The organism is Subtercola lobariae (assembly GCF_014640255.1).
In the GTDB taxonomy this organism is placed as follows: Bacteria; Actinomycetota; Actinomycetes; order Actinomycetales; family Microbacteriaceae; genus Subtercola; species Subtercola lobariae.
This window is the reverse complement of record NZ_BMGP01000001.1, coordinates 224,464-685,836: the sequence shown is the minus strand read 5'-3', so window position 1 is coordinate 685,836 and position 461,373 is coordinate 224,464. Positions and strand designations below refer to the sequence as shown.

Below are 461,373 nucleotides of genomic sequence, written 5' to 3'. Positions count from 1 at the left end.
GCGCCGAACGCCGAATGCTCGATATGGCTTCCGGTCGGGAAGATCGTGCGACCTCTCGACATTGCCACCACTTTTGAAAGGAGTGCTTCTAGATCGTCATATTCATCGACGAGCGCGCATCTAATCCCAACGCGACGTAAGTCGTCTATCCAAAGTTCTTGTCGTCGTTGAAGATCCGGACTTCTTGTTTCCTTCTTGGAGACCATGAAGTGTTCGCGCGTATCGCCGCCCGCCAAACGGCTCGCCTGAACCATGACAGTTCGGATGTCCGGGTCAGAGTAGCTGTAGCCGAGGAAGAGGAAGGTTCGATGCATCAGGTCATGACGTAGTTTTTGAACCAGTGCGGGGCGTCGAATGTCGAGTTCGTCGTAATCTGAAGTTGTAATCACCAAACCGCCAGGCGCGCTCCGCTCTCGGCAGCCGTGAATCTTTGTGATCTCAACCCGCGAATCCGAGTTTCGGAAAGTCGCAAGATCTGAGTCTTCGATTCGAACGGCACCTACTCTAGCTCCATAGGTTTCTTCGAGCAGCGTGTCGTAATTTGTCGTCCAGATCGTGCTGATCGCTGTTCTTGCGATCGCGCGATGTAAGGCGTTAGGACCGGACGTCGCTGTTGTCAGATCGCGAATTGCGGATACTAGGGGCCCTCGATTTCCGAGGTTAGAGTTCACGACAAATTGCGCCAATTGTGGCAGATCATCGTCGGGTCGAAGTGTGATTCCTAGGTCAGTCGCAAAGCCACTGAATAGGTCACTCCATGAAGGCCCACCAGACGGTCGCGAAAACCCCGACCCGATAAAAAGTGCCGCGTCTCGCCTCAGGACTGCTTCCGAGAACCGCTCGGCTAGGTTGTTGGCGGTAAACATGCCTGAATCCTATTGCAGCAGTGTTTCGGCAAACTGTCGCGAGGGATCGACGGCCGAAACGCTGGTGCCTGCAACTTCGAATCGACCGTGTGGCACCACCAGCCCGAACGAGAGCCCCGCCAGCAGCTCCGGGTATCCCCCGACGAAGAACTCGGCGAACAACGAATCGCTGTCGAACTCCTCCGCCGGCGGAGCCGCCTGAATATCGACCAGCAACTTCAGCAGGTAGATCGCAATCACCGTCTTGCCCGTGCCCGGCTCCCCCTGAATCACCGACGTACTCGTCGCCGACGACTCCAGATCGGCGAACAGCCCCTCGAGTATCCCCTCGACCGCGACCGCCTGATCCTGCGTCAAAGCCTTAAACGGCGACAGCTTGAACAGGTCACTGTTCTCGATCTCAGGAATGCTCCGAATGAACACACCATCGTTCTTCAGCTGCTCAAAAACCTGCTCGAAACTCTCCCGGTACCGCTCCCGCTCGTAGTACTCGGACTCGGTGATGCCATCATTCCGATTGAGCACCTGATACACGCCATCGCCCGCGAGCATCCGGATCAGGTACGACTCCAAATCAAGACACACCGACTTGTTGAACGTCTCATCGATGATCACCCTCACCGTCGTCAGGTGCTTCTTCGCATCAGAGTCGAGATGCTGACGCATCCGCGCCGCAGCGTTCAGCGATTCGCCGACATACACGTCGCTGACACTCTGGTTCCGGATGCTCGGCTGCCCCTTCACGGCATTGGCGTTGTCGAGCACATAAACTACGGGCCAGTTCTTGTAACGCCAGTCAAGCGGTGCCCACGCGGTGATCTCTTCGCTCGTCAGCCCAAACGACGTGATGTCAAAGGGCGTCATACTTCGCGCTTCGCCCTCGAGACTTCTCGACGGGACACTTCTCACGCGTGATGGCCAGCTTGTCGCGCACGATTTGTTCCGGATCCGCCCCGATCCGCTGCGCAAGAAGCATGCGCGGGACAAATCACGATGAGTTACTTTCGACCCGGCAGTTACGGCGATCGATGCAAGTCTCTAGTCAGAATTTTTCGGCTGACGGTTTATCGCGAGTGACAGACCTCTCGGGCTAAGCCCAGTAACACTTTGGACCTGCACCCACGTCGCGCCGCTATCCAAAGCCGCACGAATGAGCTCGTCGCGGTGTCGCATCAGCGAGTCACGCTGTTCTGTGATGCTGAGCAACTCTCCAACGACCTTGGCGAGCTCTTCTAAGCATTCAGTCATATCGCCACTATACCAACTGAGTTTTAGTCACTATACTGGGTTTAGTGCCGACTGAGAGAAGGATCCGATGACCGTCCACCCGAGCGACCGAATCGCTCCACCAACTTTCGATGAAGTTGAATCCCTCACTGACTGTCTCTGCGAAGACCTATGCGAACTAGTCGACGGCCTATTCCCCTCCGATATTGTCAATCATGTTGTGCAAGCGGTAATCATGCTCGACTCGTTTGCGCGCCTTGCCGGTCCAGGAACAGCCGCACCCTGAGCCTGGTGTTCTGAGACTAGTCATGCCTACAAACGAATACGTATCCCGCCCATCATGCACGCGCGGCGCAGACCGGGTTCACAACTTCGCCCAATTGATTCCGATGGCGTGGACGATCGCGTAGACGTCCTCGTGCTCCCAGAACCTCAGCACAACCCATCCAAGCGACTCCAACTTGAAGGTCGTCTCACGATCTCGCTCGACGTTCCTTTCGAGCTTCGGTATCCAGTAGTCGGCGTTCCTTTTCGGTATCGTGGCGTGAATCGGGCATCCATGCCAAAAACATCCATCGATGTAGACAGCCAGCTTCTTTTTCGTGAACACGATGTCTGCCCGACCTCGGAGTTCAAGGCTCGGCCTAATATCCACGCGATATCGAAATCCCTCGGCATGTAGGGCCCGGCGAACGGCGAGTTCGGGTTTAGTGTTTCGAGCCTTGTTCCCCAGCATCGAGCGTCGAGTACCTTCGCTTGATGCCCACGACATGCTAACCAGATTACGCGTTGAAGTCCTCCGCAGGGTCGGCGCGAGCCAGAAGGCCTCCACCCAAAGCCTGACCCGACGACGAGGCGCTGTTTCGGCTGCTTTAGAGCTTGATCAACGCCCCATTCGCCCGCAGCGAGGTGAATCGCTGCCGAACTTTGGAGGCGAATTCGAGATCCCGGATCAGCACGCCCGCCTCGAGATTGCGATGTGCGGCCGCATCGCTGAAGTTAGCGCTCGTTATCAATGCGATTGAGGAGTCGACGATCACGACCTTCGAATGCTGGATGCCATACTTGCCGTCCGGAGCTACGTAAGCAAGAAAGCTTGCTCCCGTCAGCGCCTGCTGGAGCGCGGTCACAGTGTCCTTCATCTTCGTAGCTTCAACGAGAACCGTGACTGTGACACCTCGAGCGATCGCCCGCCACAGCGCTTCGACGAAAGGCGAGCCCAATGTGGCTGAGAACGTCGAGGCGAATACGTCTTCATTTGCTTCATCGATAAGGTGAGCGACCGCGGCAGTCGTATGGTCGCTGTCGCCGGGGAAGGTCGGCCCGCTCCACACGGTTCTTGGAGGATCTGGAGCCTTTCCAGCGGCGGCGGCGAATCCGCGCACCACAGCAGCCAGCAATCCCGCATCGCCTAGGAAAGAAAGGGCCTCACTCAACAGCCCAACTGCTTGGTGCGATCCGTGTGGAAGCACTGAGATTGCATAGTCGAGTCGCCCGTCGATCTCAAGAGAAGCTGCGATGCCCGTGGCCTGCGAGGGTGTGAGGGCTCGTGCTAGCCGAACAAGCACATCCATTCCCGTTACGCCTCGAACGCGGTGAGCACCGGCTGGAATAAGCCGTCGACCGCATGCTCGGGTCCGGCGTTAAGCGTCAGAGCAAAGCGACGGTCGAGGAATCGGTTCGCCTTCTCACACGAAGTCTCCGACACGAACACGCAGAAGTGACAGGCCGCCCCATGCAAGAAATCTTCCTGGCCGCTCGGCACTCTATGCGCGCAGATCGGGTCAGACGAGCAGCGTTCAGCGCGTCGCAGCGCGTCTCGGAACACGCTTGCCAGCCTCTCGGTTCGCGCAAGATCCACCAAGCCACCAAGCGTGCCCTCGCTATCGGGTGAGGTTGTGGCGATCAGGATTCCTGCTGCAGGCTTTCGCTCATCGGTTTCACGCCACGCATAAAGGCGCTCCGTGAGCGAGGCTGACCCGTATCCGCTCGACATCGCCATCTCGCGGATCAGCAAGTGCGACAACGTGTGTAACGCCCAATAGCGAGGCGGCGGCATCCGATCAGCTGCGACCAGCTCTACCGCGGTCAGGCTCTGGCGACGCTTTACGTTGCGCTCGTTTGCCGCCACGTGGGCTTGCCAGACCTTCGCTTTCATCACCTCGTCCTCCCACGTGCGGACGACATCCTCGTCGAACCTGAGAAACACTCCCTCGCCGCGGTCTTCCGTCGCCGGCACCCACTTCGGCTTACCCGACTGCACCAGAGGCGCAATGCGGCTGGGCGCATCCCCCACCCGGTCGAGCGCGTCGATTCGGGTGAATCCTATGAACGCATTTGCCTTCTTGACGCGCTCAACGGCTACTACATGAGAAGTTACGGGCTTGAGAGGCGCTGCCACGTCCACCGGACGCACTCGGAACCCGGCCTTGCGATCTTCCCTTTCGAAGTCCTCGGGATGCACGAGCGTGTCCCATTCAGGCTCCAACAAGCTAATCGGGTCGAAGCTCGTGGGCAACGGTGCCGCGTTCTCACCGGCGACGGCTTGCCCGCGAGCGATCAGAATTGCCTTCCACAGAGCCTCGTCGGGGATCCCATCAAAGAGCGCGCGGACCTCCTTAGGCCCATACTTGCGCCACCCGAGCAAGTCGTCGAGTGACAGCACGTCGATGAAGGTAGGGGCAGGCAGCCCTTTCACCGTCGCTGCGATGTCCGCCGACGTGATGTTCTTCCGGGCAGGCAGCACGAGCACGCTCACTGAAGCTGGGAACCACTGGTTCGCGGCCCCGAGAAGCATGAGTCGAACCTCCGCCTCACACGGTTTGTTCACTGGCGCGTATGTCGGGAGGTGCGGATGCCGCCCCCGGCACTTCGGCAGCATCTTCTCACCACCGGCTCGCGTCAGCTCCGCGATGTTGCGGGTTACGTCGCACGCCGCACATCTGATGGTCACCTGCGGACCGAGGTTCGATCGCCACTCGACCATCCTCAGCTCGGGTTTGGGTGCCTTTGAGCAGGCGCCACCGCCCTCATCTGCTCGATGCAGCCACTCCACGTAGGGGAACTCGTCGAGATGGCCGTTGGTGCATGCAATCAGGTATCTCGCGGGTACCGCCAGCCGCGCGCGTGCGTCCAGCGAGCCGAGCCTCTGGCCCTTCTTGGGCCGCCCCTTGCAGTCCTTGTGCACGAATTGAGCTTTATCAGGCCTGTGCTTACTTTTATTCACGAACTCGAATTTCTTCGATTCCGAGATGGGTGCTAGCAGGTCGCATCCCGTGCAGCGCAGCCACTGCGGGAACACCCGCGTTGGGATGCCGATCGGCGTACCAGTCTCGTAGGCCTTCTCCGGAACCCTTGGTGGCTGTCGCAGCTCATCCACTTGATGGCCGAGCTGGCTGCGCACCGCGGTCAGCAATCGTTCCACCAGCACCAACTGGGGGCTGCCCTGCCTCGCGTAGGCAAGTTCCCATGAGTCCAAGCCCTGGGGCATTACCGCAATGTGTGGCATGTCGACAGTTGCACCGATCCCCGAGGTATAGAGCAATGAGCTCGGGCGAACAGAGCCGACGCGACTATTGTTCTTCGATGGGACGTCATCGAGGTCACCGAATGGGTCGGCAACAACACCGGCGACAGCGATGATCTCTTCCACGACGATGGTTGGTTCCACCACATCAGTCATTTCGGTTCCTTCTCCGCAAATACCCATTTCGGTGCCGCAGACGTAATGGGTTCAGCAAGCTTTCCGACGAACGGTGTGACTAGCAAATTGATTTCCGGCTGTACCTCGCGCATGGAATTCGCCACTTGGAACAGGCGGCTGTTCTCGTCGGGTGCCACGGTCTCGGGGCTGACGAGAAGGGGGGAGACGATCTGACCGCCGGCCACGGTGTCCTTCTGGTAAGTGAGCGCACCCGACCATTTATCTGACTCGTCGGTCCATTTGTCGAGGCGAAGGATCAATTTGCCGCGTGCGGCTTCGGCCACATCATCATCCTGGCTCGCTACCGCGATCCGCTTGACGATCCGGTCGACCAGCGTGTCGACGAACGGTCGTCGGATCGCGATCGAGCCTGCCCCTGTCTCCGATGACAGCGACGGGGTGCTCCGCCCGTCGGCGACGCGCGCCGCAGAGACCAATAAGCCCGTCAACCCGCGCTCGAGCGCCGCATCGGAGAAAGGCGTCACCGAGAGCGCCTCGACGTGCGCGTAGAACGTCTCGTGGTAGTGCTGGAACTGTTCGCAGTGAGCCATGTCTCGTGGTCGCGAGCGGTTGGCGAGTGTCACCACGAGACCGGGCTTAGAGGCTTCACGACCGACACGCGACGACGCTTGAATGTACTCTGCGGTGTTTTTTGGCTGGCCGACCACAAGCATCAGCCCCAGGCGTGGCACGTCTACGCCGACCTGGAGCATGGAGGTCGCGAGCACGACATCGTAAGGGAAAGCGTCTCGCGACTTGAGCTTCTTTCCCGCCGCCTTGGCCGCAGCCGCTTGAGCCCCGTATTGCTGCTTTGCTTGCGTCGTGTCTCTTTCGGGATCGAACGGCACCGCGAGATTGGTCAGCGTCGCTGAGATGTCCGACGACGAAATGCGGGACGTGAGTTCACCGATCCGTAATCCGCTCGAACCCCGGCGAGGGTAGCCCGAGTCCTTGTCCGGGTTGCTGGTGCGGGTGACGATGTCGTCCTCAAGATATCGGCGCATGCCGGCAAGCTCGCGAGTGGCAGAGAAGTAGTCGACGAGGGTGGCATACGGCTCCGCCGCTTCGCCATGCTCGTCGAACAGTTTCTGCCCAGCGAGGAGGAGTATCTCGCTGACCCGGATCTCAGCGAGGGTGAGCCGCGCACCATGGGCGCACACACCGATGTAGCGGCGTCCAGGCTTTTCGGGTGTGATCGGCTCTTCCGCGGAGAAGAAGGTATCGGTGACCGAGAGTACCTGCGGAGGGAAGATCTGCACCCGCCGCGCGTAGAGCTTCTGCACCTGGTCGCGGGCATTTCGGACGGTCGCTGTCGAAGCGATGACCAGTGGTTTCACCAACGCCGCATCGTCAGTAGCACCGATCTCCCATGTCGAGAGAGTATCGACGGCCGCTTCGAACAGCCCAACAGCCGTCCCGAGGGCACCGGTGATGAGGTGCAACTCATCCTGAATGATAAGGTCCGGCGGCCGAAGGCGATCGACGGCCTTGACCGACGCTTTCGGGTAATTTCGACCGCCTTCCAACTTTGAAGCGTGATCGTTCGCGTTGCACACCGTCGAGGCGGTGTCCGGATGCTTGTAGCCGTGCCGTTCGCACCGCTTCGACACGTACCCGAAAAGGCTCGCCGCCTCGCCTTCGCGAGCGAGCCGCGCGAACTTGTCGACGGTGGCGAGCAGAAACGTCGGCGGATTCCGATAGATCTCGTCATCGACGGTGAGAACCGGCAGGCCGTCCGCGACGGTGCCGCCGGCGGAGAACGGGCAGGCGCCGAGCTTATCTCCGCAGTAGACGTGAATGCGCTGGGTCGCCTTCACAGCGACGACATCCGCCTTCGGGTTGATCGGCGTGCCGCACCAGGGGCAACTGCTGAATTGAAGCACGGTGAGCCCGTATGCCGTTTTGCCGTCGTCGTTGCGCACGTCCTTGACCTGCTGCTCGGCCTCGGCGAACCGCTTCGGACTCACGCTCGAACCGACCCAGAGTCCGATCCGGAACGGTTCAGCTCCCCAGGTCGCTGGGTCTTCACGCCGCACGATCTCAGCCGCGCACATGAGCGTGGTCGCACGTAGGAACTGCTGTGACGTAAGCAGCCGTAGGGTGTATCGCATCAGCACGGCCACCCCATCGCGGCCGTCGATGACTCCGCCTGGCGTCTCGATCACTCCCTGCAGTCGGCGGATGCCGAACGTGAAGGCCGCGAGCCCGAGGTAGGCCTCGGTCTTGCCACCGCCGGTCGGGAAGAACAGCAGCTCCGCCCGGGGCATGTCACCGGACCGCCGCGGCACCGTCGGGTCGACGATCGATGGCAGTTGCATCATGATGAACGCGAGCTGGAACGCGCGCCAGGACGCAGCAATATCCCCCTTGGACTCGATCGCCGCGGTCGCCTCGGCCACCGTCAGTGCCCGATCGGCCGCTCGGAGTCCTGCAATCTGGGAGCGGATCCGCTGATCGCGCATGGTGCGGTTCATGAACGCGAAAGCCTGCCGCGCCTGCGCGCTGTTCGGAGCATCCGAGGCGGTGTCTGTCAGGAGGGCGAGTCCCTCACGGAGACGCTTCAGTGCGTCTTCTCCGTCCTTGACCCCGCTTTCGGCGACTTCGTGAAGGTGCTCGGGAAGCGCGCGCGCGTCGACGCACCGCTCGCCGAGCCAGTCGTTATAGCCGTCGATCAATGGGGTGAGGTATTCGTCGAGCTGTTCGGGTGCCGCGTCCATCAGCAATCGCATGCTCATCTCAGCGCCTTCGATGGATGGCGCGAGCGTCTGTGGAACGTCTGCGCTCGGCAGCCAGGTAGTGCGCACGGCTATGGCGCGGCGGGAGTCCGGTTCGGGCAGCGTCCACGTGGCGGAGGCTGTGCGGCCAACGGCGAATTCGAGGCGGTCGCGGTAGAGCAGGTCGAGCTGCAGTACCTCTGCGTCGCCGAAGTCGCGCGCGTTCTCGAGTGCATCGCGCGTCGGCTGAAACACCGCCTCACCGTCGGGAGCGCTCACCTCCAGCTCGGTCTGGAAGAGCCAAACACGTGGTGGCAACTCCTTGCCGGTGACCTTGGTGTTCTGTAGCGCGGCTTCAATCACGCGCAGGCCGTCGTGCTCGAACACCTCAACCGAGATGGCGACGTGGCCCTCGACGATCACATCGGTATGGGTCGTTCTCGGCTCGATAGCCGAGATGTCGATCGTTCGCGACTCGGCATGACCGATACGGTCGTTGTAGGTCTTGGTGTAGCCGTCTTCGTCGGTCGTTCGACGCGACTCGTACTGCCCCCAGCGGGCCGTGAACACGAGACTGTTTACCTTAGGACTGACCTGGAACCGCAGCCCCATGGACGAGGGCGCGATTAGCTTGGACTCGGGGCCGCGGTCGTCATCTGTGTCGGCGCCGCCTGCGTCGGCAATCGTCTCGTCCGCTTCCTCAAGCACGCCTTTGACGTCACGCGTCGCGGCTGTGTCTACGACCGCTGTGCCCTCTGAGTCGCGAAAGTCGCCCGGGCTCTCGACATCCACAGTGGGTGGATGCTCGCGCACCGGAAGCGTCACCGGGTCGTCGTCGCCGATCGACACCGGCGCGAGCGCACCAACGAGGTATCGGCCGCGCGGCGTGCCGCTGATCGTTTCGTCCATGCCGCCCCACGGGCCCATCAAATCGCGCTGGAGCAGGCTAATGAGCTCGTCGCGTACCTTCGCAGAACTCGCTGTCGTGCCGGAGGTGATCTCGGTTGTCACTTAGAACATCGCTCCTTCCGGGGTTGACCCCGGATCCAGCGCAAGCTCAGATGACGGCGTCGGCTTTTCGCCTACACCGGTCTCGAGCGCCGAACGGCGGTGGTTCTCCTCAAGTAGTCGATCCAAGATTTCAACACGCGCATCCGGGCTCACGGTGAATCGCTCCATCTGTCGATAGACGTGGAAGCCATGTTCGAGCGCGATGTCAGTCCATCCGTAAGCCTGCATCATCGATACGTCGATGTCGCGATGAAGTTTACGGACTTGGTTGACGTCGGGATCACTGGCGACCGTCGGGTCATTTACGAGGTTATAAAGAGCTGTGATTCCAAGCTGGCGACGGAACATGATCTCCCTTCGCTCGCGATCGAGCACTTCACCGCAGAGGCTGAGTTCGGTGGACGCGTTTGGCCGTGGCAGAGTTTAAAATGAATCAGAAGGCGAGTAGCTGACTCGATCTTCAAGCGTCGAGGACAGAGAAATAGCCCAAAGTTGATGGACGGAAGAGGATAGGAGACCCAGATTCTCGTAAGAGTCATCAACAAAGACGGCAAGCTTGTGACTGAATACGCCACGATTCGGAATTCGCATCGGGACAACAGCTTTGCTCACAAAGGACATAGCAATCACGTGGCTTTGACCCCTGATCCGCGAGTAGAGACCGTTGGACTTCTCGGCGAACTGCCACCATTTTTCCGGCAGTGGTTTGCGCAAGACATATTTGCCGGCACTGTTGAGCCGCTGACGTTCCGGCCTCACCAGACTACGCACACGTTCAAACGCTGGGCCGTATAGCTGAGCAGCATCAAGGGTCAAGTCACGGAAGTTCACGACAAACCGACTTGCGGATGAGTCGGGACGAGAATTGAGATCCTCGCCCGTCAGGTAAGGCACTACCACTTCGCTCAATCTTGAGCGATCGAATGCCTCAAACATCGAATCCCTCTCTGGCTCCGTCAGCACAAACCCACGCCCAACTACGATCGAGCCCTGAAATACAAGCCGAGCGTTCTCATGGAGGCGTCGTGGTTCGCCGCGAACGCGGCCCTCCGCCTCAAGAAAGGAGGAAATCTTCGGAACTCTAACGCCGTCCGCGACGCAGAACACACCTTCGCTCGGAGAGCGCATCGAACACCACACCGCTGCATAACTCAGGCTGGCAGATCTCGACGGCCAAGGGGCGCTCCGAACGCTGCGAACAATACGCATTCTCGTCGATATGGGCAGCAGGCCCACAACCCGCGTCTCCCCTTGAGCGATTGTATTCGTACCGATGAGACCCAGAACTCCTGTATCCGGTCTTAGCAATTGACTGGCCCGCAAGAAGAAACTCGCAGCTAGATCGGCATTTCCCTTCCTGCCGTGGGCAACTTGGTTCACGAGCCACTCGCGCACATTGCTTCCCACAGCTCCCGACACTCTTTTTCCGCCGAGAAATGGCGGGTTTCCGATTATGGCGTCAAAACCGCCACGATCGATGAGAACGTCAGGCGTTTCGATGATCCAATGTAAAGGTCTCCAACGCCTCGCTCCGACCTCAACCTCCGGTGTAAGTCCGGCATTGAGGATCGCATCGAGCTGATTGCGATCACTGTCGCCGCGGTTCGGGGGGTGCGCGGCAAAGAGCGCGTCAGCGAGCTCGTTGTATCGGGCCTCAAGGGCACGCCCGGGGTGGCCACCCTCCAGCAATCCGGCCGCGATGATGCCGTCGGCAATGTCGCGGAGTTTTGCGGTGACCCCGCGCGACTCCTCCAAGAGCTTTCGCTTGGCGCGTGTGGACCGCATCCGGTCGGCGTTGTCAACTTGCCCACTGGAAAGTTCCCGGCGCAGCTGCGCCGCCTTCTCCAAATCGCTGTCGACATCGAGCTGCAAGAGTTTTGACGGTAAGAGGCGGCTGCGCCCAGGGTCAATATGCTGCGAGCGGAGCTGCCGTTCGGCCGTGACGCCGAGCAGCGAGTTGCCGTGGAAGACACGGTCATCGACGAACGAGAAGGGCTTGCCTGGGTCCATCGAGACGAGCCAGAGCGACAGTTTGCACATCTCAACGGCCATGCCATTGATGTCCGCACCATAGAGACACCGGGCGACGACTTCGCGGATCGCCCACCTTTTGACATCCTCATTCTCATCGATCGTCAGGCCCTCCTTCGATCTGGCCTCAATGACCCGCCCGGCCAGGTATCGTGCGGCAGCGACGAGGAAGGCTCCCGACCCGGCGGCGATGTCAGCCACTTTGAGGTTGAGGATCTCGGTGGAGCTCTTCAGCACCCAATCGTCCTGATTCTCGGTGTCGAGGGGGCCTGGCGAATACACGAGCGGTTCGAGCGCGTGTAGCACCACTTCCTCCGCGAGCGAGCGCGGGGTGTAGTGGGTGCCTGTGTTGGCGCGTTGCGCGGATTCCGTCATCACCAGGCCGCCTGCGGGCACGACGTAAGGGAAGTCGCGCAAATCGTTGCGGATCAGCGCATGGAGCGGGGCGAGCTGGTCGACGATGTCGGTGCGGCCGAGTAGCACGTACCGTAGGCGAGTGCGGGCGTCCGCGACATTCGTCGCCTCGTCGGCTTCGAACGCTTTGGCGATCTGACGTGCTGTCGCTGGCTTCGCATTGGCCTGGGACTTGCTGAGGTGGTCGGTGAGCTTCTTTGCGAAGTCGGCGCCGCTGGTAGCGGCGCCGACGAGTTCGTTCAGTTCGGTGAGCGCGATCTCGGGTTCGTAGCCGCTCTTGCCATGCAGGCCGACGACGACATCAGTGGTGTACTCGGCGGAGTAGCCGAGCAAGCCTTCGTAGACGTAGCCGATCTGTTCGACGTCGAGGTCGCGAAATGAAAGCTGGCGGGCCTCACCGCCGACGTGGGCGATCTGTACGGCCTGGAGTACCTTGAGCATGACCCGGTCGGAGACGCGCACAGTGAGCAATCCTTGCGCGTTGGTCGAGCGGAGCCAGGGGAAGCGTGTGGGGTCGAACATCGAGCCGCCGTAGGCCGGCATGCGGGTGTCCTCGAAGGTGGCGCCCGAGTAGATGGCGGTGCTCGCGGCGAGCAGGCGATGCCAGGTCTCCCACGTGTGGTCGAGAGCCTCTTCGGTGTCGTTCTGCGCCTCGCGTTCTAGGTCGACGCGGACACCGGCGATGGCGTAGGAGTCGCGGTACATCTGATGCTGCGGCAGGAGCCCGCGTTCCTCGGCGAACAGTAGGAACACGACACGCATCAGCACGGACACGGCAGCCTCGTACACCTCCTTGGAGTCCCCGGGCAGCGGGGAATCCTCACCGTTCGCGAGGGCACGCAGATGTGATTCCGACATGGCCTGCAAAACGAGCTCGACAGCGCGACGAACCTGGTCACCCAGGGCCTCGGTGATCGCCTCGGCGCTGGCGACGCTCGCCTCGAACAGCATCGGGAGCCGTTTCTCCGAGGCTCCGCCAGCGAGCGAGACCAGGCCAACAAGAGCAAAAAAAGCATCGCGGCTGCCCCGCTCCCCCCTCCAGATTAGCGAGTCGAACACGCCGCTCGCGGTGATGACGCCGCTAACCGCTGAGACGATCCCCCACCAACGTCCGTCCGTGACGAGGCCGGCGGTGATTCCGGTTTCGCGCAGCAGGGCGGCAGTGCGGTCGATCGAGTCCGCGGCCCAGCCGTCGGAACCGATCCGGTGGAGATCCTCCGTCGGATCGACGACCACGACGAGCGCTGCAGGACCATTGCCGACGTCGAGTGCGGCCCACGGGCGCACCGTCACGTCGCCGTCCGGCGAGCTTGCGACGAGTGTGGGGTCGGGGTTCTCGACGAGGTGCTCGCCCCACTGCAGCAGGTCGCGAAGCACCGCCGTGACCCAGCGGTCGCGCCAGCCGAGCCCGCCGGAGACATCCGTTCGACCGTGTCGATCAGTCCAGGCCTTGGCCCAGAGGGTGTGCTCGTACACGAACGTGCTGTTGACGTCGTCGATTGCGTTGAACGGCCGGTCGAGCCCCGACGGGAATACGGACTTCAACGCCGACTTGGAGAGGAACGGCCCGTCGATGTCGACGAGGGAGAGCCATTCCCACGGATCCTTAGTTGCCACTGTTCTCCCCCAGTTTCTCGGCATCTGCCGGGCTCAGGGCGAAAACCACCGCGGCAACGAATGTGTGCGGTTGCAGGTTGGCGTACCGACGGGAGACCGCCTCGCGTTCGTCGCGCTGCTCCTCGGTCAGCGCATCAAGCCGGCGACGGATGTTCGCGAGGTCTTTCTCGCGCTGCTGTTGTTCCTCGTGGAAGAGCATCTGCTTGAGCTCAAGTTTGCGCGATTCGGCGTTTTCGAGGGTATTAGCGAGCGTTTGTCGGAATCGAGCGAACACTTCGTCGACTCGGCCGAGGTCGGCGATCTTGCGCTTATCCAAATCCTGCCCAATCGCAGCTTGGAGTTTCACTGCGCGGGACTCGACTGCGTCAGCGACTCGCTGGCGGATACCTCCGTCCGCCGCGTCATCCTCGTTCCAGAGGTCGGCGAGCCCGGCCAGAACGGCAGGACTTGGCGCTGCAAGCCGCTCGGCGTCGAGCGCGCTGGCCAGAAGCTCTTCGGCTCTGTCGACCCCAATCTCCTGGCGACGCCTGAGTCGGGTACCGGCTAGGAACACTTCCTCATGGAGACGGGTGCCACCATCGCCGACGACGACAAGACGTACTACTCCGGCGACGAAAGACTGCTCCAGTCCGTCGATCACGACAGCACTCACACCGTGGATGTGGTTCGAGCGGGTCCATACCTGGCCACGCAGTTCTCGCGCGGCACGCTGGATGAGCGGGTGCCCGAGATGCGCGTATACGATGTCGGTTCGACCCTTCGCGTCTTCGCCCTCGAATGTGATGGGGCGCGTGACCTCAGGATGCAATCGAGTGCGCAGTCCCTCGAGACCCGGCGTCCACGTGCGGTCGAGGCCGCTAGGCAGCGCGTAGAGGTCAGCCTGTTCCTCGTCGTCGACGACTTCGATCAGGCCGGGCTGGCCGGAGACGCGCAGCCCAGCCTCGAGTACGCGGCGCAGGTTGCGGCCATGCAAGTGAAGGCGATCGCGGGATCCGTCGAGCCGGTCGGCGAGCGTTGTGAGCTCGCGCCCGAGGTTATGCTCGCCCTTCAGTACTGTATTGATGATCTGTTCGCCCGATCCCCTGACCGGCTTCGGACGGCTCGGCATGTTGCCGTACCCCAGATTCCGTTGAATATCGGGGTCGATGATGTCGCCCGCCGAACCGAGGTCTTCCTGCACCCGCGAAATCTTGCGAGCGACGCGCGCGAGGTAATCAGTGTCTCGTGCGTAATTCGAAGCCCCGGCCGACTTGTCCTCAGGGTCGGGATGGTAGATCTGCGGGCGCTCGGTCTGCCCGTATCGGTCGATGCGGCCGATACGCTGCTCGAGCCGGTTCGGGTTGAAAGGGATGTCAAAGCTGACGAGTCTGTGGCAGTGGGTCTGCAGGTCGATGCCCTCGCCTGCGGCATCCGTGGCCAGCAGAACACGCACCGGGTCTTTCGACGGGTCCTCGGTGAAGCGCACGCGGATGAGCTCGCGCTCGTCGGCGTCGGTCGCCCCCTCGATCACGGCGAGCCGGTCGCCTCCGAGGTCGAAGGCGTTGAGGACGTCGCGGATCCAATGCAGCGTGGCGACGTACTCGGTGAAGATGACGAGACGCTCGTTGAGCCAGGTTCCGTCGGGCGTGAGCAGCTGCGCTCGGATCTGGTCGATGAGCGCATGCAGCTTCGTGTCCGGCAAGGACGCATACCGCGATCCCCAGTCGATGAGCCACTCGAGATCGGTGACATCCTTCGCCGTCAACGGCACCTGTGCACGTTTGGCGCTGCGGAGCGCCTCGAGTTCTGGCTGTTCGATGCGGCCTTCTTCTTCATCGGAGGCCTCCTCGCCCAGCACTTCGTCGTAGTCGGGCATGTCCACGTCATCGTCGCCGCGCAGACGTGTGGCGAGGTAGGTCTCCGCTGTTGCGGCGAATGCGGTCGGCGAGGAGAAGAACCGTTTCTTCAGGATCAGCGTCGCAAGGTCAGCGGCACGCTTGCCCTTGTCTGCCTTCACGGCCTTGTTGCGCCGCGTCGCGAAGGCGATGAGCCGGTCATAGGCTTCGGATTCATCAGCGCTTGGCTGAAAGAACATCGCATGTACTTCTCGAAGCTGGAACCCTTCGTCGGGAAGGTCCTTCTTCAGCCGCCGCACCGCCACTTGGGCCAGCGCCTGTGGGTCGAGGTCGGCGCCTCGGGCAAAGCGCTGTGGGTCGACCATCTCCATGAGAGCCGTGAATGACTCGGTGTAGCCGTTATGCGGAGTAGCGCTCAGGAAGAGTCGGTGCTCGCAGCGCCGGGCGAGTTCACGAACAGCAACCGTTCTCTGGCTGTCGACCGCGTATCGGTTCGAGTCGGTACCGCCACGCGAAGGAGCTGAGGGTGCTACGTGGTGCGCCTCATCGATGATAACGACGTCGAAGGCGTAGCGGTCGGCGACGCGCTTGTCGTCAGCACGCGCGTACACATCGCGCAGCAAGCGCTCGGCTCGCGGGGACGGCAACCAGGACATCGAGACAATGACGCGAGGGAATACGACGAAAGGGTTGGCGTGCACGCCGAACCGGCGTCGGAAGTCGCGCATCGTGTTCGAGTTGATTATCTCGAACGTCAGCCCGAATTTCTCGGACATTTCCTCTTTCCACTTGATTACCAAGCCGGCGGGGCACACAACGATCACCGAGCGTGCGCGGTGGCGCAGCAGTAGCTCCTGAACCACCAGGCCCGCCTCGACTGTCTTTCCCAGACCGACGTCATCGGCGAGTAGCAAGCTTGCTCGAGGCGCGTCGAGCGCACGGCGAAGCGGCTCGAGCTGATAGGCCTCTACCGTCGCGCTGCTTCGAAAGGGTGCCTGCAGCGTACGTGCGTCAGCGGACGTCAGCGCACCCCATCGCAGGGCGTCGACGTACGCGGCGAAAGTGGTGGGGTCGTCAATGCGAGCCGGATCGATAGTGATGGGGAGGCCCTGCCCGAGGATGACGACTCGGCCGGGTTCGAGCTCCCAGACCACCGTGAGCTCGCGGCCGTAGTGCTCTTCCTCGATGGACTGCAGTGACACCGCGTGCTGAAGTTCTGCGGTGCCGTCATCGGCGCTCGAGCGCCGGAGCGCTTGCTGTGAGACGTCTGTGACGATCCACTTGGCCCCTCGCGCGCTGGCGAGCTGGCCGACTTCAGGAACCTCCGTCGTTCTCGTCTCGACGCGCCCTGTCAACTCAATCGTCATTAGCTCCCCTGGCAATGCGAAATCATCCTCATATTAGCTGTCTACACGATAGAGCGGACATCTACGCCCGCGAGTATTCCATCAGGTCGTTCATAAAGTCCCGGTCATAGGTAAGACGACTCCGCCCAAGACGTCCCGCGAATCCCCGCGCCGCCCCCGCAGATAGCGCGTGGGAGCCTCTCGTCTGAAGGAGGCGGGCAAGCGAATGACGTCTCGGAAGGGAACCCGTATTCAAGTGAGTCGGTATCTTGCCCGTGGCCTTACCGGATCCGGCGGAGACACCGGCCCAGTCCCATCCACTGGATTTAGACAGCCGCGAGTCGATTCCAACAGGGCTCAGCCTGTCGTAGGCGCGCAGCCCGTCGGCAATCCAGCGGACGACCGGAACCGCGACCGCGTTGCCGACGAGCTTCCATCGATCCCGAGTCGGAGCGGCACTGGTCCAGCCTGCTCTGAATCCTTGGAGCATCTCGAGAGACTCGATCGAGGGCGTCCTAAACCTGAGTTCGGGTTCGGCCCGAGGGATCCACACGGCCGGCGAACTTGGGATGCCGGCGGTCGTGGAGCCCTTTATCGTCGGGACCACTCCCGCTCCCCATCCGACGCCACGGTTACCTTCCGTCCAGTAGAAGCCATTGGCTTCGGCACGTGCTTTGCTGACTGGCCCTGTTGAACGCCCTAGAACGTTGAGATCACGAAAGAGCACGCGCGAAGGATCCTGATGAAGGCTCGCGAGGATGAAGACCCTCTTGCGCCGTTGCGCAACGCCGAAATGCTGAGCATCGAGCATGCGATACGCCCACTTGTAACCGGCCGTTGAAAGTGCACCCGTGATCACTTCCATGGCGTTGCCCTGCTTGAGCCAGAGCATGTTGGGCACATTCTCGAGCAAGACCCATTCGGGACGAGCTCTTTGAACGGCTTCCAGTACGCCAAGGATCAGTCCGGACGCCGACCCTTGGATCCCCGCCTGCCTTCCAGCCTGCGACAGGTCAGTGCACGGGAACCCCCCGAACACGATCTCGGCGTTGTGCAGGTCGTTTGGAATGCCGCGGACGTCTTCATGAAGTACGGAGTTCGGTAGCCGATGTTCAAGGACCGCGCGAGCAGCACCCCAGTTCTCATACGCATGAATCTCGCCGCTGAAACCGGCCTTCCGGAAGCCGAGTTCGAATCCACCAACGCCCGAGAAAAGGCTCAGGATCGGTGTTTCAGGGTGCATAGCTCGAGTATGCCAGACGGATCGAAGACGGCACTCGCAGGCTTCTGGAGGAGGTACAGCAAGGTCGTAAGATCGCTCCCGCATCCGCAGCCACAGCCGTACCCCTCGATTCAGTCGGACACGATGCTTTCAAGATCTCGGACACGTCGGTAAGCGAGAACAGAATTCCCCTTGGGTCGGCCGGCCGAAGGTGTCAGCGCTGACGGCTAAGACAAAACCTCAGTCGTAGGGCGTGCCGGGCTGCGCGGTCATAGTCATCGTCAGCGCCCGAGCCTCTGCCGAGCATCCATTGTGCTCGGGTTTGTGGTGAATGAGCAGACTGAGCCGTGCAATAGCTAGAGGCGAAAGGCTCAGATCGTGCCATGTTGCGACGTTGCGTGTGACAGAGCCGGCGTTTGACATTCTCGACAATCTCGTTGAAGGCGACTACGTAGTCGTCGAGGGTGAACTGCGGGCGCATCGATTTTATAGGGTTGGTCGTGGGCGCGACTCGGCGACGGTATCGATGCGGGCGGAGCGCGTCGGGCTCGACCTGCGGCGCGGGGTTACGAAGTTTTCTGCGGGTGGCTCAGGCTCCAGTCGCCTAGAGCGGCCCGAACGTCTCTTCGAGGATCACTTTGAAGGCTGCGGCGGCCTCGGCATAGAGATTGCGTCGGAGTGGAACCGGCCTTCGGGCCGCCTTGAGCATAGTTGTAGAGGTAGAGATAAACGGCCCCGTCCGGCCCGGTCACCGCCTGGACGTATCCGTCGACTTCTGTCTGCGGTGCTTTGACATCTCTGTCGCCCCAAATGAACTTTTGAATCCTGGCCATCGAATTCCCCTTTCGGCTCTCGTGAACCATATCGCGGTGACTTACGCACGGTCAGCAACCTAAAATGCACGGACAGCTGTCGCTTGGCACAATCTGGCGGAAGAGCCATCCTGAGGTCGAATTACCCGAGGCGATACCCGCGCCGAGCATTCGGTTCCGTCATGGGAGCAAACGGAGCGTTTCGAACGGCACAGCCCCGAGCATCCATTCGCCTCGGTTGTGTGGTTGAGAACGAGCAGACTGCGCCGGGGAAGAAGGGGCAGCGGAAGGCTCAGGTTGTGCCGTGGTGCGATGTTGTTTGTGACGGGGAGCTGGCGTCTAACGTTCTCGACAGTCTGGTTGAAGGTGACTATGTGGTCGTTGAGGGGGAACTGCGCGTGCATCGGTTGTATCCGGTTGACGATGGGCGCGACTCGGCGATGGTGTCGGTGCGGGCGGAGAGCGTGGGGCTCGACCTGCGGCGCGGGGTTGCGAAGTTTCTGCGGGTGAGGCGATGAGACGAGGTCGAGCTGCCGGGCATCCACTTGCTCAGCAACAGTGCGCGCGATTGCTACGCCGTGGTTTGCCACCGGGGCCAACCGTGAATGTCGGCTCGATTCAGTACCATTGGTTTGAGGAACGGAGGCTGTGATGACGATTGCCGAGTCGCGTGCGCTGCAGGTGGAAGAGGCACGTCACAGCGCCGAAATCGAGGGCCTGACGGTTTCGAAGGAGACCCTCGCCGACGCCGATTCTTACGTTGCGGGCGAGATCGATTCGAATGAACTCGTCGAGCGGGTTCGTGCCAGGTATGGCCTCTCCTGAGTTCGTTGATCCGTATCTAATCCCCGGGTCGAGCGTTCTTCGCAACCGCCTCGGGGTAACGTCTGGGTCGGAGCTGACGCGCGTAGAAGCAGATCTTTCGTTCGCCAGAGCATTGCAGCTGGTCAATTTTCCTGTCGGTGCGACAAACGATCTCGGCGAGTTGAAGCAGATCCATTTTCGGCTGTTTCAAGACGTGTACGACTGGGCCGGGCAGGTTCGGACTGTAGATGTTCGCAAGGATGTACCCGGTGCCGACTTCTTCATGCCGTGGGGCTTTATCGAGAACGCGGCCGCTATCTGTTTTGCTGAGCTTGCTCAGGAGCGCTTTCTGACGGGGCTTGCCCGAGACGAGTTCGTTGAGCGGCTGGCGTTTCATTACGAGAAGATCAATTACATTCATCCCTTTCGAGAAGGCAACGGTCGCACACAGCGGGTGTTCTGGAACCGAATCTCGTTGCGGGCGGGATGGCAGTTGGATTGGCGGCCGGTGCACGGCGAGGAGAACCACGCTGCGGCACGAGCTGGATCAGACGAGCTGGACTTGGGGCCGCTGATTCGAATGTTCGACAAGGTCGTGACGGCGCCGCAGGCTGTAGACGGCGAAGACTGGGCTGTTCAAGAGATCAAGCGGCTGTCGATCGGGCCGGCGGCAGATGGTTGATCCTGACCGCTCGCCGCACAAAACTGTTAGCTCAGTAGTCTCGACTGACATAGGAGTGGAGTGAGGGGCTACGGGTGCCAAAATTTCAAGAGCGCGTGACCGAGCAGTTCATCGAGCTGTTTTCGGAACAGGTTCAGATTGAGGTTGAGGTTGCGCCGGAATGGATGCGGCGCCCAGGCAAGTACGAGCTTGGGGACGGCTGGCCGCTCGCCTCGGCAGTCTACGGAGAGCTGACTGGTCTTGTGCTTCCCGACGTTGCGCCGCCGCGTGAACACCGCCGGCTCGACATGGTGCTGACATATTCAGACGGCACCAAGCGCGTTTTCGAATTCGACGAGATTCAACACTTCACGGGCGCTCGCGCTCAGACTCTCTCGTTCTACGGCGAATTTGAGGTCGCATTCGATTCTCAGGGGTGGCTTGCTCGATCGGTCGCGCTCACGGGGCGTGAGCCCGGCGGTGGATTCGGGGTCATGAAGCCGCCGCTGTTTCCAGAGGATGGAGGACGGCATCAGCAGCGTGCGTTTCGGGACTTTCTCGCCGACTACATGCCGAGCCTCCGCGAAAGTTGGCTGCCGACGGCCCGACTCCATTATGTGGAAGCTGGTACGGCACTTGGTTCGGCTTCACCCGGAGACGAGCTGGCGAAGCTGTGGAACCAACGAACAGGTGAGTCGCTGGGTCACCGCGAATCGAAACCTAGCGAGCCACTGACGATTCAAGAATGGTGGCCGCTCGTGAATCGGGCGATTCGGTCTCGGCTCATTGACGCGACGTTTTCACCCTTGGCGCAGTACTCGCTCGGCGAGATTGAAAAAGTCGGGGGGCCAGCTTCAGATAGCGACTACTGGATGCGCTATCCCGACGACACCGACGCATACCTTCCAAGCGAAGCAATCACTTGGATCGCAGGCCAAGCCGAGGAGGGATCCCGCCAGCTGAACCCAGGGCCGGATCCCCGCGCGGCGTACTTTCGGCGTAGCTGGCCGAGACGCCAGCCGTAGGGAGCCGGTTCTTGCACGCGAGTAGTGAGTGCGTTTCGTGGCAGTTTGATCCCGAGTATCCGTTCGCTTCAGAACCGAGCGAGCAACTCGGCCTTTTTCGCGGCGAATTCATCCTCGGTGAGAATGCCTTGATCACGCAGCCCAGCCAGCTTGGTCAGTTGCTTCCAAGTCCTCACCGAACGCGAAGAGAAAAACAGTGTCGCGATTGCATCAAACGAATCCCTCAGCGGCTGGGGCAAAACCTTCACCGACCCGCGCCTCTGCTCAGCAATCGTCGACCGGCTCACCTACGGCGGCAACATCATCGAAACCGGCACCCAGTCCTACCGACTCGCCCACACCAAGAACCAGCTACAGGCATAGGGAGGAGATTGAGAAACCGGTTGCGGTTATGTCCGCTGATCAGTCATTTCGGCGACGAGCAATTCGCGCCTGTCGAAGGTTAATGATCGCTAGGGGTAGACCCACGACGAAGATGACGGCAGTGAACCAGAGCTTGATCGAGTACTCGGTGACGAAGAAGTAAATCAGGCCAATACCAAGCGCGCCCATAACGAAAGTCATCACCCACCAGAAGACCTCCCTTGCTGCGCTCGGCTTTGCATTCGTCATAAGACCGAACCTAGATCGCTCTTCAATACCCACGCAACCCGCTTGCCATTTCGGGTCGACGCTCTGACCTGATACTCAAGCAACCCTGAACTCGCTCACCCCGTCGCACGCCCATTGCTCCATCAACTAGCAGGGGTGGTATCCACTTAGAGTGCCCCCTGATCCTTACTTACCTTGACATTCTCAGACGGGATCGCTCTCAACCTCGGCCCGGTACACCTGCCAGTGCGAGAATCTTCCAATACGAGACCACCGGATTAGCGTGATGTCATGCCACCACCACTTCTGGGGCATCAACCGTGGCCTCAGAACCGAGTACCCTCGGCTCAACGACCTTGAGAGGCGATGATGGCTGAAGCTGGCTGGTATGACGACGGCTCGGGACGTCAACGATGGTGGGACGGGTCAGTGTGGTCAGAACATTTCGCTCCGGACACAGACGCAGACCGAGACGCGAGGGTACTGGCGTCCGCCTCGAGGGCGAAGCCTTTGTACACATTCGTTTCGCACATCGGTGGGAGAAACGCGACCGTGGCCATCTGGCCAGACCGGATTGAGTGGGACCGCCCTCGCAGCGCTTCTGGCGGCAAGATGGTTCTGGGAGCAATGACCCTCGGCGTCTCCCTAGCCGCAACGGGAGTGAGCAAGAACCACAGCGGTGGATCGGAAATGATTCCCATTCGATCGATAACGTCGGTGTCAACGGCGCGCGACGGCTCGAACACGATCGTGCAGGTACTTACCGCGGGCGGTCAGATTGATTTTCGCGTCAAACACAGGGAGGCAACGCAAGTTCGAGCTGTGCTGAACGACTTGATTCTCCGAGGCCCCGAGCCAGTCAAGGTGAATGTCGTTGCGACTTCACCTGTTGTTGCGTCCCTGCCTCCTATCGACATACCCGCCCAGCTGAAACAGCTGAAGACTCTCTACGACGATGGGGTGCTGACGGATGACGAGTTCAACACGAAGAAGGCCGAGCTGTTAGCGCGCATGTGAGCGTTCGTTGGCGCAAGCGCAAGGAACGCGGCTGGACAGTGTTTGTGCGGGCGGCCGGGGCCGAGCATCCATTCGCCTCGCTCGGATGATCGGAATGGGCAACCCCGCCGGGCAGGGGCGGCAATACCGTGATGGAGCCTGACCTGTACAACGAGACGTCCGGCGAGATCGTCGAGGCCAAGAAGTCGTCGGCGCGCGGGTACGTGCGGAACGCGATCGGGCAGGTGCTGGATTACGTGCACACCGCACAGAAGGTGATGAACGGGGTGCGCCCGTCGATACTACTTCCGGGCATCCCGACGCCTGATCTTGTGGAACTCTGTGCGAGTCTGGGCATCACCGTTTGGGTCAGGGACTGAGATGGATTTACGTCCGTCAGTCCGACGTCTCCGCCGGCTCTTGAGCGATGAGACGCAAGACTGCGGTGAGGTCTGGCTTGGCCCAATCGAGCGACATCAGCTCGGCGATCGGTAGCCAGACCATGTCATCGTGGTCGGTGCTCGCCGCTGGCGCGTCTTGTTGGAGAGTTGCCCAGTAGCAGGCGAGATCAATCTCGCGCCCGTCTACCGGGGTGGTTGCGCGGAGGACCAGGTCGCCGACCAGGATCGGGACGCCCAGTTCTTCTCGGATCTCACGGGCCAGAGCCTGCTCGGGTGTTTCGTCGGCTTCGACTTTGCCGCCGGGGAACTCCCAGAGGCCAGCTGAAGCTTTGCCTGGGGCTCTGCGGCAGCACAAGACTTTCCCCGCGTCGGTGATAACCGCGCCTACAACAAACACACGTACCACCTCCGGATTCCATCTCGAGCTAAGCCCGTTCGGCCAACCATACCGAGTCGATCCGCAGCCCAATCGTGCCGTTTACTCAGCTTGCTTTGTGGCGCCGAATGTAGTCCTCGAGGGCCTCGCGAGCGATCGCTGAGACCGGGCGACCCTCCTCGGCTGCGAGGGCGTCTGCGTCAGAGCGCAACTGCGCCGTGAGCCTGAAGGCAACACTGGGTGACGATCCCGCACCATTAAGAGACGGGCGGCCAGCACTCTTGCGCTGCGCGGTGTATTCGGCAGTGTTCTGTTCGGTCATCGGCCGACCGTCGGGCCAGGTGTGCTGACCCTTGTCGAGGTCAGCTTCTGCCTCGACGAGCTGGCTATCGTCGGTCACACGGTACTTCTTGGTGTCAGTCATTTCGGTTCCCCTTGGTGAAATCTGTCGGCATTACGTGGATGATCAGCACAAGATCTTCGTCGGGGCGTGGAGACCCGACTATTTCAAGTTCGCGACCGCGGTCGTCTGATCCCACCCAACGAAGTGTGCCGTCTTCTTGCTCGGTTGGTTCTCCCGCGTCTTTCAACGCTTCCCACGCGGCGCCGCGGCCTATTCGATGCTTGCGTGCGGAACGGGTGAACTGGTATTTCATTCCTTGAGTTTAGTTTAGTTTGACAAAACTAATATCGTCAAACAAAATACAAAAGCCGGCCCGTTAGGTAGTCGCCAGCCCATGGGCTCGGGATCGCGCAACCGCTTCGTGCGTGCGGCTATGCCCCGGGCATCCAGTCGCCTCGGTTTTGTGGTTGAGAACGAGCAGATTGCGCCGGGTAGGAAGGGGCAGCGGACGGCTCGGGTTGTGCCGTGGTGCGATGTTGTTTGTGACGGGGAGCTGGCGTCTAACCTTCTCGATAGCCTTGACCCTCGGAATGGGGTCAAGGGTTGTGATGGAATCTCGACGCTCGTCCGCTAGCGTCGAGAATGCAACGAAGCGACCAGGGGGAAGCATGGATTTTGAAGAACGACTCGCGGCTTTGGCGGCCAAGGTCAAAAATCAGCGAGCAGCGATCCAGACAGAGGAAGCTACGAAGAACGCGTTCATCATGCCGTTCATCTCGACGATTTTAGGATATGACGTCTTCAATCCGCTTGAGGTCGTGCCGGAATTCACGGCCGATGTGGGAGTGAAGCGGGGAGAGAAAATCGACTACGCCATCATGCGAAATGGCGAGGTTCAGATTCTGATCGAATGCAAGAGTTCAACCGCTGCGCTCAGTCTCGAGCATGCGTCGCAGCTCTTCCGATATTTCGCCGTGACGAACGCTCGCATTGCGGTGCTGACAAACGGAGCGGTTTACAACTTCTATACCGATCTTGACGCGCCCAACCGAATGGATGAGAAGCCATTTCTCGTGCTCGATCTTGCCGACATTGATGAAACGCTGATCCCGGAACTTTCGAAGCTGACCAAGGAAGTCTTCGACCTGGATTCAGTCATCAACGCTGCAGAGGAGCTCAAGTATGTCGGGGCGTTGAAGCGAGAGATTGCTGCGCAATTTCGCGAGCCCTCTGCGGAATGGATCAAGTTCTTCACGGGTCTCGTTTACGACGGCTCTTTCACCCAGAAAGTCAGGGAGCAGTTCTCCGCGCTCGTACCCAAGGCGGCGAGGCAATATCTCAACGAGCAGGTCAACGATCGCTTGAAAACCGCTCTGGGTGCTTCTGCCGTTGCTGCGACGTCAGCGGAACCGACCGAGTCCATCACCAGTCATCCTGTCGTTCAGGGCGATCTCGACCGCGATACTGAAATCGACACGACCCCGGAGGAACTTGAGGGTTACCAGATCATCAAGGCGATCGCTTGCGCCGACGTCAAACCTCAACGTGTCACTCATCGCGACGCGAAGTCGTATTTTGCGGTGCTCCTCGATGACAACAATCGCCGGCCGATTGCTCGCCTCTGGTTCAACGGGAAGAAGCAGAAGTATCTCGGCATCTTTGACGAGGCGAAAAACGAAACTAAGCTTCCGATCGATTCGTTAGACGACATCTACGAGCATGCCGACCTGATTCGTTCCACAGTGCGCAGTTACGGCTGATGGCGATCCTCATTCTGGCGAGATGCCATCGGCGCTGAGTTCGCGAAGGCCCTGTAGAGAGGTTGACTGAGGCTCACTGACCGGCTTCGCCTGTTTGAGGTCGAGCTGGGGCGCGGTTGGCCCGACCGTGCCTGGATGGCTCACGCATGGGCGGCGGGGCAAGCACAAGGCATAGCTGCTAGACATCGTCGCGCGCGCGGCTTGGGCTCGGGCATCCATTCGCCTGGGTCGTGTGGTTGAGAACGAGCAGACTGCGCCGGGTAAGAAGGGGCAGCGGAAGGCTCAAGTTGTGCCGTGGTGCGATGTTGTTTGTGACGGCGAGCTGGCGTCTAACGTTCTCGACAGTCTGGTTGAAGGTGACTATGTCGTCGTTGAGGGAGAACTGCGCGTGCACCGGTTGTATCCGGTTGACGATGGGCGCGACTCGGCGATGGTGTCGGTGCGGGCGGAGAGCGTGGGACTCGACCTGCGGCATGGGGTTGCGAAGTTTCTGCGGGTGAAGCGGTGAGCGCGTCGGCATTGTCTAGCCTCTCGCAGAAATTCGGTCTGGACCCTACCTATCAATCGTGATACGATGTTGAGAGAAACTTGACTTCCGACTCCCCGACCAGTAGGCTACAGCGCATCCTCTATCTGTTCGGTGGGAGCGCTGTAGCCTACTGGTCGGGGACACCTGAGCCCCGGGTCCCAAACCTCATCAACCCGTTGTGTTATCCTCTTTTCAATACGACTAGTCGTCTTCTCTTCACAGAGGGGCGACTAGTTTTCTTTAACTACGCGATCGACGCCATGACAAGCAGTTACGCAAAGCCGTTTAAATCTGTTACCGAGCAGGTTGCGCTGATGCGCGCTCGTGGGATGGTTATCGTCGATGACAAGTGGGCCGAAGATCTGCTTCAAAAGGTCGGCTATTACCGACTGTCTGGCTACTCATACCCTTTTCGAAAATTCGATGAGTCTGCGCCTGCCGATCCACCGAAAAGGCTTTCTGAATTCGAGTCAGGCACCAACCTAACCACCGTCGCCGATATTTACGAGTTCGACCGCCAGCTTAGGATCAGGCTGTTTGATGCGATCGAGATGTTTGAAATCGCCTTCAGATTCAAGGTTGGCCATCTGCTTGGAAAGATTGGGGCATTCGCGCACCGCGACCCAACCAACTTCGATGCCGATTTCACAAAGCCACGTAGCAGTGCCATGAATGCCCCTGATGGAACCACGGTGAGCTTCACCGAGTCCCACTACGAAGAGTGGCTTCGAGATCTCAACAAACAAGAGAATCGATCGCAGGAGGCCTTTGTCGCCCACTTCAGGTCAAAATATGGCGAAGAACTTCCGGTATGGGCCGCAACCGAGGTCATGTCATTTGGAACAGTAATCCGTCTCTATGACGGTCTGACGCAGCGGGATCGGCGCACGATCGCGGCGCAATTCGATGTTCTCGATCACGTTCCCGACGGGGACATCGCAACATTCTCGAGCTGGCTCAACCACATCCGATATATCCGGAACACCTGCGCCCACCACTCACGACTATGGAACCGCAACTTCGACGTCATCATCGCGGAATCCCCCGCCATCGAAGAGCTTGCGCATCTGAGGGCTGACGAGTTGCGCAGACATCTCTACGGAACTCTTTCGATCTTGGGGTTCCTGCTTGCTCGCACTCATCCGAAAAGCGACTGGCGACTCCACACGGCCCTTTTCATTAAGTCTTGGGCAGGGCGGATCGATCAGCCACTTTCTGTGATGGGATTTCCTTCGCATTGGGATAGGGAAAGGCTGTGGCAACTTTCTTATTCACGCGATGAGGAACGCGCCAACCGCCTTGAACTCCTTGCGTCTGTCGATACCGTCGGCACCTCTGAAGCAAGAGATCTATTGTCGTCACTTCCTACAAAGGACCGACGAAGTCGCCTCGGCTACTACCGCCGAAAGCATGCCATTTTCGCACTCTCTCCGACGGAGACATTGCACTTTCCGCGGTTTCAGTTTGACGCCGAAACCGGAGATGCGAAGAGCATCGTGCTGGAAGCAAACCGACGACTGTACGTTGGGAATAGAGACGTGAACGAAGACGAGGCGTTTCCCTGGATTGCCCTTACTTGGTGGTTGACGAAGCAGGCCGAGCTAGAAGATCGGTCACCATTAGAGCTGCTGGAGGCCGGCAAGCTGAGCGAAGAGCACCTCGACTTGTCGCTGCCCTTTAGTAGCGAATAGTTCCCAATGACGGGCATGCGAACGCTCACTAGGTATTTGTGAGTCGGCGCCGCGACGGGGCATTGTTGCCACCGACTGGCCACGGGCACGTAATGCTCGAGCAAGTTCTCTGAGCGCAGCTGGCCCAGCGTGATGCGACAGCTCACCATGACGCCTACGCGGTGTGCTCACTAGCGCGAGAACTGTGCCAGTCCGTTGACCGAGAGCAACCCGACCGTGTTAGAACGGTTCAAGTATTTGGCGCCTGACATGTACGAGGACCCCGCCGAACGGTGTGGTTCGTGCGGCCTGGCTCGAGCATCCATTCACCTCGCTCTCGTGGCAGCAAATACGCAAACTGCGCGGGGTAGGGCGGCATCGCGACGCCGCGAGATTCAAACCGGATTATGACCACCCAGCGACTCCTACGAAATCATACCGTTCGAGCTGAGTGAGCTGGGGCGCACCGACTCTCGGATCGAGTTCGAGCTCCAAGCCGATTCCGGAGCATGGCTCATGGCGCGCGGCGACACTGTGCGGCGCTTGCGTGTGCCCGTCGGCAATACCGTGATGGAGCCTGACCTGTACAACGAGACGTCCGGCGAGATCGTCGAAGCCAAGAAGTCGTCGGCGCGCGGGTACGTGCGGAACGCGATCGGGCAGGTGCTGGATTACGTGCACACCGCACAGAAGGTGATGAACGGGGTGCGCCCGTCGATACTACTTCCGGGCATCCCGACGCCTGATCTTGTGGAACTCTGTGCGAGTCTGGGCATCACCGTTTGGGTCAGGGACTGAGATGGATTTACGTCCGTCAGTCCGACGTCTCCGCCGGCTCTTGAGCGATGAGACGCAAGACTGCGGTGAGGTCTGGCTTGGCCCAATCGAGCGACATCAGCTCGGCGATCGGTAGCCAGACCATGTCATCGTGGTCGGTGCTCGCCGCTGGCGCGTCTTGTTGGAGAGTTGCCCAGTAGCAGGCGAGATCAATCTCGCGCCCGTCTACCGGGGTGGTTGCGCGGAGGACCAGGTCGCCGACCAGGATCGGGACGCCCAGTTCTTCTCGGATCTCACGGGCCAGAGCCTGCTCAGGCGTTTCGTCGGCTTCGACTTTGCCGCCGGGGAACTCCCACAGGCCAGCTGAGGCTTTGCCTGGGGCTCGGCGGCAGCAAAAAACATGTCCGGCGTGCGCGATGACTGCGCCAACTACTAGCACGCGCAACCTGTCTCAGGAGGCAAGGGGATGAGACGCGCTCGGCGCGATTCGCTCGGAAAGCTGGATCAATACCCGGGCTTCTTCGGGGCGGAGACGCAGTGGATCGTTTTGAATCGGTTCTTGTGGGTTGGTCGTTGATGCAGAGATGCCCGCCAATTCGGCGTGCCTTTCGAGAAGCAACGTCAGCGCTTCGCGAAGAAGATCACTCTGATTTCGGCGTAACCTGACCGATAGCGCATCCAGCTCGACGACGCTCTCCTCCGGCACGCGGAAGCGAAGGGTTGGAGACACCGTTCCAGATGCTCCGAGAGACGGTGCTCCTCTGCGCAGTGCGCCAATGATCTCGGAGGCGGGCACTGCGTCGTCGAGAAGGAGGCGGCCCAGCTCTTTCGCAGCATCTCCGGTAGCGCCCTTGGGCCGCTCGGGCCAATCACTCAGCGCGACGGCTGGATCTGACAGTTGCTTCTCGCGAGAATCGCTTTTTGAACTCATTGTCTACCTCCCAAGAACGGTCGAAATTTGGAGCCGAGTTCCATCGCGTGGAATACCTTCTTATCGCCGTTCGGCAGCGCTCTGACCAAGATCTCTAGCCACCGTTCGGTCTGATCGTGCGGATGGCCGATGATGAGCACCACATCAGACTCCACCAGCTGTACGACGACGGGATTAGAAATTGCGTAGCGTTGGTCACTCTCCGAGATCGAATGTTTGAACGACGACTCCGCGAAGACGATTGGTGACATTTACTGTAGCGCACTTTCTATTTCTGTTCCACAGTTTGAGCGGGATTCCATCAATTATACTGAGGCTTATTCAGTATGTTTTGACTGTTAGACCTGGACTGTATGCCCAGATTGGAAACCATGAATGTCGCGCACGAACCCATTCATCCTGGGGAGATTTTGCTCGAGGATTTTCTCTACCCGATTGGCATCAGCGAATTCAGGTTGGCGAAGGGAATGTTTGTTACGACTCGTCGAATCAATGAGATCGTGCACGGGAAACGAGCTATAAGCCCTGACACTGCTTTGCGGCTATCTCGCGCGCTAGGTACGTGCGACCCAGTTCTGGATGAACTTGCAGAGTCGGTACGATCTTGATGTTGCGATCGCACAACATCACGCTGAGCTAGATCGGATTAGGCCGTTGCTCTCGTCCTGACCGCGGCTCGGCACTTCTGGGCGAAACGTCGACTGGCGACATCGTCGCCGTGCGCGAACTACTCAGTCAGATCGTCGGCCGACCACTTGACCTCGTCGTCGTTGAGGGGAACTGCGCGTGCATCGGTTGTATCCGGTTTACGATGGGCGCGACTCGGCGATGGTGTCAGTGCGGGCGGAGAGCGTGGGGCTCGACCTGCGGCGCGGGGTTGCGAAGTTTCTGCGGGTGGAGCGGTAAGGCCCGGGATGGTGGCTTTGATGCGCCTCGCTGCGCGATGCGGCTTAGCCAAGGGCGAGCGACGATTCGTACCGGCAAGCGCTTTCGGGCATCCGATTGCCGGGTCGTTTGGCGGATGACGTGAGGTATTGTCGGTGATAACAAACCCTGCCAGGGCTAGAGTGCAAGCTTCCCCAAGACCGGCGGGCCTTTTCGTTTGAGGCATCTTGGTAGAAGTAGTTTCCCACATGCCCAAATCCGCACCGGCAGCCCCTTTCGCGACCCAGCATCGAGATTACGGCATATCTGATTTTCTATCACCTATTGACTTGACTAGGCCCGAGATCAATACTGAGGGAATCCGAGCATGACTCGGTTCTCTGGGGTGAGATATTGGGGTACAAAATTGTTGAAAATTGCATCAACTGTATTGATCGCTGGAGCAATTTGTGTAGTCGGCGTCGCGGCGCCGGCCGAAGCATCAACAGGGCCCGGCGGCCAGGTCATTACTTGCACAATCAAGACGAACTACCCGCATAATTCTGGGCACGTTTTCGGTACCGTCAACGTCACTGCCGACGTTCTCTGTAGCGCCCCGGTCGGTGGACTGAATGTCAACGTAGCTTTGCAGCGAAATGGCGCGACCACGTCGACAGGCCGATCGCAGAATGGCGGTCAAAACTATCTCAGCGCAAACGCGGCAGTCGGATGCGTGAATGGCCGGTATCAGGGACTCAGTCACATCTCGGTGACATTCCCTGCTGGGTTCAGCCCTAGCGTTGCCGGAACCGATTCGTCGAGCATCTCGCGAAACATTGATTGTTCTGTGGCAGGGTTTGCGAATGATGACGGTGGCGAGACTGTCGTTACGACGATCGTCGCCAACCAGAACGAATAATTCAAATTCGACCGGACGAACACGATGAGTGCCTGGAGTGAAAGTGAAATATGAGCTGAAGGACTCCGGCCCTCATCTTTCTATTCGACCCTTCCCCGAATATCGGGCGCGGTTTTGGAACAGGCCGGTCGCCGCTGAAGGCGATTCCTTCACTTATGGCTACCAGTACCTCGAATGGCAACTCTCGGAAGTTCGGGATGTGCACGAGGCACAGCGATGGGTCGACGCACACGCCGACGAGTACGAGCAATACACCCTCTACGCGTGTGCCCAACCGGGTGACGACATTTGGCTGCAAGTCAGCGGAACCGATCCGAATCGGCAGCCGTAAGCGGGTGGCGATCCGCCTCGACCGGCCGAGGCTGGCCTCGCCACCACGAGACGGCGTCACGCGTGCGAGGCGACCGCGGGCATCCATTTGCCTCGGTCTTGTGGTGGAGAGCGAGCTGACTTCGCCGAACAGGAAGGGTCAGGCTGTGCCGTGGTGGGATGTTGTTTGTGACGGGGAACTGGCGCCTAACGTCCTCGACAGTCTGGTTGAAGGTGACTATGTGGCCGCCCCGGCGGAACTGCGCGTGCATCGGTTGTATCCGGTTGACGATGGGCGCGACTCGGCGATGGTGTCGGTGCGGGCGGAGAGCGAGCGGCTCCACCTCCGGCGCGGGGTTGCGAAGTTTCTGCGGGTGGGGCGATGAGGGTTGGGCGGTGTCGCTCGGGCGAACGTTCATGTTGGCACGCGACTGATTCACGACCCACGAGCAATAGCCGATGAACCCGTCGTCTTCAGCATCAGATTCAGTGTCGTGGGTCTTCGATATCGTGATTCCAAGTTGGCAATGTCTGCCATTGAGCATTGGAGAAGCGTCAAGTGAGCGACCGACTGTTTTCGCGCGGAGATCTGCGCGCCACCCTTGAGAACCATGAGCGGATCGAACTAGCGAAGGTGAATTCTCTTGAGCCTCAAAAGGTACGTGAGCATCCCGAAGTCGCGGTAGCGGAAGTAGTTGAAAGTGCCAGGGTCGAGCCACTCACCTTCAATTGGGAGGGCATCACGCGCGGGCCTGTCAGTGAAGCGGTAGTCGAACGGCGAGACTTCGGCGAACTGATTCAAATTCCAGGGCAGAAGGTGACGATCCATGTTCCATTTTCGGGTGACGAAATCCTGCTGGACTGCAGGGCAAGTACTTTCTCGCTAAGCGGCTTCCCCTTCGACGTTGACGTTACGCGGACACATGTCAATCTGCACATCAGCGAGACAACGCTCACTGCACAGTCAATTTCGACCGAACTCAGCCGATTCAAATCAGCAATTTCCGAAAAGGCCGGATGGGCGAACACCGATGTTTCCAAGTGGGCCGTCGAATTCGAAAGCAAGGCGCGGAACGCGGTGCTGCGACGCCAGGAAGAACTCGAGAAGATCGCCTCGCTCGAAAACGATATTGGCATCCCGCTCGCCTAGCTGAAAATTGTGGCGATGCATGTTCTTTGACAGAGGGCCATCGGCATACGGCAGTTGCCTTATCGCAGACACCGTCTAGACGGTGAGATCGAAACTTGCCCATCGTGTTGCGGCCCCGCACAATGCTGTTGTGGTCAACTTGAGGCATGCCCACCTCCTTGTTGATCGACCAACGCTCCGCGTCGCCTGCAGTCGATGAAGCGCAGCTACACGCTTGGGCGGCCGGCCGTCGCGTGTTTGTATCTAGTCTCATTCGCGACATGCCCAACGAACGGGCTTCCGTGCGCGACGCAATCGAATCAGTTGGAGCCATTCCAATATTGTTCGAAGACATCGGAGCCCAGGACATATCCGCCGAGGAGGCTTACCTTTCGGGCGTCCGAAGTTCCGACGTCTACGTGGGCTTGTTCGGCGCCCGATATGGCGTTCGGATGCAAGACGGTTACTCAGCCACGCATGCCGAATTTCTCGAAGCGGAACGGCAAGGGCTTCGTCTATGCCTGTTCGTTTCGAGTCAAGACTCGAGCCAGATGGACGGGTCCCAACGTGACCTCATCCAGGGTGCTCAAAATCTCTACACAACGAGCGGTTGGAGCGATTCGGATGATCTTCGGCGACGAGTTCGTCGCCGACTCACCGAGCTTGCTGCTGACGAACTCTCCCCTTGGGTACGCGTGGGTCCAACTATCTTTCGGGCGCATGAGATCACAAACGATGGGAATGCGATCGGGATCAGCGCCGCAGTGCGCAGCAACGCCATTCATAGCGAGCTAATGGGGATGCGCGACGGGCGAGCTGGCAGTATTGCTTTCGCGTCCCTCACAGACGCGCGTGCTGTGCGGTTCGAAGGATTGTCGACGCGCACGACGACAACGATCATCCATGAGGAACAGCTCCAGCTTCGAGGCGATCAATCTAGCTCGCCAACGATGCGTGCGTCGATGAGCGGCATTTCTGCCGACGAGATTGCGCGACGCGCACTCGTGGATGGGCTGTTTGGAACCTCCACTCTTGGAGACGCCTCTTGGGGCACGCGCCCAACGGATCCGTTAGAGCCGATACGCACAATGGGCCTAGACGACTCAGTATTGCGACCAGTCGCCCGTCTCCTGATCACCGAGCATCTCCTAGGCACCGGATCGGCAGCGACCGTCGATTCGTTTGCACTCGGGCCAGCGCATCAAAGAGTTCGGAGGCTGCGCATTTCGTGGACGCCGCGGCAACCACACGTCAATCAGCCTCGACCCGAGCCCCTGACGATAGACGGTCGCATTTCGGGTTTGTGATTGGCGGGTGCGTGCTCGCATTTTCTTGGCTTTGAAGTCCCAGTCACGAACCGTAGTGGTAGCGGCATCCAGCAATTCGGAGTTCGTCGCCTTCGACTCGATACACAAGTCGATGTTCATCCGTAATACGACGTGACCAATAGCCCTGAAACCCGTGCTTCAGAGGCTCAGGCTTCCCGATGCCTTCGTTTCCGTTGCGGGAAATGTCGTGGAGAAGCGTATTTATCCGTTTGACGAGCCTGCGATCTTGAACCTGCCACCACTCGTAGTCTGCCCACGCATCTTCGTCCCAGACGAACTTCACTCGATGAGATCCCGTTCGGTACCCCGGCCACTCTCAAGTCGATCGATTGCGCCGAGAAGGCGACGCGCGTTCGCGGGATTGCGAAGGAGGTACGCAGTTTCTTTGAGAGATTCGTACTCGGCGAGCGAGACGATCACGACAGGCTCGTGCCCTGCACGGGTGATGACAACCTCTTCACGGTCGTCGACAACCGCCGAGAGCGTTTCGGCGTAGTGCGCTCGTGACTCCGAGTAAGACATGGTTCGCATGGCAAACCTCCTTGTACGTAAAATTGTACGCTGTCGAAGGCCTGGTTGTGCTGACGAATTTCGCATGACTAGAGTTTAGCAATAATTGATCAATGCTCGCTTTAGTCGAACCGGCCTGAAGGTCAGACCGCAGAGTTTGACACGACCCGACAGCGTCTTGCGAGCGACTCGGATCTGGGCATCCATTCGCCTCGGTAGTGTGGGTTAAAACGAGCAGACTGCGAGCTCTGTGCGACTCCGGGCGCCACCATTTGGGTCAGGGACGGAGATGGATTTACGTCCGTCAGTCCGACGTCTCTGCCAGCTCTTGAGCGATGAGACGCGAGACTGCGGGGAGGTCTGGTTTGGCCAAATCGAGCGACATCAGGTCGGCGATAGGTAGCCAGACCATCTCATCGTGGTCGGTGCTCGCCGCTGGCGCGTTCTTTTGGAGAGTCGCCCAGTAGCAGGAGAGATCAAACTCGCGGCCGCTTACCGAGGTGGTCGCTCGGAGGACCAGGTCGCCGACCAGGATCGGGACGCCCAGTTCTTCTTGGATCTCGCGGGCCAGAGCTTGCTCAGGCGTTTCGTCGGCTTCGACTTTGCCGCCAGGGAACTCCCACAGGCCAGCTGAGGCTTTGCCTGGGGCTCTGCGGCAGCACAGAACTTTCCCGGCGCAGGTGACAACCGCGCCTACAACTAGCACGCGTTCCTCTCCTGGTCGGCGGTCAAGATGCTTTGCCGAGGTAGGCGGTGAGTGCCTCCCTTACGATTTCGCTGGGCTTGCGATGTTCAGATGCTGCGCGCTCAACGAGGGCTTGATCGAGGGCGCGCGGGAGGCGTACCTGGCGAACAGGGGATTCTCCCCTACCGGAGACACCGCTGAGATTCGGGCGACCGATTGCTTTGTCAACAGCTTCGGCTGAACCGAGAGCTGCTTCAAGGAGCGCTCGGCCGGAGTCTTTGCCGTTTCCACGCACGACGATCGCGTCGGAGGAAATGTGGTCGAGCGTCTCAGCCCACTCGCTGAGTTTTTCGCCGCGCTTGTTCTCGTTCTCAGTCGTGCTCATCAACATGCCCCTCTGCTAGGTCTAACATTTGCGTCTGGCCTCCATGACATGAAAAATCAACAGGTCGGCCGGTGGCGTCACCTCTGCCAACACTTCGATCAGCTGCGTGCGACTTCGATTCGGCCCGATCCACAAATCAGGCCGCAACCCGCCCTCAAATCTCGGCTCATCGAACGCCCTCAGCCAGTAAACGTGGAGCTCAATCGCGTTCAAGGCATCGGCCTGGTTGACTCCGTGTTTCGCTGCGCTCGGAGTCCACCTGATCGACACTTCAACTCATTTCAATATTGTAGTACAGAAGTCTTTCCCGAGCTACGCGAAGCGCCGATCGACCTCAAAATTACATATGAGATACCTCACTATTGTTTTCTTCAGGTCGAGGTACCCAGCGCACTACCCGCGACGAGCATCCGTTATCCCCATGCGGGCAATCGGATGTAGCCTGTCCCACTGACCAAATGAGGACTCCATCGCTGAATCACCCACCTTCCGCCCGGACCTCATTTCGCTGACACCTGCTGCGGCTGCCGTCCTCAACTCCATACGCACCGCTGGCGGGCGGCCTCTGATCGTGGGTGGTGCGGTCCGTGACGCGATCCTGGGCCTACGACCGAAGGACATTGACATTGAGATCCACGACACCACCGACAAGGCTCGTGTTATCACCGAACTTCGCTCAATCGGTCACGTCGACGAACGTGGGGCCTTCTTCGGTGTTCTCGCGTCCCGCGTCGATGGGCAAGACTTCGACATTTCCTTTCCACGCAGTCCGAGCCTCAGTATCGTCGACGCGTTCAGCCGACGAGACTTCACGATCAACGCCCTCGGTTACGACCCGAGCACGGGCGAGCTCATCGACCCTTTCAACGGCACAGCAGACCTCGAAAAGAAGGTAATCCGGCACACCTCAGACGCATTCACCGACGACCCCCTCCGGGTGCTTCGCGCGGTTCAATTCGCGGGACGGTTCGGATTCAGCGTTGCGCCGGAAACCGCCGTGCTCTGCCGCAAAATTGCAGCTTCTCTGCTCCCTGCCCCCAACGTCATATCGGTCGAGAGGATCTGGGGTGAATGGCGGAAACTTGCCCGCACCGGCACACACTGGGTTGCAGCGTTTCAAGCACTCGACGACACCGGCGCTGTTGACCTTTTTCCGGAACTCGGCGCCCTCCGAGGAGTGAAACAGGACCCTAACTGGCATGCAGAAGGTGACGTGTGGGTTCACTCCGCACTCGCAGCAGAACAGGCCGCCCACAAGGCCGAATTCGAGCACCTACCTGCCGAGGACCGGGAAATCGCCGTTCTCGGCGCTCTTGTCCACGACTTCGGCAAAGTCACCCACAGCCACACAGAGAATGATGGAAGGATCACCAATAGGGGTCACGCGTTCGCGGGAGCGGTGCCCGCAACATCGTTCCTTCACAGGATCGGAGCACCCGCACAACTAATCAACAAGATCATCCCAATCGTTCGCGAGCACATGTACCACGTCGGAATAGGCCGGCCCAGCAGGTCGCAAGTTCGACGGCTCCTCCGTCGGCTGAACCCAACCGGCACAGGCCCGACGATCTACGACTGGGCTCGGGTCGTTGACGCCGACTGCGGCGGCCGAGGAATCAGCTCGAAGCCCAGCCCCACCGCCGCCTGGCTCGAAGTCGCAACGACAACGGAAGTTGGCGACACCCCCAGGAAAGGCCTCCTGACCGGCCATCATCTGATTCAGCTGGGCCTCAAGCCCGGGCCGGCCTTCAAGGCAGTCCTCGCGAAAGCACTCGAAGCCCAGGACAACGGCGATTTCGAAGACGCAAATGGTGCGATCACCTGGGCGGAGAACCACCTCCAACGATGACCGGCCGGCAGTTAGCCCGCCGCGCACATGCACTATGAAATCATTTTTGAGAGCGCGTAACAGTAGAGGAAGAAAGCATTTCGTGAACGGCTTCGCGTACCCCCGCACACCCATCCTGGGAGGAATTGTTGGTTCGACCGCCTACGATCTCGCAACCGCGAATAGCGACCAAGACCGGCTCGGTGTTTACCAATTCACGGGCAGCGAGCTCCTCGGCTTAGATCAACCTGAGCAGTCCGTCGTCGAGCATGAACTATCCGATGTTCAAATGCATGAGCTCGGCAAATACGTTCGCCTCGCCCTGAAAACAAACCCAACCGCATACGAACTGCTTTGGCTACCAACCTTCGAAGTGTCGACGCCGGTCGGTGATGAACTCGTGAGCCTCCGAAGCGCATTCCTGTCTGCCCGGTACGTTCGGGACTCGTACCTCGGTTACGCTAACGCCCAGTTCACGAAACTGAAAGGTAACGACTACGAAAAATTTTCGGCAGGCGGAGCTGGCCGGGTCCGTAAAAACGCCCGACACATGTTCCGGCTCATCGAGCAGGGGTACGGTCTCTACACCACCGGGGTGCTCACCATTCAGGTTCGAAACCGTGACTGGTTCTTTCATCAGCTACCCGAAATGACGATCGAGCAGATCACCACCGAATTCGAACGTCAAGCGACCCTCTTCAACGACGCGGCGAGCGTGCTCCCAGAAAACGCAGACCGCGCACGAATCAACGAGTTTCTCATCCGCACACGACGCGCCTCAGTCTCCGATGACGCCGGAAACAAGTAACCACGTTCCTCTCCCACCTTCCGCCAGCCCCGCCCGCCAAGCAGAGATAATCGAGCTATCATCAGTTAAGCGATAGTGTCGAACGATGTACTTCGTGCCAGGAACCAATATCGTCGCCTACATTCTGACCGCCGCACTCTTGCTAGTGGCGGTTGTCAATCAGTTGGCCGCGAGCGGCAGGATCAGGCGGAACGGATTCGTGGGCATCCGAATTCCGCCGACTCTGGCCAGCGAAGTTGGGTGGTCGGCTGGTCACCGAGCCGCTGCGGCACCCTTGTGGATCGGGTCTGTGCTCACGGCGGTCGCCTGCGTCGTCGCTCAGTTCTCGGTGGTCGGCGGCATCCCGTGCATTGTGCTCTTCGTGCTCAGTCTCGCAGGGTCGGTCGTTGCGGCCTGGCGGGGCGCGAGCCGCGCGATCGATTCGAATTCGGGTGGTACGAAGTGAACACACTATTGAGGCCGAGGCTTGTATTGTGGTGGGGCATCGCAATCGCCGTGGGAGGGTCGCTGCTGGTGATAGTAACGCCGATGGTGATCGACTGGATGTTCGTCAGCGGTGCGACGGATGAAGGTCAAGGCGTTCACGCTGCCGTCGAAGTAGTTCTGAGTGCGGCGGCGAGCGTGTTGCCTCCGCTTGGGGCGGCATTGATCGGGGCCGCGATTGTGATGGTCTATCTCGAGCGATACGGATACGCGAGGATTGACGGGGCGGCCGATGAGACCGCGGGGGGAAACGGCGATGCTCCTGGGCCCCGTTCGGCGTAGCCTGCTCGTTATGACACGTCGAAGTGCTGTAACCGTGACGCCGGTGCGCGTCGCCACTCTGCTCGCCGGAAAAGAGCAGATGCCCGTCTATGTGCACATCATCGATCACCCGGGCGGGCGCGTGCTCGTCGATACCGGAATGACCGATTTACACCCCGCGGTTGCCGACATGGACCCTCGCTTTGAGCCGCTGACCGAGCGCAGCATCGAGCTCGACAGCATCACTGCGGTCGTCAACACCCATCTTCACTTCGACCACTGCGGCGGCAACCACTTGTTCGCCGGGAGGCCGATTTACGTGCAACGCCAGGAGTTGGAAGATGCGCGCACGCAAGACGACTACACGATTCGCGAATGGGTGGATGCTGCGGGGGTGTACTATGTCGAAGTCGACGGTGAGTTCGAACCGCTGCCAGGGGTTCGGCTGCTTCCGGCGCCCGGCCACACGCGCGGCTCGCAGATCGTGGTCGTCGAGACCGACGATGGTTCCGTCGTGATCGCCGGCGACACTGCAGTGTGGTTCGGCGAGTTAGACGAGCCCGCCACGGAGGGGCAGCGGCTCATCCGCTCGCTCAATCCGCACGAGGTGTGGCTCGCGCACGTCGCCGAACCTTGGGTCGCCGGGTCACCGGGCGGCAACACCGCCTGAGTGCGCGACACAAAGCTCTACACCGCTAACCGGAATCAACAGTTCCATTGGGTACCTCCGGGAAGAAACAGTTGATGGCGGGCTAATTCGTTCGATCGTCGCCAGTCGTCAACTATACTGATTATTGCTCATGATAACGCGAGCTAGAGTGTCAGGGCGGAGGCAATTGCTTGAACAGGATACGGAGCGTACACTTTCCAAGCATGAAGGCCGCGGAGATTGACCTTGTGCTTGGGAGCCTGTCAGCGGGTCAATGGGGCATGCTCACGGCAACCCAGGCGCGCAATCGAGGAGTCAGCCGATCGAATCTCGCGCATCGCGAACGGGATGGGCGGCTCGAGCGGCTCGCCCACGGGGTGTACCGACAAGCGAGCGCTCCTGCTCTGCCCCTCGACGACCTCCACGCAGCGTGGCTGTCGACTAACCCAGCAAAGGTCGCGTACGAGCGCGCGCTCGATCCCGATGTCGTTGTGGGGTCTGCCGCGGCCGCGTTCGTTCACGGCATCGGCGACATTGATCCTCTGCCTTACCGGATGCTTGCGCGGGAGCGACGACAGACGCAGCGGCAAGAAGTTGCCTACAGCGGGCGCGAGCTGGATTCGGCTGACGTCACCAGCCGGGATGGGCTCCCAGTCACCACAGTCGAGCGCACTCTCGCCGATCTACTGCGTGACTACGGCGATATCTCGCTGACCGCGGATGCTCTCCGCGATGCGACACGACTACACGACCTCGACGAGGTAAGACTCGTCGAGCTGCTCGCTCCGCTGGCACAACGGTACGGGCATCCGGCCGGCCGAGGCGATGAACTGCTGAGCCAGCTACGCGATGCGGTTCAGGGCCCAACGCAGGTTTCCGGTGAGTGAGTTCATCAACGGCCGCGCGATGGCCCATGCCATCAGTCAGGCCGCACGCAATGCCGCTGGTGGCAAAGGCCACGTCGACGTGAAGCGGCACATCGACCAGGCATATTACGACCGATTTTTATGCAGGGTGTTCAGCGAGCAAGACCAACGCCTGCTTCTGAAAGGGGGCACTCGAGTTCTTGCATCAGTGCCATCAGGCCGGGCCACGAAAGACATTGATCTCGAAGCGCGCGAGCACACGCTCGACGCGGCGATTGCCATGCTGAGAACGCGTGCGTCGGTCGATCTTGGCGACTTTCTCGTATTCACGTACGCCGGATCCCGCCGGGCCATAGGCACCAACCAACCAAGCGTTGAGGCCATGCAAGTGAAGTTCGACGTCCTGACGGGCAAGGATCGTCTCGCGCGAAAGACCTTGCCGACATCGTGATTCTCGCGCCGCACGAACACGTCGATGCCGCAGATCTGGGTCGCGCCATCCGCTCAGAGGCTGCGAATCGGCGGATACCGCCATTCACCTCAGTAACCGTGTCGGATGCGATTCGGGCCGGCTATGGCAGGTTGGCATCGACGATCCCCGCGCTCACCGGGTTTCGAACGTGGGAGGAATCAGCGGGGCGCATGAACCAGCTCATTGAGCCAGTACTGGGCGGCAGAATCAAGACGGGATGTTGGCGCCCGGAAGATCAAGTTTGGTATTAGCCATCAACGCCCACACGTCACTGGGCGCCGTTTTGAGTATCGAGGCGGAGCTGATCTGAGCTCTGGCAGACCCCAAGGCCGGCCAGAAACCAGGTGACGAACGGCGTGAGAGTTGGGATGATCGTGGCATGACCACGAACGCTTCCACCGAACCGACCGTCATCACCACCCGCGTGTGCATCGCCGGGGGCGGCCCCGCCGGGGTCATGCTGGGCCTGCTTCTGGCACGAGCCGGCATCGACGTTGTGGTGCTTGAGAAGCACACAGACTTCTTCCGCGATTTTCGGGGTGACACCGTGCATCCGTCGACTCTGAACGTGATCGATCAACTCGGGTTGCGTGAGGCATTCGACCAGGTCGCGCACACGCCGCTGCCCCGGCTAGACGTGGTGCTGAACGAGGTGCGGCTGCACGCGATCGACTTCAAGACCCTGCCCGAGCCGAATCAGGCGATCACGCTCATGCCGCAGTGGGACCTGCTGAATCTGCTCGCCGCCGAGGGCGCCCGCTCGCCGCACTTCGACCTGCGAATGAGGGCGGATGTGACCGATGTGGTGCGCCGCAACGGGCGCGTCGTCGGGGTCACGGCTCGCACCGAAAGCGGCCTTCTTCAGGTCGACGCCGAGCTCACCGTTGCCGCCGACGGGCGAGACTCTACCGTTCGAAAGGCGTTGGGCCTCCCTGAGCGCACGTTCGGCGTGCCCGTCGATGTGACATGGTTCCGTCTCGACAAGCCAGAGAACCTGCCCGACACCCTCGGCTACATCAGCGACACGTCGTTTCTGGTCACCATCCCCCGCCCGGACTATCTGCAGTGCGCGCTGCTCATCCCGAAGGGGTCATTCGAATCGCTGCGTGAAAGCGGACTCGACACTTTTCGCGAGCGGGTGCTTCGAGCGTCGCCGCGACTGAAGAGCGTCATCAACGGCCTTGACGATTGGCAACAGATCAAGCTTCTCACCGTACAGATCAACCGATTGAAGACCTGGGCGGTTCCGGGCGCTCTGTGTATCGGCGACGCAGCCCACGCGATGTCTCCGATCTTCGGCGTGGGCATCAACTACGCGGTTCAGGATGCCGTGCCACCGCCAATCTGCTCGTTCCCGTTCTGCGGGGTGAGGCTTCGGCCGAGGCTATCGACGCCGCGGCAAGGGCGGTGCAGCGGCGGCGCGAACGCCCGACGGCGAAGATGCAGCTCATCCAGCGCGCAGTGCACCGCTTGATCGGCGCCGGCAGTGGCATGCACGCTCTGAGCAATCCTCCGACGGCACTCCAGCGCGCGTTCCTCCGCACGGTGATGCCGTTGGTTCGCCCGCGCGCTGCGCGCATGGTGGGCTACGGGTTTCGGCCGGAGACCGTCGACGAGAGCGTGCTCAGGGTGCAGGTCTGAAGTACTCAGGCGCCAGCATCCGGAGCAGAGGCCAACTGCACGTAGCCGGCGAGAACGATCTGCCAGCCGTTGTTGTACTCATCGCGAGCCACGGCGGGGTCGGCGAACGACTCCCAGCCGTCATGGATGAGCGTGACAAGCGTTCCCTGGTCTGATTCAGCGAAGGTCACGGTGATGCGGCTGGCCTGCGACTCGTCTTTGCCGGGGTGCCAGGTGAACGAGAGCGAATGCGGCGGGAGCCATTCGGTTACGGTTCCCCACACCGTCTCTTCGCCGGTCGCCGAGTGCTCCACGATGCGATCATCGACGAAAGCTACAGTGCTGTTGTGAAAGACACTGATCGCAGGGATGGGCCACCAGCCGCCGATCTGCCGCGTAAAGACGTCGAACGCGATTGCAGGAGACCCCGGCACCATGACTTCACGCCGAACGGGTGCGAGGTCGCTCATTTCGCTGACTCCTCTTCGATTCGCAGCGCGACCGCGCGGGCGTACTCCGAGAGCACGTGATCCCAGGTGGCGACCAGCCACTGCTGAGCAGGCGCGAACCCATCGGGGGCGAGCGCGTAGAGGTTGCGGGTTCCGCGGGAGGTGTGCTGAACCAGCCCCGCCTCGCTGAGCACCCGCAGCTGTCTACTCACCGCCGATCGGCCAACGGGTACGTGCTCGGCTATCGCCCCGACGGGCTGTGGCCCGCCAGCGAGAACCTCGAGGATGCGCCGGCGCGCGGGTTCGCCGAGGGCGTCGAAGACACGGGCCTGTGATTGGTTACTCATGAGTAATGGTTACCACAGAGTAACGGATGGCGCAAGTGCTCGAACACGCCGCTGGGGCCTAAACCGCCAGCGAAGGCTCATGCGGGCGGCGCTTCGTGATGCGGGAGCAGAGCATCCGGAGACCGAGAGAGGCATCGGCCGCACGAGTTCAGGCGGGAAACGCGCGAAGTGCCCGTTCAGCCACGCGCAACAGGGCGACTCGGGATGCTCCCCCGGCAGCCTGCACGGCCAAGCCGCTCGAGACGGTGTTGAGGTATTTGGCGAGGTCGACGGGGTCTTCGTCGCGGCCGAGGTCGCCCTCGTCGATGGCTCTGGCGAAGCGGCCGGCGAAACGGGCCTCGCCGGCGGCACGACTCGACGCGAGAAAGTCGACGACGCGCTGATCGGTGGTCGCTCCGGCAAGGCCGCCTTGAATCGAGAGGCAGCCGGGCGGTTTGGCGGGGTCGGTGATCGCGAGCACATTGCTCTGGAGGTAGTGCTCGGCGACGGTGCGCGCTGTGGGCTGGTCGAGGGCTTCGTCGACGTAGGCCATGTCGACCCGGGCGTAGCGGCCGACGGCGAGCTTGAAGGTCTGCTCTTTGTTGCCGAAGGCGGCGTAGAGGCTCGGCCGGTTGATACCCATCGATCGGGTCAGGTCGTCGAGAGTGGTGCCCTCATAGCCCTGGCGCCAGAACACGTCGATCGCGGCATCCAGTGCGTCGTCGAGATCGAAGCCGCGCGGGCGCCCTCGTTCTGCCATGCTCTACCTCCTTGTCTTCGGGCCTGACGCGCCACCGCCAGCCATTCTGTACCGATCTGAACAATTTTAGTCGATTCGGGAATGCGGGTGCCTCCTTCCGCATTTATGTACTCAAGAGAACACAATCGGAGGAACATCATGACCACATCCCTTTCACTCCCCCTCGCCGGCAAGACCGCCCTCGTCACAGGCGCCTCCCGCGGAATCGGGGCCGGCATCGCCCGCGAGCTCGCCCGCCAAGGCGCAAAAGTCGCCATCACCTACTGGTCGTCGTCTGAGCGCGCCGAAGACGTGGTGCGAGAGATTCGCGAGGCGGGCGGCGAGGCTCTGGCGATTCGCGCAAACAATGGTGATGCCGATGCGGCTAGGCAGGGTGTGAAGGATGCCGTGATCGCGCTCGGCTCCCTCGACATTCTGGTGAACAACGCCGGCGGCGGCTGGTTCGAGTCGTTCGCCGACACTCCCGATGAGCACATCGAGCACACGATCGACCTCAACATCCGCGGCACGATCTACGCGACGCAGGAGGCGATCAAGCACCTGCCCGACGGCGGGCGCATCATCACGATCGGCAGCATCAACGCCGAGAGCATTCCCTTCCCCGGCGGAACGATCTACGGCATGAGCAAGGCCGCGATGGTGGGCTTCACCCAGGGGCTGGCGCGTGACCTCGGCGCTCGCGGCATCACGGTGAACAACGTGCAGCCGGGCCCCATCGACACAGACGGCAACCCGGCCGGCGGCGAATCGGGGGCGTTTCTTGCTGGGCTCACGGCGCTCGGGCGCTTCGGCACGGCAGCGGATGTCGGCGGGCTGGTGGCGTGGATCGCGAGCGACGCGGCCAGCTTCATGACGGGTTCGACCGTGACGATCGACGGGGGCTGGACGGCTTGAGGGCGGCGCGTGTCGGCGGCCTTCGGAGTGTCTTCGTGCCCCGACGCCTCTGGTAGTGACGCACGTGAACGGAGGAGGCAGGATGGGTGTATGAACATCGACGATCTGTACCGAGACCTGCACGAGCATCCTGAACTATCGTTCGAAGAGACGCGAACGGCTGCAATCGCAGCAACGGAGCTGCGCACTGCAGGCTTTGATGTGATCGAGCACATCGGGGTCACCGGGGTGGTCGGGGTTCTGCGAAACGGCGACGGGCCGACCGTGCTGCTTCGCGCAGATATGGATGCGTTGCCGGTCGACGAAGACACCGGCCTTGCGTACGCGAGCACGGTGCCGGGGGTCATGCACGCGTGCGGGCACGACGTACATGTGGCCTGCCTGGTGGGCGCCGCCCATGAGCTGGCCGCCACGCGAACCGAGTGGAGCGGCACGATCGTCGCCCTCTTTCAGCCGGCCGAGGAGGTCGGCAATGGCGCTCAATCGATGCTCGACGACGGGCTGTACGAGAGGGTTCCTCTGCCGGATGTGGTGCTCGGCCAACACGTGGGGCCGGCACCGGCGGGGATGCTCGGGGCTCACTCCGGCGCCGCGTTCGCTTCAGCCGACAGCCTCGACATCACGGTGCGCGGGCGCGGCGGCCATGGGTCACGGCCCGAGACGACGATCGACCCCATCGTGGTGGCGGCGGCCATCGTCGGCCGGCTGCAGACGATCATCTCGCGAGAGGTCGCGCCGCAGGAGGTCGCCGTCGTGACGGTCGGTCGGCTGAATTCGGGCACGAAGAACAACATCATTCCGGAGAGTGCCGAGCTCGGGTTGAGCGTTCGTGCGTACAGCGAGGAGGTGCGGGCGCGGTTGCTCAGTTCTATCGAGCGCATTGCGGGTGGCGAAGCCGCGGCGTCGGGTGCGCCTGAGCCGGCGATCGAGTTCGCCGAGTCGTTTCCGGTGACGGTCAACGATCCGGTTGCCACCGAGCGCACGATGGGCGCTTTTCGGTCGGCGTTCGGTGAGCAGGCCGTGCTCGACCCCGGGCAGGTCTCTGGCAGCGAAGACGTGGGGCTGCTCGCGACTGCCGCGAATGCGCCACTCGTGTACTGGATACTCGGGGGCGTGCATCCGGAGACCTACCTCGCGGCCGCGAGCGCGGGCACTGTCGACAGCGACATTCCGTCGAACCATTCGCCGAAGTTCGCGCCCGCGATTCAGCCGACGCTGGCGAGGGGCGTTGCCGCGCTCGTCACCGCAGCGCGGGAATGGTTGCAGTAGGTCGGCACCTCAGGCGAGTTCGTTCAACTCGGTCAGCGCCGCGTTCCAGTGGTAGGCCGAGATCGCGTCGGCGAAGGTCGACTGGCCTTCTCCCGAACCGAGGTGGATGCCCGTGGCGTCGTCTCGCAAACTGACGGTATAGGCGTTTTCGGTCTTGCCACTATTCACGTGAAACAGCAGGCTGAGGTCTCGTTTGTGCATTTTGCCCGTCACGACGCTTTCGTTCGCATCGCGGTCGGTGTCGGCCTCGACAAACGGCCCCTGGATGAACGGACCGCCGCCCTGGGCAGCTAAAGCCTCGTTCACGAGCTTGACGAGCGGTTCGATCTTCATCAGTGCTTCTTTCGAATTGACGTACAGAACAGGCGCGCTTACGAGACGTCGATGACGACTTGACGCCAGTCGGAGTCGGATTCGACCTGGCGGGAGGGCGTGGCGTTGTTGCCGACCCATTTGCCCTCGCGGCGGCTGATGTGAGCGATGAGCTCCTCTTCGGCGTGCAACGTCCAGGTCGGTTCGTCGTCTTCGGTGCCGTCGGCGCGCAAAGTGTGCTGCACGCCGTCGCGCCAGAAGGTCGCTTCGCCTGTCTCGGGAAGCTCGATGTCGGCAATGGTGGGTTGTGAATCAGGATCGGTCATGACCGCACATTAGACCCGCGCGCGACCGCGGGCAAGGGTTCACAGGCGTGAATCGCGCCTAGCACGTCAGAGGTGCCGGTCGGGTGCCTCGACGAAAAGTTTTCGAGGCACGCCCACCCGCTCAAACCTGACCATCGACCTCACGGGGCACCACGGGCAGCAGAAGGTGTGATGGATGCGTCGCGTCGTGGAAGATTTTCTGGGCCGCGACCCGGAAGTCGGTAGCGTCTCTCGCCTCGCCTTCTGAGGTATTGGTGTTCCGATCCCAGCGCGGAAAGTTGCTGGAAGTGACCTGCACTCGGAGGCGGTGGCCCTGTTTGAATACGAATGACGTAGACCAGAGGTCGATGTTCACTTCGGCGACTTCGTTCGGCTCTGCCGCGGTTCGAAGAATGCCATCCACGACGTTCAGCGAGATACCGTTTCGGTCGACATCGCACAGCCGCACAACCCAGTCCGTCGAGGGGCCATCGGTCGCCACATACAGTGTGGCAGCGACGCGTCCGGTGACTTCCACGTCGGCATCGAGCGGTTCAGAGGTGAAGACGAGCACATCGTCGCGCGCCTCGGTAGCAGCCTGATCGACAGGCCCGAAAGGGAACTCGCTCGACGTAAGGGTGTTGCCCCCTCGCGTAAGCACGGGATTCAGCGGGTCATAGCTGTAGGCAGATGGCGTGGTCTCCTCTGTGACGGGTTGCCAGCTCAAGCCCGATGATCCCGTCAAGAAGAGAGGCGTCGCCTCGGCGCGTGCGAGCGGCCAGTCCGATTCGTGACGCCACTGATTATCGCCCATGACGAAGATCAGCACCCCTGATTCATGCGCCTGCGTAGCGGGCTCGCCTTTCAGCCAATGGTCGTACCAGGCGAGATGCATATCTGTCAGCGGCGAACCGGCCGGAGCCAACGACGACAATCCAAAATTGACGTCGCCGACCTGAGGTGTCGAGTTCCCTAATGTCGTATGCGCCCATGGACCTACGATCAATCGGGTCGTCAGGCCCCGCGCCCTCATTCCGATGTAGTTGTCGAGCGAGCCCTGCTGAAACACATCGTTCCATCCCGCAAAGATCATGCTCGGTACCTCGATATCGCTGTACCTGTTCGCAATCCGCGACTCGTCACTCGCTGCCGAGTCATCCAAGGCACGAGCGACACCGATGTCTGGTTGCCCCGCTCTTTCGATGGCAGGGTGGTGCCCGGCGGGAAGCTCCCAGTAAACCCGCTCCGCTAAGTCATCGATGTCGCCGATGGTCGAAGAGAACTTCGTCATGAGTTGCTCGATCGGCAGACCGACCTTGGGGTACTGGGCGAAAGCTTGCCCCAGCCCCCACCAGGTATTCATACCGAGCTCAATCGCGCCGCTTCTGAACGTGAGACCATTCTCAGGGTCACTCCAGGTGACCCCCGGCACTATCGTGACGAGATGCGGGGGCTGCGAAACAGCCGCATTCCACTGAGTGCTCCCCATGTAGCTCACGCCGAACATGCCGACTTTGCCGTTGCTGCCCGGCAGCTGCGCGGCCCACTCGATCGTGTCGTACCCGTCTTCGCGTTCAAAGGCCCAGGGCAACCACTCCCCTTCCGATGCGAACCGACCACGGGTGTCTTGAATGACGACAATGTAGCCACGCCTCGCCGCCACTCGCACGTCGAACTGCGAATCGTAAAAGTAATTCTTTCCGTACGGTGTTCGTTGAACGAGCACCGGATGATCGTTCCCATCAGCTGGCCGGTAGACGTCTGCGCGCAGAATGGTTCCATCTCGCAGAGGCACATCAACGTCGAATTCGATCTCTACCTGGTGCATGTGTCTCCCTTGACGATGCATAAATTGATACGGACTTACTATCGACGGTACTGAATGCACCGCCTCTCTGCTACAGTACGAGAATCAAGATGAGTACGCAAGTATCTGCTTTCGTACTTCCGTACCTCTAGATCAAGGATGATTTATGCAAGGCCACGAGTTCTATGAACAAATCGCGGGCGCTTACCGGGATTCTGGCGCCACGGCCGCCGATATCCTGTGCGATCGGCACGACCCCGCAACTACCGCTTACACGATTGCCGATGGCGACTCCATCGTTCGTGTGACATACGGCGAACTGAGACGCCAATCCATTGAGCTCGCCAACGCCATGCGCCAACTCGGCATCAAGCCAGGTTCGCGGGTGGCGACGCTGCTCGGTAAAGGGCCAGAGCTGATCACGATCATGGTCGCGACATGGCGTATTGGTGCCGTTTACCTGCCGCTCTTCACTGCGTTCGCGACTCCCGCAATAGATTTCCGGCTTCGCACCGCAGATGCAGCCCTCGTCTTCACCGATCAGGCCCAGCGCGGCAAACTACCGGTTTCGAATTCGAACCCTTGGCGCGTGGTCGTCGTCGGAGAGTCGGCCGAGACCATCGACACCGACATCTCGTACACCGAACTCATCGACGGAGCGTCTCCCGATGAAGATTCGCCCTCGTACGTTCAAGGACCAGACGGCGAATTCGTGCACATCTTCACCTCGGGAACGACGGGGCAACCCAAGGGGGTCATTCACCCCCTCCGTCACGCTGCGGGTTGGCAGAGTTACCTCGAATACGGCCTTGGAGTCACAGCCGACGATACCTATTGGTGCGCCGCAGATCCCGGGTGGGCGTACGGCCTCTATTCGGCAGTCATCGCTCCACTCGCCGCGGGCACCGGCACCGTACTACAGACCGGCAATTTCGAGCCGCACCGTGCATGGTCGCTGATCACCGATGCGAAGGTCACGAACTTCAGCGCCGCTCCCACGGTGTACCGTGCCATCCGCAGCGCGTATCCCCACCTCTCCGGCACCACCACGCTGACGAAGCTATCCAGTTGTGGAGAGCCACTCACGCCCGAGGTGAATGTCTGGGCTCTCAGTGAGCTCGGCCAGTTGGTTTACGACGATTTCGGCCAAACCGAGGTCGGCATGATTTTCTCTAACCCACATCATCCTGACCTCGCGAAGCCCGTTGTGCCTGGCTCGATGGGATACCCTCTGCCGGGTTGGTCAGCCACCATATTGGCCGAAGAAAAAGAAGAGGTGTTGAGTGCCGGCGAGATCGGCCGGGTCGCAATCGACACTCACAACAGTCCTGCGATGACCTTCACGAACTACCAAGACCCCACAAAGTCGGCCTCGCGCTTCTCGGCAGACGGGCGATATTACATACTCGGTGATCTGGGATCGCAAGACGAGTCAGGCGCCTTCCGATTCTCCGCTCGCGATGACGACGTCATCATCATGGCCGGTTATCGCATCGGTCCGTTCGAGATCGAATCTGTACTGAGCAAGCACCCGTCAATAGCTGAAAGCGCAGCCATTGCCGCACCAGACAAAGAACGCGGCGAAGTGCTCGAGGCCTACATCGTGCTGCGTCCCGACGAGGTGCCATCCGACCAACTCGCCACCGACATTCAGGTCTTCGTCAAACAGAACTACGCCGCTCACGCCTACCCTCGCCGAATCCACTTCGTGCCCGAGTTGCCCAAGACACCGAGCGGGAAGATTCAAAGAGCAGTTCTTCGTCAACAGCGGCGGGAAGAGCTTGAGGCGGAGACTTCGGAGTGACAGCGCCCTCGGTGCTCGTCGAGCAACACGGCTCCGTTAGATGGCTCATTCTCAACCGCCCCGAGCATCGCAACGCGATGAACGACGACATGATCGGTCTGCTCAGTAGCCACGCGCGCGACGCCGAGCAAGATTCGGCTACCTCCGTCATCGTTGTGGCCGGAGAAGGAAAGAGCTTCAGCGCGGGTGGCGACTTCCGCCATTTTCTCGCCATGGACGAAAGCGAGGGCATCCTGCCGTTTCTCGAACGTGTCTCAGAGTGCTTCGCCCGAATTGAAGCCAGTACAAAGCCCTGGATCGCAGCTATCCAGGGTCATGCGGTCGCCGGGGGTCTGGAGCTTGCTCTGGTATGCGACGCCGTCATCGCCGCGCACGGAACCCTCATCGGTGACGCACACCTGAATAACCGGCTCCTCCCGGGTGCGGGCTCGAGTGTGCGGCTCGAGCGCGCGATCGGCAAGGCCAATGCACGCTGGATGCACCTCAGTGGCGAATTGCAGCAGGCCGAAGAGTTCACCGCGATCGGATGGATCCGAGACGTCGTGCCCATCAATGAACTGCGAAGCAGAGCACAACGTTTGGCTCTCCGCCTTGCCGCCCACGACCAGGCCGCCCAACAAAACATGAAACGCCTTCTTCTCTCACTCGAAGACCGGCGCGCGAGTGAGGGCCTCCGCCGTGAACTCGAAGCCTTCGGTGACAACTGGGTCGAGCACGATGTACCGTCAGCGCTTCGCGCATTTCTCAGCACACGAACCACGCAGAATTCGAGGGAAATTGACCATGACTGAAACTCGCGAAGCGACGACCGGGCGCTACGTCGGGCGCACAGTGCTCATCACCGGGGCGGCGCAAGGGCTGGGATTAGCGATGGCAGAACGATTCGCCTTCGAAGGCGCAAGCCTGGCGATAGGGGATCTCAGCGAAGACGCGATCACTGACGCGGCACGGCACATTCACGAGTCGTACGGCGTCGACGTTACTGCGACCAGAATGGATGTCACGGACTCGACTCACGTCACTGATTGGGTCGCGGCGTCTCGTGACCGTCACGGCACGATAGACGTGCTCATCAACAATGCAGGAATCATTCGCGATAACCGAATCGAGAACATCTCCGACGAGGATTGGGCTGCAGTCGTCGACGTCAGCCTCACCGGCGCGTTTCTCTGCTCTCGCGCGGTTTTCCCCCACATGCGCAACCAACGGTATGGGCGAATCATCTCGTTCTCATCGATGTCGTGGCGCGGCAACTTCGGGCAAGTGAACTACGTAGCAGCGAAGGCAGGGGTGGTCGGGCTCACACGAGGGTTGGCGCTCGAAGGCGCCCGCTACGGAATCACGGCCAATGCGATTGCGCCAGGGCTGATCAGCACACCCATGCTGGAATCGATGAATGCCGAAGCCCGTACCCTGCTGGTCGGCAAAGTGCCGATGAAACGTGCAGGTGATCCTTCCAACATCGCAGAAGGAGCGGCGTTCTTGGCCTCCGAGGCAGCCTCATACATCACAGGGGTCGTTCTCGATATCGACGGAGGCATCTCTATCGGGTCGTCACTCAGATGAACGGCGACGTCACTTCCTGACCGAAAGACCGTTGACGAGAAGTTCTCCGAGCTCGTAATAGGCTTCGCCGGCGCTGAGCCCAGTCTGCTGGAGAAGCTCGCCCGATTGCATTCCCTCGATCAAGAGGGCAGCCGCCTGGCCGGCTAAAGCTGCATCTGATCGACGGAAATGCCCAGACGTGACCCCCTCCTCGATAAAACCCCTGACGCGCCTTGCAGCGGCCTCGGAATTGAGGCGATAGATCGCCTCGGTGGGCTCGTAACTGACCATGTCGACGTAGAACTCCACCGAATTTCGCTGCATCGCCGTGCCGACCCCGTTGAGGTACCGGATGATGCGGCGGCCCGGATCCGGCTCGTCTGCCACTTCGCGCTCTACGGTCGCCGTTGTCTTTGCGAAAAAGTGTCGCGTTGCCGCCTGGATGATCTGCTCGCGCGAGTCAGCGACCGAGTACAGCGTTGTCTTCGAACAACGCAATCGCCGGCACAGGTCGTCGATGGTGAGAGAGCTGAAGCCCTGCTCGAGGAAGATCTCCTCGAGTTGATCGAGAAGAACCTCGCGTCGGGCGGACAATCCGTTTCGCCGGGCGCTTGCATCACGCCGCGCTTCGACGGGGGTACGAGTGTGTGCCATGACAGTAAAACTACCGTGGATCGGTACGAGAGGCCCGAATTCGGTATCCGCCTCGGCTGTCGGGTGCGAGAGGCCCGAAAAATGAAAGTGCCCGGTTTCCCTCAGAAAGGGAACCGGGCCTCGTCAGCTAATACAGTGTGACCCCAACCGGATTCGAACCGGTGTTACCGCCGTGAGAGGGCGATGTCCTAGGCCGCTAAACGATGGGGCCGATTAGACAACTTAACGAGTATGCCATACCTTCAAGGAGCTGCGCCAATTGGAGCGGTGGGCATCGTCGAAGGTGATTGTGTGAGGGGCAGAGGCATGGGCATCCGTTTCGCCAAAATCAGCGTGGGGCTTGCGATCGGGATGCTCGCTGTGACGGCGTTCACCGGATGCGCCTCGAACGACAGCTGCGCCACCGGGCGCACGGGCAGTGACTGCGGGGCGCCGGCAACGACCGCCGCGAGCACGACCCCCACGAACAATGGCGGCACCACGAACAGCACCGGAACCGGCATCACCACCGGCGCGCCAGGCGCAGGAGGTACAAGCGTGATCGCCCCGATCATCATCGACCCCACCGAGATCAGCGGTCAGGTCGTGACCGTGGGGCTCAATAACGTCATCGTGATCAGCGCCGGAACGACTCCCGTCACGTCATTCACAGCAACGGTGGGCGAGCCGACCATCGGAAAGTTCGTGCCCGGCAAGGTCGACGGTTCGGCCACGTTCAATCCGGGCATCCAGCCGCTCGCAGCCGGCGCATCGACGGTCACCATCACGAACACCGACACGGGGGTGTCGTCGCTGTTCGACATGATCGTCACGCCGTAAGCGCGATCGCGATCGCGGGGTCGGGCACGGGCACGGTCGCGAGCACGCGGGTGCCGAGCTCGGTCACTTGGCGAGCGGGGCGCCTGTCAACGCGATGAGGTTGCCGCAGGTGTCGTCGAACACGGCCATGGCTACCGGGCCCATTGTGGTGGGCGACTGGATGAACGTGACACCCTTTCGCGCGCGAGTCTGTGTAGCTCGCGGCGACGTCAGGCACCTCGAACGAGGTGAAGGCGACGCTGTCGGTCTTGAGCGCTGCCTTGAAGGTGGCGGCGGCAGGGTGTGCGTCGGGTTCGGGCAGCAGCTCTACGCCGTCGGAATTCTCTGCCGACACCACCGTGAGTCAGCGGTAATCGCCGAGGTCGACATCGTTCTTCGTTACGAATCCGGGGGTGTCGGTGTAGAAGGCGAGCGCCTTGGCCTGGTCGTCGACGAAAACGCTGGTGATGTTGATGGTGGGCATTGTGGATGGCACCTCCGTGCCCACAAGCTCCTCCGCGACCGAACCGGCCGAGGCTCACGTCGATTCAGTTCCGACTCGCGCGATATTCGGCTGCGTTAGCGCGCCACTGATCTGCTGCTTCATCGAAATTCGGAATGCTATCGAGGTCGGGACCGCCGATCGCGTAGTGCTCGGCGATAGCATCGTTCGCTGCTTTGCCCAGTGTGGCCCCGCGCGACACCATGCGTTCTTCATACTCCCGCACGACGTCGCCGATTGCAGTTCCCGTGCGGACAGCGTTGACAATACTCCGAGCGATTTCGGCACCGTCGAGGAGGGCGAGGTTGACGCCGTTTCCACCAAACGGCGACATCACGTGGGCTGCGTCACCGACCAAGGTAATGCCAGGGCGGTGCGCCCATGTGGTCGGGGTCGGCAATGCGAAGATCGGCCGGCTCGGGAGGGTTCCTTCGGTGTCGTCGATCACGCGAAGCAGTTCCGGTGAGAACTCGGCGAAGCGGTCTCTCAGGACGGCCCTTACTCGTTCGGTGTGTGTAGCACTCGTGCCGTTGGAGTCGAGTACACCGCCTCGACCATCTGCGGCTCCAAGGCCGGCTTCCGCGAGCCAGTCGAGCTCGACGCGAAATGAGATGTACCCCCGAACGACGTCGCCGCTGTTTCGTTGGAGCACGAGCGTCTTCCCGTCGCCGTTGGCCCACATATGACCGTCACCGACGAGGGCCGCGATGTCGGGGTGACTCTCGGTGACATTGGTGAAAAGTGCTTCAACGAAGGTGACACCGGTGTATATCGGAACGGCATCTGTCAGCACCGCCCGAACACGGGACCACGCGCCGTCAGCTCCGATCACCAGGTCGGCCGTTTCGACGCGGCCGTCCTCGAAGGTGAGGGTCGCATCATTCACACTCGCCAGTCGGCGACCCCAGCGGATCGTGTTCGGTATCAGCGACTCGGCGAGCATTCGGCGTAGCTGTGCCCTGTCTATCTCCGGCGCGGCGGTCTCATCGAGGGCAGGAGTTTGCTCCATCAAGACCGCGCCCTGAGGGTCGAGCAAGCGATGCGCCTGACCCTCTGGCCGCGCCAAGGCGGCGAACTCCTCCGCGAGCTGGGCGTCCTCCACAGCAATCTGGCCCGAATCCGCATGCAGGTCAAGGGTTCCGCCCTGGTCTCGGGATTCGAGCGATGCATCGGCGTCATAGACGGTCACGTCTACCCCGCCGAGCTGAAGCACGCGCGCAGCCACGAGCCCACCGGGGCCCGCCCCGACGATAGCGATGGAAGGATTCGCAATATTCGTCAAGATTTTCTCCATTATCTCGAGTTTGCCGAACGATCGTTCGGCAAACTCGACCATACCGACCGACCGACCGTTAGTCAACTAGAATGGTGACATGGAAGACAAGATGACGAGACGGCCAGGCCGCGAAACGAGATCGGAGATTCTTCAGGTGTCGTTGGAGCTGTTCACCGAACGTGGCTTCGAGGGCACCTCCGTTCGCGACATCGCCGAAGCGCTTGGCATCAGAAAGTCCTCGCTTTATTACCACTTCTCCAGCAAGGAGGCGATCATCCGAGCCCTCCTGGAGGGTCGCCGGGATGAGATCGACGCACTCCTCAGCTGGGTCGAGGAACAACCTGCCGGGCCGGACCTTCTTCGCCGCACCGCGTTGAGGTGGGTGGAGTCCACCGGCATAGAACGCGTGCAGGGCATGCGCTTCGCGCACGCCAACCGGGCGATCATGCAGAAGCTCGCCGAAGACGGCACTGATCGCCGGGCCTGGTTCGACGCCGTCGTTAATCGCGTACTTCCAGGCGAAGCCCCGATGGCCTCCAGGCTTCGGGCACAAATGGCGTTCGACACCGTTAGTGCTGCCCTCTTCGCCGCCCAAGGCACCGCCGCGACAGACGATGAGGTGCTGACAGCAGCCCGTGAAGCAACGATCTTGCTCACCTGACGGGCGTCACCGACTCAGAGGAGCGGAGACCGCTTGGGGGCGGCATGCCCGACGTGACGGGCCGGTGCGGCCACCTCGGGTCGCACCGGCCGCCGATAGCGAGCGGGCTGGCTAGCGAACCACCTTGATATTGAACTGCGGGCCACCGGCCTGCACGAGCGCGAAGAAGAGCACGAAGTAGTACTCGGCGCCCCGTGCGCTTGCGATGCCGCCGAGGTCGACGATGCTGTCAGATGCCCAGCCGAGGTCGCCAAGCAGGCCGCGCACGGTATCTTTGGCCCCGTCGTCATCACCCGAGACGAAGACTGAACTTTCACCCGACAGTGACGAGGGGTCGACGAGCACGGTCATGGCGGCGGTGTTGAGGGTTTTGACGACCTTGGCGGCGGGCAGGGCATCCTGCAGCACCTGGCCGAGGCTCGAGTCGGGGTAGATGAGGTCGAAGCTGGGGGAGGCTGCGTTCGCCACATCGATGACGGTTTTGCCCGCGAAAGTGTCGGCGCCGATGGAGGTGAAGATCTCGACGCTCTGGCCGCCGGGGGTGGCGTTCACGATGACGTCTGACGCGGCGACCGCGTCGGCGAGGGATGCGACCGGGTACTCGAACTGGCCGGCCTTGCTCTGCGGGTCGCGCGAGCCGAGGGTGATAGCGTGACCCGCCTTGCTCCACGAAGCCGCGAGAGTAGTGGCGACGTGGCCGGTGCCGATGATGGAGATGTTCATGAGGTGCCTTTCGTGAAGCGTTCGCCATTGAAACAGGCGCACGGTATGGCTGGTGGATGCGGAGGCGATGTTCCGCATCTGAGTCAACTCGCGTGCGGACGAATTATTCCGGTTATGGGGAGAAAGTTCGGCGGGCTGTCATACGCTGAGCAAATGGAACCCGTGCCCGCAGCGTCAGCGCCCGAGCCGCTGTCGGTGGCAGAGGTCGCGCGCGAGCCGGCGCCCGAGCGCGAGGCCGCCAGGCTGCCGGCGCTGGCAGCGGCGTCAGCGGGCGCCTCTCCGAGCCGCGCCTCCAGACGGCTGCGCAGCGACGCCGCCGTGAACCGCGATCGGCTGCTCACGGCCGCCGTTGCGGCGATGATTCGTGAGGGCCAGAACGTTCCGCTGGCCACCATCGCCGCCGACGCCAACGTGGGCGTCGGCACGCTCTACCGCCGCTACCCGAACCGCGAGGCGCTGCTCGACGCGCTGCAGCTTCGGGCCTATAGCATCGTTCTTTCGTCGCTCGACGACGTGCTGGCTCGGGATGCCTCGGGGCTCCGTTCGATCGAACTCTTTCTTGAGCGAACCATCGTCACGAGATCAGACCTGGTGCTGCCGATGCATGGAGCTCCCGAAACCACGAACCCCGAGGCGGTGCGGGCCCGGGGCGACGTGGCGCTACGTGTAGGGCGGCTGCTCGAGCGGGGGGTCGCCGATGGGTCGGTGCGGGCATCCGTCACCCCCGACGACGTCATTGTGTTCGGCGCCATGATTGCGCAGCAGCTGCCGAACGTGCCCGAGTGGAGCATCGTGGCGCGCGCCCAGGTGCAGATCTTCTTGGGCGGCATCGCGGCACCCGAGTAGCACCGCGCCTGCGCGCCCGACCAGCACCGCGGCATCGCCGCGCCCGAGTAGACTGCGCCTGCGCGCCCGACCAGCACCGCGGCATCGCCGCGCCCGAGTAGCACCGCGGCATCGCCGCACCTGAGTAGCATCGCGGCACCCGAGTAGCACCGCGCCTGCGCGCCCGACCGCCATCCGGCGGCGCGAGTGAGCCTCGTACGTCGAATTGAGCCCGTTATACCTGGCTCAATTCGGCGCAAGAGGCTCACCATCGCCGTGCACGGCACGGCACGGCAGGGCACGGCATGGCACGGCACGGCACGTGATGCGACCCGCAGAAGGGCTGGATGGGGCTCGTTCCGGCTCGGGCGGCGAACGGCTCCTCTCCTCCACAGGGGCACCGAAAATTTTTTTCTGCACCGTGTCGATATCGGGTCGTGCTGTTCGACGTCTTGATGAGCGATCATTAGTGCGATGCGAAAGGGCGGCGTCATGGCACCAGAAAACGGTAACGCGCAGAGCGTTGCGCACGCCGTCGAGTCTGTGTGGCGGGCCGAGGCCGCGCAGATCGTTGCGACGCTCGCTCGCTTCACGGGTGACCTCGGTTTCGCCGAAGACCTGGCTCAGGATGCCCTGACCGACGCTCTTGCGCAGTGGCCTGTCACGGGCATCCCGAGCAACGGCGCAGCCTGGCTCACGACGGTGGGCAAGCGTAAGGCGGTCGACGCGTGGCGGCGGCAGCAACGACTCGACACGCGCTATGAGTCGATGGGCCACGGATTGCTGACCGATCAGCAGCTCGAGAACGCGCCCGACGCCCGTGAGATGACTAGCGACGGCAGCGCCTGGAACCTCGACGAGATCGACGACGACGTGCTGCGCCTCGTCTTCGTCGCCTGCCACCCCGTGCTCTCCCGCGAAGCCCAGGTGTGCCTCACGTTGCGCGTGGTCGGCGGCCTGAGCAGCGCCGAGATCGCGCGGGCAGTGCTGGTTCCGGTAGCGACCGTGCAGCAGCGCATCGTGCGAGCCAAACGGGTCTTGCGGGTGGCGAAGGTTCCGTTCGAGGTGCCCGAACGCAGCGAGTTTCAGGCGCGGCTCGGCGCGGTGCTCGAGGTCGTGTACCTCATCTTCAACGAAGGCTATGTCGCAACCTCAGGCGACACCTGGGGTCGAGTGGATGTCGCGGCTGAAGCCATGCGCCTCGGCGTGCTGCTCGCCGGCCTGCTGCCCCGCGAACCCGAAGTGCACGCCCTCGTGGCACTGATGCAGTTTCAGTCATCGCGATTCGATGCCCGCACCACGCCAGACGGCGAACCCGTGCTGCTGTTCGACCAAGACCGATCGCTCTGGAACCACGCGCTCATCGCCCGCGGCGAAGTCTCGCTCGCCCGAGCTGACGCCCTCGGTCGTGGTCGCGGCCCGTATGCACTTCAGGCAGCCATCGCCGAGTGCCACGCCACCTCCCCCACCGCCGACGACACCGATTGGGCCCAGATCGTGCTGCTCTACGAAGCGCTCGGCCAGCTGAACCCGTCACCCGTCATCGACCTCAATCGTGCCGTGGCGGTGAGCATGGCCACGGGCCCGGCGAGCGCGCTCGTCATTGTCGACAGGCTCGTCGACGCGAATTCGCTGGCCGGGTACTCGCTTCTGCACGCCGTGCGCGGCGACCTGCTCGCGCGGCTCGGGCGTGCTCCGGATGCCCGGCTCGAGTTCGAGGCGGCCGCCGCCCTCACCTCGAACGAGCGTGAGCAAACACTGTTACTCGCCAAGGCCCGCGGCACCCCACCGACCGTTATTGCCCCAGAAGAACCACCCCACACCACACAGGAAGCCGCCACGGGCGTCTGAAGAACTCCAATCGCACTGCTGCCGCCCACACGTTCTAGCGAAACAAAATAAACCCAACGAAGGAACACATCATGCAATTCATCTTTTTCGTCTGCACAGACCCCAGCGCACCCGAATACAACGCCGCAGAAGACAACATCGAAGAATGGGTAGCCGAAATGGATGCCCGTGGCGTTCACGAAGGCGGCAACCGCATCCGCCCTCCGGCCGACGCCAAGACCGTGGTCGTGCGCGGCGGAGAAGTACGCGTGACCGACGGCCCCTTCGCCGAGACGAAGGAGTGGATCGCGGGCTACGACCTTATCGACTGCGCAGGCCTCGACGAGGCGATCGAGATCGCCGCGAAGCACCCCATGGCCCGTTTCGGCAAGATCGAAGTGCGAGCGGCGTGGCCCATGGGCTGAGCCTCACAACTCTGCAGCTGAGTAGCCCGGGTCGCGCCGGGACTCCTGTGCCGTACCGGGACGCCTGTGCCGCGCCGGGCCGCGCCCGGACACCTGGGCCGGGCCGCGCCGAGACCTGGGCCGTACCGTACCGGGGCGCGCCGCGACACCTGGGCCGAACCGGGCCCCTTGGGCAGATCGGGTCAGGCGAGCACGCGCAGGGCACCCGGCGCGACGGTGACGGTGACCGGCAGGGGCCCGACCCGCTCGCCGTCGGCGTAGGCGATGATGTCGGGCGCATCCACTTCGACCGTGTGCACCCGAGTCAGCTCGACGATGTCGAGGCCCGAGTGCGTGCCCTTGAACACACGCGGGAAGATGCGCAAGAACTTCAGCCGCGACACGGGCGCCACGATGAACAGGTCGAGCGCACCGTCGTCGAGCGAGGCGTCGGGGGCCACGAGCATTCCGCCGCCGATGGAGCGGTTGTTCGCCACCGTCAGCAGCACCGAGTCGACCTTCCGGGCGACCCCGTCGACCACGAGCGAGTAGGTGCGGGCGCGCAGACGCAGCAACTCGATTAGCAGGGCGATGGTGTACCGGCTCGCGCCGCGCGGGCGGCGCATCTGATTGGCTCGCTCGTTGATGAGCGCGTCGAGCCCCGCCGAGAGCGCTGACGCGAACCACAGCTCGCCGCCCGCGTGGCTGAGTCGCCCGAGGTCGATGGTGCGCACGCCGGGCGCTCCGGCTGGGGCCCCCGCGGCCGGAGACGCCAGCGCGCCGACCGATTCCTCAAGCGGTCGAGGCTCCGCAGCCGACAAGGCCGAGAGCACGGTGAGCCCCGCCCGCAGATGCGCGAGGGCCGCGTCGAACTCGAACGGAATACCGAGACCCAATGCGGAGTCGTTTCCCGTGCCGGTCGGAACGATTCCGAGCGGCGTCTGCGTCTCGGCGAGCAGGTTCACCCCGAGGCTGACCATTCCGTCACCTCCGACCACAATGAGGGCATCCGGATGCCCGGCGAGCGCCACCCCCGCCTCGGCCTTCAGCGTGGCGAAGTCAACGGCCTGCAGTTCGTCGACGTGGTGTCCGTCGTGGCGCAGCGCTTCGACCACCCGCGTTCCGGCCCCGTGGGTGCGCCCGAACGATGCCGACGGGTTAATGGCGACGACGAGTCTCAGCGCGCCTGACGGCGTTGTTTCGGGCACTCCCCGATTATGGCGCATCACCCCCGGCTGCGCCGTCAACGCTCACCACGCGACCACGGCCGACATGACAGCGACCACTGGGCGCCACCCGCACCACCCGCTCCCCACACCTGCTCCCGCGACCCGCACCACCGCCGCCGCTCCCGCCACCCGCCACCCGCACTAGCTCCACCGCTCCCCACACCCGCTCCCGCCACCCGCCACCCGCACTAGCTCCACCGCTCCCCACACCCGCTCCCGCCACCCGCACTAGCGCCGCCGCTCCCACACCTGCTCCCGCCACCCGCACTAGCGCCGTCGCTATCCCACCCGCTCCCGCGACCCGCACCACCGCCCCTACACCCTCGCCCCCGACACCCCCGCCGAGTACCTAAGCTGGAGACATGAGACTCACCAAGCTGGAGCATGCCACCCTCGTTCTCGAAGAGTCGGCCAAGACCCTCATCGTCGACCCGGGCTCGTTCACGTCACCCATCACCGATTCGCTCAGCGACCCGAGCAGCGTGGTCGCCGTCGTGGTCACCCACGAGCATGCCGACCACTGGACTCCCGAGCAGCTGAATCGTCTGCTCGAGAAGGCCCCGGGCATCCCCATCTTCGCGCCAGAGGGCGTGCAGCTCGCGGCTGACGGCTTCGACGTCACGGTAGTGAAAGAGGGCGATGAGTTCACCGTCGAACCCTTCACGCTGAAGTTCTTCGGCAGCAAGCACGCCGTGATTCACTCGAGCATTCCGGTGGTCGACAACGTGGGTGTTCTGATCAACGACGTTCTCTACTACCCGGGTGACTCGTTCACCGTTCCGGAAGGTGTCGATGTTGACGTGCTCGCGGTTCCGGTTGGCGCACCGTGGCTGAAGATCGGCGAAGTGCTCGACTACGTGCTCGAAGTGGCGCCCAAACGTAGCTTCGCGACGCACGAGATGGTGCTCTCTGCGGCGGGCAAGGCAATGGGCGGCGATCGCATTCGATGGGCGACCGAGCAGGGCGGCGGCGAGTATTTCGCGCTCGCGCCCGGCGACACGCTCGACCTCTAGGCACACCCGCTGGGCCGATGCGCCACTGGTGAGCCACCGGTGAGCCACCAGTGAGCCACTGACGCGCACGACGACCCAGCGCCGCCCGCACCGCCGCACCGCCCACACCAGCATCCGCACCAGCACCCGCACCCACCGAGAGGCGCACCCACACCGTGAGCACCACTGCGTCAACAATCGTGGTCTACCTCATCGCTCTCGCCATTCTCGTTCCGCTCGCCATGCTCGGCTATCGGCAGGCCAAACGCGCGGCCGCGGCGAGCGATGGCGACGTCGGAACAACGTTCCTCTCGGGCGTGGCCTTCTTGTTCGCCTTCATCGCGTCTCCGCTCGGCATACTGTTCGCCCACCTGTCGCTGCGGCAGATCGCGCACACCGGGGCATCCGGAGTTCGCCTCTCGGTCGCAGCGCTCTGCATCGCCTACGCCCTCACGGTGCTGCAGCTGACACTCTTGCTCTGGGGCTCGTTCACCGGCTACTTTCACTGAACCCATACACCACGGGTTGGAGTCGCCCCAGCGCGGCCTGTCAAGCCGAGCGCTCTCGCAGGTTGGGTTCAGTACCCTTAGCTGTACCGGTAAGCGAATTGGGAGGGTTCTGTGTCGAGCCTGCGAGCACTCGCCCTGGCTGCGCTTTGCGCAGTCGTGCTCTCGCTGACCGTCACGGCGTGTTCTGCTCCGGCTGCTCCGGCTCCGGATGCTCCGCAATACACTCCCGCGTCGACATCCACTCTCGCCGGGCGCTGGATCGTCAGCGACTCGTACAACTCGCCCGACCAGCCCTATCTGCAGTTCGAGCACGACGGAACCTGGAAGGGCTCCGACGGCTGCAACAACGCGACCGGCACCTGGTCGATGGACACGGCCGGCGTTCTCACCACCACCTCTGGCCCGCAGACCCGTATCTACTGCGACGGCGCGCAGCTGCCTCTCTACCTCATCGACTCGGCCTCGGCGCGGTACGACGGCACGAATCTCACCCTCGTCGGTCACGACGGAAAAGAGCTGGTCACGCTGCACCACCCCACGTCGACCCAAACCCCTGTGCCGCAAGGCACTCAGGTGGCCGTGGGGCTCTGGACGGGCGTGGAGAACGGCCGCCAGCGCCTTCTGCAGTTGTCGCTGGCGAACGACGGCACGGTGACGGGCAACGATGGATGCAACGACTTCACCAGCACGTGGCGGTTCGCCGAAGACGGGTCGATCTCGTTCTCGAAACTCGCCATCACCACCCGCACGTGCGAGGGGGTTGTGACGTGGTTGAGCGGTGCGTCATCCGCTGTTCTCGACGGCACCACAATGGTCATCCGCTCGCAGTATGGCGCGCAATTGGGTACTCTGACATATCACGGCGAACCGACCTCCAACTGACCCGCCGCTGGCTTTCTCAGCTTCGTGTTGCATAATGGATGGTCACGTTTGTGTAACGGCGCAGGGTTCAGTCAATACGTCCCTGAGGCCGATCGAGTAGCTGCAACCCGAAAGTGCAGCAGAGAGAAACGGATCACCGGATGGGTTTGCTGAACGGAACAGTGCGTCGCCGCGTCGTACAAGCCGCAGCCGTCGTAGCCGCCTTCGGGCTCGCCGGCACCCTCGCACTCCCGCTCGCGAACGCCTCGAGCCTCACCAGCGCTCCCCCGGTTCAGAAGCCGATGGCCGCCGGCCAAGACTACGAAACGTACGGTACCGGCGCCATTCTCGCTCAGCGCGACTCCTACGAGGCCACCGATCCGGCCGTTCTCGCCGCCCAAAGAGCAGCGGCGCAGGCTGCAGCCGCGGCGGCCGCTGCTGCCGCGGCAGCCGCGAAGACTGCCGCCCAGGAATCTTCGTCGTCTTCCTCATCGTCGTCGTCGTCCAGCGCGCCCGACGCACCTACCCCAAGCCCCGGTACGGCCCAGGCCATCGCACAGCAAATGGTTACAGATCGGGGGTGGGGGTCGGATCAATTCTCGTGCCTCGTCTCATTGTGGAACCGCGAGTCTGGCTGGCGCGTCAATGCTTTGAACGCCTCCTCCGGCGCAGCTGGCATTCCGCAAGCGCTCCCTGGTAGCAAGATGGCGAGCGCCGGAGCCGACTGGAAGACTAACCCAGCAACGCAAATCACATGGGGCTTGAACTACATCAGCGGTCAATACGGAACCCCCTGCGGTGCCTGGGGTCACAGCCAGTCAAACGGCTGGTACTAGTTCGCACGAGGGGCTTGTTTGCTCGGGCAAGAGCCGAGCATCCACTTGCCACGTAAAGGTGGCTCAGCACTCGCGGGCCGAGGGCCGAGGGCCTAGTCTCGCGTGATTCCTTAGACTTGATAACATGCCCGAGAGTGCATGCGCACGTCGACGACAGGAATCAGATGACCCCCTCCGTTCAGCCCATTGATTCTCGTTCGGTCACCGAACTGGTGACGAACGAGTTGCGGCGTTCGATCGTCAGCGGTGACCTCGCCCCTGGCGCGACTTTTTCGCTGCGCGAGATCGCCGACCTGCTGAACGTCAGCTTCATTCCCGTGCGCGAGGCGCTGCGCAACCTCGAAGGCGAAGGCCTCGTCATCACGAACCCGGGCAAGAGCGCGCGCGTCGCTCCGCTCGACCTCGAAGACTTGCACGCCATTTACACGTTGCGCGGGTACCTCGAGCCGCAGATCGCGCGAGCGTCGTGCCTGCTCATCACCGACAGCGAACTCGACCGCCTCTACGAACAGACGCAACATTTCGGCGACCCGACCCACACCATCGATACGGTGTACGAGTCGCATCACGCCTTTCACGCCGACCTGCTCGCCCCTGCCGCCACCACGTGGGATATGCGTACGCTGAATTCGCTCTGGCGGGCGGCAGAGCGCTACATCAGAATCGGGTTCAAGAAGGCCGTTCCCGACCCCGAAGAGAATCTGCGTCGGCAGCGCGAGCACGAGCACCTCGTCGTCACCTTCCGGCTCCGTGACCCCGATGCGGCCGCCGCGGCCGTCGCGCGCCACCTCAGCTTGAACGAGGCCACGGCGCAGCGCGGGCTCGCCGCCTACACCGAAACCGTCTGACGCGCGCGTTTCGCTCGGCGCACGAGGCAGCTAGCTAGCTGCCTGCTTCGTCACCCTCAGCTCGCGCAGCCTCGCGAGCCGTCGTTTCGAGGCGGTCGCGGTAGGAACTCCAGAACTCGGTGCCGCCGGGCGGCAAGTTGTCGTTCGACTTCTGCAGCCCGGCCGAGCCGTCGATGAGTTCGCGCACCAGGTCGGCGTGCCCCGCGTGACGGTGCGTTTCGGCGATCATGTGCGGGAGAATGCGCATCAAGGTGACCTGATTGCGCTCGGGCGGCCACCAGGGCACCACTCCGGGCGCGTCAAGGGGCAGCGCCTCGATCGTCGCGTCAGAATGCGCCCACACGCGGCGATAGAGCGCGATGATCGACTCACGTGATTCATCGCGAGTGGCCCACATATCGGCATTGGCTTCAGCGTCGTCGGCCATGAAGGGCAGCGGCTCTGTGAACGGGCGCCCGAACACCTCGCCGAAGTACCCCGCTTCGGTCGCGGCCACGTGCTTCACCAGCCCGAGAAGATTCGTTCCGGTGGGTACCAGCGGCCGGCGAGCGTCGTACTCCGACACTCCCTCGAGCTTCCACAGCAGCGCGTCGCGGCCGTTCTGCAGGTAGCGCTGGAGGTTTATCTTGGCGTCGACGTCATCCATGAAGCCAGCCTGACAGAGAACGCCTGGCCAAGCCGCCAGGTACCAAAAAAAGGCTCCGGAATTCCGGAGCCTTTGCTGCTGGGGTACCTGGACTCGAACCAAGAACAAAAGAATCAGAATCTTCCGTGTTGCCAATTACACCATACCCCAATGGCTAGAACCGAAGCCCGGGCCAGCTATCGACTTTAGCCTACGTTCGCCTTCTGCCCAAACCGAGGCGCGCTCAGGCCGCGGGTGCGCCCGCCACGTTCACCAGCCAGGCGATTCCGAAGGGATCCACGAGCATCCCGAAGCTGTCGCCCCAAGGGGCGGTGTTGAACGGCATCGTCACGGTACCGCCCTCTGAGAGCTTCGTGAAGTAGCCCGCGAGCTCGTCGAGGTCTTCGGCGCCACCGCTCAGCGAAACCGAGATGTTGTTGCCTGGTGTGTAGTCCATTCGGTTCGGCGTGTCAGAGACCATCAGGGTGAAGCCGCTCGGCGACGTCAGCTGCGAATGCATGATCTTGTCGGCCTCTGCGGGGTCTTCGCTGACCTGAAACTCACCGAAGGTGCTCCGGATGATCTCGCCCCCGAACACCGTCTGGTAGAAGTCGAGCGCAGCACGGGCTTCGCCGCGAAAGTTGAGGTACGGGTTGAGAATGGCCATCAGAGACTCCTTTGTTGACACTGTGCACGTACCGGGTCGCGAACCATTATTGCGCTCATCGGCTCGGTTAGGGAATGGCAATGATCGCGTCGGTAGTCGCGGCGCGGTTGGCGCTCGGCGGCGTCAGTAAGAACACCACGGCGCACGACTCGCTACAGAATGCCGATCAGGTGCCGGTTGATGGCCGCGGCCACCCGCGCGCCCTCCCCCGCCGCCACGATGAGCTGCTGCGCCCCTGGGGGTGTGGAATCTCCGGCCGCGAACACACCTGTGCAGGAGGTGCGGCCGTGCGTATCTACCACCAGCAGGTCGTCGACGCTCGTTTCGAGGCCGAGCATGGCGCGGTAGTCGAGGGCGGTCGTCCACTGCGGGCGCACAAAACCACCGCTTCTCACGATGACGGTTCCGTCGGTGAGCGACACCCCAGTCATCCCTTCGCGGTCGCCTTCGATGTCGGCGATGGGCCGGCGTTCGACGCCGATTCCGCGGGCATCGAGCGCGGCTTCGTCGGCTTTCGAGAGCTCTGCGACGCCGTTCGTGAACACGATGAGGTCGTTCGACCACTGCGAAATGAGCAGGGCGCGTTCGGCGAGGTCGTCGGTTTCGCCGATGAGGGCGAGCGGGGCATCCGATTTCTCGTAGCCGTCGCATTCGGTGCAGCTGTGCAGGCTTGTGCCGTAATAGGCGCGGATGCTCGGCAGCGCCGGCAGCGTCTCAAGCAACCCGGTGGCGATGAGAACCGTGCGGGCCCTGGCCACGCGATCACCCGACCCCCGGATGCCCTTCGAGCGCACCACGAACAACGACTCGACGTGCGCCCCGTGGTGCGCCGAGCGTTCGGCGCCTGCCGCAGCCTGCCCCACGGGCGGCACGGTCATGGTTTCGATCGACGAGACCATGGCTTGGTGAAAGCTGGCCTCGGGGTACGACTCGAACTCTTCGCGGCCGAGCTTTCGCAGCTCGAGGGGTGAAACGCCGTCGCGGGTGAGAAATCCGTGCGAGAGCAGGGTGGCCGAGTGCCGCGGGCGATTGCTGTCGAGCATCAGCACACGGCGCCGTGCGCGCACGAGGTTCAGACCGGCGCTCAGCCCGGCTGGCCCCGCGCCGATGATGATGACGTCGAAGACCTCATCGGGGTCGTGCACGACCTCGGTGGCGGCCGCGGCTCGGGCTGCTGGCGAGCCTATGACCACAGTGGGAGCGGCAGCGGCGGTGGCAGCGGCAGCGGCGGCAGCAGTGGCGGTGGCAGCGGCGGCAGCAGTGGCCGCAGCTGCACCGTCTGCGAGTGCTCCGACGGCCGCTGCTACGGCGTCAGACCGAATGAGCTTCGCCACGGTCAGGAGGCCGGCTGAGTCGAGCCGGGGCCGACGGGCGAGCCGGGGCCGACGGGCGAGCCGGGGGCGGCGGCCGAGCCGGGGGCGGCGGCCGAGCCGGGGGCGGCGGCCGAGCCGGGGGCGGCGGCCGGTGCCGCGTACGCCGCCGCCGTGCCGGCCTCGCTGTGCCACACCGCGAGCCGGTCGAGGCGCGCCAGCGTCTCAGCCTTGCCGAGAATCTCCATGCTCTCGAACAGCGGCGGCGAGATCTTGCGACCCGAGAGCGCCACGCGAAGCGGCCCGTACGCGTTGCGCGGCTTGAGGGCGAGGCCCTCGATCAGGGCGGTAGCGAGGTCGTCTTTAATGCGGTCGTGGGTGAACTCTGAGAGTTCGATGAGTTCGAGGGCTGTCACGGCGGCCGCGAGAATCTCGCCCGTGCTGCCGGTGAGGGTGGCCAGGGCATCCGGAGCGTACTCAAAGGCGTCGGTCGCCGCGAACAGCGGCCCGAGCAGCGCCGGAACCTCGCCGAGCAGCGCCACGCGCTCCTGCACGAGGGGAGCGGATGCCGCGAGCAGGCTCTGCTGGGCATCCGTCAGCGGCTCGGTCACCAGATTGGCGGCGGCCAGGTAGGGCACCGTTCGCGCTGCGAAATCCGAGACCTCGAGCAGGCGAATGTGGTCGCCGTTGATCGATTCGGCTTTCTTTTCGTCGAACCGCGCCGGGTTCGGGTTGACGTTCACTACGTCGAACGCCGCGATCATCTCCTCGATCGAGAACACATCACGGTCGTGCGTGAGCGACCAGCCGAGCAGGGCGAGGTAGTTGACGAGCCCCTCGGGAATGAACCCGTGCTCGCGGTGCAAGAACAGGTTCGCCTGCGGGTCGCGTTTGCTGAGCTTCTTGTTGCCGTCGCCCATCACGTAGGGCAGGTGCCCGAAGCGCGGGATGAACGTGGTGACGCCGATGTCGACGAGTGCGTCGTACAGGGCGATCTGCCGCGGGGTGGAGCTGAGCAGGTCTTCGCCGCGCAGCACGTGGGTGATTCCCATCAGCGCGTCGTCGACGGGGTTGACGAAGGTGTAGAGCGGGGCGCCGTTCGGGCGAACGACCACGAAGTCGACGAAACTGCCGGCCGGGAACGTGATCTCGCCGCGAACGAGGTCGTCGAAGCTCAAGTCGGTGTCGGGCACACGCAGGCGCAGGGCCGGCAGGCGGCCTTCTTCTCGGAAGCGTTTGCGGTCGTCGTCAGTCAGGTCGCGGTCGAAGTTGTCATAACCGAGCTGCTTGGCGCGGCCGTTGGCCTCGTTTCGGGCATCCACTTCTTCTGGCGTGGAGTAGCTCTCGTAGAGGTGACCGGATGCCTTCAGCTTCTCGATGAGGTCGAGGTAGATGGGCATGCGTTCGGACTGCCGATAGGGGCCGTGGGGGCCGCCGACGTTGACGCCCTCATCCCAGTCGATGCGCAGCCAGGTGAGCGCGTCGACGAGCTGCTCGTAGCTCTCTTCAGAGTCACGGGCCGCGTCAGTGTCTTCGATACGGAAGATCAGCTTGCCGCCGTTATGCCTGGCGTATGCCCAGTTGAAGAGCGCTGTGCGGATGAGCCCGACATGCGGGGTTCCGGTGGGCGACGGGCAGAACCTGACGCGAACGTCGGCGCCGGTGGCGGTGGAGAAGGGAGGGAGTTCTGAAGATGACATACTGCCAGCAATTGTACGGGCTGCGGCCGAGCCCTCGGTTGCGGAATGCGCCGACCGTGCAGGTGTGCACGACAAAGACTCCGGCGTCAGCCCGTTCTGGGGCGCATGCCTCCGTTAGTGAGCCCGTTAGCCCGTTTTGAGGCCGGTGTAGCGGTCTCAAAACGGGCTAATGGGCTCACCCGAGGTGCGTCCGCACGAGTGCACGACGCGGCGGGGGCAGGCGATCGTGTGAACGTCCCGAAGAGGGAAGGCGACCGCGTGAACGTCGCGCTGGCCCTCTCGGGTCAGAGGCCGCGCTCGACCATGTCGAGTACGCGTGTCGTGGCGGCGTCGACCATGGGGTCGCTGAGTCCGCGTAAGGGGCCGTCGATGACGAGCATCCCGAGACCATGCACCGCCGACCACGCATACAGCTCTGCATTCTCTCGCCGATCGGGCGGCAATATGCCTGCGGCGGCATATGCGTCGAGTGCGGCGCTCAAGATCGCAAAGGGGGTGCGACCTGCGGCTCCGGCTTTCGCCGGCGATGTGCTCTGAGCCAGGTGATCGGGCACGGAGAAGGCCACGCGAAAGAGCCCCGGTTCCTCGCGCGCAAACGCCAGGTAGCCTGTGCCGACCGCGCGCAGCATACGCTGCGCTTGCTCGGGCTCCGGATGCGCGTCGGCGAATGGCGAGGTGACGGGCGTCGGCGGCTGAGCGGAAACGACGACAGAACGCGGCAACAGTGCGGGTGCGGCGACGGATGGAGGCGTGGCGGGCGCCGGAGGCGCGGCGGTCGCAGAGGTGACGGGCATCGGGGCTGCAGTGGCTCGGGCTACCTCGGCTTCCATACGGTCGGCCGCCAGGGCCTGTGCCGCGTCGGAGACGGCGCGGAGGAGCGCGCCGCGGTCGGCGAAGTGGCGGTAGGCGGCGTTCGGCGTTACTCCGGCCTGGCGGGTTGCCTCCCTGAGCACGACGGCATCCGGCCCGCCCGCCCGCGCCATGGCCAGGCCGGCCGACACCAGGGCTCCACGCAGATCACCGTGCCGGTAGGTCGCGCGAGGGGTCGACGTCTCGGTACTCACCTGGCTCCTCTCTCGCTGGCATCGCTGGCATCGCTGGCATCGCTGGCATCGCCGGCATCACGGCCATCGCGGCCATCACGGCATCGCGCGCATCGCCGGCACCCATATCGTCGCGTCAGCGGTTCCGCCGGCGTGGCAGGCATGCGAGCCACCCACACCACTCGAACCGCGCAAACGCTAGACACGGCACGCGAGGCGTGTGATTGTAGACATTGTACACATGGCACCTTGGGGTGCCGCCGAGCATCCAGCGCAGGAGATCAGCATGTTCACAACGACCAACGCTTTCAGCGGGTTCTCTGTCAACGACATCGCGGCCGCGAAGACGTTCTACGGCGAGACTTTGGGGCTTGCCGTCACCGAGAACTCGATGGGTTTTCTCGAGTTGCAGCTCGACAGCGGAGCCACGATTCTGGCCTACTCGAAACCCGATCACAAGCCGGCATCGTTCACCATTCTGAACTTCGCGGTCGACGATGTTGAGGCCGCCGTCGACGACCTCAACTCGCGCGGCGTCGTCACCACCATCTACAACGGCGGCGAAATGCCCGTCGACGACAAAGGCATCATGCACGGCAACGGCCCCGACATCGCGTGGTTTCTCGACCCCGCGGGCAATGTGCTCTCAGTGCTGCAGGGCTCGTAGCCGTAACCGCGCCTGGCCGACGGATGCCCGGCAGCGCGTCACCAGATCACCGACCCGACCGCACAATCGAGCCGCGGTAGCCGCTGGGCAGCGGCCCGGGTCCGCGATGGCCGCCGGGCAGCGGCCCGGGTCCGCGGTGGCCGCCGGGCAGCGGCCCGGGTCCGCGGTGGCCGCTGGGCAGCGGCCTTGGGCCGCGGTGGCCGCCGGGCAGCGGCCTTGGGCCGCGGTGGCGCGCTACTCGGCGGCGGCGGCGGTGCCGATCAGCTCGTCGATGCGCTCCAGCTCGGGCGCGGTCAGCGCCGTGCCGTTGAGCGCCGCCACGTTCTGCTCGAGCTGCGACACCGAGCTCGCCCCGATGATCGCCGAGGTCACCGCGGGCGTGCGCAGCACCCAGGTGAGCGCGAGCTGCGCCAACGACTGCCCCCGCGACGCCGCGAGATCGTTGAGGCCCCGCGCCATGGTGAGGTAGTCGTCTTGCACGCGATCAGCCTTCAAAAAGTGCCCCACGGCGGCTCGCGAGTCCTCGGGAATATCGCCGCTCAGGTACCGGTCGGTCAGCAGCCCCTGCTCGAGCGGCGAGAACACGATCGCGCCGATCCCCGCTGAGGAGACGGTGTCGAGCAGCCCCGTGGTCTCGGGACGGCGGTCGAGCATCGAGTACCGAGGCTGGTGAATCAGCAGCGGAACGTTGAACGAAGCCAAAGCCTCCTGAGCCGCGAGCGTCTGCTCGGGCGAGTAGTTCGACACGCCCACGTAGAGCGCCTTGCCCTGCTGCACGGCGGTAGCGAGCGCACCCATGGTCTCTTCGATAGGCGTCTCGGGGTCGGGTCGGTGCGAGTAGAAGATGTCGACGTAGTCGAGCCCGAGCCGGCCGAGACTCTGATCGAGCGACGCGAGCATGTATTTGCGCGAGCCCCACTCGCCGTAGGGCCCCGCCCACATGTCGTAGCCGGCCTTTGACGACACCACGATCTCGTCGCGGAACGGCTTCAGGTCTGAGGCGAAGAGCTGCCCGAAGTTCGACTCCGCTGAGCCGTAGGGCGGCCCGTAGTTGTTCGCGAGGTCGAAGTGGGTGATTCCGAGGTCGAAGGCCCGCCGCACGATGGCTCGCTGAGCATCCAGCGGCTTGGTGAAACCGAAGTTGTGCCACAAGCCGAGCGACAGCGCAGGCAGTTTGAGGCCGCTCGAACCGACGCGGCGGTACTGCATCTCGTCGTAGCGGGTGGGGGCAGGCGAATACGTCATGCGGTCAACCTTCGTGAGTTGGTGAAACGAATACGGGCGAGCAAAAGCGAATCGGGCGAGACGGGGCAAGCGAGACGGGGCAACGAAAGGGGCAAGCGAGACGAATGCGGCGGCGAAGCGAATCGGGCTGGCGAGTGGATGCCCTACCGGGCCACATTCGACAGGGTACCGATTCCGGCAATACTGATCTCCACCGTCTGCCCCGAGGTGAACGCGCTCACGCCCGCGGGTGTTCCGGTGAGAATGAGGTCGCCCGGCAGCAGCGTGAACACCCGCGACACGAAGGCAACGAGCTCAGGGATCTTAAAGATGAGGTCGGCGGTTGTGCCCAGCTGCCGAACGTCGCCGTTCACGCGGGCTTCGATGCGGGCATCCGCCCAGTCGAATTCGGTCTCGATGACGGGGCCGATGGGGCAGAACGTGTCATACCCCTTGGCGCGCGCCCACTGGCCGTCGAGCTTCTGAATGTCGCGGGCGGTCACGTCGTTCGCCACGGTGTAGCCGAACACAACGTCGGCGTAGTCTTCGGCGCGCACGTTCTTCGCGATGCTGCCGATGACGACGGCGAGCTCTGCTTCGTGCTCGACCTGGTGGCTGTCGGGCGGCAGCACAATGGTGTCGCCCGGACCGATGACGCTCGTGTTGGGCTTCAGAAAGATGATGGGGTGATCAGGCACATCGTTGCCCAGTTCGTGGGCATGTTCGGCGTAATTGCGGCCAACGGCAACCACCTTCGAGCGCGGGATGACCGGGGCCAACAACTTCGCGCCCGCCAACGGTACGCGTTCTTCGGTGGTCTCGAATCCGTTGAACATGGGGTCGCCGACCAGCACCACCAGTTCGTCGCCGTCGACAATGCCGTACCGCGGGTCGCCGCCCGTGCTGAATCGTGCGATCTTCACGCGCTCAAGCCTATCCCCCGCCGCGGTGGCCGCTCACGTCTGAGATCGCGCGTGAGCGCCCGGCCCGAACCCGGCGCCGCCAGGTAGTTAGGTCGGAGCACAGCTCACATCGCCGCAATACGTGCCTATCTCGGCTCAGCTCCGACGATACTCCCGCACCCGCACCCGCAACCGCACCCTCACCCTCACCCTCACCCTCACCCTCACCCTCACCCGCACCCGCACCGACTGCGTAGCTGCAGCGCCGGCGCCGGCGAGCGTTACGCCAGGCGCGTCAGCCAGCCGTGCTTGTCGGGCAGGCGACCGTATTGGATGTCGGTGAGCTCTTGGCGCAGCGACATGGTGAGCTCGCCGGCGGGCGCGCCCGCCGCGCCGAGGGTGAAGTGCTCCGAGCGCAGTTGGGCGACCGGTGCGATGACCGCCGCCGTGCCGCAGGCGAACGCCTCGACGATGTCGCCCGACTCCGAGCCGGCTTTCCACTCCTCGATCGAGACCTGGCGAATCTCCACGTTGTGGCCGCGGTCACGGGCGAGCTGCATGATGCTGTCGCGCGTGATGCCCGCGAGAATGCTGTCGCTCTCGGGGGTGACGAGGGTGCCGTCGCGGTAGACAAGAAACAGGTTCATTCCACCGAGCTCTTCGATGTACTTGCCCTCTTGCGAGTCGAGAAAGAGCACCTGAGCGCAGCCCTTCTCGTAGGCAAGTTCTTGCGGCAGCAGCGACGAGGCGTAGTTTCCGCCCGTCTTCGCCGCGCCCATTCCGCCCCGGCCCGCACGGTTGTACTCGGTCGAGAGCCAGATGTTCACCGGCGAGACCCCGCCTGCGAAGTAGGTGCCGGCGGGCGACGCAATGACGAAGTAGCCCACCTTCTGCGCCGAGCGTACCCCGAGAAAGCTCTCGGTCGAAATCTCGAACGGCCGCAGGTACAGGCTGGTCTCGGGCGCGTCGGGCACCCACGAGCCATCGACGGCAACCAGCTGCCGCAGCGACTCGATGAAGTCGGCGGTCGAGAGCTCGGGCAGCGCAAGCCGAACGGCAGAGCGCTGCAGGCGCTGCGCATTCATCTCGGGCCTGAAGGTATAGATACCGCCATCTGCATGCCGGTACGCCTTCAGCCCCTCGAAGATCTCTTGCGCGTAGTGAAACACCGAGGCGGCCGGGTCGAGCGAGATCTTGCCGTACGGAATGACCTCGGCGTTGTGCCAGCCATCGGCCAGAGTCCATTCGATCTGCACCATGTGATCGGTGAAGTGTTTGCCGAAGCCGGGGTCGGCAAGGATAGCCTCGCGCTCGGCCTCGGCACGGGCATCCGTCGACGGCGTGAGTGCAAAGGCGAGCGGAAACTGGGTGGGTGTCGGTGCGGTGGTTGTCATCAGATCCTCAACAGGGAGAAATTCAGTGTGTGCGGCGCGAGCCGGGGGTGTGGATGTTCGATCCTGACGTCAGCGGCTGACGAGCGAGTGCAGCGAGGCCGCAATCGCATCGCCCACCTCGCTTGTGCTGCGCGAAGTGGATGCCGGGGTTCGCCCGGCGAGGTCGGCCGTCACGGCGTCACGTATGGCGGTGGCCGCCTCGGGCAGACCTTGTTGGTCGAGCAGGAGGGCGACCGACAGAATCGCGGCGGTGGGGTCGGCGATCTGCTGGCCTGCGATGTCGGGTGCTGACCCGTGAACAGGCTCGAACATGCTGGGGAAGGTGCCGGTCGGGTTGATGTTGCCCGAGGCTGCCAACCCGATGCCGCCGCTGATCGCGCCGGCCAAGTCGGTGAGAATGTCGCCAAAGAGGTTGTCTGTGACGATGACATCGAATTTAGCAGGATTCGTGACGAAAAAGATGGTCGCGGCATCCACATGCAGATAATCGACGGCAACGTCGGGGTATTCGGCGGCGACCGCATTGACCGTGCGCTGCCAGAGCTGCCCGGAGAACACCAGAACGTTGGTCTTGTGCACCAGCGTGAGCTTCTTGCGCGGGCGGGTCTGAGCGAGGTCGAACGCGTACCGCACCACCCGCTCGACGCCGAACGCCGTGTTCACCGAGACCTCGGTAGCGACCTCGTTCGGCGTGCCGACGCGCAGGGCGCCGCCGTTGCCGGTGTAGGGCCCCTCGGTTCCTTCGCGAACCACCACGAAATCGACCTCGCCGGGGTTCGCGAGCGGGCTCGTCACCCCGGGGTAGATGGTGGTGGGCCGCAGGTTCACGTAGTGGTCGAGCGAGAAGCGCAGTTTCAGCAGCAGGCCACGCTCGATGTTCGCGTTCTTCAGTCGCGGGTCGCCGGGCACGCCGCCGACCGCGCCGAGCAGAATCGCATCGTGCGAGGCGATGGATGCGAGGTCTTCGTCGGTCAGCACGTCGCCGGTCTCGAGAAAACGAGCGGCGCCGAGCTTGAACTCGGTTTTCTCGAAGACGACGCTCTCGCCAGCGCTGTCAGCCGTCGCCGCGACCGCCGCGTCGAGCACCTTCAGCGCTTCGGCGACGACCTCCACACCGATTCCGTCTCCGGGAATGACAGCAAGGCGAATGACGCGTGACATAAGGGCTCCAGCGCTGGATCGAAAAGGGTACCTCTAGGTTACAACCCGCCCTCGCACACGGGGAGCCGCGCCCAGGGGCCGGGTTCGCCGCACTCCGTGTCGGCGTCGCGGCCCCCACCGCCTCAGGTCAGCCGCGGGCCTTGCGCAGCGTGACGAGCGCCAGGATGCTCGCACTGACCATCAGCAGCACCGCGATCAACGACGTGGTGAACACCCCGCTGTCGAACGCATCACGCGCCGACTGCAGCAGCGTCGTTCCGAGGCTCCACGGAATCTCGTTCGACACCCCCACTGCCCCGCCGAGCGTTTCGCCCGCCGAGGTGGCCTGCTGATCGGTCAGCCCGATCGGCAGCACGACGCTGGCGCGGTAGAACGCCGTCAGAATGCTGCCGAGCACCGCAGTGCCGAGCACCGCGCCCAGTTCGTACGCCGTCTCCGACACGGCAGACGCCGCCCCGGCCTTGTGCTCCGGCACCACCGAGATGATGAGGTCGTTCGAAATGGTCTCTGCCGCCCCGATTCCGAGCCCGAGAATCGCGAACGCGGCGCCGAGGGTCACTGCAGTCGCGTTCTGCCCCGTGAACATCACGATGGCGTAGGCGATCGCCGAGAGCAGCAGGCCGCCGGCGACCACGAAACTCGGCCTCACGAACCGAACAAGAGGTACGACGGCGAGGCCTGCCACGACCATGACGATCAGGCCCGGCACTAAGGCGAGTGCGGCATCCATTGGCCGAAGACCGAGCACGAGCTGCAGATGCTGCGAGACGTAAAACAGGAAGCCCACGAGTGCCACGACGCTCATCAGGTTGACGAGCACCGCGCCACTGAACGCGCCCACGCGAAAGAGCCGCATGTCGAGCATGGGGTTCTCACGAGTGAGCTGGCGTCGCACAAACGCGAAGCCGGCAGCGAGCCCCAGTGCCAACAGCCCAATGGATGACCAGCTGAAGCCATCGGCCCCGATCTGTGTGATGGCGAAGACCGCCGGCACGAGCATCACCATCGAGAGCACGATGCTCAGCAGATCGAGCGCCCCCGGGTTCGGGTCTTTCGACTCCGGAATCAGCAGGGGCGCCAGAATCACGAGCGGAATCAGCACCGGCACCGCGATCAAGAACACCGAGCCCCACCAGAAGTGCTCGAGCAGCACCCCGCCCACGATGGGTCCGAGTGCGGCGCCAGCAGCGAAGCCGGCCGCCCAGATGGCAATCGCGAGGCGGCGCTGACGACGGTCGGCGAAGATGCTGCGCAGCAGCGACAGGGTGGAGGGCATGAGCATGGCGCCGAAGAACGCGAGCAGGGCACGGGCCGCGATGAGCAGCTCGGCGGTCGGCGCGAACGCCGCGACGACAGAGACCGCGCCGAAGCCGATGGCACCGATGAGCAGCAGCTTGCGGCGGCCGATGCGGTCGCCGAAGTTACCCATGGCCACGAGCAGGCCCGCGAGCACCAACGGGTAGGTGTCGATGATCCAGAGTTGAGCGGTGGCGCTCGGGTGCAGCGATTCGGAGATCACGGGCAGCGCAAAGCTCAGCACGGTGTTGTCGACGGAGATGAGCAGCACGGGCAGCATGAGTACGGCGAGCGCGAGCCAGCCGCGCTTGCCGACGCGGAGGTCGGGCAGGGCGGTGATCGCGCGGCGGTTGTGTGCGGCGGCGTTCGTCGAGGCGGCGTTCGTCGAGGCCGTCTTCGTCGAGATGGTGCGAATCGGGCGGGTGGCGGTGGAGCTAGACATGATGTGTTTCCTGGCAAAGTTCGAGTTCTGAAACTAGAGTATACCGTCTAGTCGGTACAGTACTCAACTCTACAACTGTTCAGACTATTCCCCAGCGCAGAGGCCGCTTCTCCCGGCGTGGGGGCCCGTGCTCACTACGATGAAGTCATGCCTCAAGCGCCGTCTGCTCGCGATCGTATTCTCGACTCGTTCGAGAACATTTTGATCAACCAGGGCGAACGCACGGCCACTCTCGACGCGGTGGCTGCCGAGGCAGGCGTCAGCAAGGGGGGCCTGCTCTACCATTTCGGGTCGAAAGAGGCTCTGGTCGATGGCCTCGTCGAGCGCCTCAGCGAACTCGTCAGCGCCGATGTGGTGAACATTCGCACCGCACCGGCCGGCGTGGTCGACTACTTCATTCGCAGCTCGGTCAACACCGAGAGCCCGCTCGACCGGGCCATCATCGCCGCCACCCGGCTCGCCCAGGGCTCGCAGCCGAAAGCGCAAGAAGCGCTCAAGTCGATGCAGCGGGCCTGGTTCGACGTGGTTTCTGAGGCGGTGGGCGACCCGGCTGTCGCACGAACGGTGATGCTCATCAGCGACGGCCTCTACTACAACTCGGCCCTTCTGCCTTCGGCGCTGAACGAAACCTCGCACCGCGCCACACAGAGCATGGATGAACTGGTGGGCGTCGTACAGAGCCTCGTGAAAAGTACGACGCCGAGCTGACCTGCCCTCTCAGCCAATGACTTGTAGTGTTGGCGGGTGCAAACACCCGAACCTCGAACGCGACCCGTGCGCCGCTGGCTTCTCGAGGTCTGTGCTGCCGTCGGCGCCGGGCTGATCAGCCTGGCCTTCGCCATTCTGGCGCTGCGCATCTCCCCTGCCGACCTCGCCGAGCGCTGGCAGGTGAGCAGTTCAGACGCCGTGCTGCACTACATGCTGTTCACGAACGCCACCCAGAACTTCTCGTACGCCACGAACCCGGGTCTCGGCTTTCCCACCGGATTCGACGCGTTCTTTCTCGCCCAGGTCGACCTGTCGTCGGCCGTCGTGATGAGCTTGCTCGCCCTGGTGATTCACAACGGCATTCTGCTGGCGAACGTCTTCACTCTGCTGACCTTCGTCACCGCCGCCTTCACAGGCTACTTCTTCTTTCGGGCGTTACGCGTGCGCCCCTGGGTTGCAATTCTGTTCGCCTCGCTGTTCAGCCTTGCGCCGTACCATTTCATTCGCGTCAGCTACGGGCACGCGTTCATCAGTAACTACTGGGCCATTCCCGTCATAGGCATTTTGGTGCTCATGGCTGCGGGGCCGAGTACCGACCCGTTCAGCGCGTGGGCCGCGCGGGCGACGAGCACGCGCGGCCGAGTGGTGCGTCGAATCGCTCCCGCGATCATCCTGGCCGCCCTGGTGGCAACGACTAGCAGCTACTACTTCGTGTTCGGGCTCATCGTGGTGGCAGGGGTGTGGCTCATCGGGGTGGTTTCTGCTCTGATCAGCCGGCAGCGCGTTCGGGGCTTGGGGTGGCAGAGCATTCCGCTCGCGGCGCTCGGTGTGTTCGTGGCAGTCAGCCTCTTTCTGACATCGCGCGACTTCGGTGCGCGGTATCTCTCGTACTCGAACGGGCGGCTGATCGCCGAATCAGAGCTCGATGCCGGCAAGCTGATCACGCTGCTTCTGCCGTGGACGGGCTCTGGCGTTCCCAAACTCATCGCTGCCACGAACAAGTACCTCGCCAACACCGGCGCCATTCCTACCACCGAAGAGCCCGGTTCATCGATCATCGCGTCGGTCGGAATCATCGCCCTTTTCGCCGTACTCGTGGTCTTCGCCGCGAGCAGCACAAAACTCATCGGGCAGACCTGGCTGGGGCGGCTGGTAGCGGATGCTCGCACCAGGGTTCTGGCGTCGGCGATGCTCTGGGCGTTTCTGTTCTACATCGTCACCGGGCTCGGCATTGCCGTGGCGCTCATCATCGGGCCGCAGATCAGAACGTGGGGCAGGCTCAGCATTGTGCTGATCTTGTTCGGTCTCGGGTTCATGGCGCTGCTGCTCGATAGGGTGCCGAAACGTTTCGGCGCGCGGATCATCGTGGCGGCGGCGCTCATTGTGCTGGCCTTCTTCGATCAGATCGCCGGGGTTTCGGCCCGGGTTCCCATCGGAGCGACGGCAGACACCGAGATGAAAGACTTCGTCGCCGCCACCGATGCGGCTCTGCCCGATGGCTGCGGAGTTGCTCAGCTGCCTATCGAGGGCTTTCCCGACCAAGGGCCCATCGGCAACCTCGCCGATTACGACCAGGCGTTGCCTTACCTCTACACGACGCCCGGGCATCTGCGCTTTATCTTCGGCTCAATCTACGGCACCTACGGCTGGGATGTGTGGAAGAACGCGGTCGACGACCCGGCCGCATTCGCGTCGGCCGTCGAATCGACGGGGGTCTGCGCCATTGAGGTCGATCTCGACGGTTATTCTGCCAATGTCGACGGCTGGAAGCCGTTCGTCGAGGCGGCGACCGGCGAGGCGAACCCGACGCCCGCGGTCACCTCGAGCTCAGGCAAGCTGCTGCTTTTCGTGCTGCCCTCTTCGTCGCACTAGTATTTTCACACGCGAACAGGGGGCAGATGTGGTGCAAGAAGTGCAGAAGAACGTCGGCGAATCGGTTGAACGGGAGCCACGGGCATCCGGTTTCACCAGACGCTCGGCGCTGAAGGGTGCGGCGTGGTCTGTGCCCGTCGTCGCTCTCGCGGTGGGCACACCCGCCGCCTCGGCGAGCGGAACGGCGCCGCTCACCTTCGACTTCGTCGCCGCACTGCTGCAGTTGCATACGTCAGACACGTTGGCGGTGCTGATCAAGATCACGAACTCGGGCACCGAGGCGGTCACCGACACGGCAAGCATCACGCTGATGGGAGTGCCTGACGACGAGGTGAGCGTGGCCTACGACCCCACCAAGACGCAGTACGTCGCGCCGCCAGAGTCGAACACCACGAACACGACGGTCGACAACGCGGCATTCATCTTGGCACCGCACACACCGGGCGGCAGCTACCTGCTGACGTCGGCCGGGCCCGTCACGGTGAACCCCGGGGCGCCGCTGTATATCTTCTTCACGGTCACCTGGCCGACGCACAACCACCGCGAGCGGCTGTTCGTCATCACGGGCAGCTTCACCTTCGGCACGCGCACGATCACCGATGCCGCCGACGACGTGGAGATCGACTTCGTCGACGCCTAGCCCGCCGACCGCCACGCTTACTCTCGCGCATGCTCGCGTTGCGCAAGAGCACCTTCGCCGAACTGGCGAGGTGCTCTTGTGCAACGCGGCCGTACGCGGTGGTTGTTACTCGGTGATGTCGATCTCGGTCAGAACGTCTGCCTCAATGGCCTGACGCACGCGCTCGAGTAGCTCGTCGGGGGCGGGCGAGTCGATGGTGAGAACGCTCAGCGCCTTGCCACCCGCATTCGTGCGCGCAATCTGCATGCCCGCGATGTTGATGGAGGCGTCGCCGAACTCTTTGCCGTAGACAGCGACGATGCCGGGGCGGTCGTCGTAGATCATCACGAGCAGGTGCTGCGCGAACGGAACCTCCACGTCGTATCCGTTGATCGAGGTGATCTTCTCGATCTGCTTCGTGCCCGTCAGCGTTCCCGACACCGAGACCTGCGTGCCGTCGCTCAGCGCACCCGAAAGGGTGAGCACGTTGCGGTACTCCTCTGATACGGGGTCGGTGATGAGCCGCACGGTGACCCCGCGCTGCTCGGCGAGCAGCGGAGCATTCACATACGACACCGATTCGCTGACCACATTCGTGAAGATGCCCTTCAGCGCAGCGAGCTTCAGCACGCTCACGTCGAACTCGGCGATCTCGCCCTTCACAATGACGTCGACGCTGGTGAGCGAGCTCGTCGCGAGCCCTGAGAACACCTGACCGAGCTTCTCGATGAGAGCGATACCCGGTCGCACCGAAGGCTCGATCACTCCCCCGGCCACGTTCACCGCGTCGGGCACGAGTTCGCCAGAGAGCGCGAGACGCACCGACTTCGCAACCGAGACGCCCGCCTTCTCTTGCGCTTCGTCAGTGGATGCCCCCAAGTGCGGCGTGACAATGACATTGTCGAGCGCCAGAAGTTCGAGGTTCTTCGGCGGTTCGCTCACGAACACATCGAGCCCGGCGCCCGCAATCACGTTGGTGCTCAGGGCGCGGTACAGGGCGTCTTCGTCGATCAGGCCGCCGCGTGCCACATTCACGATGAACGCCGTGGGCTTCATGAGGGCGAGCTGAGCATCCGAAATCATGCCCGTGGTCTCGGGCGTCTTCGGCATGTGGATGGTCACGAAGTCACTCTGCGCGAGAAGTTCGTCGAGCGACAGCAGGGTCACGCCGAGCTGCTGGGCGCGGGCCGAGGTCACGTAGGGGTCGTACGCGACCACGTTGACGCCGAACGCGTGCAGGCGCTCGGTGATGAGTGCGCCGATACGGCCGAGGCCGATGATGCCGAGCGTCTTCTCGTAGAGTTCGACGCCGGTGTACTTCGACCGCTTCCACTGCCCCTGGGCCAGCGCGGCGTGCGCTGCGGGAATGTGGCGGGCGAGGCTCAGAATGTGCCCGACGGTGAGCTCGGCAGCCGAGATGATGTTCGAGGTGGGCGCGTTGACCACCATAACGCCGGCCGACGTCGCGCTCTTGATGTCGACGTTGTCGAGCCCGACGCCTGCGCGAGCGATGACCTTGAGGTTCGGGGCCGCGGCGATCGCTTCGGCGTCGACCTTCGTTGCCGATCGCACGAGAATGGCGTCAGCCGAGGCCAGGGCGGCGAGCAACGCCGGGCGGTCGGTTCCGTCGACGTTGACCACGTCGAAATCGGGGCCGAGAGCCTCAACGGTAGCGGGTGAGAGTTCTTCTGCGATCAGCACGACCGGTTTTGACACGAAAGTGGTTCCTTACACGGGTTTCGGCATGGGCAGCTGCGCGGGGATCATCACAGCCTGTGGTCGGCGGCGAAATCGCGGGCGACGTTAGCCCCTCAACTTTAGTGCCTGCACAATGGGAGCATGGAACCCGCGACTTTCGACGTCATTCAGCTCGTGATCGCACTGGTTTTCGGGGTCGTGTTCGTGCTGATGGGCATCAACCATTTCGTGCCGGCTTCTCGCCGCACGATGGCGGCCATGATTCCGCCCTCGATGCGGCGCACGGGTCTGCTGCGGCCGGTGAACCTGGTGCTGTTCACGGGAGCGTGCGAGATCGCAGGTGGGGTGGGGCTGTTCATCCCGGAGCTTCGGCCGATTGCTGCCGTGGCTCTGGCCGTGTTCTTGGTGGCCGTATTTCCGGCGAACGCGTATGCGGCCTCACATAAAGACAGGTTCGGGATGCTCGCGGTGCCGCTCGTGCCGCGTGCGATCGCTCAGGTGGTGCTCATCGCGCTGCTACTCGTGGTGGCGTTCGGCTAGAAGCTCGCTATGGGTCAGCGATTCGCGTGGCGATGGCGCACCGGGTGAGGCCGGTGCCGCTAGAACCCGACCAGGCTGCGGAACACGCTCTGCAGGTCGAGCGTGATCACGGCGACCACGGCGAACCCCACGAGAAACACGAGCACGGCGGAACCCGAGCGAGCCCGTCTCGTACCCCACAGCGCAAGCACAAACACCACGACGGGCGCAGCGATCTGGCCGATGATGGTGAGCAGCGCGGGCGTCGGCAGGGCGACTCCGGCGTCGGAGTACGCCTGCAGAACCCCCACGAGGTTCGAGAGTGCCTCGAAGATGTCGAAGGCGTAGAAGACCGCGAACACCACGGCCACGATCCAGCCGGCGCGGCCACGGCGGCGCTTCGCTGTGGAGCGCACTTCGGGCTTTGCCGGCGTTGCGGATGCTTCGGGCACTGCGGATGCGGGCACAGTAGATTCGGCGTCGGTCACAGCTCTCACACTCCCAAGATGAAGGGCCAGGGCACCACCACGACGATGCCCACCAGCAACCAGATCAACCGAACCGCCACCCGCCGCCGAGCCGCGAGCAGCAGCGTCACCAAGAACCACAGAGCCGGAGCGGCAATGGCGGCAACACCTTGAACGTCTTGCCAGACCTCTGCGAATCCGCCCGGATGCAGCGGATTACGAATGAACGCAACCAGCCACCCGATCGTGTAGAGAAAGAAGACGCCGCCGACCACCCCGAAGGTGATGAGGGCGGCCGAGCTCAGCTGCGCGCTGGCCTCTTCGGCGTCGGCGAGTTCATCCTCAACCGCCGCGTCTTCGGCCGCGTCGGCCTGCCTGACTTTCGCGTCGCTGACGGCCACACGGTTCGCTTCGACGACCTCTGCTGTCGGTGCGGCTCCGGATGCCCAACGGGGCGAGCCCGCAGCATCCTGTTTCACCGGCTCGACACCCACGCTCGTCGCGTCTTCGATCGGCTGCTCGCCCGCACCCGTCGCGTCGTCGGCCGGCTCCGCGGAGTCGTGACCAACGTCGGCTCGATCGACCTCGGTGAGGTCGTCATCCGCGGGGTCGTCGTCAGCGAGGTCGGGTGCGACGTACGTCGGGTCGCTCTCGTCACCCCAGCTGAGTGCGTCGTCGTCGGGGCCGCGTTTCATGACTTCAGGTTACCTGCTGGCGGCGGTACACCGGCGCTTCACAACCGCGCACCCGTCGCCGCTCCCGCAGCCGGTGTCATGGCACCTCATGCCGGCGCATCGGTACGATGGGGCCATGACGGCGGTCGACTACTTCATCACGGGCGATCACGATTCGGCCCGCAACGTTCTGGCGGCGGCGCTACGGTCGCAGGGCTTCGAGGTGGCGACCTCGCCACTCGGCGGCTGGAGTGTCACGCGCGGCAGCGTGAGCGCCACGGTGTGGCTCGGCGCGTTCGCGGGCAAGAGCAATCAGCGGCTCGAGTACCAGATGCAGTTCTTCGACTACGAAGGCCAGCTCGTGGCTCGCCTCAATCGCACCAACGGCGCCGGAGCGATGGGCGGCGTGATCGGCGTCTCACGTTCGGCCGACGTCTTCACCGAGCTCGACCAGGCTGTGGGCTCCGAACTCACCCGCCTCGGCCTGCTCGCCAACGTCACCCACCACCCCTAATTCCCCCGCTATCACAAAAGTCCTCCACAACCTGAGGTCTGGAGGACTTTTCGTGATCGCGAGAAACGAACGGGTCAGCACGCAGCGCTACCTTCGGCGTGCGCCGGCCGGGGGCCGGTGCACCAAACAAGCACAGCGTCGGCGAAGCCGACTGCACCGAGGTCAGCGCGCAGCGCTACCTTCCGTGTAGTCGGAGTCGGTCTGCTTCCAGGCGAAGAGGGCACGCAGTTCGCGGCCGGTCTCTTCGATGGGGTGCTGAGCACCCTTCTCGCGCAGCGCCAAGAACTCGGGCGCGCCCGCGTCTTGGTCGGCGATGAAGCGGGCAGCGAACGCACCCGACTGGATGTCGGCCAGAACGGCCTTCATGTTCTCTTTCACGTCGGGCGTGATGACGCGCGGGCCTGAGACGTAGTCGCCGTACTCAGCGGTGTCGGAGACGCTCCAGCGCTGCTTCGCGATGCCGCCCTCCCACATCAGGTCGACGATGAGCTTCAGCTCGTGCAGCACTTCGAAGTACGCGATCTGCGGCTGGTAGCCAGCCTCGACCAGAGTCTCGAAGCCGTACATGACCAGCTGCGAGGTTCCGCCGCAGAGCACGGCCTGCTCGCCGAACAGGTCAGTCTCGGTCTCTTCGGTGAAGGTCGTCTTGATACCGCCGGCGCGGAGACCGCCGATGGCGCGGGCGTACGACCAAGCGAGCGCCCAGGCTGAGCCCGAGGCATCCTCTTCGACCGCAACGATCACGGGAACACCGCGACCGGCTTCGAACTCGCGGCGCACGGTGTGGCCCGGGCCCTTGGGTGCGACGAGCACGACATCGGTGCCCTCAGGCGCCTGAATGTAGCCGAAGCGAATGTTGAAGCCGTGCCCGAAGAGAAGCGTCGAACCCGGCTTGAGGTTCGGAGCGATGTCGGCCGCGTAGATGCCGCGCTGGTGCTGGTCGGGCGCGAGAATGACGATGACGTCAGCCCATGCAGTGGCCTCGGCTACCGAGACGACGTCGAAGCCGGCTTCTTGCGCCTTGGCAATCGACGTCGAGCCCTCTTTGAGGGCGACCTTGACCTCGACGCCCGAGTCGCGCAGGTTCAGCGCATGGGCGTGGCCCTGTGAGCCGTAACCGATGACGGCTACCTTTTTCGACTGGATGAGCGACAGATCGGCGTCTGCGTCATAGAAGATTTCAGTCACGAGTGTTCTTGCTCCTTGTTAGTTGTGTTGCGAATGAGTTAGTTCGATGGCGAATGGTTTGAACGTGAAGATCACGCAGCTGGCTCAGCGAAGATTTATTCGATGCGGCCGCTAGCGGCCGATCAATTCTTATAGACGCGCTCGGTGATCGACTTGCTGCCGCGCCCGATGGCGAGCAGACCCGATTGCGCCAGCTCTTTGATGCCGTACGGCTCGACTACCCGCAAGAACGCGTTCGTCTTGCCGGTGTCGCCGGTGACCTCGATCACCAGAGCATCCGTCGACACATCCACGACGCGAGCGCGGAACAGGTTCACGGCCTCGAGAACATGCGAACGGGTGGAGTTGTCGACCCGAACCTTCACAAGCAGGTGCTCGCGCTGCACCGACTGCGCCTGGTCGAGTTCGACGATCTTGATCACGTTGACCAGTTTGTTGAGCTGCTTCGTGACCTGCTCGAGCGGCAGTTCATCCACATCGACCACAACGGTGATGCGCGAGAGCCCCTCGATTTCGCTGGTGCCCACAGCGAGCGACTCGATGTTGAAGCCGCGGCGGGCAAAAAGCCCGGCGACGCGCGTCAGCAGACCGGGTTTGTCTTCGACGAGAAGTGACAGAACGTGGTGACTCATGGCGCCTACTCCTCTTCCCACTCGGGGGCGTGCTCGCGGGCGTACTGCACCGCTGAGTTGCTGAGCCCCTGCGGCACCATCGGCCAGACCATGGCGTCACGGCTGACCACGAAGTCGATCACCACGGGGCGGTCGTTTGTTTCGATGGCGAGCTTGATCGCGGCATCCACGTCTTCTTTCTTGGTGACACGAATACCGAGAGCACCGTAGGCGTCGGCCATCTTCACGAAGTCGGGAATCATGATGGTTCCGTCGCCCGTGTTGAGGTCGGTGAAGCTGTGGCGGCCGTCGTAGAACAGCGTCTGCCACTGCCGCACCATACCGAGCGACGAGTTGTTGATGATGGCGACCTTGATCGGAATCTTGTTGATGGTGCAGGTGGCCAGCTCTTGGTTGGTCATCTGAAAGCAGCCGTCGCCGTCGATCGCCCACACCGTGCGGTCGGGGTTGGCGACCTTCGCGCCCATGGCGGCAGGCACGCCGTAGCCCATGGTTCCGGCGCCGCCGGAGTTCAGCCACGCGTTCGGGCGCTCGTACTTGATGAACTGCGCGGCCCACATCTGATGCTGACCGACGCCCGAGGCGATGATGCCCTCGGGGCCCGTGATCTGGCCGATGCGCTCGATGACGTACTGCGGCGAAAGCAGGCCGTCTTCGGGCTCGTCGTAGCCGAGCGGGTATTGGCGCTTGAGTTCGCGCAGGCGATCCCACCAGTCAGCCAGCTCGGGCACGCCAGCGGCGGGCGCGGTGGATGCCGTGCCCCCAGCCGCACGCGATGAAGTGGCCGATTCGGCAGCAGCAATCGCAGTAGCGGCGGCGGCGAGATCGGCGAACGCCGACGTCAGATCGATGATGACCTCTTTCGCGTCGCCCACGATCGGCACATCAGCGACCCGGATCTTCGAGATCTCGGCCGGGTCGATGTCGACGTGCACGATCTTGGCGTCGGGCGCGAATTCGCTCACCTTGCCCGTGACCCGGTCGTCGAAGCGCGCGCCGAGCGACACGATGAGGTCGCTTTCTTGCAGCGCCAGAACGGCGGGTACGGTGCCGTGCATTCCGGGCATCCCGAGCGCCTGCGGGTGCGAGTCGGGGAAGGCTCCGCGGGCCATCAGGGTGGTGACCACGGGCACACCCGTAAGCTCGGCGAGCTTCAGCAACTCGGCCGATGCTTCGGCGCGAATGACGCCGCCGCCCACGTAGAAGACGGGGCGCTTGGCCTCTGCCAGCAGAGCGGCGGCAGCCAGAATCTGCTTGCCGTGCGCCTTCGTGACCGGCCGGTAGCCCGGCAGTTCGACCTTGGGCGGCCAGATGAACGGCGCCGAGTTCTGCTGGGTGTCTTTGGTGACGTCGACGAGCACGGGGCCTGGGCGCCCGGTCGAGGCGATGAGGTACGCCGCCGCGATGGTGGCCGGCACGTCTTCGGGGCGCGTCACCAAGAAGGAGTGCTTGGTGATGGGCATGGTGATGCCCACGATGTCGACCTCTTGAAAACCGTCGGTGCCCATCAGGTGCGAAAAGACCTGGCCGGTGATGCAGAGCAGCGGAACCGAATCCATGTAAGCGTCGGCGATGGCGGTGACGAGGTTGGTCGCGCCAGGGCCCGAGGTGGCGATGGCGACGCCCACTTTGCCCGTGGATGCCGCGTACCCCTCGGCAGCGTGACCGGCACCCTGCTCGTGGCGGGTCAAGATGTGCCGAATGGCCGTCGATGACATGAGCTCGTCGTAGAACGGCATGATGGCGCCACCGGGAATGCCGAAGACGTCTTTCACGCCCAGCATCTCGAGCGAGCGCAGAATGGCGCCCGATCCGGTGAGAACTTCGGGTTGGGCCTTCGGCGCGGGTGCGCGCGAGGGCGTGCGGGTATTCGAGGGCACGGGAAGAGATTCCGTGGTCATAAGAAGAAATCCTATTAATCGCAAGCGAGGTGTTGCCGTTTCGCGCCCAGCCCGAAGGCGAGTGCGGGTGAGGCAACCTGGTGAGGCCGTTACCCGGTGATCGCACCCTCAGCGGCTGAGTGCACGAGCTTGGAGTATTTGGCCAGAACGCCACGGGTATAGCGCGGAGGTAGCGGAGCCCAGCCTTCACGGCGGGCTGCAAGCTCAGCGGGTTCGACAAGTAGGTCGAGCGAGCGAGCTGCGATATCGACCCGTATCAGATCACCATCGCGCACGAAGGCAATCGGACCTGCGTCGACCGCTTCGGGTGCTATGTGGCCGATGCACAGGCCGGTTGTGCCGCCCGAGAATCGTCCGTCTGTCAAGAGTAGTACATCTTTGCCGAGCCCCGCGCCCTTGATGGCAGCCGTGATGGCTAGCATTTCGCGCATTCCGGGGCCGCCCTTGGGGCCCTCATAGCGAATCACCACGACGTCGCCGTGCTTGATGTCACCGTTGGTCAGAGCATCCATCGCCGCGCGCTCACGTTCGAAGACCTTCGCGGGGCCTTCGAACACGCTGGCGTCGAAACCGGCCGTCTTCACGACGCCGCCCTCGGGCGCCAGCGAACCCTTGAGCACGGTCAGGCCGCCGGTGGGGTGGATGGGGTTGTCGAGCTTGCGCAGCACGTTGCCGTCGAGCGCGGGGATGTCGAGTTCGGCGAGGTTCTCGGCGAGAGTCTTGCCCGTAACGGTGAGCGCGTCGCCGTGCAGCAGCCCGGCATCCAGCAGCGCCTTCATGAGCACCGGCAGGCCGCCGTGACGGTCGAGGTCGTTCATCACGTACTGGCCGAACGGCTTCATATCGGCGAGGTGCGGAATGGTGTCGCCGATGCGGTTGAAGTCGTCGATGCTGAGGTCGACCTCGGCCTCGTACGCGATGGCGAGCAGGTGCAGAATGACGTTGGTCGAACCGCCGAGCGCCATGGCGACGGCGATGGCGTTCTCGAAGGCGTCTTTGGTGAGGATGTCGCGGGTCGTGATGCCGAGGCGCAGCATGTTCACCACGGCCTCGCCCGACCGGTGTGCGTAGTAGTCACGGCGGCGGTCTGCGCTGGCAGGGGATGCACTGCCGGGCAGGCTCATTCCGAGTGCCTCAGCGACGCTTGCCATGGTGTTCGCCGTGTACATGCCGCCGCACGCGCCTTCGCCGGGCGCGAACGCACACTCGATGCGCTTGGCGTCGGCCTCGCTCATGGTGCCGGCCTTCACGCCGCCGACGGCCTCGAACGAGTCGATGATGGTGATGTCTTTCTCGGTGCCGTCTGACAGTTTCACCCAGCCGGGTGCGATGGAGCCGGCGTAGAGAAACACGCTCGCGAGGTCGAGCCGCGCGGCCGCCATCAGCATGCCGGGCAGCGACTTGTCACAGCCGGCGAGCAGAACTGAGCCATCCAGTCGCTCGGCCTGCATGACCGTTTCGACGGAGTCGGCGATGACCTCGCGCGAGACGAGCGAGAAGTGCATGCCTTCGTGGCCCATCGAGATGCCGTCGGAGACGGAAATGGTGCCGAACTGCAGCGGGTACCCGCCGCCCGAGTGAACGCCCTCTTTCGAGGCCTGCGCGAGGCGGTCGAGCGAGAGGTTGCACGGGGTGATCTCGTTCCACGAGCTCGCAATACCGATCTGCGGCTTCTCCCAGTCGGCGTCGCCCATACCGACCGCGCGCAGCATTCCGCGCGAGGTGGTGGCTTCGATTCCGTCGGTGACGACGCGCGAACGCGGCTTCATGTCTATTTCGGGCATGTTACGAGTCTAGAACGAGCGGAGGGTGCTCTTGCTCCGGCAACCGCCACTCTTGCTACGGTTAGGGGTACGTCACTGGCCGGCGACCTGGTCAGGGAAGGCAGCTCATACGTGAAGTCGTTCGCGAACCGCACTCCGAGGCAGTTACGCTCGCTCAGCCTGCAGATCGTGGCGATTCCCGGAGCGCTGTCGCTGCTCGTTCTGGCGCTCACCGCCGACTTCGACCCCGAGTGGGTTCGCGCGTTCGTCGTACTCGGTGCCATCGCCGGCGTCGGGGTCTGGGTAGTGGCACGGTTCACCAAGCGTGCAACCGGGTATTTCACCCTGCGGGTGATGGCGCTGACCATGATCTTGACGGCGTTGATCGGCATAACGATTCAGCCTGCCGCCATCGGAACCATCACCGCGTTCGTCTTTCTCGGCATCGCGGTTGCAGCATCGGCCTTTCTTTACGTGCGCATGGCCCTGGGTTTCAGCATCGCCTGCACGATTCTCGGCGTGCTGGTCATCATCGTGCGCTCGTCGATTCCGGTCGTGGCGAGCCTCATCTTCATAGCGCTTATGCTCATCACGATTCTTGTGGTTCTCGTACTGCGGCAGTCGCTGCAGGCGGCGCGCGACGAAGCCGTTGCGCTTTCGCTGGCCGACGCACTCACCGGGCTCGCCAACCGACGCAGCATGGAGCTCAACGTTCCGCTGATGAGCGCTTTGGCCGAACGCACCGACCAGCACCTGGGGTGCCTCGTGCTCGACCTCGACCACTTCAAGCGGGTCAACGACACGTACGGCCACCTTGTGGGCGACGATGTGCTGAAGGTCACAGCGGATGCCCTGATCAAAGCAACTCGAAACAGCGACCTCTGCGTGCGGGTCGGCGGCGACGAGTTCTCGGTGTTCACCATCGTGACCGGCAAGTCTGAACTGCAGGCCGTGGCGGAACGGCTTCGGGCGGCTATCGCCGAACTCGGTGTCACCCCGCCTACGACGGTGAGCGTCGGCGGCGCCATCCAGCGGCGCACCGACACACTCGACGCCGTCATGCTCGACGCCGACCGCGCGCTCTACCGGGCCAAATCGACCGGCCGTAACGCGGTACAGATCAGCTAGATCACAAAATCCGCCCTAAGCCCCGCCGCGAAGGGCGATTTTCGTGATCCATGTGTGGGGGCGGGTGGGGGTGGGGCGTCAGGCGCGGGCGCGGAGGGTCGCGAGCAGGGTCAAGACTCCGGCCACCTCGCGGGGGTCGGCCACGCGAAACTCGGCGATGGTTTTGCCGGGGCCGCTTTTGAGGCCGAAGTCGTGCGGGCGCAGCACCGCGAAAGCGTCTTCGTCGGTGACGTCGTCGCCGGCGTAGAAGACGGCGGTCGCCTTGGTGTACTCCTTCAGGTGCAGCAGCGCCTCACCCTTAGTGGCGCTGCGCACCGAGAACTCGATGACGTTCTTGCCCTCACGAACCGTGAGCCCGGCGATCTCGGCTTGCGTCTCGCTGAGCGCCTGCATGTGCGCAATGCGGCTGTCTTTCTCGGTCGCCAGACGGGTGTGCAGCGCAAAACCGGCGGGCTTCTGTTCGACCCACACCTGGTCGAGCCCGGCCGCTACGTCTTCGAGCACGTCGCTAAGCGCTTCGACCTGCTCGAGCTCGACGGTGTTGAGGTCGAGCGTCGTGTCGGGGCTGTCGAGCCGAAACTCCACCCCGTGCGAGCCCACCAGCAGCACCGAATCGGGAACGTTCGCGACGTGCTCCAAGCTGGCCATCGCGCGCCCGGAGATGAGCGCGACGCGGGTGTTGGGCAGCGCGAGCAGGCGTAAGAGAGCCGCGCGAGCCTCGGGCAGGGCGCGGGCGTGCTGCGGATCATCCACTTCGGGAGCAAGCGTGCCGTCGAAGTCGAGCGCGACCAGCAGTTTCGATTCGCGGCTCAGCAGGGTGAGCTTGTCGACGAGTGCGGCGCTGTCGTCAGAGTCGCGGATGCTCGGGGTTGACGCAAGCGTGCCACTCACGACTGCTCGTCGCCGCCATTCGCTGATTCACTGGCCGATTCGTCAGCCGCTGCCGCCGCGTCGGCCGAACTCTGAGCCAGGGTCTGGTCGGCGAGGGCGTCGAGAAACGACTTCGACCAGCGCGCCACGTCGTGCTCTTTGACCCGCTTGCGAAGCGATCGCATGCGGCGCGAACGCTCGTGCCGCGGCATCTGCATGGCACGCAAGATGGCCTCTTTGAGCCCCTCGATGTCGTGCGGATTGACGAGCAGCGCGGCCTTGAGTTCGTCTGCTGCACCGGCGAACTCGCTCAGCACGAGAACGCCGTCGTTGTCGAAGCGGGTGGCCACATACTCCTTGGCGACGAGGTTCATGCCGTCTCGAAGCGCGGTGACCAGCATGATGTCGGCCGCGAGATAAAGCGCCACCATCTCGTCGCGAGGGCGACCCTGGTGCAAGTAACTGATGGCCGTGTGGCTGATGGTGCTGAAGTCACCGTTGATGCGGCCGACCGTCAGCTCGATCTCGTCTCGCAGAGTCATGTAGGTCTGCACACGTTCACGACTCGGGCTGGCCACCTGAACCAGGCTCGCATCGGCCACACTGATCTTGCCCTCGGCGAGCAGCTCACCGTAGGCCTTCAGTCGGTGGCCGATGCCCTTCGTGTAATCGAGGCGGTCGACGCCCAGCATCACGATCTCGGGGTCGCCGAGTTCTTGCCTGATCTCGCGGGCCCGGGCCTGAATCTCGGGCCTGTGCGCCAGCTCTTCGAAGCTCGCGGCGTCGATCGAGATGGGAAAAGCGCGGGCCGTCACCGTGCGAACCTGGTGCCCACGGCGAGAGACTTTGGCGCGAAGTGGGTTGCCTTGAACCTCGGCCTCGTCTTCGATGGGCACCTCGATGGTGGCGCCTTTGGTGGTGTACCCGGTGAGACGCCGAACCGCTCGGCTGAAATTGCCGGCGTCTGCGACTCTTTGAAAACCGATGACATCGGCACCGAGCAGACCCTCGACGATCTGCGTTCGCCACGGCAGCTGGGAAAAGATGCCATATGCCGGAAACGGAATATGGTTGAAGAACCCGATGACGAGATCGGGGCGGCTCTCGCGCAGCATCTTCGGAACCAGCTGCAGTTGGTAATCCTGCACCCACACCGTGGCGCCCTGGGCTGCAACAGCCGCTGCCGCGTCTGCGAACCGCTGATTCACGATCAGGTAGGAATCCCACCAATCGCGGTGGTACGTGGGCGGCGCGATGACGTCGTGGTAGAGCGGCCAGAGCGTGTCGTTCGAGAAGCCCTCGTAGTAGAACTCCACGTCTTCGGCGCTGAGCGAAACCGGCACGATCGAGATGCCGTCGTTCTCGAACGGCTCGGAGTGATCGCCGGCGACGCCGGCCCAGCCGACCCAGGCTCCATCGCTCTCGCGCATCACTGGTTCGAGGGCCGTTACGAGGCCGCCCGGAGATGCCCGCCAACTCTCAGAACCGTCGGCTGCGACCACTTTGTCGACAGGCAATCGGTTCGACACGACCACGAGCGAGTAGGTGCCGCTCGCGTCGTCGGGAGTAGTTTCAGAAGAGATAGCGCATCCTTGTTCATCTCGATGCCCGGCATAGGGCACGGGCGATGCATCCACGGTACCAGCCACGCCCGCGCACTCGCTGGTCACCCTTGTGCTACGCGCTATTCAGCTTAAGGAGGCCGGGTGTTCGACGGGCACCTGCTGCCGGGCTACGGCGGCGAGCCTGTTCAGGAGGTGCTCGTCTAAGAAGGCGAAGAAGGCGCTGAATACCCAGCGCCAAGCTTCACAGTCTGCCTCACAGTAACCGGTTGCGGCAGCCCTATTTCTAGCGCCGCCACATGCCCTAACGTAGAACGAAACGGAAAGTGGCCCCTATGCGCAAGTTCATCTTCAACTCCAGCATCATCGGCGCGGTTGCGAGCGGATTCGCCGTGATTCAGACCACTCGCAAAGGCCCGCGCGACTGGCGCCTTGCACTCATGTGGGTGAGCTGGGCGCTCACCATCGCTCTCGCGGTAGGCAGCGTGCTGCAGGATGACCGTGACGCCCGCGAGCTAGAAAACTCCTGATCTGCAGCTGATTTTGCTCTGAGCTACGGCGTGTTGACCGGCTCATTCTGCGCGCGAGCGCACACTGTACCTACGTACGAGTCGTGAGAGGTGCAGGTCATGATCGGTTGGCGGCGTAAGGCCAAGGCAGAACGCGAGAACGTCATGAGTTCTGAGCGACTCTACGACCTCGTCAACCAGACTCTGCTGAGCAACTTCGGGCCGCTGGGTTCGTACGCGATTGCGCGCCGCGAAGCGAGCGACAACGACGACATCTTTCACACGATGCTCGCGTCATCGGTGGCCCACAACATCGTCTCGAGCTTGATCGAGCACAAGGCAGTGGTCGTGGATGAGTCGGCCGGTTCGACAGGTTCGGTGCCCGCCCCGGTGTCGCTTGCACCTATCGATCTCGTACCGGTGCCCGCCGAGCTGGCGGCCGCTGTCACCGCTCTGCGCGATAGACCGGTTGCACCAATTGCGCCGTTGCCCGTGGAGATCGCTGTGGTGGTGAGCAGCGGTGACTACGCGACTGCCGCCGTGGCCGAGCTCGCCGCAAGCGAAATGGCGCACGCCGAACCCGCGCGCCTCGCCTCGGCCGACGCTAGCTGACCGCGCGTCAAGATAGGTCGCAAGGGTCAGATGCGCGGCCAGAGGGTGGGGCCTTCGCTGCCGGCACGGTAGCTGTCGATGGGAACCTCGTCGTCGTGCCACGCCTTGACCACAGGCGCAACGATGCGCCAGCCCTCGACAGCCGAGTCTCCGCGAACCGAGAGTGACGAGTCACCATCGAGAATTCCGGCGAGAACCTCTCGGTAGGCGAGCAGCTGACCGTCGCCGAAGTGGGCGTCGAGGCTGATGCGCTCAAGCTCGTAGGGGTCACCCGGGCCGTTGACGTTGATTTCGAGCGACATTTGGTCTGGTGCGAGAAAAACTCGCAGCACCGTCGGATCGTTGTGCCCCTTAAGGCCCACCGGCAGCTGCCGGGCGGCACGGAACGTGATGACGATTTCACGCCGGCGTTCGGCGAGCGCCTTGCCCGAACGCAAGGTGAACGGAATGCCGGCCCACCGCCAGGTATTCACTTCGAACGTCACCTCGGCGAGCGTCTCGGTCTCGCGCTTGGGGTCGACGCCCTGTTCGTCGACGTACGACGGCAGGTTGCGGCCTTGCACCTCGCCGGCCGTGTACCTGGCCCGACGACTGCTGGCGATAGCGTCGCCCTGCCACACCCGCGTCGCCCGCAGCACGAGCTGTTTCGCGTCTCGCAGGTCGTGCGAGCGCAGAGTCGACGGCGGCTCCATGGCGACAACCGCCATCACCTGCAAGAGGTGACTCTGAATCATGTCGACCAGCGCGCCCGCGGTGTCGTAGTAACGGGCACGGCCCTCGAGCGCCAACTGCTCGTCGTAGATGATCTCGACCTTTTCGATGTGTTCGGCGTTCCACACCGGCTCGAAGATGCGGTTCGCAAAGCGCAGGCCCAAGAGGTTGAGCACCGTCGACCGGCCGAGAAAGTGGTCGACCCGATGAATCTGCTCTTCGGGCACGAGCTTCAGTAGAAGGGCATTGAGGTCAATGGCGCTCTGTTCATCAATGCCGAACGGCTTCTCCAGGGCGAGTGAGATGCCTTCAGGCAACGTCACCTCTTGCAGCGCGGCGCACGCGGCGGCAGCCACGGCTGGAGGCAACGCGAAGTAGATGGCCGGCACGCCCTCGCAGGCATCGAGAATCTTCTGCAAGTCGGCCGACTTCGTCACGTCTGCCTGAAAATAGTGCGAACCCTCGAGGATGCTCGCAACGGTCGCACCCGAAGCATTCTCTTCAGCGAACGAGCTCGTGATCACCTCGTGCCACTTCGCGTCATCCCACGCCTCGCTGCCTGCGCCGATGAGCGTGAGTTTGCGCTCGGGCTCAGACGTGAGAAGCTGCGCCAATCCGGGCAGCAGCAGACGCGCGGAAAGGTCTCCGCTCGCTCCGAGAATGACGAGGGTTCCGATCAATTGACTCATGTGCTCACCCTAGAACACCCGAGCTGGACTTACGGCGCAGGAACCACCGATGGCGCGTCGGAGGGCGTTGCAGACGAACCAGGGTCGGGCGCCGACGAATCGGGCGGCGTGCTCGGGTCGGGGCTGCTGGGGTCTGTCGGCGGGGTCGGGTCGCTCGTCGGCCCGGAATCGACCGGCGGCGCCGAGTCAGCCGGAGGAGCCGGGTCGACAGGGGGCGCGGGATCGACGGGGGCCGGATCGGTAGCGACGGGGTTGTCGGGCGTGCTGGCACCCGATTCGGAATCGCCCGATCCCGAACCTTGAGCGTCGGATGAATTACCCGAATTGTTCGAGTCGTACGAGCCCGAATCGTCGGAGTAACCCGAGTCGTCGCTCGACCCCGCGCTGGGGTCGGCCGACGGGGTGACGGGAGCCGGCGTACTCACCACCGCGACCGGAGGCGCAGCAACAGCGGCTGCAGCGCTCGGGGTAGGGGTAGGGGTAGGCGTCGCAATGATCGTGATCGACACCGGCGCCGAAGTCTCGTGCGGCGCGGTGCGTTCGAGAGCGACGCCGCAGAGCGCGGCAGTGCCCCCAGCGGCCACCACAAAGGCTGCCACCAGCGGAACACCGCGGGGAACCGCGCGCGCGACGCGCTTTCCACGCTGCGCCAAGTCATTCAGGAATGCCACCGTGCGATTTTACGTGAGAAAGCACGTTTTTGACCCGTTGGGGTTACAAATGGTTACATTGCCGTAATCAGGGCATCATGCTCGTCAAAGCTCATCGAGCGGCGTTCCGTCACTCAGTGTGAACGCAGCTGAGGTCAGTGCGTGACGGCGACGATGACGAGCACCGCGGTCACCGCCGTCAAGATCGTCAGGCCGGTCGCTGTGAAAGCACGCTTGACGCCTGCTCGTGGATCATTCGAGTGAGAAATTTCGCTCTGCGTCATGGCGGTCTCCTTCGACCGGTCAAATGGTGCAAATTGATGGTTGGGCACGTGCTGAACTGCAACATTTCGGTGCGAAATCGGGTAAATCGGGTCAAGCACCGAATGGAGCGTAGCAGCAAAACTCGGGTCGCTGTGCGAGCTTTGCGGCGTGGAATTAATATCGTCGCGATTCGTGTTTCAGACGACACCAGAACAAGGGGTGCACCCCCCGGGACTTGAACCCGGAACCCACTGATTAAGAGTCAGTTGCTCTGCCAATTGAGCTAGAGGTGCGCGCGACCCGGAGAATAACCCGAGCCGAGGATAAACATTAGCATGAGGAGATGGCCGGAGCGAACCGGCTGCGCGACAACCTCGAGGGCTCTCATGACTGACACTTCTGAACGACTGACCGCCGGAGCTGTCGCTCCCGATTTCACGCTCGACGACTCCACCGGCAAGCCCGTGAGCCTGGCCGACTACCGCGGGCAGAAGGTCGTGGTCTACTTCTATCCAGCCGCCGGAACGCCGGGCTGCACGAAAGAAGCGTGCGACTTTCGCGACAACATCAATTCACTGAAGAGCGCCGGCTACCAGGTGCTCGGCATCTCGAAAGACGCACCCGCAGCCCTGGCGAAGTTCGCCGAGGAGCAGGGTCTGAGCTTTCCGCTGCTCTCTGACGTCGACCACACCGTTCATAAGGCCTACGCCGCATACGGTGAGAAGTCGCTGTACGGCAAAACCGTGACCGGCGTGCTGCGGTCGACATTCGTGCTCGACGAAAACGGGGTCATCGCGCTCGCGCTCTACAACGTGAAAGCGACCGGACACGTGGCATCGCTTCGAAAGAAGCTCGGACTCGACGCGTAACCCGGGATCGCCTCCACTTGACGCAGAAGCCCGCTAAGCGGCAGCAAAAGGTGCTTCTTCGTCAACTGGTCGCGGGCGGGCGGGCGCGGGTCAGATTTCGCGGCGGGTGACGGCAACCACTTGGGGTGCCAGCAGCAGAGCGATGCCCAGGAGGCCAGCGATGAGAAGGGGCCAACCGTCGTCGGGGCTGCCGAAGATGCCCTGAAAGCAGCAGATGGCCACGATGATCTGAAGCACCTGCCAGGTGAGCGCCGAACCCCTCGTCCATGGGCGCAGACGGAAGACGCCGATGGCGGTCACCAGAACCCAGAGGCCGGCCGCGAGAACCATCACGATGAGCGCGATGGCCGATGAGTAAATCTCGGGCGGTGCCTGCAGCAGCTGCGTGATCTGCCAGGCACCCACAGCGAGCACTACGAATGACTCCGCGAGAAGTAACAGACCGAGAACGATTAGCAGCACGGGGCGGCGCTGCCGGGCATCCAATCGCCCGGATTCGGCGGAATTCTGCGTTTCTGAGTGATCGTCCATAGCTCCGTACCTTCAGAAAACCCTTGATTTGCCACTACCAGTATGCGACCATATTTGAGGTCGATTGTTGCTCACAATGTCGTGGGGGTGCGACGTGAGATTAATCCCAAGCACCCATTGCTGGTCTATACGCTGACGCGTTCATTTGAGTGCGTTCGTCGGGCTGAACGCACAGCGGGTTACACCCGTTTTCGCTGTGCTGACGGCGCGTGAAGTGCAGTCCAACACAAGCGTAAAGCGGTCGAACATACCCGAACTGAGGTCTCTCGACCGAAGCACCCGCAACACCAAGGAGTACCCCCGATGGATTGGCGCGACAAAGCCGCTTGCTTGACCGCAGACCCTGAACTGTTTTTTCCCGTAGGCAACACCGGCCCCGCCGTCGACCAGATCGACAAGGCTAAAGCTGTGTGTGCGCGCTGCTCGGTGACAGAGATCTGTCTGCAATACGCACTCGAAACCGGGCAAGACAGCGGCGTGTGGGGTGGCCTCAGCGAAGACGAGCGCCGTGCCCTCAAGCGTCGTGCGGCTCGCGCTCGCCGCGCTTCCTAGCCGCTCGCGCTCGTCAGCGCCTCGAACCAACCCTCGTTCGGCTCAGGCTGCGCGCTTCTTCAGCCACCGAAACGGAATTTCGATGGTCACGACTGTGCCGCTGCCGACCATGGTGTGCCAGTCGATGATGCCGCCCAGTTCGCCCTGGATCAGGGTTCGAACGATCTGGGTTCCGAGACCCGAGCCCACCTTGCCTTCGGGCAACCCTGAACCCGTGTCACGCACCTCGACCGTCAGGGTCTCTTCTGACCGGCTCGCCACGATCTCGACCTGACCCTCTTGGCCGGCCAGCCCGTGCTCGACCGCGTTCGTCACAAGCTCGGTGAGAGCGAGCGCGAGCGGTGTGGCGTATTCGCTCGGCAGCACCCCGAAGCTGCCGCTGAACTTCGGGTGCACGGTGGTGTTGTGCGCCGAAGCGACCTCGGTGACGAGCATCAGCACCCGCTCGAACACCACGTCGAAATCGACGCGCTGGCTCAGCCCCTCAGAGAGCGTGTCGTGCACCACCGCGATGGCGGCGACGCGGCGCATGGCCTGCGACAGGGCATCCTTCGCGTCGTCTGAATGCGTTCGGCGGGCCTGAATACGCAAGAGCGACGCCACGGTCTGCAAGTTGTTCTTGACACGGTGGTGAATCTCGCGAATCGTGGCGTCTTTGGTGATGAGCTCACGTTCGTCGTGCCGCAGCTCGGTGACGTCGCGGCAGAGCACAATGGCGCCGAACCGCTGACCTCTGGTGCGCAGCGGAATCGCGCGCAGCGAGACGGTAACGCCCTTCGCCTCGACATCGGTGCGCCATGGCGCCCGGCCGGTGACGACCAGCGGCAGAGATTCGTCGACGACGAGCGTTCCGTTCAGAAGCTGCGTGGTGACTTCGGCCAACGACTGACCCTCGAGTTCTTCGCCGAAACCCATTCGGTTGAAAGCCGACAGGCCGTTGGGGCTGGCAAACGTGACGGTTCCGTCGGCATCGAGCCGAATGAGACCATCGGATGCCCGGGGTGCGCCGCGCCGCGGCCCGGTCGGAGCACCCAGATCAGGAAAATCGCCGGCGGCGATCATGGCGAAGAGGTCGTTCGCGCACTCGTTGAAGGTCAGCTCTTGGCGGCTCGGCGTGCGTGCCTCGCTGAGGTTCGTGTGCCTCGTCACGACGGCAATGGGCGTTTCGGTGGTCTTCGTGTCGCTTTGGCTGAGGCGCCGCAAGACCGGAACCGCTCGCACTCTCGTGGGCGTCTCTTCGTACCAGTCAGGCGCGGCGGTGTCGACGATCTTCGCGCTCTGAAACGCATCAGTGACCTGTTTACGCCACTCTGCTTTGACGGCCTGACCGACGAAGTCGCGGTAGAAGAGCGTGGCCGAGCTGGATGGCCGGGCGTGCGCCACGGCAACGAAACTGCCATCGCTCGACGGCACCCAGAGCACGATATCGGCGAAGGCCAAGTCGGCGAGAAGCTGCCAGTCACCGACGAGCAGGTGCAGCCACTCGATATCAGCCTCAGTGGAATTGCCCTGCGCCAACACGAGATCGCTCAAAGTAGACACGAGAACTAGCCTACGGCCCAATGTGCCGAGCTCGTTGCGACGACCTCTCCTGCCCAGGATGCGGCCAGGCGCTCTTATCCACAATCGCGCCCGGGCGCTTTACACGAACAAGTGCACCTGCTTTAGTTGCAACACCCGAGAATCGAGGAACACTCACGAAGTCCGCGGTTCTGCGCCTGATCGAACACCCATCGAATCGGCGGAGAACGGCACGTTACCGGAGCCAAAATGATCCAAACCTTGCCTGTCGCCACCATGGAGCGGGCGCAAACCCTGCAGAGAGTTCCGTCGAGCGCCGGCGAATCACCGACCGCCAGCGAGGCATCATGTGCCCTCGCACTACCGACCGCGACGGAGTTTCTCGAGAGCCTGACGCGATGTGTGCTCGAGATTTTGGCCGGCGTTCGCGACCTCGATCAACTTGCCAGATGGGTTTCAGACGACGTTTACCGAAATCTTTCCAAGCGAGTAGTGCTCTCGTCGCGCGCTCGGCAGGTGAAAGGGCAGCGCTCGATGCGGCCGACATTCAGCATCGGCCGCATCGTGCTGAGCGAGCCGCTGCCCGGAGTCATCGAAGGTGTCGTCATCGTGCACGGCAAAGCGAGAACGCGGGCCGTGGCGGTGCGCCTGGAGCGCTTAGGGCCGAGATGGCGGGCAAGCGCCATCAACGTGCTCTAGCACGCGCGGTTTTCGGGCAGCATCAGATGCGGGCACCGAGCGTGTCGAACTCGGGCCGCATGAAGTGCGCGGGCGGGGAGGGGGCTACTTCTTCTTTTCGCTCGCTCGACGCTCGGCACGGTTGCCGGCAGGAGGTGCACCCGCCGGGGTCTTTTGGCCGAAGGCGCCAGTCGTCGTGGGAGCGGGGCGCTGCGGCTGCCCGCCCGGCCGCTGAGTGCGGGTGGCTGGTGCAACGGGAGGTACAGCGGTCTGGGCCGATGCCCCGGCGGGCTGCGCTTCTTGCTGGGCACGCTGGGCTCTGGCGGTTGCCGCCTGTTCGAGTTGACCGCGCTGGTTGCGAACTTCGACGCCGCCGGAATCGCTCGGAGCGGTGTAGCTGAGCTGGGTACCCTCGGTGTTGTGGCCCGTTTCGAGGCCCTTCGCCTGAACGCTCGGGGCATCCACTTCGCCCGCGGGAGCATTCACCTCGACCTCGAGGTTGAACAAGAAGCCGACGGCCTCTTCGCGAATCTGGCCCATCATCTGCTGAAAGAGCAGAAAGCCCTCACGCTGGTACTCGACGAGCGGGTCACGTTGCGCCATCGCACGCAAGCCGATGCCGTCTTTGAGGTAGTCCATTTCGTAGAGGTGATCGCGCCAACGGCGGTCGATGACGGTGAGCACCACGCGGCGTTCGAGCTCGCGCATAGCCGCCTCGCCGAGCGTCTCTTCGCGATTCTGGTAGGCGATCTGCGCGTCAGAGAGAATCTCTCGCCCCACGAACTCGCGGCTGATCTTGCCGCGGCTACCCGCCTCGGCAATGACCTCGTCGATAGAGATCGAGACCGGGTAGAGCGTCTTCAGCTCGGTCCACATCGCGTCGAAGTCCCAGTCGTCGCCGTTGCCTTCGCCAGCGTGGGTCTCGAGCACGTCGTCGATGACGTCATGCAAGAACTTCTGCGAGCGCTCGTGCAGGTCGTCGCCTTCGAGAATGGCGCGCCGGTCGTTGTAGATGGCTTCGCGCTGACGGTTCAGAACGTCGTCGTATTTGAGCACGTTCTTACGAATCTCTGCGTTTCGGCCCTCGACCTGCGACTGAGCGCTTCGAATGGCGCGTGAGACGACCTTCGACTCGATGGCCAGGTCGTCGGGCACATTGCCGCGGCCCATCAGGCTCTCGGCCGCGCCCGCGTTGAACAGGCGCATGAGGTCGTCGGTGAGAGAGAGGTAGAAGCGGCTTTCGCCCGGGTCGCCCTGGCGGCCGCTGCGGCCGCGAAGCTGGTTATCGATACGTCGCGATTCGTGACGCTCGGTACCGAGCACGTAGAGGCCACCGGCCTCGACGACCTTCTCGGCTTCTTCGTCGACACCGGCCTTGACGGTGGCGAGCACGTCGTCCCACGCCTCTTCGTATTCGTCTGGAGTTTCGACCGGGCTGAGGCCCCGGGTATTCATCTCGGAGACGGCGAGAAACTCGGTGTTGCCACCGAGCATGATGTCGGTGCCACGACCGGCCATGTTGGTTGCCACGGTCACGGCGCCGAGACGGCCGGCTTGGGCGATGATGGCTGCCTCGCGAGCGTGATTCTTGGCGTTCAGCACCTCGTGCCGCACACCCTTCTTCGCCAGCAGACGGGAGAGGTATTCGCTCTTCTCGACGCTCGTGGTACCCACGAGCACGGGCTGGCCGCCCGCGTGACGCTCGACGATGTCTTCGACGACCTGCTCGAACTTCGACTGCTCGTTCTTGTACACCAGGTCAGGCTGGTCTTTGCGCTGCATGGGGCGGTTGGTGGGAATGGCCACAACGCCGAGCTTGTAGGTGCTCATGAACTCGGCGGCCTCGGTTTCGGCCGTACCCGTCATGCCCGAGATCTTCTTGTAGAGCCGGAAGTAGTTCTGCAGCGTGACCGTCGCGAGCGTCTGGTTCTCGGCCTTGACCGTCACGCCCTCTTTGGCCTCGATGGCCTGGTGAATGCCCTCGTTGTAGCGACGGCCGGCGAGAATACGGCCGGTGTGCTCGTCGACGATGAGAACCTCGCCGTTCATCACCACGTAGTCTTTGTCTTTCTTGAACAGCGCAGAAGCCTTCAGCGAGTTGTTCAAGAACGAGATGAGCGGAGTGTTCGCCGACTCGTAGAGGTTGTCGATGCCGAGGTAGTCTTCGACCTTTTCGATGCCGGGCTCGAGAATTCCGACGGTGCGCTTCTTCTCGTCGACCTCGTAGTCTTCGTCGGCCACGAGCCGGGTGGCGACCTGCGCGAACTCGGTGAACCAGCGGTTCGCTTCACCCGACGCGGGGCCCGAAATGATGAGCGGGGTGCGAGCCTCGTCGATCAGAATGCTGTCGACCTCGTCGACGATGGCGAACTGGTGGCCGCGCTGAACCATGTCGCTCGCCTGCCACGCCATGTTGTCGCGAAGGTAATCGAAGCCGAATTCGTTGTTCGTGCCGTAGGTGATGTCGGCAGCGTATTGCTCACGGCGTTCTGCAGGCGTCTGCCCGCTCAAGATGACACCGGTGGTCATTCCGAGGGCGCGGAAGACGCGGCCCATGAGTTCACTCTGGTAGTTCGCGAGGTAGTCGTTGACCGTGACGATGTGCACGCCCTCGCCGGCGATGGCGTTGAGGTACGCGGGAAGGGTGGCGACGAGGGTCTTGCCCTCACCGGTTTTCATCTCGGCGATGTTGCCGAGGTGCAGGGCGGCACCGCCCATGAGCTGAACGTCGAAGTGACGAAGGCCGAGCGTGCGGCGGGATGCTTCGCGCACGGCCGCGAAGGCCTCGGGCAGCAGGTGGTCGAGACTCTCGCCCTCGGCATAGCGCTCACGCAGTCGAGGCGTCTCGTCTTTGAGTTCTTCGTCGCTCAGGTGAGTGAAGTCTTCTTCGAGCGCATTGATGGCCTTGGCGAAGTTTTCGAGCCGCCGAAGCACTCGCCCCTCGCCGACGCGAAGTACCTTTTCAAGAACTGAAGCCACGTGAAATCAATCTCCTACCGGAACCAGCCATGATCCAGCCGGTAATCTTAGCAATCTTAGTTGTCATTCCTGAAGGTCTTCAGAACGAGCGCTGGGGGCGCGACGATTGATCGTCGCGCCCCCAGGCGTCTCGTGGATCGGGGTAACTCAGGTGAGCACCCGATCTGACAGGGCTCGCTCTGCTTCGCGCGCATCACCCATCAGGGGCGTTGCGTGGTCATCGAGCCCGATGACCCCGTAATCCCAGCCCATGCGCCGATACACCACGCTCGGGCGCAGCGTTTCGGCGTCGATGAAGAGGTAGAAATCGTGACCCACCAGTTCCATCAAGTAGAGAGCGTCATCGACTGTCATCGGAGATGCTGCGAAGACCTTCTTGCGAATCACCACGGGCGACCAGTCTTCGTCGGCCGAGACCTCGGCCGCCCCTCGAGTGTCGTCAGCCGGCGCCTGCACAGCGATGGCGCCGGTGCTGGCCTTGGCCAGAACATCGGCCTCGGCAGGAACGACGTCGACGACGCTGAAACCGACCGTGCTCGCTTCGCGAAGCGACACCGGGCGGTGTTGACCGCGGTGCACCTTCTTACGATCTTTCGCTCGGCGCACCCGCTCCATCAGCTTGCCGATCGCGAGATCGAAAGCCACGTATTTGTCGCTGCCCGCGCTTTCTGCTCGTACAACCGGACCGGGGCCGATGAGGGTGAGTTCAACCCGATCGTCACCGCCTGAGGTGTTCGCCGAACTGTGGCGACAGACCTTGACCTCTAACACCAGTGCTCGATCAGCCAGGTGTGAAACCTTCTCGGCCTTCTCTGTCGCGTAACTGCGAAATCGATCAGTGATCCCTAGGTTGCGGCCCGTGATGTTGATCTCCATGGCAATCTCCTAGTCTCAAAAGACGCGCCGCCTTGGACCAAAGCGAGCTCTTCCGCGCCTTTTGACCCACCGTACTCGCCGCCCCTGTTTCTGTCACTGAATCTCACTGAGATTGTCTCATTCTCTCGACTATTCAGAGAATTCCACAACCGTCGATGTGCCGATTCGTCGCTCGGCGAACGCCAGCGTCGCAGCCGCGAGCACTCGCGCACCCGCGGCTTCAAGCGCCCTGCGGCACTCGATGAGGGTGGCGCCGGTGGTGACGACGTCATCGACGAGAATCAGATTTCTGCCCCGCAGAGAACCTTCTGAGAATCTCGTGCGAACGACCAGTGAGCCGTCGAGGTTCGCTTGGCGGTCGGCCACGCCGAGACCCGCCTGGTCGCGTGTAGCGCGAGCCACGCGAAGTGGGTTGAGGCACGGCATGTCGCTGCGGGCGCGTGCGGTGAGCAGCGCCACGGGGTTATAGCCGCGATGACGGTAGGCGGCGCGTGACGAGGGCGCCTCGGCGAGTTCGATGTTCGCGCCAGGGCCAAGTCGTTCGAGGGCGTGCTGCCGAGCATCCTGCAGCGCCGGTCGCAGGGCAGCAGAGAGCGGGCGCGCCACATCGGTGCGGCCCGACTCTTTGAACTTCGAGAGCGCGGCCGAGACGGTTTCGCGGTAGGGAAGCGCCGACCACACGTCGAGCGGAGGAGCGTTGGCCCGGCGTACGACGAGTCTGGTCACGGCAGGCGTGAGCTCGGCGAGGCAGGGCGTGCAGATGGCTCGATCGGGCGCGCCGCAGGCTGCGCAATCGGTTGGCAGAACGAGGGCGAGGGCATCAAGAAGAGCGGAACGGATCATGCTTCGATGCTGCCTGGAGCGGCCCACGTGGCGCGTCGAACTGAAGCGATCTGTGCAGAAGGTTCACCCCACCCGGATTGTGCAGGAGAAGTGCCTCGATTGCCGGCGCGACACGGCGGGGGCGCGGTGGCACAAGCCGCGAACCGAGCGCCATCGCACCAGGTCTTGTCTCGCCCGAAGCGGCTGATCAGGTCTGCGTCGCGAGCATTCCCACGCCTTTGGTGTTGGTCTGCCAGCCGCTGCCCCGTTGCTGCTGAAGGTCGCCGGTCGAGGTGAGCAACCAGAGCCCGCTCACGTCGTTGCCACCCGCGATGGTGACCGCCGAAACGGGCACACCGAGGTTGCTGCTGATTCCGCCGATCTGCTGCAGCACGATGCGGTCGTCGCCGCTCGCCGACGACGTGAGCGACGCGACATTCGACTCGTCGACCCACGTCGCGTCGACCGGCGTGCCCGGCCCGCTGGCGAGGGTGACCGGGTCGCCGAGGCGCTGCGGCACGCCGTCTTTGTCTCGAATCACCGCTGCGACCACGAGTTTCGGCTCGCCGTCGGCCAGGGTGAAGGCGAGCACCCGGGTTCCGTCGCGCGACACATCGAGTGACGCTATCGACTGGGCGCCATCCCAGTTCACGGCTACCGGGTGCATAGTGCCGTCACTGCCGTACGCGTGCACATCACCCGGCGAAGCAGCGGGCACCGTCCAGACGTATCCCGACGGGTCGAGCGAGGGCGGCACGAGCCCGGCCCGATTGTCAACCAGAGCGGGGTCGTTACCCCCCGGCTGAACGGCATACACACCCGCAGCCGTGCCGACGGCGAAGACATTCGCCGACGACGTAACTGAGAGGGGTGCGAGCGCCTGCACCTTGTCACTGATCGCGGGTATGGGCACGGCGGCGTTGTTCGACAAGTAGCCGAAGACGTTCGCCATGTCGACCAGCGGCTGCGGGTTCACCCGCGGTTGCACAATGGGCGCGGGCCCGGGGGCGATGGCCACCGGGTTCTGATTGACCGTGATGACCACGCTGGCGACCGATGAGACCGTGCTGAGGCTCTCATCGAGCTGGTATTGCATCCGTTCGAGGGCGAGCGGCGTCTGCGAAAGAATCTGACTCGAGAGGTCGACGCCCGCCTTGCCCGACTCGACCACGACCGGCGAAGCTTCGGTTCCGTCAGGAAACGCGGTGACCACCGCCCCCTGACCCAGCCACGGCGCGGGGCCGGCGAGCAGGGCTTTGACCACGCGCGTGCTCGTCGTTTCGTCTTTGGGAAACCACCGAACATCCGGAACCAAGTAGGTGTACGTGGGGTCGTAGAAATAGAGCGGATGCGAACTGAACACCTGGCTGAACCGCACTTGCTCGAGAATGATGCCCGGGTTCGCTGCGCTGATGCGCCACTGGCCGTCTTGCTGCGCGAAGGTGAACGGCAATGTGACGGTCGCGCTCGAACTGCTTTCGACGTATTCGCCGGTCGCGTCGACCTCGGCCTGCGGTGTCACGTTGATACTCATGGCGGTGTCGGAGATGGTGGTCTCGGCGGGCTGGCCGGAGTCGATGAGTACGCCTGCGTTCGGATCCCAGGTTTTTGCGAAGTCGTTCGTCAAATACGATCGAGCCACCTTGTAGTCGTTCTGGGGGCTCGCCGCCGCCTGCAGAAAGCCATTCAGAATCTGCGACTGGTTTGCACCGGGAACGGGGTTCGGTGGCAGCAGAATGACGTCACTGTCATCGGGGCTCGAGCTGACTTCTTGCGAGTGCACGGCGCCCGAGCTCGGGATGCCCGTGCATGCGCTCACCGCCAACACCGCTGTGAGGGTGGCGGCAAGGGTGAGGCTCACCCGACGCACGGTTCGGGTTCGGGTTCGGGTTCGGGTTCGGCGAGTGATCATGCTCCGCCCCGTTCGGGAAGTTCTGCGGCTTCGGAAAGTTCTGCGGCTTCGGGAAACTCCGCGGGCACCTCGACGGGCTCGTCATAGGTGTGCGTCGGGTCATACGACCTCGTGAAAAGATGCGCCCCGGTGTCGTCGGTGCGCACGAGACTGTCTGACTCGTCGGGGTCTTCTGGCGGCAAGGCGATGGGCGACTCGCCCACCTGGCGCCCGTGAACGCGCGGCAGGGTGAGGCGAAAGCAGCTGCCCTCGCCCTCGTGAGTCCAGACCTCGAGCTGGCCGCCGTGCAGCGCCGCGTCTTCGAGCGAGATGGCGAGGCCGAGCCCGGTGCCGCCGATGGTGCGTTTGCGCGACGGGTCAGCCCGCCAGAAGCGCTCGAACACGCGCTCGGCGTCGTCTTGGCTCATGCCGATTCCGTAGTCGCGCACGGCGATGGCGATGGCCGAGACATTGCTGTCGACCGAGACGAGAATGGGGCGGCCCTCGCCGTGTTCGATGGCGTTGCCGAGCAGATTCGTGACGATTCGACGGATTCGGCGGGCATCCATTTCGACCTCGATATGCCCGCCGGGTGCGTAGATTCGCACCTCTGAACCGGCGGCCTCGGCGAGCGGGCGCATCTGGTCGATGGCGTCGACGGCGAGGCGAACGAGGCTCGCGGGTTCGATGTTGAGGTCGGCAGAACCGGCATCGAACCGGCTGATCTCGAGCAGGTCGTTGAGCAGCAATTCGAACCGCACGGTCTGGGTGTGCAGCAGCTCAGCGGTTCGGCCGATGGCGGGTTCGAAGGTCTCGCGCTTGTCGTACAGCACATCTCCGGCCAACCGGATGGTCGTGAGCGGCGTTCTCAGCTCGTGTGACACGTCGGAGACGAATCGTTGCTGCAATTGGGAGAGTTCGGCGAGCTGGGTGATCTGGCCCTGCATGCTGTCGGCCATACCGTTGAACGAATGGGCGAGGGTCGCGATGATGTCTTCACCCTTTTCAGGAATACGCACTTCGAGTTCGCCCGCGGCGAGCTTCTCGCTGGTTTCGGCCGCCACCCGAATCGGCTCGATCACGAGGCGAACGATGACCCAAGCCACCAGCGCGATGAGCAAGGTGAGGAGCAGGCCGGCTATCCAGAGCGTCTGTTGAACGAAGCTGAGGGTCTGAGCCGAATCAGAGAGGTTGTAGCCGAGGTAGAGCTGGTATTGGCCGGCGCTCGGAATGGTGAGCGGCGAGCCGACGATGATGCCGGGGTCGAAGCCACCATTGTCGTTGGGCAACGAAACCGATTGCCAGTATTGAGTCTGCGTTCCGGCCCCGGCCGTCACCTCGGCACGCAGTTCGTCGGTGATGATGCCGGGCGTGACGAGCTCGGGGCTCGCGAACGGCAGAAACGACGTTGCGGTCTGGTCTTGGCCGGGGGCGGCGTAGATCGCGATGAGACGCGATGACGACGACGACGTGATCTTCGTCTGCGCCGAGTTCAGCAGGGTGCTGACCGACGAATCGGTGCTCGAGTCAGAGGCGTCGAAGATGGTCTGGGCGGTTTTGGCGGCCTGGTTCGCGTCGAGCAGCGTCTGGTTCAGCCGCGAGTGAAAGAGGTCGTTGCCGATGCTGACCGAGGTGTAGATGCCGGCGCCCAGAAGGGCGACCGTGGTGAGCCCGATAGTGATGACAATGGTGCGAAACTGCAGCGACAGCCGCCACCAGCCGGCGATCTGCCCCGGCCAGGCCCGCCATTCACGCGCGAGAAACGGGCCGATGTGACTGCGCCCCGATCGGCCCTCGGCCGCCGACGAGGTGGCCATCAGCCGCTATTACGGCTTGACGACGAATTAGGCATTGACGACGGCACCGGCCCGATAGCCTACGCCGCGAACGGTCATCACGATGCGCGGGTTGTCGGGGTCTTCCTCGACCTTCGCGCGCAACCGTTGCACGTGCACGTTCACGAGGCGCGTATCGGCCTTGTAGTGGTAGCCCCACACCTGCTCGAGCAGCATTTCGCGAGTGAACACCTGCTGCGGCTTCGCGGCGAGCGCGTGCAGCAGATCGAATTCGAGCGGGGTGAGGTTGATGCGCCCGGCTCCGCGGCGCACCTCGTGCCCGGCGACGTCGAGCTCGATGTCGCCGATCAACATCGGCCCGTTCGCGGCTGCCACGGCTGTGACACTCGGCCGCAGGCGGGTGCGGATGCGCGCGACCAGCTCTTTCGGGTTGAACGGTTTCACGATGTAGTCGTCAGCGCCTGATTCCAGGCCCTTGACCACATCGGTGGTGTCGCTCTTGGCGGTGAGCATGATGATGGGCACGCCCGATTCGGCGCGGATCTGGGCGCAGACCTCGATGCCATCCATTCCCGGAAGCATCAGGTCGAGCAGCACGAGGTCGGGGCGCGCGGCGGTGAAGGCGGCGAACGCCTCCGAGCCGTCGGCGCAGAAGACGGGCTCGAAGTTCTCTGCCTCGAGCACGATGCCGATCATTTCAGCGAGCGCGGGATCATCGTCGACCACGAGTATGCGAGCATCCATAGCTCATAGGGTAGTGGAGCGTACCCGGTAGGGGCTGAGTCGTGGCTGCGCGGCGGCTGACGACAGACTGTGCGAGCATGGGAGGGTGAAGCTGCCGCTGTGGCGCGGCGCGGGCTCGGGGGGTGCGGGCACGCTTCATGTGACTTCAGTTCTCGTAGCGAAAATGAGGAACACGGTTTGAGCGACGAACACGAGGCGGGCGCGCCAGGCGCTGGGCGCGCGGGGACGCCGAGTTCGGCTGAGGCAGCGGATGCTCAGCCGCCGCAGTTCGGGGTGCCGGAGGATTCGCAGCCGGTAGCACCGGCGGCCCCGCAGCCGGCCGCGCAGCCCGTTGAGCCGCCGCGCTACGGGGAATACGCGCCGCCACCGCAGGCTCCGCACTATGGTTCGCCGCCACCGCAATATGGGCAGTATGCGCCGCCGCCTCCACCCCCGCCGTACGACGGATACCCACCACCACCGCAGTACGGGCAGTACGCGCCGCCGCCCGCGCAGTACGGCGGCTACCCGCCGCCGCCAGGCCAGTACCCTGCGCCGCCCGCAGGGCCGCCCGGCCCCGGCGGCGCGAACTGGGCGCCGCCGCCCAAGCCGGGGCTCGTGCCGCTGCGCCCACTCGGGTTCGGCACGCTGCTGGGTGCGCCGTTTCAGGTGCTGCGGCGAAACCCGGGGCCGACCTTCGGCAGCGCCCTGATCATCCAATTCGCCATCTACCTCGTCTCTGTGGGAGTCATCGGCGGCGCCACCCTCTTCGCCTTCAACCGGGTGAGCCAGGCGAGCGTGGCCGACCGCAACTCGATCGCCGCCGGTTCGGTTGTGATCGTGCTGCTTTCGGCGCTGATTCCCGTGGCGCTGGCACTCATTTCGAGCGCGCTGCTGCAGGGCATCCTCGTCATCGAAGTGTCGCGCGAGGTATTGGGCGAGAAACGTAAGCTCGGCGAGCTGTGGCGGGCCGCCGCGAAGCGCATGTGGCCGCTGGTGCTGTGGATTCTGCTCGAGGGCATCGTCGTGGTGGTGGTTCTGGCCATCGCCGTGGGCATCGTTGTGGCCTTCGCGACCATCGGCGGGGCGGCAGGCATCGCGCTCGCCGTCATCTCGGGGCTTTTGTTCGCGCTCGGGCTCACGGTTCTCGCGGTCTGGATCACGACAAAAGTGTCGCTCGTCGCCTGCGCGATCGTACTCGAAGGCCTGGGCGCGCGCGCCGCGATCGCCCGCTCGTGGCGCCTCACCAGCGGTTCGTTCTGGAAGACGTTCGGCACCGAAGCCCTGGTCTACCTCATCGTGTACGTCGCCAGTTTGTTCGTGACACAGCCGGTGAGCCTCATTCTCGGGCTGGCCTTCGGAATCTTCAGCCCGAACGACACGAGCGATTCGGGCAGCCAGAGCGCCTTCATCGCAGCCCTGGCCATCAACCTCATCGTCGGCGTTCTGCAGATCGTGTTCGGCGCCATCTCTGCTGTCGTGCAGGCGGCAGCCATCTCGCTGATCTACGTCGACCTGCGCATGCGCAAAGAGGGCCTCGACCTTGAACTGATTCGGTTCGTCGAGGCTCAGCAGGCCGGGCTGGTCACGGCCGACGACGACCCGTATCGGGTGCAGAGGCCGCTCTGACCGTGATCAGTGCTGTGCCGTTCGGGGGCGTGGCGTCGCTGGGGTTTCTCGGCGACGTTCCTGTCGACCCGTCGGCTCCGGATGCCCGGCAGTGGCTCGTCAACGAACTCAGTAAGCCGCAGTATGCCGCCGCGAAGCCCACCTGGCTCGACCGGGCCGCCACCGCGTTCGGCGACTGGTTGTCGTCGCTCGTGATTCCCTCTGACGGCAACCTCGGCGGCCTCTTGCCCGCGCTCGGCGTCGTGATTCTGGTGGGGCTGATTGTGGCAGCGTTCATCGTGTTCGGTCGGCCCCGACGCAATCGGCAGGCGGCCACTCGAATCGAGGCGCTGTTCGGGTCGGATGATCGGCGAACGTCTGCCCAATTGCGAGCTTCCGCTGCTGCGGCAGCGAGCGCCGGAGACTTCTTGACCGCCATCGAGGAGATCTACCGCTCGATCGCCAGGCGGCAAGCCGAGCGCACCGTGATTCGGGTGAGCCCAGGAACGACAGCCCGTGACTTCGCGCTGCGGGCCGGAGTGGCGTACCCCGCTGCGGCCGACCGGCTGGCCGCGGCGGCGGCGGAATTCGATTCGGTGCGGTACCTCGGCGGGCGGGCTACCCGCTCGGGGTACGAGCAGCTTGCGGCGCTCGAAGCCGACCTTCGCGACAAGCCGCCGGCCGAACTCGAGACGGTTGGCGCTGGCGGCGCGGCCGATCGCAGGTCGTCATGAGCGCCGCGCCCATCGCTCCCGCCCCGCCTTCGACCGGCGAGCTCGGAGCCCCGAGTGCAACGCCGACGACGCGAGCCTTCGTCAAGCGGTGGTCGTTCTGGATCGCCGCCGGGGCGTTCGTGATCGTTGCGAGCATCGTGCTGCTGCTGGTGCGCGGCACAACTGAGGCAAGCGACGATGCACCGCTGTCGATCACCAGCCCGGCACCGAGCGGCAGCAAGGCCCTCGCCGAGGTACTACGGCAGCAGGGGGTGACGGTGACGGCGGTGAGCACGCTCGACGACGCGGAAGCTGCCGTCGCTGCGGCCGCGTCGGCGCCCGCCGGCACGGGTTCAGGCGCGACGAGCGGCCTTGGTCAACGGGGCAAGCAAGCCGCGGCAGACACCTCGGGCGCTGCTGGCGCGAGCACCGGCGGCGCAAACGAACCAGCGGCCGACGTGCCGACGCTGCTCATCTTCGACCCCGACCAGTACCTGCCCGGCGACCGGTACGCCCAGGTGAAGGGGCTCGCAGCGCGGCTCGTGCTGGTGCAGCCCGACGTGTTCGAGCTCGAGGGCATCGCCCCGTCGATCTCTGCGGCGGGCGCCCCCGACGGGCCCGCAGACAACACCGCGACGGTGGCTGCCGGATGCTCGTTGCCTGCCGCCGAGGCCGCCGGCAGCATCACGGTCTCGGGTACGACCTATCGTCAGACCGGCGCCGCATCCGGAACCGACACCTCGACCCCGGGGGCGACCCAGACCGGAATCACCTCGTGCTTCGCGAGCGGCGACGACGCGTATTCGCTGGTCAGCTCGAGCGGCGGGGCGCAGCAGGTGAGCGTGCTGGGTGCGGCTGATGTGTTGAACAACGAGCAGATCGTGAACGCCGGAAACGCCGCACTCGCGCTCGGACTGCTCGGGCACAGCACGACGCTCATCTGGTACACGCCGAGCACGGCTGACGTGGTGGCGAATGGGCCGCCGAGTCTGGGGGCGCTGACTCCGGGGTGGGTGACGCCGCTCATTCTGCTGCTCGTCGTGGTGTTCATCGCGGCCGCGGTGTGGCGCGGGCGGCGGCTCGGGCCTGTGGTCGTCGAGAACCTGCCCGTCATCGTGCGCGGTAACGAGACCGTACTCGGGCGCGCTCGCCTGTATGCGCGCTCGGGGGCTCGACTGCGTGCGGCCGATGCGCTGCGAATCGGCGCGAGCGGGCGACTGGCGCGGATGCTCGGCCTCCCCCGCACCGCCCCGCTCGACGACATCATTCTGCAGACCTCTGCCGCGCTAGGAATCGCGCCGGCCGCAGTCGCCGACGTGCTCGTCAACCGGCTGCCACGCTCGGAGGCAGACCTACTCGAGCTCTCCACCCAGCTCGCCGACCTCGAACGCGCCGTGCGTCTGAGCGTGTACGGAACGCCTGCGGCCCCGCCAGCGCGGCAGCCGACCGCCCTGCCCGCACTCTCCGGCTCGCCAACGACCGCCGCCGCGCCATCCGTGCAACCAGCCGCCCCGCCCGCGCCCCAGCCCACCGCTTCGCCGAACGACCCTTCAACGAAAGACGAATCGTGACCGATCAACCGATACCCGCACCCGCCGTGACCGATGCCTTCGGCACCGGCGTGCCGGGCATCCACTCGCCCCACAGCCCCCGGCCGAGCAGCAACGACGAGCTGCGGCAGGCCCTCTCACGCGTGCGCACTGAGGTGGGCAAGGCCGTCGTCGGCCAAGACGGCGCCGTCACCGGGCTGATGGTGGCGCTGCTGGCGCGCGGGCACGTGCTGCTCGAGGGGGTTCCGGGGGTGGCGAAGACGCTGCTCGTGCGTTCGCTGTCGGCCGCGCTCAGCCTCGACACCAAACGGGTGCAGTTCACGCCCGACCTGATGCCCGGTGACGTGACCGGTTCGCTGATTTACGACGCACGCTCGGGCGAATTTCAGTTTCGTGACGGGCCGGTGTTCACGAACATCCTGCTCGCCGATGAGATCAATCGCACTCCCCCGAAGACGCAGTCTGCCCTGCTCGAAGCTATGGAAGAGCGTCAGGTCAGCGTCGACGGAGTCAGCCGGCCCCTGCCCGACCCGTTCTTGGTCGCGGCGACCATGAACCCCATTGAATACGAGGGCACCTACACGCTTCCCGAGGCGCAACTCGACCGGTTTCTGCTGAAGCTGACGCTCGAGATTCCGGGTCGCGAGGCCGAGATCGCCGTGCTCGAGCGACACGCGGCGGGGTTCAATCCGCGTGATCTGGCGGCCGCCGGCGTCACACCCGTGCTCGATGCGCGGCAGCTGCACGAGGCGCAGGCGGCTGTCGCGGCGGTGCGGGCGACTCCGGATGTTCTGGCCTACGCCGTCGATCTGAGTCGTGCCACGCGCCAGAGCCCCTCAGTGAAACTCGGGGTGAGCCCGCGCGGCAGCACGGCGTTGCTCGCCTCGGCCAAAGCGTGGGCCTGGCTCAACGGCTTCGACTGGATCACACCCGACCACATTCAGGCGATGGTGCTGCCGGTGCTGCGGCACCGCATTCAATTGCGGCCAGAGGCCGAACTCGAGGGCGTGTCGGTCGACACGATTCTGCGCGGAATTCTCGCGCAGGTGCAGGTGCCCATCTGATGCGCGACATGCCTGGTCGCGGCGGCGGGCCGCGCCGTGAGGGCGCGAGGAGGGCGAGATGACCGTGTCTGGGAGGTTCGTGTTGCTGCTGGCGCTCGGCGTCGTGCCGGTGGTCGTACTGGGGCAGGCCTACGACATCGCGGGCGCTGTACTGGGGTGGTGGTTGGTGCTGTGCGTGTTACTGGGCATCGCCGACCTCTGCCTCGCCGCTTCGCCCAGGCGCCTGGGCATCGAGCGCGTGCTGCCCGCGCGGGTGCGGCTTGGTGAGGCCATTGTGGCCGAGCTGTACCTCACGAACAACGGCCGCCGGGCGCTGCGCGGGGTGGTACGTGATGCCTGGCAGCCGTCGGCGGGGGCGGTGCAGGCGCGGTTCGGGGTGCGTATTCCGGCCGGTGAACGGCGGCTCGTGAGCGTCGAACTTCGGCCGTTCAGGCGGGGCGAACGCCGGGTGCAGCTCACGAGCATCCGCTCGTTCGGGCCGCTCGGTCTGTGGGCTCGGCAAGCTTCGCTGGTCGCGCCGGGGCGAATTCGCGTGCTGCCGCCGTTCGCGTCTCGAAAGCATCTGCCGTCGAGGCTGGCGCGGCTGCGCGAACTCGACGGTCGCACGAGCGTGATGATTCGCGGGCAGGGTACCGAGTTCGATTCACTGCGCGAGTACGTGCGGGGCGACGACGTGCGCTCCATCGACTGGCGCGCGACAGCCCGGCGCGAGGAGGTGGTGGTGCGCACCTGGCGCCCCGAGCGCGACCGGCGCGTGGTCATCATCATCGACACCGGACGCACATCGGCCGCCCGCATCGACGACGAACCGCGCCTCGACACGGCCTTCGAGGCGACCTTGCTGCTCGCGGCGCTGGCCTCCGCCGCGGGCGACCGAGTGGATGTTCTCGCCTACGACCGCCGCGCCAGGGCCCGGGTGCAGGGCGCCACCGGCCCCGCCCTGCTCTCGCAACTCGTCGATGCGCTCGCCCCCGTCGAACCCGAGCTGCTCGAAATGGATTGGTCGTCGATCGCCGCCCAGGTGCGCCAGATCACCAACCAGCGCTCGCTCGTGGTGCTGCTCACCTCTATCGAGACCCCGGGCTCATCGCAGGGCCTGCTCGCGGCGCTCCCCCAGTTGACGCGGCGCCACACCGTCATGGTCGCCTCCGTGACCGACCCCGCTACCTTCGCAGCCGTTTCGGTTCGGGATGACCGCACCTCGACCTACCTCGCGGCCGCGGCCGAGCGTGCCCTGCTCGACGTGTCGCGGGTCTCTGCCGCCGTGCGCCAGCTCGGAGCCGAGGTCGTGACGGGCGCCCCCGCCGACCTCCCGCCTGCCGTAGCAGACGCCTACCTAGCCCTGAAGGCCGCCGGCCGCCTCTGACACGGCCAGAGTCAGGCAGCAACGAGGCGCTTGGCGCCGGCGTCGAAGTCGGCGAGGTCGCCGGTGTGCCCGGCACGGGATGCCCGGCCGCCCACGAAGACGATGTAGAAGATGAACGCGGCCAGAGCAAGAGCGCCGATTCCGATCTTGACGGGCCAGGGCCACGGCTGCGGCGTCACGAAGCCCTCGATGACTCCCGAGACCAGCAGCACGAAGATGAGACCGATGGCCACCGTGAACAGGGCCCGCCCGTCTTCGGCGAGCGCCTGCCCGCGCGTGCGAGCGCCAGGGGCGATCCACGCCCAGAAGATGCGGAGGCCTGCGGCCGCGCCCACGAAGATGGCCGTTAATTCGAGCATCCCGTGCGGCAGAATGTAGGCGAAGAAGACGTCGCCGCGCCCGAGGTGGAAGAGCACGCCCGCCGAAACGCCGATGTTCATGGCGTTCTGCAGCAGCAGGAAGGGCACGTAGACGCCGACGATGCCGAACGCCACGCACTGGGCGGTGATCCAGGCATTGTTGGTCCAGACCTGCCCGGTGAACGAGGCAGCGGGGTTCTCAGAGTAGTAGTTGACGAAGTCGTTCTGCGCGAACTTCTGCAGTTGGTCGTCGGTGCCGAAATTCGCGAGCACCTGCGGGTCGTTCAGCACCCAGAACGCATAAAGAACGCTCACGAGAATGGTGGCACCAGCGACCACGAGGATGATCCAGCGCAACCGGTAGAGCGCGGCCGGCAGCCGCAGGGCGAAGAACTCGGGTACGGCGGCGAACAGGTTCGTGCCAGAGCCGGTGAAGCGCGCACGCGCGCGCGACAACGACACCGAGAGCCGGTCGCCCGCAACGGTCGACCCGGCCGAGGTCTTGAGGGCCGAGAGCTCGGTGGCGCCGGCCTGGTATCGCTCAATGAGTTCGTCAGCCTCGGCACCAGAATACGTGCGGCGTCGGCCGAGCTCGTCGAGACGACTCCATTCGTCACGGTGGGCTGCGGTGTAGGCGTCGAGATCCATCTGCTTAGATGATAGCCATGGCTGAGCCCCTTCTCGCCCCCGCCGCCGCGGCCCACTCGCTCGAGCACAACGACGAGCTGCTGATCACCGGTGAGGCCGTTGCGCTCGACGTTCGGCCGGCGAGTTTCATTCTGCGAGCGGCCGGCGGAATCATCGATGTTCTCGTGTCGCTCTGGCTCTTAGTTCTGCTGATTCTTCTGCTCCCGCTGTGGGAAGGCCATGGCGATGCAGATCCGGACTTGGCCACAGCGCTCATGCTCTCGTCGCTCGTCTTCTGTATCGTGGTGGTGCCCACGGGTCTTGAGACGCTGATGCACGGGCGGTCGCTGGGCAAGCTCGTGATCGGCGCGCGCGTGGTTCGCGATGACGGCGGTGCGGCATCCTTTCGCCACGCCTTCATTCGCGCGCTCACCGGTGTGCTCGAGATCTACCTGACCTTCGGCGGGCTCGCCATCATCGTTGCGCTGCTGAACGCAAAGTCGAAGCGCCTCGGCGATCTGCTCGCCGGAACCTTCAGCCAGCACGAACGCGTACCCCGCCTCGTGTCGAACGCACTTCCCGTGCCGCCGCCGCTTCTCGGCTGGGCGCAGATCGCAGACGTAGCGAAGCTGCCCGACCGCCTCTCCCGCCGCATCGCACAGTTTCTGGCGCAGGCGCCGCGCATGACTCCGGATGCCCGTGCCCGCCACGCCTGGCAACTGATGAGTGAAGCCGCGCCCTACGTAGCTCCGCTCACGGCGGCGCCCCCCGAGGTGATGCTGACGGGTATCGCGGCTCTGCGCCGCGACCGGGAGTTTCAGGCGCTGCAACTCGAGCGCGCCCGGCTCGAGCGGCTGGCGCCGGTGCTCGCGGGGCTGCCGCACGGCTTTCCCGAGCGCTGACTCTTGAAACTACTGAGTCAGTAGCGGTAGTGCGAAACCTTGTACGGCCCCTCGACCGGCACGCCGATGTACGCGGCCTGCGAAGGCGTCAACACTGTGAGCTCCACGCCCAGCGCGTCGAGGTGCAGGCGTGCCACCTTCTCGTCGAGAATCTTCGGCAGCGTGTAGACGCCCACGGGGTAGTTCTCGGGGCTGCCCCAGAGCTCGATCTGAGCAAGCACCTGGTTCGTGAACGAGTTGCTCATCACGAAGCTCGGGTGGCCGGTGGCGTTGCCGAGGTTCATCAGACGCCCCTCGGAGAGCACCAGCACCGAGCGACCGGTGGGCAGACGCCACTCGTGCACCTGCGGCTTGATCTCGACCTTCACGGCACCCTCAATGCGTTCGAGGCCGGCGATGTCGATCTCGTCGTCGAAGTGGCCCACGTTCGCCACGATGGCGAGGTGCTTCATGCCGAGCAGGTGCTGCGTGGTGATGACGTGCTGATTGCCCGTGCCGGTGACGAAGATGTCGACCGTGTCGAGCACAGATTCGAGGCGGGCGACCTGAAAGCCGTCCATCGCGGCCTGCAGGGCGTTGATCGGGTCGACCTCGCTCACAATGACGCGAGCGCCCTGGCCGCGCAGCGCCTCGGCCGCACCCTTGCCTACGTCGCCGTAGCCCACCACGAACGCGACTTTTCCGCCGATCAGAACGTCGGTGGCGCGGTTCAGCCCGTCGGGCAGCGAGTGCCGAATACCGTACTTGTTGTCGAACTTCGACTTCGTCACGGAGTCGTTCACGTTCATCGCAGGGAAGAGCAGGGCATCCGAAGCCGCCAGCTCGTACAGACGGTGCACGCCGGTGGTGGTCTCTTCAGAGACGCCGCGAATGTCGGCTGCGATCGTGGTGAAGCGGTGGGGGCTCTCTTCGAGCGAGCGGCGCAGCAGGTCGAGAATGACGGTGTACTCGAACGTGTCGACCTCGGCAGCTGCGGGAACGGCGCCGGCGAGCTCGAACTCGCGGCCCTTGTGCACGAGCAGTGTGGCGTCACCGCCGTCGTCGAGAATCATGTTCGGGCCGATGTAGGTGTCGCCTGACTCTTCGGCTTCGGCGCTCCAGTCGAAGGCCTGGTCGGTGCACCACCAGTACTCTTCGAGAGTCTCGCCCTTCCAGGCGAAGACCGGCACGCCGTTCGGGGCGTCAGCAGTGCCGTCACGGCCGACGACGATGGCCGCCGCTGCCTCGTCTTGCGTGGAGAAGATGTTGCAGCTCACCCACCGCACCTGCGCGCCGAGGTCGACCAGCGTCTCGATGAGCACGGCGGTCTGCACGGTCATGTGCAGCGACCCCATGATGCGGGCGCCGGCCAGCGGCTTCGCGCCGCCGAACTCGGCGCGCAACGCCATCAGCCCGGGCATCTCGTTCTCGGCGAGACGAATCTGGTGGCGGCCCGCTTCGGCGAGGGTCAGATCGCGAACCTTGAACGGCAAAGCGGTGCGAGTGGATGCGGCGGCGAAAGTCATACCCCCATTATCGCTCACCAGGCTCAGAACTACGGAGAACTCAGCGCTTTAGAAGTCGTTGCCCACCGAAACGTAACGCATGATCTGCCAGCCCTGCGGAGCAGAGAGCCGCTCAGAGTGCCGCGCGCAGAGATCATAGCTGTGCGGTTCGTGCTGCGTGCTGAGCGGGCCGAGAACCGCCATGGAGTCGGCGTAGACGTAGGTGAGGGTCGAGACGGCTTCGCCTTGACATGACACGCGCGAGCAGGTTCTGGAGATCATCCATCTCAGACTAAGTCGGCAGGGGTCGATAGGCCCGGCGGGCGCGCCGTAAGCTTGGAGCATGCCTCGTTCACGGCGCAACAGCTCAGCGAAGACCTCCGCCGGTCGGTATCGCAATCGCCACGGGCGCACTCTGCGATCGTCGGTCACCGGGCCGCATCTGCCGCCGCTTCGCACCCGAATCGATCTGTTCGAGATGACTGTGGCGTCGACCGCCGACTACCTCAAGGGCGTCTGGCCCGACGAGCTGGCAGATGTGATCTTCGAGATCGGCGCTGTGCCGCTCGGGATGCCCGCTGAGGGCGCATCGGTCGATCGCTGGAGCGTCATCGGCAATCGCATCATCTTGTACCGGCTGCCCATTCAGCGCATGTCGAAGCTGCACCGCGACGACGAGTTGCACAAGCGCATGATCATCGAGAGCTGCGTCTTTCGGGCGGTCGCCGAGCTGCTCGGCAAAGACCCGTGGGATCTGGCGCCCGACCGCTTTCGGCACTTCTAAGGCGAAGAGGCCCCGCAGCGCATCCGCCCCGCCGCGCCGCGCCCGGCCGCTATTCGCCGGTGCCGCCGTAGATGGTGATCGGCGCCGCGAGGGGGCTCGCGGGGCTCACGCTGAACGCCGAAATGAGTCCGTCGCCGAGATAGCCGACGGAAGCCGTGAGCGGCGCCGACGTCACGACCGTATAGGGCGTGTTGGCCGCCACCGGCTGCCCTGCGGCACTGTTCGCGGCGACGGTGAACGTGATGGGCGTCGTATCGCCGGTCGTCGGCGTGACGGTGACTGCGGCATCGGTGTTCGTCGTATTAACCAGTTGCAGGCGCGGATTCGGCCCGGTCGCGGTGACGAACATGAACGTGCCGCCGATGGCCCGGCTCGACTGATACCACGCGAAGTCGGTTCCGCCGCTGACGACAGCCGAGCGTGCGCCCACGACCACGGGCTGGTCAGACGAGACGATGACGCTGTAACTGTCATCGGTGAGCGACGGAAACGGGAAGTCGGTGACGACTCCGCCAGCGGCACTGTAGCTCGCCGTCACATCGGCGACGCCGAGCGTTTCGCTCTTCAGGGTCACCGTCAGGGTCGCCCCGGCCGCCCCGGGCACGTAGACACGCAGTGCGGCGGGAAGGTCGCTCGATGCCGGGTCGGCCGCCTGCTCGGCGATGGCACTCGTGCTGATGATCTGCACGCCCGCGATGGTCTGGGTGAGCGCGGGCGCTCCGGTCGGGCCGGCCACGTCGATACCGCCGGGGGTGAGCCCTCGAATGACGCTCTGCTGAAGCGAGGCCAGTACGGTTCCGCCCGCTGCGGTGACGTGGATGACCGGCGAAACCACGCTGGGAGCGAACCCGGCCAGCGACAGAGCCCGCTGCGAGTGCGGTTGAACGGTGATGCCGCTGGTGCCGGGCGCATTCACGACTCCCGTTTCGTCGAAGATCGCGAGCGACACGGTTGACAGCACGCTGGTCGGGTTCGACAGTACAAGGTAGGCCGATCGCCCGGTCACGGTCGAACCCGCTGCGATCCAACTGTCGGCCGAAGCCTCAGAGCACTCCGAACTCGACAGCCCTACGAGATCTGACTGCGTGATCTGCTGCGATTGGCTGCCGCCGAGCAGGGTACCGTTCGCGCCAGGGGCGGTGAGGGTGAGCGGGTGCGACGGGCCGGTCGCCGCATCGGGAGTCGACAACGATCCGATGGTGAACTGCGTGCTCGACGGAGCGATACCGCCGATTACCGTAGGGGTGCCGAGCGAAACGAGCGAGGGTGCTGCGTTGTCTGACGAGGCTGCGCCGGGGTCGGCTGGCCCTACGTACGGCCCGGGGCAGGCCCGAGTCTGATCGGATGCCGCGGGCGTGACCAGCACGCTCGGCACCCCCGAGGCGACCGTCGGCAGCGACAACACCGCTGCGGCGCCCACCGTCGCGGCACCGAGGGCGAGCACGACAACACTCGTCGCGATGCGCAGACCCGTGCGCGCGGCAGAGCGCCCAGCGGCTCCGCTGCCAACACCGCTCGTCGCGCGCTCTTTCGCCGGCCTCGGAGCCCTCGCGGGCCGTGCGGCCTTCGGCTCTTTCACAGGTTTGGCGGCCTTTGCAGGTTTGGCGGGCTTTGCAGGTTTCGGCGCCTTCGTCGGCTTCGCGGTTCCGCCCGCGTTCGCCGAGTCGTCGGGCTGCCCAGCGTTCGCCGCGAGCACCCCCGGCTCAGCTTCAGCGGCCGTCGGGGCAGTCTCACCCGAGACGGCATTCCCGAGCTCCGCCGGCCCGGCTTGGGCCTCAGCGGCGGTCGGCGGCGCGTCGCCCGTGGCTACTTCTGCGGGAACCGAGTTCGGCGTCAACGACTCGGGGTTCGTCTCGGCGGCCGAGTTCTCGTCGAATTCACTCTGCACGACGCACCCCCTCCGCTACCACAACCTGTTGCTCGTCACTCTGCTCCACTTCGGCCGAAACCGGAGCATCGTCGGCGGCAGAACCCGACGCATCCGCAGGCCGCGGCTCCGCAACCGAGTCACCGTCAGCAACCGCGCCGTCGCCCGTTCCGCCGTCGGGCCCGGCACCGACCTCGTCGAGCGTGGTCGCCGCCCGCAACCCATGCGCCTCGAGCCGCCCAGCCGGCAGAGCGAGCAACAACGCCAGGCCGAAGATCACGGCCTGAATGATCAGGATCAGCACACCGATGGGCGTACCCGTGTTCGTCGGCGAGATGGCCGGCAGCGCCGAGAACCCGGGGGTTCCCGTGATCTGCCACAGCTCGCCCGCGAAGGTCTCACCGATCGAGGTGAGCGAAGAGTTGCTGTCGAAAGCGGTTTTCGAGCGAGCGAGAACGGCCTGAGCGTCCGGAGTCGCGGCCCCTCCCGTCGGCGGCGTCAGCACCACGAATTCGACGCCGAGTTGAGCGAGCTGAACGCTCGCGTCTGTTCCGCTTCGAGAGGCGAGGTTTCCGACCAGCTCGGCGACATTCTGGGCCTCTGGCGACACCGTGCTCGTCGTCGCCGCGAGCGTCGACTGCGTCTCGAGCGTGGCTCCCATGCCGTGCACGATCGACGCGGCCAGCCCGCCGTCGGCCTGCGGATTCAGCACCAGCGTGCCCACCCGCGGGTTCGACGCGGCCTCGGCCGTCACGAACGCGGGCAACGACTGCCCGGTGCTCGAGTGCACGTCGCTGGTCGCGGTCAGCGTCGACGTAGCCACCGGCACGGCCAGAATCGTAATGGCGAAGGCCGCCAGCACGGCCGGCAGGCTCGCGAACCGCTTGAAAGTCGACAGCCCGAAGGTGGCCGCGCCGACCAACCCGAGCCAGTACAGACTGAGACCGGCGCCCGGCCAGATAGAGACCTCGAGCGACCCAGTCGAACTCACCGAGATGAGTGTGGCCGCAACCGCCGTCGCGAAACCGAGAATGCCCACGACCGCCGCCACCGCAGCGAGGCCGGCGCGCCGCAGAAAGAGCGAGACGAGAGCGAGCAGAGCAAGTGGGGCGAGCAGGATGAACGCGATGAGCATCACCGTGTCAGACGACATTCCCACCGCAGAACCGATGCTCGCCCAGCCGCCCACGCCCGACTCGGGCAGCCCGAGCAGCAGGTCGAGCAAGCTGGTGGAGGCGTGCGCGTTCGGCAGCCCGGGGTCGGCGAACACGCCGAACAGATTGCCTCGCTGCAGCTGCTCCCAGGCGAGCGGTAGCACGAGCGCGAGGGCCGGAATCGGTATGCCGATGTACCTCATGACGGCCCGCCGGGAGAAGATCACGGCGCCGAGCCACAGCACCAGTAGCGCGGGCCAGAGCGACGGAGCGGCGGCGACCGTCGCAGCGAACAGCAGCGACGCGATAGCCGAGGCCGACCACGAGCGAGCCGCTGAGACGCCCGCGAGAAAAAGCCACGGCATGAGCAGGTGGGCGATGATGGCACCGGCTTGCCCGGCATCCATCGCGGCAAGAAACGGCGGCGCCACCGCCCAGAGCACTGCGGCGAAGATGCGAAGCCCCTGCCGGTTGGTGAACTTCGCAGCGCAGAACCAGGCCGCCAGCGCCGCGAGCGGAAACGAAATGAGATAGAGCACAACCATCGACACCGACGGTGACCAGAAGGTGAGCGAGCCGAAAATGGCGACGAGGTAGGCGAACGGGTCGGATGCCCCCCTGAACCCGAGGCCGAGATCACGCCAGCCGTAGCCGACTTGTGCCCAGAGGCCGCCCGGGTCTGAGCCGAGTGGCAGAAACGACCCACCGACGATGGCGCTCGAGCCGAAAAGGGGAAAGAAGAGCACGATGCCCACGACCGCGGCCGCCGCCACGATTGCCGCGCCGCCGCCCGAGAAGAACTGCAACTCTTCGCGCGAGCCACGGGCTTTCGACAGCGCAAGCTCACGAACGAGAGCATTACGGCGTCCAACCTCTGCACCGGGTATCCGCAGCGGAGCAAGCGCCTTCCAGCCGGCCTTCTTCGTCGTTCTGATCGACCGCCGAGCGGCACCCACCCGGCCGCTGAAGGCCGTTTTGAATGCCGCCGCGAATTCACCGGGCACCGCGCCGGGCTGCTTGCGCAAAACCTGAAAGAGGCTGCGCAAAACGGCGAGCGGAACGAGCGAAAGCCAGTGGAAAACCACGGCGAGGGGCGGCGCATAGACCAGCCGCCGGTGCAGTTGGGCTGCACGGCGGGTCGTCTGCCGCTTGCGGCGCGCAGACCCCTTGACCGAGGTGCCGGGGCCAGAGAGACCGTCTCCGGCCGTCGCGACCTTGGCCAACGGCACCGCGATCACCCGATGCCCGGCGAGCCGAACGCGAATCGAGAAGTCGAGACCGTTGTCGGCCGTGGGCAGTGCGGCGTCGAACCCGCCCAGTTCGTTGAACACGGTGTGACGCACCAGCATGCCAGCGGCGCCGAGGCCGAGCACATCGCTCATGCGTTCGTGCTGGGCCTGATCGAGCTCGCGCTCGACGATGGGCACGCTCGCGCCGAAGCGGGTCAGCGACTCACCGAAGCCCGCGATGAACGCAGAATCGTTCCACTCCATCTGTTTCGGGCCGGCAACCGCAACCGACGGGTTCACCTCGACCGCGGCGAGCAGAGCCGCGAGGGCTGACGGTTCTGGCGCGGTATCGTGCGCGAGCAGCCAAAGCCACTCGTCTTCTGATGCCGGCGGCGCAACCACACCGAGCGCGTGCGTCACCGCGACGCCAAACGAAAGTCGAGTGGATGCTGACAAGAACCCCGTGGGCTGCATCTCGGTGAGAAGCCGCGCAGAGCTGTCGGTCGAACCGGAGTCGACAACCACCAGCGAATCGGGCTGGCGCGTTTGGGCGCGAAGAGCCTCGAGCGTTCGCGAAAGACGCTCGGCCCCATTGTGGGCGACCAGTACGGCTGTTACTCGGGCTTGCATCCCTTAGACCTTAGACGCGGGCCAAGGCGAATCATCGTTGCTGCCCGGCGAGGCGCGAACCTCCGTGAACGCTGTGCGCGGGCTTAGCGGTCAGCCTGCTTCGCTCAGCCGGCTTGCTTACGCAGTTTGCGGCGTTCGCGCTCAGAAAGACCGCCCCAGATGCCGAAGCGTTCGTCGTTCGCCAGCGCGTACTCCAGGCATTGCGACTTGACCTCGCAGGTCTGGCAGATGCGCTTGGCATCGCGAGTGGAGCCGCCTTTTTCAGGAAAGAAGGCTTCAGGGTCGGTCTGGGCGCAGAGCGAATCGGTCTGCCAGGCGAGTGGGTTGTCATCGGCACCCGGTTGAGGCTGCCTGACACCGGGAACCCCCAGGTTGATGGGATCGACGAACCAGTCGTCTGGAGCCCCCGCGTGAAGGCCTGCAATCGGTCTTGGATTCACATCTGGCGACATATCACGCCCTCCCTTCTCTCAAGCTTCGGCGTGCCGAGTCTTTCTAGAAAACCCCTTGCAGTAATTACACCGGTGTAGTTCGCTCACGTCAAGTCGCAGATCGTAAACCCTCAACCGGGTATCTAAGGTTTCGACACGAGGCGTTTGAGCGAAACGTGTGGCGGTTTATCTACAGGTATCTATAAACTGCCACCATGCTGAGAAAAGTGGTGCTGATCGCGATGCCCCATGTCGCCCCGTTCGAATTCGGCGTCGTCTGCGAAGTGTTCGGAATCGACCGCACCGACATGGGTGGCCCGGCGTTCGACTTTCACATCGCAACCGCCGAGCCGGGCGCCGTGCCGACGAGCCTCGGGTACACGATGCAGATCGACGAGGGTCTCGCCGCGGCAGACGACGCTGACCTGATAGCGGTTCCGGCGCACCTGATCGACGACCCCGTGCATCCGGAGGTCGTACGCGTGCTGCGCGAAGCAGAGGCCCGCGGCGCGTGGATCGTGAGCGTCTGCAGCGGGGCCTTCACGCTCGCTGCCGCCGGTATTCTCGACGGCCGAAGCGCAACCACGCACTGGATGCACGCGGCCAGGCTCGCCCACGACTACCCCCTCACCGCGGTGAACCCCGACGTGCTGTTCGTCGAAGACCGGCGCGTCATCTCGAGCGCAGGCACCTCGGCCGGAATCGACGCCTGCCTGCACCTGGTGCGCACCGAACTCGGAGCGGCTGCCGCGAACGTCATCGCCCGCCGCATGGTGGTGCCTCCCCAGCGCTCGGGAGGCCAGTCGCAATACATCGCCGCGCCCGTCTCGCCCGTACAGAGCGACTCGTTCGCCGACGTCACCGAGTGGATGCTGCAGCACCTCGACGAAGAACTCTCGGTCGACGAACTCGCCCGCCGCGCCCTCATGTCACCGCGAACCTTCGCGCGCCGGTTTCGCGCCGACCTCGGCACCACCCCCGCGGCCTGGCTCAACAAGCAGCGCCTGCTGCGCGCACAACTGATGCTCGAGCAGAGCGATCTCGGGCTGGAGTCGGTGGCGGCCGAAACCGGTTTCGGGTCGGCCGCCGTGATGCGGCACCACTTCGTGAAGGTGCTGAAAACCACCCCGGCGGCCTACCGCCGCACCTTCAGCGTCACCACCGTGCCCGCTGCCGACCTCGAGCAGGCTCTCGCCCCCGTCTCGTGAGTGCCACCGTCTCGTGAGTGCCACCGTCTCGTGAGACCGTTGCGCCGGTTTGAGCCCGGCATAGCGATCTCAAGTCGTAGTAACGGTCTCACTATGTACGTGCGGAGCGTGAAGGGGGCGGCTCCCGTTAGTCGGCGCCGGGAGCAGCGAGAAAGAGCTCGCCAGATCCGGTGACGGTGAGGGCGCCCTCGTCGGGCGTGATGTAGAACGATTCGCCGCGCGTGACCGAGGTCTGGCCGGTAGCCGAGGTGACCGTCAGTGAACCCGCGGTGCAGAGAACGATGGCGGGGCCGTCGGGAGAGTACGAGGCCGACTTCGGGCCGGGGTGGCGCGCCTCGAGGGTGCCGCGACCGCCGTCGGCGTCGCCGGCGCGGTCACCGAGGGCGAACCGCACGAGCACGAAGTCGATGACGTCGGGCTGAAAGACCTCGACTCCGGGTGACGGATGCTCGGGCTCAAGATACGGCACCGGCACCGACGCGAACTGAAGTACGTGCAGCAGCTCGGGCACGTCGATGTATTTCGGGGTGAGCCCGCCGCGCAGCACGTTGTCGGAGGCCGCCATCAGCTCCACGCCGAGCCCCTGCAGATACGCGTGGATGTTGCCCGCCGGCAAATACAGCGCCTCGCCCCGCTTCAGCGTCACCCGGTTCAGCAGCAGAGACAGCACCACGCCGGGGTCGCCCGGGTACTCGACTGCGAGCGAGCGCACGGTAGCGAGCGCGTCGGCGAACTCGCCGGCTCCCGCACCGGCTCCCGAACCCGCATCATCACCGGCTCCCGCGCCCACCCCCACACGCACGCCGCCGCCGCCCAGCGCCGCGTCGCCCGCGACCAGCGCGGTCACCTGCGCCACGAGCGCTTCCACCTGCTCCGAGCCCGAGAGCAGCCACTCCACCGCGGTGCGCAGCGCCTCGGCCGTTGATCCGCGTAACCGCGACTCGAGCGCCTGAAGCGGCTCGGGCTCGGGAACCGCGGAACGGGCATCCGCTGCCCGAAGCAGAGCGAGTACGCCGCGAATCTCGTCGAGAGAACGGAAGCCGCAGAGCGCATCGAAGGTCTCGCTGAGTGCGTAGATGACTTCGGGTTTGTGCAGCGCGTCTTTGTAGTTGCGGTTCGGCGCATCGATGGCGAGCCCCTCGGCGTTCTCACGTTCGAAGCCGGCCTTCGCCATGCCGAGCGTGGGATGTGCCTGCAACGAGAGCGGCTTGGCCGCGGCCAGCACCTTGAGCAGAAACGGCAGCCGCCCGTGCGAGCCCGTTGCGGTCGCGGGGTCTGCAGCGATCCACTCGGTAAGCGTGCGGGCACCGCCCGTCAGCTCGGGGTGCACGATGACGCTCGGCGAACCCGCGTGCGCACCGAGCCAGAGCTCAGCCTCGGGCTTGCCGGTGGGCGGCAGGCCGAGCAGGTCGGTGATCGCCCGCGACGAGCCCCAGGCGTAGTCTCTGGGCGTGTTGGTGATCTGCACAAACATGGTGAACCTTCCCGAACGAGTCTTAGCCAAAACTACCAACGGGGTTTGATCAGCCGTGACCGCGTCTTAGGCTGGCCGAGATTTCGCAGGCGCTTGCCTGCTGCTTCGAGTACGCGAATGGATGATCGACCATGACTCTCACCACCGAACAGACCACCGCTTTCGAGCCTCTGGTCAGCGACTTCTACGGCTACCACAACCTGCTCAGCGCCCAGGAGAAAGAGACACTCGCGGCCCTGCGCGCGTACCTCGAGACCGAGGTGAAGCCCCTCGTGAACGACCTCTGGGAGCGCGCAGAGTTTCCCCACCAGGTCATCAAACGACTCGCAGAGCTCGGCCTCTACCGCTTCGCGTGGGAGGAGACGAAGACGTTCGAGAACTCGGCCGTCTTCCGCGGCTTCGTGGCGCTCGAACTCGCCCGAGTGGATGCCTCGGTTGCCACGCACGTCGGCGTGCACAACGGCCTCGCCATGGGCTCGATCAGCATCGCCGGCTCGGCCGAACAGAAGGCCGAGTGGCTGCCGAAGATGGCGGCCGGCGAGATCGTGGGCGCCTTCGGGCTCACCGAACCCGACTCCGGTTCTGACTCGGCGCAAGGCCTCCGCACGGTCGCCACACGCGACGAAGCGACCGGCGACTGGATTCTGAACGGCTCGAAGCGCTGGATCGGCAACGCCACGTTCAGCGACATCACCATCATCTGGGCGAAAAGTGCCGAAGACGGCCAGGTGAAAGGCTTCATCGTGAAGACCGACACACCCGGCTACACCGCCACGAAGATCGAGGGCAAGCAGGCCCTGCGCATCGTGCAGAACGCCGACATCACCCTCGAGAACGTTCGGGTGCCCGAGGCCCTGCGCCTGCAGAACGGCAACAGCTTCAAAGACACCGCCAAGGTGCTGCGCCTGACTCGCGCTGAGGTGGCCTGGGCGTCGGTGGGCAACTCCATCGGCGCGTACGACGCAGCGGTTCGGTACACGAAGCAGCGCGTTCAGTTCGGCAAGCCCATCGCGGCGCACCAGCTGGTGCAAGACCTGCTGGTGAAGAGCCTCGGCAACATCACCGCCAGCCTTGCCATGGTGGTTCGCGTCTCGCAGATGCTCGACGAGGGCACCCAGCGCGACGAGCACTCGGCGCTCGCCAAGGCCTACGCAACAGCGCGCATGCGCGAAACGGTCGCCTGGTGCCGCGAGGCGCTCGGCGGCAACGGAATCGTGCTCGAGTACGACGTTGCGCGCCACTTCGCCGACGCCGAGGCCCTCTACTCCTACGAGGGAACGCGCGAGATGAACACCCTCATCGTGGGCCGCTCGATCACGGGGTTCGCTGCGTTCGTGTAGCGGATGCCCGTGGGGGGCGCCGGTGGCTGCTCGTCAGGGTTTCGCCGCCTTCGGGTAGCGGATGCCCGGGGTCGCCGACGGCCGCGCGACCGGTTGTGCCACCTTCGTATAACAATTTCGGCCACGGGGGCCGCTGCCGAGCATCCTGACAGCAGCCCCTCGGTAGCCTTGAGCCCTGATGATGCTCTCTGCCTCCGACCCGGCTCTGCCTGCACCCGCACGCGTGCAGCCGGTGGTGGATGCCGCACCCAGCCCGCCCGGCCGAATCCGCCTGGCCGTGCTGGTGATCTTCACCTCGCTGGGCGGCGACGCCTGGCAGAGTCTGCTCGGCTGGCCGGCCTTCATCGTGCTGGTGGCCGCACTCAGCGCGGCGTGTGTCGTGTCGCTCGTGCGCAGCCACGCCGCGAACCCCCTGCCGCTGTCGAGGTACTCGAAGCCGCTCATCGCATTTCTGGTGCTCTGCACGCTGTCGATCATCTGGTCGCAGTACCCGAGTGCAACGGTGCTCGGCGTCGTTTCGCAGTGGCTGACGGCCATCGCCGGCGTCTTTGTTGCCATCTCGCTCTCGTGGGTCGAGATTCTGCGGGCGCTCGGAACGGCGCTGCGCTGGCTGCTCGGCCTCTCGCTGCTCTTCGAGTTCTTCGTGGCGGCCATCGTGCGCCATCAGGTGGGGGCCCCGTGGCTGCTCGACCCCTGGAATCGGCCGCCGGGCGATTACCAGTGGAGCGAGGGCAACCTCTTCAACGGCGGCGCCATTCAAGGCATCGTCGGCAACCGTAACCTGCTGGCGTTTCTGGTGCTGCTGGCGCTCATCGTGTTCACCATCGAGCTGATCGAGAAGACCCGGCCGATGGTGACGAGCGTCATCTGGATCGGAGTGGCGCTGCTCGAGCACGCCCTCACCCGTTCTGCCACGGTGCTCTTGGCTACGGCAGGTGTGGCCTTCGTCATGGTGGTGGTGCTGGTCGTTCGCCGGGTTCCGGTGGCCAAGCGGCTGATCATCTACCCGTTCGGTTTTCTCGGCCTGATCGGGCTCATCGCGGTCACGCTGAACCTCTCAGACCAGCTCTTTCCGCTGCTGCACCGCGGCGACAACCTCACCGGGCGAGTGGCGATCTGGAACACGGTGCTGAACCTCGCGTGGCAGCATCCGGTGCTCGGCTGGGGCTGGGTGAGCTACTGGGCGCCGTGGGTCGAACCGTTCAAGAACCTCATCGTCATCAACGGCACCGTGTACCTGCAGGCGCACAACGCCTGGATCGACGTGTTTCTGCAGCTCGGGCTGGTGGGCCTCTTCGTCTTCTCGTGCCTGATCGCTGCCACGGGCGTGCGGGCCTGGTGGATGGCCGTCGACCCTCCCCTCCAGCCACTCCACACGCCGCAAGCGGCGCGTGGAGCCTCCGGCCGTCGTGGGCCCACAAGTGCGTTGGTGGGGCGCCCGACGCCGTACCAGGCCATCGCACTCTTGCCGCTGCTCGTGCTGGCGGCCCTCGTCATCCAGAGCCTCACCGAGTCGAGGCTCATCGTGGAGGGCAACTTTCTGCTGCTCGTGCTGCTGGCGACCAAAGTGAAACTCGACCCGCTTCCGCTCGGGCCACCGCCCCGATCCATGCGATGATTCGTGTGACTCACGGTAGCGCCAAAGTGAGCTGATCTCGGTAGCGCTGCCAAGAAAGGACATGCATGAGCGACCGAAACATCTCCTACGCACAGAATGGTGAAGACATCGTGCTCTGGCGTGCGCTGCACTCCATTGACAACGGTATCTATCTCGACGTGGGAGCGAACGACCCGACGGTGATGTCGGTGACCCGAAAGTTCTACGACGCGGGCTGGCATGGCATTGCTATCGAACCGAATCCGGAATACGCGCAGCAGTTTCGCGCAGAACGCCCACGCGACATCGTGATCGAGGCGGTCGCCAGCGACCTGGATGCTCCTTCTGTCGAGTTTCATCTGATCGAGGGGTCTGGCCTCTCCACCCTCATCGACGACATCAGCTCTGAACACGCCGAGGCGGGCTGGACGGTGCGTGACATCACAGTGCCCGTCATCAGTCTCACCAAGGCCATCGAAGACGCCGGGCTGGCAGAGCGTGACTTGCACTTTCTGTCGATCGACACCGAGGGCGCTGAGGCCCAGGTGCTCGCATCGCTCGACTTCACCCGCTATCGCCCCTGGATTCTAATCGTCGAAGCGACAGCTCCACTTTCGACCCGTCAGGTGCATGGCGCATGGCAATCTGTGGTCGAGAAGGCGGGCTACACCTTTCAGATGTTCGATGGTCTGTCGCGCTTCTACGTGGCGAACGAACGACTCGAACAACTCGGCGACTCTGTCTCGTATTCGGCCGGAGTGCTCGACGAATATGTCGAGATCGGTCACGTCGAGCTTGAACGAGAGTTCGACAGAACACGCTCCGAACTCGAGGTGCAGGCATTGCGTGCGCTCGAACTGTCCGGTCTCTACGACGACCAGGTCGAGACCAACAGAGCACTCATCGCGCAGCTGTCGGCGGCAAGTGCCGATGCGGCCCAACTGGGCAAGCTCGTCTCAGACCTACAGCAGACCCTGTCGTGGCGCATCACCAAGCCGCTGCGCGGAGTCAAGAAGCTGGCGAGAAGGTCATGACGAGCGGCTCAGCGGCGCGCTAGTGGTCGAATGACTCGCGAAGCGCCGCAATTCCCTCGCGCGCGCCGCCGTCGAAGATGACGGAGCCGTGCGAGAGAACGACGACCCGATCGCAGAGCGATTCGACCTGCGACGACGAGTGGCTCACCAAGATGATGGTTCGGCCCTCTTGCTGAAACTCGCGGATCTTGTTCATGCACTTCTCTTGGAAAGGTTCGTCACCCACGGCGAGCACCTCGTCGACCAACAAGATGTCGGGGTCGACGTGCACAGCGATGGCGAATGCCAGCCGAACGTACATGCCTGAGGAGTAAAACTTCACCTGGGTGTCGATGAACGCTTCGATCTCAGAGAATTCGACGATCGAGTCGAAGTAGTCGTCGGTCTGTTTTCTGGTGAGACCGAGAATCGAGCTATTGAGATAGACGTTCTCGCGGCCGGTGAGGTCGGGGTGGAATCCCGCGCCGAGTTCGAGCAGTGCCGCCAGCCGACCGCGGCGCTGAACCGCACCATCGTTCGGCTCTATAATGCCGCCCAAGACCTTCAAAAGTGTGCTCTTGCCCGAACCGTTTGCGCCGACCAGGCCAATGGTCGTGCCTGCTTTGATCTCGAACGAGACATCGCGCAGAGCCCAGAAATCGTCTTTGTGCTTGTTCGAGCGCCCGAAGTTGACGATGCGCTCTTTCAACGACTTCTCTTTTCGAATGACGAATCGTTTAGAGACGTTGGTCGCCCTGACGACGGTCGGAGCGTTCGGAATTGCAACGGAAGGCATCAGATCTCCTGGGCGAAGTTGCCCTGCAGGCGCGAGAAGATGCGCTGAGCGATGAACAACGCGAGTATGCCCACGACGCCGCACACCAGCAACCGGAGATCCATGTAGCTCGGCCAGACCTGGGGCGGAATTGTGTTGCCGTCGATCACCACTGTCTCGCTACCGGCCTCCCAGATGCCGCGCTGAAAGGCGAGAACCGCGAGCGAGATGGGGTTGAGCAGATAGACCTCGAGCAACCAGGTGTGATTCTTCGCCGCGTTCACCACGAACGACCACGAATAGACGATGGGCGACGCCCAGAAAAGCAGCAACATGGCCACTTCGACAAGATACTGAATGTCTCGGAGGTAGACGTTGAGCGCCGAGAGCAGAATGCCGAACGCGACGCCCCAGATCAGCACGATGGCGAATCCAGCAGGCAGGTACAACAAGTCGAGCGAGACGGGGAAGCGGCCGAGCACCAGCGTGGCCCCGACCAGAATCACGAACTGAACGAAAAAGTTGAAGATCGCCGAACCCGTGGCAGCGAGGGGAAAGATCTCCCGCGGCAGGTAGATCTTCTTGATCAAGCCGCCGTTCGAGACGATGGAAGATGTGCCGGTAGCGATGATCTCCGAGTAGAGACCCCAGATCGTCAGACCCGAGAAGACGAAGATCGCAAAATCGGGAACTCCGCGCGACGCTCCGAGTACCGTTCCGATAAACACGTAGTAGATGAGCAACTGCGTCAGGGGCTTGATCAGGCTCCAGAAGAACCCGAGTGCACTGTCTTTGTAGCGTGACTTCAGTTCGCGCCGAATGAGAAGGTCAAGCAGCTGCCGGTGGCTTGCGATTTCTTTTATGGAGGCAAGAAAACCGCCCACCGATTTCGGGCCGGCACTCATCGAAACGTCGAAGGGAAGCTCCGCCAGTCGCGCGGCGCGCAGCTCGGCTTGACTCGTCATTCGTACTCTCTTCTCGGGCTGTCAGGCACAGCCCACCGATAGATACTACGCGGCCTGACCTGAACGTCGGCACGGTGCGCTACGACGAGACCGGCGATTCGTAAGGCCGGGCACCGGATTCGAAGTAGTGCCACAACTCGTCGGCGTACTCCGACCAGCCCCGTGCGGGCTGGTCGGCCGACTCGGCGACGAGCCGAGCGTGCAGTACGTCATCAACGAGGCCGGCCTTGATTGCGCGATAGATATCGTCGTCGTCTCTCGGGTCGACCAAGATCGCACCGCCCCGTTCGGCGATTTCTTTCATACTGCCGAAATTCGAGGTCACAACCGGCGTGCCGGCGGAAAGAGATTCACTGACCGGCAGCCCGAACCCTTCGTTCAGTGAGGGAAAGACCGAGAGCCGCGCCAATCGATAGGCGCTCCAGAGCAGTGCGTCTGAAATGGCTGAAATAGAGCGCACCGGTCGTTTGTCGCTGACCAGTTCGTCGAGCCGCGATCGAAACTCTTCACCGTGCCAGCCGTTACCGCCGATGAAAACCAGCTGAAACTCGAGACCTTCACGCCAGAGTCGCTCAGCGGCATACAAGACCGCGAGATGGTTCTTTCTCGGCTCATGGCTGCCGACCACCAGGACGAGGGGCGCATCTCCGGTCAGCAGACGCTCGCGCGCGGCCGCGAACTCGTCGGGAGTGACCTCGTCGGCCACGCTCGGCAGCAACAGCGGCTCGATCTGCGGGCCGGTCAGGCCCGCGCCCGCGAGCATCCGTTTCCAGCCCCGATATTCCGTGGCGGCCGCTTCTGAAATTGTCGAGATCTGGTCGAAATGCGCCAGGGCCGACAGGTTCTTAGAGAACGCCGCCGACATGCCCCCGCCCACGGTCTCCGACGACGTCAATGGCACGCAGTCGAACCCGATCACACAGCAGCGGTTGCCAGAGAACTCGGCGAAGCAACGCAGCCGCGCCGTTCGCTCATCTTCGATGGCGAGCTCGGGCAGAATGTACGTGCTGCGAAAGGGAATGGTGAGCACCCAGTTCTTTGGGCGGGCTATGCGCGGCACAGAGCCGTGAAGCGCATTCTGTCTTTCGGGCTCCGACAGCGCTCGAAGACCCGAGAAGCGCAGATCCCAGCCCACGAGCTCGACGCCTTTGCGACTCTGCCACTCGAGAATCGTCTGGCGGACGACGCGTTGGATGCCCGTGGCGAGCCCCGTGCGCGAGGTGTGGTGCACATCGACCACGACGCTCGACATGCTGATTCGAATGTGAACCGAACCGTTGGCCGCAAAGCGGCGACTGCTGTGCTTCACCGCCGCCGAGAGAGCCGCGTGAGCGCCCTCTTGTGCCGCCATACGGCGAAACTCCTGGAAGCGCTCTGCGGTCGGAAACTCAGCCGAAATGGCGGCCGAAGACAACCACAGCACGTCGGAGTCCGAACCGGTTCGCGCCGCTGTGTCGATTCTGCGGGCGATGAGTGCAACCATCGACGCCAGAGTCGGTGAACCCGTGGGCGTGAGTTCAAGAGCCCTCGCGAGCTCACGAAGGCGGGAAATCATCACTGCTTCACTCATCTTGTCTCACCACGCACTGCCCCATCATAGGGTCGGATTCGGACCTGGAGCGTCTGGAGACGCGTCGGCTGCCGCCGCTTGATCGTCTTCGAACAGAGCCGCTGCACCGAGTTCGGCTTTCTGCTCAGAATCCAGTGCAGGCCGTGTCTCGTCATCAGCTACCCGATGCTGGTTGAACACCCAGTAGCGATAGAGCACGAACCGAAAGATGGTCGCCAGGAGCGTGCCGATCAGTGTCCCGGAGATGTTGTCGGCTATCAGCGAGGTGTAGCCCAGCACGTAGTGCGAGATGTAGAGACACACGAGATTGATCAGCAGGCCTGAAACGGCGACCACCGAAAACTCGAAGAGTTCGCGCAGATAATTCGCTCTGCGGTGCTCACGAAATGTCCAGTAGCGGTTTCCGAACCACGTCACCAGGGTCGCCGCCGCAACGGAGACCACCTTTGCCCAGATCGGGCCAGAGAGCCAATGATCCGATCCGATTCCGCCGACGAGCAGCGCGTTGAAGACCACGACATCGACAACGAAGCCGACCGCTCCGACGACCCCGAACTTCAGGAGATACTTCAGCAGCCGCGAGTAGAGCGTCGCTATCAAGCCGAACTGGCCACGCAGCATACGCACCCTATCCGCAGCCGGGCGCGGTCATGGTCTGCGCCGGGGCGTTGATCATCGGTGTCACCTTCATGACGGGTGGGCCATAGGTACCGCTCGCTCCCGAGAAGGTCACGGTGACGGTGTTCGTCTCGCCCGGTGCCAGATCGACACCGAAATGGGCTACGGGCCTGCCGAGATCTTCAGAGTTGCCATACACACTGTGGTCGACACTCGTGTCGCCCGCGGCCGTGGAGACGACCGAGGCGCCAACCGGCCCGTAGACGAAGATCTCGGTGCTGAATTTCGCACCCTTGAACTTGGCTCCGCTCACGAATGGAGGCAATGCTGCCGCCTCGGCATCGGTCAGCGTCGAATGCAAGGTGACGGTAGCCGTGAAGGTGGGCGCCGTGGAATTCTGGCAGACATTCGTGGTCAGATCTGTCGAGGTATCAAGGTAGAAGTCGGTCTTCGACACGCTGACGTCTCTGAAATAGGTTCCAATCACTGTCGACTTGGCATTGTCGGTCGGTAACACGCCCTTGAGCGGCGAGTTGCCGAGTAGCTTCTCTTCATCATCGACTGGACTCCAGGCCAAGATGTTGCCGGAATCGATTCCCTTATTAATCGCAGCAAGAAGAGCAGCCGGATCTGCCGTGGTGGTTGTCAGTCCGGTGAAGATTGTCTTCGCCGCATCCGCGAAGAAGATGTCGGTCTGACTCTCGATCTGGCTCTCCGGATATCTCAGATAGATATCGTGCAGCAACAACGCCACGGCATTGTCAGCGGTGATCTGTTCGCCCGAGGCGAGCGTCATCGGCCCAGTCGCGCCCAACAAGTACGAGAGGGCGATCGGATCGATCGCGATGACTCCGTCGACGCTTGTGCCTTTGTATTTCTGCCACCATGCAGCGATGGTCTGACCTGCCGTCGGGAAATCCGGCCGTGCGGTCGACCAGTTCAAGGTCGAGTTGATGCCGGTGCCGTAGATGTTGATCAGATTCTGATCGACCGGTCGCACCGCCCCGTCGTTCGTCGGAAAGTCTTGGCTCGACCCTTGAGCGGTGATGGAGATCGCGCCGTTGTCGACGGTGATCATCGTGAGCGAGGCCGGGCCGCCGCCGAGCGCTGTGGTCTCGGCGTTGTTCAGAAAGGCCAGCACGTAGTGCCGTGGCCCGTTCATGCCGAGCACGTTTTTGACAGTGGCGACCATCGAGCGCACCGACGTGATCTCGGTGTGAGCCTTGGCCAGAGCACTGACGAATTGTTTTTGAGCGGCACCGATCTGGCCGACGGTGCCAGACGTGTTGATCGCCGCGACGGTGGACTGCTGAGCGACGATCGTCGCGTCGGCGTTGGCCAATGCAGTGTCACCGGCAGTAAGCAGATCGGTATTCAGTTTGCCGTTGACGGGTCGAAGTGCCGCCGGGGTGACGTTCGCCGAGAAGTCGGCAACCGGCATCAGAGCCTGACTGCCCAGCTGGTCGAGTGAACCCGACAGCTCTCGAACCGCGGTCAGATTCTTGCCGACGATCGGAAGCATCTCGGCCATGCGATAGAGCGGGTCGTTCGTGTGCACGCTCGCGTCGTGGGCGTCGGCCGCAAATGCTGCCGCCGACTTCTGCAGTGTCGCCACGTCGAGCGAGGTGAGCGACGTTTGAACCTCGGTCACCGAGGTCTGAGCAGCCTCGAGCGATGACTGGGCCTGCAGCGCCTGGTAGGCGACCCAGCCGCCGGCTGCCGCCAACGCGACCACCACGATTGCGATACTGCCGCCGATGATCCATCGCCGGCGTCTGCGCCGCGGAGTGCGCTGGCGTCGCGAGCGCGAAGAAGGCCGTGCGCTCGTTTCGAGGGCGCCGTCATCGCTCTCGGTTGCCTCATCGGAAAGGGAGGAGCCAGGATCGTCGGGATTGTTTTCGGCGTTGATGCTCGGCACTCCTCAGCCCATGGTCTACAGCTCAGACAGAAACAATGTCGGGGCGGAGCACGGCGCGCATCCCCTCGGAGGTGGGAGTTTAGCAATCGAAACCGAGAATCACCCCTTAGCGATACGCCGCCGAACAATTCGATATGCGGCCTGCGAAGCGGGAACAACACCCATTTCGCGCGAGCGTACGACGAAAAACTTGGCAAGCGGAACAATGCGCGACACTTTGCCGACCAGCGAGTTTCGGCGAATCTCCTGCAGCCGCACCTCCTCGGTGGCGTCTGCCCACCACTGTTCGAGAACGTGTTGAGCCGCCGTGCCGGCACCCGAAGCAGTGTTGTCTGCTTCGGCGAGCGACCGGACACCCGTCGCCTCTTCGATGCTGCCGGCGAGCACACTGGCCCGCGAGGGCGCGACGAGGCCCTGCCAGAGATCTGCGGCATAGTCGTTCCAGCTGCGGAACGACCGCTCGATCGCCTCGGTACGAAGCCGCTGGTACAGGTCTTCGTCGGTCAGCAGCGAGAGCATTGCCACTCGCAGCGCTTCGTCGTCTCGTGCATCGACGGTCAGGCACCCGCCACCGGCCGCGGCCTCAGCGAGGCTGCCGTGATCAGACGTGATCACCGGCGTGCCCAACGACAGCGACTCCGCCACGGGCAGCCCGAACCCTTCATGCAACGACGGGAAGATGGTGAATCGCGCCTCTTCATATGACTCGAGAAGCACTCGGTCGCTGGCACCGCGCAGCACCTCGACATCGGCTCCGGCGTGTCTGGCCAGCCGAACCTTCGCGTCGAAGTGATGCATCGTCGCCGCGCTGCCGCCCCCGATGAACCTCAGGCGAAACCGATGACCTGCCGACGCGAGCTGTTGCGCGGCGAAAAGAATGGATTCGTGGTTCTTTCGCGGCTCTTGGCTGCCCACCACAAGAACGAGCGGCGCCGCGCCCGCCGTCTGGGCCTTGACTGCGCCGGCTTCCTCACTGCTTCGCTCGGGTGCATTCATGGCCAGCGGCACGGTGAGCACCTCGGGGCCGGTGATGCCCTGTGCAGATACCGCCGAAACGAAACCTGCGAATTCGGCAGCAGCAGACGCGCTGACCCCGGCGATGCGGCTGGCGTTCTTCACCACCGTGAGGTAGCGGGCGAACCGTTCGATCTCAGCGGTCTCCTGGCTTTCAGCGCTCACGACGGGAATCGTGTCGTGGCCCACCATGACCACATCGCTTCCCGAGACTGCTGCCAGAGCGGCCAGCGGCGCAGCCACCGCGACCTGACTCACCTCGACTTCGACGATGACGCATCTGACCGGAACCACCACGGTGCGGTTGCTGGCGACCCGCGCGTCTTCGTTGAGCCTGTCACGCGCGAACCGTTCGTTGTCAGGCATCGCAGAGCGGGCGGCCCAGTCGGTGACGCGGGAGACCTCGTGGCCCACGAGGTACCGCATTCCGGTACCGCTGTCATTCCAGCAGACCAAAGTGAGCTCATGATCACGATCCCAGCGAGAGGCAGTCTCTCGAAGCACTCGCTGCACTCCCGTGTTGTGATCGGAGCGGCCTGTGAAATCAGCATCGATGATCACTCCACCCCGCACGGGTTCGAGCTCGTCGTTCAGTTGATATGAGCGCCGGATGATCGGCTCGAGTGAACCGAGCAGAGCGTCGAGTTCGCTTCCCTCTCGTGCGAGCCCGAGGGCTCGCCGTACCGCACGGTGCTCGTCTTGCGTGGGGTACACCGCCGTGAAGGTCACGATCATGAGCCACACGAGGTGATCACGGCGCTTCGTGTCGAATCGGTCACTCGCGGCGAACGCAGTGCGAGCGATCTGGCCGGCGAGCGCTCCGGCCCCGGAATCGTCGACGGTCGGTGCGGATTCGCCCAGAAAATACGGCGCCATCACATTCAGGCGAGCCGTGAGCGGCGCCAACAGCGGTGCGGGATCGTGTTGCAGAGCGCGACTCTCAGCCATGTCAGCCCTCCTCGGTTCGAGCATCATGGAATACTAGTTGATCGGCTGTCTCATTAAACGTCGACTGTCGTCGCGGCCGCGCCACAACCAACGCAGCCCACACCCACAAACAACGAGGAATGTATGCCCCGCGCTTTTATCACTGGAATCACCGGCCAAGACGGTCTGTACCTGGGAGAGCTTCTGCTCTCGAAGGGCTACGAGGTTTACGGCCTGATTCGCGGGCAGAACAACCCGAAGCGCGGCCTCGTCGAGCAGACCCTGCCGGGCGTGCATATTCTCACAGGTGACCTGACCGATCTGTCGAGCCTGATCAGAGCCCTCGAGGCGGCGAAGCCTGACGAGTTCTACAATCTGGGCGCGATCTCGTTCGTGGCCTATTCGTGGGAGAACGCCTCACTCACTACAGAGGTTACCGCGAAGGGTGTGCTGAACGCACTCGAGGCGGTACGCCTCTACTCGGGCGACAACCCCCGCAAGGTTCGGTTCTACCAGGCCTCGTCAAGCGAGATGTTCGGCAAGGTGCAGCAGGTGCCCCAAAACGAAGACACCCTGCTCTGGCCTCGGTCGCCCTACGGCGTGGCGAAGGTCTTTGGTCATTACATGACCATCAACTATCGCGAGTCGTACGGCATGCACGCGTCCTCGGGTGTGCTGTTCAACCACGAATCACCCCGCCGCGGGCCCGAATTCGTGACCCGCAAGGTGTCACAGGCCGTCGCCCGAATCTCGCTCGGGCTGCAGGAGAAGATCGTGCTCGGCAACCTCGACGCACGTCGTGACTGGGGCTTCGCCGGCGACTACGTCGAAGCCATGTGGCTGATGCTGCAGCAAGACGAGGCCGACGACTACGTCATCTCGACGGGCGAGACGCACTCGATTCGCGAACTGCTCGAGAAGGCGTTCCAGGCGGCGGGAATCTCCGATTGGGAGAACTACGTCGAGCAGAACCCCGAGTTCATGCGGCCCGCCGAGGTCGACCTGCTCATCGGCTCGAGCGCCAAGGCCAGCAAGGCGCTCGGCTGGTCGCCGAAAGTCGGTTTCGAAGAGCTCGTCACCATGATGGTGCAGAACGACATCGCCGAACAAAAAGCCCTTGCCGGGCTCTGACCGATGGCCCATTCGCACCCCGCTCAGGCTGCTGACTCTCGGCCCGGTCGAACGGCGTTGATCACCGGCATCTCGGGTCAAGACGGCTCATACCTCGCCGATTCGCTGCTGGCCGACGGCTACGAGGTACACGGCATCGTACGTTCGTCGATCGAAGAGAATCTTCCGCTGATCGGTGGGCGCGAAGGACTGACCCTGCACACCCTCGATCTGCTCGCCCCCGGCGAGCTCGAGCTTTTGGTCGCGCGCCTGCAACCGAACGAGATCTACAGCCTCGCCGCGGTCAGCTCGGTGTTCGAATCGTGGCGCAGCCCTCAGCTCACCGGCGCAGTGAACGGCCAGGTGGTGGTGCGACTGCTCGACAGTGCTCATACGCTGCAAGAAGCCGTCGGGCGCCCGGTGCACCTCGTGCACGCGTCGAGCGCAGAGATCTTCGGCCAGGCGGCCGACTCTCCGCAGACAGAAGAAACGAGCATCCGGCCCACCTCGCCTTACGGCGCGTCGAAAGCGTACGCGCACCTGTCTGTTGGCGTCTTTCGGGGCCGCAGCCTTTCTGCTTCGAACTGCATTCTGTACAACCACGAGTCGCCACGGCGACCCGAGACCTTCGTCACCCGAAAGATCACCGCCGGAGTCGCACGCATCAAGCGCGGGCTGCAAGAGACCATCGAACTCGGCAATCTCGACGCACGACGCGACTGGGGCTGGGCGCCCGACTACGTGCAGGCAATGCGCCTGGCTGCCGCCGCACCCGAATCGGGCGATTTCGTCATTGCGACAGGGGTCGCGCACACCATCGGCGAGTTTCTCGACGCCGCATTCTCGCGGGTTGGCATCTCTGACTGGTCGAAGCTCGTCAAGCAGAATCCCGAATTCGTTCGCCCGGTCGACCCCTCGGAGCAGCGGGGCGACGCCTCGAAGGCGGCCGAGGTGCTGGGCTGGCGCCCCACCGTCGGGTTCGAAGCGATCGTGCAACGCATGGTAGACAACGATCTCGCCCTGATCGACGCCGCCCAGAGCTCTGGCCGCCCAGTCGATGAATAGCCGCCCGAGAACGGCGAATGCGAAGACCGGGTTGACGGTGCTCGTCGATGCAAGTGCCATTCCCGCCGACCGCGGCGGCGTGGGTCGATACGTCGAGAACGTCGTGCCTCGCCTCGCGCAGGGCGACGTCACTGTGGTGGTGGCCTGTCAGCCGCGCGACCTCGACTTTTTCACCGGCGCAGGCTCGAGCACACCGGTCGCTGTGCCCTCATGGGCCGCGAGCACGCTCGGCCGGATGATCTGGGAACAGCTCGGGCTGCCCGCCCTTGCCCGCCGCTATCGGGCAAGCGTCGTGCATTCGCCGCACTACACGTTTCCGATTCTCAGCAGGGTTCGCCGCGTCGTGACCGTTCACGACCTCACCTTCTTCTCCAGCCCCGAGCTTCACACGCCTCTCAAGGCGGTTTTCTTTCGCACCTGGATTCGGGCGGCCAAGGCGTTTCGGGTAACGGTCGTCACTCCGAGCGCAGCCACCGCGGCCGAGTACGTTCGCATCACGAAGGCAGCAGCGGGCCGCGTCTTCGTGGCTCCGCTCGGCTACGACGAGAGCGTCTTCCGCCGGCCCACCGTCGGCGAGATCGAGGCCTTTCGCCAGAGTCTTCAGCCGGCTCCCGCGGCAGGATGGATAGCATTTCTCGGCACTCTCGAACCGCGCAAGAACGTGTCGGCGCTGGTGCACGGATACGCGAGCGCCGTCGCGTCTCTCGAGCCTTCTGAGCGCCCCGCTCTGCTGCTGGCCGGTGGCGCCGGCTGGGATGCGACGGCCGGCGAGGCCGTGAGCGAAGCGCGCGCTGCAGGTTCGGATGTTCGGCTGCTGGGCTATCTGCCGCTCGAGCACCTCCGTGCACTGCTGGGCGGCGCCGTGGTGACCGCCTACCCGAGTCTCGGCGAAGGATTCGGCCTGCCCGTGCTCGAGGCGATGGCGTGCGGCAGCCCCGTGCTCACAACCCGCCGGCTCTCGCTGCCTGAAGTCGGCGGTGACGCCGTGGCGTATTGCGAGGTAGATGCACGGAGCATCGGCAAAGCGCTCGGTTCACTTCTGGCCGACGAAGCCGAACGGTCGAAACTCAACGCTGCCGGTCTCGTGCGGGCCCGCGGCTTCACGTGGGAGGCATGCGCGAAACGGCACCTCGACGCCTACCGGTTCGCCGTGCATCCACCCGCCCGACGAAGAGGACGGAGCCGGCCATGACGACCCCTGACCCGGGCGCCGCGGCTAGTCGGGTGGCACTGGTCACCGTGAGCTACCACTCGGCCGACGACGTCACGACATGCCTGAGCTCGGTCGCTCGAGCGGCCACCGTTCAGCCGCGGCTTGTGGTCGTCAACAACGCGCGCGACGATGAGCTGGGCGAGATCGCCGCTCTGTTCCCGTCGGCCGACATCATTTCTGCGCCGACGAACCTCGGCTACGGCGGTGCCATCAATCTCGCGGCGCGTCAGCTCGCACCCGAAATTGACTGGATTCTCGTCACCAACCCCGATGTGACATTCAACCCAGCGAGTATCGACGAGTTGCTCGCCGTAGGCTCGAGCGACGATCGATTCGGAATCGTCGGGCCACGCATTCTGAACGACGACGGCAGCATCTACCCGTCGGCACGAGATCTGCCCTCGCTCACGGTGGGCGCCGGGCATGCGCTGCTGCATCGGCTGGTTCCGGGCAACCGCTGGTCGAAGCGCTATCTTCGAGCAGACAAATCGCGATCGACCGATTCTGAGACGATCGAATCGGGCTGGCTCTCGGGGGCCTGCATGATGATCCGGCGATCGGCTTTCGATGCGGTCTCGGGGTTCGACGATCGCTTCTTCATGTATTTCGAAGATGTCGATCTCGGCGAGCGCATCGGCAACGCCGGCTGGCGGGTGCTCTACGCGCCCACCGCTTCGGTGCATCACGCCGGCGGAACATCCACTCGCGCACATTCAGCGGCCATGCTGCGCGCCCACCATCGAAGCGCCTATCTGTATTTGGCGAAGCGTTACCATCGTTGGTATCAGCTGCCGATTCGCCTCGTTCTGCGCGGCGGCCTGGCAGCCCGCGCGGCACTGACAACGAGACGAGCATGAGCACCGAAGTCGCCCGCCCCTCGAGACTCTTTCGCATCGATCTGCGCCTGACGTCGATACTCTTCTGGGTTCTCCTGCTTGCCGGAGTAGCGCTGCGCATCTACCTGGTCTTCACCCCGGCGTTCGTGGTCGACTCTGACAACGCGGTCGTCTATCTGCAGACGAAGCACATCTCAGAAGGCGAACTCTCGTGGTTCTTCTGGGGGCAGAGCTACGGCGGCACACTGCTGCAGCTCGTCGCCGGAGCCGCGATGCTGGTCTTCGGGCAGCACATCGAAGTGCTCTCGGTCGTCAGCACGCTGATCTTCGCGGTGGTAGCGGTGATCATCCGGTACATCGGTACCCGCGCATTCGACCGAATGACGGGGCTCGTCGCCGGGATTCTGTTCTGGTTCTCGGGGTATTACATGCTGAAGATCTCGATCAGCGAGTCTGGATTCTACGGGCCGAGCCTCGCGCTCTCTCTGGGCGCGGTGGCGGCCGCCCTCAGCACCGGCTTTCGACGCCCCGCGCTGCAATGGATTGTGGTGGGCCTTCTGACGGGCCTGGCCTTCTGGCAGTCGCCGATGGGCGCCATGATCGCGGCGCCGGCAGTCGTCGTACTGATTGTGCGCCAACGATCGTGGCGCAATCTAGCGCTGGGTGCCGCAGCCATCGTCGTGGGCGCTCTGCCCTGGATCATCCAGCTCTTCGCGTCGCTCGACACCGTCACACCGAAAAGCACCCGGCCGAACCCGCTGAGCGTCGCGACGTTCTTCACCCAGCTGATGCCTGCGGTGCTCAGCACCTACGACACCGCCGGTCGAGTGGTGGTCGCGCTCGTCTGCGCCGCGCTGCTGGGTATGCTCACGCTGCTCGCGATACGTCGTCGTAGCGCCTGGCTGGCGGTGCTGGTGATCGGCTCGGTGCTCGTCGTCATCATCGTCTCGATCGGCGCAGGGGTGCTTCTCTCACGCTATGACGTGCGCTACGCGGTGTTCGTGATGCCGACCTTCGCGATCGCCGTCGCCTGGATCGTCACCAGAGTGCGGTTTCTCGGCGCGGTCGCGATGATTGTGGCGGCGCTGCTCACCGTCGTACAGACCACCCTCATCTATCCGAATCTCGCGGTCGACACGAGCTCGCGCTACATCGTCGGTGACATCGCCGGGCTCGGCGACTACCTCGAAGAGAACCACATCACGGCCGCCTGGGGCGACTACTGGATCTCGTATGCCGTGAGCGCCGAGACGAACGAGGCCGCCGAGGTCGCCGCGGTGTCTGCCGTTCGGCGCTACGAACCCTACGAGATCAAAGCGTCGGCGCAGCCGCGCGTCTACGTGATCGTCGAAGCGGGCAACGTCAACGACACGATGCTCCAGTCGAAACTGCCCGAGCTGACGGGATCTGAGCGTACCGAGGTCGACGGTTATGCCGTCTACTCCTTCGCCCAGCCGTTCGACGTCGATGACTACCAGTGGGCGCTCTACTAGTCCGCGGCGAACGACGCCCCGAGATACCATGAACTCCGTGCCTCCACCCTCAACCGATCAGACCACGCCCCGCCGCAGTGAAGTCGACGACTGGCTGATCAGCCTCACGCCGACGACGGAGTCGCTGCAGCCCGAAGACATCATGTCGAGCGTGAGCTGGCGCGTTACGGTACCGCTTCGAACTCTGCGTCTTCGGGAGCGAGTGCGTGCCGCACGATCGGGCACGCTTGTGCTCGACCGAAGCGGCCATGCCGCCGGTTCGGCGCTCAAGCGTGCCAGGCGTGCCCTGCATTCGAGGCTGACCGAGGTTGCGCCCGTGCTTCTGCCCTCGCGCGCGGCAACGGGGTTCTCAAGCGTCTCGCTGGAAGAGCTGATCGAGCTCTTGACGGCAGCGGTCTGTTCCAGCCCGAATAAGGCAGACCTGTGGCTGCTGATGATCGCGGTGAGCGGCTGTTTTCCCGATCAGGCACAGCTTCTCGGCCTCTGGCGCGACCTTCGAGGGGTGGCAGGCCGCGACGCTTCGATGCGCATTCTGCACCACTGCGGCGTCTGGACAGCGCGGCACCACTCACGCATGCGGTCGATGACCCTCGTGACCGATCAACCCGTGATCTTCGTCGATTCCACGTGCCGCTCTGGTTCGGTCTCGGCCATCGCGCGAATCACTCGCGGGCTGGCGACCGAATGGAAGAAGGTCGAGCCCGTCACCGTGGCCGCCCTCGACAGCGACGGCGTGGCGTTACGGGCACTCGGCTCTGCTGAACGCAAACGCGTGTTCGCCTGGAATCAGGGCATGATCGCCGAGCGTAGCGACGATCAAGAGTCCGCTGCCGCGCCATCGCTCGTGGTGCCGTGGAACACGACCGTGGTGCTGCCCGAGACGCCTTCCGGGCTCGGCGCAGAGACGCTCGCGGCTCTGGCACGATTCAGCAACAACCGCACGGTGGCTCTGGTCTACGACCTGATTCCCTCGATCAGCGGGCACCTCGTCGACCGGGAAACGAGTCTCCGCTTCGTGAACTACCTCTCTATGCTCAAGCATTTCGATCTGGCCATCGCCGTCTCCGAGTCAGCGCACACGGCGTTCAGTGAGTATTCGGCCGAGCTGGCCACGCAAGGCCTCGTCGGCCCTCGGATCGGCAGCGCGCAGCTGCCACTGACTCGTCTCGGTGCCAGTCTCGGTGACGACTCCAAACAGAAGCCGGGGCTTTCACCGACCACAGCACCGGAGCCTGACGACTCGCCGTCGCGCGCTGAGAACCTGCCGCTCGTGCTGACTGTCGGCAGCAACGAATATCGCCGGAATCAGCTCACCGTGATCTTCGCAGCCGAGGTACTCTGGCGCGAAGGCAAGCGATTCCGGTTGCGCATCATGGGGGGCGAGGGTGATGCCGAGTATTCCGCCGTGCGAGACGCCGTGGCAACCCTGAGCGCTGCGGGCCGGGAGATCGAGTTGAGCACAGACGTGACCGACGACGAATTAGCGCTTGCTTACGACGCGGCCAGATTCACGGTGTACGTTCCACTGCACGACGGCGCGCCCCTCGTTCTGGCAGAATCTCTCGCCTGGCGAACCCCTGCCGTGACCACGAACTACGGCAGCACCGCCGACCTCGCGGCCGCTGGCGGCTGCCTCGTCGTCGACCCGCACAGCGACGACGAGGTCATCGCGGCAGTTCGAACGCTGCTGAACGATGAAGAACTGAGCCTGCTCCATCGCGAGATCGATGAACGCCCCGCCCGCACGTGGGCCGACTTCTGTTCGGATGTTCGAACGGCTCTCACCGACGAAAGCGCTGTAGCCCGATGAGCGACAATCTCAACACCCACCTCAACCTCGTCACGATCGTCACCCAGTTCGGCGGTTCTGCCGAGGGCCGTGGCGATACCCAGCTGATCGGTGAACTCGCGCGCCTGCTCGATGCAGATGCGGCGTGGCCCCGGCTCTGGCTGACCTGGGCGACGCTTCGCGGCGAGCTGCCACTCGAACACGATCTCATCGAATTCAGCCGCCACCTTCGGCTCTCCGGAGCCGCTCCGGCGATCGCCGCCATCAATCGGCGGCACGATCTCACCGTCTTCGGGTATGCCGGTACGGTCGAGATCGTCAGTAATGCGGTCATCGTCGACGTGCATCACACCGCGCAAACCGATGCCATCTCTGGAATCCAACGGGTCGTGCGCGAGACCGTAGGTCGGTGGAAGCAGAACCACGACGTCGTTCTCGTCGCGTGGACGCACGATCACCGCGCCCTTCGGCGTCTCACTGAAGCCGAATCGGCTCGCATCAGACCGACGAGTTCGGGCGACGGAATCGTGCTCAGCAGCACGGAACACGACGCCGAGTCATCGCGCTCGGCCCGCGCGATGCCGATTTTCGTTCCGAACGGCGGCGCGCTGATCGTTCCCGAATTGGCGGCCGACTCCGGCCGCGCCGAACGATTGCTGGCGCTCTCGAGATTCTCAGGCATACCGACGTCGTATATCGTGCATGACCGCGTACCGGTGACGTCGGGCGAGACCACGCCGGCCCCGATCGCCGCACAGTTTCCGCTCTATCTCGACGCGCTCGCCTACTCCGGCACGCTCGCCGCCAACTCCGCGTCGACCGCGCGCGAATTCGAGTCGTGGAGGAAGACGCTGGCCGCGTCCGGCCGCACCAGTCCGAACATCATCACCGTGCCGCTCGGCGGTGAAACCGTGAGAATCACCGACGACGAGCACGATGCCGCTGGCGAGAACCTGTTGGTCGGTGAGGTGACGCTGTCGCTCACCGACCCGCCGATGGTGCTCGTGGTGGGCTCGCACGAACCACGCAAGAACCATCTGCAGGTGCTACATGCGGCACGGTCGTTGTGGGTGCGCGGGGTCGATTTTCAGCTGGTATTCGTTGGTGGAGCCGGGTGGAACAGCGGCGAATTCGACCATCTCGCCGTGTCGTTGAAGAGTGACGGGCATCCACTCACCATCGTGAAGGTCGCAACCGACGAACTGCTTTCGCGGGTCTACCGGCACGCCGTGGTCTCTGTGTTCACATCGTTGCACGAGGGGTTCGGCCTCCCCATCGTCGAGTCGCTGCGCGCGGGAACGCCGGTCATCACGTCTGCCGTAGGCAGCATGCAAGAGCTGGCAGACACGTATTCCGGGGTCGTCACCGTCGACCCTCGCTCTGACGAGGCGCTCGAAGAGGTTCTGTTCGGTCTGCTGACCGAGCCCGATCGACTGGCCGAGCTCACGACCGCACTCGACTCCAACGTCTACGTCACCTGGGACGAGTACGCCGAACGCACCTGGCACGAACTGGTCTAGTAGACCTGCGCGCCGTCGACATACAAGGTCGAGTTCGTGCTCATCTCATAGATCTCGAGTTTGAGCGTGTCGTGGTCTGCATTGGTGATGGGCAGATCGACCCGCACCAGAGTCCAATCAGCGCCGACGGTGAACGGCACAGAGGCATTCTCTGTCGTGCCGCCGAGACCCCACAGCGCAAGGATGCCCGTGAAAGTCTTCGTGGGATCTGCTGATCTCACCCACACCTCGGCGGTGAAATCTTCTCCCACGAGCGGGGTTCGCGAAATGGACTGCGCCAGCGAACTGTTCGCGGTCTGCGTGTTCGTCGCGGCGAAATAGCTGCCGAACTTGGGTACGATGCCCGTTTGACTCTGGCTGTACACTGCGAAATTGATGCTGCCGTTACCGGCGGTCCAGTTCGTCGACGAGTTGTTCTCGAACCCGCCGGCGGTGGTCAGGTTCTTGCTCAGAATGCCGTTGTCGAGCCAGAGCGTCGTGTTCACGGTGTTCTCGTAGATCTCAGGCTTCAACTGGGTCACCGAGAGGTCGCTCGCGTCGTAGGTGACAGTGATCTTCTGCCAGGCCTGACCCACTGTGAACGGGGTCACCGAGTTCGTCGACCCCGAAGGCGACAAGCCCCAGAGGGCGAGCATGCCGGTCACCTGCTGATTCGGGTCTGACGAGCGCAACCACATCGAGAACGAGTAGCGATCGCCCTGTTTGAGCGTCACCGGAATCTGCTGGGCAAGCGACCGGTCAGCGACCGTGGTGTTCATCGCGGCGTACGACGAGCCCGATTCAGCAATAGACGGGTCTTGATAGACCGCTCTGTTGACGAAGCCGTTTCCCGGCTGCCAGAGCCCCCAGGCTCCTCCTTCGAACGAAGGGTACGACAGCATGTTCTGAAGCGGTGGCGCGGTGCCGAAGGCCAGAGCGGCACTGTCGATATTCAGGGTGCCGTCGGTAGAGGCCATGTAGATATCGAGCCGGATGGTCGAATGCGGTGACTGACGAATGGGCAGTTTCACCGTGATCTGCTGCCACGTGTTACCGACGCTGAAGTTCGTCGATGCGACCTCGGTCGCCCCGTCGAGACCCCACAGCGCAACGGTGCCATTGAACGGTTTCGGAAACGCAGATTTCAGCCAGACCGTGGCGGTGACCTGGTCGCCGACCGCCACCGGTCGCTGCACGTCTTGAGAGTCGGCCCGGCCAGAGACTGGGGTGTTCGATGCCATGTAGTACGAGCCGGCTTGAGCCCCGGCCGGGTCTCGGTAGACCACCCGGTTCACGTCGCCGTTGCTGGAGAACCAGCCAGCAGAAGATCCGTTCTCAAAACCCGGCGAAAGCAGAGAACCGCCGGTCGGGTCGCCGAACCAGGTCGAGAACAACACCCAGAAATTGCGGTTGCCGTAGGCCGAGCATGAGTCGCCGGTGCCGTACAGATTCGCAAGGGCGGCGGCGTTGGGCTGATACGGAGTGTAGATGTACAGATTCGCCGTGGCCTGATTTTGAATGTACACGGGAGCCGAGCCGCACGAGACGCTCGGGTTGTACAGGATGTTGTTCACGCGCCCGGGCTGATAGCTCCACGACGTGCTGTTCTGGGTGTAGATCTGGAATTGGCGAGCGGCCGAGTAGATCTGGTTGAAGAACCCGGCGTAGGCCGGGTCGCACGGCGCGCTGTCGGTGCACAAGAAGCCGAGCGCGGCGTTGTACATGTACGCCGTGGGTGACGAACTCGAAACCAGACCCTGTTCTTTCTCGAGCATCACCAGCAGAACCTGGGGATTGATATTGCACGCCTGGCCGACTTTGACGATCAGCTGTGCTGCAGACTCATTCGCCGACCCCGAATACGCCGAACAATATCGGGTCGCTGCCAGACTCGGCGTCGCCTGAGAGAAGTTCTTCAGGCAGGGCTGGCCGTTCGACGCTCGGCAGGTGGGTTCTTGAGCGTTCAGGAAGGCCTGGGCCTGATCGGCGCTGATGGCGCCCGCATCATAGAAGGTCGAGTCGCTGATGATGTTGCCGGCATTGAACGAACTGCCGCTGAGCGCCTGCGCCGGCGGCGCAGAACTCACCCCGACGGCGACCCCCGCGCACACTAGAAGGGCAGCCGTGATCACTGCGCCGACCAGGCGCTTGAGACGACCCCGGCGTTCGAGTCGTGAGGCTGTGGAGGTCTGCACTAGGGAATCTCGACGATCGTCGCGGCCGATTCACCGGCTGAGGTCGCCGAGCTGTACGACACGACCACCTGCCACGAACCCGTGGTAAGTGAAGCTGAACTCACACTCAGCTGACCGCAGTCGGTGGAGGCCGCGGAGGCACTCGACACGGCGGTTCCGCTGACCTGAGTCTGCCCGAGTGTCGCCGTTGCCGTGCAGGTTCCGCCCGATTCGGCGATTTCGGGGATGAGAGCCGAGACAGAGATCGCCGACGAGGCCGCGTCCCAGGTCGCAGACGTGATGAACGGCGTCACGGCGCCGATCGCCGGTGCCGCCGAGGCGGTGGGAGTCGCCGTCGCGGTGGGTGTCGGGGTGGCGGTGTGCGTGCCGCCAGGCGTCGTACCCGGCGTCGAAGTGATGGTCGCCGCCGCTGTCGGCGAGGCGCTCGGGTCAGCCGAAGTCGCGCCCCGAGAGCCGCCCTGCACCAGCCAAAACCCGAGCCCTGCGAGAACCACAAAGACTACGATCACGACGACGATGATCACGACACGGTTGCGGCGGCGGTTCTGCATCGGCTTCGATGACCCTTTCGCTCGGCGCAAATCAGATGCCAGCATAAGTCGCATGCCCGGCCTGCCGAGGTCCATCCGATCGGCGAGTCGAAATCTCCCGTTACCATTGAACCCATGCCCGACCACGCAACACCTGCTTCCGCCGCGCATCTGAGTCGTGCCCACGTCGATTCCTGGCTGCTGAGCCTTGGCGCAGAGGTCGGCGAGAATCCACCGAGCATCGAAGAATTGCGAGCGAGCGCGAGCTGGCGGGTGACCAAGCCGTTGCGGGCTGTGCGTGGCCGGGAACGACTCTCGCGCGTTCGTTCGCGCCGGCTGCCGTTCAGACTGCCGAGCCTCGACGCCTCCAGCGATCTCGAGTCGAGCCGCGAAGCCCTGCACCAGAGGCTGAGAGCGATTGAGCCGCACCTCCTGCCTCATCAGCCGTCAGCACACCGACCCGCGCTTTCGGTCGAAGAACTGCTGGGTGAGCTGTGCGCTCGAGCTCTTGCCGATCAGTCTTCCGAAGACTCCGAGCACCCACGCGCCTCACTCTGGCTCGTCATCGTGGCGGTCAGCGGCTGCTTTCCAGACCACAACCTGCTTCTGGGGCTGAGCCGCGACATCTCCGAGGCAACCGAACGCGAGGCTGTTGCACGAATTCTTCATCACTGCGGTGTCTGGGCCACACGCCACGGCTCGGCCCAGCGCCGCATCTCTGTGGTCGACGACAAGATCGTCGCCTTCGTCAACCTCACCGGGCGCTTCGGGTTCAACTCGGGGGTGCAGCGGGTTACCCGCGAGACCTTGGCTCGCTGGTATCCGTCTGGCGAGATAGAGCTCACGGTCATGACCGACGACGGCACGGCACTTCGCGCGCTGGGCGAGAGCGAGGCCGACCGGGTGATCGCCTGGAATCAGACCAAGAGTGACGACACGTCAGAACTCGACGACGATGATTTCGCGCTCATCGTGCCCTGGCGCACCACCCTGTTCCTACCCGAGATCGTCTCTGGCACGAATGCACTGACGCTCGGCGCCCTCGCCCGATTCACACCGAATACCTGCGTCGCGCTCGTCTACGACAGCATTCCGGCCTCGACAGGCTTCGCCGTTCCGCGGCTCGAGAATCTACGCTTCTCGACCTACCTTTCGATGCTCAAGTATTTCGATAAAGGCATCGCCATCTCAGCTTCGTCAGCCGAAGAATTTCAGGGGTTCACCGCCGCTCTCGAGGCACAGGGGCTTCGCGGGCCAGAGATCACGAGCGTTCTGCTGCCCATCGAACACATTCCAGAAACAGACGGTGCTGATGAGCCGTCGGCAGACGAACTGCCTCTCGTTCTGTCTGTGGGCAGCAACGAGCCGCGCAAGAACCAGCTCGCCGTGATCTACGCGGCAGAGGTGCTCTGGCGCCGAGGCCTCGCTTTTCGGCTGCAGATCGTCGGAGGCCGAGGCGACACGGGTCTGACCGAGATCGGCGAGGCCGCACGTGCACTTCGTTCCCTCGGTAGAAGCATCGAGGTGCTTCGCGACGTTGATGAGTCGACGCTTTCGCGCGCGTACAAAAGCGCTCGGTTCAGCGTCTTCGTCTCGCTGCACGAGGGCTACGGCCTGCCCGTCGCAGAGTCTCTCGCGGTGGGCACTCCGGTCGTCACAACGAGGTACGGCAGCACGGCTGAGATCGCCGAGGGTGGTGGCTGCATTCTGGTCGACCCGCGCGACGACGACGAGATCGTCGAGGCCATAGCGAGTTTGCTCACCGATGACACCCTGCTCGGCTCACTGAACGAACAGATCGACGCTCGGCGCGACGCGACCTGGGATGACTATGCCGTCGCGATTCGAGCGAGCGTCACCGGCGAATCCGGAGCGCTCGCATGATCGCGTCAGACGACCGCCTGCAGAGTCTCGAAGAACTGATCGGCTACCTCGGCGGCTCGGTGCGCGGTTCGACATCAGACGACCACTTCGAACAGCTCGGTGAACTACTCGACGAACGCACCGACTATGCCCGGCTGTGGCTGGTGTGGTGCACCCTGCGAGGCGAACTTGCCGTAGAAGGTGACATTCTGGCGTTTCGGCGCGATGTGAAGCTGAACGGGGGTCGCTTCGCCCTCGACGGGCTCGGCCAACGAGTCGACCACTCCATCTTCGGGTACGGCACCACCGTCGACATCGTGACTGGCGCCATTCTGGTCGACGTGCACGACACGTGCCGAACCGACAAGATCTCGGGCATTCAGCGGGTCGTTCGAGAAACGGTCTCACGATGGGCCCAGCAGAACGATCTGCAGCTCGTGGCGTGGACACACGATCGGCAAGGGTTGCGCCATCTCAGCGCCACCGAGAAAAGCCGAGTGCTCGATAAAACCGCTGCAACCAGCGCGGCCGACGACCCGATCGAACGCGAACGGCTGATCGTTCCCAACGGCGGTCTTCTGATCGTTCCCGAGCTCGCCCTCGAAAGCGAACGCGCGGCACGGCTGTTGTGCATGGGCAGATTCGCCGAAACGCGAACGGCTTTCATCGGCCACGATCTCGTTCCTATTACCTCGGGCGAGACGTCGATCGACTCGGTGGCCTCTCACTTTCCGCTCTACCTCGACGCGGTCGGCTACGCTGCGGGCGTGGCGGGCAACTCGGCGTCGACCAGCGCCGAGTTCGACGCCTTCAAGCTGATGCTCGCGGCCTCCGGTCGATCCGGCCCGGTCGTGAAGCCGGTGTTCTTGGCCGCAGACATCGTCGAACCGAGCGCGGCAGACCTGGCCGCGGCGCGCAAGCGGCTCAACCTGGGCGACGAGCCGCTGGTACTCGTCGTCGGCACGCACGAGCCGCGCAAGAACCACTTGGCCGTTCTTCAGGCAGCGCGGAGCCTCTGGCGATCCGGCCTGTCGTTTCGGCTCGCCTTTCTCGGCAGCTCGGCGTGGGGAAGCGACGCGTTCGATCAGTTCGCCGCGGTGCTTCACGAGCAGGGCTACCCGATCGTCGTCTTGCGCACCGTCACCGATTCTTTGCTTGCGGCCAGCTACCGGCTAGCCAGCGTGTCTGTCTTCGTGTCGTTTCACGAAGGCTTCGGATTGCCTGTCGTCGAATCGCTGCGGTCGGGCACCCCGGTGATCGCGTCGAACTTCGGCAGCATGAAAGAGATCGCCGATCGCTACGCCGGGGTGCTCACCGTTGACCCGCGCTCCGATCGGCAGATCGCTAAGACGCTCTCCCGAGTGCTCTCTGAACCGGCGATCTTGACTGAAATGCAACAACTGCTGAGCAAAAACCATTACCGTAGCTGGGACGACTACGCGAACGAAACATGGCAGTTCTTCACCGCGCTCACTGAAGACCCCTCGGTGCTGCCCGTCGCGGCAGACGAGAATGGAACACAGAATGCCTAAGTACGCTCTCGTCGCGGGAGGATCCGGATTCCTCGGTTCTCACCTGTCTGACGAACTCCTTGCGAGAGGCTACAACGTCGTAGCGATCGACAACTTCATCACGGGCTCACCGTCGAACGTGGCACACCTCGCCGACAACCCCGCCTTCACACTGATCGAACTCGACGCGGCCGACGCTGAAACCGTGCCGTTTCGATTCGATCTGGTGCTGCACTTCGCGAGCCCCGCCTCGCCGCCACTGTACCTGCAGCACCCGATCGAAACGCTTCACGCCGGTTCGAACGCCACCGAAGCGCTGTTGAATGTGACTCGCCGCGACGGAGCCCGCTTCGTGATGGCCTCCACCTCAGAGATCTACGGCGACCCTTCGGTGCACCCGCAGGTGGAGGAATACTGGGGCAACGTCAATTCGATCGGCGTGCGCAGCGTCTACGACGAGGCGAAGCGGTACGCCGAGGCGATCACCTTCGCCTACCGGCGCACATTCGAGACCAATACAGCGGTGGCACGGCTCTTCAACACCTACGGGCCACGCATGTCGTACAACGACGGGCGAGCGATTCCGAGCTTCGTCAAGGCGGCGCTGAGCAACGAGCCGATTCCGTTGCACGGCGACGGCAGCCAGACCCGATCACTGTGTTTCGTCAGCGATCAGGTGGCGGGAATTCTCGCCCTCGCAGAGAGCAGCGAAGCTGGTCCCATCAACATCGGCAACCCGCACGAACAGACCGTCTTAGAAATCGCCGAAGCGGTGGTACGAATCGCGGGCAGCTCGTCGGTCGTCGAAGTGCAGCCTCGTCCGCTCGACGACCCCGAGCGTCGCCAGCCCGATATCAGCAAGGCCAAGCGCCTGCTCGGCTGGAGCCCCAAGGTCGGCGTCGAAGAAGGCCTCACCATCACCGTCGACTGGTTTCGCAACAATCGAGAGGGCACAGGAATCAGCCCAGTATGAAGCTCTCTGTGCTGATGCCCGTCTATAACGAACAAGCCACCCTCGAACGCGTGATCGCGCGGGTGCTCGCCATCCGGTGGCAACAAGAACTCGACGTCGAATTCGTCATCGTCGACGACGGAAGCGCAGACCGCACCGCCGAGATCCTCGATGCACTGACCGATGACCGTGTCGTGGTCTTTCATCAGCCCGTGAACCGTGGCAAGGGAGCCGCGATTCGAAAGGCCGCTCAGCTTGCGACGGGCGATTACATGATCGTCTGCGATGCCGACGAAGAATATCGGCCGGAACAGATTCCGGAGCTGGTTCAAGCGGTGCTAGACGACGAGGCTCTCGTCGTCTACGGCACGCGCACGTTCAGCAGCCATACGTCGTTCTCGTACTGGTATGTGATCGGCAATCGTGGCGTGAACCTGGCAGCGAACATCCTGTTCAACTCGTACATTTCAGACGTGGAGACGTGTTTCAAACTGATGCCCCTCTCGCTTTACCGTTCGCTCTCGATCACGTCGAACGGTTTCGGTATGGAGGCCGAGGTGACGGGCAAGCTGTTGGCCCGTGGTTACCGACCGTACGAGATTCAGATCTCATACAAAGCGAGGTCTCGCGCAGAAGGTAAGAAGATCACCGCTCGCGACGGGTTCGAAGCACTGTGGATTCTGCTGAAGATCAGATTGAGAGAAGGGTCGCGGAGTCGGCCGGCCGATGCGAAATGACGACGATGCCAAGCTTTTGGGTGACACGGTGAGCGACCCGATCGCGGGCGCCGAGTCGGCCATACCCGAACCCCCAGCGGGAATGCAAGGAACCCCCGGGTTCATGCTGCGCGTGGTCAAAGACTACCGAGTGGCCTTTCTGATTGTGGGAACGGCGAACACGGTCATCGGCTTTCTCTGGTTCGCGCTCTTTCAGGCGACCATCGGCCAGGTCTGGGGCTACATGGCCACCCTGCTCTTCGCGCACGTGGCGAGCGTGCTCTGCGCGTTCATCCTGTACCGCCGCTTCGTCTTTCGCGTTCGTGGGCATGTCTGGCGAGATCTGGCTCGCTTCGAGTCGGTCTATCTGGTCGCCCTCGGCATCAACGCCATTCTGCTGCCGTTGCTCGTGGAATTCGGCCATCTGATTCCCATCGTCGCTCAGGCGCTGATTGTGTTCGTGACCACCCTGGTGAGCTTCTTCGGGCACAGAAACTTCTCATTCAGGCGAAAATCTGCGGCTTCAGAAGCAGAAAAGACCGACAAACCTCAGGTGAGCGACTCATGACCCACAAGATCTCGGTGGTCGTTCCGGCCTACAACAACGCCGATTACATCGCCGAAACGATCGATTCGATCCTCGCGCAGACCTATCAGAACTTCGAACTGATCATCGCCGATCACTCTTCGACCGACGAGACCAAAGCGGTGCTCGCCCGCTACTCCGACCCCAGAATCACTCTGCTCGACACCCCGGCAGGCGGCGGGGCCCTTCGCAACTGGAACCGAGTCACCGAGGCAGCCACCGGCGAGTATCTCAAGCTCGTCTGCGGCGATGACATTCTCTACCCGCGCGCACTCGAGGTTCAGCTTGCCGCCATCGAGAACGAACCCGCGGTGACGCTGGTTGCATCGACACGAGACATCGTGGATGCTCGGGGCACGGTTGTCGTCGCCAAGCGCGGCCTCGCGGGAATCTCGGGCACAGTACCCGGAGCGCAGGCCGTTCGGCGTACGGTCGTCGTCGGCAGCAACATCTTCGGCGAGCCGGCCTGCACGCTCATCCGTCGAAGTGCTCTGGTCGAGGCCGGCCTCTGGGACGCGCAGTTTCCGTACCTGATCGACGAGACGACCTACTCGCGGGTACTTCTCACGGGTGATTTTCACGCAATCAGCGAACCGCTGGCGGCCTTTCGGATCAGCGACTCTCAGTGGAGTGTCAGACTCGTTCAGCAACAATCGTCACAGGCGGCTGCATTCCATCGGTGGCTGCACAGCGAGCACCCGGGCGTCATTTCTTCGCTCGACGTTCGCGTGGGAAATTCTCGTGCGTGGTTGATGGCGCGCATACGCCGGTTTGCCTACCTCTGGCTTCGCAGAAGGATGAATACGATCGATGAGTAAACCGCGCTTCGCCACCAGGCTGCTGCATTCAGACGCCCCCTGGTATGCGCTCACCGCCGGTATCACGGCACTGCTGACGTATTTCGCTCTCGGTCTTCGCTACGCGGCGCTCTCGATTCCGTGGCTCTACAACGGCGATGCGCTCTCGACCGCCGACCATTTCAAGACCACGCTCGAACAGGGCTGGTACGAACACAACCCCAATCTCGGCGCACCGTCGGGCCAGTTCTACAACGACTTTCCCGTTGCTGACAATCTGCACATGATCGCGGCGAAGGTGCTTGGCCTCTTCAACGGCCAGTGGCCGATCGTGCTGAACATGTACTACTTCATCGGCTTCATTCTGGCCGCCTTGGGGGGGTACTGGTTTTTTCGGGTCTGCAACATGTGGCGGCCTCTCTCCGTGGCACTGGCCGTTCTCTATGCACTGGCGCCGTACCACTTCATTCGCGGCGAATCCCACCTGTTTCTGGCTTCGTACTACTGCGTGCCGCTCGGCCTGGGCATTCTGATCTGGATCATGCGCGGGGAATCCGTCTGGACCGCCCGCACCTCGCGCTATCGCTGGTGGGGAGTGCTCACGGGCCGAGGGGCGTTCACGGTGGTCGCTCTCGCGCTGCTGGCCACGTCGTCGACCTATTACGGCGTCTTCTTGATCATCCTGCTCGCGTTCGCAACGCTGTTCGTGCTGATTCGCGATAGGAACTGGCGAAAGTTTCTCGGCGCGATCGGGGTCGGTGCCGTGACCGTTGTCGTCATGCTGATCAATATGGCGCCTGACGTCATTTTCGGCTGGACCAATGGTGCGAACCCCGGCGGCTTCTTTCGAAACGCAGACGACTCCGAGGTGTATGCCCTCAAAATCACGCAGCTCCTGCTGCCGTGGACCGGCAACAGAATCGCCTTTCTGCGAGATTTTCGGGCTCACTACGACCAGACTTTCCCGCTGCCGTCCGAGGAACCCGCGCTCGGCTTGGTCGCGGCACTCGGCCTCATCATCACATTCCTCGTTGTCGCCTACATGGTGGTCGCGTGGCGGCGAACGCGTGCTCTTCGCGCCGAATCGGCCCACCATGTCGAGACGATCGGTTATGTCTCTGTTCTCACCCTGATCGCCTTTCTGTTCTCGACGGTCGGCGGCCTCTCCACCCTCATTTCGTTCGTGACCACCGCACTGCGCGGCTGGAACCGCATGTCGATCGTCATCGCCGCCCTGTGCCTTGTTGCATTCGGTCTATCGCTCCAATTGCTGCTCACCTGGATGTTCAAACGGTTCAAGCTGCACAAAGTCGTAGCTGGAGTCACCGTCGGGGTGATCTCGCTCGGCATTCTCGGAGTGGGCTACTACGACCAGACACCCGGAACCTTGGGCAGCGGATACGCGGGTATCGCCGCCACATACAACTCCGACAAGACGTTCTTCGCGGGCATTCAAGAATCGCTCCCGGCCGGTGCGAACGTGCTGCAATTGCCGTACATCCCGTTTCCTGAGAATCTCGCAGCTAATGGTCTGGTGGGCAGCGATGAACTCATTCCGTTCTTGCAAACGACGACCGTCGACTGGAGCGCGGGTGGTATCAAGGGGCGGCCGAAGTCTGATTGGCCGTATGCCGTCTCACAAGAACCGGGTGCCGATCTGGTCAAGCTCGCGGCGGGGTCAGACATGTCGGGCATTCTCGTCGACACGTGGGCATACGACGACAAGGGCGCCGCTGTCGTCAGCGCGCTCACGGCGGCCATAAGTGAGGCGCCGATCACCAGCGCAGACGGCCACTGGGTGTATTTCGACATCCGTTCTGAGCGAGCTGCGCTGTTGACGCAGTACACGCCCGAACAATTGGCGGCGATCGAGACCGCGGTGACCGACCCGATCGACCTCAGCCTACTGCCCGACTTCCACCCGACCTCGGCGGCCGATCTCACGGCGGGCGACTCGTCTCTGCCATCGCCGTCGTTCTCGCTTTTGAACGACCGGAGCGACTCCCCGACGGTGACGCTGTCATTCACTCTCGCCTTGCCGGCGACGGCGGGCGGTACTGCGACAGTCGCGTTCCCCGACGGTCAGAGTCAGACGGTGACGGTCGCTCCAGAAGGCACCGTGGTGACCCACAGGATGGTCGTTTCGCCCGGAACCAGCAAGGTTCAGGTGAATGTCGCCGGTGCGACAGCCGCCGCACCGCCGTTGGTTCACATCAGCGAACTGACTATCGCGCAGCAAGCAGTGACCGAATTTCTCGGGCAGTGACGCAGGCCAACAGTGATAAAGTCGACACCCGTGACAGATGACACCCCCGCTGCGGCGATCCAACCGCACGAGATCTCGATCGTCATCCCCGTCTACCAAGGCGAGCGCACCCTGGAATCGCTGATGCGCGAGATCGCTCCACTGACGACCGTTCAGCTGACCGCCGAGGGGTACCCCTATGTCGTTCGCGAGGCACTGCTCGTGTACGACAACGGCCCAGACGACTCTGCGCGGGTGATTCGCGAGCAGAGCGCCGAGCACCCATTCGTTCGTGCGGTCTGGTTGAGCAAGAACTCCGGGCAGCACGCGGCGACGCTGGCCGGTATGGCCTCGGCGGGCAGCGAGTGGATCGTCACGCTCGACGAAGACGGCCAGCACAACCCTGCCGATATACCCAATCTGCTCGACACAGCTCTCACCCGCCAGGCCACTGTGGTCTACGCGAAGCCGACGAACCCGCCACCGCACGGGTGGCTCCGCAACTCGGCGTCGAAGGGCGCCAAGTGGTTCTTGAGCACTGTCGCAGGCGGCGGCAATGCCTCGGATTTTCAGAGTTTTCGCCTTGTTCTCGGCAGTGTGGGCCGAAGTGTGGCCGCCTACTCCGGTTCGGGCGTGTACCTCGATATAGCGATGGGCTGGATCGCAGGACGGGTGACGACGTCTCCCGTCGAGCTGCGGTCGGAGGGCGATCGCCCATCGGGCTATTCCGCGCGGCGACTCTTCGGGCATTTCTGGCGCATGGTGCTGACCAACGGCACCCGGGGCCTGCGCTTGGTGAGCATTCTCGGGGTGCTGTTCGGGCTGTTCGGAATCGTGGTCGCTCTCTACATTCTCATCGCCCGGCTTACCTCTTCAGAAGTGCCGGCCGGCTGGGCTTCGACGATCGTGATCGTCTTATTCGGCACGGGTGCCATTCTGTTCTCGCTCGGGGTGATCGCCGAATATATCGGTATCAACGTGAACATGGCGATGGGCAAACCCCCCTACCTCATCACGACCGACCCCGAACTGGGCCCGTTGGGCCGTGCTCATCTGAAAAGCAATTCGGGTCTCTCGACTCCGCCCGTCGTCGAGCAGACACCTGTCGTCGTCGAGCAGACACCTGTCGTCGTCGAGCAGGCACCTGTCGTCGTCGAGCAGACGAAGCCGTCTGAATGACGGTCGCGACCTGGGTCGTCGGGTCGGGTGGGCTGTTGGGCAAAGCTCTCATGCGGCAGATCGCGGCACGCGATCACTGGCAGCTTCTGCCGCCAGAACCGCTCGATTGGCTCGACCAGCGCAGCGTCTTCGAAACGAGCACGAGCCAATTGCGACTTCTATTCGGTCAGCTCGGGCCCGATGATGAATGGTGCGTGCTCTGGGTGGCGGGCTCGGGGGTTATCGGCACCTCGCGAGACCACCTGAATCTCGAACGTGAACAATTTCGAGACGTTCTCGGCCTGATCGAGAAATCAGCGCGCGATGCCGGAGTGACGTCGCGCGGCACGGTTTTTCTCGCGTCTTCGGCCGGCGGGGTCTACGGCGGCTCAGCCAACCCGCCGTACACCGAGAACACGGCCGCTGTTCCGCTCTCGCCCTACGGCGAAACCAAGCTGGCCATGGAGGCCGAGCTCGATCGATTCGCCTCGAGCTCTGGCGTCTCGGTTCTCAAGGGCCGCATCGCCAATCTCTACGGCCCGGGCCAGAAGCTCAGCAAAATGCAAGGGCTGATCTCCACGCTGGCGAAGGCACAGTTCTCGCCCACCCCTGCTTCGATTTTCGTTCCGCTCGACACCGTGCGCGATTACCTCTTCGTCGACGACTGCGCCCAGCTGATCTGCGACGCGATCGACATGCTGCGGCAGACCGCCGCACTCGTCGGGCCGATCAACGTGACGAAAATACTCGCCAGCGGCGAAGGCGTCACGATCGGTGCGCTGGTGGGCTATTTTCAGGCCCTCACTAGAAGGCGCCCGCACGTCATGCTCGGCAGTTCGCCGACCATCTCGATGCAGGCACTCGATCTGCGCCTGAAGTCGGTCGTCTGGCCCGAGCTCGACGAGCGGTCGCTGACCTCGTTGCCGGCGGGCATCCACGCCACCATGCTCGATATTCTGGCGCATATTCAGGGCAGCCAGAACGAGGTCTGAGCAGTTCGAACTAGGCCCCGAGCATCCGGAGCAGGTATGTGCCGTAGCCGCTCTTGACGAGGGGCTTCGCAAGTTCGCGCACCTCGTCGTCGGTGATCCAGCCCGAACGCCAGGCGATCTCTTCGATGCAGCCGATTTTGAACCCCTGCCGGTCTTCGATGACGCGAACGAACTCGCTGGCCTGCACCATCGACTCGAACGTGCCAGTGTCGAGCCAGGCGGTGCCGCGGTCGAGCACGGTCACGCGTAAGGTGCCGGCCTCGAGGTAGCGTTCGTTGACGGTCGAAATCTCGAGTTCGCCCCGGGCACTCGGTTCGATCGACTTGGCGATGGCGATGACGCTGTTGTCGTAGAAGTAGAGGCCGGGCACGGCGAAGTTGCTCTTCGGATGCTCGGGCTTCTCTTCGATCGAAACGACGGTGCCCGACGCGTCGAACTCGACCACCCCGTACGCCTTCGGAGTCGACACTTGGTAGGCGAAGATGAGCGCGCCCTCGATCTCGAGGTTCTGCTGCATCGCCGAGCCGAGACCGGTGCCGTGAAAGATGTTGTCTCCGAGAACGAGCGCGACGCTCTGGTCGCCGATGAACTCTTCACCGATGAGAAAGGCCTGGGCCAGCCCGTCGGGGCTCTCTTGCACCGCGTACTCGAGGCGAATGCCCAGGTCTGACCCGTCGCCCAGCAGGTTTTCGAACTGACTGCGGTATTCGGGAGTGGTGATGACGAGAATCTCACGAATGCCGGCCAGCATCAGCGTGGCCAGCGGATAGTAGATCATCGGCTTGTCGTAGATGGGCATCAACTGCTTGCTGATGCCCTTGGTAATGGGCCAGAGCCGGGTGCCGCTGCCGCCGGCGAGAATGATTCCACGCATGAGGTGGGGAGCCTTATCTGTTCAGCGAAGCGTGAGTCAGCGAGTCGTAGTACGCGCGGCAGTCGGCCCAGGTGGGCAGCAGACCAGCTTCGGCCGCCGCGGTGAGGCCCGGCGCCTCGGTGTCTTTCGGGCTGAGCAGCGGGGTGCCCGCCTCGGGCGGAAAGGCCAGGGCGATCTGCTCGTCGAGCGGGTTGATGGCGTGCTCACGCTGGGGCTGAAAGACGTCGGTCACGAGGTAACTGATGGTCGCGTCGTCAGTGAGCGCCACAAAAGCGTGCCCGAGCCCCTCGGCGAGGTATACCGACCGGTGGTGGGTCTGGTCGAGCAACACCGCATCCCATTGCCCGAATGTGGGCGAACCTACCCTGATGTCGATGATGTAGTCGAGCACCGAACCCGCCATCGCGGTCACGAACTTGGCCTGCCCGAGCGGAATGTCGGCGAAATGAATGCCCCGCACCACCCCGCGCTTCGACACCGACACGTTCGCCTGCCGCAAGGCGAGTGGATGCCCGATCACAGCTTCGAGCTCGTCGAACCGGTACCACTCGAAAAACAGACCTCTGTCGTCTTCGTGCAGCCGCGGAGTGATTTCGTAGGAGTCTGGTATCGACAGTTCGCGAATATTCACCCCCGAATCTTACCCGGCGAAGGCTTTACTAAACTGGGGGCTTTGGTTCCCAGAAGAAAGTAAGCCATTCCTCATGAAGATCTTGGTCACGGGCGCAGCCGGCTTCATCGGCTCAAATTTCGTTCGCCGCACTCTCGCTGACGAGTACCCGGGGCTCGAGGGGGCCGAGGTGGTGGTGCTCGACGCGCTCACCTATTCGGGCAATCTCGAGAACCTCGCGCCTATCTCTTCGTCACCTCGGTACCGGTTCGTGCACGGCGACATTCGCGACGCGGCACTGCTCGACGAGCTGCTGCCCGGCATCGACGCGGTGGTGCACTTCGCGGCCGAATCGCACGTCGACCGTTCGGTGCGCGACGCGAGCATCTTCGTCGAGACGAACGTGCTGGGAACGCAGCGCCTGCTCGACGCGGCGCTCCGCAGCGGGCTCAAGCGCTTCGTGCACGTCTCGACCGATGAGGTATACGGGTCGATCTCAGAGGGCTCGTGGAGCGAAGACCACCTGCTCGAGCCGAACTCGCCGTACTCCGCGTCGAAGGCGTCGAGCGATCTGCTGGCCCGCTCGTATTACCGCACTCACGGCCTGAACGTGTCGGTCACGCGGTGCTCGAACAACTACGGGCCGTACCACTTTCCTGAAAAACTCATTCCGCTGTTCGTCACGAACCTCATCGACGGCGGCCGCGTGCCGCTCTACGGTGACGGAACGAACGTGCGCGACTGGCTGCACGTCGACGACCACACTCGCGCCATCGCGATGGTGCTGGTCGACGGCCGCGCCGGCGAGATCTACAACATCGGCGGCGGAACCGAGCTGTCGAACATCGAACTCACGAACCTGCTGCTCGACGCCACCGGGCGCGATTGGTCGGCGGTCGACCACGTCGAAGACCGCAAAGGCCACGACCAGCGCTACTCGGTCGACATCACGAAGATCAATCGTGAGCTGGGGTACACGCCGCTGGTTCCGTTCGAGCAGGGGCTCGCTGACGTGGTGCAGTGGTACCGCGACAACCGGGCGTGGTGGCAGCCACTGAAAGAGCGGGCGGCGCTGTGACGCGCTACCTGATCGCCGGTGCGGGCGGGATGCTCGGGCGAGACCTGCAGGCGGCGCTCGTCGCTCGCGGGGCTGTGGTCGCGCCGCACTCGAAGGGCGCCCCGCGCGCGACCGGCGGGGGCGAGATCTCGCCCGATACCGTCACCGCGCTGACCCGTGCCGAGCTCGACATCGCCGATCGCGAGGCCGTGCTGCGTGCGGCAGAAGGCGCCGATGTCATCGTGAACGCTGCCGCTTATACGAAGGTCGATGACGCAGAGACCCATGAGACCGATGCGTTCGCCGTGAATGCCACGGGCGCCGGCAACCTCGCCGTTGCCGCTCGCGAGAACGGGGCGGCGATCATCCAGGTGTCGACCGATTACGTGTTCGACGGGCGGGCCACCACCCCGTATGCCGAAGATTCGCCGCGAAACCCGGTGTCGGCGTACGGGCGCAGCAAGGCCGAGGGTGAGCTCGAGGTGCTGGGCGAGCATCCACTCGGCGCCTATGTCGTGCGCTCGGCCTGGCTGTGCGGCGAGCACGGCCCGAACTTCGCCCGCACGATGCTGCGGCTGATCGGCGAGCGCGAGACGGTGAGCGTGGTCACCGACCAGCACGGGCAGCCCACGTTCACGGCCGATCTGGCCGCGCACCTGCTGCTGCTCGTCGAGAGAGAGGCCCCCGTGGGCATCTACCACGGCACGAATTCGGGCGAAGCGTCATGGTTCGACTTCACACAGGCTCTGTTCATAGAAGCCGGTATCGATGCTGCTAGGGTCATGCCCACAGACAGTTCGCAGTTTGTTCGCCCCGCCACGCGGCCGCAGTACTCGGTACTGGGGCATGACGCGTGGTCCCGAGCGGGAATCGAACCCATGCGCAGCTGGCAGGTGGCTTTACACGAGGCCACCCAATCGGGAGTTTTTGGAGACAGATGGCAACGCTTCGGGTGATCGTTGACCAGATCGTAGCGCCGGTTCCGGGGGGAATCGGGCGTTATACCGAAGAACTCACGCGTGAGCTGATCAGCACGGCCCCGCGTGACTGCGTTGTTCAGGGAATCGTCTCCCGTCAGCCGCACGAGGCGATCGCCGACCTCGAAGCGCGGCTTCCGGGTCTGGCCGGCATCGAACGAACCTCGCTGGCCCGCCGTGAACTCTCGGCGGCCTGGCAGTACGGGCTGCTGACCGGCGCGAGCTCGGGAATGGTGCACGCCACCTCGCTGCTCGCCCCGCTCAAGAAGCACACTCAGCTGCACCAGCCCGGCGACCAGATCGCCGTGACGATTCACGATGTGGTGCCGTGGACGCACCCCGAAACCCTTACTCCGCACGGCGTCGCGTGGCACAAGGCCATGGCGAAGCGGGCGCGAAAGTACGCCGACGCCGTCGTGGTGCCGACCCACGCGGTGGCCGAAGAGCTGGCCCACTACGTCAACTTCGGCGACCGCGTTCGTGTCATCGGGGGTGCGGTCTCGTCGAAACTTCGGTTGCCGGTCGATGCGGATGCCCGAGCTTCAGCCCTGGGCCTGCCCTCCTCGTACGTGCTCGCCGTCGGCACCCTCGAACCGCGTAAGGGGCTCACTTCGCTCATCCAGGCCATGGCGCGGTCGGATGCCCCCGAGCTGCCGCTGGTGATCGCGGGGCCGAAGGGCTGGGGCGACCTCGATGTTTCTGCGGTGGCTTCCGAGGCCGGGCTTGAGGAGTCTCGGCTGATCGTGCTGGGCTTCGTGAGCGATGAAGATCTGGCGCTGGTGATCTCTCGCGCCACGGTGTTCGTCTACCCGAGCATGGCAGAGGGGTTCGGGCTGCCCGTGGTTGAGGCGCTGCATTTCGGTACCCCGGTCATCCACACCGATGTGCCTGCGCTGATGGAGGTGGCCGACGACGCGAGCATCGTGGTGCCCCGCGACGATGCGGCCGGCTTGCCCGAGCGCCTCGCGGCTGCGATCTCGCAGGTGGTGAACCATCCCGAGCTCGCCGAGCGCCTGCGCATCGTGGGTCTTGACCGCGCCCGTGCGTTCAGCTGGCGCGACTCCGCCGAAAAGGTCTGGCAGCTGCACGCCGACATCTGACGCAGACCCCTCTCTCATCTCGAGAGGGAGACATGGATCACGATATTCGCCCTAAAACGCGCTCGAGAGGGCGGTTTTCGCGATCCACCCTTCCGCGAGGGGGGCGGGGAGGGCGAGGGCGAGGTTAGAGGCGCTGCTGGAGGGCGGCGTTTTTGGTGGCGACGGTGTCTTCGAGGGTTGCGCGGTAGGCGGCGAGGGCGTCGGCCAGGGCCGGGTTCGCGGTGGCGAGGATGCTCACCGCCAGTAACCCGGCATTAGTGGCCCCCCCGATCGAAACGGTGGCTACCGGAACCCCTGCGGGCATCTGCACGATCGACAGCAGTGAGTCGAGCCCGTCGAGTCGCGACAGCGGCACCGGAACGCCGACCACGGGCAGAGTGGTGACGGCTGCGAGCATTCCGGGCAGATGCGCGGCGCCGCCGGCCCCCGCGATGATCACCTTGAGGCCTCGGCCTCGGGCTGATCTGCCGTACGCGATCATCTTCTCGGGCGTGCGGTGCGCCGAGACGACCTCGACCTCGTGGGCGACCCCGAACTGGGTCAGCACCGTCACGGCGTCACTCATGACGCTGAAATCAGAATCGCTGCCCATGACGACGCCCACCACGGCGGCTCGCTCGCCCTCATGCTCCACACTGCTCATGCCCCGAGCCTACCGACCCCGGACTGGCACATGGATCACCGCGGGGGTAGGCCTAGAGGTCGGAGCCGAGGAGCGCCGCTACCGAGCGTGCGCGGAAGACCGCGTCGTCGAGGTCGTCGGAGACGGCGGTGACGTGGCCGACCTTGCGGCCGGGGCGCGGCGCCTTGCCGTAGGTGTGCACTTTTACGGTGGGCTGGTCTGCGAGTGCGGCGCCGTACGTGTCGGTGAGAGAGCCTGAGTCGGGGCCGCCGAGCACATTCACCATCACCGACCAGGGGGCCCGAACATCGGTCGCACCGAGCGGCAGATCGAGCACCGCCCGAAGGTGCTGCTCGAATTGGCTGGTCAGCGATCCGTCGAGACTCCAGTGCCCACTGTTGTGCGGGCGCATTGCGAGCTCGTTGACGAGCAGCCGATCATCCGTCGTCTCGAACAACTCGACGGCGAGCACACCCGTCACGCCCAGTTCTTCGGCGATGAGGGTGGCGATGGATGCCGCGACCTGAGCCAGCCGTTCGCTGGCCCCGGGCGCCGGCGCGAAGACCTCGCTGCACACTCCCCCGCGCTGCACGGTTTCGACTACCGGCCAGAGCGCCACCTGCCCCGACGGTCGCCGGGCCACCAGCTGAGCGAGTTCGCGGCGAAAGTCGACCAACTCTTCGACGAGCAGAGCGCCGCCATTGGCGTCTTCGTCGAGAATGCGAAGCCAGTCGGCGGCCTCGGCGGCGTCACGGATGACCCGCACACCTTTGCCGTCATACCCGCCACGAGCGGTCTTCAGCACGGCTTCGCCGCCGTGCGCCTCGAGAAACTCAGCCAGTTCGTCTTCGCTGGTCACGGCAGCCCACTCGGGCATCGCAACCCCGAGTTCGCCGAGCCGTTGCCGCATGCGAATCTTGTCTTGCGCGAACTGCAGCGCATCGGGCCCGGGGTGCACAGCATGCCCTCGAGCCACGAGTTGCCTGAGAATCGACTCAGGCACATGTTCGTGGTCGAACGTCACCACATCGACGGTCGACGCGAACTCGAGAACCGTCTGCGGGTCGTGGTAGTCACCCACCTGAGTGGCCGCCAACTGCGCCGAAGAGCCCTCGTTCTCAGCAAGCACGCGGATCTCGAGGCCTAGGTTCACCGCCGCCGGAATCATCATTCGTGCCAGCTGGCCACCACCGATTACTCCTACGCGCACACTCACCCGCCTACTTTACCCGTGCGGGCGGTTTCACGGCAGCGTGTCAACCCTCCTGCAGATTTCGCAGGTCATCCCATATAGTCGAAGAACAGTTGTCACGTGCAAAGTAGTGAGCCCCGAGTCTGGGTGCCCAAACGCACTGTGCCTTACGAAAGCAGCCAGGTTCAACGAGATGAAAAATCTTGCAGCCCGCGTCTGGGAGGGTTTCCTCACCTACGCCCTCAAGTTCGGTGTCGTCGGCATTCTCGGCATGGTGCTCGACGTCGGCATTTTCAACTTGCTGCTGGTCGGCACGTTCGGCACCGGCCACTTCTACTCCACCGCCATCGGCGCCAAGCTCATCAGCACCTCGGTCGCCATCATCTTCAACTGGATCGGCAACCGATACTGGACTTTTCGCGAGAACCGCCGCACCCGCGTGTGGCTCGAACTGCTCGAGTACTCCATCGTCTCCATCGGCGGCCTCGCCATCGCTGAAGCCTGCATCTGGTTCACCCACCACGTGCTCGGCCAGACCAGCCTGCTCGCCACGAACATCGCGGCGAACGTCGTGGGTCTCGCGCTCGGCACCGCGTTTCGGTTCGTGCTCTACCGCTACTGGGTCTACGGCACTCAGCGCAGCGACGGCCTGCAGAACCTCACCGCGGCAGCGGCTCTGGAGCCCGAACCCGAAGACGCACTCGTCAAGAGCTGAACCCGCGCTCTAACGCTCCACGCTCGCTGAGGTCGGTCAACACCGACACGATCAGTCTCGCGTCGGGCACGTCGCGCATGACGAGTGGATGCTCGCTGCCCGAGTGAATGGTCACATCGCCGCTTCGAAACAGCGCTTGCAGCCCTCGCCGCCGCAGGGTCACATCGAACCCTCGCCGCAGTGACACCTCCTGACGCTCGCGCACGAACAGGCCGCGCACCGCGATGACGCGGCGCGTCGTGACCGTGTACCGATGAGCGAGCCACGCGACGAACGGCAGCAGCCACAGAAAAACGAACATCGCTACAGCCAGGGCGGTTGCCGCGAGGTTCTGCCACGCTTCGGGCAGGCGCCCGAGAAAGTAGCCGCTCGCCGCCGCCACGGCGATCAGCAGAATCGTCGGCCAGAACAGCACTCTGGCGCTCGTTCGCACCCGCGCGACGACCCGCTCACTGACGATCTGGTCGAACTCCTCGCCGCGAAACACCGTGGTGAAGTCGGCGTCATCAGGTTCGAGCACAGTGCCGGGCTCGAGCGCTGACTCAGGCTCGGCGGCAGAGGTGGCGGGGCGGCGGCGAGGTGACATCGGCGGGGTCAGTACCTCAGGTGGGTCACGTCGCCGGCCGAGACGGCGATGGTACGGGCATCCGTATCGCGAACGACCACGAGCCGGCCCGATTCGTCGAGACCGCTGGCGATTCCGGTGAGCACGTCGCCGGCCGGCAGTTCTACCGAAACGGGCTGACCGAGCGTGCTGCAGGCGTCGGCGACGATCGCCGCTATGCCGCTCTCGGCTGCGTCGCCGCCCCACAGAACGAACAGCTCGTAGAGTTCGGTGAACGAGCGCAGGTACGCCGAGAGCAGGTCGTCGGCGGTGAAGTCGACGCCGCCGGCGAGCGCGATGGAGGTTGCGGTGGGCACCGGCAGCTGCTCTTCGGTGAGAAAGAGGTTTACGCCCGAGCCCACAACGACGCCGGTGGCGCCGGGCAGCAGCTCAGACAGGATGCCCGAGACCTTCGCCCGCCCGATGAGCACGTCATTCGGCCATTTCACCGTCGCAACGGCGGCCGCCGGGGACACCGCCGCCGCATCTTCGATGGCTTCGTTCGCGGTGATGTCGGCGACGCTGAGTTCACGGTAGGGGTGGGCGTCGTCAGCGTCAGCCGAGCTCTCGCCGTCGTCTGCCACGGGTGTGACGCCGAGAATCTCATTCACCGCACGCGACATGGCCACGCCCGCGACGAGCGGCAGCCACGCAAGCGATTCGATGGGCAGCGGCTTCGACGGCCGCACCAGTACCGAGATGGCAAGCGACGCCCCGGCAGGTGCCGACCAGACGCGCCCGAGGCGGCCGCGACCCGCGGTCTGGTTGTCGGTGAGCATGACCGAGAGGTCTGGCCACGACGCCGCATCCGGGCCCGTGACGGCCGCGACCAGCTCGGTGTTCGTCGACGCCGACTCTGCCAGCCAGACGAGTCGGGGTACGACGGCTTCGCTCTGCGGGAGGTTCATACAAGTCAGATTACGGCGTGCATGGGCGCGAAACTCTGGCGACACCGAGAGCATCCATGAGAAATGAAGCTTTATCTGTAGGAATTCGTCAACAGAAGGCGATGAGTCTTGGCCGGTAGAGTGAACGGCGTGACTGATGAAACAACCTCGGGCCCCGACATGTACACCACCGCCGGCAAACTGGTCGATCTGAAGAACCGGTACCACGAGGCGGTCACCCAGAGCGGTGAGGCCGCTATTGCCAAACAGCACGCCAAGGGCAAGAAGACGGCCCGCGAGCGCATCGAGCAGTTGCTCGATCACGGTTCGTTCGTCGAGCTCGACGAGTTCGTCAGGCACCGCACTCACGCGTTCGGCATGGAGAAGAGCCGCCCCTTCGGTGACGCGGTGGTCACCGGAACCGGAACGATCCACGGCCGGCAGGTGGCGGTCTACGCGCAAGACTTCACCATTTTCGGCGGATCGCTCGGCGAGGTGGCCGGCGAGAAGATCATCAAGGTGATGGATCTCGCGCTGAAGACCGGCGTGCCCATCATCGGCATGCTCGACTCGGGCGGCGCGCGCATTCAAGAGGGCGTCGTGGCGCTCGGCAAGTACGGCGAGATCTTTCGCCGCAACACCGCCGCGTCGGGCGTCATTCCGCAGATCTCCATCATCATGGGGCCCGCGGCGGGCGGTGCGGTGTACTCCCCCGCGCTCACCGACTTCGTGATCATGGTCGACAAGACCAGCCAGATGTTCGTCACCGGCCCCGACGTGATCAAGACCGTCACCGGCGAAGACGTGGGTATGGAAGAGCTCGGTGGCGCGCTCACTCACAACACGATCTCGGGCGTCTCGCATTACCTCGCAAGCGATGAGGATGACGCACTCGACTATGTGCGCACCCTGCTCGGTTTCTTGCCCGACAACAACCTCGCCGACCTCCCGGTCTACGAATCGACCGCCGAGCTCGAGATCACCGATGCCGACCACAAGCTGAACACGATCATTCCTGACAGCCCGAACCAGCCGTACGACATGCACACCATCATCGAGCACATCGTCGATCACGCCGACTTTCTCGAGGTTCAGCCGTTGTACGCCCCGAACATCCTCATCGGCTTCGCGCGGGTTGAAGGGCGCTCGGTGGGCATCATCGCCAATCAGCCGAATGCCATGGCCGGCACGCTGAACATCGAGGCCGGCGAGAAGGCGGCGCGGTTCGTGCGGTTCTGCGACGCGTTCTCGATTCCGATCTTGACGCTCGTCGACGTTCCGGGGTACCTGCCGGGCACCGATCAGGAGTGGACGGGTGTCATTCGCCGCGGAGCGAAGCTGCTCTACGCCTACGCCGAGGCCACCGTGCCGCTGATCACCGTGATCGTGCGCAAGGCCTACGGCGGCGCCTACATCGTGATGGGCTCGAAGCAGCTGGGCGCAGACCTCAACCTGGCCTGGCCGACCGCCGAGATCGCGGTCATGGGCGGCCAGGGCGCGGTGAACATCCTCTACCGCGGCGAGATCAAGCGCGCAGAGGCGGCCGGCGAAGACGTGGCAGCGGTGCGCACCAAGCTCGCCAACGAATACACCTACAACGTGGCGTCACCGTTTCTCGCGGCTGAGCGCGGCGAGCTCGACGGCGTCATCGAACCGGCGGCAACGCGGGTTGCCATCGTCAAGGGGTTGCGTGCGCTGCGTACAAAGCGAGCGTCACTTCCGGCGAAGAAACACGGCAATATTCCGCTGTAGCAGCGTGTTTGTTGACTATTTTTCAAATGTAAGGCATCTGCCCCAAAACGGGGGCTTATTGACAGCTTCTCACTCGGGTTAGGGTATCTGAACAACCCGATAGAGGCTGCACCAGCCGACGTAATCCTAGCTACGCACGGTGAGCCAGCCGAAGAGATACCCGGTATTCGGCGACCCGTTTTTCCTAGAAACGAGTCACCGGTTCTGGGTTGAGACGAACTCTCCGGCGTTGGTGGTAGAGACACCGGTGCCTCTACCACCAACGAGAGTTCTGCCCATCTAGTTCCATCCCTGTCATCCCGAAACACAGGTTGATCACGTGGCCATAGACGTTCGCAGTACCTCTGTTGTTCCGTTCGAGCTTCCCGCTTTCACTCGATCTGCAGCCAGCAACGGGCAACACGCCGCCAGCTGGTCGGTGAGCTACTCGCGCCGCCTGCTGTACTTCGACGCAGCCGTCGTGGTTTTCGTCACCGGCGTGACGTTCGCCGTGATGGTGGCCTTCGACCGCATCGACGAGCAGTCAGCCCCGGCCTATGCGCTGCTCTCGGCCGCAATCGCGGTGTGCTGGATGCTCGCCCTCTCGCTCTCGCGCAGCCGCGACTTTCGACTGGTGGGCGTGGGTTTCGATGAGTACCGCCGCGCGTTCATCGCCACCTGCGTGGTGTACGGAGCCACGGCGGTGGGTGCTGCGCTGGCGCAACTGATCGTTCCGCGCAGCTACTTCGTGGTGGGGCTGCCGCTGGGCATCCTGGCCCTCATCATCGAACGCAACCTGAACCGCATGTGGCTGGCGAAACGGCGGCAGAAGGGGCTCTACCTCACGAAAGTGGTGGTGGTCGGCGAGCCGAACGACGTGCAGTACGTCATCGATCAGATCTCAAGGCGCCCGGGGCGGGTCGAGTACGACATCGTGGGGGCGGTGCTGCCGGTGGGCGACGCCTCGACCAGCGTGACCGGTCATGGGAATACCGTTCCGGTGATCGGGTTCGCCAATGCCGTGCCCTCGGTGATAGCGCGCGTCGGTGCGACAGCCGTGATCGTGGCGGGCCGGCTCGATGGCGGCAGCGCCTTTGTGCGGGAGTTGGGCTGGCAGCTCGAGACGACGTCGACCGAACTGGTGCTGGCGCCGGGGCTGACGAATGTGGCTGGCCCGCGCATCCACTGGCGACCGGTTGACGGGCTGCCGCTGATGCACGTCGAGATGCCGCACTACAACGGGCTGAAACACGTGGCGAAGCGGGCGATGGATGTGGTGCTGGCCTCGCTGGCACTGCTGGTCATCGCACCCGTGCTCGCGGTGATTGCGCTGCTCATCAAGCATGGCGACCACGGCCCCGTGTTCTTCACCCAGAAGCGCATGGGGCGGGGCGGTGTGCCGTTCACCATGATCAAGTTTCGAACCATGTGCCTCGACGCCGAAGCGAAAAAGGCCGAACTCGAGCACCTCAACGAGGGCGCGGGAGCCATGTTCAAGCTCGCACACGACCCGCGCATCACTACGGTCGGGCACCGACTACGGCACTATTCGCTCGACGAGCTACCGCAATTCATCAACGTGCTGCGCGGCGATATGAGTCTGGTCGGGCCGCGGCCGTGGCCCGAAAAAGACATTCCCACCGGCGATCGAATGGTGATTCGGCGGCTGTACTCGAAGCCCGGCATCACCGGTCTCTGGCAGACGGCCGGGCGCTCCGACCTCGATTGGGAAGAGAGTGTGCGACTCGACCTCTTCTATGTGGAGAACTGGTCGATCACAGGTGATGTGGCGCTGCTCTGCCGCACCGCGAAACAGCTACTGCACCCATCGGGAGCGTACTGATGGCCGACGTGATTCTGATCGGAACATCGAGTCTCGCGCGGGAGGCCGTGAACGTGGTGCGTGCGGCGAGCACGCTTGACCCCATCGGGTTTCTCGACGACTCACCCGAACGGTGGGGAACGCTCGTGGCCGGGCTGCCGGTGCTCGGGGGGCTCGATTCTGCCGCCGAGCATCCGGATGCCCTGCTGCTCATCTGCGTCACGGCGGGTACCACCAGGTCACGCCTTGCGGCGCGGTTGCGTGAGTTCGACGTGGATGACGACCGGTACGCCACGGCAGTTCACCCGAGCGTCGAGCTACCGCGCGGCTGCCGGGTGTCGCCGGGCAGTCTGCTGTTCGCCGGAGTGGTGATGACGTCAGACGTGAGCATCGGGCGACACGTAATGGTGCTGCCGAATGTGAGCTTCAGCCACGGCAATCGCGTTCAATCGTTCGCGACGATCGGAGCCGGGGTGGCGGTGGGTGCCGGCGCTCGCATCGGCGAAGAGGCGACGGTGGGCATGAACGCGAGCATTCGCGATCGGGTGCGGGTGGGGCGGCGCGCAACGCTCGCCATGGGCAGCGCACTGTTTCGCGACCTGCCGCCCGGCGAAACCTGGCTTGGCGTGCCGGCGGCGCCGGTGCTGGTGGAGGAGACCACAGAGACTGTCGCTCCAGCGACACCGGAGCATCACCATGTCTGAGCGGATGCCCGAACCCACACCTGGGCCCGTGACGGAGCCCCTGCTCAACGCCCGGGCGGCGCACACCGGAGGGCGGCCGCTGCGCATCGCCATGCTGGGCACCCGCGGGGTTCCGGCCGCGTACAGCGGATTCGAGACCGCCGTCGAAGAGATCGGCCAGCGCCTGGTAGCCAAGGGCCACCACGTCACGGTCTACTGCCGCACCGGAGCCGTGGAACGTCACCGCGAGTACCTCGGCATGAACCTGGTTCACCTGCCGGCGGTGAAGTCGAAAACCATGGAGACGCTCAGCCACACCACACTGTCTGCCTTGCACTTGTTCGTGCATCGCCGGCACGACGTGGCGTTCGTGTTCAACGCGGCGAACGCACCGCTGGTTCCGCTCATTCGGGTTCGCGGCGCAGCAACCGCAGTGCACGTCGACGGGTTGGAGTGGAAACGCGACAAGTGGAGCGGCACGGGCAAGAAGTACTACCGCCTGGCCGAGCAGTTCGCCGTGCGCTCGGCCGATGCGCTGATCGCCGACGCGGCCGGAATCGCCGACTACTACGACCACGAATTCGGGGTTGCCACCGAGCTGCTCACCTACGGATCGACCATTCTGCGCTCGGGCGAACACGACCGGCTCGCCGAACTCGGGTTGCAGCCGGGCCAGTACCACCTCGTGGTGGCTCGCTTCGAACCCGAGAACCACGTCGATGTCATCGTCGAGGGGTACCGCGCCAGCGTCGCGACGCTGCCGCTCGTGGTGGTGGGTTCTGCGCCGTATTCGCATGAATACACCCAGCGCATTCAGGCGATGGCGGCGACGGATGCCCGCATTCACCTTCTGGGCGGGGTGTGGGATCAGCAGCAGCTGAACCAGCTCTACGCCAACGCGCTCACGTATTCACACGGTCACTCGGTGGGTGGAACGAACCCCTCGCTGCTGCGCGCGATGGGCGCCGGCACCTCGGTGCTGGCCTGGAACGTGGTCTTCAACCGCGAGGTGCTGGGTGAAAACGGCCGGTACTTCGACACGCCAGACGAGCTGGGGCGGCTGCAGGTGGCCGCCGAGGCCGATCGCACCGGCGCTCTTCGTCGCGGCGAGCGCCTGCGCGACCGTGCCAAGGCTCGATACGACTGGAACGCCGTGAGCGCGGGCTACGAGCGCCTGGCGCAGATGCTCGCGGCCGGTTACTCCATTCGCGGCCTGAGTAAGGGCCGCCGCGCGCCCGTCGCCTGGAACCCCGCGACCAGCACGGCCACTCTCGACGACGCGATTCGCGCGCCCCGGGTGGCCGGCGCCGCCCCAGAGCCTGCCCGACACAGCGAGGGCCGCACGGTGGCCAGTGCAGACACGTCGGCCCGGAGGGCCTCGTGAGCGCGATCGACGATTCCGAACAGGCCGTTCCGGAGCAGGGGCCGCGGCTCGCAGCGGCCCCAGGTGGCGTATCGCGTCCGGCCGCAGGGCGGGCGGCGGCTGCGCGTGAGACGTATCGGCAGACCGTGGGGCGGCTCGCCAGCGCGCAGAAGCGCGCCGCGCCCGGGTCGCCCGCGTACTCGGTGTACGTCAACCGGCGCATCGGCAAATACCTCGCCGCCTGGGCGTACCGGGCCGGGCTCACGCCGAACGCCGTCACCGCCATCAGTGCGGTGTTCACGTTCAGCGGCATCGTGGTGCTGGCGCTCGCGCCGCTCGAGTGGTTCACCGGGCTCGTGGTGGCCGCTCTTCTCGTGGTGGGGTACGCGTTCGACTCGGCCGACGGGCAGGTCGCCAGGCTGCGCGGCGGTGGTTCGCTCGCGGGTGAGTGGCTCGATCACGTGGTCGACGCCGTGAAGATCGCCACGCTGCATGTGGCCGTGCTCGTGACCCTGTTTCTGCACGTGGAGGCGCTGCCGACCGCCGTGCTGCTCATTCCGCTCGGCTATTCGGTGGTGGCGACCGTGTCGTTCTTCGCCTTCATCTTGAGCGATCAGCTCAGAAGCGTGTACGCCTCGCGCGGATTCGGGCGGGCTCCGCGCGGCGAGAGCACGATCATCCGGTCGCTCATGGTGGTGCCGACCGACTACGGCGTGCTCTGCCTGGTGTTCGTGTTGCTCGCGGCGCCGGCCGTCTTTCTGGTGGTGTACGCCCTGATGTTTCTGGCGAACGCGGGCTATCTGGTGCTGGCGAGTCACAAATGGTTTCGCGATATGGGCCGGCTCGATGAACGGACGGCGCACTGATGTCGAAGAGTGACTCGATGAGCGGCGACGCGATGGGCAGTGACCCGAAGGGCAGTGACGAAATGGGCGACGACCCGATGGGCGATGCAGCGATGCGAAACCTCCGCGGGCTCATCGTGCTGTTCGCGCACCCGATGGCCGAGCTCTACGGCTCCGACCGGGTACTGCTCGAAAGCGTGCGGAGTGTGCTCGACGCCGGTGGCCGGGCGGTCGTGGTGCTGCCCGAGGCGGGACCGCTCGCTGAGGTGCTGGTGGATGCCGGTGCCTCCGTGCGGTTCTGCCCCACGCCGGTGCTGCGTAAGACCAGCCTGCGCCCGCGCGGCCTGCTGAACCTCGCCGCCGAGCTGCTGCCCGATCTGCGGGCGGCCCGCACGATCATCCGGAGCGTGCGGCCCGACGTGGTCTACGTGAACACCGTCACGATTCCGCTCTGGATCGCCGCCGCGCGGTCACTTCGCGTGCCCGTGCTGAACCACATTCACGAGGCCGAGGCCTCGGTGCCGAAACCCATTGCGCTGGCGCTGAACCTGCCGCTGCTGTTCTGTTCGCGCCTGATCGCCAATTCGCGGTTCAGCGTAGGCGTGCTGGCGAAAACGTTTCCGCGGCTTGCGACCCGCACGACCGTTGTGCTCAACGGGGTCGCGGGGCCGCAACTGCCGCCCCTGGCCCGCGAGAACCTCGGCGGCGGGCTGCGCGTCGTCTACGTGGGCCGATTGTCAGAACGCAAAGGCCCGCTGGTGGCCGTCGATGCACTCGGTCTGCTCAGCGCTCGCGGCGTCGCCGCCACGCTCGACCTCGTCGGGGGCGCGATACCCGGGCGTCACGACTACGAGAACGCTCTGCACGAGCATGTGCACGCGGCCGGCATCACCGATCGCGTGTGGTTCTACGGCTTCGACGCCGACATTTGGCATCATCTCGAGCGCGCCGATGTCGTGGTGGTTCCGTCGCTGTACAACGAGCCGTTCGGCAACACGGCCGTGGAGGCGCTGCTGGCCGCGCGGCCGGTGATCGTGAGCGACACCTCGGGCCTTCGCGAGGCGACCGAGGGGTACCGTTCGGCGTTGCGAGTCACGCCGGGCGATCCGGGCGCTCTGGCCGATGCCCTCGAGGCGCTCATTCCGGTGTGGCCGGTGGCGCGAATGGATGCGTGTTCCGACCGCCGGCTCGCCAGCCAACGCCACTCGCCAGAGGCCTACCGCCGCACCATCGCGGGCGTGCTGTTCGAGCTGGCCACTCCAGCGCGTCATGCCGCCGCCAGGCATCCGCACCTCGCGACGGTGTCGGCCGCGGCCCAGCCCGTGACGCCCGAAGTGACCGCCGCCGGGCATCCGCACACCGCCGCAGCCGCAGCCGCACACGTGGCCAAGCCCACCCACGTCGAATCCCCGACCGCCGCGCACTCGCGCGTTGAACGCTCCACCACGCAAGGAAGCCCACCATGGACCCACACGACTACCTGAAAGCTCTGCGCAAACGCTGGCTCGTCATCACGATTCTGGGCCTGGTGGGTGCAGGCGTGGGGTACGTCTATGCGAATTCGCTGCCCGACGTCTACCAGTCGACCAGTGCGGTGTTCGTGTCGTCGACCCAGGGCGACACCACCAGCGAGCTTGTGCAAGGGTCGACCTACACCCAGAACCTCGTGCAGTCGTATGCGGCGCTCGCCACGACGCCGAAGGTTCTGGCGCCGGTGATCACCGAGCTCGGCCTGACGACGACGCCAACCCAGCTGGCCAAACAGATCTCGGCGAACACTCCGCTGAACACAGTGCTGATCGAGATCACGGTGACCGATGCGTCACCGCAGAAGGCGGCCGCCATCGCCAACAGCGTGAGCGAGTCGCTCACCACCACGGCCACCGCCCTCTCGCCGGTCTCCACGGGCGCGAAGTCGTCGATCGCCATGAGCGTGGTCACTCCGGCGCAGGTCAGTGCCAACCCGGTGGCGCCGAATCGGCGACTCATTCAGCTCAGCGGGCTGGTAGTGGGGCTGGCCATCGGTGTGCTCTACGCCCTCGGTCGCACGCTGTTCGACACGCGCATCCGCACCGACCGTGACATTGAGCGCATCACCGAGATTCCGGTGATCGGCAATGTCGAGCGGCGTCGACGGGGCAGCGCTCAGCCCACCGGAGTCACCATGCGATTGGCGCCGCACAGTCTGATGGCCGAAGACTACCGGCGCGTGCGCACCAATCTCGAGTTCGCCGATGTCGACAACGCCATCCGGTCGATCACCGTGACCAGTGCGGTGCCGGGCGAGGGTAAGACGACCATGTCGCTGAACATCGCACTGGCCATGGCCGAGCGTTCGCTGCGTGTACTGATTGTCGATGCCGACCTTCGCCGACCATCCATTGCCACCTACGCGCAGATCGAGGGAGCAGCGGGGCTCACCAGCGTTCTCGTGGGCTCGGCACTGCTCGAAGAGGTCATTCAGCCCTGGGCGCCGAACGTCGACATTCTGCCGTCGGGAGTTGTGCCGCCGAACCCGAACCAGCTGCTCGGGTCGACGGCCATGGCGCGGCTGGTGCAGAGCGTGAAGTCGACGTACGACTTCGTGATCATCGACACTCCCCCGCTACTGCCCGCGTCAGACGCCTTGACACTCACGCACATGACCGATGGCGCGGTGCTGGTGACGCTCTACAACTCGACCACCCGGCAGAAACTGAGCGATGCGCTGGCGGCGCTGGCTGCGGTACGGGCGCGCACCATCGGAATCGTGCTGAACCAGACCAGGCCGAAGGCGCTCACGGGCTACTACGGGCGCGAGTCATCGGCCGCGGCCGCCGATGCCAGGGCGGGGGCCGAGGCTGCGGGCGCGCGGGCCTCCCAGGGTGTGACCGACGGAGGTGCTGACGAATCCCCCCTCGCCGACGCGGGCACTGCTCGTCGCGGGCGGGTACCGGATGCCGGGCCACCGGTGACCGAACCAGAACCCTCGGCAACCGTGCACCGAACTCGCGCGCTGCTGAGGCCCACTCCATGAGCCGCTCGGCCAAACGCGCGGCGCGTCACCCCTTACTACCTCGGGTTCGGCTCTACCAGACCCTGCGCTCGGCGCACCTCGAACGCGCGCACCAGCTCGAACCGGCGAGCATCGTGTATCAGAACAAGAGGTATGACTTCGAAGATCCGCTGACGGTAGGGCTCGACATCAGGCAGCTCGGCCCGCTGGCGGGAGCCTGGCAACTCTTACGCTCGCCCATCAGCACGCTCGAGATCAACGAGCCGCTGATGCTCTCGAGCTTGTCGACCTCGGCGCTTGCGCTCATCGCTCTTACCCTGCGTCGTGCCACCGGGCGCCCGCGCACCTCGGTGGTCACCTACGCCATCGCCAATTCCGACCCGTTCGCCGGCGGGCGCGAGCCGAAACACGGCCTCGGGCTGAAAAGGCAGGCCAATCGGATGCTCGCCCGCCGCGTCTGGCACCGAGTAGACCGAGCCGCCTTCGGCACCAGCGCCGCGCGTGAAACGTACGAAACCGTGCTCGGAACCGTGTCGCTGCGCTCGAGCGCCCTCCTCTTTCCGGCCCTGCCCGCGCCGTTCGAACGCGCCGCTGCGTGCGCGACACCCACCCGCGAGCCCGAGCGCGTGATCTTCGTGGGCAACTTCACCGACCGCAAAGGGGTGCGTCAGCTGTTGGCGGCGTGGCCCGAGGTGCGCAAAGAGCGACCCGGCGCCGATCTCGTAATGGTGGGCAAAGGGCGGCTGACCGACGAGGTGATGGCGGCCGCACAGGGTGACACGGGCATCCACATCGACCTCGACCCTCAACGCCTGGAGATTCACGACCTGCTCGACACGGCGGCCGTGCTGGTGCTGCCGTCGCAGCCGTCGCCCGCCTGGCGCGAGCAGGTGGGGTTGCCCATTGTCGAAGGGCTCTCGCACGGGCTGACCATCGTCACGACCGAGCAGACCGGGCTGGCCGAGTGGCTCGACGAGAACGGGCATCTCGTCGTGCACGACCCGGGGTCGAGCAGCGAGCTCAGCTCCGCCATCGTGCGGGCCCTCACCGCGGGCCTGTCGCCTGACGATGTACTCGCCAGCCTGCCGGCGCGAGACGGGCGCCTCGCCGCCGACGACTGGCTGTTCTCGCGCACGCCCACCATCTCTGATCTCGCTCGGGCGTTCGACGGATGACGCGGCCAGACCTCACCTCGAAGCGCCGCCCGGCCCCGGCGCCGACGAAGCGGTCGACTATGTCGATGGTCAGCAGCACCGCCCTCACCAAGGTGGGCGTGATGGGGCTGGCCGGCGTGCTCGGAATCATCACCAGCCGCATGATCATCGCAAATTTCGGCACCGAGGCGTACGCCCAATACGGGTTGCTCTCGAGCTTTCCCACCCTGCTGCCGTTCGCCGACCTCGGCATTGCGGCCGTGGTGATTAACGCCGTTGCGGGGTCTGCTGCCCCGCGAACCGACGACTTCGTGCGGCGCACCATCGTCACCGCTTTTCGAATACTGCTGGTATCGGGCGGCATTCTCATCGCCATCGGCGCCCTGATCACCGTGGCCGGCTGGTGGCCCGCGCTGCTCGGTAAGGGGCTCATCTCCGACGGCGGCAGTACCGCGGCGTTTCTCTGCCTCGCCGTGTTCGGGCTGGTGATTCCGCTGACGGTGGGGCAGCGCATCCTCGTCGGCCTGAAGAAAACCAACGTTCAAGTGGCAACCCAGGCGGTGGTCGCGCCTTTCATGCTGCTGGTCATCGGCGCGTTCGTGGTGTTCGCTGTTCCGGCCGGAACGTATCTCGCCGTCGTTTCGTATGTCGCGAGCGCGCTGGTCTCGGTGATCTGCCTGCTGATTGCGGCGCACGCGCTTAAACCGCAGGTGGGGGCGGCTATTCGCGAGATACCGCACGTGCGGTCGTATCGCGGAGTACCCGCGATCGGCCTGGCCTGGCCGATGCTCGTGCAGATGGTGGCGCTGCCCGTGGCGATGCAGACCGGGCGACTGATGCTCAGCCACTTCGGAACCGTCGACGAACTCGCCCAATACAACCTCTCGTCTCAGCTTTTCGGCATCGTGCTGCAGACCATCGCGGCGGCGGGGCTCAGCCTCTGGCCCATCTACGCGGCGGCGCGTTCGGCGAACCGCATCGAGTCGCCGGCCCGCCCGGTGCTGTGGTTCATGGCGGGTGGGCTCGTGATGGGCATCGGGCTCGCCCTCGTGTCGCCGCTGCTGGCGCAATTCGTCTCGGGCGGCAAGATTCAGCTGAACGGCTGGCTGCTGGCGTCGTTCGTGGTTTTCGTGGCGCTGCAGGCGGCGAAGTATCCGCTCGGAATGTACATGACCGACAAGCGCGGGCTCACCTTTCAGGTGGCGCCGATTCTGGTGATGGTGCCGCTGAATCTCGGGTTGTCGTGGCTGCTGATTCCCTTCGTGGGGGCCGCGGGGCCGGTCATCGCTTCGGCGGCGAGCGTCGCCCTCTGCCAGGTGGCGCCGAACTTCTGGTACGTCTGGCGTGACCTCGGGGCGCGCCGCGCGGCCGCAGCGCCGGGGCCGGCTGCCGAGACGAAAGCGGGGTCAGAGCCGATTTCGGGCACAGTCACGATGTCGAGCACGCAGACGAAGGCCGGCACGCAGACGGGCGGTGGCCATGTCTGACGTCACCCTCGACATCGCCTTTCCCGTCGAACGCCACGTCGACGATTGGCAGTATCGACACGCGCAAGGCAAAGTGCCGGGCTTCTGGCCGTATGGTCTCGACGGACTCGGCCGGTACGTCGACCGTCTTCGAGCCCAGGCGGTGGCCGAGCCCGACACGCTCGCCCGCGCGCGTGCCCGCTTGACGAGGCGTGGGCGGCATCCCGAGCCTGCACTGCGCTGGAATGCCGGCGAGACTCGGCCTACCCGTGACATTGCGTTGAGCTGGGATGAGAATGCGGCCAGACGGATGCTCGCCGCCTGCCCGCGCCCCGAAATGTATTGCGGGGTGATCTGGGCGACCGATGCGGCCGCGCGCGGTGCCGATATCTCCGCTATTCGGCGCGTGCTGCGGCTGATGTCAGGTATGTGGGTGATCAGCAGCGGGCAGCAGGCGGCACTCGTCGAGCTCGTGGGCGAGAACGGGCCGCCCGTCGGCTTTTTTCGATTCGGCGTCGACGAGACGTTCTTCACGTTTCACCGGCCACCCACAACCCCGCTGGTGCTCAGCATCGGCGGTGATCGCGATCGTGACACCGAAACCTTGTTCGCCGCGCTGGGTCGGGTGCACGAGCTGGCACCCGAGACCGAAATCGTGGTGCAGACATCGAGCACGCTGCCGCCGCCGGCCGGGGTGCGCACCATCGAACGAGTCAGTCACGTCGAGTTGGCAGCGCTCTACGCACGGGCGAGTGTGGTTGCCATTGCCACTCGGCAGAATCTGCACGCGTCAGGCATGACGGTGAGCCTCGAGGCGATGGCGTCAGGGCGGCCCGTTGTGATCAGCGACACGCCGGGCATCCGCGACTACGTGCAAGGCAGCCCGATAGGCCGCAGCCCGCAGACCGGTCTGCTCGTGCCCGTGGGTGATGCCGGGGCGATGGCGGCGCAAATCGTGGCGTTGCTGAACGACCCCGAGCTGTGTGCCGCCCTCGGCCGCGGCGGTCGCCAGGTCGTAGAAACCGAGCTGAACACGACGCACATGGTGCGCGAACTGGCCGCTTTCATCGGCCTCTGACCGCGGCCTGCCGACGGGTTTCGGTAGAGTCGAGGCCATGGATGAACCCACACACGAACAGCTCGAGGCCTCTGACAAGGTGGAGAAGCGCACCGTCGGCGGCGAGCTTCGGTACTACGTGAAAAACATTCGCGAGCATTGGCCGGCCGTGGTCGAGCAGCACCCCGACGCTGCGGGGCACGAGGCCTGGTGGACTCGCGACGGTAAGTTCCACGCGACCCACGACCAGCTGCGGCGCGACGCGATGGTCGGCGGCATCGTCTAACGGTGTCGCGTTTTTGCGGCGCAGTAGTCACGTCTGCACCTCGCAGTCGGCGCGATAGGTTCCGATCGGCGGCGGTCGGTCGAGTGAGGTTGCGTTCGGTCTAGGCCAGGGTCGCTCAGCCAGAGATCGGCGGCGCCCAGCCGGGCCGAGAGATGAGGCAGAACGGATGCCCGGCGGGGTCGTAGAGCACGTGGTCGCCGTGCTCTGACAGCCGAGCACCGAGTCTCACCGCTGCAGCAGTTGCTCCGTCGAGATCGTCGACCATGAAGTCGATGTGCATCTGCTGCGGCACAGCGTCGTTCGGCCACGTGGGCGCCGTATGGTCAGGCGCCCGTTGAAACGCCAGGCCCGAGGTCGTTTCGTTCTGCGCGACGACTACCCAGTCGTCGGAGGCGAAGGTAACGGGCATCCCGAGCATCTGCGAGTAGAACGCCGCAAGGGCCGCGGGGTCGCGCGTGTCGATGACGAGGTGGTGCATGCGCGCGAACATGAACCGATCATCACCCCCTCGAGCAAAGCGCGCAAGCTGCGGACGCGCAAAGGCGACGCACTCACCGAGCGATCTGAACCGCCCGTGAGGTTATGCTGAGTGAGGCGGTGGGGTTCCGCTTCTCGAGGGGGTCTTCTGCGTGTCTACATTTCAGCCCGACGAGCCGCCGAATCGCAGTGGCCGGCCAGCACGAGTGACAGCTCTCAGCGTGTTCCTGCGGGCCGGGTCTCGTGAAAAGGGGAACTTTATGGGCAAGATCTCTCAGCGTCTGGTGATTTCGGCGGCTGCGGTGGTGGTGTCGGTGAGCCTCGCGGGCTGCGCTGATCTGCCCGCGCAGGTCGCCGCTCAGATTCACCCGCCGGGCCTCAGCGCGAGCGCAGACCCCAACGGTAGTGGCCAGCAGACGGCCCTCGATCGATTCACTGCGGCGGCTCAGACGAAGATTCCCTCGATTCTCGCTTCGGCCAACGGTGTCTTCTCTGCCATCGACATTGCGTCGTCACCCCCAGACACCATCGACTACACCTACACCTACGCGAAACAGATCGACCCGGTAGCCGCGTCGCAGTATTTCGACGGCAAGAGCGCCACGCTTCAGGCCTCGTGCGACTCAGATGTCTTTCCGGCCATGAAGTTGGCTGGCATCACGGGCACCGTTCACGTGGTCTACACCTATGTCAACGCAGACGGATCTCAGATTTGGAGCAAAGACTTCACGCCGTCGGCAGGCTAGTCGAAGCGCAGAAGCGCAGAAGCGGCGAGGCTCAGCCCGAGGCAGCCTGGCGGCGCCTCATTTTGAGTTCGTCTTTTGTCAGGCGGCGGCCATCCCGAACCCCTCGGTAGGCGGCGAAAAGAGGCGAGAGCGAACGCAGAAACTGGCGGCGGCCGCCACGAAGTAGCACCTCCCAAGCGATGGGCAGCGTCACCCGCCGCCACCGCTCGATGCTCTCGGAGTCGAGGTGCCGGGCCGCATAGAGCAGGCGGTTGCGAATGTTGTAGTAGTAGTAGACGTCAGATTTCGGGTCGCCGTAGCTTGCGGCGCCTGAACCCTGGGTGCCTCCGGGCGAGTGGATGGCGATGGCCTCGTTCACCACGGCGATCGCCCCGCCGGCGGCTACCACACGGCGCGAGAAGTCGACGTCTTCCCAGTAGAGAAAGTACTCTTCGTCGAAACCGCCGATGCGCCGCCAGAGGGCGTCTGACAGTAGCAAGCAGGCGCCCGAGAGCCACGGCTGCACATCGACGAACGTACTGGGTCGGCGCTTCGCCGAACGGGTGCGGCCGTCTTCGAGGTAGAGGTCTGAGCCGTCGAACCACACCGTGCCGTCGGGGCGCAGGATCTGCGGCGAAAACAGGGTTTCGGGCGATTGCCGGCTCAACGCGAGCAGCAGTCGAAGGGCGGGTTCGGCGATTTCGGCGTCGGGATTCAGCAGCAGCAGCCACCGCGCCCCGAGCTGTTCTGCGCGCAGCACGCCGCGGTTCATGCCGCCACCGAACCCCGTGTTGCCGGTGGGCAGAACGGTCTGCCACCCTTCACGCTGGGCCAGATCAGACAGTGTCGCTCGTTCGACGTCTGACGAGAAATTGTCGACCACGACCGTCAGCAGGTCGGGCCTGCGCCTGGTGAGTGGTGCGAGGTGCTCAGCGAGCAGCGCGCACGAACCGTAGTTGACCACAATGATGGCCACGCCGTCGAATTCGCCGGGATTCATGTTGTTCGCCCCCGTTTCTGGCCATACTGGGGGGTGTGAAGCCCACCGAAGAGCTCGAGCCGCCTTCGTTGGCCATTGCTGTGCTCACCTTTCGGCGCCCGAGTGATCTCGCCGAGGTGATTCCGCTGTTGCTCGAGCAGGCTCTGCAGGTGGCGGCTCTGGCTCGCGGCCACGTTCTGGTCGTCGACAATGACCCGGGTGCCTCGGCCAGAGAGTTCGTCGAGTCGTACCCGCCGCAGACCACTCCTCTTATATACGTGCACGAACCGCAGCCGGGCATCACCGCCGCCCGCAATCGCGCCCTGAGCGCGTCGGCCGAGAACGACATGCTCGTGTTCATCGACGATGACGAGCGGCCCTCTGCCGAATGGCTTCGTTCGTTGCTGGAGGTTCGCCGGGCATCCGGTTGCGCCGCCGTCGCCGGGCCCGTGATTTCGGCGTACGACCGCGAACCCGAGGCCTGGATCACGGCCGGCCGTTACTTCGAACGCCTGCGGCACGAAACGGGGGCAGAACTGATTGTCGCCGCCACGAACAACCTGCTGCTCGACCTGCGGCAGATTCGCGCGTTCGGGCTGAGCTTCGACCCGGGCCTTGGCATCAGTGGGGGCGGTGACACACTGTTCACGCGCCAGATCGTCGCACACGGCGGCCGGATGCTCTGGAGCGCTGAGGCATCGGTGACCGATGTTGTACCTCGCGCCAGGGTAACTCGGCGCTGGGTGGTCTTGCGGGCGTTTCGCAGCGGAAACAGTTGGAGCGTTACCTCCCTGCTGCTCGCACCCGACACGCTCTCGCGGGCCCGCACCCGGCTCACGTTGAGCGCGCGCGGTGGCGCCCGCGCGGGCCTCGGTCTGGCGCAGATCGTTGCGGGCATGCTGCGAGTGAGCCCGGCTTGGCGCGCGCGCGGCACTCGTACCCTGGCCCGCGGCGCCGGCATGCTGAGTGGCGCCTGGGGCTACGGCTACCGCGAGTACCGCCGCCGCTGACGCCGCCGCACGTGCGGCCGTCACGAAGCGCCCCGCAGGGCGAGCGCGCGACGGTAGGCCGCTACGTGCCGAGCGCCAGCGTCAGCCCAGTCGCGGCGACTCAGGTCGGGATGCTCGTGCCGGCCGACGTGTGTCGACGAGGCCAGCGAGACCGCCGGACTGTAGTGAGACGGGCTTGAACCTCGGTCGTCGGAAGGCTCGATCTGACGCAGCGCGCGCTCGAGCGTCTCGGCGGAGAGGGGCCCGTCGTAGCGGTAGACCCAGCCCGGGCCGACCTCGGCGCACAGGGCGTCGGTCACCGGGTTGGCGGGCACGAGCACGGGCCGATCGAGCGAGAGCGCGGCCAGAACCGCTCCCGAATTGTGCAGCTCGTGGTAGGGCAACACCACCACTTCGGCTGCGGTGACAACGGCTATGAATTCGGCATCTCCGACGAATCTGAGGTCGAGAGTCACCCGCGAATCGAGTTCGGCCAGCCGTCGCAACTGCGCCTCGAGCTCTGGCGTGCGGGGCTGCCCGGCCACATGCAGACTCATCGCGGGAGCATCGCCCGCAGCGCGCACGCGACCCGCCGTGCGAAACGCATCGACCAACTGCGTGACGCCCTTGTACGGCAGAATGTGGCCCACGAAAGCCAGCCGCCCGGGCACCGGCACTGCACCAACCGCGGCCGCGTGCGCCACACGCGCGAACCAGTCGCGGTAGTGTCCGTGCAGAATCACCTCGTACGGGCGGCCCGGCTGCGGCGGCGGTTCGGCGTTCAGGCAGATGAACAGCTCGGTCTGGGCATCGATGCGTTCGAGCAGCGCGCGCTGCCCCCGAGTCAGGGTCGAGTGCGGCGCGGGATTGTGCAGCGTTCGCACCAGCGGCACCCCGGTCATCCGGAGCCGCAATAGGAGTAGCGCGGTGAGCACTCCCCTGCCGAACGATTTCACTGGGCCGCTGCCCGTGATGAGAACGTCGGGCCAGTGCAGGTGAAAAACGTCGTACCGGCCGAACAGAGCGCCTGGCCACGAAAAGGTGCGCACCGAGATGCCGGGCTGCACGGCGAGGCTCTCGGCGAGCAGCACCAGGTACGGGTTCGTCGTCGGCCGCGGCGCCGCGAACGACTGCTGCACAATCAACTCGCCCCCGTCGCCTAACACCTCGCCCGCATCGCCGCCACGCTTGTGCGACCTACGGCTTGAAGGCACTGAGTTCCTGCACGCTGAGGTTCTGCGGCGCGTTGGTGGCACTGCCCGAGAGGTACCCGATCACACCGATTCCGCCCGGCGCCTGCAACCCCGCATACGTGTCGGTCGCCTGCACCGTCCAGGCCGTGGGCTCTTGCGTGCCCGCCACCCAGACCTTGGCCTTGATCGTGGTCGGGTTCGTGCCCGTCACCTGCAGCCTGATGCTCAACGCTGTGCCGGCCACGATGGTACCTGGCACCACCACCTCGTTCACGAGCGTCACCCCGGTGGCCGATCCCTTCAGCGCAACGAGCCCGACTGCGACTGTTCCGTTGTTCTTCAGGTGAATGGATGCCCGGTACTCGTTATTGGCCGACACCTTTCGCCCTGTGGCGTAGAGGTACGTGCCCCCGCCCGTCGCGGCCTTATCGACGCTGAACTGCACCCGCAGGTCGGTGTCTTGCTGAACGACGCTGTCCATCGAGGCACCGGCCTGGGCACCGGGGGTCGAAAGGAGCACCGTGCCGCTGCCGCCACCCACCGAGAGGTTGCTCGCGGCTCCCCAGCGGGTCCACGCGCCGCCGACGTCTGCCGTGCCGAAGCCGTTCGCTACCGTTCGGGTGAAGCTGTCGAGCGCGAACGGAGTGGCGGGCGGGGCCGTCGTCGTGACGGTGGCCGTCGCGGTTCCGGTGGCTCCCCCGTTGTCGGTGACGGTGAGCGTCACCGTATAGGTTCCTGCAGAGGTGTACGAGTGCGAGACCGTCTTGCCCGTGCCCGTCGTGGTGTCACCGAAGTTCCAGGCATACCCGGTGATCGTACCGTCGGTGTCAGCTGAGGCCGATGCGTCGAGCGCCACCGAGAGGTTCGTCACGGTCGAAGCGATGGCGGCGGTCGGCGGCTTGTTCACCACCACCGGGGCGGTCACCATGACCGAGGCGGTCGAGGTGCCGGTCGCTCCCTGGTTGTCGGTGACGGTGAGGGTGACCGAGTAGGTGCCGGCCGAAGCGTAGGCGTGGCTCGCGGTGACGCCGGTCGCAGTCGCGCCGTCACCGAACTTCCATGCGTAGGAGGCGATCGTGCCGTCGGAGTCGGTGGAGCCCGAGGCGTCGAAGGTCGCGGTGAGGTCGGTATGACCCGAGGTGAACGATGCCGTGGGCGGTACGTTCGGCGGCGGCGCGGCCACGGCCGTGACCGACGTGGTCGACGTGCCGGTGGCCCCGCTGTTGTCGGTCACCGTGAGTTTCACCTGGTAGGTGCCTGCTGTGGCATAGGTGTGGGTCCCGGTGGCCGTCGTTGCCGAACCGCCGTCGCCGAAGTTCCACAGGTAGCTGGCCACCGTTCCGTCAGAGTCGCTCGAACCGGTGCCGTCGACCGTCAGGGCGAGGTGGTTGATCGAGTTCGTGAACGACGCCGTCGGCGCCACGTTCACGTGCGGCGCGACTGCGGTCACCGACTGGGTGAAGACGCCGGTGGCGCCCTTGTTGTCGGTGACAGTGAGCGTGACCGTGTAGGTGCCCGCTGCCGCATAGACATGCGTCGGCGTCTTCGAGGTGTCGGTGCCACCGTCGCCGAAGTTCCACGCGTAGCTCGCGATCGATCCGTCGGAGTCGGCCGAAGCCGAGCCGTCGAACGCGACCGAGAGGTTCGTCACGGTCTGGGTGAACGAGGCCGTCGGGGCGACATTCGCCGGGGTGGCGGTGCCGAGCGCATAGTGCTGACTGACCGTCGCCGCCGGCAGTGCGGTGTCGTAGACCGCGGCTTCGTCGATGGTGCCCGCGAAGAACGCGCTCGACGAACCCCATGTGGTGTCACCGCCCACCCGCCAGTACCCGGTGTACGGCTGCGCACTGGTGGCGCCATTCGTACCCATCAGGGCGCCGTCGACGTAGAGCTTCAGCCCGTCACTCGACTGCGTGCCTACCACGTGATGCCAGAGCCCGTCGTTGTACGAGCCGGGAGTCGTGATGGTGTTGAGCTGCCCCGTGTAGGTGCCGAACACGAGCTGACCGTTGTTCTGCATGTAGACATGCCGGTCGTAGCTGCCTGAGGTTCCGCTCGGCGACGAGCCGAAGCCGATGATCTTGCCACCCACCGTGGTCGTGGTCTTGAACCACGCTTCTACCGAGTAGATCTCGGGGTCGTTGTACTGCTGGGCGCTCGAGACTCCGCCGCTCTGGCCATCGAACATGGTGGCCGTGTCGGGGTTGTTCGCCAGTGCCCCAGCAACCCCCTGGGTGTAGCCGCCGAAATAGTTACCTGGGGCCGCCGAAGGGCTGGAGTCGGCAGCGGTGCTGCCCGAGTCATCCAGTCTCCAGTACAGGCTCGGCGCATCGGTGAAAATGCGGTTGCCGTAGTTGTCGGCCGGCGGTTGCGGCAGCTTCGAGGTGCGACCGGATGCGACCCAGTGTGCGTCGACCTGCTGCTTCGACAGTGGCTGGCTGTAGATCGACACATCGTCGATGGCGCCGGCGAAGTAGTTGCCGCCGCTCCATGAGCTGTCACCGCCGATGCGCCAGTAGCCCTGGTACGGCTGAGCCGACGTGGTGTCGGTACGGTTGCCCACTCGAATGCCGTCGACGAAGAGCTGCATGCCCGTCGGGCCGAGGGTGCCCACCACTTGATGCCACTGGCCGTCGTTCAGAGCCGTCGGGCTGGTCAGCACTCGAGAGCTGCCGGGGTAGACCCCGAAGTTCACGTTGCCTGACGTATCCATGTAGATGTGCCGGTCATAGTTGCTCGAGTTGCCGGTGTTGGCATTGCCGAAGCCGACGATCTTGCCGCCCGCGGTCGTGGTCGTTTTGAACCAGGCCTCGATCGAGAAGACCTGTGGGCCGTCGATCAGACTCTGCGTGGCCGAGATTCCGCTGGCGTCACTGGCGCCAGAGAAGGTCGACGCCGTGTTCGAGTCACCGCCGATGGCTCCCGCCGTGCCGCGGGTGACTCCGCTTCCTGCGATCTGGTCGGAGTAGCCCGCCCAGTCGTAGACCGTGCTGCCGCTGGCCTCGCCGAGCCGCCAGAAGTCGGTCGGCGTGTCGGCGCTGACCGCCGAAGAATAGGTACTCGGGGTGGCCGACGTGACCGTGACGCTCACGCCGTCACCGATGACGGTATTGCCCAGCGGATCTGTCGCTCGTATTCGATAGCTGTAGGTCGCACCGGGAGTCAGACCGGTATCGGTGAAGCCCATCGCGGGCTGATTCCAGACCGACGAAGCCGCCGTTGTCGTGTAGACCGGCGTCGTCAGGTTGCCGTTGCGGTACACGTTGTAGGTGAGGTTCTCGTTGTCGCGGTCGGCGTTGGCCGTCCAGCTGACACGCGCCGTGCCCGAGGCGAGCGAGACGACAGAGGGTTTGAAGGTGCCGCCCGAGTACAGCGGGCCCATCTTGTTCGGGGCGAGGGCGCGCACGGCGAATCGCACGAGGCCCTGCTGGCGCACTCCGTTCACGGTGGTGAACTCACCTCCGTAGACCACGTAGTTGCTGTTCGCGGCGACGCTCCACGGGCCCTGCGACTGGCCAGTGTAGGTGCCGACGTTGAAGTCGGGGTACCAGTTCAAGAGGGTCGGCGCGGGGGTGCCGGCGAAGTTGTAGTAGCCGCCGGGGTCGGTGCCGATGGTCTGGGTGGCCGCCTTGCTGAAGGCGATGGCCCGATGGAACGTCCACGACGGGCTGGTGTTCTGAAAACCGCCGATGTTGCCGCAGTAGTGCGGGTGGCCGGCCACATAGAGCGCGGTGCCGTTCGATGCCTGCGAGTAGGTGTCTCCATGGCAGTCTTCGACCCAGGTCAGATTGCCGTTCCAGTCTGAGCGGAACGAGCCCTCGAGATTGCCGCCCGAACCGTACACATAGCCTGAACCGTAAACGCTGTCGCCGTCGGTGCTGAGGCTTTCGATCGACGACTGGCTGCCACCGTTTCGAATCAGATTGTTGACCGGGTACGGCAGCATCGCGCCGCTGTTCGCATCGACTTCACCGAGCCCGTAACCGGGATTCGATGATCCGCCCAGCGTGGTGAAGTTACCGCCGACGATGACCTTGCTGCCATCGGGCGACACGACCAGGGCTGTGACGCTGCCGCCCTGCGCGTTCGGGTCGAACGCGGTGTTCGACCCGGTGGCGGCCGTCACGGCCGCGACTTTATTGCGAACATCCTTGCCGACACTGCTGAAGGCGCCGCCGAGAAAGACCGTGCTGTTCGTGGCCGTGATGGCGTTGACCGTTGCATTCGTGCCGGCGTTGAAGGTGGTGATGACAGCACCGGTGGTGGGGTCGAGAGCGGCGATGCGGTAGCGGTTCACACCGTTCACGGTGGTGAATTGGCCGCCGATGTAGATGCGCGACCCATCGGGTGAGGCGGCGACCGATTTGACCTGACCGTTGAGCACCGGGGCGAATGCGGTGTTGAGCACGCCGGTTGTGAGGTTGTACGAAAGCACGTAGGTGCGTGAGACCGTATTGGCCCCCGCCGCCGAACCCGCCGGTTGCGCGGTGGTGAAGTCGCCGCCCGCGTAGACCGTGTTGCCGACGATGGTCTGAGACCACACGACGCCGTTGATCTGCACGGTGGGCAGCGCGTCAGCCGACACCGTGGCCGGCGACGAAGGCGCGGTCGGATCAGCGGGTGCGGTGTCTGCGAAGGCAGACTCTGCGACGGTCAATGAACTGATGACTACTGCGGCAACTGTTGCTAGGACAACAAAAAACCGACGAGTAGGCGTCTTTTTCCCCATAGGGATGCCTCATTCGTATCAGATGTGAGGTTCGGGGCTCACATGTGTAAGCCGATAGTAAGTCAACTCCTGCGTCTGGCGCTTCCCCCCAAATAAGGGCATTTCGCCGTCGACCGCGGTCAGGGCGTTGTGCCCGCGAACACCACGACCGGCACGCCGGCCTGGTAGTCGACACTGATCTGCACCTGATCGCGCTGATCTGCCGGAATCGTGAACACGTAGCTGCCGGAGACAGTTGCCCCCGCCGCCACATCGACGGGCAGCGACGTGCTGGCGCTGGTCAACTCGTCGGCCGGCGTCAGCGCCGACCCGTAGGTCACACCGACCACGGTGCTGGCGAGTGAAACCGACGCCGTGCCAGTGTTGACGGCCGTCACGGTGAACGCCAGCGCCGGGCCGCTGACCTCGCCGACGCCGTTCGCCACACCGTTGACGGCGGCAAGGCCCGAGATACTGACAGTCAAGCCGGGTGCCGGGGTGGCCGTTGCGGTCAGCGGCACGGCGGGCAGCACGTCGGGCTGGGCCGGGTCGGATGCCACGGGCGAACCGGTCGCGGCGGCCGGCCCCCCGGTCGACGGCGGTAGCACCGCACCCGCACCAGAACTCGGCGCGATCGCCGCGCCCGTTGCGCTCGCGGCGGCACTTGCGGAACCGTTCGAACCGGAGCCGTGAGAGATCGACACCACCACGACCACGGCCACAACAGCGAGCACCACGACGCCCACAATGATGCCGACGACCGTGCGCCGCCGGGTGGGCCGGTGGGCCTCCGGCACGTCGTTTTTGGGGCTGGCCATTGTGTTCTCCTCAGCAAACCGTTACGTTTCGGGTCACGATAGTCGACGCTCGAACGCGCGGAAACCCCCGCGTTCGAGGTGTACAACGAAAGCGCACCAGCCCCGAGAGCCGCCGAACATGTCAACGACCGACGCCCACCCCGCTCGGCCCGTGCTCGCTGAAAATCGGGGTGCATCCATTCGCCAGGCGCTCATTCTCGGGCTGGTGGGCGTGGCGGTGTTTCTCATCGGGTCGTGGAATGTCTCGCTCTGGAACGACGAGGCGTTCACCATCACAGCGGCCAGCAGAACGCCGGCCGAGCTCTGGGCGATGCTGCAGCAGATCGACGCGGTGCACGGCGTGTACTACGCGTTCATGCACGTGTGGGGGTCGATCTTCGGGTTCGGCCCCGTGGCCCTGCGCGTACCGAGCGCACTCGCCGCGGGCGCTGCGGTGATGGGTGTCTACGTGCTGGCGAAGTCGCTCGGTGGGGCGCGCGTCGGCGTGCTGGCCGGCATCGTGGCCATCGTGCTGCCGCGGTTCACCTGGATGGGAATCGAGGGCCGCTCGTATGCGTTCAGCACGGCGCTAGCGGTGTGGGCGAGCGTGGCGCTGCTCATCGCGCTGCGCCGGGGCCGCTGGTTCTGGGTGCTCTACGCGGGGCTGCTCGCGGCCGGAATCGCGGTGAGCATCTACGTAGCCCTGTTGGCGATGGCGCACGCGGTGACGGTGCTGTTCCTCGGCGAGTTCGCCTGGCGCCGCAAGCTCGGCTGGCTCATCGCCGCCGCTGTGGCCGGGATCGTCGCGTCGCCGGTGATCGTGACCGCGGCCGGTCAGCAGGGGCAGCTCGGCGATCTCTCGGCGACCGCCTTCTCGATGGTGCGCCAGACGGTGGTGAATCAGTGGTTCTTGGGCGCGACGCCCACTCGCGTCGACGATTCGAACGACGGCGGCGCGCTCTGGGCGAGCGCTGCACTTGCCCTGGCGCTGGTCTGCTGGGCGCTGATGGTGCTGGCGGTTCTGCCGGCATTTCAGCGTGCGAACACGGTCACTCGGCGGGCGGTTCTGGTGCTGGTGCCGTGGATGCTCGTGCCGAGCCTTCTCGTCATCGGCTACTCCCTCGTGGTCAGCCCGCTCTTCAATCCGCGCTATTTCAGCTTCACCACCCCCGCGGCCGCCGTGCTCATCGCCCTCGGAATCAGCCGCTTCTGGCGGCGTTGGCAGCGCATCGCCGCCCTCGCACTGATCGCCGTTCTGGCGCTGCCCATCTACGTTTCGCAGCGCGAGGTCACCGGCAAAAGCGGCACCGACTGGTCAGAAGCCGCGGCCTTCGTGGGCAGCCACGCGGCTCCGGGCGACGGGGTCTACTTCGGCCCGCTGAACGTGCCGAATGCAACGGTCTACTCGCGTGACACCCGGTTCATCGAGGTGACCTATCCCGGCGATTTCACCGGGCTGACCGATCTCACCCTGCTGAAAACGGGTGCCGCCGACAACAGTCTGCGGGGACTCTCGACCGCGCTGAGCGGCCAGACGGCCGAGCTGGCCGGCGTCGATCGGGTCTTCGTGGTTCGCCCGGTCGACTACCCCGCAGCGTCGGCCGCCGCCGATGACGCGGTGCTCACCACCGCTGGGTTCACCGCCGGCGCGCGCTGGGCAGGGCCGATGACCGAGGTAGTGGAGTTCAGCCGAGGGTGAACGCTGCCGGCGACCGGCACCACGAGCATCCCGAGCATGAGCATGAACAGCGGCTCAGCGCTGAAGAACGGGCTGAACAACACTCCCCACAGGCTCGTGGCCGACACGAACAGAATCACACCACTGGCGCGCCTGTCGGCGATGCGCACGGCGAGCCCCCAGATGGCCACGCCCACGGCAATGGCCAGAAACAGCAGCCCGGCGATGCCGAAATGCGCCCACAGATCGCCCATCATCGAGTGCAGTTCGAAGTGGCCGCCCATCATGTAGCGCTCCACGTAGCCGTTGTCGGGCTGGTAGTTGATCGAGGCCATTCCGGCCTTCGCCGTCACCACATCGCTCAGGTTGGGCACCGAGCCCGCACCGAAGCCGAATGGATGCTCGTTCATCAGCGCGAGCGTGGCGGTGAGTTCTGGCCGGCCGCCCAGAATCAGCGACCCCGAGGTGCGCAATTGCTCGAGCGACCGAGCCTCGGTGGCCTTGCCGAGATACCCGTCAAGAATGAGGGATTGCCCGAGGTTGTAGATCACCGCCGTCAGCCCCGCCAGCCCCACGATGACCTTCAGCGCGGCGAACTTGCGCCCTGACTGCCGCGGAATCAGCTGCACCGCCACGATCACCGTGCCGAGCAGCAGAATCGCAAAGGCCGATCGGGCGTCGCTGACCGCCGAAATCACCGTCAGCACGGCGAGTACCACGAGCTCCAACCAGCGCTGACCCGACTTCCAGGCCAACGAGAGCGAGATCACCGCGATCGGCACCGCGAACCCGAACTTCCACGGGTTCGAGGCGAACAGCGAACTGCTCGGGGTGATGCCGATGGCCAGGCCGATGCCGAACCACAGACCCACGCTCGACTCGGTGAGCACGCGGCGCGCCCACAGCACGAGCCCGAAGCCGAGCAGTCCGCCGACGAGCAGCGCAGTCGTGCTCGTGAACAGCGACGAATCGGTGTCACGCGATGCCTGGTTGAACACGTCGAGCCACCAGCCCATCACGGCGGCGACCACCCCGGTGCCGAGCAGCGCCCAGCCCCAGCGGTACGTTCGCACCGCCGGCACCCACACCGGAATCAGCACGGCCGCTGCCACAAAACCCACCTCGATGCCCTGCGGCAGCATGATTCTGGCGCCGAGCAGAACCAGTGCGATCGCCGCAATGGCGCGCACCCAGCGCCTCGGGTCACGGTCGTCGATGGCGGGCAGCGCTCCGGGTTCGGGGCGCCGCGCTGGCCTCCGGATGCTCGCCGGAGCCGCCTGTACTGACACGGTCATGGCACCCACCTTAGATCGAAGTGAGCGGCGAGTCTCTAGCGCAGAGTAAGACTTTGTGCTAAGCCCACCCCCCAAAGGGGTGTAACCTCATTCGATAGCTGATACCCGAGGAGCCACCCGAATGCCCCAACAGCCCCAGCGCTTTGGCGCGCGATTTTTCCTAGATTCGCGCACAACTCCACCCCGTCACCGCCGGCCACGCCGGTTGCTGCCCACCCCGAAAGCCCTGCTGGCGACCCTTGCCGCAGGGCTTCTCGTCACCTCCGCCATCGCGGTCATCGCACCGGCACCTGCGACCGCAGCACAGACCGTGCTGGTCAATGACACGTTCACCCGAACGATCGCGTCGGGCTGGGGAACAGCGCCCGGGGGCGCCGCCTACACCGTCTCGCCGTCGAGCGCGGCGTCGCTTTCGGTCGCCTCGAACACCGGTGTGATCGGCGGTCTGAAGCCCGGAGGCTCGGCAACCGTCACGCTGGCCAGCGAATCGGTGGCCGATGTCGACCTCACCGCGAACATTCAGGTGCCCGCCGCGCCGGTGTCACTTTTTCACGCCTTCGAGCTGCGCCGGCAAGCCGACGGTTCGACCTATCGAGGCCGGCTGCAGGTCGGGTCGACCGGCAGCACCTCGCTCGCTATCTCACGGGTGAACGGCGCCGTGGAGACCGGCCTCGGGCGCGTCGCACTTCCCTTCATCGCCACGAAGGCCACGACCATCTCGGTGGAGTTTCGCGTCACCGGTGGCAGCTCGGGGTCAGGCGCCATCACCATCGGCGGCCGAGCCTGGGTGGCAGGCAGCAGCATGCCTGATTGGCAGAGCATCGTCACCGACTCCTCGAGCAGTCGCATCACGAAAGCGGGCGCTGCCGGCTTGTGGGAGTACGCCAGCTCGTCGAATGCCGCTGCGGTGACAAGCCGCTACGACAACCTGGTGTTGAGCGCGAACCCGGCGCCGGCGGCGCTCGCCCCGGTGTCGACGCCGACGCCCACCCCGACTGCGACCACGACCCCCACCGCCACACCAACCCCGACACCCACCACGACCCCTGCTCCGGCGGCGAACCCTCAGCCCGCTCAGGGCGCGACGCCGGTCGGCACGGCCACGTACGCAGCCCCGGCCACGGCGCTCTACGTTTCGCCCACCTCGGGCTCCGACACCAATGCCGGCACGCTGGCCAAACCCTTCAAGACCGTCGCGGCGGCCATCACCGCGTCGAAAACGGGGCAGACCATCGTGCTGCGCGCCGGTGTCTACCACGAGGCCGTCACGATTCCCACGAACAAGACCCTGAGCATCCAGGCGTACCCGAAAGAGGCCGTCTGGTTCGACGGTTCGACGGCCGTCACGTCGTGGAGCGCCTCGGGTTCGACGTGGAAGACGAGTGGATGGTCGTTCTTCGGTGATTCCAGCATGGACGGGGTTGCTGACAACCCGGGTTTCGTCGACCCCGCGCATCCGATGGCCGCGCGCCCCGACCAGGTGTTCATCGACGGAACAGCACTGCGCCAGGTGGCGACTGCGGCTGAGGTCACCGCCGGCACATTCGCCGTCGACGCGGCGTCTAAGTCGATCACCATCGGCAGTAATCCGGCCGGCCACGACGTTCGCGCCAGCAACCTGACGCAGGCCATCGCAGTGCTCTCACCCGGCTCTACCCTGCAGGGTTTCGGCGTGCGGCGATATGCGACGTCGTACAGCGAGAAGGGCGCGGTACGCCTCGGCAGCACGAGCGAAACCGCCCGCGACTTGGTTATTCAAGACAACGCGATGATCGGCATCAACGTGCAGAACAACGCCGCGACGCTCGACCATCTGACGGTTCAGCGCAATGGTTTGATGGGCATCGGGGTCAACGCGTCGTACGGCCTGGTGATCAAGAATTCGCTGGTCACGGGCAACAACTCCGAGCAGTTCAAGCCCGCGCCGGTGTCGGGCGGAATGAAGATCACCCGCTCGCGCGGAGTGACCATCACGAACAACAACACCAGCAACAATTACGGCTCGGGAATCTGGCTCGACGAGTCGTGTTACAACGCCACCATCACGAAGAACACCTCGTCGTCGAACCAGTACACCGGCATACAGCTCGAGCTCGGCAGCACGGCCATCATTGCCGACAACGATCTGTCGAATGAGCAATTCGCCATGCAGATCATCGACTCGTCGAACGTGAAGATCTTCAACAACACCATGGGCGGCAACTCGAAGTTCGACGTGCGCATCGAGCAAGACGAACGCCGCCAGGCTGCGCCGGGCGCCGTGGGCCGAGACCCGCGGCAGCCGGTGCCCGACCCTACGGTCACCTGGTTGACCAAGAACATCACGGTGGCGAACAACGTGTTCGGTAGCGGCGGGTACTGGCAGGTCTACGCGTTCGACGCAGAGACCCATGTGTCGGCTGACGCGATGGCGCTGACCATCAGCGGAAACCTGTTCAATCAGCGAACCACCACCGCGCAGCCGACGCTCGTTGGCTGGGGGCAGGGCGACAACGTCACCGTGACGAGACTCGATACGGTGGCGGCGATAAACGCGAAGAACCCCGCGTTCGTCAACGTCGAAACGAGCTCGAGCCTGCCGCTTTCGGGCATGACGAGTGCGATCGCGGGCGCGCAATCGGGTGCTGTGCCGCTGCCGGCCGACGTCGCCGCCGCACTCGGCCAACGCGCCGGCACCAAGAAACTCGGCCACCTCTAACCCCCACCCCCACCCCGCCCCTCCCGCCCGACCAATCGAGAGGTCGAAATCTCTCCCAAAAGCCGGTTTTTGGGAGAGATTTCGACCTCTCGATTGGTGGGCGGGGCGGGGCGGGGGTGCCACCCCCAGAAACGGGGGTCGCGTCGGCCTGCGGCGGCGTTTAGTGTGGGGGGCACTCACGGTGACGCGGCTTTCCTAGGGCCGCCCGCCGATTCCCCTCGGGCCCCCTCCCCCGAGCTGTACCGACTATCCCGAAGTAGTCATCGATGAGCCTGAAAATCGGATACGCCGCGGGTGCTTTCGACCTGTTCCACGTCGGGCACCTGAACCTGCTGAAACACGCGAAGAGCCAGTGCGACTACCTGATTGCGGGGGTCGTCTCTGACGAGATGCTCGAGCTGACCAAGGGCATCACCCCGGTCATCCCGTTAGCCGAACGGTTGGAGATCGTGGCCAACATCAAATTCGTCGACGAGGCGCACGCCGAGGTTCACGAACACAAGCTCGACACCTGGGCAGACGTGCGATTCGACGTGTTCTTCAAGGGCGACGACTGGCGAGGCACCGAGAAAGGCCTGCGTCTCGAAGCAGAGTTCGGCGCTGTGGGGGTGCAGGTCGTGTACTTTCCATACACCGTTCACACGTCGAGCACGAAGCTGCGGCAGGCTCTGGAATCGCTCGAGAAAAGTGGTGCGGCCCGGCGTTCTAGAAACACCGGGCCACACCGGAACGCGACTCAAGACCCCCACAGAGTTCCTAGCTCAACGAGATCTGTCGACGTTCCCCCCAGCTTCGAAAAACCCGAACGATTTGAAGCTGGCAGCCATATTTTATAGGCACGCGGGTGACGTCTCAGCACCACACGCGTGACTTTCCGATTAAGAACTCACACAGAGTTCGCCGAACGTGTGCAAGAAACCGGTAGGTTCGTACGATGAGCGACGAGGCAGCCCCTGAAAACGTACCGGTCATCGTGACCACGAAGAACGTCACAGTTACCGAGCTGGCGGCGGTGTCGGCCGTGGTGCGCGGAATGCTCATCGAAGAGAACGATTCGTTGCGCGCCGAAAAGACGGCGGCTCCCTCACGCTGGCAGCGCAGTCAGCGCACCGTGCGGGGCGAACTGCACCGAGCGACGCACTCCTGGGTCGACGAATAGACAGCGCTCGTGGGCGCGTCGTGTCCACCAAAGTGACGACTAGGCATGCCCCCCGAGTAGGGCCAGTATTACTAGTGCTAGGTGTCTCTCTTTGAGTTACATCGCCAAACATTCGCTGTCTAGGGTAAGTGAGCGAATGCTTGGGGGCGAGTCAGGGCGTTATTCGGGTTAGCAACCTGACTCGAAAAAACAGCTGGGGGTTGGCGTTTCGCCGGCCCCCAGTTTTTTATTCGCGGCTGATCTCCGTGAACTGCGACACCTCGTCTTCGGTGGCGTCGGAGCCGAGCGCGGCCGCGCTGCCGTCGTCGCTCACGGTCAGCCCGACCACCGTCACCGCGGCTGTGCTGTCGTCGACTCCTGTTCGCACGATGAGCCGGTCGGCCTGCGAGCGCGCGATCTCGCCGGCGACACGCGATTGAATGCGGTCGCGAGCGCCGTCGGTCAGATCATCCAGCCCTCCGTCGTCGAGCAGGGTGACGTCGATTCCGCGTCGCCTGGCCGCCAGCACCTCTGTTCGCACGTCTTCGTTCAGCAGGTGGCGGCCCCGAATTTCGTCTCGAATCGCGCCTTCGAGGTGCAGACACTCGCGCCGGTCTTCGGCACTGAGCCGGCCGCCGCTTTCGACGATGTGGTGAAGCATCGGGCCTGCGACCCGGTTCATCTGGTCGAGTCGGTGACGACCCTCGGTGAGTTGAGCGTCTTGGATGGCCTGCCACGCCGCGGCCTCGCGCTCGGCCACGGCGAAGAGCCTGGCATCCCGAGCCGCACGGGCGGTCGCACGAGTGAGCGCGTGCCCCACGCCCACCCAGACGGCGCTGCCGATGACTCCGGTGGTGAAAACCGCGAGGGGGCCGCCCCAGATATCGACGGCCACGGCGAGGGCTGCGATGCCCAACCAGGCGAAGGCAGCCTGCTGGCGAACAACAGTGATGGTCAGAAGCGTTCCGACCGCTGCGACCGACCAGGTGGCGTAGCCGTTGAAGGCCTGGCCGTTCAATTGCGAGAGCACCAAGATCGAGATGACCAGGCTGACGGCGAAGTTGAGCGCGGCCATCCAGAGCGGCATGATCAGCGGGCTCGTGGGCCAGAGGCTCATGACGGTGGCGGCGGCATACAACACCATGGCGACGATGACCGGGCCCACTGAATCGGGGTATTGCATCGAGTTCAGCGCGAGCACGAGGTGATAGGCCGAGAACAGGGCGGCGAGAATGGTGATGAGGGCGCGAGGTGGCGAGATCATGAGTCGGCCGGCCGCCAGCTGACGATGATGGATGTTCCGCCACCTAGCATCGAATGAACCACCGCCGAGCCGCCAACCGACTCCACGCGTTCGCGAATCGATACTCGCAGGCCCAACCGCTCTTTGGGTACGGCGTGAACATCGAACCCGATGCCGGTGTCAGAGACCTGCACCGTCAGTTCGACAGCTGACGCCGTCAGGGCGGGCGGCAGCGCGGCCGATCCGACAACGGCGACGAAATCGGGCCGAGATGGCACCGAAGTGACGTGCACCGAAACGGTTCTCAGCACGTCGTCGGCGGCATCGGAATCGGCCGCATGCTGAAGCGAGTTGATGAGAGCCTGCACTGCCGCAGAGAACAGGGCGTCGGCGACTCGGCCCGGAATGCGGCCCGCGATCTGACCCTCCGTCGAGAACGAAACTCGCGGGCTGAGCAGCTGGGTGGCATCGACCAGCCGGGCGGCGAAATCATTCAGGCTGACGTCGGAGTCGAGGTCGAAGGCGCCCGGAGCATCTTGCAGCGTTTCGAGCGCGGCGGCCGAGAGCGCGACTGCCGCGTCACGTTCGGTCTCCGTCTCGGCGCGTGCGGCCGTGATGAGAGTGGTGAGCACCGAGTCGTGCACGAGGGCGTCGACCTTGGTGCGCTCGACCTCGGTGGCGTGGTTTCGTGCGGCCCGCGCATATCGCTGCATGGCGGTCTGCTGGGCGGCATCCACTCTGTCGGCTGCTCGGCGCAGCGTTGTGGTCAGCATGAGCATGAAAGCGCCGATCAGCAGCACATAGAAGGCATCGAGCAGGCTGCCCTTGAGCTCTGCGGAGCCGCCAGAAGGCTGAACGTGAATGCCCACGTAGACCGCGGTGACGGCGACGATGTAGGCCGCGGCCCAGGGCACTGGCAGCGCGACCGCGACATAGGCCATCGCCACCGCAATGCCCGACCACAGCCACGGCTGCGTGCCGAGCGCGGCCGACGTGTTCGAGACGCACAATGGCCAGATGGCGAAGGCTACAAAGTAGAGCAGCGCGAAGACGGTCATCATCACCCGAACACCGCGCTTCAGAACGGCAGCCAGCACCACCAACAGAAGCACGGCGAGCAGAACTTCGGGCTCGACGCTCAACCAGACGGGGTCGACGTAGGTCGTCGAACTGGCGATGACGGGAATGGCCTGCAGAGACAGAACGAGCCCGAAGACGGCCGCCGCTCGGGTCAGAATGCGCTCGACGGTCGATCGGCTGAGCGCTCCGCGCAGGCGATCCAGGGTCGAAGCGAGCTCGGCCGGAGCCGGCTCGACAGCGATGGAACCCGGCGACTCGCTAACGCGGCGCATTGCGAACGTCATCGATCACGAGAATTCCGTCTTCAACGGCCCTGCGCAGAAGGTCGACCTTGGTGGGCGCCGGGCGCCCCACTTCGACATACTTGGCTCGCACGCGGCCAAGATACTCTTTCGCCGTCGAGGGGGCTATGCCGAGCTGCACCGCCACCGCTTTCAACGGCAGGCCAGAGGCATACAGATGCAGAACGTCTTGTTCGCGACGGCCGAGCTGGGCGCGAGCGAACTCCTGATCGGCATCGATCGCACTCGCCCATTCGAGATTGTTGAGCACTTCACCACGAGCGACCGTGGCGATGGCCGCCATCACAATGCTGGTCGCGCTGGTCTTCGGAATCACTCCGGCGGCTCCAGCAGCAAGAGCTTCGCGAATGCTGGTGGTGCGGTCGGCAATGCTGTGAATGAGCACATCAGCCCCGGTCGCCCTGGCCCTGGTGACATTCTCGGTCACCGACGAACCATCGCCGAGGCTCAGATCCATAACCACCACGCCGACGCTCTGGCCGTCGATCGCATCGAGCAGTTCGTCGACCGTGGCGCCCACGCCCACCACCTCGTAGCCCGCGTCACGACAGGCGGCGCGGATGCCCAACAGCACAGATTCGTGATCATCGACGATGGCCACTCGCACGTTCGGCGACTCGGGCGCGGCCGCCGCCGAGGCTGCGCGGGCGCGCACGGCACGGCTTCGAGGGGCAGAGGCAGGTGGTGCGGAATCTGTCACGAGCGAGCTCCTCTCCCGGCACATTCACACCGAACGTTAAGCCAATCGTATTGGCTGAGCCGCCGGGCACGACCCCTATCGGGGTGTCAGCACCCCTACGGCTTCCACATGATGCGTGTGCGGAAAAAGATCGAAGGCGGTGAGCGACCGCAATTCGTAGCCTCCGGCGTCGAGCTGGCCGAGGTCGCGGGCGAACGCCACAGGGTCGCACGCCACATATACCAACTGGGCGGGGCGCAGTTCGAGCAAGCTCTTCACGACCTGCTTGCCCGCACCCGAGCGCGGTGGGTCGATGACCACGGATGCCCGCTCGAACCGCCCCCGGTCAGCCGACGTCATGGTGCGTAACATCTGGCCGAGGTACCGATCGACGCGAGCGGTCACGGCTGTCGCCTTGGCGAAATCACGCAGGTTGAAGCCGGCGTTCTCGGTGGCCCGCGCATCGCTTTCTACCGACTCGATGCGAGTGCCGGCGCCGAATCGATCTCCGACCGCGGCGGTCAAGAGGCCCACGCCGCCGTAGAGGTCGAGGTTCGGGGCGTCAGCGTCGAAAAGCTGCTCGATGAGCTGCCGTTGCACGGCGCCGGTAAGTGTGGCCGCAGCTCTGTGGTGCACCTGCCAGAAGCCCAGTTCGTCGAGCCGAAACTCGCGCTCACCGACCCGTTCGACGATCGGTTTGCCCACTGGGGGTTTGCCGGCCGGGGGCGTACGTTCGCCCGCTGCGGGCGCGTGCACCACCACACGGGCGCCGCGGCGACCATCTGAGATGACGTCGACACTTTCGGCGCCGAAGAGCCGTTCATCCAGCGGCGAAGCGTATTCGACGGCAGGCGTCGCGAGAGGCAGGTCGGGTACGGCCACGACGCGGTGCGATCGGGCGGCGTAGGGCCCGACGATGCCATCGGAGTCGACGTGCAGGCTCACCCGTGAGCGCCAGCCGAGCCCGTTGGCTGCGTCATCGCCTGCGACGGGTTCGACAACGACATCGAGCGCAGTGTGGTCGGTGAGCTTGGCGAACCGCTGCAACGAGTCGACGATCACCTGACGCTTGAGTTCGCGCTGCCACGGCAGGTCGATGTGCCCGAACTCGGCGCCGCCGGCCCGGGCATCAGGGTCTCGTTCGAGGGCCGCCGACTGCCACACGTGCGGTCGGCGGTGCGGCGAGGGGTCGATGACCGAGGTCGTTTCCGCACGCCAGAACGAGGCATGGTCGTCGGCAGAGATGCGGGCGAGCACCGTTTCGCCCGGAATCGCGTCGGCCACGAACACCACCCGGCCGTCGAGCCGGGCGACGCCGACGCCGCCGTGCGCCACGTTCGTGACCTCGAGTTCAACGGTCGTGCCCAGCAATTCGCCCATCGCCCCAGCATTGCACAGCGCCTCGGTTGGTTAGTATTGCGGGCTATGCGGCTCTATCTCGCCTCCACCTCGCCGGCTCGTCTCGCCTTGCTTCGACAAGTGGGCATCGAGCCCGTCGTCGTGCCGTCGTTCGTCGACGAAGAAGCCGCCGTGGTGGCTGCCGAAGCGGCGAACGGCCCGCTCTCTGCGGGTGAGCTCGTGCAGCTTCTGGCCCGATTGAAAGCGGAGGCCGTTGTTGACGCGCTGCCGGGCGGCTCGCCCATCGATGGTTTCATTCTGGGCGGCGACTCGGCCTTCGAATTCGGCGGTGTCATCTACGGCAAACCGCACCTGCCCGAGCTGGCCGTCGAACGTTGGCGTGCCTACCGCGGGCGTTCTGGCGTTCTGCACAGCGGGCATTGGATGATCGACCACCGCACCGCGCAGGCCGGCCCCTCTGCGGTGGCCGCAGCAGCGGTAGGCGCCGTCACCTCGGCCACGGTCTCTTTCGCGGCAGACATCACCGACGCCGAAATCGACGCGTACGTGGCGACCGGCGAACCGCTCGAGGTGGCCGGAGCCTTCACCGTCGACGGGCGAGCAGCTCCCTTTATCACCAGCGTGACCGGGGCGCCGTCGACGGTCATCGGAATGTCGTTGCCGACCCTGCGAGACCTGGTCGGCAGGCTGGGCGAACCCCTGACCGCGTTTCAGGGGGTCTGACGGGGCAACGGTCATGACAGCCTTCGGCTGCTGGCGTTGTAGGGTTTCGCGCCGTTTGCCACAGCATTTTTGTGGGCACATACCAAAGCCACGGGCATCCGTGCGAATAGGCTAAGGAACTATGCCCCGAATAACGAAAGTTCTGATTGCCAACCGTGGCGAAATAGCGGTGCGGGTGATTCGGGCGGCACGTGACTCGAATATCGGGTCGGTCGCGGTCTACGCCGATCAAGATCGCGAGTCGATGCACGTACAGCTCGCCGACGAAGCGTACGCACTCGGCGGCACGACCAGCGCCGAAACGTACCTGGTCATCGACAAGATCTTGTCGATCGCCAAACGCTCTGGCGCAGACGCGGTTCACCCGGGCTACGGGTTTCTGGCCGAGAACGCCGCATTCGCGCAGGCCGTCATCGATGCCGGGCTGATCTGGATCGGCCCCTCGCCCGACGCCATCGAGCTGCTGGGCGACAAAGTCTCTGCGCGGCACATCGCCGAGCGGGTCGGCGCACCACTCGCTCCCGGAACCCTCGACCCCGTATCGGGTGCCGACGACGTGCTCGAATTCGCCCGCCAATACGGGCTGCCCGTTGCGATCAAGGCGGCCTTCGGCGGCGGCGGGCGCGGACTCAAGGTCGCCCGAACCGTGGAAGAGATTCCCGAGCTGTTCGAATCGGCCACTCGCGAGGCCATCGCGGCCTTCGGGCGCGGCGAATGCTTCGTGGAGAAATACCTCGACCAGCCGCGCCATGTCGAGACCCAGTGTCTTGCCGATGCGCATGGCAACGTCGTGGTGGTGTCGACCCGCGACTGCTCGCTGCAGCGGCGGCACCAGAAACTCGTCGAAGAGGCTCCCGCTCCCTATCTGAGCGATGCGCAGAACGCCGAGCTCTACCGCGCTTCGAAGGCCATTCTGCGTGAAGTCGGGTACGTCGGCGCCGGCACCTGCGAGTTCTTGGTCGCGAAAGACGGCACGGTGTCGTTTCTCGAGGTGAACACGAGACTGCAGGTCGAGCATCCGGTGTCTGAAGAAGTCACCGGAATCGACCTGGTGCGCGAACAATTCAGGCTGGCCGAGGGCGGCATTCTGGGGTACGACGACCCCGAGCCGCGCGGCCACTCATTCGAATTCCGCATCAACGGCGAAGACGCCGGCCGCGGCTTCTTGCCGAGCCCGGGGCCGATTCACGTGTTCAAAGCCCCCGGTGGCCCTGGCGTGCGGGTGGATTCGGGCGTGACCGCGGGCGACGTGATCACCGGCTCGTTCGACTCACTGCTCGCGAAGCTCATCGTCACCGGAGCAACCCGCGAAGAAGCACTCGAACGCTCGCGGCGCGCTCTCGACGAGTTCGAGGTGGCCGGCCTGCCGACCGTTCTGCCCTTTCATCGCGCGATCGTTCGCGACAAGGCGTTCGCACCCGACGCGGGGCAGCCGTTCGGCGTGTACACGCTGTGGATCGAGACCGAGTTCGTAAACGAGATCGAGCCGTGGAGCGGTTCGCTCGAAGAGGCCACTCCGGCCGCTGGGCGCAGCACGGTGGTCGTCGAAGTGGATGGCAAGCGAATCGAAGTGGTTCTGCCCGAACGGCTGCTGACGGCCGCGGGTGGTGGCGCCCCTGCCGGCGGTTCGGTGACCACGTTGGGAGCGCCGCCTCGGCGACGCGCCACGAGCAGCGGCGCCCGGTCGTCGACGGGCAATGCCGTGAAGGCGCCCATGCAGGCGACCATTGTGAAGCTCGCGGTCGCTGAGGGCGACAAGGTGGTCAAGGGCGACCTGATTCTGGTGCTCGAAGCCATGAAGATGGAGCAGCCGATTCAGGCTCACAAAGACGGTGTCGTCGGCGCGATCGATGCGACGGTGGGCACCACGGTGTCGTCGGGGCATCGGCTTCTGGAGATCGCAGACCACGCGGCGTAGCGGCCGGCGCGTGGTCATCGGCCTGCGCGCGGCGGGTTCGGCGGGGCGCAGGTGCGGGCTCAGGCCTGAGTGCGGCGTCTGTCGGGTGCGGCGTCTGTCGCGCGTGAGAGCATTGACGTATGCCGAGTGATGCGTTTCCGCTCGTCGATGTCGCCGACATCGTGCGGCTCGTCGGGCCGCCGGCGTTCGAGCGCGGGCGCGGGTACGCGCGTGGTTCCGAGATCGTCGACGTGCTCTGGAACCCCGAGAACGGGATGCTCGAGGGAGTCGTTCAGGGCAGCGCTGCGCTTCCTTACCACTGCCGAATCTCCTTGACAGAGGCCGGCTCGAAGTTTCTGATCGAGCACGAATCTGCCTGCAGCTGCCCGGTCGCTTTCGACTGCAAGCACGTCGCCGCAACCCTGTTGGCCAGCAATGCCCGGCATCTGCGCGAAACGGCGGCAGCCTCAGGCCTGACGCCGGCGCGCGAGCTCGGCTCTCGCGCTCGCTTCGATTCCCGGTACGAACCGCAAACCCGAGGCGAACGCGATTCGGGTTCAGCCGCCATGACGAAGTGGCACGTCGACGATCAGGCCGCAGACCTCGTGCGGGCCGCCGACGAGACGTGGTACCCGCCCGAGCCTCGGCACCGACCTGCGCCGGCCTTTGATCCATCAGACTGGCGAGCGGCGCTGACCGGCAACCGAAGCCGCGTAGAGCCGCCCGCCCCGACGCCGATGGGGTTGCAGTTCGAGATTCGCGAGTTCGTGACCCGCACGAAAGAGCAGTGGCGCGGCCTGCAGTCGCAGACGGCCAAGCCGGGGCGCCCGGGTGACGACGCGGGCAGGCCGCCACGACGGCTTGCCGTGCGCCCCGTCATTCGCAACCATGCCGGCACCTTTGTGAAGGCGAACGTCAGCTGGGCGACGTTCGCTCACCACGTCAATCGACTGAATCTCGACGAGCGTCAATTGCGCTGGTTCGCCCAATTTCAGGCACTGCATCGCGCCACTCGCGAGCTCTACAGCGCGAATGAGGCCGACTGGCTCTACCTCGACGATTTCGCGAGCCCCTTGATGTGGAACCTGCTCGGCGAAGCCGGATCGCTCGGCATTCCGCTGCTCGGATCGAAAAAGAGCGTGGCCGTTCACGTCGAAGCACATGCCTCCGTTCGACTCGACGCTGCTGGCGGAGCGGCAGATGACCTGGTGCTGACCCCGGTGGTCACCATCGACGGTCACGATTTCGCGGCCGATACGGCCGGCGCGATCGGTGATCACGGCGTGTATTTCTACGAGCTCGGAGAGGGTGCGCGCATCGTTCTGGCGCCGCTCGGCGCGGAATCGGCCGACACCTTTGCGGCCGGCGCGGGTGCTGTGCCGGTGGCCCAGCGATCGGCGTTGGGGTCGACTGCGCCACGACTTACACCTGACGTTCGCGAGTTGCTCGGCCGAGCATCCGTCATCACCGTGCCCGCAGCCGACCGAACGGAGTTCTTCGAGAACTACTTCGGCCGCCTTCGGCGCGAGGTCACCGTGACACCCGTCGACGACTCGGTACAGCTGCCAGCCGTGGTGACGCCCACCCTGCTTCTCACAGCGCGATTTCGGCCGAAGAACGTGCTTCAGCTCGACTGGTCGTGGCGGTACGGCGACGTCGCGGCGGCCGCCTGGAACGAGCGAGACCCGGCGGCAGAAGAAACGATCAGCGAGAGCGTCACACGACTTCTCGAACGGCTGATCGACGATCACAGCGGGCAGGGCATCGAGGGCGCGATGCTGGGCTTCGACGACACCAGCCAAAGGGATGCTCGGGGCTCGCAGTTCGGCGCTCTGAGCCCGAACCTCGTGCTTCAGGGCTTCGAAGCAGCGGTATTCGCCGAGAAGGTGCTGCCCGCACTCGAAGGCCAGGTCGACGTTCGAGTGCAGATCGTGGGCACCCGGCCGCCGTACCGCGAACTCACCGGATCGCCCGAGCTCACCATCACCACCGTCGAGAGCGACAAGCGCGACTGGTTCGACCTCGGCATCGTGGTCAACATGAACGGGTACCGAATTCCGTTCGCGCCGCTGTTCAAGGCGCTGGCCCGCAAGCAGAAGAAGCTGCTGATGGTCGATAAGACCTACCTCACGCTCGATCATCCGGTGTTCGACCGACTTCGCGAGCTGCTCGAAGAGGCTTCCGCCCTCGATGAATGGCAGACCGGGGTTCGCATCAGCCGCTACCAGGCCGATTTGTGGAGTGAATTCGAAGACCTGGCAGAAGAGACGGTGCAGGCCGTGGCCTGGCGCGAGGCCGTTTCGGCGCTCAACGACACCGAACTCATCGCGCCGACCCCGTTGCCAACCGGGCTGGCCGCGAGTCTGCGGCCCTACCAGCTTGCGGGCTTCGAGTGGCTGGCCTTCTTGCATCAGCATGGGCTCGGCGGCGTGCTGGCCGACGACATGGGGCTCGGCAAGACGCTTCAGACGCTGGCGCTCTTCGCGCACGCGCGGCAGAGCGGGGCGCGCGACGCCCCACCGTTTCTTGTGGTGGCGCCCACCTCGGTGGTCTCGAATTGGGCCAGCGAAGCTGCTCGGTTCACGCCCGGCCTCAGCGTGAAGGCTATTGCGGCCACTCAAGCGAAGAGCCCTACCTCCCTCGCTGATGCCGCGCGCGGCGCAGACATCGTGGTGACGAGTTACACCCTGTTTCGACTCGATGAGCAGCACTACCGCAACCTCGGCTGGTCGGGGCTGGTGCTCGACGAGGCGCAGTTCGTCAAGAACCACACGTCGAAACTGCACCGATGCGCCAAAGAGTTCGACGCTCCGTTCAAGCTGGCGATCACCGGAACGCCGCTTGAGAACAACCTGATGGAGCTGTGGTCGTTGTTCGACATCGTGGCTCCGGGGCTGTTCGCTTCGGCGCGAAAGTTCACCGAAGACTATGTTCGCCCCATCGAGCGAGGGCTCGACACCGAGTTGCTCGGTCGGCTTCGCCGGCGCATCCGCCCGTTTCTGATGCGGCGAACCAAAGAGCTGGTGGCACCCGAGCTGCCGGCGAAGCAGGAGCAGGTGCTGAACATCGCCCTCACACCCGCACATCGCACTCTGTACGACACGTTCTTTCAGCGTGAGCGGCAAAAGCTCCTCGGGCTCATCGACGACCTCGACCGAAACCGGCTCATCGTCTTTCGATCGCTCACCCTGCTTCGCATGCTGAGCCTTGATGCCTCGCTGATCGACGAAAAGTACGCCGGTCTCGGGTCGGCAAAGCTCGACGCGCTTCTCGAGCAGATCGAAGACGTGGCCGCAGAAGGTCATCGCGCGCTGGTCTTCAGCCAGTTCACGTCGTTTCTCGGCAAAGCCGCAGAGCGGCTCACCGAACGGGGTGTCGAATTCGATTACCTCGATGGTTCGACGAGACGCCGTGCCGACGTGATCGCTCATTTCAAGGCGGGCACGGCACCGGTCTTTCTCATCAGCTTGAAGGCGGGTGGGTTCGGCCTGAATCTCACCGAAGCCGACTATGTGTTCTTGCTCGACCCATGGTGGAACCCGGCGACGGAATCGCAGGCCATCGACAGAACTCATCGCATCGGCCAGCAGAAGAGCGTCAACGTGTATCGCCTGGTCGCCAGCGACACCATCGAAGAGAAGGTGATGGCACTGAAAGCGAAGAAGGCGCAACTCTTCGACGCGGTACTCGACGACGATGCCGCCTTCAGCACCGCCCTCAGCACAGACGACATTCGCGGCCTGCTCGACGCCTGAACCAACCTGCGCAGCTCGTCGGCGGGCGCGGCCCGGCCGGCTCACTCCTCTCGGCCGGGTCAGAGGCCGCACGGCTCCGGCCAGAACCAGCACCCCGTGCTTCCGGCGGGCAGCGACACCACGATGGTCGAGTGCTGCCACTCCGACGACCCCGCCACGTTCGTCGCCACGATGTCGAAGTCGAACGCGCCCGGCCCTGCCGGCGTGCCCGAGAGCTTTCCGGTGAGCCGGTTCACCGAGAGACCGGGCGGCAGCGCCCCGATGGCGACGAACGAGATCACATCGACCCCCGAAGCGGCAACGGTCTGGTCGTAGCCCACACCCACCGTCGCCGACCCCGCGACCGCCGTCGACGTGATTCGGGGAGCCACGTCGACCCGCGCAACAGAGCTCGTGTCACTATTGGCCAGATACACCGAACCAGTGCCATCGACCGCCATCGATTGCGCGAAAGGCGTCAAGCCGAGCGTGGCTACTTTCCCGGCCACAGACCCGTCGATCGCAATCATCGACAGCGAGTTCGTACCGACGTCGCTGATGTAGACGTTGCCGAGCAGATCGCTGGCGAGAGCGAATGGGCGCGAGCCGGGAGTGACCGTATTCGAAACCACATTGAGCCCAGACGGCAGGCCGAGATCGACCTTCGTCACCGTGTCGCCCACGAAACTGACCGAGTAGGCGAAGCCGTGGTGATCGAACGCAAGTGCCAGCGGATGCAGACCGGCCGGCAGATCTGCCCAGTCGTCGACAACGCTCGCGCCGCCGTGCATGTCGAAACTAATTCTCGAAATCGTGTGATCGCCCGCATTGGCGATGTACAGCTGCCCGTCGTCAGCGAACTGAAGAGATTGCGATTCTGCACCTGCCGCCAACCGGTATTCGCCGAGCACAATGCCGAGCGGCGAGATCTGGGTGACCGTCTCGTCGGCGGAGTTCAGCGTGAAAACGTTTCCGCTGGGGCCGGTCGCCACGGCGATGGGATGTCGCGAAGTGAGCGCCGAGCCCAGCGCGCGAGTGAACGTGTCGTCGATCTTGCCCGTCACGGGGTCGAGTTTGTAGAGGGCGCTCAGGGTGAGGCTCGTCACGTAGAGGCTGCCCCGGGCATCCTGAGCCATGCTCTGTGGCAGCGAAAAGGTCGGCAGCGCCCCGTCGAACAGAGGGTCGACTGAGCCGTCTGGAAGCAGCTTCGACACCGAATCGGTTCCGCTGTTCGCAGTGAACACGCTGCCATCTGCCGCCGCAACGACCGCACTCGGCGCAGAGCCCGTGGGTAACGCCCCGAACCAATCGTTGACGCTCGGGGCCGCGGCTGCCACGAGTGGCGCACCGCCGAACATCAGCGCAATGACCGTCACCATGGCCGTGGCTGAGCCGGCTAACGCCCTCGTTGTGCGCGAAATCATGATGCTCCTTCTTCTCTGGCCGAGAGCCTCGGCTCGACATAACACGAGACTAACTCATGTTTAAAACGTCGCCGAACGCCTGTGGATAACTCCGTGGGCGGCGAGTGCCCTTGTCGACAGCACAGTGATCAATTTCACCATTCTGCATTGCTTTTACCACTGCGGCATTGTTACGGTGGTGTGCGGCCCTGCGCCGCCCAGCCGAATTGCCCAGCGTCGGGCAAAGAGAGGAGCATTCTCATGAGTACCGAGAGAACAGACCCCCGTGAGTACGATGTGATCGTTGTGGGGTACGGGCCCACTGGAATGGTGCTGGCGCCGCTGCTCGCGCAGGCAGGCCACCGCGTCGCCGTTCTCGAGCGTTTCGCAGGCCTGTACAACCTGCCGCGCGCCGCTACCTTCGATGACGAGACGCAACGAATCATGCAGAAGCTCGGTCTGGGCGACGCAATCGCGGCGGGCACCCGGCCGGTGTTCACCTACGACTGGACCAACGGCACCGGCGATCTGCTCGACCGGCACATCTTCGCCGAGTCGGGCATCTCGGGCTGGCCCGAGTTCAACATGGTGTACCAGCCCTGGCTCGAAGACCAGCTCGACGCCCTCGGCCGGTCGTTGCCGGGCATCGACATCTTGCACGAGCACCGCGTCACCGGCCTGGTTCAGCATGACGACCATGTGAGTCTCAGCGTCGAGACTCCCGACGGACCGAAAACCATCAACGCTGAGTACGTGGTCGGCAGCGATGGTGGCAACAGCACCATTCGAGAGCTTCTGGGCATCGAGAGCGACGACTATGGATTTCGCGAACCGTGGCTCGTCTGCGATTTTCGGCTCACGCACCCCATGCAGGGGTTGCCTCAGGCGTTGCAGCTCGGCGACCCGGCAGGGCCCGTCTCGATCTTCTCCATCGACGACGAACACCAACGGTTCGCGTTCATGCTCGACGGCGCGAATGAGTTCGACGAGCTGACCGAGGCTGACGTCTGGCACAAAGTGGCACGGTGGTTGACCCCCGAAGACGCCGAGCCGCTGAGAATCGCGACCTATACCTTTCGCTCGCGTTCGGCGCAGCAGTGGCGAGTCGGCCGTGTGCTGCTCGCCGGCGACGCCGCCCACGAAATGCCGCCCTTTCTCGGCCAGGGCATGTGCTCCGGCATTCGGGATGCGAACAATCTGGCGTGGAAGCTCGACCTCGTGCTGTCGGGCAGGGCCGCCCCGAGCATCCTCGACACCTACCAGCAAGAGCGCGCACCGCACGTGGAGAAGATCACACGCAAAGCGATCGAGATGGGTCGGTTGCAGACCATTCGCGACCCTGAGCTGGCGCGCGCACGTGACGAGTGGATGCTCAGAGCCCTCGCCACCTCGGGTGCGCCGGCCGCCTACGCTTTTCCCGGCTACGACGACGGGTTCTTCTCAGCAGAGAGTTGCGATCACGGCACTGGAGTGCTGTTTCCGCAGGGCTTCGTGACGGGGATCGACCAGGCGCCGCACCGGCTCGACGACCTGTTCGGCACGGGCTTTCACCTCGTGACCACTGACGCGGGTGTTCTGGGCGACGAGCACCTGGCGGCCGCTGCACGGGGCGGCCTCGACGTGTTCGTGCTCACCTCACGCGACGACGCGGCTCGCTCTCGGGCGTTGCTGGCCGAAGAGCCTGGCGTTCACGTACTGACCGACGCCGATGGTCGGTACCTCCGCTGGTTCGAGGCGAATGGATGCTCGGCCGCCCTCGTTCGCCCCGACAGCTATGTCTTCGGAACAACACGCGATGCTGACGGCCTGACGGCGGTGCTGGCCGAACTCGCCGAGCTGAGTTCGCTGACCGTCGGCTAGGCGGCGATGGGCGGCACGGCGTCGGCCCGTGGGCTGCACGGCGTCGGCCCGACGTCGGCAGCGAAGCCAGCCCGCCGGGCTCGCCCAGCTCGCTACAGAACGATGTGCATCGCCCGGGCAGCGTCGGTGATCGACGTCGTCAGCGACGGGTACACCGAGAATGCGCGGGAGAGCTGGTCGACCGTCAGGCGATGCTCCACCGCGAGCGCGATCGAGAAGATCAGCTCGCTCGCCTTCGGCGCTACGACCACACCCCCGATGACCGTGCCCGAGCCCGTGCGCGCGAACAGCTTCACGAAGCCGTCTTTGATGCCCATCATCTTGGCGCGCGGGTTCTCTGACAGCGGCAGTTTGTAGATGTCGCCCTGCGCGATGCCCTCTTCGATCTGCCGCTGAGTCCAGCCCACGGTCGCGATCTCGGGCTGGGTGAAGATGTTCGAGGCGACGTTTCGAATCTCGGTGGGATTCACGGCATCGCCCATCGCGTGAAACACCGCCGTGCGGCCCTGCATCGACGCAACGGATGCGAGTGGCAAGAAGGTCGTGCAGTCACCGGCCGCGTAAATGCTCGGCACGCTCGTTCGCGCTACCCGATTGACCCGGATATGCCCTGACTCGGTGAGCTGAACGCCCGCCTCTTCAAGACCGATGCCCGCTGTGTTCGGAATCGCGCCGACCGCCATGAGGCAGTGCGAGCCCTCGACCGTGCGGCCGTCGGAGAGGGTGGCCACGACGCCGTTCTCGGTTCGAACGACCGAATCGGCCCGCGACTTATTGAGCACGGTCATGCCGTTGCGGCGAAACACGTTCTCGATCACGGCCGCTGCATCGGCGTCTTCACCGGGCAGAACCTGGTCGCGACTCGAGATGAGGGTGACCTTCGAGCCGAGCGCCGTATAGGCCGAAGCGAACTCGGCGCCCGTCACGCCCGACCCCACCACAATCAGGTGCTCGGGAATCGCCTCGAGCGAGTAGAGCTGAGTCCAGGTGAAGATGCGTTCGCCGTCGGGCATGGCGCTGGTCAGGAGCCTCGGGCTCGCGCCGACCGAGATGACGGTCGTGTCTCCCTCGATACGGTCGAAGTCGATGCCGTTGGGGCCCGTACCGGTTGAGACGATGACGGCGTCACGGCCATCCAATCGGCCTTCACCCTGCACGATGCGCACGCCCGAACGAATGAGAGTGGACTTCATGTCTTCAGACTGCTGGCGAGCGAGGCCGAGCAGTCGCTTGTTCACGGCCGCGATGTTCACGGCGACGTCGGGTCGCACGGGGCGCCCTGCGTCGGTGCGGCTGAAGAACTGCACACCGAGATCGGCTGCCTCACCGATGGCGCTGGCCGCTTCTGCAGTAGAGATGAGTGTCTTCGACGGAACGACGTCGGTCAGCACGGCCGCGCCGCCCACTCCGACCCGTTCGACAAGGGTCACATCGGCACCCAACTGGGCACCCGCGATGGCCGCTTCATACCCACCCGGGCCCCCACCGAGAATGGTGATTCTCTGCTTACGCTCGAATTCATAGGCCATATCGTCCATTCTTCCCCAGGCCGAGGTTCGCGGCCAAACTGCACAGGTTTCGGCATCGGCCGAATGAGCACTGCTCGGGGTAACTAAAGTGGTGTAATGTCTTCTGAAGTAACGAATCCCCTCGACCAGCCCGACCTGTCGCCGTTCGATATCGCACGCGAAGCCGCGGGCCAGATCGCCGAGAAAACGGGTATCGACAAGCACGACATTGCTCTCACCTTGGGCAGCGGCTGGGCGAAGGCCGCCGACCTCATCGGTGAGACCGTGGCCACCATTCCGGCCACCGAGATCGTGGGGTTCAGTGCGCCGGCCGTGGTGGGGCACGTCGGTTCGCTGCGGTCGGTGCGGCTGCCGGGCGGCAAGCACGCGCTGGTGATCGGGGCGCGAACGCACTACTACGAGAATCACGGGGTGCGCCGCGTCGTGCACAGTGTTCGCACCGCTGCTGCGGCGGGGGCATCCATCATGATCTTGACCAACGGCGCCGGCGGAATACGCGAAACCTGGTCGCCAGGGCAACCCGTGCTGATCAGCGACCACATCAACCTCACCGCGAACTCACCGCTCGAGGGCGCCACGTTCATCGACCTCACCGACCTCTATTCGAAGCGTCTGCGCGGCATCGCACGAGAAGTGGATGCTTCGCTCGACGAGGGCGTCTACGTTCAGTTTCGCGGGCCTCACTACGAAACTCCCGCAGAAGTGCAGATGGCGAAGACCATCGGCGGCCACATCGTGGGCATGTCGACCGCCCTCGAGGCAATCGCGGCACGCGAGGCCGGTATGGAGGTGCTGGGCATGTCGCTCATCACCAACCTCGCCGCCGGTATCTCACCGACCCCGCTATCACACGTCGAGGTTATCGACGCCGGCCGCTCGGCCGAGCCCGTCATCAGCGCCCTGCTCGCACGCATCGTGGCGGCTCTGTGAACATCAAAGCGGTGAATATGAAAGCGGTGAACAACAAAGCGGTGAACAACGAAGCGGGGAGCGATGCGGCTGCGCAGAGCGCGGCGGGCAAAACGGCGCCGGGCGAGAGCGATGTGGCGCTACTTGCCGTCGCGCAAGCCTGGCGCGAGCAAGACCCCGACGATGAGACGCGGGCCGAACTCGGCGCACTGATCGATGATGTGCTGGCGAGTGGCAGGACCTCTGCCGAGGCGGCCGCGAGCGGCACGGCTCCGGCCGAGACGGCTGCCAGCGGCACGACCTCTACCGAGGCGGCCGCGAGCGGCACTGCTCCGGCCGACGCGGCTGCCAGCGGCACGGCTGCGGCCGAGGCGCCGGCCGCCGGCTCGCTTGCCGCTGCCCACACGGATTCGGCCGCCGCTCAGGCGCTCGAGACGCTGCGGCAGCGGTTCGACGGGCGTCTGAAGTTCGGCACAGCGGGCCTCCGCGGCGAGATCGCGGCTGGGCCGACCCGTATGAACAGGGCGGTGGTCGGTCAGGCGGCGGCAGGGCTCGCCGCGTACCTCGTGCAGAAGGCGCAGCCGGGCGTCACACCATCGGTCGTCATCGGCTACGACGGCCGCAAGAACTCTGCCGTGTTCGCACGGGATTCGGCCGAGCTGATGGCGGGGGCGGGCATCCGTGCCGTCTTGCTGCCGCGTCTCCTGCCCACCCCGCTGGTGGCTTTTGCTGTGCGTCACCTCGGCGTGAGTGCCGGCATCATGGTGACGGCGTCACACAACCCGCCGAACGACAACGGCTACAAGGTCTACCTCGGCGGCGCAGACGAAGGCGCCCAGATCGTTACGCCGGCCGACGAAGAGATCGAGGCCGAGATCGTGCGCGTGGCGACCACGCTGAAGGTCACTGAACTGCCGCGCTCGACTCACTACGAAACGGCACCCGAGTCGCTCATCGAGGCCTACATCACCGAGACCGCCCGCGTGGGCTGGCTGCCGCCCGCCGAAATCGGCGCACAACCCCGGGTGGTCTACACGGCCATGCACGGAGTGGGCTGGCACACGTTCAGTCGAGTACTCGGCGCGGCCGGATTCATCGAACCCGACGTGGTGACGGCACAGTTGCAGCCAGACCCGCGCTTTCCCACCGTCGCTTTTCCGAACCCCGAAGAGCCGGGCGCGCTCGACCTCGCGTACGAAACCGCGCGGTCGGCCGGCGCACAGCTCATCATGGCGAACGACCCCGACGCCGACCGGCTGGCCATCGCCATTCCCGACGCCTCTAGCGCGTCGGGGTATCGCCGCCTCACGGGCAACCAGGTGGGCGCGCTGCTCGGCTGGCGAGCCGCCGAGGCGGCCGCTCGAGGCAGCGCGACTAGCGCGGATGCCCCACCGACGCTCGCGTGCTCCGTAGTCTCCTCGCCGGCACTCGCCGCAGTCGCTGCAGCGTACGGGCTCCGTTTTCGCGAGACGCTTACCGGCTTCAAGTGGGTGTCGCGTGTGCCCGGATTGATCTTCGGCTACGAAGAAGCACTCGGCTACCTTGTGAACCCCACCACGCTGCGCGACAAAGACGGAATCTCTGCCGCGGTCGCTTTTCTTTCGCTCGCCAGCGACCTCGCAGTCGACGGGTACACCATCGCCGACCAGCTCGACCGATTCAGCGAGAAGTTCGGCCACTTCGATTCGGCTCAGATCTCGCTTCGGGTCACCGATCTGGCCCGAATCGACGAGATCATGGCGTCGTTGCGTCGAACGCCACCCCGATTGATCGGTGGGCTCACGGTAGCAAGCATCGACGATCTGTCGGCCGGCTCCGCTGAGCTTCCCGCCAGCGACATTCTTCGCATACGCACCTCAGACGGCTCGCGCATCATGGTTCGCCCGAGCGGCACCGAACCCAAGCTCAAGGTGTACATCGACGTGTCGAGCACCGAGGGCTCGGTCAAAAAGCGCAAGAAGTCGGTGGCCACACGGCTGCAGGCGCTCGAGACCGGAATGCGCGAGCTGGTCGCGTGAGCGACGTGATCGACGCGACCGACGCGCTTGGCGCTACCGAGCCACCTGACGCGGGCGCGGCGAGCACCGAGTCGGCCAGCCCCGGCAGCGAGATCGTCACTGCCGAGCTGCCTGGCCCCAGCAGCGGGTTCGTGCAGTCGCTCGCGCGGGGGCTGTCGGTCATCCGTGTCTTCGGCCACGACAACCCGCTCATGACCCTCAGCGACATCGCTCGTGCAACGGGTCTCACCCGGGCCACCACACGGCGGTTCTTGATGACACTGATAGAGCTGGGCTACGTGCGAACCGACGGCAAGACCTTCGCACTCACGGCGCAAGTGCTCGAGCTGGGCTTCAGTTACCTTTCGGGCATCACGCTGCCCGAAATCGCGCAACCGCAACTCGAAGAGCTGTCGCACGCGATCGGCGAATCGACCTCTGCCGCCATTCTCGACGGCTCAGACATCGTTTACATCGTGCGCGTGCCGACGCATCGAATCATGAGTGTCGGAATCAATCTCGGCACACGGCTGCCCGCCTACGCCACGTCGATGGGCCGGGTTCTGCTGGCGGGTTTGACACCAGACGAACTCGCGCTGTACCTGCACGATGTGAAGCTGCAAGCTCTCACGAAACGCACTGTTGTATCAGAGAGCGCGTTGATCGCCGAACTCGACCGCGTGCGCGAGCAGGGCTGGGCCCTGGCCGACCAAGAGCTCGAACCGGGCCTGCGGTCGATCGCAGCGCCCATCCACAACGCCGCCGGCAGTGTTATCGCGGCCATAAACGTGTCGACGGCCGCGTCCTCCGGCACGAGCGCCTCCTTGCGCGCCGCAGCTCTGCCCTCGCTGCGCGCCACCGCCGCCCACATCGAGGCCGACTACGCGACGGCTCAGCGCGCCGCCCACTAGCTCCTGCAACCTGGCGAGCTAGCCGAGCGCCGCCTCGAGCTTCGCCACCAGCTCGTCGACGTCGAAGTAGTTCTGCACCACGATCACGTCGGCGTTCGTCGCACCGAGCTTCGACACGAACTCCGGCGAGGTCAGAATCACCTGGGCATCCGCTGCCGCAACCGCCACGCTCGCCAGGTCGGCCGCAGTGACGTCTGCCTCAATGTCGAGCCGCGCTAGCGCGCGTTCGGCGTTCACCTTGAGAATTCCGGAGGTTCCTACCCCCGCCCCGCAGATCGCCACGATCTTCATACGGCCGCCGTCGCACTACACAACGCACTCGCCGCACTGACGGCATTCACCGCACCCACACCACTCACCGCGCAGCGCCCAGCGCCGCACGCACGCCGGCCGCACTCGTCGCCGCCGCGATGCGCTCGATCACACTCTGATCGTTGAACACGTTCGCCAGCTCTGCGATCTCACCGACGTGCTCATCAGCCGTCAGCACCGCGAGCCCCAGCACCACCGACACCGGGTCGTTGTACGGATGCCCGAACACCACCGGCTCGGCCAGCGTCACGACCGACATTCCTGCCTTCAGCACGTCATCTCCGGGCCGAGCATGAGCGAGCGCGAGCCCCGGAGCGATGACGATGTACGCGCCGAACTGCTCGACCATGGCGACCATGCGCGGGCCGTACTCCGCCGTGACACAGCCCGCGGCCTCAAGCGCGGTGCCTGCCAACAGCACGGCACCTCGCCAGTCGGCAGCTGAGGCGTGCAACAGTATCGCTGCGTCGGGAAGGTCGAGCATCCTGCTACCTGCTTACGCGTCTTCGAAGCCCTCAGAGATGATCTCTGCGAGCTCTTCACGGTCTTCGAGGGGTAAGAACGTGGCCGCGGCGGCGTTCTGCTGAAACACTTCAAGGTCTGACAGGTCGTACTCGAACGCGTCGGCGAGCAGGGCGAGCTCACGGCTGATGCTCGTGTTGCTCATCAGGCGGTTGTCGGTGTTGACGGTCACCTTGAAACCCAACTGGTAGAGCAGGTCGAATGGATGCTCGGAAAGGTCTGTTCCCCAGGCCGAAATCGCCCCCGTCTGCAGGTTCGACGAGGGCGCCAGCTCTAGCGCGATCTCACGGTCTTTCACCCACTGCGAAAGGCGACCGAGGGTTACATACGTGTTCTCGTCGTCTTGCCGTTCGATGGTGATGTCTTCGGCGAGCCGCACCCCGTGCCCGAGCCGCAGCGCACGGCCGTCGAACAACGCGCCGCGAATGCTCTCGAGCCCGTCTGCCTCGCCTGCGTGCACGGTGACCGGAAAGAAGTTCTGCGCGAGGTAGTCGAACGCGGCGCGGTGATTGCCTGCCGGAAAACCGAGTTCGGCACCGGCGATGTCGAAGCCCACTACTCCGCGTTCACGGTGGCGAACCGCCAGCTCGGCGATCTCGAGACCGCGGTCGGCATGCCGCATCGCGGTGACCAGCTGGCCGACCCGAATGATCTGCCCGGCCGGCCCGTAGCCGCCCGCGCGCGCGTCGTCGATGCCCGCCTCGATGCCCTCTTGCACGGCGTCGACGACCTCGTCGAGGCTGAGCCCGGTGCCGAGATGCTGCTCGGGTGCCCAGCGCACTTCGCCGTAGATCACGCCGTCGAGCGCAAGGTCTTGCACGAACTCGCGGGCGACACGGCTGAGGCCTTCGCGCGTCTGCATGACGGCCGTCGTGACGTCGAACGTCTTCAGGTACGAGACGAGCGAGCCCGAATCGGCGCTGTTCTCGAACCAATCTGCGAGCGCGGTCTCACCCGCGGCCGGCAGTTCGAGCCCGATAGCGTCGGCCAGCTCGATGATGGTCTCGGCCCGCGGCCCGCCGTCGAGATGATCGTGCAATGAGATCTTCGGCAGCCCGCTGATGCTGATATCGGTTGACGCCAAGAAGTACTCTTCGGCTGCGGCAGACATCGGTGTTCCTCCAGAAGCGAGGCGGGGCTGCCTCATCGCGGCGCAGGTGCTGTGCCTCACACAATCTATCGGAACGCCCCCACCCCCGCCCAGGTCAGTTGGTGCCCGGCCGCCCAGTACCGAGCAGACTGTCAGCTATCGCACGGGCCGCGAAGGATGCCCGCTCCCCCACGAACTCGGCCGACCGCTCACTGAAGCTCGTCGCCACGTACGGCACCGTCAGCACGGCGACCGCGCCCTCTCCCGACGCATCGAGCACCGGATACACGATGTCGGTGATGCCCGGCTGCAGGGCATCGGGTCTCACGAGGTGGCCGCGCACGGCGATCTCGGCGAGCGTTGGCGAAGCAACTGAGGAAGCAGTTGAGGCGCGCCCCGCGGCGCCACCCTCGACCCGAACCGCAGCGGCTCCCGCGCCGCGGCCGGCCATCACGGGGGTCGGAAACGCGAGCTGAACCTGCCCCGACGCGGTCGTCTCCAGTTCGAACAGGGCGCCGACCCGAACCTGAAACCCGAAATCGCTCGGGCTCACGACTTGCGCCACCACGCGCATCCGGTCGGCGTCGTACACGCTGAGGTTGCACGACGAACGCGTTTCGTCGGCCAGCCTGCGCAACACCGGCAGCGCTGCCGCGATGAGCGAACGCAACGGTTCGTGCCGGTGCGCGAGGTCGAAGAGCCGCGTCGACAGGAGATACAGGCCCGACTGCGCGTCTCGATACAGATACCCGCGGCGTTCGAGCGTGGCCAAGACCCGAAAGATCTGGCTGACGCTTCGGCCCACGGCAGCCGCGATGTCGGCCTGGCTGAGTGGACCGTCGGCAGAACTCAGCACCTCGAGAATGTCGAGGGCCTTGTCGAGCGCCGGGGCGGCGTATTCGGGCGGCGCGGGGCGCGCCGAACTCACGGGGCCGGCCGGGTGCGCGGTGTCGGCAGGGTTCGCGGTGTCGGCAGGGTTCGCGGTTTCGGCAGGGTTCGCGGTTTCGGCAGGTTCCACGGGGCCGGCCGGGCTCACAACGAGGCAGCCATCGACGCGAGCAGCCGGCGCGCAATGGTGCGTTCAATATCGTCGGGAACGGGTTGCGCGCCCGCCACGAGACCCGCGGCGCCGAGCGCCACTCGTTCGAGCGAAAGGGCCTGCAGCATGAACCCGAGATCCATCGACTGAATCGAATTGCCCTTCGGCTCCCTGCCGGCGAGGTTGAACATGCGGCCCTGGGCGATGAGCACCACCGATCGGCCGTCGGGCAGCTCGATTCGGTCGATCGCCTCGTCGACCGCGACCGCCTTGGTCGCCGATGCCATGAGCGCTGGCACGTCGATCTCCCACGGAAAGTGCCCGCAATTGGCCAGAACGACTCCGTCTGACAGCTCGGCGAACACCTCCGGCCCCACCACGCCAGGCTGCCCTGTCGCGGTGATCACGACATCGGCCCACGAAGCGAGACCCACGGCCGAATCGACCCGATAGCCGTCGAGCGCGGCCTCGAAGGCCTTCAATTCGTCGATCTCGGCGATGGCCACCTTGCCGCCCAATGACCGCAGATACTGTGCCACGCCCCGGCCGCACCAGCCGTAGCCCACCACGACAAACCGAGCGCCCGGAATCATCAGGTTCGTGATGCGCATGAAACTCTCCACCACCGACTGCCCCACCGCATGCCGATTCTCGCCGATCTGCTTGAGCACGCTGTCGTTGATGACGATCACCGGAAACGGCACGCGACCGGCCAATTCGGCGCGCAATCGATTGGCGCCCGAGGTGGTCTCTTCGGTGCCACCGAGAACCGCGGCGCCGCCGAGGTCAGCTGAGCCCTCCGAAGACTCACCGCCACCCACACCCGCCACCGAACCGCGCGCGATGACTCCCGCTGCCAGGTCGGCCCCGTTGTCGAGCAGGATGCTCGGCCGCGCATCGAGCACGGCCGCCACATTCTCGTGGTGCTGCTCGAGCGTGTCATCACGGCGCCCGAATATCGTCAGCCCCTGACTGCGCAGAAACGCGGCGATATCGTCTTGAGTCGACCCATGGTTGCCGGTGCCCACCACCGTGGCCCCGCCCGCCGCGAGCGTTTCGACCAGAATCGCCGTCTTCGGTTCGAGGTGCAGCGACATTCCGATGGTGTGACCCGCGAACGGCTGCGTCTGGGCGAAGTGCTCACGAGCCCCCGCGAGCAGCGGCATGCGCGAGCGGATCCATTCGAGACGCCGTGCCGCCCGCTCGACCAGCGCGGAGTCGTCATTCACCTGTGTACTCATGACCAGAGTATTTCATAGGTGAATGTCAGTTTCATATACGCTAACACTATGCCCCGAAAAATCATTCTCGACTGCGACCCCGGCCATGACGACGCGATCGCCCTGCTGCTCGCCCACGGCAACCCCGACATCGAACTCGTAGCCGTGACAACAGTGGTCGGCAATCAGACGCTCGAGAAGGTGACGCGAAACGCCCTCTCGGTGGCACGCGTTGCGGGCATCACCGGTGTGCCGTTCGCTGCAGGATGCTCGCGCCCGCTCGTTCGCGCCGCAGAAGTAGCGGGCGCCATCCACGGCGACTCAGGTCTCGACGGCCCGGTGCTTCCCGAACCGACCCTCGAGCTCGACCCCAGGCACGCCGTCGATCTCATCATCGACACCGTAATGGCGCACGAGCCCGGCGAGATCACCCTCGTTCCCACCGGCGGGCTCACGAACATCGCCATGGCCGTGCGTAAAGAGCCGCGCATCGCCTCGCGCGTGCGGGAGGTCGTGCTGATGGGCGGCGCCTACGCCGGCGGAAACTGGAGCGCCACCAGCGAATTCAACATCATCATCGACCCGGAGGCCGCCCACATCGTCTTCAACGAGACGTGGCCGCTCACCATGGTCGGCCTCGATCTGACGCATCAGGCCCTGGCGACGCCCGAGGTGGCCGCGGCGATCGAGGCGGTCGGCACCGCGCCAGCCCGATTCGTTGGCGAGCTGCTCGAGTTCTTCGGCGAGACCTATCGCGAGCACCAGGGGTTCGACTACCCGCCCGTGCACGACCCCTGCGCGGTCGCCTATGTCATCGACCCGAGCGTCATGACCGTACGCAAAACTCCACTCGACGTCGAACTCACCGGCACGCTCACGCTCGGGATGACCGTGGCCGACTTCAGAGCGCCGGCACCCTCAGACTGCACGACCCAGGTCGCCACCGCCCTCGATCATCCACGTTTCTGGGCCCTCATCGTCGACGCCCTCGAACGCATCGGCGACCCCACCCCCTAACGCGAGAGCACTTCCGCACAAACCACCCCCCGCGCAGGTTGCGCAAAGGCACCTCCACCGCGCCGCGAAGGTGCTTCTGCGCAACCCACGCGTGTGACGCGGGAGGCCGAGCGCGAGTAGCGCAGCGGCTAGCCGATGCGTTCGGCGACCAGCGGCCCACGCGCCGTGTATTCGGCGGCGGGGCCGATGGCGTAGGCGCCGTCGAGCGCTTCGAGGGCTCGCTCGAAGCGGGCGGGCTCGTCAGCGCTGAGGGTGAAGAGGGGCTGCCCCGCAGTGACGGCCTCGCCGGCCTTCACGTGCAGGTCGATTCCGGCCGCGTGCTGCACGGGGTCGGATGCCCGTGCCCGCCCCGCGCCGAGCCGCCACGCCGCAATACCGAACGGCAACGCGAGCTGCTCGAGCAGAACGCCCGAGGCGTCGGCGTACACCGTGTGGGTTTCGCGGGCGACAGGTAGCGCGGCATCCGGGTCGCCGCCTTGGGCTCGAATCACGGCGCGCCAGGTGTCCATCGCCCGACCCGAGGCCAGCGCGCCTTCAACGTCGGCATCGGGATGCCCGGCCTGCGTGAGCATCTCGCGAGCGAGCGCCAACGTGAGCTCGATGATGTCGGCAGGCCCCCCACCAGCCAGCACCTCCACCGACTCACGCACCTCGTTCGCGTTGCCGATCGCGAGCCCGAGCGGACGGTGCATGTCGGTGAGCAGCGCCGACGTGCGAACGCCGGCGTCGTTACCGAGATCGACCATCGTCTGCGCCAGTTCGCGCGACAGAGCGATGTCTTGCATGAACGCGCCCGAGCCGAACTTCACATCGAGCACCAGAGCCTGAGTGCCCTCGGCGATCTTCTTGCTCATGATCGACGACGCGATGAGCGGAATCGCCTCGACCGTTCCCGTGGTGTCGCGCAGCGCGTAGAGCTTCTTGTCGGCCGGCGCGAGCCCGCCGCCGGCCGCGCAGATCACGCCGCCCACATCACGAAGTTGCGCGAACATCTCCTCATTCGTGATCTCCGCACGCCAGCCCGGGATGCTCTCGAGCTTGTCGAGCGTGCCGCCGGTGTGACCCAGCCCCCGCCCCGACAGTTGCGGAACAGCGACCCCGAACGACGCCACCAATGGCATCAGCGGCAGCGTGATCTTGTCGCCGACGCCGCCCGTCGAGTGCTTGTCGACCGTCGTTTTACCGAGCCCATCGAAGCTCATGGTCTCGCCACTGGCGATCATGGCGAGCGTGAGATCGCGAATCTCGCGTCGTTCCATACCGTTCAGCAGAATGGCCATCGCCATGGCTGACATCTGAGAGTCTTCGACGTACCCGCGGGTGTAGGCATCGATCATCCAGTCGATCTGAGACGTGGTGAGCAGCCCCTTGTCGCGCTTGGTGCGAATGAGGTCGACAATGTCGTGCGCTTCGGTGGTCATGACGCAGATTCTCCTTCGGCGAGCTCGCGCTCGGCCCGCTCTTCACGGATCTCTTCGGGGCCTTCGGGCTCCACACCGGTCGCCTCCGAGTACGCCACCAGCGTGCGCGGCCCGAACGCGTCGGGCAGCACCTCGTCGATGGTGCGAATGCCCGAAACAGTTTCGAGGAGCATCCCTTCGGCCGAGTGTTCGTAGAGCAACTGCCGACAGCGACCGCACGGCATCAACGCCCCGCCTTGCCCGTCGACACAGGTGAACGCCACGAGCTTGCCGCCGCCTGTCATGTGTAACGACGACACCAGCGCACACTCGGCGCAGAGCGTCAGCCCGTACGACGCGTTCTCGACGTTGCACCCCGAGATCACCCGCCCGTCGTCGACGATCGCGGCCACCCCCACCGGAAACTTCGAGTACGGCACGTACGCATGCCTCATGGCCTGCAGCGCCACCTCCCGCAGGTCATCCCAATCCACATCAGAACTTTTCACGTGAGCTCCTCAATCGTTTTTGTGATCCATGATGCGAGGTCGAGGGGAGGCAGGGTTAGGGTCAGGATTTTATGTAGGGGCGCCCGGAGGCCGCTGGGCCGCGAGAGCGGCCGACGAGACCGGCCACGGCGAAGATCGTGAGCAGGTACGGCAGCATGAGCATGAACTCGCTCGGCACGGGCGACCCGATGATGCCGAGCGCATTCTGCAGGTTCGACGCGAAACCGAACAAGAGTGCGGCGAGCGTCGCCCTGATCGGATCCCACTGCCCGAAGATCACCGCCGCCAGCGCGATATAACCGGCGCCAGCCGTCATCTCTTTATTGAACGCACCGACCGATCCCAGGGTGAAGTACGCCCCTCCCAGCCCGGTGATCGCACCGGCCAGCAGCACGTTCCAGAACCGGGTGCCGTTGACGTTGATGCCCACGGTGTCGGCGGCCTGTGGATGCTCGCCCACAGCCCGCACGCGCAGCCCCCACTTCGTGTGGAACAACGCGAAGTACACGGCGGCGACGGCGATGTACATCAGGTACACGATGATCGTCTGCCGAAACAGGGTTGGCCCGATGATCGGTATCTCCGACAGAATCGGAATGTTGATGCGGTCGAACCGAGGCGGCGAGTTCAGCAGCTCGGCGTTCTTCGAGAGCACCTGCGAGTACAAGAAGTTCGTCAGCCCGATCACCAGCACGTTCAGCACGACGCCCACGATCACCTGGTCGACGAGGTACTTGATCGCGAAGGCCGCGAGCACGAACGAGACCGCCGCACCTGCGATGGCTGCCGCGCCGAGCCCGAGCAGAGGTTGTCCGGTGATCGAGGCGACCACCGCCGCGACGAAGGCACCGCCGAGCAGCTGACCCTCGATGGCAACGTTCACCACGCCGACGCGTTCAGAGATGACGCCGCCCAGCGCGCCGAAGATCAGCGGTACTGAGAGCGAAACGGTTCCCACGAGAAGGCCCGGCACCTGCACCGGAAGCGAGGCACCCGCATCCACCCAGGTGAGAAACGCGATCAGAAACAGCACGCCCAGAAGCGCAGACGCCCAGAGCGGAACCCGCCGGTCAGAGCGCACCCGAAGGTAGGCGAAGACCGTGAGCAGCGCCAGGAGCACCGTGATCACGATGCCGGTCACCCGCGCCGGAACCGTGACATCGGGCAGTTGAATCAGGTCGTTATCGGCCGAAAGCGTGAAGGTCGACGACCCGTCTCGCCCGAGAATGACGAACAGCACAAGCGCGATGATCGTGAAGGCCAGAAAGGCGATCGGCGCCTTCCAGCTCGTGACGACGGTCTTCTCGAGGCCGTTCGAGCTGTCGGGCCGCTCGTGCTGGGTGGCGGTCGGCGGCCCTGACGAATCGAGAGTCTGCGTTACGTTCGGCACTCCGGTGTCGATTCCCGTCGAATTGAGGTCGCTCATTTTGCCACCACCGCCTCGCCGGTCGACGCAGCCACAGGCGATGATGTACTCGCCTTGGGCGGCTTGGGCTTTTTCGCCACCCCCGGCGTCGGCAGCCGGAACACCGCGCGCACCAACGGCGGCGCGGCAATGAACAGCACAATCAGCGACTGCACCACAAGCACGATGTCGACCGGGATGCCCTGGCCCGCCTGCATGGCGAACCCGCCGGCCTTGAATGCGCCGAAGAGGATGCCCGCCACGAAGATGCCCCACGGCTTCGAGCGCCCGAGCAGCGCCACCGTGATGGCGTCGAACCCGATGCCGGCGTCGATTCCCGAGCTGAAGCCCGATGTCACGGTGCCAAGCACCTGAGCCACGCCCGCGAGCCCCACGAGTCCGCCCGAAAGCAGCATGACGTAGATGTAGCTGCGCTTCACGTTGATGCCAGCGACGCGCGCGGCGTTCGGGTTCACCCCGACGGCCCGGAACTTGAAGCCGAGGCTCGAGCGCGTCAGCAACCACCACACGAACACCGTGGCGGCAATCGAGACCAGCAGACCGGCATGGAGATTGAAATCGCCGCCCAACAGATCGGGGTAGACCGCGGTCGGCAGGTCGGCCGGCGTCTTCGGGTTGCTCGACCCCGGAGCCTGCAGCGCGCCCGGTGTGCGAAGCAGATACGAGATCAGATAGACCGCGATGTAGTTCAGCATGATGGTGACGATGACCTCATGCGCCCCGGTTCGAGCCTTCAAGACACCGACGATGCCGCCCCAGACCGCACCGCCCACGACCCCCGCGAGCACCGCCACGATGAGGTGGATGCCGTACGGCAGCGGAAACGAGTAAGCAACCCACCCCGAGCAGGCCGCAGCGATCAGCATCTGCCCTTGGCCGCCGATGTTGAACATGCCGGCGCGAAACGCCAGCCCCACGCCGAGGCCCGCCACGATCAGCGGGGTCGCGAACGTCAACGTGTCGGTGATCGGTTTGATCTGCTTGACGAACGTGTTGCCGCCGAAGTTGTAGATCGCCCCTTGGAACAGAGCGCCATAGGCGCCCGACACCGAAACCCAGATGGCGTTGATCGTGTCGCCCGGCCGCGAGAAGAAGTAACCCGAGGCAGCCTGAACGTTCTCATCGGTCAGGGCGATCAAGATTCCGCCGACCACCAAGGCCAGCAGCACGGCGAGAATCGAGATGACGACACTGCCACCCATGATGTCTCGCAGCACCTGGTTCGACTTGGGGGCCGGTGGAATCTCGGCCCCTGGCGTCGGGGCGGCCCCTGATGATGCTGCGGGCGTCGGCGACGCGAGTGCACTATCGCTCACAGCAGAACTCCTTCACTGTCGTCTGTCGTGGTGATCACGTGGGGAACCTCGCCGGTCATCATGAGCCCGAGCACGTCGCGAGACGTGTTGCCCGGCACGATGCCGACGATGCTGCCGCGGTACATCACCGCGATACGGTCGGCGAGCGCGGTCACCTCGTCGAGTTCGGTCGACACCACGATCACCGGAACCCCGGCGTCTCGCGTCTCGACGATGCGCTTGTGCACGAACTCGATCGACCCCACGTCGATGCCTCGGGTGGGTTGCGCCGCCAGAAACAGCCGAAGCTCGCGGCTCAGTTCACGCGCCAGCACCACCTTCTGCTGGTTGCCGCCCGAGAGTTTGCCGACGGGGGTCTGGATGCCCTGCGAACGCACATCGAACTCCTTCGACTTCTCGGTTGCGAACGTGCTCAGGTAGCTCAGCTGCAGTGACCCGCGCTTGACGAACGGCGCGTTGCTCGAGCGATCGAGCATCAGATTCTCGGCGATGGTGAACTCCCCCACCAACCCGTCGACGTTGCGGTCTTCGGGTACGAACCCGACACCCGCGTCGAGCACCTTCTGCACACTCAAACCCACGAGCGACTGGCCGTCGAGGGTGATCGAGCCGAGCACCCGTTCTTGCAGCCCGATGATCGCCTCCGAGAGCTCGGTCTGCCCATTGCCCTGCACGCCCGCGATTGCGAGAATCTCGCCGCGGTGCACCTCGAACGACACCGAGTTGACCACGAGCTGACCGACGGCGTCGACCACCGAGAGGTTCTTGACCACAAGTGCTGCTTCACCGGGATTCGCGTGTTCTTTGTGCACGGTCAGCTCGACCGAGCGGCCCACCATGAGCGACGCCAGTTCGGCGTTGGTGGCGGTGGGTTCGGCCTCGCCGACGACCTTGCCGAGGCGGATGATCGTGATGCGGTCGGCTATCTCCCGCACTTCGCGCAGCTTGTGGGTGATGAACACGATCGAGGTACCGGCGTCGCGCAACTGCCCCATGATGACCATGAGTTCGTCGGTCTCTTGCGGAGTCAACACGGCAGTCGGCTCGTCGAACACCAGCACCTTGGCATTGCGCGACAGGGCCTTGATGATCTCGACCCGCTGCTGCACACCCACCGGCAGGTCTTCGACCAGCGCATCCGGATCGACGTCGAACCCGAACTGCGAGCCGATCTCGCGCACCTTCGCGCGAGCCGCCGCCAAATCGAGGCGCCCGAGGCCCTTCGTCTGCTCGTGACCGAGCATCACGTTCTCAGCCACAGTGAACACCGGAATCAGCATGAAGTGCTGATGCACCATGCCGATTCCCGAATTCATGGCGTCACCCGGGCCGGCGAAATGCTGCACCTCATCGTCGAGGAGAATTTCGCCTTCGTCGGCCTGATAGAGGCCGTACAGAACATTCATCAGGGTGGACTTACCCGCACCGTTCTCACCGAGAAGGGCATGGATCTCACCGGGCTTCACGACAAGGTCGATGTGGTCGTTCGCAACGAGCGACCCGAAACGCTTAGTGATGCCGCGCAATTCGAGCTTCATAGAGTCAATCTACTCAGGGGGTGGGCGTTCAACGAGACCGGGGAGCCAGTTGCCCTGGCCCCCCGGTCTCGTGCTATGCGTGTTGGCGCGGAATGCCTACAGCCTCCGCATCAGCTGCCGCTACTTCGTCGGCGTGAGGTACGACTTCACCGGGATGGAACCCGAAATGATGCCCGCCTTGATGGTGTCGAGCTCGCCCTGCAGACCGCTGTCGACCTTGCTCTGGAAGTTGTGGAACGGAGCGATACCGACGCCGTCGTTCGACAGGTCACCGATGTACGTGGTGGTGTCGAACGTGGTTGCGGTGCCGGCGTTCTGCACGACGGCGGCCGTCGCCTGAGCGATGCCCTTCTCCACCGAGGTGAAGTAGAGGCTGTCGTAGGTGGGGAACGTGTTGTACACGTCGGCGTCGGCACCGAGCAGCGCGACATCTTTACCCGAGTCGGTGATGGCTGCGCCAGCGCTCTGGAAGATGGGCCCACCGACGGGCAGCAGAACGTCTGCACCCTGGTCGATGAAGTTCTGCGCCGTGGTCTTGGCGGTGTCGTTGGCCTCGAAGCCACCCGTGAACGTTGCCGCGTCAGGGTTCTTCTCGTCGTAACCGAGAACCTGAACCGACTTCGACTTCTGTGCGTTGTAGTAGTCGACGCCCTGCGCGAAGCCATCCATGAAGATGGTGACGGTGGGGTAGTTCATTCCGCCGTAGGTGGCGACCTTGCCGGCCTTCGAGTAGTCGGCCGAGGCGTACCCGGCGAGGAACGCGGCCTGAGCCGTGTTGAAGAGAATCGGCTTGATGTTCGGCGCGTCGGTCTTGCCGTCGAAGTTGTTGTCGGCCGCGTCGTCGATGATGGCGAAGTCGACGGTGGGGTTTGCAAGCGCTGCAGTGACAGTGGCCGCCGAAAGGGCGAAGCCTACCGTGATGATGAGCGAGCAGTTCTGCGAGATGAGACTGTCGATGTTCGGCGCGTAGTCGGTCTCAGCGTTCGACTGAACGGTGATGGCCTTGACGCCGAGAGCAGCAGAGGCGGTCTGCAGACCTTCGTAGCCCAGCTGGTTGAACGACTTGTCATCGAAACCGCCGAGGTCTGAGACCATGCACGGCTTGAAGCCGGCGACGGCGGTGGCCGTGGGAGTCGCGGTCGATGCGGTGGGGGCTGATGCGCAGCCGGCGAGAAGCGCCAGGCTGGCGACCGTGGCCAGGCCGCCGAAGGCGACACGACGTTTGGTGATGCTCAAGATGTCCTCCAAAGTGCTGCCCTGCCCGAGGAGGGTCAGGTGCTGTGGAAGTACACGTTACCTAATATGACGAACTCTCTTGTGCACCAATTTCGCTTTGCAGCCCAAGCGTTACAAACCCGGGATGCCAGCGAAATCTCACCGAAATGTCCACGCAAAAATTCCTCACAGGTTGCCGCTTTTCCGCGTGGCTGATCGGCTACAGTACGTCGCCCGATCCCGAGAGCCGCAGAGCATCCACAACCGCCTTCACTCGCTGAGCGTGCGCGCTCGTCGTCACCAGCAGCGCGTCGGGAGTGTCGACCACCACGATGTCTTCGACCCCGATGAGGCTGATCACGCGGTTGCTGTGCGACACCACGACCCCGCTCGACGAATCGGAGAGGATGCGCGCGTTCTTGCCGAGTATGGCGAGCTCTGACTTGCGGCCGCCCGAGTGCAGCTTGGCGATGGAGGCGAAGTCACCCACGTCGTCCCAGCTGAAGGTGCCGGGAACCACTGCGAGCTTGCCTTCGAGCGCACTCGGCTCGGCCACGGTGTAGTCGATGGCGATCTTCTCGAGGTCGGGCCAGACCTGGTCGACGACGGCGCCGCGACGCGGGGTGTCCCATGCCTCGGCGAGTTCGAGCAGGCCGGCGAGCAGCTCGGGGCGCGAGCGGCCGATCTGCTCGAGCAGCACATCGGCGCGCGAGATGAACATGCCCGCGTTCCACATGTAGTTACCTGCAGCCAGGTACTTCTCGGCGGTGGGCAGATCGGGCTTCTCGACGAACGTGTCGACGAAGCAGGCGTCGGGAGCACCCTCGACACCGAGCGGCTTCACGGCGTGAATGTAGCCGAAGCCGATGGAGGGCTCGGTGGGCATGATGCCGATGGTGGTGATGAACCCCGCGTCGGCGGTGACCATGGCCTGCCGAACGGTCTGCCGAAAGCGCTCCGGCTCACCGATCACGTGATCGGCCGCGAACGAACCAACGATGACACCCGGCTGGCGACGCTCGAGAATGGCGGCGGCGAGCCCGATGGCCGCCGTCGACTCGCGCGGCTCACTCTCGAGCACCACGTTCGCGTCTTGCAGTGCGGGCAGCTGCTTCTCGACGGCGGCACGGTGCGCGCGCCCAGTGACCACCATGATGCGCTGTTCGCCGGCCAGCGGGGCCAGCCTGTCCCACGTGTCACGAAGAAGGCTCTGACCCGAGCCACTCAGGTCGTGCAAGAACTTGGGGGCATCCGCTCGCGACAACGGCCAGAGGCGAGAACCGATGCCGCCGGCGGGAATCACACTGTAATAACGGTCGAGCAGATCGTTGTCGTTGGGCATGCGACCTACCTTATATGTGCACACCGTTATGCCCCTCGACAGAGGCACGTCACCCTTCGTTCATGGGGGTTTCTTAGCGTTTGACCATGAGGGTTGCGATTGTCACCGAAAGCTTTCTGCCCACCGTCAACGGAGTCACCAACAGCGTCTGCAAGGTGCTCGATCACCTGCGAGAGAACGGCCACGAGGCCATCGTCATCTGCCCAGCCGCTCACGCCCCGAGTCACTACCGTGGTTTCGCGGTTCATCAGGTCGCGGCCTTCGCCTACCGAGAGTTTCCGGTCGGGCTGCCGAACCTGCAGGTGCTGCGCCTGCTCGCCGACTTCGCCCCCGACGTGGTGCACGCGGCCTCCCCTTTCATGCTCGGTGCGCAGGGCATCGCCTCGGCCAACCGGCTCGGAGTGCCCTCGGTCGCCGTTTTTCAGACCGACGTCGCCGGGTATGCTCGCCGAAACCACCTCGGGCCCGCCACGAAGCTCGCCTGGCGTTTCGTGAAATGGGTGCACGACGGCGCGACGCTCACTCTCGTTCCGTCGACGGCGTCGATGGATGATCTGCAGAAGCTCGGCGTCAAGCACCTTCGCCACTGGGCTCGAGGCGTCGATCTCGCTGCCTTTCACCCGAACAACCGAACACTGCCCGAGGCCGCCGCGTTACGTTCGCGGCTCAGCCCCCGGGGCGAGGTGGTGGTGGGATACGTGGGGCGCATCGCGCCAGAGAAGCAGCTCGAGCGCGTTGCTGCCCTTCGGGGGATGCCGGGCATCCACCTCGCCGTCGTAGGAGACGGGCCCGCGCTCGGGCAGATCACCGCACTGAGCAAGGGCATGCCCATCACCTTTCTCGGCCGGCTCGGCGGCGAAGACCTCTCGGCGGCGTACGGCAGTTTCGACCTCTTCTTACACACCGGCGCCGAAGAAACGTTCGGCCAGACTCTGCAAGAGGCGCACGCGAGCGGGCTGCCCGTGATCGCACCCCGCGCGGGAGGCCCCATCGACCTGGTTTCAGACGGCGAGACCGGCTACCTCTTCGACCCGAACGACCCTCGGGAAATGCGCGATCTCGTCGCCGATCTCGTTGCGAGCCCGACGCTGCGCCGGCGAATGGGAGAGGCCGGGCGCAGGCAGGTGCTCGGGCGCACCTGGGCGAGTGTCTGCGGTGAGCTCGTCAAGCACTACGAGTCGGTGCTGAACGTGCCTACACTGGAAGCGAAACGGGCGGCTCGGGCCCGAATTCAGTAAGCACAGCCCGTGATGTGGTAAGGGTTGCCTTACAAGACATTTCACGATGCGAACATTATGCTGAAAAAGATTTCGCACCGGGCACAGCGCTTCTGTGTCAGGCTGCAAACCCATACCGAACCAAAGGGGGTTGCTCGTGCCCAATGAAGCGGCATCGACACTCACCACCGCAAGAAGCTCGTCGAAACGGCCAGCGGGAACGCTGTACCGCGGTAACACGGGTATGTGGTCGTGGGTACTGCACCGCATCACCGGTGTCTCCATCTACTTCTTCTTGCTGGTGCACGTTCTCGACACAGCAATGATCAGGGTCAGCCCCCAGGCCTACGACGCGGTCATGAGCACCTATAAGAACCCGATCATGGGGCTCGGTGAGACCGCACTGGTCATCGCCATAATGTTCCACGCGTTCAACGGCATTCGCATCATCTTGATCGACTTCTGGAGCAAGGGCGCGAAGTACCAGCGCCTGATGTTCTGGATCGTCATCGCCCTCTGGGTGATCGGCACCGCAGGGTTCGCACCCATTCACTTGCACAACGTCTTCACGGAGCCGCAGTAATGTCGACGATCATCGAGGCACCCCGTACGCCGCGGGAACGCTCAAGCAAAGGCCGGGTCAACTGGGAGAAGTGGGGCTGGCTGTACATGCGCCTCTCTGGCGTGCTGCTGCTCATCCTCATTTTCGGTCATCTCTTCGTGAACTTGGTTCTGGGTGAAGGCATCAAAGAGATCGACTTCGCCTTCGTCGCCGGCAAGTACGCCACGCCGTTCTGGCAGTGGTGGGATGTTGTCATGCTCTGGCTCGCCATGATCCACGGCTCGAACGGTATGCGCACCATCGTGAACGACTACGCATCGCACCGCACGGTTCGCCGAGTTCTGCTGATCGGCATCGCCGCCGCGGCCATCATTCTCATTGTTCTCGGAACGCTGGTGGTCTTCACCTTCGACCCCTGCAACACCTTCATTCCCGCAGATCAGGCTCTGACCTTCTGCCCGGTGAACTAAGCACCTTTTCACAACCGCAAGGAACCCAATTCAGTGACTGACTATGCAGACGGCACCGTCGTCGATGGCGTGACCTATCACCAGCACGACGTTGTCATCGTCGGCGCGGGCGGCGCGGGAATGCGCGCAGCTATCGAGGCCGGGCCCAAGGCTCGCACCGCCGTCATCTCGAAGCTCTACCCCACGCGCTCGCACACCGGTGCGGCGCAGGGCGGAATGGCTGCAGCCCTCGCCAACGTCGAAGAAGACAACTGGGAGTGGCACACCTTCGACACCGTGAAAGGCGGTGACTATCTGGTCGATCAGGATGCCGCCGAGATTCTGGCGAAAGAAGCCATCGACGCGGTCTACGACCTCGAGAACATGGGTCTGCCTTTCAACCGCACCCCTGAGGGCAAGATCGACCAGCGCCGCTTCGGTGGTCACACGCGTGACCACGGCAAGGCGCCGGTTCGCCGGGCCTGCTATGCCGCAGACCGCACCGGTCACATGATTCTGCAGACCTTGTACCAGAACTGCGTCAAGCACGGCATCAACTTCTTCAACGAGTACTACGTGCTCGACCTGGTCATGGTCGAGGTCGACGGCGTGAAGCGCCCCTCGGCGGTCGTGGCTTACGAGCTCGCCACCGGCGACCTGCACATCTTCCAGGGCAAGTCGATCGTCTTCGCGACCGGCGGATTCGGCAAGATCTTCAAGACCACCTCGAACGCCCACACCCTCACGGGAGACGGCGTGGGCATCATCTGGCGCAAGGGTCTGCCGCTTGAAGACATGGAGTTCTTCCAGTTCCACCCGACGGGGTTGGCGGGCCTCGGCATCCTGCTCTCTGAAGCAGCCCGTGGTGAGGGCGCGATACTCCGTAACAGCGAGGGTGAACGCTTCATGGAGCGCTACGCCCCCACCATCAAAGACCTCGCCCCGCGTGACATCGTCGCTCGCTGCATGGCCACTGAGATTCGTGAAGGCCGAGGTGGCGGCCCGAACAAAGACTACGTGTACCTCGACATCACCCACCTCGAACCGGCCGTCATCGACGCGAAGCTGCCCGACATCACCGAGTTCGCCCGCACCTACCTGGGCGTCGAGCCGTACACCGAACCGGTGCCCGTGCTGCCGACGGCCCACTACGCGATGGGCGGCATCCCGACCAACGTGGCAGCCGAGGTTCTGAGCGACAACAGCACCGTCGTGCCCGGTCTCTACGCCGCCGGCGAGTGCGCCTGCGTCTCGGTACACGGCTCGAACCGGCTCGGCACCAACTCGCTGCTCGACATCAACGTTTTCGGCAAGCGCGCCGGTAACAACGCGGTGGAGTACGCACTGACCGCTGAATACGTTCCGCTGCCCGACGACCCCGCGAAACCGATTCGCGACCTGGTAGAGATGCTTCGGGCATCCAACGGCACCGAGCGCATGTCGGCCATGCGTAAAGAGCTGCAAGACTCAATGGACCGCAACGCCCAGGTGTATCGCACCGAGACGTCGCTGATCGAGGTCACCAAGGTGATCGCCGACCTGCGCGAGCGCTACAAGAACGTGATGGTGCAAGACAAAGGCAAGCGGTTCAACACCGACCTGCTCGAAGCCATCGAACTCGGCTTCTTGCTCGACCTCGCCGAGGTGCTCGTCTACTCGGCGCTCTACCGCAAAGAAAGCCGCGGCGGGCACTTCAGAGAAGACTTCCCGAAGCGCGACGACGAGAACTACATGGTGCACACCATGGCGTACCTCACAGGCGACGCGCACTCGACCGACGCCGGCGACCACATCAAGCTAGAAACGAAGCCGGTAGTGGTCACCCGCTACCAGCCCATGGAGAGGAAGTACTAAAGATGAGTACGGCAACTCTGGACTCTCCCCCGGCCCCGGCCGAGGCGCCCATTCCTACGTTCACCGTCACCATGATGGTGCGCCGCTTCAACCCCGAGGTCGACGAAGAGCCGCGCTGGCAAGACTTCGACGTCGAGCTCTACCCCACAGACCGCGTGCTGGATGCTCTGCACAAGATCAAGTGGGAGCAAGACGGTTCTCTCACCTTCCGCCGCTCCTGCGCCCATGGCGTGTGCGGTTCAGACGCCATGCGCATCAACGGCCGCAATCGTCTCGCGTGCAAGACGCTGATGAAAGACCTCGACATCACGAAGCCCATCTACGTCGAGGCCATCAAGGGCCTGCCGCTGGAAAAAGACCTCGTGGTCGACATGGAGCCGTTCTTCGCGTCGTACCGCGAGGTGCAGCCGTTCTTGCAGGCTTCGTCGAAGCCCGAGAAAGAGCGTATTCAGTCGGCCGAGCAGCGTGCGCGCTTCGATGACACCACCAAGTGCATCCTCTGCGCCGCGTGCACCTCATCGTGCCCCGTGTTCTGGACAGACGGGCAGTACTTCGGCCCGGCCGCCATCGTGAACGCACACCGCTTCATCTTCGACTCGCGCGACGAGGCCTCCTCGGTGCGTCTCGACATTCTGAACGACAAAGAGGGCGTGTGGCGCTGCCGCACCACCTTCAACTGCTCTGAGGCGTGCCCCCGTGGCATCCAGGTCACCCAGGCCATCGCCGAGGTCAAGCAGGCCATCATGTTCGGCAAGCGCTAACCCTCTCTTACAGATCGCGAAAAGTGGCTCAAAAACGTATTTTTGGGCCACTTTTCGTGATCTACACGCATCGCGTTAGGAGCGCAAGCCGTGCGGCGGGTGCGCTAGGGCGGCTTTAGGGTGAGAGGGTGAGCACAACGCAGACCGCCAAGAGTGCCAAAGACCCGAAACCGTCAGACGCCGTTCAGGTGGCGACCGACGAGGCTTCTGCCGACGCGAAACCGAAACCCGGCGGAATCAAGGGGCTCGTTGCGTGGGTGCAGCAGTCGAGGCCTGTTCGCGTGTTTCAGAACTACGGCAACAACGGCGGACCATTACTCGCCTCAGGCATGAGCTATCAGGCCGTCTTCGCCATCTTTGCGGCGCTGGCTGCGACATTCTCCATCTTCGGTCTGGCGCTCGCGTCGAACCCGCAGCTGCAGCAGGCCATCATCGATCAGCTCAACACCAGTGTGCCTGGGTTGATCGGCCCAGATGGCGCCATCAAACCGGATGCTCTGACGAACGCCACGCCTGCCCTCGGCTGGACAGGGGTCATCGCGGTGGCTGGCCTCATCTTCACGGCCGTCGGATTTCTCGGCTCGACCCGCAGCGCGATTCGGCTCATCTTCAACCTGCCGGGGCCGAAAACCAACTTTGTTCTGCTGAAGCTCAGAGACTTCGGGCTCGCCATCGCCTTCGCGATTCTGCTTCTGATCTCGGCTGGCATGTCGATCGCGTCGAGTTCTGCCCTCGGGTTCGTGTTCGGGCTTTTCGGCTGGGATCAGTCATCGCCCGCAGCCGAGATCATCGCGCGAATAGTGGGCCTTCTTCTGGTGTACGTGTTCGACACGATCGTGCTAGCCGGGGTCTACCGAGTGCTGTCGGGAGTGCCGATTCCGTTCCAGCAACTGCTGCAGGGCGCGGCGCTCGGCGCGGTCGCGATGGGCATTCTGAAGGTGCTCGGTTCGTCGCTACTCGGGGGAGCAACAAAAAATCCGCTGCTCGCATCGTTTGCCGTCATCATCGGCATTCTCATCTGGTTCAACCTCATCTGCCAGGTACTGCTGATCTTCGCCTCGTGGATTCAGGTCAGCATGGCAGACGCCCACATCGACCCGCGCAACCTCAGCCCCGAAGAGGCCGAGCGCGAGGCGCTGCAGACCGAGGCCGAGGCGCATCGCGCCGCGCTGGTCGCGCAGCGCACCCAGGTCGAGGCCGAACTCGAGCGTGCCCACGGCCTGCGCGCGGTGAACCTGCGCCGTACCCTGCGCCGCCTCGACCGCGAGCTCGCCCACGAGCCGGTCGACCCCGACATCGCGACTTCCACCCCGGCGGCTGCTCCGCCGCCCCCGAAGTAGCGCGGGCCGCCGGGCCCCGCTCCGCAGCCCGGGGTGACGCGGCGGCAGATCTCCGGTGTCGGCGCGGGCCGGTACAGTTGCGGGTATGGTTTCGGGCTCCAAGAATCTGCGTATTGCTTCTGTCAACGTGAACGGCGTGCGCGCCGCGTTTCGCAAAGGCATGGGCGGGTGGCTGGATGCCCGGGGGGTCGACATTCTGGCGTTGCAAGAGGTACGGGCATCCACTGAAGACCTCGAAGCTCTGCTCGGGCCCGAGTGGAGCATTCTGCACGACGCGGCCACGGCCAAAGGCCGCGCGGGGGTGGCCATTGCGTCAAGAGACAAGGCGAGCATCCACCGCGTCACCATCGGCGACGAAGAGTTCGACAGCGCCGGACGCTGGCTCGAGGCCGACTACGAGGTGAACGGCCAGATCGTCACCGTGGTGAGCGCATATGTGCACTCGGGTGACGACGGCACGCCGAAACAGGTAGAGAAGTACAAGTTTCTCGACGGCATGACCGTGCGTCTGCCCGAGATCAAGGCGCACAGTTCGCTGGCGGTGGTGGTCGGCGACCTCAACGTGGGGCACAAGCCGCTCGACATCAAGAACTGGAAGGGCAACGTGAAGCGCGCTGGCTTCTTGCCGCGCGAGCGCGCCTACTTCGACCGGTTCTTCGGCGAGGCGGGCGCAACCGTCGAGGGCGTCGACGGCTCGACCGGCCCGGGCCTTGGCTGGGTCGATATCGGCAGGCGCTCGGCCGGCGAAGTCGACGGGCCGTACACCTGGTGGTCATGGCGCGGCCAGGCGTTCGACAACGACACCGGCTGGCGCATCGACTACCAGATGGCCACCGCGGCACTCGCCGATCGCGTGGTGAACTACTCGGTCGACCGGGCCGCGTCGCACGACGAGCGATGGTCGGATCACACGCCTGTCGTCGTCGACTATTCCATTTGATGCGCCGCCGCCCTTTCATCGATTCCGTTGCGGTCGAACGCACTGTCGTTTGCTTTACTTCTCTTACCCCTATTTAGGACTTTTCTCATGACGAACAAACCGCGCCTGCTCTCGGGCATGCAGCCCTCAGCCGAATCGCTGCACATCGGCAACTACGTGGGCGCCCTGCTGAGCTGGAAGGCACTGCAGGCCAGCCACGACGCGTTCTACATGCTCGCCGACCTGCACGCCATCACCGTGCCCCAAGACCCCGCAGAGCTGCGCGAGAACACGCGCCGTACGGTTGCGCAGTACATCGCCGCCGGCATCGACCCTGCCGAGTCGACCCTTTTCGTACAATCGCAGGTACCGGCGCACGCTGAACTCGCCTGGGTGCTGAACAGCATCACCGGTTTCGGCGAGGCGAGCCGCATGACGCAGTTCAAAGACAAGGCCTCGAAGCAGGGTTCTGACGCCGCCTCGGTGGGGCTCTTCACCTACCCGATTCTGCAGGCCGGCGACATTCTGCTCTACCAGGCCGAAGACGTTCCGGTGGGCGAAGACCAGCGCCAGCACGTCGAGCTGACCCGTGACCTGGCCACGCGGTTCAACAGCCGTTTCGGCGAGACCTTCGTCATTCCCGAGCCGTACATCGTCAAAGAGACGGCGAAGATCTTCGATCTGCAGAACCCCACCGCCAAAATGTCGAAGTCGGCAGAGTCACCGGCCGGCATCATCTGGATGCTCGACGACCCGGCCATCACACAGAAGAAGATCATGCGCGCCGTCACCGACGCCGACGGCGCAATCGTGTTCGACCCGGCCAGCAAACCCGGCGTCTCGAACCTCTTGACCATCTACTCGGTGCTCTCGGGCCAGTCGATCGAATCGCTCGAGGCGGAGTTCGCCGGCCGCGGCTACGGCGACTTCAAAAAAGCCTTGGCCACCGTGGTCATCGACACCATCACGCCCATTCGCACCCGCGCGCTCGAGCTGCTCGCCGACCCGGCCGAACTCGACCGTATTCTGGGCACCGCGGCCGATCGCGCCAACGAGGTGGCGAACGGAACGCTCGCCACGGTCTACGACCGCGTCGGCTTTCTGCCCCGCCGCCGCATCCACCTCGTCTGACACCCCGCCCCCGGCGCGCCCGGCCCGCCCCCGGCCCGCCCCCGGCCCGCCCCCGGCTCAATCGAGAGGTCGAAATCTCTCCCAAAATGCCCCGTATTGGAGAGATTTCGACCTCTCGATTGTGAGGCAGGGCCGAGCGTGCTGCCAGGCGGCAAGGCGCATAATGGAAGGGAATCGGAAGTCGCGATCCACCGCCCTGAGGAGCCCCCACGCCTGACATTCTCACGTTTCTCACGACGTGGCAGTTCAACGCTGTCGGCGTCGTCGCGATCGTACTCGCCGGGCTCGCGTACCTGGCGGGCATCCTTGCTATCAGGCATCGCGGCGAACACTGGCGGCTGAAGCCCACCGCCGGTTTCTACTTGCTCGGGTTGGGCTCGTACGCGTTCATCGAATTCGGGTTTCTGGGTGCGTACAGCGAAGAGCTGCGCTTCGCCTTCACCACGCGAATCGCGCTGCTGCTCTTCGCCGTGCCGGCTCTACTCGCCACCGGCAAACCCGTCGAGCTCGCTCGCACGGCGCTTTCTGGGGCCCCACTACGGGCGCTGAACCGGTTTCTCGACTCCAAGCTCATCGGAATCATGGGCAACGCGGTCTTCGGCCCGGTGTTCGCTCTCGCAGCGTTCTCTGTCTTTCTGACGCCGATCGCAGGCACGCTGCGCGAGTCGCCCGGAGCCCAGGGCGCCATCAGCATCATCGTGCCAGTCGTGGGGCTCATCATGGTGCTGCCGCTCACCGAGCTCGTGGTGGTGCGTACGAGCCTGTTCATCGTGGCTGAGTTCATGCTGGCCTTCGTCGAACTCGTCATCGACGCCATTCCGGGCATTCTGCTGCGGCTGAACGACAACATTCTCGACCACGCGGCACCCATCACTGCCGCCGTGCCCGGCTGGTTTCCGAACGCTCTGCGCGACCAACAGCTCTCGGGCGATCTGCTCTGGTTCATCGCCGAAGTCGCCGACATTCCCATTTTGATTCTGCTGTTCATCCGCTGGTCGCAACATGACCGCAAAGAGGCCAAAGAGATCGACGAGCTGAGCGACGAAGAAATGGATGCGCTGACCCAGGCCCACCTGAAGTCATTCGGCAACCGCAGCGACTGACGCTCACGTCAGATCGACCGCCCGCGTCAGACCGACGCGGACTCCTCGGTGGCCGCCACAAGCTCTTCGTGAATTCGCCGCAGGTCTTCGAGCAAGAACCCCAGCAACACCCAGTGCTCTGAGCGCGGAACGCCGATGTCGAGCGGGGCCGTGAGGGCCGGCATTTCGTCTGTCACCGTGTCAGGCTCGGTGCCCGGCAGTTCGGCGTTCTGAATCACCAGGCGCAGGTCGTGGGCCGCTCGACGCAGCTCTGAAACGATCTCGCCCACAATCGGTTCGTCGAGCAGATCGTCGTCGTACAGGTCGTACACCCCTCGCGCCATGCCGGTCACCCGGGTCACCAGTATCGTCAGCATGGCGAGCAACTGCCCGTCGCGCTCGAGCAGGTCTCGGTGCACCGAACGCCTCGGGTTGTACTTCAGACTCTCTTCGCCGTTCGCGAGCGCCGCAGCGGCCTTCGCGCGCATCGGGGTGAGCAGCCGCGCCTCCACCAGCAGTTCGGTGCGGTCTTTCGGCAGCGTCGGCGCGCTCAGCACCTGTGCCATCGAGTCCAGGATGTTCGAGACCTCGTTACCCAGACCGGCAACCGCTTCGTGCACCGGTTGCAACGCCACCGGCGGAACGATGAGCAGGTTCACAGCCACCCCGATGACCGCGCCGATGATCGTCTCGATGATGCGGTCGAGAGCGTAGCCCGGGGTCGTGGTTCCCAACGCCAGCACGAGCATCGCGCTGATCGGAATCTGGGCCGCAGATGTGACTCCGAGCCGCAGCACCCAGCCGAGCAGCAACGCCAGCACGACCGCCAGCGGAATCACCCACGACGACCCCTGCCCGAACACCAACCCCACGAAATAGGCAACAATGACGCCGATGATCACCCCGACGACGCGTTCGAGCGCCTTGCCGAACGACTGCGTCACACTCGGCTGCACCACGAGAATCGCGGCGATCACCGCGAACAACGGGGTCAGCCCGGTCAGCAGCCAGACGCAGACGAACCAGGCGACAACCGCGGCGACACTGGTCTTCAGCACCTGCAAAAAGGGTATGCGGGTGGTCGACAGAATGAGCTTGGCGTATCGGTCAGGAGAAAGAGCGGCCACGTTCATCCGGCGCCCCCTGAACCAGTTGGTGGCGTTCACACAACAACCCTAGGAGGGTGTGCCGTATATTGGGTCAGTCATAAAGAAAGGTAGCCCATTGCCTGGAGCTGTCGTCGTCATACCCACGTACAACGAAAAAGAGACCATCACGGCCATCGTCGACCGTATTCTGGCCGCCGATTCTGAGGTTCACATTCTCGTCGTCGACGACAATTCGCCCGACGGCACCGGGCAGATCGTCGACGGCATCGCCGCTTCGAACCCTCGCGTGAACGTGATGCACCGCACCGAGAAGAACGGTCTGGGCACGGCGTATGTCAACGGTTTCGGCTGGGCGCTCGAGCAGGGTTACGACTACATCATCGAAATGGATGCCGACGGGTCGCACCAGCCCGAAGAGCTCTCACGCCTGCTGAAGCTGCTCGACGGTGGGGCGAACCTCGCCATCGGTGCGCGGTGGATTCCTGGCGGCAAGACCGAGAACTGGCCCTGGTACCGCCAGCTCATCTCGCGCTCAGGCACCACGTATGCGCGCATGATGCTCTCGTCGAAGCTGCACGACATCACCTCGGGCTACCGCGGGTTCAGCGCCGACACCCTGCGCGCCCTCGACCTGTCGAAGCTCGATAGCGCCGGCTACTGCTTTCAAATCGAGCTCGCCTGGCTCGTGGAGCGCTCGGGGGGGGTCGTGCGCGAGTTTCCCATCACGTTCGTCGAGCGGCTCGAGGGCCACTCGAAAATGACCACGGGCATCGTGGTCGAGGCGCTCTCCAAGGTCACCTCGTGGGGCATCGCCTCCCGCCTCGGCCGCATCCCCAAGTCGCAGCCCTTGGCGAACCGCGCGAGCTGAATTTTCTTGTGCGCCGCCGCGGCGACAAGCTGAGAATTTCGTAACAAATCGCATGCAGTGCGCCGCAGGGGCGGCGGGGCACACAACGTAATCGGAGTGCAGGGCGGCGTGTACGGCGCTGCACTCGTTTCCGCGGCACGTGCGAAAGCTGTGAAACAAATCGCAGCATTGGCCGCAGGGGCGGCGGCCAATATAAACTAGTGGCGTGCTCCGGGGTCGGTGAGAATCCGAACCGGCGGTTATAGTCCGCGAACTGAGGTTCGCCCTGCGACGCAGGGTGCCGAGGTTGATCTGGTGAAACTCCAGAACCGACGGTCATGAAGGTGCTTCGGTGCCTTCAGTAGTCCGGATGAGAGGTGCACACGCGCTGTGCGGTTTTCTCGAACCCCGCAGTTCGAGCGCATCGCGCATTTCCCGGAGCTCGTCAACGACGAGGATTTGGGATGACCGCCGCACCAGGCACAGACTCGAGCAGCCTGCTCGGGCTCGCCTCCGTCGCGCCTGCCGTGCCATCCGAAGTGGCAACCCGTAGCGCCCTCGCGTCCACCCCCGGCCTCCTCGCAGCCACCCCCGGCCTCCTCGCAGCCACCCCCGGCCTCCTCGCAGCCACCCTGAGCAGCACGCCGCCCAGCGCTCTCAGCACCGAGGCCGTACCGCCGGCCATCATCGCGGCCATGCGCCGCGCCATCGAACTGTCGCAGAACGGCCCAGCCTGGGGCATCAACCCTCAGGTCGGCTGCGTACTACTGAGCCCCGACGGCGAAACGCTCGCCGAGGGCTGGCACCGCGGCGCCGGCACCCCCCACGCCGAAGTGGATGCTCTGACGAACCTCGCCGCCATGACGCTGCCACCCGCCACCGACGCATCCGCATCCACCTGTACCGACGCCGCGCCGGCGGCCTCCACCACCCCCACGCCCGCGGCCGCCCGCGGCGCCATCGCCGTGGTCACCCTCGAGCCGTGCAACCACGTCGGCCGCACCGGGCCCTGCAGCCAAGCGCTCATCGCGGCGGGTATCGCCGAAGTGTACTTCGCCGTCAGTGACCCGGGCGCGAGTTCCGGTGGCGGCGCAGACACGCTCGCTGCAGCGGGAGTTCGGGTGCACAGCGGTGTTCTCGCCGACGAGGTGGAGCAGAGCATCCATTCGTGGCTCACAGCGACTCGAACCGGCCGCCCGTTCGTCACTGTGAAGTGGGCGTCGAGTCTCGACGGACGAGCGGCGGCAGCTGACGGCACGAGCCAATGGGTGACCGGTTCGGATGCCCGTGCCGACGTGCACGCCCGCCGCAGCCGCTCTGACGCCATTCTCGTCGGCACCGGAACCCTTGCTATCGACGACCCCAGCCTCACCGCACGAACCCCTGAGGGCACACTGCTGCCGCACCAGCCGGTTGCCGTCGTGATCGGAGAGCGGGGCATCCACCCCGGTGCAGCCGTTCTCGACCACCCCGAACCCGCCCTCGAGTTCCGCACGCACGACCTCCCCGCGGTGCTCGATGATCTCTTCGCGCGCGGATTTCGCTCAGCCTTCGTCGAAGGCGGCCCCACCCTGGCCAGTGCCCTGCTCGCAGCCGGCCTGGTCGACGAACTCGTGGTCTACGTTGCCCCCCTGCTGCTCGGTGGCCCGCGCACAGCTCTGACCGACCTCGGCATCACCTCGATGGTGGATGCTCGGCAGCTCGACTTCGTTTCGGTCGACCTGCTCGGGCCCGACCTGCGCCTCGTGGCGCGTCCGCGCCGGCGCGCGACCGACGTCACCACCACCACCAGCCGCGCCGTCACCGACGACCACACCGACGCCTCCAGCCGCGCCGCCACCGGCCGCGGTCTCGGTCTCGGTGAAGCAGCCGCCGCCACCTCACCACTCACCCTCGTCACACCGAAGGAGACACCCGATGTTCACCGGAATCATTGAAGAAAAAGGCGAAGTCATCGCCCTCGAACCCAGCGCCGACGTCATTCGGCTGACCCTGCGCGCCCCGCTCGCGGTCGTCGGGGCGAAACACGGCGACTCGATTTCGGTGAGCGGCGTCTGTCTCACCGTGGTCGACCAGTCTGCCGACGGGTTCACCGCCGACGTCATGCAGCAGACCCTCGACATGAGCACCATCGGCGCCCTCAAGCCGGGCGACAAGGTGAACCTCGAACGCGCCGCGCTCGTCGGCGACCGGCTCGGCGGCCACATCGTGCAGGGCCACATCGACGGAACCAGCACGGTTCTCGCGGTGACTCCGGGCGAGGCGTGGAGCGTTCTGCGCTTCAGTCTCAACCCCGAGCTGGCCGCGCTGGTGGTCGATAAGGGGTCGATCGCGGTGTCGGGAGTGTCGTTGACGGTGTCGAACGTCGATGGGGGGCACGGGCATCCACTCGCCGACAGCGTGCAGGCCGGCGGCCAGCACTGGTTCGAGGTCTCGCTCATTCCCGAAACCCTGGCCGCCACCACTCTCGGCACACTCGAGGTGGGCGACGTGGTCAACATCGAGACCGACATTCTGGCTCGGCACGTCGAACGGCTCTTGGCCGTTCGGGGCAGTGCAGCGGGTTACGAGGCCGGCTTGCAGAACGAAGTGAGGAACATCTGATGGCACTCTCGAGCATTCCCGAGGTTCTGGAGGCGTTGCGGGCCGGCAAACCCGTCATCGTGGCCGACGACGAGAACCGTGAAAACGAAGGCGACGCCATTCTGGCCGCCGAACTCGCCAGCCCCGAATGGATCGCCTGGATGGTGCGCCATACCTCCGGCTTTCTCTGCGCACCCATGACGACGGCGCGCGCCGCGGCGCTCGGCCTGCCGCCGATGGTCGTGCGAAACGAAGACTCCCTGCGCACGGCCTACACGATTACGGTCGACGCTTCGAGCGGCGTCACCACCGGAATCAGCGCCGCCGACCGCGCCTACACCTTGCGCGCGCTGGCAGACCCGTCGTCGACTCCGGCGAGCTTCATCCGGCCCGGGCACGTGCTGCCCGTGGTCGCGGTCGACGGCGGCGTCAGGCAACGCGCCGGCCACACCGAGGCCACCACAGATCTGCTGAAGCTGGCCGGGCTCACCCCGGTAGGCGTGATCGGCGAGATCGTGGCCGACGACGGTTCGATGGCGCGGATGCCCGGGCTCATCGCTCTCGGCGAGCGCGACGGTCTCGCGGTGACGACGATCGCCGCCCTCATCGAGTGGCTCGATGCGGCAGACGCCGCTGCGCCCGGCGCCACCGGCGCACCCACCGCCACAGCTTCGGCGCGGGCAGTGCCGCTCGCTGACGCTCCGGCCTTCGCCGCGGCCTCTGAGTCTCACGCGGAGCCCGCGGAGCGGGAGGTGGCCGCGGCCGGAGCAGGCGCTCCATCGCGCGCAACCGTAGCCGCCCCCGCCCCGGCCACCTGGGGCGGCGCAACCGCGCCCGGCATCGGCGACCGGGTGCAGTTTCAGGTCGAGACCGTCGTGCCGACCATCCACGGCGCCTTTCGGTTCAGGGCCTACCACGACCTCGTCACCGGCGCCGATCACCTGGCCGTCATCTCGGGCCAGCCGGCCCGCGAGGGCGCACTCGTGCGGGTGCACTCGGAGTGCCTCACCGGCGAAGCGTTCGGCTCGCTGAAGTGCGAGTGCGGCCCGCAGCTGCACGCGGCGCTCGACCTGATCGATGCCGAGGGCGGTGTCGTCATTTACCTGCGCGGGCAGGAGGGGCGCGGAATCGGCCTGATCAACAAACTCCGCGCCTACCGATTGCAAGAAGACGGGCTCGACACCTACGACGCGAACCTCGCGCTCGGCCTGGCCGTCGATTCGCGCGACTACACCGCCGCGGCCGCCATTCTCGACGACCTGCACATCGAATCGGTGCGTCTGCTCACCAACAACCCCGACAAGGTGCATCAGCTCGAACAGCACGGAATCACGATCGCCTCTCGCGAGCCGCTGATCGTGGGCCAGGGCGCCGCGAACGCGGCCTACCTCGACGCAAAACGCGACCGCATGGGCCACCTCTTCCCGGTGCGCGCCAGCTAGCCCCATGGATGCCCGGGGGAGCCCCGAGCGCAGCGACCGCCCGGCGCGACCTAGCCTCACCGCATCACCGCATCACCGCATCACCGCATCACCGCATCACCGACACCAGAGCACCACGCGCGCGCACCACCCCGCATCCCGCATCATCCCGCACCACACACCACCCACACCGAGAGGCAGATCGCATGAGCGGCGCCGGCACACCCACCACCACCCCACTCGACGGCAGCGGGCTCAGCGTCACCATCGTCGCCGGCCGCTGGCACGAAGAGATCACCAACGGCCTCCTCGCCGGCGCCCGCCGCGCCCTGGCCGAGGCGCACGTCGACGTCACCGAGATTCGCGTTCCCGGCAGCTTCGAGTTGCCCGTGGTCAGCCGCGCTGCCCTCGAAGCCGGCGCCGACGCCGTTGTGGCGCTCGGCGTCATCATTCGCGGCGGTACCCCGCACTTCGAATACGTCTCAGACGCCGCCACCAGCGGCCTCACTCAGGTCAGCGTTCTGACCGGAAAGCCGGTCGGGTTCGGCGTTCTGACCCTCGACGACGAAGCGCAGGGCCTCGACCGCGCCGGACTCCCCGACTCACGCGAAGACAAAGGCGCCGAGGCGGCCCAGGCTGCGGTCGCCACGGCGCTCGCGCTGCGGGCGCTGCGTTCCGGGCATCCACTCGCCGACTGACCGTCGAGGCTGCGCCGTCAGGGGTAGATAGTAGATGCAGGGTACTCTCGGCGCAGTACGTTCTGCCGTGCATCCATGTTGCCCCAAGCCGCGCACGATAGAAAGTAGTCATGACCACAGCACAACCTGCAGCGCGATCGGGCCGAGGTGCTCGTCGCGGGCGCGGTCGCGGGCGCGACCCAGAGGGCCCTCGCGCGAAGTTCAGCGACCTCTTGCCCTACCTCACCGAACACAAGAAGGTTCTGGCGCTGGTGATCGCGCTGAGCCTCGTGGGCGCCGCCGCAAGCCTTGCGCAGCCCCTGCTCGTCAGCCAGGTGATCACGCTCGTCGGTGCCGGCTCGAGCCTCAACGGGCTCGTCTGGCTGCTGGTGCTACTCGTCGTCGTTTCGGGTCTCATCAGCGGTTTTCAGCATTACCTACTGCAGCGCACCGGTGAAGGTGTGGTGCTCTCGTCTCGCCGTCAGTTGGTCAGACGGATGCTCAACCTCCCCATTCGCGAATTCGACACCCGGCGCACCGGCGACCTCGTTTCGCGCGTCGGCAGTGACACCACGCTGCTGCGCGCGGTACTGACGCAGGGGTTTGTCGACTCCATCGGCGGAGCCTTCGTTTTCATCGGCGCCCTGATCGCCATGCTCATCATCGACCCCGTGCTGCTCGGGCTGACCGTGCTCGTGGTCGGCATCTCGGTGGTCGTTGTCGTGCTGCTGTCGAGTCGAATCCGCACCGCCAGTCGTCAGGCGCAGGAGAAGGTCGGCGACCTCGCGGCGAGCGTCGAACGCGCCATCAGTGCGGTGCGCACCGTGCGGGCGGCGAACGCGACCGATCGCGAAGTCGAAGCCGTGGAGAAAGACGCCTACGGGGCTTACCTGATGGGCATCAAGGTCGCGAAAATCTCAGCGCTGGTGGTTCCGGTGGCGGGAATCGCGTTGCAAGTCGCGTTTCTCACCGTGATCGGCGTCGGCGGGTACCGAGTCGCGTCGGGCGCCATCACCATCGCCTCTCTGGTGTCGTTCATTCTGTTTCTCTTCATGATGGTCATGCCCTTGGGGCAGGCTTTCGGGGCGTTCACCTCGGTCAACTCGGCGCTGGGCGCACTCGGTCGCATACAGGAGATCATCGCTCTGCCGAGCGAGGGCCAGTTCGACCGGCAGGTAGCGCCACTGGCGACCAATGAGCAGCAAATCGCCGCCGCGGGCGGCGGCTCGGCAGCCGCAGCACTCGGCGACGGTACGGCCGGTGGCGGCGGCGCAGCGGGCAGCAGTAGCGCAGTGGGCAGCAGCGGCACAGCGGGCGCCGACGCCCGGGCCGCCATCGTGTCTGCGCCGATCGCGGTCGAATTCGTCGACGTGCAGTTCGCCTATGCCGAATCGGCGGCCCCCGGCGATGGTTCGCCCGACGCCGCAGGCCGGTTGAGCGGGCCTGGCACGGAGCTGTTGGCGGCCGGAGCGCCAGGCGGTGTGGATGCCGAACCGTCGGGCGCGGGCATCCTGAGCCAGACGGTGCTGCGTGGGGTGAGTTTCACCGTGCCACGAGGCAAGCGTGTTGCGCTCGTCGGGCCCTCGGGGGCCGGCAAGAGCACCATTCTGGCTCTCATCGAGCGGTTCTACGATCCGACCGCGGGGGCCATCAAAGTGGGCGGAATCGACGTGAAACAGCTCGACCGACGCGCCTTGCGCTCACAGATCGGCTACGTGGAGCAAGACGCGCCCGTTCTCGCCGGCAGCATCAGATCGAACCTGCTGCTGGCCTCGCCAGAGGCCACCGACGCTCAATGCGTCGATGTGCTGCGCGCGGTGAACCTGCTCGAGGTGCTCGAACGGTCGCCTCGTGGTCTGGACGCACCGGTAGGCGAAGAGGGTGTCATGCTGTCGGGCGGTGAGCGTCAGCGCTTAGCAATTGCCAGGGCATTGCTCGTGGCGCCGCCCATTCTGCTGCTCGACGAGTCGACGTCGAGCCTCGACGGGCTGAACGAGCAGATGCTGCGCGAGGCCATCGACGCGGTGGCCGAGAATCGCACGCTCATCGTCATCGCGCATCGGCTGTCTACCGTGGTCGACTCCGACCAGATCGTGGTGCTCGACCACGGCCGAGTGGTGGGCGTGGGCACGCACTCCGAACTCGTCGTCTCGACGCCGCTCTACCGCGAACTCGCGAAGCGTCAGCTGCTCGTCTAGCCCTCTGCCGCCCTCGACGTCAGCCGCAGCCGCGCGCGATCTGCGGTCAGCCGCAGCGACATCGTGAGCCTCCTCGACCGCGCGCGCCAGCCGGGCATCAGACCGCCGCGAGTTCGTGCTGAAGCTGTGCGGCACGAAGAGTATTGGCGAGCAGCATCGCTATGGTCATAGGCCCCACCCCGCCGGGCACGGGCGTGATCAGGCCGGCAACCTCGGCCACCCCTGCAAAGTCGACGTCGCCGCTCAGCCCCTCGGGCCCGCGATGAATGCCCACGTCGATCACGGTCGCGCCGGGCTTCACGAATTCGGCCGTGATCAGGCCCTTCACTCCAACGGCAGCCACGATGATGTCGGCACCCCGGCACACTTCTGCGAGGTTCTTCGTGCGCGAGTGCGCGATCGTCACGGTGGCATTGCGGTTCACCAGCAGTTGAGCCACCGGGCGCCCCACGAGCTCTGAGCGCCCGATGACCACAACGTTCGCACCCTCGATGGGCACCTCATACGAATCGAGCAATTCGATCACACCCGACGGCGTGCACGGTCGAAGCCCTGGCTTGTTCTGCGCCAGCAGACCAACGCTCATCGTCGTGAGCCCGTCAACGTCTTTCTCGAACGGAATCAACTCCACCAACGACGCCGCATCGAGGTGCTTCGGCACCGGCAACTGCAACAGGATGCCCGAAACCGAAGAATCGGCCGCCAACCCTTTGAGCAGCTCTTCGACCTCTGCCTGGCTGGCATCGTCGGCCAGATGCTGGTGCAGATCTGCCATTCCCGCCGCCACCGACGACTTGCGCTTGCTCGCGACGTACACCTCGGAGGCGGGGTCGCCGCCCACCAACACCGTGGCCAGCCCCGGTTGTATGCCTGTAGCGGCATGAAAGGCCGCGACCTCGGTTTTCAGACCTTCGCGAACCCGCGCCGCCACGGCTTTGCCGTCGATAATGCCTGCGGTCATCTACTTCTCCCTCACAATTCTCACGACTCGCGCACTGTGCCCAGAAGCCGTGAACGTCACGCTGTGGTCTACAAGATGGTGGTGGAATTGCCGAATGTCATCACACGGTCTTCACAGTGCCACTGCACAGCACGAGCCAGCACACTTCGCTCTACCTCGGCGCCCCGGCGCTCCAGCTCCGCCACGCTCTCTCGGTGCGACACCCGCACCACATCTTGTTCGATGATCGGCCCCTCGTCGAGATTGGCCGTGGCGTAGTGCGCCGTCGCCCCGATGAGCTTCACACCGCGTTCTTTCGCCTTGAGGTACGGGCCCGCCCCGGCGAAGGCCGGCAGAAAGGAGTGGTGAATGTTGATGACCGGGCAGCCGACGGAGTTCAAGAACTCGGCCGAGAGAATCTGCATATACCGCGCCATGACCACCAGATCGGCCTTGCCTTGCAACAGTTCGAGTTGCTGGGCCTCAGCTTCGGCCTTCGTGGCTTTCGAGATGGGAATGTGAATGAACGGAATACCGAAGCTCGCCACATCGGCCTCGAGGTCGGGGTGGTTCGAGATGACCTGCGTGATGTTCATGTCGAGGTCGCCGCGCTTGTTGCGCCAGAGCAACTCGAGCAGACAGTGATCGTACTTCGACACCATGATGGTGACGCGCTTCGGCGTGGCCGCGCTCGTGAAGGTGTAGGTCATGTCGAACCGCTTGCCCACCTGCTCGGCGAAGTCGCGATCGAGTTCGGCAAGCACCTGCGCCAGCCCTTCGCGGTGAAATACGGTGCGCTGAAAGAACTCCCCCGCCTCGGAGTCGGTCGAGAACTGCCCGAGCTCGACGATGTTCGCACGATGCTCGGCCAGAAATCCTGCGACGGCCGCGACGATTCCCGGCTGGTCGGCGCAATGAATCGTCAGACGCCCAATGTCGCTCTGCGGCACCTCAGCATCGGTGTTTGCGAAACGCAGTGCGGGTTCGGGAGCCATCGAAGCAACTTTCTTTCACGACAGATCAGAAACTACTACGCTAACGGGTTTTCAGCCGGCCACTGCCCAGAGCGCCACCGCGCTGGCCGCGGCCACGTTGAGGGAGTCGATTCCGTGGGCCATCGGGATGCTCAGCACGGTGTCGGCCGCGGCAAGAGCTTCTGGCGTGAGCCCGTCGCCTTCGGCACCGAGCACCAGGGCCAAACGCTCCGGCCGGGCATCCTGAGCCACGAAGTCGCGCAGCGAAACGGCGTCGGGCGTGAGCGCCAAAGCGGCGATGTGAAAGCCGGCGGCGTGCAGTTGGGGGGCGAGCGCGTTCCATTCGCCGACTCTGCTCCACGGGGTCTGCAACACGGTGCCCATGCTCACCCGAATGGCGCGGCGGTAGAACGGGTCAGAGCAGCGTGGGGTGACCAACACCGCGTCGGCTCCGATGGCGCCGACCGAACGGAAGATCGCCCCGACGTTCGTCGGGTCGGCCACGTTCTCGAGCACTACCACCAGGCGCGCCTCGCGAATCAGATCGGCCGGGTCGGCGAGCGCGGGCCGGTTCAGCGAGGCGATGATTCCGCGATGGAGAATATAGCCTGTCAACTCGGCGAGCAGCTCGCCCGGGCCCACGAAAATGGGCACCGTGTCGGCCCAAGGGCCGAGTGCGGCCCGGGCGTCGTCGACCGAACCGCCGAGGGCGAGCACAGAGCGCGGCACGTGGCCGGCGCGCACGGCCCGCTCGAGCACCAGCGCAGACTCGGCGAGGTAGAGGCCGTGCTCAGAGCCGCGGGCCTTGCGCAGTGCGACGTCGGTCTGGTGCGCATAGTCGGCCAGTCGCGGGTCGCTGAGGTCGGTGACGTCGATCACCGTGCTCGCGGTGTTCACCCGCCTGGCACCCGTCGCGACAGTCACGCTGTGCGCGCTGTTCGCAGCGCTCGCGTCGGGCGCACCGGTAGCGTCGGGCGTACCGCTAGCGTCGCTCACGCGAGGGTACCGGAACGAACGGTGCTCACGCGAAGGGGTCTGGCGTGAGCGTGTACTTGGTTTCGAGGTACTCGTGAATGCCTTCAAGGCCGCCCTCGCGGCCTACGCCCGACTGTTTCACTCCGCCGAACGGCGCCGCCGCGTTGGAGACGACCCCCACGTTCAGGCCCATCATTCCGGTTTCGAGGCGGTCGATCATCCGCTGCCCTCTGGCGAAGTCTTCGGTGAACACATAACTGACGAGGCCGAACTCGGTGTCGTTCGCGATTCGAACGGCGTCGTCTTCGGTTTCGAACGGAACGATGCTCACCACCGGGCCGAAGATCTCTTCGCGCAGAATCTCGCTGCCCGCCCGCACATCGGTGAGAACAGTGGGCTCATAGAAGGTTCCGGCGCGGTCGATGGGCGATCCGCCGACAAGAAGTGTCGCACCGCGCGAAACGGCGTCATCGACAAGATGCGATGCCTTCGACACCGCCTTTTCGTTGATCAGGGGCCCGATGGTCACGCCCTCGTCGGTTCCGCGGCCCACTCTGAACTCGTTGACGCGCGCCGTCACTCGTGTCGCGAACTCTGCGGCCACCGACTCATGCACAATGAAACGGTTCGCCGCCGTGCAGGCTTGCCCGATGTTGCGAAACTTTGCCAGCATCGCGCCGTCGACAGCCTTGTCGAGGTCGGCGTCGCCGAACACCACGAACGGGGCGTTGCCGCCCAACTCCATCGACGTGCGCAGAACGTTCTCGGCCGCCTGCTTCATCAGTCGGCGACCCACCGGAGTCGAGCCGGTGAAACTCAACTTACGCAGGCGCGGGTCGGCGATGATCGGCTCAGAGACTCCGGCCGAATCGGTGGTGGTGATGACGTTCACCACTCCGGCCGGCAATCCGGCCTCGGCGAGCAGCGACACGAGGTACATGGTCGTCAGCGGGGTCAACTCGGCCGGCTTGATGACAACCGTGCACCCTGCCGCAAGAGCAGGAGCCAGCTTGCGCGTGGCCATGGCGAGCGGAAAGTTCCACGGCGTGATGAGGTAGCACGGCCCCACGGGTCGCTGCGACACGATCATGCGGCCAGTACCCTCGGGGTTGCTGCCGTATCGGCCAGAAATGCGCACGGCCTCTTCGCTGAACCAGCGCAGAAACTCACCGCCGTAGGCGATTTCGCCGTACGCCTCCGCGAGCGGCTTGCCCATTTCGAGCGTCATCAGCAATGCAACCTCGTCACGACGCTGCTGCAGCAGGTCGAAGGCTCGCCGCAAGATCTCGGCCCGCACCCGCGGCGGGGTCGAGGCCCACCCGGGTGCCGCTTCGACCGCGGCGTCGAGAGCCGCCCGACCGTCGGCAGGCGAACCGTCTGCCACGGTCTTGATACTCAGGCCCGTCGAGGGATCGAACACATCGAACGTAGCCTCGCCGGTCGCCGGTCGCCACTCGCCAGCGATGAAGAGCCCCGACGGCGCAGCTTCGAGCAGGTCGGATTCGGTTGGAACAGTCATTCTCAGGCATCTCCGTCTATGGTCGATTCGTGAAGCGAGTCTGTCGCATCTCCGAGCCCCGAAACGCGTACTCGTGCACCCGGCTCCCGGTCGGAGCCGTCGCCATCGACACCACCTGCGCCCGCGCACTGATTCGCGCCCGTGCCCTCGTCGCCCTCGTCGCCCTCGAAGTCGTGCGATGAAATGAGTTCTGCGCCGGCATGAGCGAGTTCGGCGAGCGCGGCCTCACTCGATGACGCATCGACCCCGGCGACGAGATCGGTGATCACGCGAACGGTGCGCCCGTGTTCGATGGCATCGAGCGCAGACGCGCGCACGCAGTAATCGGTGGCGAGCCCCACCACATCGATCTCGGTGACGGCGTGCTCGTCGAGCAGCTGATGCACCGAACTGCCCTCTTCGGTGGTGCCTTCGTAGATCGAATACGCCGGCACGCCCTGGCCTTTGCGCACGTGAAAGTCGATGCTCTCCGCCGTCAGATCGTCGTGATACTCCGCCCCCGCGGTGCCGGCGACACAGTGAATGGGCCAGGTATTCACGAAGTCGGGCGCCGAGCCGTCGAGAGCAAAATGGCCGCCGTTGTCGTTGTCAGGGTCGTGCCAGTCACGCGAGGCGATGATGAGCTCGTACTCGTGTGGGTGCTCGGCAATCAGTTTCGAGATACCCGCCGCCACGGCGCCCCCGCCAGCCACAGCAAGCGCACCGCCCTCGGTGAAGTCGTTCTGAACGTCGATGATGAACAGTGCCTTTTTCATCGTTTCGCTCCTCGCCTTGCTACTACCGATTCTAATTGTTCGAGAGGGCGTTACCGCAGTTGTAGATGCCCACCGTCAGGCTGTCGAGTGCCTCACGCCCCGCGTCGAGAGTGCTGTTGAGCGAGAAAAAGGCGAACGTCAACGTGGTGCCATCTTTCGCATGAACCACGCCGGCGAGGGTGTTCGCCGTGTCGATCGACCCGGTTTTCGCAATCACCTTGCCGTTGACGACAGAGTTCGCCCCCGTGAACCGATACGAGAGCGTTCCGGTCTGGTCGGCGACAGGCAGCCCGTCGAGAATCACCCCGAGATTACCGACCCGGGCGTTGATCTTGTCGAACAGCGTCGTCAGAAAATCGGCCGAAACGGCGTCGTCATTGCTCAGCCCCGAACCGTCGACGATGACCAAGTTGCTCACGTCGAGCCCGTAGTTGTCGTGCAGCGCAGACGTGATCGCCTTTTGCAGTGAGCTGAACGAGCTGCCGTCGCCCAGCTTGATGGCGGTGAGCCGCGCAAGCATCTCGGCTTCGGTGTTGTCAGAGCGCAGAATCGCCTCTTGCACCATCGTCGACACGGGCGCCGACTGAACGACGCCGAGCGTGATCGCCCCCGGCAGAGCGGTTCCGGCCACCAGCTGCGCCCCCGAGGCAACCGACCCGAGCGAACTCTTGAATGCCTCACCCGCGCGGCTCACCGGGTCGGCGCTTCGCGGCGAGGTGTCTGCGTTCGGATCGGCGCGATCGCCGTCGACCATGAGCGCTGTCACTTCTGCGGTAGAGCCTTCGGTCTGCTCGATCCGATCCCACGACGACTGCCAGTTGTCTCCCGAGAACAGCGAACTGTCGAGCACGATGGTCGAAATCGGTACGCCCGCGTTCGCCGGGTTCGCCGCCCAGGCAGCCTTGACCTGAGTGGCCAGGTCGCCCATGGTCGCCGTGTTGTTGTAGATGTTCGATGAGCCGCTCGACAGCGTCACGTCTCCACCGCCGACGAGCACAACGGTTCCCGGAGCCGACCCGGCCACCACGGTCGTCGACACGCGATAGTCGGGCCCGAGCACGGCGAGCGCCGCCGACGACGTGAGAATCTTCATCACGCTCGCTGTGCGCGAATAGACGTCTCCGCTTCGATCGAACAGCACCTCACCGGTGTCTGCCTGACGAACGGTGCCCTGAAAAGTCGCCAACCCTGCCGCGGTGGCCAAATCGTTCACCGAGCAGGTACGAACGATGCTCGCACCCGAGGCCGAGACGGGTTGAGGCCGCCGAGTCGCAACGGGTTCGGTAGAGATGGGCCCGAGGGTGGGCGTCGGCGATGCCGTCGCTGCGACAGCCGAGGTGCTCGCCGACGCAACGACCGCTCCCGAACCGAGAGAGCCGAGCGCCAGAACCCCGAAGGCTACCCACGCACCCGCGACGAGCCAGCCGCGACGAGGTCGTCGATGCGAAGGGGCGTGGTCGGGCATCCGGTCAATTTACCATTCGAAGCTGGCAGCAGAAGTGCCCGCAGCACCCCGTCATTCGTTCGGGTACGTCAGCCCGATGTGGTGACGCACCTCGTCGAGCACGCCCATAATGGCAACCGACTGGTCGAGGGGCATCAGCGGGCTGACCCGCTCGCCCGACGTGATGAGCCGCTCGAATTCGAACGCCTGGTACTGCATGCCTCGTGAGGTCACCGGATGCTCGTACCGCTCGATCACGTCGCCGTCTGAGGTGATGACGCGAAACGTCGTGGGCGCGTACCACGTGCGGTCGATCTCGATGCGGGCCTCGGTTCCGAGCACCGTCGCCTCATTGCGGCCAACCGTGTCGAGCGCGAAGTGCGACACCGACTGGCGGCCGCCCTCATGCTCGAGCACCACCACGGTCTGCCGGTCGACGCCCGTCGCGGTGGGACTCGACGACGCCTGAACGCGCGTGGGCAGGCCCAGAATGTCGACGGCGAACGACAGCGGGTAGATACCCAGGTCGAGCAACGCCCCGCCACCGAGTTCAGGGTTGTTGATGCGATGCGCCGGGTCGGTCGGCAGACGCTGATTGTGGTCTGCGACGACCGTGCGCACATCGCCGAGCGTGCCGGCCGCAATGATTTCGCGAATGCGAACCATGTGGGGCAAAAAACGCGTCCACATGGCTTCGAGAACCACCACGTCGTGAGCGACTGCCTCGTCGGCGAGGGTTTGTGCCTCACGCTCGTTCACGGTGAAGGCCTTCTCGACGAGCACGTGCTTGCCGGCGCGAATCGCCAGCAGCGCGTTCTCGGCGTGCATCGGATGCGGCGTGGCCACGTAGATCGCGTCGACCTCAGGGTCGGCGGCGAGCGCCTCATAGCTGCCGTGAGCGGTGGGGTTGCCGAACCGGCCGGCGAATTCTCGTGCCGACTGCTCGGTGCGGGAGCCGACGGCGGTGACGGTGAAGCCGTTCGCAATCAGGTCGCTGGTGAACGCCGAAGCGATTCCTCCGGTGCCCAGAATTCCCCATCTAATGTCGCTCACGTCGCGCCTTTCTCAGTGCGGGGTTCGGCTGGCTCACCAGCAATCGTGCACGCATCACCAATCGTGCATGGTGCCGTCGAGCAGCCGGTTGACCGGCAAATATGCCTGCACGTAAGGATAGGCTGCGGCGGCATCCTCATCGAGCGAAACCCCCAGCCCCGGCGTCTCGCCCGGGTGCAGCAGGCCGTTCTCGAACGTATAGCTCGTGTGGAATACGTCGAGCGCGGCTGCGCTGTGCTTCATGTACTCCTGAATGCCGAAGTTGTGAATCGCCAAGCCGAGGTGCAGCGCGGCCGCCTGGCCGACGGGCGAGATGTCGGTGGGCCCATGAAAGCCCGACTTGATCTGGTAGATGGCCGCGAAATCCATCAGCTTCTTCATCGCGGTGATTCCACCGGTGTGCGTCACCGCCGAGCGAACGTAGTCGATCAACTGGTTCGTGATGAGGTACTGGTAGTCCCACACCGTGTTGAAGATCTCACCGATGGCGAGCGGGGTGGTGGTGTGCTGGCGAACGAGTTTCAGGGCATCCTGATTCTCTGCCGGCGTGCAGTCTTCGAGCCAGAACAGGTCGAACTCTTCGAGCGACTTGCCGAGTTTCGCAGCCTGAATGGGCGTCATGCGGTGGTGGCCGTCGTGCAGCAGCGGCAGCTCGGGGCCGTACTTCGAGCGAACCGCCTCGAAGACCGTCGGCAGGTGTCGCAGGTACGCCCGGGTATCCCATTGCTCTTCGCTCGGCACTCCCAGCGGCTGGGCCGGCTCGTAGTCGTAGCGCACCGTGCCTGCTGTGCCCGCACCGCCGCTCGAGGCGACGCCGTACACCGAACCCAGGCCCGGGATGCCTGTCTGCACCCTGATCGCCCGGTACCCCAACTCGAGGTGCTCATCGATCGAGTCGTAGATCGCGGGGAGGTCTGCTCCACTCGCGTGACCGTACGCCAAGCAGCCGATTCGGCTGGCCCCGCCGAGCAATTGATACAGCGGCACCCCGGCCAGCTTCGCCTTGATGTCCCACAGCGCCATGTCGACCGCGGCGATGGCTGCCATCGTGACAGGGCCCCTGCGCCAATACGCCCCACGGTAGAGGTACTGCCACGTGTCTTCGATGTTCTGCGGGTCTCGACCGATGAGCGTGGGCACCACGTGCTCGCTCAGGTAGGTGGCGACCGCGAGCTCGCGCCCGTTGAGCGTGGCATCGCCGAGACCGGTCACGCCGTCGCTCGTCGTGATCTTCAGAGTGACGAAGTTGCGGCCCGGGCTGGTGACGATGACGGTAGCGCTTTCGATCTTCATGATGCTCCATTTGGTAGGATGTTTACGAGATCAATGGTAATAGTAGGATGTTCGCAGGTCAACCGACCCGAGAGGATGAGCTCATGCCCCCCGCAGCACGTACCCGCGGCCAGGAAGTGTCTCAGCGCCTGCTGAACGACATTCGCTCGGGCGCCTTCGCCGTCGGCGCCAAGCTGCCCCCCGAACGTGAACTCATGGTGCGATATGCCGTGGGCCGCAACACGCTGCGCGAAGCCGTACAGGGGTTGGCGGCGCTCGGCCTCGTGTCAGTCAGAGCCGGATCGGGAACCACCGTCTTGGAGCCCGACGGCACCCCCGCCATCGCGCACAGCGTGGCGACGACCACGTTCGCAGATCGGGCGGTCGACGATTTGCTCGAGTTTCGGCTGCTGCTCGAACCCGATGCGGCCGCGAAGGCGGCTGAACGGGCATCCACTGCCGATCATTCCGCCCTGCGCCAGGCGCTGGCCGACTATCAGGGGGCAGCGCGCGAGCGGTCGGAGCGTCGCGCCGACATCTACGACCTCGATGTGGCGTTTCATCGCACGGTGGCGGTCGCGGCGCACAACGCCGTCTACCTCAGCGTCATCGACACCACCGCACAGCTTCTGCGCGGCGCCATGCGCGAGGCCGATCGCAGTGAGGGCGACATCTCACTGGCAGCCGAGGAGCACGCGATGATCGCGCACCACATACTGCTCGGAGATGCCGCAGCCGCGAAGTCGGCGATGGCCGAGCACATCGCTGCGGGTCATGCCCGCCGGCTGAGCGCGGTGCCCAAAAAACAGGGCCGCCTATCAGAATCGAACTGATGACCTATTCATTACGAGTGAATCGCTCTACCGACTGAGCTAAGGCGGCCTGGCCGATGGTAGCCATCGACACAGCAAGCAAGCCTATATGAGAGTGTGAAGCTCACGAAACGAGTTGGCGAGCAGAACGGGCATCGAGAGGCTCTCGGCACTCTCTGCCCAGCAGCCCCACGAATGCCGCATGGCGGCGAGGGCGACCTGGGTAGTGAGCGAGGCGCGGTCGTGAATGAGTGCCTGATCAGGTTTTTCTTTGCCTTTGGCGTGCGCCCGGGCATCCATCGCCAACCGCTGTTCGACGATCGCGGTGAGTTCGACCTCGAATTCACGCATTCTGCTAATTCGCTGAATCAACAAATGCGGCGACTTATGGATGACCTGCTTACGCAATTGGTGCAATTCGAAGTCTTCGGTGTCGGGCACCGACACCACGAGCATGATGTCGCGCAGGCCATCGAGAACTGACGCGCCGGGGCCGGCCGCGAGAAACTCGTCGACGAGCTCGTCTGGCAGTGATGTCAGATGCGACTCGCCGAGTACCGCCGACTCTTTCGAGTCGAAATAGTTGAAGAAAGTGCGCGGAGAGATGTCGGCGCGGCGGCTGATGTCGTCGACGGTGACGTTCTCCAGCCCCTTTTCGTGACTCAGTTCGAGCACGGCGAACTGTATGGCGCGGCTGGTCGCCTGGCGCTTGCGCTCGCGCAGCCCCGGTTCGGCCGCTGCGACGGGAGAAATGGTAGTGGACACCCTGCAATTATTGCAGACTGCGCAATTTTGCACACCCCTTGAGCACGAACTGACAGGTCAGCTCGTGCACTTCGGGTCAGTACTCGGCACCGCACCGGTCAAGAAGTACGCATCTACCAGGGCTTTGACGCAATTCGACGAGTTGTAGGCCGTGTGCCCCTCACCGACGAACGTGATGAGTTGTGCACTTTCGAGCTGTTTCGCCACCGACTGGGCGTCTGCGTACGGCGTCGCCGGGTCGTCGGTGGTGCCGACGACGAGAATCGGTTTCGCGCCTGGCGCACTGACGGGAGCCGGCGTGCGCGTCGCAGGTACGGGCCACGCGGCGCAGCCGATGTCACCATACGTCCACCACGGGCCGAAGGTGGGAGACGCGGCAACCAGTTCGGCGTTCTGGCTGGCGATCGTCGCCGGGTCGGTCACAGCCGGGTAGTCGAGGCAGTTGATGGCCGTGAACGCCTCGGTCTGATTGTTCTGATAGCTGCCATCTGAGTTGCGCCCGTTGTATGCGTCAGCCAAGTTGAAGGCGAGGTCTGCGTCACCCTTCTTCACCTGGGCGATCATCTGCGAGAGGTACGGCCAGCTGTCTTTGCTGTAGAGCGGGTAGAAGATCGCTGTGAGCAGTGACGATGAACCCAGCTTGCGGCCGTCGCTCGCGGTGATGGGGCTCTGATCCACCGCCTTCAGAAGCGTCTGCACCTGTTGCGAAGCATTGTCGACCGTTCCAGAGAACGGGCAATCAGACCCACTGAGGCAGTCGGCAAGGTACGCGCGCATCGCCCCTTCGAATCCCTTCGCCTGCCCGATGGTCGAATCGAATCCGGTCGACGTGGGGTCGACCACGCCATCGAGCACGAGCCGGTTCACTTTGGTGGGAAAGAGGTTCGCGTATTCGCTGCCGATGAACGTGCCGTACGAGTAGCCGAGGTAATTGAGCCCGGTGTCGCCGACGGATGCTCGGAGAGCGTCAAGGTCACGAACCGTGCTCTCGGTGTCGACGTGACCGAGCAGTGCACCCGTCTTCTGCTCACAGCCGGCGCCGAACGCCGAGGCGCTGGCCTGCGACGCGGCGAGCCATTCGGCAGAACCTCGAGTGCCCGGAATGATGTCGTAGAGGTAGGCATCCATCTGCTTCGGAGTCACACACGAAACCGCTGACGACGATCCAACACCGCGCGGGTCGAAAGCCACCACGTCGTATTGCTTCTGCAGTTCAGGAGCCACTGCGAAATTGACGTTGTCTTTCACGAAGTCGACAGCCGAGACGCCGGGGCCGCCGGGGTTCACGAAGAGGGTGCCGAGCCGTGTGCCGCCGCCCGTGGCGGGCTGCTTGATGAGCGCAAGCGAAATGGTCTGGCCTGAGGGGTCGCTCCAGTCGAGCGGAACCGTCGCGGTGGCGCACTCAAACGAGCCGTTACAGCTCGTCCACTGCAGCGACTGATCGTAGAACGGCTGAAGTGCCGCGTCGACCTTCTCGCCCGTGGGAGTCGATGCGCCGGCACTCTGCCCCGAGGTGGCCCCGCTGCCCGAACCGAACCAGGTCGAGCATCCGGAGAGCACCAGTGCCGCGGCGACCGCAACGGCGACGACACCGAGTGCCCTGCCGCGCCGAGCACCTCGTCGAGGCCCGCGGGGGCTCTGCTCGGCAGCGTTTCGCGGGCTTCGCCCTGGGCGGAGAACAGTCACAGTGTTGCCTTTCGCTGTGGTGACGCGACGGTGACTAGCATGGCCTCAAGCGCCAGCGCCGGAGTCACATTTCGCGATATTCTCAGCCTCGCCGCAGCAATCGCATCCATGACTGCCAGGGTTTCGGCAGGTTCAGACGTGCGAGCCAGCTGCTCGAGCCTGCCTTCGATAGCGAGATTGATCGGTTCGAGGTGCGAGCCCAGCTGAATCAGCAGCACGTCACGGTAGAGCGACAGCAGGTCGACCAGAATGCGATCGATTCCGTCGCGCAAGCTGCGGGTCGAGCGCCGCTTCTGGTCGTCTTCGAGAGCCTTGACCTGTGACCGCAGACCCATCGGCACGGCCTGACCTGGTTCGACGCCGAGGGTACGCAGCGTCGATTCGCGTTCTTCTGCGTCGCGCTCTTCGGTGATGGCATCGGCGTCGTCTTTGGCCAGGTCGAGCAGCCGGGCAGCCGCCAGCACCGCTTCTGGAACAGAGTGGATGCCCAGGGCGATGTTCAGCGTCTCATCTCTTCTGGCGCGAGCGTCTTCGTTCGTGGCCAGGCGATGTGCCATGCCGATGTGGCTCTGCGCCTCGCGCGCCGCGCGCTCGGCCGTTTCGCGGTCGACGCCGTCGCGTCGTTCGAGCAGCTGGGCGACATCGCCGGCGCTTGGCACCCGCAGACGAACCGAGCGCACCCTCGAGCGCACGGTGGGCAGCAGATCTGCCTCGCTCGGCGCGCAGAGAATCCAGACCGTGCGCTCGGGCGGCTCTTCGAGGGCCTTCAGCAGCACGTTCGAGGTGCGCTCGACCATGCGGTCGGCGTCTTCGATGACCATGACGCGGTAGCGCGAAACAGAGGGAGAGAACTGCGAGCTCGTGACGAGCGTGCGCACCTCGTCGATGGAGATGATGACACGATCGGTGGTGAGCACGGCAAGATCAGGATGGGTTCGGGCCGCGACCTGTCGGCAGTCGGGGCAGACGCCGCAGCCGCCGTTGCGGCAGAGCAATGCAGATGCGAAGGCGTAGGCGAGGTTGGAACGGCCGGAGCCGGGTGGGCCGGTGATGAGCCAGGAGTGAGTCATAGCGCCCGCGTGCGGCGCAGTGGGGGCTGCTGGCGTTGTCGGCGCCGCGGCACCGCTCGCGGCCGCGCGGAAGAGCGCGATGGCCTCGGGCTGGCCGGTCAGTTCATCCCACACGCTCATACTGACAACCTACCGGGCGGCACCGACACCGCGGCACGCTCGATGAGCGGCACGCGCAATGCCACCCGGGTGCTAGGCGAGTCGTCAGTCGCGGCGAAGCAGCGGTTCGAGGCGAGCCTGAACCTGAGTCGCGATCTCGTCGGGGCTGAGTGTTCCGTCGACCACAACGAACCGCTCGGGGTCGGCCGCCGCGATGTCGAGAAACGCCTGGCGCACGCGCTGGTGAAAGTCGTTCTCCTCGGCTTCGAGTCGATCGAACCGCTTGTGATCGCTGTCGAGTCGCGCGCGCGCCGCCTTCTCGTCGAGATCGATCAGTACGGTCAAATCGGGCACGAGATTCTCGGTCGCCCACTCTGAGAGCGAACGAATATCGTCGGCGCCGAGCACACGACCGCTGCCCTGATAGGCGACTGACGAATCGATGTACCGATCTTGAATCACGATTTCGCCGCGGTGGAGCGCTGGGCGCACCTTCGTTGCAATGTGCTGGGCACGATCTGCCGCATACAGCAGCGCTTCGGCGCGCGGCGTGATGAATCCGCGACTGTGCAGCACGATTTCGCGCACTTCCACGCCGAACTCGGTGCCGCCCGGTTCGCGAGTGCGCATGACGGTGTGCCCGCCATCAACCAGCCACCGCTCGAGCAGTGCTGCCTGAGTCGACTTTCCTGAACCGTCGCCGCCCTCGAACGTGACGAACAGGCCACGGTCGAGGGCATCCTGAACCGTGGCCTCGGTATCACTCACGCACGACTCACTTCTTCGGTGCGGCCTTTCGTGCGGGTGCTTTGCGGGCAGGAGCCTTTCGGGCCGCCGCCGCTCGCGGCTTCGCCGGGCCCTTCGCTCGTTTGTCAGCCAGCATCTGAACGGCGCGAGCGAAATCGATCTCTTCGATGGTTTCGGCCTTCGGAATGGTGGCATTTGTGATGCCGTCAGTCACGTACGCGCCGAATCGCCCATCTTTGATCTTGATGGCCTTGCCGCTTTCGGGGTCTGGCTCGTCGAAGTCTTTCAGGGCACTGGATGCCCGGCGAGCGCCATACTTCGGCTGGGCGAACAGCTCTAGAGCACCGGGCAGATCGATATCGAAGATCAGGTCTTCGTTTTCGAGTGAACGGGTGTCGGTGCCGCGCTTGAGGTACGGCCCGAACTTTCCGTTCTGGGCGGTGATCGGCTCTTTCAGCTCAGGGTCTTCGCCCACTGTGCGCGGCAGATCGAGTAGCCGCAGGGCAGTTTCGAGGTCGATCGCGGCGAGATCCATCGTCTTGAACAGCGAAGCTGTGCGGGGTTTGGGCGCGGCCGCCGCTTTTGCCGGCTTCTTGGCCGCCGGCTTTTTCGCGGCTGTCTTCTTAGCCGCTGTCGTGGTCGTCGTCGACCCGCCCGAGGCCGCGGCAGCGACTTCGTCGACCTTCGGCTCGGCGAGAAGGGCGGCCGCCGCCTCGGCGAGGGCGAGAGTTGCCTCCATATCGACCACCGGTTCGGGCTCGAGTTCGGTGACGTAGGGGCCGAAACGGCCGTCTTTCGCCACGATGTTCTTGCCGTTCGCCGGATTGACGCCGATCACACGATCGGTGACGATGGGCGCGTCGATCAGTTCTTGCGCCTTCGCGAGAGTGAGCTCGTCGGGCGCCAACTCCGGCGGAATGTTCACTCGCCGTGGAGTCTCGACTTCACCCGTGGCAGGGTTGGCGGCCTCGGTGTCGGTGACCTCGAGGTAAGGCCCGTACTTGCCGATGCGCAGGGTTATCTCGTCAGAGAGCGGAATCGAGTTGATGGCACGGGCATCGATGTCACCGAGATTGTCGATGACATCACGCAGGCCTTTGTGACCCTCGTTACCGAAATAGAAGCCGTTCAGCCAGTCGACACGATCTTCTTCGCCGTCGGCGATCTTGTCGAGGTCTGACTCGAGTTCGGCCGTGAATTCATAGTTCACCAGTTCGGCGAAATACTCTTCGAGCAGCCGCACGACCGAGAAGGCAATCCAGTTGGGCACGAGCGCCTGACCACGCGGCGTTACGTAGCCTCGGTCGATGATCGTCGAGATGATCGAGGCGTAGGTCGACGGCCGGCCGATGCCGAGCTCATCGAGGGTCTTCACCAGGCTCGCTTCGGTGTAACGCGGTGGCGGGCTCGTCTCGTGCCCAGCCGCGTCGACCGTGATGGCCTTCAGCGCCTGACCTGCCGTGAGCGGAGGCAGTTTCGATTCCGTCGGCTCGGTGGCGGCGTTGCGTTCTTCGTCTTGACTCTCTTCGTAGGCGAGCATGAAGCCGCGAAAAGTGATCACGGTGCCGCTGGCCGAGAATTCAGCGGTCGTGGCGTCGGTGATGCCCGCCACGGGCGTGGGGCCGGCGGTGATGGTCACAGAGGCCGTCGAACCCTTGGCGTCTGCCATCTGCGAGGCGACCGTGCGCTTCCAGATGAGTTCGTAGAGCTTGAAGTCGTTGCCGCGAAGCACGCTCGCCACCTGCGAAGGCGTGCGGAACGTCTCGCCGGCCGGCCGAACGGCCTCGTGCGCCTCCTGGGCGTTTTTACCCTTGCCCGAGTACAGGCGCGGCTTGTCAGGTACGGTCTCTGCTCCGTACAACGCGCGGGCCTGGGTGCGAGCGGCGTTCAGCGCTTGCTGCGACAACGATGGCGAGTCGGTTCGCATATAAGTGATGTAGCCGTTTTCGTAGAGCGACTGCGCCACGCTCATCGTCTGGCGCGCTGAGAACCTCAGCTTACGAGCGGCCTCCTGCTGCAACGTCGAGGTGGTGAACGGCGCCGCCGGGCGACGCGTGTAGGGCTTCGACTCGACGCTGGCGACGTGGATGTTCACGCTCGGGCTCGCGAGCGCATCGGCCAGTGACGTTGCCTGCGTTTCACTCAGCAGCGTGGCCTTGCTCTTCAGGGCGCCTGACTCATCGAAGTCGCGCCCGGTGGCGATTCGCTCGCCGTTCAGCCGAACGAGCCTGGCGCCGAACTGCACCGTCGCGGCGTCTGAGGCGGTGGCCTTGTCGGCCAGAACTGCGTTCAGATCCCAATAACTCGCCGCGGTGAAGGCGAGTCGCTCGCGTTCACGCTCGACCACCAGACGGGTTGCAGCAGACTGCACCCGACCCGCAGAGAGACCCGGGCCCACCTTGCGCCAGAGCACAGGCGAAACCTCATAGCCGTACAGCCGATCGAGAATACGGCGAGTCTCTTGTGCGTCAACGAGTGCCTCGTCGATGTCGCGTGTGTTGTCTCTGGCGTGTTCGATCGCCTCTTTGGTGATCTCGTGAAAGACCATACGGCGCACCGGAACTTTGGGCTTCAGCACTTCGAGCAGGTGCCAGGCGATAGCTTCGCCTTCGCGGTCTTCATCAGTTGCGAGGTAGAGCTCGTCGGCCCCGGCTAGTGCGCGCTTCAGCTCAGCGACGGTTTTCTTCTTGGCGTCAGACACGACGTAGTAGGGGGCGAAGCCGTTCTCGACATCGACCGAGAACTTGCCGAGCGAGCCCTTTTTCAGCTCGGGCGGAAGGTTTTTAGGCTCGACGAGGTCTCGAATGTGGCCGACCGAGGCGTGTACCTCGTAGCCATCGCCCAAGTATTGGGCGATGGATTTCACCTTGGTAGGCGACTCGACGATGACGAGCTTTCTCGGGCCAGACACGGGCGCTCCTAGAAACACGATTGTGGGGTGTGGGTTTACTGAAAGACCCGTGGGCCTATCAGGCACACCATACACACCTTGAGCCGTGCAATGCCTAATTGCGGCTTGGCATCGGCTCAGGGTGGCGGGGTGTCGAGGCCGTTCTCGGGCGGTGGCCCCGCGCGTGCGAGAGCCCCGACCTCGAAGCCGAGCACGGATCGAGAAACACGCACGGTGACGATCGCCCCCACCACGTCGCACGAGTCGAGCGAGGCCCCACCGAGCGCCGCGGCCGTCGCGGCGCGATCACACGGGTAGCCGCCGACCGAGCCCGAGGCGACGTCGGCTGCGGCCAACGCGGCCGATTCGGCAGTGGATTCAACGGTGTGTTTCACGCCAAGCGCCGCGGCGAGCGTCAGCAGGAGTGCGGTGACGCCCAGCACTGCGCCGATGAGGGCCAGGGCCAGCACCGAGCCAGAGCCTCGGTCGTCGCGGAACAGGCTGCGGTGTCGAAACAGGCTGCCGCGTGTCTCGAGCACCAACGCGCGCTCATCCCAGCCGGTAGGCGCCCGACTGGTGAATGTGCGCATCACTTGCCACCCGCCAGCGCGCACGACCGAGCAGAGACGCTGAGGCCGGTGGCCGAGAACCCGCCCAAAGCAATGGGGGCCGAGACACTCGCGCACACGAAATCGCCATCGGTCGAGCTCGAGAACTCGTGCGCACCGAGCAAAGTCGACACCCGGGCGTCTGCATCCGCAGACGATTCTGCTCTGCCGAGACTGCGCGCCGCGATGGAGGCCGCATCGACGACGCGCAGCTGCAAGGCGCTGGCTTGAATCGCACCGAGGGCGAGAATCAGCACCACACCAACTGCGGGCAGTGCTGCCGCGAATTCCGCCGTGACCGTTCCCCTCTCATCTGCGAGGGTTCTCACCCAGCACGCTTTCACCCTGACACCGTGAGGGCACGGTGAATGAGGTCGGTCAGCATGCCTCTGACCTCATCGCCTCGAAGAATGACGACCAGAAGGCCGGCGAAGCCGACCGCGGCCATGGTGGCTATGGCGTATTCGGCGGTGACCGAGCCGCTTTCGTCGGCGAGTGCCGCTGCGATAGCGCGCGCACGACTCGAGATCGGCAACGATGTGTGGAGTTTCATGAAGTGATGCTTTCTGTGTGGGTTGAGCATGGTGTGGTGACGCGAGCGGGGCCGAGAAGCTCGTGAGAGTGTCGCGGCCGAGCTGGAGTGGGGTGATCAGAGCGAAGTGAACGTCGAGGTCACCACCGAAATGAGCAGTGGGGCAACACCGAGCAGCATGAAAGCGGGAAGAACGCAGAGCGCCAGGGGCAGCATCAAACGCACAGAAAGACTGGCAGCGCGCTTTTGACTGGCGGTGAGCGCTTCGCGTCGGGCGTGAGCGCCCTCGGCGCGAAGAAGTTCTGCCGCCGGAACACCGGCGCGGCGAGCTAGGTCGATGACGGCATCCACTCTCACCTCGTCGCCCGGCTCTGTCATCTGATGCGCGACGAGCGCTGCACTGGTCGTGCTGCGAGCTCGCGACACCGAGGCTCCCCCTGCCATGGCAATAGCCATCAGTTCGACAGCCATACCCGCTGCGAAACGTCGGGGAAGGGCTGCCCTGATGAGCAGCGAGTTCCACCACCGCGAAACGAGCAGCATCGTCACGCCCGCGCCGACGCAGACCAGCCCGGGAACGGTGGTGAACAGCGTCGCGACCGTGTCGAAGCCCAGAAGCGTGCCGAAGATGAGCCCTACGAGCGGCAAGAAGGTCATCAGACGTGCGGTCGAGACGGGGGCCGCGAGCGCGACGTCGATGGAGCGCTGCACGTCGCCGAGCTCGAGAAGCGCGCGCGAGACGTCACGGAGACACCCGGCTAGAGGTGCGCCGCTCTCGGTCGCCACGAGCCACGCTGCCGCGATCACACTCCATGCCCGACGAGTTCGTGCATCACAAGCTCGAGCTGCTGACGCAATCGCCTGGTCGATGGGCGCACCCCGCTCTACCGCAGAAGCGACAGTGGCCACAGTCGCCGTGATAAGAGGTACCCCCGACGTGCGGCTGCCCTCGCCCAGGTAGGCCCACGCGCGAGCCGGCGCCACTCCGGCCTCGAGCATGACGGCGAGCCGGTGAACGGTGGCCGAGACGTCATCGATCTGCGACAGACGCTCACGCATGTCTGCCTCCGGCTGGGCGCCCGTTGTTCAGGTCGTAAGCAAACGCACCGATTGTCGACCCTCGCGGGTACGGCATCGTTCGGGCCGAATCACTTCGTGGCGGGCGACGGGCAACGCCTTCACGGGTCTCCAGTCGGCCGCGAGCATCCACTCTGAAATGCCCGACCTGGGTGAGACGACGGTGACCCGCCGATCGCTCGATGTGAAACACCGTTTGAATCGCGCTCACGGCCTGCCGAGCCGTCGCCTCGGGAGTGAGGCCGGCGAGAGCGCCCAGCGCTTCGAGTCGGGTAGACACATCGGCCAACGAATTGGCATGCAGAGTGCCTGCTCCGCCGTCGTGGCCGGTGTTCAGCGCCGAAAAGAGCTCGCGCACCTCTGGCCCGCGGCACTCGCCGAGCACCAGGCGATCGGGTCGCATTCGAAGGGCCTCGCGCAGAAGCCGTTGCAGCGAGATTTCGCCCGCGCCCTCGAGGTTGGCCTGCCGCGCCTCGAGAGAAACGAAATGTGAGTGTTCGACTCGCAACTCGGCCACATCTTCGATGGCCACTATGCGTTCGTCGGCGGGGGCCGCCGACAGGAGCGCCGAGAGCAGGGTCGTCTTTCCAGAACCTCCGGCGCCTGTGATGAGAATGTTCGAGCGAGCGTGAACTTCGGCCCTAACGAGATCGAGCGACGTGTCGCCGGCGAAGAACCCCCGGTCGTTGAGATCGTCGAGGCTCAGGCGGCCCACCGGGGGAATACGAATCGAGAGCAAGGTGCCGTGCGGTGCCGCGGGTGGCAACACAGCGTGCAGGCGAACGCCGTCATGCAGCCGAACATCGACGCAGGGGTTGGCCTCGTCGATGTGACGGCCACCGAGCGCGATGAGCCGCACGGCAAGCTGTCGTAATTCGGCCTCGCCCGGGCACGACCATGTTGAATCGCGAACCAAGCCCGCGCCACGGTCGAACCACAGATCGTTGGGCCCGTTGATGAAGAGGTCGGTGACCGCATGATCTCGCAGGTATGCGGCGAGCGGGCCGAAATCGGCGGCGCCGGCCCTCTCGAGTGGGAAAGGCGTCGCAGATGCAGTTCGAGTGCCTGCGCTCAGAGTGCGCTGAGCGACGAAAGGAGTGAGAGCGATCGATGTCATGCTGCGAGCGTAGAAACCGCAGACCGATGCGCGTGGGCCATCAGCGAGTTCTGGGGAGAACGCGCCATCGCCTCGGCCTGTGGAGAACGAGCGCACATCGAGCGGCGACGCCGAACAGAACAAGCGGCACTGAGGCGAATAGCTGCGGGTTAAATGAAGGGGGCGGCACCATTTGGGGGAAAAGGTGCCGCCGTAGCACCGCATGATTGGGGGGAATCAGAATTGCGGTGCATCCAAGCCAGAATCAGCTTGGTAAGTACGAGTTTACCTATCGGAAACATGGTCGCAAACCGTAACAGAGAATTCTCAGCAAGATGGCACCGGATGCCCGGGCTCGGGCCGTGAGTTCTGCACGCACATCGCTGCGGCGCTACGCGACCTCGTGCGGCAGAATGAAACAAAGCGAGCAGGCGTCACGCGGCGAACCCGCAAGCGCAGCGCACACGGAGCAAGGGAGCACCATGACGGGCAGCATCGACAACCTCCTGCACGAGACACGACGATTCGCGCCGAGTGAAGAATTTCAAGCGAATGCTGTTGCACACGCCGAGCTTTACGAACGGGCATCCGCTGACCGACCCGCCTTCTGGGGTGAGCAGGCACAAGCGCTACTGCACTGGCATACACCGTTCACCAAGACACTGAACTGGAGCAACCCGCCGTTCGCTCAGTGGTTCGAAGACGGCGAACTGAACGTGGCCTATAACTGCCTCGATCGGCATGTGGAAGCGGGCAATGGAGACCGAATCGCTCTCAATTGGGAGGGCGAACCCGGCGATAGCGCTACGTTCACCTACGCCGAGCTCACGGCAGACGTCAAGAAGGCCGCGAACGTGCTGCTCTCGCTCGGCATTGGCCAGGGCGATCGAGTGGCGATCTACCTGCCGATGATTCCCGAGGCCGTCATTTCGATGCTTGCCGTGGCGAGAATCGGGGCAGTTCATTCCGTGGTGTTCGGCGGTTTCAGCGCCGAAAGTCTGCGCGCACGAATCGACGATGCGAGCGCGAAGCTCGTCATCACGGCCGACGGAGGATGGCGAAAAGGCAAGGTCTCGGCGCTGAAGCCGGCCGTCGACGCCTCCCTCACAATCGGTGGCGACGAGAATCCCTCCACAGTCGAACATGTGCTCGTCGTGAAGCGCGGAAACAACGACATAGATTGGCACGAAGGCCGCGACCTCTGGTGGCACGAGCAGATCGCCGCAGCCGAAACTGAACACGAAGCCCAGCCGTTTCCGGCCGAGAACCCCCTTTTCATTCTCTACACCAGCGGAACGACCGGCAAACCGAAAGGAATTCTGCACACGAGCGGTGGTTACCTCACTCAAGCCGCGTTCACTCATCTGAACGTCTTCGACCTTCACCCAGAAACCGATGTCTACTGGTCGACGGCAGATGTCGGGTGGATCACCGGCCACACCTATGTGGTGTACGGCCCACTGGCGAACGGAGCCACCCAGGTCATCTACGAAGGCACCCCCGATTCGCCGCACACCGGGCGTTGGTGGGAGATCATCGAGAAGTACGGTGTGACGATTCTGTATGCGGCGCCCACCGCGATTCGAACCTTCATGAAGCTCGGGCGCCACATTCCCGACGCGTTCGACCTCACGAGTCTGCGATTGCTCGGTTCAGTCGGCGAGCCGATCAATCCCGAAGCGTGGATCTGGTACCGCGATGTCATCGGTGCCGCAAAGACTCCGGTGGTCGACACCTGGTGGCAGACCGAGACGGGCGGCATGATGATTTCGGCACTGCCGGGGGTCACCACGCTGAAGCCGGGGTCGGCGCAGGTGGCGCTGCCGGGCATCCACATCGAAGTGCTTGATGAGCAGGGAACGCCGGTCGGCAAGAATTCGGGCGGTCTCTTAGTGGTGTCTGAGCCCTGGCCGGCAATGCTGCGCGGCATTTGGGGCGACCCAGACCGCTTCGTCGAGACCTATTGGAGCACCTTCCCTGGAAAGTATTTCGCGGGTGATGGTGCGCGACTCGACCGCGACGGCGACTTCTGGTTGCTGGGGCGGGTCGACGACGTGATGAACGTCTCGGGGCACCGCCTCTCGACCGCCGAGATCGAGTCGTCGCTCGTGTCGCACCCGAAGGTCGCCGAAGCCGCGGTGGTCGGCGCGACCGATGAAACCACAGGGCAGGCGGTGGTGGCTTTTGTCATCGTGCGCTCTGAAGACGTCGGCGATGGCGCGGCGGCAGGCGCTGAGCCCGATGCCGCCGCCATCGACGCCCTCGCGAGCGAGCTTCGAGCTCACGTGGCGACGCAGATCGGTGCGATTGCCCGGCCGAAGAAAGTCTTCATCGTCGCCGAGCTGCCGAAGACCCGATCGGGCAAGATCATGCGGCGGCTGCTGCGAGACGTGGCCGAAGGCCGCGACGTCGGCGACACCACCACTCTGGCCGACACTCAGGTCATGAAGGTGATCAGCGGCACGGTCCGCTGATCAGCGGCACGGTCCGCCGATCAGCTCGGCGCGACTACTCGAACGAAACGATCAGCTCCACCTCGACCGGCGAGTCGAGAGGCAGAACTGCGACTCCTACTGCTGAACGCGCATGGATGCCCGCCGAACCGAACACGTCGACGAGAAACTCCGAGGCGCCGTTGATCACGCCGGGCTGGCCCGTGAACGCAGGGTCAGACGCGACGAACCCCGTCACTTTCACCACCTGCGTGACACGGTCGAGCGAGCCGATGACGCTCTGCACGGCCGCGAGCGCGTTGAGTGCCGCAATCTGCGCCATGGCCTTCGCATCGGAGGGCGACACGAGAGCGGCGCCCGAAGCGCCCGCTCCGGCGCCCAAAGCGCCCGCTCCGGCGCCCGAAGCCACATCCGAGGCGTCGCCGCCATCGCCCTCGGAGCTCTCGCCCACCTTGCCCGTCTGCCCCAGCAGTCCTCCGACGAACGGGAGTTGCCCCGCCGTGAACACCAGGTTTCCCGAGACGACCGCCGGCACGTAGGCGCCAGCCGGCGCCGATACCTCAGGCAGCGCAATGCCCAGCTCAGCCAGCCGCTCGGTGACCCTGCCGCTCACGCCGCGCCGCCCGACACACCAGCATCCGCAACGCCCGCACCGGCACCGGCGCCTGCACCCGAACCGCCCCCACTAGCCCCACCGGCGCCACCGCCCCCACCGTCGTTCCACGACCCCGCCGCCGCGGCAGCCGACGCAGCAGCAGCTGCCGGCTCGCTTCCCGCCAGCGGCCGCTTCAGATACGCCACCATGCCACCCTCGGGCCCCGTCACCACCTGCACCAGCTCCCAGCCGTCAGACCCCCAGTTGTTCAAAATGGCGGCCGTGTTGTGAATCATCAGGGGCGTGGTCAGGTATTCCCACTTACCACTAGTTGCTGGCAACGGCATCTCCTTTGGCTATTTATCAGCTTTGTGAATTAGGGTCATCATATGTCTGCCCCCAAACGTAAGGTTAGCGGTGCGGTCGGAGCCATCCTCGGGCTGGTGGGCATGAGCGTCATCGCTGGCGTCTTAGTCACAGCTATGGTCACTCCGGCTCTCGCCGTCACCGGCCTCGGAGCCAACAGCACCATCAGCGTGTTCGAGAACTTGCCGAGCTACATCAAGCCCGACGCGCTGAGCCAGACCTCGAGCGTTTACGGCAAGAACCAAGACGGCTCTGAGGTGCTACTGGCCTCGTTCTTCGAGCAGAACCGCCAAACCATCGGCTGGAACGACATCAGCCAGTACGTCAAAGACGCGTTGGTCGCCACGGAAGACCCTCGTTTCTATGTGCATGGCGGGGTGGATGTTCAGAGCACCACCCGCGCCCTGATCGGCAACTTCGTGTCGGGCGACATCCAATCCGGTGCCTCCACCATCTCGCAGCAGTACGTCAAGAACATCCTCGTTCAACGAGCCGAGGCCATCACCGACCCCGACCAGGAGAAGGCCGCCTATGCCGAGGCCACGGCGACGACATTCGATCGCAAGCTGAAAGAGATGAAGCTCGCCATCGGGCTCGAGAAGGAATACAGCAAAGACGACATTCTGCTCGGGTACCTGAACATCTCGCTCTTCGGCGGTCGGGTGTACGGCATTCAGGCCGCGTCTGAGTACTACTTCGGCGTCAGCGCGAAAGACCTCACCCTGCCTCAGGCAGCCAGCCTCGTCGCAACCGTGAACGAGCCCGAGGGTCTGCGCATCGACGACCCCGACAACATTCCGGCGAACCAAGCCCGGCGCGACAAAGACGTGCTCGCCTCCATGCTCAAAGAGCACGTCATCACCCAGCAGCAGCACGACGACGCCGTGGCCACACCCGTGACCCCGAACATCACTCCCCCGTCGACCGGCTGCCAGACCGCCATCGACGGCGCTGGCTTCTTCTGCGACTACGTCAAGAAGATCATCGAGCAAGACCCCGCGTTCGGTGACACAGCGGATGCCCGTGAGCACGCCCTCAACACCGGCGGCTACCACATCAGCACCACTCTCGACATGAATCTGCAGAAGTCTGCAGATGACACCGTCAAGTACTACATTCCCTACTCAGACCCTGATCTCGACCTCGGCGCGGTACTCGTCACCGTTGAGCCCGGCACCGGGCGCGTCACGAGCATGGCGCAGAACAAGAACTTCTCTGAAGACCCCGCTGCGCCCGCCGACGCCACCTCCATCAACTACTCCACCGACGTCGACTACGGCGGTTCGACGGGCTTCCAAGTCGGCTCGACGTACAAGTTGTTCACGCTCATCAACTGGCTGCAGACCGGTCACTCCCTCGGCGACATCGTGAACGGCTCGAACGGACAGAAGTTCAACCAGTCCACCTTCAGAAACTGCGAAGGCACCGGAGGCGGAACCTATTCACCCCAGAACGACGCCGGCGAGGCGGGCGGCAGAGCATCCGTTCTCACCCAGTTCGAGGAGTCGGTGAACAACGCCTTCATCGCCATGTCGCAACAGCTCGACGCCTGCGACATTCGCGACGTCGCCAAGTCGCTTGGCGTGCATCGCGCCGACAACGGGCCGCTGCAGACGAACATCACTGCAGTACTCGGCACGAACGAAATCGCGCCGCTGACGATGGCCGCCGCGTATGCCGGCGTCATCAACAAGGGCATGTTCTGCAGTCCGGTCGCAATCGACAGCATCACAGACGCTAGCGGCGCACCGGTCGACGTTCCCAAGTCGACCTGCACACAGGCGATCGACCCGAAGATCGCTGTCGCGGCAACGTACGCCATGCAAGGCGTCATTCAGAGCGGTACGGCAACCCCCGCCAACCCCTATGACGGCACCTCACACGCCGGCAAAACCGGCACGACAGACAACGAAGAGAGCGTCTGGCTCGTCGGTGGCACGACCAAGCTGGTCACGGCATCGTGGACGGGTAACGTCACCGGTCACGTTTCGATTCGGCACACCGCCATCGACGGCCCCGGCAGCGGCAATGTTTACAGCGGCCTCTCGCGCCTGTACATGTGGCGCGATTTCTATAAGAATACCGCTGATGCTTACGGCGGCGACGGCTTCCCGACCCCCGATCGCAACCTCACCAACGGCACCTCCGTCACCGTTCCCGACGTGTCGGGCTTGTCGATGGATGCCGCACAGTCGAAACTCAACAGCGCCGGCTTCAACCCCAGCGACGGCGGCGCAGTCGACTCTGACAAGCCTGCCGGCCAGGTTGCCCGCACCGATCCTCCGGGCGGCTCGAGCATCACCAAGGGCTCGAACATCACGGTGTACACCAGCAACGGAAAGCTCGTGAACCTGCCCGACACGACGGGTGACTCGATTTCGAGCGCCACGAGCGCCCTGAAGGGCTTCACGGTGACCACCGCCGTCAGCCCCGACCCGACCTGTAAACCAGACACGGTTGTCAGCCAGACACCCGGTGCCGGCTTGGTGAACCCGTCGACAACGCCCGTTAGCCTTGTCATATGCCCCAAGAAGTAGAACTCTGAGCGTGAGGCGCCACATCGACTCGCCGGTCACCACCGGTGCGGCCTCGCTTCAGGATGCACTGCAGCAGAACACGCGTAGCCAGGGGCCCTCGTTCTCACCCGTCGGCGCTGCGCTCACCGCCGTGGGCGTCGTCGCGGCTGCGGGCGTGGGCGCCTTCGCCTGGGGTTCGCTCGTCGAACGCCGGCTCTTCACCCTGCGACGCGTCAGCGCCCCCGTGCTGGCCAAGGGCGCCGAGCCCATCAGAGTGCTGCACATCTCCGATTTTCACCTCGCTCCGTGGCAGAACCAGAAGCAGGCCTGGATTCGTCAGCTCGCGAACCTCAAGCCCGACCTCATCGTCGACACCGGCGATAACCTCGGACACGTCGACAGTTACGACGCACTCGAATACGCGCTCGAACCGCTGCGGGGCATCCCTGGTGTCTTCGTCAACGGCTCGAACGACTACTGGGCTCCCGGGTTCAAGAACCCGCTGCGCTACTTCATGGGCCCGTCGAAGGCGCACCCCGAACCGGTCGCCCTCGACATCGAGCGCGAGCATGGCATTTTCGCCTCGCTCGGCTGGAAAGACCTGAACAACAAGGCCGCGTCGCTGGATGTTCGGGGCACCCACATCGAGCTTTTCGGCGTCAACGATCCCCACCGCCGCTACGACAAACTCGAACGTATTTCGGGCGCACTCGACGACCTTCGTGAAGAAGAGTCAGACGATGACAATGCGAACGAAAACAATACGGTCGCAGGTCGCAGCACCTTGACCATCGGAGTGGCCCACGCGCCCTACCAGCGCGTACTGAACTCGTTCGTGAATCACGGCGCCGAGGTCATTTTCGCCGGCCACACCCACGGCGGCCAGGTCTGTGTGCCCGGATTCGGCGCGCTCGTGACCAACTGCGATATTCCGCGCAAACAGGTCAAGGGCCTGAGCCTCTGGCGGCGCGGCCGGCGAGCGGCATACCTGAACGTGTCGGCGGGCCTCGGCACCTCCATCTACGCTCCCGTGCGCTTCGCCTGCCTGCCCGAGGCAACGCTGCTGACGCTGACGCCGGCCCACTAGGCCGCTGCGCCGCGCGCCGGCCAGACGCCTCAGGCTCCGGATGTTCGGAGCAACACCGCATCGCGTACCGCGGCACCCCATTCATCAGGTATTCTAGATAAGTTGTTCGGGCTGGTTCACCGGCTCGAAGATCGATCGGGGTATGGCGCAGCTTGGTAGCGCGCGTCGTTCGGGACGACGAGGTCGCAGGTTCAAATCCTGTTACCCCGACAGTAAAAGGGTCACCTTCGGGTGGCCCTTTTCGCGTTCGGTCACCTTCGCGGGGTTCTTCCCGGGCTAATGAGGCCACTACGGCGAATTGAGCCACCTATAACGGCCTCAAAAGGCCGCAGGAGGCTCACTTGTCGCCTGGGGAAAGCGAAACGGTCGCCGTTCGAGCGACCAAGCGGGGCAGGTGCAGCGGCGGGGCGGGTGCAGCGACGGGCGCACCTCAGCCTCACACGCCGAGGTGCGGGGCGGGGCAGGTGCAGCAGCGGGGCGGGTGCAGCGACGGGCGCACCTCAGCCTCACACGCCGAGGTGCGGCGCGCCGAGCATCCCGTCGCTCTCGTCGAGGTAGCACGCGCCGCAGAGTGATTCGTAGGTGACCGCGTCACCGTCGATGGCGACCTGAGCGCCGTCGAACACGAAGCGACCGTTGATGAGGCGCGCGTTGAAGATGGCCTTGCGGCCGCAGCGGCAGATGGTTTTCAGTTCTTCGAGGCTGTGCGCCACCTCGAGCAGCCGCGCGCTACCCGGAAAAGCTTCGGTGAGAAAGTCGGTACGAATTCCGTACGCCAAGACGGGCACCTCGTCGATGAGCGCGATACGTAGGGCGTCATCGACCTGCTCCCGGGTCAGAAACTGGGCCTCGTCGATGAGCAGGCAGCTCACCCCGTCGAGGGTGGCTCGCCGCCGCTCGAACTCCTGCCGCAGCGATGCACCGGGCTCGATCAGAAAGTCGACCTCACGCGACACTCCGAGGCGCGACACGATCTGGTGATCGCCGCGCGTGTCGGCCGCCGGTTTGGCGATCAGCACGCGATGACCGCGCTCTTCGTAGTTGTAGGCCGCCTGCAGCAGCGCCGTGCTTTTGCCGCTGTTCATCGCGCCATACCGAAAGTAGAGTTTTGCCACCGTATGAGCCTAAACGCTCTCAGAACAGGGTCGGCGGTTCGAGAGCGGATGCTCCCCCGCCCGCCCTCGTCGCGCCCCGCGAGCTCGGCCGTGGCGCACCGCGCTCACTCACCGTTGTCGCGGCCGGTTCACTCGGGGCCGACAATCGCTTCACGGATGCGCGCAACTCGGCCGAGGTCGGCGCAGACGCCACGATCGCGCCGTCGTCGAGCTGAAAGACCCGTTCGTCATCCATCTGAGGCAAGAACCCGAGAGCTTTCAGGCCAGGCGCAATGCCAGGCCGCCCACCCACACCAACACCCACACCAGCGTCGCCCGCGCGCGCCAGCGCACTCGACCGCACGCCACCCGTAGCGGGGTCTTCTTCGCCCCGCGTCAGCCGATGCCGCGCGATCAGCGGCTTGATGCGCGCCGACAGCCACTTTCGATACTCTTTCGGCGCATACGAGGTGGCCCCGAAATACATCTTTCGGTACGGCTCCACGAGCTCCGGATGCTCGCGCGCGAGCCACTGCATGAACCACGGCTTCACGCCCGGCCGCAAGTGCAGTGCCGTGTAGAGCACGCTCGTGGCACCGGCAGCCTTGATCTGCTCGAGCGCCGAATCGAGGTGCGTGGTGGTGTCGGTGAGGTAGGGAAGAATCGGCATCATGAAGACCGAGCAGTCGAGCCCGGCATCCCGAACCGCCGACACCGTGGCGAGTCGAGCTTTCGCGGTGGGAGTGCCGGGCTCGATCGACTGCTGAAGCTCGTCGTCGTACACCGCGATCGACATCGCCAAATCGACCGGCACGACTTCGGCCGCCGATGCCAGCAGCGCCAGGTCTCGGCGCAGCAGGGTGCCCTTGGTGAGAATGGAGAACGGCGTACCCGACGAAGCAAGCGCCTCGATGATTCCGGGCATCAGCTTGTACCGCCCCTCAGCGCGCTGGTAGGGGTCGGTATTCGTTCCGAGAGCTACCGGATGCTTCGCCCAAGACGGCTTTTTCACCTCACGTGCCAGCACCTCGGCCACGTTGACCTTCACAATGATCTGGCTGTCGAAGTCTTTGCCAGCGTCGAGGTCGAGGTACGTGTGCGTCGGGCGCGCGAAGCAGTACGTGCACGCGTGACTGCACCCGCGGTAGGGGTTGATGGTCCAGCCGAACGGCATCGAACTCTGCCCCGGAACCTTGTTCAGCGCCGACTTCGCCAGCACCTCGTGAAAAGTGATACCGGCGAACTCGGGCGTCTGCACCGAGCGTACGAGGTTGTTCAGCTGGGCGAGCCCGGGCAGGGCAGAAGCCGTTTCGACCCCGAGTTCTTGCCCACTCCACCGCATACCGACATTCGAACATATCTTCGAATCATCGTCAAGCCCGGCGCGCCGAAGCGACGGTGAAGTGGATGCCCGAAACCGCAGTTTAGAGACACCAAGCGTTCCACGCAGTGAGGGGTACCGACGCGGGGAACGCTTGGTGTCTACGCATACAGGGTGATTTCCATCGCAGTTAGAAACCAGAATCCCCGCACAATTGATCATTCGAAACCGATGTCAGATCGGATTGGAACTTTTTCACACTATTTTTCCGGATGCTCCGGCTCGTTTTTCGGCAGCGATTCCGTGGCTGCGACTGAGGGTGTGCCTGAGCGTCGCGAGAGCACCAGAATTACCACCACCCCAACGATCGCCAGCACCACAATTCCTCCGGCCACGCCGAGAATCACCCACGGGTCGACGCTCTCGCCCAAAGAGCCGTTCGCTCCCGATGACCCCGCTGCAGTACTCGGCAGCGCCGCCACTCCGGTCGATCCGATCGAACTGCCACAGGCCGGCCCGTTCGCAGAACCCGCTGACGGGCTGCTGTCTGCGGTCGCGCTCGCGCTGGCCCCTCCCGCCGACGGCGCCCCGCTAGCTCCCGTATCAGCGGGCACAGCACCAGCAGCGGCAGTCGCGCCGGCCGTCGCGTCAGCGCTCGCCCCAGCGGCAGGCGCATACGTGAAATCGATCGCATTCGACACCGGATGCCCGTCAGAAGACACGATCTGCCAGCTCACCTGATACTTTCCGGGTGCACCGAGTGTCACGGGGGCGGTTACCGTGCGACCCAGGATGGTCGGGCATCCGGTCTCGTAGTGAGTGCTCGCGCCGTCAGGCCCGGTCACCTCGAGCACGGCCGAAGCTCCGTCACCCGACAGGTCGAGCACGAGGTCGTTGAAGGTGAGCGAAACTGTGCTGAGCGGCTCAGTGATGGTCGAATTCACGGCCGGAGTGCTGTCGACGAGAAAGTCGTGCGCACTCGCGCTGGTCACCGGAACCAGCGCCAACACACCGGCGACGACACCGCCGAACAGCACAGAAACGACCTTGGCGCGCAGCCCGCGCGTCGGCGCGCCCGACCTACTCACCGTCAGACCCAGTCGACTTCTCCGGCCCTTCCGACCCGTTCAAACCGTCCGATCCGGCCGACCTGCCCGATCCGTCAGACCCGACCGATCCGGCCGACCTGCCCGATCCGTCAGACCCGACCGATCCGGCCGGCCTGCCCGATCCGTCAGACCCGACCGATCCAGCCGATCCAGCCGACCCAGCCGACCCGGCCGACGGCGCCGCCGCTGCGGCCACCGCCGGCCGACGCGTGCGCGTCACAGCCAGCACAGCCACCACGAGCGCGATCGCAGCGAGCGCAAGCCCCGCGATTCCTACGCTCAGCGCGACCACATCAGCGCTGCTCGGTGATGCGCTCGTCGAGGTGGTCGTGTCCGATCCACTGACCGCCGAGCCACCGCCCGACCCCGACCCAGCACCAGCACCGGGCGTTGCCGCCACGGTCGCGGTCGCGCCACCAGCACCCGCGGCAGCAGCATCCGGGTCCACGGGCGGAGCGTCGTTGATGTACAGCGTCGGTGCCGGATGCTCGGGCTCAACCCCTGAGGCCGGAGTCGCATCGACCCAGTCGACCACCGTGCCATCGGAGTACGTCTGGTGCACCGGAAACATCACGCTCCCGGTGTCGGGAACGGGCCCCGCCGACAGAACGAACTGCTGAAACTGCCCCGGCGCAATGGCCGAATTGGCGTCAGCAGTGAAGGTGATCTTGGTGGGTGCTTCGGTGATGGTTCCGTCGTCGGTGGTCACCGGGGTGGCGAGGGTCGACGTGATGACATCTGCCGACCATCCTGCAACCGGCTGATACGAAACACTGCCAAATGGAGTGTCAGTCGGCAGGTCTATCTCGAGTTTCACCGTACTTGCGGTGGCTGATTCGGTGGGCACCTTGAAGGTGAGCGTGCTGTAGCTGCCCGCCGACGCCTGGTTGGGGCTGACCGGCACGTGGGCGCTGGCCGCGAGCGGTGCCGCGGCGGCCAAGGCGAGGGCGAATGTTGCTGTGGTGACCGCGCGCGCGATCGTTTTTTTCTGCATGAAAGGGTTTCCGTCTCTCGACCGTGCAATCGCAGCGGTCGGTACAAGTGAACAGTTCTAAAGCAAGGAGAACTGCCACTGCGGCGGGCCACGGTGACGCAGGTGCCCAATGAGCACGATGAGGGCGGTGGGATGATCGGGGTCACGCCGCACGGCCGCAACCTCGAGCGCGCGGGCCCTCAGCGGCTCGACGAACGGAATTCGCACGAGGCGCAGCACGTGCATCCGCGCGCCCTCGTACAGGCCGAAAAACGCTTGCTGGCCCCGCCGCAGCGCCAGCACCGTGATCAGACCGGCTACGATGTGCGCCACCCACATGTAATCGCAGCCGGCAGCCATGGCGCCCGTGAGTGATGTCGCGGGCGGCGCGCCGCTCGACGAAAGCAGCTCGAACAGGCCGTTGCCCGTGCCGGTTGCGGCGCCGACGCCGTGGCTCATGCCAGGCATGCCGCTCATACCCGTGCCGGTGCCCAGGCCCATTCCGGGAATGCCACCGCCCATGCCCATGCCAGCCATGCCGCCGCTGCTGCCGCCGCTGCTTCCACCGCCAGGCAGAACAGCTTCGCCGCCACCTACGCCGCCGACCGCACCACCAGATGAGGCCCCAACACCCGCGCCCGCCCCCACCGAGAACAGCAAATGAAAGGCCAGTTGGCTGAAAGCCACGGCAATAGCCAGCCGAACCAGCGACAACGTCTTACCGGCGAGCGCAACGCACACCACTGCCGAAAACGCGAGTGCGAGCGCCACCCCCACCGTTCCGGGCGCCTCACCCCCGCCGACGACGTGCGAGAACCCGGCCACGAACACCGCAACGAACGCAGCAGTGAGTCCGCGCAGTACGCGCGCCCACCTGCTGCTCATGTTGCTCCTGCCGCCGTGCCTGACGTAGACGTTCGTCGCCCCCAGTCTACGTTTGCCACCGCCCCCGCCTTTCGCGCCCGCCTCCCCGCCCTCCCGCCCTCCCACGCTCCCGCGCCCCCGCCCTCCCGCGCTCCCACGCCCCACCCAGCCGCCCGCCTCCCCAGCCCCACCGGCCCACACTCAGCCACCCGCCCCCGAATGAGATACCCTCGCAGATTGTGTACGACTCCCTGCTGGCGCTCAACATCGTGCGCGGCCCCATCATCATCACCTTCGCCGTACTCAGTCTCGCCGCCGCGCTCTACCTCCTCCTTCGCCGCCCCACCCGCCGCTGGATCGTCACCGCAGCCTCCGGCCTCCTCGGCGGCGCAGCCGCGGGCGCCCTCACCCTCTACATCACGGTCACGGCTCTCAACCTCTTCGGAACGAAGCTCTCACCCCTCGTCATCACCACGATCATCCTCACCTTCGCCGGCGTCGGCCTGGCCCTCGTGAACCTCTGGAGTTCGCGGTGGTGGCGCAAACTCATCGCGGTCGCAGCCATCGCTGTGTTCATCGTCACCGGAACCCTCGGCGTCAACGCCATCTACGGCCTCAACAAGACGGTCGCCGCCTTCTTCGGCGTTACGAATGAAAAGCCGCTCGTGCTTCCGTTGCCCGCGGGTCAGGATGCGGCGGGCTCCCCCGCGCCCACCGACGCCGCGACCGGCCTGCCTACCGCAGGTGAGCTGGGCACCATCGACATTCCGCACTCTGAGTCAGGGTTCATCGCGCGCACAGGTCTCGCTTACGTTCCCCCTGCCGGGCTCGTCGCGAACCCGCCCGCACTGCCGGTCATCATCCAGTTGAACGGCCAGCCGGGCAGCCCAGGCCTCGACGACCCGCGTGTCATTCTCGATCGGCTCGCGAATGCCAACCACGGGCTCGCCCCCATCGTGATCAACCCCGACCAGCTCGGCGACGACAGCCGCGACCCGCTCTGCCTCGACACCGCTCGCGGAAACGTCGAGACCTACATCATGAAAGACGTCGTGCCGTGGGTGAAGTCGCACTTTCACGTGCTGCAAGACCCCGCCGACTGGAGCATCATGGGCTTCTCGAACGGCGGCATGTGCGCCGCCTACTTCGGAGCCAAATACCCCGAAACGTTCGGCAACTTCGTCGACATCTCAGGCGACGAGCACCAAGGTGTCGATGAGGCCGGCACCGTCGACAAGGTGTTCGGCGGCGACCAGGGCGCCTACGAATCCTTCTGGCCCGTGAATGTCATGGCACGCGAAACCTACCCCGACTCGAGCGCCGTCTTCGCCGTGGGGGCGGGGGATGATCAGGCCATACCCGGGGTGAAGAAGACCTTCGACGCGGCGGTGGCGGCGGGCATCCACTCGACCTACACCGAAATTGCCGGCAGCGCTCACGACAACACGGCCCTCGATGGCGGCCTCACCGCGGGCTACGCCCTCATCTTCGCCCGCACAGGCTGGGCGTAGCGCCCACACGGCCTCGCTGCCGCCCTCACCCGAGCCGGCGCCCCTCTCACCCGCGCCCGCCGCAGCGACCGCAGCGCGCTGAGGTTGCGCAAAAGCACCTGCACCACCCCCGGAAAGTGCTTTCGCGCAACGCCGAGCCTACGTCTGAATCGCTACGCCGGCTGCCCGCTCACAGCGCAAACCCAGGTCAGTGCGCGCACTTGATGGTTTTGCCGCCGACGAACACGCTACACGTGTTCGCTTTGGCGGAATTGAAGTGATCCAAATCGCCACCGGTGGGGTCGTCGCCATCTGGGCGAGCATATTCGTACCCGTCGCTGTCGTGGCTGACCTGCACGTAGTAGGGAACCATGTCAGCCGGCACGCCGTTGACGTAGGTGCCAGTATTGGTGCCGCCCCCGCCACCAGCGCCATGGCTGCAGCCCTGTCCACTGTCGCTGAGAACGCATTTGGGCGGTGGCACTGCTTGCGCGGTCTGAGCGGCCGCCATTGACAAGGTTCCGGCTACCGCCAGCGCGACAAGCCCCTGAAGCATCCGGCCTCTGATTGTTTTGATATTCATGGTGTTCCCTCGTTCAGGGTGAAGATCAGGCTTCACCTTCGATTGTCGAGAGGTCTTCTCTCTTCATAACGAGAGCCAGCGAAGGCACTTTCATTACGCGCAATTCACATTTTTCTGACATATGCTCAGCAGGGAAACGCAGCGAACTACACCACGCAGACGCCCTCAGAGCCCGCGCTCCCAGTCGAGCGGATACTCGTACAACCAGCTCTGGTCGCGCTCGCGCGGCGGCCGGGCGAGCATCCGGCGCAGAAACGCATCGCGTAGCGCACGCCCGAAACGCCCTGGAGTCTTGCCGCTGCCGTTGCGCTTGCCCTGCCGCACGATGCGGCTCACCCGCGGCCGCCGCACCGCCTCATACTGAGCGAACGCCTGCTCGATGCTGCCCGAATCGCGAAGCGCCAACGCCAGCACCGCCGCGTCTTCAATGGCCATCGACGCTCCCTGCCCCGACGACGGCGCCGCGGCATGAGCGGCGTCGCCTACAATGATCATGCGCGCACGACTCCACACCTTCACTTTCGCGAAATCGTGCGTGGGCCACGGTGCGAAAAGCTCGTCGCTGCTCCGGATGATCGTGGCCGCCGGCCCCGCATCACCCTCCACCAGCCGCAGTAGTCGCTCACGCCACTCGCCCGCACTGATCGCCGCTAGTTCGCCGCGCGCCGGCTCCCGCTTCATCGCCGGGTTGGCGAACCACCACACCCCGCCCTCCCCGTCGCTGAACCACGAGAAGAACATCTGCGTGCCGAACATCATGTGCATCACGCCCTCGTCTCCCCAGCGCACGGCCGCTGCCGATTGCGCCCGAGGCCCGGCGTCGGTGCCGCCGATCCGCGCAGCGTCACCGTCGCGCGCTGCCGCCCCGGCCGAAAGCGCCCGCGGGTGCACATACCCGCCCGCGTTCAGCAAGCCGAGGTACCGCGGCTTCACGGCGTGAGCGTCGATGATGCCGCGCACGCTCGAGTGCAGCCCATCTGCACCGATCAGCAGATCACCGCGGGCCGTCGACCTATCGTCGAAACGCGCCTCAACCCCGCCCTCTGGCGTGGAGTCGGCAGCCACAATTCGCTTCGAATACGAGATGCGGATGCCCAGTTCCTCCGCCCGCGCCCGAAGTGCCCCGTACAGCTCAGCCCGCTTCACCGTGCGCGTCGTCGTCGACGAAGCTGCACCTGCGATCACCGCTTCCGCACCGACACCCGCACCCCCTGCCGAACCACCTGCACCCGTGCTCGTCACCGACCCACTGGCACCCCGGCTGGCCGCGCCAATCGTCGAGCCCTCGACCGTGGCCACCCCCGGGCCGAGGGGAAACTCCGTGAGCGGCTTCGCATCGCTCACCATGAGCTGCATGCGAGGCGTGTCGATACCCGGCACACGCGCGATGTCGAGCCCGAGCATCCGGAGCGTTGCGATGCCGTTGACCGCGAGTGTCAGGAAGGCTCCTACTCCATCGGAGTGACTGCCTCGTGCCTCGAAGACCTCGCACTCGATGCCGGCCTTGTGCAGCGCAAGCGCCGTAGACATTCCGGCGACGCCGCCTCCGATGATCAGCGCTTTCATCGTCACTCCTTAACTAGTTATTTAATAACTAGTAATATCGTGAATACTCATCAGACGCAATCTAGACTTTGGTCATGCCTGTTTCGCCCGCACCACGTTCGCCGCTCGCGCTCGTGGTTCTCGGGCTTCTCGCCGAACGGCCGATGCACCCGTACCTGATGTTTCAGCTCATTCAGCAGCGCGAAAAGACCTCGATCGTGAACGTCTCGCAGCGCAACAGCCTGTACCAGGTCATCAATCGGCTCGTAAAGGCCGGGCTCGCCGCCCCCGACACGACCGAGCGCGAAGCGAACCGCCCCGAGCGCACCGTCTACCGCATCACCGACGACGGAACCGAAACAGTTCACCGCTGGCTGCGGGAGATGCTCGCGACCGACAACCCCGAGTTTCCGCAGTTCGCCGCGGCCCTGTCGATGCTCGCGCTGCTCTCACCCGACGACGCCCAAAAAGCGCTGACCGCACGGCTCGAGCAGCTCGACGCCAAGTTGCGAACCATCACGGGGTCACTGGCGTACGCAGCATCCATTGGCCTGCCGAGGCTCTTTCTGCTTGACGACGACTACCGCCTCACACTTCTGCGCGCCGAAATCGCCTGGGTGAAAGCTCAGGTGACCGCGCTTGCGGCGGGCGATCTCACGTGGTCGGCAGAATGGATCGCGAACGTAGCGGCCACCTTCGAGCCGCCCCCTGCCTAGCCGCACGAGCCCCAGCCGACCGCGGCCTGACGGCGCTCAGTGCGCCCCCGCACCCCCGAAACTCAAAATCGTGTTCAGCGCGAACACCACGATCAGCCCGTTGAAGAAGAAGCTCAGCACCGAATGCCACACCACCCGCCACCGCATGCGCGTGCTCTGCACCTCGATGTCTGAGGCCGCGAACGACGTTCCGAGCGTGTAGGAGAAGTACACGAACTCGATCACCCCCGGGTTCGGCGTCGACGGAAACCGCAGCGGCGGCACCTCGCTCACGAAGTACAGCTGCTGGTAGATCTGCACGAAACCCCAGTGCAGAAACCCCCACGACACCAGCATCGCCCACACCCCGACCACCGCGAACAGCGGCCCGTAGTCGGGGTCTGAGCGCAGCGTCAACAGCTGAAAGGCGGCGATAAGGCCCACCAGGCTGGCCGAGAAGGTTCCGATGAACGAAATCACCCGCGCCAGCAGGCTCAGTTCGAGGCGCGAAGGTCGCCCGGTGAAAGCCCGTTTGCGCCGGCTCACCACTCCCAACGCGATGAGCGCCGTCACGGCGTAAACGGTGCCGAGCCCGCACCACAGCACCAGCGCGGCAAGCGATGTCGCGGTGTCGTCGGTGACCACGAAGCTCAACCCGATCACCACCATGACCGCCTGCACCGCGATGCTCACCGCGTAGGTGGCGATGACCGCCCGCCGCCGCTCGTTCGGGTCGTCGGCTCGGGATGCTCGGGATGCTCGGCTCGCGCCCTCGGGTGTCGCTGCGGGCATCCGCTCACCGCCGCCAGGCGCAGCCGAACCGCCGCCGTCACTCAACGAACGCCTCCACTACAGCCCCCGCCAATGACCCGGCGGCAGCACTACCGCGAACGCACGCCCCACAATGTCGTTGCGCCCCACCATCTTCAAACAGTCAGACGTCGACGCCGTGGGGGGCCTGCCCCGGCACGCGTAGATCGAATCGTTCGAGTTCGACCGGTGATCGCCCATCACGAAATACTGCCCCGCCGGCACGGTGACCGTGGGGAAGCACCGCTGCGACTCCGGAACCGTCGTGCAGTCGAGCACCCCCGGCTCGTACGCGTAATCCTGGTAGATGTACGGCTCATCGAGCGGCACCCCGTCGACGCTCACCCGACCCTGCGAATCGCAGCACGACACCGTCTGCCCCGGCCCCGCGATCACCCGTTTCACGAGCGTATGGTCGAGCGACGGCCCCACGCCCACCACCCCGCCCAACCATTTCAGCGCATACGAGAACGGATTCGACGGCACAGGCGCCTGCTCGCCCCACAGATCAGACGCCGTGAACACCACCACATCGCCCGGCTTCGGGTTCGCGCCGAACTCGAACGAAACCCGATCCACCAGAATGCGGTCGCCGATCGCCAGCGTCTGCTGCATCGACCCCGACGGAACGTAATACAACTTCACCACAAACGCCTGCAGCAGCGCCAAAACCACGAACGCGGCAACCAGGTTGAACCAAAAACTCCCCGTGATGCGCCGGATGCCCGTGCGTCGCCCGCCCGAACGACCCCCTTTCGGCGCAGATGTCGCAGCCGCGTCCACGGCGCCGCCGACCCCTACCGCCTGACCCCGTTCGGTCGCTCCACTCGTGCGCGCATCCTGCGGCTCCCGAGACCCCGCGCCCGCTGCCGCGGCATCCGCGCCCGCTGCGCGACCGCCGACCCCGCCTGACTCTCCCGCACCACCAGCACCCGCACCCTCACTCATTTCGCACCAACCACTTTCAGCAACCCGATCTCCGTCAGCTCCTGAACCGCGGCCGCAACCAGCTCCCCCGCGTCGGCCCCACCGGGGCTTCCATGCACCTCGACCACCCGTCGAACCACCTCCGCCATCGTCAGAGCCGCCCCCGAAGTCTCCTCCACAATCGTCGGCGCGATCCCGCCCAGCACGCGCACAGTGGTGCCGCTCAGTACCACGAGCGCTTCCCCGTCACGAACGGCGTCGATGTACGACGCCTGCAGCCCTTCGACCCCGCCCCGAGCATCCACTTCGCCCGCACCTGTTGCCGTCGCACGGCCGCCCGACTCAGCGGCACCGACGTCATCCGCCACACCCGCACCCGCCCCGCGCGCCGCGGCCGCCGCGAACAACTTCGCGAACACCTCGGGCAGCGTCGCCGCCTCCCCATACGTCACCTGCTGCAGCCCTCCGCACGCGCCCAGCACCTCGACCAACCGTTGCAGCGGACGCTCCCGCTCGGGCAGATAACTGATCTGCGGAACCAGCTCCTCCACCGACTCCGCAACCCCCACCGGCCGCACGCTCGGCAACCGTTCGGCCTCGAACGAAGCCTGCCGGTCGAGCATCACCACGCCCACCAACCGCAACGGCACAGCCCCCGGCCGGTTCAACCCCAGCGCGGTCGGCGAAACCTGGTCTTTGAACGCCTCGGGCGGCGCGGGTTTCACCGACAGCGGCTTTCCGTACGCAATCACCTCGAGATCATCGCGCACCGCCAGCGTCTCATCGGTCACATAGTCGAACACCGACCCCAACGCGATAGACGCCGTGGTCTTGCCCCGCCCCGACGGACCGATGAACGCAATCACCGCCCCCGTCTCCGGGTCGGCCACCCCGCCGGCGTGAAACATCAGCAAATCGCCGCGCCGTTCATCAATCGCGAGTCGCGTGATCAACCCCGACAAATGGTCGGCGAGCGCTCGGTACGAGTGCGCCGTAATGCGCTGCTCGCGCGCGCCCGAACCCGGCTCGGCCGCCGCCACCCCGCGGTCGTCGCCTCGGGCCGCGCCGCGATCTCCGCCCGATGCACCCCGGCCACTTCGCCCATCGTCGACGGCGGCGCGGATGATCGTGGCCCCCCTGGGCACTGAGTCAGTCGAGCGTGCCCCACACCACTGCCACGCCTCGACGAACTGCCGGGCATCCGCTTCGCCCACGCCCTCGAGCGCCACGGCGAACTCGACCCCCAGCGCACTCAGCGTGACCCACGACCCCATGCCCCCAAACTACCGTGCCCGCGCCACCCCGCCGTTGCGAGCCCTCAAACGAGCGGCGCTAGCGAGAGCGGCACCCTCAAGGTCACACCCAGCCGGGTCGCACCCGAGCGGGCGGCACCCGCACCGGCGGCACTCGGCAAAGTCGCACCCAAGCGAGCGGCACCCAGCCGAGCGGCACTCGCTTTAGGGCTTTTGTGCTGGTCAGGCGGCGAATTAGCGTCGTAATACATCCGACTGGGTTTGACGCAGCGAAGCCAGCTCGAGGCCCATGTTCGCGCCACCGACACCGACGGAACCCATGACTCTGCGCACCCACAACCCTGCCCCCGAAGCATCCGCAGCACCCGCGAACACAGCCCCCGCCGCGAGCGCCTCGGCCAACCCGGGCCCCTCCAGCACCGACACCGGCACCCAAGCCCCACCACGCCGCATCCCCCGCCGCACCCTCATCACGGGCGCCGCCTGGTCGGTTCCGGTCATCGCCATCGCCGTCGCAGCCCCCGCGGCCGCCGCCTCTACCACCTCACCGCCCCCACCCCCTTCCACCTGGACCCCGGTCATCTGCGGCGGCCCCTCGAGCATCAACGGCCAGAACGACAACGGCCAATACCTCGTCGAGCAGCACGAACTCGTCATCACGTACCGCACCATCCCGCAGAACCAGATCGACGTGAACGTGCGCTTTCTCGACGGAACCAGCCACAACGTCCACTACGACTTCAAGAACTGGCCCCTGGCCCCCGGCTCGAACGTGCTCACCATCAACCTCGCCGGCTTCTCCCTCACCGGCCCCGCCTGGGTTCAGGTCGACACCTTCAACTCGCACTACTCCGACCCGGCCTGCCCCGCCCCCGCATCGAACAAGTAGCACCCGCGCTCGCACGCTGCGGTGAGTGGATGCCCGGCAGCACCCCCTCGCACCCACCCCTCCTGCGCGCCTTCGTCTGCTCCGACACCCCATTGGGGGCGTAGCGCCCCCCGGGTCACCCTGACTATGGTTATTTCGAGGGTTGGGGGATCCGATGCTGCCCGATGGGCCGCCCACAGTAGATGAGCCGCGCGATGGCAGAGCTGCGCCCACCCCACCCGCGCCCGCCGCGCACCCCCGTGCGGCGCACCCGTCATCCGCGCATCCGCCCGGTCACGGCACGCCCCGCATGAGCACCGAAGCCGACACCTCAGGCCCTCACGCTCAGCACCCGGGCCACGCCGCGCATGCCGTAGCGCATCCCTACCCGCACGTGAGCGGCGGCAGCGGCGACGATGCGCATCCCCGAGTCGCCGCTCCAGCAGTCGCTCTGGCGCAACCACAACCTCTGCAGCAGCAGCAACAACAGCAACAGCGCCCCCGCACCCTCCCCGCCCTCTGGCGCGCCATGAACGCACCCCCCGCCGAGCTCGCCCGTGGCCGCCGCATCCCCGGCACCGTCGCCGTCTTCTGGGCCGTCATCGTTATCGGAACCATCGCCAGCATCATCTCCGTCTCCTCCGGCGCCAGCACCGCCTACCGAGACGAACAGCTGCACCTCACCATCGCCCGCCGAATCACCGACAGCACCGGACCGGGCTTTCAGCAGCTCGGCACCGTCTGGCTGCCCGCCCCGCACCTGCTCCTTCTGCCGTTCGTGCAGAACTTCTGGCTCTGGAACACCGGCATCGCCGCCGCCATTCTCAGCACCCTCTGCCTCGGCGCATCCGGCGCAGCCCTCTACCGCATCGGTGCGCGCCTGGGTTTCGGGCGTAACGCCCGCCTCATCGGCGTTCTGGTCTTCGTGTCGAGCCCGGGCATCCTCTACGTCTTCACGACAGCCCTCACCGAGCCCGTGCTCATTGCGGGCATGCTCTGCTGTTTCGCCGGCCTCGCGAGGTGGATGACCAGCCCCCGCTCGCTCTCGGCCGGCGAACTCGCGGTGTTCGCCGGCATACCCCTCGCCGTGGCCACCATGTCGCGCTACGAAGGCTGGGCGCTGATCGCCGGTGGCACCCTTTTCGTCGCCATCGTTCAACTTCGCAAACGCCAGGGCTTCAAGCGTGTTGTCATCATGACGAGCGCCTTCGCCGCGCTCCCCATTGCTGCTATCGCCTGGTGGCTCTCGTACAACTGGGCGCTTTACGGCAACCCGCTCGAGTTCATCAACGGCCAGTTCTCGGCCGCCGCTCTGCAGGCCACCATCACCACGGGCGGGCTCGTCACCACCAAAGGCAACCTCGGCATGAGCTCGTGGGTGTACTTCTGGGTGCTGGTGCAATCGTTCGGCGCCATCACTCTGGCACTCGCGGGTGTGGGCGCGGTCATCCTCGCCGCCCGTGAAGGCCTCAGCAACCGTGCCCTGCTCATCTGGCTGACGGCGGTGGCCATGGTGTTCTCGCTCGTCAGCCTCGCCACCGGTCAGACCGTCATCTACAGCGACCACACCCTGCCTCCCGGCTGGTGGAACACCCGTTACGCCCTGTCGAGCGCCCCCTTTCTGGCCCTGCTCATTGCGTACCTGTGTCATACGGCGACAGAGTGGATGCCCGCCCTGCGCCACCGCGGCCGCCCCATCGCCCTGGCGCTAGCCCTGTCACTCGCGTTGCAAACCTGCTTCATGCTTGCCGAGCCTTTCACCCGGGTCGCCGTCATCGCCGAAGTACACGACCAGCAGTCGAGCTTCTCCGACATGCGCGGCACCCTCACCTGGCTCGGAGCCAACTATGACGGCGGCAAGATTCTCATCGACGAGAGCAACAACCCCTTCGTTCTCGACTTGAAACTGCCCCTGGTCGACCTCGTCGACTACTCAGCCGGCGCCGACTTCATCGACGCGCGCAAGTCGCCCGCCTCGCACGCGCGGTGGATTTTCTTGCACGAAGGCGAGCCCGCAGACGTGGTGGCCGCCTCGATGGCCGAAGACCCGGCGCGCCTGTCGAGCTACTCGCTGGTCTACTCCGACGGCCCCTACCGCGTCTATCGCCTCGTCGACTGACCCCCGCGAGCGCCTTCGCCACAATAACTAATTACTTGTTCTACGTCGCCAACCCGTGCACCGTGGTCTCCGTTCTGGTGCCCGCGCGCATTCTCGACGAGAGCGCAGACAGCAATTACGAACTGCCCATCGTCGCGAGCCAGAATCTGTCATTACGCGACCCCGTGCGTGAATTCGTGCGCGCCGTCACCGCCGAGAACGCCCCGCGCGAGCGCCTGCCCTCTTACCTCGTCGAGAAGCTGCTCTTCGAAATGACCCTCTCGCTGCTGCTCGAAACCCAGGGCATGCGCAAAATCTCTTCGAGCGCCGAGCAGAGCCTGCACGCCCGAGCCATGGCCTACATCGCCGCCTACAAATCAGACCCCGACCTCACCCCGAGCACTGTGGCCAGCACCATGAACATCTCCCTGCGCCAACTGCAGCGCTCCTTCGCCGCGCACAACTCCTCGGTCACCGACGAGATTCGCCGCCAACGCGTCGAAACCGCCGCGGGCCTTCTCACCGACCCGGCCTACCGCCACCTCGACCTCGGGCAGGTAGCTCACCACGCCGGCTTCGGCGGCCCGGCAGAACTCCGCCGCGCCATCGCCGCCGTGCACAACTGCACCCCCAGCCAGCTTCGCGCGCAGGCAGCCAACTCGCGTTACGTCGGCTCCAGCATCCACAGTTCTGACTTTCGGTCGTCGCGCGTCAGCTGACCGCGCATTCACGATTCGGCCCCTGACGGGGTGCCCCTCGTCGCGGCGGCACTCCGTCGGGCGGCACCCAGCAAGGTCGCACCCGAGCGAGCGGCACCTACTCTAGCGGCACCGGTTTTGGGATCTGTGCGGCACAGTCGCCAGCCCATAGCGTCGTATACGAACGCATAATCAGGCGCCACAGCGCGGTTCGCGTTTCACCGGCCCGCCCCTTCGCGCGGGTTCGGCTCGCTCTCGACGAATCGATACACTCCCGTGAACTCGCCCCTCGAAGATCTCTCTGTCGTGCCCAAAACCGGCCTGAGCCGTCGCACCCTCATCAGCGGTGCGGCCTGGTCGGTTCCAGTCATCGCCATCGCCGTCGCCGCGCCCGCAGCGTCAGCAAGCGTTGCCGCCCCGCCGCCCACCACCAGCGCCATGCGCATCAGCTTCAACAACTTCGGCTTCTCAAACTCGGGCAAAGAGCTCGACGCAGGCATTCAGTTCATTTATGTCGACTACCGCAACACGATCTCTCTGACCTCGGTCACCATGCAGGTCACCCTGCCGAAGGCCGACTACACCGGCGCCTACACAATCACCCTGGGCGCCAACTGGTCAGGCGCCGCGGCCACTTCGAGCGGCATCAACTGGATCATCACCTTCACCTTCGCCAAAACCCTCTTCCAAAGCGACTCCACCGGCAACCTGCGCGCCATCTTCACCACCATCCCCGACACCGTCTCCTCAGGCGCCCCCGCCGGCACCACCCAAACCGGCACGGCTTACGCCATCGACAGCATGGGCTCCATCACCCCCGTAATCGCGGCCTCCTCGCACGTGTACTGACGGGCGTCGGTTGGATGAGGCAATCCGATGGCGAAGTCCGTTCCGAATGCTCTGGTGAAGTTCAGAGGATCCGTTCCGCTCGCTATATTCCTGGTCTTGTTGCTCACCGGTTGCGCTGGTGCTGGTTCACAACCTGCGAGCGTGACAACTTCAACAATCGGCGCTGTTTCGAGCGACTCACACACGTGTGAATCGCTGTACGGAGCCGCTCTCGAGGGTCCCGAAGCACGTGCCATCGATATTGTCAAACGGTTCGAGCAACGGCCCGATCTCTCGTCGATCAGCAACGATGAAGTGAAGTCGGCTTCCGACGAACTGGTCGCATTCCGCCTCCGAGCATCGCCCGCGGCCGGAACGCTCATCGCAGAGCAAGAATCGCCTCTCAATCAGATGCTCACGATTATTCAATCAGGTGAAAACCAGACGATCGACACTCTTGCGTTCAAGACTGCCGGCATGGAGCTCCTCAGCTTCTGCCAGCCATACCCGTCGAAACACGACTCGTCGCATACTCAAGCGGCTCCCGCAGCAGGCTGAATAAGCCCGCTCGAGTGGCGCCTTACCTACTGCGAGGCGGCCGGCACCCAGATCGTCTGTACGAGGTCGGGATACCCCGCCTTCTCTGCCCGCATTGTAAGCAGAATTCGGCCGCCACCGATAACAGTCGGAATGCTGTAGGTCAGCTGCGCCCCGAACTGTCTGCCGCGACCGAGAGGATCGTCGGGGCGCCAAGAGTAGTAGACGACATCGGGCGTTACATTGAATTCGGGTGGCGAGACCGCCAAAGTTTGTCCGTTTTCGTTGGTTCCACTCACGGTCATCAGTTTCGTCTGGGTAAGTGTTCGGGGTAGAACCGTTAACGTGACGGTGAAGACATTTCCACCCGTTGGCAAGTTTGTTCGCTGGGTCACGGTGATTGTCTTTCCGACATCCAGAGCGGTTGGCGTGTAGGTATCGGCGCAGCTCGAACCACCACGCTGAAACCTCCAACTGTAAACTCCACCCGAGATACCTGAACTCCAGCGAGCCGGATTCAGGGTCAGAGTTTCGCCCTGAACCACGGTGCCATTCACCGCTTCATTGACGATCAATCCGTGCACCAGCGTTCCGGGCATCAGTAGGATCGGCCCCACAACGGCACTAGTGCGCGAAACCGGTGCATGGCCAGGTTGGCTACCTGTCACGACAACGTACACAGTCTTGCCCGCCGAGTCGTTGAAGACGCTAAGGCGCGAAATAGAGCTACTGAGAACGCCACCGACATACCAACGGTACGTGAAGGTCACTGCTGGCTCATCCGCCGCACCCCACGTGCCTGTCGAGGCCATTAACTCGGTGTATGCAATCAGATTTCCCAATACTGTTGGCCCGGATATTGTTGGCAACGGGGCTGGCGAGATTACTGGAAGCGTCACCGCTGCGGTTGGCTCGCTGGTTCTGCTTGCGGTCGCAAAGCCGGTCTGCGACGCCGTCACTCTCAACGTGAGCCGCTTTCCTGCGTCAGCTGCGAGTGGCTGATATGTGCCAGAGGTGGCACCGGCAATGAGATCGCCATTTGCCGCCCACTGAAAAGTGAGAGTGGTGCCGGGGCCCCAATGACCGGATACTGCAGTCAGAGTGCCACCCAGAAGTGGAGTGCCGAGAATAGTCGGTGTTGGTGCCGGATCGAAGGTGGCAAGTGACGCAATTGCCGTATCGACCCGTTGCGAGTTCATGGCATAGCCGATTTTGGTTGCGCTGGCCAAAGCAGTGTTCGAATGACCAAGATCACCGGCGGTGATCGTGTAAGAGGTTGCTCCATAGGTGAGCAGAGTCATGCCGTCTCGTCTCCAGGCATATTGCACCATATCGGCTTGAGGCGACCACGACGGCAGATGCATGGTGAGAGTACCTCCCAATTTCGTACCCCCGGTGACGGTCAATGGCGTGGCGACCGTCAACGCTCCGACTGTCACGGCTTGAGTCGGGGCCGAGAACATGGCGACCGATGTGTAGCCCTCTTTGATGCCGGTTACGGTCACGGAGATCCGCGCGCCAAGGTCAAATTCGGTAAGCCTGTAGGTGCGATTGATGGCGTTCGCCACCGGTTGCCCAGAACGCAACCACTGGTAAGCCAACCCGACGGTTTGCGGCCCCCAGACACCAGGATGGGCGTTCAGGGTAATACCTACATAAGATTGGCCCTCGATGGTCGGAACGGCCATGGGTGAAAACACGCCCGCATTCGTAACGGTATCTGTCTCGATAGTCATTTATGCCTGCGCCCCTGAAGCCGGGCTGACGGCTAGCGCGACGGCCAGTCCGAAGCTAGCAAATACAGTGAGAATATGAGCAGAGTTCACAATGGCTCCCCCGAGTCGCCCTACAGCATCGACTAATCCTCGCACATCGAGAAGAGAGCAGTCAGCGTCGGCGCATCGCGTCTTAAACCCGCGGTTACTTGGAGGCTATCTTCAGATGGTTTCAGCTTGCGACGCTTACGATTGTTTGCAATGTCTCCCACGAAAGGAGTACGACATCTGGGTTAGTCGACGGTCACGACTAAGGCCACTCATCGCGTTCGTTATCGTTGTCGTTGCCTTGATTCCTGCGACCCTGGCGGGTGCCAGCGCCGGAGCAGCTCAGCCCGATTCACCGACCCTGAATTGCTCACCTGCCTCAACGAATGCGTCGTATTCGCTTCCAAGCGCTCCCGCCCAGCACGTGGTCGAGCGGAGTCAAGTGGGCACGACCTGGTCAGGCGACTACGTTCAACAAGCGCTCGTCACCGATAACGAGAATCAGTACGTGGGCTACTACGACGCCGACCGCAGAATGACGATTGCACACCGCAATATCAGTCAAACTTCTTGGCAGACGTACGCTATTCCCGGTTCGCTTGCTGTGACGGGCTGGGATTCACACGACTACATTGCCCTCGCGGTCGACAGTGATGGCCAACTGCACGTGTCGGGCAATATGCACGATTCGGCGATGGCCTACTGGATAACTACGACGCCCGGAGACGTGACTACCCTGGTCAACGTTCCGGTACTAGTCGATCAAGCAATCGAATCGCATGTTTCTTACCCCGCCTTTGTTCGCACGGCGAAGAATGGGCTGATCTTCAGTTATCGGCAGGGCGGAAGTGGCGACGGCGACACCTACCTAGATTCGTACAACACAGAATCTAAGTCTTGGTCGCCGCTGCTCGGCACCGCCTTGTTCAGTGGAGCGTCTGACTCACCCAGCCGAAGCGCCTACTCCACTATCAGTTCAGTTCCTGACGCCAACGGCTTTTTCAATATGACGTGGGTTTGGCGGCGAACCGGCGATATCGTGACCAACAGCAGGTTGTCATTCATGCGAAGCCGTGACCTTGTGCACTGGCAGACCGCCGCCGGCGACGCAGTTAGCCTGCCGGTCACCTTCGAAACTCCAGGCGTCGTTGTCGATGACTTTCCCGAAAATAGTGGCGTGTTCAACAACCAGGAGAAGGTAGGAGTCGATGCCGCTGGACTACCCACGATCTCGTACTCGAAGTTCGACTCCTCGGGATCCAACCAGCTCTATGTAGCGCACCTCGATTCGTCTGACCGATGGCTCTCGACTCAAATAACCCACTGGACTGGTGAGTGGAGATTTTCCGGATTCGGCACACTCGATGCTCAGATCGGGGTGAGTGCAACGAGCGTTCTTCCCGATGGCAACTTGCAAGTCACGTTCAGATGTTCTGGTTCGATACCCAACGCGAGCGGTGCGATCGTGCTCGATCGCTCTTATCGCGCTTTGGCACAGGTTCCAATCCCAGCAAGTGGCATTCCAGCTGAGATCACCCGATTGAGTGCCACAACTCCGTATACACGGATACGCCTCGCCTATGACGCATCCGGCGACACCAGTTACATTCTGAAATGGCAATCACAGTACTTCAATCAAGATCAACCATTTCCCGGAATACCACCCGCGCAGCCCATCATCGTTTATTCGTTAGGAACCCAGACCCTAAGCCCGCCGGGTCATGACAACGCGAGCACATCAAATCCGCCGAATGCGCAATTTGGCATACCTCTCAGCGCGCCAATCGGCCTGCTGGTTCTATTGGCCCTCGCTCTCGGGCTCGGCATCCTATGGCTGCTAATTCGAAACGGCTCCAAACTGCCATGATCGAAGCTGGTCGTACACATACGCAGCGTGTGAATCGCCACACACTTACATGAAATCCCGGTCGTTTCCTGGATATTCGCTGTCAGAGATTGCGTGGTTCATACAGGCGAAATCTCCCCGTTATATTCAGGCAATACTCTCAAAATGGTGGCAGCGATCGCAGCGTTAGCCATCGCGGATTCGCGCAGTTCCTCCTGTGAAAGACACTCATCCCGAGAATGTTGGAGGCAAAACCATGCCCAAAAGACGACGGCACCGTCGATCTGTCTCACTTGTAGAACTCGAAGACCTCGGTCCGTATGTCATTCGGCCTCAACAGAATCTCGACGCGCTCGAAGACATGGCCCGAGGCCAGGCGGCATTCGGCGGTGGAATGCGTGCACGCATTCTTCCCGAAAGAGTTGACGGTACGCGTGTTCTCACCGTTATGGTGCTCTACACCTCTACTCGGGCGCGAGTCGCTACGCTCGACCCCAAAATAGCGAAGAAGATGAGCAGAAAAGTGCGCTGGCTTTGGCTCATTCAGCGCGTCGTCTCCTGCGAGGCTGCCGTAGACGCCGACCCGAATTCACCGAACTACCTCGACATCACCCTGAATCCCGGCACTCCGACGCTGCCAGTGCGAGACCTTTCTTCTCGCGCAAACTAGCGAGCAGCTCCCGACACCGAGTCGGAGTTCTTGTCGCGAAGACAGAACGGGCACAAGATTTCGTTCCCACGAACCATGATGAGGTTGTGTTGAGAGCAAGACTTAGCGATGGTTAGCATGAATCCCCCGGTGAGTCGACTTGCTCCCGAGTCTGCGACATTCGATCGTCAGTTTCAATACTCGACACAACTCTTAACCCAACCGTCAATCGCCTGAAACTCAACTTTCGAGCAACGCCTCGATGTACTCACGCAGCGATTCATCAACTTGGCGCGGAAAGAAACCAAGCGACTCGATCTTCTCGAGCGAAAGCGTACTGTTCGCGGGTCGCGGTGACACAACCTTTCCCGCGTAGTAGGCCGACGTACTGACGCCTTCGACCGAGTACGGGTCGCGACCGACAAGCTCGAAAACGCGCCGCGCTACGTCTGCCCAGGTTTGTGGGGGTCCTTCACCAGACACGTTGTAAGTGCCGAACGGGGCGGTCGTTCTGAGCAAAAAGTCGATCGCTGCGGTAATATCTGTCGTGAACGTGAGTCTGCCGACTTGATCGTCGACGACACTCGGAGAGACCCTGCGCGCTGCGAGGGCCATCATCGCCCGCACGAAGTTCGGACCGTCACCGACCACCCAGCTCGTTCGAATGATGTAGTGCCGCGGTACCGTCGATATGAGCGCGTCGCCGGCGGCTTTGGTTTGACCGTAAACTCCGAGCGGGCTGAGGGGCTCGTCTTCAGAATGCTCGCTGGCTCGACCATCGAAGACGTAGTCGCTTGAGACGTGAATCACTACGAAGGAATGATTTTGAGCCTCAGCCACCAGCCGAGCTACTCCGGACACGTTTGTTTGCCAGGCCTCAACAAGCCCTTCAGGTGACTCTGCAGAATCGGTCGCCGTGTAGGCCGACGCGTTGACGACAACCCCATAGTCTGACCAAGATACGCCAACGAAATCCTCCTCAACGGTGAGGTCGAACTCGTCTCGACTACGAAAATCTGCTGCCGGCCAAGCCTTCCGCAATTCTTTGCCCAATTGACCATTCGCGCCGAGTACGAGCGTCTTTTTGGGCTTGACCGGCATCACCTCGCGAAGCCGAGGGTGAGCTCGATCTTTGTCGCTAAGCTCAACGTCGGCAAGTGCAATCGGCCACGAAATGGCAGCAGTCTCGTCAGCCAGATTCAAAAATGTATACGAGGCGTGAGGGCTCCAGTGCTCGTTGACAAGGTATGAATAAGACGTGTTATCTTCTAGCGTCTGATACGAGTTCCCAACTCCACGAGGCACGAAGACCGCCTGAGCCGAGCCAATCTCCGCGGTGAAAACGGCCCCAAAGCTTTCACCCTCGCGAAGGTCGACCCACGCACCGAATGCTCGGCCAGCAGTTACCGAGACGAATTTGTCCCACGGTTCGGCGTGGATTCCTCGGGTCGTACCCGAGAGCGCATTGAACGATACGTTGTTTTGCACAGGGCCGAAGTCAGGCAACCCGGCGGCAATCATCTTCTCTCGCTGCCAGTTTTCCTTGAACCATCCCCGGTTGTCGGCATGAACCGCCAAGTGAACGAGTAACAGTCCCGGAATCGCTGTCGCAGTCACCGATAAAGCTGCCGGTTCGCCACTCATCTACTGCCCCTGCTGCTTATACCGCGATTCGGCCGCCGCCTTTTGGGGATGCCACCACATTTCGTTGTCGCGGTACCAGTCGATTGTCGATGACAAGCCGCTCTCGAAACTCGAATATGCCGGCAGCCATCCCAACTCGCGGCGGAGCTTAGACGAATCGATGGCATACCGCTTGTCGTGCCCAACGCGATCAACAACGTGATCGTAGGCGTCTTTAGGTTGCCCAAGAAGGGAAAGAATCAACTCAACCACGGCGATGTTGTCCTTTTCCCCGTCGGCACCGATTAGATACGTCTCACCGGGTATGCCGCGTTCGAGTATCGCGAGCACAGCTGATGAATGATCGTTGGCATGTATCCAATCGCGCACGTTCTCGCCCGCTCCGTAAAGTTTGGGGCGCTCTCCGGTCAGAATGTTGGTGATCTGTCGAGGAATGAACTTCTCCACGTGCTGGTACGGCCCATAGTTATTAGAACAATTACTGATTGTGGCCTGAACCCCGAACGACCGCACCCACGCCCGAACCAGCAGGTCAGAACTCGCCTTGGTCGAAGAATAAGGGCTTGACGGGTTGTAGGGGGTCAGCTCAGTGAATCGCTCGGGATCATCGAGCTCGAGATCACCGTAGACTTCGTCAGTCGAAATATGGTGAAATCGCGTGCCATACCGACGGGCGGCCTCAAGAAGCGTGTAAGTGCCGATGATGTTGGTGTCGAGGAACGGGCGCGGGTCATGCAGAGAATTGTCATTGTGAGATTCGGCCGCGTAGTGAACCACTTGACTGTGCCGAGCGAACAATTCATCTACAAGGGGTGCGTCACAGATGTCGCCTTGGACGAAATCAAACCGGTCAATTGGCAGACCGTCGAGAGAAGCGCGATTCCCTGCGTAAGTGAGCGAGTCGAGGACGGTAACTGAGTAATCGGTGTTCTCGATGATGTAATGAACAAAATTCGAACCGATGAAGCCCGCTCCACCGGTCACCAGGATTTTGCTCATAGGTTCATTTCCCCCGCTCGATTGCCTCAATCAAGTAGGCACCGTAGCCCGATTTCATAAGCTTATCTGCTCTATCGCGGAGTTCGTCATCACTAAGAAAGCCTTGGCGCCAGGCCACCTCTTCAGGAGACCCGATCTTCAGTCCCTGTCGACGTTCAATCGTACGCACGTACTCGCTTGCATCCGTCATCGAATCGAAAGTGCCCGTATCCAGCCAGGCGGTTCCTCGCGGGAGGACTTCGACTTTAAGGAGCCCCGCAGCCAGGTAGGCGCTGTTCACGTCGGTGATCTCATACTCACCACGCGCCGACGGTGAGAGACCTGAAGCAATTTCAATGACATCGTTGTCATAGAAGTAGAGTCCCGGCACGGCGTAATTGCTCTTCGGATGCCGAGGCTTTTCTTCAAGCGAAATGGCATTGCCCTCGCCATCGAATTCAACTACGCCGTATGACGACGGCTCAGCAACCCAATACGCGAAAACTGCGCCACCAACGAGCCCATTAAAACGAGACAGTCTCGCGCCGAGTCCTGGTCCATAGAAAATGTTGTCACCAAGCACGAGCGCCACCGATTCACTGCCGATGAACGAGGCGCCGATGACGAACGCCTGGGCCAGGCCGTTTGGCGTTTCCTGTACAGCGAACGTGAGAGATATTCCGAATTGACTTCCATCGCCGAGGAGTCTCTTGAACTGATCAGCATCGTGAGGAGTTGTTATTATCAAAATTTCGCGAATGCCCGCATTTATCAAAGTAGACAATGGGTAATAGATCATCGGCTTGTCGTATATAGGCACTAGCTGTTTCGAAATTCCTAGCGTGATCGGATGCAGTCTGGTGCCCGAGCCGCCCGCCAAGATGATTCCCCGCATGGCACCAGCATGGAGGATGAGGCGGTGTTGCGCCAAATCGGCCAACTGCACAGAGTAACTGGCAGGGAGGTAATGCCTGCCCGTAAGCTTGGAAGCCCCTAATAATCTCCGTCGACGAAGCCGGTTCACGACGAACTCCGGAGGACTTACGTGCAATTAGATTCGATCGAACTACCTTGGGTAGTCTGATGGCAGAGAAACGGACCGGCCGCGCGTCATGGCTAGTCGCCAGCATCGTAGCCTTTCTGTGTCTTGACATCGCACTCGTCGTGATTGCACTTCAACCGCGCACAGATTCCCAAGACTCAGCCAACCCGCCGTCAGCGGCGATCTCCAGCGTGATCCCCACCGGCACGCCTGCGTCTACGCCTTCACCGACGCCAACTTCCTTACCAACATCGACAAACTCAGCGATCCCCGCCGTGAGCCTCGGCGCCGATTTTCGATTCCTCGGCCTGACGACAGACGGAATCGGATTCAGAGCGACGAAGGGTAGTTGTGTTAGTGACACAAGCGTCGTCGAAAAAACGGGTGACGGGGGCGTCACGTGGGAGAAGACCAACCCGAGCGACCTCGATATTCGCGAAACCGACTCGTTGGCAGTAGTCGACGAATCACATGTCGACCTACTGGCTCGCATTGGCGACACCTGCACTGCGTCGGCTGTATCGACGTACACGCAAGGAGAGTTCTGGCAGGCGTACCCCAATCGAACCTCATCACTCAGTTCGGCACCCATGCCGACAAGCAGCCCACTTGGCGGCGTCTATGCGGTCGCCTCCTCAGACAACCTGACCGTCGTCGCCCGATTCGGAGAGGCGGCCTGTGCCGGTCTTCTGGTCCAAAGTGTGCCTTCCATAACTTCCGCCGACCCGACTTCACTTGGCTGTCTAACGCAGGTCACACAGCCAACTCCGATCGCCGTGGCGGTCGAGGGATCTACTCTATGGGTCTGGGCCGCCTCGTCCGTTTACACATCGACAGATCTGGGTGCCAATTGGAAAGCGGCAAGCTGACCCTCCTTGCTGTAGCGATCAGACGGAGATGTCGAGCACCTTCGCGGTCTCTGCAAGAGTCTTTTTCGCCTCCTTCGGATCGTCATTCAGAGGTGTGCCGAGAGACGGAATCATTTTCTTGAGTAACGGCAGCCAGCTGCTGTACTGCTGCGGAAAGCATCGGCCGATCAGATCGAGCATGATCGGCACGGCCGTTGACGCACCTGGAGATGCGCCGAGCAGCCCAGCTATCGAACCGTCCGCGGCCGTGATCACCTCGGTGCCGAACTGTAGTACACCGCCGCGTTCCGCGTCTCTCTTCATCACCTGAACGCGCTGACCGGCCGTGATCAGGTACCAGTCCTTCGCCTCCGCAGTGGGCATGAACTCGCGAAGCGCTTCCAATTTCTTCGAGCGACTCGCAAAAAGCTCGCTAACGAGATATTTCAAGAGATCGAAGTTGTCGCGAGCCACGGCTAGCATGGGACCGATATTGCCTGGCCGAATGGAGCGTGGAAGGTCGAGCCACGAGCCTGACTTCAGAAATTTTGGGCTGAAGCCGGCATAGGGCCCGAAGAGCAAAGACGATTCTCCGTCGACGACCCGCCTGTCGAGATGCGGAACGGACATCGGCGGCGCACCGACCGCCGCCTTTCCGTAAACCTTAGCCTGGTGCTCGCGCACGACGCTCGGGTTGTCGGTTCTCAGAAACTCTCCGCTAATAGGAAATCCACCGAATCCCTTGGCTTCGGATATGCCCGATTTCTGCAGTAGGTGCAAAGCACCGCCGCCAGCACCGACGAACACGAATCTAGCGTTTATGGTCGCGCGAGTTCCACCGACAAGTTGACGCACCGCCACGTTCCACGTTCCGTCTTTCTGTTTCTTCAAGCCGGTCACCTTTCGGCCGGTGAGCAGATCGGCGCCGTTCGACGTTAGATATTCGAACAGTTGTTTAGTCAGCGATCCGAAATCGACATCGGTGCCAGCAGCCACGCGTGTAGCCGCCACAACCTCGCTTTTCGCACGGTCGCGTATCAATAAAGGAGACCAACCATAGATGACGCGCGGGTCATCTGAGAATTCGATGCCGTCGAACAGTGGCTCTGCGCGCAGCGCTTCATAGCGCTTTCGCAAGTAGTCGACGTTAGCCTCTCCTGAGACGAATGTCATGTGCGGAGTCGCATTGATGAATGTCTCAGGCGCAGCAATTAGGCCGTGTTCGATGAGGTACGACCAAAGCTGTCGGCTCACCTGAAATTGTTCGTTGATCGCCACGGCCTTTGAACTCTCGACCGAACCGTCTTTGGCCTGTGGCATGTAGTTCAGCTCGCAGAGCGCAGCGTGGCCCGTGCCCGCGTTATTCCACGGGTTTGAACTCTCGAGCGCAACGCCCGCAAGGGTTTCGTAAATCGTGATAGACCAGTCGGGCTGAAGCAATTTAATCAGTGCGCCAAGTGTGGCACTCATGATGCCACCGCCGATCAGAACGACGTCAGTGGGTTCCGTAGTCAAAGTCACTCGACAATCCTAAGACCTCACCGCTGTCGACGAGATCCGACCGACTACGGCCTACCCAAACCTCGGTACTCCCAACCCGCCGAGCGCCAGGCCACCGGATCTAGGCAATTGCGGCCGTCGATGACGTAGGCCCTCTTCACGAGTTTGGCGGCGTCTGCCGGAACGAGATCACGAAAGTGTTTCCACTCGGTGACCACAACCACCGCGTCTGCGCCGGTAAGCGCAACCGCAATGTCAGGCGTATAGACGAGTTGTGGGTGCGTTTTCTCGGCGTTCGAGATTGCCTCAGGGTCGGTAGCGATGACATCTGCGCCAAGACCCTTGAGCTTTGCCGCCACGTCGAGTGCCGGTGAGTCTCGGATGTCGTCGGAATCAGGCTTAAACGCCAAACCGAGCACAGCGACTCGCTTTCCAAATACGTCGCCACCGAATGACTCGACAACGAGATCGACCACCTTTTGGCGGCGACGAAGATTTATCGCGTCGACCTCTTTCAGGAAGGCCACTGACTCGCCGCGACCCAGCTCTTCAGCGCGGGCAGTGAACGCGCGGATGTCTTTCGGCAGGCAGCCGCCGCCGAAGCCGACGCCCGCGTTCAAGAAGCGGCGACCGATTCGTGCATCGAAACCGATCGCGTCGGCCAGTCGGGTAACGTCGGCGCCAGTGCTTTCGGCGATTTCGGCCATGGCGTTGATGAAAGAGATCTTGGTGGCTAGAAACGCATTGGCCGAGACCTTCACGAGTTCCGCGGTGGCGTAATCAGTGACGACGAGCGGGGTGCCGCTTGATAATGCAACTGCGTACACTTCGTCGAGGAGTTCCTTGGCCTTTTCGCCTTCACCACCGCCTGGAACGCCGTAAACAAGCCGATCCGGGCTGATGGTGTCTTGCACTGCGAAACCCTCCCGCAGGAACTCGGGGTTCCAGGCCAGCAAGGCTTTGGAACCCGAATCGGCAATCAGTGTTGCGAGACGGGCCGCCGTACCCACTGGCACGGTCGACTTGCCCGCAACGAGATCGCCGTCACTCAAATAAGGAATGAGCGATTCGATTGCCGCATCGACGAAGGTGAGATCGGCGGCGTACTCCCCCTTTTTCTGCGGCGTTCCAACGGCCACGAAATGGATTTGCGCATCCTTGACCGCCGACATATCGGTGGTGAAGGAAAGCCTGCCCGAACCGATGCCTGCCGTAAGAATTTCGGGAAGCCCCGGCTCAAAGAATGGCGCCTTACCAGACGCAAGCATGGCAACCTTGTTTTCGTCGACATCAATGCCGACAACGTCGTGACCCAGTTCGGCCATCGCTGCCGCGTGAACTGCCCCCAAATAGCCACACCCGATGACCGAAACCTTCATATTCGCTACCCTTTGTTGCCGACTTGAATACCACAACGCTGTGCCTACGAGTCATTCATACCAGTTGCGTGTTTCGATTAGGTCTCGTCAGGTGCCCGTCTCAGTGCGACGGATTCGTCGATAGCACGCCGATACGCAGCGAAAGCTAGACTCGACAAGTATGGGCGTACCACACTTGACGGAACGCAAAACCGCGCTCCATCAACGCGACGCCATCAATCTCGCCACCGCATGGGTGTCGTATCGAGCGGCCCGGCTCGGTATCCGCGCACTGATTCTTAAGGGCCCCATCGCCTCGCGGCAGCGATTGAGGGCAGAAAAACTCTCCACCGACGTCGACATTCTGGTCGAACCCGGGCAGATGAAACGACTCATCGACGAACTGCAAGTTGCGGGCTGGCAAGAGCGTTTCAGTCCAGCCATACCGTGGCTGATCGAACTGCACTCGATAACGCTGATTCACGCGAACTGGCCGGTCGACATCGACGCCCACCACTACTGGCCCGGGTTTCTCGGTGACAGAAGGGCGGTGTTCGACGACCTCTGGAACGCAAGGTCATCTCATCAGATCGCGGGAGTCACAATCTTCGCTCCCGATCGAGTTTCGAATTGCCTTGTTCTCGCGTTACACGCACTTCGTCGGCCCGCCGCAGAAGGCCGCCTCGACGAGATTCCCACACTTGTCGATGCGGCAAAACGCGAGGGCATCACCGTTCACGAGTTGACGTTCCGAGCTCGCGCACTTGGGGCCACACAGACTGCACGGCCTTTTCTCCAACGCTTCGGCGCGGAGATACCCGCTGAGATGTCACCAAGCGACGACTTGCGGCTGTGGAACCTGAATGCGAACTCTAGAGGCCACACCCGCGCTTGGCTGTTGGCCGTTGCTCGAGCGCCCTGGCAGAGAAAGCCTGCGCTTCTATTTCGGGCTGCCCTCCCCCGGCCGACCGAACTAAGAGGACTTCATCCTGAGCTCGAAGCCGGTTGGCTTGGACTCATTCGCGGATGGGCGAGGCGAATCGCTAACGGGTTTCGAGAAATTCCGGGCGCGTTCTCAGAAGTTTCGAGATTTGCCACAATCAACCGAACGCGCGGGCGAAAGCGATGACTGCATGGGCCCGCGACACCATGGTTCGAAGGCGTGAAAACATCGCAATCGTCACACGCACGAACCAGCTGGTCGTTCTTGCTTTAGATCAACCCTCTTGCGAGCCATTCTCGATCTCTGGCAGCGGGGTGGACGTCTGGCAATCAATCGAAAGTTCATTTCAGTCGATTTCAGATTTGTCGAATCGCATCTCGCGTATCGCACACATCGACCCTCGCAGCATTGAGGGCGACATCATCAATTTCGTCTCGGTTCTCTTTTCCAAAGGTCTCATCGAACGCGGTGACGAAGCATAATGGGAAGTAAGGGAAGATATCTGGAGGCGGTTGCGCAGTGGCTGACACGAGTTGGGCTGTCTACTTGATCGCTATCGTTTCTGCCATCGCAACCGTGTGGGTCGTTATCGGAACCATCATTCTGTCGCGAAAGAAGTGAGTTCCCGCTTTATAGGCTCACGATCGCTCCGTTCGAAGAAAGTGTGGACTGCAGTGCAACGGCATTGAGTTGATGCAGTGCATCGCCCGATTTCACTGACATGGCCGCCGCAACGCCTGCAGCTTCACCGAGCGCAAGAAATGTCGGTTCAACTCGAAGCGAGGCCCACGCGACGTGCGAGGCCGAAATGCAGACCGACGAAATGAGGTTGCTCGCCTCGGTCTTTTTGGGTAAGAGCGCCCCGAAAGGTATCTGGTATCCAGTAACGGTGTCGGTTGAGGGCATCGTTCCCTCCATGACCACGTTGCCACTCCGATCGACGAACCGCTGAACATAATGACAATCGATCGCGTAAGCCCCGACGGCGATCGCATCCGACTTACGGTTCTCGGCAAGAAGATCAGATTCGACCATAACTACGTCGCCAATCATTCGTAAATTCTCCCGAATGTATAGCTGAGTCGGAAAATTGTCGGAGGACGTGAACTCATCTTTAGCCAGTCCATACAGTCGAGTTTGGTCTCGAACTGCCTTCGGAATCGACGGATCGTTCGACAAGAAGTACAGGAGATTCATTGTGTAATCACGGTGAACTGCTGCGATCGATTTGCGACCGTCGAGATCCGCAATCGGGAACCCCCAGCTGCCACCGACGAGGTCGGTGTCAAAAAAGCCGCCCCCGTTGAGATCGAACTTATGAGGGGCTACGGGAAGGGCCCGAACCGCGTAGGGAACACCGCTCGAGAAGCTTCTTGCAAGCACGTCGAATTGCGATGAGTCGTAGTTCGATGATCGGCTGAAAGGCACCGCGTTAGACGGATCGTCAGTGAGGCAAAGCCGGTAGTTGAATGCCATGATTTTGGAGTCGGCCGTGCCGACACGCTGCGTCGGGGTCGCAGACAATCCTGCAGACACCACTCCGTCTTCACTTTCACTTGACACGGGAAATTCGGAGAAATGGTAGCCGTAACCGGCGCGCTTTTCTCCAAAAGTGGTCGTCGCTTCCCGCCCATAAGTCATCTGAACACCAGCCTGCTGAAGCAATAGGCCCTCGTAGGATGAATCGATAAACACATCAGCGGTCAGCACGGTTCCGTCGATCAAGACGACACCACTGAGCGCCAACCCATTTCTGAGAACATGGTCTACCACACCTGAAATCGGCTTGATCGAGTACTGGTCCAACATGGATTGGAACGCCTGTAGCGCGACATGGGGTTCGAAGTTGTAGACCGGGCCAGTCTGACCGTACGCCTTGCCGACAAGCCGAAAGAAAGCGTCCGCGAGCCCGCCGATAAGAGCTGGATTGGCGATGTCGGATCTGCCCAACCCGTTCGTCATCATTCCACCGAGTGGGCTTTCGCCGAGAACCAATTGAACGTCGATGCCCGCTCTCGCTATGGCGACGGCCGCAGCGATCCCCGAAGGCGTGGCCCCATAGACCAGCGCTCGCTTGGCAGCCGGAGTCGAGTCAGGTGCGCAACCCGAAACCAACGTGACCGCAGCACCCGCTAGAACAGAAACCCCGATCGATCTGATCAACGTTCGCCTTGACATTTCCGGCAACCCATACCCCCATAGTTTCTTGTGCTATTGCCGCCCACTTGGCGTGTGGCGAGCACAGCGATCGTCTCGCAAAACCTGACACTGGCTTTGTGAGGATACTAATCACGTAGAGCAGCTAGAGCCGATGGCCTTGAAGAACGCACCAGTTTGATAAATGTATTGCGCGACCCAGACGGTCAAAGGCAATGACGCGGCATCGTTCACCATCTCAAGCTGACCCGAGTAACACTGTTCGATGACAAAGCGCGCGCGAGAAACATGGTACGTCGCCGTTATGACCGTGATCTTATTCCAACCACGCTCGGCTGAGAGTTCAGAGATGTAGCGAGCTTCACCCTCAGTCGTGAATGGACTAGGAGTAAAACAGCGAACCAAATAACTGGTTTCGCCGTCGCACGCCTGGCGGGTCCACTCATCACTGGAGCCACCCGCGGGTACTGAAATGACAATTGAATCGGAAAGCCCGGCATCTACCATACTCCTGGCAATACTCACTCTGGATTGCAGGGAAGGCCCCAAGACGAAAATCGCATCAGTGTACTGACGCTCATCGACCCGTGGAAAGACGTAAAGCGGCAGCCCCGCAACAACGACAATGATCAGAATTCCGAAGACGACGCTAGAAGTGATGAGCACTTGCATCCCACGTTTGGTCAACTCGTAACTCCAACCCGACTAGGTTTGATAATCACCTCATCGTGCGTATTCCAACCAAACCCGAGCCCGTCAGATTTGTCAACGCTGAGCCGAAACAGCGTGGCCGGTACAATTCACACACTGGATCAGCCCAGCCACAAGGCGCGGCAACAATCGCGCCTTGCACACTTTCGTCAAGACCCGAAACTGCGAAGAGATTGGACTTGTTGTTGGTCAGCAAACTGAAGGCACACTGGTGGTCACCTCGACGGTCGTTTAGGACCTTCAGCGCAGAAATGAAGCAACATCCAAGCGCATGGATACGTCTGACCCGGCCAAAGACTTCTCTTCTTTCGAACTATGGTGACGAGCTTAACCACATCCTCCTCGCCGAAGTGTCGGCTCGTCCGGTCGAATGGGTTCCGCTGGGTCAAGAAGACGTCGTTGCTGTCGGCTCAATTCTGGTGCCGTATTTCACGCAAGGGGGTGTCGGCTTAATTTGGGGTAGCGGATTGAATCAACCATCGGTGACCCCCGGCGAGGCCGCTCCGATAGCCGATAGATTCCTGGCCGTTCGAGGCCCGCGTACTCGTGACGCGCTTGGTCTGACAACCGATATGCCGCTTGGCGACCCGGGCCTACTCGTGCGGAACTTCGGAGTTCACGCGAGTGCGCGACGCATTCCGAAGCTTCTGATTCCACATTTCACTGTTTACAACACCCGCAGGGGTCGTCGAAGGATCGGTGAACTCGTCTCCGCAGGGTTCACGGTTGCGGCTCCGAATCTCCCTGTGCGGCAAATGCTGCATCTGATTGCCAGCTCAGACTTTGTCGCGAGTTCGGGGATGCACGGAATGATCTTGTCGCATGCCCTGAGCCGGCCCGTTCAATTGATCTCGTTTGCAGAACAAGTCGATGCGGTGCCGGGATACAAATATGGCGACTACCTGGCGTCGGTACAACTCGAGGTAAAGGTCATTTCGTTCACCGAGCTGCTGGAACCTGGCAAGCGTGCCAATACGATTACCTTTCAGGCGCTCCAGGACACTGAATCTGTCTCCGCGGCCATTGACGAGTTGAATAGCGGACTTCTCAGGGCTTCCCTGCCACTGCGATGAACTAAAGCAGAGTTTTTCCGCCATAGCCCTTTCGCGTGTTGCGATAGACTCACCCTGTTCGGGGGAAGCAGCGTCGCATCAATTGCCCACAAAGTCGAATTGCCATCGCGGCAAGTGACAACGATTGGAGCGCTTGTGGCCAGTACTGTCTTATCAAAACCTGCCACGCGCCAACTTTTTCGTTTCGATATACAAGGCCTCCGTGCGATCGCCATTTTGCTAGTGGTCATCGACCACATGAACGTTGTCGTTTTCAGCGGCGGTTTCATCGGAGTCGACGTCTTCTTCGTCATATCAGGTTTTCTGATTACGAGCCATCTGTTGTCACAACTGCGGCAAACCGGCACAATCAGGTTCGCCGATTTCTATGCTCGTCGAATGCGGCGAATCCTTCCTGCCTCGTTTTTCGTTCTCATCGTCACGACCGTCGCAAGCTTCATTTTCATGCCGCCGCTCGTACGGTCGAGCATCGTTCAGGGTGCCATTGCCACGGCGCTATACGTGCCAAATATGCTTCTTGCCGCCCTTGGAACGGACTATCAAGCCGAGACTGCGCCGTCGCCATTTCAGCACTATTGGTCACTCGGTGTCGAAGAGCAGTTCTACCTTTTTTGGCCGATTATCCTGTTCGTCTTGTGGCGTGTGCTGCGAAATTCGAGGCGCGGTCTCGCAATTGCGGTTGCACTGCTTGCTCTGATTTCGTTCATTCTGTGCATCGTTATTCTCGGGCGCTCCCAGCCATACGCGTTCTTTTCGCTGCCAACTCGAGCGTGGGAATTCGCTATCGGCGGCCTCGTGGGCATCGCGTCTTCTACGGGCCGAGTCTTCGGTAAGAACTCCGCTATTGCCGCGGCTTTGGGGTGGGCCGGAATAGCCGTTCTGGTCGTCACCGGTCTCGTGTTTACCGACACGACGCTATACCCTGGGTTCCCCTCACTTCTGCCGGTACTCTCGACCGCGCTCGTCATTTTCGTCGGCACCAATACGCAGTCCTTTGGCCCTGAGGCCGGTCTTAGATGGAGGCCTCTTCAGTACATCGGCAAGATCTCGTACTCTCTCTACCTCTGGCACTTTCCCTTACTCGTGATTCCTCAGGCCGCCGTCGGGCTCGATCATCCCCTGCCGGTCTGGGTCAAAGTCGTATTGATGGTAGTGGCGGTGGGGCTTGCTGACCTCACCTACCGTTTCATCGAGGAACCGTTTCGAAAGAACAAGCGGATCACCTCGATCCGGCCATCGCGCACTCTGCTGGCAGGTCTCGCCGCGTCTGTGCTCGTTGTGGGTCTCACGGCGGCGGCAGCGATACCGCTTTCAAACTTTCCCACCAGTTCGGGGCAGGTTGCTGCGTCCGGCCCTCTCACCGTGCCCCCTGTCGCGACGGGTTTCGTGCCATCTAACATGCAGCCCACACTTGAGGGTGCCCCGACTTCGACTTCCGAGATCCATCGCGACGGCTGCCACATCGACTCGAACGACGGCACCAAAGTGAACGATTGCGAGTTCGGCGATTTATCGTCTGCCACGACCGTCGTGCTCTTCGGCGATTCTCACGCGGCGCATTGGTTTCCTGCAGTCGACGCGTGGGCCGAAGGCGCGGGGGTTCGATTGCTCGCCTACACGAAGGTCGGATGCCCAGGCATAGACGTGAGTGTCACCTCACGTAACGCACCTTATATGGCCTGCGATACATGGCGTGACGGCGTCATGAAACAACTCGATTCGGTTCAACCAGCCTTGGTGATTTTGTCGTACTCACGTGAAGACCCCTTGACCTCAGCGAGCGATCCTGAATTAGTTTGGTCGCAGGGCCTCGCGCAGACTCGCGCGCAGCTTCCCGCGACGACAAAAATCATGGTCGTCAGCGATACACCAGAATTCAACGAGTCAGCGCCGGATTGCCTGTCTGCCAACCTCACAGATGCACTCGCCTGTAGTGCTCCACGAGTGGAAGCCCTGGACTCCACATGGGCAGCCGCTCAGAAGGCGACGGTCGAACAGCTGGGGGGCAGTTACCTCGATCTCAGTGATTACTTTTGCACGCCTACCGAATGCGATCCGGTGATCGGAAACACCCTCGTTTATCGTGACACTAGTCACATCACAGAGGTGTGGTCCGCCAAGTTCGGCGGCGTTTTCGGTGAGGAAGCAGAGAAAATCCTGCACTAGCCCGCGAAACAAGTTAGTCACACCTGGCTGATAGCATCGTCCACACCTCGAACTCGTCTCGCCCGGAAATGCAGGAGCCCTTGGCACGTACAGTTTCACGCACTGCAGGCCCTGGAGACGTCGGCCACAATATGGCCGTAGCCGCGATCACCAACTTGATCGCTCCTGCCGCGGCATTCGCTAGCGCACCGATTCTCGCCCGGGCCCTCGGTGTCGAAGCGCGAGGAGCCGTTGGAGCGGCCACCTCTCCCTTGCTTCTCATGACGGCACTGGCAACCGTCGGCTTGCCCGCGGCGGTGACGGTTTTGACTGCGAAGCGACCCGAGATCGCACGCTTCGCGCTTGCCCACGCAACCCTGCTGGTGGGTGTGAGCGGCGTGATTGGCACGATCGTCTCAATAATGCTTGCGCCATTCCTGGCAGGCGGATCGATGGAAATCGCTCATCTCATCTCCATCACCTCGCTCGCCATCGTTCCCGCCCTGCTCATCTCAGTGCTGAGGGGCGCGGCGTCGGGCCATCACGAGTGGCGCTTGGTCAACCGTGAGAAGTACATCACCGCCTTTGTGCGTCTGGGCGGCGTCATCGCACTTTGGCTGGCCGGTGCGCTCACTGTCGAGACATCTATCGCCGCAATCGCCCTCTCGCCCATCATCGGCGGCCTTGCATATCTGAATATCGGCAGGCTCTCAGTTCCCCACGCGGGTGGCATAAAAAGTCGCACGATTTCGGGAGACTTGCTCGGTTTCGGTACACGAGTGTGGGTCGGTTCTCTCTCGGGAATCTTGCTTAGCAGGCTAGATCAGGTGCTTATCATCCCGCTTTCCAACACACAACAGCTGGGCTATTACGTCACAGCGGTCAGTGTGGCCGAAGTCGCTCTGGTCGTGAATAATGCCGTTCGCGATGTGATTCTCGCCTCGGATGCCGCACAAGCGGACACGGCCAAACTCACCATGAGCGCGCGCGTGTCTTTTCTGGTTTCCATTGTCATTGGCATCGTGCTGGTCGGTTCGATGTGGGTCTGGTTCCCATGGCTCTTCGGCCAGGAATTCCAGCCTGCTGTCGCGGTTTCGTCAGTTCTGGTGCTCGCCGGCACGATCGGAGTGCCCGGGTCTGTGGCAGGTGCCGGACTCAGTTCTCGCGGCAGACCGGGTCTCAGAAGCTCGGCGCTCGTCATTGCGGTCGTCATCAACGTACTGGCGCTCCTGGTGCTGGTTCCGCCGATGGGGGCAATGGGAGCTGCGATTGCGACGCTAATTGGCAACATCGTGTCGGCAAATCTCAGCATCACGTTCTTCTGCCGTCTCTCGAAAACGAACCCACTCGACCTCTACCTCATCAGGCCGTCAGACGTGCGAGTGCTGCTCGGAGTCTCTAAGCGCGTGCTCAAACGCCAACCCAAATAGGTTGATTCACTGCGCCGATCCCTGTAACAAGGTAGGCGTTCGACGCCTAAGAAGCAGGGAAAAGCTGGCCGGCGAGCGGCGATATCAGCAACGTAGCGTGCTGCTTACTTGGGTGACCGTTGTCCCAACGCTACGGGGTTGTACCCGAAAACGACGGAAGGTTGTCTCCGGCGGAAAACCAATTTTGGTCAACGAAGTACTCCACGCCCGCCAGAGTCGCAGCCGTCCGGTCGCCGTCAGCGTGTTCGTGCCACTCGGTTTCGATCTTGAAATCGCAGTCAGAGGGCGACGAGACTGGCGTATCGCAGACGTTCATATCGGCTCCACCAGGATTCGGTTCCATCAAAAATTATGCGCCGGCCGTCAGTTTTGATCTTGTTGAGCATGTCGACTCGTGCTGAGATCCACGCCGACGTCAGGGCCGACCCGGTCAGGCTTGTGTCTTGAAGCCTCGTCGAGGAGCTCGACACGTTCATCATCTGGCAAGTCACGAGCATCTGAGGAGCGACCTGTGGGCACATCAGTAGCGATCATCGACCTCAGCGCAGCCCAACCCGGGAACATCGGAGCCACGGTTGCCACTGCGATTGGCGCCGCCGACATTCCTGACCAGTCAACCGCCGCCGTAAACACAGCTCTCGCGAGCAACCCGCGTGTGCCGACCTACCTCGGCAGCCCGCCCCATTCATGGTCGGACCCCCGAGGGCGTATTAGCCTCTTCGACCAGGTCACCGGTGAAGTCGTCGCGCCCGCAGGGCTGATTGCTCCGTACGCGGGGTCGCCGATCACGAACGGAGCGCCATACCTCGGCGGCACGTTTGACCCCGTCACAAGGCGGTGAGGTCAGAACGTCATCGGTCTCGACGGTATGACCCCCAACGATGTCCTGAAGGAATGGTTCTCCCGAGCTGGCACGAACGGCTACTACCCGGCTGGCGTCGGCTCGACCTACCGCCTCGCCGGAACCCCCCTGAATTGCTCCGCCTCGAACGTGTCATCATTTATCGATACGCAGACGAATGTGCAGATTCGGTGGCCGAAGAAGCTGGCTGTGAAGACGAACCGGTGGCGGGTACACACCCGGAATTACTGCGACCGCGCAGCGATCGCCGACACGGGTGCGCTGAGTGTCACGGGTATCTGGTTCGGCACGCAGGTCATCGCGTCTGATGGTTCGTTGTCGGGCACGTGGGCACCCGCTCCGACTCAGGTGCAAGGCGCGTTCACTACCGATGCCGGCGGCGTAGAATACGTCAGCCCCTGGGTCACCACTGCAGGGTCACAGTTCGTTCCCTACGCGGAACACATGATCTCCCTCGGCTACACCCGCGCGGCACAGAACAACCAGAAGGGCGTCGGCGGGTGATGGACCTCCGCCTCATCTACTGACGCTGCGACGGTCGGTGCTGTATCGGGTCAGATGCTGGAGGAGTACACACCCCTCGATGTGTGGATCGAGTGCGAGATCGACTCGAAAGTGCACGTCGTCATGTTCCACGGCGACTCTCTCACCGCTGCGTCTGAGTCACCGATCCCGGTCTACGACTCGTACGCGACCCCGTGGGCGCTGATGAACGGGTGCTTCGCGCAGATTCTCGCGAACCACGGCTCCCTGTACGCGACGTGGAACGACTCGACAGCGTGGAAGTGGGCGAAGTACTACGGGCTGACCCTCCCGGATGCGGTGTTCGAAGATCTCGGATCGAACGATGTATTCAGCGGGAACAGTCTGGCCACTGTGCAGGCATCACAGAACGTTGTGATGGGCATCCTCCGGGTAAACTTCTCGAACGCGATCTTCTACGGCACGATCTCGCCCCGGAACGGCACCGCGACCGACAGCGCACGAGAAACGGTGCGGCTCGCGTTCAACGAGTCCAACCGCGGACTCGCAGGGGGCGCCGTGCAGGCATTCGACACCGGTCATCAGGTTGAATCGGCCGCCGGCGGGACCCTCGACCCGAGGTATATCGCCGCGGCGGAGTCGCCGAACAACATCCATCTCGGCCGGGAAGGCCAAGCTTTCAAGGCGATCGGTATTCCCGCACATCTCGGAACGAGGGCGCTGTAATGGCAACAGGAATCAGCCAAAAATCACCCGTCGCGTTCACGGGCCCGAACCTCTCGCTCCTGCCCGTCGGGATCCCGGATCTCGCGGTAGCTGGCGCGACACGGAACTTCGACCCGGCGTACCCGATCGGAAACGCGGGCGACGCTGTCACATCGTGGCTTGACGCGGCCGTTTCGGGCACGGCACTCACTGTCGCTGGCAGCACGATGGTCGGAGCCACTGCTCCGATTCTCGCGACCGACGATGGTGTGCGGTTCTTCGTGCGATTCAAAAAAGCCAGTTCCGCGTCGCTCGGGCAGGCGCTCGCCCGGGTGCAGCCCCACACCATGTTCACGGTGGCCAGGTGGCAGAGCGTTCCGACCGTCCTAGAGGCGGCGACCGGGTCTGGAGTTGGAACGACGGTAGTGCAGGGCAACAGCGTCGGCACGGCCTTCCGCACATACGCAGGCACGACGCTCGCCGTGGCTACAGCGCTCGGCACAGGCTGGCACGTCCTCACGTCGGTCTCGACTCAGGCTCATCGTCTGTGGCTCGCGTCGACGACCAACCGGAGAGCATCGGCAGCGCAGGCACGACGCCCGCGAGCGTGCTCTCCCTTGCGGGTTTCGCGACGACGTTCTCGAACGTTGACATCGCCAAGGTCGCCTATTACCCATTCGCCCTGACATTCTCGCAGCGCAATGCCGTTGTGACGGGTCTTCGAGCAACCTACGGAATCTGATGGCACTCTTCAAGGTCACCCTCATCCGAAACCGCGACCCTGGCTTTCAATACTGGATAGACGTCGAAGCGAAGACGAAGACGGAAGCCAAGCGATCGACTATCACGCAGATGATCCTGGTGACTTCACCGTCATCGACGTTCTAGCTACTGAAACCTCGACCGCGAACGTCGAGATCTAAACAAAGCCCCCTTCCACTTGCTCTCCGAGCATGGTGGAAGGGGGCTTTTGATATTTTGGAGGCTTTACTCCGAAATTCCTCTGTGGATCGTATCGGTGCACGCGCAGTAATCCCAGGTGTCGACCAACGCATCCTGATTTATGGTCACGTGGTCGCAAAGCACCGTACGCGGTCGACCAGTGACCAAAGCAAGGAATCAATTCGACTTACGACCAGTGAGACCATGACAAACGGGGCACTTCAAACCATCTTCGACAGGGCCGCTACCGACCCGGAATACGATGTCGTTCTCTTTGACCTTCATGCCCTGACCCCCGTCGCTTCTGGCGTTGAGACTACATCAGGCTCCTCGACAGATTCAATCGAGCTCGGCAACCATTTCGCGGTGGCGATCGCGGCGAACATCCACATGAACATCCCCGCAGCCGTTCCGCTTCCCACCGAGCTGAACGTTTGAACGGCACCAACAACGAATGCCGCGCTGAGGCCCGCCCCCGGCAGATGGCCTTTCCCGAGCCCACGCAGAGATAGCACTGCGAGCACTCCGAAATAAACGACAGCGAACAGAATTCCAAAGTCGATCGAGTACATGATGATGGCGCTCTCGAAACTGGTCGCCAACCCGCCATTCAAGCCGACCGTGTACGACGAGGTGATTCCGCCACCGAATATCGTGAATTGGTGGGCGATTTGGAAGAACAAAGACCATGCGTCGTTCCGCGCTCCCGATGAACCTCCGTCGTCGGTTGTAAGTCGCGTGAGGACGCTCGTCCCGATGCTCGTGGTGAACACGATAACGACCAGAACCACCGCACCCACTCCTATAGCAAGTCGGGCTGTGAAGGATGTGCGAGTCCTCACCATCAAGTAGATGACGCCCAGAAGTGCCAGGAACAATGATGTTCGGCTCGATGTGAGCAAGATACCGCTGAAGAAGATGACGACCAGTGCGAGCTGCAAGCTGGGCCGTTTGATCGAGGCGAGAAGTGGGATGCATGCAGCCAAGAAAAGCGCCAAGGTAAGCGGGTCATCGAACGTTCCGAGCGCGCGCGTGACCCCGGTGGTTGAGAACCAGTATTTAGTCGAAAGTTGTGCGACGTAGAACAGTGGGCCGCCGAGGAAACTCCCGATCAGTGAAATGCCGACTTGGATTACGCCGCATATGAGGATCACATTTCGCATCAGGATAGCGCCACGAGGATTGTCGTGGAGGTGAATCCCGATCAGCATGAAGAACAGGATTGGGGCGATGATCACATCCACCATCAGAGTTCGCCCTGTTGGGATGCTGTTGATGACAAAGCTTGAGCCCACCATGCCCACAAGCGCGAAACCGATGGCCATATAGGCGAGAGGGTGTCGGCCTATTTCGTGGAAGATCTTCTGCGGTTTCGTCAGAAGCGTGACACCGACGGTTACGAACACGAGCCACGACGCGGGGTGGAAAGTACTCCCGCCCGTTAGCAGACTCCCGGCGACGTAGGGCACAAAAACGAATAGCAGGATCGTTACGATGATCGACGCATAAGGTCTTCGAACCGAAATGAACGTGATGATCGCACAGACGACCAGCCATATTGCCAACTGCATCGAGGACTCCCCACCGCCAAAGACAAGTGGTTGAATACTACCTTGCTGCTCGCGCCTCAACTCTCACGAGGCCGGGCATGTATCTTTACCTACGGCTGAACCAAATCAACGACGACCAGAGTCGCCATGGCGATGCCTGCCAAGACCATCGCGACCACCATCGGACCGGTAATCCTCACCTCGTCAGGAGCAGGCTCATCTTCCTTGGACGGTCGCGCCAGGGTGATATTCACACTGGCACTATATCCACGCGCGTCTCTAAATGCTCCCCAAGAGGGGGAATCCCTTGCTCGTCTGTCAATCTCGGAAGTTACGAACTAGCTGTCGTTTCACCGCCGATGGGATCGCAGACAGGCGGACTAGTGGCCTGTCGCTTGCGAGATCACAATCGCGAGGAAACTATTCACGGAGGCGATCATGACGGCAGGCACTGCTTTGATCTCAGCCAGTCAGTCGTCTTTCGAATGAACGTCTCGTCAGGATTGGCGTTCACTGCGACTTCGGATGCAACATGCTCGAGCGCGAGTATCCATTCGTTGACCAACTGCCCGGCCGCGTTGGCCTGTTCTTGTGACCCGAATAGTAATTGAGAAGTGGCGTTAGGTGGACGGGCTGCTCGATGAAGTAATACGACGTCATCGAAACGGCAAGTATCGCGGCCAAGATGATTACGTTCACGGCGAAGGTCTGATCGGGCATGAGTACCAAGGTGAAAAGATGGGAAAATGTCATAGATACAACGAATAAAAAACATCCCCGAGAAATACGCTCACTCAATTGGTAAGCGGAAAGAGGAATCGTTGAGTCCCTGCAATGCCGGACAAGATGACGAGAGCGGAGGGCGCGACGGGAAAGGCCGCCCACGGGGCGGGGAACGGCAGTGTGTCGTTAATCACAAAATACGATGCGACGATTCCGATGAGTCCAAGCCAGCCAATGACGGTGCGAGCAATCGGCGGAATGCCTTGAAACAAAGGCAAAGCGATCGCAAACAGCGCTCCGAATCCCAGCTCCCACGCTCTCGAGAACGTCGAGAAATACGCGAACGTCGGATTAGTGTTCGTCTCCCAGAGCGCGTAGACGAACGAAGCGATGACGATCAGCCCCATTGTCGTGCCGATGATCACCCGGTTGCGGCCGTCTTTTCGCAGCACTCGTCCGGTAAAGAAAAAACCAGGAGCATGAGCCATGGCCAAACAAGATAGAACTGTTCTTACACCGAAAGAGACCAATAGTTCTGTAACGGCGAGATCGGCCCCGTGGACTGAAAAATAGCCCGTGCCTGCCGCAGCGAAGTGCCAGTTCGCCATGAAGAAAAACGAATGGATGGCATCCCAGAAAGTCTTATTTTCACCGTTGCAATCGGTTCATTTCTGGCCACCAAATCTCGAGAGATGCAAGATACCAGTGATCAAAAACCCCGAGATCACAAAGAATACGTCGACACCTGCGAACCCACCCGAGGGCAATGAATCAGGTGGTCGAAGATGAAGGCGATCACGGCGAAGGCGCGCAGACTCTGAACATCTGTTCTGAAGGAGGTTTTCTTCACTCCGGACAGACTATTCCGACCGTTACGTACAGCTGATGGCAATACGTTCCCCCGATGCATACCCGTTTTTTACACGCGATCCGGGCATTATTTCAGCGCAGTTTCACGGGCGAATCTAACGTCCGTTAAGGTTCGACTGAGGCTAAACGCTTTCGTTTCGATGCGGTGCCAACGAGCCAGGGAGCTAGGGGCGTTCTCACGACGATCAGCGCGACAGTCCAGGGAACCACCAGGGCGAGAATAAGAGCAATCGCAGAACCGCTCGGCGGAGTTCCCAAAACCCAGAGAACCACGGCGTGAGTCTGCACGACCATCATGCCAACCCCCGCAAGCGAGATGATGACTCTTGATGCCCGGCTGCCGAGTTTCGGTACCCATGTTTCGCCTAACAAGACCAGTGCCACGCTGATCGCGACGGCCACGAGCACACTTAGGATCGGCGTTCCGAAGTTGGCCTGCTTCATATGCCTCGATCGGGGTGGGGAGACCCGTAACAAGTTGTTGACATTCGACTGCTAGCATCCTGAACGCCCCTCAAACGCACGCAAACGAGAGTCGAGTTCCATTCGATGAGAAGGTCTGCAGACAAGACTGTTCGGATCCTGGGATCGCACGGCGTGCCGGCAAATTATGGCGGCTTCGAAACTGCCGCCGAAAATGTCGCCAAGTTTCTCGTTGGGCGAGGCTGGCGTGTCGTCGTCTACTGTCAGTCTGAAGGCACCGGACCGATCGTCAACGACACGTGGCAGGGAATCGAGCGCGTGACTATTCCGATCGACACCGACGGTTGGCTCGGAACGTCGAGATTCGACTTCGTCTCTATCAAGCATGCAATGCGTTTTCGCGACATCAATCTCACTCTGGGCTACAACACTGGGGTCTTCAACATTTGGCAGCGTCTCCGTGGGGTACCGAACGTCATCAACATGGACGGCATCGAATGGTCCCGTGCACGCTGGGGGTTCGTCAAGCAGGCGATCTTGTATGTGAACGAGCGATTCTCGGCGTTGTACGGCGATCATCTCATCGCCGATCATCCGCTCATCGAAAAGTACCTATGGAGCAGGGCGCCCAAGCGCAAAGTCAGCACCATCACGTACGGGGCTCACGAAATAGTCGACCCGAGCGCCGAAATCGTTCGGAATTTTGGGCTGGAGCCGGGCGGCTACGTGACGATAATTGCGCGGCCGATTCCCGAGAATAATATTCTCGAGCTCGTGCGAGCATTCTCCGCAAAGCCGCGGGGCGTGAAGCTCGCTGTGCTCGGAAATTTCAAGCGCGACGAAGATCCTTACCACGGCGAGGTACTTGACGCCGCGAGCGAAGAAGTCGTCTTTCTCGGGGCCATATTCGAGCCCGACAATGTTCAGGCATTGCGGTACTTCGCGCGGGCCTACTTGCATGGTCACACCGTTGGCGGTACGAACCCATCGCTCGTCGAAGCACTTGCCGCGGGCAATCCCGTCATCGCTCATGACAATGGGTATAACAGATGGGTAGCTGCTGATGCCGCGCTCTACTTCGCATCAGAGTCAGACATTGACGCGCACCTCACAACCATTCTGTCGAACACGCAGACGGCGACAACCATGAGCTCTGCGGCAACGGAACGATTCGAAGCCGAGTTCACCTGGGAACGGATCGGCGGCCAGTATGAGGCTTTGCTCTCGCGTTACCTGAAACATCAGTCCTGAATATCGCCTAAACGAAGCATGGAGAAATCGATGATCAGAATCGGAATGGTCGGGCTCGGCAAGATGGGGTTGTCGCATTACTCGATGGTGAATGCCCATCCTGACGTCGAAGTGGTCGCAGTATGCGACTCTTCCGCGTATCTACTCGGGCTGCTCAATCGCTATACCGGGGTCGAAACGTTCAACGACATGAGCAAGATGCTCGCCCAATCCAACCTCGACGCAGTGATCATCTCGACACCTTCGGTGCTGCATGCGCAAATGGTCAAAACTGCCCTGGAAGCCGGTGTGAATGTCTTCTGCGAAAAGCCCTTCAGCCTCAACCCGAGCACGTCGAGGGACCTGACCGAACTGGCACGTTCGAAAAAGCTCGTCACGCAAGTGGGCTACCACTACCGATTCGTCGGGGCCTTCAAAGAGGTGAAGCGTCTCCTGGACAGCGGGGCGATCGGCAAGGTCAGCCATATTCTCGCTGAAGCGTATGGCCCCGTCGTCTTAAAGCCGAAGGGTTCGACGTGGCGGAGCAAGAAATCCGAGGGTGGCGGAAGTCTTTATGACTACGCCGCTCATCCCATCGACCTCGTGAACTGGTATCTCGGAGTTCCATCTGAGGTACGTGGAACGATTCTTGGTCAGGTGTTTTCCAGAGAAACCGATGATGAGGTCTTCAGCACGATGGTGTGGCCCGATGAAACCACTGCACAGCTCTCTGTCAGTTGGTCTGACCCCTCACAACGCAAGATGTCGACGAAGATCACCGTGTTCGGCAGCAACGGACGCATTACAGCCGATCGACAAGAGTGCCAAACCTTCCTTACTGACGCGACAGCGGCACCAGAGGGTTACGTCGAGGGGTGGAACGTGCGCTACACCACAGATCTCACAGACGAGGTCTACTTTTATGTCAGGGGCGAGGAATACAGTGCCCAGCTCGACGCGTTCGTCAAACGAATCGAAAGTGGCGAGATCGAGGGCCAAAACAGCTTCGGCAGCGCTACGGGCGCCGACGAGGTACTAGCCATGATGGTCGCAGACGCAAACCGCGACTACGCGGGCATAGCGGCGGGCCCTGCCCCACAGGTCGATCGCGGCCTATTTCGCCGCCGCACCAAGAGCTAATCAAACCACTTCAAGAGGAGAGTTTTTATGGATAGGTTGCTTTTCGGCGACAATCAATTCTTCGGCGTGAATCACATGTCCGAAGAGAAGGCTCGCGCGCAATCCATGAAGTTCCAAGATCTGAGCGCCGTCATTGACGTGCTCGACGCAGCTTACGACGAAGGCATACACACCTTCATGTGCACGACGCATGATCGTGTTGGCGAGATTGTCGACTACATGCGCACAAAACCGGAGCGCTACGCGGAGCAGATTTTCTATCCCGGCATGCCTTATGCCCACAAGTACGCCAACGCTATGACCGAAGACGGAATGGTCGGCGCAATCAAGCGCTTCCTGCCCGACGGTGGCTTGCTCGACGCCGCGTTCAAAGGTGGAATGTCCGTCGCGAAAAAGGATATCGAGGGCATCACCACTCTGTTGATTGACGCAGAGATGAAAATGTTCCAGGGTCTGCCGACGCCCGTGATCTTTTTACAGAACGTGGTCGTTGATCTGCTTCTCGGCCTCGGATTCAAAGACGCCTTCCGTATCTTCGCCGAGCATGTGAGAAAGAAATATAACGCCGAACCCGGATTCATTTCGATGAATTTGCCGACGCTCCTAAAGGTTCTGAAGGAAGTCGGAGTCGAGAATCCTGTCGTGTGCTCGAATATCAATAAGGTCGGTTTTCGCATGTCGGGAGGCGGCGTGACTGCCTACGAAAAAGCGCTCAATGAATACGAATTTCAGGCCATTGCCATGTCGGTCTTCGCTTCCGGCGCTATCCCTCCGCGCGAAGCCATCGAATGGGTCTGTAAGTTGCCTAACTTGAAATCGATCGTGTTCGGGGCTTCGAGCCGATCGAACATCCACTCGACAAAGGTTCTTGTTGACGAATACTGGGTTGGCTGACCTTTGCTGAACTGCCCGCCAACGAACGACGCTTCGCGCCATTCGTTGGCGGGTCGCTTTTTGCGGCTGGCAACTCAGCTTGCAGGGACGAGCGTAACGAGCAGGTAAGGTCGGTTCGCGACGGTCAACGTGCGCTTGCTGGTAATTGAAACCACCAGGCTCGTTCCAACCCCAGCGTCGTCTTGGGTGAACGCGACGCTGGCGGAACCTCCCTGATTAGCCTTCACATACGACGTGATGTCGAGCGACCTGAGGCTCGAGCTTGAATCAACTGTCGTGTATCCGACGGATGCACCCATCGTCGGTTTCGTGTTGAAAGTGACCGTCGACTCCGACCATGCAGACGTAACCGAATTGGCCCGAATGTGCGAGCTGGTGCCACCGGAGTCTGTGACACTCGCGTAGAACATGAGCTTTGCGGATTGGATGTTTTTACCGGAAAGCGAAGACAAGTCGAGCCCCATGTAGGTGTACCTGTCGAACGAGGGATACGCCGCAGAATGACGATCAAATAGTGTCACTGCGGTCTTAAAGTTCGACGCCGCCCAATCACCGCCTTGAACGTACGCATCTTGGGTCGTGGGCAGGGAGAGCTGAACACTGACGCCGGGTGCAGCCACTACGGTGGTACACCCGGACAACTCCGACGAGCGCGGGCCAACCGCGGTGACGGTGCCGAAGACTTTATCGCCGATGTTCAGATTTCCGTTGACTATGAACGAGGCTTGGCCGGCCGAATTCGTCGTGACCGACACAGCACCGAGCGAAGTTCCAGAGTATCGAGATATGGGGCAGGTTGAGGCGCTCGTCGAGTACAGGTCGACCGACATGGCGGTAGATGCCGGGCCCGTCACAGTACCCGTGACAGCACCTGGCCCGCTGGAGGTGTTCGAAAGCGCCGACGATATGGCAGGAACCGCAAGGGTCGCATAAGCGCGTAGCGTGACGACGATGTACGGTTTGTTCATCGAGCGTCTCCCGTCAATCGACACCACCGAGCCTGTGCCCACGCCGCTGTCATCTTGGCTGAAGGCTAGGCTCCCCACCGCCCCCTTCATCTGACGAACATAATCAGTGATATCCATGCTACGTAGCGAAGCGGTCTTGTCGACTGGCACTGTGCCGATGCGGTCGCCTGTCGTTGGTTTGGTGTTGAACGTCACGGTCGACTCCGACCACGGTGAAGTCACCGCGAATGCAGTCAGATGTGTGTTGGTAGTCGTTGTACTCGTGTTGGTTGCCATGAAGTACATCTGCGCCGATTCGATTGACTTATTCGCCAACGAACTAAGGTCAAAATCCATGAATGTTTCGCGATCGTACTGAGGATAGGCCGTTGTATGGCTTGATAGCAGAGCAACCGCAGTCTTAAAGTTACTGTCCGACGACGTTCCGCCCTGCACATATCCGTCTTGGCTCGACATCAACGTGAGTTTCTGGCCCACCCCGGGAGCGGCTGTTACTTGCATGCAAGACGACATGTTCGACGATTTCGGCTCAGCGTCTGAGACCACCCCATACACCCAATCACCCATCGTCAAAGCGCCGTTGACCGTGAACGACGCCGTTCCCGAGCCATTGGTCGTAACCGAGACGACGCCAAGCGAGCGACCAGATGCCCTAGCGACGGGGCACGTCGCGGCGGTTGCTGCGGCCAGGTCGACAGTCATCTTCGTCGAGGCTGGCCCTGCTACGGTACCGGTGATCACCCCGGGGGCCGACGGAGAGGTTGAAACGGCCGTAGTGAGGGTCGGGGCCGCCAGCGGCGAACCTGAACGCAGTCTGATTTGCAGATACGGCTTGTCAGCAGACCTGCGGCTGTCGATGGAGACCACTAACCCCTGACCGACGCCCCCGTCGTCCTGGCTGAACGCCAAGTCAGCCGAACCGCCCACTTTTGCACGTACATAATCGGTCACATCCATGGTGCGGGGGACAAGATTTTCGTCGACGGCGACGTAACCGACTCGGTCGCCGGTCGTCGGCTTCGTGTTGTAAGTTACCGTCGACTCACTCCAAGGCGAGCTGACAGCGAGAGCGTCGAGATGCGAGGCAGTCGCGCCACTACTATCGGTCACATTCGCGCCGAATACGACCGACGCCGATTCGATCTGCTTGCCCGCGAGTGATGAGAGGTCAAAGCCCATGAGGGTTGTGCGGTCGAATTGGGGATAGGGAGTGCTATGGCTCACCAATAGCTTGACAGCAGTCTTGAAATTCGAGGCCGTCCAGTTGCCTCCCTGCACGTACGAATCCTGATTCGACATGATAACGACGTCGAGAGGGTCTTTTATAGTGACTCCTCGCACCGCCCACACCCATTGATTCGCAACCCAGACTTTTACACCCACGGTAACTATCCCTGGTTTGAGGGCAGTCATCACACCCGACGAATTGATCGACGCGATGGCCGAGTTCGAACTCGTGAATGACATCGGAAGTGTCGAACCAGGCACGGTGGCACCCGACGGGTCGAGCAAGGAGTAGGTCAACGTAGTTTTGTCTCCCAGGTTGAACTGGGTCGCGCCGGCCGAAAGCGTTGCCGAATAGTGACCGGTAGTCGGGCTCACCGGCGTGGGCTTGTCTTCAGACATGAACTTAACGTCTCGAATGATGGTCTTCTTGTTTGTCGGATCACCGTATACAAGAATTCGCACGTAACGCCGAACGATCGGCCCCGTGGTGAACGACGCGTATTGATCGTCAGCGCTCTGCTTCGCGGTACCGTTGTAGACAGCGGTCCAATTTATGTTGTCGTTGGACACACTGATGGCGTACTTCGCCCCCGTCACACCGACATCCCCCCAGTAGATCTCTGCGTGCTGCACCGTCTGTGGCCTACCAAGGTCGAAAGCGATCCACTGTTCACCTGTCACCGACCAATTCGTATAGAGCGAATTGTCGACAACGGCTGATACCGGATTGGATGCTGTATCGACGCTGGCGGTCAGTGAGACCCAGGGCACAGCCCCGGGCATGAAAGAAACCGTGTAAGTGACGGGGCTCTTGCCGGGTTCCGTGACCACGATCTTCGCCTGACCGGGAGTAGCCGACGCCTGAGTGATGGCCACGGTCGCTCCGCTTGTCGATGCCCCCGAGACAGTCGGTGGGGTGCTCACGGAGGATGCCTGAACCTGGTAGGCGAGCGTACCCGGAGTGAAAGTTGAAAGAGGCTTGCCATCAAGAGCGAGAGATGTCAGCGCAGAGTATTGAGTTGCGGCGGTTCCCCAGTTCGCCAGCGGAGTGACAGTTGCTAACGCGGGAGTCGCAGCTCCGGTAATGGGCGTGAACTGCACGGCCAATTTGACCGTCGAGGTTCCGCTGATTCTGATCGAGAGTTTGTTGATGCCCGCATTCGTACTCTGGCCATCAACTTGCGGGGAGGTCCAGAGTGGCGCGGCGGCCATCATTGAGAACGTTGCGGTACTCGGTGATGCTATTCGTGCCAAGAGTTGCTGACCGTTCTGAGAAAGCACGGCCGACTTTCCGTCTGGGGCGATATTTATGTCTGCCGCGGTATGCATGTACCACCACGTGTCGAGATTCGATTTGCCAGACAGCTCGTCTTGAACCAAAACCTGCGTACGGTTGTCGAAAAGAGAAACTCCGCGCTTCCACGAGTTCAGAGCGCTTGGGTAGGACGAAGTCAAGTCAGTGACCGCACTCGCTGTCGTCGCGTCTGCTCTCACAATCTGCACAGTCGACGAAGCGGACGGATCGCTGTCTGGCCCGCTGGTGGTCGTGCCGGGATTGAGCACGATGCGGTTTTGGCCCTCGGCCCGCTTCTTGTAGATGTTCCATCGCCCACCGTTCGTGACGTCGAAATATCCGGGCAGCGAGTAGCTGTCTGCACCGAGGTCGACAGCCCATTGCTGCCCCAGTGCGTCGAGCGTGAACGATCCGCCGTCAAGGTCTGAATGACCAGGCGCCGTGTCGGTAGCAGTCTTGAGCGCAACGAAGGTCGCCTGCCGTTGCGCCCATGACGATCGGAGAGTCGAAACTCCATACTCGGCAAAGGTTGTATCGAGCGGAAGTGCGGGTACTGTCGGCACGGGTGTCGCGCGAACTGCCGCATACCAAATGAGCGCCTTCGGTGTGGGGTCGACAGCGTCGGGGCCGGTGGTGGCCGCAATAGCTCGCGTTCGCAAGGTCGAATCGCCGTATAACGACTCTAACCCGAGCAGCGGGGTGGTCATCGGCTCATTCACCCAAGCGTCTCCGAAGTTTGCGAAGTTGCCGCTCGGGCCAGAAAGGTTGAGCGCAAACAGACCGGTCTGCGACAGTCCTGGAGTAGCTAGAAGCCCGTAGTCGTTGCCTGTCGAGGACTCGAGCGATGAGATGTACGTCGTGAGATAATTCGAGGCGTATGACCAGTAGGTTATGCCTTCCGTGTATCCCCCGTCGGGTGAGTATTCCGCGAGCCCGTTCACTATGCTCGCCCGAGCATCATCGAGAATCTGACCGGACATGCTCGAGCTGTCTTGAGCAAACGCGAGAGCAGCGATGCTCAGCCCGGAGTTGCTCACGACATTCCAGTTCGAGGTGTCAGTAGACCAGTAATTCTGGGCAGCATAAGTTGTGAGCGCAGGAGTGAATGCTTTACTCTCCACAGCCGCCGTCAGCGTACTGCGTTGAGTCGCCGAGAGATAACTGTACAACCAGTCATAGCCAATGCCGAATGCGTGGGCCATTTCAGCGGTGTCTAAGAAATGAGAGGGGTTCCAGTCAGGAAATGACGCTGCCGCATTCAATTCGGCCCATAGACGATCGGCGTACTTAGTATTGCCGGTGATCTGCCACATCAAACCAAGAGTATAGGTTCGCATGAGAATCTGTCGACTTGCCGAAAGTAAGTCACCCGATGAGGTGTCATAAGTCGTGACCGCGAGGGGAATGATCGCGTCAGCAGACGCTTGAATGGTGCTGTACCAAGACATGGCCGTCGCATCCGTAATCACAGCGACCTTGAGATCTGCCAGCGATGCAGACGTGAGAAGCAATCGAGGATGAGCGGTCGAAACGTCTGCGATGATATCTGTTGGTGTGGCCGCAGTGGCGACCGTCGCGGCTGCGGCCGAAGGCAGGGGCTGGAACGGCGTAAGAACCGCCCCAAGAACCGCTGCGAGAGCGATCATCACAACTATTGTTGTCGCTCGAATGTTCAGCAAAGCTACCCCCAAACAGAACCCGCATTACCTCCTCGGAGACCCGTGCGCAATCCCCTAAAAAGGTGTCGACTTGCCCCTAGTATGGCCCCGAAATGGGGGGTATGAAATTTACGCAGTAAACTCTCAGGTTAGTCGCGACACATGCGCGACACACGTCGTTGCTAGCATTCGGCAAGACACGAGATTGATGATCGGAGTTTGTGTGCCTGCGGTGACCGCCCCTGAATCTATTCGACTGATCCCCGAACTTCGCTCGGTACACATCACGAGGTATTACGAGACAACCCCCGCCCACATGCTCTACTTCACCGAGAAATACGACCTCGCCGGGTCGGAGGTGCCCAAACAATTCAGAAAAGTAAATCTGAAGCAGGCACTCAGGCTGCTTCGAGGTTCACGAGCGACCGTGCTCGAGATGCCGGAACCGCTTTGGGTGCGATTCCTTCCGACAGGAATCGCTATCGCACTCACATGGAAACTTTCGGGATTCATCACAGGCCGAAAGCGGGTGTTGGTCACTTACGCAATGGAAAACAATGATCTGGGCAATCTCATCGGCGGAAATCGAAGGGTTCCTGCCGCCTGCGTGAGGGCTTTCGGCCTCGGTCTTGGTCTTTATATCCGACTCGTGCTCGACAAGATCGCATTCGCTAGCGAAGGCTCGCGGAACCTCTACCTCTCTATCCCGTTCGTCAAGTCAGTCGAAAACCGAGTTTTCGAGGAGCTTCCATCTGATGCCAGCGGCGACCAAGAAATCACTCCCGACCCTGATTCGTGCATTTTTGTCGGAGTTTTGGAAGAGCGGAAAGGGGTTCTCGAACTACTTAAGGCCTGGGAAGAAGTCGAAGAGTTAAACCCGACCGCTACGCTAACAATCATCGGCCCGGGACCACTCGCCGATTTAGTGGTCTCATGGGTGGCCTTGAACCCAAGCCGACGTACCTATGTCGGCCAACTCCCCCGTGCGCAAGTGCAGAAGACGATCGCTACGGCGGTGACGTTGATCGCCCCTTCCATGCCAGATGGCCGATGGCGAGAACAGGTCGGGCTGCCCATCAAAGAAGGGTTGGCACAAGGGCTCACAGTGGTCACAACGGACCAGACCGGATTGGATTCGTGGCTTCAGCGCCACGGTCATCACGTCGTATCCGCATCGAACATCGACGCCGAACTGCCGACTGCGATCCAGAAGGCGATCGAGCATCCACTGAACCGCGTGACGGTGATCGAATCGCTCCCGCGCGTCGAAGGCAGATATCAGGCCGACTCATGGATTCACGAGCGCTGACGTACAGGACGGGCGAGCACCTTGGAGAATATAGAAAGTGACTCAATGCATAAGCCGGATCAGGTGAGCGAACATCGCATTCTCGTCTTGAACACGTTGGGTGGCGCACTGCTCCACTACACAAAGGCACTGCGTGACAATCTCGAGGGAGCGGGCTACGAAGTTTCGATTGCTACCATCTATGAACCGTCACAGGCTACGGGGGGTCGTTTGACGTGGATTCTCCGTTATGCGCGCATGCTACTTTCTGCGCGGCGAATGGCCAAGAACGACAAGAAGAACACCGTGCTTGTGACCTGGCCGGTGCTCGGATATCTCGACATACTCCTGGGCGCAGTTCTCGGGCGCCGCGCGGTGATCGAGTTCATAGTTCATGATCCAGAGCCGCTCGTTTCGGCGATTGGCTACGATCGCCGCTCCCAGTTCCTCTCACGTCGGGCACCGTTCAAGCGAGGTTTAGTCGTTCATAGTGACGCGGCGCTCGCCGACGTTGTAAAGCACGGTTTCGAAAACATGGTTACCAAACTGCCTCACCCCATTCTGCCGATCGATTACGCCCAGAGCACGCGTGCCAACGATCCAAAAATCGTTCGTGTTCTCGGGCAATTCAAGCCCGATCGAGACGTCACGGCCCTCGAGGAAATCGGCAAATCTATTGGTCCTGGCGTCTCCCTCGAAATCCGAGGGAGACGATGGCCACAGATTGCCGGATGGCATGTCATTGAAGGATTTGTCGAAGAAACCGAACTACAAGATCTGTTGCGAACCAGCGACGCGGTCGTGGTTCCGTACAAACGGTTTTATCAGAGCGGAATTGCGATCAGATCCCTCGAGTACGGAGTGCCTATCGTAGGGCCCGCGGACACAAGCCTCGAAGATTTAGTTGGACATGAATCCCCGCTGCTCGTATCCGAGACGGACGGTTGGACATCAGCCATCGCCAGCGCAATACAAACCGATAGAGACGAGGTGCTCATGATGGTAAATAAACTTCGACTGGAGTCTCGCGCAGCCTGGCACGAATTCGTTGATCGGGCAGGACACTCCTGACCGAGCTTCGAACCCGCATCAAGCCGACGGTTGCCCGAGTCTCTCGATGTCGGCCACGGTGTACGTCGCCTGGATTTGAGGGTCGTTTTGATTATCGAGAACATTAGTCTTCATGAGACTCGTTTCGAACGTACCGCGAACTGTCGGATAGCCTTCAGGCGATGCCGAGACCTGGGCGACTAAAAATCCGGTTCTGACAGCAACGGCGTGTAACCAGATGTCATCTGCTCTCGGACTGACCAGGCGAAACGAGTCGCCCGCGACGTGCAATTCCTCAAGGAACGCCGGTGGATAAATTACCCCCGAGACCCCCAAAGCCAAGTTGAGTACGCTCGCGTCGACTGAGGCAACAGCTTTCCAGGTGGTATAGGGCGCGAAGCCGTTGCTGAGCAGCTCGACTCGACGAACTTTCATCGCACGAATGAGATCGGGTCGGGAGTTGTGCGCCGCGTTGAGCCTGCTTAGCCAATCGATCGGATAGATCACATCGTCGTCTGCTGTAACCAGCGCCGTCGTATGGCGATCCCGAGACTGCACGTAGGGGAAGTACTTCGTATGCGGGCCATAGTTTGAGGTAGTCAGGATCTCTAAACCGCGAGCAACCAAACGCGCGAGCTCAGGCGGTCTAGGTTTCCGTGCGTCTCTTTCGTCAATCCAAAGAATGAGGCGCGATGGCCTCAATTCGCCACGCCCAATGCTCTCGATCGCGTAGTACACCGTCTGGAGCCGCAAACCATGCGTTGTCAATGAGACAACAGGTCCTGCCTCACAGAGAAGAGATTGATCACTCGTCTTGTTGCGATTTCGCAATTCCCGCATGCTCTTGTTGACTGCGAGGTACTTTTTTGCGCGCCCTAGCAGGGATGTGAGGTCTGAGATCTTCGTCACCAATCGTAGTTCGAGTGCCGGCTCAGTATGCTCCCGAGCTTCCGACGACGGCGCGGGCGGTTTTCAAAAGTATGACAAGGTCGCCGACCATCGACCAGTTTTCCACGTAGTAGAGATCGAGACGAACCGAGTCGTCCCAAGACAGATCAGATCTGCCGCTTACCTGCCACAGCCCCGTTATTCCCGGCTTCATGAGGAACCTACGGTGCACGTGGCTGTCGTACTGATCGACCTCCTTCTGCAGCGGTGGCCGAGGACCTATGAGTGACATCTCCCCGCGAAGAACATTCAGAAGTTGCGGCAGCTCATCAAGGCTGTATCGTCTCAGCCACTTGCCGATGGGGGTGATTCGGGGGTCATCCTTCATCTTGAACAGAACTGCATTGCCCGAGTCGCGCGACTCGTTTTGTAAATTCTTCAGCAAGGCTTCAGCATTCGGCACCATGGTTCGAAACTTCATCATGAAGAAAGTCGACCCGTTGAGCCCGACGCGCTCTTGCAGAAAGAAAACGGGCCCCTCGGTGCTGAGCCGAACGGTCGTGGCAATGAGCAACAAGACCGGCGAAAGGATGAGAAGCAGGAGAGCGCTGGAAATAACGTCGAAGAGCCGCTTTTGATAGCGCTTGAACCCCTCGTATCGTGGGGTCTCCACGTGGATCAAAGGAAGTCCCGCAACCGGCCGGGTGTGGATGCGTGGACCACCAATATCCGTGAGACTTGGAGCAACGACGAGGTGCTGGCGGCCGGGTTCTAGTGACCAGCTCAGTTCGCGAATGCGTTCAGGAGACAATTCGTCTGAGCTGGTGATCACCACGGTATCCGCACCGCTGGCCCTCAGGACCGCGGCAACGTCTTCCACTCCCCCGGCGACGGGAACTCGAGTCTCCCCAAGATTCTGCGTCGTGCGACCGTGTGGAATACACGCTGCAATCACCCGATAGCCCGCCTGAGGCTGACCGGCCAACTGTTTCGCAGTGTGTAAAACGGAGACTTCAGAGCCGACGAGCAAGACGCGAGCTGAATACTCACCGAGGCGCCTGCGGTGATTCAGCCAACGCCGCCAAAGAACACGCGTGGCAAGAAGAATCACAGTTCCCACTGGAAAGGCGATGATGAAGTAGCCACGGCTGAAGTCCACCTGAAAGAGAAAGGCCAAGATTGCGAAAACACCGAATAGCCGAAGACTTGCATCGAAAACGATGCGATACTCAGCGCTCCCTGTACCGAGAACTCGGTCACCGCGCGAACCGTAGACGCTCAGTATGCCTGTCCAGCAGACCGCGAGAAGGAGCGACAGCGACGTATAGCTGATCGTGAAAGACCTGAGGTTGCTGGCGACACTCGTCTCATTCGAGACGGTGCCGAACCACAGCGCCTGCGTCGCGAACACCGCGCAAAGTATCACGAGAAAGTCAGTGATTGCGAGGCGGGCCCGATACGAGCGTCGCCAATCATGGTGTGCGGTGTTCGATTTCTCTATAGCAGGTAACACCCCGCCAAGCACTTCAGCACTCATACTTTTCCCCCAAAGCCCCTGTTTCAAACGGGTGATTCCGCGTATTGGGTCAGAGACCCAATTTACCGAAGTCAATCGCTCAAGAGTTAGCCCTTCGCGAAGAAATTAACGTATTCGACATCTGTCGCGCATGCTCAATACGCGCCACTGCTACCAACGACAGCTCTCGCGGTTTTCATCAGAATGACGAAATCGCCGACCATCGACCAATTCTCAACATAGTAAAGATCAAGCCTAACAGAGTCTTCCCACGAGAGGTCTGACCGACCACTGACTTGCCAAAGTCCTGTGATCCCCGGCTTCATCAAGAACCGGCGGTGCACATGGGATTCGTAAAGGTCTACCTCTTTCTGCAAGGGCGGCCTCGGCCCAATCAGCGACATCTCACCTCGAAAAACATTGAAGAGTTGGGGTAACTCATCGAGCGAATATCGCCTCAACACTTTCCCAATCGGAGTGACACGGGGGTCATCCTTCATTTTGAAGAGGATGGAGTTGCCCTCGGAACGTTCTTCTTGTTCGAGACCGGCGAGCAGCGCTTCAGCATTCGGCACCATCGATCGGAACTTCAGCATATCGAAATGGGTTCCATCTAACCCGACACGTTCTTGCCGAAAGAACACTCCACCGGGGGTACTCAACCGAACGATCATGGCTATTCCGAGGAGCACTGGGCCCAGCAAGGCGATTAGAAGAGCCGATGACATCACATCGAAAAGCCGCTTCTGATAGCGCTTAAATCCCTCGTAACGGGGTGTCTCCACATGAATGAGCGGAAGGCCGGCCACCGGGCGCGTGTGAAGCCTCGGTCCACCGATGTCTGTAAGGCTCGGAGCAACCACGAGATGCTGACGACCGGGCTCGAGAGACCAGCTGAGTTCGCGGATGCGCGCCGGTGACAATTCGTCAGAACTTGTGATTACGACGGTGTCCGCCCCCGTCGCTTCGAGCGCGGGACCGATCAGTTCGACGCTTCCGGCCACAGGAATGTCCGTGCCGGGCAAGTAGTCGGCAACCATGCCGCTAGGGATACACGCCCCTACAACCCGATACCCAGCTTCTGGATGACGGGCGAGCTCTTTGGCTGTGTGCAGAGCCGTGACTTCAGAACCGACCAGCAGCACGCTCGCGGAATACTCTCCTCTACGGCGCTTTCCTTTGAGCCATCGCCTCCAGGTGACCCTGCTGAAGAGCAGTGCGAGAGCACCAAGCGGAAGCGCAATGATGAAGTAGCCGCGACTGAAATCGATCTGAAAGAGAAACGCGATGATTGCAAAGAGCCCGAACAGCCGCAGCGTTGCATCGACGATTATCTTGTACTCCGTCGTGCCTGTGCCGACCACCCGGTCGCCTCGAGAACCATAGACGCCAAGCACGACCATCCAACTCAGGATGACAATGACAGAGATAACAGAATACGTGCCCAGAGAAACATTTCCGTTACCGCCTGCGAATTGCGCTGCGTCGGCCAAGTCGAGTCCGAGCCAGACGATTTGCGTGACGACAGTCGCGATGGAAATAGCTATCAGGTCGGACACCATGAGGCGTAGGGCATAGCCCATTCGCCAATCAGACCCGCGCAAAGGTAAGGCCCCGTCGCGCGAGGTTGCGGCCGTCTCCGCTTCGCGAGTCATGCGATGGCGGGCTTGCGCTTTTTCGCGCGCTTCGCTTCGGTTCTCTCTTTTTTGGATTGCTCCGTATCTACGCCGTATCCGTATCCGTAGCCATATCCATACCGGCCATAGCCATAAGAATCGGGCCCCTTCGTCGGGAGCATCGTCAGCACGATTCCAGCGATACTCGAGCCGACGTTCTGGAGTGCCGCGATTGACCCCTTGAGTTGACCGCGATGCACCCGCCCCGAACCAACCATCACGAGAGCGCCACCGGTGTGTTTGGCAAGAATAGCGGCATCGGTTACGGGCAAGAGGGGCGGAGCGTCGAAGAGAACCAGGTCGTAGTCCTTCTCGAGCTGGGCGATTAATTCGATCATCGCCGATGAACCCAACAGTTCGCTCGGGTTCGGCGGGATTCGGCCGGCCGGCAAGACGTCAAGCGAATGGGTGCCCCAGCGCTGGACTACATCAGCTAGTTCGACCCTGCCCACCAACACGTCGGTTAGGCCCGCACCGCCTTCGATGCCCATATACTCGGCGAGCTTAGGCTTTCGTAGGTCGGCGTCGATCATGATGACACGCGTACCAGCGGCCGCGGTCACAATGGCCAGGTTCGCCGACGAGGTACTTTTCCCCTCACCGGGCACTGATGATGTGATCACGTAACTACGAGGCTTGTTCGTGGCGGCAATAAACTGAAGGTTCGTTCGGAGTGTTCGAAAGGACTCAGCACGAGGGCTGCGAGGATCGTCTTGCACGACCAAGGGGCGCTCGGTCGTTCTTGAGTCGTAAGCGATTCCGCCAAGGATCGGGGCGGCGGACACAAGCTCGACGTCGTGCTCGTTGCGTACTCGGGTGTCGAGAGCGTAACGAAGGATCGCGACGACGATGCCGAGCACGAGACCGATCATCGCACCGATCAGGATATTGATCCGAGTGTTAGGCGAGTATGGAGTCGTCGGAACAAGTGCCTGCTGGAGCACCGTGATCTTGACTGGGGAGACCCCTGTCGAGTCAACCGGCACAATCTTCGCTACGGTCGCCTCGAAGCTAGCGGCGATCGCATTCGCCACTTCTGCCGCAAGCTCCGGCGACGGGTCAGAGACACCGATTTCGACGACGACCGTACCGACGGTTGTCGTTGCGGAGACATGATCAGCCAAGCTCTGCGCGTTTGTCTTTAGCCCAAGCTGATCGATGACCGGCTGCAGCACTGCCGGGGTGGCGATGATGTCGGCGTAAGACTTGACTTGGCCCTGCGTGAAGTTGCTGCCCTGAGTCAGCTCGGTGACCGTTCCGGCCGACTGAACCGACACGAAAACTTTACTGGAAGCGGAGTACTGCGGCACGGCCAGGATAGAGAACAATGAACCCACAGCAATTCCCACCAGAACGAGGGCGAGAATAATCACCCAGCCCTTGCGGAGAATCCTCAGGTAATCGCGAAGCTCCAAGTGTTCTGCCTTCCATCGTTTGCCTCAAAGTAGCGATGCTCACTTTGCCGCACCTCAACTCAAACGTAATTTCGTTTCCAACGCGTTACAGGATCAACCGAATAGCGATCAATTGCTCCCCTAATGTAAAATCCTTGCCCCGATCGACGGATTCTTGGTGGCCTGTCTGAGGAGTTTGGCGGAGTCGCTCGCGGCCGGTGAGAGTTGACTCAGAGATTCTGAATACATTTCTGCACCGCGACGATACGGGTCAACAACGTCGTCGTCTGCCGGAATCTCAATTTGCCCGGCCGCGCCCCGCCTTGTCGTGACCAGTTTTACAATCGCGACTAGCCTCTCCCTCGTCGTCGAAAGTGGTTCGATCGTCCTCGTCACCTCGTCATCGGAGATGAGGGCAGCAAGCCGAGCAAACTCTCGCAGAGTGAAAGTCACATTCACTTTTCTCGGCACAAGCTGCACGATCTCTCTTCGGTGAGCTCGAGAAAGTGCCAATATCAGATCCGCGGACTCGATGTACGGTTCGACGAGGTACCTAGCACGATGCGCAGAAGGGTCGAGGCCAAGAGCGAGTGCAATTTCGGCCGCTTCAGGTGTCATGAGATCGCCGTCGCCAGCAAACGTGCCCGCACTTGAAATCGAAAAGACATCGGAACGATCCAGTTCCGATCTCAGTATCAACTCAGTGAGGGGGGAACGAATGATATTTCCGGAGCACACTGTCAGAATTGAAAAATCCGGCACATTACCCCCATTTCGGGCACAAGACTTACGCTTCTGCAAGCATAAGCCACAGATCGAGACACCCCGAACGACCTATCAACGACTAAATCGCAAACATCTCGCTGACCATCGTTGAAACAGCGATCTCAATCATGTCGGCCACGTGTCGATGCATCGCGTCTCCTTTGCAATAGGGATCGGGAATATCATCGTCGATGGCTTGCACCGCAAATGAAGAGCGAATAGTCGATGCTTTCTCGACGGTGAGAATACTTCTTCGGGCGATAGTTTCACTTTCAGCCTCGATCTTGGGCCCGAAAGAGAGGATGCGCGCAAACTCCCGAACGGTGAAAGTTCGGCGCAGCAGAACTGGATAGCGCTTGACGAGGTCGATCTGCTGTTCCCTGGTCATAGTAAGAAGGACGTTGGCTTTCATACTGATTGGTCGATCAAGTACCCTGCTCTTCACACCAGAAGTTTGAGCTCCCAGACGCAGACCCTCCCGAGCCGCAGTCGCGTCCATAGCGATGCCATTCGCGGTTTGAAGACCTGCGCTTTCGACACGAATCGACCCGCGATCATCGTCTCCGAGCGACGCAAGCTTAGAGGTCAGCAATCGTTCCGCCAGGGGCGAACGGCAAATATTGCCCGTGCAAACAAAAAGGATTGTGAATGAACCGGCGCGAACGATTTCGGGAATCGGACGCGACGATCGGCGAGACGAGGGCGGCAACGAGGGGCTCGAATGCGATCCCATAGGCGAGAACTCAGTTCGAATCGGTGCCGGTGCGGATCGGCACGACGTTGTTTACCACTTCTGCCGTCTCTTCTTGGTCAAGGCGAGGCGTAGCATGCTTTGTCTTCTTGTCTGTGCCGTAATAGGAACCGTAGTAATAGCCGTAGCCACGGCCTAGCGCACCCTTCGTAGGAACGCGGTTTAGAATGACGCCGAGAGTTTTACCTGAAGTCTTCGCGATATTTGCGAGCGCCTTGCCCAACTCGTCTGTCGTTGTCTTTCCCGCCGAGACGACCACGAGTGCACCATCGGTGCGAGCTGCGAGCACCGCGGCATCGGTAACTGGCAGTAAAGGTGGGGCGTCCACCAGAACCATCGCATCGCGCGCCAGCTCATGAAGCAGAACATTCATTCCCTGCGAGCCCAGAAGTTCGCTGGGGTTTGGCGGGATCGAACCCGCGCCCAAGACCAGAAGATTTCCCGACGAGCCCCAGGGCTGGAGCACATCTTGGATCTCCGCCTTTCCGATCAGCAGGTCGGTGATTCCAACGCCGGGCACGATGCCGAAGGCAGATGTCACCGAGGGTTTACGAAGGTCTCCGTCGACTACGATGACCTTTTGGCCGGCGGCCGCGAGGGTCACTGCCAGGTTCGCAGTAACCGTGCTCTTTCCGTCATTGGGAAGCGGGCTCGTGACGACGATGATTCGAGGTGGGTCATCCACATTCATGAATTGAAGATTTGTACGCAACTCTCGGAGGGCTTCGGGTAAAGCGTGACCACTGGATTGAGTTGAATAATCCGTCGTGTCGGACTCGGGCACAATTCGGTTGTCATCATCGAGGCGCTTGTCTTTCGGCAGACTTCCGATCACGGAAAGCCCGAATTGACGCTCGATCGATTCGGCCGTTCGAATTCGCCGATCGAGGAGATTGCGCACCACAGCGTAAACCAAGCCCAAGATGAGACCGATGAGTGCACCCAGGGCCACGGCCAGTTTCACGTTCGGTGAGATTGGGCTGGACGGGACGATCGCCGACTCTACTGGCACGAGAAAAATTGAGTCGCTGCCGCTGTTGTTCGCCGGATCAGCCACAACACTCTGGGCCTCGATCGACTTGATCTGAGTCGCCAGCGCTGTAATCCAGGCATCTGCCAAATCTTTGGCGCCGATTGCAGTAGGCGCGGTTGCGCTCACATTGATGGTCGGCGTGTCTTTGACGTTAGTGACCGTGACGTGAGACACCAGGCTCTCGGGGCTCGTGCTCAACCCAAGCGAATCTATGACGAGCTGAGCGACGGCCCGAGATTCACCAACATTAACATAAGTAGTCGCCTTTGACTTCGAGAGAGATTCAGCCACCGAACTCGACCCAACATCTCCAGAGGTAGCCAACGACACAATTCCGCTCGAATTTGCCGAATAGACCTTTGGCTGGGTAAAAGTCCAGCCGAACGCGATGACTGCACCGACAACGGTGATCAGGATAATCCCCACCCAGTGTGCACGAAGCACACGCAAATAGTCAGATAGCTCCAAAACACTCCCCTTGCTACGACGGCTATCCACAGAGCCTAGGTCAACGGTGCAGATTTGCTCAATCCTGAGCGAATCCGCAGTTCTCTACATACGGGAAATGCGCTCCAACAATCCGGCGATTGATGGAGCGCATTCGAATAGATTGCTACGGTGCGAACCGGGCTAGCTTAGAGACAAGCCGAGGGCAGACACGTCGTCGTTGTCCGATTCGAGATCGATGCCGAGCACCGGCTTCGTGCTGCCTTTGGGGGCGTTCCAAACGACGGAGGGCATGGTCACTACGGCTCCGTTCGTGACAGCGGTGTGAGCGAAGACGTAGGTCTGAGTGGTGATGTTTGCCGAAACCAACGTCCACCCGGCCGAAACATAGGCAGCCGTGCTGATGGTGGTAGTCCAGATTGTTGGCTTGGTGTTGTACACCGTCAAAGTCAGGTTTCCTGAGTCTTGGCCTGATACGCCGGCGCTGTTATACGTCATTGAACCGCCGCTATATGTTGCGCTTCGTGCGGTCGCGCTGGTGCCTGTAGCGGTGAGCGTGCCAGTCACATAAGCCGTTGGGCTATCGAAAACGACGCTCGCCGCCGCAAACGGAGTTGCGACGGCGAGTGCCACGACGGGGGCTGCCCATGCGGCGCCGACGGCGACCTGGCGGCGGGTGAGGCCCTTCTTCGTGGTGGGCTCGGTGGTCTCGATGTCGATGTTCGACGCGCTGTGGTCTTCCACGGTGGTGGCCTTTCTTCGAAGGTTCGTTGGGCGGTGCTGGGTTAGTCAAAGCAGGCACACAAGAATCTACAAAGCGGCGGCGGCACTTCTCCCCCACAAGCTGCTCCGTCGCATGTTGCTGCTCTACGAAAGCTAGCAGAGCGAATGTGGCCCACAGAAGCGAAACTGACGAATTGCCGATAGAAAAATTGCATTATCCGGGGTTTGCGTCGAAAATCAACCCAATATGGGGGGCAAAGTCGAGGTTTGGGGGCCGATGTAACGCAATAGTGACGAGATCAGCAGTCAAACGCGATTGAGACCGCTTCAGACGAGACAGAGTCGGTCACATTAGCGAACGCGAGCTGAATGAGCCCCACAAAGGGGGTAGCGCGAAAACCGATCGTTCGATCGCTGGAAACGGCGCAGGCGAGGGTGCCTCGACAGCCCGACACCGTCGCCTCGAACCTGAGGGTGATGTCTTTGCGCCGCACCGTGGGCTGTTCCGCGAGAAAGGCAAGCACGGCGCGAAGTGCGGTGCGTTGCGGTTCGCTCAGGCGGCGGGAGAGGTGTTCTGGGTCATCGAGGCGCCCGACGACTTCAGAGAGGGGCTCGGCCGACAGATTCGAAACGAGAGACGCTCGCAGCTTGGTTTGCAGTTCGGCGGCTCGGTCGATGTTGGCGAGGGTCAGGGCATCCTGAGTCTTCACGGTTCTGAAGTAGGGCAGCACATCGCTTCGAAGGGCCTTGATGTCGTGACCGAGAAACTCTTCGATGGCTTCGCGGCGATCGGCGAGTTCACGGTGTTCGCGCAGTTCGGCGGCGGCCACGCGATCGGCTCGCAACCCAGAGATGAGGTAGTGCGAGTAGATGGCCGAACCCACGCCGAGGGCAAAGGCTGGGGTGCCGGCGATGGTCAGCGAGATGAAGGTCATGGTGCCATTGCGGGCAATGATTTCGATGGCGGTGGTGAGGCTGATCACAATCAGGCTGATGAGGGTGTAGCCCACAATGTCGAGCGGTGGGCGGTACGGGCCGGCGAGCATGAGAACAAGGGCGATGCAGATGGGGCCCCAGTCGTTTCTGATAAGTGTGTCTGAGCCGAGCTGGCTCAGAGTGTCGATGAGGCTGGCAAGCAGAACGGCAGCGAACACGATGGTGAACGAGCGAGCCGTGACGCGGCGACGGTAGGGCTCAGCCGCCCAAACGAAGTAGACGTAGGCTGCCGCAAGAATGACAATCGCGAGAACTTGGATGCCCGGCCGGCCCACCTCGTTCGCATTACTGAAGGCGAGGGTGACGGCGGTGGCGAGGCTGATGACACCGACCACGAACACGAAGATGCGCGCGGTGATGCCACTCAACGGGTCGATCTGCTGGGCGGTCTCGCGGCGCCGAAGTGTCGCGGCGGTGACGGGCGGAGCTTGAGCGAGCGGCGGAGACATGGTCAGCTCACCAACTCGTAGGTGGTGCGCGGAACCGACATGAGAACTGCGGTGCCTGCGCCGGGAGTCGACCAGATCTTGACGGTTCCGCCGAGGCCTTCGATGCGCTGACGCACCGAAACGCGAAGACCGATGCGCTGCTCGTCGACCCGCTTGGGGTCGAAGCCCGTGCCCGAGTCGCTGACGACCACGTTGATGGTGTCGACTCCGGCGACCACGGCAAGTTCGGCCACATCGGTGTTGGCGTGTTTGCTCACGTTGACGAGTGACTGGTCGATGGCCTTCACGATTTCGGCGATGACGTTCGGGGTGAGCTCAGAGAGAATGCCGGGGTCGCCGCTGATGGTGACTTTGAGGCCACGAGATCTGGCCGACTGGATGATCGGGGCGAGGCCAGAGGTCACAATGGCCTCACCACTTGCCCGAACTTTGAGCATGGCCTCGTCGACGAGGAGGCCGGGGTGGGCTAGCGCGGCAATATCCCTCGCGAGAAACGCGCGGTGGGCTACGGTGAGCGGGCCGGGGTTCGTGAGCGTCAACGCGTGAAGGTCGTTCAAGACGGTGTCGTGCAGGGCGGCCGAGGCGCGAGACGCGATGCGAGTTCGTTCGATCATCCGCTCTTCGACTTCTGCTGCGGCCTGCATGGTTGCGGCGCCGCGAATGGCATGACGGCGGCCGAGCCAGAGTGTCGTCAGCAGAAGCACGAGGCCGACGCAGGTTGCGATTGCAGGGATGTCGACAGCGAAGGCGATGCCGGCGAAGTGGGCGGCGAATTGCACGGCGACGGAGGCGAGAACGAACCCGATGACGCAGCGGGCAATGGCCGAGCCGAGGGTGCGGCCGGCGACGCCGACCACGGTCATGGCGATTTTGGGGAAGGAGAAGAGAACGGCGTCAGACTTCCAGCTGTCTGGAACCTCGGTGCCGATTTCGTAGGTGAAGAGGTAGAGACCAGCTGCGGCCGCGAGCATGAGGGCGAAAATGCCGATGCGGTTGGTGAGCATGAGGGCGGCAGCCACGGCGACGCCTGTGATGGCGAGGCCGGCGAGGGCAAGGGCGATGTCAGACTGCGGAACGGCGACGCGGTAACCGATGACCAACATGAAGGTTGCGGCGAGCAGAACGCTGCTGACCCAGATGGCGGCCTTGCCGAGGGCTCGGCTCGTGACGACACCCTCAACGTCGGTTGGTAGAGCCAGAGACATGAAACCCTTCGGTGCTTTTGCCGTTCACCCCCGAATAGGGCAGAAGCCACGTGTTCATACTAGGCACCTGGCTGTGCAGGAGTGAAGTTTGCACGATTTTGCAAGGTGTTGCTCGGGTGGCTGTTGGGTTCGGAGCCGGGGTGACGTTCGGATTGGGGTGGAGGGGATTTTGTTCGGGGGTGCGGCCATGGCGGGCGAAACGTTTTCTCTTGGAACCGGCCAATTCATGTATCGGCAGTCTGCGGGAGCTGGGTCCATCCATCAATGGAGTCTGCTGGAGCCGGCCCATCCATCAATGGCAGTCTCCTGAATCCGGCCCATCCATCAATGGCAGTCTCCTGAATCCGGCCCATCCATCAATGGCAGTCTCCGGAAGCCGGCCCATCCATCAATGGCAGTCTCCGGAAGCCGGCCCATCCATCTGAAGGCAAGCCCTTTGGGCGCGGCAGTGCGGGTCGGAGTGTCGGTGGTTTCGGCCATAATTTTAGTGAGTGTTACTCGTGTTTGTGGTAGAATCGTTCTATGAACGTGAACCCCAACCCCGCTCCCGGCCCGGCATCAGCCGGGTCAGCCGGTGCGCGGTTGGAAGGGGCCTTGCACGCTGCGGTCGATGCGTTGGCTTCGTGTGGGGGGTTCCGGGCTGCCGCGCCCGCTGGGCTTGCCGATGAGGATGCGGTGGCTGGTCTGGCAGCGGTCGAGGTGTTGGGCCGGCTGGTGGATGGGTTACGGGTTTCGTACGCGGCTGAGATCGCCTACCGCGGCCGACACGACCTCGGTAACGACGGGCTCACGGTGCGCAACAACTTCAGCTCTCCTGCCGCGATGATCGCCGCTGTCACCTCGGTGTCAATAAGAACGGCCCGGGGGCGGGTGCGGCTCGGGGAACAGGTACGAGTTTCGGAGTCGTTCCTCGGGCAACCATTACCAAGCAAATACGAACCCGTACGGGAAGCACTCACCTCAGGGCGGATCGGGGTTGATGTTGCTGATGCGATCATCCGGCCGCTCGACGACATCAGCGGCGGCGCCCTCACCGACGAAGTACACGCTGCCGCCGTGCGGCTTGTCGAGCAGGCCGGGATGAGTGTGGGCGGGTTCGGGTTCACCGCCGACCAAATCAAAGGGCTCGCTGTACGGGTGCGGGAGAACATCGACCCCGACGGTGCTGAACCCCGCTACACAGATTTGGAAGAACAACGCGGCCTCACGTTCTCACGAATGCGGTCAGGGAACACCAAAATGGTCGCGATCTTCACCCCCGACCAAGCCGCGGTATGGAAAGCGATCGACAACGCCGCGTTCAGCCCCCGCATCACACCCACCTTCACCAACGGCAACGACACCGACGACGCCACCGCTCAAGGTAACGCCGAGGCCGACGTTGCTGCCGCTGAAGGTCATGGTGAGGCTGGCGGGGCTGCCGCCGAACCAGAGTTTCTCGGTGGGCTGGAAACACCGGAAGGTCAGAACGTTGATACTCGTACGCTGTCGAAACGGCGGGTGGACTTCTACACCGAGCTTGCACGGAAAAGCTCAGGGCTACCGGGCATGCCGGTCATCAACGGTGCCGCACCCACGATCAACGTTCATGCGACCCTCGAAGACATCATCGCCGGCCGCGGCGTCGGCTGGGTCGACGGCATCGACGAATCCGTACCCGCATCCGTTGTCGAACAGCTGATCTGCCACGGCGATGTCATCACCACCCTGTTCGGGCAGCACGGCCACGTGTTGCAGCACGGCAAGACCCGGCGCTACTTCACTGCCGCACAAAACCGGGCGTTAGCCGCCCGCGACGGCGGCTGCGTCTGGCCCGGCTGCGACCGGCCACCCTCGTTCTGCGAAAGTCATCATGTTGATGAATGGAAACACGACAACCACGCCCCCGGCCGAACCGACATCAACAACGGCGCCCTCGTCTGCAGCTTCCATCATCGGCATTTGCACCAATCCGACTGGAAACTCGTCATGCGATACGGGGTACCACACATGATCCCCCCGAAATGGGTCGACCCAACACAGACACCACGAAGATGCATCCAACAAACAGACCGACTCAACCCACCCACCCCCTACCGATTCGATGAAAAAGCACGCATCGGCAGCGCACCACCACGAGCCGGGATCGCCTGAGTTGGCAAGGCCGGAGTCGGCGACGTCTGAAGCCGCGGCGCCCGCATCGAAGCTGCCCGGCCGACACGACCGAGCGGACACGAGCGCCGCGAGCACGCGCTGTGAGTGCGGGGCCACTCAGCTCGAACAGCTATACCGGGGCGTACGGGAAGACCCTGGTGGGGTCGTACTCGACGCGCAAGGTGGCGAGGCGGTCGAAGATGGCGGGCGGCCAGGCTTCGGCGAACTCTACGGGGTCGAGGTAGGCGGTGGTGGTCATGTTCACCATGGTCTGCGGCGAAAGCCACGGGCCAAGCGTCGTGACGAGTTCGGCGCAGGCCGCTTTGACAGTGGGCACGTGCTCGGGCTCGGCGAGAATGCCGACGGCGTAGTAGGTGAAGGCGCCGATTCTGCCGCCGGCCGCGGAGCCTTCGGGCACATCGACGGCGGCCGCAGCGCCGAGGTGGCGCAACTCCACCGAGACGAGGGCGATGTCTTCGCCGGCACCCACCAGGCCGAGCAGGGCAGTGGCGAAGTCGTGGTCGACGCTGCTCAGAAGGCCGCCGACACCCGTCGACGGGGCCGGGTCGGTGGGGTCTTCGTGGATGCTCGGCACATCCATCGGGCCCATCGGCCGCACCGAATCGACGACCGACGGGGCGAGCGCGCGCAACGGAGCGACAAGCGCGGCACCCTCGTCGGCGCCGCCGGGAAACGCGAACCGAAGTGCGATGAGCGTCTTGCCGGAGAGGAACGGCGGCAGCTCGGGCAGCGGAGGGAAGCGCATGATGGCGACGCTGGTGCTCACCGACGCCGGCGCCGTGGCGGTGTAGTCGACCCAGCCGCGCAAAACCGCCTCGATGTGCTCTTCGGCGAACATGATGTTGCCGGCGTACAGCGCGGGCAACTCGACGAGGCGAATCGTTGCCTCGGTGACGACTCCGAAGCCGCCTTTGCCGCCTCGCAAGGCCCAGAACAGGTCAGGGTTGGTGGCGGCGTCGGCGGTGACGATGTCGGCGTCGGCGGTGACGAGGGTGAGGCTCGTGAGGTAATCAGAACTGATGCCGTGGCTGCGCACGAGGGGGCCGATTCCGCCGCCGAGCAGGTAGCCGACTGCGCCAATGCCTGGTGCGGCTCCGGTGATGGCGGCGAGATGGTGGGCGTCGGCGGCCGCAACGATGTCAGCCCAGGTGGTTCCCGCGCTGAACGTTGCGGTCTTCGCTTCGGGGTTGACAGTGACGCCGAGCAGATGCTTGGTGCTGATGACGATTCCGTCGGTGATGGCCGACTCATCGCCGTGACCGGTGGCAAGCACGCGAATGGGCAGAGTGTGCTCGGCGGCGAACCGCACGACCGCTGCTATGTCGTCGACGCTCGTCACGGCGACAACCGCTTCGGGGGTGTGCTGCCAGAACCGATTATTGCTGAGCAGTTCGGTGGCGTAACCCGAGTCGCCGGGGGTCAGAACGGGGGCCGTTGTTGCTTCGCGAAGGGGCGTGAAGTCGGTCATGGCGCCAGTTTAGAGGCGGCGGGTACCGCTTGAGAAGTGCTCAGTGAAGCGAAAAGCGAAGTGAAAACTGATGAGACCGAGAGTGGATGCTCTGAGCTACCCCATCAGGTGAGGTAGCCGTCTTCGGCGGCACGGCGAATGAGGCTCTCACGATCATCCACTGGCCTGCCCTCGCGTTGGTAGCGGGCGCGAAAACGGTCGAGTGCACGGTTCACGGCGGCGGGTTTGGCCCGCAGCAGCAGGGCGACCTCGACGGGCGAGTTGCCGTTGGCGTAGAGGTTCAGCATTTCGAGTTCGGTGGGGGTGAAGCGGTCGTCGTCGTAGGCGGCCGGCTGGATGCCCGCGGAGTCGTCATCGCCGACGAGTGCTGCACGCGCTGCAGCTATGACATCGGCGGCCGGTCGAGACTTGGCGACGAAAGCCGCTGCGCCGGCTGCCATGATGCGGTCAACCGAGGCGGGGTCGTCGAGTGCGCTCATCACGACAACGGCGGTGCCGGCGGCGCGGCAGATGCCGAGGCGGGCTTCGATGGAGATGGGCTCGGCGAGCTGGTAATCCATGACGATGACGTCGGGCGGAAAGGCCGGGTCGTGCAGCAGCTTCGCCCAGGAGTCGGCCACGATGACCAGGTCGAAATCGGGTGCGTTGTGGGTGACCCAGGTGGCGAGGCCGTCGAGCACGAGGGCATGGTCGTCGATGAGAGCGAGTGTGGCAGTGGGCTGATGAGCGACCATAGTTGAGCCAGTGTAACAAATGCCCCCGAACAGGGGGTGTTCGCGCTCTACCGCTAATGTTGGGGGCAATGACTACTCTTCGAGCTTCAGAAACCTCGTTCATTGTGGCCGTTCAGCGCACGCGGTGGGCCACTGCGTTGGTACCCGTCGGCAAGGCGCTCAGTTTCTTCGGCGAACACGCTGCGGGGTGGATTCTGCTCGGGCTACTCGGGGCGGCCCTCGACTGGTCGCACGCGGGGGCGTGGCTGCTCAGCGTGCTGGCGGTGGTTGTGGCGCACGGGCTCTCGGTGGTCATTAAGCGGTTCGTTCGGCGGCCTCGGCCCGGCGCGGTGCTCGACGCTTCAGGAAAGCTCGATGCCGGCAGAGGTGGGTACCCCGTGAATGTGTCTGAGCCCGGCGGGGCTGGTGGCACGGCGGGGGTCGTCAGCGGGGTCAAGATCTACGCGTCGGCGCCGAGCAAGCTGAGCTTTCCGAGTTCGCATGCGTCGTCGACCATGGCGGCATGCGTCGTCTATACCGCGTTCTTTCCGTGGCTGTGGCCGGTTGCGGTGATCGTTGCGCTCGCCATGGGGGTGAGCCGGGTGATTCTCGGCATGCACTTCGTGACCGATGTGCTCGCGGGGTACGCCATCGGGCTCATCGTGGGTGTGCCGACCATCCTGCTGCTGCACTGATTTTGGCGTGGGGGGAGGTTCCGCCGCGCGGGGCCTAGCTCAAGTTCGGCACTTGCCAACCGTATTGCCGAGCTAGAACGCTCAGGAGAAAAAGCGCGGCCCAGATCGCTCCGCAGACGAGCAGCCGAACATCCTTCAGCACGACGTCTTCTGGAGCGCTCGCCTCGCCGCGTTCGATGTCGTAGGCGTAGAGCAGCAGGGCGGTGCCGAAGGGAAAGACGGAGATGATGGAGCCGATGGAGGTTCCGCCGTTGAGGTCGAACGCCCAGAGGCCGTAGCTCAGCATGGTGAGGGTGGCGGCGACGGTCCAGACGAAACGCAGATAGCCGAGCGAATAGAGGTTCAGCGTTTTGCGGGTGTGCGATTGCTCTTTGCCGACGCTCTCGACCTTCTCTGAGTAGCGCTTGCCGGCGACCATGAAGAGCGAGCCAGAGGAGATGACGAGAATGAACCACTGAGTGATGGGCACGCCCACGATGGCTGCACCGGCTACGGCTCGCAACACGAAACCGCTGGCCACGATGATGATGTCGATGACCGGCTGGTGCTTCAGCCAGATGCAGTACGAGAGCTGAATAATGACGTAGGCGATGAGCACGCCCGCGAAGGTGAAGAAACCGAAGGCGGCGGCGATGCCGGCGGGGGCGACCAGCAGAACGATGGCGGTGGGCCAGGCTATTCGGGCCGGAAACTCGCCAGAAGGAATAGGTCTGAAACGCTTCTTCGGGTGGAGCTTGTCGCTCTCGATGTCGAGCAGGTCGTTGACGATGTACCCGCCCGAAGAGGTGAGCGAGAACGCGATGATGCCGAGCACCACCTCGAGCAGCACGGTGGGCTGAAAGAGAACCCCGGCGGCCAGGGGCGCGAGCGCGAGCAGGGCATTCTTCGCCCACTGCTTCGGGCGCATCGCGCGAAGAAAGGGTGGTGCGCTCGGCATGTGTGGTCTCCCCCGGCTGGTGGTCGAACTCTCCCCTGAAATGAACCGCATTCGTGCGTTCGCGCCAGCCCGCGCGAGGCCGCACGTGCGTTCGTGACAAACTGGGTGTTCACCATAATCGTAGTTGTGCCGGTCACCTCGCGAGAGCATGCCACACCCCCGAACGGGTGTGAGCATTTCGTAGGCGGTTGCGCGCTGCTGCTGCAGCCATCAGAAAGGCGGCCATGAAGACCAGCGCTCTGTATGTGCTCTTCGCCGCCATCTCGACCGGCACGAACCTCGGTTCTCAGGTGCTGATTCAGATTCTCGGCGCGGCCATGGGCATCAGCACGGGCCTTTCGCTGATCGCGTCGGTTCTGGTGGGCACCGGCATCGGCGTGATCACCAAATACATTCTCGATAAACGCTTCATTTTTCGCTTCGAGGTGAAGAGCATGAAGCATCAGGCCCGAACGCTGGGGCTCTACACGATCATGAGCGGCATCACCACCCTCATCTTCTGGGGCTTCGAGTTCGGCGCGTTCTTCGTGTTCGGCACGAATGCGGCCAAATACACCGGGGCGATCATCGGTTTGGCTATCGGGTACGTCATCAAGTACTTTCTCGACAAGAACATCACCTTCAAAGAAGACAAGAGCGGGGTCAATTCGCTGTGAGCCGGCAGAAGGTTTCATCATGGGGGCGCCTCAGTGACGCCGAGCATACTGTTGTGCCTATTACCTCGGTCGAGGGTGCGGGCGCTGTGCTGGCTGCCACCGCTCCGGGTATCGCGCGCGGCATGGAACGCAGTTACGGCGACGCGGCCCTGAACCCCGGCGGCACGTTGTGGGACGCCCGGTCGCTCAACAGATTTCTGGCGTTCGACGAAGAAACGGGCATCCTGCGCTGCGAACCCGGGGTGCTGTTGCGCGACATTCAGCAGACGTTCTCTGGGCGCGGGTGGATGCTCGCCGTCACCCCTGGCACCTCGGTGGTCACCGTGGCCGGCGCCATCGCGAACGACGTTCACGGCAAGAACCACGCCACGCGCGGCACGTTCGCCGACCATGTGCAGTCGATAACGCTCGTGCGTACCGACGGATCTGTCATCACGTGCGGGCCGTCGCTCGAACGCGAGTGGTTCGAGGCGACGTGCGGAGGGCTCGGGCTGACCGGGTTGATCGTGGAGGCCTCCATTCGCCTGAAACGAGTGCCGGGCCCCTGGTTGCTCGCCGAGAACATTGCGTACCAGTCGTTGGCTGAGTTCTTTACGTTGTCAGACGAGTCTGAGGCCGAGTTCGAGCACGTGGTGTCGTGGATCGACATCACGACCGATGGGGGGCGGCGGGGCATCCTGTCTCGGGCGAACCCGACGCCGTCGCCGCACCGGCCGCTGCCGTCGAATGCGACCGTGCTGGGCGGGGTGCGTGGCGGGCCGACGGTGCCGTTCGTGCCGCCGTTCTCACTGGTGAACAAGGCCACGCTGCCGGCGCTCAATCGGGCGTATTACCGCATGCAGCGGCTGTCACTCGGGTCGTCGGTGGTGCACTACAAGCCCTTCTTCTACCCGCTCGACGCGATTCAGGAGTGGAACCGGGCCTACGGGCCACGCGGGTTCTTTCAGCACCAGTGCGTGCTGCCGCGGTCGGTCGGGGCTGAGGCGGTGGCCGAGATTCTCGGGCACGTTGCCGCGTCTGGGCAGGGGTCTTTTCTCGGGGTGTTGAAGACGATGGGCGACCGTTCGGCACTCGGCATGCTGAGCTACGCGCGACCAGGGGTGAACCTCACCATCGACTTTCCGAACCTCGGCAACTCGACGCTGCGGCTGCTGACGCGGCTCGATTCGGTTGTCGAACAGGCCGGCGGGCGGCTCTACCTGGCCAAAGACGCACGGATGCCCGTTTCGCTGTTTCAGGCGGGGTACCCGCGGTGGCAAGAGTTTTTGCAGTACAAAGACCCGGGCATGAGCTCGGAAATGTCGCGACGACTGTTAGGAAGTTAGATGTCTGGGATTGTGAGCAGGGTGACCGGGTCTAAGGGTTCTGGGTCTGGGTCTGGCGCTTCTTCGCGGGGTAACTCGGGAACGTGGCCGACCGACGTGGTGGTGATCGGGGCGACCTCAGCGATCGCCGAGCAGTGCACTCGATTGTGGTTGGAGGGTGGGGCATCCACTGCCCTGCTCATTGGGCGCGATGAGGCTCGGCTTGCGGCGATCGCCACCGACCTCGGGGTGCGGTTTCCGTCGGCCGCGGTGACGACGTTGGTCGCCGATCTGGTGTCGCCTGCCTCGATTGCGTCTGTCGTGGCTGATTTCGCGGGACCCGGGTCGGCAGGTGCCGCGGCGGGCGCGGGGCTGACCGTGCTCGTGGCGCACGGGTCGATGACCGAGCAGGAGGTGTCGCAGGCCTCGCTGGTCGAGGCCGCTTCGGTGCTCGAGGTGACGGGGGTGTCGCCGTCGCTCTGGATCGAGGCCGCGGCCGACACGATGACGGCCGGCACCATTGCGGTGATCGGCTCGGTGGCGGGCGACCGTGGGCGCAAGAAGAACTACATCTACGGGGCCGCGAAGGCGCTCATCGAGGCGATGGCCGAGGGGCTGCAGCACCGGCTCGCCGGTTCAGCCCTGCGCGTGGTGCTGGTGAAGCCGGGGCCGACCGCCACACCCATGACGGCGTCGATGCCGCAGAAGGGGCTCGCGCCGGTCGAGGCGGTGGCGGGCGAGATCGTGGCGGGCGTGAACGCGGGCCGTGCGGTGGTCTACGCCCCCCTGAAGTGGATGCTCATCATGGGTGTCGTGCGCAACATCCCTTCCCCCGTCTTCAATAAGCTCGACTTCTGACCCGCCTCACCTCGGCCTCCAGCCCTCGGGGGTGCCCGCCGCTGCCGAAACCCCTTCGGGTTGCGCAAAAGCACCTTCAGGGTGCCGCGAATGTGCTTTTGCGCAACGCCGAAGGCATCGCCGCGAGGGAGGTCCGAGACGGGCGGGGCTATGCGCGAACTGGAGGCTGTGGATAACTTCGGGGCGATGCAGAGCTGTTGAGGCAGCATGGGTCGATGACTCATCGCAACGCGCTCTCGGCGCCACTTGATCAACGCGCATTCTCCGTACAAGAGGCACGCCAGGCCGGGTTTGGGCGGGCACGGATGCGCAACGGCGAGCTGCAGCGACCCTTTCATGGCGTTCGAGTTCAAGCAAACAGGGTGTCTCCGATCGCGGCGTTCGCGCCACGCCTCAGGCAGTCGGAGTGGTTCAGCCACGAGTCTGCGGCGGTGCTCTGGGGTGTTCCGCTGCCTTCGGTCGCTCGGACAGCTGCCGATTTTCGCACAGCGGCAGAGATGCGCAGCGCGGGCGGGGTCGCGGCAGTTCTGAACGAGAGCGTCGGCCGATCGGTCGACGTCACGATCTCCGACCCCGGCGCACCGTCGAGAGCGAAGGGCGCACACGGATACCGCACGGAACCGGTGAACGCTCGAGTGGTGCGCCGATACGGCTTCCCGTGCAGCGACGCCGCCGCGACGTGGCTCAGTCTTGCCTCACGATTGAGCCTCGCCGACCTGGTCGTGGCGGGCGACCACTTTGTTCTCGACCCCGAGGTGCTCGATCCTAGCGATCCCAGACCATACGTGACGTTCAACGAGCTCCAGCAGCGCACCGAGTGCTTTCACGGGGTGGGCAAACCCCGGGCATCCCGAGCCCTGCAACTGCTGAGGCAGGGGGCGGAGTCGCGGCCCGAGACGCTCTTGCGCCTCTTGATTCGGGATGCCCGGCTGCCCGAACCCGAGGTGAACCCTGTCATCGTCGATTCGAACGGCCGGCGCATCGGGCGTGCCGACCTCGTCTTTCGTGACTTTCGCGTAATCGTGGAGTACGACGGCGACCAGCACCGAACCGACAAGGTGCAGTATCGCAAAGATGTCATCAGGTGGCAGCGTTTCATGCGCAACGACTGGGACGTGCTTCGCTTTCACGACGATGAACTGTCACACCGCTCCGACCTGACGCAACTCGAGATCGCGGAGGCGCTAGCCCGTGGCGGATGCGCTCGAGGCGCACAGGTTGCGCAAAAGCTCCTTCGGGCCGCCCTGTAGGTGCTTTTGTGCAGCGCGTTAATGCTGGCATGGCTGCCGAACGTCAAGGGATGAGGTTTTGCGAGTGGTGAGACTTGTGACGCAGAAGGGGCTGGCGATGGCTGCGAGGGCGGGCATCGCGCGTCGCGAGACGTGCGGCCAGATACTCACAAGCGGTTGCGTCAGTTGCGTCGGCGAGAAGCGTGCGTTGCGCAAAAGCACCTCCCCGGCGCGGCGGAGGTGCTTTTGCGCAACGTGGGCGAGGGAACGTCGCGAGATGCGGGGAGGGCGGGAGGGGGCGGGGCGCGGGGCGGGAGGGGGGAGGGGGCGGGGGAGGGGGCGGGGGCGGAGCCGGGGTCAGGCGGCGGCGCTGTTGCCCTCGAAGGCGGAGTCTTCGTACTCTTCGGTGAGGCCGTGGGGGGTCTTCTCCCAGTGGTGGGGGCTGAAGACGATTTGGTAGGCGGCGCGCCAGGCCGCGATGGAGTGGAGGATCCAGTACGCAGGGTTCAGGCAGGCGAACATGGCGACGCGCCAGTTGTACCGCCGCCAGGCCGCGATGCCCGAGATGATGATGATGGCGCCGTTGGAGAAGAGCATGTTGACCGTGCCGCCCACGATAAGCCAATCGGGCAGGTTGAGGCCGATGAACTGCACCCCGATGTAGGTGAACACCGTGAAACCGAGCACGAGCGGGTAGAGCATGAACGCGATGGGGGTGCCGAGGATGAGCGCGACGAGCGAGAGCGCCCCGAGAACTCCGTTCACGCGAAACCATCGCACGGGGTGCCTCGTGTTGACCGCGCCCGTCATGATGTAGCCCTTGATCCAGCGGGTGCGCTGGCGAATCCACGCGCCCACCTCGGCGCAGGCCTCTTCGGCGGTCGACGCCTTGACGACTCCGACGCGGTAGCCGTGGGCGGCCACACGGAGGCCGAGGTCGGCGTCTTCGGTGACGTTGTAGGGATCCCACGCGCCGAGCTGCCGCAAGACCTTGGTGTCGAAGTGGTTCGAGGTGCCCCCGAGCGGAATCGGCAGGTGCGACTGGTCGAGGCCCGGCAGCATCGAGTCGAACCACGCGGCGTACTCCACGGCGAAAAGCCTGGTCAGCACGTTGTAGTCGGCGTTGAAGTAAATGAGCGCGCCCTGCAGGCAGACGAGCTTCTTCTGGTTCGGGTCGACGTGCAGGCGCTCGAACTCGTCTTGCCGAAACGCAGCGACGGTGTCGCGCAGCTGTGACGGGTTCGGCCGGTCTTCGGCGTCGTAGATGACCACGAACTCACCGCGGGCGAATGACAGCCCGTAGTTGCAGGCGCGCGGCTTCGTCTGCGGGCCGCCGGGCGGCACGATGACCATGCGCACGTATTCCGGCGGCCGCATGGTGCGAACCGCCGCGATGGTCTCTTCGTCGTCGGCCTCGAGTAGCACCATGACCTCGAGTTTGGCTTTCGGGTAGTCGATGGCGCCGAGGTTCGTCAGCAGTTTGCTGATGATGTTCGCCTCTTTGTAGGCCGGCACGAGAATGGTGTAAATCGGCAGCTCGTTGTCGGGAATGCGTGACGGCAACGGCTTCAGCCCCCGCTTCACGCGCTCGAGCGCCACCTCGTCGAGCCAGCGCTCTTTGTCGCGGTTGTTGAACGGCGCCCGAAGTGCAGCCACCACCTTGAAGACGATATTCATGGCGAAGAGGATGTTCGCCCCCGCCAGCACCACGACAAGAGTGGTCGTGAGGCTCATCACACAGCCGATAATCACCAGCAGCACGACGACGCCCGGCACGATGAGCTGCCAGCGCCTCAGCCCCGACTTGGCTGATTCGTCGCTCGAGTCGGTGGCCAGAGCATCCGATGCCCCGAAGAGAAGCTGGGTGCGGCAAGCGGCCTCGACGGCCTGGTTGAGATCCCAGTCGGTGGTGGTTCGCACGGTGATGTCGCTGACCCCGAGCTGCTCGCGCGCCGAAAGCAACAGTTCTGGGGTGGGCGGAACCGTGGTGGCGATGATGGCGCCGGTACCCGACCGCTTCCACGGCACCCAGCCGGCCTCGATGAGCTGCTCGGGCGGGAGCACCGAGAGAAGGCCCGCCTCTGGCGGTTCGGCGAGCAGGTCGATGAGCGGCGCGTTCCACTGCGTCGCGAGCGCGTCGTACATTTCGCGGCGAGTGACTGCCCCCGAGAGAATGAGGTGCCGCCCAATGAGGCCGCCCTCGCGTGATTGCAGCTCGAGAGCATCCGTCAGCTCGCGCTCGTCGATGAGACCGGCGTCGAGCAGAATCTCGCCGATGCGCCCGGAGTTGTTGACCATGTCGCCGCTGGCATGAGACCCGCGGTGTTCGTGCAGCCCGAGAACAGGCGAGGCATTGCCGGCGCCGCGGGTAGGCGGAACCGACGGCGGCGAGCCGGGCGTGATGTCGGTCAACTGTCTATCCGCTCGTAGATTCGGTAGGAGCCCTGCTCGAAGACGACCCGGTACATCGTGGTGAACGACGGATCTTTCTTGATGGCATCGTAAACCAGGTCGGCGACACCCGTCTGCGAGAGTTCGGGCGCATCGGCCGTCGACACGAACACCCACTTCGCGTGCGTGGCCGGGTCGGCGATGGCCTGGTAGAACAGGTCGCCGGTCGAGCGGTTGTAGTAGTCGACCAGCGGAATGCCGATTTCGGGCAGCAGGGCGCTGCCGGCTGCAGACTCGTCCATCAGCACATCGCCGCCGTCGTAGTTGTCGCGCAGATAGGCCGCAGCCGCGGTCGCCCCGCTGGCCGCCTTGAGCTGCACGTAGCCGTTGGCTTCGGCGATGACGGATGATCGGCTCGGGTCAGCGCCCCACCACGCCGTTTGCACCAGAAGTGCCAGCCCGACTAACGCGAGCGCGGGCATCCACACCCTCGTCTTCCGAAGGGCGTCGACGAGCACCGCCGCAAGCGTCGCGAGCCACGGGATCACCGCGAGGGTGTACCTGCTGTTCCACCAGTTCTGCGGCAGCGAGTGGTCGTTGTTCATGTGCGTCTGACCGAGAAACAGGCTGAGCAGCGAGAACGCGTAGGCGACGCCCATGATCCAGACGACCAAGGCTTCGTTCGAGAGCCCGCGTTTGTAGGCCAGCACGATGGCGCCGAGAATGCCCATCACCACGGTCAGGAGGCCCGCGGTTTCGAGTACCGACCAGTCGTACGTCCAGAGGGTCAGGCCGGCATTGTGCGTGTAGGCGAGCAGACCGGCATCGGCGGTGGCCTTCTGCAGATTCGAGGCCGAGTACTGCCCGTTGGCGAACTCGAGCGGGTTGCCGTAGACCGTGAAGTTGTAGACCAGCCACCACGCGATGGCAACGCCCGGCAGCGCCGCGAAGGCGAGGCCCATCTTGACGCAGTAACGCCAGGCTTTTTTGCGTCGCCAGGCAACCCAGGCCACGAGAAGCGTGCCGGCGAACACGAGCACCCAGCCCTCGTAGCGCGAGAGCGTTGCGCCGGCGGCCGGCAGCCCGCAGAACACCATCACCTCGCCGGCCTGCAGGTTGCGTTTGCTGGTGACCCAGTGCGCCAGGCCCGCGAAACAGCCCATCATGCAGACGATCAGCACCGGCTCGGTGAGCGCCGTCGTGTACATGTACAGAATGCTGGGGTTCAGGATGATCAGCAGCACGCCCACGATGCGCGCCGCCCGCCCGAGCCCGATGCGCGCCGCGATGCGGTACACGCCCGTGGCGGTGCCCATCAGGCAGATCAACCCGAGAAGCCCCGCGCCGAGCCCGCTCGACCAGAGCCAGAGGTTCGTGACGAACGGAACGAGAATGAGGCTCGGCACCGGCAACCACACGGTGCCGAGCTGGGTGAAGCCCGGCGCCTTGCTGTCGAAGATGCGCCGCGAGATGGTGAGGTGGCTCTGCGAGTCGGCGTAGGCGATGTTCAGACCGCTCGAGGTGGTGATGATGACGGCGACGATGCCGATGGCGAGCGCCGCGAAAGCCACCACCATGGTGCCAGGAACACGGCGGCCCGCTACGGGGGCGCCGAGCGATACCCAGCGGGCGAGCATCCACTCGCCGAAGCGGGAGGGGGGTTTCGCGGGGGCCGTGGCGGCGACGCGGGCGGGTGACGCGGCAGCCGGGGCGGTGGCGGTGACTCGGTCGGCGCCGGGCGGAGTGGCACCGGGAGCGGTGACGAGGCCTGAGCGCGGCGAATCGTCCAGCCACTCTTCGGCCGGCGACTCGGGCTTCGTCAGAGAGACCACGGTCTACTCCGGCTTGGAACTCTCGGGGGCCTCGGCGCCGTCTGCTGCTGGCTCCGCGCCTTCTGAGGCGATCTGCGCGTCGACGTACTTCTTCAGCTTGGCCTTGCGGCGGCGGCGCGTGATCTCACCGACGACGCCGGCGAGAATCAGAATGATGGCGATGACGGCAATCCACACGGCATACCCGCGGTAGTCGTCGGTCACGGCCGTCTGCGGAACGATGGCGTTGCTCGAAATGAGCACCGGATCGCCCTGGTTCGGCTGCGCAATGAGCACGTCGCCCGACAGCCCGAACCAGCCGTCGGGGTTCGAAGTGGTGTAGCTCGCGGCCTGCACCTGCAGCCCCTGCACGGCGTCGCTCGACGAATCGGGTGCCCAGCCGCCGAGCATCAGCACGTTACGGCCGCCGCTCTGAAACGACTGCAGTGCGGCGTAGGGCTCGGTGGTTCCGACACCGAACGACACGGCATTCGAGTCGATGGCCTTGAAGCTGTCGAGCCGCAAGGGCGACCCGAGGGCATTCGAATCGCTGCTCGTGGCGCCGACGAACAACCCCGACTGCGACGAGCTGATGAACGAACCCGGCGAAACCACGGTGACGGCGAGTTGGATGCTCGAATTACGCTGCACCGACGCCACGATGTCACCCGCGCTCGCCACGGCCGTGGCGGCTGAGGCTCCCGTGCCGAAGGCTACCGGCAACGTGCTGCCGAGCACCTGCGGAAAGCGCTGGAACCCGGGGGTCAGCGTCTGACCCCGCACGCCCGACACCGTCGAAGCTTGGGAGTCGACGAACAGCTCGATAGGAATCTGGTTGATGGGCCCGGTGCAGTTACCCGTTACCGGCACCGCGCTGAGCTCGATTTTCAGGCCGTTGGCCGCGGTGAGCAGGGTGCCCGAAACCGGCAGCGTGAGGTCGATGGGCGTGCTGTGGGCGAGCACCTGCGAGCCGATCAGAAAGTTGTTCCAGTACACGTTCGCCGTGGCGATGACCGAGTCGGGAATGTCGGAGTGCATGCCGACGATGTGCACGGTGGCTGAGCTGACGGGGCCGCCGAACGAGGCCTGACTGATGTTCGTGAACGAGCTCGACTGCCCGAAGCCGGCGAGGGCGATCTGGTTCGGTGAACCGAAGTAGGAGAGGTTCTGGGTGAGGGCCGGAGTGCTGGTTCCGGTCTGGCTGAGGCCGGTGGTGTCGGCGGAGTTCGCCAAGACGAGGTAGTCGGAGCCGAGTGCCGCGCCGGCAGGGGCGAGGGTGGCTTCGGGGCCCGTGATGGTGAGGGTGGGCACCCCCCCGTCGCCAGAAGAGAGCGCCGTGGTCGCGGTGGTGACCGAGGAGTCGGTTGAGGGTGCGAGCACGATGATGCGGCCGCGAATGGGGGCGACCGTGGTGCGGTTCGCGGTGTCGCTTGTGGTGGTGAGACTGAGCGAGTCGCTCTGCGGCAGGGCGTGGGCGAGTGATGCGATGGTGGCAAGGCCGGCCTGCTCGAGGGCCTGGGAGGGAGCATCCGGAATCACGACCGACACCGCGTTCACTGAAGGCGACAAGAAGTCGGCCACGGTGCTCGGCGCTGCGGCGGCGCCGTCGACGTTCATCACCGCGTCGGTGAGCGACACGCTCGCGTTCGAGGGAACGGTGCAAACGGCGTTGTCACTGCCCGAAAGCGTGGCGTAGGTGAGCCCGATGGTGACGACACCCTTGACCTCGTCTGACGCCTGCAATGGCACGTTCAGCGTGCCGGGCATGGTGGGGTCGAGCGTCTGCAGCACGGCGCCGTTCACGGTGACGAGCAACTGGCCGCCCGGTGTGGCGACGGCCGACGAACCGCTGGTTGCCGCAGGAGTGACCGGTTTGATGGCGCCGGTGAGCGAGGTGGGGGTGAGGCCGTCAGGTACCTGCAGGTTCACGAAGACGGCGCCTGTGCCAGCCGGAACGGTGGTCTCGACGGGAAAAGAGAGGGTGCCCGGCGCGTCGGTAGCTGAAACTGCGGGGGCCGAAACTGCGGGCGACGCGAGCGCGGTGGATGCTGCAGCGGTGGTGCTCGCTGACGCAGCCGTTGCAGCGGCGAGCGGTGCCAGCAGCGTCACTGCGGCGACACTGACGACAGAAAGAAGTCGCAGAGAGGTTCGACGGGGTGGTTTCGAAGAGGTTCTCATGGACTATCCGATGGTAAGGCACCTGAACGCGGTTGCTGGTTGACACGACGTTTGCACTGCAGGGCGGTCAAGATGCCTACGAGAATCTCTACCCCCCAACGGGCACCCCTACCCTCGAATCTTAGCGGGTAAACCACTACGAGATGACGGCCGCCGTACCGTGTTTGCTGAGCCTGGCGATGACCTGCTCATAGGTGGCGGGCACGCCGTAGTAGAAGCCCTGGGCGTTGCGAACTCCGAGCGCCCGCAGAATCCCAGCGGTCTCGGCGCTCTCGATGCCTTCGACAATGGTGAGGTAGTCGAGGGCGTCGCTGAAGCCCTGTAGCGCCTTCACGACTTCGCGCTGACGGTGATCGCCAGGTTCGTCGATGAGGCTGCGGTCGAGCTTCAGAATGTCCATCGGAATGCGAACGAGCGACCCCACCGACGAGTTCTCCGACCCGTAGTCGTCGAGCGCAATGATGATTCCGAGATCGCGCAGCGCTTGCGCCTGAAGGCGCAGGTCGTCGGTGACGTGCCGAAGCGAGCGCTCGTTCAGCTCCAGACACAGGGAGATGGCGGGGTAGCGCGCGGCGATCTCTTTGGCGAAGGCGCCGACATGAGCATCCGTGATCTGCCCCACCTCGAGGTTCACCGCGATAGTGGCGATGCTCGGTTCGATGAGCTGGATGGCGCGGGCACCGCTCATGGCCTTGGCCATCACTTGGCGGGTGAGTTCATCCATTCGGCCGAGGCTCTTCGCCCGCTCGACGATTGCCCCCGGCGAAATGGCGCCGAGTTCTGCGTCAGTGTGACGCACGAGCGCTTCGAACGCCCAGATGCGGTTCTCGGCCATGTTGACAATGGGCTGAAACACCACAGTGAGCATTTCGTTGTCGATGGCTTCGGCCACGATGTCGTTGATGCGAGCCGAGCGATGCGGCGAGATGTTGATGGTGCTTTCGGCCGCAGGGCCGCCCTGGTGGCGCGATCGTTTCACCGCGAGCATGCTGCGGTCGGCGTCGACGACCAACGACGCGGCATCGGTTTCACGGTGCGCGGAGTAGGCGAGACCTACGCTCAGCAACGGGCGCAGATCGACACCTTCGACGGTGAAGGCGGCACTCGTTTTCTCGGTGATGCGCTCGGCGACGGTCTTCGCCTCGGCAAGCGACTTGAGTGCGGTCAGAATGACCACGAACTCGTCGCCGCCGATGCGGGCCACCACATCGTGCGGGCGGCTGGTTTCGCGCAGGCGATCAGCGACCGTGACGAGCATGGCGTCGCCGATGTGGTGGCCGTGCCGGTCGTTGAGCTGCTTGAAGCTGTCGAGGTCGATGAAGAGCACCGCGATGGCGCCCGAGTACGGGCGGTTCTCGTTCGCGTCGGCCAGAGCGCGGCGAAACGAGTTGTAGTTCGGCAGGCCGGTGAGCGAATCGCTGTTCGCGCGCAGGGTGAGGTCTGCCATGTCTTCGGTGACGCGAGCGGCCTCGGTTGCCAAGTGCGCGAGCGCTTCGAGCACTCGTTCGTCTTCACGCGTGAAAGGTATGCCGCTCAACTCGCGGGTCGCCACGACGTAGGCCTCGGCATCCGGAGCCAGACGAACCGGGTAACCGATCTCGTTCGAGCCAGGAGCGGCTTGCCTGATGGTGATGGCGTCAGCGCTCACGGCCGTCTGTACGCGCTGACTGAGAATGGCGCCGAGGTCGTCGCCCTGGTTCCACGGCAGGGTGAGGGCGGCGTCGGTGAGCCCCTTGAGGCGGCGCTGAATGCCGCGCAGCTGACGAACGCGGGCGAGGGCGAAAATGGCGCCGGCGACCACGATGAGAATTCCGGCGCCGTGGTGGTTCTGATCGGCCTCGAGCAGCAACGGGTAGACGCCGACATAGGTGAACGAGATGGCGATGGCGAGGCCGGCGATGACGACGAGGATGCCCAGCAGACGCCTGAGGCTCAGTTCGCTCACCCCGCGGCGGCCGTCGGGGCCCCAGCGGCCGCCTTGCCTCGCGAACTCCACGGCGAGTATCACCGCGAGGTAGACGGCGGTGGCGACGAACGGCATCAGCAGCGGTAGTACTCCGATGGAGCCCGACGAGCTGGCTGTGGCCGTCATGACGAGGCACCAGCCGACGGCGCCGAGGCTTGCGATGCCGGTCGCGTACACCGAGACGATGATGTCGCGCGAGTTGAAGATGGCGCCGCAGAAGAAACCGAGAACCCAGATGGCGAGGGCGATGAAGAACTGGTCGTTGAGGTTCGCGGTGGCGAGCAGGGCGACAGCTGGGCTCACTGACGGCAGGCTCGAGAGACGGCCCACCGGCAGGCGGAAGTCGGTCACGAGAGCGGTGCTCACGAAGAGGGCGGCGAGGTAGAGAAAGTCGGTGGGGGTGTGGCTGGGCTGCTGGGTTCCGGCGGCGGCGGCTTGGGCCGCGGTGGCGGCTTGGGCTCCGGCGGCTTGGGCCGCGGTCTGGGCGGCAGAAATGACGCCGAGAATCACGATGACGACCGCTACGGCCGAAACGGGAAAGAAGAAGAGCGAGCGGCGGATGCTGGTCGCGCCGGTGCGGGGTGCGGCCGGAGGCCCGGGTTCGGTCAGCGACTGGGTTGGTGCTTGGATGGTGGCGGGCCGTTGACCCGGTTGATCTGCCGCTGCTGCCATGCCGGCGTCACCCCAGCCGGAAGTGAGACGTCTGCCGGCACAGGGGAGGCAGCTGCACGGTCATTCACACAATGTACCGCGCTCAGCGGATTCGCGGTGTCGTCACGGGCTGCAGGGCGGGCTGCATGGCGGGCTTCGTCGCGTGCCGCAACGGTAGCTGCGTCGCGGGCTGAGCTGAGCGCGAGCATCCGCCCCACCAGAAGTGCGACACCAACAGATACACCACACCACAAAGCGCCGACCCCCAGCACCCAGGCAAGAAAAGTAATCATCGAGAGTGAAGCCTAGTTGAGTGAAGCTCACTATGCTAGCCCTCGAGTGCCTCGAATGGGGGGTGCTGCCGCGCGAACGCGGTCTGCGTCAGCGGTAGCGGTTGCGCCCCGAGTCGCGGGTACCTCCGGCGTAAACGATGATGGCGGTGATGGGAACGAGCAGAAACCAGAGCCAGCTGTACGTCCAGCCGCCGAGTGCGCCGGTGATCAGAAACAAGATCAGCGCGACGAACGGCGAAATCGACACGGCCACCGTGCCGACGGCTCCCCCGAGCGGGCCTCTGCGGCCCGAGCCTGAGTCGCCGGGCGAGTGGATGCTCGGCGGCCCGTAGCCCGCTGCGCCGAACTCTGAGGGCGAAGTCGGCGGGGCCGCGTACGGCTGCTGCGGCGGCGGGGTCGACGCGTGCGGCTGCTGCACCGGCAGATCGTTGAAGAGAGGCGCGAGATCGCCCCGCGTCACCGCTGAGCGCACGGCGGCCGACCGTTTCACGAATTCGGCTTCGTCGAGGCGGCCTTCGCGCAGGTTGGCGTTCAGCTGCGCCACTGCCTCGTCGCGTTCGGAATTCGTCAGACGCACATGGGCGGTCTGCGGGTCGCTGAAGTCGGTCATGCGTCTGTTGTGTCGCGCGCGGGCATCCGCGGCCAGATGCTCTTTGCGGGTTGCTGTCGATCGCACGTGGGTGCGCCGCACCCGTGACCTGGGCCCGCCGACGATGCTACCCGAGAGCAGCGATTGCAGCGCGCTGCGCTGCGGGTGAGGCGGGCGCGGCGGGGGCGCGAAGGTCAGCCCGCGATGAAGGCCGGTGCGGCATCCACTTCGGTCGGGGCGGCTAGGGCGGCTGCGGTGGCAGCCGAGGCGGCCGAGGCGGCGCGCGCGGCGAAGATCTCGGCGATCTGCACGGCATTGAGGGCGGCGCCCTTGCGGAGGTTGTCGTTGCTGATGAAGAGGGCGATTCCGCGGCCGTTCGGAACGCCTTCGTCGGTACGGATGCGACCCACGAAGCTCGGGTCTTTGCCGGCCGCCTCGAGGGGGGTCGGAACATCCGTCACCGTGACGCCGGCCGCCGTCTGTAGCAACTCGGTCGCGCGCTCGGGGCTGAGGGGGCGGCTGAATTCGGCGTTGATCGAGAGGGAATGGCCGGTGAAGACGGGAACGCGCACGCAGGTTCCGCTGACGAGAAGGCCAGGCAGCTCGAGGATCTTGCGGCTCTCGTTGCGGAGCTTCTTCTCCTCGTCGGTCTCGTTGAGGCCGTCGTCAACCAGGTTTCCGGCGAACGGAATGACGTCGAACGCGATGGGGCGCACGTACTTCACGGGCTCGGGCAGCTCGATGGCGCTGCCGTCGTGCACGAGGTCGAGCAGGTGGCCCGACGCGATGGCGGCTTCGGCTTGCGTTGCGAGCTCTTCGGCGCCGGCGAGCCCACTGCCTGAGACGGCCTGGTAGGTGCTGACGATGAGGCGTTCGAGGCCGGCTTCGGCGTCGAGAACCTTCAGCACGGGCATGGCGGCCATGGTGGTGCAGTTCGGGTTCGCGATGATTCCCTTGCGCGCCTCATCGATGGCGTGCGGGTTGACTTCGCTCACCACGAGGGGCACGTCTGGGTCCATCCGCCAGGCGCTCGAGTTGTCAATGACGGTGACTCCGGCGGCGGCGAACTTCGGCGCGAGCGCCCGCGAGCCGGTGGCGCCGGCCGAGAAGAGGGCGATGTCGAGCCCGCTCGGGTCGGCGGTGGCGGAGTCTTCGACGGTGATCTCTTCACCCCGGAAGGTCAGCGTGGTGCCAGCCGAACGAGCAGTAGCGAAGAAGCGGATGCTCGCAATCGGAAAGTCTCGATCATCCAGCAGCTGGCGCATGACTTTGCCCACCTGGCCGGTGGCGCCGACGACGCCCACGTTGAGGCCGACCTTGTGGCCTGCGCCGTCGTTGCTCGACTGTGCTGAAGTGCTCACTGCGTTCATCCCTTTGCTCGAACGTCTACTTTACCAAGCGTCGGGCAGTGGATGCCCGGGTAGGGTGCGAGCATGAGCGAAATGCCGGGTGAAGACGGGGAGCACGGCCAAGCGCACGATGCGAGGGCGGGCTCAGCGCCGCCCGAGGGGCTGCCGCAGGCCGAGGCAGAGGCGGGCGCCGGAGCAGTGCGGCACGGCGCGGCGATGCCGGGGTATGTGGTGCGGTGGGGCATCCCGAGCAGTGTCGTGGGGCTGGTGGCGTTCGTTGTTGCGCTCGCGGCGGGGGTGGCACTCTACATATTTGGCGTGATTTCGAACTCGAGTGCGGCGCAATTCGTGACGAACGTGCTGGGGTATGGCGCGATGTTCGGCGTGGTGGTACTCGTGGTGCGGCGGCGCGGATCGGGGTCGCTCGCCACCGATCTCGGGCTGCGCTTCCGGTGGATCGACCTCGCTCTCGGGCTCGGCGCGGCGTTCGCGGCGAAGGCGATCGCGGTGTTCTTCGCGGCGATGGCACAGCGGCTGGCGGGCGATACGCCCGTGCAGGGCAATCTGACGCTCGACTCCGACACCTTCTGGATCGTGCTCAACGCCCTGCTCTTCGCGTGCCTGATCGGGCCTTTTGTTGAAGAGGTATTCTTTCGGGGGTTGGTGCTGCGGGGCATCCGCAACCGAGTCTTACGCAGCTCGCCTGGGGCAGTGGATGCGGCCGGCTACGCGGTCGACGCCGCCCGAGTGCGGGTCGCGAACACGACCGCGATCGTACTGAGTGCGGTGGTGTTCGCCGCGCTGCATCTGTACGAGTCGTCGTCGTGGGCGTCGGCGCTCGCGCTGGGTGGGTCGACGCTGTTTCTCGGGCTGATCAACGCGAGGCTCGCCGTGTCGACGGGGCGGCTCGGGGCGGGCATCGTGGCGCACATTCTGTTCAACGCGTCGAGCGTGCTGGCGCTGCTCGCGGCGAGCTGACGCTCCGTGGTGGCGGTGGTGGTGGCGGTGGTGCGGGTGCGGGCACCCGGCAGCGCCACCGGCGTGCCGCACCCTTGGCAGGCCTCGCGGTTTGACGCAAAGGGCCGCTAAGGCTCGTGATAGCGCGCTTTTGGGGCAATCGCGCCGCGTCGAGCGCGGCGCGGCGGGGGCGGCGCGTTAGCGGCCGGGGTGGGGCGGCGCGTTAGCGGCCGGTGCCGCCGTGCACGACCGCCTCGGTGTCGGAGTCGAGGCCGAAGGCCGTGTGCACCACGCGCAGGGCGTCGTTCACGGTGTCGGCGCGCGTGACCACCGAGATGCGGATCTCGCTGGTGGAGATCATCTCGATGTTGATGCCGGCCTCGTAGAGGGCGGTGAAGAGCTTCGCCGAGACGCCGGCGTTGGTGCGCATTCCGGCGCCCACCAGCGCGAGCTTGCCGATCTGGTCGTCGTACTGCAGCGACGAGAACCCCACCTCGGGCTGCGACGAGGTGAGCGTCTGCAACACCTGCTGCCCGTCTGACTTCGGCAGCGTGAACGAGATGTCGGTGAGCCCGGTGGCCGCAGCCGACACGTTCTGCACGATCATGTCGATGTTCGCGCCGGTCTTGGCGACGATGTTGAAGATCTGCGCAGCCTTACCCGGAATATCGGGCACGCCCACCACGGTGATCTTCGCTTCGCTGAGGTCGGCGGCGACGCCGGCGATGAGTGGCTCTTCCACGGATTTCTCGCTGTTCTCTGAAGGTAGTTCTGCCGTTTGGGGGGTGGTGCCGAGGTTCGGGATGCCCGGCCCGCCGCTCGCGCCCGAACCGGCCTGCCCGGCGGCATCCGGAGCCAGCTCGTTGAAGACGATGGTGCCTTCATTGTTGTTGAACGACGAGCGAACGTGAAGGGTCACACCGTGCCGGCGGGCATATTCCACTGCGCGAATATAAAGAACTTTGGCCCCGTTTGCCGCCAGTTCGAGCATTTCTTCGCTCGAGATGCGATCGATCTTGTGGGCGCGGGGCACGACACGCGGGTCGGCTGTAAAGATACCGTCTACGTCGGTGTAGATCTCGCAGACGTCGGCGCCGAGGGCTGCGGCGAGGGCGACGGCAGTAGTGTCTGATCCGCCGCGACCGAGGGTGGTGATGTCGCCGGTGCCACGGTTGAAGCCCTGAAAGCCGGCGACGATGGCGATGGCGCCTTCGTCGAGAGCGCTTCGAACTCGGCCGGGGGTCACGTCGACGATGCGGGCTTGGCCGTGCCGAGCATCCGTGATCATGCCGGCCTGGCTGCCGGTGAACGAGCGGGCGTCGTGACCCATGCTGCGAATCGACATGGCCAGCAGCGCCATGGAGATGCGCTCGCCCGCGGTGAGCAGCATGTCGAGTTCGCGGGGATGCGGAATGGGGGTGACCTGGTGGGCGAGGTCGAGCAGTTCGTCGGTGGTGTCGCCCATGGCGCTCACAGCGACGACGACCTCATTGCCCGCCTTGCGGGTTTCGACGATGCGCTTGGCCACGCGTTTGATGCTCTCGGCGTCGGCGACGGATGATCCGCCGTACTTCTGAACGATCAAGGCCACGGGGTGTACTCCTGGGGGTTGGTGCGGGGTGCGGTGCTGGGTTTCGGGGTGTTACTTTCGCGTGGTTCGCAGGGGATCAGAGTTCGCGGTGCAGAGGGTTGCCGCACAGAATCGCTGATCGCGGTGGCGACAGATGGATGAAGTCGACTACTAATTGTAGGCGGGGGCGATCTGTGCTGCGCACGAACGGGTGTCGGCGGGTGGTGCCGCGCGCCGGTGACCGCGAGGCGAGTACGCTCGCGGGGCCCGGCGAGCTGGGCCCCGCCGGCAATCCCAGCAAGGTGACGGCCGCAGCTACGCGCGGGGTCGGGCGAGCTGGCCCCGGCCGACGAACAGAGCGAGGTGATGCCCACGGCTACGCGCGGGGGCGAGCGAGTGCGAGCAGGGCGAGGTCGGCGCCCCGGGAGCCGAGCAGGCAGAGCCCGACGGGCAGGGTGCCGACGCGCCCGTAGGGCAGAGTGAACGCCGGCAGGCCCGAGAGTGATGCGAGGCAGGTGAGGCGTAGGGTGGCCGCTCGAATCCGTTCGATTTCGGTGGGGTCGGCCCCGATCTTCGGTGCGGGCGACGAGGTCGAGGGCAGCGCGAGCGCAGTGCCGGGCGCGACGGCGGCCTCGAGGGCGGCGGTCGCGCGGGCAAGGGTGGCACGGGCATCCGTCGCAGCCTGCTCGGTGAGAGTGGATGCCGCGGCGAACCTCGCCGCGATGGCCGGGTCGAGGGCGCCGGGGTTGGCGGTGACGAAATCGCCGTCTTCGGCCCAGGCCTCGAACTGCTGCACGACGCGGAAGGCATCGAACCACTGCTCGAGATCTTCTGCGGCAAAGGCTGACGCTGCGGCAGCGACCTCGACGGTTGCGCCCGAGTTCAGCGCCAGGGCGCGAACGGCGGCCTCGAACGTGAGCTGCGCGTCGGGGTCGGCGAGGGCGACGAGCCCCGGGTCGATGAGGATGCGCGTGATGGGTTCGGGGTGGGCGGTGTCGGTCGCGGGCGCGGCGGAGGTGGCAGGGGCGGCGGACGCCGATTCGATGGCGGGTGAGATGGGGGCCACGGGCATCCGCTCGCCCGTCGCCAGCAGCGCCAGAACGCCCCGCTCGAGCGTGGGAAGCTCGCGGGCCAGCAGCCCCACGGTGTCGAAGCTCGGCGCGAGGCCGACCAGACCCGAGCGCGAGACGGCGTTGTGCGTGGTGCGCAGCCCGTAGAGGCCCGTGTACGAGCCCGGAACCCGAATCGAGCCGGCGGTATCGGTGCCGAGCCCAAGGTCGGCGAGCCCGAGAGCGACCGCTGACGCGGGGCCGCTGGTCGATCCGCCCGAGATGCGCCCCGGAGCCGCTGGGTTCGGTGGGGTGCCGAAGTGCACGTTCGTTCCGGCGATGGAGAAGGCGAGCTCGTCGGTCTGGGCGAGCCCCGTGATCTCGGCGCCCGCGTCGATGAGGGCCTGCACAGCGGGGGCGGTTTCAGATTCGGGCGCACGGCCGGCGGCGAACGCGGGGTTTCCGGCGCCGATGGTCTCGCCTGCGATGGCGAACAGGTCTTTCACGGCGACGCGGATGCCCGCCAGCGGCCCGACGCTCGAACCGTTGCCCGGGTACGCCTCCGACTCCACGAGTGGACGGCGCGAGGCGGGCGTCGCCCAGATGGCGCGTTCTTCGGCGGCGGTGAGTTCGTGCCCGCCGAACTGCACGCCCGGAACAGTGGAAACGTGAGCGACCGTGACGGCCCAGGGTGAGTGCTCGTCGGCACGTTGCCAGAGTTGGGTCTGGCTGCCGGTTCCGTTGTCGTTGCGAATCGATTCGGCCACGATTACGGCTGCATTCGCGTCGATGGGGCGCACGTGCACGCGGCGCAGATAGCGCTGAGGAACGGCGGGCCGGCCGGCGCGGAACGCGGCTATGGCGTGATGCCCGACGAGGGCAGAACCCGCCTCGCTGCGCACGGTGAGCGGGCTTGTTGCGAACAGCTCGTCGAGTTCTGGGATGTCGTTGGTCATCAGCGCGCGCTCGTAGCGCCAGAAGGCGGCGAGCACGGTGGGGTCGCCGAGCGGGTGCGGGTCGTCTGCGGTGGGCGCGAGGGTGTCGGCGGGCTCGGGCGCCCCGGCGGGCTCGAGTGGATCGGCGGCCTCGCGCGGGCCGGCGGGCTCGGGCGCCCCGGCGGGCTCGGGCGCCCCGGCGGGCTCGGGCGCCCCGGCGGGCTCGAGTGGATCGGCGGCCTCAGGCGAGCCGGCCGGCTCGGATTGACTAGCAGGCTCGGGCGCCCCGGCGGGCCCGATGGGCTGGCCGGGAACCGGCGGACGCCAACCCATGTCGCCCCGCCTTACCGCTCGACCAGTCGACGACCCTCGAAGGCGCGCCCGAGCGTCACTTCGTCGGCGTATTCGAGGTCGCCGCCCACCGGGAGGCCGGAAGCGAGCCGGGTCACCCTGATGTCGAGGGTGGTGAGCAGCCGCGAGAGGTACGCCGCAGTCGCCTCGCCCTCGAGGTTCGGGTCGGTGGCGATGATGACCTCTTCGATGGTCGCATCGGCGAGGCGCTGCATGAGCTCTCGAATGCGCAGGTTGTCGGGCCCGATGCCGTCGATCGGGCTGATCGCCCCCCCGAGCACGTGATAGCGGCCACGAAATTCGCGGGTGCGCTCGATGGCGACCACGTCTTTCGCCTCTTCGACCACGCAGATGACGTTCAGCGAGCGTCGCGGGTCGCGGCAGATGGTGCAGGTGTCTTGCTCAGACACGTTGCCGCAGATCGAGCAGAAGTGAACCTTGTCGCGCACCTCGATCAGAACTTCGGCAAGCCGCGTAACGTCGAAACTTTCTGTTTGCAAGATGTGAAAGGCGATGCGCTGCGCCGATTTCGGGCCGATTCCCGGCAGTCGGCCCAGCTCGTCGATCAGTTCTTGAACGATTCCTTCGTACATGCTCTAGCCCTCCCGGCCTGGGCCGGCGCCTGGCGCGGGGCGCGGGGCGACGGGGCGTTCTTCGATGAAACTCGCGCCGAGAATCTCGCGCACGACTGCTTCGCCGTACCGCTGCTTCTCGCCGAAACGCGGCATCGGGCGGTCAGGCGTTGCTCGCTCGGCTCGCTGCGGAGCCCGGTCGCGTGGGGCCGGTGCCGCGTTCGGTGTCGTCGCGGCAGCGCCGGGCTGCGCCATCTCGGCGCGGGCAGGCGCGGCGGGGGGCGCCGCGATGGCGGCAGCCGCGGCAGACTCGGGGCGGCTCGATGTGAAGGGCTCGGCAGGAGCGGCAGACTCACCGTTGCTCGACGTGTCGAGCCAGACAGGGCCACCGGATGCCCGGCCAGACGTTTCAGCGGTCGCCAACGTCTGCGCACCTACGCCGCGCGGCCCCACCGGGAGAAAATCTGACGGGTCGACATCGGTAGGCCCATCGCCGAGCGGAATGTCATCGCCCGGAACATACCAGCCGGCACCCTCGTCGTATTCAGCTATCGGGCTCTCGGGAATGTCTTCAGGAATCTGCTCGGCACCGGCCGGCGCAACGCCACCTCGCTCGGCGACGCCTCGCTCTGCCATACCCTGGGCCGTCGCACCTCGCTCTGCCGAAGCCTGGGCCGTCGCACCCCGGTCTGCCACACCCCGCTCTGCCGAACCATGGGCAGCGTCGCTCTGCAGCGGGATGCCCGCGGCGATCACACCCGCGCGCACCGGCTCGTCACCGGGCTCGGGCGCCGACATGGGAATGGCAACGGTCGGCCACGACGTCGTTGAGCCACCTGCTGCTGGGGCGGCCTCGGCCTGTCTGGGCACCGTGCGGCTAGCGGTGGGGCGGCCAGTGACGGGTTGGCCAGTGACGGGTCGCGGCGCTTTCGGCGCCGCAACAGGAGGCGACGCCACCGGCGGGGCCACCACAGAGGGAGCAGCGACCGGTGCCGAAGCAACAGCGGGCTGCGCCGCAGGCGCCCCACCCGACGAGTCGACGCGGGCGATGAACTTAACGCGCACGCCGATGATGTCGACGATCGCCTGCCGCAACACCTCGCTGACACCTTGGCCCGGAGTCTGCTGCTGCTTGAAGCTCGCCACATCGTTCTCGCTCGGAAAGCTGAGCGTGAGCACGTCACCCTCGAGCCCCCGCACACTCGCCGTGTACACCACGAGCCACGCACTTCGCCGAGCCTTCTCGACAGCTTCGAGAATCTCGGGCCACGCGTCTTTGAGCAGCTGCGTAGTGGCCGGCGTGCGACCAGTGGATGCCCGGCTGCCGTCGGAGGCGCCCACAGACGCCGAGTCTCCCCCACCTTCGGCCCTGTTCGCGGCTTCTGCATCACCGGCCGAATCCGCACGGGCGGCCGCTGCCGCATCAGCCGAAGACGCCGGGCCAGCCGCCACTTCCACCGTCGATTTCTGCGCAGACGCAGACCCAGGCGCAGGCGCAGACCCAGGCACCGACGCGAACGCAGGCGCAGACGGAACGCCCGAAACCGGCTGGGCCACGCGCGTGGACGGAACGCCCGAAACGGGCTCGGCCACGCGCGTGACCGGAAGCGCGGCCGCTGGTGCGTTCGAAGTCTCGGCGGGGGTCGACGAAGTGAGGGGTGGCCGAGCATCCACTGTGGGCGATGGCGATGGCGATGGCGATGGCGTCGGCGCAACCTGCGCCGCACCACCTGCCGTCACCGAGCCGCGCGCCGGCGCATCCGAACCGTCACTGACGCCGACTCGCCGTTCGAGGCGCTCGACCCGCGCGAGCGCGCCCCGCGCCGTGTCGTCGCTCGCCGGAACCAGCACCCGCGCGATCATCAGCTCGAGGTGCAGCCGAGGCGAGGTCGCACCCGTCATCTCGGTGAGCGCCGCGTTCACGATGTCGGCGGTGCGCGAGAGCTCGGCGGCACCGAACAGGCCGGCCTGCTGCTGCATCTGCAGAATGTCGTCGCTCGGCATTCCGCGAAGAACCGCCGCAGCACCTTCGGCCGAGCGCGACGCCGCCACGATGATCACATCGCGAAGCCGCTCGAGCAGGTCTTCGACGAATCGGCGCGGATCTTGACCGGTCTGAATGACCCGATCGACCGCCCCGAACGCCGCCGCCGAGTCGTGGTTGCCGAGGGCATCGATGACCTCGCCCAGCAGCGACGCGTGGGTGTAGCCGAGCAGCGCGACCGCACGCTCGTACTCGATGCGATTGCTCTCTGAGCCCGCAATGAGCTGGTCGAGCAGAGACAGAGTGTCTCTGGCCGAGCCGCCGCCCGCTCGAACGACGAGCGGCAGCACGCCGGGCGCCACCGCAACACCCTCGATCTCACACAGCGCCTGCACGTATTCGAGCAACTGCGCCGGCGGAATGAGCCTGAACGGGTAATGATGCGTACGCGACCGGATGGTGCCGATCACCTTGTCGGGCTCGGTCGTGGCGAAGATGAACTTGATGTGCTCTGGCGGCTCTTCGACGATCTTGAGCAGCGCGTTGAAGCCCTGCGGCGTCACCATGTGTGCCTCGTCGAGAATGAAGATCTTGTAGCGGTCGCGGGCGGGCGCGAAGACCGCTCGTTCGCGAAGGTCGCGTGCATCATCCACACCGTTGTGGCTGGCGGCGTCGATCTCGACCACATCGAGCGAACCCGAGCCGTCTCGGGCGAGTTCGACGCAGCTCGGGCAGACACCGCAGGGCGTGTCGGTGGGGCCCTCGGCGCAGTTCAGGCAGCGCGCGAGGATGCGCGCCGACGTGGTCTTGCCGCAGCCGCGTGGGCCGGAGAAGAGGTAGGCGTGGTTGACGCGGTTGGTTCGAAGCGCCGTCATGAGCGGCTCCGTCACCTGAGACTGGCCGATCATTTCGCCGAACGTCTCAGGCCGGTAGCGTCGATAGAGGGCTGTGACCATGGCACCAATCGTATCCGCAGCCACCGACACCGAAGCCCCTCGCGGCCAACCTGTGCACAGCTGCAGGATGCCCGGCGGCGGCCTGCCCTCAAACCTCAGTTTTCGCTGTAGACGATCGACGACAGCGCATCGTCGGTGGCGTTCACCGCGGCAGCGGCAGCGCCCACCGGCGCGTTCGCCGCCGAAAGCCCCTCGCCGAGCAGTCGCAGCAGGCGCGGCGAATCGAGCGGGGGCAGAATCACTTCGATCAGCACGAGTTTGTCGGTCGTGCGGGTGGCGAGGGCGAGAGCATCCGTCAGCTCAGACTCGGTGCGAACCGAGCGCGTGACAGCCCGGTCTGCGGCGCCGAAAGCCGCGGGGAGGGCGGTGAAGTTCCAGGGCGTGACGTCTTGGTACACCGCGCTCGGGCTCTGAATGGCGCGCTCGATGGTGTAGCCGCCGTTGTTCAGCACGAAGATCACCGGCGTGAGGCCACGATGCAGGATGCTCGCCAGTTCTTGCACCGTCAGCTGAGCCGACCCGTCGCCGATCAGCAGCACAGTGCGTTTGCTCGGTTCGGCGATGCAGGCGCCCAGGGTGGCCGGCAGAGTGAAGCCGATCGACGACCAGATGGGCTGGCCGAGCAGGTCGCAGTTGTCGGGCAGGGTGAGGTCGATGGCGCCGAAGAACGCGGTGCCGGCCTCGGCGACCACGATGGTGTTCGGGGCGATGAAGCTCTGAACTCCGCGCCAGAACGACTCGTGTACGAGTGGTTCTGCGGCTATGGCGACTTCTGCGGTGGCGCTGGCGTCGGTAAGCGTGGCGTCGGCAGCCAGCGTGGCGGGTGCCGCAGCGACTGTGCCGGGTGTCGCAACGGGCGCCTGAGCCGGGCTGCTCGGTGCCGGCCACGTGAGCGAGATCGGCGGCGCCGGGTCGAGCCGGGCATCCTGCAGCACCTCGTTCACGATGCGCAATGAGTCGCCGAGGTGCACCCCGAAGAAGGTGGTTTCGCCGATGCGCGCCCAGGTCAGCCCGAGTTCGACCGCGCGATCGGGGTCGAAGCGGTGCGTGAAGAAGCCGGTGAGCAGGTCGCTCATGATGGTGCCGGCCAGAATGAGCAGCGGGGCATCGTCGATGGTGCGGCGTGCGGCATCCACTCGGGTGTGAGCGCCCAAATACGTGCCGACGCTAGCCGGATGCGACTCGTCGAGAATGGCTTTCGAGCCGCTTTGCGTTGCGATGTAGACGCCGGGGGCGTCGGCGAGCGAGCGGATGATCGGCTCGAGTGACGCGCGATGAACCCGCGGCCCCACCAGAACTCCGACGCGCGGCACCGAGTAGACGGCCGCACGCAGCGCCTCGGCGAACCGCAGCAGTTGGCGTGAGTCGCTGGTGAACGCCGCGAGCGGTTCGCGCAGGTTCGCGGCCGACACCCGCGCAACCGCAACATCTGACGGAACGCCGATGTACACCGGTTTCGACTCGGTGAGCGCGGTGAGCAGAATGCGGTCGATATCGGCCGGCGCGGTGTGGGTCTTGAGCACGATCGACGCAGCCGTGACCTGCTCGTACGCCCTCACGAAGTGTTCGAAGTTGCCGTCGACGAGCGAGTGATGCACCAGGGCGCCGTCTCGTTGAGCGGCTGTGGAGGGCATTCCGGTGATCTGCACGACAGGCACGTCTTCGGCAAAACTGCCGGCCACACCGTTTATGGCGCTGAGCTCGCCGACGCCGAACGTGGTGACGACGGCACCGATGCCGCGGCGCACGCGCGCGTAACCATCGGCGGCATACGCCGCGTTGAGTTCATTCGCCGTGCCAACCCACTCGACTCCGTCGACGGTGAGCATCTCGTCGAGCAGGCTGAGGTTGAAGTCGCCGGGCAGGCCGAAGAGGTGCGGCGAGCCGAGCTGAGCGAGGCGGGTGGCGAGATAGGCGCCCACCGAAATGGTGTCTGTCATGGTGCTAGTACAACAACGACCGACCGCATTGCGCAACAGAGCTCGCACTCATCTGGCAGATTGACTAGTCTGTGCACGAATGACTAACAGAATGGCAGCACCGTGACCACTCTCGACCCCACCGACCGCCGCATCTTGCGCGCGCTCGACGACGATTCGCGCGCTCCGGTCTTGTTGCTCGCTCAACGCCTGGGGCTCGCGCGCGGCACAGTGCAGGCCCGACTCGAACGGATGGGCCGCGCCGACGTCTTGCGAGCCCACAGCGTGCGCGTCGAACCTCGTCCGCTGGGCTTCAACCTGCGCGCCTTTGTGACGGCCGAAGTCGACCAAGAGACCTTCGACCAGACGATCGAGGCGCTGGCGGGCATCCGGGAGGTCATCGAATGCTCGGCCATTGCCGGGGCAGACGACATCATCTGCCAGGTGGTCGCCCGCGATGCCGACGATTTGTACAGCGTAGGGCAGCAGATTCTGCGCTGCGCGGGCATTCGGCGCACCTCGACCTCGATCGTGTTGCGGCAGCTGATGCCGTATCGCACGGCGCAGTTGCTAGCCGACTGAGCGGGCGCGGTCGCTGCTTCCTGGCCCGGTCGCTGGAGCAGGCGCAGTCACTGGAGCAGGCGCAGTCACTGGAGCCGGCACAATCACGGCACTTGGCGCGACCACCGCGTCGGGCGTACCGGTGGCCACCGCGACAGCTCGTAGGCTGATGCAATGGAGATTCGCGCGTTCAACGTGGCCGACACTGAGGCGGTAGTGACGCTCTGGGCCGAGTGCGGACTCACCCGCCCGTGGAACAACCCGCGCGCCGATATCGAGCGCAAACTCACCGTGCAGCCTGAACTCTTTCTCGTGGGCGTTGAGCCCGATCTCGCAACGGGCGATCACATCGTCGCCAGCGCAATGATCGGGTACGACGGGCACCGCGGCTGGGTCAACTATCTCGCGGTGAGCCCGGCCTGGCAGCGGCGTGGTTATGCGCGCACCTTGATGGCTGAGGCCGAGCGTCTCTTGACGGCTCGCGGATGCCCGAAACTCAACCTCCAGGTACGCTCAGGTAACACCGAGGCGCAGGGCTTTTACGCTGCTCTCGGATACGAACCAGACCTCGCCATCAGCTTCGGCAAACGGCTCATCGCCGACTGACCGAGGCCCGCTGCCCACTCGACCTCCATCGCGGCGCTCGGATCGCCGCAGCCGCAACTCGGGCCGCCGCCTCAGCGCCGACATCTCCGCGCCGACGTCTCCGCGCCGACGTCTCCGCCGGAATTCTCAGATCACCGTCAGACACTGCCTCGCGATCTCGAGTTCTTCGTTCGTCGGAACGACCAGCACCGCCACCGGCGAGCCTTCGGGCGAGATACGCCGCGCTCCCCCGCCACGAACAGAATTCAGCTCGGCGTCGACGCTGATTCCGAGGCCCTCGAGGCCGGCGAGCGCTCCGGCCCGCACGACGTCGCTGTTTTCGCCCACACCAGCGGTAAAGACGATTGCATCGACGCCGCCGAGTTCGGCCATGTACGCGCCCACGTAGTGCTTGATGCGATGAAGGTACACGTCGAGAGCGACCCGCGCCGCCTCGTCGCCGTCGTTCGCCGCAGACACCACATCACGCATGTCGCCTCGGCCACTCAGCCCGAGGAGACCACTTTTGCGGTTCAGCAATTCGTCGAGCTCGTCGAAACCAAGGTTCGCCTTGCGGTGGAGATGAATGAGTACGGCAGGGTCGATATCGCCCGATCGTGTTCCCATCACCAGACCCTCCAGCGGTGTGAGGCCCATCGACGTGTCGATCGACTTTCCGCCGGCTACTGCGCAGGCAGAAGCACCGTTGCCAAGATGCAGCACGATGATCTTCAACTCCTCGACGGGTTGCCCGAGAAATTCAGCTGCCGCCCCGGAGACGTATTTGTGCGAGGTGCCATGAAAGCCGTACCGGCGCACCCGGTATTTATCGGCCAGGTCGGCATCAATGGCATAACTGTAGGCAGCGGGTGAAAGTGTGGAGTGAAAGGCCGTGTCGAACACTGCAACCTGCGGTATCGACGGAAACGCCTGCTGCGCGGCATTGATGCCTTCGAGGTTCGCCGGATTGTGCAGCGGAGCCAACTCAGAAAGGTCTTCGATGTTGATCTTCACCAGATCGGTGACCACGGTCGGCCCGAAGAACCGCTTACCGCCGTGCACCACTCGGTGCCCGATTGCGATGGGCGGATCGTTCTTCATCGACGGCCCGTGCTTCTCGAAAGCGTCGATCATCACCCTGAAGGCCTCGGCGTGGTCGGCGATGGGGCTCTCGCTGCTGAACGACTCGGGCGACTGACCATCGACCGTCACCGTGTGTTTCGATGACCCCGCCGACCCGCCATCCCCGATGCGTTCGATCAGCCCATTCGCCAGAACCGACTCGGTGGTCATCTCGACCAGCTGATATTTCAGCGACGATGAGCCGCTATTGACCACCAGCACGGTGCTCATGCGAGCACCTCCCGCTCTGCGGAGCCTTGCGTTTCAACCACCGCTGCCGCGACATCTCCGGTCGCGGCCTGAATCGCGGTGATGGCAATCGTGTTCACAATGTCTTGCACAAGGGCTCCTCGAGACAGATCGTTGATGGGTTTATTGAGCCCCTGCAGAACCGGGCCCACCGCGATGGCTCCCGCACTTCGCTGAACAGCCTTGTAGGTGTTGTTACCGGTGTTCAGGTCGGGAAAGATGAACACGGTCGCTCGGCCGGCGACCTGCGACTCAGGCATCTTCGCTGCCGCTACTGCGGCGTCTGCCGCCGCATCGTACTGAATGGGGCCTTCAACCAAGAGGGCGGGTCGACGCGAACGCACGAGAGCAGTCGCCTCACGCACCTTCTCGACATCTGCACCCGCGCCCGACTCCCCCGTCGAGTACGACAGCATGGCCACACGCGGATCGATGCCGAACTGCACCGCCGTTTCCGACGACGAGATCGCGATGTCGGCCAGCTGCTCAGACGTGGGGTCGGGAATGACGGCGCAGTCGCCATAAACCAGCACCCGGTCGGCGAGCGCCATCAAGAACACACTCGACACCACCGACACCTCGGGCCGCGTCTTGATGATCTCGAACGCGGGCCGAATGGTGTGTGCCGTGGTGTGGGCTGCGCCTGAAACCATGCCGTCGGCAAGGCCGAGCTGCACCATCATCGTGCCGAAATACGACACGTCAGAGACGGTGTCGCGTGCCATGTCGAGCGTGATTCCGCGGTGCGAGCGGATGCGCGCGTATTCCTCAGCGAAACGCTCCCGCAGCTCGGGGTCGAACGGGCTGACGATGGCGGCCGCGTCGAGGTCGACCCCGAGACTCATAGCGCGGGAACGAACCTCGTCTTCTTCACCCAGAATGGTGAGCCGCGCTATGCCCCGAGTGAGCACTGTCGCCGCAGCACGAAGCACCCGATCATCCGACCCCTCGGGCAAAACGATGTGCTTCTTCACTGAACGCGCACGATCGATGAGGCCGTATTCGAACATCAGCGGGGTGACCACGACCGAAGAACTCACATCGAGCAGTTCGAGCAGCTTCGCGCCGTCGACGTATTGTTCGAAAAGCGACAGTGCGCTGTCGTATTTGCGCTGCGAGTCGGCGGCCAGCCGGCCGCGGGTTCCGGTGATACGTACTGCCGTGTCGTAGGTGCCGAGCGGCGTGCTGATGATGGGCAGGGTGGGATTGAGGCCGTCGATCAGCCGCTCGATGGGTTCGGGTAGGTCGAACCCTCCGTTCAAGATGATGCCCGAGATGTTGGGGAAGGTCGCCGCCGCGTTAGCCATGAGAACCGCGAGCAACACTTCGGTGCGGTCGCCCGGAATGACCACCACCATGCCGTCGGTGATGCGCTGAAGCACGTTCACCATCGACATGCCCGCCACCAGAACGCCGAGCGCTTCGCGGCCGAGCAGGCGGGGGTCGCCCTTGATCATGGTGCCGTTCGTCGATTCGACGAGGTTGGCCATGCTCGGCGCAACGAGTAGGCGGTCTTCGGGAATCGACCAGATAGGTATGCGCGACCGGCGCTTCTTGCCGCCCGTCGTTGCGACGACCGCCGGCGCCGCCAACCCGGCGAGCGCATCGCCCGCTGCACGACCAATAGCATCGCGAATCTTCTCGAGGTTTTCGGGGTCTGAACGGTTCGCCACGATGCCGAGCAGGGTCGCGTGCGCGGCTTTCAGCTCTACGAGCGCCAGTTCGGTGATGTGTCGCATGTCGTCGGGGCTGCGAGCTTCGGAGTGCCCGAGCATCTCGGTGGAGCCCTGGCCCGCTCGGCCGCCGAGCACAAGCAGAACGGGGGCACCGAGGTTGGCCGCGATACGCGCGTTGAAGGTGAGTTCGGTAGGGCTGCCGACGTCGGTGTAGTCGGAGCCGAGAATCACTACGGAATCGCAGAGCCGCTCTACCTCCTTGTAGCGTTCGACGATGCGCGACAGTGCCGCATCGGGGTCGGCGTGTACATCATCGTACGAGACGCCGATGACCTGCTCGTAGCTGAGGTCGATGCTGTCGTGGGCGAGCAGCATTTCGAGAACGTAGTCGCGCTCAGACACCGAGCGTGCTATGGGGCGGAACACCCCGACGCGCCCGACGCTGCGCCCGAGAATGTCGAGCACCCCGAGCGCAATCGTCGATTTGCCCGAATGCCCTTCGGCTGAGGTGATGTAGATGCTGCGGGCCACGCGACTCCTTCGAACGTCGGCGAGACGGTTTCTCGTTCGCCTGTTCCAGACTATGGAGTCAGCGCTCCCTCCGCACGGCGCACCCCGAATCTGTGCACTACCTCACGCTTCGCGCCCCTGTGGAGAACTCTTCCGCCGCCACAGCCCGACGCCCCACCACCACACCACTGCCGCCCGCCCGCGGCGCTGCTCGGCCGAACTGAGACCATTACTTCCAATGGAGCCCGTTACACCTGGCTGAATTGCGCGTACCAGGCTCACCAAACGCGAGGGCCGGAGCAGCGCCCGGCCGGCGCAAGGAGCACCGTGCCACAGCGGGCCGGAGAGGCGCCGGCCTCGCAAAATAGAGGAGACTCCCCGCGCACCCGCCAGAGCCCGGTTACCCTTGCTGCATTTCTGCCCTGGGGGAGTTGGCCTGGATGGCGCCACGCGGGGAGCCGACACCAAGTTTAGCGTCTCAAACGCCCACGCGCGACGCACCCGCGAATCTGCCCGCCCGAGTTGGCTTCCGCGCCCCACAGCGCTTGTATTGAGCTATGAGAATCGCCATCGCCGGAGGCCACGGAGCCATTGCCCTACACATCGAACGCCAACTGTCAGCAGCGGGTCACGAGGCGATTGCGATCGTCCGCAACCCCGAACATGCCAGCGATGTGCTGGCGGCCGGCGGCATCCCCGTCATCATCGACCTTGAAAAAGTGGATGCCCGCACCCTAGCCCTCGACCTGCAAGGCATCGACGCCGTCGTTTTCGCGGCTGGTGCCGGGCCGAACTCGTCGGCTGAGCGTAAGTACACCGTCGATCGTGACGGCGCAATTCTGCTGGCTGACGCGGCGGATCTTGCGGGCATCCGCCGCTACGTACTCATCTCGTCGATGGGCGCCGACTCGTTCGACCCCGACTCTGACGACGTGTTTCAGATCTACCTGCGAGCGAAGTCGGAGGCCGACGCGAACGTGCGTCAACGCGATTTCGACTACACGATCATCCGCCCCGGTGCACTGACGAACGACCCGCCCACCGGCGAGGTCGAGCTCGCCGAGTCGACCGGCCGCGGCACCATTGCCCGGGCCGATGTGGCCGCGCTCGTGGTAGCCGCCCTCGTCGATGGCATCGCCCTCAACGCTCAGTTCGAGGCGATCTCGGGCGACACCCCCATTCCAGACGCGCTCGCCGCTGTGCGCTACTAGCGCGCGGCCGTGTGTGCCCGCATGCCGTAGGATGCTCTTTGGCCGTTTCTGCTCCCACAGAAGCAGCTCGCCAGGAGGATTCGCCTAGTGGCCTATGGCGCACGCTTGGAAAGCGTGTTGAGTGAAAGCTCTCGGGGGTTCGAATCCCCCATCCTCCGCTCCAGCTCGAGTGACGCGCCACCCCCCGAGCATCGAAGCCCTGACCGAGCGCCTGCCCACCACCATCCAGGCAATCAGGGAGTACTTCTCCACCGGCCGCATCTCAGACGACCTCTTCCGCGACACAGCGCGCCTCATCCTCGCCTCCGCCCAACCAATACCACCGTGATGGGCGACCGGCAGCGCGTCTGAATGCATCAACCACACCGGAATCCATCAAGATAGAGGAATGCTCGCATTCATCGACGACTCCGGAGACCCCGGCTTCAAGGTCGCCCAGGGTTCGTCACCTTTTCTGGTCATGGCAGCGTGCGTTTTCACCGACAACCTCGAAATCGAGCGCACGGCAGCGAGCATCGCCGATTCAAGAACGCGCTTGGCTGGTCTGATCGCTCTGAGTTTCACTTCACGAAATGCAGCCGCGATATCAGAGTCGGTTTTCTCAACGCGATCGGTCAGCACCAGTTCTTCATCCGCGCCATCGTCATCGAAAAGCCTGCGCTGGTGAGCACTCACCTCCGTGAGCGGCCAGCTGAAATGCACAACTACGCGATCAGGTCGCTTCTCACCCACACCCACGGAACCATCGCCGACGCCAAGATCAAGATCGACGGCAACGATACCAAAACGTTCAGGCTGCAGAATGCAGCGTATTTTCGCCGGGTGGTCAATGACGAATGCCCTGGCACTATCCGTGAAATCTCGACAGCAGACTCGAGCAAGAACGTCATGATTCAGCTAGCCGACATGGTGGTCGGCGCGATCCATCGCTCGTACAAACCCGATAAAAACGATTGCCGCCTCTACAGGGCGCTTCTGGCTAAACGACTCAACGACCGCCGGAGTTCGGTCTGGGAGTTCAAGTGAGGGGGCGACCCGTTGTCTTAGCCTATTTGTGAGGCACGCACACACCATACGGAGACTATTCAGACAACGGGTCTCGGTAGACACAGCTTAACACAACTCGATTCGGTGCGTGACATTTTGTCAGCATTCACCCTGCGCGAGCCCGCGGTATGCGGCACCAGAACAGAGCGCGGCCGTCAGACCACGACGGAGTCGACGATGCTCACGTGTTGCGCTGCGGCGCGCGTCGGCACGCCCGCGAAGGCTTCGGCACGAGCATCCGACGCCATGTAGGCCGCGTCGATCTGCTCGAACGCCGCCCGGTCGCCGGGAGCGCTCACCGCCCACACGAACTCGTTCGTCTCACGCACGGCATAGGCGAACTCGATGGTGAAACCCAAGGCTGTTCGCGCAGCGACGAGCCGCGCCTGCCACCACTCGACGAAGGCGTCGAGTTCACCGGCGACGATCTCGTAGCGCCGAAATTGAACTGTTTTGGTGGGCGCAGTCGCGTCGCTCATCTGATCCTCCATCGGCCGCGGGCGGGCGCATCCCACCGGGCACTATCGAATGTACACACCGAATGGATGCCCGGCAGAGCCCACCCCGCTAGACAGCGCCCCGGCGCCAGCACACGCGCCGGCCTGCCCTGCTCAGCGCTCACGCTCAGCCCAAACCAAACCAAACCAAACCAAGCTCAGCCCAGCTCACGCTCGGTGATCGTGTCGGTGTGCAGCGCAATCCACACCTCGGCGGCGTGGCGGTCGGCCAGCTCTTTGAGCACTTTGCCGTTAGGGCTCTCGACGATGAAGGGCCGATCACCGTGCCCGTGCTCTTCGCGAATATTCGCAACGTGAACGTCGCCGATCCATATTTCGTCGGAATTTCTAGATTCGGCCATAAACCCACAATACTCATTGCATGAGCACCGAGCGCGGCCGAGACACGCGCACCACCCAAGAGCGCTGGCGCGCCGCAACCCAGTGGCCGCTGAACATCGCCGCGGTGCTCTTTCTGCTCGCCTACTCGTTCAAAGTCATCCTGAACGATAGAGACTTCGTCGCAACCGTTTCGTACACGGTGATGATCATCGTCTGGGCAGCGTTCTTGGTCAACTACGTGGTCAACGTGATTCTGGCCGGCGACCATCGCCGAACCTGGATTCGCACGAACTGGTACCAGATTCCCATCACGCTCCTTCCCGCGCTCGAGCCGCTGCGCCTCTTGCGCCTCGTGCAGCTCACCGACCTCTTACCCAGCAAAACCGCGGGCAACAGGCTGCGCAGCAGAGTCGGCCTTTACGTGTTCTCCACGCTCATTCTGGCCATCTACGTGGGTGCATTGGGGGTACTGGATGCCGAGCAGAACGCCTCGGGCGCGAACATCCGCACTCTGGGTGACGCCCTGTGGTGGGCTGTCGTCACCGTGACAACGGTGGGCTACGGAGACTTCGTACCCGTGACCCCTCAGGGTCGCTTCGTGGCGGCGGCACTCATGCTGAGCGGAGTCGCCCTGATCGGCACCATCACCGGCACCCTGGCGTCGTTTCTGAGCGAGAAGACGCGCGCGGGTGACGCGAGCCGCGTGGCGGCGAGCCAGAAGCAGGTCGACGAGCTGGGGCAGCAGCTCGCGTCGCTCGAGAAGCTGCTGAACGACCGCACGGCGGCTGAGCGCGCCTATGTGAAGCGAGCGCACCCCGAGGCGCAGCCACCGGCCACGACCGCGCAGCCGCCCGCCGACACCGACGCTGACGCCTGAGCGGGCGAGACTGCGTCCCCCTTAAGGCGGCCTATACAGCGCGGCTTTCGTACGCAATGCTTGTTTTCACTGCCTCGCAGGGCAGTCGGGGGGCGCCGATACGCTCCGGGGGGTGAAATTGGAATCAGTAGTGGCACGAACAACAGGTACGTCACCGGTTACAGTGCGATCGGGCGGCCAAGCGCCGCGGCGCACTCTTCGACCGAGCCGCCACCTGTTCGTGCAGTCGCGCATCGTCGCCGCCGCACTCACGCTTCCGGTTTTCGCTGCCATGCTCTGGTTCGCGATTCCCCGCGGCACCTGGATTCGCGTGCTGATCGCCATGGCCATGATCGCGGCCATCTACGGCGGCGCCGTCTACCTGCTCTCCCGGGTGCGCATCGACATCGAACCCGACGGGCTCATCGAGAACGGTTTCTTCGCGCACGACCGCAGAATCGCCGCCAAGCGAATCGCGAGCGCCGTCTTCATTCCCGTCTACCGGGGCCAGTCACTCGAAACCACTCCGCAGTTGTTCCTGCTCGATGCGTCGGGCGAATTGCTGGTGCGCATGCGCGGGCAGTACTGGAGCACCGCCGACATCAACGCCGTCGCTTCGGCGTTCGGCGCGCCCGTGCGCACGGTCGACGAACCGCTCACCCGAGCGCAGTTGCGCGTCGACTACGTCGACCACCTGTACTGGTTCGAGCGCTGGCCGTGGGTGCGGGTAGCGTGCCTCGTCGGCGGAATCGCCGCGCTATCGCTGGTGCTGATCGTTCTACTGTCGTCGACGACGGTCGACTAGCCGGGGGCTGCTGCCGCGTCGGGGTGCGGATGCCCGTGCGGGCGTAACCCCGGGTCGAGTTGCCATCGCGGCGGCCGCAACGAAGGGCCGGGCATCCACTACCCGCGTCAGACCGCGCGGTCTTCGAGGCCCCAGGCTTGGCCGTAACCGCCCTCGTCGACGGGCAGCGCCATCAGCTCGAGAAAGGGCAGGGCGTCGAAGGCCTCGGGGCCGAGAACTCCGCTGCCGCCCCAGACGCCGAGCGAGAGCAACTCGAGCGCGATCACGGGGTTCAGCGCGGTCTGCCACACCACGCATTGCGATTCGTACTCTGCCATGGTCCACTCGTTGTCGGCCACATGGTAGAGGTATACCTCGCGCGGGTAGCCGTCGATTCCGGTGCCGGTGACCCAGAGGCCCGCGCAGGTTTTGCCGGTCATCCGCGGCCCCAAAGTAGCCGGGTCGGGCAGGCCTGCTGCGACGACGTCGCGCGGGGCGACCTGTACGGGGCCGTTCGCCGAACGCACGGTGAGCGGGGCGGTTTTGTCGAGCCCGAGCTGGTGCAGTGTCTTCAGAATTCCGATGAATTCGTTGCCGAGCCCGTACTTGAAGGTGACGCGCTTGGCGTCGACCCAGCGCGGCATCAGCAGCACTTCTTCGTGCTCGACGTTGACGCATTCGACGGGGCCGATGCCACCCGGAAAGTCGAAGACCTCGGGCTCGCTGAACGGCGGCGTGGTGAACCAGCCGCGCTCTTTCTCCCAGATCACGGGAGGGTTGAGGCACTCTTCGATGGTCGTCCAAATAGAGAACGAGGGGGCGAAGATCTCGTTGCCGTCGTCGTCTGTCACCACGAGGTTGGCGCCGTCACGAGTGCCGAGCTCATCGATCTCGCTGAAGAGATGGTCGGCGGCGTACCGCGCGAACACATCGGAGAGGCCCGGCTCGACGCCCATGCCCACGAGGGCGAGCGTGCCCTTCTGCTCCCAGTCTGCGGCTTGCGCGAACTGGTCGTCGCCGAGCTTGATGCCGGTTTCGCTGTGCGGGTCGGTCGCGTGCGGCTCCGAGAGGCTCATCGCCATGTCGAGGTAGTTCGCATCGGCCGCGAGGGCGCCGGCGAAGATGGTCTGCACGAATTTCGGCTCGACGGCGTTCATCACATAATCGGCTCCGTGGCGGCGCGCGACCTCTTCGACACTCGCCGGGTCTGAGGCGTCGATGCGGTCGGCCACGAACTTCGCGGCGATCTCGGGGGTGTGCCGGGCGGCGATCCACGCCACCGTGCGTTCGGCCCGTGCGAGGTCGTAATCGGTCACGATGATCTGCTCGTAGAACGCCCGCCGCGCGGCGATCTTCGCAATCGAGTCGCCCACGCCGCCGGCACCCACCAAAAGAATCTTCATGGCCCGAGGGTATCGCGAACCGCTCCCCTCTAGCGTCAGCGGGCGGCTCCGGATGCTCGGCGGCGGCCCAGAGCGAACGGGTGCGGCCGCGCCCGCTCCTCGAAGAGCTTCGCGGCGAACGGAGCCCACACGATGACGGCCACGCCCGCCCCGATCAGCAGCCCAGCGAACGTATCGGTGAGCCAGTGCGCGCCCAGGTACGTGCGGCTCAGGAGCATCAGCACCACGTATGCCGCGCCCACCGCCCACACCCACACGCGCGGAAAGATGATCGCGAGGCACACCGCGATGGTCGCGGCGTTCGCCGTGTGCCCGCTCGGAAACGATCCGAAGTCGGCCGTCACGAGAATCTCGCTGGGCCGGGCGCGGCCGAACGTCGCCTTGAGCAGTTGCACGAGCCCCGCGCTCAGCACCGACGCCACGAGAAAGTAGAGGGCGGCCCACCGCCGCCGAAAGAGCAGCAGCGCCACGATAATGGCGATGGGCACCACGAAGACCCCCACGATTCCGCCGCCGAGATAGTTCATGAAGAGCGAGGGCAGCGTCCAGACCGGCGAGCGGTGCTCGATGATCTCGTTCATCCAGTCGGTGTCGATCTCGGTGGGGGCGCCGTTGTCGCGCAGGGCGATGAACAGCCCCACCACGGCGGCAAGCAGCACCGCAACCACCCCCGAGATGAGCGGCCAGAACCGGTGAACGCGCCGCGCTGCAACGGGGTCGGTGAGGGGGCCAGGAGCGGTCATCCATCGACCCTACGTGTTCGCGCCGGACGTTCGCCCGGCAGTTAGGTCGGAGCTGACGGTCTATGGTCGCAATACGTCGACATAACGCGTCAGTTCCGACGTAACTACCCGGCCCTGACCGACGCAAGACGCACGACCGACCGTCAGCACCGCACGCGCGCGTTGTGCCGATTCAGAACGCGGTACCAGCGGGGTCGGCGAGCAGGTCGCTGAACGCGAGCTCGGCGGCACCGATCGTCAGCAGCCGCGAGCGCAACTGCGCGCGCTCGATGCGCACCGACTCGCCCAGCGACCCCAGGGTCAGCTCGGCCACCGCGGCGCGCAACCGCTCGGGGTTCGCCTCGTACAGCGACCCGAGAAACCCGCCTAGCACGAACGATTCCGGATTGAACACGCTGATGAAGTTGCCGATCGCCACCGCCAACACGTCGAGCTGCCGGTCGACTTCCCGCTGCACCTCCGGCGCAAGTCGCCCGCCAAAGCCGCCCGCCGTCACGCCATCCCCAGCCGCTTGTGAAGCGACCGCGCGACCAGCGACGCCCGGCGAAGCTACCGAACCATCCGCTCGCCCGTCCGCATCCACATTGGTCACAGCGACAGCCGAGCCCGCCCGCGAACCACCGCCCGGCACGAGCAGCGCATCGAGCTCATCGAGCCCCAGCGCGCTCTGCCCGAGCGCCGCGAGCAGCCGCCCCAGGTTCACCTCGGTTTCGAGGCAGCCCACCTTGCCGCAGTGGCACCGGATGCCCGCACTGTTCACGAGCGTATGACCCAGCTCCCCGGCGAAACCTTGCGCCCCGCGCAGCATCGAGCCGCCCACCAGCACTCCCCCGCCGATGCCGCTCGCGCTGCCGTTGAGGTACACCAGATCGTTCACTCCGCGCCCGCTGCCGAACAGGCTCTCGGCAACCGTCGCCAGCCCGGCATCGTTCGCCGCCCTCGCCGCGTACCCGAGCGCGGCAGCCATCGGCTCCGCCACCGCCTCATCACGCCAGCCGAGGTGCGGCGCCAGCAGAACCGTTCCGTCGTCAGAGTTCACCAGCCCCGGAATCGCAATCCCCACCCCCACGACCCGAAACCGCGCGTCGAGCTCACTGCGCATGCCGGCCACCACCGCCGACACCACGTTCACGGCCTCGCGAACGGTCGGCACCGAGGCCGTCTCGAACCGAATCCGCTTGTGCAGCACCGCCCCGAGCCCCACCACGCCGATGGTGATGGCGTCGACATCGGGGTTCACTGTCACCGCGACGATTTTCTCGTTCGCGTGCACCAGAGGGCTCGGCCGCCCCACCAGCCCCGAATCTTCGGGCTCGGTCTCATACGCGAGCCCGAGCTCACCGAGCTCCGTGACGAGCGCGCCGATGGTCGAGCGGTTCAGCCCCGACCGCCGTGTCAGCTGAGCCCGGGTTTGCGCGCCGCCGTGGTGCAGCATGGTGAGAATCGTCGAGAGGTTGTGGCGCCTGGTCTGGTCGTTGCTGTTGCCGACGCCGGCGCTCAGGGGTCGGGATGCCCGGGTCAGCGTCATCGCGCACCCTCCTGTTCACGGCATCCTGAGCGGGCCGAAGCACCACGCTCAACTTTGTTGACCCCTCAAACTTATACCGCGATACCCGCCCGAGCCAACGCGTGCGGCAGCGCCCCGACACGCGCGAACTCGCAGATTGCCTTTGACAGGAGCCGGGCATCCGGAATATGTTGGGAGAGGTAACTATTTACGCCTTACCCACTCGACGACCTGTATCACCAACGATGCTGACTGGAGCACTACGGCATGTCTCTCACGCCCACTCGCGACGATAAATTCTCTTTCGGACTCTGGACCATCGGCTACAACGGCGCCGACCCGTTCGGTGGGCCGACCCGGGCTCCGCTCGACGTGGTCGAGGCCGTCACGAAGCTCAGCGAGCTCGGCGCCTACGGCCTGACGTTTCACGACGACGACCTCTTCGCGTTCGGCTCGACCGACACCGAGCGCCAGAACCAGATCGACCGCCTGAAGGGCGCGCTCGCCGACACCGGCCTGATCATTCCGATGATCACCACGAACCTATTCAGCGCTCCGGTGTTCAAAGACGGCGGATTCACCTCGAACGACCGCGCCGTGCGCCGGTTTGCGCTGCGCAAGGTTCTGCGCAACATCGACCTGGCCGCCGAGCTGGGCGCGAAGACCTTCGTGATGTGGGGCGGCCGCGAGGGTGCCGAGTATGACGCGGCGAAAGACATTAGGTCAGCGCTCGAGCGTTACCGCGAAGCCGTGAACCTGCTGGGCGACTACGTCACCGACAAGGGCTACGACATCCGTTTCGCCATCGAGCCGAAGCCGAACGAACCCCGCGGCGACATTCTGCTGCCGACCGTCGGGCACGCGATGGCCTTCATCCAGACCCTCGAGCGGCCCGAACTTGTCGGCGTGAACCCCGAGGTCGGGCACGAGCAGATGGCCGGGCTGAACTTCGCGTCGGGCATCGCCCAGGCGCTCTACCAGGGCAAGCTCTACCACATCGACCTCAACGGCCAGCGCGGAATCAAGTACGACCAAGACCTCGTGTTCGGCCACGGCGACCTCTACAACGCCTTCGCGCTGGTCGACCTGCTCGAGAACGGATCGCCCGACGGCGGGCCCACCTACGACGGCCCCCGCCACTTCGACTACAAGCCGAGCCGCACCGAAGACATCACGGGCGTCTGGGATTCGGCTGCCGCGAACATGCGCACCTACCTCCTGCTGAAAGAGCGCACCGCGGCCTTCCGTGCAGACCCCGAGGTTCAGGATGCCCTGCAGTTCTCGAAGGTGAACGAACTCGCCGAGCCCACCCTCGCCGCGGGTGAATCGTACGCCGAGCTGCTCGCCGACCGCAGTGCCTACGAAGACTTCGACGCCTCCCCCTACTTCGACGGCAAGGGCTTCGGCTTCGTGCGCCTGCAGCAGCTCGCGCTCGAGCACCTCACGGGCGCGAGCTAACCCGCGCCCCCTCCCCGCCCGCCCCCATCGATCACGAATTCCGCCCTAAGATCGCCGTTATGGGGCGGAATTCGTGATCCATGTGCAACAAGGTTAGGAAACCTCGTGAGTCTCGTCGCCGGTGTCGATTCGAGTACGCAGAGCTGCAAGGTCGTGATTCGCGACTCCGAAACGGGCGCGTTGGTGCGCGAGGGGCGGGCCGGGCATCCCGAGGGCACCGAGGTCGACCCTGCGGCCTGGTGGGATGCCCTGCAGAACGCCATCGCCGACGCGGGCGGTCTCGCCGATGTCTCTGCGGTGTCGATCGGCGGGCAGCAGCACGGCATGGTGGTGCTCGACGCAGGCGGCCGCGTCATTCGCGACGCAGTGCTCTGGAACGACACCCGCAGCGCCGCAGCGGCCACGGCCCTGATCGCCGAGGCCGGCCGAGCGGCTCAGACCGACTCGGCAACAGCCGCCGAGGCCGGCGCGGAGGTTTACGCCGAGCGCACCGGGTCGGTGCCGGTGGCATCGTTCACCGCCACGAAGCTGCGCTGGCTGCGAGACGCCGAGCCGGCGAACGCCGCCCGGGTCGCTGCAGTTGCACTTCCGCACGACTGGCTCACCTGGCGTTTGCTCGGTTATGGTCCGGCTGACGAGTCACCCCTCGGGCCGGTTCTGGATGCCCTGACCACCGACCGCTCCGACGCGAGTGGCACTTCCTACTGGAGCCCCGCGGCCACCGCCTACGACTTCGACCTGTTCGAGCTCGCCTTCGGGCGCCCCGCCGTCGAAGCACTCGGAGTCGCCGAAGCGGCCATCGAAGAGATCGAGGGCTCCTCAGCCGAGCTCGTCGACGAGTTGCTCGACGGCCTGCAGCCCGGTTTCGGCAGCTTCGGCGTCGATGGCGCGAGCGGCGAGGCCCCCCTCGAACCCCCGGCCGTGGGCGAAGACTCGGCCGAGGCGGCAGCAACCCCGGTCATCCTCCCGCGCATCGTGCAGAGCGGCGACGTCGCCGGCGTCACCGTCGACCACCCCGGCGACGCCGCGTTCCGCGACGGAACCGCAGAAGGTTTCCCGGCGTCGTTGATTCCCGCGGGCATCCTCGTCGGCGCAGGAGCAGGCGACAACGCCGGCGCCGCCCTCGGCCTCGGCCTCAACGCCACCGCGGGCGACGTCGTCATCAGCATCGGAACCTCAGGCACCGCGTTCGCCGTCACCGATCATCCGGTCGCCGACGCCACCGGCACCGTCGCCGGGTTCGCCGACGCCGCCGGAGCGTTCTTGCCCCTCATCGCCACCCTCAACGCGGCGCGTATCCTCGCCTCCATCAGCACCGTGCTCGGCGTCGACTACGACGAATTCGCCCGCCTCGCCCTCGCCGCCGAACCCGGCTCGGGCGGAGTCGTGCTCGTGCCCTATTTCGAGGGCGAACGCACCCCGAACCTGCCCGACGCGACCGCGACCTTCGCCGGACTCACCCTCGCCAACTCCACCCGCGAGAACTTCGCCCGGGCTGCCATCGAGGGCATGCTCTGCGCGCTGGCCGACGGTCTCGCTGCTGTTCGTTCGCTGGGTGTGGATGCTCGGCGGGTCTTACTCGTGGGCGGCGCCGCCCAGAACGCCGCTGTACAAGCTGTCGCGGCAGAGGTCTTCGACGTGCCGGTCTCCATCCCAGCCCCCGGCGAGTACGTTGCCGACGGTGCCGCCCGCCAGGCCGCCTGGACTCTCACCGGCACCCGCCCCACCTGGCCCGTGGCGTTCGCCGCCGAACTCGCTGCCGCCACCGTACCTCTCATCACCCAGCAGTACCGCCGCGCCCAATCCCTCGGTTCCCTCCCCCGCTAACCCGCGCCCGCCCCGCCCCGCGATGGCGCCCTCACGCCCTCGCGCCCTCGGCATGGCGCCCTCACGCCCTCGCGCCCTCCCCATGCCACCCTCGCGCTCTCGGTATGGTGCCCTCACACGCCCTCGCGCCCTCCTCACACGCCCTCGCGCCCTCCTCACGCCGCCCTCACACGCCCTCGCACCCTCCTCACGCTGCCCTCGCACCCTGTCCACGCCACCCGGGCCATCCCGCGGCACCGCAGGTTTGACGCAAAGGCCCCCAAAGCGGCTTCATAAGGCGCTTTTGCGTCAAACGGAACGCGCCGAAGAGGTTGACCCGCGCGGGCGGCGGCGCGGATGATGTGGGCATGACCATCACGCACGTTCAGCTCTTTTCGGTTCCGGTGAGCGATCAAGATCGGGCTCGTGACTTCTACGTCGACACGCTCGGCTTCGACCTGGTCAGCGACGTGCAGATGAGCCCCGATATGCGCTGGATGCTCGTTTCCCCACCCGGATCGCAAACCGCCATCACACTCGTCACCTGGTTCGACACAATGCCGCCCGGATCGACCAAAGGCATCGTGCTAGAAACCGACGACCTCGACGGCGAAATCGAACGCCTCCGCACCCACGGCCTGACCATCAGCGCCCCCGAACGCGCCCCCTGGGGCACCTTCGTCACCTTCGACGACCCCGACGGCAACGGCATAGTGCTGCAGGCTACAAACCTTTAGTGCGCCGCCGCCCCTGCGGCGCACTATGCGACTGGTAGCTCGCGGCCCGGTAATTGCCGCGACCAACACCGGATGCGACGTACACGCCGCCGCATCCCGCCGACCACGCTGTGCGCAGAACTAGACGCCCGCCACCATCCGCGCCGCCCTTGCCTGCACGCCAGCCATCCGCTTCCGCAAGCGGCCACGACCAACACCCCACACGACCCGCACCCCGCCACCATCCACGCCGTCCTTGCCTGCACGCCAGCCATCCGCTTCCGCAAGCGGCCACAACCAACGCCGCACACGACCTGCCCTCGGCCACATCCCCGGAGCATTTGCCTGCACGCCAGCCACCCGCACCCGCGAGCGGCCACGACCAACCCCCCACACGACCCGCACCCGGCCACACCCCGCCGCATTCGCCTGCACGCCAACCACCCACTCCGACGAGCGGCCACGACCGGCGTCACACACCATCCGCATCGGCTGCATCCGCGGCCCATTTGCCTGCACGCAGGCCATCCGCACGTCACGCGCCCGCCCGCAGAGCCAGCAGGTTGCGGTGTCAGGGGGCGGGCGGCCCGCCGACCATGTGACGCAGGAGCGACGCGGGGGTCGCGCCGTCGGTGGGGCCCGACCAGGTGACCGCGCCGTCGGCAAAAGTGTAGACGCGAGAGGTCATGATGAGCAGCTCCGAGAGGTCGTCTGACGCCAGCAGCACGCCGGTGCCGCCGGCCGCGAGCTCGAAGATGAGGTCGCGCAGCTGCTCGATCGCACCGCCCACAAGCCCTCTCGTGGGGTGATCGAGAATCACCATCGCGGGCCTTGACCCCAGCGGCAGACTCAGCCACGCCTCGAGCGCCAGCCGATGCCCACCCGCAGCCCCGGCCGCCGCACCTCGCGCAGAACCCGGCCCGACACCACCGCCACCGCCGCCCGCACCCGATCGTGACGCCGCACCAGCACCACCACCACCAGCCCCGCCCGCAGCACCATGACCACCACCACCAGCTCCACCCGCAGCACCACCCCGCGGCCCGAGCAGCGCCGACATACCGCCGAGCCCGAAGGCCGGCGCCGCCGTCTGGTAATCACGATTCGAATCGACCAACCCGAGCCGCGCCAACCGCGCGATCCCCGACGGCGTCACCCGCGACGGAACTCCCCCGATCAGCTGAAGGTCATACCGCAGGTCGGCCTCGGTCGACAATCCCAACCCCGCCGCGACCGCCTCCTGCGGGTTCTTCGCGACAAGTGGATGCCCGCCCAGCACCGCCTCGCCCGACACCGCCGACCCATACGAGCGCCCGAACAGGCTGAGCCCGAACTCCGCCACGCCAGACCCTTCGAGCCCGGCCAGCCCCACGATCTCGCCTCGGCGCACCGTCAACGACACCCCGTGCACGACTTCGAGCGCCGCGTTCGCGGGGTGGCACACGCTCCACTTTCGCACGTCAAGCACCTCGGGCCCGTCATCGAGCCGCTCCCGCACCGGCCGCCGCACCACCGGAACATGCGCCGTCATCAACTCCACCAGCGCGTCGACCGAGCTCTCCTGAGCGCCCTCACCGCTGGCCAACCCAAACCCACCCGAACCCACTCCAGCAGCACCGCCACCGCCAGCAGCACCGCCACCACCACCTGCACCCGCACCGCCGCCGCCACCGCCGCCCGCACCGCGGCCGCTACCGCCAGCAGCCCCACCGCCACCGCCAGCAGCACCGCCACCGCCCGCAGCGCGGCCGCCCTGCCCGCCGCGCAGCGCCAGCGTCGCCACCGCCTCACCCCGCGACAGCACCGTCACGCCAGACGCCACCTGCCGCACCACGTCGATGCGGTGCGTCGCCAGCACCACGGTGACCCCAGCGGCCGCGAGCCCCGAAATACCCGATACGACCACGGCGAGCTGCCGAGAATCCAGCCCGGTGAACGCCTCATCGAGCAGCACCACCCGCCGCTCGGAGGCGAGCTGCCGCGCCAACTCCACGAGGCGTCGCCCGCCCGCGTCGAGCGTCGACGCCATCGACGCGGGGTTCAGCGTGTGCGGGTCGCCGAGCTGCTCGAGCAGCGCCCCCGCGTCAGCGTAGAGCTTGCGAAACCGAATGAACCCCCGCGTCGATTTCTCGTGCCCCAGGTACACGTTCTCGGCAATAGAGAGGTGCGGCACAATCGCCGCCGGCCCCCGAATCAGGCCGACCCCGGCCGCCACCGCATCAGCGGGCCCCGAAGGCCCAAGAAAATTGCGCACCCGCTCGTCGATCTCGAGCACTCCGTCGGGCGCCGGCAGGTAGCCCGAGATGACCGCGAGAACCTCTGACGCACCAGACAGGTTCTCGCCGAGCAGCGCGTGCACCTGCCCCGCGCCGACGTCGATCGAGACATGACGGACGCCCGTGCCCGCCGACGACCGCGCCGAGACAGATCTCAGCCGCAGCATCACTCGGGGCACGGGCATCCGTTCAGACTACGAGATCTACCGACCACCCGAGCGGCGCTTGTTGTACACGTCGAACGCCACGGCCAGCAGCAGCACGAGACCCTTCACGGCCTGCTGCCATTCGATGCCGATACCCATGATCGACATACCGTTGTTCAGCACACCGATGATCAGACCACCGACGATGGCACCGCCGATGGTTCCGACGCCACCGGTCACCGCAGCGCCACCGATGAACGCTGCCGAGATGGCCTCGAGCTCGAACCCGTCACCGGCCTTCGGCCCTGCGAGGTTCAGTCGGGCAGTGAACACCAGACCGGCGAGCCCTGCCAAGAAGCCCATGTTCACGAACAGCCAGAACGTCACCACGCGGGTCTTGATGCCTGAGAGCTCGGCAGCGTGCAGGTTGCCGCCGATGGCGTAGATGTGCCGGCCGAACACCGAACGGTTCATGACGATGCCGTAGATCAGAATCAGCACCGCGAGCACGATGAGGGTGACCGGGATGCCCTTGAAGGTGGCCAGCGCGTAGGCGAACAGCAACACGGCAGCACTCACGAGCACCAACTTGGCGACGAACCAGCCGAGCGGCTCCACCGCCTGTGCGTAGCTCTGACGACCTCGGCGAGTGCGAATGGACTGCACCACCAGCAGCACAATCGCGATGACGGCGACACCGATCGACAGCGGGTCGATGTTGTACTTGCCGAACACATCGGTCAAGAACCCGTTACCGAGTGCGCGGTAGAAGTCGGGGAACGAGCCGATGTTCTGGTTGCCCAGAACAACGAGGGTCAACCCTCTGAAGATGAGCATGCCCGCCAGGGTCACGATGAACGCCGGTATGCCGACATAGGCGATCCAGAAGCCCTGCCAGGCCCCCACCACCGCCCCGATGAGCAGCGAGAGCACAATGGCAAGCCAGGCCGGCAGCCCCATGTTCACGGCGAACACACCCGAAAGCGCACCGACGAACGCCGCCACCGAACCCACCGACAGGTCGATGTGGCCGGCCACGATGACCATCACCATACCGATGGCGAGAATCAGAATGTAGCCGTTCTGAACGATGAGGTTCGATACGTTCTGCGGGCGCAGCAGCACCCCGTTGGTCAGAATCTCGAACACCACCACCACCAGAATCAGGGCGATGAAGATGCCGTTCTTGCCCAGGTCGCTGAGCACGTGGCTGAGCGAGCGGGTGAACTTGTTGTCGACCGGGTTAACTCGGCCACCGGCGGCGGTGTCGTCTGCCGGCTTCGTCTCGAGATCAGACATCAGATTCGTTCCTTTTCCATGGTCATGTATTTGATGAGCGTTTCGGGAGTGGCCTCTGCGATCGGCACTTCTCCAGTGATGCGACCTTCGGCGATGGCGTAGATGCGGTCGCAGATGCCGATGAGTTCGGGCAGTTCGCTCGAGATCACGATGACGCCCTTACCTTCGGCGGCGAGGCGGTTGATGATCGTGTAAATCTCGTACTTCGCACCCACGTCGATTCCGCGGGTGGGCTCGTCGAGTATCAGCACGTCGGGGTCGGAGTAGATCCACTTGCTCAGCACGACCTTCTGCTGGTTGCCACCGCTGAGCTTGCCGACCTTCGCGAGCACCGAGGGCGCCTTGATGTTCATCGATTTGCGGTAGCCGTCGGCGACCTTGTATTCCTCGTTGTCATCGACCAGCCCCCCGCGTTCGAGCTTCTTCAGCGACGCCATCGAGATGTTGCGCTTGATGTCTTCGATGAGGTTCAGGCCGTAGTACTTGCGGTCTTCCGTGGCGTAGGCGAGCCCGTTGTCGATGGCTTCTGACACCGTGCGGGTCTTGATCTCTTTGCCATTCTTGAAGACCTGGCCCGAGATCTTAGTGCCGTACGACCGCCCGAACAGGCTCATGGCGAATTCGGTTCGCCCCGCGCCCATGAGCCCCGCGATACCCACGATCTCGCCGCGCTTCACGTTGAGGTTCACGTTGTCGACCATCACGCGGTTGGGGTCTTGCGGGTGATAGGCCGTCCAGTTCTCTACCCGAAGAATCTCTTCGCCGATGTGCGGCGTGTGGTCGGGGTAACGGTGTTCGAGGTCTCGACCCACCATGTCTTTGATGATGCGGTCTTCGGTGACGTCGACCTTCGGAATGGTCTCGATGGCCTTGCCGTCGCGAATCACAGTCACCGTGTCGGCGATCTTCTTGATCTCGTTGAGCTTGTGGCTGATGATGATCGACGTGATGTTCTGGCCCTTGAGCGAGAGAATCAGGTCGAGCAAGTGGTCACTGTCTTCGTCGTTCAAGGCGGCGGTCGGTTCATCCAGAATCAGCAGCTTCACCCGCTTCGAGAGCGCCTTGGCGATCTCGACGAGCTGCTGCTTGCCCACGCCGAGGTCGCGCACCTTCGTGGTGGGGTTCTCACGAAGGCCCACCCTGGCGAGCAGCTTCGATGCCTCGATGTTGGTCTTGTTCCAGTCGATCAGGCCGAATGAGCCCTTGATTTCGTTGTTCAGAAAGATGTTCTCGGCGATAGAGAGGTAGGGGCTGAGCGCCAACTCCTGGTGAATGATGACGACGCCTACGGCCTCGCTGTCACTGATGTCACGAAACTCCATCGTTTCGTTCTCGAAGACGATGTCGCCTTCATAGGTACCGAAGGGGTAGACGCCGCTCAGCACTTTCATGAGCGTCGACTTGCCGGCTCCGTTCTCGCCGCAGATGGCGTGCACTTCGCCGCGGGCGACGTCGAGCGTGACTTCTTGAAGCGCTTTCACGCCCGGAAAGGTCTTGGTGATGTTACGCATTTCCAGGATATTGGTGGTCACAATATCTCTCCCTTAGGTAGGTACGGATGCTCGGGGTTGGTGCTGCTCGGGGTGATGAAGGGCGGCTGACCCGGCCCGTGGTGACGGGCCGGGTCAGCGCTCTTCGGGTGCTACGAACTAGCCGTTGACCTGTGCCGCGGTGTAGTAGCCACCGTCGATCAGCACGCTCTGAATGTTGTCTTTGGTGACGACAACAGGCTGCAGCAGCTCAGCCGGAACGACCTTCTTGCCGTTGTCGTACGTCTTCGAGTCGTTCGTCTCAGGCGTCTGGCCGTTCAGAACAGCGGTGGCCATGGCAACAGCGACCTTCGCGAGCTCACGAGTGTCTTTGTAGATGGTGCTGTACTGCTCACCGGCGTTGATGGCCTTGACCGAGTCGATCTCAGCGTCTTGACCGGTGATGATGGGGATGTCGGCGGCCGTGTAGCCAGCCGACGTCAGAGCCGAGATGATGCCTCGTGACAGACCGTCGTACGGTGACAGAACGCCGTTGACCTTCGAGCCGTCGGAGTACGTCGAGGTGAGGATGTTCTCCATGCGGGCCTGAGCGGTAGCCGGGTCCCAACGCAGTGTTGCCACGGTGTTGAAGTCAGTCTGGCCGCTCTTGATCACGACAGAGCCATCAGCGATGTACGGCTTCAGCGTGTCCATTGCGCCGTTGAAGAAGAACGTCGCGTTGTTGTCGTCGGGGCTACCGGCGAACAGCTCGACGTTGAACGGGCCCTTGACCGCGGTCTTGTTGCCGCTCGCGTCAACCAGGCCGAGACCGGTGAGCAGCGAGGTAGCCTGCTCGACGCCGACCTTGTAGTTGTCGAACGTCGCGTAGTAGTCCACGTTCTCCGAGTCACGAATCAGTCGGTCGTAGGCAATAACGGGAATGTTGTTGTCTTTGGCGTTCTGCAGCGTGTTCGTCAGCGTGGTGCCGTCGATCGAGGCGATGATCAGGGCCTTTGCGCCCTTGGTGATCATGTTCTCGAGCTGGCTGACCTGGGTGGGAATGTCGTCTTCGGCGTACTCGAGGTCGACGGTGTAACCGGCTGCCTCGAGCTGGGTCTTGATGTTGTTGCCGTCAGCGATCCAGCGCTCAGATGACTTGGTGGGCATGGCCACACCGATGAGCCCGCCTGCGTTGGCCCCAGCGGAGCTGGTCGATGAACCTGAAGAGCCGCCGCTCGAGCAGGCAGCTAGAGAAATAACCATGGCCCCGGCGGCCAGGAGGGAAAGAACTACTTTTTTCTTCACAGTATTTCCTTTTCTTTGATGTGAATGACTTCGTCGTCAGCAGGTGTGCTGTGTGAAGGTGGTGCGCTCGTGCTGTGTTTATTGCCGTTTTCAGTTGTGATCACAGGCCTCCGGCTAAGCGGTAGTAGGCCTGGTTCCAACGCACTTCGTGTTCGAACGTGCGCAGGTTTGTGCTCTCGTCGATGACGAGAAGTTCTGTTTTCGCGATGTCGGCGAAGTCGGTGAAGGCTTCGAGGCCCACTGCCGTCGACATCACGGTGTGATGCGCGGCGCCGGCCGTCAGCCAGGCCGCGGCGCTGGTCGCGAAGTCGGGCGCGGGCTTCCAGACCGCGCGGCCCACCGGGAGCTTCGGCAGCGGTGCTGTCGGCTGCACAACCTCGACCACGTTCGCCACGAGGCGAAAGCGGTCACGCAGGTCGCTCATGGCCACCACGATGCCTGGGCCCGAGTCGGCCGTGAAGACGAGCCGAACCGGGTCTTCGCGCCCGCCGATGCCGAGCGGGTGAATTTCGAGCGACGGCTTCGAGGTGGTGAGCGACGGCGAGACCTCGAGCATGTGAGCGCCCAGAATCAGCTCGGCGCCGGGCGTGAGGTCGTAGGTGTAATCCTCCATCAGCGACGCCCCGCCGGGCAGGCCCGAACCCATCACGTTGGCGGCGTGCACCAGAATGGCGGTCTTCCAGTCTCCCTCTGCGCCGAAACCGTAGCCGTCGGCCATCAGCCGCTGCACGGCGAGACCCGGCAACTGCCGAAGCGCTCCGAGGTCTTCGAAGCTCGTGGTGAACGCCCCGAAGCCTCCCGCCTCGAGAAAGGATCGCAACCCGATTTCAATGGCGGCGCCGTAGCGCAGCGAGTCGTGACGGGGTGCGCCGGGCAGCAATTCGGCGGCGACGTCGTATGCCTCGAGGTATTCGGCGACGAGGGCGTCGATCTGGGCATCCGTCGCCTCAGCGACAGCCTGCGCGAGCTCGTTCACTCCCCAGGTGTTGACCTGCACGCCGAACCGCAGCTCGGCCTCGGTCTTGTCACCCTCGGTCACTGCGACGTAGCGCATGTTGTCGCCGAACCGGGCGAGCTTCAGCGATCGGGTTGCCGCCCAGCCCGCGGCAGCGCGCGACCAGGTGCCGATCGAGGCGGTGACGGCCGGGTTCGTCGCGTGACCGACGACGGTCTTGCGAGCGACACCGAGGCGGGTCTGAATGTAGCCGAACTCGCGGTCGCCGTGCGCCGCCTGATTCAGGTTCATGAAGTCGAAGTCGATCTCGGCCCAGGGCAACTCGACGTTCGCCTGAGTGTGCAGGTGCAGCAGGGGCTTCTGCAGGGCGTTGAGGCCCGAGATCCACATTTTCGCGGGGCTGAAGGTGTGCATCCAGGCAATCAGGCCGATGACCTGGTCGTTCGCGTTGGCCTCGAGCACGGCGCGCTTGATCGACTCGGAGTCTTTCAGCACCGGCTTCCACACCACGGTCACCGGAATATCGGTCGAACCCTGCAAGGTCGCGGCGATCTCGGCCGACTGCTCGGCCACCTGACGCAGGGTCTCGTCGCCGTACAGGTTCTGACTGCCCGTAAAGAACCACACCTCGAACGAAGCGAGGTCGGGCGTGATCGAGGTGCTCATCGTGCCGACTTCCTGCCCTGGCCAGAGCCGGTAGAGGTGGATGCGGCCCGCTTGGCCGCGCCCGACGTGCCAGACCGGCCGCCGGTGGGTGCGCCCCGATTCGCCGCTGCCGACGGCAGTGCCGTGACGGGTGCTTTGCCATAGACGTTCTGGTAGCGATCGAACAACGCGTCGATGGCCGGCTGCGGAATGACCTTCACCTCGCCGAGCTGCCGGGCGATGTGCACGGTGCGCGCCACGTCTTCGGCCATCACGGCCGCTTTGACGGCGTCACGGGCATCCGTGCCGATGGTGAAGACACCGTGGTTCTGCATCAGCACCGCACGAGAACGGTGGCCGGTGAGCGTTTCGACGATGCCGACGCCGATGGAGTCGTCGCCGATGATGGCGAACGGCGCCACCGGAATGGGGCCGCCGAATTCGTCGGCCATGGCAGTGATGACGCAGGGAATCTCTTCGCCGCGCGCCGCCCAGGCCGTGGCGTAGGTGGAGTGCGTGTGCACCACACCGCCGACGTGCGACATGTTTCGGTAGACGTAGGCGTGCGCGGCGGTGTCGCTCGAGGGCGAACGGTGGCTGCCGGGGGTGTCTTCGATGACGACACCATTGAGGTCGCAGAGAATCATGTTCTCGGGGCTCAGGTCGTCGTAGCTCACGCCTGATGGCTTGATCACGAAAAGATCGGCGCCGGGCACACGGGCAGAGATGTTGCCGCCCGTCCAGATGACCAGGCCGTACTTGGTGAGCTCGTCGTGCAGGTGTGCCACGTCAGAGCGCACCCGGGCGATGGCCACTTCGATTTCGGGGCCGTAGTTCACTTCGCGGCCTCCATGCTCTGTGCGGTTGCACCAGCGCTGTGTTCGGGTTTGTGCTCGGGTTCGGGTTCGAGCGATTGCTGTTCGAGGCTGTCGAGATCGGTGCCGCCCGCGCCGACGCTGGCGGCGCCGGCTGACGCCGCAGCGAATCCTTCGCGGCGAAGCGCGGCGAGGCGGTGCATCACGTCGTTCGCGCCGCGACCGAAGTAGTCGTGCAGCAGCGAATACTCGGCGTAGAGCCGGTCGTAGGCGTCTGCCGCCTCGTCGTTCGGCTGGTAGACGTTCGTGTTCACCTTGCCCATGGCCTCGCCGGCCGCGAGCACGTTCGGGTAGACCCCGGCCGCCACGGCGGCGTGAATGGCAGAGCCCAGCGCCGGGCCCTGATCGCTCGCGATGGTGCTGATGGGCATCCGGAGCACATCGCTGTAGACCTGCATGAGAAAGGCATTCTTGAGCAAGCCGCCGGCCACGATGAACTCGGTGACGGGCACGCCAGCGGCCGTGAACGTTTCGACGATCTTGCGGGTGCCGAATGCGGTGCTCTCGAGCAGAGCGCGGTAGATCTCTTCGGTGCGAGTGGTGAGCGTGGTGCCGAGTACGAGCCCCGAAAGCTCGTGGTCGACGAGCACCGAGCGGTTGCCACTCGCCCAATCAAGCGCGACCAGCCCGTGGCCACCAACGGGCTGGCCGGCGATCAGCTCGGTGAGGTACTGGTGCACGCTGAGGCCTGCGGCGGCGGCTTCAGTGGAGTACCTCGCCGGCACCTGGTTCTCTACGAACCAGGCGAAAATGTCGCCGACGCCCGACTGGCCGGCCTCATAGCCGTACAGCCCGTCGACAATGCCGCCGTCGACGACGCCGCACATTCCCGGCACCTCCACCAGGCGGTCGGAGTTCATCACGTGACACGTCGAGGTGCCCATGATGGCGACCATCTGACCCGGTTTCACGGCACGAGCTGCTGGCGCGGTCACGTGCGCATCGACGTTGCCGACCGCCACGGCGATGCCCTCGGGCAGCCCGGTGAGCGCGGCCGCTTCGGCACTCAGCCGGCCAGCGGATGCGCCGAGCTGGCCGATCTGGTGCGCCACCTTGGTCTCGGCGAAGGTCTCGAACCCGGGGTTCAGTGCCTTCAAGAAATCGCGACTCGGGTACTCGCCGTCTTGCAGCATGCCCTTGTAGCCGGCCGTGCACGCGTTGCGAACGTAGGTGCCGGTGAGTTGCCAGACGATCCAGTCGGCGGCTTCGACCCAGTGCTGCATGCGGTCGTAGATTTCGGGATCTTCTTCGAGAAGCTGCAGGCCCTTGGCGAACTCCCACTCGCTCGAAATGAGGCCGCCGTAGCGGGGCGACCACGATTCGCCCCGCACGGCAGCCAGCTCATTGATTCGATCGGCCTGCGGCTGCGCGGCGTGATGCTTCCACAGCTTCACGTAGGCGTGCGGGCGATCGGCGAACTCCGGTAGCTCGTTCAGCGGTGTGCCGTCTGAGAGCGTCGGAATCATGGTGCAGGCCGTGAAGTCGGTGCCGATGCCCACAACGTTTGCGGGGTCGATACCGGCTGCGGCGATGGCGTCTGGAACGGCGTGCTTCAGCACGTCGACGTAGTCGCTCGGCACCTGAAGCGCCCAATCGGGCGGCAATGTGACCCCGCTGCGCGCGAGGATTCGATCCATCACCGCATGCGGGTAAGCGAAGGCGGCCGAACCGAGTTCTGCGCCGTCTGATACGCGAACCACGACCGCACGGCCCGAGAGGGTGCCGTAGTCGACGCCGACCACGTAGCGCTCGTCGACGAGGCCAGATGCCTCCTGGTCGGCGGCACGTTCGGTGGTGGGCACAGCATTCACGCGGGCAAACTCCTTTGTCTGATTGCGAATGAAAAGCTCGTTGGCGTTCGTGGCGCGAAACGACATAATTGCCGCGTGCGAACGTTATGTGAACGGTCACATTGGCTGCACTTATGCTGCCTTACGTCTCGCACGCATGTCAACCCGAGATGGTCACGTTTCTGTAACCGCCCGAAAACGCTCGGGCAACGCTCGGGCAATGGGCATCGGTCGCGCCTAGAAAGCGGGGCGCGCGGTGCTCTTTCGCACAATGAGGTCAGGAACCAGGGTGGCCGGAGACGCGCCCTGATCGTCGATATTGCCGAGCAGCAGCGCAATGGCTCGGCGGCCGAGCTCGCCGAAGTCTTGCTGCACTGTGGTCAGCGGCGGCCAGAAATGAGCCGCCTCAGGAATGTCGTCGAAGCCCACCACACTCACGTCGCGAGGCACATCGAGGCCGGATTCGCGGATGGCGTGAATCAGCCCCAACGCCATCTGGTCGTTCGACGAGAAGATGGCTGTGAAGTCGCGCACACGCAGCAGCTCGCGGCCGGCGTAGTAGCCGAACTCCGCCGTCCAGTCGCCGAGAATCGGCGCTGTCGCCGGCACATCGTTGGCCGAGAGCTCGGTGAGAAAGCCGTGCATACGGGCTTCGGCTTCAATCCAGTCTTGCGGGCCGGCCAGATGGTAAATACTGCGGTGACCCAGCTCGATCAGGTGCCGGGTGGCCAGGCGCGCTCCCGAGATCTGGTCGACCGAGAGGGCATGTTCGGTGGTTCCGGTGCTCTGCAGCGTCACGAAGGGCAGCGAGATGTTCATGTCGTGAAAGGTCTCGAACACTCGAACCTGTGGCGCGATAACCACAAGACCTTCTACCGCCTGGTCGAGCAAGTGGTTGAGGCCGCGTTCGATCGACGCTCGGTCTGTGCCGTCGAGATTCGTCGTGTTCACGAAGTATCCCTCAGCGCGAGCCGCCTTCTCGAGCGCTTGAATGCTCGAGGCAGGCCCGTACTGAGTGGCGGCGGCAGCCAGAACGCCGATGGTTCGAGTGCGGCTGGTGACAAGCACGCGAGCGGCCCGGTTCGGGCGGTACTGCAGGTCATCCATCACCTGCTGAACGCGCGCTTTGGTTTCGACACGGATGCTCGGGTGGTTGTTCAGCACCCTCGAAACGGTTTGGTGCGACACACCGGCGAGGCGGGCCACATCGCGGATGCTCGGCGCCCGCCCGGTCTGCGCATCACTTGCCACGATCTGCCCGTTCTGACTCGAATTCGGCTCTTTCGGTGGTTCTGCCCTGCCCGAACTCGATGCAATTCGATGTGCACGGTCACATCGTGTTCTGCGTCAATTATGCTCCTCGGCTGAGCGGCGTGTGGCTAGCGCGATGTTACTGTCACATTTCTCAGAAAATTCATGTGACAGTCACATGTTGAGCCTCAATCGCCCGTGGCAACTGGTCTTCCCGGTGAGTTCGACCACGCCGACCACGACCCTGCGTAGAGAGCCGGGTCGAAACCGGCGATGGTGAGGGCCACCGCGTCGGCCGCGGCAGACACACCGGAGCCGCAGTAGACGGCAACCGGTCGGTCTTCGCTCACCCCGATTGCTTCGAACTGAGCTCGCAGCTGCTCGGCACTGAGAAAACGGCCGGATGAGTCGAAATTCGCCGTCGCCGGAGCGTTTCGCGCGCCGGGAATGTGCCCCGCGACGGGGTCGATGGGCTCTTCATCGCCCCGAAAACGCTCGGGCGCTCGGGCGTCGAGCAGAACACCGGTCTCAGGGAAGGCGGCCGCCTCCTCGATGCTCAGCGAAATTTCTGCGCTGTACGCGAGCGTGACCGTGCCCGGTTCGCCCTCGGCCTCGCCCGCTGCCACGTCGTAGCCCGCCTCTTTCCAGGCTCGAAGCGAACCGTCGAGAAGTCGAACGTCGGCCACGCCGGCATTCGTGAGCAGCCACCAGGCGCGTGCGGCCGACAGATTCTTCAGATCGTCATAAACCACGACGGTTTCGCCGTCGTTCAGACCCCAGCGCCGTGCCGCAGCCTGCAGGTCAGCGGCATCGGGCAGCGGGTGGCGCCCTTCGTGCGGCTCGCCGTGCCGCGCGAGTTCAGTTTCGAGATCGACGTAGACGGCGGTGGGAATGTGCCCGGCACGATACTCGGGGTACCCCTCGGGGCCGCCTAGACGCCAGCGCACGTCAAGCACGCGCACCGTCTCGGGTGATTCGATGAGCGACTTCAGCTCTTCAGCTGTGATCAGAATGGGCACCGTGCTGCGCTCCTTCGGCTGGGGGGTGTGGCAGAGCTTTGTGGGGTGGGGTCGGGTGGGGTGGGCTTGTGGTTTGGTGGGGGCGGGGTGGGGTGGGGCGGGAGCTTATGACGCTTCGCCTGACGTTCGTGCGTCGCCTTTCGCGAGCGCGCGGCCTGCCGCCCACAGAAACGGTTTGGGGTTGCCGATAGCAGCTTCTGCGCTCCCAGCGAGCTCGGTCAAGGAGACAGAGGCGGCGAAGTCGTCGGGGTCGGTTTCGATGCTGCCGGCCACGAGCAGTGCGAACGCGTCGTACTGCCGCGCCAACCCGAGCACGTAGCTCGCGACCTTGCCCGCCGCCGACTGGTTGTCAAAACGGCCCTCGCCGGTAATGACCACGTCGGCGCGCTCGATCTGGGCCGGCAGCCCGAGAGCTGTGCCAACTGCGTCTGCGCCCGGGTGGATGCTCGCTCCCCACGCCGCGAGCCCGAAGCCGGTGCCGCCCGCGGCTCCCGCGCCCGGTGCGGTGACGTCGGGTGCGGGAGCGAGAGCGGGCGCGGCGGCCGCGGGCGGCGAGGATGCGGCCGGCGTTGCATGTGCCACGGCGGGTGCTGCCGTGTCGGCCGAACCAACGGGGTCGGTCGGGGTGGGGGGAGGAACGTCAGAATCCGCCTCGCCGGTTAGAGGGTCGGCGAGGTAACCGAGGTCGCCCTCAGACCACTCGGCGAGGTCTACCGGGGCGTCGGCGACCACGATGAGCGACGGGTCGGCACCGAGGGCCCGTGCGAGGGTGGCGAGTGCGGCATCCAACCCGTGTACTTGTATTGCATCGGCGCCCTTCTGAGGCCCGAACACCGCGGCGGCACCGTTCTCGCCGAGCAAGGGATTCGTGACGTCGGTGATGACGTGGGCGCCATCAACTGGAAGCGGGCGCAAACCGCGGAGGTCGGCTCTGGCCAGAGCGGCAAGCCCGCGCGCGCCGGGAGCAACGGGTGCGCCGGTCGCATCGAGAAAGCGTGCGCCGAGCGCCGTCAGGGCACCCGCGCCACCGTCTGTCGAGGCGCTGCCGCCGATGGCGAGTAAGAGCTTGTCGACGCCGTGGTCGAGCGCCGCGGCGATGGCTTGACCAAAACCGGTGGTATGGGCATCCCACGGCCGAAGCTCGTCGAGCAACGTTATGCCGCTGGTGTTCGCGACTTCGACCACGCCTGTTCCGCCGGTGCCCGTGTCACCCGGTGCGGGCGGCAACCACAACCATTCGGCGGTGACGGGGCGGTCGTCTGGCCCCGTGACGGTCACCGGTATGCGCACGGCACCCGGCACGGCAAGCACGAAGGCGTCGATCGTTCCTTCACCCCCGTCGGCCATCGGCAGCACCACGACCGTGTCGCCTGGCCGCACCTCGCCCCAGCCCCCGGCAATGGCGGCTGCCACCTGCACGGCGCTCGCACTTCCCTTGAACGAATCGGGCGCGACAACGACGTTCAACGATGGACTCATGTCTTTATCCTGCCCTACCCGGCCTGCGGCGCGCCGCTCATCTCGCACTGCCCGCCGACGCGCGATGCGGTTACGGTGGGGAGTGCCGAAACTCCTTTTTCGGCTCTGCCCCAACGTCGAAGGAATGGTCATGTTCGGCAGCAACCGTCGCAACAGAGCCGAACGCCCGGCTACGGCCTTTTCCCTGCCCGACTCCGTCGGCGTCGGGGCGCTCGTGGTGGTGTCAGGCTCGCCCGAGTCGGGCTGGGTCGGCGAACCCACCGGCGTCGTGATCGCCCCAGGCGACAACGAAATGGCGGGTTACCCCGGTCTCGCGCCCGGCGGCCCGGTCAGCTGGCTGATCGCCTTCGACGAGCCCGCCTTCCGCACCGGCATCGACGCCCCCTTCGACGAGGGCACCGTAGCGAGCCGTTACGTCGCGCCCCTGCCGGGCGCTGTTACCGACGCACCTGCGGATGCGGCTGACTAGCTGATACCGAAGTCAGCCATCGCCTCCACCAGCTTTCGAGCTTCTTTGGTCATCGACCTCGCCACGGCAGCAGAACAATAGCCTCCATATTGGAGCTCACTTTTATCGGCAAGGAGTCGACGCAGGCGCATTGCGAGCTGGGCGCCCGAGGGTTTCACCGACCCGAGCAAATCGACCGCTAGGCGATGGTCACCATCGTTCGCGCGTTGACCGAGTGTCTTGCCGCAAATCGCATAGCACGCGGAGATTCCCGCGTTGATAGCATTCGACGCGGCAACCTGAGCTTCCGCCGATTCGCCAGAATCAGCGCGAATGAGTTCTATCCGTTCTTCGGCCACCTGAAGAAACTCGTGAGCGGCTCCGGCTCGCTGACGAACGAGAGCCAGGGTCATGTCGGCAAAGCGAGCCATGCTCAGATTATCTCACAGTCGATCTCCAGTGCGCGCCGACGACAAGGTGCGAATGAGTCGCTTAACGTCTGACCCGTTGAAAGTTCGAGCATCAGCCAGCCATGAGGCGATCATCGCATCGTTGCGTGCTATCAATTCCGTGAGTTGCTCGCGCGTGAGGCAGTAGACGTTGCACACGTTTCCTGTGGCACGAGCGATGGTCGAAGACACGATGTCCACGAGCGGCGCAGTGACCTCATCGATTGTCATACTCGGAAGTATCATCAGCACGTCAACATCACTCGCGGCCGTGCTTTCTCCGCGCGCCACTGAGCCGAAGAAAGCGAGCGATATGTCTCTCACCGATATCGAATCGGAGTCTTGCATCTCCAACGAATTCACCACAGCCGCTTGGAGGCGCTCCATCGCCGAGTCTGCCGAGCTAACAAGCGCTTCGATCACCGGCCACATGACGTGGTCGCGATTAGCCGTGTAAACAAGAGAGGGGCCCACCTTACGAACGTCGACGACACCGTTTTCAACCAGTCGTGCCAGAGCGAGCCGCATGCCCACCGTTGAGCCGCTGCCAGAGAGGCGCGCGATGGCAGACCCCGTCAGGGGTTCGGTGGTGTGCGCGAGCACGCGAAACGCCTGACCCTCGAGTGTTGTGACCACCGATGTAATGGGCTCACTCAGGTTCATGTTCGGGGCCCCGGTCATCCGCAGGTCGTCAGCTAATGACACAATTATTTCTCTATGGAAACAATCATGTCAATAGCCGGACGATGATGGTGCCTAGAAGTCCCAGTCTTCGTCTTCGGTGTTGACCGCCTTGCCGATCACGTAGGAGGAGCCCGAGCCCGAGAAGAAGTCGTGGTTCTCGTCGGCGTTGGGCGAGAGGGCCGAGAGGATGGCCGGGTTCACGTCGGTCACCGTCTTCGGGAACATCGGCTCGTAGCCGAGGTTCATCAGCGCCTTGTTCGCGTTGTAGTGCAAGAACTTCTTCACGTCTTCGGTCAGCCCGACCTCGTCGTAGAGGTCTTGCGTGTACTGCGTCTCGTTCTCGTAGAGGTCGTAGACGAGCGAGAACGTGTAGTCCTTGATCTCGTCGCGCGTGGTCTGGTCGACCCGCTCGAGACCACGCTGAAACTTGTAGCCGATGTAGTAGCCGTGCACTGCTTCGTCGCGGATGATCAAACGAATGAGGTCAGCCGTGTTCGTCAGCTTCGCCCGGCTCGACCAGTACATCGGCAGGTAGAAGCCGGAGTAGAAGAGAAACGACTCGAGCAGGGTCGACGCGACCTTACGCTTCAGCGGGTCATTGCCGTGATAATCGTCGAGAACGATGTCTGCCTTCTTCTGCAGGTTGGGGTTCTCGGTCGACCAACGGAACGCCTCGTCGATGTCTTTCGTGTTCGACAGCGTCGAGAAGATCGACGAGTACGACTTGGCGTGCACCGATTCCATGAAAGCGATGTTGGTGTACACCGCCTCCTCGTGGGGGGTCAGAGCATCCGGAATCAACGACACCGCACCCACCGTGCCCTGAATCGTGTCAAGCAGCGTCAACCCGGTGAATACCCGCATGGTGAGCTGCTGCTCGGCCGGCGTCAGCGTGGCCCACGACTGCACGTCATTCGAGAGCGGAACCTTCTCGGGCAACCAGAAATTGTTGACGAGCCTGTTCCACACCTCGACGTCTTTGTCGTCTTGAATCTTGTTCCAGTTGATGGCCTGCACATTGCGGGCCAGTCGAAGCTGTTCAGCCATTGGGATTTTCTCCGGTCGGTGGGGTGGGACTCTGTGCCGCGTCATCGACGCAGTGACGGCATTCGGGCTTCACTACGCCCTTGTTGGTGTGGTGGAACCGGTGAAGAGAGATCGAAACCTTTTCACGCGTCTCAGCGCTGGGCGATTTGCCGAAGTTCGGGTTGCCCGCACCTCGCCGCTGCTCAGCTAACGCGGCCTTCGATTCAGCAGACATCGTGTGACCGTAACCTGGATGATCTTGCCCGAACTTGCCGTAATTGGGGTTTTTCTCGCCAGTGATCGAGCCTTTGCGAATCTCCGACCAGCGAGCCTTCTGCTCCTCGCTGTGGTGCTTTCCGAACATCGGCGAGTCTGGCCCGAAGCGATGCAATCCCGGTCGACCAGTCGCACGGATCGCCGCGGCCTTTCTCTGTTCGCCGGTCCAGACGTATCCGTTCGGGCCTTTGCCACCCTCCGCCAGATTCAGCAGCCGGTGTCCGCCCGCTTTCAGACGTTCGATCCACGCCACTTCTGATCTCGCGAGATCGTCGAGAGAAGAGGTGACGACCTCCAACGACTCTACGTAAACGTGCTGCTCGGATGCCTTGCGCAACCAATCGTAGAAGGCGGTCTTCCGGCCTGCCGCGGCATTCTTGAAGTGCTGCTGGGTTCGCCGTCTAATACTCGTGGAAGTCATTCCGACATAGCGGAACTCACCCGAGGTTTCGAGGCGAAAGCCGTAGACGACGCCGATGAAACCGACGTACGCCGGCCTCTCTAAGACATCATCCACAACTCACTCCTCAATCCAATATGAACGCATCACAGCGTGCAGGAAACACAGCCCTCCACGCTCGTGCCCTCGAGGGCCATCTGGCGGAGGCGAATGTAGTAGATCGTCTTGATGCCCTTGCGCCACGCGTAGATCTGCGCCTTGTTGATGTCGCGGGTGGTCGCGGTGTCGCGGAAGAACAGCGTCAGCGAGAGGCCCTGGTCGACGTGCTGCGTCGCCGCAGCGTAGGTGTCGATGACCTTCTCGTAGCCGATTTCATACGCGTCCTGGTAGTACTCCAGGTTGTCGTTCGTCAAAAACGCAGCCGGGTAGTAGACGCGCCCGATCTTGCCTTCTTTGCGAATCTCGATCTTCGACGCGATGGGGTGAATGGATGCCGTCGAGTTGTTGATGTACGAGATCGAGCCGGTCGGGGGTACGGCCTGCAGGTTCTGGTTGTAGATGCCGTGGGCCTGAACAGAAGCCTTCAGCTCTTCCCAGTCGGCCTGCGTCGGAATATGGATCGACGCGGTGTCGAACAGCGACGCGACCTTGACGGTCGACGGGGTCCACGACGCAGAGGTGTACTTGTCGAAGAACTCGCCCGACGCGTAGGTGGAGTCGGCGAACCCGTCGAACACCTCGCCACGCTCGATGGCGATGCGGTTCGAGGCCCGCAGCGCGTGAAAGAGCACCGTGTAGAAGTAGATGTTCGTGAAGTCGATGCCCTCTTCGCTGCCGTAGAAGACGCGCTCACGAGCGAGGTACCCGTGCAGGTTCATCTGGCCGAGACCGATGGCGTGCGAACGGTCGTTGCCCGCCTCGATCGACCGCACCGACGAGATGTGGCTCTGGTTCGACACCGAGGTGAGGCCACGAATCGCGGTTTCGACCGTGAGACCGAAGTCAGGCGAATCCATCGTCAGCGCGATGTTCAGCGAGCCCAGGTTGCACGAGATGTCTTTGCCGATGTAGTCGTACGACAGATCTTCGTTGTAGGTCGTCGGCGTGTTGACCTGCAGTATCTCCGAGCAGAGGTTCGACATGTTGATGCGGCCCTTGATGGGGTTCGCTTTGTTCACCGTGTCTTCGTACATGATGTACGGGTAACCCGACTCGAACTGAATCTCGGCAAGGGTCTGGAAGAACTCGCGGGCCTTGATCTTCGATTTACGGATGCGCGGGTCATCCACCATCTCGCGATACTTCTCGGTGACCGAGATGTCGCCGAACGGCACGCCGTAAACGCGCTCGACGTCGTACGGCGAGAACAGGTACATGTCTTCGTCGTTCTTGGCGAGCTCGAACGTGATGTCGGGAACGACGACACCCAACGACAGCGTCTTGATACGGATCTTCTCGTCGGCGTTCTCACGCTTCGTGTCGAGAAAACGCAGAATGTCGGGGTGGTGAGCGCTGAGGTACACCGCACCCGCACCCTGACGAGCGCCGAGCTGGTTGGCGTAGCTGAAGGAGTCTTCGAGCAGCTTCATCACGGGGATGATGCCCGACGACTGGTTCTCGATCTGCTTGATGGGCGCACCGGCCTCACGGATGTTCGACAGCAGCAACGCGACACCGCCGCCGCGCTTCGACAGCTGCAACGACGAGTTGATGGCGCGGGAGATCGACTCCATGTTGTCTTCGATGCGCAGCAGGAAGCACGACACGAGCTCGCCGCGCTGCGCCTTGCCCGTGTTGAGGAAGGTGGGGGTAGCCGGCTGGAAGCGGCCGCCGATGATCTCTTCGACGAGGTTGATCGCGAGCGTCTCGTCGCCGTCGGCCAGGCCGAGGGCGGTCATCACGACGCGGTCTTCGAAGCGCTCGAGGTAACGCTTGCCGTCGAACGTCTTCAGCGTGTACGAGGTGTAGTACTTGAACGCCCCGAGGAACGTCTCGAAGCGGAACTTCTTCGAGTACGCGAGGTCGTTGAGCTTCTGGATGAACTCGAACGAGTACTGATCGAGCACGGCCTGCTCGTAGTACTCCTTCTCAACCAGGTAGTCGAGCCGCTCTTTCAGGTTGTGAAAGAAGACGGTGTTCTGGTTGACGTGCTGCAGGAAGTACTGCTTGGCCGCCTCTTTGTCTTTGTCGAACTGGATGTTGCCGTCGGCGTCATAGAGGTTCAGCATCGCGTTCAGCGAGTGATAGTCGAGGGCCGATACCGCCGCGGGCGCCTCGATCAGTGTGCTTTCCAAAATTCATCCAATCCTGTTGTTACGGCCTCGACATCGTCGGGCGTACCGAATACTTCAAACCTGTAGAGGGTGTTCACCTTGCACTTGCGCGCAACGATGTCGCCCGCAAGACCGTAGGCCTCGCCGAAGTTCGTGTTACCTGCTGCTATGACGCCCCGAATGAGCGACCGGTTGTGCTCATCGTTGAGAAACGTGATCACCTGCTTCGGGACTGCTCCCCCGTTGGTTCCGCCCCCGTAGGTCGGCAAGATCAGCACGTACGGGTCGTCGACCCGAAGCTGCTCTTGCCGAGCATAAATAGGGATGCGATGAGCGGGTTTCCCCAGCCGCTCGATGAACCGGTGTGTGTTACCTGAGACCGAAGAGAAATAGACGAGATTCGTCACAAGCACACGTCAATCAAGTGAAAACGATTACGCCACGCGAGCTGCCAGCTCGGCGATCTTGTCGGGGCGAAAACCCGACCAGTGGTCGTCGTCAGTGATGACGACGGGAGCCTGGAGATAACCCAGCTCCTTGACGGCCGCGAGGGCCTTCTCGTCGACGGAAACATCGAAGATCTCGAATTCGAGGCCCTTGTTCTCGAGGGCGCGGTAGGTCGCAGTGCACTGTACGCAGGAGGGCTTGGTGTAAACCGTGATTGCCATGGAGTTAGCGCCTTTCATTCATCACAACTGATGTCACAAAACTGGTGAAAATCATTGCCGACTCGGTAACGCCGTGCCGGGAATCCAACACTACATCTAGTTGTCAGGTTCTGAACATACCCCTAGATGAAGTAGTTACACCGATGTAATTTTCCACAGGTTTCGTCGACTTTCCACACTTATTCAACAACCGTCATCCACAGGTAATTCCGCGAAAAACCGCCACCGAATCGCGATCTGTGGATAAGTCGGCCACCCTGAAAAAATTCTAAACAGAGCCACCGACATTGAACCTCTCGGCGTGTCGCGGGGCACTACGAGCGAGCGCGCCCGCTCAACACCAGCGCACCAAGCGCGAGCACGCCAGACAAGGCGAAACACCCGGTGAATGCAAGTACATTGACGGTGTCGAGCGAGCCGGCCGACGCTCCGGCAGCGCCACCGCCGAGGGTTGCGAAGACGGCAGCGGTGAGCGCCAGCGCCACGGCCGCGCCCGTCGAGTCGGAGATGGAGAGCGCAGACGAATTGAATCCCTGCCTCTCTGGCGCCGAGAGCCGCAGCATCGCCACCGACATGCGCGGATACATCGCACCCATGCCAGCCCCCGCGAACACCCAGCCCGCGATGGCGTAGGCGGCGGGCCAGGCGAACACCGAGCATCCGAGTGCCACCAGAATCGCGAACAACACCAGCAGCGTGCCGACACGGATGCTCGCCACGTCACTGATGCGTGCCGAGTACTTGCCCTGCGCCCACGAAGCCCCCGCCCACGAGAGCCCGGCGACCGACAACGCGAGCCCGGCCAGCGCCGGCGTCAGACCGTATTGGCTGGTGAAGAAGTACGGCAAGTACGTCTCAGACGCGAAGTACGCGCCGGCCACGATGCCACGCAGCAGGATGATCGCGGGTAGCCCTGCGGCCGCGCGCAATGCTCCTGGCGGCAACAGTGGTCGCAAAGCGACCATGGCCACCACGACAGCACCGATCGACAACACCCAGACGAAAGCGCCATTCACCTGACCGGCCAGGCTCGCGATCAGCACGGCTGCCGCCGCGAGACCAGACCACAGAATGCGCGAAATCTGCCACCGCTCAGTTGCCTTCGTCGAAGGGAAGCCGCGCATCACCGGCACCACCATGAACATGGCCAGCAGCACAAGAACCACGACACCGAGAAACACCCAGCGCCAGCCCACGGTCTCGGCCACGATTCCGGCGATGAGAGGGCCGACCAGCGACGGAATGACCCAGGCGGCCGCGAACGCAGCGAACACCCGGGGGTGCAGCCGCTCGGGAAAAACGCGCGCGACCAGCACGAACAAGGCGACCGTCAGTGCTCCACCGCCGAGCCCCGAGATGAGGCGGCCGAGCACCAGCATGGGCATGCTGACGGCCAGACCGGCAATGAGCAGGCCGCCCGCGAAGGTGAACACAGCGGCGAAGATGGCGCGGCGCGGGCCGCTGCGATCAGACCAGTTTCCCGCGACCACCATGCCCACCACGCCGATGGCGAGCGGCCCCGAGAATGCCAGCGCGTAGAGCGTGCCGCCGTCGAGTTCGCGGCTGATCGTGGGCATCACCGTGGTGACCGCGAGCGCCTCGAACGCCGTCAGCAGAATCATCGCGAGCATGCCCACGGTGACCCAGCGGTAGGGGCGGCTCAGGATGCCCGCGGCCCCGTTGCCCGTGGCCTCGTTGCCCATGGCCTCGTTGCCCATGGCCTCGTTGCCCGCGGCCTCGTCATCTGACGGGCCACCGCCCAACTCGGTCTTCGGCTCTGAACTCACTGCATCAACGTTACCGCCGCCACCGGCACCCAGGTGGTTCGTCTGCAGGCCCCGGCGCCCGCCGCCACCGCCTTCGCTACCTGAGCATCATCGGCCGAGCGGCGAGTCAGGGGCCGTCTACGGTTGCGAAGGCGCGCACGGGAAAGGTGCCGAATCCCTTGACTTTGGGCGGCACTGCAGTGAACCGCGCGCCGCGAAAGGGTAACGCCTTGAGGTTCGTGAGGTGCTCCACCACGTGGATGCCCGCGTCGAGCAACAACGAATGCGCCGGCCTGGTGCCGCCCGACGCCGCCGACGCGTCGTCGATGTTCAGCGAATCGATGGCCACAAGGGCCACTTCGCGCTCGACAAGCGCCCGAGCGCCGTCTTCACTGAGATAAGGCGCCCCGGTGGCGTATTCGGGGGTGCCGAACAGAGCATCCCACCCCGTGCTGAGCAGCACGGCCGTGCCGCGCAGGTCTTCGGTGCCGAACGCGTCGGCCGTGATGGCGCGGCCATCGAAGGCGAATTCCGACTGATCTTCGGGGGCCGGCCCGTCGAGCGAGGTGCCGGCCACGCCCGGAAATTGAAACACGACGGCCGGCAGCTCAGCCAGCGTCTCGAGCGCGAGGGTCGACAGGTCGCCCCCGTCGGCGTACCGGTGAAAGGGGCTGTCGAGGTAGGTGCCCGTGTTGCCGATCATGGTGATGATGTCCATCTGAAACTGCGTACCGGGCGCGTAGTTGGCGCGCGACGCCTCACGGGTGAGATGCGAGGTGAAGGTCGGCGCAGGCAGCCCCGGGTAGGTCACCAATCCTTCGGTGATGGTGTGGCTGAGGTCGATGAATCGGCGTGACATGTGCTTGAGCCTACTTTCTCTGTGGTCGTGTCGCGGTGGCGGGAGTGGCCGCGACTGCGGTCGGGGCAGCGGGCGCTGTGGTGGCCGCGATGGTCGTCGAGGTCGCTGCCAGGGTGGCCGCGGCCGCGTGGTTGGCCGCGGACGCAATAGCGGGCGAAGCCGCGCGGCGGCCCGGGCGCGGGCGGGCGCGCCGCGCCGCGATGGCCGCCACGAGCAGGGCGGCTGCCGCGAGAATGGCGGGCGCGAGCAGGTTGGGGCCGGCCAGCACGAGTAGGCCGGCGACTAAGAGAGTGGATGCCCCGGCCATCCACCAGCCCACCGAATACCGCCGAAGCAACCGCAGCGCCGCCACCACCCCGAGGGCGTAGACGGCCACCATGCAGCTCGTGTGCACCAGGATGAACGGGGCGAGCGCTCCGCCCGAGCGCACCATCAGCGTATAGTCGACGCTCGCGATGGCGGCCACCAGCAGCAGCGCGCGGCGCGGGAGTCCGCCCGACTCGGCTCCCGGCCCGAACCAGCGCGGCAGGTCGCCGTCGCGCCCGAGCGAAGCGCCGAGCTTGGCGAAGGCGCCGACGTACGCGTTCAGCACGCCGAGGGCGACAATGGCCGCGATGGATGCCACGGCAATACGCCCCCAGACCGGTGCGGCGCCCGAAACCAGGTCGAGCAGCGGCACCGAACTAGTGCCCGCCGCGCTGCCGAGCACGCCGACCGACACCACTTGAAGCGCGAGATACGCGGCACCCACGACCACGACCGCAATGGCGGTGGCGCGCGGAATAGTGCGCCGCGGGTTCACGAACTCCCCGGCGATATGGGTCACCGCCTCCCAGCCGGCGAACGCCCAGACGAAAAGGCTGATCGCCACGCCCACACCGGCCCAGCCGTGCGGCAGAAACGGCTCGAAGTTCGACGCCTGACCGGCGGGCGCCGCGACCACCACGACCCCGATGACGACCGCAACGAGCAACCCCGACAGCACGAGCTGCACCCGACCCGAAAGCCGTAGCCCGAACGCATTGAGCATGAACGACGGCACCAGCAGCACGGGCGCAACGACGAAGGCGACCCACGAGGGCGAACCGAGCACTGCGATCACGTACTCAGCGCCGAGCAGCGCTACGACGGGCGTGCCGACGGAGACGCCGAAGAAGAACCAGTACCCGGTCATCCGTGCTGCTGTGCGCCCCAGCGCGAGCCGCACGAACGTGGCGACCCCGCCCGCATCGGGATGCCGTGCGGCGAGCGCCGCGAACGTGCCGGCGAGCGGCACCGACAGCACGATGAGCACGCCGACGGCAACGATCGACGCTGGCCCCGCTACCTGAACGGCGAGCGCAGGCAGCACGAGAATGCCCGTTCCGAGCACCGCAGCGATGTACAGCGCCGAGCCCTGGGCGAGCCCCACCGTGCCCTGTCGCGCGGTGCCCGGTCGCCGCCTGCCCTCGTCTTCATGAGGCGACGTTGCCGTTGGCGACGTTGCCGTTGGCGAGTCTGGCAGCGGCGTTGCTTGTGTTGCCTTCGGGCGAGCGGATGCCCGGCCCTTCTCATCGCCACCGAACGCCGTCATGCACCTATCGTTGCGCAGACCGGCGACCTCCGAAATGGCAGACGAGCCACTCTTCGCTTCATTCCTGCCATCCGTGCGGGAGCCTTGCAGACGCCCGCCTGCAGGCGAGGCGCCGCGTTCGCGGGCCAGCTCGACGCCCTCAACCCGAGTAGACCTCGCGACGATGCGCCGCCCTCACCACCGTCACTGTCATCAGCTCGTCGACAAGATCGTAGATGACGCGGTAGTCGCCGACCCGCAGGCGCCACGCGACGTCTTCTCCGACCAATTTCGTCGATGCTTGCGGGCGCGGTTCTACCGCCAACGACTCGATCGCTGCGAGCACCCGGCGCCGAACTGGAGGGTCGAACTTCACGACCTGTTTTGCGGCCGCGGTCGTGAACTCGACGACGTACCGCGTCACCCGTCGTTTGATTCGCGAACGGCGCCTTCGTGAGCGGCGCCTTCGTGAGCGGCGCCTTCGTGAGCGGCGAGTGCCCGAACCTCGTCGAGGGTCAGCCGAACGCCATCGTCCGCGGCGCGAGCAGCGCGATACGCGGCGAGATCATTCGCGTCTTCAAGGCGCTCCAGCAGTTCGAGATCGTCTACTCCGATCACCACGGCAGCGAGCTTTCCGTTGCGGGTCACGCCGATGCGCTCATGGCCGAACGACACACGGCCGACAATCGCCGAGAGGTCGGCCCGAAGCTCGCGAGCGCTGATTGACGATGTCACCGAGTCCATGGGGTCGATTGTAGCAGTTGTGTACACGATGACCTGTTTTCCTCTACTTGATTACTCCTCATTATATGCCAGAGACTCGGCGCCGCTCCACCAGCGCGAGAAATGCGGTCACCGCCGGGCCCGGGAGCGTGGTCGACCGCCGCACGAAGCTGAGGTTCCACTCGATGGGCGGCCCTTCGATGGGCACGATGGTCGTGCCCGCGACGCGCGCCACGAGCGCCGCAGGCAATCGGAGAAGTTGGGCGTGAGCCTGAGCGCACTCGCGCGCCCCGAAGCTCTGCCATCAGAGCGTCGGAGTCACGGGCGGAAGAAACATGCACGCCGAAAACGCCTGATCCTCCGGCCCCTCCATGTCACCGGTAGGAGTCCACGGCGATCCAGCGTGACCGTTTGTCGGCAACACCGCGAACATCGTCGAGTCGAGGTCTGAGCCGTGATCGAGACCCAGAACGTGCCCGATCTCGTGCCCGACTGCCATTGGTGTGTCTTTTCCGGGCACGATATTCACCCTGCCGCTGACCCATCGCTGACCGCCCGAAAGGCGACTTCCGCTCGACTCGCCGATGAATGTTTCTGCAGCAGTGTCGTCGTCTACCGCATTCGCGGTGAAGGTAATGGTCGGGGCACGCGAATCGGATGGGTCGTGGGGCACGATCTGTTCGGGGTAGAGCGCCGCTGCGTCTTCATATCGCACCGCGTCGGGGTATTGCGAAATGGCATTCAAGATCGTCGCCTTCACATCGTCAGGAACGTCGGCAGCGAAGGCATACGTTATTTGAGACGGCTGGCCCGCTGGAGCCGTGCTCGCAGGGGGAAGCCACCCGGCCTGGCCGCCTGCAAGCAGTTTGAGCGCCGAATACGCGACTGATCTCGTGCGACAGGCGTCTTTCGCCCGCGTGTCTTGTCTGTTCAAGAGCGCCTGCGCCTTTTGCTGAGCGAGGTCCTTTTTTTCTTTGAGCTTCTCGGCATCAGTAAGTGTCACAACCCCCGAAGCCACATTCTTGAACGCTGTGATGATTGCGTACGGGTCGATCTTCTTGAGGTCGAAGAAATCCGAGACATTGATGCCGTATTTCGACTCCTTCGGGTCTTGTACTGTCTCGTTGATCGTCAGAGTATCTGGCGCGGCATTGACTGTGCCGACAGAGACCCATTCCCCGCTCAGGCACGACTGCACTTCGATCGCAGATGAATCGTCGGTCGCCAGGGTGCGGGGCGGCTGCCCCTTCGTGCACGCTTCCGCGTGTGCGCCCGACGGACCGGCGAACGTCATCAGCGAGCAGACCGCTAAGGCTGCGATACCCAGCGCCAGTGCACGGCGACGCATCGAGGTGGGCCGCAGAGCCGAATGCCGAGGCCCAATCGAATGTAGTGATTTCATGATTTCCTACTTAGAAGTGATGTGGATCGTCACCGTGACGATGCCGGTTTTGATGCCGTCGTAACGACCGGAGCCGGTCACGATGTATTTGAACGAGGTGTCACCGACGTAGCCCGCTTCTGGCGCAAAGATCAACGCTCCGGTGGCCGCGTCGAGGGTAAGAGTGCCGTGCGCTGGCGGCGTCGCCCCCTGCTGAATACGCCACAGCGAGGGGTCGGTTCCGGCTGGAATCGAGTCGTTCGCGAGCACGCCATTGGCGGCCGTGATATTCAGCGTCTGGCCAGCAGTTACCGAGTAGCTGTCGTCTTTCACTGCGGGCGGTGGGGCAACTGTGATCGGGATGCTCGCTGGCACACTTGTGCGGCCGTACCACGTGAGCGTAGTGAACGTGATGCTATCGGCACCGACATAGGTGGCATCGGGAGTGTATTTCACGAGTCCAGACTTCGAATCGACGGTGACCGAACCATGCCCGGCCGACGCGAAGATCGGCAGAGCCGCCGTGCACTGCGTGGATGGCAGAATCGACGAGACGCCAGCGACTACCGGGTCGAGCTTGGGCGGAACGATGCAAGCGACAGGCGCCGGCCGAATGTCGATGGGAGAGGTGATCGTTGTCTCGACATCGTTGTTCACCGTTGTGACGATGTTCGTCGACTGAGCCAGATAAGACGTGTCTTGAGCGAACTGCAGCGAGAATTCGTTCGTATCACCAGCGTGCATCGTGGTGGTCGTGTAGGTGAGTTCATCGGGCGCGTCACTCTTCGCGCGGGTCCAAGTGGCGGGAATAAGTAGTTCCTTGTCGAGTTTCAGCCCGGCGGTGTCGAAGGTGACCTCGGCAGATCCCGCGGCAGTCGCTGTCACCGAAACGTCATAGACGGCGGTGCCACCGGGGGCCACCCATGAGTTCGTCCACTGGCCGGTCGGCTTCGCTAGCGCCGGAGCATTATCGAGCTCTGGCAACACATCGGCGCGTGTCTCATACTGCGTAAGCGCGGTCGGGTTCAGCGTCAGCGACGCCAGGTTCGCGGGATTCATGTGCAGGTGGGAGTTGAAGGCGTTCGTCTCGACAGTGAACGTGCGTACTGGTTCAGTGTGACCATCCGGTACGCCACCATCGACGTACACCGGCAAGAATTCGGTCGAGAGGTTGGCAGGAGGCCCGCTCGACGAGATCTGTTGCGCTCCGGTCATTCCGCGAAGATCGCCGGCCTGCGATGCGAAAGCGACAAGACTGCCATCGTCGGTGGTCGGCGTTTTTCCGTCGGCGACCGAGTCACCTCCGCCGGTGCTAGACGACCGAACAAGCAGACCGACCTCGGTCGTGTACGTGTTCTGGTTGGTGCGCTTCATGCTGATGGGCCGCACGTCTTCCGGCTGGGCATCCGCATTCAGACGCACGTCGTACACGTCGAGCGCACTATTGTCGTCGGCGAACTTCTGGCAGCCGGCGCACGCACCCGTGATGGCGAGCAGCGGCGACATCGACGTGACGATGGCGCTCGACCCATCCGCCGAAAGGCTGATTCGGGTTGACGAGACCTGAGCCTCGAACCACCCCCGCATCCGCGTCATCGAAGGACTACGACCGGCCGAGTCGGGAACGGTCGGCCAACCCTCGTCGATGAGAGCAAGAGACACTCGATGCGTCACACCCGCACTCATCGTGCGCACGTAGGCGTCGGTCATGTGATTAACCGTCTTCTTGACATCCCCGGTGCCGAGCAGATTGGTGGCTCCTGAGATGAAGCCCACCTTGCCACCGTCGGCAGACATGGTGGGCAGATACGACGTGTCGTCGGCCTTGACGGCGCCCGAGCTTGCGTCAGAGACGCTCACCAGCGCGCTCGAACCCGACTGCGCATCCCAGCGGTAGACAAAGCTGCGTGGGTCGGTTGCGTCGGGGGCGTCGGCGTTCGTCTGCGCGACACCGAGGTTCGTGGCTACCGAGTCGTAGGCGACATATCTGCCGTCGGCCGAAGGCACTCCGTCGTCGCTCGGGCCGTTGGGCGCTTCTGCCTTGCCGCTGGTCTTGTTGACACCGCCCGTGATATTCGTGATGTGGCCGGATGCCCGATCGTATTCTTCGATCGTCTGCATCGAGGTCGTCGGCACTCCCTTGTCACTCATGCCCGCCTGCGCCGAGCTGAACACGACGTGGCTGCCGTCGGCCGACACCATCGGATTCGTATTGCCGCCCGACGTCGGGTCGGGCACTTGCCCGGTGACCGGGTCAGGCAACAAGCCCTTTGGAGCCGACACCTGAGTGATCTTGCCCGTCGACATGTCGACGAGCGCAATCTGCGAAGCGCCACCCGGATGCGGGTCGGTTGCAAACACGCCGGGATCTGTGGTTTCGAACGCGATCCAGTTGCCATCGTGCGAGATCGACGCATTGTACGAGGCGCCCGCGGGCTGATCGGTTCGAACGTCTTTCGATACCAAGACCAGGCTGCCATCGGCGGCGGAGCGGCGATAGACGTGGCGCAGATCGCCGGCCGCATCGGGTGTCAGCTTTTCATCTGACTCGAAGACGGTGTAACGGCCATCGCCGGAGTACGACTGGGCCATACCCACGGCGGTGAGGGCGGGACCAGCGCCTTCATAGACCGACTGGTCGCCACCTCCCGCAGAAACGGCCCCGGCGCTAGCGATGCCGCCCGAGACGGCAGCGAACAGCCCGATTACCACCGCGGGTGCCGCGCACATGGCGACGTATTTGAATTTTTTCGACACAGAATTCCCTCTGGCTCAACCGATAGAGCCACCGATCGATAGCGCAGGGTGTGCTAGATGTAAGGAAGGCTCCACAAGAGAGATGGCAAACCAACGCCTTCATTACGTCACTTGTCTAGATTCGCCAGAAATATTTCGCACTGAAGGATGGATGTTCGCACTTTCGCACCAGCGCGAGAATCGGCGCGACCGCCGGGCTCAGGCGCGAGGCCGCGCGACTCATTCTCGTTTTGGTACTGTTCTCAGGTCGCCGGATGATCGTTCGAGCGTCGTAGCGCCGCACCAACCACCTCGACGAAAGCCTGAGAGCCCCTCGATGCCCCACGACCTGCCCGTTCACGTCATGGACATCGGCGGCAGCCACATCACGGCCGCTCTCACCCTCGGCGGCACGGTGCTCGCGCGGGCGCACCGCGACATCGACCCGCACGGGTCGGTCGACGAGATCGTGGGCGGCTGGGCGGCGGCGTGCCTCGAGCTCGCTGGTGCTGGCGCTGGCGCCGCCAGTGGCGGTGCCGCCGAAGCTGCCGGTGCAAGCCCACCGACGAGCATAGCCGGCGCATCGTGGGGCATCGCGATGCCCGATCCGTTCGACTTCGAGCGGGGCGTTGGCACCTTCGACAACGTGGGCAAGTTCGAGCAGCTCGCGAACGTCGACCTGCGCGGCGAACTGGCGAGACGCCTCGACACCGCGCCCGATCGCATCCGCTTCGTTCATGATGCCGGAGCATACGGAATCGGCGAATGGGTCTACGGCGAGGCCGTCGGCTTCGACCGCGCCGTCTGCATCACGCTTGGCACCGGCGTCGGCTCATCGTTTCTCGACCACGGCGTGCCCGTAAAAACCCGCGGCGATGTGCCAACCAACGGTACCGCTCACCTGCTCAGCATCGACGGCAGGCCGCTCGAAGAGACCGTCTCGACGCGTGCACTCATCGCCGGGTATGAGCGGATGACCGGCGAAACCATCACCGTCAAAACCATCGCTGAGCGCAGTCGCGCCGGCGATCAGCGTGCCACAGACCTGCTCGACTCCACGTACTTCGCCCTCGGCAGCGCTCTGGCACCCTGGATCGACGCCTTCGACGCCGCCGTACTCGTGGCGGGTGGCTCCATCTCGCGTTCGTGGAACATTCTCGAGCCCCCCTTTCGCGCGGGCATCGCGGCCGCCTACCCGGAGCGCGCGGCAGCCATCTCGTTGCGCGCCTCGCACCTGCTCGACGACGCGCCCCTGCTCGGCGCCGCGTATTGGCTCACGCACCCCTGACCCACGCAAGCTCCTCGCGCACTGAAGAACTTACGGAGCAGAGCGAAGGTGCGACCGTATAGGCCTCGTTTCGCTCTGCTCCGTCCGTTCTCACCTTGTGCGGTGGTCGAGCGCAGCGCGGCGGCTCAGATGCCGAGCAGCTTGCCCTTCGCGGCCGAGAACTCCTCGTCAGAGAGGATGCCCTGCGAGTGCAACCCGGCGAGCTTCTGCAACTGCGCGATGACGTCGTCTTCGCCACCAGCCACAGGGGCAGCAGGCGCGGCCGGGGCTGCGGCAGCTGCGGGCGTCTGAGCGGCGACCGCAGCTGCGGCGGCGGCATCGATCTGCGCCTGCTGCTGCTGAGCCTCGTACTGCTGCTGTTCGGCCTGGCCTTCTTGTTTCTCTTCGCTGCGGCGGCGCATTCCGCCCGAGACCGCGGTGGCAGTTCCCGCGACGACGGCTGTGCGAGCGGCGAGGCCGATGAGGCCGGGGCGGCCCATTCTTCTCATCATCATGATGTGACTCCTTGGTTTCGGTTGACTAGTCGGTGACTTCGGCGAGCGCCGCGTTCACGATGGGTGCCGGGATGCGCTCAGAGGCCAGAACGACACCGTTCGACTGAGCGAGTTTCGACGCGAGGTGCTTGGCCCACACCAGCTCGACGACCACCAGGGCCGCCGACGTTCCGGGCGGAATCGCCTCGGCGAACTCTGCAATGTCTTCATCGGCCGCGAGACCGGTTGCTTCGAGCTCGACGCCACCGAAGCCGTATTCGTCTGAGACGTCTTCGATCTCGATGGTGCTGACCTCGCCCAGCTCATTGCGCGAGACGAAGGTCAGGTCGAGCAGACGAACCAAGCCGCCCTCGATGAGGTCGCCGATCGCCTCGACCACAGCGGGCCCGGGGCGATCGCCCTCGAACCCGATGAGAAGCATCTCGACGGGGCCGTATTCGAAATCTGCCATTGTGTACTCCTAGTTTTCCGGTGGTGCGGTTTCGATCGTGCAGTTTCGTACTGAGTGAGTTGAGCGTTTGCGCAGGGCGCGAGAATGTGCGGTCAGAAGTTCTCCAGACCCTTCCCGATGACGACGACCCCGATGACGAGCAGCAGAATGCTCATCACCGTTGCGTTGTTGTGCACCAGCCAGGTGCGCAGCGCCTGAAGTGGCGCGGCCATGCGCGACGACGCCGCGAGGTACCCGATCACCGGAATCGCGACCGTCGACGCCGCAATCACCACGAAGATCACGATGGTGAGGGTCGCCTCGCCCGCCGTGACTCCTGCTGCGCCGATGGCCACGCCGGCAGCCACACCCATCAGCAGGTTTTTGGGGTTCAGCGCCGAAAGCAGAAAGCCCAGCCCGAGAGCTTTGCCGGCTGTCATGGTGTCGATGGCGGTCATCCACTTCGGCAATGCCGGCTCGGCATCGCCCTTGGGCCGTGAGCGCCACTGGCGAGCCGCCAAGAACAGCAGCGCAGCCCCCAGCACGAGCTTGATGACGCCGGCGGTGGGCTTCGACCCGTCTGAGCTGGCCGGAATCAGCGACGACAGCAACGTGAAAACGACGACTGCCACGATGATGCCGAGCACCCAGCCGAGCAGAAACCCGAGACTCGTGCCGCGCGCCTTGGGCGAGAGCAGCATCAGAATGGCTGCGATGATGGGAATCGGGCTGATGGCGATGCCCAGCGCAAGGGGCAGAATGCTGCCGATTGCTGAACCCATGTCGGTCTCCTGTTAGTTCTCTGCCGAAACACCGGCGGGCGCGGCGGGCCCTGCGGTCGCCAGGTCGGCTATCGCCGCCCGGTTCGTTGGGTACACCGTAACGCCTTCGAGCAAACCGTAGTGATCGAGTTTCGCCTCGAGGTCGGGGCGAAGGCGACTGTAGGCGAGCGTGACGTTCTGGGTGACGAGCCAGGCGCGGGTGTTGGTGAAGCTCTCGGCCCCCGTGACATCAAGATCGGTGACCGCTTCGAGGTCGAGCACGAGGTGTTCGACGGGCGCTGCTGCGGGCGCAGTCGAAGCGATGCCTGCGCCGCCGTTGGTGCCGCCGCTTGTGCGGCCGTTGGTGCCGGTCTTGGTGCCGTCGTTCGTGCCGCTGCCTACTGCTCCGGATGCCGCACCACCGCCAGGCGCCGACACCGCCTTGTGTACCGCCGACTCGAACACGCTCGCGTTCGCGAAGAACAGCGGCGCCGCGAACCGCAGCACCACGAGCCCCGGAGCCGTCATCGCGCCGCCGCCCGCACCGCCGCCCGCAGCGCCACCAGCGCCCGAAGAACGGGCCGCACGGGCAGCGCTCGTGTCGAGCACCGACGTACCCGTTCCCTCGTTGGCACTCAGCACATCGATGGCCGGGTTCGCCGCGCGGCGAGCCAGGTTGATCAGCGAGAGCACGAAGGCGATGACGATGCCCGCGATCGGCCCGAGCAACAGCGCGCCCAAAAAGCACACGGCCCCGATGATGAACTCGAACTTCTGCTGCCGCCAGAGCACCCTGAACTCGGCGATGCCGAGGAGGGGAATGATGGCCACCGCGACGATTGCGCCGATGGCGGGCGACGGAATGTGTTCGAGCAGCGCGGTGCCGAAGATGACGAGCAGCAGCGTGCCCACCGCCGTGACGATGGAGGGGAGCTGGGTGCGGCTGCCGGCCTGATCCATGGCCGCTGTGCGTGAGGTCGACGAGCCCACGGTGAAGCCGCCCGAGACCCCAGCTGCGACGTTGGCCGCGCCGAACGCGAGCAGGTCGCGGTTGGGGCTGGTGGGGTAGCCGTGTTTCTCGCCGTAGCTGCGCGCCACGAGCAGCCCCTCGGCCATGGTCACGAGCACCAACGCGATGGCCGACGGAACAAGCTGCAGCCAGGTGATCCAGTCGAGAATGGGCCAGGTGAAGCTCGGCGGGCCGGCGTCGACCTTGCCGAGCACTTTCACGCCGGCGTCTTCGAGCCCTGCCAGCACGGTGACGATGGTGGAGACGATGAGCACGATGAGCGCCCACGGCACCGCCCGTGCCACACGGCGGCCCACAACGAGAACCGCGATCGACGCCACCGAGATGAGCACCGCCCAGCCGTTGGTGGTCGAGAGCCCCGTGATGAGGTCGCCCAGCTTCTCGACGAATTCGCCGCCGCTGTTGATCGAGACGCCGAGCATCTTCGCCACCTGGCTCACCAGAATGTCGAGCGCCAGGCCGCCGACGAAACCGATGAGGATGGGTTTCGAGAGAAAGTTCGCCAAGAATCCGAGCTTGAAGATAGAACAAAGAGCGAACAGAACACCGGCGATGATGGCCTGCGCGAACGCCATGGTGAGGTAGCTCTGACTGCCGGCTACGGCGAGCCCGCCGAGGGAGGAGGCGACGAGGGCGGCGGCAGCGGCATCCGGAGACGCCACCAACTGACGAGACGACACCAGCAGCGCATAGACGATGGCCGGCACGATGAGGGCGTAGAGCCCAGCCGTGGCCGGCAGGCCGGCGATCTGGGCGTAGCCGATGTTCAGCGGCACGGCGATGGCGAGCAGGGTGACTCCGGCTAGGGCTTCGCGGCCCGTGTTTCGCAGCGTCAACCCGGGTAGAACCCGCACACGACCCTCCTCTGCGCTCTGGCGATACGCCTGCTCCGCGTAAAACGAGCGTAGCGTCACGGGCCCGCGCCGCGAACCCAAATCAGCAAAGCTCTCTTCTTGACCTTGTCGGTCGCACGCCGTCGACGCCCCGGATGCCCGACTCGACCACCCTCGACACGGCCTCAGCGCTCGTTGCCGCCAGCAACGCCTCCCTCTTCTGGTGAAGCGTAGGAGACCAGCCGTCTGGCGTGGTCGGGGGCGTGCGGGTGGTGGCAGAATTGTGCGATGGAAGCTTCGCTGGAGACGACCACGGGTGACGCTGGTGCGGCGCCGAGCCGAATGGTTGCGGTTCCTGGTGGGCGATACCTGATGGGGTCTGATGCGTTCTATCCCGAAGAGGGCCCCATGCACGAAGTGGATGTTGCGGGGTTCGAGCTCGACGAGCATCCGGTGACCGTGGCGCAGTTTTGCGCATTCGTCGAGGCGACGGGGTACGTCACCGTGGCCGAGCGGCCGCTCGACCCGGCCGATTTTCCGGGCGCAGACCCTGCCGATCTCGTGCCGGGCGGGCTGGTGTTCGTGCCCGCGTCGGGGCCCGTTCCGCTCGACAATTGGCGGCAATGGTGGGCGTGGGGGCCAAACGCCTCCTGGCGCGAGCCGTTTGGCGACGGTGCCAGGCCGGCGGGGTGGGCGGATGCTCTCGACGAGCATCCGGTCACGCAAGTGAGCTTCGAAGACGCGCAGGCCTATGCGGCCTGGGCCGGCAAGCGGCTGCCCAGCGAAGAGGAATGGGAGTATGCGGCGCGCGGGGGCGCCACCGAGCAGACCATCTACGCATGGGGCGACGAGGTGCGCCCGGGCGGACAGGTGATGGCGAACAGCTGGCAGGGGCGGTTTCCGTACCTCAACACCGGGGCCGAGGGCTGGCGCGGAACGGCGCCCGTGGGCTCGTTCGCGCCCAACGGTTACGGTCTCGTCGACATGATCGGCAACGTGTGGGAGTGGACGTCGAGCTACTTCACCGCGCGCCACGAGCCGGTGGCGGCGGCGGCCGGCACGGTCGGTACGACCGGCGCGACCGGGGCGGAGCCAGCTGCGCCCGCGAGCGCCGACGAAGCGTGTGACTGCGGCTGCGGGTGTAGCCCGAGTGATGCCGGGCGGGATTTGGCGGCGCCGACTACCGCATCAGCTGTGGGCCGCGCAGACCGGACACGCGCCTCGGCGGCCGACGCGGAACGCGAAGTGCGGCTGCGGGCGGCGAGCGACGCGGAACGCGAAGCGCTGCAGCGGGCGGCGAGCGCCGAACCGGGGTCGCGGATGCCCAGGCGAGCACTCAAGGGCGGGTCGCACCTGTGCGCTCCGGAGTACTGCCTGCGGTACCGGCCGGCCGCGCGCTCGCCTCAGGCCGACGACACCGCCACCACACACATCGGCTTTCGCTGCGCTCGCTCCCTCGCCTGACTCGCCGCTCCTCTCTACCACTCGGAACGATTGCCGCGCTCCCCGCATCGCGCGGCACGCCGAGCGCACCGCGCGGGCTCAGGTGTGGAGCGCGTTCGCGATACCAGCCATACTGAGAACGTCGCACTGTGCGGCACCGCGGCACTTTCGTCGCCTCAGCAGCATCCGCGTCTCACCCGGGGCGCAACGTAAAAGGGGTACACCATGGATTTTTTCAGCAACGTCTGGAACGTCATCGGCATTTTCTTCTGGAGCTTCGTCTTCATCGCCTACCTGATGATGTTGTTCTCGATCATCGGTGACCTCTTTCGTGATCACTCCCTGAACGGCTGGTACAAAGCCATCTGGGTGATCTTCTTGATCTTCGTGCCGTTCCTCACGGCGCTGGTCTACCTGATCGCTCGCGGCCGCGGCATGGCCGAGCGTTCGCAGGCCGCCGCAAAGCAGGCCCAGTCGGCACAGAACAACTACATTCGCGAGGTCGCCGGCCAGACCCCCACCGACGAGATCCACAAGGCGAAGGCCCTGCTCGACTCGGGTGCCATAACCCAGACCGAGTACGACGCCCTCAAGGCAAAGGCGCTCACCAAAACCACCGCATAACCCGCGCACGCGCGAAAGGGTCCTCCGTCATCTCCGGATGCTCGGCGGGCCCTTTTCGCGTGAACACGCAAACCGTTTGACGCAGAAGCACGCTATGACGCCCCATAGCGTGCTTCTGCGTCAAATCGGGGGCTACTGGTGGCGCATGGCCGCCGCGAGCCACTCCTCGGGGTCGATCAGGTGGGAGTGGTCGTCGAGGCCGAGGTGAATTTCGGCCCAATCGATTTTCGCCGTGAACTCGCCCTTCGGCACCGTGTATCCCTCGTAGGCGGGCATGCCCGTGTCGATTCCCACGTCGAGTCCTTCGTCGAACGAGAAGTACATCGGGTGGGTGCGTTCCACGTGCGCCGTCGCTACGGATGTGCCGTCGATGAACACCGTCACGTCACCGCCGCGGCCGATACCACCGCCGTCGTAGGCGAATTCCGCGCGAACTTGGTGGGTTCCGGCATCCACTTTCTGCTCAGAGAGGGCCGTGCTTCGCAGCAGCCCGCAGAAGTTGTAGTGAAAACCGATGCGCCCGGCGTCGGCGAAGAACGACCAGCCGCCCGTGCGGCCGCCCTGCGCCACGATGGCGCCGTCGAGACTGCCGTCGTCGGGTACCGTGATCTCGGCTGTCACCGACCATGACCGGTTCTTCACGTTGATGGCCACGTTCTCGTTGAGCCGCGTCATTCCCTCGAACAGGCGCAGAGTATCGCCCTTGACGATGGTGGGCCGGCCCGCGAACTCGGGGTTCATGCGCTGGGCGGCACGATCGTCGAGCGGAATCACGTTGTACCGGGTCGCCTCGATCAAGAACAGCTGCTGCAACTCGGCGAGTTTCGCCGGGTTCGAAGCTGCGAGGTTGTTCGACTGCGTCCAGTCGACCGTGGTGTCGTAGAGCTCCCACACGTCGTCGCTGAAGTCGGGTGCGGCGCTCACCACATCCCACGGGGTGCGGTGACGGGTTTGCGCGGTCCAGCCGCGGTGGTAGATACCGCGGTTGCCCATGATCTCGAAGTATTGCGTGTTGTGCCGCTCGGCCGCCGCAGCGTCGTTGAACGTGTAGGCCATCGACACCCCGTGCATCGGAATCTGCGTGACCCCGTTCACCGTGTGCGGCTGCGCCAGGCCCGCCAGCTCCAGGATGGTCGGGGCCACGTCGATCACGTGATGCCACTGATTGCGCACTTCACCCTTGGCAGTGATCGTGGCCGGCCAGTGCACGATGGTGCCGTTGCGCGTTCCGCCGTAGTGGCTCGCCACCTGCTTGGTCCACTGGTACGGAGTGCACATCGCGTGCGCCCAGCCCACGGCGTAGTGGTTGTAGGCCTCCGGCCCGCCGATCTTGTCGAGATTCTCTTGCCAGAACTCGGTGGTCTCATACTCGGCCCCGCCATTGGCAGCGGTCGACAGCATGAACGCCCCCTCGAGGCCGCCCTCGGCCGACGCCCCGTTGTCACCGATGATGTACATGATCAACGTGTCGTCGAGCATCCCGAGCTTCTCGACAGCGTCGACCACGCGGCCGGTGTGGAAGTCGGCGTATTCGAGAAAGGCGCCGTAGACCTCCATCTGGTGCGCCAGAATCGGCTTGCGCTCTGCGGGCACTTCATCCCAGCTCGGGATGCCCTGCGAACGTTCGGTGAGAACCGAGTCAGCACCGATCACCCCGAGGGCCACTTGGCGCGCGAAGGTCTCGTCTCGCAGGGCATCCCAGCCCTGGTCGTACTTGCCTTTGTGCTTGGCGATCCACTCTTTCGGCACGTGGTGCGGGGCGTGCGTGGCGCCCGGAGCGAAGTAGATGAAGAACGGCTTGTCAGGCGTGAGCGCCTTCTGCTGGTTGATGTAGTCGATCGCTTTGTCAGCCAGGTCGGGCATCAGGTGGTAGTCGGGATCGTCGGGCGGTTCGATCATCGACACACCGTCGATCAGCGCGGGAGTCCACTGGTTCGTCTCGCCGCCAATGAACCCGTAGAACTTCTCGAACCCGCTGAACGCGGGCCAGTGGTCGAACGGCCCGGTCGGGCCCGACTCCCACACGGGCACCTCGTGGCACTTGCCGAACTGGGCCGTGTTGTAGCCCGACTGCCGCAAGATCTCGGGCAGCGGCACACACGAGTTCGGCCGGGTCGAGCGGTAGCCAGGAGACGGCGTGGCGGTCTCGGTGATCTGCCCCATGCCCACCTGGTGGTGGTTGCGGCCCGAGAGCATCGCGGCGCGCGTCGGCGAGCAGATCGCCGTGGTGTGAAAGCGGCTGTAACGGAGGCCATCGTTCGCGAGACGTTCGGCGGTCGGCATCGGCACTGGCCCGCCGAAGGCACTGGATGCCCCGAACCCCACATCGTCGAGCATGATCAGCAGCACGTTGGGAGCTTGCTTCGGCGGGCGCTTCATCTCGATCGGGGGCAGTTTCTCCTCCGTCTTCTTCGCGTCCATCACCATTTCGCCGGTGAAAACCTGGTCTGGAATGGGAAGAACACTCCCGGGCAGAACGTCAGCCATCGATACCTCTCTTGTTTGTTCCATAGTGCACTGTGCGGGGCCGGTCTCGCTGCGCCTCCGCACAGAATCGATCAACTCAGAAGGCTCAACAGCTCTGCTTCGTCGAAATCTGACAGGCCCGCGTGCCGCTTGTAGCGCCGGTGCCCGTATTCGGGTCGCGCGCGCTCCCAGGCCAGCGTGTCGGCGAGGGTCTCCTCGAGCGGGCGGTGCCGCAAGCCTGCGGCGCGCGCGGCCGCGCTGTCTCGCGAACTGAACCCGGCGTATTCGGGTACCGGCAGCCAGAGCGGCAGTGACCGTTCACCGGCCCATGGCTCGATGTCTTGCGCCATCAGCCAGTGCGGCCGGGCCTTCACCACGGGCCCCGTATGACCGGCGACATGCCGGGCCACGTCGAGGTGCTCAGGCAACGGGATGCTCTCGCCGGTCGTGTTGAACGTGCCATGCACCTTGTTCTCCGCTGCATCGACCAGCCAGTTGGCGAGGTCACGTACGTCGATGACCTGCGTCAGCAGCTCGGGAACGTCAGGCACGAGCACCCGCCCGTCAGAAACGGCGGGCCGCGAGAAACGCAGGGGCCAGTACCCCGTGCGGTCGAAGGTGTCACCGGGGCCGCCGATTAAGCCAGAACGGGCGACGAGCATCCGGTCACCCCCGAACGTGTCGCGAACCGCGTTCTCGCAGGCTACCTTGGCTTCGCCGTAAGTCTCCATCGACTCCATCACGTCGCCGGTGAGCGGGTCGAGCACGGGCGCGTTCTCGTTCTGATGCGGCACCGACGTGTCGGCATAGACGTTGCCCGACGAAACGAAGATGTAGGTCTGGCTGCGCTCGTGCAGTGCGGCGGTGGCCTGCCGCACCTGGCCCGGCTGGCGCGAGACGTCGAGCACCGCATCCCAGTCTTGGGTGCGCACGACTTCGTAGGCGTCGGGGCGGCTGCGGTCGGCGCGCACCACCACGGCGCCCGGGGGCACCGAACCCGACTCGCCCCGCGCGAGTGCGGCGACGAAGTGCCCACGCTTCAGAGCGGTCACCACCACCTGCTGACCGAGCCACGCTGTTCCGCCGAGCACGAGGAGCCGCATGCGTTTCAGTCAACACGCCACGGCTCGCCAGGGCAAGACCGGATGCCCGTTCGGCTCGCCCGGGCCAGGTAGCGTCTTGGCACGGCACGGCACGGTCTTGGCGCGGCAGCGTCTTGGCACGGCGCGGTCTTGGCGCGGCAGCGTCTTGGCACGGCGGCACCGTCTTGGCACGGCACCCGCCGGGGTTGCCACCCGCCCAAGACGCGCCTAGCGTTGAGACACCTCCGCCACCACACCGCGGTGACTGCAACAGCCTCAGAAGGGTTCACCATGACCGACATTCCAGGAATTCTGGCCAGCGAATTCGACGACGACGCTCGCTCGGTGCCCGGGCAGGAGGCGTTCACGAACCGCAAGAACGCCACCGAAGAGGGCCAAACCGCCGAAGCCATCGCCAACTCTGAGCACGACGATGCCCGCCCCATCTTCTACAAAGAAGACCCCGTCGACTTCACCGACACTGCCGAAGAGGCCCGCGAGGCCGCCGTGGCGGCCGACGGCTCCTCCGCCGACGAATCGACGTACGGCGCCGCTGACCTCTGAATATATTGCCTGGCCGCCGCCCCTGCGGCCAGGCGTGCGCGCTCGGCGCGCGCCGCACCACCCACGCACTGGGAACGGCCCCTGCGGCCAGGCCTGCCCGCCGCGTCGCGCCGCTGACGCCCGCGTCACCCGATGACCCCGCGGGGAGGCGGTGGGCGGGCTAGAGTGTCGCCAACGGGAAGGGCGCGCATGAGCGAACTGGTTTCGGCGACATACGGGGTTCATTCTGAGGTCGGGCAGCTGCGAAAAGTGCTCGTCTGCGCGCCGGGGCTCGCGCACCGCCGACTCACGCCGACCAACGCCGATGCCCTGCTCTTCGACGACGTGATGTGGGTCGAGAACGCTCAGCACGACCACGCCGCCTTCGTCGCCAGCCTGCGCTCGAACGGCGTCGACGTGGTCGAATTGCACGACCTGCTCGCCGAGACCATGGCCATTCCTGCCGCCAAAGACTGGCTGCTCAGCCGCAAGATCGTGCCGAACGAAGTGGGCCTCGGCCTCGTCGACGACACCCTCGCCTTTCTCGACTCCTTAGAGCCGCGGATGCTCGCCGACTACCTCATCGGAGGCCTCGCCACCTCTGACCTCCCCGACGAGTATCGCAACCCTTACCTCTCGCTGGCCCGCGAGACCACCGGGGTGGGTGAGTACCTCATGCCTCCGTTGCCCAACACCCTCTACACTCGCGACACCACCTGCTGGCTCTACGGCGGCGTGACGCTCAACCCGCTGTACTGGGGCGCCCGCAAAGCAGAAACCCTGCTGATGAAGGCCATCTATCTGCACCACCCCGACTACGTCGGATCAACCGTCTGGTGGGGCGACCCCGAACAGCAGTGGGGCCAGTCGAGCCTCGAGGGCGGCGACATCATGCCCGTCGGCAACGGCGTGGTGCTGATGGGCATGAGCGAGCGCACCTCGCGGCAAGCGATCACGCAAGTGGCAGCCGCGCTCTTCGAGTCGGGTGCCGCCGAGCAGATCGTCGTCGCCGGCATGCCCAAACTCCGCGCCGCCATGCACCTCGACACGGTCTTCACCTTCGCCGACCGCGACATCGTCACCCTGTACCCGCGCATCGTCGACGAGGTGCACACCTTCACGCTGCGCCCCGCAACCGCACTGCGCTCACGCGGTTCTGGGCCGCAGAGTTTGGCGCGGTCATCCACTTCGCCTCGCCCGGGCGCCAGCGCAGGCACCCTTGACGTCACCGACGAGGGGTCGACACCCTTCACCGATGTTGTGGCCCGCGCCCTCGGCCTGCCAGCGCTGAACGTCATCGCCACCGGCGGCGACGCCTACGCCTCCGAGCGCCAGCAGTGGGATAGCGGCAACAACGCGGTGGCCCTCCGCCCCGGCGTGGTCTACACCTACGATCGCAACACGCAGACGAACGACCTACTCACCCGCGCCGGCGTGGAGGTCATTCCCATCGTCGGCGCAGAGCTCGGTCGCGGACGCGGCGGGGGCCACTGCATGACGTGCCCGATCATCCGCGACCCCGTCGCCTTCTGACCGCGCAGACCGAGGTACTTTCGTCGGAGCTGAGCGAACACGTCGACAATACGTGCTCAGCTTCGCTCTGCTCCGACGAAACTCCCATGCGCGAACATCGGCGCGGGTCAGCTCACGGCGGCAAGCGCCTCGTCGAGGTCAGCGAGCAGGTCGTTGACGTTCTCGATGCCCACCGAGAGGCGAATGAGGTTCTCTGGCACCTCGAGCGCCGTGCCGCGCACCGAGGCGTGCGTCATTTCGCTGGGGTAACCGATGAGCGACTCGACGCCGCCGAGCGACTCGGCCAGCGAGAAGAGCTTCGTCGACTCGGCGAAGCGACGCGCAGCCGATGGCCCGCCCACCAGCTGCACCGAGAGCATTCCGCCGAAACCCGACATCTGGCGCGCGGCCAGCTCGTGCCCGGGGTGGGCCTCGAGGCCGGGATAGTAGATGCGCTCGAGGGCCGGATGCCCGACCAGATGCTCGGCGATGGCTTGCGCATTGGCGCTGTGCCTATCCATTCGCACGGCCAGAGTCTTGATGCCGCGAACGGTGAGCCACGCATCCATCGGGCCCGACACCGCACCTGCGGCGAACTGCTGGTAGCCGACCTTCTCGTTGAGTTCGCCGTCGTTCAGCACCAGAGCGCCACCGAGCACGTCGGAGTGGCCGCCCAGGTATTTCGTGGTTGAGTGCACCACGACGTCGGCGCCGAGCGCCAGTGGCTGCTGCAGGTACGGCGACGCGAACGTGTTGTCGACCACCACGATCGCCCCCGCCGCGTGCCCGATCTCGGCGAGCGCCGCAACATCGCTGATCTTCATCAACGGGTTGCTGGGCGTCTCGAGCCAGAGAATCTTCGTCGTGCCCGGGATGACCGCCGCACGAACAGCGTCAAGATCCATCATCTCGACCGTGTCGTTCAGGATGCCCGACTTCTTGTGAATCGTATTGATCAGCCGGTGGGTTCCGCCGTACACATCGTTGCCGAGCACCACGTGATCGCCGGGCTCGAGCGCCGCGCGCAGCAGCGCGTCTTCGGCCGCGAGCCCTGACGCGAACGAGTACCCGTGCGCACCGCCCTCAAGCGCCGCGAGCAGCGTTTCGAGTGAGCTACGCGTGGGGTTGCCGCCGCGGGCGTACTCGTAGCCGCCGCGAAACCCGCCGATGCCGTCTTGCACGAACGTCGAGGTCTGGTAGATGGGCGGAATGATCGCGCCCGTCGTCGGGTCGAACTCCTGCCCGGCGTGAATGGCGGTGGTCTCGAAGTGCTGTTCAGACATGGTTTCCGTTTCGGTCATTCGCTCAAAAAGCTCAGCAGGTCTTGCCGCGTGACAACCGACACGGGTTTGCCGTCATCGGTCACGAGCAGCGCCTGTGCGGTGGTCAGCGCGGCCCGCGCGGCCGACACCGACTCGTTGATGCCGATCAGCGGCAGCGCCTCGCTCGCGAACGCACCCACCTTGTCAGGCATCTGCGCCGCCCCGCTGAACACCTGCTCGAGCAGAGTCTGCTCGTTGATCGACCCGACCACCTCGCCGATCACTACGGGTGGTTCGGCGCTCAGCATCGGCAGCTGCGACACCCCGTATTTCGTCATGATCTCGATGGCGTCGTGCACCGTGTCAGTCGGATGCGCGTGCACCAGGTCGGGTAGCGAACCGTTCTTCAGCCCGAGCAGATCGCGCACCGTACTCTCGCTCGACTCCGCGGTGAAGCCGTACGATCGCATCCACTTCTCGTTGAAGATCTTGCCGAGGTAACCGCGCCCGCCGTCGGGCAGCAGCACCACCACGACTGCATCAGATGGCAGATCTGCCGCGACCTTGAGCGCCACCGAAACTGCGAGCCCACTCGACCCGCCCACGAGCAGACCTTCTTCGCGCGCAAGCCGGCGCGTGAGTTCGAACGACTCGGCGTCGCTCGACGCGATGACCCGGTCGACCACGCTCGGGTCGTACGCACTCGGCCAGAAGTCTTCGCCCACACCCTCGACGAGGTAAGGCCGCCCGGTTCCCCCGGAATACACCGACCCCTCGGGGTCGGCCCCGATGACCTGCACCCGGGCATCCGACACCTCTTTCAGATACCGGCCGACACCGCTGATGGTGCCGCCCGTGCCCACGCCCGCCACGAAGTGCGTGACCTGGCCGTCGGTGTCGCGCCAGATCTCGGGCCCGGTGGTCTCGTAGTGGCTGAGCGGCCCGTTCGGGTTGGCGTACTGATTGGGCTTGAACGCACCCGGAATCTCGCGCGCCAGCCGGTCAGACACCGAATAATACGAGTCGGGATGCTCGGGGGCCACCGCCGTCGGAGTCACCACTATCTCGGCACCGTACGCCGTCAAAACGTTGCGTTTATCTTCACCCACCTTGTCGGGCAGCACGAACACGCACCGGTAGCCGCGCTGCTGCGCCACCAGCGCCAGCCCGACCCCCGTGTTACCCGAGGTGGGTTCGACGATGGTGCCGCCCGGCTTCAACAGCCCGTCGCGCTCGGCGGCGTCGATGATGCGCGTGGCGATGCGGTCTTTCGACGACCCACCAGGGTTCAGGTATTCGATTTTCGCCAGAACCGTGGCACCGACGCCCTTCGTCACGCTATTGAGGCGAACGAGCGGGGTGTTGCCGATCAGGTCGAGAACTGTTTCTGCGTACTTCACCCATTCACTGTAGTTGACGGCCGCGCGCTGATTCGTGGTGTTACGTTGGTGCTGTGCAGAGAGCTTTGATCGTCATAGATGTGCAGAACGAGTATGTCGACGGGAAGCTGCCCATCGGGTATCCGTCGCTTCATGTCAGCATTCCGAACATCATGATGGCCATGGACGCCGCTACCGATGCCGGTGTGCCGATCGTGGTAGTGCAGCATGTCGCCCCCGAGTCGTCGCCGATCTTCGCGAAGGGCAGCCAGGGCGGGGCCTTGCACGAGTCGATTGCCGGGCATCCACGCGCCCTGCTTGTAGAGAAGACCGAAGATTCGGCGCTCGACGGCACCGAGTTGGCGGCCTGGCTCGCGTCGAACAACATCGACACGCTCACGCTGACGGGCTACATGACGCAGAACTGCGTCGAGGCGACGGCTCGGGATGCCACGCAGCGCGGCCTCACAGCCGAAGTGCTCAGTGACGCCACCGGCACCCTCGACGTCAGCAACACGGCTGGAGCCCTCTCGGCCCGAGCCTTGCACGAGAGCGTTCTCGTCGTACTGCAGTCGGGATTCGCTGCCGTGGCCACCACCGAGGCCTGGCTCGACGCCGTTCGCGCCACCGCAGCCTTGCCCACCTCTGACATCTTCGCCAGCACCGAGCCCGCGCGGCACCTCACCGCTCGCGAGAAGCTCGAACGTTTCGGCGCGGCGGCCCGTGAAAAGGGCGAAGAAGCAGAATCGAGCGTCGAAGCAACTGAGATCGAAGCCGCCGGCCCCGGCGAAACCCTCGGCACGCGCCTCGGCTTCTGAACCTCGGTGAGCCCGTTACGGCGTTTTGAGGCCGGTATAACGGCCTCAAAACGGCGTAACGGTCTCACAAAATGGCCGGGGATAGGCTCGGCGGGGCAGCGGCGTCGGGCGGGGTCACGCGGCGTCCCGTAGGCGGGGCCGCGCGGCGTCGGGCGGTCGCCGCGAAGCGAAGGGCGCGCAGCGGCGGGCGCGCAGCGGCGGGCGCGGCGGCACAGCCGCCGCGCTCAGGCGGTCGCCGCCACCTGCTCCGAGTACAGGTCGGAGTAGGCCCCGCCCGCCGCCAGGAGCTCGGCGTGGGTTCCGCGCTCTACGATCTGGCCCTCGTCGATGACGAAGATCACGTCGGCGGCCACCACGGTCGAGAGCCGGTGTGCGATCGCGATGGTCGTGCGCCCGCGGGCCGCGGTGTCGAGCGCCTGCTGCACGATGCGCTCTGAGATGGAGTCGAGCGCACTGGTCGCTTCGTCGAGAATCAGCACCGCGGGGTCTTTCAGCAGCACCCGCGCAATGGCGATGCGCTGCTTCTCGCCGCCCGAAAGGCGGTATCCGCGCTCCCCCACGATGGTGTCGTAGCCGTCGTCGAAGCTCATAATGCGGTCGTGGATGTTCGCCTGCTTCGACGCCGCTTCGAGTTCGTTCTGCGTGGCATCCGGCTTCGCGTATCTCAGGTTCTCGGCGATGGAGGCGTGAAAGAGGTACGTTTCCTGGCTCACGATGCCGAGGTGCGCCACGAGAGACTCCTGCTTCAGGTCGCGCACGTCGATGCCGCCGAAGAGCACGCGCCCACCCGTCGCCTCGTAGAACCGGGGTATGAGGTACGAAATCGTGGTCTTACCCGCTCCGGATGCTCCGACGAACGCCGCAAACTGTCCGGGCTCGATCTCGAACGAGACGCCGTCGAGGGTCGGGCGCGTGGTCGGCGAAGCGTCGGCATAGCGAAACGTGACGTCGTCGAACGCGACCCGGCCCGCGGCATCCGGATCGAAGGCGGCCGCCGCAGACGACATGCTCGTGGGCACCTCGACGGCACCGGTACGGTCGGCGATCGACGGCTTCAGGTCGAGGTACTCGAAGATGCGAGCGAACAGCGCGCCCGAGGTCTGCAGGTCGAGCGCCACCCGCATCAGGCCGAGCAACGGGAAGAGCAACCGCGCCTGCACAGTGGTGAAGGCCACGATCGTTCCGGCTGTAATGTCGACGGCCCCGTTGTTGAGCAGAAACCCGGCCACCAGATACACGATCGCCGGGATGCTCGACAAGAAAATGCTGACCATGGCGAAGAACCACTGCCCGCTCATCTGCTGGCTCACCTGCAATCGCACCTGGTTCGCGTTCTCGTCGGCGTACCGCGCGATTTCGGTGTTCTGCCGATTGAAACTCTTCGAGAGCAGAATGCCTGACACGCTGAGGGTCTCTTGCGTGATCGCGGTCATATCTGACAGCGACTCCTGCGTCTTCGTGGCGATACGCGCTCGTACCTGACCCACCCGCCGCTGGGCGATCACCAGAATCGGCATCAGCACGATGGCCACCACCGTGAGCTGCCAGTTCAGCAGCAGCATGGCGACGAACGCCGCGATGACCGTGACGGTGTTGCCCAGCACGCTCGAGATCGTGTTGGTCAGCACCGAGGCGACCCCACCGACATCGTTCTGCAGCCGCGACTGAATGACCCCGGTCTTCGTCTTGGTGAAAAAGCTCAGCTCCATCGCCTGCAGGTGGCTGAACAGCCGCACCCGCAGCGCGCCCATCACCTTGTTGCCGACGGTCGCGGTGAGGTAGGTCTGCCACACCCCGAGCAGCGTCGAAATGACGTAGAGCGCAATCATCGCGCCGACGATCGCACCGAGCGCGCCCACGTTGGGCTTACCGCCCGGCGGAAACAGCCCCACGTCAAAAGCCCGCGCGGTGAGCAGCGGCGGAATCACCGAAAGCGCCGCTGCCACCAGCACCAGAATGATGGTCAGGATGATCGGCATGCGGTACGGCTGAAACAACTCCGCAATTCGCCTGAGCAGATGCTCGACTTTGGGCGCCGCAGCGTTGGCGGCCCGCTGCGCCTTGACGTCGCCGCCGCTCACGCGGCCGCCGCCACCGCCACCGCCACCGCCGCCGCCAGCGCCAGCGCCACCGCGCCCGCCTCTACCTACACCGCTCATCCACTCAGATTACGCGCGAAACACCCTGCCCCTACCCCTTGGTCGACCCCGCGAGCAGCCCACGAACGAAGTATCGCTGCAAGCTGAAAAACACGATCAACGGCACCACGATCGACACGAACGCCGCCGCCGTCAAGCGCTGCCAGTCTTGGCCTCTGCTGCCGGTGAGTTCAGCGAGCCTCTGGGTGAGGGGCGCGACATCCGGTGACCCGCCAGAGAACACCAGTGCCACCAGCAGATCGTTCCAGACCCACAAAAACTGGAAGATGGCGAACGACGCGAGCGCCGGCATCGCGAGCGGAATGATGATGCGCAAGAAGATCTGCCCGTGCGACGCCCCGTCTACTCGAGCCGCCTCAATCACCTCGCCCGGCACCTGCGAAATGAAGTTGTAGAGCAAGAAGATCGCGAGCGGCAGAGCGAACGCGGTGTGCGCGAACCAGAGCTGGGCGTACGTTCCCGAGGGCGTGGGTGGGATGATCAGCGCGTTGCCGATGGTGATGCCTCGCGAGAAGAACGAAAGCAACGGAATCAGCGCCATCTGCAGCGGCACGATCTGCAGCGCGAAGACGAGCACGAAAACGATGTCGCGCCCTTTCCAGTTCATCCACGCGAACGCATAGGCCGCCATCGAGGCCAGCACCAGCGGAAACACGGTGGCCGGAATGCTGATGGCCACCGAGTTCACGAAGTACTGGCCGAGCTGCGGCGCCGTTGCCGACGACGAGAAGAGCACGTCGCGGTAATTGTCGAGGGTCAAGCCGGGGTTACTGAAAATGGTCCACCAGCCGGTGGTTTTGATCAGTATCGACGGCCTGAACGACGAGAGCAGCAACCCGAAGGTCGGAATGGTCCAGAGCACCGCGATCAGCAGTGCGGCAACCGTCGCCCACTTCGATGTGAGGTTGCGCCTGACCCTTCCGGCCTTCGTGGTGGCCTCGACATACTCTTCTTCAAGCGACGGAGCCCGACCGGCAGTAGAACTGCCCGGAATCGGAAGCTCGACCGGTGCGACGCTCATCGAATCTCCCTCTGCTTACGCAACACTCTGACGTTGTAAATGACCACGGGCAGCACCAGCACGAACAGAATGAGCGCCAGGGCCGAGCCGCGCCCTGGCTCACCGGCGCGAAACGCCTGGGTATACATCTCATTCGCCAGCACGCTGGTATCGAAGTTGCCCGCGGTCATGGTGCGCACAATGTCGAAAACCTTCAGGGTGGCAATCGAAATGGTGGTCACCACCACAACAAGCGAGCCCTGGATGCCCGGAATAGTCACATTCGTAAACCGCTGCCACGCGTTCGTGCCATCGAGTTGCGCGGCCTCCACAATCTCGGTCGGCACGCCCTTAATGGCTGCCGACAAGACCACCATCGCGAATCCGGTCTGTATCCACACCATCACCACAATCAAGAAGATGGTGTTCGCCGGTACAGCCTGCAACCACTGCACAGGCTGACCGCCGAGCCACACCACCACCTGATTGAGCAGACCGATCTGGTTCGCACTGCTCGGGCGGTATTCGTACACGAACTTCCAGATGATGCTGGCGCCCACGAACGAAATGGCCATCGGCATGAACACCAGCGCTTTGAAATACTTCTCGCCGCGCGACTTGTCGATGAACACCGCGTACGCCAGCCCGATTGCCGTTGAGGCCAACGGCGTCAGAATCACCCAGATGACAGTGTTTCGAAGGCTCACCAACGAGTCGGGCTGGGTAAATGCCCACACGAAGTTGTCTAGCCCGATGAAGTTGCCCTTGGCATCGTAGAGCGACTGAATCGCCGTGCGGATGGCCGGATACACCAGCCCGATGATCAAAAGGATGAACGCCGGGGCGACGAACCCGACCAGCTGAAAGAAGTCTTTTCGCTTCTTCGGAGCCCGGTCGATGATGAACAGGAGGAGACCGATGACAGCCGCAAAGGCCGCCAGAGCGATCACCACCTGTTCGATCTTGTTGAGCAGATCTGCGGTGGTCACAGCTGTGCCGTGCTACTGCGGCCAGGTCGACTGGATGAACGTGGTCACCGTCTGGGTGTCGTCACCGTTGATCCAGTTGACGATGCCCTTCCAGAACGAGTTCGAGCCGACCGCGGCGGGCATCAGGTCAGATGCATCGAACCGGAACGTGGTGTTCGGGTCTTGCAGAATCTTGATGCTGTCGACGGCGAGCGGCGACTTCGCATTAGCCGGGTCGAGACCCTTGTTGGCGCTGATCACACCACCGATCGACACGCGGTTGTTGGCCCAGAGTGCGCTCGAAAGGTAGGTCTGAACGGCAGTGATCTCGTCGCTCGTCTTGAACGCGCCGACCATCTCGCCACCGCCTGTGACCGCCTGCGGGTCTCCAGCCTTGGCCGGCGGCATCAAGAAGCCGTAGACGTCTCCGTCGGGCGCGACCTTCGTGCCTTCTGGCCACTGGGCCTCGTAGAACGAGGCCTGGTGCATCATGGCGCATTGGTCTTGCAGAATCGGCAGGCCCGCGTCTTGGAACGTGGTGGAGTTAATGCTCGTCACGTCACCGAAGCCGGCATTCACGTAAGCCGGGTTCTTCAAGATGTTGCCCACGTAATCGAACGCCTTTGTGATCTGCGGGTCAGTGAATTTGATGTCGTTCGAGACCCACTTGTCGTAGGCGTCGGGGCCGGCCTGGCGAAGAACGGTGTCTTCGATCCAGTCTGTGCCCGGCCATCCACTCGCCTCGCCCGAAGCGAAACCAGCACACCACGGCTTCACCTTGCCGTCGGCGGCGATCTTTGCGGTGAGGGTGGTCAGCTCGTCGAGCGTGGTGGGAACGGTGTAACCGTTGTCGCTGAAGTAGGTCGGTGAATACCAGATGTAGCCCTTGACGCTCGCCATCAGGGGCGCGGCGTAGAAGGTGCCGTCGACGGTGCCGTACTTCTTCCAGTCGGCTGACCAGTTCTTATCGACGTTGTCTTCGACGCTCTTCGCAGGCGCCTTGATGTAGCCGCCGCCGACCATGGAGGCGAGCAGGCCCGGCTGCGGGAAGATGGCGAGGTCGGGCGGGTTGCCGCCCTGAGCGCGAACGTTGATCTGCGTCTCGAACTCTTGACTGCCCTCGTACTTGATGGTGATTCCCGTGCACTTCTCGAAGTCAGTCCACGACTGGTTCAGCTGGTCGGCTTCGACGTCGACGATAGTGCCGTAGATGTTGACGGTCGGCGAGCCGGTGAAGGTGCCGTAGCTGGAGTAGTCGTCGCAGCCGGCGGCAGCGGTGCCACCCGACGACGCGGGGGCGTCGCCCGTGCATCCGGTGAGTGCGAGCGCTACTGCGGCCGCGCCTGCCAGGGGAATGATCACTCGCTTGCAACGGGTGACTCTCATGGTTTCCTCCTCATTGAGTGAACATGGTTTCATGTGAGCATACACAGAAATTGAGAGCGCGCTCATCGCCGAGTCAGAAGCATTGCCAGAATGTTACTTACCTGATAGCGAGCGAAGTTCTGAGAAATACCTGGGCGCGTGGATGCCCGGGGCCGAGACCGGCGAAGGCGCTGAGCATCCCGTGCTTAAAGCAGAAATGCCCGAGCCGAAGCCCGGGCATTTCTGCGAAATGAAGCGTGATTACTTGAGGGTAACCGTGGCGCCAGCCTCTTCGAGCTGAGCCTTCGCCTTGTCGGCAGCTTCCTTGTTGACACCCTCGAGAACAGGCTTGGGTGCACCGTCAACGAGAGCCTTCGCCTCACCGAGGCCGAGGCTGGTGATCGAACGCACCTCCTTGATGACCTGGATCTTCTTCTCGCCGGCGGCCTCGAGAATGACGTCGAACGACGTCTTCTCTTCAACCTCTTCAACAGCGGCGGCGGGGCCAGCGGCACCGGCAGCAGCGACCGGAGCCGCAGCGGTGACCTCGAAGACCTCTTCGAACTTCTTCACGAACTCGCTGAGCTCAATGAGCGTGAGCTCCTTGAAGGCGTCGATGAGCTCGTCTTGTGACAGCTTTGCCATTAGTTATTCTCCTTTTGTGATTCTTTTTCGCGCAGAGCTTCGACCGTGCGAACGGCCTTCGAGAGCGGTGCGTTGAACAGGTAGGCGACACCGAACAGCGAGGCCTTGGCGGCACCCGCGAATTTCGCGAGCAGCACCTCCCGGCTTTCGAGGTCGGCGAGCTTGGTGACCTCTTCAGCGGTCAGCGGGTTACCGTCGAAGTAACCGCCCTTCACGCTCAGAAGAGGGTTTGCCTTGGCAAAGTCGCGCAGTGCCTTTGCCACGGTCACGGGGTCACCGTGAACGAAAGCGATAGCTGAAGGGCCAACGAGCTCGTCATCGAACGAATCGATGCCGGCCTTGTTAGCCGCAATCTTGGTCAGCGTGTTCTTTACCACGGCGTAGGTGGCGTGCTCACTGATAGAGCGACGCAAGCTTGTCAGCTGCGACACAGTGAGACCGCGGTACTCAGTAAGCAGTACGGCAGTCGAACTCTCGAACAGGTCGGTGAGTTCGGCAACCGTGGCTTCTTTGTTCGCCATGGCGCTCCTTGATGAAATAGTGCTGGCAGCCCCGGCCCCGAACACTAAAAAAGCTCCACACAGGAGTGCGGAGCTTGGGAGACTCGCCATGCTTTCGCACCACGATCTATCGAACTTCGAACACCTGCGCGGGCTTCGCGTGAGCGAAACTTCGACCGATGTGCTTGCGTTCTCCTTGCGGATCCTGCGCGCACTCCGATAACCAGCGGTCTTTGGCTTCGTCTAATCTAACCCGTGGGCGCCGGGTGCGCAAGTCGCGGCGCACGAGCTCACGGTATGCGGGTCGCTGTTATCGGGGTCGCAGGGGTCGCAACGTCTGCGGGGCACCGAACACGGCATCGACTCCCGGGGCGAACAACACGGAGTCGGGCATCCGGTTCGCCACCCCCGGCAACCCCGCGCGAGTGAGCAGCGTGTCAGAGAAGTCGAGCAGCTCGGCCTCGTGCAACGCCCACGGCTGATGCGAGTTGGGCAGGTAGAGGGTGCGGCCGAGATGCCGCGAGAAGAGCGCCCAGCGCGCGGTGAGAAAGTCGGCGAGGGCATCGGGATGCTCGATTCGGGCCCCCGGGCGCACCGACACCGCCGAGTCGACCTCACCCCTGGGCGTCGTGTGCCGGCGCGAGGTGTACACGATGGTGCCACCTGTTCGTCGCACGCGCATGCGCGACCACACGTAGGGCAAGCCGAACGCGGTCTGCGCTCCGATCACAGCGGCCAGCCGCTCGGCCTCGAGCGAGAGAAAGACCACACCGCGGCGCCCGTCGGCGTCTTTCGCGTACAGCCGCACGTTCGTCTCGTGGAAGGTGCCGAAGAACGGCAGCGCCGGGCTGGGCCCGAAGCGGGTGTTGCGCAGACTGAACGGCACGAGCCCCACCCACGAACTGCCGTCGAACTCGTCGGGCTCCACGCCGGCAGGCATCAGCGACGCGGCGTCGGCCGTGTTGATGCGCCAGTGCAGAAACGTCAGGTTGCGCCACTGCTGGCTCAGAATCGGCTTCGTAATGTCGTGCGGAGAAAAACTCACTCCGCCATTCTCTCCGCACAGGCCGGTCTCGCCAATTCCGCTCGGTGGGAGTTAGGTCGGAACTGGCGCGACATGCTCGCAATACGTGGGGATGCGCGCTGCGCTCCGACGAAACTCCCACCCACACCGGTCTCACAGGCCAGCATCAGCCGCGCCGTCGGGCAGGTCAGCCGTGCAGCAGGGCGCCTTCGCGGTTGAGCACGTTCTTCTCGCCCGCAGCGATGGGTACCGTGAGGCGGTTCTGCGCCGGTGGCATGGGGCAGTTGAAGTGGTACGAGAACGCGCAGGGCGGCAGGTAGGCACGATTGAAGTCGAGGGTGACGTGGCCGGCGGGGCGGGCATCCGGTGCCAGAGCAGCGGCCGCCCGAGTTTCGGGGGTGCGGGCATCCGGCGCGAGAGTATCTGGGGCCACGGCAGCGGGGGCCACGGCATCGGGAACGGGGCGCAAGAAGCGGCCAACGCCGTAGGTCGTGTCGCCGCTGGTCGCGTCAGAGAACACGAGCAGCAGGCCGCCGTCGTCTTGGAAGGCAGCGAGGTTGTAAAAGACGCCGTCTTTGGTGAACGTGATCTCGGCCGGAACCACCCGCTCCCGGGTCACTCCGCCGTCTTTGAGGTGCTCGATGCCGATGGCTCGGCCGCCTTCGATGGGAGTGAAGCTTGCCTCGACCACCCAGTCGGGGTTGTAGTCGAAGGCGTCGATACCGCCGAATTCGGCGTTGGCTTCTGACGCGGAATCCCATACCCGCAGCGCGTATTCGCCGTCTTCGTTGGCGATGACGAACCCCGTCACGGTGTCGCTGAATCGAACAGTGGATGCCCGGGGGTCGTCTTTGCCCCGAACGAGTGCGGTGCCGTCGACGAGTTGCCCGTCAACCTCGATGCCGTCGCTCGCCTGCGCCTTCAGTTTCAGCCCCGACTCACCCGCAGCCAGCGGATACCACGTGCCCGGCACGCCATAAGCGGTCTGACCGGTCGCGGGGTCGCCGGTGATCCACTCGGTGTTCACCAGGGCGAGCGGGCCTTGCGCGCCGGCGACGAATCGGCGGCGCGCTTCGCGAAACGCAGCAAGACGGGTTGCTTCGTCTCGAACGTCTGTTACATCAGCTTCTGTTACTTCGGCTTCCATACTCCCCTCAACCTCTCTGCGCCGCACTTTATGCCGGTGGCGCAGCTGCTGCTGCCGCCGACGCGAGCGGGGCGGGGGCAGAGGCGGTGGCGGGGGCGCTGGCGCCCGCCGCGTACACAACCGGCAGCAGTACGCGAAACACTGTGCGCCCCGGGGCGCTTTCGACCGTGACCGTGCCGCCGTGCGCCTCGGCCACCGCGTAGACGATCGCCAGGCCGAGGCCCGTACTGCCCGCGTGCCGCGAGCGCGACACGTCGCCGCGCACGAACCGTTCGAACAGCGTGGGCAGCAGAGCCGGGTCGATTCCCGGCCCGTCGTCGGCCACGCTGATGACGCCGTACTCGATGCCGGCGATCACCTCGCGCGACAATCCTGCTGTCACGTGCGTTCCGGGCGGCGTATGCACCCTGGCGTTCGCCAGCAGATTGGCCGTGATCTGGTAGATGCGCGGCCCATCACCCTGAATCTCGACCGGTTCTTCTGGCAGATCGAGAATCCATTCGTGATCACGACCGGCCACATGCGCGTCGCTGACCGCATCGACCACGGTGAGCGTCAAATCGACGGGGTCGTGCGCCACATCTGGCCGCGAATCGAGCCGCGCGAGCAGCAGCAGGTCTTCGACCAGCGACGTCATTCGGGTCGCCTCCGACTCGATGCGACCGAGGGAATGCGTCACGTCTTCGGGCAGGGCGTACTGGCCGCGACGGGTCAGCTCGGCGTAGCCGCGAATAGAGGCGAGCGGCGTGCGCAACTCGTGGCTGGCGTCGGCCACGAATTGCCGCACTTTGTCTTCGCTCTGTTGCCGCGAAGTGAGGGCGGATGCCACGTGCTCGAGCATGCGGTTCAACGCCGAGCCGACGCGCCCCACCTCGGTTTTCGGGTTCGTGTCGCGCTCGGGCACGCGCACGGCGAGCGCCACCTCACCTCGGTCGAGCGGCAACTCGGCCACATTCGCGGCGGTGTCGGCCACTCGTTGCAACGGCCGCAGGGCGAGCCGGATGATCAGCCCACCGAGCACGACCGCGATGATCAGCCCGGCGACCGTCACGATGATCGTCACGATCACCTGTTGGGTGACCGTGGCCTGAACCGACGACAGCGACAGCCCGAGCACGACGGTGTACCCGTTGTTCGTCATCAGCGAGACCGCACGGTACTGCCCGAACCCCGTGCCCAGGTCGACGGTGTGCGGCGCTGTTCCTGTCGGCAGCGCTTCGAGCTGGGTGATCTGCGTCGCAGAAAGGCCGATGATCGTGGCGCCCGAAACCGAGCCGCTCGAGGTTGATCCGGTCTGCACGACGGCTCCCGACGAGAGCACTTGGCCGCCGGAGACGATCATGCCGACGGTTCCCACCGGCTGCCGTTCGAGAAACGTGGTGGGGTCGCCGTTACGAAGCTGCAGCGAGTACCCGCCGGGGGGTGTGGGCGCAGAGTTGCTGACTCCGCCACCGGGCAGCTGAGCATCCAGTCGCCCCACCAGAATGCTGTTCAGCGTGAGAGTGCTGACCAGGCCGATGGTGAGACCGAGCAGCACCACCAAGGCGGCGACGCTCAGAATCAGGCGGCGACGAAGGGTCACGGTGCCGTTTTCAGCATGTAGCCGGCGCCGCGCACGGTGTGGATCATGGGTGCGTGACCGGCATCCACTTTCTTGCGCAAGTACGAGATGTAGATCTCGACGACACTCGAGCGACCGCCGAAGTCGTAGCTCCACACGCGGTCGAGAATCTGCGCCTTGCTGAGAACGCGGCGCGGGTTGCGCATGAGAAAACGCAGAAGTTCGAACTCGGTCGCCGTCAGTTCGATGGGCTCGCCGGCGCGATGCACCTCATGGCTGTCTTCGTTCAGAACCAGGTCGCCAACCACGACCTCGGGGTCGACGGCGTCGGTGACCAGCACCGTCGAGCGACGCAGCAGTCCGCGCAGGCGGGCGACAAGCTCTTCGAGGCTGAACGGCTTGGTGACATAGTCGTCGCCACCGGCGGTCAGCCCGGCGATGCGATCGTCGAGCGAGTCTTTGGCGGTGAGAAAGAGCACCGGAGTCTCTTGCCCGTCGGCGCGCACGCGCTGCAGCACCTGCAAGCCGTCGATATCGGGCAACATCACATCGAGCACAATGACGTCAGGGCGAAACTCGCGGGCAACGGTGACGGCCTGGCGCCCCTCGCTCGCGGTCTTCACCTCCCACCCTTCATAGCGCAGTGCCATCGACAGCAGGTCGGTAAGGGTGGGCTCGTCGTCGACGACGAGTGCGCGAACGGCAGTGCCATCGGCCCGCGAGAGACGCGGGCGGGCGGCAGAAGAACTGGATGAAAGCCTTGAGTTGTCTATGGTCACACCCCTAAGTAAGCGCTCCTAGCTAAGAGCAGCCTATGAACAACCTACGTCGAACCTGTGAATCCTACTGAGGCATTCTCTGTGAATGGTTCTGAGCAAATCTTCATACCCAGCCTATTCATAGGTTTTTCTTGGGCTTTCGATAAGCATGCTCCATAGGTTTTCTCCCGTTCGTACCCCATTCGTACCGGGCATACCCGTTCGTAACCCCGTTTGGCACCAAAGGAGCACCTGTGTTCAGAACCTATTTGCGGCGAGAGCTCGTCAACCGCCGCAGGCAGACCATCATCATCGCCATCGGCATGGGCCTGGCCATCGGGCTGGTCATTCTGGTCAACTCATTCTCGGCCGGGGTGCAGAACGCGCAGGCTTCGGTGCTGCAATCGGTCTACGGTGTCGGCACCGACATCACCATCAGCCAAGCGCCCACGCCGCCCACCGCGGGTGCGACCGGTGGCGGGGGTCGCCAAGGCTTCAACTTCGGTTCCGGCTCGGGCCAGACCTCGGGCGGCACCACCAACCTCAGCCAATCGCGGCTGACGAGCACGCCCACCCAGACCGTCTTCGCGTCGAGCCAGCTCGCCACGGTGCAAGGGGTGAGCGGAGTCGCAGCCGCGACCGGAACGCTCTCGCTCGAGAACATCACGTTCAGCGGGCAGATTCCGGGCGGGGGCACCGGCAATCGCCAAGGCGGTACGGGCGGCACGGCCGGGGGCACCGGCGGCACTGCGGGCGGCACCGGCACCACGGGCGGCGCTGATGGCGCGGGCGGTAGCTCGTTCAACCTCGACCGATTCACGGTGCTCGGTCTCGACCCGGCCGGCGACTCAGTCGGCCCGCTCTCAGCCGTTGCGCTCAGCACGGGTCGTCTGCTGACCACAGCGGATGCCGGAACCGACGTAGCGGTGCTTGACAGCGCCTATGCGACCAGCGCATCTCTGGCCACCGGCGGAACCATCACCATCGGCGGCACTGCCTTCACCATCGTGGGTACCGTCGACTCGACGAGCACAGACTCGGCCACTGCGTCGAACGTCTACATTCCGCTCGACGTGGCTCAGACGCTGTCGAGCAACCCCGGCATGATCAGCAATATCTACGTCACCGCCAGTTCATCGAGCGGAGTCGACCAGCTCGCCTCCGACCTCAAGACCGCACTGCCGACGGCTACTGTCGACACACAGGCCGACCTCGCTGCCACCGTCTCCGGTTCGCTCTCGACCGCCTCATCGCTGGTCACGAACCTCGGCACCTGGCTCTCGATTCTGGTGCTCGCCGCCGCGTTCCTCATCGCCATTCTGTTCACCATCTCGGGCGTCACCCGGCGAACCCGTGAATTCGGCACACTCAAGGCCATCGGCTGGAGCAACAACCGCATCGTCGGGCAGGTTGCCGGCGAGTCGATCGTTCAGGGCCTGATCGGCGGTGTGCTCGGAATTCTGATCGGCATCGTCGGAATCGTGATCATCAACATCATCTCCCCCACGCTGAGCGGTTCGGCCTCGACCGGCACCGGCGTGGCCGGGGCGGCTCGCCGGGCGGCCGGCGGCGCCATCACGGGCGGCGGCGGTGAAGGTGGCGGCACGGGCGGCGGATTCGGCCAGCGCGGTGCGGGCGGCGGCGGATTCGGCGCGGCAGCTCAGCAGGCCACCACGTCGGTTGCTCTGCACGCACCCTTCACGCTCGAAGTCGTTCTCATCGCCGTAGGCCTCGCCATTCTCGGCGGACTGCTCGCGGGTGCGATCGGCGGCTGGCGTGCGGCTCGACTTCGCCCCGCTGAAGCTCTGCGCTCGGTCGGCTAGCCCGACGGTGCTGGCCGCCATGCATTCAGAAATCGCCACGGCCAGCACCGTTACTCTCGGGTCGCGCTGCCGACCAGAGTGCCACACCCCGCATCACCCACACACTTCGCCCGCCACAAGGAGAGCACCCCATGTACGAACTCGTGAACGTGACCAAGACCTACAACGCCACCAAGCGAAAGGTCACGGCGCTCGATAACGTGACCCTGAGCATCCCGAACGGACAAATGGTTGCCGTTCAAGGCCCGACCGGCGGTGGCAAATCGACCCTGCTGCAGATGCTCGGGGCCCTCGACCGACCAACCTCGGGCGACGTGTCGCTCGGCGAATCGAGGCTCTCGAAGCTCGGCGACCACAAGCTGGCCGAGATTCGCGCCAAAGAGATCGGTTTCGTGTTTCAGGGCTTCAACCTGATTCCCACGCTGACCGCGCTCGAGAACGTCGAGACGGCTCTCGCACCCCTGCACGTGTCGGGCTCTGAGCGCCGCGACCGCTCGCAGGCCGCGCTCGCCTCAGTGGGGCTCGCCGACCGCCTCACCCACCTGCCGGCCGAGCTCTCGGGCGGGCAGCAGCAGCGCGTCGCCATCGCTCGCGCTCTGGTGAAGTCACCGGATGTTCTGCTCGCCGATGAGCCCACCGGGGCCCTCGACGAAGAAACCCGCGACGAGATCATGACGCTGCTCGAGGGTTTCTGGCGCGAGCAGGGCCTCACGCTCATCATCGTGACGCACGACACCGCCGTGGCGCGCCGAGCCGAGCGCCGCCTGCACATCAAGGCCGGCAAGGTCAAAGACGCCTGACCCGCGCGACGCCTGACCCGCGCTGCGTCGTCACGGATGCACGTGGCTAGGGCAGCTCGTCGTCGGCGGCGTCGAGCGGCAGCAGCGAGTCGCGCCACGAGTGCTGCGGGTCGTAACCGAGCACGCGGCGTGCCTTCGTGATCGAGAGCAGAGTGGTGTTCACGCCGAGGTCGCCGCGCAGCGGGGTGTCGGCAAAGACCTCGGCGACGAGTTCGGCGTTCGGCCGCGTCATCACGGTGTCTGCTGCCGCGATGATGAAGCGCTCAAAGCCCGTGCCCTGCCATTCGAGAGCCCGCAGCACGGCTTGGGCGCCGTCGCGGGCGTCGATGTAGCCCCAGAGGTTCCACTTGCGCAGGCGCGCGTCGGCGTCGAACGCCGGGAAGGCCGCGTAGTCGGCCTCGTACATAACGTTCGAGAATCTCAGTGCCACGATCTTCAGCCGGGCATCCCACCGCGTCAGCTCGATCGCGAGTTGCTCTTCGAGGTGTTTCGTCAGCGAGTACGTGCTTTCGGGCCTTGCCGGGTACTCTTCGTCGACCGGGATGTACGGCGGCGCCACATCGAACGGCAACCCCAGCACGGTCTCGCTCGAGGCTGTGACGATGTTCGTGATGCCGGCCCGCTTCGCCGCCTGCAGCACGTGAAACGTCGAGAGCATGTTGTTGTCGAAGGTCGCCACGTCGCTCCGGATGCCCGGCGCCGGTATCGCGGCCAAGTGCACCAGGGCATCTACCCCCGCGTACCGGTCGTTCACCCCCATCAGTGCGTCGAGCGTCTCGCCGTAGTTCGTGAAGTCGACGCGCACGAACCCGGGTTCGCGCTGCCCCGCCACATCGAGGTTGAAGACGTCGTGGCCCGCTTCGCGCAGGTAGCTCACGACCACCGAACCGAGCTTGCCTGAACCGCCGGTGACCGCAATACGCATGATGCTCCCTCGTGTTGGTTCCATTCTGACACCGAAGTCGAGGCAGAATAGGGGAGTGACAACTGCCGTGATGCTGACCTTCCCGTGGGAAGAAGACGAGCATCCGGTCGCCCCGCCTCAGCCTGCGCACCTTTCGCGTATCGTCGCCGATTCGACCGACCGGGTGGCGTGGATTCGCGCCCGAAGCCGGGGGGTCACCGCCACCGATGCGGCTCGCCTCACGACGCGCAAGTCGGTGGAGAACACCGCCTACGACAAGCTGAACGGCAACAATTTCGGCGGCAACGCTTACACCGACCACGGCAAGATTCGTGAGCCGAAGATCGCCGCGTGGGTCAAGGCTCACTACCAGATCGCCCCGAGCACGACACTTTTTCACGCGCACGGCCGCCCGCTGCACCTCGCGACCCCAGACGGAATCGCGGTGAACCAGACATCAGGCGAGGTCGAACTCGCCGAGATCAAGACCACGAACAAGGCGTGGAAGTCGATTCCGCGCCACTACCTGCGCCAGGTCTGGTGGCAGCAGTACGTGCTCGGAGCCGAACGCACCCTCGTGGTGTGGGAACAGCACGCAGAGTTCGTGCCGATCGCCCGCGAGCCCGAGTGCCGCTGGGTCGACCGCGACGACAACGAAATCGCCCAGCTCGTGCGTCTGGCCGACCAGCTGCTAGATCTGATGCGCAGGCGCTAGCCGCGCCTAATCCGTTCGGCGTCGCCCACCTCGCGTTACACGGTTCGGTCGTCTCACTCGAAGTAGTGCCCGAGTTCGATGTCGTCTAGCAGCCCGGGGTGTGTGGGGTTCCAGCCGAGCAGCTGCCGGGTCAGTGCGCTTGATGCGGGCATGTCGCCAGCCAGCAATGCGCCGAGAGGCATACCGAACTCGGTGGCGGGGCGTGGCTCGGCCGGGATGCCCAGCTGTCGCCCGATCGCTTCGGCGATCTCGCGCACCCGAACGCCTTCTTCACCGACAGCGTTCAGTACTGAGCCTGTCGGCGCATTCTCCACCGCCAGTCGGTAGAGCGTCGCGGCATCGGCGATATGCACGGCAGGCCAACGATTCATCCCCTCGCCGACGTAGGCCGAAATACCGGTGGCGCGAGCTCGAGCGACGAGCTGCGGGATGAATCCATGACGTTCACCGTTGCCATGCACGGTGCGAGGAATCATCACCAGACTTACCTGCACCCCGGATCGGGCCGCAGCGAGGGCATTGCGAAGGTTCGCAATTCTCGCCGCGATCGGGCCAGCCGGCACGAGCTCGTCTTTCTCGGTGGCGGCACGGTCGGGCACCGAGATCGTCGCTCCGGTGATGACAACGCGCTTACCCGTGCCTGCGGCCGTCTCGATGAATGCCGTGATCGCCTTCGCGTCAGTCTCGGCACCGCCGATCTGCCCGAGGTCGTGACGGTAGGCCAGGTGGATGACCGCGTCTGTGTTAGCGGTGGCGGTTCGAAGCAGCTCGCTGTCATCGAGGTCGCCCCTGAGCACCTCGGCGCTCACTATGGGCAGGTGGGCACCGAACGCGCGGGATCGACTGGAAGAAGCAGCCTTCGACCTCTTCGAGGAGCACGGGTACGAGTCGACGACCGTCGCGCAGATCGCAGAACGGGCAGGCCTGAACCGGGCGACCTTCTTCCGGCACTTCGCCGACAAGCGCGAGGTGATCCTTGCTGGAGAAGACGTTCTCGAGGGCCTGTTCGTCGACGCGATATCCGGTGCGAGCCCTTCGTTGGAAACGAGGGAATACCTGCGGATCGCTCTCACCGCCACCGACGTGGTCATGACGCCTCGTCGTCGCGCTGTGGCGCTGCGGCGGATCGCCGTCACCGCCGGTAACGCGGAGCTTCAGGAACGTGGGTAGCTGAAACTCGCGCATCTCGCAGCATCGATCGCGACGGCCCTAGAAGGCAAGGGCGCCGATGAACTCAGCGCTCGACTTGCTGCTCAGGTGGTACTGCTCGCATTCCGGGTCGGTTTCGAACGCTGGCTTCGCGCGGCAGAGCGCGACGCATTCGCCCCACTCGCACTCGAGGCGTTAGACGACCTGCGCGAGCACCTGCTGCGCCTCTGACGCCCTCGCCGCCGCCGCAACGGCAACCGCATCCGCTGCTAGACGAGCTGGGCCTCGCGCGCCTTGGCGGCGCGGCGGGTGCGGTGGAGGATCGGCTCGGTGTATCCAGAGGGCTGAGTCGTACCCTCGACGATGAGCGCGCGAGCCGCGAGAAACGCCAGGCCGTCGAAGTCGGGAGCCATCTGCAGGTACAGCGCATCGCCGGCGTTCTGGCCGTCGACGATGGCCGCCATGCGCCGCAGCGACTCGTCGACCTGCTCGCTCGTCACGAGACCGTGCAGCAGCCAGTTCGCCACGTGCTGTGATGAGATGCGGCAGGTCGCCCGGTCTTCCATGAGGGCGACGTCGTGGATGTCGGGTACTTTCGAGCATCCGATGCCCTGGTCGACCCAACGCACCACGTAGCCGAGAATGCCTTGCACGTTGTTGTCGAGCTCGGCCTGGCGTTCTGACGCGTCGTACTCGCGCGTGGCGAGTGGAATCCGCAGAATCTCGGTGACCTCGGCGGGCGTGCGCGATGACAACTCCTGCTGCACCGTGGGCACATCGACCCGGTGGTAGTGCAGCGCGTGCAGCGTCGCGGCGGTCGGCGACGGCACCCACGCGGTGGTGGCACCCGCCAGCGGATGCTGAATCTTCTGCTCGAGCATGTCGGCCATCAGGTCGGGCATGGCCCACATGCCCTTGCCGATCTGCGCGCGGCCCGGCAGCCCCGAGGCGATGCCGATGTCGACGTTCGACGCCTCGTACGCGGCGATCCACGGCTGCGACTTCATCTCTGACTTGCGAACGAACGCACCGGCGAGCATCGAGGTGTGAATCTCGTCGCCCGTTCGGTCGAGAAAGCCCGTGTTGATGAACACGATGCGGTCTGCGGCCGCCTGGATGCAGGCGCGCAGGTTCACCGAGGTGCGCCGCTCCTCATCCATGATGCCCAGCTTGATCGAGCGCTCGGGCAGCTCGAGAAGCCGCTCGACCTGCGCGAAAAGGTCGACCGTGAAGGCGACCTCGGCCGGCCCGTGCATCTTGGGCTTCACGATGTACATCGAGCCCGTCAGCGAGTTGGGCAGCGCGCTGCCCGCGCCCGCCCCGCGAATGTCGCCGACCGAGCCGAGCGCGGTCATGATCGCGTCGAGAATGCCCTCGAACACCTCGTCGCCGTTTTCGTCGAGAATCGCGTCGCTGGTCATGAGGTGACCCACGTTGCGAATGAAGAGCAGCGAGCGCCCGCGCAGAGTAGCGGCACGGGCATCCAGCGTCGTGTATTGGCGGTCGGCGTTCATACCGCGAACGAATGTGCGGCCGCCCTTCGACACCTCTTCAGACAAGGTTCCACTCATCAGTTCGAGCCAGTTGCGGTAGCCCACGACCTTGTCTTCGGCGTCGACTGCGGCCACGGAATCTTCGAGATCCATGATGGTCGTCACGGCAGACTCGAGCAGCACGTCGAACACCCCTGCGCTGTCGGTCTGGCCGATGGGATGCTCGTGGTCGACCAACACCTCGAAGTGCAGCCCGTGGTGCCCGAACACCAGCGCTTCTGGCGCGGCAACCTCACCGCGGTACCCCAGCAACGCGGCGCCGTCAGCGAGTCGCGCGGGGCCAGACGGCAGCTCGACATTCAGGCCGCCGTCGTCAATCGAGTAGCTGAGAACATCGGCGTGGCTGCCCGCCTCGAGCGGAATGGTCTCGTCGAGAAACGCGCGTGCCGCCGCGACGACAGCGGCGCCGCGAAGCGGGTTGTACTCGGCCCCGACAGCGAGGTCACCGGTGCGGTCGATCGCGTCAGTGCCGTACAGCGCGTCATAGAGCGAACCCCAGCGCGCGTTCACGGCGTTCGCCGCGAACCGACGGTTGAGAAGCGGCACCACGAGCTGAGGCCCTGACTGCAGACGAATTTCGTCATCGACACCTTCGGTCGTCACGGTCACCGCGTCGGCAGCCGGTTCGTCGACCAGATAGCCGATCTCGCGCAGCACGGCCAGGTACGTGTCTGCATCGACCGAGCCCGGGTTCTCGCGGTGAAAGTCGTCGATCAGGCTCTGCAGATCGTCTCGCACCCGCAGTAGTTCGACGTTTCGCGGGGTGAAGTCGCGAAGCAACGACGCGACGTCGGCCCAGAAACGATCGGCGTCGAGGCCGGCCAACGCGACGGCCTCGGCAGCGAAGTCGTACAGCGGTTCGGCGATAGACAGCCCTGCGGCTTCGATTCTTTTGGTCACAGTGCACTTTCTTTCTGCGAAGGAGTTGGGGTCTGCAGGGAGCAATTCATCAGGCCGCCATCGCCTCGGGAGCCGAAATGTCGACCAGGTAGTGCGCGTACGCGGGAATGGTCAGGTAGGTCGGGAAGTCTTCTTCCAATGCTACGAGACGCACAATGTCGGCCGCGGCGTCGAACTGGTCACCGTCGAAGCGTTCGGCGGTGCGCACCTGCTCGTCGAGTTCAGC

General features: G+C 64.0%; 403 protein-coding genes, 6 tRNA genes, 1 other RNA gene, 7 pseudogenes and 1 riboswitch (2 of these 418 cut by a window edge). Of the genes and pseudogenes, 182 read left to right on the top strand and 235 right to left on the bottom strand.

The window, feature by feature from the left end:
- From IEX24_RS03230 to IEX24_RS03185, 10 genes are all read right to left on the bottom strand, one after another.
- On the bottom strand, positions 1-866 hold the 5' portion of the coding sequence (locus IEX24_RS03230) for an SIR2 family protein (protein WP_188673555.1). 487 nt of this gene lie to the left of the window's left edge; 866 of the gene's 1,353 nt are visible here — the first part of the coding sequence; the start codon lies at positions 864-866; the stop codon falls past the left edge of the window.
- A 9-nt stretch (positions 867-875) separates the two neighbouring features.
- Positions 876-1,835 (bottom strand): GIY-YIG nuclease family protein, encoded by a 960-nt coding sequence (locus tag IEX24_RS03225; RefSeq protein WP_307821377.1) that lies wholly within the window; start codon positions 1,833-1,835, stop codon positions 876-878.
- 622 nt (positions 1,836-2,457) lie between these two features.
- On the bottom strand, positions 2,458-2,865 hold the full coding sequence (locus tag IEX24_RS03215) for a very short patch repair endonuclease (protein WP_188673545.1): 408 nt from the start codon (positions 2,863-2,865) through the stop codon (positions 2,458-2,460).
- 100 nt (positions 2,866-2,965) lie between these two features.
- Positions 2,966-3,667 (bottom strand): DISARM system phospholipase D-like protein DrmC, encoded by a 702-nt coding sequence (drmC, locus tag IEX24_RS03210; protein WP_188673542.1) that lies wholly within the window; start codon positions 3,665-3,667, stop codon positions 2,966-2,968.
- 5 nt (positions 3,668-3,672) lie between these two features.
- A complete protein-coding gene (drmB, locus tag IEX24_RS03205; RefSeq protein WP_188673539.1) occupies positions 3,673-5,775 on the bottom strand; it encodes an MrfA Zn-binding domain-containing protein in 2,103 nt (700 codons plus the stop codon).
- A complete protein-coding gene (gene drmA, locus IEX24_RS03200; protein ID WP_188673536.1) occupies positions 5,772-9,521 on the bottom strand; it encodes a DISARM system helicase DrmA in 3,750 nt (1,249 codons plus the stop codon). The genes drmB and drmA overlap by 4 nt, the downstream gene beginning before the upstream one ends.
- A complete protein-coding gene (locus tag IEX24_RS19430; protein ID WP_229715055.1) occupies positions 9,522-9,896 on the bottom strand; it encodes a hypothetical protein in 375 nt (124 codons plus the stop codon).
- Positions 9,897-9,944: 48 nt separating this feature from the next.
- The gene (locus IEX24_RS03195; protein WP_229715054.1) at positions 9,945-13,583 is read right to left on the bottom strand and encodes an Eco57I restriction-modification methylase domain-containing protein; all 3,639 of its coding nucleotides are present in this window, start codon (positions 13,581-13,583) and stop codon (positions 9,945-9,947) included.
- Positions 13,573-16,785, bottom strand: a complete 3,213-nt coding sequence (gene drmD, locus IEX24_RS03190; protein ID WP_188673533.1) for a DISARM system SNF2-like helicase DrmD — start codon at positions 16,783-16,785, stop codon at positions 13,573-13,575. The genes IEX24_RS03195 and drmD overlap by 11 nt, the downstream gene beginning before the upstream one ends.
- A 61-nt stretch (positions 16,786-16,846) precedes the next feature.
- Positions 16,847-18,007, bottom strand: a complete 1,161-nt coding sequence (locus IEX24_RS03185) for a DNA cytosine methyltransferase (RefSeq protein ID WP_188673530.1) — start codon at positions 18,005-18,007, stop codon at positions 16,847-16,849.
- A 1,033-nt stretch (positions 18,008-19,040) separates the two neighbouring features.
- Between IEX24_RS03185 and IEX24_RS03180 the strand changes: the two genes are divergently transcribed.
- The 4 genes from IEX24_RS03180 (at position 19,041) to IEX24_RS03165 (ending at position 21,288) form a co-directional block, all read left to right on the top strand.
- On the top strand, positions 19,041-19,316 hold the full coding sequence (locus tag IEX24_RS03180) for a single-stranded DNA-binding protein (RefSeq protein WP_188673527.1): 276 nt from the start codon (positions 19,041-19,043) through the stop codon (positions 19,314-19,316).
- Between the two features lie 133 nt (positions 19,317-19,449).
- A complete protein-coding gene (locus IEX24_RS03175) occupies positions 19,450-19,623 on the top strand; it encodes an antitoxin VbhA family protein (RefSeq protein WP_188673517.1) in 174 nt (57 codons plus the stop codon).
- A 112-nt stretch (positions 19,624-19,735) separates the two neighbouring features.
- The gene (locus IEX24_RS03170) at positions 19,736-20,284 is read left to right on the top strand and encodes a Fic/DOC family protein (RefSeq protein WP_229715053.1); all 549 of its coding nucleotides are present in this window, start codon (positions 19,736-19,738) and stop codon (positions 20,282-20,284) included.
- Between the two features lie 74 nt (positions 20,285-20,358).
- Complete coding sequence (locus IEX24_RS03165; protein WP_188673501.1) at positions 20,359-21,288, top strand: hypothetical protein; 930 nt, start codon at positions 20,359-20,361, stop codon at positions 21,286-21,288.
- Between the two features lie 68 nt (positions 21,289-21,356).
- Here the strand turns inward: IEX24_RS03165 and IEX24_RS19425 are convergent, their stop codons facing one another.
- The gene (locus IEX24_RS19425) at positions 21,357-21,464 is read right to left on the bottom strand and encodes an SHOCT domain-containing protein (protein ID WP_229715052.1); all 108 of its coding nucleotides are present in this window, start codon (positions 21,462-21,464) and stop codon (positions 21,357-21,359) included.
- On the opposite strand from IEX24_RS19425, the pseudogene IEX24_RS03155 reads away from it, so the two are divergent.
- Positions 21,451-21,651, top strand: a pseudogene (locus tag IEX24_RS03155) (ATP-binding protein); the annotation flags it as partial. The gene IEX24_RS19425 and the pseudogene IEX24_RS03155 overlap by 14 nt on opposite strands.
- A gap of 39 nt (positions 21,652-21,690) precedes the next feature.
- On the opposite strand, the gene IEX24_RS03150 reads toward IEX24_RS03155, so the two are convergent.
- Positions 21,691-21,900 (bottom strand): hypothetical protein, encoded by a 210-nt coding sequence (locus IEX24_RS03150; RefSeq protein ID WP_188673497.1) that lies wholly within the window; start codon positions 21,898-21,900, stop codon positions 21,691-21,693.
- A gap of 345 nt (positions 21,901-22,245) precedes the next feature.
- Between IEX24_RS03150 and IEX24_RS19420 the strand changes: the two are divergent.
- The 3 genes and pseudogenes from IEX24_RS19420 to IEX24_RS03135 all read left to right on the top strand — a co-directional run.
- Positions 22,246-22,332 (top strand): annotated as a pseudogene (locus IEX24_RS19420) (DUF2510 domain-containing protein); the annotation flags it as partial.
- A gap of 99 nt (positions 22,333-22,431) precedes the next feature.
- Positions 22,432-22,896 carry an SHOCT domain-containing protein gene (locus IEX24_RS03140; protein ID WP_188674364.1) on the top strand — a complete coding sequence of 155 codons (465 nt, stop codon included), beginning with the start codon at positions 22,432-22,434 and terminating at the stop codon, positions 22,894-22,896.
- Positions 22,897-23,027: 131 nt separating this feature from the next.
- Positions 23,028-23,255, top strand: a complete 228-nt coding sequence (locus tag IEX24_RS03135; RefSeq protein ID WP_188673495.1) for a hypothetical protein — start codon at positions 23,028-23,030, stop codon at positions 23,253-23,255.
- A 16-nt stretch (positions 23,256-23,271) separates the two neighbouring features.
- Here IEX24_RS03135 and IEX24_RS03130 read toward each other — a convergent pair whose 3' ends face one another.
- From IEX24_RS03130 to IEX24_RS03120, 3 genes are all read right to left on the bottom strand, one after another.
- Entirely contained in the window at positions 23,272-23,673 is a 402-nt protein-coding gene (locus IEX24_RS03130) for a (deoxy)nucleoside triphosphate pyrophosphohydrolase (protein WP_229715051.1), read from the bottom strand.
- A gap of 85 nt (positions 23,674-23,758) precedes the next feature.
- Positions 23,759-24,076, bottom strand: coding sequence for a YlcI/YnfO family protein (locus tag IEX24_RS03125; protein WP_188673487.1), 318 nt, complete (start codon positions 24,074-24,076; stop codon positions 23,759-23,761).
- A complete protein-coding gene (locus IEX24_RS03120) occupies positions 24,069-24,308 on the bottom strand; it encodes a hypothetical protein (protein WP_188673484.1) in 240 nt (79 codons plus the stop codon). Before IEX24_RS03120 ends, IEX24_RS03125 begins: the two co-directional genes overlap by 8 nt.
- Before the next feature lie 355 nt (positions 24,309-24,663).
- On the opposite strand from IEX24_RS03120, the gene IEX24_RS03115 reads away from it, so the two are divergent.
- The 4 genes from IEX24_RS03115 (at position 24,664) to IEX24_RS03100 (ending at position 28,752) form a co-directional block, all read left to right on the top strand.
- Positions 24,664-25,755 carry a type I restriction endonuclease gene (locus tag IEX24_RS03115; RefSeq protein WP_188673481.1) on the top strand — a complete coding sequence of 364 codons (1,092 nt, stop codon included), beginning with the start codon at positions 24,664-24,666 and terminating at the stop codon, positions 25,753-25,755.
- A 232-nt stretch (positions 25,756-25,987) separates the two neighbouring features.
- The gene (locus IEX24_RS03110) at positions 25,988-26,263 is read left to right on the top strand and encodes a single-stranded DNA-binding protein (protein WP_188673478.1); all 276 of its coding nucleotides are present in this window, start codon (positions 25,988-25,990) and stop codon (positions 26,261-26,263) included.
- A 281-nt stretch (positions 26,264-26,544) separates the two neighbouring features.
- Positions 26,545-27,975, top strand: coding sequence for an Abi family protein (locus IEX24_RS03105; protein ID WP_188673475.1), 1,431 nt, complete (start codon positions 26,545-26,547; stop codon positions 27,973-27,975).
- A gap of 495 nt (positions 27,976-28,470) precedes the next feature.
- Positions 28,471-28,752, top strand: coding sequence for a hypothetical protein (locus IEX24_RS03100; RefSeq protein WP_188673472.1), 282 nt, complete (start codon positions 28,471-28,473; stop codon positions 28,750-28,752).
- Positions 28,753-28,768: 16 nt separating this feature from the next.
- On the opposite strand, the gene IEX24_RS03095 is transcribed toward IEX24_RS03100, so the two are convergent.
- The 3 genes from IEX24_RS03095 to IEX24_RS03085 are packed head-to-tail and all read right to left on the bottom strand — an operon-like array spanning position 28,769 to position 29,913.
- A complete protein-coding gene (locus tag IEX24_RS03095; RefSeq protein ID WP_268236218.1) occupies positions 28,769-29,170 on the bottom strand; it encodes a (deoxy)nucleoside triphosphate pyrophosphohydrolase in 402 nt (133 codons plus the stop codon).
- A 12-nt stretch (positions 29,171-29,182) separates the two neighbouring features.
- Positions 29,183-29,662, bottom strand: coding sequence for a ribbon-helix-helix domain-containing protein (locus IEX24_RS03090; RefSeq protein WP_188673466.1), 480 nt, complete (start codon positions 29,660-29,662; stop codon positions 29,183-29,185).
- Positions 29,659-29,913 (bottom strand): hypothetical protein, encoded by a 255-nt coding sequence (locus tag IEX24_RS03085; RefSeq protein ID WP_188673463.1) that lies wholly within the window; start codon positions 29,911-29,913, stop codon positions 29,659-29,661. Before IEX24_RS03085 ends, IEX24_RS03090 begins: the two co-directional genes overlap by 4 nt.
- Positions 29,914-30,015: 102 nt before the next feature.
- Here IEX24_RS03085 and IEX24_RS03080 point away from each other — a divergent pair, with 102 nt between their 5' ends.
- The 4 genes from IEX24_RS03080 to IEX24_RS19980 all read left to right on the top strand — a co-directional run bounded on the left by IEX24_RS03080 (position 30,016) and on the right by IEX24_RS19980 (position 34,190).
- The gene (locus tag IEX24_RS03080) at positions 30,016-30,270 is read left to right on the top strand and encodes a HigA family addiction module antitoxin (RefSeq protein WP_308419024.1); all 255 of its coding nucleotides are present in this window, start codon (positions 30,016-30,018) and stop codon (positions 30,268-30,270) included.
- A 1,212-nt stretch (positions 30,271-31,482) separates the two neighbouring features.
- Positions 31,483-31,776, top strand: coding sequence for a hypothetical protein (locus IEX24_RS03075; protein WP_188673460.1), 294 nt, complete (start codon positions 31,483-31,485; stop codon positions 31,774-31,776).
- A gap of 537 nt (positions 31,777-32,313) precedes the next feature.
- Entirely contained in the window at positions 32,314-32,904 is a 591-nt protein-coding gene (locus IEX24_RS03070; protein ID WP_188673457.1) for a hypothetical protein, read from the top strand.
- A 146-nt stretch (positions 32,905-33,050) separates the two neighbouring features.
- Positions 33,051-34,190 (top strand): DUF4062 domain-containing protein, encoded by a 1,140-nt coding sequence (locus IEX24_RS19980; RefSeq protein ID WP_188673455.1) that lies wholly within the window; start codon positions 33,051-33,053, stop codon positions 34,188-34,190.
- A 43-nt stretch (positions 34,191-34,233) separates the two neighbouring features.
- Here IEX24_RS19980 and IEX24_RS03060 read toward each other — a convergent pair whose 3' ends face one another.
- The 4 genes from IEX24_RS03060 to IEX24_RS03045 all read right to left on the bottom strand — a co-directional run bounded on the left by IEX24_RS03060 (position 34,234) and on the right by IEX24_RS03045 (position 35,791).
- Positions 34,234-34,494, bottom strand: a complete 261-nt coding sequence (locus IEX24_RS03060; protein WP_136643701.1) for a Txe/YoeB family addiction module toxin — start codon at positions 34,492-34,494, stop codon at positions 34,234-34,236.
- A complete protein-coding gene (locus IEX24_RS03055) occupies positions 34,491-34,742 on the bottom strand; it encodes a type II toxin-antitoxin system Phd/YefM family antitoxin (protein WP_188673452.1) in 252 nt (83 codons plus the stop codon). Before IEX24_RS03055 ends, IEX24_RS03060 begins: the two co-directional genes overlap by 4 nt.
- A 283-nt stretch (positions 34,743-35,025) precedes the next feature.
- Complete coding sequence (locus tag IEX24_RS03050; protein ID WP_188673449.1) at positions 35,026-35,427, bottom strand: (deoxy)nucleoside triphosphate pyrophosphohydrolase; 402 nt, start codon at positions 35,425-35,427, stop codon at positions 35,026-35,028.
- A 22-nt stretch (positions 35,428-35,449) separates the two neighbouring features.
- Positions 35,450-35,791 (bottom strand): ribbon-helix-helix domain-containing protein, encoded by a 342-nt coding sequence (locus IEX24_RS03045; RefSeq protein ID WP_188673446.1) that lies wholly within the window; start codon positions 35,789-35,791, stop codon positions 35,450-35,452.
- 571 nt (positions 35,792-36,362) lie between these two features.
- Between IEX24_RS03045 and IEX24_RS03040 the strand changes: the two genes are divergently transcribed.
- The 8 genes from IEX24_RS03040 to IEX24_RS03005 all read left to right on the top strand — a co-directional run bounded on the left by IEX24_RS03040 (position 36,363) and on the right by IEX24_RS03005 (position 42,632).
- The gene (locus IEX24_RS03040; protein ID WP_188673444.1) at positions 36,363-37,640 is read left to right on the top strand and encodes a CCA tRNA nucleotidyltransferase; all 1,278 of its coding nucleotides are present in this window, start codon (positions 36,363-36,365) and stop codon (positions 37,638-37,640) included.
- Entirely contained in the window at positions 37,600-38,427 is an 828-nt protein-coding gene (locus tag IEX24_RS03035; protein WP_188673441.1) for a nucleotidyltransferase domain-containing protein, read from the top strand. Before IEX24_RS03040 ends, IEX24_RS03035 begins: the two co-directional genes overlap by 41 nt.
- A gap of 94 nt (positions 38,428-38,521) precedes the next feature.
- A complete protein-coding gene (locus IEX24_RS03030; RefSeq protein WP_188673438.1) occupies positions 38,522-38,872 on the top strand; it encodes an SdpI family protein in 351 nt (116 codons plus the stop codon).
- A 68-nt stretch (positions 38,873-38,940) separates the two neighbouring features.
- Positions 38,941-39,192 (top strand): hypothetical protein, encoded by a 252-nt coding sequence (locus tag IEX24_RS03025; RefSeq protein ID WP_188673434.1) that lies wholly within the window; start codon positions 38,941-38,943, stop codon positions 39,190-39,192.
- A gap of 10 nt (positions 39,193-39,202) precedes the next feature.
- Positions 39,203-39,841 (top strand): MBL fold metallo-hydrolase, encoded by a 639-nt coding sequence (locus IEX24_RS03020; protein WP_188673429.1) that lies wholly within the window; start codon positions 39,203-39,205, stop codon positions 39,839-39,841.
- A 203-nt stretch (positions 39,842-40,044) separates the two neighbouring features.
- Positions 40,045-40,707: a type IV toxin-antitoxin system AbiEi family antitoxin domain-containing protein gene (locus IEX24_RS03015; protein ID WP_188673426.1), complete on the top strand. Its 663-nt coding sequence runs from the start codon at positions 40,045-40,047 to the stop codon at positions 40,705-40,707.
- A complete protein-coding gene (locus IEX24_RS03010; protein ID WP_188673423.1) occupies positions 40,700-41,137 on the top strand; it encodes a nucleotidyl transferase AbiEii/AbiGii toxin family protein in 438 nt (145 codons plus the stop codon). The genes IEX24_RS03015 and IEX24_RS03010 overlap by 8 nt, the downstream gene beginning before the upstream one ends.
- Before the next feature lie 400 nt (positions 41,138-41,537).
- Positions 41,538-42,632 carry an FAD-dependent oxidoreductase gene (locus tag IEX24_RS03005; RefSeq protein ID WP_229715050.1) on the top strand — a complete coding sequence of 365 codons (1,095 nt, stop codon included), beginning with the start codon at positions 41,538-41,540 and terminating at the stop codon, positions 42,630-42,632.
- A 172-nt stretch (positions 42,633-42,804) separates the two neighbouring features.
- Here IEX24_RS03005 and IEX24_RS03000 read toward each other — a convergent pair whose 3' ends face one another.
- The 3 genes from IEX24_RS03000 to IEX24_RS02990 all read right to left on the bottom strand — a co-directional run bounded on the left by IEX24_RS03000 (position 42,805) and on the right by IEX24_RS02990 (position 44,313).
- Positions 42,805-43,248 (bottom strand): SRPBCC domain-containing protein, encoded by a 444-nt coding sequence (locus IEX24_RS03000; protein ID WP_188673420.1) that lies wholly within the window; start codon positions 43,246-43,248, stop codon positions 42,805-42,807.
- The gene (locus IEX24_RS02995) at positions 43,245-43,574 is read right to left on the bottom strand and encodes an ArsR/SmtB family transcription factor (protein ID WP_188673417.1); all 330 of its coding nucleotides are present in this window, start codon (positions 43,572-43,574) and stop codon (positions 43,245-43,247) included. Before IEX24_RS02995 ends, IEX24_RS03000 begins: the two co-directional genes overlap by 4 nt.
- 148 nt (positions 43,575-43,722) lie before the next feature.
- Positions 43,723-44,313: a TetR/AcrR family transcriptional regulator gene (locus IEX24_RS02990; protein ID WP_188673413.1), complete on the bottom strand. Its 591-nt coding sequence runs from the start codon at positions 44,311-44,313 to the stop codon at positions 43,723-43,725.
- Positions 44,314-44,451: 138 nt separating this feature from the next.
- Here IEX24_RS02990 and IEX24_RS02985 point away from each other — a divergent pair, with 138 nt between their 5' ends.
- Positions 44,452-45,207, top strand: coding sequence for an SDR family NAD(P)-dependent oxidoreductase (locus IEX24_RS02985; RefSeq protein WP_188673410.1), 756 nt, complete (start codon positions 44,452-44,454; stop codon positions 45,205-45,207).
- 90 nt (positions 45,208-45,297) lie between these two features.
- Positions 45,298-46,476 carry an amidohydrolase gene (locus IEX24_RS02980; RefSeq protein ID WP_188673407.1) on the top strand — a complete coding sequence of 393 codons (1,179 nt, stop codon included), beginning with the start codon at positions 45,298-45,300 and terminating at the stop codon, positions 46,474-46,476.
- A gap of 9 nt (positions 46,477-46,485) precedes the next feature.
- Here IEX24_RS02980 and IEX24_RS02975 read toward each other — a convergent pair whose 3' ends face one another.
- The 3 genes from IEX24_RS02975 to IEX24_RS02965 all read right to left on the bottom strand — a co-directional run bounded on the left by IEX24_RS02975 (position 46,486) and on the right by IEX24_RS02965 (position 48,921).
- Positions 46,486-46,809: a hypothetical protein gene (locus IEX24_RS02975; RefSeq protein ID WP_188673404.1), complete on the bottom strand. Its 324-nt coding sequence runs from the start codon at positions 46,807-46,809 to the stop codon at positions 46,486-46,488.
- 38 nt (positions 46,810-46,847) lie between these two features.
- Positions 46,848-47,114 (bottom strand): hypothetical protein, encoded by a 267-nt coding sequence (locus tag IEX24_RS02970; RefSeq protein ID WP_188673401.1) that lies wholly within the window; start codon positions 47,112-47,114, stop codon positions 46,848-46,850.
- A 121-nt stretch (positions 47,115-47,235) separates the two neighbouring features.
- Positions 47,236-48,921 carry a CocE/NonD family hydrolase gene (locus IEX24_RS02965; protein ID WP_188673398.1) on the bottom strand — a complete coding sequence of 562 codons (1,686 nt, stop codon included), beginning with the start codon at positions 48,919-48,921 and terminating at the stop codon, positions 47,236-47,238.
- 145 nt (positions 48,922-49,066) lie between these two features.
- Between IEX24_RS02965 and IEX24_RS02960 the strand changes: the two genes are divergently transcribed.
- The 3 genes from IEX24_RS02960 to IEX24_RS02950 are packed head-to-tail and all read left to right on the top strand — an operon-like array spanning position 49,067 to position 52,270.
- Positions 49,067-50,704, top strand: coding sequence for an AMP-binding protein (locus tag IEX24_RS02960; RefSeq protein ID WP_188673395.1), 1,638 nt, complete (start codon positions 49,067-49,069; stop codon positions 50,702-50,704).
- On the top strand, positions 50,701-51,495 hold the full coding sequence (locus tag IEX24_RS02955; protein ID WP_188673392.1) for an enoyl-CoA hydratase/isomerase family protein: 795 nt from the start codon (positions 50,701-50,703) through the stop codon (positions 51,493-51,495). The genes IEX24_RS02960 and IEX24_RS02955 overlap by 4 nt, the downstream gene beginning before the upstream one ends.
- The gene (locus IEX24_RS02950) at positions 51,488-52,270 is read left to right on the top strand and encodes an SDR family oxidoreductase (RefSeq protein WP_188673389.1); all 783 of its coding nucleotides are present in this window, start codon (positions 51,488-51,490) and stop codon (positions 52,268-52,270) included. Before IEX24_RS02955 ends, IEX24_RS02950 begins: the two co-directional genes overlap by 8 nt.
- 9 nt (positions 52,271-52,279) lie before the next feature.
- Here IEX24_RS02950 and IEX24_RS02945 read toward each other — a convergent pair whose 3' ends face one another.
- Positions 52,280-52,843, bottom strand: a complete 564-nt coding sequence (locus IEX24_RS02945; RefSeq protein ID WP_203585950.1) for a TetR/AcrR family transcriptional regulator — start codon at positions 52,841-52,843, stop codon at positions 52,280-52,282.
- Between the two features lie 198 nt (positions 52,844-53,041).
- Positions 53,042-53,114 (bottom strand) — tRNA-Glu (locus IEX24_RS02940).
- Between the two features lie 95 nt (positions 53,115-53,209).
- On the opposite strand from IEX24_RS02940, the gene IEX24_RS02935 reads away from it, so the two are divergent.
- A complete protein-coding gene (locus tag IEX24_RS02935; protein ID WP_188673383.1) occupies positions 53,210-53,722 on the top strand; it encodes a hypothetical protein in 513 nt (170 codons plus the stop codon).
- On the opposite strand, the gene IEX24_RS02930 is transcribed toward IEX24_RS02935, so the two are convergent.
- Positions 53,712-54,056, bottom strand: coding sequence for a hypothetical protein (locus tag IEX24_RS02930; RefSeq protein ID WP_307821381.1), 345 nt, complete (start codon positions 54,054-54,056; stop codon positions 53,712-53,714). The genes IEX24_RS02935 and IEX24_RS02930 overlap by 11 nt on opposite strands.
- A gap of 193 nt (positions 54,057-54,249) precedes the next feature.
- Positions 54,250-55,497: an FAD-dependent oxidoreductase gene (locus IEX24_RS02925; protein ID WP_188673378.1), complete on the bottom strand. Its 1,248-nt coding sequence runs from the start codon at positions 55,495-55,497 to the stop codon at positions 54,250-54,252.
- 79 nt (positions 55,498-55,576) lie between these two features.
- On the opposite strand from IEX24_RS02925, the gene IEX24_RS19810 reads away from it, so the two are divergent.
- Positions 55,577-56,140 (top strand): TetR/AcrR family transcriptional regulator, encoded by a 564-nt coding sequence (locus IEX24_RS19810; RefSeq protein ID WP_188673375.1) that lies wholly within the window; start codon positions 55,577-55,579, stop codon positions 56,138-56,140.
- 111 nt (positions 56,141-56,251) lie between these two features.
- Here IEX24_RS19810 and IEX24_RS02915 read toward each other — a convergent pair whose 3' ends face one another.
- Positions 56,252-56,941, bottom strand: a complete 690-nt coding sequence (locus tag IEX24_RS02915; protein WP_372435713.1) for an NADPH-dependent F420 reductase — start codon at positions 56,939-56,941, stop codon at positions 56,252-56,254.
- A 75-nt stretch (positions 56,942-57,016) separates the two neighbouring features.
- On the opposite strand from IEX24_RS02915, the gene IEX24_RS02910 reads away from it, so the two are divergent.
- From IEX24_RS02910 to IEX24_RS02900, 3 genes are all read left to right on the top strand, one after another.
- Complete coding sequence (locus tag IEX24_RS02910; protein ID WP_188673369.1) at positions 57,017-57,709, top strand: TetR/AcrR family transcriptional regulator; 693 nt, start codon at positions 57,017-57,019, stop codon at positions 57,707-57,709.
- A gap of 471 nt (positions 57,710-58,180) precedes the next feature.
- Positions 58,181-59,539, top strand: a complete 1,359-nt coding sequence (locus IEX24_RS02905) for an RNA polymerase sigma factor (protein WP_188673366.1) — start codon at positions 58,181-58,183, stop codon at positions 59,537-59,539.
- Positions 59,540-59,610: 71 nt separating this feature from the next.
- Positions 59,611-59,943, top strand: coding sequence for a YciI family protein (locus IEX24_RS02900; protein WP_188673362.1), 333 nt, complete (start codon positions 59,611-59,613; stop codon positions 59,941-59,943).
- A 182-nt stretch (positions 59,944-60,125) separates the two neighbouring features.
- Here IEX24_RS02900 and IEX24_RS02895 read toward each other — a convergent pair whose 3' ends face one another.
- Positions 60,126-61,130 carry a diacylglycerol kinase family protein gene (locus IEX24_RS02895; protein ID WP_229715049.1) on the bottom strand — a complete coding sequence of 335 codons (1,005 nt, stop codon included), beginning with the start codon at positions 61,128-61,130 and terminating at the stop codon, positions 60,126-60,128.
- 383 nt (positions 61,131-61,513) lie between these two features.
- On the opposite strand from IEX24_RS02895, the gene IEX24_RS02890 reads away from it, so the two are divergent.
- From IEX24_RS02890 to IEX24_RS02870, 5 genes are all read left to right on the top strand, one after another.
- Entirely contained in the window at positions 61,514-62,164 is a 651-nt protein-coding gene (locus IEX24_RS02890; protein WP_188673356.1) for an MBL fold metallo-hydrolase, read from the top strand.
- 155 nt (positions 62,165-62,319) lie between these two features.
- Positions 62,320-62,652 carry a hypothetical protein gene (locus IEX24_RS02885; protein WP_188673353.1) on the top strand — a complete coding sequence of 111 codons (333 nt, stop codon included), beginning with the start codon at positions 62,320-62,322 and terminating at the stop codon, positions 62,650-62,652.
- Positions 62,653-62,763: 111 nt separating this feature from the next.
- Positions 62,764-63,534, top strand: a complete 771-nt coding sequence (locus tag IEX24_RS02880) for an META domain-containing protein (protein ID WP_188673350.1) — start codon at positions 62,764-62,766, stop codon at positions 63,532-63,534.
- 140 nt (positions 63,535-63,674) lie between these two features.
- Positions 63,675-64,349, top strand: coding sequence for an aggregation-promoting factor C-terminal-like domain-containing protein (locus IEX24_RS19410; protein ID WP_229715048.1), 675 nt, complete (start codon positions 63,675-63,677; stop codon positions 64,347-64,349).
- A 164-nt stretch (positions 64,350-64,513) separates the two neighbouring features.
- Positions 64,514-65,197 carry a GntR family transcriptional regulator gene (locus tag IEX24_RS02870; protein ID WP_203585952.1) on the top strand — a complete coding sequence of 228 codons (684 nt, stop codon included), beginning with the start codon at positions 64,514-64,516 and terminating at the stop codon, positions 65,195-65,197.
- A 34-nt stretch (positions 65,198-65,231) separates the two neighbouring features.
- Here the strand turns inward: IEX24_RS02870 and IEX24_RS02865 are convergent, their stop codons facing one another.
- The 6 genes from IEX24_RS02865 to IEX24_RS02840 all read right to left on the bottom strand — a co-directional run bounded on the left by IEX24_RS02865 (position 65,232) and on the right by IEX24_RS02840 (position 70,563).
- Entirely contained in the window at positions 65,232-65,843 is a 612-nt protein-coding gene (locus IEX24_RS02865) for a DinB family protein (protein ID WP_188673347.1), read from the bottom strand.
- Between the two features lie 78 nt (positions 65,844-65,921).
- A tRNA-Gln gene (locus tag IEX24_RS02860) sits at positions 65,922-65,993 on the bottom strand.
- Positions 65,994-66,066: 73 nt separating this feature from the next.
- Positions 66,067-66,492: a VOC family protein gene (locus IEX24_RS02855; protein ID WP_188674275.1), complete on the bottom strand. Its 426-nt coding sequence runs from the start codon at positions 66,490-66,492 to the stop codon at positions 66,067-66,069.
- A 149-nt stretch (positions 66,493-66,641) separates the two neighbouring features.
- A complete protein-coding gene (locus tag IEX24_RS02850; protein ID WP_188674272.1) occupies positions 66,642-67,634 on the bottom strand; it encodes an NAD(P)/FAD-dependent oxidoreductase in 993 nt (330 codons plus the stop codon).
- A 191-nt stretch (positions 67,635-67,825) separates the two neighbouring features.
- Positions 67,826-69,499, bottom strand: a complete 1,674-nt coding sequence (gene gltX, locus IEX24_RS02845) for a glutamate--tRNA ligase (RefSeq protein ID WP_188673344.1) — start codon at positions 69,497-69,499, stop codon at positions 67,826-67,828.
- Positions 69,500-69,783: 284 nt separating this feature from the next.
- Positions 69,784-70,563: a TetR/AcrR family transcriptional regulator gene (locus IEX24_RS02840; RefSeq protein ID WP_229715047.1), complete on the bottom strand. Its 780-nt coding sequence runs from the start codon at positions 70,561-70,563 to the stop codon at positions 69,784-69,786.
- A 265-nt stretch (positions 70,564-70,828) separates the two neighbouring features.
- On the opposite strand from IEX24_RS02840, the gene IEX24_RS02835 reads away from it, so the two are divergent.
- On the top strand, positions 70,829-71,209 hold the full coding sequence (locus IEX24_RS02835; protein ID WP_188674266.1) for a VOC family protein: 381 nt from the start codon (positions 70,829-70,831) through the stop codon (positions 71,207-71,209).
- 234 nt (positions 71,210-71,443) lie between these two features.
- Here IEX24_RS02835 and mgrA read toward each other — a convergent pair whose 3' ends face one another.
- The 5 genes from mgrA to IEX24_RS02810 form a co-directional block, all read right to left on the bottom strand.
- Positions 71,444-72,454: an L-glyceraldehyde 3-phosphate reductase gene (mgrA, locus tag IEX24_RS02830; protein WP_188673341.1), complete on the bottom strand. Its 1,011-nt coding sequence runs from the start codon at positions 72,452-72,454 to the stop codon at positions 71,444-71,446.
- A 143-nt stretch (positions 72,455-72,597) separates the two neighbouring features.
- A complete protein-coding gene (locus tag IEX24_RS02825; RefSeq protein WP_188673338.1) occupies positions 72,598-73,356 on the bottom strand; it encodes a fumarylacetoacetate hydrolase family protein in 759 nt (252 codons plus the stop codon).
- A 260-nt stretch (positions 73,357-73,616) separates the two neighbouring features.
- Entirely contained in the window at positions 73,617-74,729 is a 1,113-nt protein-coding gene (locus IEX24_RS02820) for a branched-chain amino acid aminotransferase (protein ID WP_188673336.1), read from the bottom strand.
- A 69-nt stretch (positions 74,730-74,798) separates the two neighbouring features.
- Positions 74,799-75,890, bottom strand: a complete 1,092-nt coding sequence (locus IEX24_RS02815; RefSeq protein WP_188673333.1) for a 3-isopropylmalate dehydrogenase — start codon at positions 75,888-75,890, stop codon at positions 74,799-74,801.
- 127 nt (positions 75,891-76,017) lie between these two features.
- Positions 76,018-77,466: an MFS transporter gene (locus IEX24_RS02810; RefSeq protein WP_372435714.1), complete on the bottom strand. Its 1,449-nt coding sequence runs from the start codon at positions 77,464-77,466 to the stop codon at positions 76,018-76,020.
- A 309-nt stretch (positions 77,467-77,775) separates the two neighbouring features.
- Here IEX24_RS02810 and IEX24_RS02805 point away from each other — a divergent pair, with 309 nt between their 5' ends.
- Genes IEX24_RS02805 through IEX24_RS02795 form a run of 3 tightly spaced genes read left to right on the top strand, consistent with a single transcriptional unit; the run spans position 77,776 to position 80,848 of the window.
- Positions 77,776-78,336 carry a TetR/AcrR family transcriptional regulator gene (locus IEX24_RS02805; protein ID WP_188673329.1) on the top strand — a complete coding sequence of 187 codons (561 nt, stop codon included), beginning with the start codon at positions 77,776-77,778 and terminating at the stop codon, positions 78,334-78,336.
- A gap of 36 nt (positions 78,337-78,372) precedes the next feature.
- Positions 78,373-80,208 carry a hypothetical protein gene (locus IEX24_RS02800; RefSeq protein WP_188673326.1) on the top strand — a complete coding sequence of 612 codons (1,836 nt, stop codon included), beginning with the start codon at positions 78,373-78,375 and terminating at the stop codon, positions 80,206-80,208.
- Between the two features lie 28 nt (positions 80,209-80,236).
- Positions 80,237-80,848 (top strand): hypothetical protein, encoded by a 612-nt coding sequence (locus tag IEX24_RS02795; protein ID WP_188673323.1) that lies wholly within the window; start codon positions 80,237-80,239, stop codon positions 80,846-80,848.
- Between the two features lie 105 nt (positions 80,849-80,953).
- Here IEX24_RS02795 and serA read toward each other — a convergent pair whose 3' ends face one another.
- Entirely contained in the window at positions 80,954-82,543 is a 1,590-nt protein-coding gene (gene serA / locus IEX24_RS02790) for a phosphoglycerate dehydrogenase (RefSeq protein WP_188673321.1), read from the bottom strand.
- 123 nt (positions 82,544-82,666) lie between these two features.
- Between serA and IEX24_RS02785 the strand changes: the two genes are divergently transcribed.
- Positions 82,667-83,065 carry a DoxX family protein gene (locus IEX24_RS02785; RefSeq protein WP_188673319.1) on the top strand — a complete coding sequence of 133 codons (399 nt, stop codon included), beginning with the start codon at positions 82,667-82,669 and terminating at the stop codon, positions 83,063-83,065.
- A 59-nt stretch (positions 83,066-83,124) separates the two neighbouring features.
- On the opposite strand, the gene IEX24_RS02780 is transcribed toward IEX24_RS02785, so the two are convergent.
- Complete coding sequence (locus IEX24_RS02780) at positions 83,125-83,532, bottom strand: hypothetical protein (RefSeq protein ID WP_188673317.1); 408 nt, start codon at positions 83,530-83,532, stop codon at positions 83,125-83,127.
- 5 nt (positions 83,533-83,537) lie between these two features.
- A complete protein-coding gene (locus IEX24_RS02775) occupies positions 83,538-84,206 on the bottom strand; it encodes a hypothetical protein (RefSeq protein WP_188673315.1) in 669 nt (222 codons plus the stop codon).
- A gap of 115 nt (positions 84,207-84,321) precedes the next feature.
- Here IEX24_RS02775 and IEX24_RS02770 point away from each other — a divergent pair, with 115 nt between their 5' ends.
- The gene (locus tag IEX24_RS02770; RefSeq protein WP_188673313.1) at positions 84,322-84,699 is read left to right on the top strand and encodes a hypothetical protein; all 378 of its coding nucleotides are present in this window, start codon (positions 84,322-84,324) and stop codon (positions 84,697-84,699) included.
- Positions 84,700-84,861: 162 nt separating this feature from the next.
- On the opposite strand, the gene ilvC is transcribed toward IEX24_RS02770, so the two are convergent.
- From ilvC to ilvD, 4 genes are all read right to left on the bottom strand, one after another.
- Entirely contained in the window at positions 84,862-85,887 is a 1,026-nt protein-coding gene (ilvC, locus tag IEX24_RS02765; protein WP_188673310.1) for a ketol-acid reductoisomerase, read from the bottom strand.
- Positions 85,888-86,009: 122 nt separating this feature from the next.
- On the bottom strand, positions 86,010-86,519 hold the full coding sequence (ilvN, locus tag IEX24_RS02760) for an acetolactate synthase small subunit (RefSeq protein ID WP_188673308.1): 510 nt from the start codon (positions 86,517-86,519) through the stop codon (positions 86,010-86,012).
- 5 nt (positions 86,520-86,524) lie between these two features.
- A complete protein-coding gene (locus IEX24_RS02755) occupies positions 86,525-88,420 on the bottom strand; it encodes an acetolactate synthase large subunit (RefSeq protein ID WP_188673287.1) in 1,896 nt (631 codons plus the stop codon).
- 89 nt (positions 88,421-88,509) lie between these two features.
- Positions 88,510-90,204, bottom strand: coding sequence for a dihydroxy-acid dehydratase (gene ilvD / locus IEX24_RS02750; RefSeq protein WP_188673284.1), 1,695 nt, complete (start codon positions 90,202-90,204; stop codon positions 88,510-88,512).
- Between the two features lie 111 nt (positions 90,205-90,315).
- Here ilvD and IEX24_RS02745 point away from each other — a divergent pair, with 111 nt between their 5' ends.
- Positions 90,316-91,311: a GGDEF domain-containing protein gene (locus IEX24_RS02745; RefSeq protein WP_188673281.1), complete on the top strand. Its 996-nt coding sequence runs from the start codon at positions 90,316-90,318 to the stop codon at positions 91,309-91,311.
- 78 nt (positions 91,312-91,389) lie between these two features.
- Here IEX24_RS02745 and otsB read toward each other — a convergent pair whose 3' ends face one another.
- Together otsB and otsA are read right to left on the bottom strand one after the other, a co-directional pair.
- The gene (gene otsB / locus IEX24_RS02740) at positions 91,390-92,202 is read right to left on the bottom strand and encodes a trehalose-phosphatase (RefSeq protein WP_188673266.1); all 813 of its coding nucleotides are present in this window, start codon (positions 92,200-92,202) and stop codon (positions 91,390-91,392) included.
- The gene (otsA, locus tag IEX24_RS02735; protein ID WP_307821412.1) at positions 92,199-93,764 is read right to left on the bottom strand and encodes an alpha,alpha-trehalose-phosphate synthase (UDP-forming); all 1,566 of its coding nucleotides are present in this window, start codon (positions 93,762-93,764) and stop codon (positions 92,199-92,201) included. The genes otsB and otsA overlap by 4 nt, the downstream gene beginning before the upstream one ends.
- A 314-nt stretch (positions 93,765-94,078) precedes the next feature.
- Between otsA and IEX24_RS02730 the strand changes: the two genes are divergently transcribed.
- The gene (locus tag IEX24_RS02730) at positions 94,079-94,273 is read left to right on the top strand and encodes a hypothetical protein (RefSeq protein ID WP_188673251.1); all 195 of its coding nucleotides are present in this window, start codon (positions 94,079-94,081) and stop codon (positions 94,271-94,273) included.
- Between the two features lie 99 nt (positions 94,274-94,372).
- Positions 94,373-94,864 (top strand): hypothetical protein, encoded by a 492-nt coding sequence (locus tag IEX24_RS02725; RefSeq protein WP_188673248.1) that lies wholly within the window; start codon positions 94,373-94,375, stop codon positions 94,862-94,864.
- Between the two features lie 26 nt (positions 94,865-94,890).
- Here the strand turns inward: IEX24_RS02725 and IEX24_RS02720 are convergent, their stop codons facing one another.
- The 4 genes from IEX24_RS02720 to IEX24_RS02710 form a co-directional block, all read right to left on the bottom strand.
- Complete coding sequence (locus IEX24_RS02720; RefSeq protein ID WP_188673245.1) at positions 94,891-96,264, bottom strand: glucose-6-phosphate dehydrogenase; 1,374 nt, start codon at positions 96,262-96,264, stop codon at positions 94,891-94,893.
- 29 nt (positions 96,265-96,293) lie between these two features.
- Positions 96,294-96,935 carry a hypothetical protein gene (locus IEX24_RS02715; protein ID WP_188673242.1) on the bottom strand — a complete coding sequence of 214 codons (642 nt, stop codon included), beginning with the start codon at positions 96,933-96,935 and terminating at the stop codon, positions 96,294-96,296.
- 134 nt (positions 96,936-97,069) lie between these two features.
- Positions 97,070-97,198: a hypothetical protein gene (locus tag IEX24_RS19805; RefSeq protein WP_268236216.1), complete on the bottom strand. Its 129-nt coding sequence runs from the start codon at positions 97,196-97,198 to the stop codon at positions 97,070-97,072.
- A gap of 200 nt (positions 97,199-97,398) precedes the next feature.
- Positions 97,399-97,471, bottom strand: a tRNA-Lys gene (locus tag IEX24_RS02710).
- Between the two features lie 93 nt (positions 97,472-97,564).
- Between IEX24_RS02710 and bcp the strand changes: the two genes are divergently transcribed.
- Positions 97,565-98,047 (top strand): thioredoxin-dependent thiol peroxidase, encoded by a 483-nt coding sequence (bcp, locus tag IEX24_RS02705; RefSeq protein WP_188673239.1) that lies wholly within the window; start codon positions 97,565-97,567, stop codon positions 98,045-98,047.
- A gap of 90 nt (positions 98,048-98,137) precedes the next feature.
- Here the strand turns inward: bcp and IEX24_RS02700 are convergent, their stop codons facing one another.
- Positions 98,138-98,578, bottom strand: a complete 441-nt coding sequence (locus tag IEX24_RS02700; protein WP_188673236.1) for a hypothetical protein — start codon at positions 98,576-98,578, stop codon at positions 98,138-98,140.
- Between the two features lie 303 nt (positions 98,579-98,881).
- Between IEX24_RS02700 and IEX24_RS02695 the strand changes: the two genes are divergently transcribed.
- Entirely contained in the window at positions 98,882-99,130 is a 249-nt protein-coding gene (locus tag IEX24_RS02695) for a WhiB family transcriptional regulator (protein WP_137835978.1), read from the top strand.
- A gap of 42 nt (positions 99,131-99,172) precedes the next feature.
- On the opposite strand, the gene IEX24_RS02690 is transcribed toward IEX24_RS02695, so the two are convergent.
- Complete coding sequence (locus IEX24_RS02690) at positions 99,173-100,672, bottom strand: sensor histidine kinase (protein ID WP_188673233.1); 1,500 nt, start codon at positions 100,670-100,672, stop codon at positions 99,173-99,175.
- Between the two features lie 228 nt (positions 100,673-100,900).
- Between IEX24_RS02690 and IEX24_RS02685 the strand changes: the two genes are divergently transcribed.
- Entirely contained in the window at positions 100,901-101,350 is a 450-nt protein-coding gene (locus tag IEX24_RS02685) for an Rv3235 family protein (protein ID WP_188673231.1), read from the top strand.
- A gap of 84 nt (positions 101,351-101,434) precedes the next feature.
- Here the strand turns inward: IEX24_RS02685 and secA are convergent, their stop codons facing one another.
- The 6 genes from secA to mtrA form a co-directional block, all read right to left on the bottom strand.
- Positions 101,435-104,308 carry a preprotein translocase subunit SecA gene (secA, locus tag IEX24_RS02680; protein WP_188673228.1) on the bottom strand — a complete coding sequence of 958 codons (2,874 nt, stop codon included), beginning with the start codon at positions 104,306-104,308 and terminating at the stop codon, positions 101,435-101,437.
- Between the two features lie 147 nt (positions 104,309-104,455).
- Positions 104,456-105,184: a ribosome hibernation-promoting factor, HPF/YfiA family gene (gene hpf / locus IEX24_RS02675; protein WP_188673216.1), complete on the bottom strand. Its 729-nt coding sequence runs from the start codon at positions 105,182-105,184 to the stop codon at positions 104,456-104,458.
- A gap of 129 nt (positions 105,185-105,313) precedes the next feature.
- Entirely contained in the window at positions 105,314-106,027 is a 714-nt protein-coding gene (locus tag IEX24_RS02670; protein WP_188673213.1) for a ComF family protein, read from the bottom strand.
- A 187-nt stretch (positions 106,028-106,214) separates the two neighbouring features.
- Positions 106,215-107,918, bottom strand: coding sequence for an LpqB family beta-propeller domain-containing protein (locus IEX24_RS02665; RefSeq protein WP_188673211.1), 1,704 nt, complete (start codon positions 107,916-107,918; stop codon positions 106,215-106,217).
- Positions 107,915-109,714, bottom strand: a complete 1,800-nt coding sequence (mtrB, locus tag IEX24_RS02660; protein ID WP_188673208.1) for an MtrAB system histidine kinase MtrB — start codon at positions 109,712-109,714, stop codon at positions 107,915-107,917. The genes IEX24_RS02665 and mtrB overlap by 4 nt, the downstream gene beginning before the upstream one ends.
- Positions 109,715-109,741: 27 nt before the next feature.
- A complete protein-coding gene (gene mtrA, locus IEX24_RS02655; RefSeq protein ID WP_188673205.1) occupies positions 109,742-110,437 on the bottom strand; it encodes an MtrAB system response regulator MtrA in 696 nt (231 codons plus the stop codon).
- 177 nt (positions 110,438-110,614) lie between these two features.
- Between mtrA and IEX24_RS02650 the strand changes: the two genes are divergently transcribed.
- The 5 genes from IEX24_RS02650 to IEX24_RS02630 are packed head-to-tail and all read left to right on the top strand — an operon-like array spanning position 110,615 to position 116,717.
- Entirely contained in the window at positions 110,615-112,045 is a 1,431-nt protein-coding gene (locus IEX24_RS02650) for a DUF7847 domain-containing protein (protein ID WP_188673202.1), read from the top strand.
- A gap of 2 nt (positions 112,046-112,047) precedes the next feature.
- On the top strand, positions 112,048-112,758 hold the full coding sequence (locus tag IEX24_RS02645; protein ID WP_229715046.1) for a DUF4129 domain-containing protein: 711 nt from the start codon (positions 112,048-112,050) through the stop codon (positions 112,756-112,758).
- Positions 112,755-114,308, top strand: a complete 1,554-nt coding sequence (locus IEX24_RS02640) for a DUF4350 domain-containing protein (protein ID WP_188673200.1) — start codon at positions 112,755-112,757, stop codon at positions 114,306-114,308. Before IEX24_RS02645 ends, IEX24_RS02640 begins: the two co-directional genes overlap by 4 nt.
- Before the next feature lie 59 nt (positions 114,309-114,367).
- Complete coding sequence (locus tag IEX24_RS02635; RefSeq protein WP_372435715.1) at positions 114,368-115,351, top strand: AAA family ATPase; 984 nt, start codon at positions 114,368-114,370, stop codon at positions 115,349-115,351.
- 58 nt (positions 115,352-115,409) lie between these two features.
- Positions 115,410-116,717: a DUF58 domain-containing protein gene (locus IEX24_RS02630; RefSeq protein WP_188673198.1), complete on the top strand. Its 1,308-nt coding sequence runs from the start codon at positions 115,410-115,412 to the stop codon at positions 116,715-116,717.
- A gap of 11 nt (positions 116,718-116,728) precedes the next feature.
- Here the strand turns inward: IEX24_RS02630 and IEX24_RS02625 are convergent, their stop codons facing one another.
- Positions 116,729-117,724, bottom strand: coding sequence for a stage II sporulation protein M (locus tag IEX24_RS02625; RefSeq protein WP_188673196.1), 996 nt, complete (start codon positions 117,722-117,724; stop codon positions 116,729-116,731).
- A gap of 17 nt (positions 117,725-117,741) precedes the next feature.
- Here IEX24_RS02625 and IEX24_RS02620 point away from each other — a divergent pair, with 17 nt between their 5' ends.
- Positions 117,742-118,605, top strand: a complete 864-nt coding sequence (locus tag IEX24_RS02620) for an RDD family protein (RefSeq protein ID WP_188673194.1) — start codon at positions 117,742-117,744, stop codon at positions 118,603-118,605.
- 17 nt (positions 118,606-118,622) lie between these two features.
- On the opposite strand, the gene ahcY is transcribed toward IEX24_RS02620, so the two are convergent.
- Both ahcY and IEX24_RS02610 read right to left on the bottom strand, forming a co-directional pair.
- Complete coding sequence (gene ahcY, locus IEX24_RS02615) at positions 118,623-120,110, bottom strand: adenosylhomocysteinase (protein WP_188673191.1); 1,488 nt, start codon at positions 120,108-120,110, stop codon at positions 118,623-118,625.
- Between the two features lie 48 nt (positions 120,111-120,158).
- A complete protein-coding gene (locus IEX24_RS02610) occupies positions 120,159-120,371 on the bottom strand; it encodes a DUF3499 family protein (RefSeq protein WP_188673188.1) in 213 nt (70 codons plus the stop codon).
- 61 nt (positions 120,372-120,432) lie between these two features.
- On the opposite strand from IEX24_RS02610, the gene IEX24_RS02605 reads away from it, so the two are divergent.
- Positions 120,433-120,873, top strand: a complete 441-nt coding sequence (locus IEX24_RS02605) for a metallopeptidase family protein (RefSeq protein ID WP_188673185.1) — start codon at positions 120,433-120,435, stop codon at positions 120,871-120,873.
- A 49-nt stretch (positions 120,874-120,922) separates the two neighbouring features.
- On the opposite strand, the gene IEX24_RS02600 is transcribed toward IEX24_RS02605, so the two are convergent.
- The 3 genes from IEX24_RS02600 to IEX24_RS02590 all read right to left on the bottom strand — a co-directional run bounded on the left by IEX24_RS02600 (position 120,923) and on the right by IEX24_RS02590 (position 126,205).
- Entirely contained in the window at positions 120,923-122,761 is a 1,839-nt protein-coding gene (locus tag IEX24_RS02600) for a DUF5719 family protein (RefSeq protein WP_188673183.1), read from the bottom strand.
- A complete protein-coding gene (locus tag IEX24_RS02595; RefSeq protein ID WP_188673182.1) occupies positions 122,751-125,753 on the bottom strand; it encodes a glycosyltransferase family 2 protein in 3,003 nt (1,000 codons plus the stop codon). The genes IEX24_RS02600 and IEX24_RS02595 overlap by 11 nt, the downstream gene beginning before the upstream one ends.
- A 104-nt stretch (positions 125,754-125,857) precedes the next feature.
- Positions 125,858-126,205 carry a WhiB family transcriptional regulator gene (locus tag IEX24_RS02590; RefSeq protein WP_188673180.1) on the bottom strand — a complete coding sequence of 116 codons (348 nt, stop codon included), beginning with the start codon at positions 126,203-126,205 and terminating at the stop codon, positions 125,858-125,860.
- Between the two features lie 194 nt (positions 126,206-126,399).
- On the opposite strand from IEX24_RS02590, the gene IEX24_RS02585 reads away from it, so the two are divergent.
- Entirely contained in the window at positions 126,400-127,392 is a 993-nt protein-coding gene (locus IEX24_RS02585; RefSeq protein ID WP_188673178.1) for a GlxA family transcriptional regulator, read from the top strand.
- A 127-nt stretch (positions 127,393-127,519) separates the two neighbouring features.
- Here the strand turns inward: IEX24_RS02585 and manA are convergent, their stop codons facing one another.
- On the bottom strand, positions 127,520-128,866 hold the full coding sequence (gene manA, locus IEX24_RS02580) for a mannose-6-phosphate isomerase, class I (RefSeq protein ID WP_188673175.1): 1,347 nt from the start codon (positions 128,864-128,866) through the stop codon (positions 127,520-127,522).
- Between the two features lie 131 nt (positions 128,867-128,997).
- Here manA and IEX24_RS02575 point away from each other — a divergent pair, with 131 nt between their 5' ends.
- From IEX24_RS02575 to IEX24_RS02565, 3 genes are all read left to right on the top strand, one after another.
- Positions 128,998-130,206 (top strand): acyl-CoA dehydrogenase family protein, encoded by a 1,209-nt coding sequence (locus tag IEX24_RS02575; protein ID WP_188673172.1) that lies wholly within the window; start codon positions 128,998-129,000, stop codon positions 130,204-130,206.
- Positions 130,207-130,384: 178 nt separating this feature from the next.
- Positions 130,385-131,824, top strand: coding sequence for an O-antigen ligase family protein (locus IEX24_RS02570; RefSeq protein ID WP_188673169.1), 1,440 nt, complete (start codon positions 130,385-130,387; stop codon positions 131,822-131,824).
- A 65-nt stretch (positions 131,825-131,889) separates the two neighbouring features.
- Positions 131,890-132,837 (top strand): FkbM family methyltransferase, encoded by a 948-nt coding sequence (locus IEX24_RS02565; RefSeq protein WP_188673165.1) that lies wholly within the window; start codon positions 131,890-131,892, stop codon positions 132,835-132,837.
- Positions 132,838-132,862: 25 nt separating this feature from the next.
- Here IEX24_RS02565 and IEX24_RS02560 read toward each other — a convergent pair.
- The 6 genes and pseudogenes from IEX24_RS02560 to IEX24_RS02535 all read right to left on the bottom strand — a co-directional run.
- Positions 132,863-133,612: pseudogene (locus IEX24_RS02560) on the bottom strand (ABC transporter ATP-binding protein); the annotation flags it as partial.
- Positions 133,612-134,556: an ABC transporter permease gene (locus IEX24_RS02555; RefSeq protein WP_188673158.1), complete on the bottom strand. Its 945-nt coding sequence runs from the start codon at positions 134,554-134,556 to the stop codon at positions 133,612-133,614. The pseudogene IEX24_RS02560 and the gene IEX24_RS02555, both read right to left, overlap by 1 nt.
- 79 nt (positions 134,557-134,635) lie before the next feature.
- Positions 134,636-136,126, bottom strand: a complete 1,491-nt coding sequence (locus tag IEX24_RS02550; protein ID WP_188673155.1) for a glycosyltransferase family 4 protein — start codon at positions 136,124-136,126, stop codon at positions 134,636-134,638.
- A 24-nt stretch (positions 136,127-136,150) separates the two neighbouring features.
- The gene (locus tag IEX24_RS02545; protein ID WP_188673152.1) at positions 136,151-136,747 is read right to left on the bottom strand and encodes a GtrA family protein; all 597 of its coding nucleotides are present in this window, start codon (positions 136,745-136,747) and stop codon (positions 136,151-136,153) included.
- A 7-nt stretch (positions 136,748-136,754) separates the two neighbouring features.
- Positions 136,755-138,662, bottom strand: coding sequence for a DUF4012 domain-containing protein (locus IEX24_RS02540; protein ID WP_188673149.1), 1,908 nt, complete (start codon positions 138,660-138,662; stop codon positions 136,755-136,757).
- Positions 138,663-138,761: 99 nt separating this feature from the next.
- Entirely contained in the window at positions 138,762-140,624 is a 1,863-nt protein-coding gene (locus IEX24_RS02535) for a glycosyltransferase family 4 protein (protein ID WP_188673146.1), read from the bottom strand.
- Between the two features lie 123 nt (positions 140,625-140,747).
- Between IEX24_RS02535 and IEX24_RS02530 the strand changes: the two genes are divergently transcribed.
- Genes IEX24_RS02530 through IEX24_RS02500 form a run of 7 tightly spaced genes read left to right on the top strand, consistent with a single transcriptional unit; the run spans position 140,748 to position 149,629 of the window.
- A complete protein-coding gene (locus tag IEX24_RS02530) occupies positions 140,748-141,734 on the top strand; it encodes a GDP-mannose 4,6-dehydratase (RefSeq protein ID WP_188673143.1) in 987 nt (328 codons plus the stop codon).
- 3 nt (positions 141,735-141,737) lie between these two features.
- Positions 141,738-142,778, top strand: coding sequence for a GDP-mannose 4,6-dehydratase (locus IEX24_RS02525; RefSeq protein WP_188673140.1), 1,041 nt, complete (start codon positions 141,738-141,740; stop codon positions 142,776-142,778).
- A complete protein-coding gene (locus IEX24_RS02520; RefSeq protein ID WP_188673137.1) occupies positions 142,771-143,970 on the top strand; it encodes a glycosyltransferase family 4 protein in 1,200 nt (399 codons plus the stop codon). Before IEX24_RS02525 ends, IEX24_RS02520 begins: the two co-directional genes overlap by 8 nt.
- Positions 143,967-144,848, top strand: coding sequence for a glycosyltransferase family 2 protein (locus tag IEX24_RS02515; RefSeq protein ID WP_188673134.1), 882 nt, complete (start codon positions 143,967-143,969; stop codon positions 144,846-144,848). Before IEX24_RS02520 ends, IEX24_RS02515 begins: the two co-directional genes overlap by 4 nt.
- On the top strand, positions 144,845-146,320 hold the full coding sequence (locus tag IEX24_RS02510; protein WP_188673131.1) for an ArnT family glycosyltransferase: 1,476 nt from the start codon (positions 144,845-144,847) through the stop codon (positions 146,318-146,320). Before IEX24_RS02515 ends, IEX24_RS02510 begins: the two co-directional genes overlap by 4 nt.
- A gap of 37 nt (positions 146,321-146,357) precedes the next feature.
- Positions 146,358-148,130 carry a glycosyltransferase gene (locus IEX24_RS02505; protein WP_188673129.1) on the top strand — a complete coding sequence of 591 codons (1,773 nt, stop codon included), beginning with the start codon at positions 146,358-146,360 and terminating at the stop codon, positions 148,128-148,130.
- Positions 148,127-149,629, top strand: coding sequence for a glycosyltransferase (locus tag IEX24_RS02500; RefSeq protein ID WP_188673127.1), 1,503 nt, complete (start codon positions 148,127-148,129; stop codon positions 149,627-149,629). Before IEX24_RS02505 ends, IEX24_RS02500 begins: the two co-directional genes overlap by 4 nt.
- Here the strand turns inward: IEX24_RS02500 and IEX24_RS02495 are convergent.
- Complete coding sequence (locus IEX24_RS02495) at positions 149,626-151,803, bottom strand: carbohydrate binding domain-containing protein (protein ID WP_188673125.1); 2,178 nt, start codon at positions 151,801-151,803, stop codon at positions 149,626-149,628. The two genes, IEX24_RS02500 and IEX24_RS02495, sit on opposite strands and share 4 nt — an antisense overlap.
- The gene (locus tag IEX24_RS02490; protein ID WP_188673123.1) at positions 151,803-152,354 is read right to left on the bottom strand and encodes a hypothetical protein; all 552 of its coding nucleotides are present in this window, start codon (positions 152,352-152,354) and stop codon (positions 151,803-151,805) included. The genes IEX24_RS02495 and IEX24_RS02490 overlap by 1 nt, the downstream gene beginning before the upstream one ends.
- Before the next feature lie 114 nt (positions 152,355-152,468).
- Here IEX24_RS02490 and IEX24_RS02485 point away from each other — a divergent pair, with 114 nt between their 5' ends.
- From IEX24_RS02485 to IEX24_RS02445, 9 genes are read left to right on the top strand one after another with little or no spacing between them, the layout of a single operon-like run.
- Complete coding sequence (locus IEX24_RS02485) at positions 152,469-154,217, top strand: glycosyltransferase (protein ID WP_188673121.1); 1,749 nt, start codon at positions 152,469-152,471, stop codon at positions 154,215-154,217.
- Positions 154,214-155,728 carry a glycosyltransferase family 4 protein gene (locus IEX24_RS02480; protein ID WP_188673118.1) on the top strand — a complete coding sequence of 505 codons (1,515 nt, stop codon included), beginning with the start codon at positions 154,214-154,216 and terminating at the stop codon, positions 155,726-155,728. The genes IEX24_RS02485 and IEX24_RS02480 overlap by 4 nt, the downstream gene beginning before the upstream one ends.
- The gene (locus IEX24_RS02475; protein ID WP_188673116.1) at positions 155,721-156,680 is read left to right on the top strand and encodes an NAD-dependent epimerase/dehydratase family protein; all 960 of its coding nucleotides are present in this window, start codon (positions 155,721-155,723) and stop codon (positions 156,678-156,680) included. Before IEX24_RS02480 ends, IEX24_RS02475 begins: the two co-directional genes overlap by 8 nt.
- Positions 156,677-157,396, top strand: coding sequence for a glycosyltransferase family 2 protein (locus IEX24_RS02470; protein WP_188673113.1), 720 nt, complete (start codon positions 156,677-156,679; stop codon positions 157,394-157,396). The genes IEX24_RS02475 and IEX24_RS02470 overlap by 4 nt, the downstream gene beginning before the upstream one ends.
- A 28-nt stretch (positions 157,397-157,424) precedes the next feature.
- Positions 157,425-157,943 (top strand): GtrA family protein, encoded by a 519-nt coding sequence (locus IEX24_RS02465; protein ID WP_229715045.1) that lies wholly within the window; start codon positions 157,425-157,427, stop codon positions 157,941-157,943.
- Positions 157,940-158,779, top strand: a complete 840-nt coding sequence (locus tag IEX24_RS02460; protein ID WP_188673110.1) for a glycosyltransferase family 2 protein — start codon at positions 157,940-157,942, stop codon at positions 158,777-158,779. Before IEX24_RS02465 ends, IEX24_RS02460 begins: the two co-directional genes overlap by 4 nt.
- Positions 158,772-161,024, top strand: a complete 2,253-nt coding sequence (locus tag IEX24_RS02455) for a putative glycosyltransferase family protein (protein ID WP_188673107.1) — start codon at positions 158,772-158,774, stop codon at positions 161,022-161,024. The genes IEX24_RS02460 and IEX24_RS02455 overlap by 8 nt, the downstream gene beginning before the upstream one ends.
- Before the next feature lie 30 nt (positions 161,025-161,054).
- Positions 161,055-162,182, top strand: coding sequence for a glycosyltransferase (locus IEX24_RS02450; protein WP_203585953.1), 1,128 nt, complete (start codon positions 161,055-161,057; stop codon positions 162,180-162,182).
- Positions 162,179-163,153 carry an NAD-dependent epimerase/dehydratase family protein gene (locus tag IEX24_RS02445; protein ID WP_188673104.1) on the top strand — a complete coding sequence of 325 codons (975 nt, stop codon included), beginning with the start codon at positions 162,179-162,181 and terminating at the stop codon, positions 163,151-163,153. Before IEX24_RS02450 ends, IEX24_RS02445 begins: the two co-directional genes overlap by 4 nt.
- 10 nt (positions 163,154-163,163) lie before the next feature.
- Here IEX24_RS02445 and rfbA (IEX24_RS02440) read toward each other — a convergent pair whose 3' ends face one another.
- A complete protein-coding gene (gene rfbA, locus IEX24_RS02440) occupies positions 163,164-164,027 on the bottom strand; it encodes a glucose-1-phosphate thymidylyltransferase RfbA (RefSeq protein ID WP_188673102.1) in 864 nt (287 codons plus the stop codon).
- 13 nt (positions 164,028-164,040) lie between these two features.
- Complete coding sequence (locus IEX24_RS02435) at positions 164,041-164,658, bottom strand: dTDP-4-dehydrorhamnose 3,5-epimerase family protein (protein ID WP_188673100.1); 618 nt, start codon at positions 164,656-164,658, stop codon at positions 164,041-164,043.
- Positions 164,659-164,731: 73 nt separating this feature from the next.
- Between IEX24_RS02435 and rfbB (IEX24_RS02430) the strand changes: the two genes are divergently transcribed.
- Genes rfbB (IEX24_RS02430) through IEX24_RS02420 form a run of 3 tightly spaced genes read left to right on the top strand, consistent with a single transcriptional unit; the run spans position 164,732 to position 167,771 of the window.
- The gene (rfbB, locus tag IEX24_RS02430) at positions 164,732-165,715 is read left to right on the top strand and encodes a dTDP-glucose 4,6-dehydratase (protein WP_188673097.1); all 984 of its coding nucleotides are present in this window, start codon (positions 164,732-164,734) and stop codon (positions 165,713-165,715) included.
- Positions 165,712-166,650 carry a dTDP-4-dehydrorhamnose reductase gene (gene rfbD, locus IEX24_RS02425; RefSeq protein ID WP_188673094.1) on the top strand — a complete coding sequence of 313 codons (939 nt, stop codon included), beginning with the start codon at positions 165,712-165,714 and terminating at the stop codon, positions 166,648-166,650. The genes rfbB (IEX24_RS02430) and rfbD overlap by 4 nt, the downstream gene beginning before the upstream one ends.
- Positions 166,632-167,771 carry a glycosyltransferase family 4 protein gene (locus tag IEX24_RS02420; protein WP_188673091.1) on the top strand — a complete coding sequence of 380 codons (1,140 nt, stop codon included), beginning with the start codon at positions 166,632-166,634 and terminating at the stop codon, positions 167,769-167,771. Before rfbD ends, IEX24_RS02420 begins: the two co-directional genes overlap by 19 nt.
- Positions 167,772-167,895: 124 nt before the next feature.
- Here IEX24_RS02420 and purE read toward each other — a convergent pair whose 3' ends face one another.
- Positions 167,896-168,414 (bottom strand): 5-(carboxyamino)imidazole ribonucleotide mutase, encoded by a 519-nt coding sequence (gene purE / locus IEX24_RS02415; RefSeq protein WP_188673088.1) that lies wholly within the window; start codon positions 168,412-168,414, stop codon positions 167,896-167,898.
- 52 nt (positions 168,415-168,466) lie between these two features.
- Positions 168,467-169,609, bottom strand: a complete 1,143-nt coding sequence (locus IEX24_RS02410) for a 5-(carboxyamino)imidazole ribonucleotide synthase (protein ID WP_188673085.1) — start codon at positions 169,607-169,609, stop codon at positions 168,467-168,469.
- Between the two features lie 169 nt (positions 169,610-169,778).
- Between IEX24_RS02410 and IEX24_RS02405 the strand changes: the two genes are divergently transcribed.
- Complete coding sequence (locus IEX24_RS02405; RefSeq protein WP_188673082.1) at positions 169,779-170,300, top strand: GtrA family protein; 522 nt, start codon at positions 169,779-169,781, stop codon at positions 170,298-170,300.
- Here IEX24_RS02405 and IEX24_RS02400 read toward each other — a convergent pair.
- Together IEX24_RS02400 and IEX24_RS02395 are read right to left on the bottom strand one after the other, a co-directional pair.
- Positions 170,290-170,886 (bottom strand): PH domain-containing protein, encoded by a 597-nt coding sequence (locus IEX24_RS02400; protein WP_188673079.1) that lies wholly within the window; start codon positions 170,884-170,886, stop codon positions 170,290-170,292. The genes IEX24_RS02405 and IEX24_RS02400 overlap by 11 nt on opposite strands.
- 8 nt (positions 170,887-170,894) lie before the next feature.
- Positions 170,895-171,812, bottom strand: a complete 918-nt coding sequence (locus IEX24_RS02395) for a biotin--[acetyl-CoA-carboxylase] ligase (protein WP_188673072.1) — start codon at positions 171,810-171,812, stop codon at positions 170,895-170,897.
- Between the two features lie 159 nt (positions 171,813-171,971).
- Between IEX24_RS02395 and IEX24_RS02390 the strand changes: the two genes are divergently transcribed.
- From IEX24_RS02390 to IEX24_RS02340, 11 genes are all read left to right on the top strand, one after another.
- Entirely contained in the window at positions 171,972-173,543 is a 1,572-nt protein-coding gene (locus tag IEX24_RS02390; RefSeq protein ID WP_188674249.1) for an acyl-CoA carboxylase subunit beta, read from the top strand.
- A 319-nt stretch (positions 173,544-173,862) separates the two neighbouring features.
- Positions 173,863-175,365, top strand: coding sequence for a sugar transferase (locus IEX24_RS02385; RefSeq protein WP_188673069.1), 1,503 nt, complete (start codon positions 173,863-173,865; stop codon positions 175,363-175,365).
- Positions 175,365-176,048: an LbetaH domain-containing protein gene (locus IEX24_RS02380; RefSeq protein WP_188673066.1), complete on the top strand. Its 684-nt coding sequence runs from the start codon at positions 175,365-175,367 to the stop codon at positions 176,046-176,048. Before IEX24_RS02385 ends, IEX24_RS02380 begins: the two co-directional genes overlap by 1 nt.
- Positions 176,049-176,052: 4 nt before the next feature.
- Positions 176,053-177,411 (top strand): DUF1972 domain-containing protein, encoded by a 1,359-nt coding sequence (locus tag IEX24_RS02375; protein WP_188673063.1) that lies wholly within the window; start codon positions 176,053-176,055, stop codon positions 177,409-177,411.
- Positions 177,412-177,536: 125 nt separating this feature from the next.
- Positions 177,537-178,256, top strand: coding sequence for a CDP-alcohol phosphatidyltransferase family protein (locus IEX24_RS02370; RefSeq protein WP_229715085.1), 720 nt, complete (start codon positions 177,537-177,539; stop codon positions 178,254-178,256).
- Positions 178,257-178,273: 17 nt separating this feature from the next.
- Complete coding sequence (locus IEX24_RS02365; RefSeq protein WP_229715044.1) at positions 178,274-179,719, top strand: glycosyltransferase; 1,446 nt, start codon at positions 178,274-178,276, stop codon at positions 179,717-179,719.
- Positions 179,698-181,251 carry a tyrosine-protein kinase domain-containing protein gene (locus IEX24_RS02360; protein ID WP_188673060.1) on the top strand — a complete coding sequence of 518 codons (1,554 nt, stop codon included), beginning with the start codon at positions 179,698-179,700 and terminating at the stop codon, positions 181,249-181,251. Before IEX24_RS02365 ends, IEX24_RS02360 begins: the two co-directional genes overlap by 22 nt.
- Positions 181,248-182,405, top strand: coding sequence for a glycosyltransferase family 4 protein (locus IEX24_RS02355; RefSeq protein WP_188673057.1), 1,158 nt, complete (start codon positions 181,248-181,250; stop codon positions 182,403-182,405). Before IEX24_RS02360 ends, IEX24_RS02355 begins: the two co-directional genes overlap by 4 nt.
- 65 nt (positions 182,406-182,470) lie before the next feature.
- The gene (locus tag IEX24_RS02350; protein ID WP_203585954.1) at positions 182,471-183,871 is read left to right on the top strand and encodes a lipopolysaccharide biosynthesis protein; all 1,401 of its coding nucleotides are present in this window, start codon (positions 182,471-182,473) and stop codon (positions 183,869-183,871) included.
- Positions 183,864-184,928: a glycosyltransferase family 4 protein gene (locus IEX24_RS02345; protein WP_188673054.1), complete on the top strand. Its 1,065-nt coding sequence runs from the start codon at positions 183,864-183,866 to the stop codon at positions 184,926-184,928. Before IEX24_RS02350 ends, IEX24_RS02345 begins: the two co-directional genes overlap by 8 nt.
- 37 nt (positions 184,929-184,965) lie before the next feature.
- Complete coding sequence (locus IEX24_RS02340) at positions 184,966-185,193, top strand: hypothetical protein (RefSeq protein WP_188673051.1); 228 nt, start codon at positions 184,966-184,968, stop codon at positions 185,191-185,193.
- Between the two features lie 115 nt (positions 185,194-185,308).
- Here the strand turns inward: IEX24_RS02340 and IEX24_RS02335 are convergent, their stop codons facing one another.
- On the bottom strand, positions 185,309-185,683 hold the full coding sequence (locus IEX24_RS02335; RefSeq protein WP_188673046.1) for a VOC family protein: 375 nt from the start codon (positions 185,681-185,683) through the stop codon (positions 185,309-185,311).
- 247 nt (positions 185,684-185,930) lie between these two features.
- Here IEX24_RS02335 and IEX24_RS02330 point away from each other — a divergent pair, with 247 nt between their 5' ends.
- A complete protein-coding gene (locus tag IEX24_RS02330; RefSeq protein ID WP_188673042.1) occupies positions 185,931-186,416 on the top strand; it encodes a hypothetical protein in 486 nt (161 codons plus the stop codon).
- Positions 186,417-186,447: 31 nt separating this feature from the next.
- Here IEX24_RS02330 and IEX24_RS02325 read toward each other — a convergent pair whose 3' ends face one another.
- Positions 186,448-187,395: a glycosyltransferase family 2 protein gene (locus IEX24_RS02325; protein ID WP_188673041.1), complete on the bottom strand. Its 948-nt coding sequence runs from the start codon at positions 187,393-187,395 to the stop codon at positions 186,448-186,450.
- Between the two features lie 35 nt (positions 187,396-187,430).
- Here IEX24_RS02325 and IEX24_RS02320 point away from each other — a divergent pair, with 35 nt between their 5' ends.
- Positions 187,431-188,384, top strand: a complete 954-nt coding sequence (locus IEX24_RS02320) for a glycosyltransferase family 2 protein (RefSeq protein WP_188673038.1) — start codon at positions 187,431-187,433, stop codon at positions 188,382-188,384.
- 20 nt (positions 188,385-188,404) lie between these two features.
- On the opposite strand, the gene IEX24_RS02315 is transcribed toward IEX24_RS02320, so the two are convergent.
- The 3 genes from IEX24_RS02315 to IEX24_RS02305 all read right to left on the bottom strand — a co-directional run bounded on the left by IEX24_RS02315 (position 188,405) and on the right by IEX24_RS02305 (position 195,082).
- Positions 188,405-189,577 (bottom strand): glycosyltransferase, encoded by a 1,173-nt coding sequence (locus tag IEX24_RS02315; RefSeq protein ID WP_229715043.1) that lies wholly within the window; start codon positions 189,575-189,577, stop codon positions 188,405-188,407.
- Complete coding sequence (locus tag IEX24_RS19920; protein ID WP_275411887.1) at positions 189,561-194,213, bottom strand: PKD domain-containing protein; 4,653 nt, start codon at positions 194,211-194,213, stop codon at positions 189,561-189,563. Before IEX24_RS19920 ends, IEX24_RS02315 begins: the two co-directional genes overlap by 17 nt.
- 191 nt (positions 194,214-194,404) lie before the next feature.
- Entirely contained in the window at positions 194,405-195,082 is a 678-nt protein-coding gene (locus IEX24_RS02305) for a hypothetical protein (RefSeq protein ID WP_188673034.1), read from the bottom strand.
- Positions 195,083-195,200: 118 nt separating this feature from the next.
- On the opposite strand from IEX24_RS02305, the gene IEX24_RS02300 reads away from it, so the two are divergent.
- Positions 195,201-196,760, top strand: coding sequence for a glycosyltransferase family 39 protein (locus IEX24_RS02300; RefSeq protein ID WP_188673031.1), 1,560 nt, complete (start codon positions 195,201-195,203; stop codon positions 196,758-196,760).
- On the opposite strand, the gene IEX24_RS02295 is transcribed toward IEX24_RS02300, so the two are convergent.
- Entirely contained in the window at positions 196,646-198,034 is a 1,389-nt protein-coding gene (locus IEX24_RS02295; RefSeq protein ID WP_188673027.1) for an O-antigen ligase family protein, read from the bottom strand. The genes IEX24_RS02300 and IEX24_RS02295 overlap by 115 nt on opposite strands.
- Positions 198,035-198,155: 121 nt before the next feature.
- On the opposite strand from IEX24_RS02295, the gene IEX24_RS02290 reads away from it, so the two are divergent.
- From IEX24_RS02290 to IEX24_RS02280, 3 genes and pseudogenes are all read left to right on the top strand, one after another.
- Positions 198,156-200,732, top strand: a complete 2,577-nt coding sequence (locus tag IEX24_RS02290) for a right-handed parallel beta-helix repeat-containing protein (protein ID WP_188673023.1) — start codon at positions 198,156-198,158, stop codon at positions 200,730-200,732.
- Positions 200,733-200,998: 266 nt separating this feature from the next.
- Positions 200,999-201,427, top strand: a pseudogene (locus IEX24_RS02285) (FAD synthase family protein); the annotation flags it as partial.
- Positions 201,428-201,666: 239 nt separating this feature from the next.
- Positions 201,667-201,891 (top strand): acyl-CoA carboxylase subunit epsilon, encoded by a 225-nt coding sequence (locus IEX24_RS02280; RefSeq protein ID WP_188673017.1) that lies wholly within the window; start codon positions 201,667-201,669, stop codon positions 201,889-201,891.
- 226 nt (positions 201,892-202,117) lie between these two features.
- Here the strand turns inward: IEX24_RS02280 and IEX24_RS02275 are convergent, their stop codons facing one another.
- From IEX24_RS02275 to IEX24_RS02260, 4 genes are all read right to left on the bottom strand, one after another.
- Complete coding sequence (locus IEX24_RS02275) at positions 202,118-203,134, bottom strand: DUF8320 family protein (RefSeq protein WP_188673014.1); 1,017 nt, start codon at positions 203,132-203,134, stop codon at positions 202,118-202,120.
- A complete protein-coding gene (locus tag IEX24_RS02270; RefSeq protein WP_188673011.1) occupies positions 203,131-204,477 on the bottom strand; it encodes a sensor histidine kinase in 1,347 nt (448 codons plus the stop codon). The genes IEX24_RS02275 and IEX24_RS02270 overlap by 4 nt, the downstream gene beginning before the upstream one ends.
- Entirely contained in the window at positions 204,452-205,150 is a 699-nt protein-coding gene (locus IEX24_RS02265; RefSeq protein ID WP_229715083.1) for a response regulator transcription factor, read from the bottom strand. The genes IEX24_RS02270 and IEX24_RS02265 overlap by 26 nt, the downstream gene beginning before the upstream one ends.
- Positions 205,151-205,270: 120 nt before the next feature.
- Positions 205,271-206,554 (bottom strand): class I SAM-dependent RNA methyltransferase, encoded by a 1,284-nt coding sequence (locus IEX24_RS02260; RefSeq protein WP_188673005.1) that lies wholly within the window; start codon positions 206,552-206,554, stop codon positions 205,271-205,273.
- Between the two features lie 45 nt (positions 206,555-206,599).
- Between IEX24_RS02260 and IEX24_RS02255 the strand changes: the two genes are divergently transcribed.
- The 3 genes from IEX24_RS02255 to IEX24_RS02245 all read left to right on the top strand — a co-directional run bounded on the left by IEX24_RS02255 (position 206,600) and on the right by IEX24_RS02245 (position 212,908).
- On the top strand, positions 206,600-207,256 hold the full coding sequence (locus IEX24_RS02255; protein WP_188673000.1) for a Maf family protein: 657 nt from the start codon (positions 206,600-206,602) through the stop codon (positions 207,254-207,256).
- A 121-nt stretch (positions 207,257-207,377) separates the two neighbouring features.
- Positions 207,378-209,174, top strand: a complete 1,797-nt coding sequence (locus IEX24_RS02250; protein WP_188672997.1) for an acetyl/propionyl/methylcrotonyl-CoA carboxylase subunit alpha — start codon at positions 207,378-207,380, stop codon at positions 209,172-209,174.
- 119 nt (positions 209,175-209,293) lie between these two features.
- The gene (locus IEX24_RS02245; protein ID WP_188672994.1) at positions 209,294-212,908 is read left to right on the top strand and encodes a DEAD/DEAH box helicase; all 3,615 of its coding nucleotides are present in this window, start codon (positions 209,294-209,296) and stop codon (positions 212,906-212,908) included.
- Positions 212,909-212,967: 59 nt separating this feature from the next.
- Here IEX24_RS02245 and IEX24_RS02240 read toward each other — a convergent pair whose 3' ends face one another.
- Positions 212,968-214,311 (bottom strand): putative Ig domain-containing protein, encoded by a 1,344-nt coding sequence (locus IEX24_RS02240; protein WP_188672991.1) that lies wholly within the window; start codon positions 214,309-214,311, stop codon positions 212,968-212,970.
- Positions 214,312-214,551: 240 nt separating this feature from the next.
- On the opposite strand from IEX24_RS02240, the gene mhpA reads away from it, so the two are divergent.
- On the top strand, positions 214,552-216,150 hold the full coding sequence (mhpA, locus tag IEX24_RS02235) for a bifunctional 3-(3-hydroxy-phenyl)propionate/3-hydroxycinnamic acid hydroxylase MhpA (RefSeq protein ID WP_188672988.1): 1,599 nt from the start codon (positions 214,552-214,554) through the stop codon (positions 216,148-216,150).
- 92 nt (positions 216,151-216,242) lie between these two features.
- Here the strand turns inward: mhpA and IEX24_RS02230 are convergent, their stop codons facing one another.
- A complete protein-coding gene (locus IEX24_RS02230; RefSeq protein ID WP_188672985.1) occupies positions 216,243-217,679 on the bottom strand; it encodes an NAD(P)H-quinone dehydrogenase in 1,437 nt (478 codons plus the stop codon).
- Positions 217,680-217,775: 96 nt separating this feature from the next.
- Between IEX24_RS02230 and IEX24_RS02225 the strand changes: the two genes are divergently transcribed.
- The 3 genes from IEX24_RS02225 to IEX24_RS02215 all read left to right on the top strand — a co-directional run bounded on the left by IEX24_RS02225 (position 217,776) and on the right by IEX24_RS02215 (position 221,496).
- A complete protein-coding gene (locus IEX24_RS02225; RefSeq protein WP_188672982.1) occupies positions 217,776-218,609 on the top strand; it encodes a purine-nucleoside phosphorylase in 834 nt (277 codons plus the stop codon).
- 17 nt (positions 218,610-218,626) lie between these two features.
- Positions 218,627-220,606, top strand: a complete 1,980-nt coding sequence (locus IEX24_RS02220) for a phospho-sugar mutase (RefSeq protein WP_188672979.1) — start codon at positions 218,627-218,629, stop codon at positions 220,604-220,606.
- A gap of 92 nt (positions 220,607-220,698) precedes the next feature.
- Positions 220,699-221,496, top strand: coding sequence for an IclR family transcriptional regulator domain-containing protein (locus IEX24_RS02215; RefSeq protein ID WP_188674233.1), 798 nt, complete (start codon positions 220,699-220,701; stop codon positions 221,494-221,496).
- An 18-nt stretch (positions 221,497-221,514) separates the two neighbouring features.
- Here IEX24_RS02215 and IEX24_RS02210 read toward each other — a convergent pair whose 3' ends face one another.
- The 5 genes from IEX24_RS02210 to IEX24_RS02190 all read right to left on the bottom strand — a co-directional run bounded on the left by IEX24_RS02210 (position 221,515) and on the right by IEX24_RS02190 (position 225,700).
- The gene (locus IEX24_RS02210) at positions 221,515-221,787 is read right to left on the bottom strand and encodes a PTS sugar transporter subunit IIB (RefSeq protein WP_188672974.1); all 273 of its coding nucleotides are present in this window, start codon (positions 221,785-221,787) and stop codon (positions 221,515-221,517) included.
- 64 nt (positions 221,788-221,851) lie between these two features.
- A complete protein-coding gene (locus tag IEX24_RS02205) occupies positions 221,852-222,292 on the bottom strand; it encodes a PTS sugar transporter subunit IIA (protein WP_188672969.1) in 441 nt (146 codons plus the stop codon).
- Positions 222,293-222,304: 12 nt separating this feature from the next.
- On the bottom strand, positions 222,305-223,441 hold the full coding sequence (locus tag IEX24_RS02200; RefSeq protein ID WP_188672965.1) for an adenosine deaminase: 1,137 nt from the start codon (positions 223,439-223,441) through the stop codon (positions 222,305-222,307).
- 94 nt (positions 223,442-223,535) lie between these two features.
- The gene (locus tag IEX24_RS19390; protein WP_229715042.1) at positions 223,536-224,438 is read right to left on the bottom strand and encodes an IclR family transcriptional regulator; all 903 of its coding nucleotides are present in this window, start codon (positions 224,436-224,438) and stop codon (positions 223,536-223,538) included.
- A gap of 14 nt (positions 224,439-224,452) precedes the next feature.
- A complete protein-coding gene (locus tag IEX24_RS02190) occupies positions 224,453-225,700 on the bottom strand; it encodes an adenosylhomocysteinase (RefSeq protein ID WP_188672962.1) in 1,248 nt (415 codons plus the stop codon).
- A 48-nt stretch (positions 225,701-225,748) separates the two neighbouring features.
- Here IEX24_RS02190 and uriH point away from each other — a divergent pair, with 48 nt between their 5' ends.
- Positions 225,749-226,696 (top strand): uridine-preferring nucleoside hydrolase UriH, encoded by a 948-nt coding sequence (gene uriH, locus IEX24_RS02185; RefSeq protein ID WP_188672958.1) that lies wholly within the window; start codon positions 225,749-225,751, stop codon positions 226,694-226,696.
- 128 nt (positions 226,697-226,824) lie between these two features.
- Here the strand turns inward: uriH and IEX24_RS02180 are convergent, their stop codons facing one another.
- The 7 genes and pseudogenes from IEX24_RS02180 to IEX24_RS02150 all read right to left on the bottom strand — a co-directional run bounded on the left by IEX24_RS02180 (position 226,825) and on the right by IEX24_RS02150 (position 235,442).
- Positions 226,825-228,117 carry a thymidine phosphorylase gene (locus tag IEX24_RS02180; RefSeq protein ID WP_188672953.1) on the bottom strand — a complete coding sequence of 431 codons (1,293 nt, stop codon included), beginning with the start codon at positions 228,115-228,117 and terminating at the stop codon, positions 226,825-226,827.
- A gap of 86 nt (positions 228,118-228,203) precedes the next feature.
- A pseudogene (locus tag IEX24_RS02175) lies at positions 228,204-228,605 on the bottom strand (cytidine deaminase); the annotation flags it as partial.
- 61 nt (positions 228,606-228,666) lie between these two features.
- On the bottom strand, positions 228,667-230,031 hold the full coding sequence (locus tag IEX24_RS02170; protein WP_188672950.1) for an ABC transporter permease: 1,365 nt from the start codon (positions 230,029-230,031) through the stop codon (positions 228,667-228,669).
- Positions 230,028-231,347: an ABC transporter permease gene (locus IEX24_RS02165; RefSeq protein WP_229715041.1), complete on the bottom strand. Its 1,320-nt coding sequence runs from the start codon at positions 231,345-231,347 to the stop codon at positions 230,028-230,030. The genes IEX24_RS02170 and IEX24_RS02165 overlap by 4 nt, the downstream gene beginning before the upstream one ends.
- Positions 231,344-232,885 (bottom strand): ABC transporter ATP-binding protein, encoded by a 1,542-nt coding sequence (locus IEX24_RS02160; protein WP_188672947.1) that lies wholly within the window; start codon positions 232,883-232,885, stop codon positions 231,344-231,346. Before IEX24_RS02160 ends, IEX24_RS02165 begins: the two co-directional genes overlap by 4 nt.
- Positions 232,886-233,005: 120 nt before the next feature.
- Positions 233,006-234,121, bottom strand: a complete 1,116-nt coding sequence (locus IEX24_RS02155; RefSeq protein ID WP_188672944.1) for a BMP family lipoprotein — start codon at positions 234,119-234,121, stop codon at positions 233,006-233,008.
- A 199-nt stretch (positions 234,122-234,320) separates the two neighbouring features.
- On the bottom strand, positions 234,321-235,442 hold the full coding sequence (locus tag IEX24_RS02150; protein WP_188672941.1) for a mannose-1-phosphate guanylyltransferase: 1,122 nt from the start codon (positions 235,440-235,442) through the stop codon (positions 234,321-234,323).
- Between the two features lie 86 nt (positions 235,443-235,528).
- On the opposite strand from IEX24_RS02150, the gene IEX24_RS02145 reads away from it, so the two are divergent.
- The 9 genes from IEX24_RS02145 to IEX24_RS02105 all read left to right on the top strand — a co-directional run bounded on the left by IEX24_RS02145 (position 235,529) and on the right by IEX24_RS02105 (position 244,778).
- Positions 235,529-236,680 (top strand): glycosyltransferase family 4 protein, encoded by a 1,152-nt coding sequence (locus IEX24_RS02145; protein WP_188672938.1) that lies wholly within the window; start codon positions 235,529-235,531, stop codon positions 236,678-236,680.
- Between the two features lie 136 nt (positions 236,681-236,816).
- Positions 236,817-237,242, top strand: coding sequence for a succinate dehydrogenase, cytochrome b556 subunit (sdhC, locus tag IEX24_RS02140; protein WP_268236213.1), 426 nt, complete (start codon positions 236,817-236,819; stop codon positions 237,240-237,242).
- Positions 237,242-237,691 (top strand): succinate dehydrogenase hydrophobic membrane anchor subunit, encoded by a 450-nt coding sequence (locus IEX24_RS02135; RefSeq protein WP_188672935.1) that lies wholly within the window; start codon positions 237,242-237,244, stop codon positions 237,689-237,691. The genes sdhC and IEX24_RS02135 overlap by 1 nt, the downstream gene beginning before the upstream one ends.
- A gap of 33 nt (positions 237,692-237,724) precedes the next feature.
- Positions 237,725-239,524: a succinate dehydrogenase flavoprotein subunit gene (gene sdhA / locus IEX24_RS02130; RefSeq protein WP_188672932.1), complete on the top strand. Its 1,800-nt coding sequence runs from the start codon at positions 237,725-237,727 to the stop codon at positions 239,522-239,524.
- 2 nt (positions 239,525-239,526) lie between these two features.
- Positions 239,527-240,285, top strand: coding sequence for a succinate dehydrogenase iron-sulfur subunit (locus tag IEX24_RS02125; RefSeq protein ID WP_188672929.1), 759 nt, complete (start codon positions 239,527-239,529; stop codon positions 240,283-240,285).
- Positions 240,286-240,413: 128 nt separating this feature from the next.
- Positions 240,414-241,625, top strand: a complete 1,212-nt coding sequence (locus tag IEX24_RS02120; RefSeq protein WP_188672926.1) for a YihY/virulence factor BrkB family protein — start codon at positions 240,414-240,416, stop codon at positions 241,623-241,625.
- Positions 241,626-241,710: 85 nt separating this feature from the next.
- Positions 241,711-242,565, top strand: coding sequence for an exodeoxyribonuclease III (locus IEX24_RS02115; protein WP_188672923.1), 855 nt, complete (start codon positions 241,711-241,713; stop codon positions 242,563-242,565).
- Positions 242,566-242,652: 87 nt separating this feature from the next.
- On the top strand, positions 242,653-243,675 hold the full coding sequence (gene trpS, locus IEX24_RS02110; RefSeq protein ID WP_188672919.1) for a tryptophan--tRNA ligase: 1,023 nt from the start codon (positions 242,653-242,655) through the stop codon (positions 243,673-243,675).
- A 218-nt stretch (positions 243,676-243,893) separates the two neighbouring features.
- The gene (locus tag IEX24_RS02105) at positions 243,894-244,778 is read left to right on the top strand and encodes a cytochrome c oxidase assembly protein (protein ID WP_308419025.1); all 885 of its coding nucleotides are present in this window, start codon (positions 243,894-243,896) and stop codon (positions 244,776-244,778) included.
- Positions 244,779-244,804: 26 nt separating this feature from the next.
- Here IEX24_RS02105 and IEX24_RS02100 read toward each other — a convergent pair whose 3' ends face one another.
- Positions 244,805-245,923, bottom strand: coding sequence for an FUSC family protein (locus tag IEX24_RS02100; RefSeq protein ID WP_229715040.1), 1,119 nt, complete (start codon positions 245,921-245,923; stop codon positions 244,805-244,807).
- A gap of 58 nt (positions 245,924-245,981) precedes the next feature.
- Between IEX24_RS02100 and IEX24_RS02095 the strand changes: the two genes are divergently transcribed.
- The 6 genes from IEX24_RS02095 to IEX24_RS02070 all read left to right on the top strand — a co-directional run bounded on the left by IEX24_RS02095 (position 245,982) and on the right by IEX24_RS02070 (position 253,592).
- Entirely contained in the window at positions 245,982-246,734 is a 753-nt protein-coding gene (locus IEX24_RS02095) for a polyprenol monophosphomannose synthase (RefSeq protein ID WP_188672916.1), read from the top strand.
- 202 nt (positions 246,735-246,936) lie between these two features.
- Positions 246,937-247,099: riboswitch (FMN riboswitch) on the top strand.
- Positions 247,100-247,408: 309 nt separating this feature from the next.
- Positions 247,409-248,650, top strand: a complete 1,242-nt coding sequence (ribD, locus tag IEX24_RS02090) for a bifunctional diaminohydroxyphosphoribosylaminopyrimidine deaminase/5-amino-6-(5-phosphoribosylamino)uracil reductase RibD (protein WP_188674214.1) — start codon at positions 247,409-247,411, stop codon at positions 248,648-248,650.
- On the top strand, positions 248,631-249,317 hold the full coding sequence (locus tag IEX24_RS02085; protein WP_188672913.1) for a riboflavin synthase: 687 nt from the start codon (positions 248,631-248,633) through the stop codon (positions 249,315-249,317). The genes ribD and IEX24_RS02085 overlap by 20 nt, the downstream gene beginning before the upstream one ends.
- On the top strand, positions 249,317-250,738 hold the full coding sequence (gene ribA / locus IEX24_RS02080) for a GTP cyclohydrolase II (RefSeq protein ID WP_188672910.1): 1,422 nt from the start codon (positions 249,317-249,319) through the stop codon (positions 250,736-250,738). The genes IEX24_RS02085 and ribA overlap by 1 nt, the downstream gene beginning before the upstream one ends.
- A 185-nt stretch (positions 250,739-250,923) precedes the next feature.
- Entirely contained in the window at positions 250,924-251,415 is a 492-nt protein-coding gene (ribH, locus tag IEX24_RS02075; protein WP_188672907.1) for a 6,7-dimethyl-8-ribityllumazine synthase, read from the top strand.
- 110 nt (positions 251,416-251,525) lie between these two features.
- Positions 251,526-253,592, top strand: coding sequence for an ABC transporter ATP-binding protein (locus tag IEX24_RS02070; RefSeq protein WP_188672904.1), 2,067 nt, complete (start codon positions 251,526-251,528; stop codon positions 253,590-253,592).
- Positions 253,593-253,689: 97 nt separating this feature from the next.
- Here IEX24_RS02070 and folD read toward each other — a convergent pair whose 3' ends face one another.
- The 8 genes and pseudogenes from folD to manD all read right to left on the bottom strand — a co-directional run bounded on the left by folD (position 253,690) and on the right by manD (position 262,545).
- Positions 253,690-254,553, bottom strand: coding sequence for a bifunctional methylenetetrahydrofolate dehydrogenase/methenyltetrahydrofolate cyclohydrolase FolD (gene folD, locus IEX24_RS02065; RefSeq protein WP_188672901.1), 864 nt, complete (start codon positions 254,551-254,553; stop codon positions 253,690-253,692).
- Positions 254,554-254,621: 68 nt separating this feature from the next.
- Positions 254,622-255,527, bottom strand: a complete 906-nt coding sequence (gene purU / locus IEX24_RS02060; RefSeq protein ID WP_188672898.1) for a formyltetrahydrofolate deformylase — start codon at positions 255,525-255,527, stop codon at positions 254,622-254,624.
- A 51-nt stretch (positions 255,528-255,578) separates the two neighbouring features.
- Positions 255,579-256,385 carry a TrmH family RNA methyltransferase gene (locus IEX24_RS02055; RefSeq protein ID WP_188674211.1) on the bottom strand — a complete coding sequence of 269 codons (807 nt, stop codon included), beginning with the start codon at positions 256,383-256,385 and terminating at the stop codon, positions 255,579-255,581.
- A gap of 142 nt (positions 256,386-256,527) precedes the next feature.
- Positions 256,528-258,000, bottom strand: a complete 1,473-nt coding sequence (locus IEX24_RS02050) for an NAD-dependent succinate-semialdehyde dehydrogenase (protein ID WP_188672895.1) — start codon at positions 257,998-258,000, stop codon at positions 256,528-256,530.
- A gap of 182 nt (positions 258,001-258,182) precedes the next feature.
- Positions 258,183-258,755, bottom strand: a pseudogene (locus IEX24_RS02045) (isochorismatase family protein); the annotation flags it as partial.
- A 31-nt stretch (positions 258,756-258,786) separates the two neighbouring features.
- On the bottom strand, positions 258,787-260,220 hold the full coding sequence (dacB, locus tag IEX24_RS02040) for a D-alanyl-D-alanine carboxypeptidase/D-alanyl-D-alanine endopeptidase (protein WP_188672889.1): 1,434 nt from the start codon (positions 260,218-260,220) through the stop codon (positions 258,787-258,789).
- Positions 260,221-260,271: 51 nt separating this feature from the next.
- Positions 260,272-261,252: a Gfo/Idh/MocA family protein gene (locus tag IEX24_RS02035; protein WP_188672885.1), complete on the bottom strand. Its 981-nt coding sequence runs from the start codon at positions 261,250-261,252 to the stop codon at positions 260,272-260,274.
- A gap of 54 nt (positions 261,253-261,306) precedes the next feature.
- Entirely contained in the window at positions 261,307-262,545 is a 1,239-nt protein-coding gene (manD, locus tag IEX24_RS02030; protein WP_188672882.1) for a D-mannonate dehydratase ManD, read from the bottom strand.
- 83 nt (positions 262,546-262,628) lie between these two features.
- On the opposite strand from manD, the gene IEX24_RS02025 reads away from it, so the two are divergent.
- Complete coding sequence (locus IEX24_RS02025) at positions 262,629-263,357, top strand: FadR/GntR family transcriptional regulator (RefSeq protein ID WP_188672878.1); 729 nt, start codon at positions 262,629-262,631, stop codon at positions 263,355-263,357.
- Here the strand turns inward: IEX24_RS02025 and IEX24_RS02020 are convergent.
- From IEX24_RS02020 to IEX24_RS01970, 11 genes are all read right to left on the bottom strand, one after another.
- Positions 263,334-263,406 (bottom strand) — tRNA-Thr (locus tag IEX24_RS02020). The genes IEX24_RS02025 and IEX24_RS02020 overlap by 24 nt on opposite strands.
- A 35-nt stretch (positions 263,407-263,441) precedes the next feature.
- Positions 263,442-264,101, bottom strand: a complete 660-nt coding sequence (locus IEX24_RS02015) for a TetR/AcrR family transcriptional regulator (RefSeq protein WP_203585955.1) — start codon at positions 264,099-264,101, stop codon at positions 263,442-263,444.
- A gap of 57 nt (positions 264,102-264,158) precedes the next feature.
- Positions 264,159-265,787: an alpha/beta hydrolase gene (locus tag IEX24_RS02010; protein WP_188672875.1), complete on the bottom strand. Its 1,629-nt coding sequence runs from the start codon at positions 265,785-265,787 to the stop codon at positions 264,159-264,161.
- Positions 265,784-266,977 carry a DNA polymerase III subunit delta' gene (locus tag IEX24_RS02005; RefSeq protein ID WP_188672872.1) on the bottom strand — a complete coding sequence of 398 codons (1,194 nt, stop codon included), beginning with the start codon at positions 266,975-266,977 and terminating at the stop codon, positions 265,784-265,786. The genes IEX24_RS02010 and IEX24_RS02005 overlap by 4 nt, the downstream gene beginning before the upstream one ends.
- Before the next feature lie 84 nt (positions 266,978-267,061).
- Positions 267,062-267,724 carry a dTMP kinase gene (tmk, locus tag IEX24_RS02000; RefSeq protein ID WP_188672869.1) on the bottom strand — a complete coding sequence of 221 codons (663 nt, stop codon included), beginning with the start codon at positions 267,722-267,724 and terminating at the stop codon, positions 267,062-267,064.
- Positions 267,725-267,731: 7 nt separating this feature from the next.
- Positions 267,732-270,614, bottom strand: a complete 2,883-nt coding sequence (gene topA / locus IEX24_RS01995; RefSeq protein WP_188672866.1) for a type I DNA topoisomerase — start codon at positions 270,612-270,614, stop codon at positions 267,732-267,734.
- A gap of 116 nt (positions 270,615-270,730) precedes the next feature.
- Positions 270,731-271,183 carry an Rv3654c family TadE-like protein gene (locus IEX24_RS01990; protein WP_188672863.1) on the bottom strand — a complete coding sequence of 151 codons (453 nt, stop codon included), beginning with the start codon at positions 271,181-271,183 and terminating at the stop codon, positions 270,731-270,733.
- The gene (locus IEX24_RS01985) at positions 271,183-271,530 is read right to left on the bottom strand and encodes a TadE family type IV pilus minor pilin (protein ID WP_188672860.1); all 348 of its coding nucleotides are present in this window, start codon (positions 271,528-271,530) and stop codon (positions 271,183-271,185) included. Before IEX24_RS01985 ends, IEX24_RS01990 begins: the two co-directional genes overlap by 1 nt.
- A gap of 11 nt (positions 271,531-271,541) precedes the next feature.
- The gene (locus IEX24_RS01980) at positions 271,542-271,754 is read right to left on the bottom strand and encodes a DUF4244 domain-containing protein (RefSeq protein WP_188672857.1); all 213 of its coding nucleotides are present in this window, start codon (positions 271,752-271,754) and stop codon (positions 271,542-271,544) included.
- A 96-nt stretch (positions 271,755-271,850) separates the two neighbouring features.
- Positions 271,851-272,792 (bottom strand): type II secretion system F family protein, encoded by a 942-nt coding sequence (locus tag IEX24_RS01975; protein WP_188672854.1) that lies wholly within the window; start codon positions 272,790-272,792, stop codon positions 271,851-271,853.
- Positions 272,785-273,927 (bottom strand): TadA family conjugal transfer-associated ATPase, encoded by a 1,143-nt coding sequence (locus tag IEX24_RS01970; RefSeq protein ID WP_188672846.1) that lies wholly within the window; start codon positions 273,925-273,927, stop codon positions 272,785-272,787. The genes IEX24_RS01975 and IEX24_RS01970 overlap by 8 nt, the downstream gene beginning before the upstream one ends.
- A gap of 461 nt (positions 273,928-274,388) precedes the next feature.
- Here IEX24_RS01970 and acs point away from each other — a divergent pair, with 461 nt between their 5' ends.
- Positions 274,389-276,380: an acetate--CoA ligase gene (acs, locus tag IEX24_RS01965; protein ID WP_188672845.1), complete on the top strand. Its 1,992-nt coding sequence runs from the start codon at positions 274,389-274,391 to the stop codon at positions 276,378-276,380.
- 34 nt (positions 276,381-276,414) lie between these two features.
- Here the strand turns inward: acs and IEX24_RS01960 are convergent, their stop codons facing one another.
- Together IEX24_RS01960 and sp36 are read right to left on the bottom strand one after the other, a co-directional pair.
- Positions 276,415-276,972, bottom strand: a complete 558-nt coding sequence (locus IEX24_RS01960) for a RidA family protein (RefSeq protein ID WP_188672843.1) — start codon at positions 276,970-276,972, stop codon at positions 276,415-276,417.
- A complete protein-coding gene (gene sp36 / locus IEX24_RS19975; RefSeq protein WP_229715039.1) occupies positions 276,969-277,295 on the bottom strand; it encodes a Sp36 family protein in 327 nt (108 codons plus the stop codon). Before sp36 ends, IEX24_RS01960 begins: the two co-directional genes overlap by 4 nt.
- Before the next feature lie 48 nt (positions 277,296-277,343).
- On the opposite strand from sp36, the gene IEX24_RS01950 reads away from it, so the two are divergent.
- The 3 genes from IEX24_RS01950 (at position 277,344) to IEX24_RS01940 (ending at position 281,133) form a co-directional block, all read left to right on the top strand.
- Complete coding sequence (locus IEX24_RS01950; RefSeq protein ID WP_188672840.1) at positions 277,344-279,857, top strand: transglycosylase domain-containing protein; 2,514 nt, start codon at positions 277,344-277,346, stop codon at positions 279,855-279,857.
- A gap of 67 nt (positions 279,858-279,924) precedes the next feature.
- Entirely contained in the window at positions 279,925-280,923 is a 999-nt protein-coding gene (locus IEX24_RS01945; RefSeq protein ID WP_188674205.1) for a metallophosphoesterase, read from the top strand.
- 136 nt (positions 280,924-281,059) lie between these two features.
- Positions 281,060-281,133, top strand: a tRNA-Pro gene (locus IEX24_RS01940).
- A 296-nt stretch (positions 281,134-281,429) separates the two neighbouring features.
- Here the strand turns inward: IEX24_RS01940 and IEX24_RS01935 are convergent.
- The 5 genes and pseudogenes from IEX24_RS01935 to IEX24_RS01915 form a co-directional block, all read right to left on the bottom strand.
- The gene (locus IEX24_RS01935; RefSeq protein ID WP_188672829.1) at positions 281,430-282,038 is read right to left on the bottom strand and encodes a thymidine kinase; all 609 of its coding nucleotides are present in this window, start codon (positions 282,036-282,038) and stop codon (positions 281,430-281,432) included.
- Positions 282,039-282,348: 310 nt separating this feature from the next.
- Positions 282,349-283,359, bottom strand: a pseudogene (locus IEX24_RS01930) (Rv2578c family radical SAM protein); the annotation flags it as partial.
- 239 nt (positions 283,360-283,598) lie between these two features.
- Positions 283,599-284,426: a copper resistance CopC family protein gene (locus tag IEX24_RS01925; protein WP_229715038.1), complete on the bottom strand. Its 828-nt coding sequence runs from the start codon at positions 284,424-284,426 to the stop codon at positions 283,599-283,601.
- Positions 284,419-285,441, bottom strand: a complete 1,023-nt coding sequence (locus IEX24_RS01920) for a YcnI family copper-binding membrane protein (RefSeq protein ID WP_229715037.1) — start codon at positions 285,439-285,441, stop codon at positions 284,419-284,421. Before IEX24_RS01920 ends, IEX24_RS01925 begins: the two co-directional genes overlap by 8 nt.
- Before the next feature lie 57 nt (positions 285,442-285,498).
- Positions 285,499-286,305, bottom strand: a complete 807-nt coding sequence (locus tag IEX24_RS01915) for a hypothetical protein (RefSeq protein ID WP_188672823.1) — start codon at positions 286,303-286,305, stop codon at positions 285,499-285,501.
- A 218-nt stretch (positions 286,306-286,523) separates the two neighbouring features.
- On the opposite strand from IEX24_RS01915, the gene IEX24_RS01910 reads away from it, so the two are divergent.
- Complete coding sequence (locus IEX24_RS01910; protein WP_188672820.1) at positions 286,524-287,795, top strand: alpha/beta hydrolase; 1,272 nt, start codon at positions 286,524-286,526, stop codon at positions 287,793-287,795.
- Between the two features lie 187 nt (positions 287,796-287,982).
- Here IEX24_RS01910 and IEX24_RS01905 read toward each other — a convergent pair whose 3' ends face one another.
- Both IEX24_RS01905 and IEX24_RS01900 read right to left on the bottom strand, forming a co-directional pair.
- Positions 287,983-288,357, bottom strand: a complete 375-nt coding sequence (locus tag IEX24_RS01905; RefSeq protein ID WP_188672817.1) for a hypothetical protein — start codon at positions 288,355-288,357, stop codon at positions 287,983-287,985.
- Between the two features lie 165 nt (positions 288,358-288,522).
- A complete protein-coding gene (locus IEX24_RS01900) occupies positions 288,523-289,923 on the bottom strand; it encodes an FAD-dependent monooxygenase (protein WP_188672814.1) in 1,401 nt (466 codons plus the stop codon).
- A gap of 74 nt (positions 289,924-289,997) precedes the next feature.
- Here IEX24_RS01900 and IEX24_RS01895 point away from each other — a divergent pair, with 74 nt between their 5' ends.
- Entirely contained in the window at positions 289,998-290,618 is a 621-nt protein-coding gene (locus IEX24_RS01895; RefSeq protein ID WP_188672811.1) for a PadR family transcriptional regulator, read from the top strand.
- A gap of 36 nt (positions 290,619-290,654) precedes the next feature.
- Here the strand turns inward: IEX24_RS01895 and IEX24_RS01890 are convergent, their stop codons facing one another.
- From IEX24_RS01890 to IEX24_RS01880, 3 genes are read right to left on the bottom strand one after another with little or no spacing between them, the layout of a single operon-like run.
- The gene (locus IEX24_RS01890) at positions 290,655-291,434 is read right to left on the bottom strand and encodes a DUF1345 domain-containing protein (RefSeq protein ID WP_188672808.1); all 780 of its coding nucleotides are present in this window, start codon (positions 291,432-291,434) and stop codon (positions 290,655-290,657) included.
- Between the two features lie 12 nt (positions 291,435-291,446).
- Positions 291,447-292,355: a signal peptidase I gene (lepB, locus tag IEX24_RS01885; protein WP_188672805.1), complete on the bottom strand. Its 909-nt coding sequence runs from the start codon at positions 292,353-292,355 to the stop codon at positions 291,447-291,449.
- Positions 292,352-293,608: a hypothetical protein gene (locus tag IEX24_RS01880; protein ID WP_188672802.1), complete on the bottom strand. Its 1,257-nt coding sequence runs from the start codon at positions 293,606-293,608 to the stop codon at positions 292,352-292,354. The genes lepB and IEX24_RS01880 overlap by 4 nt, the downstream gene beginning before the upstream one ends.
- Positions 293,609-293,906: 298 nt before the next feature.
- Between IEX24_RS01880 and IEX24_RS01875 the strand changes: the two genes are divergently transcribed.
- The 5 genes from IEX24_RS01875 (at position 293,907) to IEX24_RS01855 (ending at position 298,637) form a co-directional block, all read left to right on the top strand.
- Positions 293,907-294,476, top strand: coding sequence for a hypothetical protein (locus tag IEX24_RS01875; RefSeq protein ID WP_188672799.1), 570 nt, complete (start codon positions 293,907-293,909; stop codon positions 294,474-294,476).
- 289 nt (positions 294,477-294,765) lie between these two features.
- Positions 294,766-296,574 (top strand): ArnT family glycosyltransferase, encoded by a 1,809-nt coding sequence (locus IEX24_RS01870; protein ID WP_188672796.1) that lies wholly within the window; start codon positions 294,766-294,768, stop codon positions 296,572-296,574.
- Positions 296,575-296,609: 35 nt separating this feature from the next.
- A complete protein-coding gene (locus tag IEX24_RS01865) occupies positions 296,610-297,272 on the top strand; it encodes a helix-turn-helix domain-containing protein (RefSeq protein WP_188672791.1) in 663 nt (220 codons plus the stop codon).
- Between the two features lie 255 nt (positions 297,273-297,527).
- Positions 297,528-298,100 (top strand): hypothetical protein, encoded by a 573-nt coding sequence (locus tag IEX24_RS01860; RefSeq protein ID WP_188674361.1) that lies wholly within the window; start codon positions 297,528-297,530, stop codon positions 298,098-298,100.
- A gap of 141 nt (positions 298,101-298,241) precedes the next feature.
- Positions 298,242-298,637 (top strand): hypothetical protein, encoded by a 396-nt coding sequence (locus IEX24_RS01855; protein WP_188672788.1) that lies wholly within the window; start codon positions 298,242-298,244, stop codon positions 298,635-298,637.
- Positions 298,638-298,663: 26 nt separating this feature from the next.
- On the opposite strand, the gene IEX24_RS01850 is transcribed toward IEX24_RS01855, so the two are convergent.
- Positions 298,664-300,352, bottom strand: coding sequence for a hypothetical protein (locus IEX24_RS01850; protein WP_188672785.1), 1,689 nt, complete (start codon positions 300,350-300,352; stop codon positions 298,664-298,666).
- Positions 300,353-300,821: 469 nt separating this feature from the next.
- Between IEX24_RS01850 and IEX24_RS01845 the strand changes: the two genes are divergently transcribed.
- Both IEX24_RS01845 and IEX24_RS01840 read left to right on the top strand, forming a co-directional pair.
- Positions 300,822-302,246: a BNR repeat-containing protein gene (locus IEX24_RS01845; protein WP_188672781.1), complete on the top strand. Its 1,425-nt coding sequence runs from the start codon at positions 300,822-300,824 to the stop codon at positions 302,244-302,246.
- 235 nt (positions 302,247-302,481) lie between these two features.
- Complete coding sequence (locus IEX24_RS01840; protein WP_188672778.1) at positions 302,482-302,895, top strand: hypothetical protein; 414 nt, start codon at positions 302,482-302,484, stop codon at positions 302,893-302,895.
- 219 nt (positions 302,896-303,114) lie between these two features.
- On the opposite strand, the gene IEX24_RS01835 is transcribed toward IEX24_RS01840, so the two are convergent.
- From IEX24_RS01835 to IEX24_RS01815, 5 genes are all read right to left on the bottom strand, one after another.
- Entirely contained in the window at positions 303,115-304,518 is a 1,404-nt protein-coding gene (locus tag IEX24_RS01835; RefSeq protein WP_188672776.1) for a sugar nucleotide-binding protein, read from the bottom strand.
- Entirely contained in the window at positions 304,519-305,517 is a 999-nt protein-coding gene (gene rfbB / locus IEX24_RS01830) for a dTDP-glucose 4,6-dehydratase (RefSeq protein WP_188672773.1), read from the bottom strand.
- A 4-nt stretch (positions 305,518-305,521) separates the two neighbouring features.
- Positions 305,522-306,391 carry a glucose-1-phosphate thymidylyltransferase RfbA gene (gene rfbA, locus IEX24_RS01825; RefSeq protein ID WP_188674200.1) on the bottom strand — a complete coding sequence of 290 codons (870 nt, stop codon included), beginning with the start codon at positions 306,389-306,391 and terminating at the stop codon, positions 305,522-305,524.
- Between the two features lie 1,034 nt (positions 306,392-307,425).
- Complete coding sequence (locus IEX24_RS01820) at positions 307,426-308,901, bottom strand: malate:quinone oxidoreductase (RefSeq protein ID WP_188674197.1); 1,476 nt, start codon at positions 308,899-308,901, stop codon at positions 307,426-307,428.
- 50 nt (positions 308,902-308,951) lie between these two features.
- Positions 308,952-310,265 carry a UDP-glucose dehydrogenase family protein gene (locus IEX24_RS01815; protein ID WP_188672770.1) on the bottom strand — a complete coding sequence of 438 codons (1,314 nt, stop codon included), beginning with the start codon at positions 310,263-310,265 and terminating at the stop codon, positions 308,952-308,954.
- A gap of 160 nt (positions 310,266-310,425) precedes the next feature.
- Here IEX24_RS01815 and IEX24_RS01810 point away from each other — a divergent pair, with 160 nt between their 5' ends.
- Both IEX24_RS01810 and IEX24_RS01805 read left to right on the top strand, forming a co-directional pair.
- Positions 310,426-311,373, top strand: coding sequence for a nucleotidyltransferase family protein (locus tag IEX24_RS01810; protein WP_188672766.1), 948 nt, complete (start codon positions 310,426-310,428; stop codon positions 311,371-311,373).
- Positions 311,370-311,669: a PqqD family protein gene (locus tag IEX24_RS01805; protein ID WP_188672763.1), complete on the top strand. Its 300-nt coding sequence runs from the start codon at positions 311,370-311,372 to the stop codon at positions 311,667-311,669. Before IEX24_RS01810 ends, IEX24_RS01805 begins: the two co-directional genes overlap by 4 nt.
- Before the next feature lie 148 nt (positions 311,670-311,817).
- Here IEX24_RS01805 and IEX24_RS01800 read toward each other — a convergent pair whose 3' ends face one another.
- Both IEX24_RS01800 and IEX24_RS01795 read right to left on the bottom strand, forming a co-directional pair.
- Positions 311,818-313,350 (bottom strand): FAD-dependent oxidoreductase, encoded by a 1,533-nt coding sequence (locus IEX24_RS01800; protein ID WP_188672760.1) that lies wholly within the window; start codon positions 313,348-313,350, stop codon positions 311,818-311,820.
- 126 nt (positions 313,351-313,476) lie between these two features.
- On the bottom strand, positions 313,477-314,016 hold the full coding sequence (locus tag IEX24_RS01795) for an ElyC/SanA/YdcF family protein (protein ID WP_188672757.1): 540 nt from the start codon (positions 314,014-314,016) through the stop codon (positions 313,477-313,479).
- Positions 314,017-314,306: 290 nt separating this feature from the next.
- Between IEX24_RS01795 and IEX24_RS01790 the strand changes: the two genes are divergently transcribed.
- The 8 genes from IEX24_RS01790 (at position 314,307) to IEX24_RS01755 (ending at position 321,641) form a co-directional block, all read left to right on the top strand.
- A complete protein-coding gene (locus IEX24_RS01790; RefSeq protein WP_188672754.1) occupies positions 314,307-315,128 on the top strand; it encodes a glycosyltransferase family protein in 822 nt (273 codons plus the stop codon).
- A 135-nt stretch (positions 315,129-315,263) separates the two neighbouring features.
- Entirely contained in the window at positions 315,264-317,294 is a 2,031-nt protein-coding gene (locus tag IEX24_RS01785; protein WP_188672751.1) for an acyltransferase family protein, read from the top strand.
- Positions 317,295-317,425: 131 nt separating this feature from the next.
- On the top strand, positions 317,426-318,703 hold the full coding sequence (locus IEX24_RS01780) for an oligosaccharide flippase family protein (protein WP_188672749.1): 1,278 nt from the start codon (positions 317,426-317,428) through the stop codon (positions 318,701-318,703).
- Between the two features lie 511 nt (positions 318,704-319,214).
- Complete coding sequence (locus IEX24_RS01775) at positions 319,215-319,544, top strand: hypothetical protein (protein WP_188672747.1); 330 nt, start codon at positions 319,215-319,217, stop codon at positions 319,542-319,544.
- Between the two features lie 27 nt (positions 319,545-319,571).
- Positions 319,572-320,069 carry a hypothetical protein gene (locus IEX24_RS01770; protein WP_188672745.1) on the top strand — a complete coding sequence of 166 codons (498 nt, stop codon included), beginning with the start codon at positions 319,572-319,574 and terminating at the stop codon, positions 320,067-320,069.
- A gap of 54 nt (positions 320,070-320,123) precedes the next feature.
- Positions 320,124-320,774 (top strand): SGNH/GDSL hydrolase family protein, encoded by a 651-nt coding sequence (locus tag IEX24_RS01765; protein ID WP_188672743.1) that lies wholly within the window; start codon positions 320,124-320,126, stop codon positions 320,772-320,774.
- A 526-nt stretch (positions 320,775-321,300) separates the two neighbouring features.
- Positions 321,301-321,495, top strand: coding sequence for a hypothetical protein (locus IEX24_RS01760; protein WP_188672741.1), 195 nt, complete (start codon positions 321,301-321,303; stop codon positions 321,493-321,495).
- A complete protein-coding gene (locus IEX24_RS01755) occupies positions 321,495-321,641 on the top strand; it encodes a hypothetical protein (protein WP_188672739.1) in 147 nt (48 codons plus the stop codon). Before IEX24_RS01760 ends, IEX24_RS01755 begins: the two co-directional genes overlap by 1 nt.
- A 335-nt stretch (positions 321,642-321,976) precedes the next feature.
- On the opposite strand, the gene IEX24_RS01750 is transcribed toward IEX24_RS01755, so the two are convergent.
- From IEX24_RS01750 to IEX24_RS19795, 4 genes are all read right to left on the bottom strand, one after another.
- Positions 321,977-323,266, bottom strand: a complete 1,290-nt coding sequence (locus IEX24_RS01750; protein ID WP_188672737.1) for an O-antigen ligase family protein — start codon at positions 323,264-323,266, stop codon at positions 321,977-321,979.
- Positions 323,267-323,355: 89 nt separating this feature from the next.
- Positions 323,356-323,499 carry a hypothetical protein gene (locus tag IEX24_RS01745; protein WP_188672734.1) on the bottom strand — a complete coding sequence of 48 codons (144 nt, stop codon included), beginning with the start codon at positions 323,497-323,499 and terminating at the stop codon, positions 323,356-323,358.
- 540 nt (positions 323,500-324,039) lie between these two features.
- On the bottom strand, positions 324,040-324,576 hold the full coding sequence (locus IEX24_RS01740) for a hypothetical protein (RefSeq protein ID WP_188672732.1): 537 nt from the start codon (positions 324,574-324,576) through the stop codon (positions 324,040-324,042).
- Between the two features lie 116 nt (positions 324,577-324,692).
- Positions 324,693-324,818, bottom strand: coding sequence for a hypothetical protein (locus IEX24_RS19795; protein ID WP_268236211.1), 126 nt, complete (start codon positions 324,816-324,818; stop codon positions 324,693-324,695).
- A gap of 569 nt (positions 324,819-325,387) precedes the next feature.
- Here IEX24_RS19795 and IEX24_RS01735 point away from each other — a divergent pair.
- From IEX24_RS01735 to IEX24_RS01725, 3 genes are read left to right on the top strand one after another with little or no spacing between them, the layout of a single operon-like run.
- Entirely contained in the window at positions 325,388-326,512 is a 1,125-nt protein-coding gene (locus tag IEX24_RS01735; RefSeq protein WP_188672730.1) for a DUF1972 domain-containing protein, read from the top strand.
- A 30-nt stretch (positions 326,513-326,542) separates the two neighbouring features.
- Positions 326,543-327,631: a Gfo/Idh/MocA family protein gene (locus IEX24_RS01730; RefSeq protein WP_188672728.1), complete on the top strand. Its 1,089-nt coding sequence runs from the start codon at positions 326,543-326,545 to the stop codon at positions 327,629-327,631.
- Between the two features lie 27 nt (positions 327,632-327,658).
- Positions 327,659-328,525: a hypothetical protein gene (locus IEX24_RS01725; protein ID WP_188672726.1), complete on the top strand. Its 867-nt coding sequence runs from the start codon at positions 327,659-327,661 to the stop codon at positions 328,523-328,525.
- A 74-nt stretch (positions 328,526-328,599) separates the two neighbouring features.
- Here IEX24_RS01725 and IEX24_RS01720 read toward each other — a convergent pair whose 3' ends face one another.
- Complete coding sequence (locus IEX24_RS01720) at positions 328,600-333,660, bottom strand: CBM96 family carbohydrate-binding protein (protein WP_188672722.1); 5,061 nt, start codon at positions 333,658-333,660, stop codon at positions 328,600-328,602.
- A gap of 244 nt (positions 333,661-333,904) precedes the next feature.
- On the opposite strand from IEX24_RS01720, the gene IEX24_RS01715 reads away from it, so the two are divergent.
- Together IEX24_RS01715 and IEX24_RS01710 are read left to right on the top strand one after the other, a co-directional pair.
- Complete coding sequence (locus IEX24_RS01715) at positions 333,905-334,981, top strand: glycosyltransferase (RefSeq protein ID WP_188672720.1); 1,077 nt, start codon at positions 333,905-333,907, stop codon at positions 334,979-334,981.
- A 45-nt stretch (positions 334,982-335,026) separates the two neighbouring features.
- On the top strand, positions 335,027-336,031 hold the full coding sequence (locus tag IEX24_RS01710) for a glycosyltransferase family protein (RefSeq protein ID WP_188672718.1): 1,005 nt from the start codon (positions 335,027-335,029) through the stop codon (positions 336,029-336,031).
- An 18-nt stretch (positions 336,032-336,049) separates the two neighbouring features.
- Here IEX24_RS01710 and IEX24_RS01705 read toward each other — a convergent pair whose 3' ends face one another.
- From IEX24_RS01705 to IEX24_RS01660, 10 genes are all read right to left on the bottom strand, one after another.
- Positions 336,050-336,919 carry a hypothetical protein gene (locus IEX24_RS01705; protein WP_188672716.1) on the bottom strand — a complete coding sequence of 290 codons (870 nt, stop codon included), beginning with the start codon at positions 336,917-336,919 and terminating at the stop codon, positions 336,050-336,052.
- Positions 336,920-336,941: 22 nt separating this feature from the next.
- Entirely contained in the window at positions 336,942-338,435 is a 1,494-nt protein-coding gene (locus tag IEX24_RS01700) for a sugar transferase (RefSeq protein WP_188672712.1), read from the bottom strand.
- Positions 338,436-338,569: 134 nt separating this feature from the next.
- A complete protein-coding gene (locus IEX24_RS01695; RefSeq protein WP_229715036.1) occupies positions 338,570-339,976 on the bottom strand; it encodes a sugar transferase in 1,407 nt (468 codons plus the stop codon).
- Positions 339,977-340,065: 89 nt separating this feature from the next.
- A complete protein-coding gene (locus tag IEX24_RS01690; RefSeq protein ID WP_188672706.1) occupies positions 340,066-341,505 on the bottom strand; it encodes a tyrosine-protein kinase domain-containing protein in 1,440 nt (479 codons plus the stop codon).
- A 120-nt stretch (positions 341,506-341,625) separates the two neighbouring features.
- The gene (locus tag IEX24_RS01685; protein WP_188672702.1) at positions 341,626-342,246 is read right to left on the bottom strand and encodes an arsenate reductase/protein-tyrosine-phosphatase family protein; all 621 of its coding nucleotides are present in this window, start codon (positions 342,244-342,246) and stop codon (positions 341,626-341,628) included.
- Positions 342,247-342,328: 82 nt separating this feature from the next.
- Positions 342,329-342,982, bottom strand: a complete 654-nt coding sequence (locus IEX24_RS01680) for an arsenate reductase/protein-tyrosine-phosphatase family protein (protein WP_188672698.1) — start codon at positions 342,980-342,982, stop codon at positions 342,329-342,331.
- A gap of 10 nt (positions 342,983-342,992) precedes the next feature.
- Positions 342,993-344,501 carry a tyrosine-protein kinase domain-containing protein gene (locus tag IEX24_RS01675; RefSeq protein ID WP_188672695.1) on the bottom strand — a complete coding sequence of 503 codons (1,509 nt, stop codon included), beginning with the start codon at positions 344,499-344,501 and terminating at the stop codon, positions 342,993-342,995.
- 162 nt (positions 344,502-344,663) lie between these two features.
- Positions 344,664-345,224: a hypothetical protein gene (locus tag IEX24_RS01670; protein WP_188672692.1), complete on the bottom strand. Its 561-nt coding sequence runs from the start codon at positions 345,222-345,224 to the stop codon at positions 344,664-344,666.
- Between the two features lie 278 nt (positions 345,225-345,502).
- Positions 345,503-346,648, bottom strand: coding sequence for a hypothetical protein (locus tag IEX24_RS01665; RefSeq protein WP_188672689.1), 1,146 nt, complete (start codon positions 346,646-346,648; stop codon positions 345,503-345,505).
- Positions 346,649-346,650: 2 nt separating this feature from the next.
- Complete coding sequence (locus IEX24_RS01660) at positions 346,651-347,853, bottom strand: sensor histidine kinase (RefSeq protein ID WP_188672686.1); 1,203 nt, start codon at positions 347,851-347,853, stop codon at positions 346,651-346,653.
- A gap of 522 nt (positions 347,854-348,375) precedes the next feature.
- On the opposite strand from IEX24_RS01660, the gene IEX24_RS01655 reads away from it, so the two are divergent.
- Positions 348,376-349,986, top strand: a complete 1,611-nt coding sequence (locus IEX24_RS01655) for an HNH endonuclease signature motif containing protein (protein WP_188672683.1) — start codon at positions 348,376-348,378, stop codon at positions 349,984-349,986.
- A 130-nt stretch (positions 349,987-350,116) separates the two neighbouring features.
- On the opposite strand, the gene IEX24_RS01650 is transcribed toward IEX24_RS01655, so the two are convergent.
- The gene (locus IEX24_RS01650) at positions 350,117-351,475 is read right to left on the bottom strand and encodes an FAD-binding oxidoreductase (protein WP_188672680.1); all 1,359 of its coding nucleotides are present in this window, start codon (positions 351,473-351,475) and stop codon (positions 350,117-350,119) included.
- A gap of 104 nt (positions 351,476-351,579) precedes the next feature.
- Positions 351,580-352,209 (bottom strand): response regulator, encoded by a 630-nt coding sequence (locus IEX24_RS01645; RefSeq protein ID WP_188672677.1) that lies wholly within the window; start codon positions 352,207-352,209, stop codon positions 351,580-351,582.
- A 68-nt stretch (positions 352,210-352,277) separates the two neighbouring features.
- On the opposite strand from IEX24_RS01645, the gene IEX24_RS01640 reads away from it, so the two are divergent.
- A complete protein-coding gene (locus IEX24_RS01640) occupies positions 352,278-352,883 on the top strand; it encodes a phosphatase PAP2 family protein (RefSeq protein WP_188672673.1) in 606 nt (201 codons plus the stop codon).
- 34 nt (positions 352,884-352,917) lie between these two features.
- Here IEX24_RS01640 and IEX24_RS01635 read toward each other — a convergent pair whose 3' ends face one another.
- Positions 352,918-353,871, bottom strand: coding sequence for a decaprenyl-phosphate phosphoribosyltransferase (locus IEX24_RS01635; RefSeq protein ID WP_268236210.1), 954 nt, complete (start codon positions 353,869-353,871; stop codon positions 352,918-352,920).
- 173 nt (positions 353,872-354,044) lie between these two features.
- Here IEX24_RS01635 and IEX24_RS01630 point away from each other — a divergent pair, with 173 nt between their 5' ends.
- The 4 genes from IEX24_RS01630 to IEX24_RS01615 all read left to right on the top strand — a co-directional run bounded on the left by IEX24_RS01630 (position 354,045) and on the right by IEX24_RS01615 (position 357,888).
- A complete protein-coding gene (locus IEX24_RS01630) occupies positions 354,045-354,476 on the top strand; it encodes a GtrA family protein (RefSeq protein WP_188672665.1) in 432 nt (143 codons plus the stop codon).
- A 53-nt stretch (positions 354,477-354,529) separates the two neighbouring features.
- The gene (locus IEX24_RS01625; RefSeq protein WP_203585957.1) at positions 354,530-355,801 is read left to right on the top strand and encodes an FAD-binding oxidoreductase; all 1,272 of its coding nucleotides are present in this window, start codon (positions 354,530-354,532) and stop codon (positions 355,799-355,801) included.
- A complete protein-coding gene (locus IEX24_RS01620) occupies positions 355,802-356,638 on the top strand; it encodes an SDR family NAD(P)-dependent oxidoreductase (protein ID WP_188672659.1) in 837 nt (278 codons plus the stop codon).
- A gap of 215 nt (positions 356,639-356,853) precedes the next feature.
- Positions 356,854-357,888, top strand: a complete 1,035-nt coding sequence (locus IEX24_RS01615) for an endonuclease domain-containing protein (protein WP_188672644.1) — start codon at positions 356,854-356,856, stop codon at positions 357,886-357,888.
- Positions 357,889-358,224: 336 nt separating this feature from the next.
- Here the strand turns inward: IEX24_RS01615 and IEX24_RS01610 are convergent, their stop codons facing one another.
- From IEX24_RS01610 to IEX24_RS01585, 6 genes are all read right to left on the bottom strand, one after another.
- Positions 358,225-360,279, bottom strand: a complete 2,055-nt coding sequence (locus tag IEX24_RS01610) for a glycosyltransferase (RefSeq protein ID WP_229715034.1) — start codon at positions 360,277-360,279, stop codon at positions 358,225-358,227.
- The gene (locus IEX24_RS01605; RefSeq protein WP_188672638.1) at positions 360,276-362,090 is read right to left on the bottom strand and encodes an ArnT family glycosyltransferase; all 1,815 of its coding nucleotides are present in this window, start codon (positions 362,088-362,090) and stop codon (positions 360,276-360,278) included. The genes IEX24_RS01610 and IEX24_RS01605 overlap by 4 nt, the downstream gene beginning before the upstream one ends.
- Positions 362,091-362,093: 3 nt before the next feature.
- Positions 362,094-364,178, bottom strand: coding sequence for a hypothetical protein (locus tag IEX24_RS01600; RefSeq protein ID WP_188672635.1), 2,085 nt, complete (start codon positions 364,176-364,178; stop codon positions 362,094-362,096).
- A 205-nt stretch (positions 364,179-364,383) separates the two neighbouring features.
- Entirely contained in the window at positions 364,384-366,885 is a 2,502-nt protein-coding gene (locus tag IEX24_RS01595; protein ID WP_188672632.1) for a putative bifunctional diguanylate cyclase/phosphodiesterase, read from the bottom strand.
- Positions 366,886-367,245: 360 nt separating this feature from the next.
- On the bottom strand, positions 367,246-367,767 hold the full coding sequence (locus IEX24_RS01590) for a DUF1707 SHOCT-like domain-containing protein (protein WP_188672629.1): 522 nt from the start codon (positions 367,765-367,767) through the stop codon (positions 367,246-367,248).
- Positions 367,768-367,940: 173 nt separating this feature from the next.
- On the bottom strand, positions 367,941-369,107 hold the full coding sequence (locus IEX24_RS01585) for an aspartate-semialdehyde dehydrogenase (protein ID WP_268236208.1): 1,167 nt from the start codon (positions 369,105-369,107) through the stop codon (positions 367,941-367,943).
- Between the two features lie 72 nt (positions 369,108-369,179).
- Here IEX24_RS01585 and IEX24_RS01580 point away from each other — a divergent pair, with 72 nt between their 5' ends.
- Positions 369,180-370,073 (top strand): CPBP family intramembrane glutamic endopeptidase, encoded by an 894-nt coding sequence (locus IEX24_RS01580; RefSeq protein WP_188672613.1) that lies wholly within the window; start codon positions 369,180-369,182, stop codon positions 370,071-370,073.
- Positions 370,074-370,275: 202 nt separating this feature from the next.
- Here the strand turns inward: IEX24_RS01580 and IEX24_RS01575 are convergent, their stop codons facing one another.
- The 5 genes from IEX24_RS01575 to IEX24_RS01555 all read right to left on the bottom strand — a co-directional run bounded on the left by IEX24_RS01575 (position 370,276) and on the right by IEX24_RS01555 (position 379,409).
- Positions 370,276-371,643 (bottom strand): aspartate kinase, encoded by a 1,368-nt coding sequence (locus tag IEX24_RS01575; protein WP_188672610.1) that lies wholly within the window; start codon positions 371,641-371,643, stop codon positions 370,276-370,278.
- A 355-nt stretch (positions 371,644-371,998) separates the two neighbouring features.
- Positions 371,999-373,939: an AtzH-like domain-containing protein gene (locus tag IEX24_RS01570; protein ID WP_188672607.1), complete on the bottom strand. Its 1,941-nt coding sequence runs from the start codon at positions 373,937-373,939 to the stop codon at positions 371,999-372,001.
- 11 nt (positions 373,940-373,950) lie between these two features.
- Complete coding sequence (gene recR, locus IEX24_RS01565; protein ID WP_188672604.1) at positions 373,951-374,550, bottom strand: recombination mediator RecR; 600 nt, start codon at positions 374,548-374,550, stop codon at positions 373,951-373,953.
- Positions 374,551-374,553: 3 nt separating this feature from the next.
- A complete protein-coding gene (locus IEX24_RS01560) occupies positions 374,554-377,469 on the bottom strand; it encodes a DNA polymerase III subunit gamma and tau (protein WP_188672601.1) in 2,916 nt (971 codons plus the stop codon).
- Between the two features lie 95 nt (positions 377,470-377,564).
- On the bottom strand, positions 377,565-379,409 hold the full coding sequence (locus tag IEX24_RS01555) for an alpha-keto acid decarboxylase family protein (RefSeq protein ID WP_188672598.1): 1,845 nt from the start codon (positions 379,407-379,409) through the stop codon (positions 377,565-377,567).
- Between the two features lie 102 nt (positions 379,410-379,511).
- Here IEX24_RS01555 and IEX24_RS01550 point away from each other — a divergent pair, with 102 nt between their 5' ends.
- Positions 379,512-379,970: an Lrp/AsnC family transcriptional regulator gene (locus IEX24_RS01550; RefSeq protein ID WP_188672595.1), complete on the top strand. Its 459-nt coding sequence runs from the start codon at positions 379,512-379,514 to the stop codon at positions 379,968-379,970.
- Between the two features lie 153 nt (positions 379,971-380,123).
- The gene (locus IEX24_RS01545; RefSeq protein ID WP_188672592.1) at positions 380,124-380,555 is read left to right on the top strand and encodes a GNAT family acetyltransferase; all 432 of its coding nucleotides are present in this window, start codon (positions 380,124-380,126) and stop codon (positions 380,553-380,555) included.
- Positions 380,556-380,681: 126 nt separating this feature from the next.
- Here the strand turns inward: IEX24_RS01545 and IEX24_RS01540 are convergent, their stop codons facing one another.
- The 3 genes from IEX24_RS01540 to ffs form a co-directional block, all read right to left on the bottom strand.
- Positions 380,682-381,887, bottom strand: a complete 1,206-nt coding sequence (locus IEX24_RS01540) for an acetate/propionate family kinase (RefSeq protein ID WP_188672589.1) — start codon at positions 381,885-381,887, stop codon at positions 380,682-380,684.
- On the bottom strand, positions 381,884-384,112 hold the full coding sequence (gene pta, locus IEX24_RS01535; protein WP_188672586.1) for a phosphate acetyltransferase: 2,229 nt from the start codon (positions 384,110-384,112) through the stop codon (positions 381,884-381,886). Before pta ends, IEX24_RS01540 begins: the two co-directional genes overlap by 4 nt.
- A gap of 345 nt (positions 384,113-384,457) precedes the next feature.
- An RNA gene (ffs, locus tag IEX24_RS01530) (signal recognition particle sRNA small type) lies at positions 384,458-384,554 on the bottom strand.
- Positions 384,555-384,648: 94 nt separating this feature from the next.
- On the opposite strand from ffs, the gene IEX24_RS01525 reads away from it, so the two are divergent.
- From IEX24_RS01525 to IEX24_RS01505, 5 genes are all read left to right on the top strand, one after another.
- Positions 384,649-385,302, top strand: coding sequence for an SDR family oxidoreductase (locus tag IEX24_RS01525; RefSeq protein ID WP_188672583.1), 654 nt, complete (start codon positions 384,649-384,651; stop codon positions 385,300-385,302).
- 73 nt (positions 385,303-385,375) lie between these two features.
- A tRNA-Ser gene (locus IEX24_RS01520) sits at positions 385,376-385,460 on the top strand.
- Positions 385,461-385,471: 11 nt separating this feature from the next.
- Complete coding sequence (locus tag IEX24_RS01515; protein ID WP_188672580.1) at positions 385,472-385,630, top strand: hypothetical protein; 159 nt, start codon at positions 385,472-385,474, stop codon at positions 385,628-385,630.
- Positions 385,631-385,690: 60 nt separating this feature from the next.
- Positions 385,691-385,969 (top strand): DUF3800 domain-containing protein, encoded by a 279-nt coding sequence (locus tag IEX24_RS19970; RefSeq protein WP_188672577.1) that lies wholly within the window; start codon positions 385,691-385,693, stop codon positions 385,967-385,969.
- The gene (locus IEX24_RS01505) at positions 385,888-386,328 is read left to right on the top strand and encodes a DUF3800 domain-containing protein (protein ID WP_464832101.1); all 441 of its coding nucleotides are present in this window, start codon (positions 385,888-385,890) and stop codon (positions 386,326-386,328) included. Before IEX24_RS19970 ends, IEX24_RS01505 begins: the two co-directional genes overlap by 82 nt.
- A 176-nt stretch (positions 386,329-386,504) precedes the next feature.
- On the opposite strand, the gene IEX24_RS01500 is transcribed toward IEX24_RS01505, so the two are convergent.
- A complete protein-coding gene (locus IEX24_RS01500; protein ID WP_188672562.1) occupies positions 386,505-386,828 on the bottom strand; it encodes a hypothetical protein in 324 nt (107 codons plus the stop codon).
- Between the two features lie 176 nt (positions 386,829-387,004).
- Positions 387,005-387,208 (bottom strand): hypothetical protein, encoded by a 204-nt coding sequence (locus IEX24_RS01495; RefSeq protein ID WP_188672559.1) that lies wholly within the window; start codon positions 387,206-387,208, stop codon positions 387,005-387,007.
- Between the two features lie 20 nt (positions 387,209-387,228).
- Between IEX24_RS01495 and IEX24_RS01490 the strand changes: the two genes are divergently transcribed.
- Together IEX24_RS01490 and IEX24_RS01485 are read left to right on the top strand one after the other, a co-directional pair.
- Positions 387,229-388,065 carry a potassium channel family protein gene (locus IEX24_RS01490; RefSeq protein ID WP_188672556.1) on the top strand — a complete coding sequence of 279 codons (837 nt, stop codon included), beginning with the start codon at positions 387,229-387,231 and terminating at the stop codon, positions 388,063-388,065.
- A gap of 130 nt (positions 388,066-388,195) precedes the next feature.
- Positions 388,196-388,849, top strand: coding sequence for a hypothetical protein (locus tag IEX24_RS01485; protein ID WP_188672553.1), 654 nt, complete (start codon positions 388,196-388,198; stop codon positions 388,847-388,849).
- Positions 388,850-388,956: 107 nt separating this feature from the next.
- Here IEX24_RS01485 and IEX24_RS01480 read toward each other — a convergent pair whose 3' ends face one another.
- The 3 genes from IEX24_RS01480 to IEX24_RS01470 all read right to left on the bottom strand — a co-directional run bounded on the left by IEX24_RS01480 (position 388,957) and on the right by IEX24_RS01470 (position 392,502).
- Positions 388,957-390,231, bottom strand: coding sequence for a saccharopine dehydrogenase family protein (locus tag IEX24_RS01480; RefSeq protein WP_188672551.1), 1,275 nt, complete (start codon positions 390,229-390,231; stop codon positions 388,957-388,959).
- 35 nt (positions 390,232-390,266) lie between these two features.
- The gene (locus IEX24_RS01475) at positions 390,267-390,974 is read right to left on the bottom strand and encodes a phosphatase PAP2 family protein (protein ID WP_188672548.1); all 708 of its coding nucleotides are present in this window, start codon (positions 390,972-390,974) and stop codon (positions 390,267-390,269) included.
- Between the two features lie 172 nt (positions 390,975-391,146).
- A complete protein-coding gene (locus IEX24_RS01470) occupies positions 391,147-392,502 on the bottom strand; it encodes an ROK family protein (protein WP_188672545.1) in 1,356 nt (451 codons plus the stop codon).
- 246 nt (positions 392,503-392,748) lie between these two features.
- On the opposite strand from IEX24_RS01470, the gene xylA reads away from it, so the two are divergent.
- The 3 genes from xylA to IEX24_RS01455 all read left to right on the top strand — a co-directional run bounded on the left by xylA (position 392,749) and on the right by IEX24_RS01455 (position 396,482).
- A complete protein-coding gene (xylA, locus tag IEX24_RS01465; protein WP_188672542.1) occupies positions 392,749-393,939 on the top strand; it encodes a xylose isomerase in 1,191 nt (396 codons plus the stop codon).
- Between the two features lie 105 nt (positions 393,940-394,044).
- Positions 394,045-395,766 (top strand): FGGY family carbohydrate kinase, encoded by a 1,722-nt coding sequence (locus IEX24_RS01460; protein WP_188672539.1) that lies wholly within the window; start codon positions 394,045-394,047, stop codon positions 395,764-395,766.
- Between the two features lie 347 nt (positions 395,767-396,113).
- Complete coding sequence (locus IEX24_RS01455) at positions 396,114-396,482, top strand: VOC family protein (protein ID WP_188672536.1); 369 nt, start codon at positions 396,114-396,116, stop codon at positions 396,480-396,482.
- 550 nt (positions 396,483-397,032) lie between these two features.
- On the opposite strand, the gene IEX24_RS01450 is transcribed toward IEX24_RS01455, so the two are convergent.
- From IEX24_RS01450 to IEX24_RS01405, 10 genes are all read right to left on the bottom strand, one after another.
- Positions 397,033-398,922 carry an ATP-binding cassette domain-containing protein gene (locus tag IEX24_RS01450; RefSeq protein WP_188672533.1) on the bottom strand — a complete coding sequence of 630 codons (1,890 nt, stop codon included), beginning with the start codon at positions 398,920-398,922 and terminating at the stop codon, positions 397,033-397,035.
- Positions 398,923-398,940: 18 nt separating this feature from the next.
- Positions 398,941-400,182 (bottom strand): multiple monosaccharide ABC transporter permease, encoded by a 1,242-nt coding sequence (mmsB, locus tag IEX24_RS01445; protein ID WP_188672530.1) that lies wholly within the window; start codon positions 400,180-400,182, stop codon positions 398,941-398,943.
- The gene (gene mmsA, locus IEX24_RS01440; protein WP_188672527.1) at positions 400,182-401,714 is read right to left on the bottom strand and encodes a multiple monosaccharide ABC transporter ATP-binding protein; all 1,533 of its coding nucleotides are present in this window, start codon (positions 401,712-401,714) and stop codon (positions 400,182-400,184) included. The genes mmsB and mmsA overlap by 1 nt, the downstream gene beginning before the upstream one ends.
- A 117-nt stretch (positions 401,715-401,831) precedes the next feature.
- On the bottom strand, positions 401,832-402,914 hold the full coding sequence (chvE, locus tag IEX24_RS01435) for a multiple monosaccharide ABC transporter substrate-binding protein (protein ID WP_188674191.1): 1,083 nt from the start codon (positions 402,912-402,914) through the stop codon (positions 401,832-401,834).
- Between the two features lie 142 nt (positions 402,915-403,056).
- Positions 403,057-404,577: an L-arabinose isomerase gene (gene araA, locus IEX24_RS01430; protein ID WP_188672515.1), complete on the bottom strand. Its 1,521-nt coding sequence runs from the start codon at positions 404,575-404,577 to the stop codon at positions 403,057-403,059.
- Positions 404,574-405,395: an L-ribulose-5-phosphate 4-epimerase gene (locus IEX24_RS01425; RefSeq protein WP_188672513.1), complete on the bottom strand. Its 822-nt coding sequence runs from the start codon at positions 405,393-405,395 to the stop codon at positions 404,574-404,576. The genes araA and IEX24_RS01425 overlap by 4 nt, the downstream gene beginning before the upstream one ends.
- Entirely contained in the window at positions 405,392-407,233 is a 1,842-nt protein-coding gene (gene araB, locus IEX24_RS01420; protein WP_229715078.1) for a ribulokinase, read from the bottom strand. Before araB ends, IEX24_RS01425 begins: the two co-directional genes overlap by 4 nt.
- A 225-nt stretch (positions 407,234-407,458) precedes the next feature.
- Positions 407,459-408,475, bottom strand: coding sequence for a LacI family DNA-binding transcriptional regulator (locus IEX24_RS01415; protein WP_188674188.1), 1,017 nt, complete (start codon positions 408,473-408,475; stop codon positions 407,459-407,461).
- Positions 408,476-408,660: 185 nt separating this feature from the next.
- A complete protein-coding gene (locus IEX24_RS01410) occupies positions 408,661-409,491 on the bottom strand; it encodes a sulfurtransferase (protein WP_188672510.1) in 831 nt (276 codons plus the stop codon).
- 105 nt (positions 409,492-409,596) lie between these two features.
- Positions 409,597-410,970 carry a glycerate kinase gene (locus tag IEX24_RS01405; RefSeq protein WP_188672508.1) on the bottom strand — a complete coding sequence of 458 codons (1,374 nt, stop codon included), beginning with the start codon at positions 410,968-410,970 and terminating at the stop codon, positions 409,597-409,599.
- A gap of 130 nt (positions 410,971-411,100) precedes the next feature.
- Here IEX24_RS01405 and IEX24_RS01400 point away from each other — a divergent pair, with 130 nt between their 5' ends.
- Entirely contained in the window at positions 411,101-411,439 is a 339-nt protein-coding gene (locus IEX24_RS01400) for a hypothetical protein (protein WP_188672506.1), read from the top strand.
- On the opposite strand, the gene IEX24_RS01395 is transcribed toward IEX24_RS01400, so the two are convergent.
- The 15 genes from IEX24_RS01395 to IEX24_RS01325 form a co-directional block, all read right to left on the bottom strand.
- Positions 411,436-411,849, bottom strand: a complete 414-nt coding sequence (locus tag IEX24_RS01395) for a hypothetical protein (protein WP_188672503.1) — start codon at positions 411,847-411,849, stop codon at positions 411,436-411,438. The two genes, IEX24_RS01400 and IEX24_RS01395, sit on opposite strands and share 4 nt — an antisense overlap.
- Before the next feature lie 12 nt (positions 411,850-411,861).
- Positions 411,862-412,572 carry a nucleotidyltransferase domain-containing protein gene (locus tag IEX24_RS01390; RefSeq protein ID WP_188672502.1) on the bottom strand — a complete coding sequence of 237 codons (711 nt, stop codon included), beginning with the start codon at positions 412,570-412,572 and terminating at the stop codon, positions 411,862-411,864.
- Positions 412,573-412,623: 51 nt separating this feature from the next.
- On the bottom strand, positions 412,624-413,598 hold the full coding sequence (gene nrdF, locus IEX24_RS01385) for a class 1b ribonucleoside-diphosphate reductase subunit beta (RefSeq protein WP_188672500.1): 975 nt from the start codon (positions 413,596-413,598) through the stop codon (positions 412,624-412,626).
- The gene (locus IEX24_RS01380; RefSeq protein ID WP_188672498.1) at positions 413,591-414,370 is read right to left on the bottom strand and encodes an NUMOD3 domain-containing DNA-binding protein; all 780 of its coding nucleotides are present in this window, start codon (positions 414,368-414,370) and stop codon (positions 413,591-413,593) included. The genes nrdF and IEX24_RS01380 overlap by 8 nt, the downstream gene beginning before the upstream one ends.
- A gap of 29 nt (positions 414,371-414,399) precedes the next feature.
- Positions 414,400-416,547, bottom strand: a complete 2,148-nt coding sequence (gene nrdE / locus IEX24_RS01375) for a class 1b ribonucleoside-diphosphate reductase subunit alpha (protein ID WP_268236207.1) — start codon at positions 416,545-416,547, stop codon at positions 414,400-414,402.
- On the bottom strand, positions 416,532-416,933 hold the full coding sequence (gene nrdI / locus IEX24_RS01370; RefSeq protein WP_188672496.1) for a class Ib ribonucleoside-diphosphate reductase assembly flavoprotein NrdI: 402 nt from the start codon (positions 416,931-416,933) through the stop codon (positions 416,532-416,534). The genes nrdE and nrdI overlap by 16 nt, the downstream gene beginning before the upstream one ends.
- Positions 416,934-416,960: 27 nt before the next feature.
- The gene (gene nrdH, locus IEX24_RS01365) at positions 416,961-417,194 is read right to left on the bottom strand and encodes a glutaredoxin-like protein NrdH (RefSeq protein WP_188672494.1); all 234 of its coding nucleotides are present in this window, start codon (positions 417,192-417,194) and stop codon (positions 416,961-416,963) included.
- Between the two features lie 314 nt (positions 417,195-417,508).
- Positions 417,509-418,981: an MFS transporter gene (locus IEX24_RS01360; RefSeq protein ID WP_229715032.1), complete on the bottom strand. Its 1,473-nt coding sequence runs from the start codon at positions 418,979-418,981 to the stop codon at positions 417,509-417,511.
- A gap of 106 nt (positions 418,982-419,087) precedes the next feature.
- Positions 419,088-419,819 (bottom strand): cyclase family protein, encoded by a 732-nt coding sequence (locus IEX24_RS01355; protein ID WP_188672492.1) that lies wholly within the window; start codon positions 419,817-419,819, stop codon positions 419,088-419,090.
- Between the two features lie 10 nt (positions 419,820-419,829).
- Positions 419,830-421,392 carry an APC family permease gene (locus IEX24_RS01350; RefSeq protein WP_188672490.1) on the bottom strand — a complete coding sequence of 521 codons (1,563 nt, stop codon included), beginning with the start codon at positions 421,390-421,392 and terminating at the stop codon, positions 419,830-419,832.
- Positions 421,393-421,531: 139 nt separating this feature from the next.
- Positions 421,532-421,795 (bottom strand): type II toxin-antitoxin system RelE family toxin, encoded by a 264-nt coding sequence (locus IEX24_RS01345; RefSeq protein ID WP_188672487.1) that lies wholly within the window; start codon positions 421,793-421,795, stop codon positions 421,532-421,534.
- Positions 421,792-422,115, bottom strand: a complete 324-nt coding sequence (locus IEX24_RS01340; RefSeq protein ID WP_188672484.1) for a type II toxin-antitoxin system Phd/YefM family antitoxin — start codon at positions 422,113-422,115, stop codon at positions 421,792-421,794. Before IEX24_RS01340 ends, IEX24_RS01345 begins: the two co-directional genes overlap by 4 nt.
- Positions 422,116-422,176: 61 nt before the next feature.
- Positions 422,177-422,344 (bottom strand): type 2 periplasmic-binding domain-containing protein, encoded by a 168-nt coding sequence (locus IEX24_RS01335; RefSeq protein WP_188672482.1) that lies wholly within the window; start codon positions 422,342-422,344, stop codon positions 422,177-422,179.
- A gap of 54 nt (positions 422,345-422,398) precedes the next feature.
- Positions 422,399-423,496, bottom strand: coding sequence for a zinc metalloprotease (locus tag IEX24_RS01330; RefSeq protein ID WP_188672479.1), 1,098 nt, complete (start codon positions 423,494-423,496; stop codon positions 422,399-422,401).
- 6 nt (positions 423,497-423,502) lie between these two features.
- Positions 423,503-426,232 (bottom strand): Ig-like domain-containing protein, encoded by a 2,730-nt coding sequence (locus IEX24_RS01325; protein ID WP_188672476.1) that lies wholly within the window; start codon positions 426,230-426,232, stop codon positions 423,503-423,505.
- Between the two features lie 316 nt (positions 426,233-426,548).
- On the opposite strand from IEX24_RS01325, the gene IEX24_RS01320 reads away from it, so the two are divergent.
- Entirely contained in the window at positions 426,549-427,499 is a 951-nt protein-coding gene (locus IEX24_RS01320; RefSeq protein WP_188672474.1) for an ROK family protein, read from the top strand.
- 125 nt (positions 427,500-427,624) lie between these two features.
- Here IEX24_RS01320 and IEX24_RS01315 read toward each other — a convergent pair whose 3' ends face one another.
- From IEX24_RS01315 to IEX24_RS01300, 4 genes are all read right to left on the bottom strand, one after another.
- Complete coding sequence (locus IEX24_RS01315; RefSeq protein WP_229715031.1) at positions 427,625-427,993, bottom strand: SHOCT domain-containing protein; 369 nt, start codon at positions 427,991-427,993, stop codon at positions 427,625-427,627.
- 25 nt (positions 427,994-428,018) lie between these two features.
- Positions 428,019-428,444, bottom strand: coding sequence for a DUF6325 family protein (locus IEX24_RS01310; RefSeq protein ID WP_188672469.1), 426 nt, complete (start codon positions 428,442-428,444; stop codon positions 428,019-428,021).
- A gap of 92 nt (positions 428,445-428,536) precedes the next feature.
- Complete coding sequence (locus IEX24_RS01305) at positions 428,537-429,205, bottom strand: GAP family protein (protein WP_188672466.1); 669 nt, start codon at positions 429,203-429,205, stop codon at positions 428,537-428,539.
- Positions 429,206-429,217: 12 nt separating this feature from the next.
- Entirely contained in the window at positions 429,218-431,068 is a 1,851-nt protein-coding gene (locus IEX24_RS01300) for a SulP family inorganic anion transporter (protein WP_188674358.1), read from the bottom strand.
- Positions 431,069-431,335: 267 nt separating this feature from the next.
- On the opposite strand from IEX24_RS01300, the gene IEX24_RS01295 reads away from it, so the two are divergent.
- Entirely contained in the window at positions 431,336-432,511 is a 1,176-nt protein-coding gene (locus tag IEX24_RS01295) for a formylglycine-generating enzyme family protein (RefSeq protein ID WP_188672463.1), read from the top strand.
- A 204-nt stretch (positions 432,512-432,715) separates the two neighbouring features.
- Positions 432,716-433,114 (top strand): SHOCT domain-containing protein, encoded by a 399-nt coding sequence (locus IEX24_RS01290; RefSeq protein WP_188672460.1) that lies wholly within the window; start codon positions 432,716-432,718, stop codon positions 433,112-433,114.
- A 132-nt stretch (positions 433,115-433,246) separates the two neighbouring features.
- Here the strand turns inward: IEX24_RS01290 and IEX24_RS01285 are convergent, their stop codons facing one another.
- A complete protein-coding gene (locus IEX24_RS01285) occupies positions 433,247-435,601 on the bottom strand; it encodes an arylsulfatase (RefSeq protein WP_188672456.1) in 2,355 nt (784 codons plus the stop codon).
- A 71-nt stretch (positions 435,602-435,672) separates the two neighbouring features.
- Positions 435,673-436,683, bottom strand: a complete 1,011-nt coding sequence (locus IEX24_RS01280) for an NAD-dependent epimerase/dehydratase family protein (protein WP_188672453.1) — start codon at positions 436,681-436,683, stop codon at positions 435,673-435,675.
- Positions 436,684-436,953: 270 nt separating this feature from the next.
- Between IEX24_RS01280 and IEX24_RS01275 the strand changes: the two genes are divergently transcribed.
- Both IEX24_RS01275 and IEX24_RS01270 read left to right on the top strand, forming a co-directional pair.
- Positions 436,954-437,226 (top strand): hypothetical protein, encoded by a 273-nt coding sequence (locus tag IEX24_RS01275; protein WP_188672450.1) that lies wholly within the window; start codon positions 436,954-436,956, stop codon positions 437,224-437,226.
- 189 nt (positions 437,227-437,415) lie between these two features.
- Positions 437,416-438,738, top strand: a complete 1,323-nt coding sequence (locus IEX24_RS01270) for an arginine deiminase (protein ID WP_188672447.1) — start codon at positions 437,416-437,418, stop codon at positions 438,736-438,738.
- A gap of 107 nt (positions 438,739-438,845) precedes the next feature.
- Here the strand turns inward: IEX24_RS01270 and IEX24_RS01265 are convergent, their stop codons facing one another.
- Both IEX24_RS01265 and IEX24_RS01260 read right to left on the bottom strand, forming a co-directional pair.
- Positions 438,846-440,000: a cystathionine gamma-synthase gene (locus IEX24_RS01265; RefSeq protein WP_188674176.1), complete on the bottom strand. Its 1,155-nt coding sequence runs from the start codon at positions 439,998-440,000 to the stop codon at positions 438,846-438,848.
- Between the two features lie 14 nt (positions 440,001-440,014).
- Entirely contained in the window at positions 440,015-441,379 is a 1,365-nt protein-coding gene (locus IEX24_RS01260; RefSeq protein ID WP_188672443.1) for a cystathionine beta-synthase, read from the bottom strand.
- A gap of 53 nt (positions 441,380-441,432) precedes the next feature.
- Between IEX24_RS01260 and IEX24_RS01255 the strand changes: the two genes are divergently transcribed.
- The gene (locus IEX24_RS01255) at positions 441,433-442,176 is read left to right on the top strand and encodes a cysteine hydrolase family protein (RefSeq protein WP_188672441.1); all 744 of its coding nucleotides are present in this window, start codon (positions 441,433-441,435) and stop codon (positions 442,174-442,176) included.
- A gap of 224 nt (positions 442,177-442,400) precedes the next feature.
- Here IEX24_RS01255 and IEX24_RS01250 read toward each other — a convergent pair whose 3' ends face one another.
- The 10 genes from IEX24_RS01250 to IEX24_RS01205 form a co-directional block, all read right to left on the bottom strand.
- Positions 442,401-444,335: an ABC transporter ATP-binding protein gene (locus IEX24_RS01250; RefSeq protein WP_188672436.1), complete on the bottom strand. Its 1,935-nt coding sequence runs from the start codon at positions 444,333-444,335 to the stop codon at positions 442,401-442,403.
- A 31-nt stretch (positions 444,336-444,366) separates the two neighbouring features.
- A complete protein-coding gene (locus IEX24_RS01245) occupies positions 444,367-445,356 on the bottom strand; it encodes a carbohydrate ABC transporter permease (RefSeq protein WP_188672433.1) in 990 nt (329 codons plus the stop codon).
- On the bottom strand, positions 445,353-446,324 hold the full coding sequence (locus tag IEX24_RS01240; protein ID WP_188672430.1) for a carbohydrate ABC transporter permease: 972 nt from the start codon (positions 446,322-446,324) through the stop codon (positions 445,353-445,355). The genes IEX24_RS01245 and IEX24_RS01240 overlap by 4 nt, the downstream gene beginning before the upstream one ends.
- Positions 446,325-446,336: 12 nt before the next feature.
- A complete protein-coding gene (locus tag IEX24_RS01235) occupies positions 446,337-447,689 on the bottom strand; it encodes an ABC transporter substrate-binding protein (RefSeq protein ID WP_188672427.1) in 1,353 nt (450 codons plus the stop codon).
- Between the two features lie 240 nt (positions 447,690-447,929).
- A complete protein-coding gene (rplL, locus tag IEX24_RS01230) occupies positions 447,930-448,313 on the bottom strand; it encodes a 50S ribosomal protein L7/L12 (protein ID WP_188672424.1) in 384 nt (127 codons plus the stop codon).
- Positions 448,313-448,834, bottom strand: a complete 522-nt coding sequence (rplJ, locus tag IEX24_RS01225) for a 50S ribosomal protein L10 (protein ID WP_188672421.1) — start codon at positions 448,832-448,834, stop codon at positions 448,313-448,315. The genes rplL and rplJ overlap by 1 nt, the downstream gene beginning before the upstream one ends.
- A 289-nt stretch (positions 448,835-449,123) precedes the next feature.
- Positions 449,124-449,858 carry a YqjF family protein gene (locus tag IEX24_RS01220; RefSeq protein WP_229715030.1) on the bottom strand — a complete coding sequence of 245 codons (735 nt, stop codon included), beginning with the start codon at positions 449,856-449,858 and terminating at the stop codon, positions 449,124-449,126.
- 166 nt (positions 449,859-450,024) lie between these two features.
- Complete coding sequence (locus IEX24_RS01215; RefSeq protein ID WP_188672418.1) at positions 450,025-450,984, bottom strand: DUF1684 domain-containing protein; 960 nt, start codon at positions 450,982-450,984, stop codon at positions 450,025-450,027.
- Positions 450,985-451,012: 28 nt separating this feature from the next.
- Positions 451,013-452,566: a sensor histidine kinase gene (locus tag IEX24_RS01210; RefSeq protein WP_203585959.1), complete on the bottom strand. Its 1,554-nt coding sequence runs from the start codon at positions 452,564-452,566 to the stop codon at positions 451,013-451,015.
- Positions 452,563-453,324, bottom strand: coding sequence for a response regulator transcription factor (locus IEX24_RS01205; RefSeq protein WP_307821400.1), 762 nt, complete (start codon positions 453,322-453,324; stop codon positions 452,563-452,565). Before IEX24_RS01205 ends, IEX24_RS01210 begins: the two co-directional genes overlap by 4 nt.
- A 233-nt stretch (positions 453,325-453,557) precedes the next feature.
- Between IEX24_RS01205 and IEX24_RS01200 the strand changes: the two genes are divergently transcribed.
- Both IEX24_RS01200 and IEX24_RS01195 read left to right on the top strand, forming a co-directional pair.
- Positions 453,558-455,126 (top strand): ABC transporter permease, encoded by a 1,569-nt coding sequence (locus IEX24_RS01200; protein ID WP_188672415.1) that lies wholly within the window; start codon positions 453,558-453,560, stop codon positions 455,124-455,126.
- A gap of 131 nt (positions 455,127-455,257) precedes the next feature.
- Positions 455,258-455,926 (top strand): ABC transporter ATP-binding protein, encoded by a 669-nt coding sequence (locus tag IEX24_RS01195; RefSeq protein WP_188672411.1) that lies wholly within the window; start codon positions 455,258-455,260, stop codon positions 455,924-455,926.
- Positions 455,927-455,972: 46 nt separating this feature from the next.
- Here IEX24_RS01195 and IEX24_RS01190 read toward each other — a convergent pair whose 3' ends face one another.
- Entirely contained in the window at positions 455,973-456,851 is an 879-nt protein-coding gene (locus tag IEX24_RS01190; RefSeq protein WP_188674164.1) for an NAD-dependent epimerase/dehydratase family protein, read from the bottom strand.
- A gap of 70 nt (positions 456,852-456,921) precedes the next feature.
- Here IEX24_RS01190 and IEX24_RS01185 point away from each other — a divergent pair, with 70 nt between their 5' ends.
- Positions 456,922-457,545: a YqaJ viral recombinase family protein gene (locus IEX24_RS01185; RefSeq protein ID WP_188674161.1), complete on the top strand. Its 624-nt coding sequence runs from the start codon at positions 456,922-456,924 to the stop codon at positions 457,543-457,545.
- Between the two features lie 53 nt (positions 457,546-457,598).
- On the opposite strand, the gene IEX24_RS01180 is transcribed toward IEX24_RS01185, so the two are convergent.
- On the bottom strand, positions 457,599-458,354 hold the full coding sequence (locus IEX24_RS01180; protein ID WP_188672407.1) for an NAD-dependent epimerase/dehydratase family protein: 756 nt from the start codon (positions 458,352-458,354) through the stop codon (positions 457,599-457,601).
- Between the two features lies 1 nt (position 458,355).
- Between IEX24_RS01180 and IEX24_RS01175 the strand changes: the two genes are divergently transcribed.
- Positions 458,356-458,715: a TetR/AcrR family transcriptional regulator gene (locus tag IEX24_RS01175; RefSeq protein WP_188672404.1), complete on the top strand. Its 360-nt coding sequence runs from the start codon at positions 458,356-458,358 to the stop codon at positions 458,713-458,715.
- An 87-nt stretch (positions 458,716-458,802) separates the two neighbouring features.
- Positions 458,803-458,925 (top strand): hypothetical protein, encoded by a 123-nt coding sequence (locus IEX24_RS19790; protein ID WP_268236206.1) that lies wholly within the window; start codon positions 458,803-458,805, stop codon positions 458,923-458,925.
- Positions 458,926-458,963: 38 nt separating this feature from the next.
- On the opposite strand, the gene IEX24_RS01170 is transcribed toward IEX24_RS19790, so the two are convergent.
- Both IEX24_RS01170 and aceB read right to left on the bottom strand, forming a co-directional pair.
- On the bottom strand, positions 458,964-461,147 hold the full coding sequence (locus IEX24_RS01170; RefSeq protein WP_188672402.1) for a malate synthase G: 2,184 nt from the start codon (positions 461,145-461,147) through the stop codon (positions 458,964-458,966).
- A 49-nt stretch (positions 461,148-461,196) separates the two neighbouring features.
- On the bottom strand, positions 461,197-461,373 hold the 3' end of the coding sequence (gene aceB, locus IEX24_RS01165) for a malate synthase A (protein WP_188672399.1). The gene runs 1,458 nt beyond the window's last position; 177 of the gene's 1,635 nt are visible here — the last part of the coding sequence; its start codon lies off the right edge, out of view; it ends in the stop codon at positions 461,197-461,199.

Excerpts from the sequence above, each read along its gene's own strand:
- IEX24_RS02570 (WP_188673169.1), top strand. The coding sequence starts at position 130,385 with ATGATGCTCTCTGCCTCCGACCCGGCTCTGCCTGCACCCGCACGCGTG.
- IEX24_RS01950 (WP_188672840.1), top strand. The coding sequence starts at position 277,344 with ATGTCTGCCCCCAAACGTAAGGTTAGCGGTGCGGTCGGAGCCATCCTC.
- IEX24_RS02685 (WP_188673231.1), top strand. The coding sequence starts at position 100,901 with ATGATCCAAACCTTGCCTGTCGCCACCATGGAGCGGGCGCAAACCCTG.
- IEX24_RS02770 (WP_188673313.1), top strand. The coding sequence starts at position 84,322 with ATGACGGCGGTCGACTACTTCATCACGGGCGATCACGATTCGGCCCGC.
- IEX24_RS01615 (WP_188672644.1), top strand. The coding sequence starts at position 356,854 with ATGACTCATCGCAACGCGCTCTCGGCGCCACTTGATCAACGCGCATTC.
- IEX24_RS01185 (WP_188674161.1), top strand. The coding sequence starts at position 456,922 with ATGCTGACCTTCCCGTGGGAAGAAGACGAGCATCCGGTCGCCCCGCCT.
- IEX24_RS03015 (WP_188673426.1), top strand. The coding sequence starts at position 40,045 with ATGAAGGCCGCGGAGATTGACCTTGTGCTTGGGAGCCTGTCAGCGGGT.
- purE (WP_188673088.1), bottom strand. The coding sequence starts at position 168,414 with ATGAGCAGTGTGGAGCATGAGGGCGAGCGAGCCGCCGTGGTGGGCGTC.
- ahcY (WP_188673191.1), bottom strand. The coding sequence starts at position 120,110 with ATGACTTTCGCCGCCGCATCCACTCGCACCGCTTTGCCGTTCAAGGTT.
- IEX24_RS02640 (WP_188673200.1), top strand. The coding sequence starts at position 112,755 with ATGAGCGCCGCGCCCATCGCTCCCGCCCCGCCTTCGACCGGCGAGCTC.
- IEX24_RS01880 (WP_188672802.1), bottom strand. The coding sequence starts at position 293,608 with ATGGGGTCGTGGGTCACGCTGAGTGCGCTGGGGGTCGAGTTCGCCGTG.
- IEX24_RS01570 (WP_188672607.1), bottom strand. The coding sequence starts at position 373,939 with ATGGGTTGGCGTCCGCCGGTTCCCGGCCAGCCCATCGGGCCCGCCGGG.
- IEX24_RS19980 (WP_188673455.1), top strand. The coding sequence starts at position 33,051 with ATGCCCACCTCCTTGTTGATCGACCAACGCTCCGCGTCGCCTGCAGTC.
- IEX24_RS01915 (WP_188672823.1), bottom strand. The coding sequence starts at position 286,305 with ATGAGCAGCAGGTGGGCGCGCGTACTGCGCGGACTCACTGCTGCGTTC.
- IEX24_RS02085 (WP_188672913.1), top strand. The coding sequence starts at position 248,631 with ATGTTCACCGGAATCATTGAAGAAAAAGGCGAAGTCATCGCCCTCGAA.
- araA (WP_188672515.1), bottom strand. The coding sequence starts at position 404,577 with ATGAGCACCTCGATCACGCCCGACCTCGCTTCGTTCGAGGTGTGGTTC.
- IEX24_RS02225 (WP_188672982.1), top strand. The coding sequence starts at position 217,776 with ATGTCTTCTGAAGTAACGAATCCCCTCGACCAGCCCGACCTGTCGCCG.
- IEX24_RS02135 (WP_188672935.1), top strand. The coding sequence starts at position 237,242 with ATGTCGACGATCATCGAGGCACCCCGTACGCCGCGGGAACGCTCAAGC.
- IEX24_RS03020 (WP_188673429.1), top strand. The coding sequence starts at position 39,203 with ATGACACGTCGAAGTGCTGTAACCGTGACGCCGGTGCGCGTCGCCACT.
- IEX24_RS02290 (WP_188673023.1), top strand. The coding sequence starts at position 198,156 with ATGCCCCAACAGCCCCAGCGCTTTGGCGCGCGATTTTTCCTAGATTCG.
- IEX24_RS02170 (WP_188672950.1), bottom strand. The coding sequence starts at position 230,031 with ATGAGCGACCTCAATTCGACGGGAATCGACACCGGAGTGCCGAACGTA.
- IEX24_RS01320 (WP_188672474.1), top strand. The coding sequence starts at position 426,549 with ATGCCCCACGACCTGCCCGTTCACGTCATGGACATCGGCGGCAGCCAC.
- IEX24_RS02835 (WP_188674266.1), top strand. The coding sequence starts at position 70,829 with ATGTTCACAACGACCAACGCTTTCAGCGGGTTCTCTGTCAACGACATC.
- IEX24_RS01495 (WP_188672559.1), bottom strand. The coding sequence starts at position 387,208 with ATGGCCGAATCTAGAAATTCCGACGAAATATGGATCGGCGACGTTCAC.
- IEX24_RS02820 (WP_188673336.1), bottom strand. The coding sequence starts at position 74,729 with ATGACAACCACCGCACCGACACCCACCCAGTTTCCGCTCGCCTTTGCA.
- IEX24_RS01310 (WP_188672469.1), bottom strand. The coding sequence starts at position 428,444 with ATGGCAGATTTCGAATACGGCCCCGTCGAGATGCTTCTCATCGGGTTC.
- bcp (WP_188673239.1), top strand. The coding sequence starts at position 97,565 with ATGACTGACACTTCTGAACGACTGACCGCCGGAGCTGTCGCTCCCGAT.
- IEX24_RS01285 (WP_188672456.1), bottom strand. The coding sequence starts at position 435,601 with ATGGCTGACGTTCTGCCCGGGAGTGTTCTTCCCATTCCAGACCAGGTT.
- IEX24_RS02620 (WP_188673194.1), top strand. The coding sequence starts at position 117,742 with ATGGCTGAGCCCCTTCTCGCCCCCGCCGCCGCGGCCCACTCGCTCGAG.
- IEX24_RS02565 (WP_188673165.1), top strand. The coding sequence starts at position 131,890 with ATGAGCGACCGAAACATCTCCTACGCACAGAATGGTGAAGACATCGTG.
- IEX24_RS01900 (WP_188672814.1), bottom strand. The coding sequence starts at position 289,923 with ATGAAAGCGCTGATCATCGGAGGCGGCGTCGCCGGAATGTCTACGGCG.
- IEX24_RS02025 (WP_188672878.1), top strand. The coding sequence starts at position 262,629 with ATGCCCCCCGCAGCACGTACCCGCGGCCAGGAAGTGTCTCAGCGCCTG.
- IEX24_RS01630 (WP_188672665.1), top strand. The coding sequence starts at position 354,045 with ATGAAGACCAGCGCTCTGTATGTGCTCTTCGCCGCCATCTCGACCGGC.
- IEX24_RS02525 (WP_188673140.1), top strand. The coding sequence starts at position 141,738 with ATGGCCCATTCGCACCCCGCTCAGGCTGCTGACTCTCGGCCCGGTCGA.
- IEX24_RS02420 (WP_188673091.1), top strand. The coding sequence starts at position 166,632 with ATGGCAACGCTTCGGGTGATCGTTGACCAGATCGTAGCGCCGGTTCCG.
- IEX24_RS01280 (WP_188672453.1), bottom strand. The coding sequence starts at position 436,683 with ATGCGGCTCCTCGTGCTCGGCGGAACAGCGTGGCTCGGTCAGCAGGTG.
- IEX24_RS02970 (WP_188673401.1), bottom strand. The coding sequence starts at position 47,114 with ATGACCGATCCTGATTCACAACCCACCATTGCCGACATCGAGCTTCCC.
- IEX24_RS03120 (WP_188673484.1), bottom strand. The coding sequence starts at position 24,308 with ATGAAATACCAGTTCACCCGTTCCGCACGCAAGCATCGAATAGGCCGC.
- IEX24_RS02375 (WP_188673063.1), top strand. The coding sequence starts at position 176,053 with ATGCCCGAACCCACACCTGGGCCCGTGACGGAGCCCCTGCTCAACGCC.
- mhpA (WP_188672988.1), top strand. The coding sequence starts at position 214,552 with ATGAGTACCGAGAGAACAGACCCCCGTGAGTACGATGTGATCGTTGTG.
- mgrA (WP_188673341.1), bottom strand. The coding sequence starts at position 72,454 with ATGACGTATTCGCCTGCCCCCACCCGCTACGACGAGATGCAGTACCGC.
- IEX24_RS02815 (WP_188673333.1), bottom strand. The coding sequence starts at position 75,890 with ATGTCACGCGTCATTCGCCTTGCTGTCATTCCCGGAGACGGAATCGGT.
- IEX24_RS02900 (WP_188673362.1), top strand. The coding sequence starts at position 59,611 with ATGCAATTCATCTTTTTCGTCTGCACAGACCCCAGCGCACCCGAATAC.
- chvE (WP_188674191.1), bottom strand. The coding sequence starts at position 402,914 with ATGGTTATTTCTCTAGCTGCCTGCTCGAGCGGCGGCTCTTCAGGTTCA.
- IEX24_RS03185 (WP_188673530.1), bottom strand. The coding sequence starts at position 18,007 with ATGCACCCTGAAACACCGATCCTGAGCCTTTTCTCGGGCGTTGGTGGA.
- rplL (WP_188672424.1), bottom strand. The coding sequence starts at position 448,313 with ATGGCAAAGCTGTCACAAGACGAGCTCATCGACGCCTTCAAGGAGCTC.
- IEX24_RS01730 (WP_188672728.1), top strand. The coding sequence starts at position 326,543 with ATGATCAGAATCGGAATGGTCGGGCTCGGCAAGATGGGGTTGTCGCAT.
- IEX24_RS19810 (WP_188673375.1), top strand. The coding sequence starts at position 55,577 with ATGGAAGACAAGATGACGAGACGGCCAGGCCGCGAAACGAGATCGGAG.
- IEX24_RS01265 (WP_188674176.1), bottom strand. The coding sequence starts at position 440,000 with ATGTCTGAACAGCACTTCGAGACCACCGCCATTCACGCCGGGCAGGAG.
- IEX24_RS01560 (WP_188672601.1), bottom strand. The coding sequence starts at position 377,469 with ATGGTCACAGCCCTCTATCGACGCTACCGGCCTGAGACGTTCGGCGAA.
- IEX24_RS02730 (WP_188673251.1), top strand. The coding sequence starts at position 94,079 with ATGCGCAAGTTCATCTTCAACTCCAGCATCATCGGCGCGGTTGCGAGC.
- IEX24_RS02555 (WP_188673158.1), bottom strand. The coding sequence starts at position 134,556 with ATGACGAGTCAAGCCGAGCTGCGCGCCGCGCGACTGGCGGAGCTTCCC.
- IEX24_RS02865 (WP_188673347.1), bottom strand. The coding sequence starts at position 65,843 with ATGGATGACGTCGACGCCAAGATAAACCTCCAGCGCTACCTGCAGAAC.
- IEX24_RS02295 (WP_188673027.1), bottom strand. The coding sequence starts at position 198,034 with ATGACCGTGTCAGTACAGGCGGCTCCGGCGAGCATCCGGAGGCCAGCG.
- IEX24_RS01895 (WP_188672811.1), top strand. The coding sequence starts at position 289,998 with ATGCCTGTTTCGCCCGCACCACGTTCGCCGCTCGCGCTCGTGGTTCTC.
- IEX24_RS01740 (WP_188672732.1), bottom strand. The coding sequence starts at position 324,576 with ATGGCGAACTGGCACTTCGCTGCGGCAGGCACGGGCTATTTTTCAGTC.
- IEX24_RS01875 (WP_188672799.1), top strand. The coding sequence starts at position 293,907 with ATGACTCTGCGCACCCACAACCCTGCCCCCGAAGCATCCGCAGCACCC.
- IEX24_RS03055 (WP_188673452.1), bottom strand. The coding sequence starts at position 34,742 with ATGCGAACCATGTCTTACTCGGAGTCACGAGCGCACTACGCCGAAACG.
- IEX24_RS01305 (WP_188672466.1), bottom strand. The coding sequence starts at position 429,205 with ATGGGTTCAGCAATCGGCAGCATTCTGCCCCTTGCGCTGGGCATCGCC.
- IEX24_RS02910 (WP_188673369.1), top strand. The coding sequence starts at position 57,017 with ATGGAACCCGTGCCCGCAGCGTCAGCGCCCGAGCCGCTGTCGGTGGCA.
- IEX24_RS02470 (WP_188673113.1), top strand. The coding sequence starts at position 156,677 with ATGAAGCTCTCTGTGCTGATGCCCGTCTATAACGAACAAGCCACCCTC.
- IEX24_RS01250 (WP_188672436.1), bottom strand. The coding sequence starts at position 444,335 with ATGAGCGGTGTAGGTAGAGGCGGGCGCGGTGGCGCTGGCGCTGGCGGC.
- IEX24_RS01190 (WP_188674164.1), bottom strand. The coding sequence starts at position 456,851 with ATGCGTATTGCGGTCACCGGCGGTTCAGGCAAGCTCGGTTCGGTGGTC.
- IEX24_RS02965 (WP_188673398.1), bottom strand. The coding sequence starts at position 48,921 with ATGCACCAGGTAGAGATCGAATTCGACGTTGATGTGCCTCTGCGAGAT.
- IEX24_RS02905 (WP_188673366.1), top strand. The coding sequence starts at position 58,181 with ATGGCACCAGAAAACGGTAACGCGCAGAGCGTTGCGCACGCCGTCGAG.
- IEX24_RS01700 (WP_188672712.1), bottom strand. The coding sequence starts at position 338,435 with ATGAGTGCTGAAGTGCTTGGCGGGGTGTTACCTGCTATAGAGAAATCG.
- IEX24_RS01665 (WP_188672689.1), bottom strand. The coding sequence starts at position 346,648 with ATGTCTCCGCCGCTCGCTCAAGCTCCGCCCGTCACCGCCGCGACACTT.
- IEX24_RS01780 (WP_188672749.1), top strand. The coding sequence starts at position 317,426 with ATGGCCGTAGCCGCGATCACCAACTTGATCGCTCCTGCCGCGGCATTC.
- IEX24_RS01355 (WP_188672492.1), bottom strand. The coding sequence starts at position 419,819 with ATGTCACGCCGATTCATCGACCTCAGCCACACCATCACCGAAGGATTG.
- nrdF (WP_188672500.1), bottom strand. The coding sequence starts at position 413,598 with ATGGCTGAACAGCTTCGACTGGCCCGCAATGTGCAGGCCATCAACTGG.
- IEX24_RS02500 (WP_188673127.1), top strand. The coding sequence starts at position 148,127 with ATGAGCGACAATCTCAACACCCACCTCAACCTCGTCACGATCGTCACC.
- IEX24_RS01790 (WP_188672754.1), top strand. The coding sequence starts at position 314,307 with ATGAAGCAACATCCAAGCGCATGGATACGTCTGACCCGGCCAAAGACT.
- IEX24_RS01480 (WP_188672551.1), bottom strand. The coding sequence starts at position 390,231 with ATGAAGATTCTTTTGGTGGGTGCCGGCGGCGTGGGCGACTCGATTGCG.
- IEX24_RS02550 (WP_188673155.1), bottom strand. The coding sequence starts at position 136,126 with ATGAGTGAAGCAGTGATGATTTCCCGCCTTCGTGAGCTCGCGAGGGCT.
- IEX24_RS02380 (WP_188673066.1), top strand. The coding sequence starts at position 175,365 with ATGGCCGACGTGATTCTGATCGGAACATCGAGTCTCGCGCGGGAGGCC.
- IEX24_RS02485 (WP_188673121.1), top strand. The coding sequence starts at position 152,469 with ATGCCCGACCACGCAACACCTGCTTCCGCCGCGCATCTGAGTCGTGCC.
- IEX24_RS02200 (WP_188672965.1), bottom strand. The coding sequence starts at position 223,441 with ATGTCTGCCGCAGCCGAAGAGTACTTCTTGGCGTCAACCGATATCAGC.
- IEX24_RS01770 (WP_188672745.1), top strand. The coding sequence starts at position 319,572 with ATGACCCCCAACGATGTCCTGAAGGAATGGTTCTCCCGAGCTGGCACG.
- IEX24_RS01725 (WP_188672726.1), top strand. The coding sequence starts at position 327,659 with ATGGATAGGTTGCTTTTCGGCGACAATCAATTCTTCGGCGTGAATCAC.
- IEX24_RS01455 (WP_188672536.1), top strand. The coding sequence starts at position 396,114 with ATGACCATCACGCACGTTCAGCTCTTTTCGGTTCCGGTGAGCGATCAA.
- xylA (WP_188672542.1), top strand. The coding sequence starts at position 392,749 with ATGTCTCTCACGCCCACTCGCGACGATAAATTCTCTTTCGGACTCTGG.
- IEX24_RS01735 (WP_188672730.1), top strand. The coding sequence starts at position 325,388 with ATGAGAAGGTCTGCAGACAAGACTGTTCGGATCCTGGGATCGCACGGC.
- IEX24_RS02405 (WP_188673082.1), top strand. The coding sequence starts at position 169,779 with ATGAAAAATCTTGCAGCCCGCGTCTGGGAGGGTTTCCTCACCTACGCC.
- IEX24_RS01850 (WP_188672785.1), bottom strand. The coding sequence starts at position 300,352 with ATGACTATCGAGACAGATACCGTTACGAATGCGGGCGTGTTTTCACCC.
- IEX24_RS02515 (WP_188673134.1), top strand. The coding sequence starts at position 143,967 with ATGACGACCCCTGACCCGGGCGCCGCGGCTAGTCGGGTGGCACTGGTC.
- IEX24_RS02995 (WP_188673417.1), bottom strand. The coding sequence starts at position 43,574 with ATGAGTAACCAATCACAGGCCCGTGTCTTCGACGCCCTCGGCGAACCC.
- drmB (WP_188673539.1), bottom strand. The coding sequence starts at position 5,775 with ATGACTGATGTGGTGGAACCAACCATCGTCGTGGAAGAGATCATCGCT.
- IEX24_RS01765 (WP_188672743.1), top strand. The coding sequence starts at position 320,124 with ATGCTGGAGGAGTACACACCCCTCGATGTGTGGATCGAGTGCGAGATC.
- IEX24_RS03115 (WP_188673481.1), top strand. The coding sequence starts at position 24,664 with ATGGATTTTGAAGAACGACTCGCGGCTTTGGCGGCCAAGGTCAAAAAT.
- drmC (WP_188673542.1), bottom strand. The coding sequence starts at position 3,667 with ATGGATGTGCTTGTTCGGCTAGCACGAGCCCTCACACCCTCGCAGGCC.
- IEX24_RS02250 (WP_188672997.1), top strand. The coding sequence starts at position 207,378 with ATGCCCCGAATAACGAAAGTTCTGATTGCCAACCGTGGCGAAATAGCG.
- IEX24_RS01540 (WP_188672589.1), bottom strand. The coding sequence starts at position 381,887 with ATGAGCACCGTGCTGGTGGTCAATAGCGGCTCATCGTCGCTGAAATAT.
- IEX24_RS01315 (WP_229715031.1), bottom strand. The coding sequence starts at position 427,993 with ATGATGATGAGAAGAATGGGCCGCCCCGGCCTCATCGGCCTCGCCGCT.
- IEX24_RS02890 (WP_188673356.1), top strand. The coding sequence starts at position 61,514 with ATGAGACTCACCAAGCTGGAGCATGCCACCCTCGTTCTCGAAGAGTCG.
- IEX24_RS02360 (WP_188673060.1), top strand. The coding sequence starts at position 179,698 with ATGGACCCACACGACTACCTGAAAGCTCTGCGCAAACGCTGGCTCGTC.
- IEX24_RS02230 (WP_188672985.1), bottom strand. The coding sequence starts at position 217,679 with ATGGCCTATGAATTCGAGCGTAAGCAGAGAATCACCATTCTCGGTGGG.
- IEX24_RS01975 (WP_188672854.1), bottom strand. The coding sequence starts at position 272,792 with ATGCGTGAGCGTCTGTCGCAGATCGATGACGTCTCGGCCACCGTTCAC.
- IEX24_RS01400 (WP_188672506.1), top strand. The coding sequence starts at position 411,101 with ATGTTCGGCAGCAACCGTCGCAACAGAGCCGAACGCCCGGCTACGGCC.
- acs (WP_188672845.1), top strand. The coding sequence starts at position 274,389 with ATGACGGGCAGCATCGACAACCTCCTGCACGAGACACGACGATTCGCG.
- recR (WP_188672604.1), bottom strand. The coding sequence starts at position 374,550 with ATGTACGAAGGAATCGTTCAAGAACTGATCGACGAGCTGGGCCGACTG.
- IEX24_RS02005 (WP_188672872.1), bottom strand. The coding sequence starts at position 266,977 with ATGAGCGTGTGGGATGAACTGACCGGCCAGCCCGAGGCCATCGCGCTC.
- IEX24_RS01805 (WP_188672763.1), top strand. The coding sequence starts at position 311,370 with ATGACTGCATGGGCCCGCGACACCATGGTTCGAAGGCGTGAAAACATC.
- IEX24_RS01235 (WP_188672427.1), bottom strand. The coding sequence starts at position 447,689 with ATGAGAGTCACCCGTTGCAAGCGAGTGATCATTCCCCTGGCAGGCGCG.
- IEX24_RS01795 (WP_188672757.1), bottom strand. The coding sequence starts at position 314,016 with ATGCAAGTGCTCATCACTTCTAGCGTCGTCTTCGGAATTCTGATCATT.
- IEX24_RS01295 (WP_188672463.1), top strand. The coding sequence starts at position 431,336 with ATGGAAGCTTCGCTGGAGACGACCACGGGTGACGCTGGTGCGGCGCCG.
- IEX24_RS01215 (WP_188672418.1), bottom strand. The coding sequence starts at position 450,984 with ATGGAAGCCGAAGTAACAGAAGCTGATGTAACAGACGTTCGAGACGAA.
- IEX24_RS01245 (WP_188672433.1), bottom strand. The coding sequence starts at position 445,356 with ATGAGCGTCGCACCGGTCGAGCTTCCGATTCCGGGCAGTTCTACTGCC.
- IEX24_RS01905 (WP_188672817.1), bottom strand. The coding sequence starts at position 288,357 with ATGAATATCAAAACAATCAGAGGCCGGATGCTTCAGGGGCTTGTCGCG.
- IEX24_RS19805 (WP_268236216.1), bottom strand. The coding sequence starts at position 97,198 with ATGACGCAGAGCGAAATTTCTCACTCGAATGATCCACGAGCAGGCGTC.
- IEX24_RS02305 (WP_188673034.1), bottom strand. The coding sequence starts at position 195,082 with ATGGCCAGCCCCAAAAACGACGTGCCGGAGGCCCACCGGCCCACCCGG.
- IEX24_RS01405 (WP_188672508.1), bottom strand. The coding sequence starts at position 410,970 with ATGAGTCCATCGTTGAACGTCGTTGTCGCGCCCGATTCGTTCAAGGGA.
- IEX24_RS01340 (WP_188672484.1), bottom strand. The coding sequence starts at position 422,115 with ATGGACTCGGTGACATCGTCAATCAGCGCTCGCGAGCTTCGGGCCGAC.
- IEX24_RS03105 (WP_188673475.1), top strand. The coding sequence starts at position 26,545 with ATGACAAGCAGTTACGCAAAGCCGTTTAAATCTGTTACCGAGCAGGTT.
- IEX24_RS01650 (WP_188672680.1), bottom strand. The coding sequence starts at position 351,475 with ATGACCGACTTCACGCCCCTTCGCGAAGCAACAACGGCCCCCGTTCTG.
- IEX24_RS01475 (WP_188672548.1), bottom strand. The coding sequence starts at position 390,974 with ATGACCGCTCCTGGCCCCCTCACCGACCCCGTTGCAGCGCGGCGCGTT.
- IEX24_RS02785 (WP_188673319.1), top strand. The coding sequence starts at position 82,667 with ATGGAACCCGCGACTTTCGACGTCATTCAGCTCGTGATCGCACTGGTT.
- IEX24_RS01980 (WP_188672857.1), bottom strand. The coding sequence starts at position 271,754 with ATGAAACTCCACACATCGTTGCCGATCTCGAGTCGTGCGCGCGCTATC.
- IEX24_RS02325 (WP_188673041.1), bottom strand. The coding sequence starts at position 187,395 with ATGAATCCCGGCGAATTCGACGGCGTGGCCATCATTGTGGTCAACTAC.
- IEX24_RS03135 (WP_188673495.1), top strand. The coding sequence starts at position 23,028 with ATGGAGCCTGACCTGTACAACGAGACGTCCGGCGAGATCGTCGAGGCC.
- uriH (WP_188672958.1), top strand. The coding sequence starts at position 225,749 with ATGCCCCGAAAAATCATTCTCGACTGCGACCCCGGCCATGACGACGCG.
- IEX24_RS02595 (WP_188673182.1), bottom strand. The coding sequence starts at position 125,753 with ATGCAAGCCCGAGTAACAGCCGTACTGGTCGCCCACAATGGGGCCGAG.
- IEX24_RS02670 (WP_188673213.1), bottom strand. The coding sequence starts at position 106,027 with ATGATCCGTTCCGCTCTTCTTGATGCCCTCGCCCTCGTTCTGCCAACC.
- gltX (WP_188673344.1), bottom strand. The coding sequence starts at position 69,499 with ATGTCATCTTCAGAACTCCCTCCCTTCTCCACCGCCACCGGCGCCGAC.
- IEX24_RS02545 (WP_188673152.1), bottom strand. The coding sequence starts at position 136,747 with ATGCTGCGTGGCCAGTTCGGCTTGATAGCGACGCTCTACTCGCGGCTG.
- IEX24_RS02240 (WP_188672991.1), bottom strand. The coding sequence starts at position 214,311 with ATGATTTCGCGCACAACGAGGGCGTTAGCCGGCTCAGCCACGGCCATG.
- IEX24_RS02490 (WP_188673123.1), bottom strand. The coding sequence starts at position 152,354 with ATGCAGAACCGCCGCCGCAACCGTGTCGTGATCATCGTCGTCGTGATC.
- IEX24_RS02400 (WP_188673079.1), bottom strand. The coding sequence starts at position 170,886 with ATGTCACCTCGCCGCCGCCCCGCCACCTCTGCCGCCGAGCCTGAGTCA.
- IEX24_RS02205 (WP_188672969.1), bottom strand. The coding sequence starts at position 222,292 with ATGCTCGACCTTCCCGACGCAGCGATACTGTTGCACGCCTCAGCTGCC.
- IEX24_RS03035 (WP_188673441.1), top strand. The coding sequence starts at position 37,600 with ATGGTGCGATCACCTGGGCGGAGAACCACCTCCAACGATGACCGGCCG.
- IEX24_RS02460 (WP_188673110.1), top strand. The coding sequence starts at position 157,940 with ATGACCCACAAGATCTCGGTGGTCGTTCCGGCCTACAACAACGCCGAT.
- IEX24_RS01920 (WP_229715037.1), bottom strand. The coding sequence starts at position 285,441 with ATGCAGAAAAAAACGATCGCGCGCGCGGTCACCACAGCAACATTCGCC.
- IEX24_RS02990 (WP_188673413.1), bottom strand. The coding sequence starts at position 44,313 with ATGGCAGAACGAGGGCGCCCGCGCGGCTTCGATCTCGACGACGCACTG.
- ribA (WP_188672910.1), top strand. The coding sequence starts at position 249,317 with ATGGCACTCTCGAGCATTCCCGAGGTTCTGGAGGCGTTGCGGGCCGGC.
- IEX24_RS03000 (WP_188673420.1), bottom strand. The coding sequence starts at position 43,248 with ATGAGCGACCTCGCACCCGTTCGGCGTGAAGTCATGGTGCCGGGGTCT.
- hpf (WP_188673216.1), bottom strand. The coding sequence starts at position 105,184 with ATGGAGATCAACATCACGGGCCGCAACCTAGGGATCACTGATCGATTT.
- IEX24_RS02210 (WP_188672974.1), bottom strand. The coding sequence starts at position 221,787 with ATGAAGATCGTGGCGATCTGCGGGGCGGGGGTAGGAACCTCCGGAATT.
- IEX24_RS01290 (WP_188672460.1), top strand. The coding sequence starts at position 432,716 with ATGGATTTTTTCAGCAACGTCTGGAACGTCATCGGCATTTTCTTCTGG.
- IEX24_RS02630 (WP_188673198.1), top strand. The coding sequence starts at position 115,410 with ATGACCGTGTCTGGGAGGTTCGTGTTGCTGCTGGCGCTCGGCGTCGTG.
- IEX24_RS02390 (WP_188674249.1), top strand. The coding sequence starts at position 171,972 with ATGTACACCACCGCCGGCAAACTGGTCGATCTGAAGAACCGGTACCAC.
- IEX24_RS03215 (WP_188673545.1), bottom strand. The coding sequence starts at position 2,865 with ATGTCGTGGGCATCAAGCGAAGGTACTCGACGCTCGATGCTGGGGAAC.
- IEX24_RS03005 (WP_229715050.1), top strand. The coding sequence starts at position 41,538 with ATGACCACGAACGCTTCCACCGAACCGACCGTCATCACCACCCGCGTG.
- mmsB (WP_188672530.1), bottom strand. The coding sequence starts at position 400,182 with ATGTCTGATCTCGAGACGAAGCCGGCAGACGACACCGCCGCCGGTGGC.
- IEX24_RS02610 (WP_188673188.1), bottom strand. The coding sequence starts at position 120,371 with ATGATCTCCAGAACCTGCTCGCGCGTGTCATGTCAAGGCGAAGCCGTC.
- IEX24_RS19410 (WP_229715048.1), top strand. The coding sequence starts at position 63,675 with ATGGGTTTGCTGAACGGAACAGTGCGTCGCCGCGTCGTACAAGCCGCA.
- IEX24_RS01635 (WP_268236210.1), bottom strand. The coding sequence starts at position 353,871 with ATGCGGTTCATTTCAGGGGAGAGTTCGACCACCAGCCGGGGGAGACCA.
- IEX24_RS02445 (WP_188673104.1), top strand. The coding sequence starts at position 162,179 with ATGACGGTCGCGACCTGGGTCGTCGGGTCGGGTGGGCTGTTGGGCAAA.
- IEX24_RS01595 (WP_188672632.1), bottom strand. The coding sequence starts at position 366,885 with ATGGCAGCAGCGGCAGATCAACCGGGTCAACGGCCCGCCACCATCCAA.
- IEX24_RS02115 (WP_188672923.1), top strand. The coding sequence starts at position 241,711 with ATGGTTTCGGGCTCCAAGAATCTGCGTATTGCTTCTGTCAACGTGAAC.
- IEX24_RS02300 (WP_188673031.1), top strand. The coding sequence starts at position 195,201 with ATGTCAACGACCGACGCCCACCCCGCTCGGCCCGTGCTCGCTGAAAAT.
- IEX24_RS02160 (WP_188672947.1), bottom strand. The coding sequence starts at position 232,885 with ATGAAGCTCGAATTGCGCGGCATCACTAAGCGTTTCGGGTCGCTCGTT.
- IEX24_RS02125 (WP_188672929.1), top strand. The coding sequence starts at position 239,527 with ATGAGTACGGCAACTCTGGACTCTCCCCCGGCCCCGGCCGAGGCGCCC.
- IEX24_RS01695 (WP_229715036.1), bottom strand. The coding sequence starts at position 339,976 with ATGGTGTCCGACCTGATAGCTATTTCCATCGCGACTGTCGTCACGCAA.
- IEX24_RS02145 (WP_188672938.1), top strand. The coding sequence starts at position 235,529 with ATGAGGGTTGCGATTGTCACCGAAAGCTTTCTGCCCACCGTCAACGGA.
- rfbB (WP_188673097.1), top strand. The coding sequence starts at position 164,732 with ATGAAGATCTTGGTCACGGGCGCAGCCGGCTTCATCGGCTCAAATTTC.
- IEX24_RS01755 (WP_188672739.1), top strand. The coding sequence starts at position 321,495 with ATGGCACTCTTCAAGGTCACCCTCATCCGAAACCGCGACCCTGGCTTT.
- IEX24_RS01970 (WP_188672846.1), bottom strand. The coding sequence starts at position 273,927 with ATGACATCGATCGCTCTCACTCCTTTCGTCGCTCAGCGCACTCTGAGC.
- IEX24_RS01175 (WP_188672404.1), top strand. The coding sequence starts at position 458,356 with ATGGGCAGGTGGGCACCGAACGCGCGGGATCGACTGGAAGAAGCAGCC.
- IEX24_RS02775 (WP_188673315.1), bottom strand. The coding sequence starts at position 84,206 with ATGAAACGCGGCCCCGACGACGACGCACTCAGCTGGGGTGACGAGAGC.
- IEX24_RS02695 (WP_137835978.1), top strand. The coding sequence starts at position 98,882 with ATGGATTGGCGCGACAAAGCCGCTTGCTTGACCGCAGACCCTGAACTG.
- IEX24_RS01555 (WP_188672598.1), bottom strand. The coding sequence starts at position 379,409 with ATGACAGACACCATTTCGGTGGGCGCCTATCTCGCCACCCGCCTCGCT.
- IEX24_RS02530 (WP_188673143.1), top strand. The coding sequence starts at position 140,748 with ATGCCCCGCGCTTTTATCACTGGAATCACCGGCCAAGACGGTCTGTAC.
- IEX24_RS02050 (WP_188672895.1), bottom strand. The coding sequence starts at position 258,000 with ATGACTGTTCCAACCGAATCCGACCTGCTCGAAGCTGCGCCGTCGGGG.
- IEX24_RS02220 (WP_188672979.1), top strand. The coding sequence starts at position 218,627 with ATGAAAGCGGTGAACAACAAAGCGGTGAACAACGAAGCGGGGAGCGAT.
- drmD (WP_188673533.1), bottom strand. The coding sequence starts at position 16,785 with ATGACGATTGAGTTGACAGGGCGCGTCGAGACGAGAACGACGGAGGTT.
- IEX24_RS01870 (WP_188672796.1), top strand. The coding sequence starts at position 294,766 with ATGAGCACCGAAGCCGACACCTCAGGCCCTCACGCTCAGCACCCGGGC.
- IEX24_RS01815 (WP_188672770.1), bottom strand. The coding sequence starts at position 310,265 with ATGAAGGTTTCGGTCATCGGGTGTGGCTATTTGGGGGCAGTTCACGCG.
- lepB (WP_188672805.1), bottom strand. The coding sequence starts at position 292,355 with ATGAGTGAGGGTGCGGGTGCTGGTGGTGCGGGAGAGTCAGGCGGGGTC.
- IEX24_RS01710 (WP_188672718.1), top strand. The coding sequence starts at position 335,027 with ATGCATAAGCCGGATCAGGTGAGCGAACATCGCATTCTCGTCTTGAAC.
- ilvN (WP_188673308.1), bottom strand. The coding sequence starts at position 86,519 with ATGAGTCACCACGTTCTGTCACTTCTCGTCGAAGACAAACCCGGTCTG.
- IEX24_RS02475 (WP_188673116.1), top strand. The coding sequence starts at position 155,721 with ATGCCTAAGTACGCTCTCGTCGCGGGAGGATCCGGATTCCTCGGTTCT.
- IEX24_RS02925 (WP_188673378.1), bottom strand. The coding sequence starts at position 55,497 with ATGGAGAAAATCTTGACGAATATTGCGAATCCTTCCATCGCTATCGTC.
- IEX24_RS01500 (WP_188672562.1), bottom strand. The coding sequence starts at position 386,828 with ATGAGCGACGCGACTGCGCCCACCAAAACAGTTCAATTTCGGCGCTAC.
- IEX24_RS02870 (WP_203585952.1), top strand. The coding sequence starts at position 64,514 with ATGACCCCCTCCGTTCAGCCCATTGATTCTCGTTCGGTCACCGAACTG.
- IEX24_RS01525 (WP_188672583.1), top strand. The coding sequence starts at position 384,649 with ATGAGAATCGCCATCGCCGGAGGCCACGGAGCCATTGCCCTACACATC.
- IEX24_RS02755 (WP_188673287.1), bottom strand. The coding sequence starts at position 88,420 with ATGACCACGGAATCTCTTCCCGTGCCCTCGAATACCCGCACGCCCTCG.
- IEX24_RS02960 (WP_188673395.1), top strand. The coding sequence starts at position 49,067 with ATGCAAGGCCACGAGTTCTATGAACAAATCGCGGGCGCTTACCGGGAT.
- IEX24_RS02950 (WP_188673389.1), top strand. The coding sequence starts at position 51,488 with ATGACTGAAACTCGCGAAGCGACGACCGGGCGCTACGTCGGGCGCACA.
- IEX24_RS01660 (WP_188672686.1), bottom strand. The coding sequence starts at position 347,853 with ATGTCTCTGGCTCTACCAACCGACGTTGAGGGTGTCGTCACGAGCCGA.
- ribD (WP_188674214.1), top strand. The coding sequence starts at position 247,409 with ATGCGCCGCGCCATCGAACTGTCGCAGAACGGCCCAGCCTGGGGCATC.
- dacB (WP_188672889.1), bottom strand. The coding sequence starts at position 260,220 with ATGCCCGACCACGCCCCTTCGCATCGACGACCTCGTCGCGGCTGGCTC.
- IEX24_RS02335 (WP_188673046.1), bottom strand. The coding sequence starts at position 185,683 with ATGTTCGCGCGCATGCACCACCTCGTCATCGACACGCGCGACCCCGCG.
- IEX24_RS02585 (WP_188673178.1), top strand. The coding sequence starts at position 126,400 with ATGCTGAGAAAAGTGGTGCTGATCGCGATGCCCCATGTCGCCCCGTTC.
- IEX24_RS01680 (WP_188672698.1), bottom strand. The coding sequence starts at position 342,982 with ATGGGATCGCATTCGAGCCCCTCGTTGCCGCCCTCGTCTCGCCGATCG.
- IEX24_RS02275 (WP_188673014.1), bottom strand. The coding sequence starts at position 203,134 with ATGATCTCGCCACCTCGCGCCCTCATCACCATTCTCGCCGCCCTGTTC.
- IEX24_RS03100 (WP_188673472.1), top strand. The coding sequence starts at position 28,471 with ATGGCGCGCGGCGACACTGTGCGGCGCTTGCGTGTGCCCGTCGGCAAT.
- IEX24_RS02935 (WP_188673383.1), top strand. The coding sequence starts at position 53,210 with ATGGGCATCCGTTTCGCCAAAATCAGCGTGGGGCTTGCGATCGGGATG.
- IEX24_RS01990 (WP_188672863.1), bottom strand. The coding sequence starts at position 271,183 with ATGCGCACATTCACCAGTCGGGCGCCTACCGGCTGGGATGAGCGCGCG.
- IEX24_RS01840 (WP_188672778.1), top strand. The coding sequence starts at position 302,482 with ATGCCCAAAAGACGACGGCACCGTCGATCTGTCTCACTTGTAGAACTC.
- IEX24_RS02985 (WP_188673410.1), top strand. The coding sequence starts at position 44,452 with ATGACCACATCCCTTTCACTCCCCCTCGCCGGCAAGACCGCCCTCGTC.
- IEX24_RS01195 (WP_188672411.1), top strand. The coding sequence starts at position 455,258 with ATGTACGAACTCGTGAACGTGACCAAGACCTACAACGCCACCAAGCGA.
- IEX24_RS01750 (WP_188672737.1), bottom strand. The coding sequence starts at position 323,266 with ATGCAGTTGGCAATATGGCTGGTCGTCTGTGCGATCATCACGTTCATT.
- IEX24_RS02330 (WP_188673042.1), top strand. The coding sequence starts at position 185,931 with ATGGGCAAGATCTCTCAGCGTCTGGTGATTTCGGCGGCTGCGGTGGTG.
- IEX24_RS02245 (WP_188672994.1), top strand. The coding sequence starts at position 209,294 with ATGCCGAGTGATGCGTTTCCGCTCGTCGATGTCGCCGACATCGTGCGG.
- IEX24_RS02150 (WP_188672941.1), bottom strand. The coding sequence starts at position 235,442 with ATGCCCAACGACAACGATCTGCTCGACCGTTATTACAGTGTGATTCCC.
- IEX24_RS01275 (WP_188672450.1), top strand. The coding sequence starts at position 436,954 with ATGACCGACATTCCAGGAATTCTGGCCAGCGAATTCGACGACGACGCT.
- IEX24_RS02520 (WP_188673137.1), top strand. The coding sequence starts at position 142,771 with ATGAATAGCCGCCCGAGAACGGCGAATGCGAAGACCGGGTTGACGGTG.
- IEX24_RS02810 (WP_372435714.1), bottom strand. The coding sequence starts at position 77,466 with ATGCTGCCCGTGCTGCTCATCTCCGTCGACAACACCGTGCTGAGCTTT.
- IEX24_RS02260 (WP_188673005.1), bottom strand. The coding sequence starts at position 206,554 with ATGGGCGAATTGCTGGGCACGACCGTTGAACTCGAGGTCACGAACGTG.
- IEX24_RS02350 (WP_203585954.1), top strand. The coding sequence starts at position 182,471 with ATGGTCAGCAGCACCGCCCTCACCAAGGTGGGCGTGATGGGGCTGGCC.
- folD (WP_188672901.1), bottom strand. The coding sequence starts at position 254,553 with ATGACCGCAGGCATTATCGACGGCAAAGCCGTGGCGGCGCGGGTTCGC.
- IEX24_RS02535 (WP_188673146.1), bottom strand. The coding sequence starts at position 140,624 with ATGGCTGAGAGTCGCGCTCTGCAACACGATCCCGCACCGCTGTTGGCG.
- IEX24_RS02180 (WP_188672953.1), bottom strand. The coding sequence starts at position 228,117 with ATGACCACCGAAGCGCACGACATTGTCGACCTCATTCGCACCAAGCGC.
- IEX24_RS03080 (WP_308419024.1), top strand. The coding sequence starts at position 30,016 with ATGCCCAGATTGGAAACCATGAATGTCGCGCACGAACCCATTCATCCT.
- IEX24_RS01545 (WP_188672592.1), top strand. The coding sequence starts at position 380,124 with ATGGAGATTCGCGCGTTCAACGTGGCCGACACTGAGGCGGTAGTGACG.
- IEX24_RS01655 (WP_188672683.1), top strand. The coding sequence starts at position 348,376 with ATGAACGTGAACCCCAACCCCGCTCCCGGCCCGGCATCAGCCGGGTCA.
- rfbB (WP_188672773.1), bottom strand. The coding sequence starts at position 305,517 with ATGAGCAAAATCCTGGTGACCGGTGGAGCGGGCTTCATCGGTTCGAAT.
- nrdH (WP_188672494.1), bottom strand. The coding sequence starts at position 417,194 with ATGGCAATCACGGTTTACACCAAGCCCTCCTGCGTACAGTGCACTGCG.
- IEX24_RS03175 (WP_188673517.1), top strand. The coding sequence starts at position 19,450 with ATGACGATTGCCGAGTCGCGTGCGCTGCAGGTGGAAGAGGCACGTCAC.
- IEX24_RS01270 (WP_188672447.1), top strand. The coding sequence starts at position 437,416 with ATGAGCGAACTGGTTTCGGCGACATACGGGGTTCATTCTGAGGTCGGG.
- IEX24_RS02575 (WP_188673172.1), top strand. The coding sequence starts at position 128,998 with ATGACTCTCACCACCGAACAGACCACCGCTTTCGAGCCTCTGGTCAGC.
- IEX24_RS02975 (WP_188673404.1), bottom strand. The coding sequence starts at position 46,809 with ATGAAGATCGAACCGCTCGTCAAGCTCGTGAACGAGGCTTTAGCTGCC.
- IEX24_RS03090 (WP_188673466.1), bottom strand. The coding sequence starts at position 29,662 with ATGAGTTCAAAAAGCGATTCTCGCGAGAAGCAACTGTCAGATCCAGCC.
- IEX24_RS02395 (WP_188673072.1), bottom strand. The coding sequence starts at position 171,812 with ATGAACCTCCCGCAGAGCGAAGCCGTCGTACCCCGACTCGTCTGGCTG.
- IEX24_RS02625 (WP_188673196.1), bottom strand. The coding sequence starts at position 117,724 with ATGGATCTCGACGCCTACACCGCAGCCCACCGTGACGAATGGAGTCGT.
- IEX24_RS01720 (WP_188672722.1), bottom strand. The coding sequence starts at position 333,660 with ATGATCGCTCTCGCAGCGGTTCTTGGGGCGGTTCTTACGCCGTTCCAG.
- trpS (WP_188672919.1), top strand. The coding sequence starts at position 242,653 with ATGACGAACAAACCGCGCCTGCTCTCGGGCATGCAGCCCTCAGCCGAA.
- rfbA (WP_188674200.1), bottom strand. The coding sequence starts at position 306,391 with ATGCGGGGAATCATCTTGGCGGGCGGCTCGGGCACCAGACTGCATCCG.
- IEX24_RS01620 (WP_188672659.1), top strand. The coding sequence starts at position 355,802 with ATGTCTGGGATTGTGAGCAGGGTGACCGGGTCTAAGGGTTCTGGGTCT.
- IEX24_RS19970 (WP_188672577.1), top strand. The coding sequence starts at position 385,691 with ATGCTCGCATTCATCGACGACTCCGGAGACCCCGGCTTCAAGGTCGCC.
- IEX24_RS02345 (WP_188673054.1), top strand. The coding sequence starts at position 183,864 with ATGTCTGACGTCACCCTCGACATCGCCTTTCCCGTCGAACGCCACGTC.
- IEX24_RS02355 (WP_188673057.1), top strand. The coding sequence starts at position 181,248 with ATGAGCCGCTCGGCCAAACGCGCGGCGCGTCACCCCTTACTACCTCGG.
- IEX24_RS02070 (WP_188672904.1), top strand. The coding sequence starts at position 251,526 with ATGACCACAGCACAACCTGCAGCGCGATCGGGCCGAGGTGCTCGTCGC.
- ribH (WP_188672907.1), top strand. The coding sequence starts at position 250,924 with ATGAGCGGCGCCGGCACACCCACCACCACCCCACTCGACGGCAGCGGG.
- IEX24_RS02190 (WP_188672962.1), bottom strand. The coding sequence starts at position 225,700 with ATGAGTACACAGGTGAATGACGACTCCGCGCTGGTCGAGCGGGCGGCA.
- ilvD (WP_188673284.1), bottom strand. The coding sequence starts at position 90,204 with ATGCCCGAAATAGACATGAAGCCGCGTTCGCGCGTCGTCACCGACGGA.
- IEX24_RS02915 (WP_372435713.1), bottom strand. The coding sequence starts at position 56,941 with ATGCGGAACATCGCCTCCGCATCCACCAGCCATACCGTGCGCCTGTTT.
- manA (WP_188673175.1), bottom strand. The coding sequence starts at position 128,866 with ATGTTTGTGCAGATCACCAACACGCCCAGAGACTACGCCTGGGGCTCG.
- IEX24_RS01590 (WP_188672629.1), bottom strand. The coding sequence starts at position 367,767 with ATGACCGACTTCAGCGACCCGCAGACCGCCCATGTGCGTCTGACGAAT.
- IEX24_RS01330 (WP_188672479.1), bottom strand. The coding sequence starts at position 423,496 with ATGAAATCACTACATTCGATTGGGCCTCGGCATTCGGCTCTGCGGCCC.
- IEX24_RS02340 (WP_188673051.1), top strand. The coding sequence starts at position 184,966 with ATGGATGAACCCACACACGAACAGCTCGAGGCCTCTGACAAGGTGGAG.
- IEX24_RS01580 (WP_188672613.1), top strand. The coding sequence starts at position 369,180 with ATGAGCGAAATGCCGGGTGAAGACGGGGAGCACGGCCAAGCGCACGAT.
- IEX24_RS02700 (WP_188673236.1), bottom strand. The coding sequence starts at position 98,578 with ATGGACGATCACTCAGAAACGCAGAATTCCGCCGAATCCGGGCGATTG.
- IEX24_RS02665 (WP_188673211.1), bottom strand. The coding sequence starts at position 107,918 with ATGATCACTCGCCGAACCCGAACCCGAACCCGAACCCGAACCGTGCGT.
- IEX24_RS02725 (WP_188673248.1), top strand. The coding sequence starts at position 94,373 with ATGATCGGTTGGCGGCGTAAGGCCAAGGCAGAACGCGAGAACGTCATG.
- IEX24_RS01835 (WP_188672776.1), bottom strand. The coding sequence starts at position 304,518 with ATGAGTGGCGAACCGGCAGCTTTATCGGTGACTGCGACAGCGATTCCG.
- IEX24_RS02280 (WP_188673017.1), top strand. The coding sequence starts at position 201,667 with ATGAGCGACGAGGCAGCCCCTGAAAACGTACCGGTCATCGTGACCACG.
- IEX24_RS02365 (WP_229715044.1), top strand. The coding sequence starts at position 178,274 with ATGAGCGGCGACGCGATGGGCAGTGACCCGAAGGGCAGTGACGAAATG.
- IEX24_RS03125 (WP_188673487.1), bottom strand. The coding sequence starts at position 24,076 with ATGACTGACACCAAGAAGTACCGTGTGACCGACGATAGCCAGCTCGTC.
- IEX24_RS02720 (WP_188673245.1), bottom strand. The coding sequence starts at position 96,264 with ATGAGTCAATTGATCGGAACCCTCGTCATTCTCGGAGCGAGCGGAGAC.
- mtrB (WP_188673208.1), bottom strand. The coding sequence starts at position 109,714 with ATGGCCACCTCGTCGGCGGCCGAGGGCCGATCGGGGCGCAGTCACATC.
- rplJ (WP_188672421.1), bottom strand. The coding sequence starts at position 448,834 with ATGGCGAACAAAGAAGCCACGGTTGCCGAACTCACCGACCTGTTCGAG.
- IEX24_RS01490 (WP_188672556.1), top strand. The coding sequence starts at position 387,229 with ATGAGCACCGAGCGCGGCCGAGACACGCGCACCACCCAAGAGCGCTGG.
- IEX24_RS02805 (WP_188673329.1), top strand. The coding sequence starts at position 77,776 with ATGCCTCAAGCGCCGTCTGCTCGCGATCGTATTCTCGACTCGTTCGAG.
- IEX24_RS02455 (WP_188673107.1), top strand. The coding sequence starts at position 158,772 with ATGAGTAAACCGCGCTTCGCCACCAGGCTGCTGCATTCAGACGCCCCC.
- IEX24_RS01450 (WP_188672533.1), bottom strand. The coding sequence starts at position 398,922 with ATGCCCGTGCCCCGAGTGATGCTGCGGCTGAGATCTGTCTCGGCGCGG.
- IEX24_RS01350 (WP_188672490.1), bottom strand. The coding sequence starts at position 421,392 with ATGACGGCGTTCGGTGGCGATGAGAAGGGCCGGGCATCCGCTCGCCCG.
- IEX24_RS02480 (WP_188673118.1), top strand. The coding sequence starts at position 154,214 with ATGATCGCGTCAGACGACCGCCTGCAGAGTCTCGAAGAACTGATCGGC.
- manD (WP_188672882.1), bottom strand. The coding sequence starts at position 262,545 with ATGAAGATCGAAAGCGCTACCGTCATCGTCACCAGCCCGGGCCGCAAC.
- IEX24_RS03085 (WP_188673463.1), bottom strand. The coding sequence starts at position 29,913 with ATGTCACCAATCGTCTTCGCGGAGTCGTCGTTCAAACATTCGATCTCG.
- IEX24_RS02510 (WP_188673131.1), top strand. The coding sequence starts at position 144,845 with ATGAGCACCGAAGTCGCCCGCCCCTCGAGACTCTTTCGCATCGATCTG.
- IEX24_RS02590 (WP_188673180.1), bottom strand. The coding sequence starts at position 126,205 with ATGTCGCCAGATGTGAATCCAAGACCGATTGCAGGCCTTCACGCGGGG.
- IEX24_RS03150 (WP_188673497.1), bottom strand. The coding sequence starts at position 21,900 with ATGACGAATGCAAAGCCGAGCGCAGCAAGGGAGGTCTTCTGGTGGGTG.
- IEX24_RS01395 (WP_188672503.1), bottom strand. The coding sequence starts at position 411,849 with ATGGCTCGCTTTGCCGACATGACCCTGGCTCTCGTTCGTCAGCGAGCC.
- IEX24_RS01470 (WP_188672545.1), bottom strand. The coding sequence starts at position 392,502 with ATGACGCTGACCCGGGCATCCCGACCCCTGAGCGCCGGCGTCGGCAAC.
- IEX24_RS02270 (WP_188673011.1), bottom strand. The coding sequence starts at position 204,477 with ATGACGTTCGCAATGCGCCGCGTTAGCGAGTCGCCGGGTTCCATCGCT.
- IEX24_RS02980 (WP_188673407.1), top strand. The coding sequence starts at position 45,298 with ATGAACATCGACGATCTGTACCGAGACCTGCACGAGCATCCTGAACTA.
- IEX24_RS01810 (WP_188672766.1), top strand. The coding sequence starts at position 310,426 with ATGGGCGTACCACACTTGACGGAACGCAAAACCGCGCTCCATCAACGC.
- purU (WP_188672898.1), bottom strand. The coding sequence starts at position 255,527 with ATGGCTCCCGAACCCGCACTGCGTTTCGCAAACACCGATGCTGAGGTG.
- IEX24_RS03045 (WP_188673446.1), bottom strand. The coding sequence starts at position 35,791 with ATGAGCACGACTGAGAACGAGAACAAGCGCGGCGAAAAACTCAGCGAG.
- IEX24_RS01645 (WP_188672677.1), bottom strand. The coding sequence starts at position 352,209 with ATGGTCGCTCATCAGCCCACTGCCACACTCGCTCTCATCGACGACCAT.
- IEX24_RS02255 (WP_188673000.1), top strand. The coding sequence starts at position 206,600 with ATGCGGCTCTATCTCGCCTCCACCTCGCCGGCTCGTCTCGCCTTGCTT.
- mtrA (WP_188673205.1), bottom strand. The coding sequence starts at position 110,437 with ATGGATGCTCGCATACTCGTGGTCGACGATGATCCCGCGCTCGCTGAA.
- rfbA (WP_188673102.1), bottom strand. The coding sequence starts at position 164,027 with ATGCGTGGAATCATTCTCGCCGGCGGCAGCGGCACCCGGCTCTGGCCC.
- IEX24_RS01640 (WP_188672673.1), top strand. The coding sequence starts at position 352,278 with ATGACTACTCTTCGAGCTTCAGAAACCTCGTTCATTGTGGCCGTTCAG.
- IEX24_RS02605 (WP_188673185.1), top strand. The coding sequence starts at position 120,433 with ATGCCTCGTTCACGGCGCAACAGCTCAGCGAAGACCTCCGCCGGTCGG.